The sequence below is a fragment of the Bradyrhizobium guangdongense genome (assembly GCF_004114975.1).
Lineage (GTDB): Bacteria > Pseudomonadota > Alphaproteobacteria > Rhizobiales > Xanthobacteraceae > Bradyrhizobium > Bradyrhizobium guangdongense.
Genome location: NZ_CP030051.1, coordinates 4,309,574 through 4,759,134 on the forward strand (window position 1 = coordinate 4,309,574; position 449,561 = coordinate 4,759,134).

The 449,561-nt window shown below is 64.2% G+C and carries 450 protein-coding genes, 8 tRNA genes and 1 pseudogene (1 of these 459 cut by a window edge); 161 read left to right on the forward strand and 298 right to left on the reverse strand.

The genetic code is table 11. The features are described from left to right. Positions 1–31: the beginning of a glutamine--tRNA ligase/YqeY domain fusion protein gene (locus X265_RS20625; RefSeq protein WP_128966477.1), read on the reverse strand. 1,649 nt of this gene lie to the left of the window's left edge; only the first 31 of its 1,680 coding nucleotides appear in the window; its start codon is at positions 29–31; the stop codon falls past the left edge of the window. A gap of 154 nt (positions 32–185) precedes the next feature. Between X265_RS20625 and gltX the strand changes: the two genes are divergently transcribed. From gltX to X265_RS20670, 9 genes are all read left to right on the forward strand, one after another. Continuing rightward, positions 186–1,613, forward strand: coding sequence for a glutamate--tRNA ligase (gltX, locus tag X265_RS20630; protein ID WP_128966478.1), 1,428 nt, complete (start codon positions 186–188; stop codon positions 1,611–1,613). Between the two features lie 145 nt (positions 1,614–1,758). Then, positions 1,759–3,063, forward strand: coding sequence for a citrate synthase (gene gltA / locus X265_RS20635; protein ID WP_128966479.1), 1,305 nt, complete (start codon positions 1,759–1,761; stop codon positions 3,061–3,063). 100 nt (positions 3,064–3,163) lie between these two features. Next, a complete protein-coding gene (locus tag X265_RS20640) occupies positions 3,164–3,868 on the forward strand; it encodes a hypothetical protein (RefSeq protein ID WP_244659356.1) in 705 nt (234 codons plus the stop codon). Positions 3,869–3,981: 113 nt separating this feature from the next. After that, complete coding sequence (locus tag X265_RS20645) at positions 3,982–5,154, forward strand: ROK family transcriptional regulator (RefSeq protein ID WP_164938710.1); 1,173 nt, start codon at positions 3,982–3,984, stop codon at positions 5,152–5,154. Between the two features lie 60 nt (positions 5,155–5,214). Further along, positions 5,215–6,501, forward strand: a complete 1,287-nt coding sequence (locus X265_RS20650; RefSeq protein WP_128966481.1) for an ABC transporter substrate-binding protein — start codon at positions 5,215–5,217, stop codon at positions 6,499–6,501. Further along, positions 6,498–7,421, forward strand: a complete 924-nt coding sequence (locus tag X265_RS20655; protein WP_164938711.1) for a carbohydrate ABC transporter permease — start codon at positions 6,498–6,500, stop codon at positions 7,419–7,421. Before X265_RS20650 ends, X265_RS20655 begins: the two co-directional genes overlap by 4 nt. Further along, positions 7,414–8,271: a carbohydrate ABC transporter permease gene (locus X265_RS20660; RefSeq protein WP_164938712.1), complete on the forward strand. Its 858-nt coding sequence runs from the start codon at positions 7,414–7,416 to the stop codon at positions 8,269–8,271. The genes X265_RS20655 and X265_RS20660 overlap by 8 nt, the downstream gene beginning before the upstream one ends. Positions 8,272–8,281: 10 nt before the next feature. Beyond that, positions 8,282–9,397, forward strand: a complete 1,116-nt coding sequence (locus tag X265_RS20665; protein WP_128966483.1) for an ABC transporter ATP-binding protein — start codon at positions 8,282–8,284, stop codon at positions 9,395–9,397. Continuing rightward, positions 9,394–10,161: an SDR family NAD(P)-dependent oxidoreductase gene (locus X265_RS20670; RefSeq protein ID WP_128966484.1), complete on the forward strand. Its 768-nt coding sequence runs from the start codon at positions 9,394–9,396 to the stop codon at positions 10,159–10,161. The genes X265_RS20665 and X265_RS20670 overlap by 4 nt, the downstream gene beginning before the upstream one ends. A gap of 105 nt (positions 10,162–10,266) precedes the next feature. Here the strand turns inward: X265_RS20670 and lpxB are convergent, their stop codons facing one another. The 17 genes from lpxB to X265_RS20755 all read right to left on the reverse strand — a co-directional run bounded on the left by lpxB (position 10,267) and on the right by X265_RS20755 (position 32,802). Continuing rightward, on the reverse strand, positions 10,267–11,448 hold the full coding sequence (gene lpxB, locus X265_RS20675; protein ID WP_128966485.1) for a lipid-A-disaccharide synthase: 1,182 nt from the start codon (positions 11,446–11,448) through the stop codon (positions 10,267–10,269). After that, positions 11,445–12,302 carry an LpxI family protein gene (locus X265_RS20680; protein WP_164939024.1) on the reverse strand — a complete coding sequence of 286 codons (858 nt, stop codon included), beginning with the start codon at positions 12,300–12,302 and terminating at the stop codon, positions 11,445–11,447. Before X265_RS20680 ends, lpxB begins: the two co-directional genes overlap by 4 nt. 19 nt (positions 12,303–12,321) lie before the next feature. Beyond that, positions 12,322–13,113 carry an acyl-ACP--UDP-N-acetylglucosamine O-acyltransferase gene (gene lpxA, locus X265_RS20685; protein ID WP_128966487.1) on the reverse strand — a complete coding sequence of 264 codons (792 nt, stop codon included), beginning with the start codon at positions 13,111–13,113 and terminating at the stop codon, positions 12,322–12,324. A 195-nt stretch (positions 13,114–13,308) separates the two neighbouring features. Continuing rightward, positions 13,309–13,770 carry a 3-hydroxyacyl-ACP dehydratase FabZ gene (gene fabZ / locus X265_RS20690; protein ID WP_128966488.1) on the reverse strand — a complete coding sequence of 154 codons (462 nt, stop codon included), beginning with the start codon at positions 13,768–13,770 and terminating at the stop codon, positions 13,309–13,311. Beyond that, on the reverse strand, positions 13,767–14,834 hold the full coding sequence (gene lpxD / locus X265_RS20695; protein WP_128966489.1) for a UDP-3-O-(3-hydroxymyristoyl)glucosamine N-acyltransferase: 1,068 nt from the start codon (positions 14,832–14,834) through the stop codon (positions 13,767–13,769). Before lpxD ends, fabZ begins: the two co-directional genes overlap by 4 nt. A gap of 136 nt (positions 14,835–14,970) precedes the next feature. Then, positions 14,971–17,505 carry an outer membrane protein assembly factor BamA gene (gene bamA / locus X265_RS20700; protein ID WP_128966490.1) on the reverse strand — a complete coding sequence of 845 codons (2,535 nt, stop codon included), beginning with the start codon at positions 17,503–17,505 and terminating at the stop codon, positions 14,971–14,973. A gap of 174 nt (positions 17,506–17,679) precedes the next feature. After that, entirely contained in the window at positions 17,680–18,831 is a 1,152-nt protein-coding gene (gene rseP, locus X265_RS20705; RefSeq protein ID WP_128966491.1) for an RIP metalloprotease RseP, read from the reverse strand. Between the two features lie 44 nt (positions 18,832–18,875). Next, positions 18,876–20,099, reverse strand: coding sequence for a 1-deoxy-D-xylulose-5-phosphate reductoisomerase (gene dxr, locus X265_RS20710; protein WP_128966492.1), 1,224 nt, complete (start codon positions 20,097–20,099; stop codon positions 18,876–18,878). Positions 20,100–20,103: 4 nt separating this feature from the next. Then, positions 20,104–20,946 (reverse strand): phosphatidate cytidylyltransferase, encoded by an 843-nt coding sequence (locus X265_RS20715; RefSeq protein ID WP_128966493.1) that lies wholly within the window; start codon positions 20,944–20,946, stop codon positions 20,104–20,106. Beyond that, a complete protein-coding gene (locus tag X265_RS20720; RefSeq protein ID WP_128966494.1) occupies positions 20,943–21,701 on the reverse strand; it encodes an isoprenyl transferase in 759 nt (252 codons plus the stop codon). Before X265_RS20720 ends, X265_RS20715 begins: the two co-directional genes overlap by 4 nt. Before the next feature lie 12 nt (positions 21,702–21,713). Further along, entirely contained in the window at positions 21,714–22,277 is a 564-nt protein-coding gene (frr, locus tag X265_RS20725; protein WP_128966495.1) for a ribosome recycling factor, read from the reverse strand. 67 nt (positions 22,278–22,344) lie between these two features. Then, positions 22,345–23,061 carry a UMP kinase gene (pyrH, locus tag X265_RS20730; RefSeq protein WP_128966496.1) on the reverse strand — a complete coding sequence of 239 codons (717 nt, stop codon included), beginning with the start codon at positions 23,059–23,061 and terminating at the stop codon, positions 22,345–22,347. 61 nt (positions 23,062–23,122) lie between these two features. Then, the gene (tsf, locus tag X265_RS20735) at positions 23,123–24,046 is read right to left on the reverse strand and encodes a translation elongation factor Ts (RefSeq protein WP_128966497.1); all 924 of its coding nucleotides are present in this window, start codon (positions 24,044–24,046) and stop codon (positions 23,123–23,125) included. A 135-nt stretch (positions 24,047–24,181) separates the two neighbouring features. Further along, the gene (locus X265_RS20740; protein WP_128966498.1) at positions 24,182–25,177 is read right to left on the reverse strand and encodes a 30S ribosomal protein S2; all 996 of its coding nucleotides are present in this window, start codon (positions 25,175–25,177) and stop codon (positions 24,182–24,184) included. A gap of 209 nt (positions 25,178–25,386) precedes the next feature. Continuing rightward, on the reverse strand, positions 25,387–27,882 hold the full coding sequence (locus X265_RS20745; RefSeq protein ID WP_128966499.1) for a caspase family protein: 2,496 nt from the start codon (positions 27,880–27,882) through the stop codon (positions 25,387–25,389). Between the two features lie 216 nt (positions 27,883–28,098). Continuing rightward, on the reverse strand, positions 28,099–31,602 hold the full coding sequence (gene dnaE / locus X265_RS20750) for a DNA polymerase III subunit alpha (RefSeq protein WP_128966500.1): 3,504 nt from the start codon (positions 31,600–31,602) through the stop codon (positions 28,099–28,101). Positions 31,603–32,082: 480 nt separating this feature from the next. Then, positions 32,083–32,802, reverse strand: a complete 720-nt coding sequence (locus tag X265_RS20755) for an outer membrane protein (protein ID WP_128966501.1) — start codon at positions 32,800–32,802, stop codon at positions 32,083–32,085. Positions 32,803–33,055: 253 nt separating this feature from the next. Here X265_RS20755 and X265_RS20760 point away from each other — a divergent pair, with 253 nt between their 5' ends. Together X265_RS20760 and X265_RS20765 are read left to right on the forward strand one after the other, a co-directional pair. Continuing rightward, on the forward strand, positions 33,056–33,364 hold the full coding sequence (locus tag X265_RS20760; RefSeq protein WP_128966502.1) for a DUF3551 domain-containing protein: 309 nt from the start codon (positions 33,056–33,058) through the stop codon (positions 33,362–33,364). A gap of 1 nt (position 33,365) precedes the next feature. After that, positions 33,366–33,617, forward strand: a complete 252-nt coding sequence (locus X265_RS20765) for a DUF3551 domain-containing protein (protein ID WP_128966503.1) — start codon at positions 33,366–33,368, stop codon at positions 33,615–33,617. 33 nt (positions 33,618–33,650) lie between these two features. Here X265_RS20765 and X265_RS20770 read toward each other — a convergent pair whose 3' ends face one another. Next, the gene (locus X265_RS20770; RefSeq protein ID WP_128966504.1) at positions 33,651–34,403 is read right to left on the reverse strand and encodes an SDR family oxidoreductase; all 753 of its coding nucleotides are present in this window, start codon (positions 34,401–34,403) and stop codon (positions 33,651–33,653) included. A 111-nt stretch (positions 34,404–34,514) separates the two neighbouring features. On the opposite strand from X265_RS20770, the gene X265_RS20775 reads away from it, so the two are divergent. After that, positions 34,515–35,450 carry an AraC family transcriptional regulator gene (locus X265_RS20775; RefSeq protein ID WP_128966505.1) on the forward strand — a complete coding sequence of 312 codons (936 nt, stop codon included), beginning with the start codon at positions 34,515–34,517 and terminating at the stop codon, positions 35,448–35,450. Between the two features lie 98 nt (positions 35,451–35,548). Further along, the gene (locus X265_RS20780; protein ID WP_128966506.1) at positions 35,549–36,805 is read left to right on the forward strand and encodes a hypothetical protein; all 1,257 of its coding nucleotides are present in this window, start codon (positions 35,549–35,551) and stop codon (positions 36,803–36,805) included. A gap of 71 nt (positions 36,806–36,876) precedes the next feature. Here the strand turns inward: X265_RS20780 and X265_RS20785 are convergent, their stop codons facing one another. Continuing rightward, entirely contained in the window at positions 36,877–37,650 is a 774-nt protein-coding gene (locus X265_RS20785) for a helix-turn-helix transcriptional regulator (RefSeq protein WP_128966507.1), read from the reverse strand. Positions 37,651–37,763: 113 nt separating this feature from the next. Here X265_RS20785 and X265_RS20790 point away from each other — a divergent pair, with 113 nt between their 5' ends. Next, positions 37,764–38,843 (forward strand): quinone oxidoreductase family protein, encoded by a 1,080-nt coding sequence (locus tag X265_RS20790; protein ID WP_164938713.1) that lies wholly within the window; start codon positions 37,764–37,766, stop codon positions 38,841–38,843. Between the two features lie 130 nt (positions 38,844–38,973). Here the strand turns inward: X265_RS20790 and X265_RS20795 are convergent, their stop codons facing one another. From X265_RS20795 to X265_RS20830, 8 genes are all read right to left on the reverse strand, one after another. Beyond that, a complete protein-coding gene (locus tag X265_RS20795; RefSeq protein WP_128966509.1) occupies positions 38,974–39,678 on the reverse strand; it encodes an ABC transporter ATP-binding protein in 705 nt (234 codons plus the stop codon). A gap of 7 nt (positions 39,679–39,685) precedes the next feature. Further along, positions 39,686–40,966: a lipoprotein-releasing ABC transporter permease subunit gene (locus X265_RS20800; protein WP_128966510.1), complete on the reverse strand. Its 1,281-nt coding sequence runs from the start codon at positions 40,964–40,966 to the stop codon at positions 39,686–39,688. Between the two features lie 73 nt (positions 40,967–41,039). Then, positions 41,040–42,359 (reverse strand): proline--tRNA ligase, encoded by a 1,320-nt coding sequence (gene proS, locus X265_RS20805; RefSeq protein WP_128966511.1) that lies wholly within the window; start codon positions 42,357–42,359, stop codon positions 41,040–41,042. A 147-nt stretch (positions 42,360–42,506) separates the two neighbouring features. Beyond that, positions 42,507–44,069 carry a copper resistance CopC/CopD family protein gene (locus tag X265_RS20810; RefSeq protein ID WP_128966512.1) on the reverse strand — a complete coding sequence of 521 codons (1,563 nt, stop codon included), beginning with the start codon at positions 44,067–44,069 and terminating at the stop codon, positions 42,507–42,509. Further along, positions 44,069–44,587: a YcnI family copper-binding membrane protein gene (locus tag X265_RS20815; RefSeq protein WP_128966513.1), complete on the reverse strand. Its 519-nt coding sequence runs from the start codon at positions 44,585–44,587 to the stop codon at positions 44,069–44,071. Before X265_RS20815 ends, X265_RS20810 begins: the two co-directional genes overlap by 1 nt. A gap of 31 nt (positions 44,588–44,618) precedes the next feature. Beyond that, positions 44,619–45,137, reverse strand: a complete 519-nt coding sequence (locus tag X265_RS20820; protein WP_128966514.1) for a copper chaperone PCu(A)C — start codon at positions 45,135–45,137, stop codon at positions 44,619–44,621. A 41-nt stretch (positions 45,138–45,178) separates the two neighbouring features. Then, on the reverse strand, positions 45,179–47,638 hold the full coding sequence (locus tag X265_RS20825; RefSeq protein ID WP_164938714.1) for a TonB-dependent receptor: 2,460 nt from the start codon (positions 47,636–47,638) through the stop codon (positions 45,179–45,181). 87 nt (positions 47,639–47,725) lie between these two features. Further along, on the reverse strand, positions 47,726–48,103 hold the full coding sequence (locus tag X265_RS20830) for a DUF2946 family protein (RefSeq protein WP_164938715.1): 378 nt from the start codon (positions 48,101–48,103) through the stop codon (positions 47,726–47,728). 480 nt (positions 48,104–48,583) lie between these two features. On the opposite strand from X265_RS20830, the gene X265_RS20835 reads away from it, so the two are divergent. From X265_RS20835 to X265_RS20855, 5 genes are all read left to right on the forward strand, one after another. Next, positions 48,584–48,988, forward strand: a complete 405-nt coding sequence (locus X265_RS20835) for a globin (RefSeq protein WP_128966516.1) — start codon at positions 48,584–48,586, stop codon at positions 48,986–48,988. A gap of 124 nt (positions 48,989–49,112) precedes the next feature. Beyond that, a complete protein-coding gene (locus tag X265_RS20840; RefSeq protein ID WP_164938716.1) occupies positions 49,113–50,135 on the forward strand; it encodes a sugar ABC transporter substrate-binding protein in 1,023 nt (340 codons plus the stop codon). Positions 50,136–50,158: 23 nt separating this feature from the next. Further along, entirely contained in the window at positions 50,159–51,661 is a 1,503-nt protein-coding gene (locus X265_RS20845) for a sugar ABC transporter ATP-binding protein (RefSeq protein WP_128966518.1), read from the forward strand. 12 nt (positions 51,662–51,673) lie between these two features. Further along, positions 51,674–52,702, forward strand: coding sequence for an ABC transporter permease (locus X265_RS20850; protein WP_128966519.1), 1,029 nt, complete (start codon positions 51,674–51,676; stop codon positions 52,700–52,702). Between the two features lie 274 nt (positions 52,703–52,976). After that, positions 52,977–53,330, forward strand: a complete 354-nt coding sequence (locus X265_RS20855) for a cupin domain-containing protein (protein WP_128966520.1) — start codon at positions 52,977–52,979, stop codon at positions 53,328–53,330. A 78-nt stretch (positions 53,331–53,408) separates the two neighbouring features. Here X265_RS20855 and X265_RS20860 read toward each other — a convergent pair whose 3' ends face one another. The 3 genes from X265_RS20860 to X265_RS40650 form a co-directional block, all read right to left on the reverse strand. Next, positions 53,409–53,882: a P-loop nucleotide/nucleoside kinase family protein gene (locus tag X265_RS20860; RefSeq protein ID WP_128966521.1), complete on the reverse strand. Its 474-nt coding sequence runs from the start codon at positions 53,880–53,882 to the stop codon at positions 53,409–53,411. A 206-nt stretch (positions 53,883–54,088) separates the two neighbouring features. After that, the gene (locus tag X265_RS20865) at positions 54,089–54,415 is read right to left on the reverse strand and encodes a hypothetical protein (protein ID WP_188637389.1); all 327 of its coding nucleotides are present in this window, start codon (positions 54,413–54,415) and stop codon (positions 54,089–54,091) included. A gap of 493 nt (positions 54,416–54,908) precedes the next feature. Beyond that, complete coding sequence (locus X265_RS40650; RefSeq protein ID WP_164938717.1) at positions 54,909–55,127, reverse strand: hypothetical protein; 219 nt, start codon at positions 55,125–55,127, stop codon at positions 54,909–54,911. 311 nt (positions 55,128–55,438) lie between these two features. On the opposite strand from X265_RS40650, the gene X265_RS20875 reads away from it, so the two are divergent. Further along, entirely contained in the window at positions 55,439–55,729 is a 291-nt protein-coding gene (locus X265_RS20875; protein ID WP_244659355.1) for a hypothetical protein, read from the forward strand. 286 nt (positions 55,730–56,015) lie between these two features. Continuing rightward, positions 56,016–56,357 carry a hypothetical protein gene (locus tag X265_RS20880; protein ID WP_128966523.1) on the forward strand — a complete coding sequence of 114 codons (342 nt, stop codon included), beginning with the start codon at positions 56,016–56,018 and terminating at the stop codon, positions 56,355–56,357. A gap of 45 nt (positions 56,358–56,402) precedes the next feature. Here the strand turns inward: X265_RS20880 and chrA (X265_RS20885) are convergent, their stop codons facing one another. From chrA (X265_RS20885) to X265_RS20915, 9 genes are all read right to left on the reverse strand, one after another. Continuing rightward, positions 56,403–57,587, reverse strand: coding sequence for a chromate efflux transporter (chrA, locus tag X265_RS20885; protein WP_164938718.1), 1,185 nt, complete (start codon positions 57,585–57,587; stop codon positions 56,403–56,405). Further along, positions 57,587–57,994: a hypothetical protein gene (locus X265_RS40655; protein ID WP_164938719.1), complete on the reverse strand. Its 408-nt coding sequence runs from the start codon at positions 57,992–57,994 to the stop codon at positions 57,587–57,589. Before X265_RS40655 ends, chrA (X265_RS20885) begins: the two co-directional genes overlap by 1 nt. A gap of 2 nt (positions 57,995–57,996) precedes the next feature. Then, the gene (locus tag X265_RS40660; protein WP_164938720.1) at positions 57,997–58,170 is read right to left on the reverse strand and encodes a hypothetical protein; all 174 of its coding nucleotides are present in this window, start codon (positions 58,168–58,170) and stop codon (positions 57,997–57,999) included. A gap of 27 nt (positions 58,171–58,197) precedes the next feature. Next, positions 58,198–58,794 carry a superoxide dismutase gene (locus X265_RS20890; protein ID WP_128966525.1) on the reverse strand — a complete coding sequence of 199 codons (597 nt, stop codon included), beginning with the start codon at positions 58,792–58,794 and terminating at the stop codon, positions 58,198–58,200. A gap of 14 nt (positions 58,795–58,808) precedes the next feature. Continuing rightward, positions 58,809–59,747: a DUF1259 domain-containing protein gene (locus X265_RS20895; RefSeq protein ID WP_128966526.1), complete on the reverse strand. Its 939-nt coding sequence runs from the start codon at positions 59,745–59,747 to the stop codon at positions 58,809–58,811. A gap of 11 nt (positions 59,748–59,758) precedes the next feature. Continuing rightward, a complete protein-coding gene (locus X265_RS20900; RefSeq protein WP_128969352.1) occupies positions 59,759–59,992 on the reverse strand; it encodes a hypothetical protein in 234 nt (77 codons plus the stop codon). A gap of 98 nt (positions 59,993–60,090) precedes the next feature. Then, positions 60,091–60,912 (reverse strand): chromate resistance protein ChrB domain-containing protein, encoded by an 822-nt coding sequence (locus X265_RS20905; RefSeq protein WP_128966527.1) that lies wholly within the window; start codon positions 60,910–60,912, stop codon positions 60,091–60,093. A gap of 196 nt (positions 60,913–61,108) precedes the next feature. Next, positions 61,109–61,831, reverse strand: a complete 723-nt coding sequence (locus X265_RS20910; RefSeq protein WP_128966528.1) for a hemerythrin domain-containing protein — start codon at positions 61,829–61,831, stop codon at positions 61,109–61,111. Between the two features lie 45 nt (positions 61,832–61,876). After that, a complete protein-coding gene (locus X265_RS20915; RefSeq protein WP_128966529.1) occupies positions 61,877–62,086 on the reverse strand; it encodes a hypothetical protein in 210 nt (69 codons plus the stop codon). 199 nt (positions 62,087–62,285) lie between these two features. Between X265_RS20915 and chrA (X265_RS20920) the strand changes: the two genes are divergently transcribed. Then, a complete protein-coding gene (gene chrA, locus X265_RS20920) occupies positions 62,286–63,518 on the forward strand; it encodes a chromate efflux transporter (RefSeq protein WP_128966530.1) in 1,233 nt (410 codons plus the stop codon). On the opposite strand, the gene X265_RS20925 is transcribed toward chrA (X265_RS20920), so the two are convergent. From X265_RS20925 to X265_RS21065, 29 genes are all read right to left on the reverse strand, one after another. Further along, positions 63,515–64,567, reverse strand: a complete 1,053-nt coding sequence (locus X265_RS20925) for an ABC transporter ATP-binding protein (RefSeq protein ID WP_128966531.1) — start codon at positions 64,565–64,567, stop codon at positions 63,515–63,517. The two genes, chrA (X265_RS20920) and X265_RS20925, sit on opposite strands and share 4 nt — an antisense overlap. After that, entirely contained in the window at positions 64,560–65,540 is a 981-nt protein-coding gene (locus tag X265_RS20930) for an ABC transporter ATP-binding protein (RefSeq protein ID WP_128966532.1), read from the reverse strand. Before X265_RS20930 ends, X265_RS20925 begins: the two co-directional genes overlap by 8 nt. Continuing rightward, positions 65,537–66,358, reverse strand: coding sequence for an ABC transporter permease (locus X265_RS20935; RefSeq protein WP_128966533.1), 822 nt, complete (start codon positions 66,356–66,358; stop codon positions 65,537–65,539). Before X265_RS20935 ends, X265_RS20930 begins: the two co-directional genes overlap by 4 nt. Next, positions 66,355–67,278 carry an ABC transporter permease gene (locus X265_RS20940; RefSeq protein WP_128969353.1) on the reverse strand — a complete coding sequence of 308 codons (924 nt, stop codon included), beginning with the start codon at positions 67,276–67,278 and terminating at the stop codon, positions 66,355–66,357. The genes X265_RS20935 and X265_RS20940 overlap by 4 nt, the downstream gene beginning before the upstream one ends. Before the next feature lie 61 nt (positions 67,279–67,339). Beyond that, positions 67,340–68,929 (reverse strand): ABC transporter substrate-binding protein, encoded by a 1,590-nt coding sequence (locus X265_RS20945; protein WP_128966534.1) that lies wholly within the window; start codon positions 68,927–68,929, stop codon positions 67,340–67,342. Positions 68,930–69,152: 223 nt separating this feature from the next. Further along, positions 69,153–70,439 (reverse strand): S-methyl-5-thioribose kinase, encoded by a 1,287-nt coding sequence (mtnK, locus tag X265_RS20950; RefSeq protein WP_128966535.1) that lies wholly within the window; start codon positions 70,437–70,439, stop codon positions 69,153–69,155. A 32-nt stretch (positions 70,440–70,471) separates the two neighbouring features. Further along, on the reverse strand, positions 70,472–70,819 hold the full coding sequence (locus X265_RS20955; protein WP_128966536.1) for a hypothetical protein: 348 nt from the start codon (positions 70,817–70,819) through the stop codon (positions 70,472–70,474). Positions 70,820–70,891: 72 nt separating this feature from the next. After that, positions 70,892–71,167 carry a DUF1467 family protein gene (locus X265_RS20960; protein ID WP_128966537.1) on the reverse strand — a complete coding sequence of 92 codons (276 nt, stop codon included), beginning with the start codon at positions 71,165–71,167 and terminating at the stop codon, positions 70,892–70,894. 8 nt (positions 71,168–71,175) lie between these two features. Continuing rightward, positions 71,176–71,580, reverse strand: coding sequence for a methylmalonyl-CoA epimerase (gene mce / locus X265_RS20965; RefSeq protein ID WP_092290870.1), 405 nt, complete (start codon positions 71,578–71,580; stop codon positions 71,176–71,178). 13 nt (positions 71,581–71,593) lie between these two features. After that, positions 71,594–73,264, reverse strand: a complete 1,671-nt coding sequence (locus X265_RS20970) for a ribonuclease J (RefSeq protein ID WP_128966538.1) — start codon at positions 73,262–73,264, stop codon at positions 71,594–71,596. Then, a complete protein-coding gene (locus X265_RS20975) occupies positions 73,264–74,070 on the reverse strand; it encodes a biotin--[acetyl-CoA-carboxylase] ligase (RefSeq protein WP_128966539.1) in 807 nt (268 codons plus the stop codon). Before X265_RS20975 ends, X265_RS20970 begins: the two co-directional genes overlap by 1 nt. A 1-nt stretch (position 74,071) precedes the next feature. Further along, a complete protein-coding gene (nuoN, locus tag X265_RS20980) occupies positions 74,072–75,508 on the reverse strand; it encodes an NADH-quinone oxidoreductase subunit NuoN (protein WP_128966540.1) in 1,437 nt (478 codons plus the stop codon). Positions 75,509–75,530: 22 nt separating this feature from the next. Beyond that, on the reverse strand, positions 75,531–77,039 hold the full coding sequence (locus tag X265_RS20985) for an NADH-quinone oxidoreductase subunit M (RefSeq protein ID WP_128966541.1): 1,509 nt from the start codon (positions 77,037–77,039) through the stop codon (positions 75,531–75,533). Then, positions 77,040–79,160, reverse strand: a complete 2,121-nt coding sequence (gene nuoL / locus X265_RS20990; protein WP_128966542.1) for an NADH-quinone oxidoreductase subunit L — start codon at positions 79,158–79,160, stop codon at positions 77,040–77,042. It abuts the gene before it with no gap. Between the two features lie 63 nt (positions 79,161–79,223). Further along, complete coding sequence (gene nuoK, locus X265_RS20995) at positions 79,224–79,532, reverse strand: NADH-quinone oxidoreductase subunit NuoK (RefSeq protein WP_008547737.1); 309 nt, start codon at positions 79,530–79,532, stop codon at positions 79,224–79,226. Then, a complete protein-coding gene (locus X265_RS21000; RefSeq protein WP_128966543.1) occupies positions 79,529–80,167 on the reverse strand; it encodes an NADH-quinone oxidoreductase subunit J in 639 nt (212 codons plus the stop codon). The genes nuoK and X265_RS21000 overlap by 4 nt, the downstream gene beginning before the upstream one ends. 9 nt (positions 80,168–80,176) lie before the next feature. Beyond that, positions 80,177–80,671: an NADH-quinone oxidoreductase subunit NuoI gene (gene nuoI, locus X265_RS21005; RefSeq protein WP_191093171.1), complete on the reverse strand. Its 495-nt coding sequence runs from the start codon at positions 80,669–80,671 to the stop codon at positions 80,177–80,179. 8 nt (positions 80,672–80,679) lie between these two features. Beyond that, positions 80,680–81,747 (reverse strand): NADH-quinone oxidoreductase subunit NuoH, encoded by a 1,068-nt coding sequence (gene nuoH / locus X265_RS21010; protein WP_128966544.1) that lies wholly within the window; start codon positions 81,745–81,747, stop codon positions 80,680–80,682. Between the two features lie 10 nt (positions 81,748–81,757). Continuing rightward, positions 81,758–83,833, reverse strand: a complete 2,076-nt coding sequence (gene nuoG / locus X265_RS21015; RefSeq protein ID WP_128966545.1) for an NADH-quinone oxidoreductase subunit NuoG — start codon at positions 83,831–83,833, stop codon at positions 81,758–81,760. A gap of 5 nt (positions 83,834–83,838) precedes the next feature. Continuing rightward, positions 83,839–85,164 carry an NADH-quinone oxidoreductase subunit NuoF gene (gene nuoF / locus X265_RS21020; RefSeq protein WP_128966546.1) on the reverse strand — a complete coding sequence of 442 codons (1,326 nt, stop codon included), beginning with the start codon at positions 85,162–85,164 and terminating at the stop codon, positions 83,839–83,841. 15 nt (positions 85,165–85,179) lie between these two features. Next, on the reverse strand, positions 85,180–85,383 hold the full coding sequence (locus tag X265_RS21025) for a hypothetical protein (protein ID WP_128966547.1): 204 nt from the start codon (positions 85,381–85,383) through the stop codon (positions 85,180–85,182). Next, positions 85,383–85,994, reverse strand: a complete 612-nt coding sequence (gene nuoE, locus X265_RS21030) for an NADH-quinone oxidoreductase subunit NuoE (RefSeq protein ID WP_128966548.1) — start codon at positions 85,992–85,994, stop codon at positions 85,383–85,385. The genes X265_RS21025 and nuoE overlap by 1 nt, the downstream gene beginning before the upstream one ends. Positions 85,995–86,004: 10 nt before the next feature. Then, entirely contained in the window at positions 86,005–86,967 is a 963-nt protein-coding gene (locus tag X265_RS21035) for an FkbM family methyltransferase (protein WP_164938721.1), read from the reverse strand. Then, entirely contained in the window at positions 86,967–88,163 is a 1,197-nt protein-coding gene (locus tag X265_RS21040) for an NADH-quinone oxidoreductase subunit D (RefSeq protein ID WP_128966550.1), read from the reverse strand. The genes X265_RS21035 and X265_RS21040 overlap by 1 nt, the downstream gene beginning before the upstream one ends. Before the next feature lie 2 nt (positions 88,164–88,165). Continuing rightward, positions 88,166–88,780 carry an NADH-quinone oxidoreductase subunit C gene (locus X265_RS21045; RefSeq protein WP_128966551.1) on the reverse strand — a complete coding sequence of 205 codons (615 nt, stop codon included), beginning with the start codon at positions 88,778–88,780 and terminating at the stop codon, positions 88,166–88,168. A gap of 11 nt (positions 88,781–88,791) precedes the next feature. Further along, positions 88,792–89,379, reverse strand: coding sequence for a NuoB/complex I 20 kDa subunit family protein (locus tag X265_RS21050; RefSeq protein ID WP_164938722.1), 588 nt, complete (start codon positions 89,377–89,379; stop codon positions 88,792–88,794). After that, on the reverse strand, positions 89,370–89,735 hold the full coding sequence (locus X265_RS21055; RefSeq protein ID WP_092290902.1) for an NADH-quinone oxidoreductase subunit A: 366 nt from the start codon (positions 89,733–89,735) through the stop codon (positions 89,370–89,372). The genes X265_RS21050 and X265_RS21055 overlap by 10 nt, the downstream gene beginning before the upstream one ends. Positions 89,736–90,212: 477 nt before the next feature. After that, positions 90,213–91,349, reverse strand: coding sequence for a PepSY-associated TM helix domain-containing protein (locus tag X265_RS21060; protein ID WP_128966553.1), 1,137 nt, complete (start codon positions 91,347–91,349; stop codon positions 90,213–90,215). 16 nt (positions 91,350–91,365) lie between these two features. Continuing rightward, positions 91,366–93,615, reverse strand: a complete 2,250-nt coding sequence (locus X265_RS21065) for a TonB-dependent siderophore receptor (RefSeq protein ID WP_164938723.1) — start codon at positions 93,613–93,615, stop codon at positions 91,366–91,368. Positions 93,616–94,165: 550 nt separating this feature from the next. Between X265_RS21065 and X265_RS21070 the strand changes: the two genes are divergently transcribed. The 4 genes from X265_RS21070 (at position 94,166) to pepT (ending at position 96,481) form a co-directional block, all read left to right on the forward strand. After that, the gene (locus X265_RS21070; protein WP_128966555.1) at positions 94,166–94,369 is read left to right on the forward strand and encodes a hypothetical protein; all 204 of its coding nucleotides are present in this window, start codon (positions 94,166–94,168) and stop codon (positions 94,367–94,369) included. A gap of 162 nt (positions 94,370–94,531) precedes the next feature. Further along, a tRNA-Asp gene (locus X265_RS21075) sits at positions 94,532–94,608 on the forward strand. 189 nt (positions 94,609–94,797) lie between these two features. Beyond that, the gene (locus X265_RS21080) at positions 94,798–95,127 is read left to right on the forward strand and encodes an HU family DNA-binding protein (protein WP_128966556.1); all 330 of its coding nucleotides are present in this window, start codon (positions 94,798–94,800) and stop codon (positions 95,125–95,127) included. Positions 95,128–95,233: 106 nt separating this feature from the next. After that, the gene (gene pepT / locus X265_RS21085; RefSeq protein WP_128966557.1) at positions 95,234–96,481 is read left to right on the forward strand and encodes a peptidase T; all 1,248 of its coding nucleotides are present in this window, start codon (positions 95,234–95,236) and stop codon (positions 96,479–96,481) included. A gap of 12 nt (positions 96,482–96,493) precedes the next feature. On the opposite strand, the gene X265_RS21090 is transcribed toward pepT, so the two are convergent. Both X265_RS21090 and X265_RS41975 read right to left on the reverse strand, forming a co-directional pair. After that, positions 96,494–97,387 carry a hypothetical protein gene (locus X265_RS21090; RefSeq protein WP_128966558.1) on the reverse strand — a complete coding sequence of 298 codons (894 nt, stop codon included), beginning with the start codon at positions 97,385–97,387 and terminating at the stop codon, positions 96,494–96,496. 11 nt (positions 97,388–97,398) lie between these two features. Continuing rightward, entirely contained in the window at positions 97,399–97,521 is a 123-nt protein-coding gene (locus tag X265_RS41975; protein WP_283814996.1) for a hypothetical protein, read from the reverse strand. A 237-nt stretch (positions 97,522–97,758) separates the two neighbouring features. Here X265_RS41975 and X265_RS21095 point away from each other — a divergent pair, with 237 nt between their 5' ends. From X265_RS21095 to X265_RS21115, 5 genes are read left to right on the forward strand one after another with little or no spacing between them, the layout of a single operon-like run. Next, positions 97,759–98,124, forward strand: coding sequence for a hypothetical protein (locus X265_RS21095; protein ID WP_128966559.1), 366 nt, complete (start codon positions 97,759–97,761; stop codon positions 98,122–98,124). Positions 98,125–98,180: 56 nt separating this feature from the next. Continuing rightward, positions 98,181–99,455 (forward strand): divalent metal ion exporter subunit IhpA, encoded by a 1,275-nt coding sequence (gene ihpA / locus X265_RS21100; protein ID WP_128966560.1) that lies wholly within the window; start codon positions 98,181–98,183, stop codon positions 99,453–99,455. Further along, positions 99,452–100,429: a divalent metal ion exporter adaptor subunit IhpB gene (gene ihpB, locus X265_RS21105; RefSeq protein ID WP_128966561.1), complete on the forward strand. Its 978-nt coding sequence runs from the start codon at positions 99,452–99,454 to the stop codon at positions 100,427–100,429. Before ihpA ends, ihpB begins: the two co-directional genes overlap by 4 nt. Further along, the gene (locus tag X265_RS21110; protein WP_128966562.1) at positions 100,422–103,634 is read left to right on the forward strand and encodes an efflux RND transporter permease subunit; all 3,213 of its coding nucleotides are present in this window, start codon (positions 100,422–100,424) and stop codon (positions 103,632–103,634) included. The genes ihpB and X265_RS21110 overlap by 8 nt, the downstream gene beginning before the upstream one ends. A 1-nt stretch (position 103,635) precedes the next feature. Next, a complete protein-coding gene (locus tag X265_RS21115; protein WP_164938724.1) occupies positions 103,636–104,622 on the forward strand; it encodes a cation diffusion facilitator family transporter in 987 nt (328 codons plus the stop codon). 48 nt (positions 104,623–104,670) lie between these two features. On the opposite strand, the gene X265_RS21120 is transcribed toward X265_RS21115, so the two are convergent. Both X265_RS21120 and X265_RS21125 read right to left on the reverse strand, forming a co-directional pair. Further along, entirely contained in the window at positions 104,671–105,531 is an 861-nt protein-coding gene (locus tag X265_RS21120) for a class I SAM-dependent methyltransferase (protein ID WP_128966563.1), read from the reverse strand. Then, entirely contained in the window at positions 105,531–107,093 is a 1,563-nt protein-coding gene (locus tag X265_RS21125) for a cytochrome P450 (RefSeq protein WP_245478042.1), read from the reverse strand. Before X265_RS21125 ends, X265_RS21120 begins: the two co-directional genes overlap by 1 nt. Before the next feature lie 31 nt (positions 107,094–107,124). Between X265_RS21125 and X265_RS21130 the strand changes: the two genes are divergently transcribed. Next, positions 107,125–107,201: transfer RNA gene (locus tag X265_RS21130), tRNA-Val, on the forward strand. 129 nt (positions 107,202–107,330) lie between these two features. Here the strand turns inward: X265_RS21130 and X265_RS21135 are convergent. From X265_RS21135 to X265_RS21160, 6 genes are all read right to left on the reverse strand, one after another. Next, positions 107,331–107,735 (reverse strand): GFA family protein, encoded by a 405-nt coding sequence (locus X265_RS21135; RefSeq protein ID WP_128966565.1) that lies wholly within the window; start codon positions 107,733–107,735, stop codon positions 107,331–107,333. A gap of 69 nt (positions 107,736–107,804) precedes the next feature. Continuing rightward, positions 107,805–110,228 carry an endopeptidase La gene (gene lon / locus X265_RS21140; RefSeq protein WP_128966566.1) on the reverse strand — a complete coding sequence of 808 codons (2,424 nt, stop codon included), beginning with the start codon at positions 110,226–110,228 and terminating at the stop codon, positions 107,805–107,807. 323 nt (positions 110,229–110,551) lie between these two features. After that, complete coding sequence (gene clpX, locus X265_RS21145) at positions 110,552–111,823, reverse strand: ATP-dependent Clp protease ATP-binding subunit ClpX (RefSeq protein ID WP_018642420.1); 1,272 nt, start codon at positions 111,821–111,823, stop codon at positions 110,552–110,554. A 449-nt stretch (positions 111,824–112,272) separates the two neighbouring features. Next, positions 112,273–112,908 (reverse strand): ATP-dependent Clp protease proteolytic subunit, encoded by a 636-nt coding sequence (locus X265_RS21150; protein WP_128966567.1) that lies wholly within the window; start codon positions 112,906–112,908, stop codon positions 112,273–112,275. Positions 112,909–113,229: 321 nt separating this feature from the next. Next, on the reverse strand, positions 113,230–114,588 hold the full coding sequence (tig, locus tag X265_RS21155) for a trigger factor (RefSeq protein ID WP_128966568.1): 1,359 nt from the start codon (positions 114,586–114,588) through the stop codon (positions 113,230–113,232). 182 nt (positions 114,589–114,770) lie between these two features. Beyond that, a tRNA-Leu gene (locus X265_RS21160) sits at positions 114,771–114,855 on the reverse strand. 154 nt (positions 114,856–115,009) lie between these two features. On the opposite strand from X265_RS21160, the gene X265_RS21165 reads away from it, so the two are divergent. Next, positions 115,010–116,314, forward strand: a complete 1,305-nt coding sequence (locus X265_RS21165) for a multicopper oxidase domain-containing protein (protein ID WP_128966569.1) — start codon at positions 115,010–115,012, stop codon at positions 116,312–116,314. A gap of 4 nt (positions 116,315–116,318) precedes the next feature. Here the strand turns inward: X265_RS21165 and X265_RS21170 are convergent, their stop codons facing one another. Both X265_RS21170 and X265_RS21175 read right to left on the reverse strand, forming a co-directional pair. After that, positions 116,319–116,759 carry a GNAT family N-acetyltransferase gene (locus X265_RS21170; protein ID WP_128966570.1) on the reverse strand — a complete coding sequence of 147 codons (441 nt, stop codon included), beginning with the start codon at positions 116,757–116,759 and terminating at the stop codon, positions 116,319–116,321. After that, the gene (locus X265_RS21175) at positions 116,759–118,258 is read right to left on the reverse strand and encodes an NAD(P)H-hydrate dehydratase (protein WP_128966571.1); all 1,500 of its coding nucleotides are present in this window, start codon (positions 118,256–118,258) and stop codon (positions 116,759–116,761) included. The genes X265_RS21170 and X265_RS21175 overlap by 1 nt, the downstream gene beginning before the upstream one ends. Positions 118,259–118,636: 378 nt before the next feature. Between X265_RS21175 and X265_RS21180 the strand changes: the two genes are divergently transcribed. Then, positions 118,637–118,975: a P-II family nitrogen regulator gene (locus tag X265_RS21180; protein ID WP_007603495.1), complete on the forward strand. Its 339-nt coding sequence runs from the start codon at positions 118,637–118,639 to the stop codon at positions 118,973–118,975. Positions 118,976–119,125: 150 nt separating this feature from the next. Next, complete coding sequence (glnA, locus tag X265_RS21185; RefSeq protein WP_128966572.1) at positions 119,126–120,535, forward strand: type I glutamate--ammonia ligase; 1,410 nt, start codon at positions 119,126–119,128, stop codon at positions 120,533–120,535. 213 nt (positions 120,536–120,748) lie between these two features. Here glnA and X265_RS21190 read toward each other — a convergent pair whose 3' ends face one another. Together X265_RS21190 and X265_RS21195 are read right to left on the reverse strand one after the other, a co-directional pair. Next, positions 120,749–121,360 (reverse strand): hypothetical protein, encoded by a 612-nt coding sequence (locus X265_RS21190; protein ID WP_128966573.1) that lies wholly within the window; start codon positions 121,358–121,360, stop codon positions 120,749–120,751. A 98-nt stretch (positions 121,361–121,458) separates the two neighbouring features. Beyond that, positions 121,459–122,232, reverse strand: a complete 774-nt coding sequence (locus tag X265_RS21195) for a gamma-glutamyl-gamma-aminobutyrate hydrolase family protein (RefSeq protein WP_128966574.1) — start codon at positions 122,230–122,232, stop codon at positions 121,459–121,461. Positions 122,233–122,466: 234 nt separating this feature from the next. On the opposite strand from X265_RS21195, the gene X265_RS21200 reads away from it, so the two are divergent. Beyond that, a complete protein-coding gene (locus tag X265_RS21200; protein WP_164938725.1) occupies positions 122,467–123,639 on the forward strand; it encodes an AI-2E family transporter in 1,173 nt (390 codons plus the stop codon). Positions 123,640–123,645: 6 nt separating this feature from the next. Here the strand turns inward: X265_RS21200 and X265_RS21205 are convergent, their stop codons facing one another. From X265_RS21205 to X265_RS21230, 6 genes are all read right to left on the reverse strand, one after another. After that, positions 123,646–123,942, reverse strand: a complete 297-nt coding sequence (locus X265_RS21205; RefSeq protein ID WP_025036647.1) for an antibiotic biosynthesis monooxygenase family protein — start codon at positions 123,940–123,942, stop codon at positions 123,646–123,648. 98 nt (positions 123,943–124,040) lie between these two features. Further along, complete coding sequence (locus X265_RS21210) at positions 124,041–124,277, reverse strand: hypothetical protein (RefSeq protein ID WP_128966576.1); 237 nt, start codon at positions 124,275–124,277, stop codon at positions 124,041–124,043. A 57-nt stretch (positions 124,278–124,334) separates the two neighbouring features. Then, positions 124,335–125,555 carry a GGDEF domain-containing protein gene (locus X265_RS21215; protein ID WP_128966577.1) on the reverse strand — a complete coding sequence of 407 codons (1,221 nt, stop codon included), beginning with the start codon at positions 125,553–125,555 and terminating at the stop codon, positions 124,335–124,337. Between the two features lie 229 nt (positions 125,556–125,784). Beyond that, complete coding sequence (gene rpsI, locus X265_RS21220; RefSeq protein ID WP_128966578.1) at positions 125,785–126,267, reverse strand: 30S ribosomal protein S9; 483 nt, start codon at positions 126,265–126,267, stop codon at positions 125,785–125,787. A gap of 2 nt (positions 126,268–126,269) precedes the next feature. Next, positions 126,270–126,734, reverse strand: coding sequence for a 50S ribosomal protein L13 (gene rplM, locus X265_RS21225; protein WP_128966579.1), 465 nt, complete (start codon positions 126,732–126,734; stop codon positions 126,270–126,272). A gap of 158 nt (positions 126,735–126,892) precedes the next feature. Next, the gene (locus X265_RS21230) at positions 126,893–127,321 is read right to left on the reverse strand and encodes a PaaI family thioesterase (RefSeq protein WP_092291872.1); all 429 of its coding nucleotides are present in this window, start codon (positions 127,319–127,321) and stop codon (positions 126,893–126,895) included. An 85-nt stretch (positions 127,322–127,406) separates the two neighbouring features. Between X265_RS21230 and X265_RS21235 the strand changes: the two genes are divergently transcribed. From X265_RS21235 to X265_RS21250, 4 genes are all read left to right on the forward strand, one after another. Further along, positions 127,407–128,231, forward strand: a complete 825-nt coding sequence (locus X265_RS21235) for an enoyl-CoA hydratase (protein ID WP_164938726.1) — start codon at positions 127,407–127,409, stop codon at positions 128,229–128,231. A gap of 106 nt (positions 128,232–128,337) precedes the next feature. Further along, on the forward strand, positions 128,338–128,922 hold the full coding sequence (locus tag X265_RS21240) for a CoA-binding protein (protein ID WP_128966581.1): 585 nt from the start codon (positions 128,338–128,340) through the stop codon (positions 128,920–128,922). Between the two features lie 138 nt (positions 128,923–129,060). Next, positions 129,061–130,338, forward strand: coding sequence for an O-acetylhomoserine aminocarboxypropyltransferase (locus X265_RS21245; protein ID WP_128966582.1), 1,278 nt, complete (start codon positions 129,061–129,063; stop codon positions 130,336–130,338). A gap of 138 nt (positions 130,339–130,476) precedes the next feature. Continuing rightward, positions 130,477–130,821 carry a hypothetical protein gene (locus X265_RS21250; RefSeq protein ID WP_128969355.1) on the forward strand — a complete coding sequence of 115 codons (345 nt, stop codon included), beginning with the start codon at positions 130,477–130,479 and terminating at the stop codon, positions 130,819–130,821. On the opposite strand, the gene X265_RS21255 is transcribed toward X265_RS21250, so the two are convergent. After that, positions 130,822–131,904, reverse strand: a complete 1,083-nt coding sequence (locus tag X265_RS21255; protein WP_128966583.1) for a COX15/CtaA family protein — start codon at positions 131,902–131,904, stop codon at positions 130,822–130,824. It lies immediately after the preceding gene. 110 nt (positions 131,905–132,014) lie between these two features. Between X265_RS21255 and X265_RS21260 the strand changes: the two genes are divergently transcribed. Then, positions 132,015–132,236 carry a DUF2842 domain-containing protein gene (locus tag X265_RS21260; RefSeq protein ID WP_128966584.1) on the forward strand — a complete coding sequence of 74 codons (222 nt, stop codon included), beginning with the start codon at positions 132,015–132,017 and terminating at the stop codon, positions 132,234–132,236. Here X265_RS21260 and X265_RS21265 read toward each other — a convergent pair. Continuing rightward, on the reverse strand, positions 132,233–133,276 hold the full coding sequence (locus tag X265_RS21265; RefSeq protein ID WP_128969356.1) for a polysaccharide deacetylase family protein: 1,044 nt from the start codon (positions 133,274–133,276) through the stop codon (positions 132,233–132,235). The genes X265_RS21260 and X265_RS21265 overlap by 4 nt on opposite strands. Before the next feature lie 127 nt (positions 133,277–133,403). Here X265_RS21265 and X265_RS21270 point away from each other — a divergent pair, with 127 nt between their 5' ends. After that, positions 133,404–134,585, forward strand: a complete 1,182-nt coding sequence (locus X265_RS21270; protein ID WP_128966585.1) for a GNAT family N-acetyltransferase — start codon at positions 133,404–133,406, stop codon at positions 134,583–134,585. A 40-nt stretch (positions 134,586–134,625) separates the two neighbouring features. Here X265_RS21270 and X265_RS21275 read toward each other — a convergent pair whose 3' ends face one another. Further along, positions 134,626–136,872, reverse strand: coding sequence for a GumC family protein (locus X265_RS21275; RefSeq protein ID WP_128966586.1), 2,247 nt, complete (start codon positions 136,870–136,872; stop codon positions 134,626–134,628). A gap of 202 nt (positions 136,873–137,074) precedes the next feature. Between X265_RS21275 and X265_RS21280 the strand changes: the two genes are divergently transcribed. The 3 genes from X265_RS21280 (at position 137,075) to X265_RS21290 (ending at position 141,292) form a co-directional block, all read left to right on the forward strand. Next, positions 137,075–138,208 (forward strand): glycosyltransferase family 4 protein, encoded by a 1,134-nt coding sequence (locus tag X265_RS21280; protein ID WP_128966587.1) that lies wholly within the window; start codon positions 137,075–137,077, stop codon positions 138,206–138,208. Positions 138,209–138,328: 120 nt separating this feature from the next. Then, a complete protein-coding gene (locus X265_RS21285; protein WP_128966588.1) occupies positions 138,329–139,876 on the forward strand; it encodes an undecaprenyl-phosphate glucose phosphotransferase in 1,548 nt (515 codons plus the stop codon). A 159-nt stretch (positions 139,877–140,035) separates the two neighbouring features. Next, a complete protein-coding gene (locus X265_RS21290; RefSeq protein WP_164938727.1) occupies positions 140,036–141,292 on the forward strand; it encodes an O-antigen ligase family protein in 1,257 nt (418 codons plus the stop codon). On the opposite strand, the gene X265_RS21295 is transcribed toward X265_RS21290, so the two are convergent. After that, positions 141,261–141,737: a MarR family transcriptional regulator gene (locus X265_RS21295; RefSeq protein ID WP_164939028.1), complete on the reverse strand. Its 477-nt coding sequence runs from the start codon at positions 141,735–141,737 to the stop codon at positions 141,261–141,263. The genes X265_RS21290 and X265_RS21295 overlap by 32 nt on opposite strands. A gap of 148 nt (positions 141,738–141,885) precedes the next feature. Here X265_RS21295 and X265_RS21300 point away from each other — a divergent pair, with 148 nt between their 5' ends. After that, on the forward strand, positions 141,886–143,082 hold the full coding sequence (locus X265_RS21300) for an FAD-dependent monooxygenase (RefSeq protein WP_128966591.1): 1,197 nt from the start codon (positions 141,886–141,888) through the stop codon (positions 143,080–143,082). Positions 143,083–143,192: 110 nt separating this feature from the next. Here the strand turns inward: X265_RS21300 and X265_RS21305 are convergent, their stop codons facing one another. From X265_RS21305 to X265_RS21320, 4 genes are read right to left on the reverse strand one after another with little or no spacing between them, the layout of a single operon-like run. Next, positions 143,193–144,368, reverse strand: coding sequence for a saccharopine dehydrogenase family protein (locus tag X265_RS21305; protein ID WP_128966592.1), 1,176 nt, complete (start codon positions 144,366–144,368; stop codon positions 143,193–143,195). 5 nt (positions 144,369–144,373) lie between these two features. Then, on the reverse strand, positions 144,374–145,552 hold the full coding sequence (locus X265_RS21310; protein WP_128966593.1) for a saccharopine dehydrogenase family protein: 1,179 nt from the start codon (positions 145,550–145,552) through the stop codon (positions 144,374–144,376). A 9-nt stretch (positions 145,553–145,561) separates the two neighbouring features. Then, the gene (locus tag X265_RS21315) at positions 145,562–146,344 is read right to left on the reverse strand and encodes a DUF169 domain-containing protein (protein WP_128966594.1); all 783 of its coding nucleotides are present in this window, start codon (positions 146,342–146,344) and stop codon (positions 145,562–145,564) included. A 41-nt stretch (positions 146,345–146,385) separates the two neighbouring features. Further along, positions 146,386–147,153, reverse strand: a complete 768-nt coding sequence (locus X265_RS21320) for a YdcF family protein (protein ID WP_164939029.1) — start codon at positions 147,151–147,153, stop codon at positions 146,386–146,388. Positions 147,154–147,334: 181 nt separating this feature from the next. Here X265_RS21320 and X265_RS21325 point away from each other — a divergent pair, with 181 nt between their 5' ends. From X265_RS21325 to X265_RS21335, 3 genes are all read left to right on the forward strand, one after another. Continuing rightward, positions 147,335–148,276 (forward strand): acetamidase/formamidase family protein, encoded by a 942-nt coding sequence (locus X265_RS21325; RefSeq protein ID WP_128966596.1) that lies wholly within the window; start codon positions 147,335–147,337, stop codon positions 148,274–148,276. A 198-nt stretch (positions 148,277–148,474) separates the two neighbouring features. Next, positions 148,475–148,672 carry a hypothetical protein gene (locus X265_RS21330; protein ID WP_007603456.1) on the forward strand — a complete coding sequence of 66 codons (198 nt, stop codon included), beginning with the start codon at positions 148,475–148,477 and terminating at the stop codon, positions 148,670–148,672. A 71-nt stretch (positions 148,673–148,743) separates the two neighbouring features. Further along, entirely contained in the window at positions 148,744–149,220 is a 477-nt protein-coding gene (locus tag X265_RS21335) for a GcrA family cell cycle regulator (protein WP_128966597.1), read from the forward strand. 277 nt (positions 149,221–149,497) lie between these two features. On the opposite strand, the gene X265_RS21340 is transcribed toward X265_RS21335, so the two are convergent. Then, entirely contained in the window at positions 149,498–151,054 is a 1,557-nt protein-coding gene (locus tag X265_RS21340) for a porin (RefSeq protein WP_128966598.1), read from the reverse strand. 409 nt (positions 151,055–151,463) lie between these two features. Between X265_RS21340 and X265_RS21345 the strand changes: the two genes are divergently transcribed. Then, complete coding sequence (locus X265_RS21345) at positions 151,464–151,970, forward strand: MarR family winged helix-turn-helix transcriptional regulator (protein WP_164938728.1); 507 nt, start codon at positions 151,464–151,466, stop codon at positions 151,968–151,970. Positions 151,971–152,001: 31 nt separating this feature from the next. Here the strand turns inward: X265_RS21345 and X265_RS21350 are convergent, their stop codons facing one another. The 3 genes from X265_RS21350 to X265_RS21360 form a co-directional block, all read right to left on the reverse strand. Continuing rightward, complete coding sequence (locus X265_RS21350) at positions 152,002–153,117, reverse strand: alpha/beta hydrolase family protein (RefSeq protein ID WP_128966600.1); 1,116 nt, start codon at positions 153,115–153,117, stop codon at positions 152,002–152,004. A 249-nt stretch (positions 153,118–153,366) separates the two neighbouring features. Beyond that, positions 153,367–154,338, reverse strand: coding sequence for an SDR family NAD(P)-dependent oxidoreductase (locus X265_RS21355; RefSeq protein ID WP_128966601.1), 972 nt, complete (start codon positions 154,336–154,338; stop codon positions 153,367–153,369). A gap of 135 nt (positions 154,339–154,473) precedes the next feature. Then, positions 154,474–155,382 carry a dihydrodipicolinate synthase family protein gene (locus X265_RS21360; protein ID WP_128966602.1) on the reverse strand — a complete coding sequence of 303 codons (909 nt, stop codon included), beginning with the start codon at positions 155,380–155,382 and terminating at the stop codon, positions 154,474–154,476. A gap of 323 nt (positions 155,383–155,705) precedes the next feature. Between X265_RS21360 and X265_RS21365 the strand changes: the two genes are divergently transcribed. Next, a complete protein-coding gene (locus X265_RS21365) occupies positions 155,706–155,945 on the forward strand; it encodes a hypothetical protein (protein WP_128966603.1) in 240 nt (79 codons plus the stop codon). A 138-nt stretch (positions 155,946–156,083) separates the two neighbouring features. Here the strand turns inward: X265_RS21365 and X265_RS21370 are convergent, their stop codons facing one another. Further along, positions 156,084–156,884, reverse strand: coding sequence for an alpha/beta fold hydrolase (locus tag X265_RS21370; RefSeq protein WP_244659353.1), 801 nt, complete (start codon positions 156,882–156,884; stop codon positions 156,084–156,086). On the opposite strand from X265_RS21370, the gene X265_RS21375 reads away from it, so the two are divergent. Beyond that, a complete protein-coding gene (locus X265_RS21375) occupies positions 156,885–157,799 on the forward strand; it encodes a TetR/AcrR family transcriptional regulator (protein ID WP_244659352.1) in 915 nt (304 codons plus the stop codon). Between the two features lie 98 nt (positions 157,800–157,897). Here X265_RS21375 and X265_RS21380 read toward each other — a convergent pair. The 7 genes from X265_RS21380 to X265_RS21410 all read right to left on the reverse strand — a co-directional run bounded on the left by X265_RS21380 (position 157,898) and on the right by X265_RS21410 (position 162,647). Continuing rightward, positions 157,898–157,975 (reverse strand) — tRNA-Pro (locus tag X265_RS21380). Positions 157,976–158,101: 126 nt separating this feature from the next. Next, complete coding sequence (locus tag X265_RS21385) at positions 158,102–158,680, reverse strand: MerR family transcriptional regulator (protein WP_128966606.1); 579 nt, start codon at positions 158,678–158,680, stop codon at positions 158,102–158,104. A 24-nt stretch (positions 158,681–158,704) separates the two neighbouring features. Continuing rightward, complete coding sequence (locus X265_RS21390) at positions 158,705–159,046, reverse strand: integration host factor subunit alpha (protein WP_177248186.1); 342 nt, start codon at positions 159,044–159,046, stop codon at positions 158,705–158,707. A 134-nt stretch (positions 159,047–159,180) separates the two neighbouring features. Then, positions 159,181–160,161, reverse strand: coding sequence for a beta-ketoacyl-ACP synthase III (locus tag X265_RS21395; protein ID WP_128966607.1), 981 nt, complete (start codon positions 160,159–160,161; stop codon positions 159,181–159,183). Then, complete coding sequence (gene plsX / locus X265_RS21400) at positions 160,158–161,219, reverse strand: phosphate acyltransferase PlsX (protein WP_128966608.1); 1,062 nt, start codon at positions 161,217–161,219, stop codon at positions 160,158–160,160. The genes X265_RS21395 and plsX overlap by 4 nt, the downstream gene beginning before the upstream one ends. A gap of 298 nt (positions 161,220–161,517) precedes the next feature. Then, on the reverse strand, positions 161,518–162,099 hold the full coding sequence (locus tag X265_RS21405) for a YceD family protein (protein WP_128966609.1): 582 nt from the start codon (positions 162,097–162,099) through the stop codon (positions 161,518–161,520). After that, positions 162,096–162,647, reverse strand: coding sequence for a ubiquinol-cytochrome C chaperone family protein (locus X265_RS21410; protein ID WP_128966610.1), 552 nt, complete (start codon positions 162,645–162,647; stop codon positions 162,096–162,098). The genes X265_RS21405 and X265_RS21410 overlap by 4 nt, the downstream gene beginning before the upstream one ends. Before the next feature lie 98 nt (positions 162,648–162,745). Between X265_RS21410 and X265_RS21415 the strand changes: the two genes are divergently transcribed. Continuing rightward, positions 162,746–163,231 (forward strand): outer membrane protein assembly factor BamE, encoded by a 486-nt coding sequence (locus X265_RS21415; protein ID WP_164938729.1) that lies wholly within the window; start codon positions 162,746–162,748, stop codon positions 163,229–163,231. Positions 163,232–163,346: 115 nt separating this feature from the next. Continuing rightward, entirely contained in the window at positions 163,347–164,348 is a 1,002-nt protein-coding gene (locus X265_RS21420; RefSeq protein ID WP_128966612.1) for a Bug family tripartite tricarboxylate transporter substrate binding protein, read from the forward strand. 176 nt (positions 164,349–164,524) lie between these two features. On the opposite strand, the gene X265_RS21425 is transcribed toward X265_RS21420, so the two are convergent. The 13 genes from X265_RS21425 to X265_RS21485 form a co-directional block, all read right to left on the reverse strand. Further along, a complete protein-coding gene (locus tag X265_RS21425; protein ID WP_128966613.1) occupies positions 164,525–166,645 on the reverse strand; it encodes a sodium-translocating pyrophosphatase in 2,121 nt (706 codons plus the stop codon). 224 nt (positions 166,646–166,869) lie between these two features. After that, positions 166,870–167,478, reverse strand: a complete 609-nt coding sequence (locus X265_RS21430) for a hypothetical protein (RefSeq protein WP_128966614.1) — start codon at positions 167,476–167,478, stop codon at positions 166,870–166,872. 114 nt (positions 167,479–167,592) lie between these two features. Then, on the reverse strand, positions 167,593–168,591 hold the full coding sequence (gene thiL / locus X265_RS21435) for a thiamine-phosphate kinase (RefSeq protein WP_128966615.1): 999 nt from the start codon (positions 168,589–168,591) through the stop codon (positions 167,593–167,595). A 195-nt stretch (positions 168,592–168,786) separates the two neighbouring features. Further along, positions 168,787–169,278, reverse strand: a complete 492-nt coding sequence (gene nusB, locus X265_RS21440) for a transcription antitermination factor NusB (protein WP_128966616.1) — start codon at positions 169,276–169,278, stop codon at positions 168,787–168,789. 3 nt (positions 169,279–169,281) lie between these two features. Beyond that, positions 169,282–169,773 (reverse strand): 6,7-dimethyl-8-ribityllumazine synthase, encoded by a 492-nt coding sequence (gene ribH / locus X265_RS21445; protein ID WP_128966617.1) that lies wholly within the window; start codon positions 169,771–169,773, stop codon positions 169,282–169,284. A 62-nt stretch (positions 169,774–169,835) separates the two neighbouring features. Beyond that, complete coding sequence (locus tag X265_RS21450; RefSeq protein WP_128966618.1) at positions 169,836–170,447, reverse strand: riboflavin synthase; 612 nt, start codon at positions 170,445–170,447, stop codon at positions 169,836–169,838. A gap of 1 nt (position 170,448) precedes the next feature. Then, on the reverse strand, positions 170,449–171,597 hold the full coding sequence (gene ribD / locus X265_RS21455) for a bifunctional diaminohydroxyphosphoribosylaminopyrimidine deaminase/5-amino-6-(5-phosphoribosylamino)uracil reductase RibD (protein ID WP_128966619.1): 1,149 nt from the start codon (positions 171,595–171,597) through the stop codon (positions 170,449–170,451). Then, on the reverse strand, positions 171,594–172,076 hold the full coding sequence (nrdR, locus tag X265_RS21460) for a transcriptional regulator NrdR (RefSeq protein WP_011087793.1): 483 nt from the start codon (positions 172,074–172,076) through the stop codon (positions 171,594–171,596). The genes ribD and nrdR overlap by 4 nt, the downstream gene beginning before the upstream one ends. A gap of 28 nt (positions 172,077–172,104) precedes the next feature. After that, positions 172,105–173,403, reverse strand: coding sequence for a serine hydroxymethyltransferase (glyA, locus tag X265_RS21465; RefSeq protein WP_128966620.1), 1,299 nt, complete (start codon positions 173,401–173,403; stop codon positions 172,105–172,107). Between the two features lie 300 nt (positions 173,404–173,703). Next, positions 173,704–173,925: a hypothetical protein gene (locus X265_RS21470; protein WP_128966621.1), complete on the reverse strand. Its 222-nt coding sequence runs from the start codon at positions 173,923–173,925 to the stop codon at positions 173,704–173,706. 37 nt (positions 173,926–173,962) lie between these two features. Next, the gene (locus X265_RS21475) at positions 173,963–174,199 is read right to left on the reverse strand and encodes a hypothetical protein (protein ID WP_128966622.1); all 237 of its coding nucleotides are present in this window, start codon (positions 174,197–174,199) and stop codon (positions 173,963–173,965) included. Positions 174,200–174,398: 199 nt separating this feature from the next. Beyond that, positions 174,399–174,917 carry a transcriptional regulator LdtR gene (gene ldtR, locus X265_RS21480; RefSeq protein WP_128966623.1) on the reverse strand — a complete coding sequence of 173 codons (519 nt, stop codon included), beginning with the start codon at positions 174,915–174,917 and terminating at the stop codon, positions 174,399–174,401. Positions 174,918–175,442: 525 nt separating this feature from the next. Continuing rightward, positions 175,443–175,946, reverse strand: a complete 504-nt coding sequence (locus tag X265_RS21485; RefSeq protein WP_128966624.1) for a DUF6163 family protein — start codon at positions 175,944–175,946, stop codon at positions 175,443–175,445. A gap of 123 nt (positions 175,947–176,069) precedes the next feature. Here X265_RS21485 and hemB point away from each other — a divergent pair, with 123 nt between their 5' ends. The 3 genes from hemB (at position 176,070) to X265_RS21500 (ending at position 178,692) form a co-directional block, all read left to right on the forward strand. After that, entirely contained in the window at positions 176,070–177,131 is a 1,062-nt protein-coding gene (gene hemB / locus X265_RS21490; RefSeq protein ID WP_128966625.1) for a porphobilinogen synthase, read from the forward strand. 125 nt (positions 177,132–177,256) lie between these two features. Beyond that, positions 177,257–177,796: an RDD family protein gene (locus X265_RS21495; RefSeq protein WP_128966626.1), complete on the forward strand. Its 540-nt coding sequence runs from the start codon at positions 177,257–177,259 to the stop codon at positions 177,794–177,796. Positions 177,797–177,915: 119 nt separating this feature from the next. Then, positions 177,916–178,692 carry an arginyltransferase gene (locus tag X265_RS21500; RefSeq protein ID WP_128966627.1) on the forward strand — a complete coding sequence of 259 codons (777 nt, stop codon included), beginning with the start codon at positions 177,916–177,918 and terminating at the stop codon, positions 178,690–178,692. Positions 178,693–178,697: 5 nt separating this feature from the next. Here the strand turns inward: X265_RS21500 and X265_RS21505 are convergent, their stop codons facing one another. After that, positions 178,698–180,074, reverse strand: coding sequence for an Nramp family divalent metal transporter (locus X265_RS21505; RefSeq protein WP_128966628.1), 1,377 nt, complete (start codon positions 180,072–180,074; stop codon positions 178,698–178,700). A 168-nt stretch (positions 180,075–180,242) separates the two neighbouring features. Here X265_RS21505 and X265_RS21510 point away from each other — a divergent pair, with 168 nt between their 5' ends. After that, positions 180,243–181,487 carry an MFS transporter gene (locus X265_RS21510; protein WP_128966629.1) on the forward strand — a complete coding sequence of 415 codons (1,245 nt, stop codon included), beginning with the start codon at positions 180,243–180,245 and terminating at the stop codon, positions 181,485–181,487. A 117-nt stretch (positions 181,488–181,604) separates the two neighbouring features. Here X265_RS21510 and X265_RS21515 read toward each other — a convergent pair whose 3' ends face one another. Continuing rightward, entirely contained in the window at positions 181,605–182,864 is a 1,260-nt protein-coding gene (locus X265_RS21515; RefSeq protein WP_128966630.1) for an adenylate/guanylate cyclase domain-containing protein, read from the reverse strand. A 151-nt stretch (positions 182,865–183,015) separates the two neighbouring features. Here X265_RS21515 and X265_RS21520 point away from each other — a divergent pair, with 151 nt between their 5' ends. Together X265_RS21520 and X265_RS21525 are read left to right on the forward strand one after the other, a co-directional pair. Then, positions 183,016–184,173, forward strand: a complete 1,158-nt coding sequence (locus tag X265_RS21520; RefSeq protein ID WP_128966631.1) for an MFS transporter — start codon at positions 183,016–183,018, stop codon at positions 184,171–184,173. A 31-nt stretch (positions 184,174–184,204) separates the two neighbouring features. Further along, a complete protein-coding gene (locus X265_RS21525) occupies positions 184,205–184,396 on the forward strand; it encodes a hypothetical protein (RefSeq protein WP_128966632.1) in 192 nt (63 codons plus the stop codon). Between the two features lie 7 nt (positions 184,397–184,403). Here the strand turns inward: X265_RS21525 and X265_RS21530 are convergent, their stop codons facing one another. The 13 genes from X265_RS21530 to rpoZ form a co-directional block, all read right to left on the reverse strand. Further along, positions 184,404–185,237: an N-acyl homoserine lactonase family protein gene (locus X265_RS21530; RefSeq protein WP_164938730.1), complete on the reverse strand. Its 834-nt coding sequence runs from the start codon at positions 185,235–185,237 to the stop codon at positions 184,404–184,406. A 127-nt stretch (positions 185,238–185,364) separates the two neighbouring features. Next, complete coding sequence (locus tag X265_RS21535) at positions 185,365–186,909, reverse strand: GMC family oxidoreductase (protein WP_128969358.1); 1,545 nt, start codon at positions 186,907–186,909, stop codon at positions 185,365–185,367. 209 nt (positions 186,910–187,118) lie between these two features. Beyond that, on the reverse strand, positions 187,119–189,377 hold the full coding sequence (gene parC / locus X265_RS21540) for a DNA topoisomerase IV subunit A (protein ID WP_128966633.1): 2,259 nt from the start codon (positions 189,375–189,377) through the stop codon (positions 187,119–187,121). 60 nt (positions 189,378–189,437) lie between these two features. Next, complete coding sequence (locus tag X265_RS21545; protein ID WP_128966634.1) at positions 189,438–189,716, reverse strand: hypothetical protein; 279 nt, start codon at positions 189,714–189,716, stop codon at positions 189,438–189,440. 126 nt (positions 189,717–189,842) lie between these two features. Then, entirely contained in the window at positions 189,843–190,595 is a 753-nt protein-coding gene (recO, locus tag X265_RS21550; protein WP_128966635.1) for a DNA repair protein RecO, read from the reverse strand. A gap of 170 nt (positions 190,596–190,765) precedes the next feature. Further along, positions 190,766–191,146, reverse strand: a complete 381-nt coding sequence (locus tag X265_RS21555; protein WP_128966636.1) for a hypothetical protein — start codon at positions 191,144–191,146, stop codon at positions 190,766–190,768. Positions 191,147–191,167: 21 nt separating this feature from the next. Beyond that, the gene (gene era / locus X265_RS21560) at positions 191,168–192,094 is read right to left on the reverse strand and encodes a GTPase Era (protein WP_128966637.1); all 927 of its coding nucleotides are present in this window, start codon (positions 192,092–192,094) and stop codon (positions 191,168–191,170) included. Next, complete coding sequence (gene rnc, locus X265_RS21565) at positions 192,084–192,983, reverse strand: ribonuclease III (protein WP_128966638.1); 900 nt, start codon at positions 192,981–192,983, stop codon at positions 192,084–192,086. Before rnc ends, era begins: the two co-directional genes overlap by 11 nt. Beyond that, positions 192,980–193,744: a signal peptidase I gene (lepB, locus tag X265_RS21570; protein ID WP_128966639.1), complete on the reverse strand. Its 765-nt coding sequence runs from the start codon at positions 193,742–193,744 to the stop codon at positions 192,980–192,982. The genes rnc and lepB overlap by 4 nt, the downstream gene beginning before the upstream one ends. 248 nt (positions 193,745–193,992) lie before the next feature. Next, positions 193,993–194,412 carry a holo-ACP synthase gene (gene acpS / locus X265_RS21575; RefSeq protein ID WP_128966640.1) on the reverse strand — a complete coding sequence of 140 codons (420 nt, stop codon included), beginning with the start codon at positions 194,410–194,412 and terminating at the stop codon, positions 193,993–193,995. Next, positions 194,409–195,161 (reverse strand): pyridoxine 5'-phosphate synthase, encoded by a 753-nt coding sequence (locus X265_RS21580; RefSeq protein ID WP_128966641.1) that lies wholly within the window; start codon positions 195,159–195,161, stop codon positions 194,409–194,411. Before X265_RS21580 ends, acpS begins: the two co-directional genes overlap by 4 nt. A 44-nt stretch (positions 195,162–195,205) precedes the next feature. After that, positions 195,206–197,491 (reverse strand): RelA/SpoT family protein, encoded by a 2,286-nt coding sequence (locus X265_RS21585; RefSeq protein WP_128966642.1) that lies wholly within the window; start codon positions 197,489–197,491, stop codon positions 195,206–195,208. A gap of 210 nt (positions 197,492–197,701) precedes the next feature. Beyond that, positions 197,702–198,094 carry a DNA-directed RNA polymerase subunit omega gene (rpoZ, locus tag X265_RS21590; protein WP_007603391.1) on the reverse strand — a complete coding sequence of 131 codons (393 nt, stop codon included), beginning with the start codon at positions 198,092–198,094 and terminating at the stop codon, positions 197,702–197,704. A gap of 329 nt (positions 198,095–198,423) precedes the next feature. Here rpoZ and X265_RS21595 point away from each other — a divergent pair, with 329 nt between their 5' ends. Further along, the gene (locus tag X265_RS21595) at positions 198,424–199,071 is read left to right on the forward strand and encodes a LabA-like NYN domain-containing protein (RefSeq protein WP_018644573.1); all 648 of its coding nucleotides are present in this window, start codon (positions 198,424–198,426) and stop codon (positions 199,069–199,071) included. Then, the gene (locus X265_RS21600) at positions 199,052–199,726 is read left to right on the forward strand and encodes a uracil-DNA glycosylase (RefSeq protein ID WP_128966643.1); all 675 of its coding nucleotides are present in this window, start codon (positions 199,052–199,054) and stop codon (positions 199,724–199,726) included. The genes X265_RS21595 and X265_RS21600 overlap by 20 nt, the downstream gene beginning before the upstream one ends. A gap of 8 nt (positions 199,727–199,734) precedes the next feature. Here the strand turns inward: X265_RS21600 and X265_RS21605 are convergent, their stop codons facing one another. Genes X265_RS21605 through dapA form a run of 4 tightly spaced genes read right to left on the reverse strand, consistent with a single transcriptional unit; the run spans position 199,735 to position 202,212 of the window. Beyond that, complete coding sequence (locus X265_RS21605; protein WP_128966644.1) at positions 199,735–200,316, reverse strand: peroxiredoxin; 582 nt, start codon at positions 200,314–200,316, stop codon at positions 199,735–199,737. Positions 200,317–200,320: 4 nt separating this feature from the next. Then, entirely contained in the window at positions 200,321–200,794 is a 474-nt protein-coding gene (gene smpB / locus X265_RS21610; RefSeq protein WP_024341117.1) for an SsrA-binding protein SmpB, read from the reverse strand. 59 nt (positions 200,795–200,853) lie between these two features. Then, positions 200,854–201,294, reverse strand: a complete 441-nt coding sequence (gene mscL / locus X265_RS21615) for a large conductance mechanosensitive channel protein MscL (RefSeq protein WP_128966645.1) — start codon at positions 201,292–201,294, stop codon at positions 200,854–200,856. Between the two features lie 27 nt (positions 201,295–201,321). Next, positions 201,322–202,212, reverse strand: a complete 891-nt coding sequence (gene dapA, locus X265_RS21620; RefSeq protein ID WP_128966646.1) for a 4-hydroxy-tetrahydrodipicolinate synthase — start codon at positions 202,210–202,212, stop codon at positions 201,322–201,324. Positions 202,213–202,507: 295 nt separating this feature from the next. Here dapA and X265_RS21625 point away from each other — a divergent pair, with 295 nt between their 5' ends. Further along, the gene (locus tag X265_RS21625) at positions 202,508–204,898 is read left to right on the forward strand and encodes a lytic transglycosylase domain-containing protein (RefSeq protein ID WP_164939032.1); all 2,391 of its coding nucleotides are present in this window, start codon (positions 202,508–202,510) and stop codon (positions 204,896–204,898) included. Positions 204,899–205,092: 194 nt separating this feature from the next. After that, positions 205,093–207,867: an Ig-like domain repeat protein gene (locus tag X265_RS21630; protein ID WP_128966648.1), complete on the forward strand. Its 2,775-nt coding sequence runs from the start codon at positions 205,093–205,095 to the stop codon at positions 207,865–207,867. 308 nt (positions 207,868–208,175) lie between these two features. Here X265_RS21630 and X265_RS21635 read toward each other — a convergent pair whose 3' ends face one another. Beyond that, positions 208,176–209,753, reverse strand: a complete 1,578-nt coding sequence (locus X265_RS21635) for a porin (RefSeq protein WP_128966649.1) — start codon at positions 209,751–209,753, stop codon at positions 208,176–208,178. Between the two features lie 664 nt (positions 209,754–210,417). Here X265_RS21635 and X265_RS21645 point away from each other — a divergent pair. Next, positions 210,418–210,510: transfer RNA gene (locus X265_RS21645), tRNA-Ser, on the forward strand. Between the two features lie 317 nt (positions 210,511–210,827). On the opposite strand, the gene X265_RS21650 is transcribed toward X265_RS21645, so the two are convergent. From X265_RS21650 to X265_RS21690, 8 genes are all read right to left on the reverse strand, one after another. Then, positions 210,828–211,094, reverse strand: a complete 267-nt coding sequence (locus X265_RS21650) for a hypothetical protein (RefSeq protein WP_128966651.1) — start codon at positions 211,092–211,094, stop codon at positions 210,828–210,830. A 1,536-nt stretch (positions 211,095–212,630) separates the two neighbouring features. Then, entirely contained in the window at positions 212,631–214,109 is a 1,479-nt protein-coding gene (gatB, locus tag X265_RS21660; protein WP_128966653.1) for an Asp-tRNA(Asn)/Glu-tRNA(Gln) amidotransferase subunit GatB, read from the reverse strand. Continuing rightward, on the reverse strand, positions 214,106–214,408 hold the full coding sequence (locus tag X265_RS21665) for a hypothetical protein (protein WP_128966654.1): 303 nt from the start codon (positions 214,406–214,408) through the stop codon (positions 214,106–214,108). The genes gatB and X265_RS21665 overlap by 4 nt, the downstream gene beginning before the upstream one ends. Then, on the reverse strand, positions 214,399–215,874 hold the full coding sequence (gene gatA / locus X265_RS21670; protein WP_128966655.1) for an Asp-tRNA(Asn)/Glu-tRNA(Gln) amidotransferase subunit GatA: 1,476 nt from the start codon (positions 215,872–215,874) through the stop codon (positions 214,399–214,401). The genes X265_RS21665 and gatA overlap by 10 nt, the downstream gene beginning before the upstream one ends. After that, positions 215,871–216,083 (reverse strand): hypothetical protein, encoded by a 213-nt coding sequence (locus tag X265_RS21675; protein WP_128966656.1) that lies wholly within the window; start codon positions 216,081–216,083, stop codon positions 215,871–215,873. The genes gatA and X265_RS21675 overlap by 4 nt, the downstream gene beginning before the upstream one ends. 18 nt (positions 216,084–216,101) lie before the next feature. Next, the gene (gatC, locus tag X265_RS21680; protein WP_063194894.1) at positions 216,102–216,389 is read right to left on the reverse strand and encodes an Asp-tRNA(Asn)/Glu-tRNA(Gln) amidotransferase subunit GatC; all 288 of its coding nucleotides are present in this window, start codon (positions 216,387–216,389) and stop codon (positions 216,102–216,104) included. A gap of 138 nt (positions 216,390–216,527) precedes the next feature. Continuing rightward, positions 216,528–217,604 (reverse strand): NAD(P)H-dependent flavin oxidoreductase, encoded by a 1,077-nt coding sequence (locus X265_RS21685; RefSeq protein ID WP_128966657.1) that lies wholly within the window; start codon positions 217,602–217,604, stop codon positions 216,528–216,530. Between the two features lie 17 nt (positions 217,605–217,621). Beyond that, entirely contained in the window at positions 217,622–218,599 is a 978-nt protein-coding gene (locus X265_RS21690) for an NAD(P)H-dependent flavin oxidoreductase (protein ID WP_128966658.1), read from the reverse strand. 96 nt (positions 218,600–218,695) lie between these two features. Here X265_RS21690 and X265_RS21695 point away from each other — a divergent pair, with 96 nt between their 5' ends. Continuing rightward, the gene (locus X265_RS21695) at positions 218,696–219,586 is read left to right on the forward strand and encodes a LysR family transcriptional regulator (RefSeq protein WP_128966659.1); all 891 of its coding nucleotides are present in this window, start codon (positions 218,696–218,698) and stop codon (positions 219,584–219,586) included. Here the strand turns inward: X265_RS21695 and X265_RS21700 are convergent. Further along, complete coding sequence (locus X265_RS21700; RefSeq protein ID WP_128966660.1) at positions 219,573–219,788, reverse strand: hypothetical protein; 216 nt, start codon at positions 219,786–219,788, stop codon at positions 219,573–219,575. The genes X265_RS21695 and X265_RS21700 overlap by 14 nt on opposite strands. A 46-nt stretch (positions 219,789–219,834) precedes the next feature. Between X265_RS21700 and ruvX the strand changes: the two genes are divergently transcribed. Both ruvX and X265_RS21710 read left to right on the forward strand, forming a co-directional pair. Further along, entirely contained in the window at positions 219,835–220,326 is a 492-nt protein-coding gene (gene ruvX, locus X265_RS21705; protein ID WP_128966661.1) for a Holliday junction resolvase RuvX, read from the forward strand. A 3-nt stretch (positions 220,327–220,329) separates the two neighbouring features. Beyond that, on the forward strand, positions 220,330–221,253 hold the full coding sequence (locus tag X265_RS21710) for an AEC family transporter (protein WP_128966662.1): 924 nt from the start codon (positions 220,330–220,332) through the stop codon (positions 221,251–221,253). A gap of 3 nt (positions 221,254–221,256) precedes the next feature. On the opposite strand, the gene X265_RS21715 is transcribed toward X265_RS21710, so the two are convergent. The 4 genes from X265_RS21715 to X265_RS21730 all read right to left on the reverse strand — a co-directional run bounded on the left by X265_RS21715 (position 221,257) and on the right by X265_RS21730 (position 225,345). Continuing rightward, a complete protein-coding gene (locus X265_RS21715) occupies positions 221,257–221,946 on the reverse strand; it encodes a CPBP family intramembrane glutamic endopeptidase (RefSeq protein WP_244659351.1) in 690 nt (229 codons plus the stop codon). Positions 221,947–222,145: 199 nt separating this feature from the next. Beyond that, positions 222,146–222,910: a CPBP family intramembrane glutamic endopeptidase gene (locus X265_RS21720; protein ID WP_128969360.1), complete on the reverse strand. Its 765-nt coding sequence runs from the start codon at positions 222,908–222,910 to the stop codon at positions 222,146–222,148. Positions 222,911–222,933: 23 nt separating this feature from the next. Then, positions 222,934–224,577, reverse strand: coding sequence for an acyl-CoA dehydrogenase family protein (locus tag X265_RS21725; RefSeq protein ID WP_128966663.1), 1,644 nt, complete (start codon positions 224,575–224,577; stop codon positions 222,934–222,936). Positions 224,578–224,595: 18 nt separating this feature from the next. Continuing rightward, positions 224,596–225,345, reverse strand: coding sequence for a M15 family metallopeptidase (locus tag X265_RS21730; RefSeq protein WP_128966664.1), 750 nt, complete (start codon positions 225,343–225,345; stop codon positions 224,596–224,598). A gap of 238 nt (positions 225,346–225,583) precedes the next feature. On the opposite strand from X265_RS21730, the gene X265_RS21735 reads away from it, so the two are divergent. The 4 genes from X265_RS21735 (at position 225,584) to X265_RS21750 (ending at position 229,810) form a co-directional block, all read left to right on the forward strand. After that, a complete protein-coding gene (locus X265_RS21735; RefSeq protein ID WP_092291136.1) occupies positions 225,584–226,531 on the forward strand; it encodes an aspartate carbamoyltransferase catalytic subunit in 948 nt (315 codons plus the stop codon). Between the two features lie 5 nt (positions 226,532–226,536). Beyond that, entirely contained in the window at positions 226,537–227,838 is a 1,302-nt protein-coding gene (locus X265_RS21740; protein ID WP_128969361.1) for a dihydroorotase, read from the forward strand. A 35-nt stretch (positions 227,839–227,873) separates the two neighbouring features. Further along, complete coding sequence (plsY, locus tag X265_RS21745; RefSeq protein ID WP_128966665.1) at positions 227,874–228,470, forward strand: glycerol-3-phosphate 1-O-acyltransferase PlsY; 597 nt, start codon at positions 227,874–227,876, stop codon at positions 228,468–228,470. Between the two features lie 170 nt (positions 228,471–228,640). Continuing rightward, positions 228,641–229,810: a patatin-like phospholipase family protein gene (locus tag X265_RS21750; protein WP_164938732.1), complete on the forward strand. Its 1,170-nt coding sequence runs from the start codon at positions 228,641–228,643 to the stop codon at positions 229,808–229,810. Here X265_RS21750 and X265_RS21755 read toward each other — a convergent pair. Then, complete coding sequence (locus X265_RS21755; protein ID WP_128966667.1) at positions 229,802–231,046, reverse strand: amidase; 1,245 nt, start codon at positions 231,044–231,046, stop codon at positions 229,802–229,804. The genes X265_RS21750 and X265_RS21755 overlap by 9 nt on opposite strands. Positions 231,047–231,136: 90 nt before the next feature. On the opposite strand from X265_RS21755, the gene dprA reads away from it, so the two are divergent. Next, positions 231,137–232,279, forward strand: a complete 1,143-nt coding sequence (gene dprA, locus X265_RS21760; RefSeq protein ID WP_128966668.1) for a DNA-processing protein DprA — start codon at positions 231,137–231,139, stop codon at positions 232,277–232,279. A gap of 93 nt (positions 232,280–232,372) precedes the next feature. Here the strand turns inward: dprA and X265_RS21765 are convergent, their stop codons facing one another. Next, complete coding sequence (locus X265_RS21765) at positions 232,373–232,807, reverse strand: winged helix-turn-helix transcriptional regulator (RefSeq protein ID WP_128966669.1); 435 nt, start codon at positions 232,805–232,807, stop codon at positions 232,373–232,375. Positions 232,808–232,891: 84 nt separating this feature from the next. Between X265_RS21765 and X265_RS21770 the strand changes: the two genes are divergently transcribed. Next, on the forward strand, positions 232,892–233,500 hold the full coding sequence (locus X265_RS21770; protein ID WP_128966670.1) for an FMN-dependent NADH-azoreductase: 609 nt from the start codon (positions 232,892–232,894) through the stop codon (positions 233,498–233,500). Between the two features lie 69 nt (positions 233,501–233,569). Here X265_RS21770 and X265_RS21775 read toward each other — a convergent pair whose 3' ends face one another. Both X265_RS21775 and X265_RS21780 read right to left on the reverse strand, forming a co-directional pair. Further along, entirely contained in the window at positions 233,570–233,752 is a 183-nt protein-coding gene (locus X265_RS21775) for a hypothetical protein (RefSeq protein ID WP_128966671.1), read from the reverse strand. Positions 233,753–233,929: 177 nt separating this feature from the next. Beyond that, the gene (locus X265_RS21780; RefSeq protein WP_128966672.1) at positions 233,930–234,703 is read right to left on the reverse strand and encodes a glucose 1-dehydrogenase; all 774 of its coding nucleotides are present in this window, start codon (positions 234,701–234,703) and stop codon (positions 233,930–233,932) included. A gap of 122 nt (positions 234,704–234,825) precedes the next feature. Between X265_RS21780 and X265_RS21785 the strand changes: the two genes are divergently transcribed. Next, on the forward strand, positions 234,826–235,305 hold the full coding sequence (locus X265_RS21785; protein WP_128966673.1) for a winged helix-turn-helix transcriptional regulator: 480 nt from the start codon (positions 234,826–234,828) through the stop codon (positions 235,303–235,305). 151 nt (positions 235,306–235,456) lie between these two features. Here X265_RS21785 and X265_RS21790 read toward each other — a convergent pair whose 3' ends face one another. Further along, positions 235,457–235,696 (reverse strand): hypothetical protein, encoded by a 240-nt coding sequence (locus tag X265_RS21790; RefSeq protein ID WP_128966674.1) that lies wholly within the window; start codon positions 235,694–235,696, stop codon positions 235,457–235,459. Between the two features lie 226 nt (positions 235,697–235,922). Here X265_RS21790 and topA point away from each other — a divergent pair, with 226 nt between their 5' ends. The 5 genes from topA to X265_RS21815 all read left to right on the forward strand — a co-directional run bounded on the left by topA (position 235,923) and on the right by X265_RS21815 (position 243,838). Next, entirely contained in the window at positions 235,923–238,688 is a 2,766-nt protein-coding gene (topA, locus tag X265_RS21795) for a type I DNA topoisomerase (RefSeq protein WP_128966675.1), read from the forward strand. Positions 238,689–238,695: 7 nt separating this feature from the next. Continuing rightward, entirely contained in the window at positions 238,696–241,041 is a 2,346-nt protein-coding gene (gene rnr / locus X265_RS21800; RefSeq protein WP_128966676.1) for a ribonuclease R, read from the forward strand. 85 nt (positions 241,042–241,126) lie between these two features. Next, positions 241,127–242,191 carry an IS110 family RNA-guided transposase gene (locus X265_RS21805; RefSeq protein WP_128965117.1) on the forward strand — a complete coding sequence of 355 codons (1,065 nt, stop codon included), beginning with the start codon at positions 241,127–241,129 and terminating at the stop codon, positions 242,189–242,191. Positions 242,192–242,621: 430 nt separating this feature from the next. Then, positions 242,622–243,062, forward strand: a complete 441-nt coding sequence (locus X265_RS21810) for a DUF983 domain-containing protein (protein WP_128966677.1) — start codon at positions 242,622–242,624, stop codon at positions 243,060–243,062. Between the two features lie 26 nt (positions 243,063–243,088). Then, positions 243,089–243,838, forward strand: a complete 750-nt coding sequence (locus X265_RS21815) for an NUDIX hydrolase (protein ID WP_128966678.1) — start codon at positions 243,089–243,091, stop codon at positions 243,836–243,838. Here X265_RS21815 and X265_RS21820 read toward each other — a convergent pair. After that, positions 243,835–244,377 (reverse strand): hypothetical protein, encoded by a 543-nt coding sequence (locus tag X265_RS21820; protein WP_128966679.1) that lies wholly within the window; start codon positions 244,375–244,377, stop codon positions 243,835–243,837. The genes X265_RS21815 and X265_RS21820 overlap by 4 nt on opposite strands. Before the next feature lie 293 nt (positions 244,378–244,670). Here X265_RS21820 and X265_RS21825 point away from each other — a divergent pair, with 293 nt between their 5' ends. Together X265_RS21825 and rpmG are read left to right on the forward strand one after the other, a co-directional pair. Continuing rightward, the gene (locus X265_RS21825) at positions 244,671–245,996 is read left to right on the forward strand and encodes an LLM class flavin-dependent oxidoreductase (protein WP_128966680.1); all 1,326 of its coding nucleotides are present in this window, start codon (positions 244,671–244,673) and stop codon (positions 245,994–245,996) included. A gap of 125 nt (positions 245,997–246,121) precedes the next feature. Then, positions 246,122–246,289: a 50S ribosomal protein L33 gene (gene rpmG, locus X265_RS21830; RefSeq protein WP_057756569.1), complete on the forward strand. Its 168-nt coding sequence runs from the start codon at positions 246,122–246,124 to the stop codon at positions 246,287–246,289. Between the two features lie 932 nt (positions 246,290–247,221). Here rpmG and X265_RS21840 read toward each other — a convergent pair. Continuing rightward, positions 247,222–249,297 (reverse strand): LuxR C-terminal-related transcriptional regulator, encoded by a 2,076-nt coding sequence (locus tag X265_RS21840; protein ID WP_128966681.1) that lies wholly within the window; start codon positions 249,295–249,297, stop codon positions 247,222–247,224. A gap of 147 nt (positions 249,298–249,444) precedes the next feature. Beyond that, a complete protein-coding gene (locus tag X265_RS21845) occupies positions 249,445–250,683 on the reverse strand; it encodes an MFS transporter (protein ID WP_128966682.1) in 1,239 nt (412 codons plus the stop codon). 129 nt (positions 250,684–250,812) lie between these two features. Between X265_RS21845 and X265_RS21850 the strand changes: the two genes are divergently transcribed. After that, the gene (locus tag X265_RS21850) at positions 250,813–251,424 is read left to right on the forward strand and encodes a TetR/AcrR family transcriptional regulator (RefSeq protein ID WP_128966683.1); all 612 of its coding nucleotides are present in this window, start codon (positions 250,813–250,815) and stop codon (positions 251,422–251,424) included. A 183-nt stretch (positions 251,425–251,607) separates the two neighbouring features. On the opposite strand, the gene X265_RS21855 is transcribed toward X265_RS21850, so the two are convergent. Both X265_RS21855 and X265_RS21860 read right to left on the reverse strand, forming a co-directional pair. Then, complete coding sequence (locus X265_RS21855) at positions 251,608–252,981, reverse strand: PleD family two-component system response regulator (RefSeq protein ID WP_128966684.1); 1,374 nt, start codon at positions 252,979–252,981, stop codon at positions 251,608–251,610. Positions 252,982–252,995: 14 nt separating this feature from the next. Then, a complete protein-coding gene (locus tag X265_RS21860) occupies positions 252,996–253,361 on the reverse strand; it encodes a response regulator (protein WP_008566616.1) in 366 nt (121 codons plus the stop codon). A 291-nt stretch (positions 253,362–253,652) separates the two neighbouring features. Here X265_RS21860 and X265_RS21865 point away from each other — a divergent pair, with 291 nt between their 5' ends. From X265_RS21865 to X265_RS21875, 3 genes are all read left to right on the forward strand, one after another. Continuing rightward, complete coding sequence (locus X265_RS21865) at positions 253,653–253,964, forward strand: DUF3572 domain-containing protein (protein ID WP_128966685.1); 312 nt, start codon at positions 253,653–253,655, stop codon at positions 253,962–253,964. Next, positions 253,961–255,250, forward strand: a complete 1,290-nt coding sequence (locus X265_RS21870) for a DNA polymerase IV (RefSeq protein ID WP_128966686.1) — start codon at positions 253,961–253,963, stop codon at positions 255,248–255,250. Before X265_RS21865 ends, X265_RS21870 begins: the two co-directional genes overlap by 4 nt. A 62-nt stretch (positions 255,251–255,312) precedes the next feature. Further along, positions 255,313–255,717 carry an ACT domain-containing protein gene (locus tag X265_RS21875; protein ID WP_128966687.1) on the forward strand — a complete coding sequence of 135 codons (405 nt, stop codon included), beginning with the start codon at positions 255,313–255,315 and terminating at the stop codon, positions 255,715–255,717. Positions 255,718–255,868: 151 nt separating this feature from the next. Here the strand turns inward: X265_RS21875 and X265_RS21880 are convergent, their stop codons facing one another. After that, positions 255,869–256,270: a RidA family protein gene (locus X265_RS21880; protein WP_128966688.1), complete on the reverse strand. Its 402-nt coding sequence runs from the start codon at positions 256,268–256,270 to the stop codon at positions 255,869–255,871. A gap of 70 nt (positions 256,271–256,340) precedes the next feature. Beyond that, positions 256,341–257,186 carry a cell envelope integrity EipB family protein gene (locus X265_RS21885; protein WP_128966689.1) on the reverse strand — a complete coding sequence of 282 codons (846 nt, stop codon included), beginning with the start codon at positions 257,184–257,186 and terminating at the stop codon, positions 256,341–256,343. A 260-nt stretch (positions 257,187–257,446) separates the two neighbouring features. Here X265_RS21885 and X265_RS21890 point away from each other — a divergent pair, with 260 nt between their 5' ends. Genes X265_RS21890 through X265_RS21905 form a run of 4 tightly spaced genes read left to right on the forward strand, consistent with a single transcriptional unit; the run spans position 257,447 to position 260,449 of the window. Then, entirely contained in the window at positions 257,447–257,914 is a 468-nt protein-coding gene (locus X265_RS21890; protein ID WP_128966690.1) for a RidA family protein, read from the forward strand. A 9-nt stretch (positions 257,915–257,923) separates the two neighbouring features. Beyond that, positions 257,924–258,670, forward strand: a complete 747-nt coding sequence (locus X265_RS21895) for a glycerophosphodiester phosphodiesterase (RefSeq protein WP_128966691.1) — start codon at positions 257,924–257,926, stop codon at positions 258,668–258,670. Between the two features lie 54 nt (positions 258,671–258,724). After that, a complete protein-coding gene (locus X265_RS21900; protein ID WP_128966692.1) occupies positions 258,725–259,966 on the forward strand; it encodes a GNAT family N-acetyltransferase in 1,242 nt (413 codons plus the stop codon). A 54-nt stretch (positions 259,967–260,020) separates the two neighbouring features. Continuing rightward, positions 260,021–260,449: an HIT family protein gene (locus tag X265_RS21905; RefSeq protein ID WP_128966693.1), complete on the forward strand. Its 429-nt coding sequence runs from the start codon at positions 260,021–260,023 to the stop codon at positions 260,447–260,449. A gap of 117 nt (positions 260,450–260,566) precedes the next feature. Here X265_RS21905 and tsaA read toward each other — a convergent pair whose 3' ends face one another. Both tsaA and X265_RS21915 read right to left on the reverse strand, forming a co-directional pair. Then, entirely contained in the window at positions 260,567–261,058 is a 492-nt protein-coding gene (gene tsaA / locus X265_RS21910) for a tRNA (N6-threonylcarbamoyladenosine(37)-N6)-methyltransferase TrmO (RefSeq protein WP_128966694.1), read from the reverse strand. 100 nt (positions 261,059–261,158) lie between these two features. Further along, positions 261,159–262,184: a lytic transglycosylase domain-containing protein gene (locus X265_RS21915; RefSeq protein WP_244659395.1), complete on the reverse strand. Its 1,026-nt coding sequence runs from the start codon at positions 262,182–262,184 to the stop codon at positions 261,159–261,161. Between the two features lie 39 nt (positions 262,185–262,223). On the opposite strand from X265_RS21915, the gene X265_RS21920 reads away from it, so the two are divergent. Beyond that, positions 262,224–263,270 (forward strand): TRAP transporter substrate-binding protein, encoded by a 1,047-nt coding sequence (locus tag X265_RS21920; protein ID WP_128966696.1) that lies wholly within the window; start codon positions 262,224–262,226, stop codon positions 263,268–263,270. A gap of 71 nt (positions 263,271–263,341) precedes the next feature. Beyond that, entirely contained in the window at positions 263,342–263,980 is a 639-nt protein-coding gene (locus X265_RS21925; RefSeq protein WP_128966697.1) for an HAD family hydrolase, read from the forward strand. On the opposite strand, the gene X265_RS21930 is transcribed toward X265_RS21925, so the two are convergent. Together X265_RS21930 and X265_RS21935 are read right to left on the reverse strand one after the other, a co-directional pair. After that, positions 263,977–265,017: a phenylacetaldoxime dehydratase family protein gene (locus X265_RS21930; protein WP_128966698.1), complete on the reverse strand. Its 1,041-nt coding sequence runs from the start codon at positions 265,015–265,017 to the stop codon at positions 263,977–263,979. The two genes, X265_RS21925 and X265_RS21930, sit on opposite strands and share 4 nt — an antisense overlap. A gap of 28 nt (positions 265,018–265,045) precedes the next feature. Then, positions 265,046–266,062 carry a carbon-nitrogen hydrolase family protein gene (locus tag X265_RS21935; protein ID WP_128966699.1) on the reverse strand — a complete coding sequence of 339 codons (1,017 nt, stop codon included), beginning with the start codon at positions 266,060–266,062 and terminating at the stop codon, positions 265,046–265,048. Positions 266,063–266,244: 182 nt separating this feature from the next. On the opposite strand from X265_RS21935, the gene X265_RS21940 reads away from it, so the two are divergent. The 4 genes from X265_RS21940 (at position 266,245) to X265_RS21950 (ending at position 269,311) form a co-directional block, all read left to right on the forward strand. After that, positions 266,245–267,201 (forward strand): AraC-like ligand-binding domain-containing protein, encoded by a 957-nt coding sequence (locus X265_RS21940; protein WP_128966700.1) that lies wholly within the window; start codon positions 266,245–266,247, stop codon positions 267,199–267,201. Between the two features lie 83 nt (positions 267,202–267,284). Next, positions 267,285–267,449, forward strand: coding sequence for a hypothetical protein (locus tag X265_RS40665; RefSeq protein WP_164938733.1), 165 nt, complete (start codon positions 267,285–267,287; stop codon positions 267,447–267,449). An 11-nt stretch (positions 267,450–267,460) separates the two neighbouring features. Then, positions 267,461–267,799 (forward strand): c-type cytochrome, encoded by a 339-nt coding sequence (locus tag X265_RS21945; protein WP_128966701.1) that lies wholly within the window; start codon positions 267,461–267,463, stop codon positions 267,797–267,799. Positions 267,800–267,889: 90 nt separating this feature from the next. Next, positions 267,890–269,311 (forward strand): MFS transporter, encoded by a 1,422-nt coding sequence (locus X265_RS21950; RefSeq protein WP_128966702.1) that lies wholly within the window; start codon positions 267,890–267,892, stop codon positions 269,309–269,311. A 78-nt stretch (positions 269,312–269,389) separates the two neighbouring features. On the opposite strand, the gene clpA is transcribed toward X265_RS21950, so the two are convergent. Further along, positions 269,390–271,801, reverse strand: coding sequence for an ATP-dependent Clp protease ATP-binding subunit ClpA (gene clpA / locus X265_RS21955; protein ID WP_128966703.1), 2,412 nt, complete (start codon positions 271,799–271,801; stop codon positions 269,390–269,392). Between the two features lie 318 nt (positions 271,802–272,119). Continuing rightward, complete coding sequence (clpS, locus tag X265_RS21960; protein ID WP_027530069.1) at positions 272,120–272,452, reverse strand: ATP-dependent Clp protease adapter ClpS; 333 nt, start codon at positions 272,450–272,452, stop codon at positions 272,120–272,122. Between the two features lie 479 nt (positions 272,453–272,931). Between clpS and X265_RS21965 the strand changes: the two genes are divergently transcribed. Genes X265_RS21965 through X265_RS21975 form a run of 3 tightly spaced genes read left to right on the forward strand, consistent with a single transcriptional unit; the run spans position 272,932 to position 275,491 of the window. Next, on the forward strand, positions 272,932–274,341 hold the full coding sequence (locus tag X265_RS21965; RefSeq protein ID WP_128966705.1) for a TadE/TadG family type IV pilus assembly protein: 1,410 nt from the start codon (positions 272,932–272,934) through the stop codon (positions 274,339–274,341). 8 nt (positions 274,342–274,349) lie between these two features. Continuing rightward, positions 274,350–274,901 carry a TadE/TadG family type IV pilus assembly protein gene (locus X265_RS21970; RefSeq protein ID WP_128966706.1) on the forward strand — a complete coding sequence of 184 codons (552 nt, stop codon included), beginning with the start codon at positions 274,350–274,352 and terminating at the stop codon, positions 274,899–274,901. Further along, the gene (locus X265_RS21975) at positions 274,898–275,491 is read left to right on the forward strand and encodes a TadE/TadG family type IV pilus assembly protein (RefSeq protein WP_128966707.1); all 594 of its coding nucleotides are present in this window, start codon (positions 274,898–274,900) and stop codon (positions 275,489–275,491) included. The genes X265_RS21970 and X265_RS21975 overlap by 4 nt, the downstream gene beginning before the upstream one ends. A 67-nt stretch (positions 275,492–275,558) precedes the next feature. Here X265_RS21975 and X265_RS21980 read toward each other — a convergent pair whose 3' ends face one another. Then, positions 275,559–275,897, reverse strand: coding sequence for a phasin family protein (locus tag X265_RS21980; protein WP_128966708.1), 339 nt, complete (start codon positions 275,895–275,897; stop codon positions 275,559–275,561). Between the two features lie 388 nt (positions 275,898–276,285). On the opposite strand from X265_RS21980, the gene X265_RS21985 reads away from it, so the two are divergent. Then, entirely contained in the window at positions 276,286–278,103 is a 1,818-nt protein-coding gene (locus tag X265_RS21985; RefSeq protein ID WP_128966709.1) for a D-alanyl-D-alanine carboxypeptidase, read from the forward strand. 223 nt (positions 278,104–278,326) lie between these two features. Here X265_RS21985 and X265_RS21990 read toward each other — a convergent pair whose 3' ends face one another. The 4 genes from X265_RS21990 to X265_RS22005 all read right to left on the reverse strand — a co-directional run bounded on the left by X265_RS21990 (position 278,327) and on the right by X265_RS22005 (position 282,145). Then, the gene (locus tag X265_RS21990; RefSeq protein ID WP_128966710.1) at positions 278,327–279,052 is read right to left on the reverse strand and encodes a DnaJ domain-containing protein; all 726 of its coding nucleotides are present in this window, start codon (positions 279,050–279,052) and stop codon (positions 278,327–278,329) included. Between the two features lie 55 nt (positions 279,053–279,107). Continuing rightward, positions 279,108–279,863 (reverse strand): VWA domain-containing protein, encoded by a 756-nt coding sequence (locus tag X265_RS21995; protein ID WP_128966711.1) that lies wholly within the window; start codon positions 279,861–279,863, stop codon positions 279,108–279,110. A 155-nt stretch (positions 279,864–280,018) separates the two neighbouring features. Beyond that, entirely contained in the window at positions 280,019–280,879 is an 861-nt protein-coding gene (locus tag X265_RS22000; RefSeq protein WP_128966712.1) for an alpha/beta fold hydrolase, read from the reverse strand. A 342-nt stretch (positions 280,880–281,221) separates the two neighbouring features. Beyond that, complete coding sequence (locus tag X265_RS22005; protein ID WP_128966713.1) at positions 281,222–282,145, reverse strand: division plane positioning ATPase MipZ; 924 nt, start codon at positions 282,143–282,145, stop codon at positions 281,222–281,224. A gap of 256 nt (positions 282,146–282,401) precedes the next feature. Between X265_RS22005 and panC the strand changes: the two genes are divergently transcribed. After that, positions 282,402–283,253 (forward strand): pantoate--beta-alanine ligase, encoded by an 852-nt coding sequence (gene panC / locus X265_RS22010; RefSeq protein WP_128966714.1) that lies wholly within the window; start codon positions 282,402–282,404, stop codon positions 283,251–283,253. Here panC and X265_RS22015 read toward each other — a convergent pair. From X265_RS22015 to X265_RS22035, 5 genes are all read right to left on the reverse strand, one after another. Further along, entirely contained in the window at positions 283,250–283,690 is a 441-nt protein-coding gene (locus X265_RS22015; RefSeq protein ID WP_128966715.1) for a DUF1489 family protein, read from the reverse strand. The two genes, panC and X265_RS22015, sit on opposite strands and share 4 nt — an antisense overlap. Positions 283,691–283,732: 42 nt before the next feature. Beyond that, complete coding sequence (locus X265_RS22020; protein WP_128966716.1) at positions 283,733–284,713, reverse strand: hypothetical protein; 981 nt, start codon at positions 284,711–284,713, stop codon at positions 283,733–283,735. A gap of 156 nt (positions 284,714–284,869) precedes the next feature. Continuing rightward, positions 284,870–285,061, reverse strand: a complete 192-nt coding sequence (locus X265_RS22025) for a hypothetical protein (protein ID WP_128966717.1) — start codon at positions 285,059–285,061, stop codon at positions 284,870–284,872. Between the two features lie 205 nt (positions 285,062–285,266). Further along, positions 285,267–285,635, reverse strand: a complete 369-nt coding sequence (locus X265_RS22030; RefSeq protein WP_164938734.1) for a YidB family protein — start codon at positions 285,633–285,635, stop codon at positions 285,267–285,269. Positions 285,636–285,706: 71 nt separating this feature from the next. Beyond that, positions 285,707–286,369 (reverse strand): glutathione S-transferase family protein, encoded by a 663-nt coding sequence (locus tag X265_RS22035; protein WP_128966719.1) that lies wholly within the window; start codon positions 286,367–286,369, stop codon positions 285,707–285,709. Positions 286,370–286,490: 121 nt separating this feature from the next. Between X265_RS22035 and X265_RS22040 the strand changes: the two genes are divergently transcribed. Next, positions 286,491–287,201, forward strand: coding sequence for a DUF599 domain-containing protein (locus X265_RS22040; RefSeq protein ID WP_128966720.1), 711 nt, complete (start codon positions 286,491–286,493; stop codon positions 287,199–287,201). 847 nt (positions 287,202–288,048) lie between these two features. On the opposite strand, the gene X265_RS22050 is transcribed toward X265_RS22040, so the two are convergent. The 4 genes from X265_RS22050 to mgtE form a co-directional block, all read right to left on the reverse strand. After that, the gene (locus X265_RS22050) at positions 288,049–289,005 is read right to left on the reverse strand and encodes a hypothetical protein (protein WP_128966721.1); all 957 of its coding nucleotides are present in this window, start codon (positions 289,003–289,005) and stop codon (positions 288,049–288,051) included. 49 nt (positions 289,006–289,054) lie between these two features. Beyond that, positions 289,055–289,873, reverse strand: coding sequence for an aldo/keto reductase (locus tag X265_RS22055; protein WP_128966722.1), 819 nt, complete (start codon positions 289,871–289,873; stop codon positions 289,055–289,057). A 142-nt stretch (positions 289,874–290,015) separates the two neighbouring features. After that, positions 290,016–290,327, reverse strand: a complete 312-nt coding sequence (locus X265_RS22060; RefSeq protein WP_128966723.1) for a helix-turn-helix domain-containing protein — start codon at positions 290,325–290,327, stop codon at positions 290,016–290,018. A gap of 69 nt (positions 290,328–290,396) precedes the next feature. Continuing rightward, complete coding sequence (mgtE, locus tag X265_RS22065) at positions 290,397–291,818, reverse strand: magnesium transporter (protein WP_128966724.1); 1,422 nt, start codon at positions 291,816–291,818, stop codon at positions 290,397–290,399. A gap of 83 nt (positions 291,819–291,901) precedes the next feature. On the opposite strand from mgtE, the gene X265_RS22070 reads away from it, so the two are divergent. Both X265_RS22070 and X265_RS22075 read left to right on the forward strand, forming a co-directional pair. Then, positions 291,902–292,708, forward strand: coding sequence for a polysaccharide deacetylase family protein (locus X265_RS22070; protein ID WP_128966725.1), 807 nt, complete (start codon positions 291,902–291,904; stop codon positions 292,706–292,708). Positions 292,709–292,888: 180 nt separating this feature from the next. Beyond that, on the forward strand, positions 292,889–294,139 hold the full coding sequence (locus X265_RS22075) for a polysaccharide deacetylase family protein (RefSeq protein ID WP_128966726.1): 1,251 nt from the start codon (positions 292,889–292,891) through the stop codon (positions 294,137–294,139). A 10-nt stretch (positions 294,140–294,149) separates the two neighbouring features. On the opposite strand, the gene X265_RS22080 is transcribed toward X265_RS22075, so the two are convergent. Next, positions 294,150–294,524 carry a hypothetical protein gene (locus X265_RS22080; RefSeq protein WP_128966727.1) on the reverse strand — a complete coding sequence of 125 codons (375 nt, stop codon included), beginning with the start codon at positions 294,522–294,524 and terminating at the stop codon, positions 294,150–294,152. 239 nt (positions 294,525–294,763) lie between these two features. Here X265_RS22080 and X265_RS40670 point away from each other — a divergent pair, with 239 nt between their 5' ends. From X265_RS40670 to X265_RS22095, 3 genes are all read left to right on the forward strand, one after another. Beyond that, entirely contained in the window at positions 294,764–295,021 is a 258-nt protein-coding gene (locus X265_RS40670) for a hypothetical protein (RefSeq protein ID WP_164939034.1), read from the forward strand. 158 nt (positions 295,022–295,179) lie between these two features. Beyond that, positions 295,180–295,809 (forward strand): DUF1326 domain-containing protein, encoded by a 630-nt coding sequence (locus X265_RS22090; protein WP_128966728.1) that lies wholly within the window; start codon positions 295,180–295,182, stop codon positions 295,807–295,809. 50 nt (positions 295,810–295,859) lie between these two features. Then, entirely contained in the window at positions 295,860–296,681 is an 822-nt protein-coding gene (locus X265_RS22095) for a DUF2182 domain-containing protein (protein WP_128966729.1), read from the forward strand. An 84-nt stretch (positions 296,682–296,765) separates the two neighbouring features. Here the strand turns inward: X265_RS22095 and X265_RS22100 are convergent. Further along, positions 296,766–296,850: transfer RNA gene (locus X265_RS22100), tRNA-Leu, on the reverse strand. 176 nt (positions 296,851–297,026) lie between these two features. Beyond that, entirely contained in the window at positions 297,027–297,269 is a 243-nt protein-coding gene (locus X265_RS22105; protein ID WP_011088012.1) for a FliM/FliN family flagellar motor switch protein, read from the reverse strand. Between the two features lie 112 nt (positions 297,270–297,381). On the opposite strand from X265_RS22105, the gene lipB reads away from it, so the two are divergent. Continuing rightward, positions 297,382–298,119 (forward strand): lipoyl(octanoyl) transferase LipB, encoded by a 738-nt coding sequence (gene lipB, locus X265_RS22110; RefSeq protein WP_128966730.1) that lies wholly within the window; start codon positions 297,382–297,384, stop codon positions 298,117–298,119. A 201-nt stretch (positions 298,120–298,320) separates the two neighbouring features. Continuing rightward, on the forward strand, positions 298,321–299,034 hold the full coding sequence (locus tag X265_RS22115) for a DNA helicase (protein WP_128966731.1): 714 nt from the start codon (positions 298,321–298,323) through the stop codon (positions 299,032–299,034). A 44-nt stretch (positions 299,035–299,078) separates the two neighbouring features. Here the strand turns inward: X265_RS22115 and X265_RS22120 are convergent, their stop codons facing one another. Beyond that, entirely contained in the window at positions 299,079–299,501 is a 423-nt protein-coding gene (locus tag X265_RS22120) for a tautomerase family protein (RefSeq protein ID WP_128966732.1), read from the reverse strand. 113 nt (positions 299,502–299,614) lie between these two features. On the opposite strand from X265_RS22120, the gene X265_RS22125 reads away from it, so the two are divergent. Continuing rightward, the gene (locus X265_RS22125) at positions 299,615–300,487 is read left to right on the forward strand and encodes a LysR family transcriptional regulator (RefSeq protein ID WP_128966733.1); all 873 of its coding nucleotides are present in this window, start codon (positions 299,615–299,617) and stop codon (positions 300,485–300,487) included. A 301-nt stretch (positions 300,488–300,788) separates the two neighbouring features. Next, positions 300,789–302,309 carry a PAS domain-containing sensor histidine kinase gene (locus X265_RS22130; RefSeq protein WP_128966734.1) on the forward strand — a complete coding sequence of 507 codons (1,521 nt, stop codon included), beginning with the start codon at positions 300,789–300,791 and terminating at the stop codon, positions 302,307–302,309. A 61-nt stretch (positions 302,310–302,370) separates the two neighbouring features. On the opposite strand, the gene X265_RS22135 is transcribed toward X265_RS22130, so the two are convergent. From X265_RS22135 to X265_RS22150, 4 genes are all read right to left on the reverse strand, one after another. Next, a complete protein-coding gene (locus tag X265_RS22135; RefSeq protein ID WP_128966735.1) occupies positions 302,371–302,670 on the reverse strand; it encodes an acylphosphatase in 300 nt (99 codons plus the stop codon). Then, positions 302,667–303,533 carry an isocitrate lyase/PEP mutase family protein gene (locus X265_RS22140; protein WP_128966736.1) on the reverse strand — a complete coding sequence of 289 codons (867 nt, stop codon included), beginning with the start codon at positions 303,531–303,533 and terminating at the stop codon, positions 302,667–302,669. Before X265_RS22140 ends, X265_RS22135 begins: the two co-directional genes overlap by 4 nt. A 137-nt stretch (positions 303,534–303,670) precedes the next feature. Beyond that, positions 303,671–305,686 carry an acetyl-CoA carboxylase biotin carboxylase subunit gene (locus X265_RS22145; RefSeq protein ID WP_128966737.1) on the reverse strand — a complete coding sequence of 672 codons (2,016 nt, stop codon included), beginning with the start codon at positions 305,684–305,686 and terminating at the stop codon, positions 303,671–303,673. Positions 305,687–305,864: 178 nt separating this feature from the next. After that, on the reverse strand, positions 305,865–306,947 hold the full coding sequence (locus tag X265_RS22150; RefSeq protein WP_128966738.1) for a zinc-binding metallopeptidase family protein: 1,083 nt from the start codon (positions 306,945–306,947) through the stop codon (positions 305,865–305,867). A 212-nt stretch (positions 306,948–307,159) separates the two neighbouring features. Between X265_RS22150 and X265_RS22155 the strand changes: the two genes are divergently transcribed. The 5 genes from X265_RS22155 (at position 307,160) to X265_RS22175 (ending at position 313,055) form a co-directional block, all read left to right on the forward strand. Continuing rightward, complete coding sequence (locus X265_RS22155) at positions 307,160–309,634, forward strand: hybrid sensor histidine kinase/response regulator (RefSeq protein ID WP_128966739.1); 2,475 nt, start codon at positions 307,160–307,162, stop codon at positions 309,632–309,634. Between the two features lie 12 nt (positions 309,635–309,646). Continuing rightward, positions 309,647–310,087, forward strand: coding sequence for an EamA family transporter (locus X265_RS22160; RefSeq protein WP_128966740.1), 441 nt, complete (start codon positions 309,647–309,649; stop codon positions 310,085–310,087). Positions 310,088–310,169: 82 nt separating this feature from the next. Next, positions 310,170–311,453, forward strand: a complete 1,284-nt coding sequence (locus tag X265_RS22165) for an MFS transporter (protein WP_128966741.1) — start codon at positions 310,170–310,172, stop codon at positions 311,451–311,453. A 25-nt stretch (positions 311,454–311,478) separates the two neighbouring features. Continuing rightward, the gene (locus tag X265_RS22170) at positions 311,479–312,729 is read left to right on the forward strand and encodes an arsenic transporter (protein ID WP_164938735.1); all 1,251 of its coding nucleotides are present in this window, start codon (positions 311,479–311,481) and stop codon (positions 312,727–312,729) included. A gap of 98 nt (positions 312,730–312,827) precedes the next feature. Beyond that, positions 312,828–313,055, forward strand: coding sequence for a hypothetical protein (locus tag X265_RS22175; protein WP_128966743.1), 228 nt, complete (start codon positions 312,828–312,830; stop codon positions 313,053–313,055). Positions 313,056–313,107: 52 nt separating this feature from the next. Here X265_RS22175 and X265_RS22180 read toward each other — a convergent pair whose 3' ends face one another. Continuing rightward, a complete protein-coding gene (locus tag X265_RS22180; RefSeq protein ID WP_128966744.1) occupies positions 313,108–314,472 on the reverse strand; it encodes an MFS transporter in 1,365 nt (454 codons plus the stop codon). Positions 314,473–314,496: 24 nt separating this feature from the next. Further along, complete coding sequence (locus tag X265_RS22185; RefSeq protein ID WP_128966745.1) at positions 314,497–315,264, reverse strand: GntR family transcriptional regulator; 768 nt, start codon at positions 315,262–315,264, stop codon at positions 314,497–314,499. Positions 315,265–315,441: 177 nt separating this feature from the next. On the opposite strand from X265_RS22185, the gene X265_RS22190 reads away from it, so the two are divergent. From X265_RS22190 to X265_RS22200, 3 genes are read left to right on the forward strand one after another with little or no spacing between them, the layout of a single operon-like run. Further along, complete coding sequence (locus X265_RS22190) at positions 315,442–316,641, forward strand: mandelate racemase/muconate lactonizing enzyme family protein (protein ID WP_128966746.1); 1,200 nt, start codon at positions 315,442–315,444, stop codon at positions 316,639–316,641. 12 nt (positions 316,642–316,653) lie between these two features. Then, on the forward strand, positions 316,654–317,421 hold the full coding sequence (locus X265_RS22195; RefSeq protein ID WP_128966747.1) for an SDR family oxidoreductase: 768 nt from the start codon (positions 316,654–316,656) through the stop codon (positions 317,419–317,421). Positions 317,422–317,445: 24 nt separating this feature from the next. Next, positions 317,446–318,477, forward strand: a complete 1,032-nt coding sequence (locus X265_RS22200; RefSeq protein WP_128966748.1) for an L-idonate 5-dehydrogenase — start codon at positions 317,446–317,448, stop codon at positions 318,475–318,477. Positions 318,478–318,482: 5 nt separating this feature from the next. Here the strand turns inward: X265_RS22200 and X265_RS22205 are convergent. Beyond that, a pseudogene (locus tag X265_RS22205) lies at positions 318,483–318,914 on the reverse strand (DUF2380 domain-containing protein); the annotation flags it as partial. 185 nt (positions 318,915–319,099) lie between these two features. Here X265_RS22205 and X265_RS22210 point away from each other — a divergent pair. Beyond that, a complete protein-coding gene (locus X265_RS22210) occupies positions 319,100–320,485 on the forward strand; it encodes a sensor histidine kinase (RefSeq protein ID WP_128966749.1) in 1,386 nt (461 codons plus the stop codon). After that, positions 320,482–321,135: a response regulator gene (locus X265_RS22215; RefSeq protein ID WP_128966750.1), complete on the forward strand. Its 654-nt coding sequence runs from the start codon at positions 320,482–320,484 to the stop codon at positions 321,133–321,135. The genes X265_RS22210 and X265_RS22215 overlap by 4 nt, the downstream gene beginning before the upstream one ends. A 9-nt stretch (positions 321,136–321,144) precedes the next feature. Here X265_RS22215 and X265_RS22220 read toward each other — a convergent pair whose 3' ends face one another. Then, on the reverse strand, positions 321,145–322,107 hold the full coding sequence (locus X265_RS22220; RefSeq protein WP_128966751.1) for an MBL fold metallo-hydrolase: 963 nt from the start codon (positions 322,105–322,107) through the stop codon (positions 321,145–321,147). Positions 322,108–322,152: 45 nt separating this feature from the next. Then, positions 322,153–323,136 (reverse strand): VOC family protein, encoded by a 984-nt coding sequence (locus X265_RS22225; protein ID WP_164938736.1) that lies wholly within the window; start codon positions 323,134–323,136, stop codon positions 322,153–322,155. Positions 323,137–323,284: 148 nt separating this feature from the next. On the opposite strand from X265_RS22225, the gene X265_RS22230 reads away from it, so the two are divergent. The 5 genes from X265_RS22230 (at position 323,285) to X265_RS22250 (ending at position 329,068) form a co-directional block, all read left to right on the forward strand. Beyond that, positions 323,285–324,076: a DNA-binding transcriptional regulator gene (locus X265_RS22230; protein ID WP_128966752.1), complete on the forward strand. Its 792-nt coding sequence runs from the start codon at positions 323,285–323,287 to the stop codon at positions 324,074–324,076. Positions 324,077–324,150: 74 nt separating this feature from the next. Continuing rightward, complete coding sequence (mhpA, locus tag X265_RS22235) at positions 324,151–325,647, forward strand: bifunctional 3-(3-hydroxy-phenyl)propionate/3-hydroxycinnamic acid hydroxylase MhpA (RefSeq protein ID WP_128966753.1); 1,497 nt, start codon at positions 324,151–324,153, stop codon at positions 325,645–325,647. A 24-nt stretch (positions 325,648–325,671) separates the two neighbouring features. Further along, complete coding sequence (locus X265_RS22240; protein WP_128966754.1) at positions 325,672–326,523, forward strand: fumarylacetoacetate hydrolase family protein; 852 nt, start codon at positions 325,672–325,674, stop codon at positions 326,521–326,523. Positions 326,524–326,584: 61 nt separating this feature from the next. After that, positions 326,585–327,787, forward strand: a complete 1,203-nt coding sequence (locus X265_RS22245; RefSeq protein ID WP_128966755.1) for an ABC transporter substrate-binding protein — start codon at positions 326,585–326,587, stop codon at positions 327,785–327,787. A 72-nt stretch (positions 327,788–327,859) separates the two neighbouring features. Then, positions 327,860–329,068, forward strand: coding sequence for an ABC transporter substrate-binding protein (locus tag X265_RS22250; protein ID WP_128966756.1), 1,209 nt, complete (start codon positions 327,860–327,862; stop codon positions 329,066–329,068). A gap of 3 nt (positions 329,069–329,071) precedes the next feature. Here X265_RS22250 and X265_RS22255 read toward each other — a convergent pair whose 3' ends face one another. Beyond that, entirely contained in the window at positions 329,072–329,914 is an 843-nt protein-coding gene (locus tag X265_RS22255) for a hypothetical protein (protein WP_128966757.1), read from the reverse strand. Positions 329,915–330,125: 211 nt separating this feature from the next. Between X265_RS22255 and X265_RS22260 the strand changes: the two genes are divergently transcribed. From X265_RS22260 to X265_RS22270, 3 genes are read left to right on the forward strand one after another with little or no spacing between them, the layout of a single operon-like run. Then, positions 330,126–331,004 carry an IclR family transcriptional regulator gene (locus X265_RS22260; protein ID WP_128966758.1) on the forward strand — a complete coding sequence of 293 codons (879 nt, stop codon included), beginning with the start codon at positions 330,126–330,128 and terminating at the stop codon, positions 331,002–331,004. A gap of 36 nt (positions 331,005–331,040) precedes the next feature. After that, positions 331,041–332,009 (forward strand): Bug family tripartite tricarboxylate transporter substrate binding protein, encoded by a 969-nt coding sequence (locus tag X265_RS22265; protein WP_128966759.1) that lies wholly within the window; start codon positions 331,041–331,043, stop codon positions 332,007–332,009. 22 nt (positions 332,010–332,031) lie between these two features. After that, positions 332,032–333,252, forward strand: coding sequence for an ABC transporter substrate-binding protein (locus X265_RS22270; protein WP_128966760.1), 1,221 nt, complete (start codon positions 332,032–332,034; stop codon positions 333,250–333,252). A gap of 30 nt (positions 333,253–333,282) precedes the next feature. Here X265_RS22270 and X265_RS22275 read toward each other — a convergent pair whose 3' ends face one another. Next, entirely contained in the window at positions 333,283–333,549 is a 267-nt protein-coding gene (locus X265_RS22275) for a hypothetical protein (RefSeq protein WP_128966761.1), read from the reverse strand. A 215-nt stretch (positions 333,550–333,764) separates the two neighbouring features. On the opposite strand from X265_RS22275, the gene X265_RS22280 reads away from it, so the two are divergent. Both X265_RS22280 and X265_RS22285 read left to right on the forward strand, forming a co-directional pair. Continuing rightward, positions 333,765–334,331, forward strand: coding sequence for a NuoB/complex I 20 kDa subunit family protein (locus X265_RS22280; RefSeq protein ID WP_244659394.1), 567 nt, complete (start codon positions 333,765–333,767; stop codon positions 334,329–334,331). A 36-nt stretch (positions 334,332–334,367) separates the two neighbouring features. Beyond that, complete coding sequence (locus X265_RS22285) at positions 334,368–335,219, forward strand: MBL fold metallo-hydrolase (RefSeq protein WP_128966762.1); 852 nt, start codon at positions 334,368–334,370, stop codon at positions 335,217–335,219. 88 nt (positions 335,220–335,307) lie between these two features. Here the strand turns inward: X265_RS22285 and X265_RS22290 are convergent, their stop codons facing one another. Then, the gene (locus X265_RS22290; RefSeq protein ID WP_128966763.1) at positions 335,308–335,805 is read right to left on the reverse strand and encodes a ferritin-like domain-containing protein; all 498 of its coding nucleotides are present in this window, start codon (positions 335,803–335,805) and stop codon (positions 335,308–335,310) included. 283 nt (positions 335,806–336,088) lie between these two features. Between X265_RS22290 and X265_RS41085 the strand changes: the two genes are divergently transcribed. Then, on the forward strand, positions 336,089–336,427 hold the full coding sequence (locus X265_RS41085; protein WP_128966764.1) for a hypothetical protein: 339 nt from the start codon (positions 336,089–336,091) through the stop codon (positions 336,425–336,427). Positions 336,428–336,529: 102 nt separating this feature from the next. Here X265_RS41085 and X265_RS22300 read toward each other — a convergent pair whose 3' ends face one another. Then, entirely contained in the window at positions 336,530–337,021 is a 492-nt protein-coding gene (locus tag X265_RS22300) for an SRPBCC family protein (protein ID WP_128966765.1), read from the reverse strand. Between the two features lie 2 nt (positions 337,022–337,023). Next, on the reverse strand, positions 337,024–337,428 hold the full coding sequence (locus tag X265_RS22305; RefSeq protein WP_128966766.1) for an ArsR/SmtB family transcription factor: 405 nt from the start codon (positions 337,426–337,428) through the stop codon (positions 337,024–337,026). A 255-nt stretch (positions 337,429–337,683) separates the two neighbouring features. On the opposite strand from X265_RS22305, the gene X265_RS22310 reads away from it, so the two are divergent. Then, positions 337,684–338,787, forward strand: a complete 1,104-nt coding sequence (locus tag X265_RS22310; RefSeq protein ID WP_444542177.1) for a serine hydrolase — start codon at positions 337,684–337,686, stop codon at positions 338,785–338,787. A 35-nt stretch (positions 338,788–338,822) separates the two neighbouring features. On the opposite strand, the gene X265_RS22315 is transcribed toward X265_RS22310, so the two are convergent. Further along, the gene (locus tag X265_RS22315; RefSeq protein ID WP_128966768.1) at positions 338,823–339,527 is read right to left on the reverse strand and encodes an SDR family oxidoreductase; all 705 of its coding nucleotides are present in this window, start codon (positions 339,525–339,527) and stop codon (positions 338,823–338,825) included. A 102-nt stretch (positions 339,528–339,629) separates the two neighbouring features. Then, positions 339,630–340,463, reverse strand: a complete 834-nt coding sequence (locus X265_RS22320) for a helix-turn-helix domain-containing protein (RefSeq protein ID WP_128966769.1) — start codon at positions 340,461–340,463, stop codon at positions 339,630–339,632. Between the two features lie 446 nt (positions 340,464–340,909). Here X265_RS22320 and X265_RS22325 point away from each other — a divergent pair, with 446 nt between their 5' ends. Then, on the forward strand, positions 340,910–341,260 hold the full coding sequence (locus X265_RS22325) for a hypothetical protein (RefSeq protein WP_128966770.1): 351 nt from the start codon (positions 340,910–340,912) through the stop codon (positions 341,258–341,260). 145 nt (positions 341,261–341,405) lie between these two features. Here X265_RS22325 and X265_RS22330 read toward each other — a convergent pair whose 3' ends face one another. Then, a complete protein-coding gene (locus X265_RS22330; RefSeq protein ID WP_164938737.1) occupies positions 341,406–341,867 on the reverse strand; it encodes a hypothetical protein in 462 nt (153 codons plus the stop codon). Positions 341,868–342,154: 287 nt separating this feature from the next. On the opposite strand from X265_RS22330, the gene X265_RS22335 reads away from it, so the two are divergent. After that, positions 342,155–342,436, forward strand: a complete 282-nt coding sequence (locus tag X265_RS22335) for a hypothetical protein (RefSeq protein ID WP_128966771.1) — start codon at positions 342,155–342,157, stop codon at positions 342,434–342,436. A gap of 215 nt (positions 342,437–342,651) precedes the next feature. Continuing rightward, a complete protein-coding gene (locus tag X265_RS22340) occupies positions 342,652–344,517 on the forward strand; it encodes an alkaline phosphatase family protein (protein WP_128966772.1) in 1,866 nt (621 codons plus the stop codon). Positions 344,518–344,556: 39 nt separating this feature from the next. On the opposite strand, the gene X265_RS22345 is transcribed toward X265_RS22340, so the two are convergent. Beyond that, on the reverse strand, positions 344,557–345,129 hold the full coding sequence (locus tag X265_RS22345) for a hypothetical protein (RefSeq protein ID WP_164938738.1): 573 nt from the start codon (positions 345,127–345,129) through the stop codon (positions 344,557–344,559). Positions 345,130–345,521: 392 nt separating this feature from the next. Here X265_RS22345 and X265_RS22350 point away from each other — a divergent pair, with 392 nt between their 5' ends. Then, positions 345,522–346,181, forward strand: a complete 660-nt coding sequence (locus X265_RS22350) for a peroxiredoxin (protein WP_128966773.1) — start codon at positions 345,522–345,524, stop codon at positions 346,179–346,181. 117 nt (positions 346,182–346,298) lie between these two features. On the opposite strand, the gene X265_RS22355 is transcribed toward X265_RS22350, so the two are convergent. Beyond that, entirely contained in the window at positions 346,299–348,029 is a 1,731-nt protein-coding gene (locus tag X265_RS22355; RefSeq protein WP_128966774.1) for a methyl-accepting chemotaxis protein, read from the reverse strand. Positions 348,030–348,197: 168 nt separating this feature from the next. Between X265_RS22355 and X265_RS22360 the strand changes: the two genes are divergently transcribed. Together X265_RS22360 and X265_RS22365 are read left to right on the forward strand one after the other, a co-directional pair. After that, a complete protein-coding gene (locus X265_RS22360; RefSeq protein WP_244659398.1) occupies positions 348,198–349,589 on the forward strand; it encodes a cryptochrome/photolyase family protein in 1,392 nt (463 codons plus the stop codon). A gap of 68 nt (positions 349,590–349,657) precedes the next feature. After that, a complete protein-coding gene (locus X265_RS22365) occupies positions 349,658–349,954 on the forward strand; it encodes a histone (RefSeq protein ID WP_128966776.1) in 297 nt (98 codons plus the stop codon). 48 nt (positions 349,955–350,002) lie between these two features. Here X265_RS22365 and X265_RS22370 read toward each other — a convergent pair whose 3' ends face one another. The 3 genes from X265_RS22370 to X265_RS22380 form a co-directional block, all read right to left on the reverse strand. Beyond that, positions 350,003–350,746, reverse strand: a complete 744-nt coding sequence (locus X265_RS22370) for a hypothetical protein (protein WP_164938739.1) — start codon at positions 350,744–350,746, stop codon at positions 350,003–350,005. Positions 350,747–350,834: 88 nt separating this feature from the next. Next, the gene (locus tag X265_RS22375) at positions 350,835–351,713 is read right to left on the reverse strand and encodes a DMT family transporter (protein ID WP_128966777.1); all 879 of its coding nucleotides are present in this window, start codon (positions 351,711–351,713) and stop codon (positions 350,835–350,837) included. A gap of 89 nt (positions 351,714–351,802) precedes the next feature. After that, positions 351,803–352,246: a hypothetical protein gene (locus X265_RS22380; protein ID WP_128966778.1), complete on the reverse strand. Its 444-nt coding sequence runs from the start codon at positions 352,244–352,246 to the stop codon at positions 351,803–351,805. 305 nt (positions 352,247–352,551) lie between these two features. On the opposite strand from X265_RS22380, the gene X265_RS22385 reads away from it, so the two are divergent. Further along, positions 352,552–352,815 carry a hypothetical protein gene (locus X265_RS22385; protein ID WP_128966779.1) on the forward strand — a complete coding sequence of 88 codons (264 nt, stop codon included), beginning with the start codon at positions 352,552–352,554 and terminating at the stop codon, positions 352,813–352,815. A gap of 33 nt (positions 352,816–352,848) precedes the next feature. On the opposite strand, the gene X265_RS22390 is transcribed toward X265_RS22385, so the two are convergent. Next, positions 352,849–353,310, reverse strand: a complete 462-nt coding sequence (locus X265_RS22390) for a baeRF12 domain-containing protein (protein WP_128966780.1) — start codon at positions 353,308–353,310, stop codon at positions 352,849–352,851. A 316-nt stretch (positions 353,311–353,626) separates the two neighbouring features. On the opposite strand from X265_RS22390, the gene X265_RS22395 reads away from it, so the two are divergent. Together X265_RS22395 and X265_RS22405 are read left to right on the forward strand one after the other, a co-directional pair. Next, positions 353,627–353,911, forward strand: a complete 285-nt coding sequence (locus tag X265_RS22395) for a hypothetical protein (protein WP_128966781.1) — start codon at positions 353,627–353,629, stop codon at positions 353,909–353,911. A gap of 450 nt (positions 353,912–354,361) precedes the next feature. Beyond that, positions 354,362–355,327 carry an AraC family transcriptional regulator gene (locus X265_RS22405; RefSeq protein ID WP_128966783.1) on the forward strand — a complete coding sequence of 322 codons (966 nt, stop codon included), beginning with the start codon at positions 354,362–354,364 and terminating at the stop codon, positions 355,325–355,327. A gap of 74 nt (positions 355,328–355,401) precedes the next feature. Here the strand turns inward: X265_RS22405 and X265_RS22410 are convergent. From X265_RS22410 to X265_RS22420, 3 genes are all read right to left on the reverse strand, one after another. Then, positions 355,402–355,478 (reverse strand) — tRNA-Arg (locus X265_RS22410). Between the two features lie 149 nt (positions 355,479–355,627). Beyond that, positions 355,628–356,086, reverse strand: a complete 459-nt coding sequence (locus X265_RS22415) for a hypothetical protein (protein WP_128966784.1) — start codon at positions 356,084–356,086, stop codon at positions 355,628–355,630. Positions 356,087–356,245: 159 nt separating this feature from the next. Continuing rightward, positions 356,246–356,803 carry a hypothetical protein gene (locus X265_RS22420; protein WP_128966785.1) on the reverse strand — a complete coding sequence of 186 codons (558 nt, stop codon included), beginning with the start codon at positions 356,801–356,803 and terminating at the stop codon, positions 356,246–356,248. Between the two features lie 158 nt (positions 356,804–356,961). On the opposite strand from X265_RS22420, the gene X265_RS22425 reads away from it, so the two are divergent. Then, entirely contained in the window at positions 356,962–357,348 is a 387-nt protein-coding gene (locus tag X265_RS22425; protein ID WP_128966786.1) for a VOC family protein, read from the forward strand. 36 nt (positions 357,349–357,384) lie between these two features. On the opposite strand, the gene X265_RS22430 is transcribed toward X265_RS22425, so the two are convergent. After that, positions 357,385–357,882 carry a hypothetical protein gene (locus X265_RS22430; protein ID WP_128966787.1) on the reverse strand — a complete coding sequence of 166 codons (498 nt, stop codon included), beginning with the start codon at positions 357,880–357,882 and terminating at the stop codon, positions 357,385–357,387. Positions 357,883–358,130: 248 nt separating this feature from the next. Here X265_RS22430 and X265_RS22435 point away from each other — a divergent pair, with 248 nt between their 5' ends. Further along, entirely contained in the window at positions 358,131–358,484 is a 354-nt protein-coding gene (locus tag X265_RS22435) for a GrlR family regulatory protein (RefSeq protein ID WP_164938740.1), read from the forward strand. 8 nt (positions 358,485–358,492) lie between these two features. On the opposite strand, the gene X265_RS22440 is transcribed toward X265_RS22435, so the two are convergent. The 9 genes from X265_RS22440 to X265_RS22480 all read right to left on the reverse strand — a co-directional run bounded on the left by X265_RS22440 (position 358,493) and on the right by X265_RS22480 (position 371,448). After that, a complete protein-coding gene (locus tag X265_RS22440) occupies positions 358,493–361,180 on the reverse strand; it encodes a PAS domain S-box protein (RefSeq protein ID WP_128966789.1) in 2,688 nt (895 codons plus the stop codon). Between the two features lie 89 nt (positions 361,181–361,269). After that, on the reverse strand, positions 361,270–362,184 hold the full coding sequence (locus X265_RS22445; protein ID WP_128966790.1) for a DMT family transporter: 915 nt from the start codon (positions 362,182–362,184) through the stop codon (positions 361,270–361,272). Between the two features lie 78 nt (positions 362,185–362,262). Next, positions 362,263–363,057: an NUDIX hydrolase gene (locus X265_RS22450; RefSeq protein ID WP_128966791.1), complete on the reverse strand. Its 795-nt coding sequence runs from the start codon at positions 363,055–363,057 to the stop codon at positions 362,263–362,265. A 4-nt stretch (positions 363,058–363,061) separates the two neighbouring features. Then, positions 363,062–364,015: a dihydrodipicolinate synthase family protein gene (locus X265_RS22455; RefSeq protein WP_128966792.1), complete on the reverse strand. Its 954-nt coding sequence runs from the start codon at positions 364,013–364,015 to the stop codon at positions 363,062–363,064. A 122-nt stretch (positions 364,016–364,137) separates the two neighbouring features. Further along, a complete protein-coding gene (locus X265_RS22460; protein WP_128966793.1) occupies positions 364,138–365,016 on the reverse strand; it encodes an SDR family oxidoreductase in 879 nt (292 codons plus the stop codon). A gap of 180 nt (positions 365,017–365,196) precedes the next feature. Continuing rightward, entirely contained in the window at positions 365,197–366,057 is an 861-nt protein-coding gene (locus X265_RS22465) for a MaoC family dehydratase (protein WP_128966794.1), read from the reverse strand. Positions 366,058–366,151: 94 nt separating this feature from the next. Then, the gene (locus tag X265_RS22470) at positions 366,152–366,538 is read right to left on the reverse strand and encodes a Zn-ribbon domain-containing OB-fold protein (protein ID WP_128966795.1); all 387 of its coding nucleotides are present in this window, start codon (positions 366,536–366,538) and stop codon (positions 366,152–366,154) included. Continuing rightward, positions 366,538–367,695, reverse strand: a complete 1,158-nt coding sequence (locus X265_RS22475) for a thiolase domain-containing protein (protein ID WP_128966796.1) — start codon at positions 367,693–367,695, stop codon at positions 366,538–366,540. Before X265_RS22475 ends, X265_RS22470 begins: the two co-directional genes overlap by 1 nt. A 261-nt stretch (positions 367,696–367,956) precedes the next feature. Then, positions 367,957–371,448 carry an indolepyruvate ferredoxin oxidoreductase family protein gene (locus X265_RS22480; RefSeq protein ID WP_128966797.1) on the reverse strand — a complete coding sequence of 1,164 codons (3,492 nt, stop codon included), beginning with the start codon at positions 371,446–371,448 and terminating at the stop codon, positions 367,957–367,959. Between the two features lie 280 nt (positions 371,449–371,728). Here X265_RS22480 and X265_RS22485 point away from each other — a divergent pair, with 280 nt between their 5' ends. After that, on the forward strand, positions 371,729–372,940 hold the full coding sequence (locus tag X265_RS22485) for a cytochrome c (RefSeq protein WP_128966798.1): 1,212 nt from the start codon (positions 371,729–371,731) through the stop codon (positions 372,938–372,940). 150 nt (positions 372,941–373,090) lie between these two features. On the opposite strand, the gene X265_RS22490 is transcribed toward X265_RS22485, so the two are convergent. Continuing rightward, complete coding sequence (locus X265_RS22490) at positions 373,091–373,735, reverse strand: trimeric intracellular cation channel family protein (RefSeq protein WP_128966799.1); 645 nt, start codon at positions 373,733–373,735, stop codon at positions 373,091–373,093. A gap of 165 nt (positions 373,736–373,900) precedes the next feature. Here X265_RS22490 and X265_RS22495 point away from each other — a divergent pair, with 165 nt between their 5' ends. Next, positions 373,901–374,329, forward strand: coding sequence for a hypothetical protein (locus X265_RS22495; RefSeq protein WP_128966800.1), 429 nt, complete (start codon positions 373,901–373,903; stop codon positions 374,327–374,329). 218 nt (positions 374,330–374,547) lie between these two features. Here the strand turns inward: X265_RS22495 and X265_RS22500 are convergent, their stop codons facing one another. From X265_RS22500 to X265_RS22510, 3 genes are read right to left on the reverse strand one after another with little or no spacing between them, the layout of a single operon-like run. Next, positions 374,548–375,357, reverse strand: coding sequence for an isocitrate lyase/PEP mutase family protein (locus tag X265_RS22500; RefSeq protein WP_128966801.1), 810 nt, complete (start codon positions 375,355–375,357; stop codon positions 374,548–374,550). 51 nt (positions 375,358–375,408) lie between these two features. Further along, positions 375,409–375,759: an antibiotic biosynthesis monooxygenase family protein gene (locus tag X265_RS22505; protein WP_026202720.1), complete on the reverse strand. Its 351-nt coding sequence runs from the start codon at positions 375,757–375,759 to the stop codon at positions 375,409–375,411. Between the two features lie 24 nt (positions 375,760–375,783). Then, positions 375,784–376,092: an NIPSNAP family protein gene (locus X265_RS22510; RefSeq protein ID WP_128966802.1), complete on the reverse strand. Its 309-nt coding sequence runs from the start codon at positions 376,090–376,092 to the stop codon at positions 375,784–375,786. 81 nt (positions 376,093–376,173) lie between these two features. Here X265_RS22510 and X265_RS22515 point away from each other — a divergent pair, with 81 nt between their 5' ends. The 3 genes from X265_RS22515 (at position 376,174) to X265_RS22525 (ending at position 378,464) form a co-directional block, all read left to right on the forward strand. Then, positions 376,174–376,872: a winged helix-turn-helix domain-containing protein gene (locus X265_RS22515; protein WP_164938741.1), complete on the forward strand. Its 699-nt coding sequence runs from the start codon at positions 376,174–376,176 to the stop codon at positions 376,870–376,872. 148 nt (positions 376,873–377,020) lie between these two features. Continuing rightward, positions 377,021–378,028: an alpha/beta fold hydrolase gene (locus tag X265_RS22520; RefSeq protein WP_128966803.1), complete on the forward strand. Its 1,008-nt coding sequence runs from the start codon at positions 377,021–377,023 to the stop codon at positions 378,026–378,028. Positions 378,029–378,218: 190 nt separating this feature from the next. Then, entirely contained in the window at positions 378,219–378,464 is a 246-nt protein-coding gene (locus X265_RS22525; RefSeq protein WP_128966804.1) for a GCG_CRPN prefix-to-repeats domain-containing protein, read from the forward strand. A gap of 110 nt (positions 378,465–378,574) precedes the next feature. Here X265_RS22525 and X265_RS22530 read toward each other — a convergent pair whose 3' ends face one another. Together X265_RS22530 and X265_RS22535 are read right to left on the reverse strand one after the other, a co-directional pair. Then, the gene (locus X265_RS22530; RefSeq protein WP_128966805.1) at positions 378,575–378,874 is read right to left on the reverse strand and encodes a twin-arginine translocation signal domain-containing protein; all 300 of its coding nucleotides are present in this window, start codon (positions 378,872–378,874) and stop codon (positions 378,575–378,577) included. 105 nt (positions 378,875–378,979) lie between these two features. Next, entirely contained in the window at positions 378,980–379,294 is a 315-nt protein-coding gene (locus X265_RS22535) for a hypothetical protein (protein WP_128966806.1), read from the reverse strand. A 268-nt stretch (positions 379,295–379,562) separates the two neighbouring features. On the opposite strand from X265_RS22535, the gene X265_RS22540 reads away from it, so the two are divergent. Both X265_RS22540 and X265_RS40680 read left to right on the forward strand, forming a co-directional pair. After that, complete coding sequence (locus X265_RS22540; RefSeq protein ID WP_128966807.1) at positions 379,563–380,216, forward strand: glutathione S-transferase family protein; 654 nt, start codon at positions 379,563–379,565, stop codon at positions 380,214–380,216. A 106-nt stretch (positions 380,217–380,322) separates the two neighbouring features. Beyond that, positions 380,323–380,475, forward strand: a complete 153-nt coding sequence (locus X265_RS40680; RefSeq protein WP_164938742.1) for a hypothetical protein — start codon at positions 380,323–380,325, stop codon at positions 380,473–380,475. 9 nt (positions 380,476–380,484) lie between these two features. Here the strand turns inward: X265_RS40680 and X265_RS22545 are convergent, their stop codons facing one another. Together X265_RS22545 and X265_RS22550 are read right to left on the reverse strand one after the other, a co-directional pair. Further along, on the reverse strand, positions 380,485–380,832 hold the full coding sequence (locus tag X265_RS22545) for a hypothetical protein (RefSeq protein ID WP_128966808.1): 348 nt from the start codon (positions 380,830–380,832) through the stop codon (positions 380,485–380,487). A gap of 67 nt (positions 380,833–380,899) precedes the next feature. Continuing rightward, positions 380,900–382,432, reverse strand: coding sequence for an acyl-CoA carboxylase subunit beta (locus X265_RS22550; protein ID WP_128966809.1), 1,533 nt, complete (start codon positions 382,430–382,432; stop codon positions 380,900–380,902). A 139-nt stretch (positions 382,433–382,571) separates the two neighbouring features. Between X265_RS22550 and X265_RS22555 the strand changes: the two genes are divergently transcribed. The 3 genes from X265_RS22555 (at position 382,572) to X265_RS22565 (ending at position 384,800) form a co-directional block, all read left to right on the forward strand. Then, positions 382,572–382,976, forward strand: coding sequence for a DUF4260 domain-containing protein (locus X265_RS22555; protein WP_128966810.1), 405 nt, complete (start codon positions 382,572–382,574; stop codon positions 382,974–382,976). 165 nt (positions 382,977–383,141) lie between these two features. After that, positions 383,142–383,738 (forward strand): hypothetical protein, encoded by a 597-nt coding sequence (locus X265_RS22560; RefSeq protein WP_164939037.1) that lies wholly within the window; start codon positions 383,142–383,144, stop codon positions 383,736–383,738. 69 nt (positions 383,739–383,807) lie between these two features. Next, positions 383,808–384,800 (forward strand): dienelactone hydrolase family protein, encoded by a 993-nt coding sequence (locus X265_RS22565; RefSeq protein ID WP_128966812.1) that lies wholly within the window; start codon positions 383,808–383,810, stop codon positions 384,798–384,800. Positions 384,801–384,840: 40 nt separating this feature from the next. Here X265_RS22565 and X265_RS22570 read toward each other — a convergent pair whose 3' ends face one another. Genes X265_RS22570 through X265_RS22585 form a run of 3 tightly spaced genes read right to left on the reverse strand, consistent with a single transcriptional unit; the run spans position 384,841 to position 387,590 of the window. Further along, positions 384,841–385,104: an EscU/YscU/HrcU family type III secretion system export apparatus switch protein gene (locus X265_RS22570; RefSeq protein WP_128966813.1), complete on the reverse strand. Its 264-nt coding sequence runs from the start codon at positions 385,102–385,104 to the stop codon at positions 384,841–384,843. Beyond that, the gene (gene fliK / locus X265_RS22575) at positions 385,101–386,738 is read right to left on the reverse strand and encodes a flagellar hook-length control protein FliK (RefSeq protein ID WP_164938743.1); all 1,638 of its coding nucleotides are present in this window, start codon (positions 386,736–386,738) and stop codon (positions 385,101–385,103) included. The genes X265_RS22570 and fliK overlap by 4 nt, the downstream gene beginning before the upstream one ends. A 57-nt stretch (positions 386,739–386,795) precedes the next feature. Beyond that, positions 386,796–387,590, reverse strand: coding sequence for an ATP12 family chaperone protein (locus X265_RS22585; RefSeq protein WP_128966814.1), 795 nt, complete (start codon positions 387,588–387,590; stop codon positions 386,796–386,798). Between the two features lie 75 nt (positions 387,591–387,665). On the opposite strand from X265_RS22585, the gene X265_RS22590 reads away from it, so the two are divergent. Further along, positions 387,666–388,112, forward strand: a complete 447-nt coding sequence (locus X265_RS22590) for a hypothetical protein (RefSeq protein ID WP_128966815.1) — start codon at positions 387,666–387,668, stop codon at positions 388,110–388,112. Between the two features lie 43 nt (positions 388,113–388,155). Here X265_RS22590 and X265_RS22595 read toward each other — a convergent pair whose 3' ends face one another. From X265_RS22595 to X265_RS22610, 4 genes are all read right to left on the reverse strand, one after another. Then, complete coding sequence (locus tag X265_RS22595) at positions 388,156–389,385, reverse strand: RluA family pseudouridine synthase (RefSeq protein WP_128966816.1); 1,230 nt, start codon at positions 389,383–389,385, stop codon at positions 388,156–388,158. A gap of 52 nt (positions 389,386–389,437) precedes the next feature. Next, complete coding sequence (locus X265_RS22600; protein ID WP_128966817.1) at positions 389,438–390,775, reverse strand: replication-associated recombination protein A; 1,338 nt, start codon at positions 390,773–390,775, stop codon at positions 389,438–389,440. Next, positions 390,772–392,178: a DegQ family serine endoprotease gene (locus X265_RS22605; protein WP_164938744.1), complete on the reverse strand. Its 1,407-nt coding sequence runs from the start codon at positions 392,176–392,178 to the stop codon at positions 390,772–390,774. The genes X265_RS22600 and X265_RS22605 overlap by 4 nt, the downstream gene beginning before the upstream one ends. Before the next feature lie 202 nt (positions 392,179–392,380). Further along, the gene (locus tag X265_RS22610; RefSeq protein ID WP_100176988.1) at positions 392,381–392,758 is read right to left on the reverse strand and encodes a winged helix-turn-helix transcriptional regulator; all 378 of its coding nucleotides are present in this window, start codon (positions 392,756–392,758) and stop codon (positions 392,381–392,383) included. A gap of 120 nt (positions 392,759–392,878) precedes the next feature. Between X265_RS22610 and X265_RS22615 the strand changes: the two genes are divergently transcribed. Then, a complete protein-coding gene (locus X265_RS22615) occupies positions 392,879–393,892 on the forward strand; it encodes a zinc-binding alcohol dehydrogenase family protein (protein WP_128966818.1) in 1,014 nt (337 codons plus the stop codon). Between the two features lie 98 nt (positions 393,893–393,990). On the opposite strand, the gene X265_RS22620 is transcribed toward X265_RS22615, so the two are convergent. The 35 genes from X265_RS22620 to rpsL form a co-directional block, all read right to left on the reverse strand. After that, the gene (locus tag X265_RS22620; protein ID WP_128966819.1) at positions 393,991–395,307 is read right to left on the reverse strand and encodes a chloride channel protein; all 1,317 of its coding nucleotides are present in this window, start codon (positions 395,305–395,307) and stop codon (positions 393,991–393,993) included. A 56-nt stretch (positions 395,308–395,363) separates the two neighbouring features. Further along, entirely contained in the window at positions 395,364–395,660 is a 297-nt protein-coding gene (locus tag X265_RS22625; RefSeq protein WP_128966820.1) for a DUF1330 domain-containing protein, read from the reverse strand. Positions 395,661–395,669: 9 nt separating this feature from the next. Continuing rightward, positions 395,670–396,458, reverse strand: a complete 789-nt coding sequence (locus tag X265_RS22630) for an SDR family NAD(P)-dependent oxidoreductase (RefSeq protein WP_128966821.1) — start codon at positions 396,456–396,458, stop codon at positions 395,670–395,672. 151 nt (positions 396,459–396,609) lie between these two features. Beyond that, a complete protein-coding gene (rplQ, locus tag X265_RS22635; RefSeq protein WP_057745449.1) occupies positions 396,610–397,026 on the reverse strand; it encodes a 50S ribosomal protein L17 in 417 nt (138 codons plus the stop codon). A gap of 122 nt (positions 397,027–397,148) precedes the next feature. Further along, the gene (locus X265_RS22640; RefSeq protein WP_057745452.1) at positions 397,149–398,180 is read right to left on the reverse strand and encodes a DNA-directed RNA polymerase subunit alpha; all 1,032 of its coding nucleotides are present in this window, start codon (positions 398,178–398,180) and stop codon (positions 397,149–397,151) included. 112 nt (positions 398,181–398,292) lie between these two features. After that, positions 398,293–398,682, reverse strand: coding sequence for a 30S ribosomal protein S11 (gene rpsK / locus X265_RS22645; protein ID WP_007603045.1), 390 nt, complete (start codon positions 398,680–398,682; stop codon positions 398,293–398,295). Positions 398,683–398,804: 122 nt separating this feature from the next. After that, positions 398,805–399,173: a 30S ribosomal protein S13 gene (rpsM, locus tag X265_RS22650; RefSeq protein WP_014494511.1), complete on the reverse strand. Its 369-nt coding sequence runs from the start codon at positions 399,171–399,173 to the stop codon at positions 398,805–398,807. Positions 399,174–399,360: 187 nt separating this feature from the next. Next, a complete protein-coding gene (locus X265_RS22655) occupies positions 399,361–400,227 on the reverse strand; it encodes an adenylate kinase (protein WP_128966822.1) in 867 nt (288 codons plus the stop codon). Next, positions 400,224–401,426: a preprotein translocase subunit SecY gene (locus tag X265_RS22660; RefSeq protein WP_128966823.1), complete on the reverse strand. Its 1,203-nt coding sequence runs from the start codon at positions 401,424–401,426 to the stop codon at positions 400,224–400,226. Before X265_RS22660 ends, X265_RS22655 begins: the two co-directional genes overlap by 4 nt. Further along, positions 401,423–402,754, reverse strand: coding sequence for a preprotein translocase subunit SecY (secY, locus tag X265_RS22665; protein ID WP_128966824.1), 1,332 nt, complete (start codon positions 402,752–402,754; stop codon positions 401,423–401,425). The genes X265_RS22660 and secY overlap by 4 nt, the downstream gene beginning before the upstream one ends. Before the next feature lie 148 nt (positions 402,755–402,902). Continuing rightward, entirely contained in the window at positions 402,903–403,388 is a 486-nt protein-coding gene (gene rplO / locus X265_RS22670; protein ID WP_128951226.1) for a 50S ribosomal protein L15, read from the reverse strand. A gap of 74 nt (positions 403,389–403,462) precedes the next feature. Next, positions 403,463–403,657: a 50S ribosomal protein L30 gene (rpmD, locus tag X265_RS22675; RefSeq protein WP_128966825.1), complete on the reverse strand. Its 195-nt coding sequence runs from the start codon at positions 403,655–403,657 to the stop codon at positions 403,463–403,465. A 25-nt stretch (positions 403,658–403,682) separates the two neighbouring features. Next, positions 403,683–404,279, reverse strand: a complete 597-nt coding sequence (rpsE, locus tag X265_RS22680; protein ID WP_092228454.1) for a 30S ribosomal protein S5 — start codon at positions 404,277–404,279, stop codon at positions 403,683–403,685. A 44-nt stretch (positions 404,280–404,323) separates the two neighbouring features. Beyond that, positions 404,324–404,686, reverse strand: coding sequence for a 50S ribosomal protein L18 (gene rplR, locus X265_RS22685; RefSeq protein ID WP_128966826.1), 363 nt, complete (start codon positions 404,684–404,686; stop codon positions 404,324–404,326). A gap of 11 nt (positions 404,687–404,697) precedes the next feature. After that, positions 404,698–405,231, reverse strand: coding sequence for a 50S ribosomal protein L6 (gene rplF, locus X265_RS22690; protein ID WP_128966827.1), 534 nt, complete (start codon positions 405,229–405,231; stop codon positions 404,698–404,700). A gap of 16 nt (positions 405,232–405,247) precedes the next feature. Further along, the gene (gene rpsH, locus X265_RS22695; protein WP_015685407.1) at positions 405,248–405,646 is read right to left on the reverse strand and encodes a 30S ribosomal protein S8; all 399 of its coding nucleotides are present in this window, start codon (positions 405,644–405,646) and stop codon (positions 405,248–405,250) included. 14 nt (positions 405,647–405,660) lie between these two features. Further along, on the reverse strand, positions 405,661–405,966 hold the full coding sequence (gene rpsN / locus X265_RS22700) for a 30S ribosomal protein S14 (RefSeq protein ID WP_057745473.1): 306 nt from the start codon (positions 405,964–405,966) through the stop codon (positions 405,661–405,663). A gap of 46 nt (positions 405,967–406,012) precedes the next feature. Continuing rightward, complete coding sequence (gene rplE / locus X265_RS22705; RefSeq protein WP_128966828.1) at positions 406,013–406,570, reverse strand: 50S ribosomal protein L5; 558 nt, start codon at positions 406,568–406,570, stop codon at positions 406,013–406,015. After that, the gene (gene rplX, locus X265_RS22710) at positions 406,563–406,877 is read right to left on the reverse strand and encodes a 50S ribosomal protein L24 (protein ID WP_027564400.1); all 315 of its coding nucleotides are present in this window, start codon (positions 406,875–406,877) and stop codon (positions 406,563–406,565) included. Before rplX ends, rplE begins: the two co-directional genes overlap by 8 nt. Beyond that, positions 406,877–407,245 (reverse strand): 50S ribosomal protein L14, encoded by a 369-nt coding sequence (gene rplN / locus X265_RS22715; RefSeq protein WP_007603030.1) that lies wholly within the window; start codon positions 407,243–407,245, stop codon positions 406,877–406,879. The genes rplX and rplN overlap by 1 nt, the downstream gene beginning before the upstream one ends. An 84-nt stretch (positions 407,246–407,329) precedes the next feature. Continuing rightward, entirely contained in the window at positions 407,330–407,578 is a 249-nt protein-coding gene (gene rpsQ / locus X265_RS22720) for a 30S ribosomal protein S17 (protein WP_057745481.1), read from the reverse strand. Positions 407,579–407,591: 13 nt separating this feature from the next. After that, the gene (gene rpmC / locus X265_RS22725; RefSeq protein WP_027520957.1) at positions 407,592–407,798 is read right to left on the reverse strand and encodes a 50S ribosomal protein L29; all 207 of its coding nucleotides are present in this window, start codon (positions 407,796–407,798) and stop codon (positions 407,592–407,594) included. 5 nt (positions 407,799–407,803) lie between these two features. Continuing rightward, positions 407,804–408,217, reverse strand: coding sequence for a 50S ribosomal protein L16 (gene rplP, locus X265_RS22730; protein ID WP_008136349.1), 414 nt, complete (start codon positions 408,215–408,217; stop codon positions 407,804–407,806). A gap of 30 nt (positions 408,218–408,247) precedes the next feature. Next, positions 408,248–408,973, reverse strand: coding sequence for a 30S ribosomal protein S3 (gene rpsC, locus X265_RS22735; RefSeq protein ID WP_128966829.1), 726 nt, complete (start codon positions 408,971–408,973; stop codon positions 408,248–408,250). Between the two features lie 18 nt (positions 408,974–408,991). Continuing rightward, positions 408,992–409,378, reverse strand: coding sequence for a 50S ribosomal protein L22 (rplV, locus tag X265_RS22740; protein ID WP_024342451.1), 387 nt, complete (start codon positions 409,376–409,378; stop codon positions 408,992–408,994). 10 nt (positions 409,379–409,388) lie between these two features. Further along, complete coding sequence (gene rpsS, locus X265_RS22745) at positions 409,389–409,667, reverse strand: 30S ribosomal protein S19 (RefSeq protein WP_008136357.1); 279 nt, start codon at positions 409,665–409,667, stop codon at positions 409,389–409,391. Positions 409,668–409,679: 12 nt separating this feature from the next. After that, positions 409,680–410,513 carry a 50S ribosomal protein L2 gene (rplB, locus tag X265_RS22750; RefSeq protein WP_092294147.1) on the reverse strand — a complete coding sequence of 278 codons (834 nt, stop codon included), beginning with the start codon at positions 410,511–410,513 and terminating at the stop codon, positions 409,680–409,682. 12 nt (positions 410,514–410,525) lie between these two features. Beyond that, positions 410,526–410,828 (reverse strand): 50S ribosomal protein L23, encoded by a 303-nt coding sequence (locus X265_RS22755; RefSeq protein ID WP_092294145.1) that lies wholly within the window; start codon positions 410,826–410,828, stop codon positions 410,526–410,528. Then, a complete protein-coding gene (gene rplD / locus X265_RS22760) occupies positions 410,825–411,445 on the reverse strand; it encodes a 50S ribosomal protein L4 (protein WP_011088150.1) in 621 nt (206 codons plus the stop codon). The genes X265_RS22755 and rplD overlap by 4 nt, the downstream gene beginning before the upstream one ends. A gap of 1 nt (position 411,446) precedes the next feature. Continuing rightward, a complete protein-coding gene (rplC, locus tag X265_RS22765) occupies positions 411,447–412,163 on the reverse strand; it encodes a 50S ribosomal protein L3 (RefSeq protein ID WP_128966830.1) in 717 nt (238 codons plus the stop codon). Positions 412,164–412,216: 53 nt separating this feature from the next. Next, positions 412,217–412,525 (reverse strand): 30S ribosomal protein S10, encoded by a 309-nt coding sequence (gene rpsJ, locus X265_RS22770; protein ID WP_002712302.1) that lies wholly within the window; start codon positions 412,523–412,525, stop codon positions 412,217–412,219. 81 nt (positions 412,526–412,606) lie between these two features. Next, entirely contained in the window at positions 412,607–413,797 is a 1,191-nt protein-coding gene (gene tuf / locus X265_RS22775) for an elongation factor Tu (protein ID WP_128966831.1), read from the reverse strand. A 40-nt stretch (positions 413,798–413,837) separates the two neighbouring features. Continuing rightward, positions 413,838–415,910, reverse strand: coding sequence for an elongation factor G (gene fusA / locus X265_RS22780; RefSeq protein WP_128966832.1), 2,073 nt, complete (start codon positions 415,908–415,910; stop codon positions 413,838–413,840). Between the two features lie 33 nt (positions 415,911–415,943). Continuing rightward, positions 415,944–416,414 carry a 30S ribosomal protein S7 gene (rpsG, locus tag X265_RS22785; RefSeq protein WP_018647239.1) on the reverse strand — a complete coding sequence of 157 codons (471 nt, stop codon included), beginning with the start codon at positions 416,412–416,414 and terminating at the stop codon, positions 415,944–415,946. A gap of 15 nt (positions 416,415–416,429) precedes the next feature. After that, positions 416,430–416,801: a 30S ribosomal protein S12 gene (rpsL, locus tag X265_RS22790; RefSeq protein ID WP_007603006.1), complete on the reverse strand. Its 372-nt coding sequence runs from the start codon at positions 416,799–416,801 to the stop codon at positions 416,430–416,432. A gap of 667 nt (positions 416,802–417,468) precedes the next feature. Between rpsL and X265_RS22795 the strand changes: the two genes are divergently transcribed. Continuing rightward, positions 417,469–418,719: an FAD-dependent oxidoreductase gene (locus X265_RS22795; RefSeq protein WP_128966833.1), complete on the forward strand. Its 1,251-nt coding sequence runs from the start codon at positions 417,469–417,471 to the stop codon at positions 418,717–418,719. Here the strand turns inward: X265_RS22795 and X265_RS22800 are convergent. The 12 genes from X265_RS22800 to X265_RS22855 all read right to left on the reverse strand — a co-directional run bounded on the left by X265_RS22800 (position 418,635) and on the right by X265_RS22855 (position 436,909). Further along, positions 418,635–420,662: an ABC transporter ATP-binding protein gene (locus X265_RS22800; RefSeq protein WP_128966834.1), complete on the reverse strand. Its 2,028-nt coding sequence runs from the start codon at positions 420,660–420,662 to the stop codon at positions 418,635–418,637. The two genes, X265_RS22795 and X265_RS22800, sit on opposite strands and share 85 nt — an antisense overlap. 135 nt (positions 420,663–420,797) lie before the next feature. Further along, positions 420,798–422,861 (reverse strand): FAD-dependent oxidoreductase, encoded by a 2,064-nt coding sequence (locus X265_RS22805; protein WP_128966835.1) that lies wholly within the window; start codon positions 422,859–422,861, stop codon positions 420,798–420,800. Between the two features lie 192 nt (positions 422,862–423,053). Continuing rightward, on the reverse strand, positions 423,054–427,250 hold the full coding sequence (gene rpoC, locus X265_RS22810; RefSeq protein ID WP_128966836.1) for a DNA-directed RNA polymerase subunit beta': 4,197 nt from the start codon (positions 427,248–427,250) through the stop codon (positions 423,054–423,056). Between the two features lie 129 nt (positions 427,251–427,379). Next, positions 427,380–431,504, reverse strand: coding sequence for a DNA-directed RNA polymerase subunit beta (gene rpoB, locus X265_RS22815; protein ID WP_128966837.1), 4,125 nt, complete (start codon positions 431,502–431,504; stop codon positions 427,380–427,382). A gap of 472 nt (positions 431,505–431,976) precedes the next feature. Next, positions 431,977–432,354 (reverse strand): 50S ribosomal protein L7/L12, encoded by a 378-nt coding sequence (gene rplL / locus X265_RS22820; protein ID WP_063682744.1) that lies wholly within the window; start codon positions 432,352–432,354, stop codon positions 431,977–431,979. Positions 432,355–432,408: 54 nt separating this feature from the next. After that, complete coding sequence (gene rplJ / locus X265_RS22825; RefSeq protein WP_092294972.1) at positions 432,409–432,927, reverse strand: 50S ribosomal protein L10; 519 nt, start codon at positions 432,925–432,927, stop codon at positions 432,409–432,411. Positions 432,928–433,504: 577 nt separating this feature from the next. Then, a complete protein-coding gene (locus tag X265_RS22830) occupies positions 433,505–434,458 on the reverse strand; it encodes a 2-hydroxyacid dehydrogenase (protein ID WP_128966838.1) in 954 nt (317 codons plus the stop codon). A 90-nt stretch (positions 434,459–434,548) separates the two neighbouring features. Further along, positions 434,549–435,241 (reverse strand): 50S ribosomal protein L1, encoded by a 693-nt coding sequence (rplA, locus tag X265_RS22835; RefSeq protein ID WP_128966839.1) that lies wholly within the window; start codon positions 435,239–435,241, stop codon positions 434,549–434,551. A 6-nt stretch (positions 435,242–435,247) separates the two neighbouring features. Next, positions 435,248–435,676 (reverse strand): 50S ribosomal protein L11, encoded by a 429-nt coding sequence (gene rplK / locus X265_RS22840; RefSeq protein WP_057745528.1) that lies wholly within the window; start codon positions 435,674–435,676, stop codon positions 435,248–435,250. Between the two features lie 133 nt (positions 435,677–435,809). Further along, a complete protein-coding gene (nusG, locus tag X265_RS22845; RefSeq protein WP_128966840.1) occupies positions 435,810–436,367 on the reverse strand; it encodes a transcription termination/antitermination protein NusG in 558 nt (185 codons plus the stop codon). Beyond that, positions 436,367–436,558, reverse strand: coding sequence for a preprotein translocase subunit SecE (gene secE / locus X265_RS22850; protein ID WP_092294122.1), 192 nt, complete (start codon positions 436,556–436,558; stop codon positions 436,367–436,369). The genes nusG and secE overlap by 1 nt, the downstream gene beginning before the upstream one ends. A gap of 275 nt (positions 436,559–436,833) precedes the next feature. Continuing rightward, positions 436,834–436,909 (reverse strand) — tRNA-Trp (locus X265_RS22855). A 170-nt stretch (positions 436,910–437,079) separates the two neighbouring features. Here X265_RS22855 and X265_RS22860 point away from each other — a divergent pair. Further along, the gene (locus X265_RS22860; RefSeq protein ID WP_164938745.1) at positions 437,080–438,303 is read left to right on the forward strand and encodes a serine hydrolase domain-containing protein; all 1,224 of its coding nucleotides are present in this window, start codon (positions 437,080–437,082) and stop codon (positions 438,301–438,303) included. A 208-nt stretch (positions 438,304–438,511) separates the two neighbouring features. Here the strand turns inward: X265_RS22860 and X265_RS22870 are convergent, their stop codons facing one another. After that, entirely contained in the window at positions 438,512–439,279 is a 768-nt protein-coding gene (locus X265_RS22870; RefSeq protein ID WP_128966843.1) for an SDR family NAD(P)-dependent oxidoreductase, read from the reverse strand. Between the two features lie 42 nt (positions 439,280–439,321). Next, positions 439,322–440,020, reverse strand: a complete 699-nt coding sequence (locus X265_RS22875) for a histidine phosphatase family protein (RefSeq protein WP_128966844.1) — start codon at positions 440,018–440,020, stop codon at positions 439,322–439,324. Between the two features lie 132 nt (positions 440,021–440,152). Here X265_RS22875 and X265_RS22880 point away from each other — a divergent pair, with 132 nt between their 5' ends. Then, complete coding sequence (locus X265_RS22880) at positions 440,153–440,938, forward strand: SDR family NAD(P)-dependent oxidoreductase (RefSeq protein WP_128966845.1); 786 nt, start codon at positions 440,153–440,155, stop codon at positions 440,936–440,938. A gap of 406 nt (positions 440,939–441,344) precedes the next feature. Continuing rightward, on the forward strand, positions 441,345–442,523 hold the full coding sequence (gene argE / locus X265_RS22885; RefSeq protein ID WP_128966846.1) for an acetylornithine deacetylase: 1,179 nt from the start codon (positions 441,345–441,347) through the stop codon (positions 442,521–442,523). A 128-nt stretch (positions 442,524–442,651) separates the two neighbouring features. Here argE and X265_RS22890 read toward each other — a convergent pair whose 3' ends face one another. The 4 genes from X265_RS22890 to X265_RS22905 form a co-directional block, all read right to left on the reverse strand. Continuing rightward, complete coding sequence (locus X265_RS22890; RefSeq protein ID WP_128966847.1) at positions 442,652–443,275, reverse strand: LysE family translocator; 624 nt, start codon at positions 443,273–443,275, stop codon at positions 442,652–442,654. Positions 443,276–443,296: 21 nt separating this feature from the next. Then, entirely contained in the window at positions 443,297–443,638 is a 342-nt protein-coding gene (locus tag X265_RS22895; protein WP_128966848.1) for an NIPSNAP family protein, read from the reverse strand. A 287-nt stretch (positions 443,639–443,925) separates the two neighbouring features. Beyond that, entirely contained in the window at positions 443,926–444,984 is a 1,059-nt protein-coding gene (locus tag X265_RS22900) for a phosphotransferase family protein (RefSeq protein ID WP_128966849.1), read from the reverse strand. Between the two features lie 132 nt (positions 444,985–445,116). After that, positions 445,117–446,352, reverse strand: coding sequence for an acyl-CoA dehydrogenase family protein (locus X265_RS22905; RefSeq protein WP_128966850.1), 1,236 nt, complete (start codon positions 446,350–446,352; stop codon positions 445,117–445,119). A 213-nt stretch (positions 446,353–446,565) separates the two neighbouring features. Here X265_RS22905 and X265_RS22910 point away from each other — a divergent pair, with 213 nt between their 5' ends. Then, entirely contained in the window at positions 446,566–447,228 is a 663-nt protein-coding gene (locus X265_RS22910) for a TetR/AcrR family transcriptional regulator (protein ID WP_128966851.1), read from the forward strand. Positions 447,229–447,278: 50 nt separating this feature from the next. Here the strand turns inward: X265_RS22910 and X265_RS22915 are convergent, their stop codons facing one another. From X265_RS22915 to X265_RS22925, 3 genes are all read right to left on the reverse strand, one after another. Then, positions 447,279–447,671, reverse strand: coding sequence for a RidA family protein (locus tag X265_RS22915; protein ID WP_128966852.1), 393 nt, complete (start codon positions 447,669–447,671; stop codon positions 447,279–447,281). Between the two features lie 91 nt (positions 447,672–447,762). After that, the gene (locus X265_RS22920; RefSeq protein ID WP_128966853.1) at positions 447,763–447,978 is read right to left on the reverse strand and encodes a hypothetical protein; all 216 of its coding nucleotides are present in this window, start codon (positions 447,976–447,978) and stop codon (positions 447,763–447,765) included. A gap of 202 nt (positions 447,979–448,180) precedes the next feature. Continuing rightward, positions 448,181–449,410 carry a CaiB/BaiF CoA transferase family protein gene (locus X265_RS22925; protein WP_128966854.1) on the reverse strand — a complete coding sequence of 410 codons (1,230 nt, stop codon included), beginning with the start codon at positions 449,408–449,410 and terminating at the stop codon, positions 448,181–448,183. Positions 449,411–449,561: the final 151 nt, after the last annotated feature.

Sequence of the window (449,561 nt, forward strand, 5' to 3'; positions counted from 1 at the left end):
CACCCTCAGTCGCCACCGGTTCTGTGCTCATCCTAAAATCCTGTAGGGAAATCAGCGGTCCTTCTGCCAAATTCGCGTGGCTCCGCCAAGGGCCAAGCAAGGCCTCAAGCCGTCCGCCGCCGGGCTTTAGTTATGTCCCGTACCTGCTATACACCACCGCTTCCAATGCATAGGCCCTGCCAAGAATGACCGATTCCGTCGTCACGCGCTTTGCGCCCTCTCCGACCGGCTTCCTCCATATCGGGGGCGCCCGCACGGCGCTGTTCAACTGGCTCTATGCGAAGAAGCACGGCGGCAAGATGCTGCTGCGGATCGAGGACACCGACCGTGAGCGCTCCACCGAGGCCGCGATCGGCGCCATCCTCGACGGGCTGAAGTGGCTGGAGCTCGGCTGGGACGGCGAGGTCATCTACCAGTTCAGCCGCGCCGCCCGCCACCGGGAGGTGGCCGAGCAGCTGCTCGCCGACGGCAAGGCCTATCGCTGCTACGCCACCGCCGAGGAGCTCGCCGCCATGCGCGAGAAGGCGCGCGCGGAAGGCCGCACCCGCCTCTATGACGGGATGTGGCGCGACCGCGATCCGGCGACGGCTCCGTCCGACGTCAAGCCCACCATCCGCCTACGCGCACCGCAGACCGGCGAGACCGTGATCGAGGACCAGGTCCAGGGTCGCGTCGTCTGGCAGAACGAGAACCTTGACGATCTCGTGCTGTTGCGTGGCGACGGCAATCCGACCTACATGCTCGCGGTGGTCGTCGACGACCACGACATGGGCGTCACCCACGTGATCCGCGGCGACGACCATCTGATCAACGCCGCGCGCCAGAAGCAGATCTATGATGCCATGGGCTGGGCGTTGCCGAGCATGTCGCACATCCCCCTGATCCACGGACCTGACGGCTCCAAGCTCTCCAAGCGGCACGGCGCGCTCGGCGTCGATGCCTACCGTGCCATGGGATACCTCCCGGCTGCGCTGCGCAACTACCTGGTCCGGCTCGGCTGGAGCCATGGCGACCAGGAGATCTTCTCGACCGAGGAGATGATCGCCGCGTTCGATCTCGCCAGCGTCGGCCGCGCTGCTGCCCGGTTCGATTTCGCCAAGCTGGAAAACCTCAACGGCCACTACATCCGCCACGCCGACGATCAATCGCTCGTGAACATGTTCGAGGACGTGCTGGATCATGTCGTGCCCGCCCGCGACGAGATTAAGGCCAAGTTAAACGACAGGACGCGGGCCCAGCTCCTCAAGGCCATGCCGGCCCTGAAAGAGCGGGCCAAGACGCTGCTCGAGCTGATCGACGGCGCCTATTTCATCTTCGCCGACCGTCCGCTGCAGCTCGACGCCAAGGCGGCGGCGCTGCTGACGCCTGAGAACCGCAAGCTGATCAGCCAGCTGCATTCCGCGCTGGAGAACGTCGAGACCTGGAGTGGCGCCTCGACGGAGGCCGCGCTCCGCACCTTTGCCGAGGAAAACAGTCTTAAGCTCGGCGCAGTTGCCCAGCCTTTGCGCGCGGCGCTGACCGGGCGCACGACGTCGCCCGGTATATTTGAGGTTTTGGACGTGCTGGGACGCCAGGAAAGCCTTGCCCGGCTTAAGGACCAGGCTACGACGTAAGTAGGCTATGCAAGCGGCCATCTTGCAGCGCACACAGCAATAATATACCCATCTTGCCGCACATTCTGGAACATCCGGCCTGCCCCATAATCTCCCTTGGGGGACTCCGGCTCCGGCCCGTTTCACCATACATCGGGGACCTCTGATGGACGCAAAAGAAAGCCCAAAGACCGCGACGCTGACGGTTGGAAACAAGAACTACGATCTCCCGATCCTCAGCGGCAGCGTCGGGCCCGATGTCGTCGATATCGGCAAGCTCTACGGCCAGTCCGGCCTGTTCACCTACGATCCCGGCTTCACTTCGACGGCGAGCTGCCAGTCCAAGATCACCTACATCGATGGTGACGCGGGCGTGCTGGAATACCGCGGCTATCCGATCGAACAGCTCGCCGAGCACGGCGACTTCCTGGAGACCTGCTATCTGCTGCTCTACGGGAATTTGCCGACCGCGACCCAGAAGAAGGATTTCGACTATCGCGTGACCCATCACACGATGGTGCACGAACAGATGGCCCGGTTCTTCCAAGGCTTCCGCCGCGACGCCCATCCGATGGCGATCATGGTGGCCGCCGTCGGCGCGCTCGCCGCGTTCTATCACGACTCCACCGACATCAACGATCCCAAGCAGCGCATGATCGCCTCCATGCGCATGATCGCGAAGATCCCGACGCTGGCGGCGATGGCCTACAAGTACACGGTCGGCCAGCCCTTCGTGTATCCGAAGAACTCGCTCGGCTTTGCCGAGAACTTCCTCAACATGTGCTTCGCGGTGCCTTGCGAGGACTACCAGGTCAGCCCGGTGCTGGCCGACGCGCTGGAGAAGATCTTCATCCTGCACGCCGACCACGAGCAGAACGCCTCGACCTCGACGGTACGCATCGCCGGCTCCTCGGGCGCCAACCCGTTCGCGTGCATCGCGGCCGGCATCGCCTGCCTCTGGGGCCCGGCGCATGGCGGCGCCAACGAAGCCGCGCTGAACATGCTCTATCAGATCGGCACGGTCGACAAGATCCCCGAGTTCATCGCCAAGGTGAAGGACAAGAACTCCGAAGTTCGCCTGATGGGCTTCGGTCACCGCGTCTACAAGAACTACGATCCGCGCGCCAAGATCATGCAGAAGATGTGTCACGCCGTGCTCAAGGAGATGGGCCATGGCGACGATCCGATGCTGAAGGTGGCGCTGGAGCTCGAGAAGATCGCGCTCAGCGACCAGTACTTCATCGACCGCAAGCTCTACCCGAACGTCGACTTCTATTCGGGCATCACGCTGAAGGCGATGGGCTTCCCGGTCTCGATGTTCACCGTGCTGTTCGCGGTCGCCCGCACCGTCGGCTGGATCAGCCAGTGGAGCGAGATGATCGAGGATCCGCAGCAGAAGATCGGCCGTCCGCGCCAGCTCTACACCGGCGTCGCCCGCCGCGACTACGTCGCGATCAACGATCGCAAGTAAGTCTTCAGCCGACACGGCTCTCGAGACGGCGCCATCTCACGATGGCGCCGTTTTCGTTTGGCAAGACCACAGGAAGATAAGCAAAGCACGGGGCGAGCGGATGCGCATCACCAACCCGGTCGATGGATGGTTAGAGGTCGTGGCCTGCTCGCCCTTCCCTGATGCCGGCGGCGAGATCGTTCTGTACCCCCGGTGCGAGATGGACGGGGTCATCACCGCCGAACGTCTCGCGGCGACAGCCGTACATTACAGCGGCTATGACGTGCCCAAGCCGAAATGGCCGCGCCACGGGATGATGCTCCCCGTGACCGTGGATCTCGCCGATCCCACGCGTTTCAGGATCGAATGGGATTTGGTGCCGACCGGGCCCGAAGCCGCCGACAAGCTTGCGGCGCAATTGCGCGGCGAGCCAGAGGCGGCCGCCGGCGGCCGTCGCCCGTTCCCTCGCGTCTGGCGCGAGACGGTGCATGCCGCAGCATCGCCGTCGCTGGTCAACGGCCTCACGCCACAGCAGACGGAGATCGCGCTGGCAGGCGGTGCCGCAGCCCTCGGCCTGCTCCCCACCATCGCAACGGTCTTGACCGCGTGTGAGGCTGGGCCGAGCAGTGCGCCCGGCGGGACGTGGGACATCACGGTCCGCGTGAGCGATCCCAACGGCGGACCAGGCTGGGAAGCGGTCACGCGCATATCATTCAGCAGCCCAGGCCGCCGCGAAAGCCGCACTGCTCCCGGACGCGAGTTGCCCGTCCTGGTCGACCCGGCCAATCGCAAGCGTATCCTCGTCGACGTCGCGCGCCTCTCCTGACCTTGCTGCCACGCACAACAACAAGTCGACGCATTACACCCGCAAGCGCTTGACAGGCGAAAGGCTCCGCGCGCAAATTCTTACACTAAGTAAGAATGACGACAGGGACGGAAATGTCGGAGCAGCCGAGAAGTCGGCGGCAGACGCGCGCTGCCATTTTGACTCACCTGCTTCAGTCGGGCGGCTCGTTCCGGCCGCCGCTGGCCAAGGCCGTGCGCCTGTCGGAAGCGAGCCTGTCGCGCATCCTGTTTGACCTGAAAGCCGAAGGCCTGATCGAGGAAATCAGGCGCCCTGCCCCTTATGTCGGCGGCCCGACCGGCCTCGTCTCGCTGGATGGGACCGTCGCGCTCGCGGGCCTCGAGCTCACCAGCCAGCACCTCAGCGTCGGCGTCGGCGGCCTTGCGGGCGAGCTGCATTACAGCGAGCGCGTGCCGTTGCCGAAAAGAATGACATCCGAGTCCGTTGGCCGGGTGTTTCGCGAAGCGCTGACATTGCTGCGCGAGTGGACGCGGCGGCGGCGCATCAGCCTCGCACAGATCGGCGTCACCATTCCGGGCCTCGGCCGGCTGAGTGTATCGGGCAACCCGATCATTCCCTGTGACGTCGAACGCATCGGCCAGATGTTCGGCGAATTGTGCACGGACGTCCCGGTCGCCTTCACCAATTCGGTGGTGGCGCACGCGACCTTTCATCGTTGTCGCACGCACAATTATCCATTCAGCGATGCGCATCTGTTCGTATTTGTCGGCCAGGGCGTCGCGGGGACGTGGATGGATGATCCGAACGAGGGCGATGCGCTCGAGCCGGTCGAGCTTGGCCACATGGTGTTCGAACCCGGCGGCCCGCGTTGCCGCTGCGGTCACCACGGCTGCGTCGAGGCCTATACGTCGCTGCCGGCCTTGGCCGCGCTTCTGGGGACCACCGAAGCCGAGCTGCTCCAGCTCGGCAGTGAATGGGTGACCACAATCCCGCTCACATCGCGCACGCGTCGGCAATTGCGCCAGCGGCTGTTCAGGCTTGGCCTTGCCATCGGCAACACGCTGAACGTGAAGCCCTGCCGCGGCGTCGTCGTCAGCGGCTGGCCATCCCTTCTCGCAGAAGACGATCGAAAGGCCATCATCGACGGGATCGATGCCTGTCTTCTGGGTGGCCGGACACTGGCGCGGGTGTCGCTCGCCTTCGTGCCGCCCTCGAATGGCAACGATCCGCAGGCCGCGCTCGCCTTCGCCGCGTTCTGCCTGACCAGAAGCGGCGGCATGCCGGCCGCATCGACGGAGGCCGCCTGAAATAATCCGAATGCTGCGCGGCTCTCGCGCCAGAACTTTCACACCCGGGAGGAACTTGCCATGCCGATCACGACAACAAGGCGCCGTCTGCTCGCTGGATCTGCTGCTGCGTTCGCGCTGCCGGCCTTCGTCCGCGCGCAAGGCGCGGTCAAGCCGCGCCTGACCGTGATCTCGCAATGGTCGGCGGGCAGCGATGGGGCGGCGATCACGGCGCTCGGCAAGAAGTTCGAGGAGAAGGGCGGCGTCTGGCAGCACTCGCCCGTCCCCGGCTTTACCACCGAGATGATGAACAAGCTGCGGGCGCAGATCATCGCGGGCGATCCGCCGGCCTGCTCGCAGCTCAAGGGCCCCGAGATCGCGGCCTGGTCGAAGATTGCCCCGACCGTCGATCTTGACGCCCTCGTCTCGGCGGCCGGTTACGAAAAGGTCGTCGCGCCGGACCTTGCGAAACTGCACAAGCCCGCGGGCAAGTGGATCGCGCTGCCGCTGCAGATCTACAGCACCAACATGCTGTTTCTCTCCAAACGCGCGATGGACAAGGCCAAGGCTGACAAGATCCCCGTCACCTGGGCCGACTTCAACGAGCTCGCCGAGAAGATGAAAGCGGGAGGCGTGCCATATCCGGTCGCCAACGGCGGAACGCGCCCCGATGACGGGCAGAAGTTCGAGGCTGCTTTGGCCGGCATCAGCCCCGCCGTCTACCGCGCGGCCATCATGAATCTCGACGAGAAGGCGCTGCAGGCTGCCGAGATCAAGGCTGCGTTCGCGCAGGTCCGCAAGATCGCCGATTGGATGGATCCCAATGTCGGCGCCCAGCACTTTTCGACCAACTTAAAGCGCTTCGTCGAGGCCGACATGGGCATGATGATCATGGGCGGCTGGGCGCAGGGCGTCTTGCGCAATGCCGGTTTCAAGTTCGAAGACTTCACCATCGTCCCGGGCCCCAGCGACAACGGCAAGCCGGTCTTTCTGCTGAATGCCGATGCCTTCATCTTCTGGCAGCGCAAGGAAGCGGACCTGCAAGCCGGGCAGACGTTGATGGCCCAGCTCGTCATGGATCCGGCGATCCAGACGATGTATTCCCAGATCACCGGGTCGATCCCCGTGCGCACCGACGTCGATCTCTCGGGCGAAGGCTGGTCGGACGGTCAACGGACGACCGCAGCAGCCCTGAAAGACGCGATCGCCAGCAACCAGGCCGTCCTCAGTCTTGCGCACAACATGGCGCAGGAAAACGGCATGGCGGCAGCCATGATCGATGTGATCACGGAGTTTGTGAAGAACAAGACCATCAAGCCGGAGCAAGCGGCCACCCGCCTCGCCGAGGCCGTCGAGAGCGCACGTTGAGCTTCGGCGTCTCGACAAGACCCGGACGGCCGGCGGCCAGTGACATGGTGCGCCGGCTGCCCGAAGTTCTGATGATCTGGGTGCCGCTGCTGCTTTCGGCAGCGCACCTGGTTGCGTTCTCGATCTGGACGATCTGGATTTCGTTCACACCCTCGACGCTTGTCCCCGTCACGGGCTGGGTGGGCTTGCGCAACTACAACGCCGTCCTGGCGTCGCGGAACTGGCAGATTGCGTTCGATAACCTGCTGCTATTCGGCGTCGCCTTCGTGCTGCTCAGCCTGATGACGGGCCTCCTGCTCGCGATCCTGCTCGATCAGCGCATTCGCGGCGAGAACGTACTGCGATCCATTTTCCTCTACCCTTTGGCGGTGTCCTTCGTGGTCACCGGCACGGTCTGGAGCTGGCTGCTCAATCCTGGCCTTGGAATCCAGAAGTTGGTCCACGATCTCGGCTGGACCACGTTCCGGTTCGACTGGCTGATCGACCGCGACATGGCCATCTGGACCATCGTCATCGCAGCGATCTGGCAATCCTCCGGCTTTGCCATGGCGCTCTTCCTCGCCGGCCTACGCTCCGTCGACGCCGACTTGGTCAAGGCCGCGCAGATCGACGGCGCCGGACCTCTCAGGATTTACCGGCGCGTGATCCTGCCGACGCTTTGGCCGATCACCATTACCGTCATCGTGATTCAGCTGCAGTTCGCGATTTCGACGTTTGACCTCGTCCGCGCGCTCACCAATGGCGGTCCCGGCATAGCGACCCAGCTGCCGGCCCTCGTTGTCTATGACCTGATGTTCCAGCGCAGCCTGCTCGGACGGGGCGCCGCGGCCGCAGTGCTCATGCTGCTGATCCTTCTCGCGGTGTTGCTGCCCTATGCGGCGTGGCGCTACATCCAGCGGCGGCGGACGAACCATGCGTGAGCGAACCTTCGCCCCGGGCCGACTTCTGATCTACGTCATCATTTCGCTGATCGCTGCAGCATGGCTCGCGCCACTGGCTGTTGTGGTTCTGAACTCGCTCCGCACCAACGAGGAGATCGCCCAAGGCTCGATGATCGGGTGGCCGCAGCATTTGGCCTGGAGCAATTACGCCGCCGCCTGGAGCGGATTCTGCGTCGCCGAGACCTGCGCCGGCATTCGGCCGTATATGCTGAACTCCGCGCTCGTGACCATCCCCGCGACGATCTTCTCCACCCTGCTTGGCGCCGTGGCAGGCTACGCGGTGTCACTCTGGCGTTTTCGCGGCGACAGCTGGATCTACGGCATCGTCACGCTCGGCATCTTCCTTCCGCAGCAGATGCGTCTGCTGCCATGGACCATCGTGCTGCGCGACACGGGCCTGATGAATACGCTGACGGGGCTGGTCGTGATCCACACGATCCAGGGGCTCTCCTTCACGACGCTGTTCTGCCGAAACTACTATGTCGCCATTCCCCATGAATTGATCCGGGCCGCGCGCATCGATGGCGCGGGATTCTTTCGCATTTTCTGGCGCATCATCCTGCCGCTTTCGCCGCCGATCCTGGTCGTCACCGTGATCTGGCAGTTCACGCATATCTGGAACGAGTTTCTCTATGGCGTGACATTCACGACCGGTCAGCAACAGCCGGTCACCGCCGCGCTGATCGCGCTGTCCGCCGCAGTCGCCGATATCCCGCAGCATGGCGTGCAGAGCGCTGCGGTGATCATCGCAGCACTGCCTACGCTGCTGATCTATCTGTTCGGCGGCAGGTATTTCGTACGCGGCCTCACTGCCGGGGCCGTGAAATGATGGATGTGTCATGGCAGCTCTGAGCATTCGCGCCCTGTCCAAGCGCTACGCCAATCTGGAGGTGCTGAAAGGCATCGATCTCGACATCGAGAGCGGCGAATTCACCGTCCTGGTCGGGCCGTCCGGCTGCGGCAAGTCCACGTTGCTCAACATCGTCGCCGGGCTCGATCACCCCAGCGCAGGCAGCGTGGAAATCGGCGGACGTGTCGTCAACGACGTGCCGCCCAAGGACCGCGACATCGCCATGGTGTTCCAGTCCTATGCGCTCTATCCGTCGATGACGGTGCGCCAGAACATCACCTTCGGCATGGAATGCCGCCACGTCCCCAGGGCGGAGCAGGACAAGGCGGTGGCGAATGTCGCCAAATTGCTGCAGATCGAGCCCCTGCTCGGCCGCAAGCCGGCGCAACTGTCCGGCGGTCAGCGCCAGCGCGTGGCGATGGGCCGGGCGCTGGTGCGTGATCCCCTGCTCTTCCTGTTCGACGAGCCGCTCTCCAATCTCGACGCCAAGCTGCGCGTCGAGATGCGCATGGAGATCAAGCGGCTGCACCAACGCATCGGTGCCACCATCATCTACGTCACGCACGACCAGATCGAGGCGATGACGATGGCGACCCGTATCGCCGTGATGCACCGGGGCGTGGTGCAGCAATTCGCCGACCCTGACACGGTCTACCGCTATCCGGCCAATCTGTTCGTCGCCCGCTTCATGGGCTCGCCGCCCATGAACACGATGTCGGCTCGGCTCGAGGCAGACAGCAGCGGCCCCGTGGCGGTGATCGGCGCAGGCCGGACGGACGAAGTGCGTCTGCGCCTGCAAGGCTATGAGGCGGCCGCGTCCTATGTCGGCCGCGAGGTGGTGCTCGGGATCAGGCCGGAATGCATTGCCGAGGGCGACCGTGTGTTCTCGGGTGCTGCGGAGGCGCCCGTCATCGTCACTGCGCCGGTCGAACTGGTCGAGCCCACCGGCGCCGAGACCATCGTCCTGCTGCGGCTTGGCGGCGAGCCCGCGCAGGCGCGCATCTCGCCGGACATCCGGCCCGCATCGGGCTCCAGCGCCGCCTTCGCGCTGGACACCCGACGCATCTGCCTGTTCGACCCCGAGACGGAGCGACTGATCGCATGACCCAGACGAGCTATGCCGGCCTCAGAGATCGCGTCGTGGTGATCACTGGAGGCGCCAGCGGCATCGGCGCCGCTTTCGTGCGGGCATTCGCCGCTCAGGGCTCCCGCGTCGCTTTCCTCGACATCGATACGGGGGCCGGCGAAGCGCTGGCGCAGGAGGTGACGAAAACCTCCGGCACGGCACCGCTGTTCGTGCGCTGCGACCTCCTGGACATCGACGCCTTGCGCGTCGCGCTGACCGAGGTGCGCGCATCGCTCGGCGATGCCGCGGTCCTCGTCAACAACGCCGCCAATGACCAGCGCCAGGTGCTTGCAGACGTGACGCCGGAGGATTTCGACTGGATGATCGGCGTCAATCTCAAGCACGTTTTCTTTGCCGCACAAGCCGTGGTGCCGCAGATGCAGGCGCGCGGCGGCGGCTCGATCATCAACATGTCCTCGGTGGCCTGGATGCGCGGTGCGCCGGCGCTGCCGATCTACGCCGCGGCGAAGGCGGCGATCGTCGGCTTCACCAACTCGCTGGGGCGCAAGTTCGGCGCCGACCGCATCCGCGTCAACGCAATCGCGCCGGGGATGGTGATCACCGAGCGGCAGCGAAAGCTGTGGTATCCGGACGAGCGGCAGATTGCCGAGATGCGCACCCGCCAGGCCATTCCCGATGCGGTGACGCCGGAGGACATCGCCGACATGGCGCTGTACCTCGCCTCAGATGCGAGCCGGCGCGTCACGTGCCAGTGCTTCAGGGTGGACGGCGGGTTGGCCTGACGGCACGGGAAGTGCCGTAGGGTGGCCAAAGGCGCCCTTGCGCCGTGCCCGCCATCTCTCTCGATCGCGAAAAAAATGCGTGGGCACGCTTTCGCTTTGCCCACCCTACAGGACCGTCCCCTTCCGTATCGTCGCGAGCACGATGTCGGCGGCGAGCACGCTCGGCGATTTGTTGCCGGTCGACATGATGGTGTCGAGCTGCGCGAAGGCTTCGACCTGTCGTCGGCGCATCGGGGTGTCCGCCAACACCTCGGACAGGGCGCCGGCGAGCTTCTCCGGCGTGCAATCCTCCTGCAAAAATTCAGGGATCACGTCCTTGCCAATCACGAGATTGGCCAGGATCACCGAGGGCACCTGGATCGCGCGACGCAGGATGAAGGCCTCCATCGCGCCGACGCGATAGGCCGTCACCATCGGGATGCCTGAGAGCGCGAGCTCCAGCGTCACGGTGCCGGACTTCGCCAGCGCGGCGCGCGCGATCCGGAAGGCGGCGCGCTTCTCGGCTTCGCCCACCACGATCTGCGGCTTGACTGGCCAGCTCGCCACGCCCTCGCGGACGGTGGCCTCCAGATGCGACATGGTCGGCAGCATCAATTCGAATGCGCAGCCCTCGGCTTGCAATCGCCCGAGCGCCGCGCCGAACAAGCCGAGATGATGCCGGATTTCGCTGCGACGGCTGCCCGGCAGCACCAAGAGAACCGGCGGCTCGCTGTCGCGGCGATTCTGCTCGTTCGCATCGGGCCGCAGCGAGGATAATTGCTCGATCAGGGGATGGCCGACATAGCTGCAAGGCGGCCCTTTCAGCTTGCGGTATTCCTCCGGCTCGAACGGCAGCAGACCGAGCACGTGATCGACATAGCCGAGCATCGCGCGCGCCCGGCCCGGCCGCCAGGCCCAGACCGAGGGCGAGACGTAGTCGATGATGGGGATGTCAGGATTCTTCGCGCGCACACGGCGGGCGACGCGATGGGTGAAATCGGGGCTGTCGATGATGACGAGCGCATCGGGCGCGGCGTCCGTCACGGCATCCGCGGTCTCGCGGATCAATCGCAGGATCTTCGGCAGCTGCTGCAGCACCGCGGCAAAGCCCACGATCGACAGCTCCTCGATCGGAAACAACGTCTCGAGCCCCTCGCGCGCCATGGTGCGGCCCCCGACGCCTTCGAACTGCACGCCGTCGCCGAGGCGTTGGCGCAGCACCTTCATCAGCGCGGCGCCGAGCCGATCGCCGGATTCCTCCGTCGCGATCAGGAAGATCTTTCTGATGGGATCGCGGGTCTGCATCACGCGGGCAAACCGACGACGAAGAGATATTTGGCGTCGGCCAGCGCGATCATCGCCTGCGGCTCGGCGGCAATGGTGTTGCCGGCGATCACGGCGACGCCGGCAAGACCGGCCCTGGCGACCCCCTCGATGGTGCGCGGGCCGATCGTCGGCAGGTCGAAGCGCAGATCCTGGCCGCTCTTCGGCGCCTTCACCAGCACGCCGCGTCCCGTGGCGGCGCGGATACGCCCTTCCTCGCGCAGCCGTGCGACCCGTGCCAGCAGCGCATCGGTGCCCTCGATGTCCTCGACCGCCACCACGTGGCCGTCGATCACCACCGCGGCCTGACCGATGTCGAACGGCCCGAGCGCGGCGAGCACCGCGCGCCCGCGTTCGATGTCGCCCTTGGCCTTGTCGGCGGGCCAGGCCCGGCTGATGCAGCCCTCCGGCATCAGCAGGTCGGGCGCGACGTCCTTGATGCCGACCATGCGAAAGCCGTCCTGCTCGAGGAGCCGCCCGACGCCGGACAACAGATGATCATCGCCGCCGCGAAAGGCGCGGATGACGTTGCCGAGCAGCCGCAGCGTCTTGATGTCGAAGCGGATCTCGGTAAGCGAAGGCCGCACCAGGGTGCCGATGAAGATCAGGTCGCGGCAGCCCTCCTCGCGGAACAGCCGCATGGCGCGGCCGAGCTGGCCGACCGAGATCCAGCGGTGGCGGAATTTTTCGACCTGTAGGGGATCGCAGGCGCCGCGCAGCGGGAATAGCACCGGCGTGATGCCGCGCGCGGCGAGCGACTCGGCGACTGCGAACGGCATCGCGCCGCCGCCCGCGACCACGCCGACCGGTGATGAAATCGCAGGAGCCGCCGATGTCATGTCCGCGGCCATTGCAGCATCACTTCTCGACGGTGGGAAGACACAGCGGGCGCTTGCCCTTGCCGATGAAGCCGAGGATTTCGGCGATCGCGGGATCTTCGCTCGCAAGCGGCCGCACCGCCTCCAGCCGTTCGGCGAACGTGCCGGGGCCGTGGAAGAGCTTCTGGTAGAAACCGCGCACGGTCGCGAGCCGCTGCTTGGTGAACTTGCGCCGCTTCATACCGATCAGGTTGAGGCTCTCCAGCACGGCATACTGGCCGTTGGCGAGCCCGTACGGAATGATGTCGTCGCGCACGCCCGAGAGGCCGCCGACCATCACGTAGGAGCCGATCCGCGTGAACTGGTGCACCGCGGACAGCCCGCCGATGTAGACGGCATCGCCGATCTCGCAATGGCCGCCGAGCGTCGCCGAGGTGGCGAAGATCGCGTTGTTGCCGACCATGCAGTCGTGGCCGACATGGCTGTTGTTCATGAAATAGCCGTCGTTGCCGACGCGCGTCTTGCCGCCGCCCTTGACGGTGCCGACATTCATGGTCGCGCCTTCGCGGATGACGTTGCCCGAACCGATCTCGAGCGTGGTCGGCTCGCCCTTGTAGCTGAGATCCTGCGGCGCGCCGCCGAGCACCGCGAATGGCGAGATGACGCAGCCATCGCCGACCGTGGTGTGGCCGATGATTGTGACCTGTCCGATCAGCTTGCAATTGGCCCCGATCCGGGCGTTGCGACCGATGATGCAGAAGGGCCCGATCTCGGTGCCCTCGCCGATCACGGCGCCGTCTTCCACCTGCGCGGTGGGGTCGATCTTACTCATCAAGCGATCTTACTTATCAAGAAGGTCTGACTAAATGTTGAACTTGCTCAGCTTTCCGCTGGTTAGCGCGACTGCGCCCGATCTGTCCAGTGACGTATGATCTCGGCGTATTTCAGAAGCCGCCTGAACCAGCCATGCCGCTGGATCAACCATCTCATCCAACGCTTGAACTGTGGCCGCGCTCGGCAAGCCGCCTCAGTCGGTCAGCATCGCCCCGACATCGGCTTCGGCGACGACCGTGCCGTTGACCTTGGCGTCGCCGTGAAACCACCACATCGTCTTGCGGCGGCCGAGCGAGCGCATGTGATACTCGATGGTATCCCCGGGCAGCACGGGTTTGCGGAACTTGCACTTGTCGATGGTGAGGAAATACACCGCCCGCGGCTTCTCGGTGCCCTCGACCGACTTGATGCCGATCACGCCGGCGGTCTGCGCCATCGCCTCGATCATCATGACGCCGGGATAGACCGGACGCTCAGGGAAATGGCCCTGGAACGCCGGCTCGTTGAAGGTGACATTCTTGATGCCGATGCCGCTGTAGTCGGCCCGGATGTTGATCACCCGGTCGATCAGCAACATCGGGAAACGGTGCGGCAGCGTCTGGAGGATCGCATTGATGTCCACCAGCTCGAATTTCACAGGTGATTCCGCCGTCATTCCCGTCCCTCGTCCTTCGGATCGGCCTTGCTGTCGCGTACCAGGCGCTCCACCGCGATGATTTCCTTGAACCATTGTTTGGTCGGCTTGGCAAAAAAACCGCCCCAGCGTCCATTTGGCGGGATGTCGTCCTTGACGCCGCTCATCGCGGTGACCTGGGCCCCGTCGCCGATCTTGAGGTGATTGTTGATGCCAACCTTCGCTCCCAGCGCCACGTTGTCGCCGATGGTCAGGCTGCCCGCGAGCCCGATCTGGGCTGCCAACAGGCAGTTCCGGCCAATCGTCACATTGTGGCCGATCTGGACCTGATTGTCGATTTTGGTGCCCTCACCGATTACCGTGTCGCGCAGGGAGCCGCGGTCGATGGTGGTGCCGGCGCCGACCTCCACATTGTTCTGGATCAGCACGCGGCCGGTCTGGGGCACCTTCAGATGGCCCTCGGGGCCAAAGAAAATGAAGCCGTAGCCGTCCTGGCCGATCGAGCAACCGGGATGGATCAGCACATTGTTGCCGATCAGCGCGCACTGAATGGCGCTGCGGGCGCCGACATTGCAGTCCCGGCCGATCTTGACGCCGGGACCAAGCACCACGCCGGCCCCGATCACGGTGCCGCTGCCGATTTCGACCTCGGGACCGATGACGGCCAGCGGCTCGACGATCACGTCGTCCTCCAGCCGCGCCGAGGGATCGATGATGGCCGACGGCGCGATGCCGTCGTTGCCGAACCAGGACTGCGGGCGCAGTGCATCGGCGTGCCATTCCCGCGCAAGCCCGACGAAGGCACGGAACGGCTGCGCCGCCCGCAGCACCGTTACATGCGGCGGGACCTGGGCCTCGAAGCGGGGGCTGACCAGGCAGGCGCCGGCCTTGGTCGCTTTCAGCTCATCGACATATTTGAGATTGTCGAAGAACGCCAAATGCATCGGGCCGGCTTCGTCGAGTGAAGCGATGCCCGTGATGACGTGGCTGCCCCTGCTGGGATCGACCAGTTGCGCCTTGGTCAGCGCAGCGATGTCAGCCAGCGTTGCGGCCGGCGGTTTCTTGAAGAAGGTCGGCTGCGCCATTCCACCTCGTCGCGGTCCGGCTTCGACATGAAGCGGCCAAGCCGCATCATGCCTTATCTCACGGATTGAGCACGATCTTTTTGGCGCCGGCCGCAAGGTTTTCCCAAAGCGGCCGGATCATGCCCTGCTGATCGAATTAGAACGTCGTGCCGCCGCCGAAGCGGAATTCCTGCGTGCGGTCATACTTGCCCTTGGTCAGCGGCACCGCGTAGTCGAAGCGCAGCGGACCGAACGGCGAGGCCCAGATCAGGCCGACACCGACTGACGACCGGACGACCTTGCTGTCGTCGTAGATCAGGCCGGTACAGGTGCCGGGCGTCGCCGGATTGACCGTCGACGGCGTGCAGGTCGAATTCTTGGGCGTGGTCATTTCGTTGGTCACCGACCACGTCGTCGGACCCTGGTAATCGTAGAGACCGCCGGCGTCGGCATAGACGGCGCCCTTCAGACCCACTTCCTTGGGCAGGAACCAGAACGGCATCTGCAGTTCGAGCGAAGCGCCCCAGTACTTCGTGCCGCCGATCGCGTCCTGCGTGCCATACGGGTTGAGGTCGCGCGGACCAATGCCGTTCGGGGCGAAGCCGCGGACGAGATTCGGCCCCATCTGGAAGTGGTCGAGCATGCGCAGGTCGCTGCCCATCTTGGTCAGGACGCCGCCCTGGAGGTGGACGAGGCCGACGAGATCCGACACCAGCGACTGGTAGTACTTCGCATCGCCGGCGGTCTTCAGGTAGGTGACGTCGCCGCCGACGCCGGCGAAGTCCTGCTTGAAGTCGATGAGCAGGCCGTCGGTCGGGTTCTTGTTGTTGTCGAGCGTGTTGTAGGTCAGCGTGTAGCCCAGCGCCGAAGTCAGCGTCTTGCCGTTCGCCAGCTCCCTGCGGACCGGCAGCGAGGCTTCGCCGTCGCTGTAGCAGCCGAGGCCGTTGGTCGACGGATCCAGCGTCAGACCATTGGCATTGGCAAACGCCGGACTCGGATTGAAGGCAGCCGTACCAATGTTGTTGTTGCAGTTCGCCAGGATGCTCGGCAGCGTGATTTCCTGCTGATAGACCGAGTAGCGCACCTGGAGCGCCAGATCCTCACGCAAGGAGAAGCCGAGGCGCGGCGAGAAGCCGAGCGTCTTGGTGCCGTAGGAGATGTAGCTGTTGGACAGCTGCTGGCGCTGATAGAGGTCGAGACCCAGCGCGACGCGGTAGTCGAGCAGATAGGGCTCGACGAACGACAGCGAATAGCCGCGCGCGTACTGGCCATAGGTGACCGACGCCTTGGCGAACAGGCCGCGGCCGAGCAGGTTGCGCTCGGAGATCGAGACTTCGGCAAGCGCACCGTCGGTGGTGGAGTAACCGCCCGAGATCGAGAAGTCGCCGGTCGACTTCTCCTCGAGATCGACGATCAGCACCACGCGATCGCTGGAGGAGCCAGGCTCCGTCGTGATCTTCACGGTCTTGAAGTAATCGAGGTTCTTCAGCCGGCGCTCGGCGCGGTCGACCAGAGCGCGGTTGTAGGCATCGCCCTCGGAGATATCGAATTCGCGGCGGATCACGTAGTCACGCGTGCGGGTGTTGCCGCGGATGTTGATGCGCTCGATATAGGTGCGCGGACCCTCGTCGATGTTGAACACGACGGAGACGGTGTGCGCATCGAAGTTACGATCGCCGCCCGGACGCACCACCGCGAAGGCATAGCCGCGGCGCGAGGCTTCGATCTGCATCTCCTCGACCGACTTCTCGACCGATTCGACATTGTAGAGCGAGCCGACATTGACGCGCGAAAAGCTGCGCAGCGAACTCGCATCGAAATTCGGGATGCTGGTGCGGAAATCGACGGTGCCGACGCGGTACTGCGCGCCCTCCTCGATCTTGAAGGTGACGTTGAAGCCCTTCTTCTCCGGATCGTATTCGGTGAGCGCGGCCACGACCTGAACGTCGGCGAAGCCGTTCTTCAGGTAGAAGCGGCGAATCAGGTCGCGGTCGGCCTCGACGCGATCGGGATCGTAGATGTCACCGCTCGAGAGGAAGCTCAGCAGGTTCGATTCGTGCGTCTTGATGACGTCCCGGAGGCGGTAGGACGAGAACGCGTTGTTGCCGATAAACTCGATCGACTTGACCGAGGTCTTGGCGCCTTCGTTGATCGTGAAGACGAGATCGACGCGGTTGTTCGGCTGCTCGATGATCTCAGGCGTGACGGTCACGTCATAGCGGCCGGAGCGGCGATAGATCTCTGCGATTCGCAGCGTGTCCGACTGCACCATGGCGCGGGAGAAGGTGCCACGGGCCTTGGACTGGACTTCGGCGGTGAGCTGCTCGTCCTTGATCTTCTTGTTGCCCTCGAAGGCAACGCGGCCGATCACCGGGTTTTCCACCACGGAGACGATGATCTGGCCGCCGGCACCGCGGTTGATCTTCACGTCCTGGAACAGGCCGGTCTCGATCAGCGCCTTGAGGCCGTCATCGATGGCGCCCTGATCGAGGCGACCACCGGGGCCGGGCTTGAAGTAGGAGCGGATCGTCTCCACCTCGACGCGGCGATTCCCTTCCACGGAAATCGACTGCACGGTCTGCGCGAGCGCAGGCGAAGACACCAAAACAGCCCCAACCGGGGCAACCACCGGCGCGCCGAACATGATCAGGGTTGCGAGCAAGCCCCCCCGGAGTCGCAGTCCAAACTTCATTGCGCAACGCGCCCTTATCAACGTACCAGACCAACCCCGAAGCCGGTCTGGGAGATTCCCCAAGTTCTAGCCGCTTGTAGCCAATTTCCCCGACGCCGCAAACGGCCGAGCGCGCCGTAATTTCAATTTCAGTCCAAGACGTTGCCCAAGAGCAACGCCACAAAAAAGCCCCTATCAGGACGCCGCCATTCGAAGGATGTCGTTGTAGGTGGCAAACACCATCAGCATCAGCACCAGACCCAGTCCGATTCGGAACCCCATTTCCTGGGTCCGCTCCGACAGCGGACGGCCCCGGACCACCTCGGCCGTGTAGAACAAAAGGTGACCGCCATCGAGCAGCGGGATCGGGAACAGGTTCAACAGGCCGATCGAGACCGACAGCACGGCGCAGAGATTGATCACGAACTGGAACCCGGCGCTGGCCGCCTGCCCCGACATCTTGGCGATGCCGAGCACGCCGCTGACCTCGTTCGGATTGCCCTGCCCGACGAACAGCGAGCCCAGGAACTTGAAGGTGCTGGTGATGATGAACCAAACCTGCTCGACCCCGATCTTGAGCGCCTCGCCGACGCCGACCGGCGCAGTCGAAGCCTCACCGGCCTGGGACTTATGCTCGACGCCGAGCACGCCGACCTGGTGGCGGTTTCCGAACGGATCCTTGCGCTCGAGCAGCGCCGGTGTCGCGGTCAGCGACACGATCGCACCGTCCCGCTTCACCTGGAAAACAAGTGCTGAACCGGCGCTCGTCGCGACGATCCGCTGCATGTCGGCAAAGCTCTCGATCGGCTTGCCGTCGATCTGGACCACGACGTCACCGACCTTGAAGCCGGCGGCCGCCGCAGCGCCATCGGCGACGACGCCGTCGACACGGGCGATCGTGCTCGGCTTGCCGTAATACAGCGCCATGCCCGCGAAAATCAGGGCGCCGAGGATGAAATTGGCGACCGGACCGGCGGCGACGATGGCCGCGCGCGGGCCAACCTTCTTGTGATGAAAGCTGCCGGCGCGCTCCTCGGCCGTCATGGCGGCGAGCGCCTCGGCCGACGGCGTGGAGGCCTCGCTCTCGTCGCCGAAGAATTTGACGTACCCTCCGAGCGGGATCGCCGAGATCTTCCAGCGGGTGCCATGGCGGTCGTTGAACCCAACCAGCTCAGGTCCGAAACCCAGCGAAAAGGTCAGCACCCGCACGCCAGCCCAGCGCGCGACCAGGAAATGGCCGAGTTCATGGAAGAACACGACAATGGTCAGGACGAAGAGGAAGGGAACGACGTAGCCGAGGAGCCCATGGCTCAACGTGTTGAAACTATGGGTAAAAAAGTCGATCATCGAATTCCCTCATCCAGCGCCGCAAGGCCCTGGCCCCGAACCATCTAGGATGCCTTTAAGGCAATTTGAGGCAATAGGGCGGCAGCTTTATTTCGCGAAACATGGTCAACAGAGATTGCATCATCCGCTGAGGTCATGGGGCCGTGGTTTCCGCCTCGGATCCAGTCCTCCAGCGTCGCCTCGACCAGCCGGGCAATCGCGCCGAAGCGGATCTTGCCGGCGATGAAGGCCGCGACCGCGACCTCGTTGGCGGCGTTGTAGACGGTTGTCGCCCCCTTCCCGTGCCGGAGCGAATCGAAAGCGAGGCGAAGCCCGGGGAACCGTTCGAAATCAGGTGCCTCGAAGGTCAACTGCCCGATCTTGGCCAGATCGAGCTTCGCCGCCGGCCCCTTGATCCGGTCGGGCCAGCCGAGGCAATGGGCGATCGGCGTGCGCATGTCGGGCGATCCGAGCTGGGCCACCACGGAGCGGTCGGAGAACTCGACCATGCCATGGATGATCGACTGCGGATGCACCAGCACGTCGATCTCATCGGGCGAGAGCGCGAACAGGTACGACGCCTCGATCACCTCGAGGCCCTTGTTCATCATCGAAGCGGAATCGATCGTGATCTTCTGACCCATGCTCCAGTTCGGATGCTTCAGGGCCTGTTCCAGGGTCGCCTGCTCGATGTCGACGGGCTTCCAGGTCCGGAACGGACCGCCCGAGGCTGTAATGATGACGCGGACCAGCTCGTCGCGATTGCCCGATGCCAGCGCCTGAAACAGCGCGTTGTGCTCGGAATCGGCCGGCAGGATGCAGGCGCCCGCTTTCGCCGCGCGCTGCATGAAGAAATCGCCGGCACAAACCAGGCATTCCTTGTTGGCCAGCGCAACATGGGCGCCGCGATCGACGGCGGCCAAAGCCGGCTTCAACCCGGCCGCACCGCTCACCGCGGCCATCACCCAATCGGCCGGACGCGCGCCCGCCTCGATGACAGCGCTTTCGCCGGCGCCGCATTCCGTGCTCGTGCCCGCAAGTGCGGACTTGAGCTCGCCGAGCTTGGTGCTGTCTGCGATCGCCACGAAGCGCGCGGAAAATTCCTTCGCCAGCTTCGCCAACGCCTCGACATTGCTGTTCGCCGTCAAGGCTTCGACGCGATAGCGCTCGCGCGAAGCCCGCAACAGATCCATCGTGCTGTCGCCGATCGAGCCGGTAGCACCGAGAACCGTGACGCTGCGAATGTCGGACGCAGCGAGCTTGTTGTTACGCAAAGGGACTGCGCTCATATCCTCACCAAACCATAAGACCGCTTCCGGCGCTATGCACACCATGGCGGAGAAAGCTGATCATCCATGCCACCAGAATGGCGGCGACAAAGCCGTCCAGGCGGTCCAGAAGCCCGCCATGGCCGGGAATTAAGTGACTGGAATCCTTGACGCCGAAGTGCCTTTTCACGGCGGATTCGAACAGATCGCCCAGTTGCGATACCACCGAAAGGATGGCGCTGACGAGGAGCAGCGGGACGGCCCTCCCGATGCCGAATGCCGCAAAGCTGCTCGCAACCGCAAGACTCGCCGCAAAACCGCCGAATGCACCGGCCCAGGTCTTCTTCGGGCTGACACGCGGCCATAGCTTCGGTCCGCCGATGCTGCGGCCGGCGAAATAACCGCCGATATCGGTCGCCCACACCACCAGCAGCACGAACATCAGCGCCGAAAAGCCGTTGACGAGATCCTTCCGCAGCAGGATCGAGGCCAGCAGCGCCGCCGCTGCATACGCAAATCCCGTCGCAGCCCAAATGAACCTCCCGCGCGCGATCATCGTGATGATCGCCCCGCCGACGCAGCCGACGACGACGGCGGTCTTGAGCGCACCGGCGGCAACGCACAATCCCATCGCGGCGATGACGAACGTCCCTGCCCCGGTCAACGCGGTCGAGCCAGCCCCGACCACCATGAGCCATTCCGCGAACAGCCCGATCGACACCAGCGTCACGAGCAGCGCCCACAGCCAACCGCCGGCGTAAGCGAGCGCAATCGTAAGCGGCGCCAGCACCAGCGCTGCGAGGACTCGCATCACCAGATTGCTCGGGGCGGGCTTGGCGCCCGCGGCTTCGGCGTCGGGTTCGCTCACGAGGCTGATTTCGCGACCAGGCCGCCGAAACGGCGCTCGCGCCTGGCAAATTCTGCGATCGCGCTTTCGAGCGCCGCCTTGTCGAAATCGGGCCAGTGGACTGGTACGAACACGAGTTCGCTATAGGCGGCCTGCCACATCAGGAAATTCGAGAGGCGCTGCTCGCCGCTGGTGCGGATGATCAGATCGGGATCGGGAATGTCGGGCGCATCGAGATGGGCGCCGAGCGCATCGGCGTCGATCGTATCGGGATCGCGCTTGCCGTCCGCGACTTCGCGAGCGAGCTTCCGCGCCGCTTTCGCAATCTCCTGGCGCGAGCCGTAATTGAAGGCGACCACGAGGGTGAGGCGCGTGTTGTCGCGCGTCAATTCCTCGGCCTCGTTGAGCAGCGCACAGATGTCGCCCTCGAGCCCCTCCCGCTCACCGATGATGCGCACCTTGACGCCGTCGCGATGAAGGCTTGCGAGATCGTTGCGAATGAAGCGCCTGAGGAGGCCGAAAAGATCGCCGATCTCGCTCGCGGGACGCGACCAGTTCTCCGACGAGAACGAGAAGATGGTGAGGTAGCGGATGCCGAGTTCATGCGAGGCGCGCACCACGCGCCGCAAGGCTTCGACGCCGCGACGATGCCCTTCCGCCCGCGGCAGACCGCGCGCGGCTGCCCAGCGCCCGTTGCCATCCATGATGATGGCGACATGCGCAGGCGCCTCGGACCTATCGGGTCCTTCCGTTGCGGGCGCGGCGGCGTTGGGCATGGAAAAGAAGCCTTAAACCGTGAGGATTTCTTTTTCCTTGGCAGCCAGCAGCTGGTCGATCTCGGTGATGGTGCTGTCGGTGGCCTTCTGCACCTCGTCGGCGTGACGCTTCTGATCGTCCTCCGACATCTCGTGATTCTTCTCGAGCTTCTTCAGGACATCCAGGCCGTCACGGCGGACGTGACGCGCAGCGACCTTGGCGGCTTCGGCGTATTTGTGCGCGACCTTGACCAGCTCCTTGCGGCGTTCCTCGTTGAGTTCGGGAATGCGCAGGCGCAGCACCTGGCCTTCGGTCGCCGGCGACAGGCCGAGATTGGAATCGACGATCGCCTTCTCCACCGCCTTGACCATCGACTTGTCCCACACCTGCACCGAGATCAGGCGCGGCTCCGGCACGCTGACGGTGGCGAGCTGATTCAGTGGCATATGACTGCCATAAGCATCGACCTGCACCGGATCCAGCATCGAGGCCGATGCGCGGCCCGTCCGCAGGCCGCCAAGCTCGTGCTTGAGCGATGCGACCGCGCCCTGCATGCGGCGCTTCACTTCGTTGAGGTCGAAATTACCCGTGGCCATCACGTTTCTCCTTCAATATCCCGGCGACCTCACCGCGCCCCCACTTCGGGGCGCACCAGATGAGCCGTCAGCCGGCGACGACAGTCCCGTGGCCGACGCCGCGCAGAATCGCGCCGATCGAACCGGGTTCCGCGATCGAAAATACGATGATAGGCAGCGACGTCTCGCGGGCAAGTGCGAAGGCGGTCGCATCCATCACCTTGTAGCCGCCCTCAATCGCCTGCGAATGGGTCAGGCGGTCGAACCGGGTGGCGGATGGGTCCTTCTTCGGATCGGCCGAGTAGACACCGTCGACATTCGTCGCCTTCAGCACCGCCTGGGCACCGATCTCGGCGGCGCGCAGCACCGCGGTAGTGTCCGTGGTGAAGAACGGATTGCCGGTTCCGCCGCCGAGCAGCAGGATCCGGCCTTCGGCGAGATATTTGTGCGCCGCAGTGCGGGTGAACAGCTCGGAGACCTCGGGCATGACGAACGCCGAGAGCGCCCTCGCCGGCGCGCCCTTGCGCTCGATCGTGGCTTCGAGCGCGAGACAGTTCATCATGGTAGCGAGCATGCCCATGGTGTCGCCCGTGGGGCGTGACACGCCGCGCGAGGAGACCTCGACGCCGCGAAAGATGTTGCCGCCGCCGATCACGACGGCGACCTCGCATCCGAGCTGGCGGGCGGCGATCAGATCGTCCGCCACCCGGTCCATGGTCGGCTGATCGATGCCAAAACCCTGCTGTCCCGCGAGATATTCGCCGGACAGCTTGATCACGACGCGACGATAGACCGGATCAGTCATCAGCACTTTCCTTGTCCGGGCGCCGCTTCCGGCGGCACGCCGGAAGGAGGTGTTCCGGCGCTTACTTCTTGCCGCTGGCCGCCGCGACCTCGGCCGCGAAGTCGGATTCCTGCTTCTCGATTCCCTCACCGAGAGCATAGCGCACAAAGCCCGCGATCTTCACGGTGCCGCCGACCTTGCCTTCGGCTTCCTTCAGCGCCTGCGCGACCGACTTGCCTGTGTCGTGGATGAAGGCCTGCTCGAGCAGGCAGACTTCCTTGTAGTAGGTCTTCAGGCCGGACTCGACGATCTTCTCGATCACATTCTCCGGCTTGCCCTGCTGGCGATATTTGTCGGCGAGCACGTCCTTCTCGCGCTTCACGACCGCCGGATCGAGACCGGACGGATCGAGCGCAAGCGGGTTGGCAGCCGCGACGTGCATCGCGATCTGGCGACCGAGCGCTGCGAGCTCGTCGGTCTTGCCGGGCGATTCCAGCGCAACGATCACGCCCATCTTGCCGGCGCCGTCGACGACCGCACCGTGGACATAGCTCGACACCACGCCCTGGCTCACTTCGAGCGAAGCCGCTCGCCGCAGCGTCATGTTCTCGCCGATGGTGGCGATCGCGTCGCTGATCGCAGCTTCCACCGTGACGTCGCCGACCTTGGCGGCCTTGATCTTCTCGACGTCCGCACCGACGTCGAAAGCGACCTGGGCGACCATCTTGACCAGGCCCTGGAACTGGCCGTTGCGCGCGACGAAGTCGGTCTCGGAGTTGACCTCGACCACGACGCCCTTGTTCGCCTTGGTGAGCGCGCCGATGAGGCCCTCGGCCGCGACGCGGCCCGACTTCTTGGCGGCCTTCGACAGGCCCTTCTTGCGCAGCCAGTCCTGCGCCGCTTCCATGTTGCCGTCGTTCTCGGTCAGCGCGGCCTTGCAGTCCATCATGCCTGCGCCGGTGGACTCGCGCAGATCCTTGACCATCGCAGCAGTGATCGTTGCCATCGTTGAAAATCCTTCTTGCCTGCCGGTTTGCCGCGGCGTGGCCCAACTGCCCCGCCGCGGTCCATCTCAGGAATTCGCGTCAACTGAATGAAATGGCGGCCGGATCCTATCCGGCCAACGCATCGCTCGTTCTGACTATTCCGCTTCCGCGGTCAGCGCCTTGGCCTTGGCCACCCACGCATCCGCGCGGCTCGGCAGACCGACTTCTTCGCCGATCGTGTGCGCGGTGTCGTGGTCGAGCTCGGCGAGCTGCCAGTAGTGGAAGATGCCGAGATCGTTGAACTTCTTCTCGATCGCACCCGAAACGCCGGGGAGCTTCTTGAGATCGTCGGCGGTGCCGCGGGGACCGGCAAGGCCCTGGAAGCCGCTCGAGGACGGCGCCGGCAGCTCTTCGGCGAGCGGACGCGCCGAGGCGCCGACATCGATGCCCGAATCACCCTGGGCGCGCGAGATGCCGTCGATCGCCGCACGGGCGATCAGGTCGCAATAGAGCGAAATCGCGCGGCCGGCGTCGTCATTGCCGGGGACCACATAGGTGATGCCCTTCGGGTCCGAATTGGTGTCGACGATCGCTGCGACCGGGATGTTCAGCCGCTGGGCTTCCTGGATCGCGATGTCTTCCTTGTTGGTGTCGATCACGAAGATCATGTCCGGCAGACCGCCCATGTCCTTGATGCCACCGAGCGAGCGGTCGAGCTTGTCGCGCTCGCGCTGAAGCGTCAGGCGCTCCTTCTTGGTGTAGGAATTGGCCTCGCCGCCGGCCAGCACTTCGTCGAGATGACGCAGGCGCTTGATCGAGGCCGAGATCGTCTTCCAGTTGGTCAGCGTGCCGCCGAGCCAGCGCGAATTGACGAAATATTGCGCGCAGCGCTTGGCCGCGTCGGCGACGCCGTCCTGCGCCTGGCGCTTGGTGCCGACGAACAGGATGCGGCCGCCCTTGGCCACCGTGTCGCTGACGGCCTGCAGGGCCTGGTGCAGCATCGGCACGGTCTGGGCGAGATCGACGATGTGGATGTTGTTACGGGTGCCGAAAATGAACGGAGCCATTTTCGGATTCCAGCGGTGCGACTGGTGACCAAAGTGCACGCCAGCTTCGAGCAGCTGACGCATAGTGAAATCGGGAAGTGCCATCGTTTGAATTCTCCGGTTGGTTCCTCCGGAAGCGTGTGAGCAAAACGGAGCGATGTCGCCCCGGCTGCCACCGGACGGCCTTGAGAGCCATGCTTCCGTGTGAGATGGCGCGCTATATAGCGCCATTTCGGCCAGAAGCAAGGAAATAAGGGCCTTTCGGGGCTTGACCGCTCCCGAAAGGCCCGATCAGGCCATTCCGACCCTGTCCGCTAGCACCTGGGCTGGCCGGGCGGGCATTTTTTCGCCGCAGGCGGCGGCGCGGGCGGCCTCGGCGGCGGGGCGGCCGGTCGCGGCGGCGGCGGTGGCGCGACCGCCATCCGCGGCGGCGGTGGGGGCGCCGGCCGGGCCACAGGCGGCGGCGGCGCGGGCCGAGCCATCGGCGGTGGCGGGGGCCGCACGGCGGCAACTGGCGGGCGCGGTGGCGGGGGCGGCGCAGCCATCCGCGGCGGCGGAGGCGCTACCCGCGGCGGAGGCGGTGCCACGTGCGGCGGAGGCGCAGCCGTCGGCCTTGCGAGCGCCTGCGGATGGGGCGGGGGTGGCGGCGGTGGCGTTCTTGTGACCTGCGCGGGCGTTGGCGTTGCAGGCCTCTGACCAGGCGGCTTGATCTGCTCCCGCGTGGTGACCGGCGGCGAAGGCTGCGTCGGCTTCCCATTGGTCACGTTGGTCGTGGTCACGCCCGGTTTGCCTGCCGGGGTCGTGGTCGGCGTGACGGCCGGCTCATGCGCCAGAGGTTTGCCGTGTTCGGCTGCACCGGCCGGCGGCGTTTGCGCAACGGGCGGCTTCGCGGCTTGGTTGGCGGCCGGGTTGGTCGCGGCGTTGGCCGGCGCGGTCGTGTTGCCGGGTGCGGTCACCGTATTGGGATGAACCGGCGGCTGGCCGTTGGCGGGCGCGTTCGCCGTGGGCGCCGGCTTGCCATTGGGCGCCTGGACCGCACCGGCGGGCGGCGGTGGCGTGTTGTTGGTGCCCGGCACCGGCAGCGCGTGGCCTGGCGCCGGCGGTGGCGTCGACGTCGACGGAGTGGTCGTGGTCGGCGTGGCGTGGACCTGCATCACCTTCATCGCCCCGGGCTTTGCCGTGGGGTTGCTGACGAGCGCCGCCTGGCTCGGCTTGAGGGCCTGATTCGGATTGGCCTGGATCTGCTGCGCCTGCTGCTTCACGACCGTCGGCACCTGCGTCATCGCGCTCGGGCGCCCAGGTCCGTTCGCCGCAATGGTCACGGCCGCAGTGGTATTGCCCGGCGGTGGCGGCGGCGGCGCCTGGTTGATCACGGTGTTGATGACCGTGGTGTTATGGATGTTGTTCACGATGATGTTGTTCGGCGGCGGCGCGACATAAACAGGCGGATTGTAGAAGGCCGGGATCGGCACGAACACCGGCTGCGGCAGCACGAACAGGCCGACCACGGGGAACGGCGGCGGCAGCACCACGAAGTCCGGGGGCGGCGGCGGGCAGAAATAGACCGGCGGCGGCGGCGGCGGCACGAAATCGAACACGGGATCGCTGAAATACAGCACCGGACGATCGACATAGACGATCTCCTCCGGCGGCGGCGGCGGCACGTCATAGTCCATCACCGTAAACGTCGGCGGCGGCTCGAGCGGCGCGGTCAGGATCGCGAGCCGGCGCCTTGCATCACCCGCATGCGGTCCGTGCGGATAACGCCGCAGATACGACCAATAGGCATCGGGTGTATCGGCGCGATAGGTCCGTCGCCAGGTGATCGCCTCGCGACGCGCCGCCACGATCGCCATCACGCGCTTGGCCAGGGGATCGCCGGGATAGGCGGCGAGAAACTCTTCATAGGCCGGCAGCGTGTCGCGCTCGAGCGCGGCGGCATAGGCGTCCTGCACGCCGAGATCGCGGATCGGCTTGTTGCGGATTGCGGCGACCTGGTCGGGCGCGGCCTGCGGCGGCGGCGCGTCGGGAGCGCGATCGAAGAAGCTGAATTGCGCCGTGATCTTCTGGTCCTCCCACGGCACCTGCGCGCCCTTGGAATTCTCGTTGACGCGCAAACGGACGCGGTCGAACACCTCCGGCAACGACAATCCGCCGGTGCGGATCATCTCGGCCAGCGATTGCGCGTAGATGCTGTACGGCCCCGGCTCTTCGGGTGCCACCGTGCCCGGCGCGGCGTTGAAGGCGATCAGCATGTTCGGATCGGGCTCGACCAGCGCGAGCCCGCTCGCGATCGGCTGCTGGCCGCCCTCGATGAAGGGTTGGGCCCGTGCCGCATCGAGCACGATGATGTTGGCCTTGAGCGGAATGGCCGCGAGCTGGCGGGCATAGTCGCTGATGCGCAGCGCCTCGGTCGGAATGTCGGTGTCGCGCGCAATGCTCGAATCCACCGGGATGAAATAGTTCTCGCCGGCAAGCTGCACGCCATAACCGGCAAGATAGACCATCGCGACGGTGCCGGGGCCCGAGGCCTGCGCCTTCTGGATGAAGTCGCGAAGGCTCTTGCGCAGCGTGTCGCCGTCGAGATCGCGCGCGCCGACCACGTCGAAGCCCGCCGCCTGCAGCGTCTGCGCGATCAGGCCGGCATCGTTGGCCGTGGTCGCCAGCGGCGACTTGGCATAAGCGCCGTTGCCGACCACGAGTGCAATGCGCTTCTCCTGCTGCTGTGCGCGCACCGGACCGGACACGCCCGCGGCCAGGACCGCGATCGGGAGGAGAAGGCAGATGAAGACTTTGAACGTCCCACGCATGGCTTGCTTGCCCGCTATTGTTGTTGAGGTGCCAACGCCCATCAAGCGCGTGGCGAGCTGAATGACACTTGAACGAAACACTTTGTCACGAAAGGCTCGGATTGAGGCGGCGGCATGGCACCGCCCGGGCCCTGCGCCTCGCGTCAGCTCCACGTCAGCTTCAGCCTCTTGCGGAAGCCTCAGGCTTCCGCGATCGGGTCCACCCTTCCCGTCGTTCTAGATCTGCTGCACGTCCACCACGCCGGCGACTGCCTTGATGGCGCCGGCGATCTGCGGCGAGACCTTGAAGCGGCCGGGCAGCTTCATCTCGACCTCGGTCTCGAGGTCGAGCATCATCACCAGCGAGACTTCCCCGTCGCCATTGGAGCGCGGCGCGATGCCGGGACTGCCGATTTTGGGCGCTGCGCCGTTCGAGGGCGCTGCCTCGGGCCCGGCGAGACGTTTGGCGATCGAGTCCAGCGGCTTGGTATCGCGCACGAAGATGCGCAGGCCTTTCTGGGTCTTGGCCGCAGCGTCGTCGAGCGGCTCGGCATGCAGCACGCGGGCGCGGACGTCCTCGCCCTGAAGCTCGGCCCCGAGCTGCAGCAGCACCGCGGCCCCCGGCTCCAGCACGTCGCGATATTGCGCGAGGCCTTCGGAGAATAGCACCGCCTCGAAATGGCCCGTGGGATCGGACAGCCCCATGATGCCCATCTTGTTGCCGGTCTTGGTGCGCCGCTCCATGCGCGACACCACGGTCGCGGCAACCTTGCCGGCGGTGGCGCCGGTCTTCACCGCACGCGAGAATTCCGCCCAGCTCTGCACCCGCAGCCGCTTCAGCACGGTGGCGTAATCGTCGAGCGGATGGCCCGACAGGAAGAAGCCGACGGCGTCGTATTCGCGGCGGAGTTTTTCCGCCGGCAGCCACGGCTCGATCTGCGGCAGCATGATGGTCGGCGCGTCCGCCGACATGCCGAACATGTCGTTCTGGCCGATGGTCGCGGCCTCGTGCGCGCGCTGGCAGGCGGCGAGGATCGAGTCCGCGCCGGCGAAGACGCGGGCACGGTTCGGCTCCAGCGTGTCGAAGGCGCCGGCGGCGGCGAGACTTTCGATGATGCGCTTGTTGATCGCGCGCGGATTGACCCGCGCGGCAAAGTCGGCGAGCGAGGTGAACAACCCGTTCTTGGTCCGCTCCTCGATGATCTGCTCGATCGCCTGGATGCCGACGCCCTTCAGCGCGGCGAGCGCGTAATAGATCGTCTTCTCGCCGACCTCGAACGTGGCGCCCGAGCGGTTGATGTTCGGCGGCTCGACCTTGATGCCGAGGCGCTGCGCCTCGGAGCGGAATTCTGAGAGCTTGTCGGTGTTGTTGAGATCGAGCGTCATCGACGCCGCGATGAACTCCACCGGATAATGCGCCTTCATGTAGGCGGTGTGGTAGGACACCAGCGCATAGGCCGCCGCGTGGCTCTTGTTGAAGCCGTAGTCGGCGAATTTCGCCAAGAGCTCGAAGATGGTCTCGGCCTGCCCCTTCGGCACGCCGTTCTTCACCGCGCCCGCAACGAAGATGTCGCGCTGCTTGTCCATCTCGGCGCGGATCTTCTTGCCCATGGCGCGACGCAACAGGTCGGCGTCGCCGAGCGAATAGCCCGACATCACCTGCGCGATCTGCATCACCTGCTCCTGGTAGATGATGACGCCGAAGGTCTCCTTCAGGATCGGCTCGAGCACGGGATGCAGATATTCCGGCTCCTCGTCGCCATGCTTGCGCGCGCAATAGGTCGGGATGTTCGCCATCGGGCCCGGTCGATACAGCGCCACCAGCGCGATGATGTCCTCGAACCGGTCGGGGCGCATGTCGATCAGCGCGCGCCGCATGCCCTGGCTTTCAACCTGGAACACGCCGACGACGTCGCCCCGCGCCAGCATCTGATAGCTCTCGGCATCGTCGATCGGCAGCGTGGCGAGATCGACATCGATGCCGCGCGGCTTCAAGAGCTTCACCGCGACATCGAGCACGGTGAGCGTCTTCAGGCCGAGAAAGTCGAACTTGACGAGGCCCGCCGGCTCGACCCATTTCATGTTGAACTGGGTCACCGGCATGTCGGATTTGGGATCGCGATAGAGCGGCACGAGCTCGCTCAGGGGACGATCGCCGATCACGATGCCGGCCGCATGGGTCGAGGCGTGCCGCGTCAGGCCCTCGAGACGCTGCGCGATGTCGAAGGCGCGCGCCACGATCGGGTCTTCGTCGCGGAATGCCTGCAGCTTCGGTTCGCTCTCGATCGCCGCGGCCAGCGTCACTGGCGCCGCCGGATTCTGCGGCACCAGCTTGGTCAGCTTGTCGACCTGGCCATAGGGCATCTGCAGCACGCGGCCGACGTCGCGCAGCACGCCGCGCGCCTGCAGCGTACCGAAGGTGATGATCTGCGCGACCTGGTCGCGGCCGTACCGCTCCTGGACGTACCTGATCACCTCGCCGCGGCGGTCCTGGCAGAAGTCGATGTCGAAGTCCGGCATCGAGACGCGCTCGGGATTGAGGAAGCGCTCGAAGAGCAGGCCGAACTTGATCGGATCGAGGTCGGTGATGGTCAGCGCCCAGGCGACTAGCGAGCCGGCGCCGGAGCCGCGGCCCGGTCCGACCGGAATGCCCTGGCTCTTCGCCCATTTGATGAAGTCGGACACGATCAGGAAGTAGCCCGCGTACTTCATCCGCATGATGACGTCGAGCTCGAAGGCCAGGCGCTTGTTGTAGTCCTCTTCGCTCATGCCTTGCGACAGCCCGTGCACGCGCAGGCGATTGGCGAGCCCCTCCTCGGCCTGCCGTTTCAACTCGGCCGCCTCGACCGCGGCCGCATCGGAACTGCCGGCCGCACCGACCGTGAAGAACGGCAGGATCGGCTTGCGCGTCAGCGGGCGGAACGAGCAACGTTCGGCGATCTCGACCGTCGAGGCCAGCGCCTCCGGAATGTCGGCGAACAGCACCGCCATCTCGGCGCGGGTCTTGAAGCGGTGATCGGGCGTGAGCTGCTCGCGCTCGGTCTCGGCGATCAGCCGGCCGCCCGCGATGCAGAGCAGCGCGTCGTGGGCCTCGTAATCGTCGGTCGCGGCGAAATACGGCTCGTTGGTGGCGACCAGCGGCAGGCCCTTCGCATAGGCGAGGTCGATCAGCCCGCTCTCGATCCGACGTTCCTTGTCGGTGTTGTGGCGCTGTAGCTCGACATAGAGGCGGTCGCCGAACAGGCCGGCGAGACGCTCGCAGCGCGCGGCCGCAACCTCGGCCTGCCCGCTCGCAAGCGCCAGCGAGACCGGCCCGTCGGGGCCGCCGGTCAGCGCTATCAGCCCTTCCGTCTCGCCGTCGAACCAGTCGAATTTGATGAACGGCGCATGGCTGTCAGGGGATTCGAGGAAGGCGCGGGAATTCAGTCGCATCAGGCTGCGATAGCCCCGCTCCTGGGCGGCCAGCAGCACCACGCGCGAGGGCGCCAGCGCGTTGCGCGCGTTGGGATCCTGGTCGCCGAAATCGACCGCGAGTTCCAGGCCCACGATCGGCTGGATGCCGGACCCCGCCATCTTGTCGGAGAATTCGAGTGCACCGAACAGATTGTCGGTGTCGGTCAGCGCCAGCGCCGGCTGGTGGTCCTTCTTGGCAAGCTCGGCGAGCTTGGCGATCTTGATGGAGCCCTTCAGCAGCGAATAGGCCGAATGAACGTGAAGGTGGACAAATCCGGCGCTCGGCATGGTCGCGTGACGGCCTCTTGCAGATGAATTGGAGCGGTCGCCGGCGTCCGGAGCGTCATTCTCTCGCCCAGCCGACTCGCCTGACAATGGTGGGGACTCGCCGCGCCAGAGTCCACGCCGGAGCGGCCGCTTCGCCGCCTCATCCTGCTTTTCCCCAAGGAGGTCTTGAGACTCAGGTCTCGAGGCTCACGCCTCGGGGCTCAGCTGGCTAGAGTTGCGGGATGACCTGGGCCCAGATCGCGATCATTCCGACGAACAGCGCGATCGACGTCAGTGCAGCGGCTTCTTCCACGAAAATCCTGAACATGGCTTGCTCCATCACCAGAACGTATGAAGAACATTGTTCTCATTTCGTTCTCAGGAGTCAAGCAATCCAGGTCCTTTCAAAAAGAAATGGTTAACCTGCTGAATTCACGCAATAAAAAAGCCCCGGCGCAAGGCCGGGGCTTTCGACGATCGCTCGATCCCGAGCGACTGTTCTCAGTAGCGCGCGACGAGCGGGCCGCCGAACTTGTAGTTCAGGCGGACGAGGCCCATGTCGACGTCCTGACGGATGCGGTCGGTCTGGAAGCCGGCGAAGGTGACGTCCTTGTCCGACAGGAAGATGTGGTTGTACTCGACGCCAACCGACCAGTTCGGAGCGAAGCCGAATTCGAGGCCCGCGCCGACCGTGCCGCCCCAACGGGTGTCGCTGTTGGACGCGAAGGTCACGCCGCCCGCACGGAGCTCGTTCTTGGTGCCGACCACAGCCGCACCGCCCTTCGCGTAGAGCAGGACGTTGTTCCAGGCGTAGCCGACCTGACCGGTGATCAGACCGAACGAATCGATCTTGGAGCGATCGGTGAAGCCGGTGAGACCGCTGACGTTGTCGCCGGAGAAGTCGGCCCAGTTGCCCTGGCCTTCCACGCCGAACACCCACTGCCCCGACTGCCAGCGATAGCCGACCTGGCCACCGACCGTGCCGCCCGTCGCATTGTGCGAACCTTCGCCGCCGACCAGCGGTGCGAGCTGATCCCAGGTCGTGTGGGCCGAAGCGCCACCACCGTTGATGCCGATGTAGAAGCCGCTCCAGTCATAGACGGTAGCGATCATCGCGGGCGCCTTGGTGTAAGGCCGCGCAGCGAGGTCAGCAGCCAGCGCCGGCGCAGTCGCGCTGATCGCGACAAGGCTCACAGCAGCAAGCAACAAATTCTTGTTCATTTGAATCCCGTTCCAGTTTCGTCGTGAGGCCCCCGGGCCACGGCGACGTCTTAGCAGCGATCGACGGAATTGCTGTAACTCCGACGCAACAGTCGAAGCCAAAGGGCTTTGCTGCGTTAATCGATGTTTACCTGAGCGCGCTGGAAACCCTATGAAACAAGAGTTTTCCTGAGTTCCAAGCTGGATCACAGGATCTATCCTGCAAAGGCGCGCAACAACGTCGCGCGCACATTCACGTGAAGAGAGAAGACAGATGCGTGCACGAACTGCTCTCCTCATTGCCGCCACATTTTCGCTCGCCTTCGCCACATTCGCGTTCATGATGAGCGAAAGCACACCGGCACGCGCTTTCGGAACTCATCACGCGTTTTGTCTCACGGGCGATGAATGGCCGGGGCTCAGCAACTGCACGTTCGACAGCTATGCGCAATGTCAGGCGAGCTCGTCCGGACGCGCGCTGACCTGCATCGCCAATCCGTACTTTGCAGGTCAAAGCGACGATCCCTACGCTTACCCAAATCGACCGCGCGCGCGGACGCCGGTCTATTCCGGGCTGCGCTGAGATGCGCAGCACCTGCCTCATGCTGGCCGCGGTGGGTGCAGTGCTCGCGGGCGGCGCTGCGCACGCGCAGACCTACGACCCCAACTATCCGGTCTGCATGCAGATCTACGGCCCCGTCGGCTATCTCGACTGCCGCTACGGCACGCTGGATCAGTGCAAATTTCTCGCCGTCGGCCGCTCCGCGAGCTGTGTCGTGAATCCGTATTTCGCGCACAAGAAACCTGTAGCGCCGCGCGAGACACGCCGCCGATAAGGCGCGTGCTCGCGTGCGGACAGACCAACTCGATCAGCAGCGCGCCTCCGCCATCCAAATCTCGGCGTCGGCTCCTGCGGGGATATGCAGCGGCGCTGACGGATCGGTCGCCGCGCGCCAGATCGCCGCCGCGACATCAGGCGCGTGCGTCACCGGACCAGTGCTATTGCGGACGCTCGCCACGAAACCCTCGATCAGCGGCGCATAGTCGGGATCGTCGAGGCCGCGCAGGTGCGGGCGCGCATTATCGCCGAAGCGAGTCTCCGGCGAACGTCCTGGGAGGACGAGATGAACGCGCAACCCGAACGGCGTCACCTCCGCCGCCAACGACTCGGTGAAGGCATTCACCGCCGCCTTGCTTGCCCTGTAGACGCCCACCAGGGGCAGAGGCTTGAGCGTGACCGTCGATGTGACGTTGATGATGACGCCCGCCCGGCGCCTGCGAAAATGCGGCAACACAGCCTGGGTCATGGCGAGCGTGCCCATCGTGTTGGTCTGGAACAGCGCGTGTGCTGTCGCAGCCGTCGTGAGCTCGATCGGGACCGGTGCGCCGAAACCGGCATTGTTGACGAGTACGTCGATCGGTCCGGCCGCGGCGACCGCGCGAGCGATGCTGTCGGGATCGGCGATATCGAGTGGAAGCACGCGCAGGCGCTCCGAAGCAGGCAGCAGCTCCGCGCGCGGGGTACGCATCGTCGCCACCACCTCCCAGCCCCGATCGAGGAACAGTTTCGCGGTCTCGAGGCCGAAGCCCGACGAGCAACCGGTGATCAACACGCTCTGCATAGGCACCTCCAGAAGCAAAGAACTGCCTGGTGATAGAGGCGCCGCGTAGGACGTGATATAATTCAGAGTCTCGATTTCTTTAGCGTCAGTCCTGCCAGCGCGTCCCCTGCCATGACCATCGATCCCCTCGCCCAGATTGTCACATTGCTGCAGCCGACTGCGCGCTTTTCCAAATTTGTGGAGTGCGCGGGCGCTTGGCGAATTCACCGACGCAGCACCGGCGAACCATTCTACTTCGCCATCCTGGAAGGACGTTGCCGCTTGATCGTCGACGGTCAACCGCCCGTGGCGCTCGAGGCCGGCGATTTTGTGCTCGTTCCCGCCGTCCACGATCTCGTCAATGAGAGCCTGGCCCCGCCTCCTGGCCGATCCGTCACTATGCCAACGGAGATCAGCGATGGCCATTTCCGCGTCGGCCGTCAGGACGGAGCGGCAGATCTGCGCATGCGTATCGGGCATTGTACGTTCGGCTCGCCGGAATCGGCCCTGCTCGTTTCCTTGTTGCCTCAGATGGTGCTCGCACGCGGCGAGCCCCGACTGGTGACCCTGATGCAGCTCGTTGGAGACGAGACCCGCGCGCGGCGGCCGGCGCGAGAGCTCGTGCTCGAGCGGTTGTTGGAGGTACTCCTGATCGAGGCCTTGCGGTGCGGCGCAGGAACAGCATCGGCACCGGGACTCTCTCGCGGGCTTGCCGATCAGCGTCTCGCCGCAGCGCTCTGCGCGATGCATGCACGGCCCGAACATCCCTGGACTGTGGCCGAGCTCGCGATGGAGGCCGGCCTCTCCCGCTCTGCTTTCTTTGCCAGGTTCAGTCGCACCGTTGGATTGCCGCCAATGGAGTATTTGCTGGCCTGGCGCATGGCGCTGGCCAAGCAGCTGCTGCGCGAGCGCGACCTCGGCATCGATCAAGTGGCCGAACGGGTGGGGTATGGCTCGGCAAGCGCCTTCAGTGTCGCGTTCGCCCGTCACGCAGGCGCGCCGCCCGCCCGTTACGCTCGCCTGGGGCACGCCGACGCCAGGGCCGCCACGAGGCGGTCGCTACAGTAAACTCAGGCATCTCGAGCTTGCCACTGAAAGTTGTGGCTATTCCAATCCTCCTGTAGCGTAAACGCGTGTCCTGCATCGGCGTCCGGTTGGCTCATTTCATGCTCGCCCGCATCTCGCTCCTCGTGGTCTCACTGACGATCCCCGGCGCGTTGCGCGCAGAGCAGGCCGCGGCCGAGAAAGCCGGATTTGCCTCGAGGCTGACGATCTATCCGGCCAAGGGAGCGCCCGACGCCTGCGGGCCCGACTGCGACCGCTGGATCGCCATCGAGGGCGAGATCGACGAAAACGCAGCGTCCCGCGTTCGCCGCTTCCTCGCCGGCGTCAAGAACATGCAGCGTCCGATCTACCTTCATTCGCCCGGCGGCAACGTGGAGCAGTCCTATCTCATCGGCCGGCTGCTGCGCGGCCGCAAGGCGGTCGCGCGGGTCGGCCGGACGATCGCGACGGCATGCGCCGCAGACGCGCAAGTGGATGCTGCGTGCCTCAAGACGAAGAACGCCGGCGGCGAGATCGAGGCCGAGCTCACCACCTATCATGCGATGTGCAATTCGGCCTGCGCTTACCTGTTCCTCGGCGCGACCTCGCGCGAGGTGGCCCCCGACGCCGCGCTGGCGGTCCACAATTCCAGGCTCGTGCTTGCCATTCACGGCAACCCACCTCCCGGATTGATCGCCGAGCTCCGGCAGCGCCGCACGGCAACTGCCGACCGCGACCGCACTGCGTATATCGCAGCGATGGGGATCAGGGGCGAGCTTGATGATCTGATCCGGACCGTGAAATTCGAGAACCTGCATATCCTGACACGCGCCGAGCTCTACCGCTTCGGCATCGACACGCGTCCCCTTGCCGAGACGACGTGGCGACTGGAGAAAGGAACCCGGCCGTACGTCAGCAAGTTCGCAACGCTGAAGAACGAAAACGGCCCGTCGTTCCGAATGATGGAATGGCGACTTTATTGCGACAACAAGAACCGCGTGCCGTTGATGTTCGCCGCCGAAATCGATGCGGCTGCGGTCGGCAAACGCACCCTCATGATGACGGCGGACGCCGCTCCCAATGAGGAAGCCGGCGGATTTCCGACTCGAACCGGCAAATACGAAATGTGGAGCGGGTCCCTCGATTTCGGCACGTTCAGGGCGATCATGGCATCCCGCTCCCTGCATGTCCGGGAGATGACGCAGAAGCCCGACGAAACGGCAGACACGACAAGGTTCGACATCGACGCCACGGGCCTGCCGTCGGCGTGGACGCAGCTCGCGGCATCATGCCCGCCGGCGACGCCCGCTGCGAAGAGTCCTTCGACGACAATTCCCCTGCCGAAGGGCACCGCAACGCCGGCTGCGCCGTCGCAATAGGCCGGCGACGTGTCCCAATGCCAGCCCTCGTGAAGTCGAACCCGACCCGCAGGGCTGCGACCCCTTATGCCCTACACCGGCGTGTAGATCACGAGCTTCAGCGCGGGATCGTCATTGGCCTGAAAGCTCGTGTGCTCGAAATGCAGCACGCCCTTGGTCGGATGGGTCATGGTCTTGCGGCCCGACATGGTGCCGTGGACCTCGTGCGCGCCCCACCATTTGACGAATTCGGGGCTGCCTTCGCGCAGGCGCGTCAGCAATTCCGCAAAGGCGGGATCGCCTGCCCACACGTCATGCGTGGCGCGAAACATCGCGACCATGCGTTTGGCGACATCCGCCCAGCCTGCGCCGTAGGATTTGCGGGTCTTCTTGTTGGTCATCATCAACAGCAGCGTGTTGCGATCCTCTTCCGGCAAGCGGCCGAAGGCAAAGATCTCCTCGGCGGCTTCGTTCCAGGCCAAGACGTCCCAGCGCCGCCCGGTGATGTAGGCCGGATGCGGCAGGCTCTCGACCAGGCGCAGAATGGGCGGCGGCACCACCTCGCGGGTGAAGGGACGCCGATCGCCGTCGCGCGCAAGGTCCTTGAGGTGCGCATGCTCGGTCTTGCTGAGGCGCAGCGCACGCGCCAGCGCGTCGACCGTGGTGACGGACGGGCTGACGGTTCGGCCCTGCTCGAGGCGGATATACCAGTCGACGCCGATGCCGGCGAGCTGGGCGACCTCCTCGCGGCGCAGACCTGCGGTGCGCCGCCGCTGGCCGGTCGGAAGTCCGACCGACTTCGGCGACAGCTTTTCGCGGCGGGAGCGGAGGAAATCGCCGAATTCGACGCGGCGCGGATCGGCCATGGCGTGTTCCCCGGAATGGATGGAGGGCCCTTGGAATACTAGGATAATACCAGGCCTTCCTGTCCCTTCAAGGGCGCCGCATATGGGTATCATCAGACTTTGAGGTGAACATCATGAAAGCTGCCGTACTCAAATCCCTGGGATCGCCGCTCGTGGTCGAGAACGCTCCGGAGCCGGTGCTCGGCACCGGCGAGGTCATCGTGGACGTCGTCGCCACCCGCGTCCTGTCCTACATGAACGAGGTTTTCAGCGGGATGCGCAATTACGCCCTCGATTTGCCGATCATCCCCGGCCCCGGCGGCATCGGCCGGGTGCGCGCGATCGGTCCTGACGCCACCAAGCTTAGCGTCGGCGACTGGGTGTTCTGCGACCCGACCGTGCGCTCGCGCGACGATGTCGTGGCGCCCGATATCGCCCTGCAGGGGCTCACGGCCGCCGGGCCCGGCGGCATGCGCCTGCAACAGCATTTTCGCCACGGCTCGTACGCCGAGCAGATGCGCGTGCCGACCGAGAACGTGAAGAAGCTCGGCCAGATCACGTCGGAGGAAGCCTCGCAATGGTGCGCGCTGGGGACGGCGCTGGTGCCCTATGGCGGCTTTCTCGCCGCGAAGCTTCAGCCGGGCGAGACCGTGCTGGTGAGCGGGGCCACCGGCAATTTCGGCAGCGCCGCGGTTTCCGTCGCGCTCGCGATGGGCGCAGCCTGCGTGGTGACGCCCGGCCGCAACGAGGCGGTTCTGGCCGATCTCGTCCGTCGCTTCGGCGCGCGGGTGAAGCCGGTCAGGCTCACCGGCAACGAGGATGATGACCGCGAGGCGATGAAGCGAGCGGCAGGAAGCCCGATCGACTGCGTGCTCGACATCATGCCGCCTTCGGTAGCTCCCAGCGTGGTGCGGGCGGCGGTGATGACGGTGCGCGCCTACGGCCGCGTCGCGCTGATGGGCGGCGTCGGCATGGCGGGCGGCGCCGGCCTGGAACTGCCCTACCCCTGGATTATGCGCAACTGCATCTCCATCCACGGCGTCTGGATGTATCCGCCGGATGCGGCCACGCGTTTGATCGGCCTGGTGCGCGCGGGGCTGTTGCGGCTCGACGAATACCAGACGACGAACTTCGACCTCGACCACGTCAACGAGGCCGTCGCGCATGCCGCCGCCAATAGCGGGCCGTTCAAACTGACGGTGATCAGGCCTTAAGTGGCCTGCCCGCTGCGGCGATGCGCCGTCGCAGCGGGTTCGTCCGACATCTCAAATGGTTGAAGGACCTTGCCTCTGATGCAGACGGCCATGGCGGTCTACTGTGCATGGGGTTGTTTTCGCGATTTTGTTATTCGAGCTCGATGACCTGGCCGTTCGACAGCGACACGCGCCGGTCCATGCGGCCGGCGAGCTCCATGTTGTGGGTCGCGATCAGCATCGACACCTTGGTCGCCTTGACCAGCTGCATCAGGGCCTGGAACACGTGGTCGGCGGTGTGCGGATCGAGATTGCCGGTCGGTTCGTCCGCCAGCAGCACGCGCGGCGCATTGGCGACCGCGCGCGCGATCGCGACGCGCTGCTGCTCGCCGCCCGACAGTTCGGCGGGCCGGTGCGTGATGCGGTCGCCGAGGCCGAGATAGCCGAGGATCTCCTTGGCGCGCTTGACGCTCTCGGACTTCTTCAGGCCGCGGATCATCTGCGGCAGCATGACGTTCTCCAGCGCCGAGAACTCCGGCAAGAGCCGGTGCGACTGGTAGACGAAGCCGATATCGCTGCGGCGGAGCTGGGTGCGTTCGATGTCGGGCAGCTGCGAGGTCGGCGCGCCGTTGACATAGACCTCGCCGGAATCGGGCGCCTCGAGCAGCCCTGCGATGTGCAGCAGCGTCGACTTGCCCGAGCCTGACGGTGCGACCAGCGCGACCGACTGACCCGCCCACAGCGCCAGCTTGGCGTTGTCGAGGATCGTCAGCGCCGCCTCGCCCTGCAGATACTGCCGTTTGATCTCGTGGAGATAGATGACCGGTACATCTTCCGCCCCCTGCTGCTGCTCCATCAGCCCCTCACTCGTACCGCAGCGCTTCGACAGGATCGAGGCGCGCGGCACGCCACGACGGATAGAGCGTCGCCAGGAACGATAGCGTCAGCGCCATGATGACGACGGCCGTGGTCTCGCCGACGTCGATCTCAGCGGGCAGCTTCGACAGGAAATAGAGCTCCGGCGAGAACAATTCGGTCGAGGTCAGCCAGGACAGGAATTGCCTGATCGATTCGATGTTGAGGCAGATCACGAGGCCGACGAAGAACCCGACCAGCGTGCCGACCACGCCGATCGAGGCCCCGGTGATCAGGAAGATCCGCATGATCGAGCCTTGCGAGGCCCCCATCGTCCTGAGGATCGCGATGTCACTGCCCTTGTCCTTCACCAGCATGATCAGGCCGGAGACGATGTTCAACGCCGCGACCAGCACGATCATGGTCAGGATCAGGAACATCACGTTGCGCTCGACCTGGAGCGCGTTGAAGAAGGTCGAGTTGCGCTGGCGCCAGTCGACCAGGAACACCGGCCGGCCCGCCGCCTCCGTCACCGCTTTGCGGAAGACGTCGATCCTGTCGGGGTTGGTGGTGAACACCTCGATTGAGGTGACGTCGTTGCTGCGGTTGAAATAGGCCTGCGCTTCGGCCAGCGGCATGAAAACCATGCCGAGATCGTATTCGGACATGCCGATCTCGAACACGGCGACGATCTTGTACGGCTTGATGCGCGGCGTGGTGCCCATCGGGGTGACTGCGCCCTTCGGCGCCACCAGCGTCACGCTGTCGCCGGCATGGAGCGACAGCTGGTCGGCGAGGCGCCGGCCGATCGCGACGCCCTGCCCGTCGTCAAAGCCCTCGAGCGAGCCCTGCTTGATGTTCTTGGCGATCGAGGTGAGGTTGTTGAGGTCGTCGGAGCGGATGCCGCGCACCAGCACGCCGGATGCGTTCCAGGGCGATGACGCCAGCGCCTGGCCATCGACAACCGGTGCGGCGAGCCGGATCCCCTCGACCTGGCTGATACGCTCGGCGACGTCCTTCCAGTCGGTCAGCGGGGATTCCAGCGGCTGGACCAGGATGTGGCCGTTCAGCCCGAGGATCTTGTCGAGCAGCTCCTTGCGGAAGCCGTTCATGACAGCCATCACGATGATCAGCGTGGCGACGCCGAGCATGATGCCGAGGAAGGAGAACCCGGCGATGACCGAGATGAATCCCTCCTTGCGGCGCGCCCGCAAATAGCGCGCCGACAGCATCCACTCGAAGGGCGCGAAAGGCGCGGTTTGTACGGTTTCGGTCATGGTTTCATCCATCGCTCGATAATCCCATGATTCGGGGTCAATTGTGGCCGGATTGGCGGCCGCGGTATCGGGCGATGAACAATATTCAGCCGACCAGGCGCGCGACCGCGTCCGCTGGCGACATGGTCTCGCGGGATCCGTCACTGCGCTTCTTGATCTCGACCTTCCCGTCGGCCAGCCCCTTCGGCCCGATCATGATCTGCCAGGGAATGCCGATCAGGTCGGCGGCGGCGAATTTGGCGCCGGCGCGCTGGTCGGTGTCGTCATAGAGCACGTCGACGCCCTTGGTGGTGAGCTCGGCATAGAGCTTCTCGCAGGCGCCATCGACCGCCGCATCGCCCTGCTTGAGGTTGAGGATGGCGACGCGGAATGGCGCCACCGCCTCCGGCCATTTGATGCCGGCGTCGTCATGGCAGGCTTCGATGATGGCACCGAGCAGGCGCGACACGCCGACACCGTACGAGCCGCCATGGATCGGCACGTCGACGCCATCAGGACCGGCGACCATCGCCTTCATCGGCTCGGAATACTTCGTGCCGAAATAGAAAATCTGCCCGACCTCGATACCGCGGGTGTTCACGCGTTTCTCGGCAGGGACTTCCTGCTCGAACCGTGCGGCGTCATGAACGTCCTCCGTCGCGGCATAGACGGAGGTCCATTGCTTGATGATCGGCGTGAGGTCGCTGTCATAGTCGACATCCTCGCCCGGCACCGGCAGATCCAGCACGTCGCGATTGATGAACACGCCGGATTCCCCGGTCTCCGCAAGCACGATGAACTCGTGGCTGAGATCGCCGCCGATCGGACCGGTCTCGGCGCGCATCGGGATCGCCTTCAGCCCCATCCGCGCGAAGGTGCGCAAATAGGCGACGAACATCTTGTTGTAGGCGACGCGCGCGGCAGCCTCGTTGAGGTCGAACGAATAGGCGTCCTTCATCAGGAATTCGCGGCCGCGCATCACGCCGAAACGCGGACGCTGCTCGTCGCGGAATTTCCATTGAATATGGTAGAGATTCAGCGGCAGGTTCTTGTAGGACTTGACGTAGGCGCGGAAGATCTCGGTGATCATTTCCTCGTTGGTCGGTCCGTACAAGAGCTCGCGCTTGTGGCGGTCCGCGATGCGCAGCATCTCCGGACCGTAGGCGTCGTAACGGCCGCTCTCGCGCCAGAGGTCGGCGAGCTGGAGTGTCGGCATCAGCACCTCGATCGCACCGGACCGATCCTGCTCCTCGCGCACGATCTGCTCGATCTTCTTGAGCACCCGGAAGCCGAGCGGCAGCCAGGCATAGATGCCCGCAGCCTCCTGCCGGATCATGCCAGCGCGCAGCATCAGCCGATGCGAGACGATCTCAGCCTCTTTCGGATTTTCCTTCAGGATGGGCAGAAAGAACCGCGACAACCGCATGGCGTTACTCTGGGAATCAGTGAGGAGTTGCAGTGAAACCGGATTGGGAGCGAAAACACAAGACCGGGAATGAGGAAAACCTGCTAACACGACGGAATTCCTGTCATTTTTTCCGTCGACTTCATGTCCGACTTGAACCCTGCCAACTTACCGCGGGGCGACCTCGAGGTCGTCCTCGAGCGTAATCTTCTCGAAGTCGGTCACCAGCGCGTCGATCCGCATGTGCCAGCGGCCGGCAAAAGGCAACTCGACCTTGCGCACGTGCCAATAGCCGTCGGGCCCGAGTTCAGCCTCCCGCTCCATCGGCTCGACGCCGCGCTCCGGCAGGCTCAGCGTCAGCGTCGCTTCCTTGGCCTGCAGCGGTGCCGCCTCCCCGGTCATGAGCTGGAGCACGAAATCATCCACGCCGGCCCTGCCCGGAGACACCAACACCTGGAACATCGCCTTGTCGGTGTGGATATGGATTGCCAGTGGCGTCTCGGGAATAATGGTCCGTGGCGGCGGGGTGAAGCGCCAGCCAGCGACGACGGCAAGGATGCCGAGCGCGACTCCGCATTCGAGCAGGATTGAGCGCTTGAGCACGGGCGCGGCCGCGTGATCCTTTGCTAGCGCCGGAGTCAGCCGATAACGATTGAGCGCGGCAAGCGCCAGCAACGACAAGACGAGCGCGAGCTTGACCGAGAGAATGAGGCCGTAGCTCGTTTCGACCAGTGCTCGTGGCTCTTCGAGCTGGATGACCGCAAGCAGGAGGCCGGTCAGTGCGAGCGCGGCGACCACCGGCACGGCGATACGCGAGAAGCGATTCAGGAGCGGCAGCACCGCCGGATTCGGCTTCGACAGGAGCGCCGCAAGCGGCGCCAGCGCGCCGATCCAGAAGGCGACAGCGAGCCCGTGGACGAAGACCGCCGGTCGCGTCAACGTTTCAGGCGACGCGGTTGCGGCATGCCCGGTCATGGCGAGCGACAGGCCGACACCGGCGAATGCGATGGCCGCAAGGGCGCGCGCATACCACGCGCGGCCTAGCGCCATCAGCGCGAGCAGCATCGCTGCGATGGCGACGAGCAAAGCCGGACCGGCGCTGGTTGCAAACGCGATCGTCCAAGGAGCCATCGTCATGAACGACGCAAGCGGCAGACCGAGGAGATCGAGACCCAACACGCCGAGAGAGACAACGGTGCTTGGGAGCCCCACGAGGAGCGCCGTGCGCGGCAGGCTCATACCCGTCATCGACCACGCAATCCAGCGGCCAAAGAACACGCCGCCAACGCCGACAAAAAGGCCAAGATAGACCCCGATCCGCGACAGCCAGATCAGCGCGTTCAACCTTCCATCCGGATTGGCTGGAGGTTGCGTAGCGGTCGGCGCGCCGACCGAGAAGATCACCGATCCCGCGACGGGATGGCCGTCCTGCGAGATCACCCGGTAGCTCACGACCGCAGTGCCCTGCGGCAGGTCCGGCGGCATGGCAACTGAAATGCTCTCGCCCGACACCGTGACGCGCGCGTCGTCACGCGCCCTGGCCGCGCCGTCGATCAACTGGATCGCGCCCGGGACGACCGCCTCGTTGAAACGCAGTTCCACCGCCCTCGGCGCGCTGGCAAGGATGCTACCGCTCGCTGGCTCGACCGAGATCAGCGCGGCATGCGCTGATGCGCCCGTCGAGGTGCCAACAAGGAAAAGCAGCGTCGCAAGCGCAGCGAGAAGACGCATTATGGCTTGGGCAGCAGTTTTACACCGGGCGCCGGCGACTTGTCCTCATGCGGATGCGCTGTTCCCTCCGCAGGGATTTCAATCCAGCGACTGATTCCCTTCTCGCATTCCTGCACGACCGGAAAATAAAGTGTGGTGTTCGGCTTCAGGCTGTCGGTGAGGAAGCTGCTGAGGACGAACTCGTCGTAATTGTGGTCCGGCAGCTTGCCGCCGGACCAGACCACTTCCTTTGCGCCCGAGGAGAGCTTATTGCCGTGATAATCGTATTCACTGGCGTATTCGCCCTCGATGACATCGACGTTCCAGCCGGCCTTCGGCATCGGCTTCACCGCGATCACGCCTTCGGGGATCTGCACGCGGAGCTTGACCGTCGGCGAGCCGGCGCAGCCGTGGGGCACGGCGAACACGGCCTTGTAGGATGCACCGACCGTGGCCTGCTTGCCTTCCAGATAGACGTGCGCCGCCGTGGGCGATGCGGCAACTGCAGCGAGCAGGATCAGCCAGGGTATCTTCGACATGCTCGATCTCCCCGAGATTGGATCACACGCGTCACATCTTCATTCCCGAATGATCGGGCATTTTCTTCATCATGGCGCCACCACCGGGTGCCTGAGCGCCGACACCTTGGACGTCCAGCGAAACGGAGACCTTGCCGGCCTTCTCGAACTCGAGTGTAACGGGCACCTTCTCACCCTGCTTGAAGGGGCCCTTCAGATCTTGGAGCATCAGGTGATAGCCGCCGGGCGCGAGCTTCACGGTCTTGCCGGGCTCGATGACGAGGCCCTTGTCCACGGGACGCATCTTCATCACGCCGTTCTCGGTCGCCATCTCATGGACTTCGGCCTTTCCTGCGATCTCTGCTGAGACGCCGATGAGCTTGTCGGGCGCGGTCCCCTTGTTCTCGATGGTCAGGAAGCCACCGGCGACCTTGGCACCTCCAGGTGTCGCCCGGCTCCAGGCCTGCGAGATCACGAGATCGCCCGCCTTGACGTCGTCGGCGCGGACGGGGGTTACGATTACAACGGCCGAGAGGGCCGAGAGCGCGAAGAAACGTGAGAGAGGGTTCATTCTGATTGCCTTCCTTGTTGTCATTGCGAGTGTCCCACCCGTCAGAACGAGTACTTGCCCGCGAGAACGAAAGTTCGTCCCGGGAACGGATGGAACAGGAAATACTGCTCGTTGAAGAGATTATCGATGCCGAAGTCGAACGCGAAATTCTTCGTCGCGTTGTAGTGGATCTTCAAGTCTACAACGAAAAAGTTATCGAAGGCGCCGTAGACGTGCGGGATGATATCCGAGTTGTCCAGCGTCGAATACTGCTTGCCGCTGTAGCGCGCGGCGACCGTATAGGCCCAGCTGTCATTCGGCCGGTAGGTAACGCCGAACTTGGCGCGCCAATCGGGCACGAAAGGCACGCGCTTGCCAACCACGTTGGTTGGCCCTTTCCAGTTCGGGTCGGAGACGATCCTGGAATCGACGTAAGTGACGCTGCCGAAGACTTGTAGGCCGCTCACCAGTACATTGTCCTTGTCGGCCGACAATTCGATACCCTGCATACGTATCGCCGCGACGTTGCTGACGGCTGTCTGCACAGACTGCGCCCCACTTGCGTCGGTCACCGTGGTTGATTGTGAGATCAACGCATTGTTGGTCCGCTCGCTGAAAACAGTCAGCCGTACCCGCCCGTTGACCCAGCGCCGTTCAAGGTTGAGCTCGCCGGTGAAGTCCTGTTCCGGCGACAAGAGCGGATTAGCCAGATAGGTGACGCCGCCGACGCTGATGTTCTGGTAGAGCTCGGTCACCGTCGGATAGCGGTAGGCTTCGCCGAAATTCGCGGTGACGTTCCAGTCCTTGTTGGGGTCGAACGATAGCGATGCTTTCGGCGAGAAATTGGTCGAGGAGAGGCCCGGCTGCCAAGTTGGCACTGCCGACGTGACGACGCCGGCGCTGGTTGTCGTGGTGTTGAGGTTGAAGCCTTCAACCGCCTGCCAGCTTTCCAATCGGCCGCCGAGCGTCAGCTTGACGATTGGCGTGATCTTCCAGGCATCCTGCACCCACAGGGCCTCGGTGCGCGTCTCTCCGACACCGGTCGAATAGAGCTGGCCGTTGCCGGTCCCGGGCGCATTGAACCAGACGGTCGAGGCGTAGACCGGGTTCTCCAGCCGGTAGCGGTCACCATGCACGCCAAAGCTGATTTCATGCGGGCCATCGATGCCGAACGGACGCCAGATGCCCTTGGCGTCGGCGTTCTGCCAGTTGGTGCCGTCCATTCGCGTCACTTTGCCATTCAACGAATAGCCAAGGCCCGGCGACGGCACCACAGTGAAGGGATTGACCAAGCTGTCCTGGAGATAGTTGTAGCTCGAGGCCGCAAGATCGAAGTCGAACACACCCTTGGTATCGCTCTTGAGCGAGACCGCGTTGCTCATGTGGAGCTGATCCCAGGTGTACCTGCTGTTCGCAAAGCTGCTGATGCCGCCGAACGTCGGCAAGCCCGTCGCGGTCGATTTGAGATAGGTCTGAGGATCGGAGGTCTGGTGATTGTTCCAGATGCCGAGCGAGTAAGTTACCTGCACCCATGGTGTGACATCGTTAGCGACCCGTAAGTTGCCGGACGTCTGCTCTGAGTGCGCCAGGGCACCGGTGCCCACGACGTTGGCCACGCCCCCGGTCTTGTTGAGCGCGGCAAAGCCGCCGGTCGTGCCGGCCGGGAACGAGGCATTCGTCGTGTAGCTCAACGGCTGCTGATGGCTGTCGAGATAGTTCGCGCTGACCAGCCAGGACAGCTTGCCCTCGCGATTGCCAGCGGCAGTGCTGGTCTGGCTGGTTATATAGACGTCCTTGGTGCCATATTGATTCCACGGCATCACCGAGACGGTTTCCTTCGCCACCGCAAACGGCTTGTCGGGCATCTTGGACGTGATCAGCAGAACGCCGCCGATCGAATTGCCGGGATAGGCGGCGGCGAACGGACCGTTGAGGAAATCGACCCGCCCGATCGCTTCGGGCGAAATCAGATTCCATTTCGGCGAGGCACCGGAATTGTTGTTGCCGATCAACGCCGAGACCAGCAGGTCGTCGTAATAGATCAACGAGCGCGCGCCCGAGTTCAGGCCCCAGCTTCGCGTCGCAAGCACGGCCTGATTGTCTCCGTCATTGCGCTTCCGGACAAACAGGCTCGGCATGTATTTGACGGCGTCCTCGGGGTCCTTGAGGTTGACGATCTCATCTACCTGCTTTGCCGTGATGCTGAACGAGCGCTGCGGCAGCTGATAGCGCGCCACTGCCGGTGGCTGATCGAGCGACGCACGGGCACTGCCCGCGCCCTGCTCGTTGGCCGCAGCGACCGAAGCCGACCGCTCGACAGTCGGCTTTGTTGAATTTCTCCTGGCGCCAGCCGTTTGCACCGCCGCCCTGCGCGGCTTGGGCTTCAGCGTCGCGGGTGCATCGACGGTCACCGCAGGTAATTCTCGCGGGCTGTTCTGGGCGAAAACGCCACTCGATGAGGCAAGCAGCGCCGCCTGAGCGGCAACGATGCTCACGCCGCAACGGGCATGACGGGATAACATGGGGCATTCCTGACGCCGGTTCTGTTTCCGGCCATTCGACAACATCAATCGTCAACCGATGAACGGAAGCGATCACGAGGGTCATCGTCAGGAAAAGGAGGGAGGTCCCCGCGCCTGGGCGCTCGAGCCCTTATGGGCCGCAAGCAGGGAAGCGTCCGCTTCACGCCACACTATGCGCTCCGCGTGGCGGAGCGGAACGGAGAGTAGCGTGTACGGCGGCGAATCGAAGGACGCGCTGGCCTGCGCAAGACAACACAGAGCGCAGGCGCCGGCAGGTGCAGCGGGCGAACCGTTCTGGTCGCTCGGGTCGCTAATACTGTGACAAATGCCGCCGGCGGCAAGCGGATCGGCAACGGCCTGGCCGGCCGCCCAGCAGGCGGCAATCGGCGCCAGTACCTGCATCGCCAGGGCGAGCAGGACGACCGGTAGGAATTTTTGCAGCCGTGAGCGCATCTGCCGAACCATTCGTTCGTCTGCTAATTAAACACCGCCCCCATTCCGAGTCGAGATCGGTTCCGTCGCCTTCTTGGCCCAGCGCAAGTTTTCTCAGGAATCGTGGCTATGACAGTTCACTACGGACTGCAGTCCAGCATTTGAGGCAGGTCAAAACCTGGCCCATCGGATGCGGACCCACACATTTTCCTATATTTGTCATATACTTACACGAAAAAAGGCCTATCGTTGCGTCAGCCGCTCATATTTTGAACAATCGTTGCCGAAAATGATGACAAGTGAGAAAAGTTGATCTAGCATCCTTCTTGCTCAGGCCTGACCGCGAGGTCGAAGTCTGGTGGTCCAAGTCTCGGGAGGAGCCCCTGACGCGCAAAACGCAGCGTCGCCCCGCCAATCAAGATCAAATCTTAGAATCGGGGATAATAGGGTCGACACAATTTTTGAGCGGGGCCAGGGCCCCGCTCTTTTTTTGCCTGCGCGGCTGATGCGCCGGTGAGCACGTCGTCCAATCCGATCGAACAAAGCTTTGAGCTCGCAGCCTTGCGCTGCGCGGACCTCACGCCCCTCGTCTATCAACGGCTGTTCAGCGAGCGTCCTGAAACGCGGGCGATGTTCCGGTCGCAGGGCAGCGAGCTCGTGATGGGATCGATGCTTGCGCTGACGATCGAAGCGATCCTCGACTTCGCCGGCGAGCGCCGCGGGCATTTCCGCCTGATTGCCTGCGAGATCGCCTCACACGAGGCCTATGGCACGCCGCGCGAATTGTTCGTCGCCTTCTTCGGCATCATCAGGGACACGCTGCACGACCTCCTCGGCGATGAATGGTCGCCCGAAATGACGCGGGCCTGGGATCGGCTGCTCGTCGCGATCGAAGCTTTCGCCCGCATTACAGCGTAGTTCTTCGCGCTGCACCACCGCTGCTGCGATCCCGCTGTTGAGTGACACCAAGTCTTGTGAGACACTTTGCGCCTCGGTTGCGCAATCAATGACGCGCCGACGACAAAATATATGGGAGCGAGCGATGTCCGGGACGAAAGATTTCTCGACGACGAGGCGCGATCTTCTTCAGGCGGCTGCGACCGCCGGCGCCGCGACTGCCATCCTCGGCAGCATGGGCATAAACCCGGCACTTGCCGCCGAAGTCGGACGGAGCGAGAAGCCGCTGAAGGCGGCGTTCTCCAACGCAGGCCTCCAGGCCACCTGGTGCGCACAGGGCAAGCAGGCAGCGGAATTCTGGGGCAAGCTGTTCAATGTCGAAGTCACCTGGTTCGACGGCCAGCTCGACGCCGTGAAGCAGCGCGCGGCGATCGACAACATGGCCTCGCAGAAATGGGATTTCGTCGCGATCCAGGCCTTCGGCATCGGCACGCTCACCCAACCCGTGCAGAAGATGATCGACGCCGGCACGCCCGTCATCGACATGGATACGCTGATTGCACCGCTCGACCAGATCAACGTCCACTCCTTCCTCGCTCCCGACAACGAATTCATGGGCGCCTCGGTGACACAGGCGCTGTGCAACGCGATGGGCGGCAAGGGCAAGATCATCATGACCCAGGGCGCGCTCGGCCACACCGGCGCGCAAGGAAGAGCCAAGGGCTTCAACTCGGTGGTCAAGCAATTCCCTGGCATCGAGGTGCTCGACACCCAGCCGGCCGATTGGGACGTCTCCAAAACGGCGCGGCTGTGGGAAACTTATCTGACGAAGTATCCGCAGATCGACGCCGCGTTCTTCCACAACGACGACATGGCGCTGGCCGCCGCCAACATCATGAAAGCCCACAACCGCACCAACATCCTGATCGGCGGTGTGGATGCGATGCCGCCCGCGATCCAGGCGGTCAGCGAGGGCCGGATGTTCGCGACCGTCCGCAATCCGTCCTGCCGCATCCACGGCGGCGCGATCATCGCCGGCGTCGCGGCTGTGGTCGGCGGCGAGAAGAGCGGCCAGGGTATCCCCAAGAACGTCGTCACCGACGGTCCTGTCGTGACCAAGACCAATGCCCCCGGGATGCAGTGGATGGAAGACCATTTCCTGATCTGAAATCCTCCAAGACCTGAACTTGCATGCCTGAGGGTCGTCAGCCCATCATGGAACTGAAGGGCATCACGAAGAGCTTCGGCGGCGTCGAAGCCCTCCGCGGTGTCGACTTCGCGCTTCTCCCCGGCGAGATCCACGGTCTCGTCGGCGAGAACGGCGCGGGAAAAAGCACGCTGATGAAGATCATCGCCGGCGTGCACACCGAGTTCTCCGGTCGCTTCCTGATCGACGGCCAGGAGACCCACTTCCGCTCGGCGCGCGACGCGCACACGGCCGGCATCGCCATGGTGCATCAGGAGCTCTCGGTCGCACCCGATCTCACCGTCGCCGAGAACGTCTTCCTCGGCAATCAGCCGACCAACGCCCTTGGCCTCGTGCAGTGGCGGCGCATGGCACGCGAGGCCGGCGAGCAGCTCGCCCGCTTCGGGATCGACGTCGATCCGATGTCACGGCTCGGCGACCTGCCGATCGGGCTCCAGCAACTGATCGAGATCGCCCGCGTGCTGTTCTCCGGCGCGCGCATCGTCATCCTGGACGAGCCGACCTCCGCCCTCTCCCCACCCGAGGTCGAGCGGCTGTTTACGACGTTGCGGCGGCTGCGCGAGCAAGGCACCGCCATTATCTTCATCTCGCATTTCATCGAGGACATCCTTCGCGTCTCCGACACGGTCACCGTGTTTCGCAACGGGCGGAAGGTCGCGGAAACCGCGAGCGACGCAACCAGCAAGGGCGCGCTGATCGAGGCCATGATCGGCCGCGGCGGCGAAGCGCTCGAGCACAGCTACACCGATGATCTCATGTTGCCGCGGCCGAGTGACAGCTCGGTCGTGCTGAAGGTCGACCAGCTGTCGCTGGCGCGCAGCCTCAAGGACGTCTCGTTCGAGGCGCGCGCGGGCGAGGTGCTCGGCATCTACGGCTTCATGGGCTGCGGCCAACAAGAATTGTCGCGCATCCTGTTCGGCAAGCTGAAGCCCGACGCCGGCACGCTCGCCGTCGAGGGCACACCGAAAACCTTCACCAGCACGGCGGCGGCGCGGCGCGCAGGCGTGGCACTGGTGCCGGAAAGCCGGCGCGCCATGCTGTTTCACCAGGAGCCCGTCTACAAGAACATCTCGATCAGCATCCTCGACCGCATCTCGTCGCTGCTGCTCAAACCCGCGCAGGAGCGCGACATCGCCAAACGTCAGGTCGAGCAGCTCCAGATCAGGCCGCCGGTCGTCGGCCTCGATCTCGGCATGCTGTCCGGCGGCAACCAGCAGAAGGTCGCGCTGGCAAAATGGCTGACCTACCCGCCCAAGCTGCTGGTGCTGTGCGAGCCGACGCGCGGCATGGATGTCGGCGCCAAGAACGACGTCATCAACATCGTCCGCGACCTCCGCGCCAGGGGGCTCGCGATCATCGTGCTGTCGACCGAGCCGGAAACGGTGCTGTCGCTGGCCGACCGCATCCTCGTGCTCAAGCGCGGCGCGGTGGTGCGGGAATTCAAGAACGAGCCGGTCAGCAAGGACCGCCTGCTGGAAGCGGCGTGACGGAGAAGCACAATGGCGAGCAGTGAGACGGCAGCAGCGACGGATCAGCGCGCCCGGGGTCTTGCGTCCTTCCTGCGCTCGCAGATGCGCAACATCGCCCCGTTCCTGACGCTGATCTTCCTCTCCGCGTTCTTCGCCTTCGCCAGCCCCTCCTTCGCGACGATCGACAATCTCGGCAACATCCTCACCCAGGTGTCGGTAACCGGCATCATCGCCGTCGGCCTCACCTTCGTGATCCTCTGCGCCGAGATCGATCTCTCGATCGCCAGCATCGCCAACGTCACCGGCATCGCGGTCGCCTACTTCACGCTGCAGGAATCCTACGTCAACATCGCCAACATCCCCCTGCCCGGCGCGGTCGCGATCATCCTGTCGATCCTGCTCTGCGCGGCGCTCGGCCTCGTCAACGCGCTGGGGCTGACGGTGATCGGCATCCCCTCCTTCATCATGACGCTGGCGATGATGCAGATCGCAGCCGGCATCTCGGCGCTCCTGGTGCGCGGCCAGATCGCCTACAAGGTGCCGAGCCTGATCTCGACGCTCGGCTCCGGCTCGATCGGCGGCATCCCCTGGATCGTCATCGTCGCCGCCATCATGCTGCTCGGCGGCCACCTGGTGCTGACCTACACGCGCTTCGGCCGCTACGTCTACATGGTCGGCGGCAACCGCGAGGCGGCCGAATATTCCGGTCTCAACGTCAAGCTCATCCTGGGCGCGGTAATGATCATCTCCGCGGTGTGCTCGGGCATCGGCGGCATGCTGGGCGTCGCCCATTTCGGCAGCGCGCAGCAGAACGAGTTCGACACCTACCTGCTCGATTCCATCGCCGCCGTCGTGGTCGGCGGCACCAGCCTGTTCGGCGGCCGCGGCGGCATCGGCAACACCATCGTCGGTCTCTTCGTTCTCGGCGTGCTCAACAACGGCCTCGACCACGTCAACATCGACAGCTTCCTGAAGATCCTGATCCGCGGCCTGATCCTGCTGGCGGCCCTGGTCATCAATGTCTATGCGCAACGCTTGAGAGAAAAAGCCGCGGAGTGATCGGCCGCCAAAACGAAGTCGCGAAAACAACCCCATGCACAGTACAAATCATTGGGGAATTCGGCGCGGAGCGACGCGAGCCGGCGCCTTCAGCCGCGTTTGACACGTCGGGCAAAACAGGAGCATGATGGCATCATCGCGAAGGGCCGTCGGCAGGATCGCCCGCTTCCCGATCATCCGTTGGGCGCGCAACACCAGCATCGCAAGCACACACTTCCAGCCGCAGCCAGCCTATGGCAAAGGCGGGCCAGGTCCTCCAGTCCAAGGTCATGCAATGAACGTACCTGCAAATCTCGCGGAGAAGCTAACCACTTTCACCGAGCGTTTCTCGCCTCGTACTGTCGCGGTTTACAACGACAACGACATCATGGTGGCGAAGCTCGAGGGGCCGTATCACTGGCACAAGCATGATGACACGGACGACTTTTTTCTCGTGCTCAGGGGTACGCTCGACATCGAGCTGCGGGATCGGACGATCAGGCTCAACCCCGGCGAGGTTTTTGTCGTCCCGAAGGGAGTCGAGCACCGGCCCGTGGCGCATGGTGAAGTGCACATCCTGCTGATCGAACCCACGGGCACGCCGAACTCAGGTGACAAAGCGACCGCCGCGCCTCGCATCGTCGCTTGACCCCGACGAATCCTGATCCTCACCGACGATTCGATCTGCTGCCAAGCACGTTCGCCTGGCGTCCTGATCGCAACTAGGTCAGCATTGCCCGATTTCGGTCCGATCCTCGTCGTCTGCCAGCGGCTCAAAGCGGCTCTTGAGCATCTCGAACGTGTTTCGGACGATGAAGAGGCTTCCGTCGAGATGCGCATTACGTTTATCGACCCGACGCCACGCTTCGTCTTCTGAGTATTCAAGATGGTAGAGCCGCGTGCGAGCGCCTAGGGCCAGAACAGTCGCCCGTGTCTCATCACGCTGGCGCCGCGACCAAAAACCGAAATCAAGCACGCCGTCTAAGCCAAGTTTCAAACAGCGTGTCCAGTTTTTGTCGACCAGGTCCGATACGCGCTGATGAAATGCGGCAAATTGATCCATTGGCGGATCGTCGCCGTACAAACTGGTCATCCATTCGTCGTGACTGAAACGGATAGCCGGAAGCTCTTCCTCCAAGCGTCGCGCGAAGGTCGTCTTTCCCGCACCGAGGTATCCATGAAGGAGGTGAGCTGTAGCCATGAAGAATCCAATAAACGACCGCGATCACTTAGATCAATCAGAACGTGTAAGCCAGCCTCCTTAACCGCCGAGGAAGGAAACATGTCCGGTTCGGGTCAAAGCGCGAAGAACTCAGGTTGAGCAAATCTGGTCCGCTCTGCCGCGATGAGCGGACCTCCGTCAGACACGTTTCAACTTCGCAGATGGGCCAAGAGGCGACCTGAGCTCTATCGAATGATGTTGGCCTCGCCGATAACGCCGGCCTCCCAAAGATAAAACTTCCCCTTCGCGGTGAGTGCCGAAGTAGCTTCTGCGCCCGATAGAAAAACGAAGCCAAGCGTTCGCCGTTCGCCCGGCGTCATTTCGCTTTGAAGCAGCGGATAGCCGTCCCAACCGTCGACTGGAGCCTTATTTGTGATGCTGCACGGACAGCCCCAGCCGAGCCCGACGGGTGACTTCCTCCCTGCTGCGTCGGCTGGATAGAGGTAGACCTCTGCTGTTAGGTCAGGAAGACCAAGTGCAAGGCGTTGTCTCAAAGTGGATTCTCGGGCCATCGGCTGTTCATAGCAAGCGTGAGTTGCGAAGTCTGCTCGGGCCAATAGGAGACATTGGAAAACAAAAGATGGTCGCCAACTGCGGCCGCCTTACCTCCATTTCGCGCGGCCACTCCCGAAATCTGGATGCCGAGCCTGAAACTCATCCATAAACACGAGGCGGGCTTGGTTGAGAATATCTCGAGCCTCTTTCGAATAACCGTATTCCTCGGCTAACGACCAAAGGTCATAAACCTGGAGCATGAACTCTTGGTATCGTTCGGCTGGATCGACCAGATGGCCATACTTGTCTCGCTCACCCGCCATAATCGTCTCCGAAAGCAACAAAGAGAGAGAGGAGCAGACCTCTCATAGGTCTGCAATGGGTCAAAGGCTGCCCTCGGAGGCCAGCATGCCCTGGTCGATCATCTTCCCGGAGCGGACATCTCTGCGCTCAAGGCTCAGGTCAGCAACGGGCCACAAGCTGACACGCGAGGCATCATCCGTCGCAGCATCATGGCATTTGGCTGACGAATAGGATCATCAAGCCCAGCGCAAACCACACCAGTAGGGGTGCTTCGACGCGGATTGCCCAGCGGCGATAGAAACGCCCGGTCAAGTCGAAGTCTGTGGGGTCGGTTAGAAACGCAACGCTGCGGGAGCGCGACATCCATTCCCAAAATGTTAGATCTCGTCGAGGAAATCGGTGTTGGAGCATCTTGGTCAGCAGCATGAGGTGAACCAGCCACAGAACTCCCGATCCTCCCAACCAAACATCGAACACAGGGCCCAAGGCTTTTCGTCCTCATCGAGACGTAAGTTTAACTAAAGGAGAAACGCAATCCAGAGCTGAGGTCAAGACTAAGCGTCCATGTCCGAACCGCACGAGCGAGTGGACATTCTTGTCCGCTCAGGGTCAAAGGCTGCCCTCGGAGGCCAGCATGCCCCGGTCGGTCATCTTCCCGGAGCGGACATCTCTGCGCTTAAGGCTAAGGTCAGCCACGGGCCAATTCCGGGCGTAAGGACGTTCGGTCTTAGGCCAAGATGGCGCGCACGGCCGAGGAAGATGGCGCTATAAAGCCGCCGATGGGAATGATTGAACCCGGGACGAGATTGGGGCGACCAACCGGACGCATGGCCCAATTTTTTGGAGAGTTGCTCTTCTCGATAGTCGGCGCCTTTGTTCGGGACGTCGTGTATTCCCTGTGGCTGAAATTTGCGACCTGGCTTGAGCCGAAGATTCAGGGACGAACTGCAAAACTCATTATCGGGTTGCTTCTAGGAATTGGGCTGTTCTTCCTTATGCCGATCGTATCGGGGCTGTTGGGCCTTTGATCTCCTAAAGCGCATTCGGAAGGACTAACACGATCCCGACTTCCTGCTTGAGGATGCCCATGGCGATCGCGCCGACGTGGGAGGCTTGGTTGTTCTTCATCTCCGCCGCCTGATCCTCGTGGTCGGCAAAGCGTAAAGCAAATATCGCTCTGCCTCATCGAACCAGATGCCGGCGAGCAGACCGTCTTCGAAGATGAAATGCGGAGGCTTGCGACTTTGGCGCTGAAACGAGGCAGGTTGAACGAGGCCATTGGCAACGGCGACAAGCGATCCGGGAATGAGTTGCATGAAGCGATTGCTGATCTTCACGATCCTCTTTCCGCCGCTGGCGCTGGTCGTCTTCAACACGCCTGACATGGTCGCCGGACGCTTTGGTCTGATGGACATGAACGCGCTCCAATCGGCCTACATTATCGCGGTCATTCCCTCCTGGCTCGTGGCTGCGATCGACTGGTGGCAGACCCGGCTCTGGGCAACGACCGTCGCGGGAGCCGCTCTCTGCTACGTGGCGGCATTCTCCATCGGATTTCCGTTCAGCGATGCCTTCTCGGTTCTGATGGTCGGGCTTGTTGGAGCGGTACCGGCCGCTGTGTGTTCATGGTTGTCGAGGAAGGCAGCCACGAGGTGACGCCACACGCGAGCCCGCCAGCGCTGTATTCGCAGCCTGGTCATCTCATTTCAGCCCGGTGAGCACCCATTCCGGCTGAAGAACCGGATAGGCGATCAGCCCAATAACGGCCGTGACGGCAATCAGCGCGGGGTTGCTGATTTTCCAGCGGAACAGCACGGCGAGCGAGACAATGCCGATCAGCGCGGTCAGCCAGTCGCCGATCGCGATCTTGCCGAGCAGGAAGCATGCGCCCAGAATGGTTCCGATCGCCGCCGCATACGCGCCCTTCACGAACCCCTGCACGTTCGGATTGTTGCGGTGTCGCGCCAGCAAGGGCGCAACGATCAGGACCAGCAGGAAGGAAGGCAGGAAGATCCCGACCGTCGAGATCAGCGACCCCCAAAAGCCTGCTACCAGGTAGCCGACAAAGGTGGCCGTGATCACCACCGGCCCGGGGCTCATCATGCCGATCGCGACCGCGACCAGAAATTCGCGCTCGTTGAGCCAGCCGTATTGCTGCACCAATCCCTGCTCCAGGAACGGGACGATCACGAGGCCGCTGCCGAACGTCAGTGAACCCGCTTTGAGAAAGAACAGCAGCAGCTTCCCCAAGGTCGATCCGGTCGCGGCCGGCGCGACACCGGGGGCCGCCGCGGGGATCACCGCAAGCTGAAGGGCAACCGGCGCACGCTTGATGTTGCCGTAATAGATGATCCCGACGATCCCTGCCCCGATGAACAGAAATGCGACCTCCGCCTTCAGGATCACCGTCACGGCGAGGCAGACCGCGGCGATCGCCCATTGCAGCCAATCTTCCATGCCGAGCTTGGCGAGGCGATAGCAGGAATGCAGGATCAATGCGATCACGGCCGGGCTGACGCCATAGAAGATGCCGGTCACCGCCTTGAGATCCCCGAGATGAACATAGAGCGCGCCAAGGGCCGCGACGATGACGAAGTTCGGCAGAATGAACGCCCAGCCGCCGGCCCAGGCGCCCCAGAAGCCGCAACGCAAATAAGCAATGAAGATGCCGACCTGGATTGCGAGCGGACCGGGAAGCGACTGGCAGATGGCGATGGTCTCGCGCATCTGCTCTTTGGTGAGCCACTTCTTGTCGCTGACGAGCTCGCGCTCCATCTGACCAACGAGGGCGACCGGCCCGCCGAAGCCGAGAAAGCCAAGTCGCAGGAAATAGCGAACCATTTCGCCCATTCCGCCGCGTTCGGTCGTCGTCGTTGTCGTCGTCATCACTTGTCCCCCTTGTCGTAGAATGCTGGCTGCAAAATGCCATCGAGCGGTCCGCCGAGTCCCATCGGGATCAATTCGATCTGATCGCCGCTGCGCGTCACCTGGTAACAGCCGTCGTCGTTCTCTCCGAGATAAAGGCAAAGCTGGTCCTTTTCGACGACCCATTTGCCTGTCTTCTTCACGCCCATCGAGAAGCTTCGCAGCGTCCCGTCCTTCTCATAGACAAGCCGATAATGAACCTCGTCCGTCAGCTGCTTCCCGGCGAAGCCGTTGCGAATTTCCGCCCCGCTCAGCTTGCGAAGATTTGCCGCCATGACAGAGCCCGCATCGAGGGTGACCAGTCCGCCGATGCCGGTCGCGAGTGCCGCGACGAGGCAGCTCGCAAATGGGCCGTTCGATTCCGCCATTCTCACTTCTTGCAGGCTTTCAGACACATCTGGTACTCGGTCTTGCAGGCCGGACCGGCGTAATTCTTCATGCATGCCGCGCGCTGTTCGGCGCAGACTTTGCAGGTCTGCGCGTCAGCATGTTCGCTGGCCAGCAGGCCTGCCAGCGCGAACAGCGTGACAGCAAGATTTCTCATCCGCAATTTCCCCGTCATGTCTCCTCCTCAGCTTTCCCTCGCATATTGATCGTAGAGTGCGGAGGCGTTGTCCCACCGAATGGCCTCCATGTAGATGTCGACATAGCGGGCCGCCGCCGCACCGAAGTCCATGTGATAGGCATGCTCGTACATGTCGAGCACCAGCACGGGGCGGCCGCCGGCAAGCGTCGTGGTATGGTCGGCAGCCCATTGGTTGACGAGCCGCTTGCTGCGCGGCGAATAGGACAGGATCACCCAACCCGATCCACCGCCCTCCGCTTTGCCCATCGCAGAGAACTCCGCCCGCCATCGCTCGATGCTGCCGAAGTCGCGCACGATGGCCTCGGCGAGTGCACCGCCCGGCCCGCTCGCGCCTCCGAGGCTGTCGAAATAGATCTCGTGCAGGATCATCGAATTCATCGCGATAAGCTCTTCGCGCTTCAAGCCGTTGATGATGAAGTTCGGCGCCTTGGCAAAGTCCAATTCGGCGAGTTGCGCGCCGATCGCGTTGAGCCGCTTCACGGCACCGCCGTAATTGTTCTCGTAATGGCTCACGAGAACCTTCTCGGAGATGCCGCTGATCGATTTTGGATCGAACGGCAGCGGTTTGACCTGGTAGGACATTGCCTCGGCTCCTCTCAACTCTTGGTGCTGGCGGTCTTGTCGAGCGCCGCCCGCAGACCTTCGGCGAGTTTGACCGCATCGTCGTTCGCCCAGAAGTGCATGAAGAACAGTCGCGGCTGCTCGTCCAACATGTGGCTGTGCAGCGCGGTGACCTCGATGCCGTGCGTACGCAGCGCCAGGATCACCGGATTCACCTCGTCGGCTGTCAGCACAAAATCGCCGGTGATGGCGGCCTTGCCTCCGCCCGTCGGCTGGAAGTTGATGCCGATCGCAACGCCCATCGGGCCGACGGGAGTCAGCGGCATGCCCTCCTCCGTGATCGGGTCGCGCCGCTTGACGTTGAACTGGTACACGCCGCCGTTGGCCTGGCCCTTCACGCCGATGATCTGGTCGAGCTTGGCGGTATCGAGATCGACGGCGGGCGGCGGGCTAGCCGGTGCTGCGACGGTAAGCGGCGTCTTGCTTTCGCCGAGCGCAGCGTGGATCGCGGTGGCCAACTTAAGGGGATCCCCATGGCCGGCGACATGCATATAGAACGTCGCCGGGCTCGCGCGCAGCAGATGATTGTGGACGGCCGTGATCTCGAGACCATCAGCGATCATCTTGGCCATCACGGGGTTGATCTCGGTCTCGAGCAACACGAGGTCGCCCATGACCATCGCGCCGCCATGGCCGGGCTTGAACGCGACCCAGCCGCCGAGCGCCAGCGCCGGCTTGATCGCCACCCCGTCCAATGTCACCGCGAGATCGGTGCGCGGAAAGCCGTAACGGTGGACGTCGTCCGAGACAGCCGCCTTGCGGCCGAGCGTGTCGTCGATCTTCTGCCAGTCAATGCCATCCGCGGCGTGAGCCATCGCGACGAATGGCGTGAGCATATCTCGGCCAAGGCCGTTCGCGCCGAGAACGGCGGCGCAGGCTGCTGCGCCGATCAATACAGCGGTGATCTTTCGCATCGCGCGTCTCCTTATTTCTGCTCTTTGACCTGCCCGCTGCTGTCGACGACGAGCCGGACCGGCTTGCCATCCTTGATCGCCTTGGCGCTGATGCCTTCGGCGGTCGACTTGACGTCGCTCACCTGCGCATAGCCAGCCGCCTGTATCCGGGCGACGAGCTCCTCCTGAGTCAGGGCAAGCGCGGGCGAGAGTCCACCCGCGCTTGCCAGCAACAGAGCTGCAGACGCGATGATTTGCTTTTGCATGATCATTCTCCTGGTCTTGCTCCCAGCCCGGGTTCCGTCAGTGTCGTCGCCTTTCGGGCGACGATGGCGCGCTGCAGCGGCATGAGCAGTCATGCCCGTCAGCGCTTGCCCTTGTTGGTCGGCCAGTTGTGCGTTTCTCCGGTTGCGTCCCGACACCATCGATAGAACGCGTCGTAGAGCAGCATGCCGGCATTCAGCTGTTCGAGGTCGTCATCGAACATGCGCGACAGGCCGAGCGAGGCTGCAAGCAGGCCCGGAGCCTCCGGACTGAGATCGAGCCGCGCCGTGTCGGCGGCCCGCACCATCTCGGCGAGCCTGACCATCGGCGGTGTCGAAAGCCCGAATTCCTGCACCATCACGTCGAAGGTGCAGAGTTCGCCGCGGTGGCTCCAGAACACGTTTTCAATGTCGAAGGGCGTGGCATTGAACCGGTCGGCCGTCGCCTCGACTTCCGGAGCCGAGACGTAAAGGAACACCGCGGCAGGATCGATGAAGCGCCGGATCAGCCAGGGACAGGCGATACGGTCGATCTTGGGTCGTGCCCGCGTGACCCAGACCGTGCGGCCCCGTCCGTCGCGCTTGGGCATCCTGCCCACTGGAACGGTCGGAAGCTTTGCTTCCTTCCAGGCGAGATGGCCCCCTTCCAGGGATTCTGCATCAACGTTGCTGCAACGGAGCCAGGCGGCCGTTCCTTCGCTGAGTTTCTGTCCCTTTTGGCAGATGACGACCACGGACTGCCCGGTCAGGGACGAGGCCCAGTCCTGAACGTCGAGATGGAAACGTCGCGTCGCGCCGGGTATCAAACGCGGGTCGGCCGCGAAATCCTCGTCGATGCGGACATCGATCAGCGTCGGCGCGTTGGCCGTGCCGATCAGGCGGGATAATTTGTCGGGTGAAATCGAAGTGTATGATGTGGACATGCTGCGCCCTTGGTGATCAGGACGCGATTCTTGGGCATGTCGCCTCGCGGGGAGATCGCAATTCCCCGGACCGGAAATAAAAACCCTGGTGATCGGGCTGTCAACCCGCCCGTGCCGGAACAGGCAAAGAAATCAACTCGAAGACATCAACGGTCGAGGCTGGCGTCGCACAGTATCTGCGAGCTGCCGGCCCCCATTAGCGCGGCGTGAACTGGTTGAGGTCGTGAATGCCCATCTGCTGCTCCAGCTGGGCGACGCGATCCGCCATCTTTTCGAAACCGTCAGCGCCGAACAATTCGTGCTCCTTCTTCTCGAAGTCCTCGGCCATCGCGTCATACTCGTTGGAAGACACAACGTCTTTCAGCTTCGGAAAGAGATCAGTGTCCTCCCGCGCCGCGTGCGGCCGGTACATCGTGATGAAGGATTGCATCGCGCCGATCAGCCGTTTGCGGTCGTCGGCGTTGCTTCGGCCCGACGGCGCGAGCCTCAGGATGGTGTCCGTGACCTTCCGGCCAGCCTCGTGCTGGCGCAGCAGGGTATCCACCAGATCGGTCATCTGGCCGGCTGCCTTGAAGCGTGGGAAGACGTGCTGCTCCTCGGATTTTTCATGATAGTTGTTGATGAAATCGCGGACGATGCCGGCGGACTGCGTGATCAGGGCAGGATCGAAATCTTCGTTCGATGCGAATTTCCGGATTGCGGTCTCATAGAGCAGCAGCACGCGATCGAGTACGCCGTGCTCGCGCATCAGGTCTTCGGGCGGAGTGACTTCTTCATCCTTCTTGTCCACGCGCTTCTGCTTCGCGCCGCCGCTCTTGCGTTCGGCAAAGGCTGGCCTTGTGATGACGGCGGGCGCCGCGACCGCCGCCAGCGCTCCTCCGAGCAACAGCAAGCGGCGCTTGCTTGGCATGACGACCATCGCGGCACTCCCGTCTCTATCCGAACCCTTGTGACGCCGGGGCGCTCAGCGCCAGGCCTTTTCGTTCTTCTGCTCGTAATCCCTGAAGGCCTTCTCGAGCCCGCCCAGAACCTCGGCTGAGGTCTCGAACATCGCCTTGAGCTGGGGTTCATCCACCTTCTGCACGTCTTCGCGCAGATGGTTCCTGATCTCCTGGAACGCCTTCTGCATCTTCTGCGTATGGTGCCGGGGATCGCGATCTGCCGCACTTGCCATGCTCAGTCTCCTCGCTGCTAATATGGCCCCGTCGGACTCGAAAAAGCGTCCGGCGCGACGGCGCACCAACTGATAATTGCAGGCCTCGTTCCAATGACGAAATTCGATAAGACCGCATGAATTTCAAGCATTTGCTGACCGGATTGGACATCGTTGACAGAGCCTCGATAGACTTGTCCCGGAACCGGATCGCGCATCCGTGAGCAATCTCAATCCGTCAACCGACGTATCCGTCGCCCAGCGGTCCCGCGCCGGCTCGCCGCTCGAAGTCCTGCGCATCTTCCTCAAGCTCGGCCTCACCTGCTTCGGCGGTCCGATCGCCCATATCGGCTACTTCCGCGACGAGTTCGTGGTGCGGAGGAAGTGGATCGACGAGCACGCCTATGCCGACCTGGTCGGGCTGTGCCAGTTCCTGCCGGGCCCCGCCAGCAGCCAGGTGGGCTTTTCGATCGGCCTGCTGCGGGCCGGCTACCTCGGTGCGCTTGCCGCCTGGACCGGGTTCACCTTGCCATCGGCCTTGATCCTCGTCCTGTTCGCCTATGGTGCCGGCGCGCTGGGCGGGCCGGTCGGCGCCGGCCTGCTGCATGGACTGAAGCTCACCGCCGTCGCGATCGTGGCGCAGGCGGTCTGGGGCATGGCGCGTAATCTCTGTCCCGACCGCGCGCGCGCCTCGATCGCGACTGTCGCGGCGATCATCATCCTGTTCAGCACGGCATCGATCGCTCAGATCGGCGCAATCATCCTCGGCGGGCTCGCAGGTCTCTGGCTATGCCGCAGCGATGCGCCGGTGCCGTCAGGTCACGTCGAGATGCCCGTGTCTCGAACCGTGGGGCTGGTCACGCTCGGGACGTTCTTTGTCTTGCTGGCCGGGCTTCCCGTGCTGCGCGCCCTGACGGGATCGGCGGGCGTTGCCCTGTTCGACGCCTTCTATCGTTCCGGCGCGCTCGTCTTTGGCGGCGGGCACGTCGTGCTTCCCCTGCTCCGGGAAGCTTTCGTCGCGCCGGGCTGGCTCAGCGACGATGCCTTTCTTGCCGGTTACGGCGCGGCCCAGGCGGTGCCGGGCCCGCTGTTCACTTTCGCGGCCTATCTCGGCACAGTGGTCTCTCCGGAGCCGCACGGCGTGGCCGGCGCGGCGCTCGGCCTTGTCGGCATCTTCCTGCCCGGCATCCTGGTCCTGCTCGGCGCATTGCCGTTCTGGGATTCTTTCCGGAAGCGTGCCGGCGCCCAGGCCATGATGCGCGGCGTCAACGCCGCCGTGGTCGGCGTGCTCGGTGCTGCGCTGTACAGTCCGGTCTGGACCACCAGTGTGCATTCGCCAGAGGATTTCGGCATCGCGCTTGTCGGCTTCGTCCTGCTGGTCGCCTGGCGCGCACCTCCGCTCGTGGTCGTCGGCTTCAGCGCCGTCGCGGGAACGGCGATGGCGCTGCTTTAGAGAGGTTCACCCTCAGTCGCGGCCAGTTCTGCGCGGCCGGCAATCTCATCGGCGCGCCAGCACCGCACCGCATGCCCGTCGGGCCGCGTCTCCAGCACAGGCCCCGGCTCGTGACGGCACACGTCTACGGCGTAGCGGCAGCGCGGGCTGAAGGCGCATCCGTTCGGCGGATTGAGCGGATTGGGCAGGTCGCCGCCGGTCGTGGCGAGTGGAGCATGGCGCAGCGGATCGGGGATGGCTGCGATCAGGGCCTGCGTATAGGGGTGCGCAGGACGTTCGAAGATCTCGCGCCAATCGCCGTTCTCGACGATTCGGCCGAGATACATCACGGCGACGCGGTCGCTCATATGCTCGACGACGCCCAGATCGTGGCTGATCATGATGTAGGACAGGCCGAGCGTCTCCTTCAATTCCAACAGCAAATTGATGATCTGGGCGCGGATCGAGACGTCGAGCGCCGAGACGGGCTCGTCGCAGATGACGATCTTGGGATTGAGGATCAGCGCGCGCGCAATGCCGATGCGCTGGCGCTGGCCGCCGGAGAATTCGTGCGGGTAGCGGTCGGCCTGCTCGGGCCGCAGGCCGACATGCCGCAGTATCGTGGCGACGCGGTCCGCGATCTCGCTTCGCGCGGTCACGCCGTGCACACGCAAGGGATCTTCCAACGTCCGCCGCACCGTCTGGCGCGGGTTGAGTGAGGCGTAGGGATCCTGGAACACGATCTGGACGGTGCGGGCGAGCGCCTTGCGATCGGCTGACGGCCTTGATGTCACGATCTGCCCGTCCAGCACGATCCGGCCGCGCGTCGGCGCCAGCAGGCCCAGGATTGACAGGGCGACGGTCGACTTGCCGGAGCCGGACTCGCCGACCAGGCCGAGGCATTCGCCGCGCTTCAGGGTGAGATCGACTCCGTCGACGGCGCGGAGCAGCCGACGGTTACGGCCCAGCACGCCGCCGCCGACAGGGAAATGAACGGCGAGATCCTCGACGCTGAGAATGAGATCGTTGTCCGGCCTCCCCTTGCCCGATTTGTTCTTGGGCTCATGCATGGTGGTGACACCTCACCAGCCCGCCCGCCTCCAGCATGTCCGTCTCAGGCGGGGTCGTGCGGCACATCTCGGTCGCCTGCGCGCAGCGCGGATTGAAGCGGCAGCCCTCCGGGAAGTTCGTGATGGCCGGGACGACGCCCGCGATCTCCTTGAGTCTGGAGCGGCCAAGCGCTGCGCGGCTGCCCAGCCGCGGCAGCGAGTCGACGAGGCCCTGCGTATAGGGGTGCGAGGGCTTGCGGAAGATATCGGCGGAGCCGCGCTCCTCGACGATCCGGCCGGCATACATCACGGCGACGCGGCGGCAGACATTGGCGACGAGGCCGAGATCGTGGCTGATCATCAGGATTGCCGTCCCGCGCTGGGCGCAGAGATTTCGCATCAGCTCGATGATCTCGGCCTGCACGGTGACATCGAGCGCGGTGGTCGGCTCGTCCGCGATCAACAGATCCGGCCCGCAGGCGAGCGCGATCGCGATCATCACGCGTTGGCGCATGCCGCCGGAGAGCTGATGCGGATAGTCGTTGACGCGCCGCTCGGGCGCGGGGACGCGGACGCTCGCCAGCGCCTCGACCGCCAGCTTGTTGGCCTCGCGCCAGCTCTTGCCCTTGTGCAACACGAACATCTCGGCGATCTGCCGGCCCACAGGCGAAACCGGATTGAGCGCCGTCATCGGCTCCTGGAAGATCATGGCGATGCGATTGCCGCGCAGATCGCGCTGAGCGGCCGCGGACAGGTGCTGGATCTCCCGCCCGTCAAAGCGGATGACGCCGCCGCCGATCGACAGTGGTGACCGCAAAAGGCCGATCAGGGCCAACGCCGTGATGCTCTTGCCGCAGCCGGATTCGCCGACGAGGCCAAACGTCTCGCCGCGCGAGATGCGGAATGAGACGCCCTCGGCCGCCGCGACGCGCCTCTCACCATCGTCGAGATCGATGCGCAGATCCTCGACTTCGATCAGCGGCGCGCCCGTCATGTCCGCCGGCTCCGCGATTGCGGATCGAGAATGTCGCGAAGGCCGTCGCCGAGCAGGTTGAGGCCGAGCACCGTCAGGAAGATGGCAAGGCCCGGAAAGACCGAGAGCCAAGGCGCCGTCGTGATCTGCTCGCGCGCGTCCGACAGCATGCTGCCCCAGCTCGGAAACGGCGGACGCACGCCGAGACCGAGGAACGACAGCGCGGCTTCGGACAACACCGCGCTGCCCATGCCGAGCGTGCCGATGACGACGATCGGCCCCAGCATGTTCGGCAGCAGCTGTGTGATCATGATGCGCAGATCGCCGTAACCCAGAACGGTCGCCGCCTGTACATAGCCCTGGTTCCTGAGCGACAGCGCCGAGGCCCGCGCGATCCGGCAGGTGAACGACCAGTTGGTCAGCCCGAGTGCGATCAAGAGGCTGGTCAGGCCCGGTCCGAGCACCGCCATGATGGCAAGCGCGAAGATCAGCGAGGGGATCGCGAGCATGAGATTGGTGAGGGCGTTGACGACATCGTCCCACCAGCCGCCCCAATAGCCCGCGCTGAGGCCGAGCGCGACGCCGATGACGCTGTTGATGAGCTGCGAGACGATGCCGACCGTCAGCGAGACGCGGGCGCCGTAGACGACGCGGGAGTAGATGTCGCGGCCCTGGTCGTCGGTGCCGAACCACCAAGTCCAGCTCGGCGGCTCCTCCGCGTTCATGAGATTGGCGTCGAGGACCGGATCGGTGTGCGCCAGCCACGGCGCCAGCAGGCCGACCAGGATCGCAAGCGCGAACAGGCCGCCGCCGATGACGAGATTGGCGCGGAGCTTCATGCGTATCTGATCCTGGGATCGATCACGCCGTAGAGCACGTCGATCAAGAGATTGATCGCGAGAAAGGCCAGCACCACGACCAGAATGGAGCCTTGGACGGCGGGAATGTCGCGCTGGAGCACGCTGTCGACCAGCAGCGAGCCGATGCCGGGCCAGGAGAACAATTTCTCGACCACGACCGCCTGCCCCATGAGCGCGCCGAATTGCAGACCCATGGTGGTGAGAATGATCACGAGCGCGTTGCGCATCACGTGCCACTTCACGACCCTTGTCTCACTCATGCCCTTCGAGCGCGCGGTGCGGACGAAATCGGCAGTCATGATCTCGAGGACGGCGGCGCGCGTCGTCCTGGCCAGCAGCGCCATCGGCGAGACACCGAGCGTCACCGCCGGCAGCAGCAGATATTTGAGGCCGCCGTCGCCATAGCCGAAGCTCGGCAGCCAGCCGAGCTTCAACGCGAACAGATACATCAGCACCAGCCCGAGCCAGAATTTCGCGATCGAGAGGCCAGATACCGCCGCGAACATCGCCGCGCTGTCGACGAAACCGCCGGGCCGCAATGCGGCGACGAAACCGAGCGGCACGCCGAGCAGAACCGCGAAGGCCATGGACGCGAAGATCAGCTGCAGCGTCGGCCAGGCGCGCTTGGCGATCATGGTCGTCACGGGCTCGCGGGTCCGGAACGAGGTTCCGAAATCACCGGTCGCGAGCTTGGCGATGTACTTGCCGAAGCGCGCATAGACGGGATCGTTGAGGCCGAGCTGCTGCTTCAGGCGCAGCTCGACTTGTGGATCGACGTCGTCGCTCATGGTCGAGGCGATGCTGCCGGGCACGACGCTGAACAGCACGAACACCAGCATCACCACGGCGAGCACGGTCGGAATGGTCTGCAGCAGACGACGGATCAGGAAGGAGAGCATCGGCACTTTCTTCCCTCCCCCCATCGCTCAATCGCGATGGAGGGAGCCAAGAGAACGCGTGTCACTTTGCGGGCGAGGTGTCGTCGACCCAGAGCTCCTCGGCGTTCTGGTGGGTCAGCTCCGTCGGGTTCTTCTGAATGCCGTGGAGCCAGGGCTGCACGGCCATCACCGCCTTGTTGTAGTTGAAGAACCAGACCGGCGCCTCCTCGTAGAGCAGCGCATTGGCCTTTTGCAGCAGCTGCGTGCGCTTTGCGTCGTCATCGGCCTGCCCCGCCTCGTCGAGGATCTTGTCGAAATCGGCGTTCTTGAAATTCATGTAGTTGCAGGCCGGCTGCGGCGTTGCGGAGTGGAAGCATTTCAGCGCGGCCAGCGGATCGGGGCCGCTCTGCTGCGAATAGATGAAGGCCTGGTAGTCGCCGGTGCGCACCACCTCCGCCAGCACCGCGGTCTCGACCTGCTTGACCTTGGCCTTGATGCCGACCTTGTCCAGCATCGGGATGACGGCCGAGACGATCGGCAGGCCCCAGCTTTCATTCTGGCTGGTGGTCCATTCGAACTCGAAGCCGTTGGGATAGCCCGCTTCGGCAAGCAGCTGCTTGGCCTTGGCAGGATCGTAGGGGTACGGCTTCATCGTCTTGTCGTAGGCCGGCGAGGTCAGCGGCAGCCAGCTGGTGGCGCGGTAGGCCTTGCCCTTGACCAGCTTGCTGATGATCAGATCGGTATCGATCGCGTAGTTGATCGCCTGCCGCACGCGCTTGTCGGCGAACGGCTTGAACGCGGGATTCATGCCCATGTAACGCGTGAAGACCTCGGCGACTTCGACGAGCGTGCCCTTGAGGTCGGGATCGGCCTGATAGGCGACATATTGGGCCGGCCCGAGCACCGACGTGTCGATCTCCTTGTTGCGGAATGCGACATCGCGCGCCGCGGCCTCACCCATGATCGAGACGATGAGCTTGTCGGCGTAGGGCTTGCCCGGCTTGTAGAACCGGTCCCACCGCTCCAGGACGATGCGCGATCCCGGTACATGCTCGACGAGTTTGAACGGCCCCAGTCCGATCGGATGCTGGATGAAACTTTCCTTGGCACCCTCGTCGGCAGGATAAATCGACGTCAGCGCGGTGAAGAAATAGAAACCGGGATCGACCTTCTCAGTCAGCTTCATCTCGAGGGTAAAGTCGTCGATCTTCTTCAGGCCGGAGATTTCCTTGGCCTGCCCCTTCTCGACCGCGGCCGCACCCTCGATGATGCGGACGAAACGCGCGCCCGGATAGGCCTTGGTGCCGTCCATGATGCGGTTGAAGGACCAGATGATGTCGTCGGCCGTCATCTTGCGGCCATTGTGGAAATAGGCGTCGTCGCGCAGCTTGAAGGTGTGAACCAGGCCGCCGCCGGAAACCACGTCCTCCTTCGCGAGCTCCAGCACCGGCTTTCCTTCGGCGGAATTCCAGATGTAGAGCGAGCGATGCAGCGCCTTGGCGTAGATCTCGTCCTGGGCGCGCTGGGTGGTGTGAATGTCGAGGCTGGTGAAGCTCGAACCATAGGGCGCTGTCATGCGGATGGTTCCGCCCTTGCGCGGCGTCTGCGCCTCCGCTGGTCCCGCGAGCGCCAATCCCAGGCCCGCGACGATCGCCAACATCCTGAACATCATGTGTCCCCCCGACAGCGCAGCTACTCCGATCAGCGATTTGATCATCCGTCGCCTGTCGAATGCAAGCTTCGTTTTGGTGGCAGCCGATGCCGGTTCCTGAGGCAGGGACGGAGACTACATGACGGGTTGCATTCCTGCGCGACGCAAGCCCGCCTGATGACGCAGTGCGTCATCGGGCGACCATCCCTTGCGCTCGCAATGACGGAGCCCTCTCGCGACGTCTTCAGACTGACAATTCCGGCTGCCAATCCCGCAGCTTTCGCGCAGCTCCCGTCACGTCGGCGATGGTCCGAAACGCCGCCGCTTCCACCATCATCCCGCGCGCGAGCCGCACGGCGCGGGCCTCGCTGATGGCGCGCTTCCTCGGGTCCTCGATCAGCTCGAAATCGATGTTGTGGGCGAGGCCGAAAATGCGGCGGATGGTTTTGGCGGCGGCAAAGCCAACGGTGTCGGTGAAGAGGCGTTGCATGTAGGCCTGCCGCTCGGCCTTGAGGCGCGCAGCGCCCTTATCGCCGGCGAAGAGCGGAAGAGGATAGGCATCGCCACTCGCCTCCGTGCGCCAGAGGTCGAGGAATTTTCGCGAAAATTCGCTCCAGACCTGCTCGACCGTCTCCAGCACCCAGGTCTCGAACTCGTGCCGCTCTCCCGCCGCGCGCTCATGGCCGGCGGAGGCGAAATAGGCCATCAGCAGATTGGCCAGCACGGCGCCGACGTCAAATCCCATTGGACCGTAGAAGGCGAATTCCGGATCGATCACCCGCGTCTGGCTTTCCGTCACCATGATCGAGCCCGTATGGAGATCGCCATGGAGCAGCGCCTCGGGGCTCGCCATGAATTTCAGCTTCAGCCTGCTGATCGCGACATGCAGCTCCATGTCATCGCGCAAGGACGCTGCGAGGCCATCGAGATAGGGCGCGGTCCAGCGGTTCTGCTCGGCGATGCGGTAGGGATCGGTGAAGATCAGATCCTCGGTGATCTTGCACAGCGCGTGGTTGCCGGCGAAGGCCGCGATAGCTTCCTTCTTCTCGGCCGCCGGGAGCGCGAGGTCTGAGGTGAAGAACAGATTCCGCGCCATGAAGGTGCTGATGTCGTCGGCGAAGCGCGGATAGCGCATGCCCGCCACGAGCCCCTTCCGCATGATGATGTGCGGCTCGAGCAGCTCCATCACGGTGAGCGCCAGCGTCTCGTTGTGGTGCAGCAGCGCCGGTACCAGGCCGGGCGCGAGCTTGGCCTGCCGGGACAGCGCGAGATATTCGTAATGGGCCCGCGACAGCGGCAGCGGCCAGCTCTCGCCGACGAGGCGGACGTAAGGCAGTGCCTGCTTGACGGCGACGCCGCCGCGCGCGCCCTTGACGATGAAGACGAGGTTGAGATTGCCGTCGCCGACCTCGGTGATGGCCCAGGCGGCCGGCTCGCCGCCGAGCTGGGCTGCGATGTCAGGCATGCCCGCGAGATAATCCCGCAAGGCCGCCTCCTGCAAAATTCGATAATCCCCCCGCCCCTGCGTCATGACGATCCATCCCATCCAATTGGGCCGGATCGTTACTCCCGCTCCAGGAAGCTCGAGCCGATCTCGGCCTTTCTTTTGATGGGATCGTAATCACAATAGACGCTGTCCGCTACCAGTGTGTAGCTGGCATAGACGGTGTATTTGTCTGTTTTGACCGAGTTCAACCCGATCACCGAGGTGCTCTTGCCTCCGTTCCATTTGAAGGGCGTCGAGCTCTTGGCCTGCTCGCAGGCCATTACCGCCTCGTTGAAGACATAGCCCTCGACGAACGCTTTCAATGTTCGCACCTGCACGGCCATCTTCCATTCGAAATAGCCGATGCCGCCAAGGCCGGCGACGACAAGCACGAGAAGCGCGACGACGATCCTCTGAAAAGTCATTCGTTCCCCCAGTATCAGAACTCGCTCCGCCGTCATTGCGAGCTTGGTTGAGATCTCTCGTTGCTTACTCTCCTAAAACGGCATTCCCATCAAACGCGATAGCCGGTCGAGCGAGAGATAGCCGGCGTGATAGGCGGCAATGCCGAGGCCATAGATGATCGCCGAGATGATTGTGGTCCAGACCAGCTTGCGCTTCATGCCGGTCAGAACAGGGGCGCCGGGGTCCGTGCCCGGCGCGCCGAGGCCGTCCTCGTGCTGGCTGCGCACGCCGAACGGCAGCGTCAGGAACAGCGATATCCACCAGATGACGAAGTAGATCGCGAGCCCGGTTGAGATTTGATAGGCCATGGGCGATCTTACGCCTGCTCGATTTCGACCAGCGCGCCGGAAAAGTCCTTCGGATGCAGAAACAGCACCGGCTTGCCGTGGGCGCCGATTTTCGGCACGCCGTCGCCGAGCACGCGCGCGCCCTCCTTCACCAGCGTGTCGCGCGAGGCGATGATGTCGACGACCTCGTAGCAGACGTGGTGGATGCCGCCATCGGCATTGCGCTCGAGAAACTTTGCGATCGGCGAGGTTTCGCCGAGCGGCTCGATGAACTCGATCTTGGTGTTGGGCAGCGTCGCGAACACGGTGGTGACGCCATGCTCGGGCAGCGCGACGGCCTCGGAAATCTGCGCCCCGAATGCCGCGCCGTAGATCCTGGCGGCCTTGACGGCGTCCTTGGTCGCGATTGCGACATGGTTGAGCCGACCCAGCATGGTTGTCTCCCCGTTAGACTGTCAGGACGTGTACCAGACAGGGGGGCTTTTTGCCCCAATGTTCGTTGATGACGGCCCGGACGGCGCGTCGCACCGATTCAGCCAGCGCGTCCGGATCCCTGCGCCGTGCCTTTGGCAGGCCCTCGACCGTGGACATCACGGCATCGAACACGATGTCGTCGAACGGCTCGCCCGCCCGGTTCTTCTCGGGAATGCCGACCAGATCGACTTCGGGCTCGTCCGCGAGCTCGCCCTGTGCGGTCATGGCGATGGCGACGAAGGCGCAGCCCGAGAACGCCATCCGGCGGCGTTCGACCACGGCACGGGACTTGGAATCTTCAAGGATGGTGCCGTCCTTGTAAAGCCGGCCCGAGGGCACCTCGCCGACCACCCCGGGATCGCCGGGGCCGAGCTTGACCAGATCGCCGTTGCGAATGACCAGGACGCGGGGCACACCGGCAGCGCGCGCAAGTTTTGCGTGATCGTTCAGGTGCAGCGCTTCGCCATGCACAGGGATCAGAAGCTGCGGCTTCACCCAGGAGATCATGTCGCGCAATTCGTCCCGGCGCGGATGGCCCGACACGTGGACCAGATGGTCGCGGTCGGTGAGGACCTCGACGCCCTGCAGCACCAGATTGTTGATGATGGAACCCACGGCCTTCTCGTTGCCGGGGATGGTGCGCGAGGAGAAGATGACGCTGTCGCCGCGGTTGAGCGTGATCTCGGGATGGTCATCGTTGGCGATGCGCGCCAGCGCGGCGCGCGGTTCGCCCTGGCTGCCGGTGCAAAGCGCCAGCACCTTGTCCTGCGGCAGATGGCCGTAAACCTCGGGCGAGCGGAAATTCTGCACGCCGTCGAGATAGCCGGTCTCGCGCGCGACCTGCACCACGCGCTCCATGGCGCGCCCGACGACGACGACCTCGCGGTCGGCGGCCTTCGCGGCATCGGCGACGGCTTTGATGCGTGCGACGTTCGAGGCGAAGGTCGTGACCGCGACGCGGCCCTTGGCGGATTTCACGAGATCGATGATGGTGCGAGCGACTTCAGCTTCCGAGGGCGAGCGGCCGTCGCGCACGGCGTTGGTGGAATCGCCGATCAAGGCGAGCACGCCCTCCTCGCCGAGCTCGCGCAGCCGCTTCTCGTCGGTCGGTCGTCCCAGCGTCGGGGTCGGGTCGATCTTCCAGTCGCCGGTGTGCAACACCACTCCGGCGTCGGTGTGGATCGCAAGCGCATGCGCTTCAGGAATCGAATGCGCGACCGGGATGAACTCGACATTGAACGGGCCGACATCGATGCGGCCGCCCGATGGGACCACGGTGACGGGAATGACGGGCGCGTTGCGCTCGGCGGCGCATTTTGCCTCGAACAGCGCCGCGCTGAACTGGGTCGCATAGATCGGGCATTTCAGCTTCGGCCACAGATCGATGATGGCGCCGAAATGATCCTCATGGGCGTGGGTCAGCACCAACCCCATCAGGTTCTTGCGCTCTTTCTCCAGGAAGCTGATGTCGGGCATGATCAGATCGATGCCGGGCAGATGCTCCTCGTCGCCGAAGGAGACGCCGAGATCGACCGCCAACCAAGAACGCTGGTGGCGGTTTCCGAGGCCGTAGATCGACAAATTCATGCCGATCTCGCCGACACCGCCGAGCGGCGCAAACACCAGTTCGTCGGGCCTTGCCATCACGCAGCTCCCACCGAACGGACCGGGCCGAAGAACACCTCGCCCGCTGCCACCGGCACGCGGCGGCCCTCAGCCGTGCGGACGATCAGACAGCCGGTCTCGTCGATCGTGTCAAAAATGCCTTCCAGCACCATCGTCCCCGTGTGGATCGCGATCGGCTCGCCCAGGCGGGCGGCGCGCTCCAGCCACAGCTTACGGATCTCGGCAAAGCCTCGGCCATTGTCCCAGAGGCCACGAAACTCGACCCAGGCGTCCGACAGGGCCGAAAACAGCTCCTCCGCGCTGATCTGGACGCCGAGGGCTGCGAGCGACACCGCCGGGGTCGGCGTGCCCTCGGGCGCCGCCACGACATTGGTGCCGATGCCTGTCACGATGGCCAGGCGATCGCCGACCGCTTCAGCCTCGAGGCCAATGCCGACCAGCTTCTTGCCGTTGGCGAGGACGTCGTTCGGCCATTTCAGGGTGTAGCGAGGCCGGTCGGGGCCGAGCCGCATTGCGGCTTCGAGGCTGACCTTCTCCAAGGCCGCCTCTTCCGCCAGCCCCGCAGCGAAGCCGATCGTGGCAGCCACCGCAGGCGCGACATCAAGCACTTCGAGGACGCTGGCGGCGAGATTGCCCTTGGGTGCGATCCAGGGCCGCTGGCGACGGCCGCGGCCGGCGGTCTGCTCCGAGGTCACGAACCAGATCGGGCCGCGCTCGCCGGCGCGAGCCGCTTCGAGCGCGTCGGCGTTGGTCGAGCCGGTCCGCTCAAGCGCCACGAGCTTGTAGCCCGCGGCCAATGCGCTAGGACCGAGCGCGAACGCCATCCTAGAACAGCGACTTGGCGGCGGCGGAAGCGACGCTCACCACCGGACCCGCGAACACTGCGAACAGGATGTTGAACAGGCCAGCGACCGCCAGCACCGTCTTGACCTCGACCCTGACGGGATCGACCTGGCCGGCGGGCTCGTCGAAATACATCGTCTTGACGATGGCGAGATAGTAGTAGGCGCCCACGACGCTGGTCAGCACGCCGATCACGGCGAGCGTGAACAGGTTCGCCTTGATGGCGGCGACGAAGACGTACCATTTGGCGAAGAAGCCGGCGAGCGGCGGAACGCCGGCGAGCGAGAACAGCAGCATCGCGAACATGAAGGCGAGCAGCGGATTGGTGCGCGACAGGCCGGCGAAATCGCTGATCTGCTCGACGGCCTGGCCGTTGCGCTTCATGGCGAGGATGACAGCGAACGAGCCGAGCGTCATCGCGACATAGATCACGATGTACATCAGGACGCCTTGCGCGCCCTCGACCGTGCCGGAGGCAAGACCGACCAGCGCGAAGCCCATATGGCCGATCGAGGAATAGGCCATCAGGCGCTTGATGTTGCTCTGGCCGATCGCGGCGAACGAGCCCAGCGCCATCGAGGCGATCGCCACGAAGACCAGGATCTGCTGCCACTGCGAGACGATGCCGGGGAAAGCGGTCAGAGTGACACGGGTGAAGACGGCGAGCGCGGCCACCTTCGGCGCCGAGGCGAAGAAGGCCGTGACCGGCGTCGGCGCGCCCTCGTACACGTCGGGCGTCCACATATGGAACGGCACGGCCGAGACCTTGAAGCAGAGCCCGGCGAGCAGGAAGACGAGGCCGAACACGAGGCCCGTGTTCGAGATCGTCGCCGCCGCGGCGATGCCGGTGAAGCTCACCGTGCCGGTGAAGCCGTAGACCAGCGAGGAACCGTAGAGCAGCATGCCCGAGGACAGCGCGCCCAGCACGAAATACTTCAGGCCGGCTTCCGTCGACTTGGCGTTGTCGCGGTTCGAGGCCGCCACGACGTAAAGCGCGAGCGACATCAATTCGAGGCCGAGATAGAGCGAGATCAGATCACCCGCCGAGATCAGCACCATCATGCCGAGCGTCGAGAGCAGCACCAGGATGGCGTATTCGAAGATGCGACGCGACGGGTCGGCGAGGAACTCGGCCGAGAGGATCAGCGTCACCGCCGAGCCGACCAGGGCCAGGATCTTCATGAAGCGCGCGAAGTCGTCGACGATGAAGCTGCCGCCGAAGGTCACCTGCTTGCCCGCGGGCAGCATGTACTCGAGCACGCCGACCGCGATCAGGAGCACGGTCGCCAGCGTGGTCACCGCGCTGGTGGTGCCCTGCCCGCGATAGGCCCCGAGCATCAGAAGCGCCATGGCGCCGATCGCGAGCACGAGCTCGGGCAGCACCGGTGCCAGTTGATAACCTGCAGTCGTAAAGCTCATGGCGATATCCTGACCTGCCCGATCAATGGAGCAGTGCGGCGGCCTTCACGGCCGTCACAGCGGTGTTGTAGTTGTTGACGAGTTGCTGGACCGAGGCGGCCGACATGTCGAGCACCGGCTTCGGATAGACGCCGAACAGGATCGTCAGCGCGATCATGGGGAACAGGATCACGCACTCCCGCAAGGTCATATCCTTGATGCTCATCAGCGACGGCTTGACCAGCGCGCCGAACACGATCTTGCGGTAGAGCCACAGCGCGTAGGCCGCCGAGAGGATCACGCCGAAGGTGGCGAAGAACGCGGTCGGGATCGAGACCTTGAAGGTACCGAGCAGCGTCATGAACTCGCCGACGAAGCCGGAGGTGCCGGGCAGACCGACATTGGCCATGGTGAAGACCATGAAGGTCATGGCGTAGAGCGGCATCCGGTTGACGAGGCCGCCATAGGCCGCAATCTCGCGGGTGTGCAGGCGGTCGTAGACGATGCCGACGCAAAGGAACAGCGCGCCGGAGACGATGCCGTGCGAGATCATCTGGAACACGCCGCCGGCGACACCCTGCATGGTGCCGGCGAAGATGCCCATGGTGACGAAGCCCATGTGCGCGACCGAGGAGTACGCGATCAGCTTCTTCATGTCCTCCTGCATCAAGGCCACCAGCGAGGTGTAGATGATGGCGATGGCCGAAAGCGTGAAGACGAACGGCGCGAAATCATGCGAGGCCAGCGGGAACATCGGTAACGAGAAGCGCAGGAAGCCGTAGCCGCCCATCTTCAAGAGGATCGCGGCGAGGACCACGGAGCCCGCGGTCGGCGCCTCGACGTGCGCGTCGGGGAGCCAGGTGTGCACCGGCCACATCGGCATCTTCACCGCGAACGAGGCGAAGAAGGCCAGCCAGGCCCAGGTCTGCATCGAGCGCGGCACGGCGGTGTGCATCAGGGTCGGGATGTCGGTGGTGCCGCCGTTCCAGTACAGCGCCATGATGGCGAGCAGCATCAAGACCGAGCCGAGCAGCGTGTAGAGGAAGAACTTGAACGAGGCGTAGACCCGGCGCGGACCGCCCCAGACGCCGATGATCAGGAACATCGGGATCAGGCCGCCCTCGAAGAACAAATAGAACAGCACGAGATCGAGCGCCGAGAAGGTGCCGATCATCAGCGTTTCCAGGATCAGGAACGCCATCATGTATTCGCGGACCCGGTTGGTGATCGCCTTCCAGCTCGCGATGATGCAGAACGGCATCACCGCCGTGGTCAGGATCACCAGCGGCAGCGAAATGCCGTCGACGCCCATGTGGTAGGTGATGCCGGTGGCCAGCCACGCCGTCTTCTCGACGAACTGGAAGTCGGCATTGGCAGGGTCGAAGCGCATGACCAGGATCACGGACACGGCGAAGGTGATGATCGTGGTCCACAGCGCGATCCAGCGCGAGTTGCGCCGGCTAGCCTCGTCATCGCCGCGGCTCAGGTAAACGATCAGCGCGCCGACCAGCGGCAGGAACGTCGTGACCGAAAGGATGGGCCAGGTTGTCATTTACTGGCCTCCAAAGCCGAACATGAACCAGGTGATCAGGCCGGCTGCGCCGATCAGCATGGCGAATGCGTAGTGATAGAGATAGCCGGTCTGGATCTTCACGACGTTGCGGGTGATATCCAGCACGCGGGCCGAGACGCCGTCGGGGCCGAAGCCGTCGATAATGAAGCCGTCGCCCTTCTTCCAGAGCTGGTAACCGATCCACTTCGCCGGACGGACGAAGATGATGTCGTAGAGCTCGTCGAAGTACCACTTGTTGAGCAGGAACTTGTAGAGCATCGGCTGGGTGTTCGCGAGCTCGACCGGAAGGTACGGCTTGCGGATATAGAAGGTGTAGGACACCAGGAAGCCGCCGACCATCATCACGAAGGGCAGCCAGCCGAGCAGATGCGGCATGTGCTCCATATCCTCGAGGATATGCGGATTCATCTTCACGGACTCGCGGAAGAACTCCTCCACGCCGTGCGGCCCGGTGAACAACTCCTTGAACGGGAAGCCGGCCAGGACCGAGCCGACGGCGAGCACGCCGATCGGAATCAGCATCCAGATCGGGCTCTCGTGCGCGGCCTCGTAGTGCGCCTGATCGTGCGGTTCGCCGAAGAAGGTCTTGAACACCAGACGCCAGGAATAGAACGAGGTCAGACCCGCAGCCACGATCGTCAGCAGGTAGGCGTAGGTCGAGAACGGATTATGCGAGGCATAGGCCGCCTCGATGATCGCGTCCTTGGAGAAGTAGCCGGCGAACAGCGGGAAGCCGGTCAGCGCCAGCGTGCCGACGGTCATCACCGCGAAGGTGTACGGGATCTTCTTCCAGAGGCCGCCCATGTTGCGGAGGTCCTGCTCGTGGTGCATCGCGTAGATCACCGAGCCGGAGCCCAGGAACAGCAGCGCCTTGAAGAAGGCGTGCGTGAACAGGTGGAACATGCCGACCGAATAGGCCCCTGCTCCCATCGCCACGAACATGTAGCCCAGCTGCGAACAGGTCGAATACGCCACGATGCGCTTGATGTCGTTCTGGACGAGACCGATGGTCGCGGCGAAGAACGCGGTGGTCGCACCGAAGAACATCACGACGGCCTGCGCGTTCGGGGCGAGCTCGAACAGCGGCGACAGGCGCGCCACCATGAACACGCCGGCGGTGACCATGGTCGCGGCGTGGATCAGCGCCGAGACCGGGGTCGGGCCTTCCATCGCGTCCGGCAACCAGGTGTGCAGCAGGAACTGCGCCGACTTGCCCATCGCGCCCATGAACAGCAACAGGCAGGTCAGGGTCAGCGCATCGGCATGCCAGCCGAGGAAGTCGATGGTCTTGCCGGTGAGGCCGGGAGCCGCATGGAAGATGGTCTCGAAATCCGTCGAGCTCGTCAGCATGAAGATCGCGAAAATGCCGAGGGCGAAGCCGAAATCGCCGACGCGGTTGACCACGAAGGCCTTGATCGCGGCGGCATTCGCCGACGGCTTCTGGTACCAGAAGCCGATCAGCAGGTAGCTCGCCAGGCCCACGCCTTCCCAGCCGAAGAACAGCTGCACGAGGTTGTCGGCGGTCACCAGCATCAGCATGGCGAAGGTAAACAGGCTGAGATAGCCGAAGAAGCGCGGCCGGTTCGGGTCCTCGTCCATGTAGCCGATGGAATAGAGGTGCACGAGCGAGGACACGGTCGTCACCACCACCAGCATCACGGCGGTAAGCGTGTCGACGCGCAGCGTCCACCAGACTTCGAGCTCGCCGGAGAAGATCCAGGGCAGGAGCTGGATCCTGAGGTCGTGGCCGTTGAAGCCGACATCCACCAGCGTCATCCAGGACAGCGCGGCCGAGACGAACAGCAGCGCGGTCGTGATCAGCTCGGCGCCGCGCGAGCCCGCCGCCGGCGGCTCGACCGGGCCGTGGCCGTGATCGTCGTGCCCGTCGCCGGGCTCGTGGTGGGTCTCGTGGATGACCGACGCGTCCTGGTTGATCGTGTCGGAGGCATGAGCGTGTGCGCCAGCACCGTGATCATGGCCGTGATCGCCGTGATGCTCGAGCTCGTCGCCCGAGGGGTTGCGGCCATGGGCGCCGACGAGCGCGATCAGGCCGGCCAGAATGGCGCCCAGCAGCGGCAGGAAAACGATTGCCTGAACCATTTGTCTTACTCTTTCCGCATGATCTGGTCGGAAAACCGGTACCCACTTTTCCGGATCATGCGATCAGCCCTTCATCAGATTGACGTCCTCAACCGCGATCGAGCCGCGGTTGCGGAAATAGACCACCAGGATGGCGAGACCGATCGCGGCTTCGGCGGCCGCAACCGTCAGGACCAGCAGCGCGAAGACCTGGCCGACGATGTCGCCGAGGAAGGTCGAGAATGCCACCAGGTTGATGTTGACCGAGAGCAGGATCAGCTCGATCGACATCAGGATGACGATAATGTTCTTGCGGTTCAGGAAGATGCCGAGGATGCCGAGCGTGAACAGGATCGCGCCGACCGCCAGATAATGTCCGAGCCCGATCGTCATTTCACCCACTCCGCCGCGTCGGCGTCCGAAAGCCCCTGCCCCGGCGCCACCTTGCGCATCGCCATGGCCATCTCGGGCGTGCGCGCGTTCTGAACGTTGATGTCCTGCCGCTTCACGCTCGCCTTGTGCCGCAGCGTCAGCACGATGGCGCCGATCATGGCGACCAGGAGCACCATGCCCGAGAGCTGGAAGTAGTGGACGTACTTCGTATAGAGCACGAGGCCGAGCGCCTCGGTGTTGGATACGTTGGTCGGGATCGGCGCCGTGATGGTCTTGCTCACGTTGGGGTTGATGACCCAGGCGGCGACCGTCAGGAGCAGCTCGAACAGGAAGATGCCGCCGATCACGACGCCGACCGGCAGGTACTGGATGAAGCCTTCGCGCAGCTCGATGAAGTCGACGTCGAGCATCATGATCACGAACAGGAACAGCACCGCGACCGCGCCGACATAGACGACGATCAGCATCATGCCGAGGAATTCGGCGCCCATCAGCACGAACAGGCCGGAGGCGTTGACGAAGGCCAGGATCAGGTACAGCACGGAGTGCACGGGATTGCGCGAGACAATCACCATCACGGCCGAGGCGACGCAGACGCCGGCGAAGAGATAGAAGAACAGCGCGGGAAGGATCATGCCCTCACCTCACCGGTACGGCGCGTCGAGCTCGATCGCTTTCGCGATCTCGCGTTCCCAGCGGTCGCCGTTGGCGAGCAGCTTGGCCTTGTCATAGAACAGTTCCTCGCGGGTCTCGGTCGCGAACTCGAAGTTCGGACCTTCGACGATGGCGTCGACCGGACAGGCCTCCTGGCAGAGGCCGCAATAGATGCACTTCACCATGTCGATGTCGTAGCGCACGGTGCGGCGGGTGCCGTCGTTGCGGCGCGGGCCGGCCTCGATGGTGATGGCCTGCGCCGGGCAGACCGCCTCGCACAGCTTGCAGGCGATGCAGCGCTCTTCGCCGTTCGGATAGCGGCGCAGCGCATGCTCGCCGCGGAAGCGCGGCGAGATCGGGCCCTTCTCGAACGGATAGTTCAGCGTCGGTTTCGGCTGGAAGAAATAGCGCATGGCGAGGAAGAACGCCGAGACGAATTCCGACAGCAGAAGCGAGCGTGCAGTGGCGTTGACGTTGATACCCATGACGGCCCTCACTTCGGCGCGATGCCGGCGAACTGCAGCACGCCGGCCACCACGATCACCATCGCCAGCGACAGCGGCAGGAACACCTTCCAGCCGAGGCGCATCAGTTGGTCGTAGCGGTAGCGCGGCACGATCGCCTTTGCCATCGCGAACAGGAAGAACATGAAGAACAGTTTCACCGAGAACCAGATGATGCCCGGCACCCAGTTGAAGGGCGGCAGATCCACCGGCGGCAGCCAGCCTCCGAGGAACAGGATGGTCGCCATCGCGCACATCGTGACGATCGCGACATACTCGCCGAGCATGAACAGGAGATACGGCGTCGAGCCGTATTCGACCATGAAGCCGGCGACCAGCTCGGATTCGGCTTCGACCAGGTCGAACGGCGGACGGTTGGTTTCCGCCAGCGCCGAGACGTAGAACACCACGAACATCGGGAACAGCGGCCAGACGTACCAGTTCAGGATGGTCAGCTGCGGCAGCCCGATCAGGCTGGCAAGGCCGCGCGCATGCTGCGCCTCGACCACGGCCGAGAGGTTCAGCGTGCCGGCGCAGAGCAGCACGGTGATGATGACGAAGCCGATCGAGACTTCATAGGACACCATCTGCGCCGCCGAGCGCAGCGCGGCCAGGAACGGGTACTTCGAGTTCGATGACCAGCCGGCCATGATGATGCCGTAGATCGACAGCGAGGAGATCGCAAAGATGAAGAGGATGCCGACATTGATGTCGGAGATCACCCAGCCGAGATTGGTCGGGATCACCGCCCAGGCGGCAAGTGCGAGCACGCAGGATACCAGCGGCGCCAGCAGGAAGACGCCCTTGTTGGCGCCGGCCGGGATGATCGGCTCCTTCAGCACGAACTTCAGGAGGTCGGCGAAGGACTGGAACAGGCCCCAGGGGCCGACCACGTTCGGGCCGCGACGGATCTGCACCGCCGCCCAGATCTTGCGGTCGGCGAGCAGGATGTAGGCGATCGCGACCAGCAGGACGACGAGCACGAGCACGCTCTCGGCGATCATGATGATCAGCGGCCAGAGGAAACCGGTCCAGAATGCGCTTTCGAAGAATTCCATCAGATCACGCTCACTCCGCTGCGGTCAGCATGTGCCCGGAGGCGAGACGCGAGCATTCCGCCATCACGGCGGACGCACGCGCGATTGGGTTGGTCAAATAGAAGTCCTCGACCAGAGGCTTGAACGGCGCCTTCTCCGGCGAGCCGCCCTTCCCCGCCAGCTTCTTGATCTGGTCGGCCGAGCCGGCCTCGATCTGGTCGAGACGGATCAGGTGCGGCACGGCCTTGAAGACCGCCTGGCGCAGCGCGCTGAGCGAGTCGTAGCCGAGCTTCTTGCCGAGCGCTTCCGACAGCGCACGGACGATCGCCCAGTCCTCGCGGGCTTCGCCCGGCGGGAACGCGGCGCGACCGGTCATCTGCACGCGGCCTTCGGTGTTGACGTAGATCGCGGACTTCTCGGTGTAGGCGGCTGCCGGCAGGATCACGTCCGCGCGGTGCGCGCCGCGGTCGCCATGGGTGCCGATATAGACGACGAAGGTGCCATCAGGCGCGTTGATCTCGTCGGCGCCGAGCAGGAACAGGAGGTCCAGCGTGCCGAAGGTCGTCATCTGCGCGGCGTTCAGGCCACCGCCTGATGCGGCGAAGCCGATGTCGAGCGCGCCGACGCGGGAGGCGGTCTCGTGCAGCACGCCAAAACCGTTCCAGCCGTCCTTCACCGCGCCGATGTCGAGCGCAAGCTTGGCGGCGGCTGCGAGAATGGCAGCTCCGTCGTGACGCGCGGCCGCGCCCGCGCCGACCAGAATGATCGGATTCTTGGCGTTCTTCAGCACATCCATGAAGGAGTGCTTGCCGGCCGCGAGCTCACTCAGCGTCTCGGTGCCCGCGCCGAGATGATCGTAATCGTAAGTGAGATCGGCCTTGGCACCGATCACACCGACCTTGAAGCCGCCGGTGCGCCAGCGCTTGCGGATGCGGGCATTGAACACGGCCGCCTCTTTCCGCGGATTGGCGCCGATGATGAGCAATGCGTCCGCTTGCTCGACGCCCGCCAGCGTCGGATTGAAGATGTAGGAACCGCGGCCGAGCGCGGGATCGAAGGCGTCGCCGCCCTGCACCGCCAGATTGGCCGAGCCGAATTTTGCCAAGAGATCCTTCAGCGCGAACATCTCCTCGACGCCGGCGACGTCGCCCGCGATCGCGCCGATGCGCTTGCCGTCGGTGCGCGCCGCTTTGGCCGCGATCGTCGCAAAGGCTTCGGGCCAGCTCGCCGCGCGCAGCTTGCCGGCTTCGCGGATGTAGGGCCGGTCGAGCCGCTGCGTGCGCAGGCCGTCGACGACGTGGCGGGTCTTGTCGGAGATCCACTCCTCGTTCACGGCCTCGTTGATGCGCGGCAGGATGCGCATCACCTCGCGCCCGCGGGTGTCGACGCGGATCGCCGATCCGACGCCGTCCATGACGTCGATCGACTGGGTCTTGCCGAGCTCCCAGGGACGGGCCGCGAACGCATAGGGCTTCGAGGTCAGCGCACCGACCGGGCAGATGTCGACGAGATTGCCCTGCAGTTCCGACGTCAACGCGTGCTCGAGATAGGTCGTGATCTCCATGTCCTCGCCGCGCCCCGTCGCCCCCATTTCAGGCGCGCCGGCGACTTCCGCCGAGAAGCGGACGCAGCGCGTGCACTGGATGCAGCGGTTCATCGAGGTCTTGACCAGCGCGCCGAGATATTTGTCCTCGACCGCGCGCTTGTTCTCGGCGAAGCGGCTGGTGTCGACACCATAGCCCATTGCCTGGTCCTGCAGGTCGCACTCGCCGCCCTGGTCGCAGATCGGGCAGTCCAGCGGATGGTTGATGAGAAGGAATTCCATCACGCCTTCGCGTGCCTTCTTCACCATCGGCGAACGCGTGGAGATCTCCGGCGGCTCGCCCTTGGGACCCGGACGACAGTCGCGCACGCCCCAGGCGCAAGATGCGACCGGCTTCGGGCCACCCTTCACCTCGACGAGGCACATCCGGCAATTGCCGGCGATCGACAGGCGCTCGTGATAGCAGAAGCGCGGAATCTCGGCACCTGCCGCCTCGCACGCTTGAAGCAGCGTGTAGTCGGCGGGGACATCGATCTCTTTGCCGTCGATGATGAGCTTGGTCATGTCTCTTACTCCGCCGCGACCATGTTCACGGGGTCGCGGACACCGATATCGTCGACATCGGCCTTGTGCGAATATTCGTCGATACGCGCTTCGATCTCGTGACGGAAATGCGTGATCAGGCCCTGGATCGGCCAGGCAGCGGCATCGCCGAGCGCGCAGATGGTGTGGCCCTCGATCTGCTTGGTGACTTCGAGCAGCATGTCGATCTCGCGCTTGTGGGCGCGGCCTTCGGCCATGCGGGTCAGCACGCGCCACATCCACCCCGTTCCCTCGCGGCACGGCGTGCACTGGCCGCAGCTCTCGTGCTTGTAGAAATACGAGATGCGGGCAATCGCACGGATCAGGTCGGTCGACTTGTCCATCACGATCACGGCCGCGGTGCCGAGGCCCGAGCGCAGCTTGCTCAGGCTGTCGAAGTCCATCGGCGTGTCGATGATCTGCTCGGCAGGCACCATGCGCACCGACGAGCCGCCGGGGATCACGGCCTTGAGGTTGTCCCAGCCGCCGCGGATGCCGCCGCAATGCTTCTCGATCAGCTCACGGAACGGAATGCCCATGGCCTCTTCGACGTTGCAAGGCCGCTCGACGTGGCCGGAGATGCAGAAGAGTTTCGTGCCGACATTGTTCGGACGGCCGATGCCGGCGAACCAGGCTGCGCCGCGGCGTAGAATGTCGGGCGCAACCGCGATCGACTCGACGTTGTTCACGGTGGTCGGACAGCCGAACAGGCCGACATTGGCCGGGAACGGCGGCTTCAGCCGCGGCTGGCCCTTCTTGCCCTCGAGACTTTCGAGCAACGCGGTCTCTTCGCCGCAGATGTAGGCGCCGGCGCCGTGCGCGACGTAGATGTCGAACGGCCAGCCGTTGACGTTGTCCTTGCCGACCAGCTTGGCGTCATAGGCCTGGTCGATCGCGGCCTGGAGGCGCTCACGCTCACGGATGAACTCGCCGCGAACGTAGATGTAACAGGTGTGCGCGTTCATCGCGAAGCTGGCGATCAGGCAACCCTCGACCAGGAGATGCGGATCGTGCCGCATGATCTCGCGGTCCTTGCAGGTGCCGGGCTCCGACTCGTCGGCGTTGACGACGAGATAGCTGGGACGACCGTCGGTCGACTCCTTCGGCATGAAGGACCATTTCAGGCCGGTCGGGAAACCGGCGCCGCCGCGGCCGCGCAGGCCCGATGCCTTCATCTCGTTGATGATCCAGTCGCGGCCCTTGTCGATGATGTTCTTCGTGCCGTCCCAGGCGCCGCGGCGCCGCGCACCCTCGAGCCCCCAATCATGGAGGCCGTAGAGGTTCTTGAAGATGCGGTCCTTGTCCTCGAGCATATCAGTGCTTTCCGATCAACGGTTGGCCTGCTTGTAGGCAAGCCCGGCGGCGCAGACGGCGAAGGTCAGCGCCCAGAGCAGACTGGATTCCTGCGACGCGTTCATCGCGAAACGCTGCAGCAGGAACATGAAGGCGGCCGCGAGCGCGGCATGCATGGCGACGAAGCCCCATTTCTTCACGGCCTCGCTCCCCTGCTTCGCCTGAGACGGAAGACCCATCAGGAGGTCTCCTTCAGCGTGGTCGGCCCGCCCGCCGGCGCCGAGAACTGGCGGCCGTTCTGTGGACCGGGCTTCGGCGGATTGCCGGAGGCAAAACCGTCGAGCACCTTGCCGAAGCTTTCCGTGGTCAGGTCCTCATAAGTATCCTTGCCGATCAGCACCATCGGCGCGTTCACGCAGGCGCCCAGGCACTCCACCTCTTCCCAGCTGAAATTGCCGTCCTTGGAGAGATGGAAGGGATCGTGATGGATGCGGCTCTCGCAGACGTGGATGAGATCCTCGGCGCCGCGCAGGCGGCACGGCGTGGTGCCGCAGACCTGGACGTGGGCCTTCTTGCCGACCGGTGCGAGCTGGAACATCGTGTAGAAGGTCGCGACTTCCAGCACGCGGATATAGGGCATGTCGAGCATGTCGGCGATGACCCGGATCGCGGCTTCCGACACCCAGCCTTCGTTCTGCTCCTGCGCGCGCCAGAGGATGGCAATGACGGCCGAGGCCTGGCGTCCGGCCGGATATTTCGCGATCTGCTGCTTGGCGAACGCGAGGTTCTCCTCCGTGAACGCGAAGCTCGCGGGCTGGACTTCCTTCGGTGCTAATCGGCGAACGGACATCTGTTATCTCTCACTGCATACGGCGCGCGTTTTTCGCATTCAGGGCATCGATCCTGTCCTGCCAGAACGCGCTTGCGGTGCCGAAAACGTTGTAGCCGACGTGGGTGGAGACCTTGATGCGATCGAGGATCGACAGCTCGGTCACGGTCTCCATCCGGTTGCTGCGCGGATCGAACACGATCAGCTTCAGCGGGGTCTGTTCGAGGATGTAGCGCGACACCGCATGCGAGCGGTCGCTGCCGTGCTCCTCGCACATGATGACGCTGTCGGCCTGGAGCAACCGGGTGCCGCCCTTGATCGCCTCGATCTCGACGCCCTCGACGTCGAGCTTGATCAGGTACTTGCCTGATGCTGCGATCCTGCCATCGTCGATGAGATCGTCGAGCGCGAGGACGGGCACGTCCTCACCGCCATCAGACGGAGCGCCGGCAATGCTGAAGGCCTCGTGCTTGGTGCCCGACAGGCGCGCGGTGCCGCGGGCCGCACCAATGGCGCACTTCATGGTCTCGAAGCGGTTGCCGTTGATCTCGGCATTGTTGGCGAGCTTGGGATAGTTCTGGCCCGACGGCTCGATCGCGATCGCCTTGTGCGAGCCGAACGGCTTGCTCGAGACCAGCACCGACCAGTAACCGTAATTGGCGCCGCAATCGAGCAGCGTGTAGTCGACGTCGATGGAGTCCGCGAACAGCAGCTCCAGTTCGTCCTCGTAATTGTACGCGCGGTTGAGCAGCTTGCTCCAATAGCCGTCGCCGTAGGGGAATTCGAACACGGCGTCGGGATTGAGCCTGATCGCGATGTTGCGCTCCGGCAGCGTCTTCCGCAGCAGATTGGCGCAAGCGATGTAGCCCATATGCGAGAAGTGCGAGGAGATCTTCGATCCCGTCACCAGCGCCAAGGCAGCCGTCCGCTCCCACAGGTTGGCCCCTTCAAGGGCCCCCGAGGCACGGTCAAACTGGATCGGCGCCTGCGCCATCACCGATCGACCTCTCCGAACACGATGTCGAGCGAGCCGAGAATGGCCGAGACGTCGGCGAGCAGATGGCCGCGGCAGATGTGGTCCATCGCCTGGAGATGCGCAAAGCCCGGCGCGCGGATCTTGCACTTGTAGGGCTTGTTGGTGCCGTCGGCGATCAGATAGACGCCGAACTCGCCCTTGGGCGCCTCGACCGCGGCGTAGACCTCGCCTTCCGGCACGTGAACGCCTTCGGTGTAGAGCTTGAAGTGGTGGATGAGGGCTTCCATCGAACGCTTCATCTCGCCACGGCGCGGCGGCGCAACCTTGTTGTCTTCGACGACGACGGGGCCCTTGCCATCGGGTGCATTCAGCTTCTGGATGCACTGCTTCATGATGCGCACCGACTGGCGCATCTCTTCCATGCGGATCAGGTAGCGATCGTAGCAGTCGCCGTTCTTGCCGATCGGAATGTCGAAATCCATCTCGGCATAGCATTCATAGGGCTGCGACTTGCGCAGGTCCCAGGCCGCGCCCGAACCGCGCACCATCACGCCCGAGAAGCCCCACTCCCAGGCTTCCTTGAGCGGCACCACGCCGATGTCGACGTTGCGCTGCTTGAAGATGCGGTTGGCGGTCAGCAGGCGATCGAGGTCGTCCACGACCTTCAGGAACGGATCGCACCAGGCCTCGATATCGTCGATCAGCTTCTGCGGCAGGTCCTGATGCACGCCGCCGACACGGAAGAAGGCCGCGTGCATACGGCTGCCCGAGGCGCGCTCGTAGAACACCATCAGCTTCTCGCGCTCTTCGAAGCCCCACAGCGGCGGAGTCAGGGCGCCGACGTCCATCGCCTGCGTGGTGACGTTGAGAAGGTGCGAGAGAATGCGGCCGATCTCGCAATAGAGCACGCGGATCAACTGGCCGCGGCGCGGCACCTCGATGCCGAGCAGCTTTTCGGCGGCGAGGCAGAAGGCGTGCTCCTGGTTCATCGGCGCGACATAGTCGAGCCGGTCGAAATACGGGATCGCCTGCAGATAGGTCTTCTGCTCGATCAGCTTCTCGGTGCCGCGGTGAAGCAGGCCGATATGGGGATCGACGCGGGCGACGACTTCGCCGTCCAATTCGAGCACAAGACGCAACACACCGTGGGCCGCAGGATGCTGCGGTCCAAAATTGATGGTGAAGTTGCGGAGATTTTCAGGTTGCTCGTTCATGATCAGGCCTTCGGTCCCGCTTTTTCGTCGCCCGGAAGGACCGGATAGTCGGCGCCTTCCCACGGAGACAAAAAGTCAAACTTGCGGAATTCCTGGTTGAGCCTGACGGGCTCGTACACCACGCGCTTCTCCTGGTCGTCGTAGCGGACCTCGAGGAAGCCGGTGAGCGGGAAGTCCTTGCGCAGCGGATGCCCCTCGAAACCGTAATCGGTGAGGATGCGGCGCATGTCGGGGTGGCCGACGAAGAATACGCCGTAGAGATCGTAGGCCTCGCGCTCGAACCAGTCCGCCCCCGGGAACACCTCGATCAGCGACGGCACCTGCGTCGTCTCGTCGGCCTGGGCCTTCAGACGGATGCGGGTGTTCAGGGTCGGTGACAGGAAGTGATAGATCACATCGAAGCGCTTTTCGCGCGACGGATAGTCGGCCGCCGTGATGTCGGTGAAGTTGACGAAACGGCAGTTCGGATCGTCGCGGAGGTACTTGACCACCTCGACGATCTTACTGGCCTCGACATCAACCGTGAGCTGGTTGAACGCCACCTGATAGCCGATGGCGGCGCCCGGAAGCGCGCTCACGATCGTCTGCCCCAGGGCGTCGAGCTTGGCGTCGTCCATGACGTAAAACCTTAGCGTTCGATGGTGCCGGTGCGGCGGATCTTCTTCTGCAGCAGCAGCACGCCGTAGAGCAGCGCTTCCGCCGTGGGCGGGCAGCCCGGCACGTAGATGTCGATCGGCACGATGCGGTCGCAGCCGCGCACGACCGAGTAGGAATAGTGATAGTAGCCGCCGCCATTGGCGCAGGAGCCCATGGAGATGACGTAGCGCGGCTCGGGCATCTGGTCGTAGACCTTGCGCAGCGCCGGCGCCATCTTGTTGGTCAGCGTGCCCGCGACGATCATCACGTCGGACTGACGCGGCGACGCACGCGGGGCGAAGCCGAAGCGTTCGACGTCGTAGCGCGGCATCGACACCTGCATCATCTCGACGGCGCAGCAGGCGAGACCGAACGTCATCCACATCAAGGAGCCGGTACGGGCCCAGGTGATGAGATCGTCGGTCGCAGCGACGAAGAAGCCCTTGTCGGACAGCTCGTGATTGACCTCGAGGAAGAACGGATCATTGGCCCCGACCGGCTTGCCGGTCGACGGATCCAGAATGCCCTTGGGGGCCGGCGCGATCGCCGGACCCGTGGACGATGCAGGGTTCAATCCCATTCGAGTGCCCCTTTCTTCCATTCATAGGCGAAGCCCACCGTCAGTACGGCGAGGAACACCAGCATGGACCAGAAGCCGGTCGCGCCGAGCTTGCCGAACGCCACCGCCCAGGGAAACAGGAACGCCACCTCGAGATCGAAGATGATGAAGAGGATGGCGACCAGATAGAAGCGGACGTCGAACTTCATGCGGGCGTCGTCGAAGGCGTTGAAACCGCACTCATACGCCGACAACTTTTCCGGATCCGGCTGCTGGAACGCCACAATGAAGGGCGCGATCAGCAGCACGAGGCCGATGATAGCAGCTACCCCTATGAATACGACGAGTGGAAGATAGTTCTGTAGAATGCCGCTCATTGACGAGCCCTTTTTCCCGCAGCCTCGGGCCGGCCACGGATTCGTCCGATTTGGAATTATTCTGAGCCTTAGCGCAGTGCACCAATGGGCGCAAGACACGCTCTTTTCAGGCCCTTTGCTGCTTCCAGACCGGTGGAAATCCCGGAATCACCCCGCGGCTGGTATGGAGCAGATCGCCTGACCCGACAAGGGCGGGAACGGTTTTGCAGGGCAACAGCTCCGAGATTGCGGCGCAGCCGCCGCGGGCGCTAATTGCCAGGGATCGTCGGCGAAATTGGTCGGGTTATTGGCTGAAGCGCCGCAGCCAAACCCAGCCGACGACCGCAACCGGCGCCCCGACTGTCACCCAGGCGACATACTGGCCGGCCGTTCCCCAGAGCAGGGCAGCCAGGAGGCCAAGGATGGTCGCGGCTGCGAGCAGGACAGGTGCAGCAAAGACACGTATCCACAGGCGCGCGAGGTCAGAGGAGCCATGCATCACGACGGGACCGGGGCTCGTCTGGCGAATGCGTCGCTGCGGCCGGGCCCCCGCTTCCGCCGCCGCGCCAGCCAGAGATAGAGGCCGCTGCCGATCACGACGATGGTGAGCCCGTCCAGCGTGGCCCAGATCACCTTGAGCGGCATCCCGCCATAATCGCCGAAATGCAACGGCTGCGAGATCAACAGCGCCTGAAGATAGAGCGGCAGCGCCCTGGTATCGGCCACCTTCCCGGTTTCGCTGTCGAGCAGCACGGGCTTGAGCAGCCGCGCAGTCAAAGCCGTGTCGCCGCGCATGAAGGCTGCAAAATGGTGCGAGGACGTGAACGGTGTCCCGGGGAACGCGATGAAGGCCACCTCCATGCCCGGCGCGGCCAGCTTGGCTCGCGCCACCACCTCGTCGAGCGAGGCGAGATGGACGGGCGGCGGCTTGCCGGCATAGGGCGCGACCATGCTGGCGAGTTCGGTTGCCTTCCACTGATTCAGCATCAGCTCGGCCCAGGTGTTGACGACGCCGGTCAAGCCCACCACCAGCGCCCAGGCGAGCGTCACGACGCCGATCAGATTGTGCCAGTCGAGCCAGCGGACGCGCCGCGAGGCGCTGCCACGGATGGTGGCAAAGCGCAGGCGGCGGGTGAACGGCCAGTACAGCACCACGCCGGACACGATGGCTGCTGCAAACAGCAGTCCCATCGCGCCGAGGAACAACTTGCCGGCCTGGCCTGCAAACATGTCGGTGTGCAGCTTGAGCACGATCAGCATCGGCCCGACGCCGACCGGCCCGAGCAGCTTGGCCGAGACGGCATCAAAGGCGCGCACGGTCGCGTTGTCGGGCGCGCCATCAGGCGCGCTGTTGGTGTAGGCCATCACGACCCCGGGCTCGTCCTTGTCCCAGGACACATATTGCAGGACGCGGCCGGGATCGGCGGCGAGCGCGGCGGCGGCGACGACTTGGGGCATCGCACGCGCCGCGCCCGCATGAGCTTCGGGCTGGGGGGCGTAGCCCAGGAGCTCATCGATCTCGTGATGGAAGATCAGCGGCAGCCCGGTCAGGCAGAGCAACAGCAGGAACAGTGTCGAGATCAGGCTGGTCCAGGTATGGACCACGGACCAGCGCCTGACCGTGCGCGCTCTCACAAAAGCCTCCCCTGCCTCACCATTTGTAGGAGACGCTGGCGGTGATGCGGCGACGGTCGCCATAGAAGCAGGACGAGGCCGTAGCGCAGCTCGCGACGTAGATCTTGTCGGTCAGGTTGATCACGTTGAGCGCGGTGCGCCAGTTCTGCCACTCATAGTGAAGGGCGAGGTCCCCAAGCACGACTGCGGGAACCTCCAGCGTGTTGGCGGTGTCGGCCCAGGACGAGCCGACATAACGCACGCCGCCGCCGAACCCCAACCCTTCCAGCGGCCCTTCCTTGAAGGTGTAGTCCGCCCAGCCCGAGATCAGCATCTCCGGCGTGTTGGTCGGCGTCTTGCCGATCAGGGACGGGTCGAGGTCCCTGCTCGTGAAGAGGTGGTAGGCAGTAAAGCTGCCGATCAGCTTCAGCTCCCTGGTGGCGTTGGCCACCGCTTCGAGCTCGATGCCGCGCGAGGTCACCTCGCCGGTCTGGTTTTGCAGCAGGACATTCGACGGATCGGTAGTCGCCACGTTCTGACGCTTCAGGTCGAACACCGAGGCCGTGAAGTAGCCGTCAAATCCCTTCGGCGCGACTTTCACGCCGATCTCGGCCTGCCGGCCGGTCTCCGGCAGGAACAGCTGGTTCTGCGCATTGAGCCCGATGATCGGATTGTAGCTCCTTGCGTAGGAGACGTAGGGCGCAATTCCGTTGTCGAAATTGTAGATCAGCCCGGCGCGGCCGCTGAATTTGCTGTCGTCGCGTTGGGCCACGGTTGCGCCGGTATCGCGCGCAGCCTGCGTCGTCTCGACCCAGTCATTGCGGCCGCTCAGCACCAGCGTGAAGTTGCCGAGCTTCATCTGGTCCTGGAGATAGGTGCCGGCCTGTTTCTGCGTGATCTGGAAGTTGCGGAACGGTGCGCCCGTGAGCGGGACGTCGAGGCCATAGGCTGGGTTGAAGACGTTGATGGAGGGAACGGTGCCGAAGTTGAACGCCTGGTAATCGTCGATCTGATATCCCTTCAGGTCGACTCCAAACAGCATGGTGTGTTTCACCGGACCGGTGTCGAAGCGGTACTCCAACTGGTTGTCGAGATTGGCCTGGTTGGCAGTGTTCCTCGCGTACCAATTGTAGCGCGCCATGGTGGCAGTGTTGATATTGTCCCACCCATTGCCGACGAAGCCGCGATAGGTCAGGTCGATATGCGCGAAGCGCGCATTCTGCCGGAACGTCAGATCGTCGGTGAGATTGCGCTCGAACTGATAGCCGAGCATCTCCTGCTCGCGCGTGAACTTGTCGACATTGGGGTCGCCGGCGAAGAAGCTGGTCGGGATCTTGCCGAACGGCGCGTTAGTCACCGTGCCCTGGTACGGCAGGAAGTTGATGCCGCGGGTGTCCTGCTTCGAGGCCGAGGCCAGCACCGTGAAGGTCGTGTCGGCGTCCGGTTTCCAGGTGAAGGACGGCGCGATGAAGTAATTGTTGTCCGGCGTGAAGTTGACCTGCGTGCCGCCGTTCTGGACCTGGCCGACGAGGCGGTAGAACAGCTTGCCGTCCTGGGGCTGCGTCGCGACCGGTCCACCGACATCGAAGCCGACATAGTCGTTGCCGAAATTGTTGACCCCGGTTTCGACGTAACGGATCGGTTCGGCCGGCGGCATCTTGCTGATGACATTGACGATGCCGCTCGGGCTCGATCCGCCATAGAGCACGGCCGATGGACCGCGCAACACCTCCACGCGCTCCATGTTGGAAGGCTGCAGCTTCCAGCTCGCATAGGACGTGTAGAACAGCTGCATGCCGTCGAGGAACAGGCCGACGTCGTCGGACTTGAAACCGCGGATCAGCCACCAATCGTTGCGGGTATCGGCGCCGAAGGTGCCGGCACGCACGCCTGCGGTATAGCGCAGCGCTTCATCGAGCTTGTTCGGCTTCTGGTCGCGGATCTGATCCGCTGAAATCAACGAGACGGCCTGCGGCGTCTCCATGATCGGCGTGTTGGTCTTGGTTCCGGACGAGCTGCGTCTGGCCACGTAGCCCTGCACCGGGCCACGCAGATTCTCGACGACGTCGACATTGTGCTGAGGCTGCGGCTTGCGGCTGTTGGCGGTCGCGACCGGCCCCTGCGCACGCCGCGGCGCGGGTGTGGCGGTGCGGCGGCGCTGCTCCGGCGCGGCGATCGTCACCGGCGGCAGGCTCTGCGCACCACCCTGCCCCGACGCTTGTGCGAGCGATGCCTGCGGCATCAAGACCCAAGCGGATGCGGTCGCCAACACGGCCGACCGCAGCATTCCAAGACTGTTCAACACGCCACCCCGATGTGCATTTGCTACGTCACGCCGCCTATCCCGGAACGGCATGCAATCGGGTGACGCTTAGGGGAGCGCGCGCGAGATCCCTAATTGAAAGCCTCTTAGAAGGACTCCAATATTTCTGAAGATGTCCGGTCGCTCAGCCAGTCACCGCGACCTGCTTCGGCCAGAGAGTCGGACGAGCAGCTTTGTGCCGTCGTTGGCCGTGACAAAGGGCGATCGCGCGGTCGACTGAGCTGCTGGCGGGTTGGCCGCTGACGCCGCCGCCACGGCGGTCCCAAGCAACGTGGCTTCGAGGACATTTCGACGGTTCATCGTGCTTCCCTTGCGGAATGGTTAGCGGCCGATGGGAGAGATCATGCCGAAGGGATTGGGCCTGTGCGATTACGCGACAGGTAAGACGGCTCAGGGCGAAGGGGGTGAAATCGCCAGATGAAACCATTTTGCGGAACCCGCGAAACGATCCGGAAACAGATGCCCCTTAAGACATGAGCCTACAGACGGCGTCCAAGCCCGTCGGGAGGCTTCGATGAACCACTCAATTCACTCTGCAGATCGGGGGACCCACCTGAAGATCGTGGTGGTGGCGCTGGTGGCCGGCATCGCAGTGGCCGCCTTCGGGATCGCAGCCCGCACCAACGCCGAGTTCAGCCAGACCGCGCAGTCGACCCACGTCATCAAGGCCGGCAAGCCGATGGCGATCACGAGCTCGGGCGCCTCGGAGATTCGCTGAACCGAGCCCGCTTTCGGCTGACCGACGGCCGCCTCCGGGCGGCCTTTTTCGTTTTCCAGCGCAATGCTTAGACGAGACGCCTCCGCCAAGCGCAACGTCCTTGACTTCACCATGTCCCCCCTTTAAGTCCCCCCTCGTTCCGCGCGGACACATACGCGTCACGCGGGAGTAGCTCAGTTGGTTAGAGCGCCGGCCTGTCACGCCGGAGGTCGCGGGTTCGAGCCCCGTCTCTCGCGCCATTTTTGGCAATCCCTCCATAGCCTTAGCCCCAGAACTTCGACGTCTTTGACGACTGTGCCGGCGATTTCCCGCGCCTGATGGGAACTCGTGGCATAGTCAGCCCGCGCCCGAATCGTCTACGTCTACAAACGACTTGGCAGGAACCCCATGCTTTTGCTTGGGTTTCCCCTGCATCGAGGAGGCCTGACATGGCGAAGAAGGAGTGGTCGAAGAAGGATTCGGCAAAGAAGGCCGCTGCTCCGACCACGATCACGCTCAAGCACTTGGCCGCCGACATCGCGGAAAGTCAGGACCTGTCGAAAAAGCACGCCGAAGCCGTCCTGACCGAGATGGTCGACCTGATCGCCAAGCACCTCAAGAAGGGCGACCGCGTCCGCATCGTCGGGCTCGGCATCCTCCAGGTCCGCAAGCGCGCCGCCCGCACCGGCCGCAATCCTGCAACGGGCGAAGCCATCCACATCAAGGCCAGCAAGAAGGTCGCCTTCCGTCCCGTCAAGGAACTGAAAGAGGCGATCTGAGCGCTACGCTTCGTTAAGCCTGATCCGCGCCCGTTCACGCCGCAACGCGGCCCGCTTTTCTGATATACTGCCTGCTCCCCCCAAAGACTTGGCGGTTTGACCAGAAATGTCCCTGACCTTCGCGCATACCGTGACCGAGCGCTTCCTGCGCTACGTCACCATCGACACCCAGTCCGATCCGAATTCCCCGGCTTCGCCATCAACCGAGAAGCAGAAGGATCTCGGCCGCGTGCTGGTCACCGAGCTGAAGGCCATGGGCGTCGCGGATGCCCACCTCGACGATTACGGCTACGTCTACGCGACGATCCCGGCCAACACGACGAAGAAAGTGCCGGTGATCTGCTTCTGCTCGCACATGGACACCTCGCCCGATGTCACCGGCAAGGATGTGAAGCCGCAGGTCGTCAAGAACTATCGCGGCGGCGACATCACCCTGCCGGCCGATCCGAGCCAGGTGATCCGCTTCGCTGAGCATCCCGCGCTGAAGAACCAGATCGGCAACGACATCATCACCACCGACGGCACCACGCTGTTGGGTGCCGACAACAAGGCCGGCGTCGCCGAGATCATGGATGCCGCGCATTTCTTCATCAACAACCCCGATGTGAAGCACGGCACCATCAAGATCCTGTTCACGCCGGACGAGGAGATCGGCCGCGGCGTCGACAATGTCGATATCAAGAAGCTGGGTGCCGATTTCGGCTACACCATGGACGGCGAGAGCGCGGGCTCGGTCGAGGACGAGACGTTCTCGGCCGACGGCGCCACCATCACCATATCAGGCGTCAGCGCCCATCCCGGCTACGCCAAGGGCAAGATGGAGCACGCGATCAAGATCGCAGCCGCGATCGTCGAGCGCCTCCCGAAGGAAGGCTGCTCGCCGGAGACGACCTCAGGCAAGCAGGGCTTCCTGCATCCCGTCGGCATCGAGGGCGCGCTGGAGCAGGCGACCCTCTCCTTCATCGTGCGCGACTTCACCGAGGAAGGGCTGAAGGAGAAGGAGGTCCTGCTCGAGACCATCGTCAAGGACGTGATGAAGGAGTACCCGCGCTCGACCTACAAGTTCGAGGTGCGGGAGCAGTACCGCAACATGAAGCAGGTGATCGACCGTCACCCGCACATCCTCGAATACGCGATCGAGGCGATCCGCCGCGCGGAGCTGCGCCCGATGCGCACCGCGATCCGCGGCGGCACCGACGGCTCGCGGCTCTCCTTCATGGGCCTGCCCTGCCCCAACATCTTCGCCGGCGAGCATGCCTTCCACTCGCGGCTCGAATGGGTCAGCCGGCAGGACATGGAGAAGGCCGTCCAGACCATCGTGCATCTCGCGATGATCTGGGAAGAGAAGGCGTAAGCCGGCCTTCTCTTACGGCACCGGCATCGCGCGTCGGCCGCGGTGGAAGCGGTTGGAGCTCGCCATCCAGTTCGGCAGCGGCTCGCCATCGCGGTGCCGGCCCCCGGCGACGGCCGCGGCCCACGCCACGGCGGCACCGATCAGGGCTGCCGCGGCAACCGAGAACGCGACGATCACCGAATTGCGTCGGGCGCGGTTGATCGCCGTGTGAGCGTCGGCGATCGACGCATCGACGCGCCGCTCGGCATCGGGCGCACCCAATCCCGTCAATGCGGCGACCTGCTGCACCAGATAGTTGCGATCGTCGACGCTGACGCCGTTGTGGCTCGAAGACGTCATCAGGATGCGCCCGGCTTCGGCACGAGCTTCCCGCATGTCGGTGTTGGGCGGTCGCCGCGGCGCGCGGAACAGCTTGTCGAGCTCGTAGCTCAGGAGCGGCTCGGCGGCTGTCGTGTTCCCGGCGCCACTGCGCATCGGCGAGCGTTCGACCGCGGCAGCACCGATGATCGCCAGCAGCGCGGCACCGATCAGCACGGCCAACGCCCAGGACGTCAGTCCGTGCAGCCCGTCACGCCGCTCGCCATCATCTTCGATCGTTGCCAGCGAAGGCGCCGGCCGCACGGTCCGGCCGGCAATGTAGCCGCCGAAGCCGAAGCTGATGATCGCCTGGATGATCAGATAGAGCCCCGACAGCAGCGCCAGCGCGGTCGACGCATCGCGCCAGGTCGGTGATGCCGAACTGACGCCAAGGCCGATGGCCACGCCGAAGCTGACCAGGATGAACGACATTGCGCCGGCGGCGAAAGCGCCGGCGATGACGGAGCTCCACTGGATGCTCCGTCGCTCTTCGGCGGCGACAAGGCCGCCTTCCATCAAATTGTCCTGCACGAGCGTTTCAATGACCATTGCTTTTCTCGCTAGCGCAGGCCGAAGAACGACAAGATTGCCATGATCACGACGATCAAGCCGATCAGATAGATCAGTCCGTCCATAGTCCCATCCTCCTCAAAATGCTCCGGGGCGCTAATGAGGGGGACCAACAAACGTTCCAAAATTTGCAGTCCAGTGCGGAACGAACCCAGGTGCTGCGGATTGTCTGTTCAAGTCCCGAGGATAAAGATTGTGAGCACAAAAGGCCTCAGCCGGTCAGCCCCGGGCTGGGGCCTTTTCGTATGTCGCGCGTGCGACACCGAGTTCCCGGGACGTAACAATATTGCGGGTCGACACTGTTCCAGCTGCCATGCTAGGCGAAGCGGATCCGCAATCCGAGCCCCACAGTGACCACGATCCGCCGCCCCGGCAGCTTTCACCTCTTGCGCAACTGGCGCGGGATAGTGGCTGTGCTGGTCGCGACGATGTATCTACTATCCGGCGTACTCCATGGCGCGCACGACATCGATGTCACCAGCCCCTCGGGCGGCTCGGAGATCGCCTCGATCCTCGACAACGGTCCTGGCGGCCACGGCGATCACTCGGCGCTTGGCGGCCATCACTGTCACGGCTGTTTCTCGATCGCCGTCTTGCAGTCGGCGCAATCCGAAATCGCCAGCGACATCGCTGCCGCGCCGGCCCCGCAGCGCGCGCCCGCGCTGATCGGCGTTGCACCCGACACCGACTTCCCACCTCCCAAATCCCGCACCTGAACTGATCAGCCGGGCGCCGCGCGCGCCCATGATGCTCCTGTTCACGGGTCACCTTCATGCCTTTCAGATGGACGGCCGCGCGGCTTGCGTGCGCGACGGCGATTTTCGTCAGCCCCTGGCTGACGCAGCACGCCCACGCCCAGAGCCTGACGATGCGCGCGGCGCTCGCGCGCGCGCTGGCGGCGAGCCCGCGGCTGACGGCGGCCGAGCGCGATGTCGGCATCGCGACGGGCCAGCGTATCCAGGCGGGCGCACTGCTCAATCCGGAACTGTCCTATGAGCAGGACAATTCGTTCGGCTCCGGCACCTATCGCGGGACGCGATCGGCCGAGACCACGCTCCAGATCAGCCAGGCGTTCGAGCTGTTCGGCAAGCGCGAGGCGCGAATTGCGGCAGGAACTGCCGGCATCGAGGTCGCCGCGATCCAGCGCAAGGCGATCAGGCTGGAGGTGCTGTCGGAGACCGCAATCGCCTTCCTCGGCGTGCTCGGCGCGCAGCGGCGCATCCAGATCCTCGACGAGCAGATCGCGGCGATCGACAAGCTGACGCCGCTCTTGCGCCGCCGTGTCGAGGCCGGGGCCTCCTCGCCGGCCGAAACCGGCCGCGCCGAGGTCGCCTCCGCCCTGGTGAAAGCCGACCGCGAGCGCTTCAAGGCGACGCTGGCCAGCGCCCGGCGCGAGCTTGCGGTGCTGATGGGCGATCCCGCCGCGAAATTCGGCGAGGTCTCCGGCCGGCTCGACACCACGGGACGGCCGCCGACATTCCAGTCGGTCGTGGCCGCCATCGATGCCAATCCGCAGCTGGTGCGCTGGACCGCCGTGTACGCCCAGCGCAATGCCGAGCTTCTGATGGCGCGGCTCAAGCCCTATCCCGACATCAGGATCGCCGCCGGCTGGCGCCATTTCAACGAGACCAATGACGACGCGGTGCGCCTCTCGGTGTCGGTGCCGATCCCCGTGTTCGACCAGAACCAGGGCAACATCCTCGCGGCGCAGGAAAGCCTCGCCAAGACGCGGGCGGAGCGCGAAACCAACCGCAATACGCTGATCGTGGTCGCCGGCCGCGCCTACGACTCGCTGCAGGGCTCGCTGCGCGAGCTCAGCGTGCTGCGCGACACGGCGATCCCGAAGGCTGCCGAAGCATCGGATGCGATCTCGCAGGGCTACGGTCAGGGCCGCTTCACCCTGCTCGAAGTGCTCGACGCCCAGGCGAGCGTGACGCAGGCCCGCCTGCGCGAGCAGGAGGCGCTGCAAAACTTCCACGCCGGCGTCGCCACCATCGAAGGGCTCGTCGGCAATCCGTTTGCTCTGGCGCGGGAGAGTACGCGATGAAGACATCATCCTCTTTCGCCGTCGCTATCATTGCCGCGGCACTCGGCGCCTACGGTTATTCCCTGCTCGCTCCCGCCAAGGTGACGCCGACCGAGCAGGCTGCCGAGAAAAGGCCGGAAAAGGCCAACGATCACGTCGAGCAGGACGAGCACGGCGCTGACCGCATCCGCATCTCCGACGTCAAGCTCGCCGCGGCCGGCGTGACGCTGGCAGAGGCCGCGAGCGCCACGCTGACCGACACGCTGTCCTTCAACGGCATCTTGCGGGCCAACCAGGAAGCTGTCGTGCAGGTGACGCCGCGCTTTCCGGGACTGGCAAAATCGATCCAGAAACGCATTGGGGACAGGGTCGGCAAGGACGATCTGCTGGCCGCCATCGAGAGCAACCAAAGCCTCACCGTCTACGAGCTGAAAGCGCCGATCCCGGGCACCATCATCGAGCGGCAGATTTCGCTTGGCGAATACGCCTCCGAGCAGAAGCCGGCCTTCGTCGTCGCCGATCTCTCGACCATCTGGGTCGATCTGTCGATCTACCGCCAGGACCTCAAGCGTGTTCGCCTTGGCGACGAGGTGCTGATCGATCCCGATGACTTCAGCGGGGAGATCAAGGGCACGATTTCCTACATCGCCCCGATCGGGAGCAGCGAGACCCAGACCGCCCTTGCGCGCGTGGTGTTGCCAAATCCCGACGGACGCCTGCGTCCCGGCCTGTTCGTCACCGCGCGGCTGATTCTCGCCGCGCGCAATGTCGCGGTCGCCGTGCGCAGAGGTGCGATCCAAACGCTGGAGAACAAGACCATCGTGTTCGTCCGCGAGGACCGCGACAAGATCGAAGCACGCCCCGTCGAGCTTGGCGATGCCGATCCGAAATTCGTCGAGATTCGCGCCGGCCTCTCCGCCGGCGAGCGTTACGTCGCCGAGAACAGCTTTGTCGTGAAGGCCGAAATGGGCAAGGGAGACGCGGATCATGATTGATGCGATCCTCTCCTTTTCGGTCCGCCAGCGCTGGCTGGTGGTGCTGCTGGCGCTCGCGGCCGGCGCTTTCGGCGTCTGGAATTTCACCCGCCTGCCGATCGACGCCGTGCCTGACGTCACCAACGTGCAGGTCCAGATCAACACGCGCGCGCCGGGCCTGTCGCCGCTCGAGGCCGAGCAGCGCATCACCTTCCCGATCGAGACCGCGATGGGCGGCCTGCCCAGGCTCGATTATACCCGCTCGATCTCGCGCTATGGGCTGAGCCAGGTTACCGTCGTGTTCCAGGACGGCACCGACATCTATTTCGCGCGCCAGCTCGTCAACGAGCGCATCCAGCAGGCCAAGGATCAGCTTCCCGCAGGCACCGAGGTGGCGATGGGGCCGATCTCGACCGGGCTCGGCGAGATCTACGTCTATTCGGTCGAGGCCAAGGCCGGCGCCAAATCACCTGCCGGTACCGAGTTCACGCCGACCGAGCTCCGCACCATTCAGGACTGGATCATCAAGCCCCAGCTGCGCACCATTCCCGGCGTAATCGAGGTCAACTCGATCGGTGGTTATGAGCGGCAATTCCACGTGCTGCCGATTCCCGCCCGGCTGATGGCCTACAAGCTCGGTTTCCGCGACATCATGACCGCGCTCGCCGCAAACAACGCCAATGTCGGCGCCGGCTATATCGAGCGCAATGGCGAGCAATATCTCGTCCGCGCCCCCGGTCAGGTCGCTGACATCGCCGACATCCGAGACATCGTGATCGGCTCGCGTGGCGGCGTGCCGGTCCGCATCCGCGACGTCGCCGAAGTCGGCGAAGGCCAGGACCTGCGCACCGGCGCGGCGACCGCGAACGGCAGCGAGACCGTGCTCGGCACCGCCATGCTCCTGATCAGCGAGAACAGCCGCACGGTGGCCCAGCGGGTTGCCGCAAAGCTGGGCGAGATCGCGAAATCGCTGCCCGATGGCGTCATCGCGCGCGCGGTCTACGACCGCACTCATCTGGTAGAAGCGACCATCCAGACCGTCGAGAAGAATCTCGTCGAGGCCGCGGCGCTGGTGATCGCGGTGCTGTTCCTGATCCTCGGCAACTTCCGCGCCGCACTGATCACGGCCTGCGTCATTCCGCTCTCCATGCTGTTCACGGTCACGGGCATGGTCGAGAGCAAGGTGAGCGCCAATCTGATGAGCCTCGGCGCCATCGATTTCGGCATCATCGTCGACGGCGCCGTTATCATCGTCGAGAATTGTTTGCGGCTGCTGGCGGCCGAGCAACACCGGCGCGGCCGCCTGTTGAGGCTGGACGAACGTCTCCTGACCATCCGCGACGGCAGCAGCGAAGTCATCAAGCCGAGCCTGTTCGGCACCCTCATCATCGCCGTCGTGTACCTTCCGGTCCTGACCCTGACGGGGACCGAAGGCAAGATGTTCACGCCGATGGCGCTGACGGTGCTGATGGCCCTCGCAGGCGCGGCACTGCTGTCGATTACCTTCGTCCCGGCCGCGGTCGCGATCTTCGTCACGGGAAAGGTCTCGGAAAAGGAAAACGTTTTCATGCGCGCGGCCAAGCGCATCTATGTACCGCTGCTCGACCGTGCCATCCGCTATCGCCGCAGCGTTGCGCTCGGTGCCGTGCTGATCGTCGCCGGCAGCCTGTTCGCCGCAACGCGCATGGGGGGCGAGTTCATCCCGAGCCTCGATGAAGGCGATATCACCATCGAAGCCATCCGGATTCCCGGCACCAGCCTGACCCAGAGCGTGGACATGCAGCTTCGACTGGAGCAGGCGGTCAAGCAGGTGCCCGAGGTCGCGACCATCTTCTCCAAGATCGGCACCGCCGAGATCGCCAACGATCCGATGCCGCCGAACGCCGCTGACACCTATGTCACGCTGAAGCCGCGCGACCAATGGCCCGATCCCACCAAGCCGAAGGACGAGGTGGTCGCCGAACTCGAGCGCGCCGCCAACACCCTGCCCGGCACCGCCTACGGCATGACCCAGCCGATCCAGATGCGCTTCAACGAGCTCATTGCCGGCATCCGCAGCGACGTCGGCGTCAAGATCTTCGGCGACGATCTCGACGTGCTCGCCGGCATCGCCCAGCAGGTCAACGGCGTGGTGCGTGGCATCGGAGGGGCCGCCGACGTCAAGATCGAGCAGGTCGCGGGCCTGCCGATCCTCACCGTCAGGCTCGACCGCCAGGCGCTATCGCGCTACGGCCTCAGCCTCGGCGAGGTGCAGAACCTCGTCGAGATCGCGATCGGCGGCAAGCCGGTCGGAAAGCTGTTCGAAGGCGACCGCCGCTTCGATATCGTGGTTCGGCTGCCGGAGAGCCTGCGGGTCGACCCTGATGCGATCAAATCGCTGCCGATCCCGTTGCCGCCGGGTGAGGATGCGAAGACCATCACCAGAACCGCGTGGTCGGGTGCATCCGGCGCCGCGCTTCGCTATGTGCCCCTGTCCTCCGTCGCCGCAATCGAGATCGCGCCCGGCCCCAACCAGATCAGCCGCGAGAACGGCAAGCGACGCGTGGTGGTGACAGCCAATGTCCGCGGCCGGGACCTGCGCTCCTTCGTGGCAGAGACGCAAGCCGCCGTCGCCGAGAAGGTGAAGCTGCCGCCGGGCTACTGGATCGGCTGGGGCGGCCAGTTCGAGCAACTGGTCTCGGCCAGCAAGCGGCTGACCATCGTCGTGCCGGTGGCGCTCGCGCTGGTGTTCCTGCTGCTGTTCATGGGGATGGGATCCGCGGCGGATGCGACACTGGTGTTTTCCGGCGTGCCGCTGGCGCTGACCGGCGGGGTCGCGGCGCTGCTCCTGCGCGGCATTCCGCTGTCGATCAGCGCAGGGGTCGGCTTCATCGCGCTGTCGGGCGTCGCCGTGCTCAACGGCCTCGTCATCATCGCCTTCATCGAGCGGCTGCGCAGCGAAGGGCGATCCGTTGCCGAGGCTGTGCACGAGGGCGCATTGACGCGGCTGCGGCCGGTGCTGATGACGGCGCTGGTCGCCTCGCTTGGCTTCGTGCCGATGGCGCTCGCGACCGGCGCCGGTGCCGAGGTGCAAAGGCCGCTCGCCACCGTCGTGATCGGCGGCATCATCTCCTCGACCGTCCTGACATTGCTGGTGCTGCCCGCGCTCTACGTGCTGTTCCGGCGTGACGGCGCGGACGAAACGCCTACAATGCCGCCTGATTTGGTTGACTCCGGGGAGCGCTAATTTGGGCAACCACGACCATCACGGTCATCATCACCATGACCATGGCGATCATGCGCATGATCGTGGCCACGACCACAGCCATTCGCACGGTCATGGTCACGCCCATGTTCACGCGCCCGCCAGTTTCGGCAAGGCGTTCGCGATCGGCATTACGCTCAACACCGCACTCGTCGTGGCCGAGGCGGTCTACGGCTATCTCGGCAATTCCACCGCCCTCCTCGCCGACGCCGGCCATAACCTGTCCGACGTGCTCGGCCTGGTCGTGGCCTGGGGCGCCTCGATCGCGGCGCGGCGTGCCCCGATCGGCCGCTTTACCTATGGCTTCCGCGCCTCCACGATTCTGGCTGCGCTGGCCAATGCGGTGTTCCTGCTGGTCGCCACCGGCGCGATCGGCTGGGAGGCGATCCTGCGCCTGCGAGATCCGGAGCCGGTCGCGGGCGTCACCGTGATGGTGGTCGCCGGCATCGGAATCCTCATCAACGGCTTCACCGCCATGCTGTTCGCCGGCGGACGCAAGGACGACATCAACATCGAGGGCGCTTATTTGCACATGGCCGCCGACGCCGCGGTCTCGCTGGGCGTCGTGGTCTCGGCGGCGCTGATCATCTGGACCGGCTGGCTCTGGCTCGATCCCCTCACCAGCCTCGTCATCTGCGGCACCATTCTCTGGAGCACGACAAGCCTGCTCCGCGGCTCCATCGACATGTCGATGGCGGCCGCGCCCAAGGGCACTGATCTCGTCGCGATCAGGACGTTCTTGCTGGCACGGCCGGGGGTATCGGCCATCCACGATCTCCACGTCTGGCCGATCTCGACCACCGAGACGGCGCTCACCTGCCATCTCGTGATGCCATCAGGCACAGCCGATGCATTCCTGATGGACACCGCGAAGATGCTGAAGACCACCTTCCGCATCGGCCATACCACGCTCCAGGTCGAGACACATCCGGACAATGGCTGCGCCCTGGCGCCTGATGATGTGGTGTAAGGGGCTCACCGGTCCGTCAACATCGTCATTGCGAGCGTGGCGGGCGCCCTACCCCGCCTTCGCCGTCACGATCCAGATCGCGCCCTGCAGCGCCACGCTCTGCCCTTTCACGAACGGGGCGAGCGTCTCGCGGATCGACGCTTTGGCGGCCGCATAGGTCTCCGGCGGATGGCCCTGGAGCGCGCGGCTGGCGGGGCCGATCTGCAGCGAGCCGTCGACGGCGGCGTCGAGGCCGCCGCCGATCGCGATGTCCATGGGAAGATTGTACGGCTCCATCGCCACGTCCACGAAGCCCGCGCCGGTGAGGATACGCGTGACGCGCTCTTCCGACGCGAAAGCGAACGGGCCCGGCTCTTCCGGCCCGACCGGCGGCATCTTCGGCACGTGTTTGTAGACCGCCATCAGCGGCGCCATCATCCACGGATTTTCCTTCGGCTCGCGCCAGCAGACGAAAGCGAGCCGCCCCGTCGGCTTCAGCGCACGGCGAAGATTGGTGAAGGACGCAATTGGATCGGCGAAGAACATCACACCGAAACGCGACGCAAGCAGATCAAAGCTATCAGGCTCGAACGGATAGACCGTCGCATCCGCCAGCACGAAATCGAGCGGCAGCCCCTTCGGCGCAAACGCCCGCGCCTGCGACAGCATCGGCTCGGACACATCGAGACCGAGCGCAAACCCGTCAGGCGCCACCGCCTTCGCGAAGGCAAAGGTCGTCGCCCCCGAGCCGCAGCCGACATCGAGAACGCGCTCACCGGGCTTCGGCCGGGCGCGCGCGATCAGCACGTCGGCGATGGGGCCGAGCAGGCTCTCTTGCGCGGCGTGGCGATCGGCCCAACGCTGCCCGCTGGGGCCGTTCCAATAGGCGATCTGATCGGCGTTTTGCTCGTGTCCGCTCGGCGATACCATCAAGCCCTCTTTTTCTCATCTCGCAAGACCGGCCGCTCGCCGCAGTCGCGCGGCGTCACGCGCATCGGCAAGCCGTGCTCCGGTCGTAGCGTAATTTTTTGCGAGGGCCAAACTTTGGCATCCGGCAAAAGCTCTGTCTCGAAGCGCCGGGTGAGTGCGGCAAGCGCAATCGTGGCCTCCTGCAGGGCGAAGGAGGCGCCGATGCAGATGCGCGGACCGATGCCAAAGGGCAGATAGGCAAATCGTCCGACCCTGCTGCGCTGCTCCGGCAAGAAGCGCGACGGATCGAAAGTACCGGGCTGGTCCCACAGCAGCAGGTGCCGGTGCAGCACATACGGCGCGATCACGATCAGCGTGCGCGGCTCGACCGCGACGCCGCCGAGCCGATCCGGGCCCTTTGCCATCCGGCTCAACGCCGCGATCGGGGGGTAGAGCCGGAGCGCTTCCTCGACCACCGCCCGGGTCACCACCAGCCGGTCGGCGACGCCTTCCACGGGCCCCGCGAGCTCGCGCGCGGCCTCCTCCCGCACGCGGGCGCGCCAAGGCGACGACTGCGACAGCAGAAAGATCGACCAGCTCAGCGCGTTCGCCGTGGTCTCGTGGCCGGCCGACAGGAAAGTGAGAATGTTTGAGCGCACCTCGGTGAGCGACATCGATTGCCCGGTCGAAGGGTCGAGCGCACGCAACAGCAGCGTTAGCAGATCGGCGGGGGGTTCGCCGGCGGGCGTGGCTGCCAGCCGATCGCGACGTGCCTCGATGATCCGGTCGATGATGCCCTCGAAATAGGTCATGGTCCGCCGCAGGCGGCCTCCTCCGGGACGCGGCACCGATTGCGGTACACCAAGAAGATCGAGCACGCCAATCCGCCCGATCACCGCGAAATAGGCGTTCATCGCGTCGCGGAATTCGTCGTAGTCGCCTGCAATGCCGTCGGAGAAAATGGTGAGCGCGAGCACGTTGAGCGTCAGCAATGCCATCTCTGCGGCGACGTCGACCGCAGCCCCCTGCCCCAGATTGCACCATCGCTCCGTCAAACGATCGACGGCTGTGAGCATCGCCCCCGTAAACGTCGTCACCGTGCGCCGCGCAAACAGAGGCGCGAGCATCCGCCGCTGCGCCTCCCAGCGCGCGTCCTCGACGCTCAAGAGCCCGTCGGCGAGACCGTTCGCCAGGATGCGGCGCTGGATCGGGTCCTTGCGGTAGTTGCCGGCATTGTCGATCAGCACGCGCCTGATGGCCGCAGGATCGTGCACCAGAAGCGCGTCGGCGAACGGCAGCCTGACCCTGGCGATCGGTTCGCGGAAAAACTCCGCTCTCCAGCATTCCAGAGGATTTCGCTTCAGCGTTGCCAGCAGGCGAATCCAGTGCAGCCGACTCTCCGGCGGAAGCGGCGCCGGCGGGCAATAGTTTTGCGAAATTTCGGGCTCAAAATCAGGCATAGGGCCAGCGACCAGGCAACCCGGGAATAATATGCAATAAAGCCCAGCGTCGGCTGGGGTTCCCGGCCGCCCCCATGCCGACGCGCGGCGGGCGGCTGAATCGATCTCTACGCCCTTGCCCATTCAAGGGCGGCAGGGCTAAAGAGGCGCCGTGGGGCGGTTAGCTCAGCTGGTTAGAGCATCTCGTTTACACCGAGAGGGTCCGCGGTTCGAATCCGTGACCGCCCACCAGCCTTCACCCGGTTCGCGGGCTACGGCTCGGCGAGCCAGCCTAGGTGCTCATTGGCACGAAGGTGGCGGAGGCTGCCGCGCCGAAGACGTTTGGCGAAGGCGGGCTTTCGCGGCGAGCTTGTCGCGCCTTCAATCCCTCGGCCTGCCCGGCAGCAGCGGCACGGCGTCGATCCAGACTGCGGCCGACTGGCACCAGATCTGCCTGACCGGCCGCAGCTTGTCGCGCTGGCGGATCGAGCCCCAGCGGATGCCCCAATCGTCGGCCTGCTCGCCCTCGCCGCTGGTGAACAGCGGGGAACCGCAATCGGCGCAGAAGTGCTGGAAGCGCATCCGGCCGTTGTCGCCGCGCTTGCCGTAGAGCTTGGGCGTGCCGGTGGTGAGCTTGATGTCCGCCGCCGTGCAGATCGCGGTCACTCGGAACGGAGAGCCCGTCAGGGTCTGGCAATCGGTGCAATGGCACACCGAGACTGCCTCAGGATCGACCGTGGCCTCGAAGGAGATCTTTCCGCAATGGCATTGCCCGTCGATCTGCATTCGCCCTGCTCCCCGCTCCAAAACAAAAACGGCGCCCGAAGGCGCCGTTTTATCATGTTTCGCTGAACCTCAATGAGCGGTCAGGCCGCCGGCGGCTTCGTCGCCGTCCGGCTTCACCGTCACCTTGGTGTCCTCTTCCCAGACGATCGGCACCGGCTTCTTCACCAGCGCCTTGGCGACGACGTCGTCGAGGCGCGAGACCGGGATGATGTCCATGCCGCCCTTGATCGCATCGGAAATCTCCGTGAGATCCTTGGCGTTGTCCTCGGGGATCAGCACCGTCTTGATGCCGCCGCGGGCAGCAGCCAAGAGCTTCTCCTTCAGACCGCCGATCGGCAGCACGCGGCCGCGCAGTGTGATCTCGCCGGTCATCGCGACATCGTGGCGGACCGGAATGCCGGTCATGACCGAGATGATCGCGGTCGCCATGGCCACGCCCGCCGACGGACCGTCCTTTGGCGTCGCGCCCTCAGGCACGTGCACGTGGATGTCGCGCTTGTCGAACATCGGCGGCTCGATGCCGTAGTTGATCGCCCGCGAGCGGACGTAGGACGCCGCCGCCGAGATCGACTCCTTCATCACATCGCGCAGATTGCCCGTCACCGTCATCTTGCCCTTGCCGGGCATCATGACGCCTTCGATCGTCAGCAGCTCGCCGCCGACGTCGGTCCAGGCAAGGCCGGTCACGATGCCGACCTGCGGCTCGCTCTCGATCTCGCCGAAGCGGTACTTCGGCACGCCGAGCAACTCTTCCAGAGTCTTCTCGGTGACCTTGACCGACTTCTTCTTGGAGATCATCAGCTCCTTCACCGCCTTGCGGGCGAGTGTGGAGAGCTCACGCTCCAGGTTGCGCACGCCCGCTTCGCGGGTGTAGCGGCGGATCAGAAGCAGCAGCGCGTCGTCGTCGATCGAGAACTCCTTGGAGTCCAGGCCGTGCTTGGACACCGCGTTCGGAATCAGGTGCTTGCGCGCGATCTCGACCTTCTCGTTCTCGGTGTAGCCGGCGATCCGGATGATCTCCATGCGGTCCATCAGTGGGCCGGGAATGTTGAGCGTATTCGCGGTCGTAATGAACATGACGTTCGACAGATCGTAGTCGACCTCCAGATAGTGGTCGGCGAACGTCCCGTTCTGCTCGGGGTCGAGGACCTCGAGCAAGGCCGACGACGGATCGCCGCGGAAGTCGGCACCCATCTTGTCGATCTCGTCCAGCAGGAACAGCGGATTGGACGACTTCGCCTTCCGCATGGACTGGATGATCTTGCCGGGCATCGATCCGATATAGGTGCGGCGGTGACCGCGGATCTCGGCCTCGTCGCGCACGCCGCCGAGCGAGACGCGCACGAATTCGCGGCCCGTGGCCTTCGCGATCGACTTGCCGAGCGAGGTCTTGCCGACGCCGGGAGGACCGACGAGGCACAGGATCGGGCCCGTCAGCTTGTTGGCGCGCGACTGCACGGCCAGATACTCGACGATGCGTTCCTTGACCTTCTCGAGCCCGTAGTGATCGGAATCCAGGATGGCCTGCGCCTGCTCCAGGTCCTTCTTCACCTTGGACTTCTTGTTCCACGGGATCGACAGCAGCCAATCCAGATAGTTGCGCACGACAGTCGCTTCCGCGGACATCGGCGACATCTGGCGCAGCTTCTTCAATTCATGCTGCGCCTTGTCGCGCGCTTCCTTGGAGAGCTTGGTCTTGGAGATCTTCTCTTCGAGATCGGCGAGCTCGTCGCGACCATCGTCGTCGCCGAGTTCCTTCTGGATCGCCTTCATCTGCTCGTTGAGATAGTACTCGCGCTGGGTCTTCTCCATCTGGCGCTTGACGCGCGAGCGAATACGCTTCTCGACCTGCAGCACCGAGATCTCGCTCTCCATCAGGCCCAGCACCTTCTCCAGGCGCGTGGTGACGGACAGTGTCTCCAGGATGCCCTGCCGGTCCGCGATCTTGACGGCGAGATGCGAAGCGACGGTGTCGGCGAGCTTGGCGAAATCGGTGATCGCCTGCACGACGCCGACGACCTCGGCCGAGATCTTCTTGTTGAGCTTCACATAGCTTTCGAAGTCGGACACGACCGAGCGCGCCAGGGCTTCCGCCTCGACCGACTTTGCATCGGTGTCGGCGAGCGCAACGGCGGTGGCTTCGTAATAGTCGGCGCGATCGGTGTATTTCGACACGCGCGCGCGCTCGAGCCCTTCGACCAGCACCTTCACGGTGCCATCAGGAAGCTTCAAGAGCTGCAGCACGCTGGCGAGCGTCCCGGTCTCGTAAATGGCATCGGCCGCCGGATCGTCGTCGGACGCGTTCTTCTGCGTCGCGAGCATGATCAGCGCGTCGTTCTTCATCACCTCTTCGAGCGCGCGGATCGACTTCTCGCGACCGACGAAGAGCGGGACGATCATGTGCGGGAAGACGACGATATCGCGCAGCGGCAACACGGGATAAGCGTGCGTCTCGCCATGGACGATGGTTGGCCGGGGTTTTGGATTAGTCATGGCCTTTTCCTTTTGCTTTGCCCCCTTGCACGCAGCCCGCTGTTTTCATGCGCAACCGCCACAAGGTGCCGAGGTGATCCACAAACCGGCCTACCATGCGAAGGTTGGACCGGGCTTGCCAGATCGGAACGGAGGCGAATCTTGAAGGGAATTCTTGCTCGCCGCCGACATTAGGTGGCTATCGACCCGGGGGGTGTCAAGTCATTGAAAAACGCGCGCCATCAGGCGCTTACGCACGCAGGTAAGCGACGCAATACCGGCTGCGGAGATACATTTCCGCAGCCCGACTTGATGAGACGATTGGAGCGTTCCAGCGCCGGAAATCAGGCGCTGGCATTCTCGACGGCGCGATCGGTCCGATCGGCGTAGATGTAGAGCGGACGGGCCGTGCCTTCCACGACTTCGCGGGAAATCACGACTTCTTCCACACCTTCCAGGCCCGGCAAGTCGAACATGGTCTCGAGCAGGATGGCCTCGAGGATCGAACGCAATCCGCGCGCACCGGTCTTGCGCTCGATCGCCTTGCGGGCAACCGCGCCAAGCGCCTCGTCGGCGAAGGTCAGCTCGATGTTCTCCATCTCGAACAGCCGCTGGTACTGTTTCACCAGCGCGTTCTTCGGCTCGGTCAGGATCTTCTTCAGCGAAGTCTCGTCGAGATCCTCGAGCGTCGCCACGACGGGCAGACGACCGACGAACTCGGGAATGAGACCGTACTTCAGGAGATCCTCAGGCTCGACGTGACGGAAGATCTCGCCGGTACGGCGATCTTCCGGCGCCATCACCTGGGCCGCGAACCCGATCGAGGTCGACCGACCGCGCGCCGAGATGATCTTCTCGAGGCCGGCGAACGCGCCGCCGCAGATGAACAGGATGTTGGTGGTATCCACCTGCAGGAACTCCTGCTGCGGATGCTTGCGGCCGCCCTGCGGCGGGACCGAAGCCACCGTGCCTTCCATGATCTTCAGCAGCGCCTGCTGCACGCCCTCACCCGACACGTCGCGCGTGATCGAGGGATTGTCGGACTTGCGACTGATCTTGTCGATTTCGTCGATGTAGACGATGCCGCGCTGGGCGCGCTCGACATTGTAGTCGGCGGCCTGGAGCAGCTTGAGAATGATGTTCTCGACGTCCTCGCCGACATAGCCGGCTTCGGTCAGCGTGGTCGCGTCCGCCATCGTGAATGGCACGTCCAGGATGCGGGCGAGCGTCTGCGCGAGCAGCGTCTTGCCCGAACCGGTCGGACCGATCAGCAGGATGTTCGACTTCGCGAGCTCGACGTCGTTGTGCTTGGTCTGGTGGTTGAGGCGCTTGTAGTGGTTGTGCACCGCAACCGACAGGACCTTCTTCGCATGGCTCTGGCCGATGACGTAATCGTCCAGGACCTTGCAGATTTCCTTCGGCGTCGGAATGCCGTCGCGCGACTTGACCAGCGAGGACTTGTTCTCCTCGCGGATGATGTCCATGCAGAGCTCGACGCACTCGTCGCAGATGAAGACCGTGGGACCCGCGATCAGTTTGCGGACTTCGTGCTGGCTCTTGCCGCAGAACGAGCAATATAGCGTGTTCTTGGAGTCGCTCGTGCCGACCTTACTCATTCATGTCTCCGTCCGCGGTTCGATCCCGTTCCGCTCGATCGCTCCATTCCGGCACGATGGCCGTCATGAAGCTTAAGTAGAGCAAATTCCGTACCAAAAAAGACCCTACGCGTTACATCCCGTGCGAATCACGGTCACTCGATTCTCCGCGATCATAGCCGATCATTCGTAGCCAACCATGCTGTCACCCGACTATCAAGAATTCGCTAATCGGGAGGCCGCCCGCTACCCGTGACAATACCGTGATTTCACGTCTTGGCACGGGCGAAGTGACCGAAATCACCCCGGCGTTGCTGGATTGCCACGAAAAACAAGCACGAAAGCGGAACTTTCTGCCTGCCGCAGGGCGCAAAACTGGCTTTTGCGCCCTCGCGAACGCGTCCTTAACGTGAACGCCGTGCGGGCGATCCCCGATAATCCTGGGGATCAATGTTGCAGTTCCGGTAGTGCTACGGGGCCTTCGCGGGCGTGGCCTCTTCGGCACGCTTGTCGATGACCTTGTCGACCAGGCCGAACTCCTTGGCATCGTTGGCCGTCAGGAACTTGTCGCGTTCCAGCGCGTCCTCGATCGTCTTGTAGGTCTGGCCGGTGTGCTTCACGTAGATCTCGTTGAGCCGCTTCTTCAGATTCAGGATTTCCTGCGCATGCAGCATGATGTCGGTGGCCTGGCCCTGAAAGCCGCCGGAGGGCTGGTGCACCATGATGCGCGCGTTCGGCAGCGAGAAGCGCATGTCCTTCTCGCCGGCGGTCAGCAGCAGCGAGCCCATCGATGCAGCCTGGCCGGTGCACAGCGTCGAGACCGGCGGGCGGATGAACTGCATGGTGTCGTAGATCGCAAGACCCGACGTCACCACGCCGCCCGGCGAGTTGATGTACATCGAGATTTCCTTCTTCGGATTTTCCGCTTCCAGGAACAACAGCTGTGCGACGATCAGCGTCGACATGCCGTCCTCGACCGGGCCGGTCACGAAGATGATGCGCTCTTTCAACAGGCGCGAGAAGATGTCGTAGGCGCGCTCGCCACGGTTGGTCTGCTCGACCACCATGGGCACGAGGTTCATGTAGGTTTCAACCGGATCGCGCATGAGTCACCTAGGGTTTAGAGGCGGACATCGCCAGTCTTGGCTGCAGTTCTTGGCTGCCAGTCGGACTGGATGTGCCGGAAGGCCGATGGACGTCCCGTGATGCAGGAAGTGGGTAGAGGTAGAACGCGTAGGTACCGACAGATATAGCGCAATTCGCGCCAGACAAGTGTGGAGCGAATTAAGGCTTAATCCGTCGACCCCCTTTGCGGCACTTGAAGCTGATTCTGGCAAAAAGGCCCAGCCGGCCATCTGGCTAGCTGAGCCTGTTCGCGGATCATCCTTAATAGAAGGCTTTCTCAAGACAAGGATTGCTCAAGGCCTTCAGGCCGCAGTCTTTTCCTCGTCGTCCTTGTACAGGTCCTCGCGCGAGACCTTCTTCTCGGTGACATTGGCGAGCTCGAGGATGAAATCGACGACCTTGTCCTCGTAGATCGGCGCACGAAGCTGGGCCAGAGCCTGGGCATTGTTGCGATAATAGTCCCAGACTTCCTTCTCGCGGCCGGGCATCTGGCGCGCGCGCTCGATCACGGCGCGGCCGACCTCGTCGTCGGTCACGGTGATCTTGTTCTTCTCGCCGATCTCGGAGAGCACGAGACCAAGACGCACGCGGCGGTCGGCGATCTTGCGGTACTCTTCCCTGGCCTTCTCTTCGGTGGTGTCCTCGTCGGCAAATGTCTTGCCGGCGGAGTCCATCTCGGCCTTGACCGAGTTCCACATCAGATTGAACTCCTCCTCGACCAGCGAAGGCGGCGCCTCGAAGCGATGCGCTTCGTCGAGACGATCGAGCAGCGCGCGCTTGACGCGCTGGCGCGTCGCACCGGCGTACTCGGCCGTGAGCCGCTCGCGCGCGGCTTCCTTGAGCTTGTCCAGCGATTCCAGGCCGAGCGTCTTCGCGAACTCGTCGTCGATCGCGAGATCCTGCGGCGCCTCGATCAGCGTCGCGGTGGTCTCGAACTCGGCCGGCTGGCCGGCGAGCTTCTCGCTCATGTAGTTCTTGGGGAACGAGACCTTCAGCGTGCGCGTCTCGTTGGCGCCAATGCCGATGAGCTGCTCCTCGAAGCCCGGGATGAAGGTGTTGGAGCCGATCACGACCTGGATGCCCTCGCCGGCGCCGCCCTCGAAGGCTTCGCCGTTGATGGTACCCTTGAAGTTGATGGTGACGCGGTCGCCGGAGGCGGCCTTGGCGTCCTCACCCTTGGCGGCATAGGTGCGGTTGCTGTCGGCGATGCGCTTGATCGCCTCGTCGACGTCCGAATCGGAGACGTCGGCGACGGGCTTCTCGACCTGGAAGGTCTTGAAATCGGCGAGCGCAATCGCCGGCACGACCTCGATCGCGACTGTATAGGTCAGGTCGGACTTGCCGTTCAGCAGCTCCTCGACCTCGTCCTTTTCGGACGGCATGGTGATTTTCGGCTCGGTCGCAAGCTTGAAGCCGCGCTCGGAGAACAGCTGGGTGTTGGTGTCGCGGATGGTCTGGTCGATGGTCTCGGCCATCACCGAGCGGCCGTAGACCTTCTTGAGGTGAGTGACGGGCACTTTGCCGGGACGGAAGCCGTTGAGGCGCACCTTGTCCTTGAGATCGACGAGCTTGGCGCCAGCCTTTGCGTCGAGATCAGACGCGGGAACGCTGATCTTGAACTCGTGCTTCAAGCCTTCCGAAAGGGTTTCTGTGACCTGCATGGCGTCCAATCTTCTTTTCGTTCGGTCCCGGCACGCTATCCGCGTCGGGACGCTGTCATCAATCGGTCCGGCGCGAGGCGAACGCCTCAACACCGGTGGTTCATCAGAGCCTTGCTCCGGACGGACAAAACATCCGCGCAGAGCGTGGCCCTTCGGTAATCCGTGCAAACGCGATAAGCGCTTGGTGCGGGCGGAGGGACTCGAACCCCCACAACTTTCGTCACTGGAACCTAAATCCAGCGCGTCTACCAGTTCCGCCACGCCCGCGTGAATTTGCATCAAGACCGGCCGCGATGCCGCGGGCGGCCGGGCTTATAGCATGTGCCCGACTGTTCGCAGCAAAAAAATGGCCTGATGGAGGCAGGCTTCAAGTAGGCATGACGGCTGGACTTATCCAGCGTCGCATGATCCGGATCGGACCATGAAATCGCGGATTTTCGCCCCGAACAGACGTGAGGTTTTGGCCGGCCTGACGGCCTCCGCTGCGGGCCTGTTGGGCGGCGGCGCAACGCCGGTGACAACCGCCCAGCTTGCCCTCCAGGCCCGACAGGCGACGCTGGCCCTGAGGCCGGATCAGCCTCCTGCACCGATCTGGGAGCTGGCCGCCGTAAGTCACCTCGGCAACGTTCATCTCAAGCGCTTTGACCGCTGCGAGGTGACCTTCCGGAACGCCCTGCCCGTACCGCTTGCGCCGGTCTGGTACGGCCTTGACAGCGCTGACCTGGCCGATCCCTTGCGGGGGCGGGCCCCTGTCGCTCCGGACGCAACCGAAACATCAATCATTTCAATACCAAACGCCGGGACCCTCGTAGCCGACTTCCGCCTCTTTGAGGACCGGCTGAAGCAGCCCGCGCGCCCGCTTCCGATCATCGCCGCCGAAACCGGGCCGGTCGCCGTCGATCGCGACGAGGTTCTGCTGATCGAGGAGTGGCGCCTCCAGCGGGACGGCACCGCGATTCCGCCGGGCCAGGATCCCAAAGATACGACCCCGCTCTACACCCTGAACGGCCGAACTTCATTCGACCTCTCAGCCGAGGCCGGCGAGCGGCTGCGGCTGCGCTTCATCAACGGGTCGCAACGCTCTGTTCTGGCGATCAAATTGGAGAGCCACGAGGTCCAGGTGATGGCCTTGGACGGCCAGCCCGCCGAGCCCTTCCCGGCCCGCAACGGCGCCCTGATCCTGGCCCCCGGCGCCCGCGCCGATGCCTTCGTGGATGCGGCCACATCCGCCGCGTTGGTGCTTCATGATGGCAAGGAGGCCCGCCCGATCGGGCACCTCGCTGTCTCAGGCAAGCTGGACCGGCGCGCGGCGCTACCGCCGCCACGGCCACTCCCGCCGAATGATCTTCCCGACAAACTCGACTTGAAAGGCGCCCTGCGGTTCGATCTCACGCTCGGGGCAGCGGAAGCCGGTTGGACCCGGCCGGCCAATTTCTCCACCGCCTCGACTCCCGCATTCCGGGCCAGGGCGGGTCGCACCGTCGTGCTGGCCGTGAGAAACCCCGCCCCTGCAACCACGGTGTTTCATCTGCACGGCCACCATTTCCGCCTGCTCGACCGGCTCGACGACGGCTGGAAGCCGTACTGGCTCGACACGCTCGCCATCGAGCCCGGCCAGATCCAGCGCATCGCCTTCGCCGCAACCTCGCCGGGACGATGGCTGATCGAATCGGTCGTGACCGATTGGGCCGCACCGCGGTTGGTGCGCTGGTACGGAGTGGAATGAACGATCAGCCGGCGCGAGCCCAAACGTAGCGCGCATCGGGCTCCTTCTCCTCATTCCGCGCTCCGTCGGTCTGCTCGGCCAACGTGAACCCGCGCGCCTCGTAGAAGCGGCGCGCTGGCGCGTTGCGCTGGAAGGTCCAGAGCTCGAGCCGCTCGTTGGCGCCTTTGGCGACGTTGAGGAGCTCGGTGCCGATGCCGCGGCCATGCTGATCCGGACGGACGTAGAGCTGCTCGATCCAGCCGTCACGGAAGGCGATGATCCCACCGAGCTCAACGCCGTCGAAATGCCCCCAGACGTGACAGGTTGGAAAGACGCGCTCGCGGTAGAACCAGCGATCCTGGTCCGGCGTGTGCAGCCCGACCAGCCACGGCATCGCTTGGTCGAATGCGAGGCGATGAACTTCCGCCGCTGCGCCCATATCGGGGAGCGCGAGGGGCCTCAGCATCAGTACTCGATCCCGAGAGCGTTATAGATCCGCCGGTGCACGGCCGGCAGCGTCTCGGTGAGATCCTCCGCGATCAGCCCCGGCCCAGCTTCGCTCGCGGCCTCGCCGTGCATCCAGACGCCAATGCTGGCAGCTTCGAATGCCGGAACACCCTGCGCCAAGAGCCCGGCGATGATCCCGGCAAGCACATCGCCGGCGCCAGCGGTCGCAAGCCAGGGCGGCGCATTGGCGGCGATGCTGGCACGGCCGTCAGGAGCAGCAATTGTGGTGTCCGGCCCCTTCAGCAGCACGACGGCGCCGGAGCGTTCGGCGGCCGCGCGCACGCGCTCCAGCTTCGAGCGGCCTGGCGTTTTGTTGCTGAGGTCGGAGAACAGGCGCGGAAATTCGCCTTCGTGCGGCGTCAGCACCACGGCATTATCCCGCGAGGACTTGATCGATTCAAACAGCCGCTCCGGCTTGGCGGCAAAGCTCGTCAGCGCATCGGCATCCAGCACCAGATGCCTCTGCGCAGTGAGCGCGGTGTGGACCATGTCGCAGGTGCGCTCGCCGACGCCGGCCCCCGGGCCGATCATGCAGGTGTTGTACCTGATGTCGCCAAGCAGTTCGCCGAACTCGACCGCGGTGTCCACGGGGCGAACCATCACCGCCGTCAGCGCGGCCGCGTTGATCGCGAGCGCATCGCGCGGGGTTGCGAGTGTCACGAGGCCCGCACCGGCGCGCAAGCTCCCGCGGGCGGCGAGCCGCGCCGCGCCGGTCGCAGCGGCGTCGCCCGATACCGCCAGCACATGGCCTCGTGCATATTTGTGTCCGTCGATACGCGGCACAGGAAAGGCCGCGCCCCAGCAATCCGGATCGTTCTCGAAGGTCTGCGGCGCGATCTCCTCGAGCACCTGCGCATCGATGCCGATGTCGGCGACGCGCACGCGACCGCAATGCATTCGCCCGGGCAGCAGCAAATGCGCGGGCTTCTTGCGGAAGAAGGTGACGGTCTCCTCGGCATTGACCGCCACCCCCATGACGGCCGCGCTGGTCCCGTTGATGCCGCTCGGCAAATCGACGGCCAGCACCGGGGCACCGTTGGCATTGATCGCCTCGATCATCGCGCGCGCCTCGCCGTCGACGCTGCGGCTAAGGCCCGCGCCGAACAGCGCATCGATGATCAGCGCGGGTCTTCCGATCGCCTGCGGATTGAACGGCAGCACAGGATGCTTCCAGCCGCGCGCGGCCGACGCCGCATCGCCCTGCAGCTGATCGCGCTCGCACATCAGGATCACCGAGACCTCGCGCCCTTGCGCGGCAAGCTCGGCGGCTGCGACAAAACCGTCACCGCCGTTATTGCCGGGGCCGGCGACGATCAGGATCGGCCCCTCCTCCACCAGCGCGCTGGCGGCTTCCGCGACCGCTTGGCCGGCACTCAGCATCAGCTTGAAGCCGGGCGTGCCGGCCGTGATGCTGAGTTGATCAGCCCGCTGCATCTCGGCGGTGGTTAGAACTTCCATGCCACTTCCCTGGTCCAAACGCCTTTTCAACAGGCACATTCCGTGCCGATCCGGCTTCCGGAACATCTGATTGCACAGATATTGAACCGTTTGCCTATTTCGTAGTCTGCGGTATTTTGAGCCGACCGGTTCAACCTATCAGAGATGCTCGTTAAAAGGCTGATAACGCTCCAATAATCAGGGCATTTGCAACTTGGCATAGACCCTGCTTTCGAGGAAGCCGCTTCGGTTTGTCGTGCTCACTGGCATGTCTGGGTATGGCCGGCCGTTGTTGCCGGGCGGGTCAGGTCCCGGCATAGCGAAGACAAGATCGTGCGTTAAGAAAAGCGCATCCTGACGAAGACGTTGCTATTTGATCGAAAGGCCGGGAGGCGCGCAGTGAAGAAAATCGAAGCCATCATCAAGCCGTTCAAGCTCGACGAGGTGAAGGAAGCGCTTCAGGAAGTCGGCCTTCAGGGCATCACCGTCACCGAGGCCAAGGGGTTTGGTCGGCAGAAGGGTCATGCCGAACTTTACCGCGGCGCAGAATACATCGTCGACTTCCTGCCGAAGGTGAAGATCGAGATCGTCATCGGCGACGACCTGGTGGAGCGCGCGATCGATGCGATCCGCCGTGCCGCGCAAACCGGACGCATTGGCGACGGCAAGATTTTCGTCTCCAACATCGAAGAGGCGATCCGCATCCGAACCGGCGAATCCGGGCTGGACGCTATCTGAGCCGGGTGCTATCCCGCATTTTGCGACACTCTGAAAGAAAAAAGGCTGCTTCGGCGGCCTGATTTCGTTTGTGCGGTTGCGCCAACTCGCCGAAAGCGAGAACGAATCTGCTCATCTGGAAACCGACCCGCAGAGCCAAAAGGGGTATGCATGAAGACCGCCAAAGACGTCCTGAAATCAATCAAGGACAACGACGTCAAATACGTCGACCTGCGCTTCACCGATCCGCGCGGCAAGTGGCAGCACGTGACGTTCGACGTCAGCATGATCGATGAGGACATTTTCGCCGAAGGAACGATGTTCGACGGCTCCTCGATCGCCGGCTGGAAGGCGATCAACGAGTCCGACATGTGCCTGATGCCCGATCCGGTGACCGCGACGATCGATCCGTTCTTCGCCGAGACCACCATGGTCATCACCTGCGACGTGCTCGAGCCGACCACCGGCGAGCCCTACAACCGCGACCCCCGCGGCATCGCCAAGAAGGCCGAGGCCATGGTGAAGTCGATGGGCGTCGGTGACAGCGTGTTCGTCGGCCCCGAAGCCGAGTTCTTCGTGTTCGACGACGTGCGTTATTCGTCCGATCCCTACAGGACCGGTTTCCGCCTCGACTCCTCGGAGCTGCCGATCAACTCCGACACCGAATATGAAGGCGGCAATCTCGGCCACCGCATCCGCACCAAGGGCGGCTATTTCCCCGTTCCCCCGCAGGACTCCGTGCAGGACATGCGCTCGGAGATGCTCGGCGCCATGGCCAAGATGGGCGTCAAGGTCGAGAAGCATCACCATGAGGTCGCTTCCGCCCAGCACGAGCTCGGCATGAAGTTCGACACACTGACGCTGATGGCCGACCACATGCAGATCTACAAGTACTGCATCCACCAGGTCGCGCATATCTACGGCAAGACGGCCACCTTCATGCCGAAGCCGGTTTATGGCGACAACGGCTCGGGCATGCACGTGCACCAGTCGATCTGGAAGGACGGCAAGCCGGTGTTCGCGGGCAACAAGTACGCAGACCTGTCGGAGACCTGCCTCCATTACATCGGCGGCATCATCAAGCACGCCAAGGCGATCAACGCCTTCACCAACCCGTCGACCAACTCCTACAAGCGTCTGGTCCCCGGCTATGAGGCCCCCGTGCTGCTCGCCTACTCCGCGCGCAACCGTTCGGCTTCCTGCCGCATCCCCTACACCGCTTCGCCGAAGGCCAAGCGTGTCGAGGTGCGCTTCCCCGATCCGATGGCCAATCCCTATCTCGGCTTTGCCGCGATGCTGATGGCCGGCCTTGACGGCATCAAGAACAAGATCGATCCGGGTCCGGCGATGGACAAGGATCTCTACGACCTGCCGAAGGAAGAGCTGAAGCAGATCCCGACCGTCTGCGGTTCGCTTCGCGAGGCGCTGGAGAACCTCGACAAGGACCGCGGCTTCCTCAAGGCCGGCGGCGTGTTCGACGACGACTTCATCGACGCTTACATCGAGCTGAAGATGACCGAAGTCGCCCGCTTCGAGATGACCCCGCACCCGGTCGAGTTCGAGATGTACTATTCGGGCTAAGTGGCTCGAACGACCATGACACGCGAAGGGCGCCCCTTGGGGCGTCCTTTTGTTTTTGCGACGATCGCGGGATGAGAGGAGCTGCGACAGCCCATCACTTTCGTTCTGCATCTGACTCCACTTCGTTCTCAAAGAACGAATCGGAATCGAGAAAATCGGAGCGCAGCAATTCCTACCGATTGGTTTATGCCGCGAGCACAGTTCGTCGATTACTTACTTGCCGGGAAAATTCACCCCGATCTCCACTACTACTGGAGCCCATTTCGTCAGCGTGGCGTTGTCGGAAGCGACCTTCACGCCATCGCCCAGCAGCGACTTCGGCGCGCCGGACTTCCTGTCGAAGCGGATCGTCACGGTGCAGCCCCCTTGCATCGGGCGACCGAGCGCGCCGCCCTTCCAGTCCGTGACGAAGCCGCCATAGTCCCATTCGAAGCCAGCCACCATGAACGGTTTGCCGTTGGCCTTCTGCACGTCGGCGAGGCTCGATCCGATGGTGATCCCGCTGACCTTCCAGCGGCTGGCCCTGGCGGTGTCCCGCAAGGTCAAGCCGGAAGCGCGCTTGGCGTTGTCCTCGGAGAAGGAGATCTCGATGCGGCGGTCCATCGCTTTCGGAAACAGCACGAGTCCCTTGTAGGTCTCACCCTCCGCGCCCGAGAGGTCCTGCATCTCGGCATCGTTGCCGTAGCGCTGCTTCAGGCTCCGTTCCGTATCATCTGAAGACACCGGCGAAGCGCAGGTGATCGCGCCTTCCTGCGGCGGCGAGGTCTGGGCGAGTGCGGGAGACGCGAGCAGGACAAGAGCCGTGAGGGCGGCGCTGCGTGACATCGAATTGATTCCAATCAGACGATTCAGTCTGGAGCCTAACGCGCGACGTCCGCTCGGCACAATTCTCCGACGATGAGGTCAGAACGACGAGGCTTGGCCTACGCCGCCGCCCTCTGTTTCGCCACCATCGCCTCGCCAAAAGCCTCGAACAGCTTTCGATTGATCGGATTGCGCTGCGGGTCGTATTCGGCATGCCATTGCACGCCAAGCGCGAAGGTCGGGGCCTCCGCGATACGGATCGCCTCGATAGTGCCGTCCTCGGCGACGCCTTCGATCAGCACGCGCTTGCCGGGATCGAGGATGCCCTGCCCGTGCAGCGAATTCACCCGGATCTTCTCGCAGCCGAGTAGCTTGGCGAATGCGCCGCCCGGCGTCAGGTCGACGTCATGACGGTCGGCGAACACGACGGTCGGATCGGGATGGATCTCGCCATTCTCGAGCCGGGGCATGCGGTGGTTCATGCGGCCGGGAATTTCGCGGATCTCGGGGTGCAGCGAGCCGCCGAAGGCGACGTTCATCTCCTGCAGCCCCCGGCAGATGCCGAACAGCGGAATGCCGCGGGACACGCAGGCGACTGAAAGCGCCAGCGCGACCTCGTCGCGATGGATGTCGTAGGGCTCGTGCTTCTCGCAGGGATCGACGTTGAAGCGGGTCGGATGCACGTTGGCGCGGGCCCCGGTGAGCACGATGCCGTCGACCGTATCGAGCAGCGCGGCGATGTCGGTGATGTCAGGGGAGCCCGCGAACATCAGCGGCAGGCCGCCGGAGACCTCAGCCACGGCGCGCAAATTGCGCTCGCCGACCATCTGGACCTGAAATCGATTTTCGACGCGATGGGCGTTCCCGATCACGCCGACGACCGGCTTTCTCATCCCGTTCCGACCTCCAGCAAGAAGATTCTCCGAAGATGCCCCTCGAATGGAACAAATTCAACAGAGGGGATCGCGGGACGGCAATGCTATTTTTGCGCAAATCGGCTTCCAAGGCCCCGCACGCCGGCAGCCTTGACCTCAGACGACCTTAGCGCCTCAATCCGGCGCACGGCCCCGGCTTGATCCCCGCTCAGATTTCACGAAAGAGTGCGTCCGACCCGAAAAGGACAAGATGTGACCGCCTCCAGAGATGAACAGCCCCAGACCCGCTCAGATCCGGCCCGGGACGCCGCTCGAGATGTGCCTCGAGACCTGGCTTGGGCCATTGCCGTCGGCGGCATCGCTGTCGTGCTCTTCACCGGGGCCCTGGTCTTCACCTGGTACTTTGCCGCCACCCTGCTCCTGATATTCGCGGGGATGCTGCTCGGCCTCGGGCTCAACGCGCTGACGGGCGCGCTGGGTCGCCACGTCCGGCTGCCACATGCCGTGCGGCTCGCAATCGTCTGCGCCGCGCTTGCCGCCCTGCTGGCGGGGGCAGCTTATCTCGGCGGCGCAACCATCGCCGAGCAGGCCTCGCTGCTCAGCAACACCATCAAGTCGCAGATCGGCAATGTAAAGTCCTTCCTGGATAACCACGGGATCGACACAAGCTTCTTCGATTTTGGCAATGGTGCATCTGACGCTGCAGCCAATCCATCATCGGCCCCGACGCCTTCGCCGGCGACGCCCCCGCGCGGTCCCTTGCCCGGTGCTGACGCGCTGGCCTCCAGCGGAGGAGCGATCGTGAGCCAGACCTTCAAGCTGCTGCTTGGCACCATCCACGGCGTGGGAAACATCTTCATCGTTCTGTTTCTGGGCCTGTCCTTTGCCGCTCAGCCCAGCATCTATCACGATGGCCTGTTGTTCCTCGCGCCAGCGAAGCATCGCCTCCGTGCGACCCTGATCATCGACCGTATCGGCGAGACGCTGGAACGCTGGTTGATCGCGCAGATCATCGTCATGCTCGCGGTCGGCGTGGTGACCTGGATCGGGCTTGCCATCATCGGAATCCCCGGCCCGTTCATTCTGGGGATCCAGGCCGGCCTGCTCGCCTTCATCCCGACCGTCGGCGCCATCATCGCCGGCGTCGTCGTGGTGCTGGCGAGCCTTGCCTCCGGCTGGATCCCGGCACTATCGGCGTTGATCCTGTTCCTCGGCGTGCACGCGATGGAGAGCTATGTGCTGACGCCGCTGCTCCAGCGTCAAGCGCTGGACATCCCGCCGGCCACGCTGTTCGCGTTCCAGATCCTGCTCGGCGTCGTTTTCGGCATCTGGGGCCTGGCGCTGGCGCTGCCACTCGTCGCCATCGCCAAGGTGATGATCGATCATTTCAAGACGTATGAGGTGCCTCTCGACAAGGCGGCCTGATCGCGATCAGGTCGTCAGCACGGTCTCCGTGTGCTCGACCTCCGGGGGCGCGGCAAAATACTGGCCGACAAGGCCGCGCCATTCGGTGAAATTCTCGGAGCCGCGGAAATCGACCGTGTGGTTCTCCAGCGTCGCCCATTTCACCATCAGCCGGTAGCGCTGCGGCTTCTCGATCGACTTGTGCAGTTCGAAACCGTGAAAGCCCTTGGAGCGGCCGAAGGCCGCCTTGGCCTTGGCGACGGCTGCCTCAAAGTCCTTCTCGCTGCCCGGCTTGACGTCGATTTGCGCGATCTCGGTGATCATCGGTTTCCGCCCTTTGTTTGATGGCCACATCTAGCGCAGCCGGAAGCAAAGAAAAAGGCGTCGAAACGGCGCCCTGCCCGACCGAAAATGCGGCGCTCTCAGGCAAACAGCAGCACGGTGCCCGCGATGACGAGTGCACAACCGACAAACAATACGACCGGCCAGTAGCTGCGCCTTTGCGCGTAGCGCCCCTGGGCGCGGCGCTCGGCAATGAGAGCCGTCTCGTACTCGTCCGCGGTCGAGAACAGGCAGGCGAAGCCACCGCGCGCCGAAGCGGCGTGGGCTTCGAGCGACATCAGGGCAGCTTGCGGGTTCTGTCGACGGATCGATTCCATGACCGCAATGGTAGGAACCGAATGGTAAACAGAAGATTACCGCGAAGACCGCTCGCTTCAGGCCGTGGCCGGCTGCGTCTTCGGTACACCGATCCGCGCAGCGCTCTGACGGCGCCAGTTCTCCAGCGACAACGGCAGCTCTTCCGCCGCCTCGACACGGTTACGGCCGCCGCGCTTGGCCTGGTACAGCGCGGTGTCGGCCGAGGCGAGCAGCACCTCGAGCTCGGTACCGGCCGGACCGCCGGCCACGCCGATGCTGACGGTGGTGTCGACCGGGCCTTCGTCGACCACGACGCCTGACATCTCGAATGCCTCGCGCACGCGCTCAGCGACCAGCACGCCCTCTTCGAGCGCACACGGCAGCAGCGCGGCGAACTCCTCGCCGCCGATGCGGCCCGACAAGTCCGAGATGCGCAAATTGTTGACGACGACGGTCGAGAACAGCTTCAGCATCTCGTCGCCGGCGGGATGACCGAAGCGGTCGTTGATCGACTTGAAATGGTCGATGTCGAAGATCATCACGGTGACGGGTCGGCCGCCCTTGGCCTCGCGATCGATCATTCGCGCGCAGGCTTCCGAGAAGCCGCGGCGGTTGAGCATGCCCGTGAGCGGATCGGTTGACGCCGCGGTGCGGTGCGCGGTGACAGTGCGCTCGGACACCAGCATGAAGATCACGAAGACGGTGCCGACGGCATAGAGCACGAGCTCGACCGCGAAAACGGTGACCCAGACGCTGGTGGCGAAGCCGGCGTCGTTCGGGCGCAGAAAGCTGCCGAGCAGGATCGGCAGCATCAACGCGCAGCCGTGCATGACGGGCACGACAAAGGCCGGCCAGCGACGTTGCAGGCTCTTGCGCCGTTCGACCCAGAGCTCGCCTGCGGTCAGGGCCGCATAGATGGAAACGATGCCGGCGCCGATGATCATGCGCAGCATTGACGCCGTGGGATCGAGCAGCATCACCGTCGCGACCCACGCGATCGCCCCCAGCACCAGACCGGGCCAGTTCGGCTTGCGACCATGGAAGACGCGCGCCGCATTCCACACCATGCCGCAAGCGACGAAGCCAACCGCATTCAAGCCAAGTGAGAGGTAGGGGCCGAGCTTGTCGCCCGTCGCGGTCCACAACGCGACGGAGGCGGCGCCGAGCAGATAGGCCGTACCCCACCATTTCAGCGCGGGGCTGTTCTCCTGCTTGCCGAAAAACACCATCATGGCGCCGAGCAATGCGGCGACCATGGTGGCGACCAAATAGAGCGTGATGCTATCGAGCGACATCATGTCGGCCCCCTCTTGAACATAGCAGTTACGCGATCGGCCCAGCCGATTTGCGCGCCCTTCCAGCTGCGACGCTATGTCCGCCGAGTTCCATTCAGGTTTTCACGCGAGCCCAAGTTTTCGGGAAACACGCGCGCAATTTGCATACAAACGAACAACAAAAAAGGCGCTGAAATCAGCGCCTTTTTGCATCTCATTGAGGCCGCTTTCGCGGCGAATGTGACCGAAGCGATTAACGCTTCGAGAACTGGAAGGACCGGCGGGCCTTGGCCTTGCCGTACTTCTTACGTTCGACCACGCGGGAGTCGCGCGTGAGGAAGCCGCCCTTCTTGAGCACGCTGCGCAGCTCCGGCTCGAAATAGGTCAGAGCCTTGGAGATGCCGTGACGCACAGCGCCAGCCTGACCGGAGAGGCCGCCGCCGGCGACGGTGCAGATCACGTCGTACTGGCCCGAACGCTGGGCAACGGAGAACGGCTGCTCGATCATCATGCGCAGCACCGGACGGGCGAAATAGACCTCGACCTCGCGCGCATTGACGGTGACCTTGCCGGCGCCCGGCTTGATCCAGACGCGGGCGACCGCGTCCTTGCGCTTGCCGGTGGCGTAGGCGCGGTTGAACTTGTCGACCTTCTTCTCGTGCTTGGGCGCATCGGGTGTCGCGGCAGCGGTCTTGAGCTGCGAGAGCTGGTCGAGCGACTGGATGGATTCGGCCATGATTATGCGGCCCTCGTGTTCTTGCGGTTCAACTTGGCGATGTCGAGCTTCTCGGGCGTCTGGGCTTCGTGCGGGTGATCGGCACCGCCGTAAACGCGGAGGTTGCCCATCTGCACGCGGCCGAGCGGACCACGCGGGATCATGCGCTCGACGGCCTTCTCGAGCACGCGCTCGGGATGCTTGCCTTCGAGGATCTGGCGCGCGGTGCGCTCCTTGACGTGACCGACATAGCCGGTGTGCTTGAAATAGGTCTTCTGTTCGCGCTTGCGGCCGGTGAGGACTGCATGCTGGGCGTTGATGATGATGACGTTGTCGCCGCAATCAACGTGCGGGGTGTAGGTCGGGAGGTGCTTGCCGCGCAGGCGCATGGCGACGATGGTGGCGAGACGGCCGACGACCAGACCCTTGGCGTCGATCAGCACCCACTTCTTCGTCACCTCGGCCGGCTTTGCCGAAAAGGTTTTCATGTCAGAATTTCCGTGGACGGGAGATATCGGCGCGAACACCGCACCGGACTGCGCGGGTTTCTAGAGAAGAGACGCGCAACGGTCAATGCCCGGCAGTGGAATTTATTTCAATTAAATCAGTTACTTATAAATAAGGTGCGATATTACCTGCAAAAAGGTCAAATATTTGGAATGGAGTAGGTCGATGTGACATGGGCGATCGGATCGGGCGACGTGCCCGATAACAGGTTCACCTCCCCGACCGCCAGGCGTTTGCCGAGCTTGAGCAGCCGGGCTTCCGCCAGCACGTCTTGCCCGGGCTGGCCCTTGCGCAGGAAGTTGATGTTGAGATTGGTGGTGACTGCAAGCCCGATCGGTCCGATCGCCGACAGCAGCACCACGTACATGGCGAAATCGGCCAAGGCCATCAGGGTCGGGCCGGACACGGTTCCACCCGGCCGCAGCATCCGTTCACTGTAGCGCTGGCGCAGAAGGGAGGTCTGGCCGTCCGCGCTCTCGATCGTGATGTCGTCGCCGCTGAAGGCTTGGGGAAATTCGTCACGGAGAAACTGCTCGAGCTCCGCCACGCTCATTTTCGCTAATGCCATGCTGTTCCCACCCTCGCGTCGCGTCGCCTGCTGCATTAGGTTATCTGCATCATCTCACTGTAATAATCCAATCGGAAACGCTCCAATGTCCGGCCAGGCCGCCCGCGCCCCCTCCCCGTCTCAGCCAATTCTGCTGCGCGAAATGGTCGGCCCAATCGCGGTGTTGACCCTCAACCGGCCGGCCGCGCGGAACAGCCTGTCGACGGCGATGATCGCGAGCCTGCATGCCGCCCTGAACGATATCGGCCGCGACAAGGCGGTCCGCGGCGTCGTGCTCGCGGCCAACGGACCTGCCTTCTCGGCCGGCCACGACATGAAGGAGCTGACCGCGCGCCGCACCGACCCCGATCGCGGCCGTGCCTTCTTCGCCGAGACGATGAATGCCTGCAGCGCGATGATGCAGGCGATCGTGCATCTACCCAAGCCCGTGGTCGCAGCCGTCCAGGGCATCGCGACCGCGGCCGGTTGCCAGCTTGTGGCAAGCTGCGATCTCGCGATCGCGTCGGAAGCCGCACACTTTGCCACGCCCGGCGTTGACATCGGCCTGTTCTGCTCGACGCCGATGGTGGCGCTGTCGCGCAATGTGCCGCGCAAGCAGGCCATGGAAATGCTGCTGACCGGCGAGCCCGTCCCGGCCGCACGCGCGCGCGAGATCGGTCTCGTCAACCGCGTGGTCGCCGCCGGTACCGAGCGCGACGCCGCGATTGCGCTGGCGGAAAAGGTCGCGCTGAAATCCGCCTACACCGTCAAGCTCGGCAAGGAGGCGTTTTATCGCCAGGCCGAGATGAGCCTTGCAGATGCCTATCGCTATGCGGCAGAGGTGATGACCGAGAACATGATGGCGCGGGATGCCGAGGAAGGCATCAACGCCTTCATCGAAAAGCGCACGCCGACCTGGCGGGATGAGTAGTCCCGTCATTGCGAGCGAAGCGAAGCAATCCGGCATCCCTCCACGCGAACACACTGGATTGTTTCGTCGCTTCGCTTCTCGCAATGACAAGGAAGAAGAACGACAAATGAATCACGACGCCTATCCCGACAATTACATCCGCGCCATTCTCAACAGCGTGAAGTCGATCGCGATGGTCGGAGCCTCGCCGGTCAACGTGCGGCCGAGCTATTTTGCCTTCAAATACCTGGCGCAGCGCGGCTACGATATGATTCCAATCAATCCCGGCCATGTCGGCAAGGACCTGCTCGGCGCGCCCTTCGTCGCCTCGTTGCGTGACATCGGCCGTCCCGTCGACATGATCGACATCTTCCGCAACTCCAGTCACATCATGCCCGTGGTCGAGGAGGCTCTCGCGCTCGATCCACTGCCGAAGGTCATCTGGATGCAGCTCGGCGCGCGTGACGATGCGGCGGCGGAAAAGGCCGAGGCCGCCGGCATCAAGGTCGTGATGAACCGCTGCCCCAAGATCGAATATGGCCGTTTGTCGTCCGAAATCTCCTGGATGGGCGTCAACTCGCGGACGCTGAGCTCCAAGCGCGCACCGGCGCCGACGCAGGGCATGCGTCTATCCCTCAATCGGATGAGTGTCGGCGGCGGCGATACCGCAGCCTCGGATCGCGCGGCCAAAAACAAGAGCGAGCAAAGCTGACGCAATTGCGAAGCATTCGTTTCGTGAACGTGTCGATGCGTAGCACGATCGTTCCGAAGTGACGCGGCGCCTTGACGGGGAGCACGGCGCCCATCAGCATGCCGCGCGATTTCAAGCCACAAGAACAGGACGCAATCAATGAGCGATCGCCTTCCGGGATTTTCCACCCTCGCCGTGCATGCCGGTGCACAACCCGACCCGACCACCGGTGCGCGCGCGACGCCGATTTATCAAACGACATCCTTCGTCTTCAACGATGCCGACCATGCCGCCTCGCTGTTCGGCCTGCAGGCGTTCGGCAACATCTATACCCGCATCGGCAACCCGACCAACGCCGCACTGGAAGAGCGCGTCGCCGCGCTCGAAGGGGGCACCGCCGCGCTCGCGGTGGCCTCGGGCCATGCCGCGCAAGTCGTGGTGCTGCAGCAATTGCTGCAGCCCGGCGACGAGTTCATCGCCGCGCGAAAACTCTATGGCGGCTCGATCAACCAGTTCACGCATGCGTTCAAGAGCTTCGGCTGGAACGTGGTGTGGGCCGATCCTGATGACATCGCCAGCTTCGAACGCGCGGTGACGCCGCGCACGAAGGCGATCTTCATCGAATCCATCGCCAATCCCGCCGGCAGCATCACCGACATCGAGTCGATCTCGACGGTGGCGCGCAAGGCTGGCGTGCCCTTGATCGTCGACAACACGCTGGCCTCGCCCTATCTGATCCGCCCGATCGACCACGGCGCCGACATCGTCGTGCACTCGCTGACGAAGTTCTTGGGAGGTCACGGCAACTCGCTCGGCGGCATCATCGTCGATGCCGGTACGTTCGACTGGTCCGCGTCAGGCAAATATCCGATGTTGTCAGAGCCGCGGCCGGAATATCACGGGATCCGGCTGCAGGAAACGTTCGGCAATTTCGCCTTCGCCATCGCTTGCCGGGTGTTGGGTTTGCGCGACCTGGGTCCGGCGCTGTCGCCGTTCAATGCCTTCATGATCCTCACCGGCATCGAGACGCTGCCGCTGCGGATGCAAAAGCACTGCGACAATGCCAAGGCGGTCGCCGAATTCCTTGCGGCCCATCCCGCGGTGTCCTCGGTCAACTATGCCGGTCTCGCCAGCGACAAGTACAACCAGCTCGCGCGCAAATATGCGCCGAAGGGCGCGGGCGCCGTGTTCACCTTCAGCCTCAAGGGCGGCTATGACGCCGGCGTAAAGCTGGTCTCGAAACTGCAGCTATTCTCGCACCTCGCCAATGTCGGCGACACCCGCTCGCTGGTGATCCACCCCGCCTCGACCACGCACAGCCAGCTCGACGACGCGGCCAAGATCAAGTCCGGCGCCGGCCCCGACGTGGTGCGGCTCTCGATCGGCATCGAGGACAAGGAAGACCTGATTGCGGACCTGGAGCAGGCGCTGGCGTAACGAGTTCCACCAGCCTCCATCCACACCAGATCTGGCGCTGGTTTGGAGGCTCCGCGCCAGCGTGGCTGCAGTTAACAGTCGTTAACCACATCTGCCGCATACATCGACTTTGGATCGCCCTTTGATTCGGAGCCGATGATGCTGCGCTGGATGGTGCCTGCCCTGGCGGTGATGCTGACGGTTTCAGCCGCATCTGCGGCCGACTTGGCGGCCCATCCGAAGCGGCGGGCCGCCGCACCGCCGCAGGAAGCTCCAAAGGTCTATGTCGAGACCGATCCGGATGCGCTGATCTCGCCGGCTTATGGCATCGGCAGCTACATCCAGAACCTGCCGGGTACTCCGCTGTTGCCGGGTTCCCATACGCTGCCCGGCTATTACGGTCGCCCTTGGGACTACGACTATCAGGGTTCGTATTACGGCGGGAAGCAGGTCGACTACTTCTGGCGCCTGCCCTACGCGTGCGGCGTCTACGGCTATTGCTGATCAGCCGGGCTGTCCCGCCGGGACCGCGCCCGGCTGCGTCTCAGCGGATTGTCGCGACGCCAGCCGCTCCGCCTGCATCACCGCCAATGTCAGCACGACGATCGCAACCGCCTGGTGCGACAGCGCCAGATCGATCGGCACCTGGTTGAGCAGCGTCAGGATGCCCAACACGGCTTGCAGGCTCACCCCCCCAAGCAGCCAGAGCGCGCCGCTCACTGCTGCGCCTGCGCGCGAGCGCACCGCATCGAAGGCGTGCAGCACCACCAGCACGAACAGCGCATAGGCCGTCATGCGGTGCTCGAACTGCACCGTCAGCACGTTGTCGAACATGTTGCGCCACCACGGCGTCTCGAACCACAGCCGCTCCGCGGACGGAATGAACGCGCCGTCGATTGCGGGCCAGGTGTTGTAGGCGCGCCCGGCGCGCAGGCCCGCCACCAGCGCACCGAAATAGATCTGGATGAAGGTCAGGATCACCAGCACCGCGCTCGTGAACCGCAGCCGCGCCGGGACCGCAAGCTGCGGCCGCTCGGCAAGCCGGCGTACCGTCCAGACGATGCCGGCGAAGATCAGCAGCGCCAGCACCAGATGCGTCGCCAGCCGATATTGCGACACTTCGACGCGCTCGGAGAGGCCCGAAGCCACCATCCACCACCCGACCGCGCCTTGAAGCCCGCCAAGCGCGAACAGCAGCCAGAGCCGCCGCTTCAACTCGCTCGCCAGACCGCCGCGCCACAGGAAGAACAGGAATGGCAGCAGATAGGCGACGCCGATGAACCGGCCGAGCAGGCGATGGCTCCACTCCCACCAGAAGATCTGCTTGAACTCGGACAGGCTCATGCCCGCGTTGAGCTCGCGATATTGCGGAATCTTCTTGTAGGCCTCAAAGGCGTCGGTCCACGCCGCTTCCGAGAGCGGCGGAACACTGCCCGTCACGGGCTTCCACTCTACGATGGAGAGACCGGATTCCGTCAGCCGCGTCGCGCCGCCGACCAGCACCATCAGCGCGATCAGGGCGGCCACGGAGATCAGCCACCAGCGTACGGCGCGATGGGGGTTGGTCGGAGCAAAATTCGTCGTCATTTCAGGGACAAACCAAGCCTTGTGACTAAGAGACTTGAACCGGATTGCGTGCCCCTTATAGTCCCCCGCTTCCGCAGCGCAAGTTACGCGAAAGCTGTAAAGTCCCCGCCATGACGATCCGCACCCGCAAGTTCCTCGGTGCCATCCTGCTGCTGGTGCTTGCCACGGTCTGGGCCCTGCTCGGCATGGCGGCGGCGCAGATGCCGTGGATCGCCGAATCCGGCTGGCGACAGGCGATCTATTATGTGGTGGTCGGCATGGGCTGGGTGCTGCCGGCGATGCCGATCGTGAGCTGGATGCAGCGGCCCGACCGTGCCAAATCCCGTTCTTAGCTGCTAGCTCGTAGCGCTGGTTTCACCGGCGCGAAGGCAACACCTGATACCAGCACCCGCATCATGCGCAGCGAGCGCACCCGTCCGTTCCAGGCAATCCGCGGCAGCGCGTGCAGGTTGGTTCGCCCCTCCGTATCCACGATGCCGGGGATCGTCGACACCGCGCTGACAAAGTCGGCCTGTTCCGCCATCACGACGTGACTCCGCCGAAATGAAGAGCGATCGCCGAACGGAAACGCCAGATGCCTGACTTCGCGGCGAAAGGCGGCTTCCGCCACTGCCTTGCCCATCGTCATCTCGCGCAGCGCGGCCGCATCCTTCATGTTGGCGAGGCCGGGATAGTTCACGGTCGCACTGCCGATCGTGACGAGCGGATCGGCAGCTAACCTCGCCAGATCCTCCCAATCCATCGACGCCTCGCGCGAGAGTGCCGCGAGATCGATCCGGTAGCGCGTGCAGAGATCGGCGATCGCAATTGACAAATCCGCCGGCGGCAGCGAGCGCAGCCACGTCTCGAGGAACGAGAACAGCGCCCGCTTCGCAGCGTTCTCCGTGACGGTGAAGCGCTGCTCCCTGTCGCCCATCATCAGGCTGATGCGGCTCTCGCGCGCGATCACCTGCTCGAGCCCGAGCCACCACGCCTCGCCGACACCGTCGGGAAAGGCCGTGGGAATGTAGAGCGTGAACGGCACGGCATGGCGCGCCAGCACCGGATAGGCAAAGCTGATCAGGTCCTTGCTCGCGCCATCGAAGGTGAGCGCCACGAAGCGCCGCTTCTCGGGCAGCGTCACCGCGCGCCGGCAGACCTCGTCCATACCGAGAAACTCGTAGTTCCAGCGCTTCAGCGCGCGTATGGCACGATCGAGAAAATCCGGCGTGATCTCGTGTTGGCGCAGCGGCTGGAACGAGCCGCTCCGCCGTGGTCGTACGTGCTGAAAGCGTAGGATCGCCCCGGCGCCACGGCTGCGCAGCAGGGGCTGGCCGGTGAACCAGGCCAGTTCGAGCCGCAACCGCTCCAGCCATCCGTCATCGGGTGCCACTATCCCACCTTCGCATTTGCCGGCGGCGGTTCCCCCCGCCATTGTCATTACCTTTTGTTGACATTTGTTTGCAAAGGTCGGCCACAGGCCGAAATACGTATTTTTGCTTTCTCGACAGGTTTCGCGGATGACCATGGCTGCGGCGATGCAAAGCCGGACGGCAGAATCGCCAGCGCGGTCCGAAGCGAGCCGTATCGCCCATGTCGACATCATCGGCGACATCGCCGAGGCCGAGCCGGTGTGGCGCGCCCTCGAAGAGCCCGGACACCTGTTCACGCCCTATCAGCGCTTCGATCTGCTGGGCTCCTGGCAACGATCGGTCGGAGAACGCGAAGGCGCCAGTCCCTTTATTGTGATTGCCCGCGATGCCGAACGCAGGCCGCTCGCCTTGCTGCCGCTCGCACTGCGCCAGGGCCACGGCGTGCGGACGGCCTGCTTCATGGGCGGCAAGCACCCGACCTTCAACATGGGGCTGTGGAGCGCCGAGTTCGCGGCAGAGGCCCTCTCCGCCGATCTCGACATGCTGTTCGCCTCGCTGCGTGATCAGGTCGACGTTCTCTCGCTGACACAGCAACCCAAACGCTGGAACGACCAGCAAAACCCGTTCGCGCTCCTGCCGCAGCAAAGTGCCGTCAATGGCTGCCCACTGCTGCTGATGGAGCCCGGCGGTCCACCCGCATCGCGGATCAGCAACTCCTTGCGCCGCCGGCTCAAGAGCAAGGAGAAGAAGCTCCAGCCGCTCGCCGGCTATCGCTACCACCTCGCGACAACGGACGCGGACATCACGCGCCTGCTCGACTGGTTCTTCCGCGTCAAGCCGGCGCGGATGGCGGAGCAGAAGCTGCCAAACGTCTTTGCCGAGCCGGGGGTCGAGCATTTCATCCGCAGCGCCTGCCTCGCGCCGCGCGGCGAAGGGCGCGTCATCGACATCCATGCGCTCGAATGCGACGAGGAAGTGATCGCAATCTTCGCCGGCGTCGCGGACGGGCAGCGCTTCTCGATGATGTTCAACACCTACACGATGTCGGAGCACGCCCGCTATAGCCCCGGCCTGATTCTGGTGCGCTACATCATCGACCGTTACGCCGAGCGCGGCTACCGGTCACTCGACCTCGGCATCGGCACGGACGAATACAAGCGGATGTTCTGCAAGGACGATGAGGAGATCTTCGACAGCTTCGTCCCGCTGACATCACGTGGCAAATTTGCGGCGATGGCGATGTCTTCGCTCAATCATGGCAAGCGACTGGTGAAGCAGAACCAGATGCTGTTCGACCTGGCCCGCAGACTGCGGCAGGCGTTCGGGTAGCAGGCCCACCCTCTCCCGCAAAGGAGAGAGGAATAACCGACTACGCAGCCACCACGCGCGGGGACGTCTCGGCGGCATCCGACGGCTGCACCGGCTTGCTCAGCATCGTCACCTCGCTGAAGCCGACCGCCTTCAACTGCTCGCACATCAGTGCGCGCGCGTCCGCCTCCATCGACGTGTCGGGCACCACGACGGCGCGGGCATTCGCCGTCAGCAGTTCGGCCGGCAGATCGGAGGCGCTGCCGGCGTCCAGGAGCACATGATCGTAGGCGCGCAGCAAGGCGTCAATCGCCAGCGTCACGCGCGGCGACTGCAGCAGGCTGCGGTCGAAGCCCGGACGGCCGGCCATGACGAGATGAAGCCGCGAGAGCTTGTCGCGCGTGATGACCTGCGCAAACGAGGCCTGCCCCTGCATCAACTCGGCAAGACCGGGGGCCGTCGGATCGACGGATACCGCGGCGATCGTCGGCGAGGACGCCGTTAGATCGACGACGACCACGCGCGCATCGCGCGCGAGATGGCGGGCCAGCGTCAGCGTCGACAGCGTGATGGCATCGCCGGGCGCGGTGCCGAGCACGGTGACCTTCTTCGCGCCCGCCCCCGCCGCAAGCAGGCTTTCCGCCAATTGTCCGATCTCGGCGAATTCGCCGACCTCGATATCCGTCGTCAGCTCTGGCTGGAGCGGCGCCGGTTCGATCTCCACCGCCTCGACGACCGGCTCTCGGCGAACGACCGTCGGCGCGAGGGTGGCAACGGCGCGCGGCGCGGTCTGGCGCAGCAGCTCGCCGGTGACCACGAGACCGGACGACAGCAGCAGTGTCGCCAGCGTCGCGATCAACACGATCGGCAGCTTCTTCGGATAGGCCGGCGTGTTGGAGACGATGCCACGCGAGATGATCCGTCCTTCGGTCGGCGCGGTGTCGATCGTCTCGCGGGTGTTGGCCTCGCGGTATTTGGCCAGATAGGTCTCGAGCAGATCACGCTGCGCCTTGGCCTCGCGCTCGAGCGCACGGAGCTGGACGTCCTGGCCGTTGGTCGAGGTCGCCTGCTTCTTGAGCTGCTCGAGACTCGCGGTCAGGCCGTCGACCCGCCCGCCCGCGATCCGCGCGTCGTTTTCGAGGGAGCGCGAGATCTTGGCTGCCTCGTCGCGGATCTGACCATCGAGGTCGCTGAGCTGGGCCTTCAGCTCCTTGATGCGCGGATGATTGCCGAGCAGCGTGGACGATTGTTCGGCGAGCTGGGCGCGCAGCGTCACCCGCTGCTCCGACAGCCGCCGCATCAGCTCGGAGTTCACGACCTCGGAGGCCTCGATCGGCTTGCCGCTCTGGAGCATCTCGCGGATCAGCCGGGCCTTGGACTCGGCGTCCGCCTTCAGCGCGCGCGCATTGTTGAGCTGGGTGTTGACCTCACCCATCTGCTGGTTCGACAACGTGGTGTTGTTGGTGCCGACGAACAGCGACGATTTGGAACGGAAGTCCTCGACCTTGGCTTCGGCCTCGGAGACCTTCTTGCGCAGATTGTCGATCTCCCCGGCCAGCCACTGGCTGGCGTTGCGCGCCTGGTCCTGACGCGCAGCCTGCTGGAGCACGAGATAGCCGTCGGCGATCGAATTGGCGACGCGCGCGGCGAGCTCGGGGTCCTGCGACTGGAATTCGACCACGATCACGCGCGACTTGTCGACGGCATAGGCCTGAAGCCGATCGTAATAGGCGTCGAGCACGCGCTCTTCCGGGGTCATCGAGAACGGATCCCGACCGATGCCGACCAGCGCCGCGAGCGACTTCAGCGGCGAAACGCCCTGCAACACCGGATCGAATTCGGGGAGTTCCGCAAGCTTGTTCTTCTTGATGATCTCGCGCGCGAGGTCGCGCGACAACACGAGCTGAACCTGGCTGGTGACCGCCTCGGGGTCGAGCGCCTGCCGCTCCTCGGTGCTGCGGTCGCTGCTCGGCCGCAGGAAGACGTTCTCGCGACCGTCGATCAGGATACGCGCCTCGGATTTGTAGCGCGGCGTGATGAGATTGACGACAGCAACGGACGCGACGAGGGCCAGCACCGTCGGCACGATGATCCAGCCGCGCTTGCGTGCGAGGGCGCCGCCGAGCGCGTGCAGATCGATGTCGCCGGATTCGACTGGCGCCGGTTTTGCGGCAAGCGGCGCCGGCTTGGCTTCAATGCGCGGCTTGGACTCAAGCTTGACTTCAGGCTTGACTTCAGACTTGGCCTTCGAAACGGCCCGCTCGATGACGGACTTGTCCTTGCCGGCACGCCAGAACGCTAAACGCATCGAACACTCCCGCAGGGGCAACGCCACTCATGTACCTCAATGCGGCCGATTACACTCCATTAAGGTTGCCGCTGGGTTAATCTTGCCGTCGCACGGGCAGCGCACGCGCGTTCGTCACTCTTTGTTAACCACGAGGGCCCTTAATCCGCATCGATATTCGAGAACATTGTTCGGCACTCCTCGTTGAGCGCTGGTTTTGATCATGCCCCCCTCTCCCGACCAGCCGCTTCGCATTCTTCACGCCGTGCGCGCTCCCGTGGGCGGCATCATCCGCCATATCCTCGACCTCGCCAATGGCCAAGTCGATCGCGGCCATCATGTCGGGATTCTCGCCGACAGCCTCACCGGCGGTGAGCGGGCCGACAAAGCCCTGGCCGAAATTGCGCCACGGCTGAAGCTTGGTGTGCATCGGCTCGCGATCCGCCGCGAACCGTCGCCGGAGGATTTTCTGGTCTGGCTGCGCATGCGCCGCCTCATCGCCACGCTCAAGCCCGACGTCATGCACGGCCACGGCGCCAAGGCTGGCGCCTTCGTTCGCATGCGCCGGCGCACCGACGACGCCATCCGCATCTACACCCCGCATGGTGGCTCGCTGCACTATCCGCTCAACACCCTGAAGGGCGAGTTCTACGCGCGGCTCGAGCGCACGCTGATGGATTCGACCGATCTGTTCCTGTTCGAGAGCGCCTTCGCCCGCGACACCTATCAGCGCATCGTCGGCACTCCCAAGGGCGTCGCGCACTGCGTCTTCAACGGCGTGACGCCCGAGGAGTTCGAGCCGGTCGACATCGCTGATGACGCCACCGACCTCGCCTATGTCGGCGAGTTCAGGCACATCAAGGGCGCCGATCTGCTGGTCGACGCGGTCGCGCGGTTGCATCAGAACGGCAAGAAGATCACGCTGACGCTCGGGGGCGATGGCGAGGAATCGGCGGCGCTGAAGGCGCAGGTCGAAAGGCTCGGCCTGACGGACGCGATCCGCTTCGTCGGCCACGTCAAGGCCCGCTACGGCTTCTCCAAAGGCCGGCTGCTGGTCGTGCCCTCGCGCGGCGATTCCATGCCTTATGTCGTGATCGAGGCCGGGGCGGCCGGGATTCCCATGATTGCGGCACGCGTCGGCGGCATCCCCGAGATCTTCGGCCCCGAGAACCCGGCTTTGTTTGCGCCCAGCGATGCCGAGGCCATGGCCGAGGCGATCGCGACCGCCCTCGCCGATGTGAAGGAGACGGCGCAGCGCGCCTCCGCCCTGCGCCAACGCATCTCGGCGCATTTCTCCCAGCAGGCGATGGTCGAAGGCGTGCTCGCCGGGTACCGCGAAGCATTTGCAAAACATTAACCATCCTTAAGCCGGCTTTAGAGAATCTTCCGATTTGTCCGATAATCGACGTGCCAGGGGATGCATGCCCGGGGGCGTCAAGGCTGCGCCCACGGGGCCTTGGAATGGACGTAGACGCCCGTGGAACCGCTCAACGCACGCTCGATGCTCGATGCCGCGACCAGCGCCGCGGCCAAGCCGGCTGAGCAACCTTTTGTCGAACGCCGCCGCCGCCTGACGCCTGCTGCACTCGAGGTCGTCAACCAGAAGGTCGCCCGCGCCTATTCGCCGATCGTGATCACCGGCATCGCGCGAGCCGTCGATTTTGTCCTGCTGAGCGCGGTCGGCATCGCGGTCTATCTCGGCTACGTCATGCCGCTCGCCGGCTTCAGCTGGCTTTATCCGATCGAGATCGTCGCCGTCGCGGTCGCCGCCGTGGTCTGCTTCCAGGCGGCGGACATTTATCAGGTGCAGCTGTTCCGCGGACAACTCCGGCAAATGACGCGGATGATCTCGTCCTGGTCGTTCGTCTTCCTGATGTTCATCGGCATCTCCTTCTTCGCCAAGTTCGGCAGCGAAATCTCGCGGCTGTGGCTGGCCGCCTTCTACTTCCTCGGCCTCGCCGCGCTGGTTGCCGAGCGCCTCGTGCTGCGTTCGCTGGTTCGCAGCTGGGCGCGCCAGGGCCGGCTCGATCGCCGCACCATCATCGTCGGCTCCGACCACAATGGCGAGCAGCTGGTCGAAGCGCTGAAGGCGCAGGAGGATTCCGACATCCACGTGCTCGGCGTGTTCGACGACCGCAACGACAGCCGCGCGCTGGACACCTGTGCCGGTGCACGCAAGCTCGGCAAGGTCGACGACATCGTCGAATTCGCCCGCCGCACCCGCGTCGATCTGGTGCTGTTCGCCCTGCCGATCTCGGCGGAGACGCGCATCCTGGAGATGCTGAAGAAGCTCTGGGTGCTGCCGGTCGATATCCGTCTGTCCGCCCACACCAACAAGCTGCGCTTCCGCCCCCGCTCCTACTCCTACCTCGGCAAGGTGCCGACGCTCGACGTGTTCGAGGCGCCGATCACCGACTGGGACCTGGTGATGAAATGGCTGTTCGACCGCGTCGTCGGCAGCCTCGCGTTGCTCGCCGCATTGCCGGTCATGGCGCTGGTTGCGGTGGCGGTGAAACTCGACAGCCCGGGGCCGGTGCTGTTCCGGCAGAAGCGCTTCGGTTTCAACAATGAGCGCATCGACGTCTACAAGTTCCGCTCGATGTATCATCACCAGGCGGACCCGACGGCCTCGAAAGTCGTGACCAAGAACGATCCGCGCGTCACCCGCGTCGGCCGCTTCATCCGCAAGACCAGCCTTGACGAATTGCCGCAGCTCTTCAACGTGGTCTTCGCGGGCAATCTCTCGCTGGTCGGTCCGCGTCCGCACGCCGTCCAGGGCAAGCTCCAGAGCCGGCTGTTCGACGAGGCCGTCGACGGCTATTTCGCCCGCCACCGCGTCAAGCCCGGCATCACCGGCTGGGCCCAGATCAACGGCTGGCGCGGCGAGATCGACAACGAAGAGAAGATCCAGAAGCGCGTCGAGTTCGACCTCTATTACATCGAGAACTGGTCGGTGCTGTTCGACCTCGTCATTCTCCTGAAGACGCCGCTCTCGCTGCTGACGAAGAACGAGAACGCGTATTGAGTTTGCTGACGCCGAGCCTCGCTGTCATCGCCCGGCTTGGCCGGGCGAACCAGTAATCACCGGCAGGAGAGCCTGCCACGACGGCACGGAGTACTGGATGCCCGGGTCAAGCCGGGGCATGACAGCGGAAGTTGTGTGCACGAATAGCGTGAGCGTGTGATGGCGTATGCGGCGACAGCCGGTGGAATGAAGATAGCCGCACCGGCTGCGCCCGGCGTCCTGGCCCTTCAGCGCGCGCTGGTGTGGCTGGTCGGGGCCTCAGGCGCGATCGTCTTCATCGAGCCAAGTCCCTACGAGATCGCGACGCTGCTCGCCACGGTGATCTTCTTCGCCACCGGCTTGCGATTGCGGCTGGTGCTGATGCCGCTGGTGCTCGCCCTCGTCCTGCTCAATGTCGGCTACACCATCAGTGCGATCCCGCTGCTCGATCAGTCCGAGGTCGCAAGCTGGATCGCGACCTCCTGGTACATGGCGGTGACCGTGGTGTTCTTCGCCATGATCACGTCGGAGGACACGGCGGCACGGCTCGACATGCTGCGCCGCGGCCTGGTGGTCGGCGCGATGGTTGCCTCGCTCTCGGCGATCGCCGGATATTTCAATTTCGTTCCGGGCGGCCACGACCTGCTGACGCTCTACGAGCGTGCGCGCGGCACGTTCAAGGACCCGAACGTGCTCGGCGCCTTCCTGATCCTGCCGGCGCTGTTTGCGCTCCAGAGCGTGGTCTCGGACAAGCCGGCAAAGGCGTTCCGCAACCTCATCGCCTTCGGCATCATGTCGCTGGCGATTCTGCTCGCCTTCTCGCGCGCCGCCTGGGGCGGGCTGGTCCTGACCGCCGCCTTCATGCTGGCGCTGATGGTCTTGACCAGCCGCACCAACGCGCAGCGCTCGCGCATCATCATCATGGCCGTCATGGCGGTCGTGCTGGGCCTCGCGCTGATCGCGGTGCTGCTGTCGTTCGACTCTATTGCCGAGATGTTCAAGCAGCGCGCGAGCTTCGACCAGAGCTACGACGAAGGCCGCTTCGGCCGCTTCGGCCGGCATATCCTGGGTGCGGAGATGGCGCTCGACCTGCCGTTCGGCATCGGTCCCCTGCAATTCCACCGCTTCTTCCCCGAAGACACCCACAATTCCTATCTGAATGCCTTCATGTCGGGGGGCTGGCTCTCCGGCGTTTGCTATCCCGCGCTGGTCTTCACCACCGTGATCACGGGCTTCCGGCACATCTTCGTCCGCGTGCCCTGGCAGCGCGCCTATCTCGCGGTGTTCTCGGCCTTCGTCGGCACTGTCGGCGAAAGCTTCGTGATCGACACAGACCACTGGCGGCATTTCTGGATGATGCTGGGCGCGATGTGGGGCATGATCGCGGCCGCGCAGGCCTACAAGATCACGGCTTCGGACGACGCTTCTTCAGCTTGAGATCGGGACGCTTCTCCGGCGGCGTATCAAGCAGGGTCTTCAGCGCCGCGGTCGCCGCGACCACGCCCTTGTAACCTTCATTGGCGAAACGCAGCAGCAGCCGCAGTTCCTCGTCGGAGTAGCCACTGAACACCTTCTCCAGCGCCTGCTGCATCGGCACGTAGAGCTGACCGATCTTCATGGCAGTCTCCGGCACGACGGCGATGTAGACCTTGCGGCGATCGGCCTCATCACGCTCCCGCCGCACCAGCCCTGCCTTCTCCAGTCGGTCGACCACGCCGGTGATGGCCCCGGTCGTGAGGCCCGTCACTTCGGCGAGGCGGCCTGCAGTCACGCGACCCTCGAGATAAAGAATGTCCATGCATTCGAGATCGGAATTGGCAATCCCGGCGACGTTCGCAACGGTTTGCCCATAGAGCACGCCCTGCGCGGACGAGCGCCGCATCGCCTCTTCCAGTTCCCCCAGCAACGCCGCGCGCGCCTTCGTCCTTGACAAGGCCGACCTCATATCTTAGTCGATATATATCTTAGTCACTAAGAGATTTAGCGACCGTAATTTCTCCTAGCACCACGGAAACGTCGGGAGCAAGCCAATGCCTCATCGTCCCCGCAAGGCCCTGATTATCGGCGCCGGCATCGCCGGGCCCGTCGCCGCGATCCTGCTGCGCCGCGCCGGCATCGAATCGGCAATCTATGAAGCCTGGCCCTACGCGAAGGGCAGCGGCGGCGGGCTGCAGATCGCGCCGAACGGCATGCATGTGATGGACGAGATCGGGCTCGCGGACGAGTTGATCAGCCGCGGCTCGATCGCGGAATCCTTCGACTTCTATTCGCAAGGCGGTGACAAGCTCGGCTCGATCAACCGCGACATGGAACGGCGGTTTGGCCAGCCGGCCGTCAATATCTGCCGCGCGGCGCTGAACGAGATTCTTATCGACAAGGCCTGGTGCGCCTGCGTCTCGCTCTATTTCGACAAGCGCCTGATCAAGATCGAGGATCGCGGCGACCAGCCTGTTATCGCCTATTTCGCCGACGGCACCACCGCCGAGGGCGACTTCCTGATCGGCGCCGACGGCGTGCATTCGGTCACGCGGCGCCAGGTGGTGCCTGATGGTCCGAAACCCTTCAACACCGGCCTGATCGGCTTTGGCGGCTTCGTGCCGCACGCCGTGCTTGACGGAAGGCCGGTCGGCCGCCACGTCGAGACCACGTTCGGGCAGAGCGGCTTCTTCGGTTACGGCTATTGCAGCCCGGATCCGAAGCACGGCGTGATGTGGTGGAGCACGCAGCCGGCGCATGGCATGGACGCCGCGACGTTCCGCGCCCTCGATCAGCGCACGCTGAAGCAGCATCTGCGCGGCTTCCATCACGGCTGGCACGATCCCATCCCCGCCATCATCGATGCGGCCGAGAACATCATAGTCACCGACACGCTCGACGTCGCGACCCTGCCGACCTGGTCGCGCAAGCGCTCGCTCCTGATCGGCGATGCCGCGCATGCGACGAGCCCCCATGCCGGCCAGGGCGCTTCGCTGGCGCTGGAAGATGCGATGCGGCTCGCCCGCCTGATGCAGGAGGGCCAGGAGCTCACCGCCACGTTCCAGGCCTTCGAGGCCGAGCGCCGACCGCGCGCGGAAAAGATCGTTGCCATCGCCCGCCGCAACGGCAACAACAAGCGCGAATTCAGCGCCACCGGCGCGTGGATACGCAATCAGATGATCAAACTGCTGTTGCCGCTGGGATCGAAGGGCATGGATTTCATGTACGCCTATGACGCGCGGGCGGCGTAACAGAAACGGTGCCGTAGGGTGTGCAAAGGCGCAACGCGCCGTGCCCACCATCTCTCTCCAAGCGTGACAACGGCGGGCACGCTTCGCTTTGCCCCCCTACGAGAGCTGACCTAGCCTTCCACATCAAACCTCAACCCGGCATGGTCGACCAGCCGCCTGATCAGCTTGTGCTGCATCGCTGCGCCCGGCGTCCACAGACCGGGAGGCACATCCGGCGCGTCGCGCAGAAGGCAGATGGCGCATTCGGAAATCATCTTCGCCGTTGACGCATAACCGGGGTCGAGATCGCCTTTCACGGCCGCGCGAACCTGGCGCCCGTCCGGCGCGATCGCGATATAGAGCAGGTCGTAATGACCGGCGTCGCGCTCTTGCTTCGAAGGTCCCTCGCCCGGCTTGAGCGCCTCAGGGCCAGTCTTTTCACTATTGGCGGCCATCACGCGCTTGGCGTTGGCCAGCCCTTCGTCGCCCGGCCCCGTCAGCACCATCTCGTCGTAGACAAAGTCCCGGCCATAGGGGAATCCCATCAGCATGTTGGAGCGATGGACATTGCGGGTGTTCAGCATCGCCATCGCGAACGGAGCGGACCAGGATTGCAGGTCTTCCTCGAAAACAGGCTTGTTGCCGCGCGGCTGCCTGGGTCCTTCGAAGCCTGGCGTGAGTGCAAAGGGATCCTTGAGGATCGACACCAGGCTGAGATCCTGCGCAACCGCTTCGAAGGTGACTCGCGCGCTCGCCGAGGTGCCGCCGGAGAACTTCCAGCTGAGGTCGCGGACGCGCCCCTTCACGCGTGGCGCCGATGCCCCGAACACGCGCCTCGCTTGCTCCTGCACGAAGAACGCGCCGAGTTCGAACGGCATGGAATCGAAGCCGCAGGAGAACATGATGCGCGCCCCGCTCGCCTTTGCGGCCGCCTCATGCCTGTCGATCATCTGCTTCAGCCAGATCGGCTCGCCGCAGAGGTCCATGTAGTCGGTGCCGGCAGCGACGCAGGCGGCAAGCAGCTCGGACCCATAGAGCTGGTATGGACCAACCGTGGTGACGATCAGCTTCGCCTGATCGACCATTGCCTGCAACGACACGGGGTCGGCCGCGTCCGCTACGATGAGCGGCGTGTCCGCGGGCGCGCCGATGGCATCGCGAACGGAGGCGAGCTTGTCTCTGCTGCGTCCCGCCAACGCCCATGCCGGAGCCCCGTCACCCACATAGTTCGCAGCGAGATATTCGGCCACGAGCTGGCCGGTGTATCCGGTTGCCCCGTAGACGACGATGTCGAACTTTGCGGACACTGGCCTTACGCTTCCACCTCGAATGTCAGGCCCGCATTGTCCCGCAGCCGCTTGATCAGCTTGTGCTGCATCGCCGCGCCCGGGGTCCAGAAGCCGGCGGCAACGTCCGTTGCATCGCGCAGCATGCAGATCGCGCATTCGGAGATCATCTTCGAGGTCGAGCCGTAACCAGGATCGCGATCGCCGGTGACGCCGGCGCGAACCATGCGGCCATCAGGCGCGATCGCAACATAGAGCAGATTGAACAGCCCGTTCTCGCGCTCTTCCTTCGACGGCCCCTCGCCCGGCTTCGGCGCGCTCGGACCTGTCTTCTCGGCATTGGCCGCCATCACGCGCTTGGCGTTGGCCTCGCCCTTCTCGCCGGGTCCGGTCAAAACCATTTCGTCGTAGACGAAGTCGCGGCCGTAGGGAAAGCCCATCAGCATGTTGGAGCGGTGGACGTTGCGGGTATTGATCAGCGCCATCATGAACGGCGCCGCCCAGGATTGCAGGTCTTCCTCAACGAGCGGCTTGTTGCCTTTCGGCTGCTTCGGGCCGGCAAAGCCCGGCGTCAGCGCGAACGGATCGTTCAGGATCGCGATGAGGCTCATGTCCTTGGCAACAGCGTCAAAGGTCGCCTTTGCACTCGCGGCGGTGCCGCCCGACAGCGTGCCGCGCATGTCGCGCACGCGCCCCTTCACGCGCGCCGCAGGAGCGCCAAACACACGCTTGGCCTCTTCCTGCACGAAGAACGTGCCGAGCTCGAACGGCACGGAATCGAAGCCGCAGGAGAACACGATGCGTGCGCCGCTGTCCTTCGCAGCAGCCTCGTACTTGTCGATCATCTGCCGCATCCAGATCGGCTCGCCGCAGAGGTCGAAATAATCCGTACCGGTCGCGACGCAGGCGGCGAGCAGTTCCTCGCCGTAGAGCTGATATGGGCCGACCGTCGTGATGACGGACATCGTCTGTTCCGCCATCGCCTTGAGCGAAGCCGCATCGGACGCATCGGCGACGATCAGCGGCGTAGCGGCAGGCGCGCCGATTGCGTCGCGCACGGATTTCAGCTTCTCGAGGCTGCGACCCGCCATCGCCCATTTCAGCGAGGCATCGCCCTTATAGTGCGTCGCCAGATATTCGGCGACGAGCTGGCCGGTGAAACCGGTCGCGCCATAGACAACGATGTCGAACTTCGCAGAGCTCATGGTCGGCCTTTACTTCTTTGCGTAACTCACGCCCATGCCGGCGCGGACGTCGCTTTGAATTCCATAGGGCGGGATCGGATAGCGCAGGCCGTTCTTGGCCAGCGCCTTCATGCCCTCGATTGCCTTGGCGAGATGGGAGGGCTTCAAGGCCATCAGCATCTCCTCGTCCGGCACGCCGCCATAGCGCCGTTCGGCATAGCATGGCAAGGACAGGCTGGGCTCGCCGGTCTTGAGCGCCCGTCCCCAGGAATCCGCGCAGGCGGTCTCGCCGACCACGCCCCATTCGAACTTCTTGTAACCGGTATATTGCAGCCCGTTGATCAGGATGATCATCTGGCCGGGCGTCGCATAGACGAGGCAGATGTCGGGCGGATTGAGCCGGCCGCTTGCGAGCGGGCTGACGGCGAGCGCTTGATATTGTCCGAAGGGAACCACGTCCAGGGCTTGCTGGCGCTTGCGCGCATCTTCCGCCGTGCCGTGCCAGACGCCGACATAGTTCTCTCCCGCGAGCCATTTGTCGTCCTGCGGCGCGAGGCCGATCACCGCGCGGCACTGCGCGCCGACAAGATCCTCGCCGGTAATGCCGACGGTCCACCCGAGGCGCGAGGCCATGCTGACGATCTGATCGGTGGTGTGAACCGCATTCGGCCGCCGGATTTTCGGGATCGCCTCCATGTCCGCAGCATGCGCGAACAGCTTCATGCCTGTTACCGTCGTCTTCAGCCGCAACAGGCTGTTGAGATCGGCGACGAGGCCGGCAAGGTCGATCGTATCAGCGGCTTGCTGCTGCATGGCATCCTCCCGACGCGGACGTTTTGCTTCTGAGGCCAGTTCTAGTCCTTGGCCGGCCCGGGAAGCAACTCGCTGGTTCTGCCCATGAGGCGGTAGGCCACAAGGCCGATCCATTCGCGCATGGCCACCTCGGTGCGGCCGAGACCATCAGCGCTGACATTGGTGAACGAGAACAGATCGTCGCGTCCGCCCATCCGCCAGTCGACAGGATAGGCCTGGACGTCAAATCCGGCCTTGCGGAAAATTCCGATCGAACGCGGCATGTGATAGGCCGAGGTGACCAGCAGCCAGCGCTGGCCCGGCTTCGGCGCGACCAGGCGCTTGGTGAAGATCGCGTTTTCGTAGGTGTTGCGCGAGTCCCGTTCGACGATCAGGCGCTCCCTCGGAATGCCGATGCTTTCCAGGATCGGGACCGAATAGTCGGCCTCCCTGGCGCCGGTCGAAATCAGGTTCGCAGAGCCACCCGTGAAAACGATCCGCGCATTCGGATAGCGGCGCGCAAGCTCGGCCGGTGCGAGCAGGCGATCGGCTCCGTGCGTGACCACCGGCGTCCGATGCGCCGCCGACAGATCGGTATCGACGGAGCCGCCCAGCACGATGATGCCGTCGGGGGCGCCGCGCGCGGGATCCCACGGAGGAAAGCGCGACTCCAGCGGATAGAGCAAGAGATTGCCGAGCGGCGAAAAGGCGGCGAGTGCGAGCAGGACCAGTGTGGTCGCGGCCAGTTTCCGACCGAGCCCGGCAAAGCGCGTTGCCATCAACACGACCGAGATGATCCCGAGCTCGACCAGAAGATTGATCGGCAGCACGGCCGCGCCGAGCGTTTTGGAAAGAACGAAGAACAGGAGAAACCTCGCTTGAGTGATCGGGTGCGGCTTGACCTGCCCCCTTGTCATCAGAAATCTTCTTGGGAGAGGATCGATTGTCCGGTCAAGCCCCGGCATACATGATCTCGTGACAAGGTCCGATGAAACCGACTGGACGCGGCAAATGACCCAACACCACCTGCATTCAAGTCCCGAAACCTGCCATTGGGGCTTCTTTGAAGCCGCGCTTAAACCGGTCCTCACCATTGCCAGCGGCGACGAGGTGATTGTCGATACCATCAGCGGCGGTCCGGACATGCTGCCCGACCGCAGCAAGTTTCACGTTCCGCCGGAGATGCTCGAGGTTCATGCCAGGAACGAGCGGATGCTCCCCGGCCATATCCTGACCGGCCCGATCGCGGTCGAAGGCGCCGAGCCCGGCGATGTCCTCGCCGTCGAGATCCTCGACGTCCAGCTGCGGCAGGACTGGGGCTGGAATCTGATCAAGCCGCTGTCGGGCACCCTGCCCGACGATTTCCACGAGACGCGCATCCTCAACATCCCGCTCGACCGGACACGGATGGTCGGCCGGATGCCGTGGGGCCTCGACCTGCCCCTGAAGCCGTTCTTCGGGGTGATGGGCGTGTCGCCGCCCCCGAGCTGGGGCCGCATCTCTTCGCTCGTGCCACGCGCCATGGGCGGCAATCTCGACAACAAGGAGCTCGGCGCCAGCGCCACATTGTATCTGCCGGTCTTCGTTCCCGGCGCGATGTTCTCCTGTGGCGACGGCCATGGCGTTCAGGGCGACGGCGAGGTCTGCGTCACCGCGATCGAGACGGCGCTGCAGGGCCGATTCCGGCTGACGCTGCGCAAGGATTTGCGGTTCGATTACCCGCGTGCGGAAACGCCGACCCACTACATGACGATGGCGATGGACCCCGACCTCGACCAATGCGCGGTGCGGGCGCTGCGCGACATGATCATTTTACTCGGGGAGCTCAGAGGCCTGTCGCGCGAGGACGCCTACACGCTCTGCAGTCTCGCGGCCGATCTGCGGGTGACCCAGACCGTCAACGGCTCGAAGGGCATCCATTGCATGATCGAAAAAGCGATCGTGCACGGCTAAGCCCGCCCACATCTTCTGACCTGCTGCCCCCAACAAGCCGCGCGGGATTCCGCGCGGCGCGGGCAGGCGCATCCTTTTCCCGTGCGATTCCAATGCGCTGAACCACCGTACCAGCCCGGATTTGACTTCCGCCCCTGAACCTAAATAGAGTCTTAATCGTTACTTTTATGTACCCGAGTAAGAGGCTAGCGTTCGGCCATGGCCACCGAAAAAGCCGAGACTGACCGCATTCCCGTAACCTTGGCGCTCTCGACCATCACCTACCTGGAGAAGTTGGTGAGACAGGGCACCCACGGCACCAGCGTTCCCGGCGTCGCACGGACATTGATCGAGGAAGGCATCCGTCTCGCCATCAAGGACGGGCTTTTGTCGATTCGCGACAATGGCAGGACGTGAGCGCGCGACGCGCTTGATGCGGACGGATCTCGGCGACTAGTGGCCGGATGTCGCAACCTGGGACCGTACAAATGCCTGCTCTCTCACCGACCTGGACCGTTGAACGAATTGAACTGTTGAAGCGGCACTTCGAGGCCGGATTGTCGTGCCGCGAGATCGCCGCCGATATCGGCGTCAGCCGCAACGCCGTGATCGGCAAGCTGTCGCGATTGAACCTCACGCGCGGCCGCTCAGTCGACGAGCGCAGACTTCAGGACAGAACGAGCGCGCCGCGCGCGCCGAAAGCGGTGCCCCGGCTGCAATTCGAAATGCTTGCTACGATCTACGGCGAAGCGGACGCACCCGTAGTGACCGGCCCGATCGACGACGCCAATCGCTGCTCCCTAATGGAGCTTCGCGAATACAGCTGTCGCTGGCCGATTTCGACGCCGGGGGCCGAGGATTTCCGCTTCTGCGGTAACGCCGCGCAGGACGGCCAGCCCTATTGCACCGGCCATAGCCGCCTGGCCTACCGGCCGAACTCGCGCGGCCGCCTCATGCGCGGCTGACGCCAGCCCCACTCGACAACGAAAAACCTCCGGCAGGGCACTACCGGAGGTTCTTGGAGGCTTAGCGTGAAGCTAAGAGCCGTGACTTTCGAAATCGGCTGCGAGCCATATAGCTGAGCAACTCAGGTAAGTAAATAAATTTGGCGCAATCAAATCGCATAGCTCGTCTTCGTTGCTTGCGCAGACGGCTTCTGATTTTCGCAACCGGCGTTCCCATCAAGAAAAGGCCCCGGCGGTGTCCCGCCGGGGCCTGGTCAGATCGTCGGAAAACCTGAGCTTACCAGTTGCGCTGGGCGCGCAGCAGCATGCTGTAGGTGTCCTGATCCTTCAGCTCGTAGGTCGCGGCGGGCTTGCCAACCGAGGTCAGCGCCGGCGTCGTGATCGTGCCCGAGTACTTCTGGTCGAGGTGGCTGTAGGTGAAGTCAGCCGAGAAGGTCAGGTTCTTGACCGGCGTCCAGCGAGTGATGACACCGACCTGGCCGATATTGAAGTCCGGGTTGCAGGTGCCGGTCAGGGTCGCGAACGCGGCGCTGCCGCAGATCAGGCCCTTGGCCGTGCCGCTGTAGTTCACAGCCGCCCACGCGCCGTACAGTCCCGTGTTCCAGTACGGATTCCAGTTGTGGGTGTAGGCACCACGGAAACCATAGGTCTTGGTCAGCTCGAGGCTGCCGCCCGGCGCGAACACCGCGTCAGACACGCCGGCGAAGCCGATGCTCTGATAGGCCGCGTTCGAGCTGCCGAACATCGAGTAGCTGGTCGCGGTCAGCTCCTGGAAGTTGTAGCGGCTCGCACCCTCGGTGTAGACGCCCTGCACGTTGATCACGTCGCCGGCACCGGTCGGGATGTTCTTGATCGACAGAGCGAGCTGGACCGCCCAGCCCCACTTGTCTTCGGGGTGACCGGTCGTCTCGGTCGCGCCATAATAGCCGACATGATTGTCGTGGGCGGCGACCGACGCCTGGAACAGACCCCAGGCCTGATCGACGCGGATGTTGCCGACGATGTCGGGGGCTCGCGTGCCGCCGAAATCGCTGGACCCATAGGCGCCGCCGAGCACGCCGGTGGTCGACATCCCTGCGACGTTCCAGAGGTTGGTCTGGAAGATCTGCGTCTGGTCCTGAACCGAGATCGTGCCCGACACGCCCTGACCGAAATCGGCGGTGTAGGTGGCCTGCGGAACGCCGTTGGTGGTGCCGCTGCCGCCGACCAGCTGGTCGAAGTTGTTGCCGGGATAGTTGATCCAGGGCGCGTCGAACTGCGACACCGCCTTACCGAGGGTGAAGCCGGCGAACTGGATGAAGGCGTAGTAGACGCCGAGCGAACCGCCCGAGATCGCGCCGTCGGTACCGTTGACGGAGCCGCCGCCCGAACCGACGAGGCCGGTGCCGGCCGCGTTGAGACCGAGCGTGCTGCTGTACTGGGTCGCGCCCGTTCCCGAGCCGGTGCCGACATAGTTGCCGGTGGTCCAGGTGAAGACCGCGTCGAAATAGGTGCGGACTACGCCGTATTCGGTCGCGCTGCGCGTGTCGATGTTGAGATCCTCACGAGCGCGCAGCGAGTAGTAGTTGTTCAGGCGGTTGTTCGCCGCGAACACGCCGTTGTACTGGGCACTGTAATTGCCGCCGGCATTGAGCGCGACTTCCGCACGCAGATAGCCGCCGAGCTTGATGCAGGTATCGGTGCCCGGGATGTAGTAGAAACCCGCACCGTACAGCGAGCAGATCTTCACGTATTCGACCGCCTTGGCCTTGACCGGAAGATCAGCCGCCTGAGCTCCACCGACGGCGATCAGACCCGCCGCAGTGCCGAGCAAAAGGCTCTTCACCACTTTCATTTAAAACCTCCAAGCTGCTCATTTTGCGGAGACCGGACCATGAGGCCCCCCAGATCCCCGTCTCTTCAAATCCGCTCGGCCGCTTCGCGCTTCCGGACACACCCGCATTCGACGCGAGGGACGTGAGCGAACCACCTGCAACGGGACGATCGAGAACCCCCCACCGCCATGGGCTACTATGACTGCGCTATTCCATTAATCAAAATACTTTATTAGATCAGCTTTATGGTTTTGGAAACTCTGTGTCTGCGGCGCAACACACTGCACGTGCGCGAATCCTGACCTGCTCATATTTGTAATTTCCGTGACAAAATAATCCTGCTCTGCACTTGCGTCAGGGCAGACTTGCGTGGACTATGGCCGTCGCGAACACCGGCCAGACAGAAATTCAGCCTGCGGGAGTGACGCTGTGTCAGCGACGAGGAAAGAAGGGGCGCGCCTCCGCTCCGTCGGCAATCTCGATATCATCAGGCGCTTCACCTGGGAGATATCGTCGATCAACATGTATCTGGAGGAGCTGCGTCAGTTCTGGGCGAGAACGCTGGGCATCAGCGGGCCGCAATGGCTGATCCTGATGGCGATTTCCGACCTCGACAAGGACGACGGCGTTCCCGTCAACGTGGTCTCGAAACTCCTCCACGTCGATCCGTCGTTCGTCACCACACAGTCCAAGCTTCTCGAAAAGAAGGGACTGCTGCGCCGCCGCCCCTCACCGACCGACGCGCGCGTGGTGCGACTGTCGCTGGTCGAGAAGACTCAAAAGCACATCGCCAGCCTCAACGAGCAGTACAAGACAATTCGCGAATTCGTCTTCCAGGAGTTCGACGAGAACGAGCTGACCGAATTCACCGCCAAGCTCGCGATGCTGAAGACCCGGCTTGAAAAGGCCTGCGTCAGGATATCCCTCGACTTCTGAGGCGTCCCGTCTCCCGGGCCGCAGATCGCGCTCAGATCCGCCGGCCAGCGGCACCGAGTCGCGATTCGAGCCAGTCGAAGATGTATTCGTTGGCAAGGCTGGGATTGTCGGCATGCGCTTGTGCGGCGCCAGTCTCCTCGGCGGTGAACACTTTCAGCACGATGTCCGAGCTGCCGAGCCGGGATTTCTGCACGATCTGCTGCGCCCGGTCGGCCTTGAGCCAGCCGTCCTCGCCGATGGTGATCAGCACCGGACATTCGGCACTGGAGGCCATCAGCGGCGCATGCGGCACCGGCACGATGCTGAGATCGCTCATCGCAAAACGGCTGGCAAAGAACGAGCGCTCGTGCAGGTCCCACAAGCCCCCGTCGCAGACAGCCGCGGCCAGGCGCGGCTCCTGCAATACAGAACGCGCCACGAACGAAGAGCCCCACCCGTCCGCCACGATCGCGACGCGATCGAAATCGACGTCGCTGCGTAGCTCCAGGTAATCCATCACGCTGCCGATCGAGCTCTCGAGATCGCCTCGCTGCAACAGCATGTCGGCGTAATCGTCGCGCTCGTCGCCGAGCAGATCGAGCGCCAGCATCGCAAAGCCCCGCTCGCGCGCATGCGGAGCGAGCTTGACCAGGAACTCCTCTTTGCGATGTCCGGGTTCGCCGATGCAGATCACGGTCGGCGCGCGACCGTTCGTCGCGGGCGCGGGCAGGAAGTAACCCTGCAGCGCGTGTCCTTCGACCCACGGGATCGTCACGACCTCGCCGGCCGGAGCGCGCGCCGAGAGGTAATTGCGGGCGCATTCCTGCATCGCGAGCACCGCAACCCAGCGTCGCTCGTCGGCCGGATCGAGCGGCATCGCGGCCGCGCCGTAGTAGTTCATGGCGCGCAGCCAGTTGCGCTGCGCGGTCACCAGATGTCCTTGGGCGAAGGCCGCCTCGGCCCGATGCCGGTTGGCCTGCGCCAGCTTCTTCCACTCGCGATGCCAGGACTGCTCGTCGCCGCGCTTCAGCTGGCGAGCGATCATCAGGCATTCGGCGATGGTGGCGCCGCCCTCCTGGGCCGCGGTGAGCAGCCGGGTGAATTCAGCGGAGATATCCTCTCTCTCCGGGCAGAGGATGAAATCATCGGAGAGGCATGCGGGTATCATCGGAGCTACGCTCGATCGTGGCGTTACCTCTGTTTGACTAGACTATTTTGGTTCGCCAACCAAGCTGGCCTGCTTCAAATGAGGCATGTTTGAGATCACCATCGCTTGAACGCGGGAATATCGCCGCATGCGTGACATTCCGCTTCGTCATAAGAAGGTAAAGATCACCGCGACGCCGAGACAACTGGCTGCCGCGCCTCTTGCGATGATGATCGTCATTCCTATATAGGCGCGCGATCGCGGCCGGTCTCAGCCAAGCCGCCAGCCGACTTCCTGGGTAAAGCTTTCGTAGAAGGCGCGGTCGTAGACCTGCTCCGGCGTCGCGCGGACGCGCTCGTCGAGGCGCTTTGCGTCTTCACCCACCAGGATGCGCCACCGCTCGGCTTTCACGCCGTCAAGGATGATTTTGGCGGCTTGCGCGGCCGTGGTCGGCGCATCCTCGAGAAAGCTGCGGGCCCGCTCGGCGAAGACCGCCTGAATGTCCTCGTCCGACATTTTGTCAGCATCTGGCACCCCGGCGGCGACCATCCGCTTGCGCGTCAGAACGACTTCGTCGGCGTTGAGACGCTCCGATCCGTCGGCGCTCTGCACCTTGCGTGAGTTGGAGACGATCGAGGTGCCGATATGGCCGGGCATCACCACCGAACATTTGACATGCGGCGCGTGCAGACGGAGATCGTTGATCAGCGCTTCGGTAAATCCTTTCACGGCGAACTTCGCCGAGCTGTAGGCGGTGTGCGCCTGGTTCATGCCGATCGAGGCCCAGAAGCCGTTGACGCTGGCGGTGTTGATGATGTGGGCTTCGTCCGCCGCAACCAGCATCGGCAGGAAGGTGCGGACGCCGAGATAGACCCCGCCCCAGCAGATGTTGAAGGTGCGCTCCCATTGCTCGCGCGTGTTGGTGAACAGGCTGCCACCGCCGCCGATGCCGGCGTTGTTGAATAGCAGATGGATCTTGTCCGCCTTCTGCTGCTCGGAGAGCTCGTCGCGAAAACGCTTGAGATGATCCTCGATCGACACGTCGGCGACATGCGTCGTGACGCGCAGGCCCTGCGGTAGCTTCTCGGTCTCGCACAGTCGCTTGGTTTCGGCCATGGCGGCTTCCGAGACGTCGCACATCGCGACGTTGCAGCCCTCGGCAACGAGCTGCCGGGCGAGCTCACGCCCCATGCCCGTGCCGCCACCGGTGATGACGGCGATCTTTCCAGCAAATGCCTTCATGGGACTTTCGGCCCCTCCCCTTGTCGGTCTGTTTCTTCGTCGTTGGCGCGACGCGCGCAAAATGTAGCAGCGCCGCACCCGCAGGTAAAAGCGGATCGGCGCTGCCGGTTCACATCGGTTATTTCGGCGTGCGGACTATTCGGCCGCCTCGATCTGCCGCCCGTCGAGCGCGCCAAGCGCTTCCAGCGCCTTGCGAGTCGCCGCCTGCTGCGCAGGTGACGCCTCCGGCATCGGTGCGCGCGGATAGGTCATGGGCAGGCCCTGGAGCGTCTGCGCGTAACGCGTACAGGCCGGCAGATTGTCGGCAATGATGGCGTTCCACAGCGTCAGCAGCTTCTTGTGCAATTCGAGCGCGCGCGGATGATCGCCTGCCTTCACCGCATCCCACAGCGCCACGGAGGCGTGCGGCGCGGCGGTCAGGATCGCGGCGATCGAGCCATGGGCGCCCAGCGTGTAGGAGGGATACATCAGGGCATCGACCGCGCTGAAGATCAGCTTGTCGGGCGCCATCATCATGAGATCCGCGAACAGCTTGAGATCGCCCGCGCTCTGCTTCACGCCGATGACCAGCGGTACTTCGGCCATGATCCGCGTCAGCAACGCCGGCGACAAATACGACCACGGGACTACGTTGTAGATGATGATGGGCATGCCGGTCTCGTCGGCCATGGCGCGGAAATGCGCGACCATCGCATCGTCATCCGGCTTGAACAGGTAATGCACCGGCGTCACCTGGAGCGCTGCGACATTCATGTCGCGCACGAGCTTGCCGCGGCGGATCGCATCGCGCGTGGAATCGACGATGATGCCGGCGATGACGGGAATGCGCCCCTTCACCGCCTCCACCGTCGCCGCCATCAGATCGCGATATTCCTCGTGGTCGAGCGTGTGGCCCTCGCCGGTCGAGCCGCCGGCGGCAACGCCATGCGCGCCGGCGCCGATCATCCAGTCGACTTGCGGCGCTATGAGCCGATAGTCGATCTCGCCATCTTTCCGGAACGGGGTCGTCATCGGCGGGATCACGCCGGATGGTCGTGCCTTCATCGTCTGCCCTCGCGTTTCCATTGTCGTGTCACGGTCCCGCTCTTTTGACGGGTATTCCGCACGCCGCAAAGCCTATCGGCTCGGCCGTTGCTGTGAAGGGCGGCTGACGCGGCACTGCCCCCACAATCGCTCATCTCTGCTCTCTTCTCTGCGGGTTCCCCGTAGTTCCCCGGCTTCGGTTTACGGGCAATTTTTTTACAATCCGAATCGTCAAATGGGGACGCTGGGGCGAGCAGGCCCAGCCAGCGTGTCGTATCAGGCACAGGCTGTGGCACTCGGCTTGCATCCCCCTCGTGGTCGAAACTACCAATGAGGTGACTGGAATGTTCATAACCGTCGTTGCCGTGCTCTGCCGGCTTGGCGCTGCTGCCTCGGGCAGCTGTGTCGAGGAAATCGTGACCGACAGCAACATGACGCCCGATATGTCGATGATGGCGTGCGCGGTCGGTGCCCAGGCCCCGCTTGCAAAGTGGATGGGCGAGCACCCGATCTATCACGCCAACTGGCGCCTCGAGCGCTTCAAATGCGTGCCGGGTCATTACGAGATCAAGGGCCATGCCTAGGACCCCGCAAAACTACTGATACCGAGGAAACGCCCGGGGGCCGCTCTTGCCCTTCCGTGCGACACGATCAGCACCAAAGTCTGCCTGCGCCAACGTCTCGCCCGTGGCGCCCATTGTGATTTCAGTCACGTTCTCTGTTCAAGCCACCGCCCGCAAAATCATCGCACGCGCGCGCCGGCCCTCCGGCGTCGGCATCATCGCGTAATTGTGCGGCTGATCCCGCCACAGATGCAGCTCGACCGGCACGCCTGCCGCCCGCGCGCGCACGGCGAGATCGGCGCTGTCAGGGTAAAACAGATCGCGCGTGCCGGAGAAGATCGTCATCGGCGCAAGCGAACGAAAGGCACCGTTGAGCGGGCTGACGAAGGGATGGCCGACATCAAGCTCGCCGGCATAGAGCCTTCCCGCTTCGACAATCCCGGGAATGTCCTGGATCGGATCGCGCGCTGCAAGATCCGCTTGCTCAGGGCGGCTCACAGACGCGTCAACCCCGGGCGAAATCAATACCAGCCTGCTCGGCTGCCGATGGCCGTGATCGCGCAGCCATTGGCACGCAGCAAGCGCGAGACCCGCGCCGGCCGAGTTGCCGACCACCGTGACCTTTGCAGACCCTGCGTCCTCCAGCAGCATGCGCAACAGCTCAGCCGTCTTTGGCACGACCTCTTTGGCGGTGGCGCGCGGCGCAAGCGGATAGATCGGCACGACGCAGACGATTCCGGCCTTGCGCGTCATCTGGCCGACAAAGCGCCAATGCGCCGGCGCGATCTCGTTGATGTAGCCGCCGCCATGCAGGAACATGACGTGGTTGCAGCCCTCATGCCCCGAGGACGGCGCGGTGTAATAGACCGGCCAACCACCCATCTTGGTCAGGATCGCCTCGACGCCGCGGCCGAGCCCCACCGGCTCGAACGAGGCCGGCTGCAAGGCAAGCCTCTGCACATGAGCCTGCACGGCCTCGGCCGACCCAAGCTGCTGCTTGTAGGGAAGCAACCGGAGCAGCAGGTTGAAGACTTGGCTCTGCAAGCTCGGCGCAGGATCGTGCCGGGCCGGTGGACCGAAGATGCAGCTGCCCGGGCAAAACTGCAGGGCCGACACGATCCTGGCAACGCTCATGGCCACATCCCCATCCGGCTCCTTGGACACGGCGACAAAGAGGCTTGCCGATCCGTCGCCACTTGCCAATATAATGCGAGCATTCACTCGCTTTTCCTACTCGCATTAGATCACAAGGCCGTGGCCAGCAAACCGCCTACAACACCTCGGAAAAATGCCTCGCAGGAACGATCCCGCGCCACGGTCGACGCGCTGATCGAGGCGACTGCTCGCATTCTGGTCCGGGAGGGTTTTGAAAAGACGAGCACCAACCGCATCGCCGAGGTCGCCGGCGTCAGCGTCGGCTCGCTCTATCAATATTTTCCGGGCAAGGAGGCGCTCGTCGCCGCCGTGATCCACCGCCACCAGGAGGAGATCATGGCCATCGTCCGCACCACACTCCGCGAAATCGCGGACATGCCGATCGAGAAAGCCGTGCGCCGCCTCGTCAGCGTCGCGATCGAAACCCACCGCATCAACCCGAAACTGCAGCGCGTCCTCGCCGAGCAGATCCCCCGCGCCGGAAAGCTCGACAGCGAAGCCTTCATCCGCGAGGTCCACAGCCTGGTGCGCGCCTATTTCGAGAAGCATTGCAAGGAACTGCGCAAGATCGATCTCGACATCGCAACCTTCATCTGCGTCAGCACAATCGAAGCCGTGGCGCACAATGTGGTGCTGAACCAGGCAGAGGTGTTGCCGGAGAAGATGGTGAAGGTGCTGGTGGAGGAGACGACGAGGATGGTGGTGGGGTATTTGAGGTAGCTGGCGATGGACCCTCGCCCTGACCGCCACGCATGCGGCACTGGCTGACGCGGGCTCCGCACTGACCGTCAATCCACCCGACAAATGATCTGAAAAAATGGTCGGAGCGAGAGGATTTGAACCTCCGACCCCTAGTCTCCCAGACTAGTGCGCTAACCGGGCTGCGCCACGCTCCGAACGTCGTTCCATTAGCTAGGATCGGCGCGATGCGCAAGGCGAGCCGCACCATTTTGATGGCCCTCGAGACCGGCTCGGAGCCGATCGTCATCGGAACCACCGGCAGAGCCGGGCCGAATGCAGCCCTACCCGTCCTTCAGCGCTTGATCCAGCATCTCCTTGCAGGCGACGAGGTCGGCGAGCACCCGTCCGAGCCGTTCCCGATCCAGCGCGCTGGGGCCGGCGGGCGCGGCGGCAGCGCCGCCCTTGCGGAAGGTGGTGAGGATCTCCTCGTCGTCGACCTCCGTGAAGCGGAAGTCGATGCCTTCCTCTTCGTCGCCCTGGTAGTCGTCATCGTCGGTGTCAGTGACGCCCTTGATGGGGGCTTCGTCCTCAGGCTCCATCAGGCTGGCGCCGATGGCGTCCTCGATCGCCCCGAACGAGGCCGCAGCCGCGCCGTCGGCCAGGCCCTGCACCGATTTGACGCCGTGCTCCTTCAGGATCCGCTGCACCCCGCGGATGGTATAGCCCTCCCCGTAGAGCAGCCTGCGGATGCCCTTGAGCAGGTCGACGTCGTCGGGGCGGTAATAGCGACGGCCGCCGCTGCGCTTCATCGGCTTGATCTGCGAGAAGCGGGTCTCCCAGAACCGCAGCACGTGCTGCGGAATGTCGAGCTCCTGCGCTACTTCGCTGATGGTTCGGAACGCGTCCGGCGCCTTGTCCAAATGCCAATCCTTTCCGGAGGGCTGTTAGGCCTCTTGAGGAGCCTTGGTGGCGTCACCATTGGTGCGGTGCTGCGCGTTGATCCGCTGCTTCAGGATCGCCGAGGGCTTGAACACCATCACCCGCCGCGGCGAGATCGGCACCTCGGTGCCAGTCTTCGGGTTGCGGCCGATGCGCTGGCCCTTCTTGCGGACCATGAAGGACCCGAACGAGGACAGCTTCACCGTCTCGCCCTTCTCAAGGCAGTCGGTGATCTCCTTCAGCACGAGTTCCACGAAGGCGGACGATTCCGTGCGCGACAGGCCCACCTTTTGGTAGACGGCTTCGCACAGATCAACTCGCGTTACGGTTTTGCTGGTCTCGGTCATCGCCCTGCCCCACATCACGGCGAACAATTGTTGTCTGAAATTATGAGCTTACGATACGGCGGTCAACAGCGCTCATCAATGCAGACGCATCGATAATCCGAGCTAATTCCGGCAAAATTTTATCTGATGTGGCTTTACCACCGCACCAGCGCGGAGCCCCAGGTGAAGCCGCCGCCCATGGCTTCCAGCAGAACCATGTCGCCGCGCTTGATGCGGCCGTCCTTGCGCGCCACGGCCAGCGCCAGCGGGATCGAGGCGGCCGAGGTGTTGCCATGACGGTCGACCGTCAGCACCACCTTCTCCGGCGCGATATGGAGCTTGTGGGCGGATGCGTCGATGATTCGCTTGTTGGCTTGGTGCGGCACGAACCAGTCGATGCTGTCGGCATTGAGGCCGGTCGCCTGGAAGGCATCGACGATCACGTCGGTGATCATGCCGACCGCATGCTTGAAGACCTCCCGGCCCTCCATGCGCAGATGGCCGACGGTCTGGGTCGAGGACGGCCCGCCATCGACGAACAGCTTTGCCTTGTGCCGGCCGTCGGAGCGCAGATGCGTGGTGACGACGCCGCGGTCGGTCGCGGCATTGCCCGGCTGCTCCTGCGCCTCCAGCACGACCGCGCCCGCGCCGTCGCCGAACAGCACGCAGGTGCCGCGGTCGTTCCAGTCGAGGATGCGCGAGAAGGTCTCGGCCCCGATCACCAGCGCGCGCTTGTAGGCGCCGGTGCGCAGGAAATTGTCGGCGGTTGCGAGCGCGAACACGAAGCCGGAGCACACCGCCTGGAGATCGAACGCCGCGCCGTGATTGATGCCGAGCGCATTCTGCACGGCGACTGCGGTCGCTGGAAAGGTGTTGTCCGGCGTCGAGGTCGCCAGCACGATCAGTTCGATCGACTGCGCGTCCACGCCGGCGTCCGAGAGCGCGGCCTGCGCCGCCTTGATCGCCAGATGGGAGGTGAATTCGCCTTCGGAGGCAATGTGCCGTTCGCGAATGCCGGTTCGCTGCACGATCCACTCGTCGGACGTGTCGATACGCGCCGCCAATTGGGCGTTGGTCACCACCTGCTCCGGCAGGTAAGAGCCGCAGCCGAGCACGACCGAACGAATTTGAGTCACGAAACAGCCTCCTGCGCGGATTGCACGGAATTGAGTGCACCACCCTCGCGGTTGAGCATCTGATTGATCTTGTTCAGGAGATCGTAGTGAGCCATCTCATAGCCAACATCGATCGCATAGGCAAAGCCTTCGGCGTTGATTCCGCCGTGGCTTTTGACGACAAGCCCGTTAAGTCCCAGCAACACGCCGCCGTTCGACTTGTTCGGATCCATCTTGTCACGGAGGGCCTGGAAGGCCTTGCGGGCAAAGACATAACCGACCTTGGACAGCCAGCTGCGCTGGATTTCGTTGCGGAGTAAGTCCGCCATCTGACGCGCGGTTCCTTCGGCAGCCTTGAGCGCGATGTTGCCGCTATACCCTTCGGTCACGATCACATCGGCCACGCCCTTGCCGATGCCGTCGCCCTCGACGAAGCCGATATATTCGAGTTCGGGCAGGTTCATCGCGCGCAGGATTTCGCCGGCCTCGCGGATCTCCTCATGTCCCTTGATTTCCTCGGTACCGATGTTGAGCAGGCCGACGGTGGGGCGTTTCTTGTCGAACACCACGCTCATCATGGCCGCGCCCATGATCGCAAGCGCAACCAGATGGCGCGCATCGCCGCCGATGGTGGCGCCGAGATCGAGCACGACGGACTCGCCGCGCCGGGTCGGCCAGATCGCGCTGATGGCCGGACGGTCAATGCCCGGCAGCGTGCGTAGATGGAACCGGGCCATCGCCATCAGCGCGCCGGTATTGCCGGCGGAGACCGCGACGTCGGCCTCGCCCTTTTTCACAGCGTCGATGGCAAGCCACATCGAGGACGTCTTGCGGCCGCGCCGCAGGGCCTGACTCGGCTTGTCCGAGCCGCTGACGGCGACGTCGGTATGGATGATCTTCGCAGCGGCCTTGAGCTCGGGGTGCCGGTCGAGCTCGGGCTCGATCTTGGCGCGGTCCCCGACCAGCAGGAATTCGGTATCGCGGTGCCTCCGAAGCGAGATGGCGGCGCCTGGAATGACCACGGCAGCACCGTCATCGCCCCCCATGGCGTCCAGCGCGATGCGAACCTTGCTTGGCATAGAAGTCCCGGAAACCTGGTCTGGTGCGGTCTTGAATGAGCGGGCCGCAAAAAATGGGTACGCCACGGACATGGCGACCGGCCAAGCGCCACGCCGCACCCGGACCGGGGCGGACAATAGCGTTTTGTTATCCCGAAACAACCTCTTGCCCCCAGCCTTTTGGACTAAGGGCGATCCCGCGGCAGGCCGCCAAAACTCGCAATAACTATTATATATCAAGAAGATAATAAAATATCTGAAACCAGCCCCGTAAACACTTCGCCTCCCCTGGCAAAGCGGTCTTACGGGGAATGCCCAGCTATTTGCCCTTCTTCTTACCCTGCTTGTTGTCCTGAAGCGCCTTCAGCGCTGCGAACGGATGGTCCTCGGGGTCGGGCGCGATGACTTCGGCTTCGAACACGGCGCCAGGCTTGCGAGGATACGGATCGATCGCGAGGAACAGCGCATCGGTCGCGATCCGCCCGAGATCGATGATCCCGTTGACGATGGCCTCCGGGGGATCGGCGACCTCCGGCGGGTCCTCGCCGTCCTGGCCTTGCTCGATCAGGTCCTCCAGCCGCCGCGTTTCGGCCTCGGGCGCAAAGGTCAGGTCGACCTCCTCGTCGATCTCGCTCTCGATCGGATCGAGCGTGACGACGCAGATCTGGCCGACCCTAGCCCGGACGCGGCCGGTGACCTGGACCCGGCCACCGCTCTTCGGCACGACGTCGAAGTCGGCATGGGCCGACAGGATGTCGCGTAGGCCCGCGAGATCGGCCATGGCCTGGCGCTCGGCCCCCGATGCTTCAAGCGCGCGGTGCAGGCCGGTATCGGGAATCTGCGCTACCGCCACGGGCGAGCGCCAGGGATCGGGTTGGGATCCGGTCATCGGTCGATTCATGACGTCTCGCCCTCCCGAAGCTGTGCGGGAAATTTGAAGGATCCGAGCAGCAGCGCCGGATCGCCGGTCCGGTCGAGATCCGCATTCGCGGCCTCTGCATAGACGGCCAGCCGCTGTGCGTGATCCATCCCTGCCCCATTCAAGATATTCTTGCAGATCGCCTGCGCCAGCGCCTCAGTGCCTTTATCGATGGCCTGGTCGTAGGCCTGGACGCGGCCGTAAAAGGCCTCGCCGAACGCCCGCATCCGTTTCGGGACTGTCTGGTCGCCCACGCCCATCTCGCGCAGATTGTCGTCCATGTCCTCGCAGAAGCGGTCGAACAGCGCTTGCGACAGCCCAGCCCCGCCTTGAACCGTCCGCAGCCGCCGCAGCAACAGCCAGAGGTGCAGGAGCAACAGATCGAAACGCCCATTAACCGTATCCGGTACGCCCAACTCCCGGTAAAATATGGGTTCTCGCGCCTGCGTCACGATCATGCCATAGATGGCCTCAATGGTGCCGGCCGGGGCTAGCCGGGGTTTCCTGAAGTGATTGAACGGCCAAAGCATTGTGATTTCCGCAAGCGGGCGCGCGCGAGTTGCATTCAGAGCCTCCGCCCGGTACTTCAGCGCCTCGCGCGACGCAAGGGGACGGAATCAGTTCCGCTATGACCATAACGAACCAGACCAGCCTGCGCGCAACTCGGCGGCGCGGCCTTCATGCGGCTTGGCGCGGCCTGCGCATGCTCGCGGCCGTGACCCTGGTCGGTGCTGCCCTTGCAGGCTGCGCCGGCGAGCAGTTCCAGAAGGGCTACATCCTGCCGCCCGGCGCGCTGGAGCAGATTCCGATCGGCGCGAGCCAGGATCAGGTGCTGATCGTGATGGGCACGCCCTCCACCGTCGCGACGCTGGACGGCGAGGTGTTCTATTACATTTCGCAGCGCTCCGAGCGCATGGTTGCGTTTATGAATCAGAAGGTGGTCGACCAGCGCGTGATCGCGATCTATTTCGACAAGAACCGGCGTGTGCGCCGGCTTGCGAATTACGGCCTGCAGGACGGCAAGATCTTCGACTCCATCAGCCGCACCACGCCGACGTCGGGTCAGGAGATGAGCTACCTCGCGCCGCTGTTCAAGCTGCTCAGCTTTAACTGAGTCTTCAGCCTGCGGCGTCGCGCCGCTCTTTGCGCAACACGTGCGGGCGTGTGCGACTTGCCGTTGCACGCTCGGTTCCCTACGCTCTCTGCAAAACAAAGCCGGGAGTGGATTCGTGCCCAACAAAAGTTTGTCCCGCCGTCGCCTGCTCGCCGGTGCCGCTGGTCTGTCGGCTGCAGCCATCCTGCCGCGATCGAGCCTTGCGGACTGGAAGCCGACCGAGAACATCCGCATCATCGTGCCGGCCGCAGCCGGCGGCTCGACGGATGTGATGGGCCGCCTGCTTGCTGCCCATCTGCAGTCCGCCTGGGGCCAGACTGCGGTCGTGGAGAACCGCTCGGGTGGCGGCGGAACGATCGGCACCGCCGAGGTCGTTCGCTCCAAGGCCGACGGCCACACCATCCTGATCGGCAATCCCGGTCCGAACGCGATCGCCTACAGCATCTTCAAGAACCTCACCTACAAGCCGGACCAGCTCCAGCCTGTGACCAACATGATCCGGATCCCGAACATCGTGTCGGCGCATCCGAAGACCGGCATCAAGTCCGTCGCCGAACTGATCGCCTATCTGAAAGCCAATCCGGACAAGCTGAGCTACGCCTCATCAGGCGTCGGCCAGAGCCCGCACCTCACCGGCGCCTGGTTTCTCCAGCTCACCGGGCTGAAGATGACGCACATCCCGTTCCGCGGTGCCGGCCCCGCGCTCCAGGCCGCGCTCGCCGGCGACATCCAGATCCTGTTCGACAATCTCTACCCGAGCTTGCCGCAGGTGCAGAACGGCACGCTCAACGGCCTCTGCGTCACCACCACCGAGCGCAGCGAGCTCGCACCGAACCTGCCGACCATGCGCGAGAGCGCGCCGGAGCTTGCGAATTTCGACGTGTCGTCCTGGTTCTCGGTGTTCCTGCCGAAGGGCGTCCCTGCCCCGGTGCTCGAGGCGCTCAATCTCCAGGTCAAGGCGATGCTGGAGCGCGACGACATCAAGAAGCAGATCTCCGCCATGGGCGCCCGCGCCGATTACGGCACGCCACAGCAATTCGCCGAGTTCGTGGACGCCGAGACGAAGAAATTCGCCGGCATCATCCAGAAGGAAGGCTTGCAGATGGACGTGCAGTAGGCGCCGCTCCCCTCATTGCGAGCGAAGCGAAGCAATCCAGACTGCTACAGCGGAAAGACCCTGGGTTGCTTCGTCGCAAGAGCTCCTCGCAATGACGCGGCGAGAGTCTGCGGTCTACCAAACGAAGACCCCGCGGCTTACGCCGCGGGGTCTTGTCTTGTGTCGTTTGCGCCGACTCAGTGTGCCAGAATCGCCAGCAGCAGCAACGCCACGATGTTGGTGATCTTGATCATCGGATTCACCGCGGGGCCCGCCGTATCCTTGTAGGGATCACCGACGGTGTCGCCGGTCACCGCGGACTTGTGGGCATCACTGCCCTTGCCGCCGAAGTGGCCGTCCTCGATGTACTTCTTGGCGTTGTCCCAGGCGCCGCCGCCCGAGGTCATGGAGATCGCGACGAACAGGCCCGTCACGATCACGCCGAGCAGCATGGCGCCGACAGCGGAGAACGCCGCCGACTTGCCGGCAACGCCTCCGCCCGCGATCGCGTAGATCACGAAGTAGACGACGATCGGCGACAGCACCGGCAGCAGCGAGGGGATGATCATCTCCTTGATCGCCGCTCGCGTGAGCAGGTCGACCGCCTTGCCGTAGTCGGGCTTGTCGGTGCCCTGCATGATGCCCGGCTTCTCGCGGAACTGACGCCGGACCTCCTCGACGATCGCGCCGGCCGCACGGCCCACCGCGGTCATACCCATCGCACCGAACAGGTACGGCAAGAGACCGCCGAACAGCAGGCCCACCACGACGTAGGGATTGTTCAGCGAGAAGTCCGGATTGACGCCGGCGAAGTAGGCGTGATGCGCGCTGTCTCCAACGAAGAACTTGAGGTCCTGGTTGTAGGCCGCGAACAGCACGAGGGCACCGAGACCGGCGGAGCCGATCGCGTATCCCTTCGTCACCGCCTTGGTGGTGTTGCCGACCGCGTCGAGCGCGTCGGTCGACTTGCGTACTTCCTTCGGCAGGCCCGCCATTTCGGCGATGCCGCCGGCGTTGTCGGTCACCGGACCGAACGCGTCGAGCGCCACGATCATGCCGGCCAGCGCCAGCATGGTGGCGGTCGCGATCGCGATGCCGAACAGGCCGGCAAGGCTGTAGGTGATCAGGATGCCGGCGATGATGACGATCGCGGGCAGCGCCGTCGCCTCCATCGAGACGGCAAGTCCCTGGATCACGTTGGTGCCGTGGCCGGTCACCGAGGCCTGGGCGATCGACTTCACCGGACGATAGTCGGTGCCGGTGTAGTATTCGGTGATCCAGATGATCAGCGCGGTAACGACGAGGCCGACCACGCCGCATTCGAACAGCGCCATGCCGGTGTAGTCGACGCCCTCGAGCTTGCCGAAGCCGATCAGGTAGTAGATCACCACGGCAATGCCGATCAGCGACAGAATGCCGGTTGCGATCAGGCCTTTATAGAGGGCGCCCATGATCGACTGGCTCGGCCCGAGCTTCACGAAGAACGTGCCGATGATCGAGGTGATGATGCAGATGCCGCCGATGGCGAGCGGCAGCGTCATCATGTTGGCGAGGATCGGCGTCTTGGCGAAGAAGATCGCCGCCAGCACCATGGTGGCGACCGCCGTCACCGCGTAGGTCTCGAACAGGTCGGCCGCCATGCCGGCGCAGTCACCGACGTTGTCGCCGACGTTATCGGCAATCGTCGCCGGGTTGCGCGGATCGTCCTCCGGGATGCCCGCTTCGACCTTGCCGACGAGGTCGCCGCCAACATCGGCACCCTTGGTGAAGATGCCGCCGCCGAGACGGGCGAAGATCGAGATCAGCGAGGCGCCGAAGCCGAGCGCCACCATGGCGTCGACCACGGTGCGGCTATCGGGCGGGAGATTCAGCGAGTGGACCAGGAAGCCGAAATAGAGCGTCACGCCCAACAGGGCGAGACCGGCCACCAGCAGGCCGGTGATCGCGCCCGCCTTGAAGGCGAGTTCGAGGCCGCCGGCGAGCGAGGTCGTCGCGGCCTGGGCGGTGCGCACATTGGCACGGACCGAGACGTTCATGCCGATGAAGCCGGCCGCCCCCGACAGGATGGCGCCGATGGCGAAACCGATCGCGACATAGAGCCCGAGGAAATAGGCAAGCAGCACGAAGATGACGATGCCGACGATACCGATCGTGGTGTATTGCCGGCGCAGATAAGCCTGTGCGCCCTCGCGCACCGCTCCTGCAATTTCCTGCATGCGCGGCGACCCCGCATCCGCGCCCAACACCGAAGACGTCGCCCAAATCGCGTAGACGACGGAAAGCACTCCGCAGAGCACTATCAACCATAATGCTGTCATGTGATTTTTTGCCTCAGATCCTTGATGTATCCCCAGCGCCTTTGTTGTCCGTCTCGCGGTGCAGCGCCTTGATTTTGAACAAAGCCGCCCCTTTCCCGAAGAGGCGGCTCCAGTCGTTCGCAAGCTTGCCAAAATCAAATTGAGGGTGCAACGCCGGATCAGGCCGAAAAAGCCGATCTCGGCAGGTATTTAGACCTAATCCCGAGGGGACGGCCTCGGCTGCCTCAAGCCGCCGCCCTCACGGCATGCCGGGAGGAAGAGGCCAATTCCAGGGTCTGTCCGCCGGCCGTTGTGCGCCGGTTGAAGATCTTGACCTCGTAGACGCTGCCGCTCGCACTGGTTTCCAGTGACACCGAAACGACCTGGTCGAGCGTGAGGACGCCAAGCGGGACATCCTGGTCAGGCAGGATCAGCGTCGCCAGTTCGCTGACGAACACGATCACCAGATGGCCTTTTGCCATGTTGCTCTTCGACAGCAACCGCAACTGGCCGTGATAAGGCTGCCGGGTCCAGGCCGACGGCAGGCCGGGATCGACTACGACCTGGATATTGTTTGTCTGGGGATGCACGGTAAGCACCATCTTCGCCAGATCGGGCTTCCAGTGCATGGGCAGCGCCGGCATGGTTTTCCAGAGACAATCGAACGCCGCGCACTCGCTGGGCAGATGGTCGTGGATCGTGCAGCCCCGGCCGGGCCGGCAATGCGAGCACCATTTGCCGGCGGGCTTGCCGAATGCGACCACATTGTACACTTTGCAGCAGAGCGTGCAGCCTCCGCATTCGCGCGCGGCGGCTGCCGGCGCCTCGCTCGAACCTGCGACGATGGCCGTCATCGAATCAAATCCATTGGCTGGTTTTGCATCAATGGATACGGATACAGCGTTTGGCTGTCGCGAGGGTTGCGCCGTCAGGTATCAGGGACAGTCAGGGTCGAAGGCAAGCTGGCTTCAGAAATGGCTATAGGACAGCCGCTTCAAGGCGAGCTCCTGCCCCTGCCCGTCCAGGAAGCGTGGCCGCTCGTGGCCGGCGACGATGGTGCCGATCGCCGTGACGGCCAGACCTGCCGCCCGACCCGCGGCAATCAGCGCATCGCTCTGTGCAGGCGGGACCGTACACAGCACCTCGTAATCGTCGCCCCCGGCAAGCAGCGTCTCAACGCAAATGGCCTTGCGCACGATCAGGCCCGCCGCCGCGGCGGAGAGTGGCACAGTCTCCACATTGACAATGGCCGAGACGCCGGATGCAGCACAGAGTTTGGTCAGATCGCCGGCGAGCCCATCGGAGACGTCCATCGCGGCCGTTGCATGGTCGCGCACGGCCTGCGCCAGCATGTTGCGCGGCTGCGGGATCCGATAGCGCGAGATGAGAGCGTCTTTTGCGGCGATATCGGACGCGAGCGCCGTAGCCGCTGCGCCGCCGGTCAGCACGTCGAGTCCGAGCGCGGCATCGCCGATCGTGCCCGTCACCAGGACAATATCGCCCGGCCGCGCGCCGGTACGGCCGACCATCCGCCCCTTCGGCACCCGGCCGAAGGCGGTGATCGAAATCATCTGCGGCCCCGGCGTCGACACCGTGTCGCCGCCGAGCAGCGGACAGGCGAAAGTCTTTGCGTCCTCACCGAGTGCATCCGCGAACGGCCTGAGCCAGGCATCCTCCTTGCTGCGCAACGCCAGCGTCAGCACGAAGCCGGCCGGAGCCGCGCCCTTCGCGGCGAGATCGGACAGGTTCACCCGCAACGCCTTGCGCGCCACGGTATCTGGGGGATCGGAGGCAAGATAATGCACGCCCTCAACCACGGCGTCCGTGGTGACGACGATGTCCTCGCCGGACGCGGACAGGACCGCGGCATCGTCGACCAGCCCGAAGGCGCCTGGATCGGTTGCCAGCGGCTTGAAGTAGCGCGCGATGAGGGAGTCTTCGCCGGAAAGATTGGTCGGAGCGGTCATCGATGTCGGCCTTACTCTCCGCTGTCATCGCCCGGCCAGTGCGCAATTGCGCACTAGGACCGGGCGATCCAGTATTCCAGAGACAGTCGTGTGAAACCGATGGGCCGCGGCGTACTGGATCACCCGCTTTCGCGGGTGATGACAGCGCAGCATGGGGCAGCAGCATTGCATGACTTCACCGCCCTCGCGGATAAACTACCCCCGCCCGAACTCGTCACCGCGAAACTGGCGGCCGATCTGGTCGAGCACGGCGTTGACCATGCCGGTCTCCTCGCGGTCGACGAAGGCGTTGGCAACGTCGACATATTCGGACACCACGACGCGGCCCGGCACGTCCTTGCGATGCTGGAGCTCATAGGCCCCTGCCCGCAGCACGGCGCGCAGGATCGCTTCGATCCGCTTCAACGGCCAGCCCTTCGACAGCGCTTCGTCGATCAGCGGATCGAGCTTTTTCTGGTCGCGCACAACGCCGGAGACGACGTCGCGGAAGAACGCGGCTTCCGCCGGCAAATAGGTGTCGCCCTCGACCTCGTTGCCGAGCCAGTGGCTTTCGAACTCGGCAAAGATGTCGTTGATGCCCGCGCCGGCGATATCCATCTGGTACAGCGCCTGGACGGCCGCGAGCCGCGCCGCGCCGCGCCGGTTCGCCTTCTTCTCGGGAGCGCCCGGTTTCTTTGGATCAGACATGGCTCAGGTCCGGGCCAGGCGGCGCTTGATGCGCAGCATCGCAAGCGCGGCGCGCGCGGCATCGCCGCCCTTGTTGAGCTCGCTTGAGCGCGCCCGCGCCCAGGCTTGGTCCTCGTTGTTGACGGTAAGGATGCCGTTGCCGAGCGGCAGCTTGCGCGCCACGGCGAGGTCCATCAGCGCGCGGGAGGATTCCTGCGAGACGATCTCGAAATGAATGGTGTCGCCGCGGATGACGCAGCCGAGCGCGATCACCGCATCATAGGGCTTGCCGTTCGCCGCGGCTGCGTCGACCGCGATCGCCACCGCCGCCGGAATCTCCAGCGCTCCGGGAACCGTGATGACGTCATGCGTCAGCCCGGCCGCTTTCAGCTCGGCGACAGCGCCGTCCAACAGTGCGTCCTGGAGATCGTCATAGAACCTTGCCTCGACGACGAGCGCACGCGCGCCGGAAATGTCGGTCTGGTCCTTCAGGGGTGCGCGCCGCGCGTCTGCCATCGTCTCAATCCGTTTACTGGGTAGGCGCGTTATGTAGTCGCCGCGGGCGTGGAAGCCAAGTTTTAAACCGTCATTTCCGTCAGCCGCGCCGCATAGCGCGCCATCAGATCGACCTCGATATTGACCTCACTGCCCGCCTTCCAGCCACCGATCGTGGTCACATCAAGCGTATGCGGGATGATCAGGACCGAAAAGGTCACATCCTCAACCGTATTGATCGTCAGTGAGACGCCGTCGAGCGTGATCGAGCCTTTCGTGGCGATGAACCTCGCCAGCTCGCGCGTGGTCGAGAGCTTGAACCGCGCCATCTCGGGCAGGTCCTCGCGGCTGACGATGGTGGCGATGCCGTCGGCATGGCCGGCGACGATATGGCCACCGAGTTCATCACCGATCTTGAGAGCACGCTCGAGGTTGAGCCGCGTGCCCAGCTTCCAGGACTTGGCCGTCGTGAGTGCCAGCGTCTCGGCAGCGGTATCGACCTCGAACCAGGTTTTGCCGCCTGCGACGCCGGAGGCGACGACCGTCAGGCAGACGCCGTTGCACGCGATCGAGGCCCCATCGGCGATGGTGCTCTGATCGTAGCTGCACGCGATGCGCAGGCGGTGCAGCTGGCCCTGCGCCGTTGGCGTGAAGCTGACGATCTCGCCGATATCGGTGACAATGCCGGTGAACATGTTACGCGCGCTCGTAGATGGTGAGAGTATCGGGGCCGAATGTCTCGCTAGCATGAACCTTGTAGGCCGGCGACTGCGTGATTTTCGACAGGGGCAATGCATCGAGCGCATCGACGCCATCAGGGCCCACCTCTTCCGCCCCGCGGAACAGCCAGATCTCGTCGACGAGGTCGGCGGCCACGAACGAGGCCGCGACATGGCTGCCGCCCTCAACCATCAGCCGCGTGATGCCCTTGTCGGCCAATGCATGCAGCACGGCCGGAAGATCGAGCCCGGCTGCACCATTCGACGGCATGCGCATGATTTGCGCGCCGGCCGCGCCCAGCCGGGTCGCAGCGGCCGCTTCCGCAAGCTCGGACGCAATCACCCAAAGGGGCGTCTCGCGCGCGGAGCGCACCAGCCGGCTCGAAGCCGGAATACGCAGGCTCTGGTCGAGCACCACGCGCACCGGCGAGCGCGCCGCCATGCCCGGCAGGCGGCAATTGAGCTGCGGATCGTCCGCCAGCACCGTGCCGATCCCGACCAGGATGGCGTCGCTCTGCGCGCGCAACAGATGCACGCGGTCGCGCACGGCTTCGCCGGTGATCGCCAGCGGCTTGCCGCCTTCAGCCCCAATCTTGCCGTCGGGAGAGACCGCGAGCTTCAGGATCACATGCGGACGCTTGTCCCTGATCCGGCGGAAATGTCCCGCGTGGTCGAACGCAGCCTCTGGGGCGCATAGACCTACATCCACCGTGATGCCGGCAGCACGCAACCGCGCTTGGCCCTGCCCCGCCACATCAGGATTGGGATCCTCGATCGCCGCCACCACGCGCTTGATGCCGGCCGCGATCACCGCATCGGCGCAAGGCGGCGACTTGCCGAAATGCGAGCATGGTTCGAGCGTGACGTAGAGCGTGGCACCGCGCGCCGCCTCGCCTGCGCGCCGCAATGCTTCAGGCTCCGCATGCGGCCGTCCGCCGGCTTGCGTCCAGCCGCGGCCGACGATGACACCGTCCTTGACGACAACGGCGCCCACGGCCGGATTTGGCCAGGTGCGCCCCTGCCCGCGCCGGCCGAGCGCCAGCGCCAGCTGCATGAAGCGGCGATCGGCGTCCTTGGACTCCCGGATCCTCGCGGCGAACTGATCCTCCAGGATACGGAAGATCATTTGCGGATCGCGGCGAGCCGCGCTTCCTCCTCACCGGAGAGCTCGCCGAGCACGTCGGCGAAATCCTTGGCCTCGCGGAAATTGCGATAGACGGAGGCGAAGCGCACATAAGCAACGTCGTCGAGCGTGCGCAGATGCTCCATCACGGTCTCGCCGATCACCTCGGAAGAGATCTCGGCCTCGCCCCCGGTCTCGAGCTCGCGCACGATGGTGGAGACCATCTTCTCGACCCGCTCAGGCTCGACCTGGCGCTTGCGAAGCGATATCTGCACCGAGCGCATCAGCTTGTCGCGGTCGAACGGCACGCGGCGGCCGTTGCGCTTGATCACCGTGAGCTCGCGCAACTGCACGCGCTCGAAGGTGGTGAAGCGGAAATTGCAGGCGACGCACACGCGCCGCCTGCGGATCACGGACGAGTCCTCGGTCGGACGCGAGTCCTTCACCTGCGTATCGAGACTGTTGCAGTTCGGGCAGCGCATCCGTTGACCTTAACCCGTTGTCTTGGCCTTACTGATAGATCGGGAACCGGTCGGTGAGCGCCTTGACCCGTTCCTTGATCGCGGCTTCCACCAGCGGCGCCTTGCCGTCGGCGGACTGCGCGATCGCATTGAGGACCTCGGCGATCATGCCGCCGACCTGCTGGAATTCAGCGACGCCGAAGCCGCGGGTCGTCGCCGCCGGCGTGCCCAGACGAATGCCGGAGGTGACAAACGGGGACTCGGGGTCGAAGGGAATACCGTTCTTGTTGCAGGTGATGGCAGCGCGGACCAGCGCCTTTTCCGAGGCGTTGCCCTTCAGGCCTTTCGGCCGGAGGTCAACGAGCATCAGATGGTTATCGGTGCCGCCGGAGACAATATCGAAACCATGGCTCTTCATCGCCTCGGCCAGCGCCTTGGCGTTCTCGACCACGTTCTTCGCATAGACCTTGAAGTCCGGACGCAGCGCCTCGCCGAAAGCGACCGCCTTGGCCGCAATCACATGCATCAAGGGGCCACCCTGCAGGCCCGGGAAGATCGCCGAGTTGAACTTCTTGGTCAGCGCCTCGTCATTCCACAGCATCAGGCCGCCACGCGGACCGCGCAGCGACTTGTGCGTGGTGGTCGTGGTGACGTGAGCGTACGGCACGGGCGATGCATGCACGCCGCCGGCAACGAGGCCCGCGAAATGCGCCATATCGACCAGCAGGTACGCGCCGACGCTATCCGCGATCTCGCGGAAGCGCTTGAAGTCCCAGGCGCGCGAATAGGCCGAGCCACCCGCGACGATCAGCTTCGGCTTCACTTCTTCGGCCTGCTTGGCGACCGCGTCCATGTCGATGATCTGGTCCTCGCGGCGCACCGTGTAGTGCGCGGCCTTGAACCACTTGCCGCTCATGTTGACGGGCGAGCCGTGGGTGAGATGGCCGCCGGCCGCAAGATCGAGGCCCATGAAGGTGTCGCCGGGCTGCAGCAGCGCCAGGAACACCGCCTGGTTCATCTGGCTGCCGGAGTTCGGTTGCACATTGGCGAAGTTGGCGCCGAACAGCTTCTTGGCGCGGTCGATCGCAAGGTTCTCAGCGACGTCCACCCACTCACAACCGCCGTAGTAGCGCGCGCCCGGATAACCTTCCGCGTACTTGTTGGTCATCACCGAACCCTGCGCTTCCAGCACGGCCCGGCTGACGATGTTCTCGGAGGCGATCAGTTCGACCTCGTGGCGCTGCCGGCCGAGCTCACCTTTGATGGCGGCGGCGATTTCCGGGTCGGCCTGCTCGAGCGAGGCGGTGAAAAACGAATCGGGCGCGTTGGCGGTCTTGGCTGACGTCATCGTGGAATATCTCCACCGCCGCAGCCTTTTGGCGGGCTACGGGGGTCTGGTGTGGCGATCGGAAGCGGCGAGCGCGATCTACCACATCCCCCCGGCCCGGCCAAGCATTTGCGGGTCGGGCGGGGGAATTATGCCAGATATGGTGGAGATCGGCGGACCTGGAGGCCCCACAAGCTTACGGGACAGCCCGGCATTGAGGCGCGGATTGGCCTGTCAGGCGTCCAATCCCCTGCGAACAGGGGCCCAGCGGTCCCTCGGGGATCAAATTGGTCCGGACCGCCGGCCTTCAGGGCAGCCCGTCTACAGCCCGGTATACCCCGCCTTCACCGGGTCGATGCTGCCGTCGAGCTGGCGCAGATAGGTCAGGCCGCAGACCGTTAACCTGTGGGTGTCCTTCTCGCCGGCTTCCACCAGGGTGTTGATGTACTGCGTCACCTTTTCCCGCGCCTCCTCGCTCGCCGCCGCCGTGCGATTGGCGAGCAGGTCATAGGTCTTCATGATGCGGTCGATGGCGGCTTCCATGGCACCCTCTGGCTGTCCTAGATTTTGGGAGTCTTGATCAGGCAACCGCTCTGGCCTCGCCCTGCGCTTCAAATCGCGCGATCGCCTTGTTGGCGAGCCTGATCTTGTTGAATTCACCGTGCTGGAGCAGCTTGATGATGATCTCGAGCAGGCGTTCGTTGGTGACGAGCGTGTCGGGGATCGCACCGGAACGGCGCAAGTAATTCGCAGCGATGGCATAGGCATCGCTCACGAGCTCGACGTTCATTGCCTGCAACCCGCGCTCGACCAGCATCGCGTCCTCCGATCCAGGAAGACAACTGCGACGCGAGCGACCGGTTCCGCCGATCAGGCCAATTATTTCGCAAGCGCGAAAGGACGTCAAAACGCACCGGTCCGGGCAAAGCCGGGCCGGCGCGCTTGGGGGAAGTCAGGCACGTCAGGGAGGCCTGCCGGTCTTGTTTGGGGCCGGCTTGGCTTTAATCCCTTGGAACTCAGAGGCGATACAGGATCTGGTCGGTCCAGAATCGCTCGAGGCGGTGCAGCGACTTGTTGAGGGTCGAGAACTCCTCGCCGGAGATGCCGCCGACCTGCTCCACCGTCTTGACGTGCTTCTGGTAGAGCGCGTCGACGATGCGGCGGACTTCCTGGCCCTGCGGCGTCAGACGGATGCGCACCGAGCGGCGGTCAACGCGCGAACGCTGATGGTCGAGGAAGCCGAGCTCGACGAGCTTCTTCAGATTGTAGGAGACGTTGGAGCCGAGATAGTAACCGCGCGTGCGCAGTTCGCCCGCGGTCAGCTCCTTGTCGCCGATGTTATAGAGCAGGAGCGCCTGCACGGAATTGATGTCGGCGCGGCCACGACGATCGAACTCGTCCTTGATCACGTCGAGGAGCCGGCGATGCAGCCGCTCCACCAGAGTCAATGCTTCCAGATAGAGCGACTGCACCGAACCCTGCGGGCCGGAAACGCGCTCTGCGGTATCTGCCGCAGTTGCGACGGCTTTCATCATGACACTTCCCCTGTTGTCGTTTTTATCGACACTTATTCGACGAAACTTGTGTCCCGTCTGATAGGTGCAACTTAAGGGGGGCGTTTGAAGATCGGCTTAAATAAGAGAATAAAGAGATCATGAATTTAAGACAGTGAATTGCGGATTAAGCCTGTGCCACAAGCACTTTTCGCAACCGTCTGTTGACCGTCGCAAGGTCCTGTTCACCCTCCGTCCGCCGCTGCTGTCACATTCCAGCACAGCCCCGCCCCGTTTCGAAACGCACGCGTAAGAGCTGTGGCGGAAACCGCTAGGTCAACGAAAACTTACCTCGAATTTTAGGCAACCAGCGGTCAACCAAGTCACCACGAGAGCGCACGTCCTCTCGTGTCCCGGACAAGCGAAGCGAAGGCAGAGCCGGGACCAAGAAGCCAAAAACGCGACCGCGGAGAGATGGGCCCGGCTCTGCGACGCATCACGCCGCAAGTGCGGCGCGCTGCATCGCGTCCGCGGCGCGAGAGTATTCTTTGATAACGGAGACGTCGGCTACGGCGGCCGTTCGCGCGCGGCCATCCAGGCGAGCGCCAGATAAGCGGCGAGCATGAAGGCCTCGACGCCCACGACGACCAGGCTGCCGCCATAGATGCCCGGAAACATCAGCTCGATCACGGCCATCGAGACCACGGTCGTAAGCCACACCACCGCGCCCCAGGGCGTGGCGAGCCAGAGGCCGACCGCAGCGACGAGCTCGATGACCGCGAAGTAAATGGTCGAGGCCTGCCAGGCCATCGACTGGTTCTCGAAGGCATCGTCCTCGCCGCCGACGAAGCCCGTCACCTGTGCCCAGTGATAGAGGCCCTTGAGGATCGACAGCAACGCCATCACCCGCAGGAACAGCACCAGCCGGCGGGTCCAGACGTTGTCATCGGACTCGGTGCGCTCCGACGAGATCGCCGCCACCGACATCGCGCTGTCTCGCGCATTGTCTCTGACGGCGTCCCTGGCATTGGCGCTGTCGCGGGCCGCATCGCGGGTGGAGATCTCGGACATAGCCCCTTCTGGCTGTTTCGCCTCGCAAAATCAATCGGCTGCCATCACCTTGCGGGAGGTCAAGCCGCGGTGACGGGAACCATGCGAGCTGGTATAAGAATAATTCCAGCCGGGAGAAGAGTGATGGCGATCAAATACGGACGTCCGATCGAACTGCGCGAGGTCGCGCGCGGGACGGGTACAGCGGTGCCTCACGCCCTCGATCTGACCGTTCGCCCCCGCCGCAACCGCAAGGCCGAATGGGCCAGGCGCATGGTGCGCGAGAACGTGCTCACCACCGATGATCTGATCTGGCCGCTGTTCCTGATCGACGGCGACAACAAGCGCGAGCCGGTCGCCTCGATGCCCGGCGTCGAGCGCCTCAGCGTCGACCAGGCGGTCCGCGAGGCCGAGCGCGCCATGAAGCTCACGATCCCCTGCATCGCGCTGTTTCCCTATACCGATCCGTCCCTGCGCGACGAGGAGGGCTCGGAAGCGACCAACCCGAACAATCTCGTCTGCCAGGCGGTGCGCGCGATCAAGAAGGAATTCCCTGACATCGGGGTCCTCTGCGACGTCGCGCTCGACCCCTTCACCAGCCATGGCCATGACGGTCTGATCTCCGACGGCAAGATCCTGAACGACGAGACGGTCGCGGTGCTGGTGCGGCAGGCGCTGGTGCAGGCCGAAGCCGGCTGCGACATCATCGCGCCCTCGGACATGATGGACGGCCGCGTTGCCGCGATCCGCGAAGGATTGGACCGCGCCGGCCTGCTCGACGTGCAGATCATGGCATATGCCGCAAAATACGCCTCGGCCTTCTACGGCCCGTTCCGCGACGCCATCGGCTCGGCCAAGACACTCACCGGCGACAAGCGCACCTATCAGATGGACAGCGCCAACAGCGACGAAGCACTGCGCGAAGTCGAGCTCGACATCGCGGAAGGCGCCGACATGGTGATGGTCAAGCCCGGCCTGCCCTATCTCGACGTGGTGCGCCGTGTGAAAGACACGTTTGCGATGCCGACCTTCGCCTACCAGGTCTCCGGCGAGTACGCGATGATCGCTGCCGCCGCCGGCAACGGCTGGCTCGATGGTGACCGCGCGATGATGGAGAGCCTGCTCGCCTTCAAGCGCGCCGGCGCCGACGGCGTGCTCAGCTATTTCGCGCCGAAGGCCGCGGAGAAGCTGCGCGCGCAGGGGTAATCCCGCGCGGTCTTTCCGCCCCCGAATCGCCGGAATATTTCGGCTTGTTAATCCGGCTGCGCCCTTGGCAGGGGACGAGCCTGTTCCCATGTCCTGCCACGGGAGTTTCCCCTGGGAGAACGGACATGTCGTATTCGGATTCGGGCAATGCCTGGCGCAATGACGGTGCTGCGCAGCCGCACGCCTATGATCCCTATCAGCATCCGGAACTGTTCCGCGGTGTCGCGACGCGGCGGGTGTTCGCGTTCCTGATCGACATGGTCGTGATCTCCGTGCCCGTCATCCTCGGCTACATCTTCATTGCCCTGTTCGGCGTGGTGACGCTCGGCATCGGCTGGGCGCTGTTCTGGCTGGCCTGGCCCGCCTCCGTGATCTGGGCCATCGTCTATTACGGCGCCTGCATCGGCGGTCCCTCATCGGCGACGGTCGGGATGCGGATCATGGACCTGGAGCTCCGCACCTGGTACGGCGCGCCCGGCTACTTCGTCCTCGGCGCGACCCATGCCGTGCTGTTCTGGGTGACCGTCTCGTTCCTGACGCCCTTCATCGTGCTGATCGGCCTGTTCAATGGTCGCCGGCGCCTGCTGCATGATTTCGTGCTGGGAACGGTTGTGATCAACAATTCCGTCCGGGCGCCCGTGGCTCAGACCGCGAGGACCTGGTGAGCAAGAGCCTATCAACCAGGATCGACTAAGCTGACTGAGCTGACCCGCCGAGCAGACCGATTGACCAAGGGCTTCTGGAGCGCGATGCTGACACCCACTTCGGAGGCCCACGACGTCCCTTGACCCAGCACTCGCGCGACACCCCACAATTTTACCTCACGGCGCCCTCCCCTTGCCCGTATCTGCCGGGCCGGCATGAGCGCAAGGTGTTTACGCACCTCGTGGGTGACCGCGCCGGTGATCTCAATGACCTCCTGACCCATGGCGGGTTCCGCCGCAGCCAGTCGATCGCTTACCGGCCGGCCTGCGACCAATGCCGCGCCTGTGTCTCCGTCCGGGTCATCGCCAACGAGTTCCGCCCCTCCCGCAACTTCCGCAAGGTGATGGCGCGCAACGCCGACATCATCGGCGAGCAGCGCAGCGCGGTGCCGACCTCCGAACAATATTCCATCTTCCGCGCCTATCTCGACGCCCGTCACCGCCACGGCGGCATGGCCGACATGACCGTGCTCGACTACGCCATGATGGTGGAGGACAGCCACGTCGAGACCCGCATCATCGAGTACCGCAAGCGGGGTCCCGACAGCGGCCTCACCGGCCGCGGCGAAGAGCTGATCGCGGTCGCGCTGACCGACGTGCTGAGCGACGGCCTGTCGATGGTCTATTCGTTCTTCGAGCCGAACCAGGTCAGCCGCTCGATGGGCACCTTCATGATCCTCGACCACATCGCGCGGGCGCGGCGGCAAGGCTTGCCTTACGTCTATCTCGGCTACTGGATCGAAGGGTCGAAGAAGATGGACTACAAGGCCCGCTTCCTGCCGCAGCAGCGCCTCGCCCCCTCAGGCTGGCTGCGCATCGACGCACAAGGCGATGCGGCGTCCGAGCCGCAGGATTAGCGCGCTCACCCCAACAGCACATCCACCAACAGCTTCAGGTTCAGAACCAGGATTACACCGGCGAAGATCCACGCGATCGCGGCGACCGACGTGGGAATCGCGAACTGGCCCATCTTGCGGCGATCCGAGACGAAGCGGACCAGCGGGATCACGGCGAAGGGAAGCTGCATCGACAGCACGACCTGGCTGAACACCAGCAAATCCGCCGTGCCGCGCTCGCCGTAGATTGCGGTGACGACGATGACAGGGACGATAGCGATGCCGCGCGTCAGCAGGCGGCGCGCCCAGCTCGGCAGGCGCAGATCGAGAAAGCCTTCCATCACGATCTGGCCGGCGAGCGTCGCGGTCACGGTCGAGTTCAGGCCCGAGGCGAGCAGCGCGACCGCGAACAGTGTCGAGGCGATACCGAGACCGAGCAAGGGCGAGAGCAGCTCGAACGCCTGGCCGATCTCGGCGACGTCGGAATGGCCGCTGGTGTGGAAGGTCGCGGCCGCCACCACCAGGATCGCGGCGTTGATGAACAGCGCCAGCATCAGCGCTATCGTGGAATCCGTCGTCGCCCATTTGATCGCTTCGCGACGGCCTTCGTCGTCGCGCGCATAGGCGCGCGTCTGCACGATCGACGAATGCAGATAGAGATTATGCGGCATCACGGTCGCGCCGATGATGCCGATCGCGATGTAGAGCATCTCGGGATTGGTGAAGATCTCGCTCTTCGGCGCAAAGCCGCGCAGCACGTCCGCGATCGGCGGCGCAGCAGCGACGATCTGGACCGCAAAGCAGATCGCGATCACCGAAAGCAGCGCCATCACGAAGGCTTCGAGGAGGCGGAAGCCGCGGTTCATCAGGACCAGCAGCAGGAACGCATCCAGCGCTGCGATCAGCGCACCGCCGATCAGGGGAATGCCAAACAGAAGCTTCAGCGCGATCGCGGTGCCGATCACCTCGGCGAGATCGCAGGCGATGATCGCCGCCTCGCAAGCGAGCCAGAGCAGAAAGTTGACGGCGGGCGAATAAGTCGCGCGGCAGGCCTGCGCGAGATCGCGGTCGGTGACGATGCCGAGCCGCGCCGCCAAGGACTGCAGCAGGATCGCCATGAGGTTCGAGAGCAGGATGACCGCGAGCAGCGTGTAGCCGAACCTCGACCCGCCGGCGAGGTCGGTCGCCCAATTGCCGGGGTCCATGTAGCCGACCGAGACCATGTAGCCCGGGCCGATGAAGGCCAGCAGCCGCCGCCACCACGTCCCTGCCGTCGGGAGGGGCACCGTGGCGTTCACCTCGGCCAGGCTCTTGGTCGCGGGCGCATCATCGCGCCAGCCCGCCGAGTCGTGGGTCAGGCCGCGAGTCAGATCCTGGGTCAGATCGGGCGATCTAGCATCCATGCTGGCAGAATACCGGGATAGGCTTTTATTGCAACTCATTTGCAACTGCATCTAGCCGCATCGGTTCCCGTCATCGCGCCATCGACCCGGCCATGTCGGGAAGCGGGTGGGTTTGGCCGTCCCGGGTCTCCGATACTGGCGCCATCAAGACTTTGCAGGAAATGCGCCATGTCAAATGCGTCCGGTCTCCCTGACACCTTCAATCGCCTCGCCTGGTCCAACCTCGCGGCTCAATCGGCCGAGCAGATCGCCCTGGCCGCAGCGCCCATCGTCGCGGTGCTGACGCTGGGTGTGGCCGAGGGCCAGACCGGCCTGCTCCAGACCGCCCTCACCTTGCCCTTCGTCCTGTTCGCCATCCCCGCCGGCCTGCTCGCCGACCGCATCTCGCGCCGCGCGCTGATGGCAGGCGCCGAGGCGCTACGCGCGGCGGCGCTGGCTGCGATCGTTCTCCTGCTCGCGCTCGGCGCGCTCAATCTGCCGCTGCTGGCGCTACTCGGCTTTGCCGCGGTATGCGGCACTGTGGTCTACAGCGTGGCCGCGCCCGCGCTGGTGCCCTCGCTGGTGAGCGCAGAGCTGCTGCCGGCTGCGAATGCGCGGATCGAGCTGGCCCGCACCATCGCCTTCGCAAGCGGTCCTGCGCTGGGCGGCGCGCTGGTGGGATGGTGGGGGGCGAGCCCGGCCTTCGGCTTTGCCGCCGCGCTCTCGCTGATCGCCGTGGTGCTGCTCTCCGGCCTCTATGAACCGGCGCGTGCGCCGATGCCGCGCCGTCATCCGTTCCAGGACATCCGCGAGGGCGCCGGTTTCGTGTTTCACCATCCGCTGCTGCGGCCGGTCTTCATCACCCAATTCATCTTCAATACCGGCTGGTTCCTGCAGATCGCGGTGTTCGTGCCCTATGCGGTGCGCCATCTCGGTCTGACCGCCGCGGGCGTCGGCACGGTGTTGACGATGTACGGTGTCGGCATGGTGATCGGCGCGCTGTTCGCAACGCGCGTGATGCAACGCATTGCGTTCGGCACGGTCGTTGGCCTCGGCCCGATCACCGGCTTCGTCGCGGCCCTGGTGATGGCGCTGACGGTGCTGGTGCCCTCGCCGTGGCTTGCTGCCTTGAGCTTCTTCCTGCTCGGCGTCGGCCCGATCCTGTGGGTGATCTCGACCACGACCTTGCGCCAGTCGGTGACGCCGCCGCGTCTGCTCGGCCGGGTCTCCGCCATCAACATCATGAGCTACGGCGCCCGCCCGCTCGGCTCGGCACTGGGTGCGATCGTCGGCGGCATCTGGAGCGCGGAAGCGTGCCTCTATCTCGCGGCGGCCGTGTTCGGCGTGCAGGCGCTGGTGATCTGGCTGTCACCGGCGGTGGCGCTGGACCGGCAGCCGGCGATGGTGGGGGATGAAGTGGCGGCACGGTGCTAGCCACAGGCGTCATTGCGAGGAGCCCTTCGCGACGAAGCAATCCAGAATCCTTCCGCGGAGATCATCTGGATTGCTTCGCTGCGCTCGCAATGACCGCGTGGGCGGCGACATCAGTGCTTAATTCGCCAGATACCGCTCGTAGCTCCCGGTCACGGGCTCGCTCGCATCGACCTCGGGGTCGAGCGTGTAGAGATCCTGCGCGCGGCCGATGCCGCGCAACGCGTAGCGGCCGGTGGATACGAGATAGCGGCGGCCGGCGGCGTCCAGGCCCTTGTAGAATTCCGCCGACGCCAGCACTTCGCGGTCGACCGAGCGGCTCATCGAGGCGATGCGGCTGACCTCGTTCACGGTCGGCCCCACCACTGTGAAATCGAGCCGGTCCTCGCTGCCGATATTGCCGTACAGGACCTCGCCGACATGCAGCCCGATATAGGCCGACGTGGTCGGACGGCCCTCCGCCGCGCGGCGTGCATTCAGCGTCGCGACATTCTGGCGAAACAGGTGCTCGGCTCGCAGCGCGGCGCGGCGCGCATCCGCCATGTCCGCAGCCGTGAACATCGCGAGCACGCCGTCGCCGATCAGCTTCAGCACGTCGCCGCCGGCTTCGTGGATCGCGTCGATCACGGCCTGCGCATAGTCGTTGAGGAACGGGATGATCTCGTCCGGCCCGATGCTCTCGCTGATCCCGGTCGAGCCGCGCAGATCCGAATACCAGAGCACGGCATTGATGCGTTCGGTGACGCCGCGCGAGATGCGCCCGCGCAGAACCTGCTCGGAGGCATCGCGTCCGAGATAGACCCGCCCCAGCGTCCGCACGATGTCGACCTGCTGCGCCGATTTGATCGCGAGTCCCAGCACCGGCACGAGATCGCGCAGCGCGGCGAGCTCGGCTTCGGCAAAGCCGTCGTCACGCCGCGTCGTCCAGTAGGAGTAGAGGCAGTCCATCTGCCCGAGCGCGCCGGTCTCACCGAAGCGGTGCACGAACGCCAGGAAATGGCGGTGACCGTTTTCGGCGAGGTCGCCGATCTGCGAGAAATCGAGCGAGGGCGCATCGGCAAGATCGAGCACCATCTCGTCGTGGCCATGCTCGAGCAGATGATAGAACACCGAGCGCCGCCAGTTCTTGGCGGCATCGCCTTCAGCCGTCGAGCCGTATTCGACGACGTCGCTCTCGTTGGTCGGCGTATCGCTCCAGCGAAAGGCTCGGCCCTCGTAGATCGGATGCAGCGTATCGATGACCACGAGCCCGCGCGACAGTTCCAGCCCCTCGGCGCGGCAGCGCTCGCAAAATCCCCGGAGCAGATCGGGTTCGGGAAGACCGGTGAGCCCCTGGCCGGCCAGCCAGTTCATCAGCGCGAGGCGGGAGGTTATTTGCATGCGCTATTATGGCGTTCATTCATGACGAGCGGAAGGCCGCAGACCAAGCTTCATCCGCAAGCAGATCGAACATGTCCGGGACGCTGTTGACGTGCCGGCATTGCCGGCTGCAAATGGAACCGATGACACTGCAGACGAGAAACATTGGGATATGACCCAGCGCCAGCTTCCGATCATCCTGGCGCTCGGCACGACGCAGACCCTGGCCTGGGCGTCGAGCTACTATCTGCCGGCCCTGCTCGCCGATCCCATGGCGCACGACCTCGGCGTCTCCTCGAACTGGGTCTTCGGCGCATTCTCGGCTTCGCTGGTGATCTCCGCGATGCTGGGGCCACGCATCGGCCGGCAGATCGATCTCGTCGGCGGACGGCAGGTGCTGTCGGCCTCGAACCTGACCATCGCGGCGGGCCTCGTCCTGCTCGGCTTCTCACATTCGATCGTGGTGATGGCATTCGCCTGGCTTGTGCTCGGCATCGGCATGGCCATGGGACTCTATGATGCCGCTTTCGCCGCACTCGGCCGAATCTACGGCACCGAGGCGCGCGGCTCGATCACCGGCATCACGCTGATGGCGGGCTTTGCCTCGACCGTGGGCTGGCCCCTCACCGCCTGGGGGCTCGCCCATATTGGCTGGCGCGAGACGTGTTTCGCCTGGGCCGCGGCCAACATCCTGATCGGCCTGCCCCTCAACTTCTTCATGCTGCCGGCGATCAAGGGCGCCAAGCAGGCCGCGGCTGCGGCCGAGAAGCCGCATTTGCCGCTCGACCGCACGATGGTGCTGCTCGCCTTCGTCTTCGCAGCGGTCTGGACCGTCACCGGCGCCATGGCCGTGCATTTCCCCCGCATCCTCGAGGCAACAGGGGCAACGCATGTCGAAGCGATCGCGGCCGGCGCCCTGATCGGCCCGGCGCAGGTGATCGCGCGCATTCTCGAAGCGAGCGTACTCAGCCGCTTTCATCCGCTCTTGTCGACCCGGCTCGCCTGCCTCACCCACCCGATCGGAGCTGCCGTCGTCGCCATCTTCGGCGCGCCGGCCGCGAGCGCCTTTGCCCTGCTGCACGGCTCCGGCAACGGCATTTTGACGATCGCGCGCGGGACGCTGCCACTCGCGATCTTCGGCCCCAAGGATTTCGGCTATCGCCTCGGCATCATCGGCGCGCCGGCAAGGATGGCGCAGGCGATATCGCCGCTGGCATTCGGCCTGCTGATCGATGTGATGGGCGCCAAGGTGCTGATGGTCTCGTCGGCGCTGAGCCTGTCGGCGCTGGCGGCGCTGTTTCTGATCCGCGCCAAGTCACGGCCGGATTGACCGGGCCACCGCTTTCGCGCACAAGCGCAGCATGACCGACGACAACAGTCCGCCCCGCACCTTCAAAGGCCTCCTGCGCTGGGCCATGACGCCACCGCAGGCCTGGGGCGTCTATCTCCTCGCCGTGCTGCTGGTGTGGCTGCTCTCGTTCTATGCCGGCACGCTGAAGCCGAAGAAGACACCGGACCCGAGCCCACCGGCGGTCACCGCACCAAGAAGCTGATCCCGCCTCAGTCGTAAAACTCCGGCGACATCTTCTGGGTGTCGCGCTGCGCCTTGTCGTGGTTGATCCAGAGCTGCCCCTTTTCCTTCGAAACGACGTCGGCGATCTTCTGCATCGAGGCGAGCGACTGGTCCTTGCTGACATTCATCGTGGGGACGCGGCGGTTGTCGTAATTATCCCTGAAATGGGCGGCATCGCCCGACAGCACCACCACGCCGGTCTTCGGCAGTCTCACCATCAACGACTGGTGTCCCGGCGTATGGCCGGGCGTCGAGAGGATGGTGATGCTGCCGTCACCGAACACGTCCTTGTCGCCCGCGAGCAGCTCGACCGGATGCGAGGGCTTGAAGCGCGGCTCGTTGTTGGCGCCCGGCCAGTCATATTCGGCCTTCTGCACATAGAGCGTTGCCTGCGGGAACATCTCGACATTGCCAATGTGATCGGGGTGCGTGTGCGAGACGCCCATCGCCTTGACGTCAACAGGTTTCACGCCGATCTGCTCGAGTTGCGCGGCGAGCGTTTTCGGACGCCGCCAGGTGACGGCCTTGGAATCGGCCGGCACGAGCCCGTTCGGCATCCCTGCGACGGCGTCGGGAATGCCGGTGTCCCACAGGAACCAGCCCTGGCTGTGCTTGATGAGATAGCAGGTGTCGACGAAGTCCATCGACTTGCCTTCATTCACGCCGGGCGACCAGCGCGAGATGTCGCCGGCGACCCCCTCGCCGCAGTTGAGGATGTAGAGCTTTTCGACCCCCGTCTGCGCGGATGCGGCGCGGGCCGACAGCGCGAGTGCGGCGATGGCCAGAGCAAGCGTGATCCTGGACATGATCTTGGGCGTCATCCTTGGTCCCTCCTGGCAGCGCATTGTTGGTGCGATCGAAGATCAACCCCGATCCCGCCGCGGAATTCCGCTTCGTTCACTATAGGCCGCAGCACCAGAGCTTTCTGACACCGGTGCTGAGCCGGGCTTACCGTATCATCATCCGCGCGATCGCTTCCCCAATCACCACCGTCGTGAAGTGGGTGTTCGCCCGGCAGTCGGACGGCATGATCGAGGCATCGGCGACGCGCAGACCCGAGATACCTTTCACCGTGCCATCAGGATTGACGACGCCGTCGACATCGTTGATGCCGGTCATGCGGCAGCTGCCGGCGGCGTGCTGGATATCGCCGGTTTCACGGCGCAGCAGCGCATCCAGCTCGTCATCCGGCAGGCGAGCGGCCTCCGGCAATGTCAGATCGGTGTCAGCGAGCCGGATCCAGTCGGCGATACCTGACAGCGCGGACTGCGAGGTGATCACGGCGAGGCGCTTCACCGCATCCATCATCCGCAGCATGTCGCGGGGGTCGGCGAGCATGTTCTCCTCGACGATAGGATCGATGAAGGGGTCGCTGGACGCCAGCTTGAGCGTGCCGCGCGAATAGGCGTTGAACAGACCTGCGCCGATCGCCCCGGGCATGCCGATGCCGCGATGGTTGAACGCGATCAGGATCATGTCGCGCTTGCCGCCATCGGCGAGACCCGAGGAATAAGTGACGCAGCAATTGGTGTGGCGGGTGTCCGGATCAGTGGGGCGCATATTTTCGTGCAGCTGGATCGTTGCGCGAAACAGCGGGTGATCGAAGAAGTGGCGGCCGACCGGCAGGTCGCGCTCGACCGCAATGCCCATCGCCTTCAGCTCCTCGGCCGGTCCGATGCCCGAGCGCAGCAGGATCGCCGGGCTGTGGATCGCGCCGGCGCACAGCACGATCTGGCGTGCGCCGATCTCGATCGTACCCTGCCCCTCAGCGTGAACGCGAACGCCGGTCGCCCGGCCGTCGCGGATCAGCACGCGGTCGACCAGCGTCCGGCCCCGGATCTCGAGATTGGCGCGGCCGCGCGCAGGTTCGAGATAAGCCTCATTGGTGCTGATGCGGCGGCCGCCGCGGCTGTTGATGGGATAGCAGGCGACGCCCTCGCCATCAGAACCATTGAGGTCGGTGCACGAGGGATAGCCACTCGCGAGCGCCGCATCACGCAAGCCGCGATCGATCGGGCCCCACGCCTCTGGCGGCGCGCGATAGACCGGCAGCGGTCCGCCGCGGCCATGGCCCTCGGCGTCGCCGAACTCCTGATCGTCCTCGATCACGGAGAACAGCGGCATCACCTCCTTGGCCGACCAGCCGGTGCAGCCATTGGCGGCCCATTCGTCGAACGCGTCGGCCACGCCGCGGATGGCGATCTGGCCGTTCATCATCGACGAGCCGCCGAGCCCCTTGCCGCGCCAGTAGAAGCGCGGCTCCTGCCCGGCCACCCGGCGCGACAGGAGATCAGGCCATTGCCATTTCTCCTGGTACTCGCGCTTGTGGATGATCGGGATCGGGTTCGGCGTCCGCACTTCCCAGGGCGCTTCATCGGCGCGCCAATCGAGGCCCGCTTCGAGAAGCAGGACGCGCCGTGCCGGATCCTCGGAAAGCCTTGCCGCAACCGCAGCGCCGGCCGAGCCGCCGCCGACAACAATGACATCGTACATCGCGCTAATTCTCGACATTCCAGAACACCGGCGTGGCGAACGGTATCAGACCGTGATGGGCGGTGGAATGCGAATTGGAGAGCGGCGCTGTCGCAGCCGGTCGCTGCGCTCGCGATGACAGTGTGGGAATGGGTGCGTGCTATTCACCTGTGCCCCGGCTCTGCGCAGCAGCGTTGCACGCTGCAGCGCGTCCGGGACACAAGCTCGCCCTACCCAATCACCTTGCCGAACTTGTTCGACTTCGGAAAACCCTTCGGCGGCAGGCGACCGGCGTCGGCACGGGTGCCTTGCCATTCCGCAAGCTCCTTCATGGTCGCCGAGAACTCGCGCCCCGCGGAGTCCTTCCAGGACAGGCCCGCCTTGGCGTCGAACACGGCGACGTCGGAAAGACCGCCGTCTTTGTATTTCTGCAGGCGTACACCGCGGCCGCGCGCCATCTCCGGCACCTGGTCGAGCGGGAAGATCAGCATCTTGCGGTTCTCACCGATCACAGCGACGGTGTCGCCGATCACCTCAGTGACCGCGCGCGCCTCGTTCGGCATATCGACGTTGAGGACCTGCTTGCCCTTCTTGGTGGTGCCGACGCAATCGTCCTCGTTGACGACAAAGCCCTGGCCTTCGTGGCTCGCGACCAGGAATTTGCGACCGCCCTTGTGGACGAACAGCGCAACGGGTGCCGCCTCCTGCTCGAGGTCGATGAACAGGCGGATCGGCTCGCCATGGCCGCGGCCGCCCGGCAGCTTCGCAACATCCAGCGAATAGAATTTGCCGTTGGTGGCGAACAGCAGGAGCTTCGAGGTGGTCTCGGCAAAGAAGGCGAAACCGAGCTTGTCGTCCTGCTTGAAGGCGAGGCCCGAGAGATCCTCGACATGACCCTTCATGGTGCGGATCCAGCCCTTGTCGGAGACGACGACCGTCACCGGCTCGCGCTCGACGAGAGCTTCCTCCATCGCGGCGAGATCGTGCTCGGGGGCGTCCGCAAAGGTGGTGCGGCGCTTGCCCAGCGGGGTCTTCGGCCCGAACATGTCACGGACCTTCCCGACCTGCTCGCCGACCTTCTTCCATTGCTGGGCCTCGGAGCCGAGCAGCCCTTCGATGCCCTTCAGCTCCTTGCGCAGGTCGGCATCCTCGGTGCGGATCTCCATCTCCTCGAGCTTGCGCAAGCTGCGCAGCCGCATGTTGAGAATGGCTTCAGCCTGCACTTCGGTGAGCTTGAACGCCTTGATCAAGGCCGGCTTCGGCTCGTCCTCGGTGCGAATGATCTTGATCACCTTGTCGATGTTCAGATAGGCGATCAGCAGGCCGCCGAGGATTTCGAGCCGGTGCTCGATCTGCGCCTTGCGGAAATTGCTGCGGCGGATCAGCACGTCGCGCAAATGGTCGAGCCATTCGCGCAGGCACTCCGCGAGCCCCACGACCTTGGGAATGCGGCCCTTGATCAGCACGTTGAGATTCAGCGGAATCTTGCTCTCGAGCTCGGTGAGCCGGAACAGGGATTCCATCATCAAGGCGGGATCGACGTTCTTCGACTTCGGCTCAATGACGAGGCGAACGTCCTCGGCGGATTCGTCGCGGACCTCGCCCACCAGCGGCAGCTTCTTCTGGTCAAGCAGCTCGGCGATCTTCTCGACCATCCGTGACTTCTGCACCAGATAGGGAATCTCGGTGACGACGACCACCCAGGTGCCGCGCGCCCCCTCCTCCTGCTGCCACTTGGCGCGGACACGGAACGAGCCGCGGCCGGTGGTGTAGGCTTCGGCGATGGCCTGCTTGGAATCGACGCAGATGCCGCCGGTCGGGAAATCCGGGCCCTTCACCCACTTCAGGAGCGCCTTGGACTTCGCGTCGGGCTTCTCGATCAGATGCAGCGCGGCGTCGCACAGTTCGGCGGCGTTGTGCGGCGGGATCGAGGTCGCCATGCCGACCGCGATGCCCTGCGCGCCATTGGCGAGCAGGTTGGGGAAGCCGCCGGGCAGCACGACCGGCTCCTTCGACTGGCCGTCGTAATTGGCACGGAACTCGACGCCGTCCTCGTCGATACCTTCGAGCAGAAGCCGCGCGACGTCGGTCATGCGCGCTTCGGTGTAGCGGTAGGCGGCGGGATTATCGCCGTCGATATTGCCGAAATTGCCCTGACCGTCGACCAGCGGATAGCGCGAGGAGAAATCCTGGGCGAGGCGCACCATGGCGTCGTAGATGGCCTGGTCGCCGTGCGGATGGAACGAACCCATCACATCGCCGACGATCTTGGCGGATTTCTTGAAGGCCGTGCCGGGGTCCAGGCGGAGCAGGCGCATGCCGTAGAGGATGCGCCGGTGGACCGGCTTCAAGCCGTCTCGCGCGTCCGGCAGCGCGCGGTGCATGATGGTGGAGAGTGCATAAGCGAGATAGCGCTCTTCAAGCGCATCACGCAGCGGCACCTCGTGAATTTCGGCCGGTTCTTCCGGCGGAACGATTCGTTTTCCCATGCCGCCCGGTTAAACCGTGGAAGCGAATCGGGCAAGGATGGATTGGTTCCCTATGGGCTTCTACTCCCCTGCCCAGCCGGCCGTCACGGTCGGCTGGACCTTGGCCGGAGATGTCGCCGGCATGTTGGCAACGCAGTGGCGGGCCGCCTCGATCTCGGCGTCGGTCGCGCCGTGGGATCGCGCCCATGTCTCTGCGGCCGCAGCGGAATATTTCGCCACGTAATAGCGGACCAGAGTACAGGAGGCTCGACGAAACACGCTTGGTTGCGGCTCGGCAGCCATGGCATCAGGCGCAAAAGCGAGCAGCGCCGCGGTGAGCGCAAAACCCCTGATCAACATGCGGGCTGTCCCCGTTGTGGAACCTGCCCGCCCCAACGCGAACAGCCCGATTTCGTTCCGGAGGAACCCCATGTTTTGGGGCAGTGCAGTACCGCGATCCCGTCATACCGACAGGATCGCCCTCGCTTACGGCGCGGGGAGCGCCGCCTTGGCCTGCTGCCGGATCAGGGCATTGATGAAGCCAGCTCGCGCGTCGGAATGGCCCTGGCCCCGCGGCTCCAGCACGTGGCGCAGCAGGAACAGGCCGGTCAGCCGGAAACCGTCCCGAAGATCCTGGTCAGTGAGGTCGTCATGCATTTCGCCCTGGCGCAGGAACGGCGGCAGCCGCAGCAGCCGGTCGCGCCACGGCTCACCAGCGCCGCGCGACACCGCGCCGCCGGATTTCGGCGACACATAGATCAGATCGGTGGTCTCCCCGGTCACCGCGCAGTTGTCGAGCGCGAGCCCGAAGCCGAGCTCGGCGAGCATCGCCAGCTCGAAATGGATGAGATGCACGGCGGCGCTGCCGATATCGTCGAAATCGTCGAGCGAATGTTCGAGCAGTGCGAATATCTCCTCGTGCGGATCGCGCTCGGGAAGCAGCCGCGCAATCGAAGCCAGATGGGTGACGCCGTAGACCCCATGCGAGGACCCCAGCAGCGTCGCGGCCCGCAGCTTCAGCCCTTCGATCGCGTAGGTGCCGAGATGCTCGTCGAGCCGCGCCCGCCACACCGCGCTGACGCTGTTGCCGGGCTGCAAGAGCGGCCGCAGTCGCGAACTCGCCCCCCCACGCACGAGACCGAGATGCCGGCCGTGCTGGCGCGTCAGCAGCTCGACGATGGCGCTGCTCTCGCCATGCCGCCGCACGCCCAGCACGATGCCTTCGTCGGTCCATTCCATGAGGGTGAGACTACAGGATTCCAGTGCCTCTCGCACGCACTCGTGCCCCGGACAAAACGCGGCGCGCGAGCGGCGCGTTGCCGAGCCGGGGCCCCTCTCTCCGCGCGCACCTTGGTCCCGACTCTGCGGGCAGCGCTAACGCGCTGCTCCTTGTCCGGGACACGAGGGTTTCACGCGTTGAACCAGCCCTGCGCGTCGCCGGTAAACGAGAAATACAGCCCGAACGCCGTCAGCGCGCAGGAGACGATCTCGATGGCACTGTCGAGTTCGAGGCCCCGCTCGCCGAGGATTTGGCCGAGCGAGATCACCGACAACACCAAGGCCGCCGCGAGCACCCAGCGCGGCCAGTTTTTGCGCCAATGCGCGGCCAGCCAGACGAAATAGAGCAGCAGCAGGATCATGCCGCCGGCGAGCAAGGTCCCGGTCATGATCATCTGCTCGGTCGTCTCGATCGTGGGCGTGCGGTCCTGCACCGCCACGGACAGCGCGTCCAGCATCAGCGAGGCATAAAGCAGCGCTTCGAAACGCTGGACGTTGCGGGGCACACTCATCGGCAACTGATCTTTTCTTGGTTATTCCCTGGGAAATTCCACGCCCATCTCGCGGTACCGATCGGGGTCGTCACCCCAGTTCTCGCGCACCTTCACGAACAGGAACAGATGGACCGGCACGTCCAGGATCTGCATCAGCTCATTCCGCGAATCCGCACCGATCGATTTGATGGTGGCACCGCCCTTGCCGAGCACGATCTTGCGCTGGCTCTCGCGCTCGACGAAGATCGTCTGCTCGATGCGCACCGACTTGTCCTTGCGCTCCTCCCACTTGTCGGTCTCGACGGTGGATTGGTAGGGCAATTCCTGGTGCAGCTTCTGATAGATCTTTTCGCGCGTGATCTCGGCCGCCAGCTGCCGCATCGGCGCGTCCGACATCTGATCCTCGGGATAGAGGTATGGGCCCGGCGGCACCATCTCGGCCAGCGTCGTGCGGATGTCGTCGACGCCGTCGCCCGAGATCGCGGAGATCATGAAAGTCCTTGCGAACTTCATGCGCTCGTTGGCGGCCTGCGCCAGCGCCAGGAGCTTCTCGCGCTGGACCAGGTCGACCTTGTTGATGACCAGGATCTTGTCGTGATTGACGCTGGCCGCCTTGGCCAGGATCGCCTCGGCTTCCTCGTCGATTCCGGTCTTGGCATCGAGCAGCACGCAGACGAGGTCGGCGTCATGCGCCCCGCTCCAGGCGGTCGAAACCATGGCACGGTCGAGCCGGCGCTTGGGCAGGAAAATACCGGGCGTGTCGACCAGGATGATCTGCGCATTGTTCTCGATCACGATGCCACGGATCAGCGCGCGCGTGGTCTGCACCTTGCGCGAGACGATCGTAACCTTGGCCCCGACCAGCGCATTGACAAGTGTGGACTTGCCGACGTTCGGCGCGCCGATCAGCGCAACGAAGCCGCAGCGCGTGGCGGCAGTCGTCTCACCGCCCGTTTCAACCGTCATTGCCGCCGCCAACGCCTTCACGTTCGATCATCACTGAAGCTGCCACTTTCTCCGCCGCGCGCTTGCTGCCGCCGATGCCTTCGGCCGGCGCAAGTCCCGGCAGGTCCACCGCAACGCGGAACTGCGGATCGTGATGCGGGCCGGTGCGTTCGACCTCGCGGTAGACAGGCGTCGGCAGTCCCTTCCCCTGCGCCCATTCCTGCAGCACCGTTTTGGGATCGCGCAAGGGACGCCGCGGCTTGTGCATCCGCTCGGTCCAGTTGCGCTTGACGAACTCGTCCGCCGCCGCATGACCGCCGTCGAGAAAGATCGCGCCGATCACCGCCTCGCAGATGTCGCCGAGGATGGACTTGCGCAGACGGGCATCGGCACTGGAGCCGACCGACCCGAGCTTGATGTCCTCGAGCAGACCGAGTGACTTGGCGACATCGGCGCAGCTCTCCTTGCGCACGAGCTCGGCAAGCCGCTTGGACAGTTCGCCCTCGTCGGCGTTCGGAAAGGCGTGATAGAGCATGTCGGAGACGACGAGCCCGAGCACGTGGTCGCCGAGAAACTCCAGCCGCTGATAGCTGTCGCCGCGCTTGCGCCCGGACTTCAGCGCCGAGACGTGCGTGATCGCCTGCATCAGAAGATTGGGGTCTGCGAAGCGGTGGCCGATGCGCGCCTCGAGCGCCGCGCTGGCCTCCGCGGCCGCCTTGGCCTTGTCTTTGGCCTTGCTGCTCCGCGTCCGCTTCTTCTTGGCCGGAGCCTTGGTTTCCGAAATCTTGGCTTCGGCGGCCTTGGATTCAGAATTAGTCTTGGGCACAAGCGTCTTGGTTGCAGCTTCGCCCTCGGGAGCGGCTTGCGCCTCGATCGGTTCGGTCGCGATGTCCTTGGCTTCGTCTTTCATCGGACGATTTTGAAGAAGCGATTCCAGCGCACCGACCACGGCCAGCGCCAGAACATCCAGGCATGCTCGCCTTCGCCGATGGAGAAGAAGATCATCTGTGCGCGGCCGATCAAGTTCTCCCGCGGCACGTAGCCGACCTGACCGAGGAAGCGGCTGTCGGTGGAGTTGTCGCGGTTGTCACCCATCATGAAGAAATGGCCAGGCGGCACCGTGTAGACGTTGGTGTTGTCCATGTAGCCGTTGTCGGCGCAATCGAGCGTCTCGTAGGAGACGCCGTTCGGCAGCGTTTCCTTCCAGCGCTTCACGCGCGAGATGCCGCCGCCCTCGGAGCCGCACGGATCTTCGCCGACAAACTCGCTCATGCGCTGACGCTCGACCGGCGTGTCGTTGATGTAAAGAAGCCCGTCCTTCATCTGGATGTGGTCGCCGGGAAGGCCGATCACGCGCTTGATGTAGTCGGTGGTGTCGTCCTTGGGCAGGCGGAACACGACGATATCGCCACGGTTCGGATCCGAGCCCCAGATGCGTCCCGAGAACAGCGGCGGCGAGAACGGGATCGAGTAGTGGCTATAGCCGTACGAATATTTCGACACGAACAGATAGTCGCCGACCAGCAGCGTGGCCTTCATCGAGCCGGAGGGGATGTTGAAAGGCTGGAACAGGAAGGTGCGGATCACCAAGGCGATCAGGAGAGCGTGGATCACGACCCGGACTGTTTCGCCGACGCCGCTTTCAGTTTTCGTTCCCGAAGTCACGCTCATTGCTCTCTCAATTCCGGCCGGCGATCACAGAACGCCCCCCTCCCGCGTCCAGCCCACCCGTTCGCGGCCCAAGGAGATTGTCCTGATTCTGATAGTGGGGCCAATTCCGGCGTAAAGCCGAATTCGCCCAGCCTGATTTGCGTCCGCGGACTTTTAGACGGTTGTCGCAGTCCACGCAATCAAGGATCGCATCAAAACTGCACAAAGCATTGATTCTTAATGCAAATTATATAGCGATCCTCGCGCCGTCAGGGCTTGGCCCGCGGGACGGCAGAAATGATCACGAAGGCTTGCGCAAGCGGCCAGTCGTCGGTGATGGAGAGGTCGATCTGCGGCTCAAATCCCTCCGGGGTCAGGACCTGCAGCCGGGCCAGAGCCCCCCCGGTCAGCCGCATGGACGGGCGGCCCCCGGGCAGATTGACCACCCCCATGTCGCGCCACCACACACCCTGCCTGATGCCGGTGCCGAGCGCCTTCGAGCAGGCCTCCTTGGCGGCGAAGCGCTTGGCGTAGGTCGCAACCACCATCTTCTCGTTCTTGGCACGGCGCTCGGCCTTGGCCCGTTCGGCCGCGGTGAAGATGCGATCGAGGAAGCGCTCGCCGTGGCGCTCGATCACCTTGGCGACGCGGGTGATGTCGATCAGGTCGGAGCCGATGCCGATGATCATGCCCGGCTCCGGCCGCGATCCATCGCGCCGCGCATCTTGCGCACCGTCTCGGCAAGACCGACGAACAGCGCCTCGCCGATCATGTAATAGCCGATGTTGAGCTCCATGATTTCCGGCAGCGCTGCGATCTTCTCGGCCGTCACATAATCGAGCCCATGGCCGGCGTGAACCTCGAGCCCGGCGGCCTTGGCCACCTTCACTCCGGCAAGGATCCGCTGCCACTCGGCCTCGGCCTTGTCGGTGTGGCCGTCGGTCACGGCGTCGCACCAGGCACCGGTGTGGATCTCGATCACCGGCGCGCGCAGTTGCGCCGCCATCTCGATTTGAGCAGGGTCGGCGGCGATGAACAGCGAAACGCGGATGCCGGCATCGCTGAGCCGCGCGATATAGGGCGCCAGCACATTGTGCTGGCCGACGACATCGAGCCCGCCCTCGGTCGTCACCTCCTGGCGCCGCTCCGGCACCAGGCACACGGCGTGCGGTCTGGTGGCGAGCGAGATCCGCATCATGTCGTCGGTCGCGGCCATCTCGAAATTCAGCGGCTTGGAGATCTCCGCCTTCAGCCGCGCCATGTCCTCGTCGCGGATGTGCCGGCGGTCTTCGCGCAAATGCGCCGTGATGCCGTCGGCGCCCGCCTCGATCGCAAGCAGCGCGGCGCGGACCGGATCGGGATGGCGGCCACCGCGTGCATTACGGACGGTGGCCACGTGGTCGATATTGACGCCGAGGCGGAGCGGAGATGCAGGCATTTCAGAACTCACGAGGCCGGAGTGACAGGCGATGACGACAGCGCCTACCCATTAACACGTTCGACTTTGGCAACGACCGCCTTGGCGCGCAGCTGAGCCAGGATCGCGCTCAAATGCTTGAGATCGTAGACTTCGAGATCGATCGTCGTCTCGGTGAAGTCGGGTGAGCGGCGCTGCATGCTGATGTTGTCGATGTTGCCGTCGTGCTCGGCGATCACGGTTGCGATCTGAGCCAGCGCGCCGGGCTCGTTGACGTTCTCGACCTTGATGCGCGCCGGGAAGCGCTGCGGCGCGGAGTCCTCGATGTCCCAGCGGACGTCGAGCCAGCGCTCCGGCTCCTCTTCGAAATCCTTCAGCGCCGGCGACTGGATCGGATAGATCGTGATCCCCTCGCCCGGCGTGACGATGCCGACGATGCGATCGCCGGGCACGGCGCCGCCGTTCGGCGCGAACTTCACCGGCAGGTCGGAATTGATGCCACGGATCGGAATCGCAACCGGGCTGCGCGACGGCTCCGACGACTTCTCCTTGAGCTTGGCGGCGAGCCCCTTCTTGACGCCGTAACGCGCGACGCGCTCCTCCTTGTAATCGGGATACATCGCGCGCGCGACGTGGGAGGCCTTGATCTCGCCGCGGCCGACCGCCGCCATGACGTCCTCGATCGAGGTGCGTGCAAGCCGCGGCAGCGCGCCCTTGAGCTTGTCGTCGGCGTATTCGATCTTGGCGCGCTCGAACAGGCGCTCGACGATGCGCCGGCCGAGGCCGGCATATTGATCGCGCACCGCAGTGCGGGTGGCACGCCGGATCGCGGCGCGCGCCTTGCCGGTGACCGCGAGCGTCTCCCAGGCCGAGGGCGGCGCCGATTGCGCATCAGAGGTCAGCACCTCGACCTCGTCGCCGTTCTGAAGCTCCGATGACAGCGGCGCGAACTGGCCGTTGATCTTGCAGCCGACTGCGCTGTTGCCGACGTCGGTATGCACGGCGTAGGCGAAGTCGATCACGTTGGCATGACGCGGCAGCGCGATCAGCTTGCCTTTCGGGGTGAAGCAGAACACCTGGTCGTGGAACAGCTCGAGCTTGGTGTGCTCGAGGAATTCCTCGGGATTGGCGCTCTCCGAGAGAATGCCGATGGTGTGGCGCAGCCAGGCGAACGCGTTGGACTCGCGCTTGAGGAATTCGGTCGGCGACCCGACACCCTCCTTGTAGAAGACGTGCGCGGCAATGCCGCGTTCGGCGATCTGGTCCATCGCCTCGGTGCGAATCTGGAGCTCGACGCGCTGGTTGCCGGGGCCGATCACGGTGGTGTGGATCGAGCGATAATCGTTCTGCTTCGGCGTGGAGATGTAATCCTTGAACCGCCCCGGCACGACCGGCCAGGTGGTGTGGACGATGCCGAGCGCGCGATAGCAGGCCTCGATGTCGTTGACGACGAGGCGGAAGCCGAAGATGTCGGACAATTGCTCGAAGCCGACCGACTTGCGCTCCATCTTGGTCCAGATCGAGAACGGCTTCTTGCGGCGGCCATAGACGCGCGCGCCGAGACCGCGATGGCGCAGGTTGTTGGAGAGCTGGTCCTCGATCTCGCCGATCAGGTTGCGGTTGCGCTCGGCCAGCGCATCGAGCCGCTGCATCACCACCGCATAGGCTTCGGGATCGAGGGTGCGGAAGGACAGATCCTCCAGCTCCTCGCGCATTTCCTGCATGCCCATGCGCCCGGCCAGCGGCGCGTAGATGTCGAGCGTCTCCTCGGCGATGCGGCGGCGCGATTCGGTCGGCACGAAGTCGAGCGTGCGCATGTTGTGCAGGCGGTCGGCAAGCTTGACCAGCAGCACGCGGACATCGTCGGCAATGGCCAGCAACAATTTGCGCAGGTTCTCGGCCTGCTTCGCCTCGCGCGACACCAGCTCCAGCCGCTTCAGCTTGGTCAGCCCCTCGACCAGCGCGCCGATCTCGGGACCGAAGAGCTGATCGATTTCGGCACGCGTCGCTTCGGTGTCCTCGATCGTGTCGTGCAGCAGCGCGGCGACGATGGTGGCGTCGTCCAGCTTCAGGTCGGTGAGAATCGCCGCCACTTCCAGCGGGTGCGAAAAATACGGGTCGCCCGAGGCGCGGGTCTGGGAGCCATGCGCCTTCATGGCGTAGACATAGGCGCGGTTCAGCAGATCTTCGTTGGTATTGGGGTTATAGGACCGGACGCGCTCGACGAGGTCATATTGACGCATCATGCGCGCGCGCGGCTTGGCTGGCCGTGCCACCGGCGCAGTCGGGGCCACGGCAACCGATTCGGTTGCGGCCTGCATCTGCGTGGGTCTGCGGCGTCGATACACCATGCGGTCCTGCCTTCAAACGGACCATGAAACGGCCCGTTGTATACATCTTAAGCTCCGATTGCGGACGCCGCCGATCAATTCGATGACAGGCGCGCGGCGCAAACCGGACACGCTATGGTAACCACGAAAAGGTCAACAAAAGCAAAGGCCCGAACAGGGGTTCGGGCCTTTGCTAAGATCACAAGAAGTCGACGATCGCGAGTAAGACGATTACTCGTCTTCCTCGGGCTGCTCTTCCGGCGGCGCGAGGCCTTCGAGGCCCTTCAGGAGCTCCTCTTCGGTCATGCGCTCCACGGCCACTTCGGTGTCGTCCGCATCGACGCTGGCGCCCGCCGACCCGATCAGCGGCACGGTGTCGGGCTCGGGCTCGTCCACTTCGACGAACTTCTGGAGGGAGTGCACCAGCTCTTCGCGAAGATCTTCCGGCGAGATGGTCGTCTCGGCAATTTCGCGCAAAGATACAACAGGGTTCTTGTCGTTATCGCGGTCAACCGTTAGTTGTGAACCGGACGAGATCATGCGGGCGCGGTGGGCGGCCAGCAGGACCAGGTCAAACCGGTTGTCGACCTTGTCGATACAATCTTCTACGGTGACGCGAGCCATGGACTGTCGCTCCGTTGTGGGTGAGGCGAAATATGTGGATGATCTGGGCTAGTTATAGGGGACGGGACGAATTCGCAAGGCCAATTTGTGATTTGGCCTCGCCAAACGCCTCTGCTACCCCCACATTGGGGCTGGGACGGGTGGTTTCCCGGGCTGCCATTGTGGGCAGCGCCGGGTACAGGCAGGACCGCCATAACTATACCTTGATTGCCCCGACTTCTCCGGATTTGCGGTTTCGACGGACTTCGGCGGCAATCTAGAACTGCGCGGCTGACTGTGGCCGTGCCAACAATAAACGATCAATCACGACCACTACGCGAGCAAACTGAATGTCACCTTCTCCTACCAACAAGATCGCGCTCTTCATCGACGGGGCCAATCTTTACGCGACGGCGAAAACTCTCGGCTTCGATATCGATTACAAGCGCCTTCTGAAGGAGTTTCAGAGCCGCGGGACGCTGCTGCGGGCGTTCTACTACACCGCGATCATCGAAGATCAGGAATATTCCTCGATCCGCCCGCTGATCGACTGGCTCGACTACAACGGCTACACCGTCGTCACCAAGGCGACGAAGGAATTCATCGACGCCTCCGGCCGGCGCAAGGTCAAGGGCAACATGGACATCGAGCTCGCCGTGGACGCCATGGAGCTCGCCGAGCACATCGACCAGATGGTGCTGTTCTCGGGCGACGGCGACTTCCGCTCGCTGGTTGAAGCCGTGCAGCGCCGCGGCGTGCGGGTCACCGTGGTCTCCACCATCGCAAGCCAGCCGCCGATGATCGCCGACGAGCTGCGCCGCCAGGCCGACGTCTTCACCGATCTGGTCGAGCTGCAGTCCAAGCTCGGTCGCGACCCGTCCGAACGCCCCGCCCCGCGCGACCGCGGCGAACGTGGTGAAGGACGCCACCACGCCCCGCAATTCCTCCAGCGCGCGACCACCATGGCGCCGAGGGGCGATGACGACTTCGAGGAGTGAGGCGGCCCGGCCGAGCCGCCAGGCCCCGACCCTCGTTCCCGACCGCGACTGTCCGCTCTGCCCGCGCCTGGTTGCCTTTCGCGAGGCGAACCGCGCGCGTGAGCCGTCGTGGCACAACGCGCCGGTGGCGCCCTTTGGCGGCATCACGGCCCGTCTCCTGATCGTCGGTCTCGCGCCGGGCATGCAGGGGGCCAACCGCACCGGCCGGCCCTTCACCGGCGACTATGCCGGCGACCTGCTCTACGCCACGCTGCTTGAATATGGCTTCGCCAAGGGCAGCTATCAGGCCCGGCCGGACGACGGTTTGAAGCTGGTCGACTGCCGGATCGCCAATGCCGTGCATTGCGTTCCGCCGCAGAACAAGCCGCTGCCGGTCGAGATCAACACCTGCCGCCACTTTCTCGTCGCGAACCTCGAAACCATGCCGAAGCTGCGCGCCATCATCGCGCTCGGCCGGATTGCGCACGACAGCGTGCTCAAGCCGCTGAAGCTGAAGGCCTCGCAAGCGCCTTTCGGCCACGGCGCCGTGCACCAGGCCGGCGCGTTCAGGCTGTACGACAGCTATCACTGCTCGCGCTACAACACGAACACCGGCGTGCTGACGCCCGACATGTTCCGCAGCGTGTTCGCGAAGGTGAAGGCCGATCTGGACTAGCCGCCGCTCTATCCCTTGACCGGATTGGCCTTCAGCCAGTCCAGGACGTCGCCGGCGTTCCGGTCAGGCGGAAACACCGGATAGAACACATGCGTGATCCTGGCATCGTCGATGACGAGCGCGAGGCGCTTGATCAGCGTGAGGCCCGCGACCTCCATGGTGGGCAGATTGAGCGCGCGCGTGAGCGCCAGCTTCTCGTCCGACAGCACCGGGAACGGCAGATGCAGCCGCGAGGCCATCTCGGTCTGGTATTCGTTGCTCTGAGTCGACAGGCCGAACACCTGCGACGCACCGGCAGCCTTGAGCTCCGCGAACAGATCGCGGAAGGCGCAGGTTTGCGGCGTACAGCCGCGCGCGCCCGGGATCATGTCCCAATCATCGACCAGCGAGATCTTACCAGGCTCACCGGTGCGCGGATAGGCGAACACCACCGTGCGCCCCCGAAGCGCCGACAGATTGACCGAGGTGTCATCGGTCGCGATCAGGTTGATCGCAGGGAGCAGCAAGCCCTTCAGATGCGCGGCGCCGCCGTCGTCAGCGGGTGCGGGAATCTGGCTCCAATCGACCTCGAGCAGGTTCTTCTGAGTCATCCCGTTACCCCCTCGCCCGCATCAGCCGGCCCTTCTCCCGGCTCCAATCGCGCTTCTTCTCGCTCTCGCGCTTGTCGTGCAGCTTCTTGCCCTTTGCAACCGCGAGCTGCAATTTGGCCCGGCCGCGCTCGTTGAAATACAGCTTGAGCGGGATCAGCGTCATGCCTTCGCGGTCGACCGCGCCCATCAGCTTGTTGATCTGGCGGCGGTGCAGCAGCAGCTTTCGCGGCCGCTTGGGCTCATGATTGAAGCGGTTGCCCTGGAGGTATTCGGGAATGGTGGCGTTGATCAGCCAGATCTCACCGTTCTTGGAGTCGGCGTAGGATTCCGCAATCGTGCTCTTGCCGTTGCGGATCGACTTCACTTCGGTGCCGGTCAGCGCAATGCCCGCCTCGATCGTATCCTCGATGGCGTAGTTGAAGCGGGCCTTGCGATTTTCCGCCATGACCTTGATCGGACGTTCGTTCTTATCGGCCATGGTAGCAATACCCAATCGAGATACCCAGCGACGCTAACAGATCGGATCAAGCGCCCGCGTCACTTCTTGAGGAGATCGCGGATCTCGGTCAGCAGCACCACCTCCTCCGAAGGCTTCGACGGCTCCGCGGGCTTGGTCTCTTCCTTGCGCTTCAAGGTGTTCATCGCGCGGATCACCAGGAACAGCACGAAGGCGATGATGATGAAGTTGATCGTTAGCGTCAGGAAGTTGCCGTAAGCAAGCACTGCGCCTTGCTTTTTCGCATCCGCTAAGTTGGTGGCGGTGACCGCCTTCGACAAGGGGAGGAAGTAATTCGAGAAGTCGAGGCCCCCGGTCGCGGCGCCGATGATCGGCATGATGATGTCGCCGACCAGCGACGTGACGATCGCACCGAAGGCAGCGCCGATGATGACGCCGACCGCGAGGTCGACGACATTGCCCTTCATCGCGAACTCGCGGAACTCCCTGAGCATCCGCGTGCCTTTTTCCTCGACGCTCATGAACGGCTCCCCTGATTGGCTAGTTCATCAGTTGACCAGGCCGGCGTGAACCATCGCGCTGCGCACGGCCACGCGGGTCGGCTCCGACACCGGAACCATCGGCAGCCGCAGCGCCTCGTCCATCTTGCCGAGCAGCGACATCGCGTACTTGATCGGCGCCGGGTTGCTCTCGATGAAGAGGTTGTTGTGCAGCGGCATCAGCTTGTCGTGGATCGCGAGCGCCGCCTTGGTGTCGCCCTTCGCCCACGCGGCGTGGAACTCCGCGCACAGGCGCGGCGCCACATTGGAGGTCACCGAGATGCAGCCATGGCCGCCATGCGCCATGTAGCCGATGATGGTGGCGTCTTCGCCCGAGAGCTGGTTGAAATCCTCGCCCATCGCCGCGCGCTGCTGCGACACGCGCACCATGCTGGCGGTGGCGTCCTTGACGCCGGCGATGTTCTTCAGCTCCCACAGCCGCTTCATGGTGTCGACCGACATGTCGATCACCGAGCGCGGCGGGATGTTGTAGATGATGATCGGGATGCCGATCGCATCGTTGATCGCCTTGAAGTGCTGGTACATGCCCTCCTGGGTCGGTTTGTTGTAGTAGGGCGTCACCACCAGCACCGCGTTGGCGCCCGCCTTCTCGGCGTGCTGAGCCAGCTCGATCGCTTCCTTGGTCGAGTTGGAGCCGGCACCCGCGATCACCGGGACACGGCCTTTGGCCTCCTCGATGCACCATTCGACGACCTTCTTGTGCTCGTCATGGCTGAGCGTCGGGCTCTCGCCGGTGGTGCCGACCGGGACCAGGCCATTGGTGCCCTCGGAAATTTGCCAGTTGACCAGCGACCGGAACGCCGCCTCGTCAAGCGAGCCGTTCTTGAACGGCGTGACCAAGGCGGTGAACGATCCCCGGAATTTCGTCTTCGCTGCCATGGACTTCCTCCGTACGCGGCTATCTCTCGAGCAAGCCCCCTTCATATCGGGTCTATTCCGCCCGTAAAAGACCCGCTTCCGTGTGACGCACCGTTTAAGCCGCGATTTTGCCGTGGTGATGGTGCAAACCCGGCGAAGGTAAGCGGCTGTTGGTATTTTGTCCGCATATTCAATCAAATACAGCCAGATCTTGTACAGATAGGTCTTGAGCCAATTGACTGATTCGGGGCGACGAACCGCCGTGACCAGCTTTCCTCGTGCCGCATGGCGATCCGCCGGTCTGGCCCTGTGCCTGATGGCCGGGCTGTCGATCGGCTGCGTCGCCTTGGCCAAGTCCGGCGAGACAACCGAGGACACCGGGAAGGAACCCGCCAAGCAAGCGAACAAGGGAACCGCGAAGCCCGCACCGAAGCCGCCCGTAAAGGAGGCGACAAAGGGATCGACCAAGGAGGCCGCCAAGGGCACGGGCAAGGAAACCGGCAAGGAAATCACCAAGGGCGCCAGCAAGGGAGCCGCTCCGGCCCCGGCCAAGGATGCGGCGAAGAAGGCTGCCGGCAAGGAGGCCGCAAAGGATAAGGCGAAGCCCGCGGCCGCCACCACGCCAAAGTCCCGGCCGGCCGCCAATGCTCCGTCCCACGCCGCGCCTGCGGTGACGGCGACCGTCAGACCCTCTGCGCCGGCCCCCCTCAGGCCGGTCGCAACGCCCGTGCTGGCGCCTGCGACCCGCCAGCACGCCGCGCCGCGCAAGCCCGTCACACCGGCCGCGATCGCTGCGACCTCGTCGACGTCGCAAGCCGACAAGGACACGCTCGAAAACGTCATCGAACTCGTACGCAAGCGCAAGCCGGCCGACGCCACCAGCTACGCGGATTCCATTTCCGATCCGGTCGCGCGAAAACTCGCGGAATGGATCATCCTGCGCAGCGAGGATAATGGCGCGAGTGTCGAGCGTTACCGCGCCTTCCTCTCCGCCAATCCGAGCTGGCCGTCGCAGACCTTCCTGCGCCGGCGGCTTGAAGCCGCAATGTGGGACGATCGGCGCGACGATTCCGTCGCCTGGTCGTGGTTCGAGAACGAATCCCCGGTTTCGGCCAAGGGCCGCTTCGCGCTTGCCAAGGCGATGCTGGCGCACGGCGACCGCGCCAACGCCGAGCGGCTGGTGCGCGAGGCCTGGCGCAGCGATCCGATGTCCGAGGAGACCGAGAACAACGCGCTCGATCAGTTCGGCGCCCTGCTGACGCCGGGCGATCAGAAGGCGCGGATGGACACGCTGCTTTACGGCAGCGAGCACGAGGCAGCGCTGCGCGCGGCAAAGCGGCTCGGCGCCGGCTATGTCGCGCTCGCCAAGGCCCGCATCGCGTCCTTCAGGAAAGCACCTAACACGCGCGCGCTGCTCGAACAGGTGCCGGGCGAGTTGCACAGCGATCCAGGCTTCATCTTCAGCAAGATCCAGCTTCTGCGCCGCGAAGAGAAATTTCCCGAAGCCGCCCAGCTGATGTTGTCCGCCCCGAAGGACCCGAATAGGCTCTACAATCTCGACGAATGGTGGATCGAGCGGCGCCTTCTGGCGCGCAAGATGATCGACACCGAGGATTTCCGCAGCGCCTATCTGATCGCGCGCGATGCGGCCCTGCCCTCGCGCGACATCTACAAGACCGAGCAGGAGTTCACCGCGGGCTGGATCGCGCTGCGCTTCCTCAATGATCCCGCGGCCGCCGCGCAGCATTTCGCCCGCATCGGCGTCGGCAGCGTCAATCCGACCACGCTGGCGCGCGCCGGTTACTGGCAGGGCCGTGCGGCGGAGGCTGCCGGTCGCCAGCAGGAAGCGCGCAATGCCTATGCCCGCGCTGCCGAGCAGTCGACCAGCTATTACGGCCAGCTCGCGCGCGCCAAGCTCGGCCTGCCGCAGATCGAGCTGAACAGCCAGCCCCGCAGCCGCGGCGCCGAGCGGCTGGAGATCGTGCGCGCCGCGCATCTGCTCTATGAGCTCGACGAGCGCGAGCTCGCCGTTCCCATGCTCGCCGACATGGGCGAGAACGGCGACCCCGAAGCGCTGGCCGGCCTCGGTGAGCTGACCCAGCGCTACAGCGACGCGCGCGGCATGCTGCTGGTCGGCAAGGCCGCGCTCAATCGGGGCCTGCCGTTTGATTTCTACGCCTACCCCGTCAACGGCATTCCGCAGTTCTCGCAGATCGGCCCCGAGGTCGAGCGCAGCATCGTCTACGCCATCGCGCGACAGGAGAGCGCGTTCAACCCGGCCGTGGTCTCGCCCGCGCAGGCCTATGGCCTGATGCAGGTGACGCCGGATGCCGCGCGCTATGTCTGCAAGCGGCACGGCGCAACCTACGACCTGTCGCGGCTGAAGAACGATTCGTCCTACAACGCCACGCTCGGCGCCGCCGAGCTCGGCGGTCTGCTCGAGGATTATCGCGGCTCCTACATCATGACTTTCGCCGCCTACAATGCCGGCCGCGGCAGCGTGAAGAAGTGGATCGACCGCTACGGCGATCCACGCGATCCTAAAGTCGATGCGGTCGACTGGGTGGAGCTGATCCCGTTCTCGGAGACGCGCAACTATGTGCAGCGGATCATGGAGAACCTTCAGGTCTATCGCGCCCGCTTCGGCGGCGGCACGCGATTGCAGATCGAGGCCGATTTGCGCCGCGGCGCCGGCAGCATCGAGTAGCGCCCCTCCCTGGGTGTCCATCAACAACCGTTGATGGCGGTGTCCCGCCCCTTCCCCTACCAAACCAGCCAGTCGATCCCGGTCTCGCGAGACGCCTCGTCGCTTCGGATCGCCGCTGATCGGCTGCGCGCCTCGATCGGCGCGACTCTCCGAACACGTCTTCGGCAGGGATCCGAACAGGTGGGGACGGGGTCATGCTCGCATTCTTCTTCAATGTCTTCGCGCGCCGTGTGCCGATGCGCAATCGGCACATAACACTGGCCGCACCGCTCGCCGTCGTCGCGCTTTTCGCCGCTCACGGCACCGCGCGCGCGGATCGAGTGCTGGCCAACGGAACGGTGGGAACGCCATATTCACAAAGCGTTGCGGTCTATACCGATCCCGTCAATTGCACCGACGCCGCGTCTTTTATTAACGCCCCTGGACTGAACGTCGGCGGCCACACCAACGGCCAGACCTGCTTCCTCGACGTCGTCGGCACGCCCACCAAGGCCGGAACTTACTACGCATCCCTCGCCTTCATGACCCAGGCCACCAACGGACCGCCCGACAAGATAATCTGGGGTCCCGGCACCTGGATGGTCTCTTACACGATCACCATCGACAAGGTCTCCCCCACCCTGTCCGTTGCGCCGTCGGTGTCCTCCCTGGCCTATCCGAACCCGGTCACACTGACCGCGACCGTGAGCGGGGGGCCCTCGCCGACCGGAACCGTCACCTTCTATGACAGCGGCACTTCGATCGGTACGGCTTCGGTCGCCGGAGGAGGCGCGAGCCTGACCGTGAGTTCGCTGTCGGTTGGCTCGCATTCGATTACGGCGAGCTACGGTGGCGATGACAGCGACAATCCCGCATCGACCACCGCCGCGAGCACCGTAACGGTGACGCAGGCAACGCCTGCCATCACGCTCAATACCTGGTCGTCCTCCGCCAGCTACGGCTCGTCCGTCGCCCTGGTCGCGGGGCTGTCCGGCGCGGGCGCGCCAACCGGCAGCGTGACGTTCTTCGACGGCTCGACGTCGCTCGGCACGGTCGCGCTGTCGGGGTCGACGGCGATCCTGATGGTGTCCTCGCTCCCGCTCGGACCGCACACGATCACGGCGGCGTACAATGGCGACACCAACAACGTGCCGGTGACATCGAGCGCCGTGAGCGTCGGCATCACCCAATACGCGCCGACGGTGGCGATATCTTCGTCGGCGACCTCCGTCAGCTCCGGCGCGTCGGTGACGCTGGTCGCGACGCTCAGCGGAGGCCTGTCGCCGACGGGATCGGTGACCTTCTACGACGGCGCCGCCGTGCTCGGCTCGAGCACCGTCTCTGGATCGGCCGTAATCCTCACGATCTCCTCGCTGTCGGGAGGACCGCATTCGATCAGGGCCGTCTATGGCGGCGACGGCAACAACGCGACCGCAACGTCGCTCACGTTGGCGATCACGGCCGGCAAGGCCGCTCCCACCATCTCGGTCTCGAGCTCGACGCCCTCACCGGCGGCCCGGCAGTCGGTGACCTTGACGGCGACGCTCACCGGCGGCGCCTCCCCGACCGGCAGCGTGACCTTCAGGGACGGTGCGGCGGTGCTCGGCATCGGCACCATCTCCGGGTCGGTCGCAACTCTGGTCACCTCCGCGCTCGGCATGGGCACGCATGTGCTCACCGCCGTATACGGCGGCGACAGCAGCAATGGCGGCGCGACTTCCGGCGCCGTCACGCTCGCAGTCGGCCGGTCCGATCCAACCAGCGACGCGAATGTGCGCGGTCTGGTCAGCTCACAGGTATCCAGCGCCGTCCGGTTCGGCCAGACTCAGATCGCCAATGTCTACAGCCGGTTCGAAGCCTTGCACGACGAGGATGACGGCGATGGCGACACGTCCGGCGGCATCGGCAAACGCCGAACGGCCCAGGGTGGCGCGGCTACACCAAGCACTGCCGCCGCTACAGACTTCGACAATCGCGCAGCCGGCCTGTTTGGTGGCCAACCCAACGGCCAGGCCGGCGCCGCGGCGGCGCTTGGCTATGCCGATGGCTTGCCGATCCGCACCGGCCTTGCCACGCAAAGCGATGCCGGCCGCGCGGTCAGCCAGCTCTCTGCGGCCCTGCCGCAGGCCGTCGATGCGCTCAACAAGACCAATCTGCTGCCGTTCCATGTCTGGGTCGCCGGCACCGTCGGCTTTGGCCGGCAGCGCAGCGACGATACGTTCGACAACCGCTTCACGTCCTCGGGCCTGACGCTCGGGTTGGACCGGAGGATCCTCGACGGAGTGAAGGCTGGCGCCGCGATTGGCTTCGGCGTCGAGCACACCGACATCGGCAGCGACGGCTCGCGGATCGACGCCCGCAGCTTCGATGCGATGCTCTATGCCAGCTGGCGCTTCCTGCCGCACACCTATCTCGACATCGTCGGCGGTTACGGCGCGCTCCGCTTCGACAACAAGCGCTGGTCGAGCGACGGCAGCATCATGCTGACCGGAACGCGCTCCGGGCGCGACGTGTTCGGCTCTGCCGGCGTCACGCATGTCTCCATGTGGGAGGGCTTCAAGATCTCCTCTTACGGCCGTCTCGACGTCGTGAAGGTGGCGCTCGGCGGCTATGGCGAGACCGGCTCGAGCTTCTGGGCGCTGACCTATGACAAGCTGAACACGACCAGTCTCGCCGGCGTGTTCGGCGGGCGCCTCGCCTATCCGATGCTGGAGAATTGGGGCGTGCTGACACCGATGGCGCGCCTCGAGTGGCGGCATGCTTTCGATGGCGGTTATGCGCAGGCGCTGAACTACTCCGATCTGGTCGGCCTGACCTCCGGCTATGTGCTCAGCGGCACCGCCTCTGCGCGCGACACGCTGTCCGGCGGACTGGGCTTGCGCGCCGAGGTCGGTCGAGCTCTCAGCCTCGATCTGGACTATCTGCTCACGAGTTCCATCAACGGCATCGAAAGCCAGAAGGTACGCGGCGCGGTGAAGTACGGGTTCTGAGGCACTGGGTAGTCGGCCGCGTTGCCCGTCGGGAATCTCTAAAATCCGGGCGGATCAATCGACGAGCCATGATGCCCGCTCAATTGGGCGGGCGTGGACGGCAGGCCCCCCGGCCGAACGCTCACGAAGGAATTGGGCAACAGCCTGAACTGCAAGGGCTGGAGCCGGCTCGGGCACCTGGATCGGACGACGCATCACGCGACGACGCGCCACGCCCGCCGCGCGGCTGGATCACTTCCCGCACCGCTCAAAAGAAGAGCCCCGGCGGTTGCCCGCCGGGGCTCTCTCGTCAGGTCGTTAGACCGAACTTACCAGTTGCGCTGAGCGCGGAGGAGCAGGGTGACCGTGTCCTGATCCTTGAGGTCGTAAACCGCAGCCGGCTTGGCAGTGGTGCCGCCGCCGCCGTAGGCGAAGCTACCAGCGTACTTCTGGTCGACGCGGAGCCAGTTCAGGTCAGCCGAGAACGTGAGGTTCTTGACCGGGGTCCAGCGGGTGATGACGCCAACCGAGCCGACTGCGAAGTCGGGGTTGCAAGCCGTCACGCCAGCCAGGCCGCCAAACACGCCGCCGGTGCCAGTGGCGCCGCAGAGCGCGGTCTTGGCAACGGTGCCGAACTGCGCCTGAGCGTAAGCGCCGTACAGCGAGGTGTTCCAGTAGGGATCCCAGTTGTGGGTGTAAGCACCACGGAAGCCCCAGGTCTTGACCGTCTCCTGCGAACCGCCGGTGATGTACACCGTGTCCGGAGCATTGGCGAAGCCGACGCTCTGGTAGGAACCCGCGGTCGACGCGCCCGAGAACATCGAGTAGCTGCTGCCCGCGAGGTTCTGGAAGTTGTAGCGGGTCGCACCGTCGGTGTAGACCGCCTGCACGTTGATCGTGTCACCCGCGCCGGTCGGGATGTTCTTGATCGACAGAGCGAGCTGAACTGCCCAACCCCACTTGTCGTCGGGGTGGCCGGTCGGCTCGGTCGCGCCGTAGTAGGCAACGTGGTTGTCATGCGCCGCAACCGACGCCTGGAACAGACCCCAAGCCTGGTCGACACGCACCGCACCGACGAGGTTCGGAGAACGCGAACCACCGATGGCGTTGACGCCGTAGGCGCCACCGACCATGCCAGCCACGCTTGCGCCGCTCAGGTTCTGGTTGCCGGCCTGCATGTAAGCCGTCGGATCTTCCGCCGAGAACGAAGCCGTCACGCCCTGGCCGAAGTCAGCGGTGTAGCTGAACTGCGTGATACCAGTGACCGTGCCGGAACCGCCGGGCAGAGAGTCAAAGTTGTTGCCGGGATAGTTGGTCCAGGGCGCGTCGAACTGCGACACGGCCTTACCCATCGTGAAGCCAGCGAACTGGATGAAGGCGTAGTACACGCCGAGCGAACCGGCCGAGGTGTTGCCGTCGGTACCGTTGATCGAGGAACCAACGAGAGCCGGGGTCGCACCCGAGGTGTTCAGAGCCAGCGTGCCGCTGTAGGCGGTGCCGCCGAACGCGCTGCCGGTGCCGTTGTAGTTACCGGTCGTCCACGAGAACACGCCGTCGAAGAAGGTACGGACAACGCCGTATTCGGTGGCGGTGCGCGTGTCGATGTTCAGGTCTTCACGAGCGCGGATGGTGTAGTAGTTCGTCAGACGGTTGCGCGCGCCGTTGTTGCCGGTGAGCTGACCGCTGAAGTCCGAGTTGGTGTTCAGCGCGACTTCAGCGCGCAGATAACCACCCAGCTTGATGCAGGTGTCGGTGCCCGGGATGTAGTAGAAACCCGCACCGTACAGGGAGCAGATCTTCACGTATTCGACCGCCTTGGCCTTCACGGGGAGATCGGCTGCCTGAGCTCCGCCCACGGCGATCAGACCCGCCGCTGAGCCGAGCAAAAGGCTCTTAACCAACTTCATGTTAAACCTCCAAGTTGCTCTTCAGGGAAGGTCACTGACCCGAACGGCCAATTCCCCAACCCCCTCTAAATCACCGCTTTGGCCACCTTCGCGTCTTCGGACACACCCGCATGAACGCGAGGGACTTAAGCGAAAGACCTAAACGGGACGACCTTGGGATGCCCCCCTCCGTCGCCCGTTCACAATTACCGAACGTCCTTGCACACACAACAAGAGAACGCTCCGAAACGGCCCGATGAAGCGTGTTTTCCGACGGGTGTTGCACAAATAACACGCAGATGTGATCGAACGGCGCCGGCAAATCATTGTTTTTACTTATCTTTTTCGACAGGTTCCATTTGCCCCCACAGTTCCCGGTCTCATGGCTGGCGCGCGGACTTACGCACATCCGTCGCTCCGAGGCGCCCGAATCGTGGAATCGGCACGAAGACTCAAAGGCATGTGTAATGCCCGGTAACGCTCTGTGATCCGCGGTCCCCAGGGCCGCGCACCGGGCGCGGCAGAGACACTGTATAGAGACACTGTAAAAAGGCTGGAAGTCGCCTGGAAGACCAGGGAATCAGGGCGGACATCCTTGCTGATGGAAATCGTTGGGAATATTTGAACGAAAACACACGCTTCCAAATTGACCGGCCCGAGCAATTGGAGGCATAAGGCTCGCACCGGAGAGGTGGCCGAGTGGCTGAAGGCAACGCTTTGCTAAAGCGTCATACGGTCTCAAGCTGTATCGAGGGTTCGAATCCCTCTCTCTCCGCCACCCCGCAGAATCAAGGTCTGCGCGTTCCCTCCCCCGGAAGGCGGTTACGGCAAGGCTAGAAAGCCTGGCGCAAGGATCCGCGCGGCTGGTCCCGCTTGATTCGCGCTGTCCTTATAATATGGCGTGCGCACGCCCAGGCGTGGGAGCGCCATATCCGCCAGTCGCGGGCATATCAGAAACGGCCTGATCCGCCCCGACATTCAGTCAGACGTCCGGGTTCCGGATCGCGATCGACGGGCGCGATCTGAATCGGCAGCCATAGGCTCGGCCCGCAGTCGTTCTTGTCGGGATCGCACGGGTTTGGTGTCTTGCTCAGCTCAATGAGCGGACACCCACGCCCTCGCCTCACGCTGCGCGGCGGAGATCTCTGCGTCCGACATCTGGCCGGCCACTTCCTGACGCAGCGCGACGGCGTCCTTGCGGCCCTTCAGCGCGGCAAGGTTGAACCATTTGTGCGCGGCGACGAGATCGACCAGACCCGAGCGGCCGCTTGCCCAGTAGATTCCGCGCTCGAACAGCACATCCGACAGCGCGCTCGAATCGATCGGCGTTGCCGCATCGAGATCGAAAGTACCCTGAAACATAACGCATCCCCTTTTTTCTTATGCCGGCTCGTTCCCCCGAGCGCGGCTCCCGTCCAACTCTGATTGCGCGATCCTTCCGGATCATGCGTTGTTCAACTCACCCCTGGGCTTCTCGCCCGTTGCCGTTTGCCGGCTTCTTGGAGGCGATGATGGCGGGCAAATTTGAATGGCAGTTTAAGTATCGCGATGAAGCAGACGTAAACGCGCGCGCGGACCACAAGCGCCGGCGTTGCAAGAAGTCCCTGATTTGCAGGCACTTCTGAGATTGGTCAGATTCCGTTTACCGCAGGATTTTGGGACATCGATAACCATCGCACACGGTGGTGCCGGCGCTGTGGTTGCTTCCCTTCAACTGTCGTCACCCGCAAAGGCCGGTGACCCAATATCCAGAGGCCACGGTCGTGCCCCGCGAAGCGGCGGCGGACTGGATCGCCCGGTCGGCGCCGGGCGATGACACCGCGCCTGGCGAAGCGGCGCGCAATCACGCCGCAGCCCGCCTTGCTTCTCTTGCCGAGCCATCAGGCCAGCATGACAGAAGCGGCGCGACCACGTCGCGGTCAGATCAACAATGTCGGGAAAGGGATGCCGGCAATACCCCGGCCTCAAGGAGAACGAGGGCGTCGGCGAACACGTCAGGACCATATTCCGTCGAGGCCCGAAGGCCGCTTGTGGAATTGCGGAGCCTTTGTTCAAGGAGACCGCACCGAGCGAAGAAAACTTGTTTCTTCTGCCGGACCGGACTTTGACGAGCGAGCTCGCGAAAGCTGACGATCCGACCGTTGACCTGATGTCTCGCCGACACCCTCTATCGTCGACCAGAACCTCTAGGAGGCGCTGATGACGTGCCGGCTGCTGGAGCCGGCAACTTCAGAAGCGAAGTTACTTCTTCTTCTTCGCGACCTTGCGGGTCTTCTTCGCAGTCTTCTTCACTGCGCTCTTCGCCTTCTTCGCCTTCTTCGCTTTCTTGGCCATGTTGCCCTCCGATGTGTGAGATGGCTTTAATCGCTGTGCGCATTCGGGGATCGAATGCACTCACCCCGAATACACCAACACGACGAAAAAAACATCTTCTGACTTAAGGAAGTGTTGACGACGCAGCGCGCGTGCGCCAGCCGCGCTTGATTTGCGGACACGCGGAGAGACGCCACTGCGATTGCAAACGCGTCGCGCAACATCGACGTCGGCAAGCGTCGCGATTGCAGGAAAACACTATGCAGCAAGTATTATTCTGTGCGCGCACATCACGCGCGATCGGTGCGAGCGCGCACGCTGCAAAGCGCGCGACTGCATCGCAAGGCGGAGTCGCGGACTCTGAGTCGCGAATGTTGGCAACGAAATTATTTTCATGCTTAACGGCGGAGGCGCGCGTCGGAGCGTGTGCAAGACGCCGTTTTGCGCGAATCGCGAGGACTGCGATTCGGTCGTCGCATCGCGCTTGGATGGGATGATGTTTGCCGTCGATGACGCGTGCGAGCGTTCGCATCGCGATGAAGCGAGGTGACGAGAGGCATCGTCACCTCGTCCGAAGGCGCGAGGCTAGACGCCGAGCTTGGACTTGAGCAGCTCGTTGACAGCCTGCGGGTTCGCCTTGCCGCCCGAAGACTTCATCACCTGGCCGACGAACCAGCCGAGCGATTGCGGCTTATCCTTCACCTGCGCAGCCTTGTCGGGATTGGCCGCGATGATGTCGTCGACAACCTTTTCGATCGCCGAAAGATCCGTCACCTGCTTCATGCCGCGGCTTTCGACCAGCGCACGCGGGTCGCCGCCCTCCTGCCAGACGATCTCGAACAGATCCTTGGCGATCTTGCCGGAGATGGTGCCCTCGCCGATCAGGTCGATGATCCCCGAGAGTTGCTCGGGCGTGACAGGAGAGCCCGTAATATCCCGGCCTTCCTTGTTGAGACGGCCGAACAGCTCGTTGATCACCCAGTTCGCCGCCATCTTGCCGTCGCGAGCGCGGTTGGCGAGCCTGTCGAGCACCGTCTCGTAGAACACCGCGCTCTCGCGCTCGGCGACCAGCACGCCCGCGTCGTAAGCCGACAGGCCGAAGTCGGCGACGAAGCGCGCCTTCTTCTGGTCCGGCAGCTCGGGCAGCTTCGCCTTGAGCTCGTCGACGAAGCTCTGCGAGAGCTCCAGCGGCAGCAGATCCGGATCGGGAAAGTAGCGGTAGTCATGCGCCTCTTCCTTGGAGCGCAACGACCGCGTCTCGCCCTTGTTGGGGTCGTAGAGCCGCGTCTCCTGGTCGATCCGGCCACCGTCCTCCAAAATCTCGATCTGGCGCCGCGCCTCATACTCGATCGCCTGGCCGATGAAGGTGATGGAGTTCAGGTTCTTGATCTCGCAGCGGGTGCCGAGCGGCCCGCCGGGCTTGCGCACGGAGACGTTGACGTCGGCGCGCAGGGATCCCTTCTCCATGTCGCCGTCGCAGGTGCCGAGATAACGCAGGATCGATCGCAGCTTGGTCACATAGGCCTTGGCCTGCTCGGCATCGCGGATGTCGGGCTTGGAGACGATCTCCATCAGCGCCACGCCGCAGCGGTTGAGATCGATCAGCGACTGCGACGGCAATTTGTCGTGCAGCATCTTTGCCGGATCCTGCTCCAGATGCAGCCGCTCGATGCCGATCGTCGCGGTCCTGCCGCCCTCGAGCTCGACGATCACCTCGCCTTCGCCGACGATCGGCGACTTGTACTGGCTGATCTGATAACCCTGCGGCAGGTCCGGATAGAAATAGTTCTTGCGGTCGAATACCGAACGCAGATTGATCTTTGCGTTGAGACCGAGCCCGGTCCGGACAGCCTGCCTGACGCATTCCTCGTTGATCACCGGGAGCATGCCCGGCATGGCCGCGTCGACGAGGGAAACTTGCGTGTTCGGCTCGCCGCCGAACGCGGTCGAGGCGCTCGAGAACAGCTTTGATTTCGAGGTCACCTGGGCATGGATCTCCATGCCGATCACCACCTCCCAATCGCCGGTGGCTCCTTTGAGAAGCTTGTGCGTGGCCGTGCTCATGTCCTGCTCCCGAGCAGCGTGGCAGCGATCCGCTCCCACTCCGCTTCCAATGAATCCTTTGCCGCGGGCTGGCCGGCCTGGCGGTACCAGTAGCCGGCGTTGCCGAGATCGCCTTCGACGCGGTGCAGATAGGCATGCACCCAGGCAGCGTCGCGGCCATTGTCGTCTTGCACAATCTTGTGCGCCCGGTCCCAATCACCCTTTGCAGCCCACCACAGGCCGGCGAGCGGCGCGTTCAGACCCGGCGCCGGCGCCGCGCCGCCGAGACTTGCGATGAAGTCGGCGACATTCACCACCACCTCGCGGGCGTGAAGCGGCCGGCGGCCTGCTCGATCACCTCGCCGAGCGAGAACAGCGTCTCCTCCTCGAACGGGCGGCCGATCAATTGCAGACCGAGTGGCAGGCCCTGCGCGTCCTTGCCGGCGGGCACCGCGATGCCCGGCAGCCCCGCCATGTTCACGGTCACCGTGAAGATGTCGTTGAGATACATCTCGACGGGGTCGGCGCCGCCCTTCTCGCCGATGCCGAAGGCCGCCGACGGCGTCGCCGGCGTGAGGATCGCGTTGACGCCCGCGGCGAAGCAATCCTCAAAGTCCTTCTTGATCAGCGTGCGCACCTTCTGGGCGCGCAGATAGTAGGCGTCGTAATAGCCGGCGGAGAGCACGTAAGTGCCGATCATGACCCGGCGGCGTACCTCGGCGCCGAAACCTGCGGCCCGGGTGTTCTCGTAGAGCTCTATGATGTTCTTGGCCGGCTCGCGCAGGCCGTAGCGGACGCCGTCATAGCGCGCGAGGTTGGACGACGCCTCCGCGGGCGCCACGATGTAGTAGGCCGGCAGCGCGTATTTGGTGTGCGGCAGCGACACCTCGACCAGCTCGGCGCCGGCTGCTTTCAGCCACTCTGCCCCTTGGCTCCAGAGTTTCTCGATCTCCGCCGGCATGCCGTCGAGACGGTATTCCCGGGGAATGCCGATCTTCATGCCCTTCACCGACTTGCCGATCGCGGCCTCGTAGTCAGGCACCGCAATATCGACCGAGGTCGTGTCCTTCGGGTCATGACCCGCCATCGAGCGCAGCAGCATGGCGCTGTCGCGCACGCTGCGGGCGATCGGACCGGCCTGGTCGAGCGAGGATGCAAAGGCGACGATGCCCCAGCGCGAGCAGCGGCCATAGGTCGGCTTGATGCCGACGGTCGCGGTGAACGCGGCCGGCTGGCGGATCGAGCCGCCGGTGTCAGTCGCCGTCGCGCCCATGCACAGCAGTGCCGCCACGGCCGAGGCCGAACCGCCGGACGAGCCGCCCGGCACCAGCGTGGTGTTGCTTCCCTCGCGCCGCCAGGGATTGCCGACCGGACCGAAGCACGAGGTCTCGTTGGCCGAGCCCATCGCGAACTCGTCATTGTTGAGCTTGCCGAGCATCACCGCGCCATCGCGCCAGAGCTGCGAGGTGACGGTGGATTCGTAGGTCGGCACAAAGTTGCCGAGGATCTTCGAGCACGCCGTGGTGCGCACGCCCTTGGTCGCGAACAAATCCTTGATGCCGAGCGGGATGCCGGCGAGCGGACCGGCGTCGCCCTTGGCGATCTTGGTATCGGCCTCGCGCGCCATGGTGCGCGCCTGGTCGGGCGTCTCCATCACGAAGGCATTGAGCACGCGCGCGGCTTCGATCGCGGACAGATGCGCGTCGGTCAGTTCGAGTGACGTGAAAGTCTTGTCGGCGAGACCCTTGCGGGCCTCGGCGAGCGTCAGCGATGTCAAATCGGTCATTTATTGATCGGGCTGCAGAAGAAAGGAGACAGGGTCTTGTCGTTGGCCGGGTCGTCTTTTTTGGCGGCTGCATTCGCGGCCGCCTGGAGTTCGTCGAGCACGGCATTGACGGCGACATCGGGATCGGCAGCCTTGCCCTGCCGCTCCATCTTGTCGAGGTAATTCATGTAGGCCTGATAGGCCTTCTCATCGTCGCAAAGCAGACACATCGGACTTTGTCCTAGGAATTATTCAACGACCTTCGGCACGAGGAAAAAGTGACCTTCGGTCGCGGGCGCGTTGGCAACGATATCGTCGGCGATGTCGCCGTCATTGACCACGTCTTGCCGCTTCTTCATCTGCATCGGCGTCACCGAGGTCATGGGCTCCACACCCTCGACATTGACCTCCGAGAGCTGCTCAACGAAGGCGAGCATGGCGTTGAGCTCGCCCTGCAGATGCGGAACCTCATCCTCGGAAACCGCAATGCGCGCCAGATGCGCGATGCGGCGGACGGTAGCGGCGTCGACGGACATTATATAAGGCCTCTCACGGCAAAACCTATGTGCCGTATAGCAGAGGCCGGTTTTGCGCCGCAACCGGCGCTAGCGCATGGTCCGGAAAAGTGCAAAGCGGTTTTCCGAAAAGACCATGCGCAAACAATAACCTGGCTCCTACCCGGCCAGCGCTTTCATGCGGGCCAGCGCCGATTTGGCGAGATCCCGGGTCAATTCGGCTGCGGGGACCTCGCGGCCGAGCGCGACGGCCTGGCCAGCCCACAGATTGGTGAAATCCACCCTGCCCTGCTTTTCGGCAGCCGCCTTCAGCGGCCCCAGCGCCGTCGCGGCATGGGGAAATGGCGGCGCATCGGGCGAGATCGGGCCGGCCTCGCGCATCAGGCGGTTCTGGACACCACGCGCCGGCCGTCCGGTCATCACGTTGGTGATAACGGTGGAATCATCGCCCGCCTCGGCGAGCGCTTTGCGACCGCCCGCGCTGACCTTGGACTCCGGGCAGCGCAGATAGGCGCTGCCGATCTGCACGCCGGAGGCGCCGAGCGCAAAGGCGGCGGCAATGCCGCGACCATCAGCGATGCCGCCGGCCGCGATGACAGGCACCTTCACGGCATCGGCGACCTGCGGCACCAGCGCGAAGGTACCGGGCTGCTCGGCGATCTCCTCGGTCAGAAACATGCCGCGATGACCGCCGGCCTCGGCGCCTTGCGCAATGACGGCATCGACGCCGCGCTGTTCGAGCCAGATCGCCTCCTTCACCGTCGTCGCCGACGAGATAACGAGACAGCCCGCCGCCTTGACTCGCTTGAGCAGCGTCTGCTCCGGCAGGCCGAAATGAAAGCTGACCACTTCCGGCTTCAGCTCTTCGACCACCTCGCAGAAGGCAGCGTCGAACGGCGCGCGGTTCGCCGCGTTGATCGGCGCCGCCGGATCGAGACCGAGCTCGGTGTAATAATCGGCGAGCCGCTGCTTCCAGCGCGCTTCGGCATCGGGCGTGAGATCGACAGGCGTGTGGCAGAAGAAGTTCATGTTCACCGGCGCCTTCACACGCTGGCGGATGACGTTGACCTGCTCGCGCGCCTTCTCCGGCGACAGCATCGCACTCGGCAGCGAACCGAGCCCGCCGCCCTCGGCCACGGCAATCACCAGTTCCGCATCCATCACGCCGGCCATCGGCGCCAGCACGATCGGGAATTCAGTCTTGAAGAGATCGATCAGTCGACGGTCAGGCCACATGGTAAGTCTCTCTTGGTTCAGGCGAGTGATGCGATGGAGTTGCGCCGGCCGGCAAGCAACTGCTCGGCCTCGGACGCAATCCGCTCGACGATCTCGGCTGCCGGTGGAATATCATGGATAAGGCCGACCGCTTCTCCGGCAAAGACGGCCGCAATTTCGAAATCGCCCCCCATTTTCGCCGCGGCATACTCCCTGGCGATCTCGTCTGCGCGCTGCATCAGCTCGATCTCGCGGCCGGTCCAGCTCTTGATATGGGTGTTGAGGAGCGTGCGCGCGGTGAACGGCGCGGGCCAGAACAGTTTTCGCGACCAATCAGGAACGACGCCGCGCACGGTGCCATTGCTGTCAGCGGTACGAATGCGCTCCTTGGCCTCCGCGGCGCCATTGGCCTCCACGCTCGCATAGAACCGCGTGCCGATCAGCACGCCGGATGCGCCCAGCATCATCATCGCCGCGAGGCCCCGGCCATCGGCGATGCCCCCGGCCGCGACCACAGGCACGCGCCCGGCGGCAAGATCGACGATCGCGGGCACGATATCGACCGTGGTGCGCGAAGCACCATGGCCACCCGCCTCGGTCCCCTGCGTGATCAAGATCTCTGCGCCGGCATCGAGTGCCTGCTTCGCCATATCTTCGCTCTGCACCTGGCAGATCAGTCGGGCCCCGCTTGCCTTGATCCGAGGCGCGAACGGCGCGGGATCGCCGAACGACAGCATGACCGCCTGCGGGCGCGCCTCCAGCGCAATGTCGAGAAGTTCGGGCTGCTTTGCCAGGCTCCAGGTGATGAAGCCGATCCCGAACGGTGCAAGGCCCTTCAGCTCGGCGGTCTCGACCTGAAGCCGGGCACGGTCACCGTAGCCACCGCCCAAAATGCCGAAACCACCGGCCTCGCTGACGGCGCGCGTCAGCCGGCTGCCCGCGATGGTGTCCATGGGCGCCAACAGGATCGGATGCCTGATCCCGAGAAGCTCCGTCAAAGGCGTGGTGATCGGCATGAGGTCTCCCACTCTGGACAGGAACATTAGGCCCAACTAGCATTCTCGAAAAATGAATTGATGCGAACGCTGCCATCACAAAAGCGAAACGACGCCATGGAACTGAGCGACCTCAAGACCTTTGCCGCGGTGGCCCGCGCCGGCGGCATCACCCGCGCCGCCGAAGAGCTCAACACGGTCCAATCCAACGTCACTCAGCGCATCAAGGCGCTGGAGGCCGAGATCGGCACGCCGCTGTTCGAGCGCCACAGCCGCGGCATGGCGCTGACCGGCGCCGGCAAGCGCCTTTTGCCCTACGCGCATCGAATGACGGCATTGTCGCACGAGGCTGTGCTCGCCGCACGCGACGATGGCGAGCCGAAGGGACCGCTGTCGATAGGCTCGATGGAGACGACGGCCGCCGTGCGGCTGCCGCCGCTGCTCGCTGATTTCCACCGCCGCTTTCCGGCCGTGCGATTGAGCCTGCGGACGTCGCCGACGGCCGATCTCGTCGCCGGCGTGCTCGAAGGCACGCTCGATGGTGCGTTCGTCGCCGGGCCCATCGCGCATGCCGACCTCGCCGCAACAAGCGCGTTTCGCGAAGAGCTGGTGCTGGTCAGCGCGCGGCGCTGGGCCTCGCTCGCCGAGTTGCGTGCCGGCACGCCGGAATCGGGCCCCACCGCGCTGGTGTTCCGCACCGGCTGTACCTACCGCCAGCGCCTCGAGCAGATTTTCGTCGAGTTCGGCTGGCCTTCGGCAGCGCGCTTCGAACTCGGTACGCTCGACGGCATGATCGGCTGCGTCGCCGCCGACATGGGCGTGACGCTGCTGCCGCGCGCCGTGGTCGAGCGCAGCGCGATGAACGGTGCCGTGACGATGCATGGCTTGAGCCCGTCGCATGCCCGCGTCGAGACGCTGTTCATCCAGCGCCGCGCCGGACATCAATACAGCGCACTGAGCGGCTTCCTGTCCTGCCTGACCGGGGATGACGACATCATCGCGGCCTGATCCACCACCGCCGCAGCGCGACGAAAGCCCAGATCGCCTCGACGAGACCGAACGGCCAGGCACCTTGCAGGAAGCCGTAGGCCGATCCAAGCGCGCACGAGGCGGCGAACAGCAAAACGAACCAATGGCTGCGGTCCTCCAAGGCATAGCAGACCAGCATCGCCGTCACGGCAAACAGGCCGAATAGTGTCAGTGCATCCATCGTTACGGGTTCACTCCGCGGCGCGACGCATGATATGCGCTAGTCCATGCCGGCTCTTATCCTGCCTCTCGTCGAAGCTGCAACCCACTGGCCCGAGCGCGGCGGGCTGATCGGCCTTGACTTGGGTACCAAGACCATCGGCGTCGCCGTGTCCAATCCGGACCGCCGGCTTGCGACCGGTGTCGAGACCATCCAGCGCAAGCAGTTCAAGCAGGACGCTGCCCGTCTGCTCGCGATCGCCAACGAGCGGAAGGTCGTCGGCTTCGTGCTCGGCCTGCCCATCAACATGGACGGCAGCGAGGGGCCGCGCGCGCAGTCGACCCGGGCGTTTGCCCGCAATCTCGCCAATTTGACGACGCTGCCCATCGGCCTCTGGGACGAGCGCCTCTCGACCGCGGCGGTCGAGCGCGAGTTGATCGGCATGGACGTCAGCCGCGCCAAGCGCGCCGAGGTGATCGACGAGCACGCCGCGATCTTCATCCTGCAGGGCGCGCTCGACCGGCTCGCAAATCTCCGCACGGCCCCGGGGAATGGCTGATCCATGGCGGTCGTGATCGCGGCGCTGCTGCCGGTCTTCATTCTCATCGTGCTCGGCGTGGTGCTTCGGCACAGCCTGATGCGGCTCGACACCCAGTGGCACGGGCTGGAGCGGCTGACCTATTTCGTGCTGTTTCCGATGCTCTTGATCCAGACGCTGGTGAAGGCAGACCTTACAAAAGTGCCGGTCGCCGGCGTCGGCGGCGCGCTACTGCTGTCGGCACTGACGATGTCGCTGCTCTGCCTCACGCTGCGCCCTGCCCTGGCGCGGCTCGGCATCGACGGCCCCGCCTTCACCTCGATCTTCCAGGGCGCGACGCGCTGGCAGACCTATGTGGCGCTATCTGTGTCCGCCAACCTGTTCGGCGAAGTCGGACTGGCGCTCGCCTCGGTGGCGATGGTCGCGATCATCCCTCTGGTGAACGTGTTCAGTGTTGCCGTGCTCGCGCATTACGCTTCGCCCGAGAAGCAATCCGCCCGCGCCATCGTCATGACGGTGATCCGCAATCCGCTGATCTGGGCATGCGCGATCGGTCTTGCCATCAACGTCCTCCATCTGCCGCTGCCAAAAATCTGGCACGAGGTCGCGGACGCGCTCGGCCGCTCCTCGCTCGCCATCGGCCTGCTCGTCACCGGTGCCGGCCTGCAGCTCAAGGGCCTCCTCCGCCTGAGCCTGGGCGCAACTCTCGGCGTGGCATTCAAGCTGGTCCTGATGCCCGTGCTCGCGCTGGCGCTTGCCGTCTGGTTCGGGCTGTCGGGCACCAACCTCGCGATCGTCGCGATCTGCGGGGCGGTGCCGACCTCGCCCAGCGCCTATGTGCTCGCCCGCCAGATGGGCGGCGACGCGCCGCTGCTGGCGCAGATCATCACGCTGCAGACGATCCTGGCGGCAATCACCATGCCGATCGCGATCGCGCTGGTGGCGTGAGCGCTAGATGTACGGTCCCATCAAGAAGAAGAAGGCTATATTGTACGTCGAGTGCATAATCACCGCCAGCCAGGTTGAATTCCAGCGCCAGCGGAAATAGCCGAGCGCAAGTCCATCAAGGAAAATATACAGGCGCGAAAGCCAATCGTATGGGTGGACGACGCTCCATAGGATTGACGTGAGCACAATCGTTCCGATCGGCCCAAGAAAAGTTTTTGACCAACCGCGAAACATAAAGCCTCGAACGACGAGCTCCTCGACGACCGGGGCTGCAATGCAGCCCGCGACAAGCATGAGCAGCAATCCGCCTGCACCGCCGCCCACGACATACGCATTCGTGCTCGGCTCCTGCCCACCGACAACGGCGTACGCGATCAGAGTCTTGAGGAGAAACATAACGACCGAGACGCCCAAGGCCACCATAATCTCGCGAGGACGCGGCCAATTCAGAGCCAAGTACTCGGAGAACTCCCTTCCCGCCTCTCGGATCGCAATCCAAAGAACTGCGACAGCAACAGGAGCCGACGCAATTTTGCCCGCGCTCTGCCAATTTGGCTGATTCCATAAGACGTCGATCTGGTCTGACGACAGACCTTTCATCGCGCTCGGTATGCTCAAGATGACGGTCAGTATGAGTTGGCCTGCAACGATATGAACGCCATACGCGACCAGGACGACGAACAACGTCTCCATGAAATCCCATGTCCGAGGCGGCCGGGTCGAGCCAGCGGCCGGCGGGAGGGCGTTTGGGAGATCGGACATGCGAGCTTTCCGCGACAACGTCGCAGCGAAGGTGGGAAATAGTTCTACCTAGCCTATCCGAGGATTGTCGGGCGGACAATTCCGACCGAGCACCATGGTGAGAGGCCGCCCTGTGTCTGACGACCCCGTCTCAGCTCCCCAACCACATCGTCAGCACCACCGCGGTCATGTTGTTCAGCGCATGCAGCAGGATGGTGAGCCAGAGCGAACCCGCGCGGTAGCGCATATAGCCGAACCACAGGCCGATGGAAAACACCTCGGCGAGGAAGTAGAGATCGTATTGCAGATGCACCGCCGTCCACACCAGTGACGACAGGATGATCGCGCCGGGCACGCGCAGGAAGCTCTCCGACCAGCCACGGAACAGGAAGCCGCGCGCCAGCACCTCTTCCGACATCGGCGCGGCCACGCTGAAGGCGAAAAGCATCAACAGCGCAGCGCCGTTGTCGCGGCCGGATTTCAACAGATTGGTCATGAAGCCCGGCGTGGCCTCGCGGCCGAGGGATCGCGAAACCACCTCCCAGGCCAGCACGGTCAGCAGCAGCCCGGCCGCGCCGAGCAGGAATTGCCGCCAGCTCGGCCAGTACAGCGCGAGGTAGTCGGCGAAGGATGCCTTCTTGATGCGAATGGCGAGCCACACCGCCGCGAGCGTCGCCGGCAGGCCCATGATGACCGAGAGTGCCAGCGCCTGCGGCTCGCGGCCGACGACCTGCACCGAAGCAAGGTCCATCGGCAGGCCGCGCAGCCCCACCAGCAGAACGACGGCGCCAAGCTGGCCGACGAACATGGCGAAGAAAATGCCGAGGCCCCACAGCGCCGTGCCCCAGAATTTCCAGACGCGCGGCAGCGCCGGCGTCTCGACGAGCGGCGGATGGTCGGGATTGAGGGAGTCCATCAGGAGGCTTTCGGTTGGAAGGCTCACGGCAGCGCCCGCTCGAGCAGCGCACGCACATCGCCGCTCTCGAGCTCGACCGCGCCGTACATGCTGGCATGACTACCGGCAAGCCGCGTGGCAGCGAAAAGTTCAGCGTGGTGAGACGAGACGCCGTTCAGCGCCGCAGCCGCGGCCAGCAGCGCCAGCTTCTCGACCGCGAGCCGCGCGACGCGCTCGCCGTCGGCGCGGCGGAAGGTCTTGCCGATGAACGCGACGGCCTCGCCCGCCCCGGACAATCCTTTCGTCTCGGCCGCCAGGGATTGCAGCACCGACATCGCCGCCTCGGGCTCGCGCGAGAGCGCGCGCAGCACGTCGAGGCACATGACGTTGCCGGAGCCTTCCCAAATCGCGTTGACCGGTGACTCCCGGTAGTGGCGCGCCAAAATGCCGTCCTCGACATAGCCGTTGCCGCCGAGACACTCCATGGCTTCGTAGAGGAATGGCGGCGCGCTCTTGCAGGTCCAGTATTTGATCGCCGGCGTCAGCAGTCGCATATAGGCGGCCTCTGCCGGATCATGGGGCGTGCGGTCGAACGCGAGGCAGAGCCGCATCACCAGTGCCGTGCTCGCTTCCACATGCAGCGCCATGTCGGACAGCACCGCCTGCATCAAGGGCTGGTCGGCCAGATGCTTCTGGAACACACTGCGGTGACGGGCGTGGTGCAGCGCATGCGCAAGGCCCGATCGCATCAGCCCGACCGAGGCAATCGCACAATCCTGCCGCGTCAATTGCACCATCTGGATGATGGTGCGGATGCCCCTGCCCTCCTCGCCGACGCGCTCGGCATAGGCGCCGACGAACTCCACTTCCGAGGATGCATTGGAACGATTGCCGAGCTTGTCCTTCAGCCGCTGGAACTGAATCGCGTTGACGGATCCGTCAGGCGCAAAGCGCGGCATGAAAAAGCATGTCAGTCCGCTATCTGCCTGCGCCAGCACCAGGAACGCATCGCACATCGGCGCCGACATGAACCATTTGTGGCCCGTGATGCGGTAGGTATTGCCGTCGCGCACCGCTCGCGTCATGTTGGCGCGCACGTCGGTACCGCCCTGCTTCTCGGTCATGCCCATGCCGAGCGTCATGCCGCGCTTGTCCCGCCATGGCACGAAGCTGGGGTCGTAACTCCTGGTCGACAGAACCGGCATGACACGCGCCAGCAGATCCGGCTGCATGGCCAATGCGGCGACAGAGGCACGCGTCATCGTGATCGGGCAGAGATGGCCGGTCTCGACTTGCGCAGCCATGTAGAATTTTGCGGCACGAATGACCTCGGCCGCATCGCCCGCGGGCTTTCCATCCGCGGTCCACGTCGAGATGTGCACGCCCGCATGGGCGCTGTGTGCCATCAGCTCGTGGTAGGCGGGATGAAACTCGACCTGATCGCGGCGATTGCCCTTGGCGTCGAAAGTGCGAAGCTTCGGCGTGTTCTCGTTGGCAATACGCCCCCGGTCGGCCATCGCCGCCGAGCCCCAATGCTTCCCGAACGCTGACAGCTCCTGTTCCGCCGCTGCGCCGCCATTGGCCTTCACCGCTTCGACCAGCGGGCGATCCACGGCGAACAGATCGACGTCCTCGAACGGAGGCGATTGGTTGAAGACCTCGTGGGTTGCAAAGCTGGGCTGGGTCATCTGGTTTCCTTGGCAGACTCAGTTCCGCCGCGGCTGGATCGGGAAATCATAGGCTGCCCCGCCCGCCCCCGGCAGGGAAAAATGCCACCACTCCTTCGAATAGTTCACAAAGCCTTGCCTCGCCATCGCGGCCACCAGCCGCTTGCGCCAGGCGCGCTGTTCCTTCGTGATCGACGGTGCTGCGGTATGCCCCATTGCATCGGTGCAATCATAGCCGGTGCCCATGTCCACACTGCCCTCCGGCAGCCGCGCCGCGGCCGGCGCGGTGCAATCCGCGTAGGATCTTGAAGGATCGATCTTGGCGGCATTGTCGGCCTTGAGATCGACCAAAGTGAGGTCGAGCGCAGCACCGGTGGAATGCTGCGAGTGGCTTGCGATATAGCCGAGACGAAACAGCTCGGTTTTCGGGATCCGCGGATTGTAGCGCCGCTCGGCCGCGGTCTCACGGCCGTTCTGCGACCACTTTACCATGTCGAGCGAGGCGCGCGCCGGCCGGTAGCAATCGAACATCTTCAGCGACAGGCTCTGTGTCGCCAGCTCCTGCTGAACCGCCTTCAGCCGCAGTCCCACCTCCTGCTTCACCACGCATTCTCCGGCGTTGTAACCGGCCAGCGGACGACCGACGAAATTGTTCGACGTCGCATAGCGGATGTCCTGGATGATGGTGGGATCGACGTCGCGCAAATAGACGAAACCACCGGGAAGGGATTGCGCTGAAGCAGACGTGACTGTGGTTATCGCAATGACCGCAATTAGAAGTGATTTCAACTTTGCCTCCGCATCGTCATGGCCGGGCACAGCCGTCTGAAGGACGGCGTCGCTTCCGTTAGCCTATGCCCGGCCATCCACGCCCTTTTTGCGACGCTGATGCAAGAACGTGGATGCCCGGGACGAGCCCGGGCATGACGGAAATTGAGGGCCCAAACCCGACAGATCGGGGGATAACTCACCGCCCCGGCTTTGGCCCTTGCTCCCCCAGCCATCCGCGCCTATAGCTCTCGCTTTAATGACATCGAAATCGACCTTCGTCCTCGGCCACCGGCATTTGCTGGGCATCGAGGGCCTTTCCGCGGCCGACATCACCGGCCTCCTCGACCTGTCCGAAGAATATGTCGAGCTCAACCGCCAGGTTGACAAGAAGCGCACGGTCCTGCGTGGACGGACGCAAGTAAACCTCTTTTTCGAAGCCTCGACCCGGACCCAGTCCTCGTTCGAGCTCGCGGGAAAGCGCCTGGGTGCCGACGTCATGAACATGTCGGTGTCCTCCTCGTCCATCAAGAAGGGCGAGACGCTGGTCGACACCGCGATGACGCTGAACGCCATGCACCCCGACATCCTGGTGGTGCGCCATCACGCCTCCGGCGCGGTGGAACTGCTGGCGCGCAAGGTCGACGGTTCCGTGATCAATGCCGGCGACGGCGCGCATGAACATCCGACCCAGGCGCTGCTCGACGCCCTCACCATCCGCCGCAACAAGGGCCGGATCGAGGGCTTGGTGGTCGCGATCTGCGGCGACGTGCTGCATTCGCGTGTCGCGCGCTCCAATATCATCCTGCTCAACACGATGGGCGCCCGGGTCCGCGTGGTCGGCCCCTCCACGCTGCTGCCGCCCGGCATCGAGCGGATGGGCGTCGAGGTCGCGCGCGACATGCGCGAGGGCCTCAACGGCGCTGACATCGTCATGATGCTGCGGCTTCAGCGCGAGCGCATGAACGGCTCGTTCGTGCCGTCGACTTCCGAATATTTCCACTATTTCGGGCTCGACCAGAAGAAGCTCGGCTATGCCAAGCCCGACGCACTCGTGATGCATCCCGGCCCGATGAACCGCGGCGTCGAGATCGACACCGCGGTCGCCGACGGCGCCCAGTCCCTGATCCGCGAACAGGTGGAGATGGGCGTGGCCGTGCGCATGGCGGTGCTGGAAGCGCTCGCCCGTAACCTGCCGAACGCGTGATGGCCATGCTGATCGACCGCCGCCCCATCCTGCTCGCCAACGCCCGCGTCGTCGATCCCTCCAGGGATTTCGACGGCCCCGGCGACGTCCTGATCGCCGACGGCATCATCCGAGAAACCCGCCGCGGCATCGGTGCGGCCGGCATCCCCGAAGGCACCGACGTCGTCAATTGCTCCGGCAAGATCGTCGCACCGGGCCTGATCGACATGCGCGCCTTCGTCGGCGAGCCCGGCTTCAGCCATCGCGAAACCTTTGCCTCGGCTAGCCAGGCGGCCGCGACCGGCGGCATCACCACCATCATCTGCCAGCCCGACACGGCACCGGTGATCGACAATTCGGCGACGGTCGACTTCGTGATGCGCCGCGCCCGCGACACCGCGATCGTCAACATCCAGCCGATGGCGGCGCTCACCAAGGGCATGCGCGGCGAGGAGATGACCGAGTTCGGCCTGCTCAAGGCCGCCGGCGCCGTCGCCTTCAGCGACGGCGACCGCAGCGTCACCAATTCGCAGGTGATGCGGCGCGCGCTGACCTACGCGCGGGATTTCGACGCGCTGATCGTGCATCACACCGAGGATCCCGACCTTGTCGGCGAAGGCGTGATGAACGAGGGCGAGTTCGCTTCGCGCCTCGGCCTGATGGGCATTCCGAAGGCCGCCGAGGCCATCATCCTCGAACGTGACATGCGCCTCGTCGCATTGACCGGCGGCCGCTACCACGCCGCCGCGCTGTCCTGCATCGAGTCGCTCGAGATCCTGCAGCGCGCCCGCGACGCCGGCCTTGCCGTCAGCGCCTCTGTCTCGATCAACCATCTTGCGCTGAACGAAAACGACATCGGCCCGTACCGCTCGTTCCTGAAGGTGTCGCCGCCGCTGCGCGCCGAGGACGACCGCCGCGCGATGGTCGCCGCCGTCGCCTCCGGCCTCGTCGACGTCATCATGTCCGACCACAATCCGCAGGACGTCGAGGTCAAGCGCCTGCCCTTCGCCGAAGCCGCTCCCGGCGCGATCGGCCTCGAGACCATGCTGCCGGCGGGCCTGCGCCTCGTCCATAACGACGAGATGGACCTCAAGACGCTGATCCGGGCGATGTCGACAAGGCCGGCCGAACTGCTCGGCCTGCCGGGCGGAACCCTGCGCGTCGGCAGCCCGGCCGACGTCGTCGTGATCGACCCCGACGTGCCCTGGGTGGTTGATCCCGCCGACCTCAAATCGCCGTGCAAGAACACCCCGTTCGACGAAGCCCGCTTTACGGGTCGCGCCATCAGGACCATCGTCGGCGGGCGAACGGTGTACGAGCATGTCTAATGGGCGCTGGCTATGTCAGCCATGGAGACACGGCCATGGGGCTTGATGCATTCCTGCCGGTGGCCTTCGTCATCGGCTATCTCTTCGGCTCGATTCCGTTCGGGCTGATCCTGACCAGGCTCGCCGGCACGCAGGATCTGCGCTCGATCGGCTCCGGCAATATCGGCGCCACCAACGTGCTGCGCACCGGCCGCAAGGGCCTTGCGGCAGCGACCCTGCTGCTCGACGCGCTCAAGGGCACCGCGGCAGTGGTGATTTCGGGCTACATCGCCGGTCCCAATGCCGCGATGGTGGCCGGCCTCGGCGCCTTCCTCGGCCATCTCTTCCCGGTCTGGCTCAAATTTCGGGGCGGCAAAGGCGTCGCGGTCTATATCGGCATCCTGCTCGGCCTGTTCTGGCCGGCGGCGCTGGTGTTCTGCCTGATCTGGCTCGCAACCGCGTTCACCACCCGCTATTCCTCGCTCTCGGCGCTGGTGGCGGCCTTCATCACGCCGCTGTTCCTGTGGTGGTTCGGCCACCTCGCACTGGCCTCGCTGTCCGTCGTGCTGACACTGCTGCTGTTCTACATGCATCGCGAGAACATCAAGCGGCTGCAATCAGGAAAAGAAGGCCGCATCGGCGAAAAGGCTTAAGTCGCGCTTCTCGAAACAAGAAGCCGGAAAAAGTACGGATACCGCCGCACCTCTTCCGCATTATATGCCAAATCCTGTTCGCAACTCGGCGCCTGCTCACGGCTGGGAGTAGCGGACAGGTTCCATGCCTGTCATCCTGACGGGCAAATGGCGTTACGCGGTTGCTCAGAATGAGCGAGAAGATTGTCGGCACGCATGATGACGGTGGCTCGCAGGGCACTGCGGCAAGCCGGCTGCTCCTGACCACCAACATCTGGTCCGACGCGCCCGCGCCCAAACCCGATCCTGTTCTTTCCCCAGCGCCGCCGCCCGCTCCCGCGCCGCAAGCGCCTGCTCCGGCTGTAACGGCGACCGCGCCAGTCGAGCAGCCTCGTTCCAATCGATGGCCGCCGCGAAAACTCTCGCTGGCGCTGCAGGGCGGCGGCACCTTTGCCGCCTTCACCTGGGGCGTGCTGGAACGGCTGCTGGAAGAGCCGTCCATTGAATTCGACACGATCAGCGGCGCCAGTGCCGGCGCCATCAACGCGCTGCTGCTCGCCGGCGGCCTTGCCGAAGGCGGCCGCGAAGCGGCGCGCGCACGGCTGAACAGGTTCTGGGTCCGGCTGATGCACGAGGCCTCGTTCCGTTCGCTGATGCTGCTCGGCGGCTTCTCGCCGGCCGGAAGCTCGGTCGCGTTCGGGCCGACGCTGCGCTCGGGCCAGTTCGATCCGTTCGACCTCGATCCGCTGCGCCAGGCGCTGTCGCGCGACATCAATTTTGAAGCCCTGCGCGACGCAAAATGCCCGAAGCTGCTCATCGCTGCGACGCGGATCCGCGACGGGCAGCAGCAGATTTTCGGCAACGATGCTGTGACCGCCGACGTTGCGCTGGCCTCGACCTGTCCGCCCCTGGTTCACTGCGCCGTCGAGATCGACGGTGAGGCCTATTGGGACGGCGGCTTCGGCGGCAATCCGCCGCTGATCAAGCTGGCGCAGCAATCGACGACCGCCGATTTGCTGCTGGTCCAGGTCACGCCGACGCGCGACGGCTACGTGCCGATCACGCTCGCCGCGATCGATCGCCGGCTCGACCAGATCGCCGCCAATGCCGCGCTCAACGCCGAGATCGCCGCGATCGCATGGGCGCAAGTCTCTGCCGCGCCAGCGCTGCGCCTCTCCAGGATCGCGGCAGAAGATCATGTTGACGGACTTGCGCAGCGCTCATCCACCGATCTCGGCCGCGGTTTCATACGCCTGCTGCACCGAAGCGGCCGCGCTGCCGCCGAGCGCTGGCTCGGCCAAGGTGCCGTGAGCGCGAAAGCCCAGCACGCCTCGCCCGCGGCCGAGCCCGCGCTAGCCTGATTTCGCCAGCGCGTTCTCCAAAAACCACGCTGCCGAAAGCGCGCCGGGATCATTGCCGAAGCGCGCGATCACCTGCACGCCGACAGGCAGGCCGCCGATCTTCATCACGGGCACATTGACGCAAGGATTGCCCATCAGCGTCCACAGCCTGTTGTAGCGAGGCGAACCGGTCGAGGCGAGCTCCTTGGCCGGCGCGGTACCCGGCGCGGAATAAGTCAGCAGCACGTCGAACCCTTCGAACAGTTCGCCGAGTTCGCGGCGGCCGCGACGCGCGATGCGGCGGGCGTCGTCGTATTCCTTCGGCGTCAGCCCGACGGTCTCGTCGAGGCTGGCGCGCAGCATCGGCGCGATCTCGTCGTGATGCTGGTCGTACTCCCAGGCGAGCGCGCGATGCGCTTCAAAATCCTGGATGATGGGATGGATGCGCCAGGCTTCCTTGACCGCCTCGGGCAAATCGATGGTGTGCACGCTGGCGCCGGCCTTCTCGGCCGCCTTGATCGCAGCCAGCAGTCCCTCTTCGGCCGCCGGCTCCACGGCCTCGGCGAACTCCTGCCTGACCACGCCGATGCGCGGCGACTTCGCCGGGACTATGTCGGAGAACTCCGTCCGGCCGGTCATCGCCAAAAGGCCGCGCGCGAGATCTTCCGCGCGCGACCCGAACAGGCCGACCGTGTCGAGCGCCCACGAATAGCATTTCACGCCGACCGTCGGCAGCATGCGGAACGACGGCTTGATCGCCGCAGCCCCGCAATAGGCGGCGGGCCGGATCACCGAGCCGCCGGTCTGGGTCCCCAGCGCCAGCGGGATCATGCCGGCGCCAACGGCTGCCGCCGAGCCCGAAGACGAGCCGCCGGGCGTATGACCGGGATTGTGCGGATTGAGCGTCGGCGTCGGATCGCGCGAGGCGAAAGCCGTGGTCGTGGTCTTGCCGATGATGGTGGCCCCCGCCCGCTTCAGCATCATCACCACAGGTGCGTCGCTGCGCGGCTGCCAGCCGCGATAGATCTCCGAGCCCATCTCGGTCGGCATATCGGCGGTGTCGATGATGTCCTTGATGCCGACTGCGATACCGCGCAGCGGGCCGGCGGCTTGCGCCTTCGCAGCCTTGTCGTGCCGGACGAAGGCGCGGACGCCCTTCTCCCTGGCCTCGATCGCCGCGTGCGATTGCGCGATGGCGTCATCGGGCGAAAGCTCCCCCGCTTCGATGCGGCGCTGGAGGTCGGCAAGTGAGATCATGGCAAAATCCTTCTTATTGGCATCGCTTTTAGCATCGGGGCGAGACCGCGCAAGCGCACGTCCCTGTTGCCCACGCCCTCAGGTTGTTCCATGCTGCGCCTGCAAGGAGACGCCGTGGACGCTATCAATCCCAATGTGGAGCTGACCGAGCAGGAGCGGATCGACCGCCTGCGGCTGATCCGCTCCGACAATGTCGGGCCGCGCACTTTTCGCTCGCTGGTCGATCACTTCGGCACGGCGCGCGCCGCGCTGGAGCGGCTGCCCGACCTGGCGCGCCGCGGCGGTGCACAGCGATCCGGGCGCATCTGTAGCGTGGACGAAGCGAAGGCCGAGCTCGCCGCGAGCCGCCAATGCGGCATCGCCTGGCTCGCGCCCGAGGAGGACGGCTATCCGGCGCGTCTGGCGACGCTCGACGATGCCCCGCCGCTGCTCGCCGTGCGCGGCGACACCAGGACGTTGATGCGGCCGATGATCGCGATCGTCGGCTCGCGCAATGCCTCCGGCGCCGGCCTCAAATTCGCCGGCCAGCTCGCGCGCGAGCTCGGCGAAGCCGGCTTCATCACCATTTCGGGGCTCGCCCGCGGCGTCGACCAGGCTGCGCATCGCGCCAGCGTCGAGACCGGCACCGTCGCGGTGCTCGCCGGCGGGCACGACTGCATCTATCCGCCCGAGCATGGCAACCTGCTCGCCGCGATTCTCGATCATCAGGGCGCTGCCATTTCCGAAATGCCGCTCGGCCACGAGCCACGCGCCCGCGACTTCCCGCGCCGCAACCGGCTGATCTCGGGTGCCGCGCTCGGCGTGGTCGTGGTGGAGGCGGCGCACCGCTCGGGTTCGCTGATCACCGCGCGGATGGCCGCCGAACAGGGGCGCGAGGTGTTCGCGGTGCCCGGCTCGCCGCTCGATCCCCGCGCCGCCGGCACCAACGATCTGATCAAGCAGGGCGCAACGCTGGTCACGGAGGCGTCCGACATCATCAACGCGGTGCAGCCGATCATGGAGCGGCCGCTGATGATTCCCGCCCGCGAGCCCGACAGCGAACCGTTCGAAAGCGATCCGCAAGCGCACGATCGCGACCAGATCACTGACCTGCTCGGCCCCACCCCGATCTCGATCGACGATCTCGTGAGGATGTCCGGCGCCTCGGCCGCGATCGTGCGCACCGTGCTGCTGGAGCTTGAGCTTGCCGGTCGCCTCGAGCGTCACGGCGGCGGTCTGGTGTCGCTGATCTAGAAACGAATTGAGTTCTGTAGTTGCCGGCCCAGAGCTCGGCTCACCTCTCCCGTACGGAGAGGTGAGCCACTGAGAGCCGACCCAGCCGACGCTCTACGCGTTGTTGCGCTCGTCGAAGCGGGTGCGCGCGGAGGCAATCTGCTCCTGATGCTTGATCGCCCACTCGCCGAGCGCCTTCACCGGCTGCTGCAATCCGCGGCCGAGGTCGGTCAGCTCGTAATCCACGCGCGGCGGAATGGTCGGGAAGATCGTGCGCGTGACCAAGCCGTCGCGCTCGAGGCCGCGCAAGGTCAGGGTCAGCATCCGCTGCGAGATGCCGTTGATCATGCGCTTCAGCTCGTTGAAACGTTTCGGCCCGTCGCTGAGCATCATGATGACGAACACGCTCCATTTGTCGCCGACGCGGGACAGCACGGAGGCAACCCCGCGGCAGTCCGCGTGGTTGGGATCCGGCATGGGTTCGGGCCTTTGATTTGGCCTTGGCGCGGCAGGCAAATCGCTGTGCTTCGGTTTCAATGATGTGCCCATGGCTCAAAAAAGTGCGTTCTTGCGGGGATTTTGACAGTCACTCATGTAGTGCGGGTTACAAATCTATACCATGGGTGACCCCAAATGAAACTGCTCCATATCGACTCCAGCGTACTCGGCCCCCACTCTGTCTCCAGGCAAGTTTCCGCCGCCATCGTCGCGCGTCTGCGCCAGGCGAGCCCCTCGCTCGACATCGTCTATCGCGACCTGGCCCAGATCCCGCTCGCCCACCTCTCCGGCTCGCACCTCGCGGCTGCGCAAGGCGCGCCTGCGCCTGCGGAACTCGCCCCCGACCTTGCCGCGAGCGCAGCGGTGCTCGACGAGTTTCTCGCGGCCGACATCGTCGTGATCGGCGCGCCCATGTACAACTTCACCATTCCGAGCCAGCTCAAGGCCTGGATCGATCGCATCCTGGTGGCGGGGAAGACCTTTAAATACGGCGCGACCGGACCCGAGGGGCTTGCCGGCGGCAAGCGCGTGATCGTGGCGATTTCACGCGGCGGTCATTACGGCGCCGAGACGCCCTACGCGGCCGGAGAGCACCTCGAATCCTATTTGCGCTGGGTGTTCGGCTTTATCGGGATCACGAGCGTCGAATTCATCCCTGCCGACGGAATCCAGCTCGGCCCCGAGCATCGCGAGAAAGCGATCACCGGGGCGCTCGAGGCGGCAACGAGCCTCCGCGCCGCCTGAGGTCACGTCGACATCATCAGCCGCCAAAGCACCTGCGGCGGCTGATACACCAGCCGATGGTCCTCAATGCTAAAGCCAATAGCCCTGTACGCCCAGGATGACGGCAACGAGGGACATGAGCAGGCCGATACCGGAGAAGATGGCGACCCCGATGAACTCCGACGTGTCGGAGCGTTTGGCGGGAACCGTGGAGCGTTCGGTGTAAATACGCGGTGCTGAAATCGGCGAAGCAATGCGGGCTGCTTTCGGCATAACGGACTCCTTTTAAAAATGAGTCTTTTGATCCCCGGCCCGTAGAAGGGTCTTTGCAACGCGCGCGAAGGTTCAACAAATCGCGCAAGCTTCCGAAAATACATCTCAAGAGACGAGGGAACCGGCCGGCGCAACCGTTTGCGGATTGCGGCGGCCGATTCAGCTTCAGATCACTGATCAGCCGCGATAGATCGGCGCGCCGCTCGGCGATGCCACCGCGCCGCCATCGACGAAGATCTCCTGGCCCTGAATGTGCGCGGCATCGTCCGAGGCAAGGAACAGCACTGTCTTTGCAATGTGATCCGGCTCGCCGATGCGGCCGAGCGGCGTCGACAATGCGATGCGCTTCTCGAACGCTTGCTCGGCTTCGGGCGTTGCGACTGCCGCGCCCCAGATCGGCGTGCGGATCGCGCCGGGCGCGACCACGTTGACGCGGATGCCGCGCGGCGACAGTTCCGAAGCCATGATCCGTGCCATCGCCCGCACGCCCGCCTTCGCCGCGCCGTAGGCCGAGTAGCCGGGAATGCCGAGTACTGAGATCACCGATCCGTTGAGGATGATCGAAGCGTTGTCATTGAGATAAGGCAGTGCCGATTGCACCGTGAAGAACACGCCGGTCAGGTTGGTGCTGATCACCTTCTCGAACGTCTCGAGCGTCGCCGAGCCGAGCGGCGTGCTGCCGGGAATGCCGGCGTTGGCGAACACGATGTCGAGCTTGCCGAATTTTTCCGCGCCTTGCCTGATCGCAGCCTCGGTCGCCGCGACGTCGGTCGCGTCGGCGACAACGGCCAGCGCATTGGCCCCCAGCTCCTTCGCGGCAGCATCCAGCGTCGCCTTGTTGCGTCCGGTGATGATCACCTTCGCCCCCTCGGCCACGAACAACTTCGCCGTCGCCAATCCAATGCCGCCATTGCCGCCGGTAATCAGGGCCGTCTTGCCTTTCAGTCTCACGCTCGCCTCCGCATAGTTGCATGATTAAACCAGATTGCCATCTAGGCTTCATGGTTTTATAATGCAACCACACAAGCGCGTGATCGGCGCTCAAGCTGCGCGAACGCGACAGGATGAAAGCGATGGTGAAACGAACCAGCTTCGAAGGCGATTCATGCCCGATCGCGCGCTCGCTTGAGGCGCTCGGCGATTGGTGGTCGCTCTTGATCATTCGCGAGGCGTTGTTCGGGCTGCGTCGCTTCGGCGAATTCCAGAACAAGCTCGGCATGGCCAAGAACATCCTGGCGGCGCGGCTGCGCTCCCTCGTCGACCACGGCATTCTCGCGACCGCCCCTGCCTCCGACGGCAGCGCCTACCAGGAATATGTGCTGACGCCGAAGGGCCGCGGCACCTTCCCGATCCTGGTGGCGCTCCGGCAATGGAGCGAGGAATTCGACGACCACCCCGAGGAGATCGCGACCATCCTGGTCGATCGCGCCAGGGGACGGCCGGTGAAGAAGCTCGAAATGCGCGCCGAGGACGGGCGATTGCTGAGTCCCGCCGATACCACGCTGAAGCCGCGGCCCGCACCGCGACGGCGGAGCAGTGCGCTCAACCGTTAATCCGTCACCCTGAGGTACTCGCCCCTTCGGCGGGCCTCGAAGGGCGACGGCCCGGCTGACAGCTCGGCCGCACATCCTTCGAGGCTTCCGGCGCGATGCTTCGCATCACGCCGCTTGCACCTCAGGATGACGGGACTAACGAAGGCCCCCTTCACGACAGCTTGCGCTTGCTCCGCAGCCGCAGATGCTCGTCGGCTTCGAGCTTGGTCATCCCCAACAGATAATGCAGCACATCGAGCTTGTGCCGCTCGGCGAGCTTGCGCAAGGCGCCGACCTGCTCGGCGATGAAAGCCACGGCTTCATCGACGCCGCCCTCCCCCGGTTCCTCGCTGCGCGAGCCTGCCCTCGCGCCTGAAGCGGCGCGCGCCCGTTTCTTTCCTGGCTTTGCCACCAGCCCCACCCGAATCCATGCCCCACGGAAACCTTACGCCGACATCGGCCACAACTCCAAGGTGGTATTTCGCAACTTTCTCGATATGAAACTTTTCCCAATTCGGGGGCTTTCAACACCCCTCGATTTGACAGCGGCGGCCTCACCACCCATGTTCGGGGCGAAACGGCCGACCCGAATCTTGTCGATTTCGGCCTCAGATTTCCCCGTAAGTTACTGGAACTACATGAATATCGTCATTGTGGAGTCGCCGGCGAAAGCCAAGACGATCAACAAATATTTGGGCTCGTCCTATGAGGTTCTGGCCTCGTTTGGCCATGTCCGCGATCTCCCGGCGAAGAACGGTTCCGTCGATCCCGACGCCAATTTCAAGATGATCTGGGAGGTCGACCCCAAGGCAGCTGGCCGGCTCAACGACATCGCCAAGTCCCTGAAGGGTGCCGACCGCCTGATTCTGGCCACCGACCCTGATCGCGAGGGCGAGGCCATCTCCTGGCACGTGCTGGAGGTGATGAAGGAGAAGCGCGCGCTGAAGGATCAGAAGATCGAGCGCGTGGTGTTCAACGCCATCACCAAGCAGGCCGTCACGGACGCGATGAAGCATCCGCGCCAGATCGACGGCGCGCTGGTCGACGCCTATATGGCGCGCCGTGCGCTCGACTACCTGGTCGGCTTTACTCTCTCCCCCGTGCTGTGGCGCAAGCTTCCGGGCGCCCGCTCGGCCGGCCGCGTGCAGTCGGTGGCGCTGCGCCTGGTCTGCGACCGCGAACTCGAGATCGAAAAGTTCGTGCCGCGTGAGTACTGGTCGCTGATCGCGACGCTGCTGACGCCGCGGGGCGAGGCCTTCGAGGCGCGTCTGGTCGGCGCCGACGGCAAGAAGATCCAGCGTCTCGACATCGGCACCGGCGCGGAAGCCGAAGACTTCAAGAAGGCCCTGGAGCTGGCGACCTATGCGGTCACGGCGGTCGATGCCAAGCCGGCGCGCCGCAATCCGCAGGCGCCCTTCACCACCTCGACCTTGCAGCAGGAAGCCAGCCGCAAATACGGCTTTGCGCCCGCGCACACGATGCGCATCGCCCAACGCCTCTATGAAGGCATCGACATCGGCGGCGAGACCACCGGACTCATTACTTATATGCGTACCGACGGCGTGCAGATCGCCCCCGAGGCGATCACCCAGGCGCGCAAGGTAATCGGCGAGGATTACGGCAAGGCCTATGTGCCCGACGCCCCGCGCCAGTACCAGGCCAAGGCCAAGAACGCCCAGGAAGCGCACGAAGCAATCCGCCCGACCGACCTCTCCCGCCGTCCTGATAGCATGAGCCGCAAGCTCGATTCCGATCAGGCGCGGCTATATGAGCTGATCTGGAAACGCACCATCGCGAGCCAGATGGAATCCGCCGAGCTCGAGCGCACCACCGTCGATATCACGGCGAAAGCCGGCGGTCGCACCCTGGAGCTGCGCGCCACCGGCCAGGTCGTCAAGTTCGACGGCTTTCTGACGCTCTACCAGGAAGGCCGCGACGACGAGGAGGACGAAGACTCGCGCCGGCTGCCCGCCATGAGCCAGGGCGAGGCGATCAAGCGCGAGTCACTGTCGGTCACCCAGCATTTCACCGAGCCGCCGCCGCGCTTCTCCGAGGCTTCGCTGGTCAAGCGGATGGAAGAGCTCGGCATCGGCCGGCCCTCGACCTATGCCTCGATCCTCCAGGTGCTGAAGGACCGCGGCTACGTCAAGCTGGAGAAGAAGCGTCTGCACGGCGAGGACAAGGGCCGCGTCGTGGTCGCATTCCTCGAAAGCTTCTTCAACCGCTACGTCGAATACGATTTTACGGCCAATCTGGAGGAGCAGCTCGACCGCATCTCCAACAACGAAATCTCCTGGCAAGAGGTGCTGAAGGATTTCTGGACCGGCTTCATCGGCGCGGTCGACGAGATCAAGGATCTGCGCGTCGCACAGGTGCTCGACGTGCTCGACGAGATGCTGGGTCAGCACATCTATCCGCCGCGTGCCGATGGCGGCGATATCAGGCAGTGCCCGAGCTGCGGCACCGGCCGGCTCAATCTGAAGGCCGGCAAGTTCGGCGCCTTCGTCGGCTGCTCCAACTATCCGGAGTGCCGCTACACGCGGCAGCTCGCCGCCGACAGTGAGCAGACGGCCGACCGTTCGCTCGGCCAGGATCCCGACACGGGCCGCGATGTCTGGGTGAAGGCCGGCCGCTTCGGCCCCTACATCCAGCTCGGCGAGCAGAAGGATTATGAGGAAGGCGAGAAGCCGAAGCGCGCGGGCATCCCCAAGGGCACCTCGCCTGCCGATGTCGACCTCGAGCTTGCGCTGAAGCTGTTGTCGCTGCCGCGCGAGATCGGCAAACATCCGGAGACCGGTCAGCCGATCACGGCGGGCCTCGGCCGCTTCGGGCCGTTCGTGAAGCACGAGAAGACCTATGCCAGCCTCGAGGCCGGCGACGAGGTCTTCGACATCGGCCTCAACCGGGCCGTGACGCTGATCGCGGAGAAGGTTGCCAAGGGGCCGAGCCGTCGCTTCGGCGCCGATCCCGGCAAGGCGCTCGGCGACCATCCGACGCTCGGCACCGTCACCGTCAAGAGTGGCCGCTATGGCGCCTACGTCACCGCTGGCGGCGTCAACGCGACGATTCCGGCCGAGTTCGAAAAGGACACCGTCACGCTGGCACAGGCGATCGCGTTGATCGACGAGCGCGCGGCCAAAGGCGGCGGGAAGACCAAGGCAAAGAAGGCAGCGAAGCCGGCCAAGGCCAAGAAGGCTGCAGAGAAAGCTGCGGACGGCGAGGACGCCGCGCCGAAGCCGAAGAAAGCGGCCGTGAAGAAAGCGGCCAAACCGAAAACCGAATCCACCAGCAAGGCGCGCGCAGGCGTGGCGCCGACGGCCAAGACTTCAGCGGTCAAGACCTCGGCGACCAAGTCAGCTGGCGCAGCCAAAGCTCCGGCCAAGAAGAGTGCCGGCACCAATTAGAGGTTAAGTGAAACGCAAGAATGACCGTGGCTTTCCCGAGAGGCAGGCCATCGTCGCCTTCATCAAGGCACATCCAGGAAAGGTCGGAACCCGCGACATCGCGCGCGAGTTCGGCCTGAAGAACGCCGATCGCATCGAGCTCAAGCGCATGCTGCGCGAGCTTGCCGATGACGGCACCATCAAGAAAAAGCGCCACACCGTCTCCGAGCCGGACAGCCTGCCGCCGACGCTGGTCGCCGACATCACCGGCCGTGACCGCGACGGCGAGCTGATCGCCTCCCCTACCGAATGGGACGAGGTCGAGAGCGGCGAACCGCCAAAGATTCTCATCGAGATGCCGCGCCGGCCCAAGCCCGGCACCGCCGCAGGCGTAGGCGATCGCGCGCTGCTGCGGGTCGAACGCACGGACGAGACCGAGGGACCGGCCTATCGCGGCCGCGTCATCAAGGTGTTCGACAAGGCCAAGAGCCGCATCCTCGGCGTGTTCCGCGAGCTCCCCGAAGGCGGCGGACGGCTCGTGCCCGTCGACAAGAAGATGGCGGACCGCGAGCTGAACATCGCCGCGGCCGACACCAAGGGCGCGCAGGACGGCGATCTCGTCAGCGTCGATATCGTTCGCACCCGCAGCTTTGGCCTCGCCTCCGGCCGGGTGAAAGAAAAGCTGGGCTCGGTCAAGAGCGAGAAGGCGATCAGCCTGATCGCGATCTATGCCCACGACATTCCGCTGCAATTTTCCTCCGCCGCCGAGCGCGAGGCGGAAGCGGCCGAGCCCGCCAATCTGAAGGGACGCGAGGACTGGCGCGACGTTCCGCTCGTCACGATCGATCCGCCCGACGCCAAGGATCACGACGACGCGGTGCATGCGCAGACAGACCCCGATCCGAACAACAAGGGCGGCTTCATCGTCGATGTCGCCATTGCCGATGTGAGTTTTTACGTGCGGCCGGGCACCGCGCTCGACCGCGATGCGCTCGACCGCGGCAATTCGGTCTATTTCCCCGACCGCGTCGTGCCGATGCTGCCCGAGCGCATCTCCAACAATCTCTGCTCGCTGGTACCGGGCGAGCCGCGCGGCGCACTCGCCGTGCGGATGATCATTGCGCCTGACGGGCGCAAGCGCTCGCACAGCTTTCATCGCATCCTGATGCGTTCAGCCGCCAAGCTGAATTACGCGCAGGCACAAGCCGCGATCGACGGCAGGCCTGATGACACCACCGGCCCCCTGCTCGATCCGATCCTGAAACCGCTTTACGCCGCCTACGCCTGCGTCAAGCGTGCACGCGACGAGCGCGATCCACTCAATCTCGATCTGCCCGAACGCAAGATTCTCCTCAAGAGCGACGGCACGGTCGACCGCGTGGTCGTCCCTGAACGGCTCGACGCGCACAAGCTGATCGAGGAGTTCATGATCCTCGCCAACGTCGCCGCGGCCGAGATGCTGGAGAAGAAATCGCTCCCGCTGATCTACCGCGTGCATGACGAGCCGACGCTGGAGAAAGTCCACGCGCTCTCCGAATTCCTGGAGACGCTCGACGTTCCCTTTGCCAAATCAGGTGCGCTGCGTCCCACGCTGTTCAACCGCGTGCTGGCCCAGCTCGAAGGCCATGATTATTACCCGCTGGTGAGCGAGGTCGTGCTGCGCGCGCAGGCGCAGGCCGAATACTCCTCCGAGAATTACGGGCATTTCGGCCTGAACCTTCGCCGCTACGCGCATTTCACCTCGCCGATCCGCCGCTATGCCGACCTCGTCGTGCACCGCGCGCTTGTCCGCGCCCTCGGCCTTGGCGAAGGCGCGCTGCCCGACAGCGAGACGCCTGAAACGCTCGGCGAAGTGGCCGCGCACATTTCGCTGACCGAGCGTCGCGCGATGAAGGCGGAGCGCGAGACCGTCGACCGCCTGATCGCCCATCACCTCGCCGACCGCATCGGCGCGAGCTTCCAGGGCCGTGTCTCCGGCGTCACCCGCGCAGGGCTGTTCGTCAAGCTGAGCGAGACCGGCGCCGACGGGCTGATCCCGATCCGGTCCCTCGGCACGGAATATTTCAACTATGACGAGAGCCGCCACGCGCTGATCGGCACGCGCAGCGGCACCATGTACCAGCTGGGCGACGTCGTCGACATCAGGCTGATCGAAGCTGCTCCCGTCGCCGGCGCGCTGCGTTTCGAGCTGCTGTCATCCTCCAGCGAGACCAGCCCGCGCGAGCGCAGGCGTCCCGGCGGGCAACGCCGCCCCTCGTTCAAGGCCCATCCCGGCCGCAGCCCGGATAAAAAACGCAAGCCGCCGAAACCAAAATCCGGCAAAGCGAGGGGCAAGGGAAAGAACAAGGGCTCTTCAAATCGGGCTTCGAAATAGCGGTGCACGGGGATAATGCGGCCGTGGCCAAATCCGGAGCCTGGTGCAACGACTTGGAAGGTCGTTGCCACACAGGAGAGCTCCGATGAAACTCTATGTTGGATTGGACGTCGGTCTTGAAGAAACCAGCCTTTGCATCGTCGACAGCGAGGGCCTCACGGTCCGCGAAGTTAAGGTCAGCACCGAGCCAGAGGCGATCCGCTCCGCTGTGGAGAACTACGCGGATCGCCTCGATAGAGTGGGAGTCGAGGCGTCATCGCTTGGTATCTGGCTGTATCGCGAATTGCAGCCAGCCGGGCTTCCAATCATCGTCGTGGAGGCACGCCACATGCGCGTTTCGCTGTCGACGATGCGCAACAAGACGGACCGAAACGATGCACGCGGCATCGCGCAGATGATGCGGTTGGGCTGGTACCGTGCCGTCCATGTCAAGAATATCGACATGCAAAAAATGCGCACGTTGTTGACGAACCGGAAGCTGCTCAAGCGCAAATTGATCGACCTCGAGAACCACGTTCGGGGGGCACTGCGGGCCTATGGATTGCTGGTCGGAACGGTTGCCCGAGGTGCCTACGAAGCTCGCATCCGCGAACTGATCGAGCATTGCGACCCGGTTTTTGTGATGTCTATCCAGGTCATGTTGGACGTGCGCCGCGCTCTCCTCGAGGGCTACGATCGGCTACATCGCGTGCTCCTGCAGGTGGTCCAGCATGATCCTGTTTGCCGGCGCCTGATGACAGTTCCGGGTGTCGGTCCGGTCGTTGCCTTGTCGTTCAAAGTTGGCGTTGATGATCCTCATCGCTTTACCCGATCACGCACCGTGGGCGCCCATTTTGGGCTGACGCCGAAGCGTCACCAGTCTGGGACGTCGATCGATTTTGAAGGTCATATCAGCAAACAGGGCGATATCTCGGTGCGGGAGGCGCTATGCGAAGCAGCTGCAAGTCTGCTGCTGCGAGTCAGGAAATGGTCGGCGTTGCGAGCGTGGGGCCTGCGGATCGCCAAGCGTTCGAGCATGCTGTGTGCGATTGCCGCGGTCGCACGAAAGCTCGCATGCATTCTGCACCGGATGTGGATCAACGAAACCGATTTCAACGTCGGATTCGGCGCCAAGATCACGCAGCGGCTGCGCCTAAAACCGGCGCAATAGCCGCTGAGCAGCCGAGCATAGAAAGCGCTGGGTTTGTGCCCGGCATGTTGAGGAGGAACGAAATTAGAGATCCGCGCGCGCGGTGAGCGGTCCCCCTGGCGGGGCCGCGAAACGGGGAATGTCCGCTATCTCTTGCCTGCTGCCGCCCTTCGGGGACGAGAGCGCAAAACTGCTTGGACAGCCCTGTTTACGAACCTGATGAAGAGCATGCGACGGCCGAAGTGCTGAACGCGAAGGAACGCATGGACCCCGCCTGGTGAATGCACGTCGCGTACGCGGCTGTGGTGAAGTTGTGCGTTGTTGCTGCAGGGAGTCGGTAATGGCTGAAGTACGAAGAGTCGAAGAAAAGCGTAGGAATGAGTTGACTTTGCCCGCCCGATTAGGAAGGCAAGAGTAAAGGAACCAAGGGCAAAGGGAAGAAGGGCAAGGCATGGTGACGATGAGCACAGTTCCGAAGATCTGGACGCGCGAGACCGGCCTCGTCGAGAAGCGCGATCTCTTTGCCGCGATGAAACGCGGTTTCCGCGGCCGCTGCCCGCGCTGCGGCGAGGGAAAGCTGTTTCGCGCCTTCCTGAAGACCGCGGACAATTGCTCGGTCTGCGACCTCGACTTCACGCCGCATCGCGCCGACGACCTGCCCGCCTATCTCGTCATCGTCATCGTCGGCCATATCGTCGTGCCCACGATCCTCTGGATCGAGACCAATTACACGACGCCGGTCTGGCTCAGCTTCGTGGCCTATCTGCCCTTCACCTTCTTCGCCTCGCTCGGGCTGTTGCAGCCGGTGAAGGGAGCTGTGGTCGGCTTGCAATGGGCTCTGCGCATGCACGGGTTTGACGACAACCCGCCGGATGGTATTCCGCCTGTGTAAGCAAATAAAAGCGTTCGGGTGAGGACATGACGGATATTGCGCAAGCCGAGGAGAAGGCCAAGGTCCACGAGGGGAAGGAGGCCGACCACCATCCCTATTTCCGTCCGAAGGATGCGGCCACGCTGATCCTGGTCGATCGCAGCAGCACTGTGCCGAAGGTGCTTGTCGGCAAGCGCCACGACAAGGTGGTGTTCATGCCCGGCAAGTTCGTCTTCCCGGGCGGCCGCGTCGACAAGGACGATCATCGCGTGCCGGTCGCAGCACCGATCACCGCGGAGCTGGAAGCCAATCTCGCCAAGGGCAGCCCGAAGACGCCGGCCTCACGCGCCAAGTCGTTGGCCATTGCCGCGATCCGCGAAGCCTGTGAGGAGACCGGCCTCTGCCTCGGACGCAAGGCCGAGGGCAAGGCCAGGCTCGAAGGTCCGTGGCAACCTTTCGCGGACGCGGGCCTCTTGCCCGATCCCTCCAGCCTGTTCCTGATCGCGCGTGCGATCACCCCGCCCGGCCGCGTCAAGCGCTTCGACACGCGCTTCTTCACGGCGGATGCGTCCGCGATCACCCATCGCGTCGAGGGCGTGATTCACGCCGATGCCGAGCTGGTCGAGCTGGTCTGGGTCGAGCTTGGCTCCAAGCCCCTCGCCGATCTGCATCCGATGACGCGCAACGTGCTCAACGAGCTCGACGCGCGCCTTGCCACCGGTCCCTTGCGCCATGACGCGCCGGTGCCGTTCTTCCATTTCTACGGCGGCAAGATGCAGAAGGACATTTTGGGCTAGTCCTCGTCCGGCTCGGTGCCGACATAGTCCCGCGCCGGCAGTTTCAAGAGGCGGCCGATCTCGCTGGCGAGCCTGTCCGCCTCCTCGCGCCTGGTAAAACTCTGCAGCATGATCGGCTCGGTGCCCTTGCTGCCGCAGAGGTTGACGTCGTAGGTCGTCAGTTCAGGATCATAGTCGTCGGTAATGCTGATGAAGTGATACTCGGCGAGATCGCGCTGCTTGCGGATGTTCAAAGGGCCGAACTGCCTGGTGATGACGATCTGGCGCAACGCCTCGTTGAGCACGACGAAATAGCGGAACGTCAGCAGGATCACGCCGGGGATGCCGATCAGCAGCCCGAGGCCCGTGAACACCAGCACGGGCACGAGATCGTCCGCCAGCCTGCCGAAGCCGGAGAAATCCTGGCGCAGGCCGAGCGCGACGTTCCAGAGCAGATAGGCGCTCGCCGCGAGCAGCGGCAGCGACAGCAGCCGGCCGAACCAGGGCATCGGCCGGTCGATCCGGACAACGCCGCCGTCCACGCTCATCGCGCTGGCCATGAACAATCTCCTCGGGAATGAAGGTCATGGCTTGGTCGGGCTGAGCGGCGTTTTGGTTCGATGGCCCCTTCTGTCATTCCGGCGCGCGCCCTTTGGCGCGAACCCGGAATCCATCCCTCGTCGGTCACCGCGGCCCCATGGATTCCGGGCTCGCGCTACGCGCGCCCGGAATGACGGAATTGTGCTGAGCACGTCGCGAAAAACAAAAGAATCTTCCCTTCCCCACCAATGGCGGAGTTTCCCGGCGTGCCTATGTCTTTCCGCAACGACACCAGAACGGGATTTTGGGCGCGATGGCACAACGGCAACTCAAGCTCGGCGCGTTCATGCGCCCGATCAGCATCCACACCGGCGCCTGGCGCTATCCCGGGGCCTGGCCCGACGCCAATTTCAACTTCGCCCACATCAAGACGCTGATCCAAAAGCTCGAGGCCGGCAAGTTCGACGCCTTCTTCATGGCCGATCACCTTGCCGTGCTGAACATGCCGATCAACGCGCTCAAGCGCAGCCACACCGTGACGTCGTTCGAGCCGTTCACGCTGCTGTCGGCGCTCTCGGCCGTCACCGAGCGCATCGGCCTGATCGCGACCGGCTCGACCACGTTCGACGAGCCCTATCACGTCGCCCGCCGCTTTGCCTCGCTCGACCACATCAGCGGCGGCCGCGCCGGCTGGAACATTGTCACCACCTCGAACCCGGACGCGGCGCTGAATTTCGGCCTCGACGACCACATGGAGCACGCCGAGCGCTACAAGCGCGCCCGCGAGTTCTACGACGTCGTTACCGGCCTGTGGGATTCCTTCGCCGACGACGCCTTCGTGCGCGATGTCGAGAGCGGGTTGTTCTTCGATCCCGCCAAGATGCACGTGCTCGACCATGTCGGCAAATATCTGAAGGTGCGTGGTCCCCTCAACATCGCCCGCCCCGTGCAGGGCTGGCCCGTGATCGTGCAGGCCGGCGCCTCGGAAGACGGCAAGCAGCTTGCGGCCGAGACGGCGGAGGCCGTCTTCACCGGCGGCGGCAGCCTCGCCGACGGCCAGAAGCTCTATGCCGACATCAAGGGCCGCATGGAAAAGATCGGCCGCGACCCCGAGCATCTGAAGATCCTGCCCGGCGCTTTCGTCGTGGTCGGCGACAGCGTCGACGAGGCCAGGGAGAAACGGGCGCTGCTCGACAGCCGCGTGCACTATGACAGCGCCATCGCCTCGCTCTCGGTCATCCTCGGCACCGATGCCTCCGGCTTCGACCCTGACGGACAATTGCCTGATATCCCGGAGACCAATGCCAGCAAGAGCGGCCGTCAGCGCTTGGTCGATCTTGCGAGGCGCGACAAGCTCACGGTGCGCCAGCTCGCCCAGCGCGTCGGCGGCTATGGCGGACTGTCCTTCGTCGGCACGGCCAAGACGATCGCCGACCAGATGGAGGAATGGCTGGTCGGGCGCGGCTCCGACGGTTTCAACATCATGTTCCCGTTCCTGCCCCAAGGCCTCGACGATTTCGTCGACAAGGTCGTCCCGGAGCTGCAGCGGCGCGGGATTTTCCGGAAAGAGTATGAAGGGGCCACTTTGAGGGAGAATCTGGGGCTTCCACGGCCGAAAAACCGGTTCTTCGAGGCCTGATCGGTCCGATTTGGTTGGTTTTCCAGCCCTAAAACCTTGACATCAGGCGGTTTCTGGCTAGGTTGCCGGCCAACGCGGGCCGTTTGGCCGGCTCCAGATTCCCCTGATTTTCTGAGGTTCAGAACATGGCCAAAGCGGTCACCATCAAGGTCAAGCTCGTGTCCTCGGCCGACACCGGCTTCTACTACGTCGCCAAGAAGAATTCGCGCACCATGACCGACAAGCTGGTCAAGAAGAAGTACGATCCGGTCGCGCGCAAGCACGTCGAATTCAAGGAAGCCAAGATCAAGTAAGATCGGCTGATACGTTGAAGAAATTGCGGGGCCTTGTCGGGCCCCGTTTTCGTTTGTGCCCCCTCGTGTCCCGGACGCGGTGCAGCGCGTAGCGTCGAAGTGACGCTCTTGGCCCGGCCGCGTCGCACGCCGATGCCGATTCTATCGGCAGACATCTCATCAACCCTTGGTTGCTCGCCTCCAAATGCATGTTATCGTGCACTTACCGGGACGGCATTTCCGGCCCGGATTTGGGAGGTCATGTCATGAGGTTGTCGTCAGGCTTGATCGTGCCTTCAACCATCGCTGCCCTGTCCACCGCCCTATTGTGCAGCCCGGCCTCGTCGCAGATCCCGACAGGTCCCGCCGCCACGCTTCCCGCCGTCTCGGTCGATGCACCGAAGCGGGTGGAAAGGCCGCATCGCGTGGAGCGCGAGACAAATACGGGAGCGTCTCGCCGAGCGTCCCCGGCCACGCAAACGTCAGCCGCACGGACAGCTTCCTATGCCCCGGGATCAGTGATGGGGAGGATTGCCCACCTGGAGAGCGTCGCAAGCAGCTGCAATGGTGGCTGTGCATCGAGCTTCGCACACGGCAAAGAGCCCTGGATTGGCTGCAGCGAGTCGGGCGGCAACATCAATTATGGCCCTTTCTCGCCAACCTGCCGAGACACCATCACCCATACGTCCTACGAAAACTGCGTCGAGACGAAGGTTTTCCTGGGCGAGTTTCGAAACCGAGCCCACTGGTTTTGCAGCAGTCTGCAGGTCGGCAACAGGTTCAAGGTTGCAGACCTCAAGCGAACGGCACGTCGCTGAGCCAGCAGCGATCTAAATCGCGGACTCGACCGACGACTGTCGCGGGGCCTCTGGGCCCCGCTCCTATCTGATCCCCTTGCGGCCTCTAGCCGGCATCGACTCAGAACGCTTGCGAGCCTGGGAGCCCGAAGTTCGCTATACAAACAAATCGTGCGTGAGGTGATGCTGGACGCCTCTTGCGTGATCAAGGGCGCTTTGCGCCGCATCTGAAGGGCCAACCAGGTCGAAAGCCGGGACTGCCGGCGGTCCGTCATGTGCGGCTGTGTGCAGACCGTAGCCAACGAAATCCGGTCCGGGGCCACCATGCATCTCAGGCGATGTTGAAGTTCCGGAAGCCGCATTATCATTCTTGAAATGAAATGAATCTCCGAGCTCTGGGGCAGTTTCCTTTTGTGCTGGACCCGAGCGATCGGTCGCTTGGTCCTTGGCTTCAGCGTGCCCGCTAGAGGCCGCATGCGGATTTCCTGCCGCGGACTCGTGCAAGTCTCTCTCGGACTGGCCGGACTTGCCACCGCTGGCCGGGCTCGCGTCATCCCGGGCATGCTGACCGGCAGCGGCCGAACCGTGATCGGACTTGTGTAAATCGCCCTGCGACTGCGCATCATTGGACTCGTCACCCGACGATGCGTGCTCGGAGTGCCCCTTGGCGAGCGCGGTGTCGTCTTTCGACTCCTGCACATCACCCTGCGATTGCCCGTGATTGGAACCGGCCTCCGGTGAGCCTTGCTTGTCGTGCTGCTTGGAGGCTGGGCCGCCGTCCTCGTCGTCGTGCAAACCAATTTGCGGCTGACCGGCATTGGACTCGTCTCCTCCGGCCGCCCGCGTTCCGTCATGTTCGCTATTTCCCAACGCGTCGGTTGCGACCGCCTGCGCCAAGCCGCCATGATCGGTTGGGGCGTCGACGGCTCCGGATCCGACATGCGGCGTGGCGTTGCTGCTGACGCTGGCTTCGCCCGCATTCACACCCATGATCTGAACGGCATCGCCGTGTGCGCCGATGGCATCGCTTCGGGGACCCTCGAACGCAAACGATTGATGGTCAATGTCAAGATGCAGCCAAGCGAGATTGTCGAAGCTGCCGAGATTCGCATCGGCGTTGCCGCTCAAATTGAGCGCGGCCGCCTCGCCTGCATCGTGTCCGGGAGCCGACGCAAGAACGGCATTAGCAAAATTGGCCGCATGCGCGACGCTGTTCAGCACCTCGCAGATCCAGATCCCGACCGCCGTCGTCAGGAAAGGAGCGTAGCTGCCCAAGGCAGCCCTTGCTGCGTTAGTGGCCTGCAACGCGAGCGTCCCGGGGACAATATCGGGGCTCGATTGAACGAGCTTGCCGGCCCGCCCCAGCGTCTCGGTGATGGGAGTTTCCCCGCGGACGGCTTTGAACGCGGATTTCGCCGCTTTGCCGGAAGCAGGCGTCGTCTTCTTGTCGTTGATCTTGATGGTGATGACCTCGGAGGTGCCGTCTGCGGTCACCACCGTAAAACTGTCGGTCAACGCATCGCCGAATCCGGTTGCCTTGGCGCCCCTGAAGTCTTCGAGCGCGGCATAAATCAGAGCTGCGAGCGCACCGATCCCGCCGTAAAGCCGCGACAGAGCGAACGCCGCCACCTCGGTCCGGCTCTTGATCTCGAGCTGCGTCGATACTTGATTGAGCCGCGCCTTGATCGTGCCTGTGGAGACCTTGAGTTGGCGCGCGATCTGTTTGTTCGACATGCCGCAAGCAACCAGGCGCATGATCTTGCGCTCCTGGTCCGTCAGCGCGGCCAATCCAGTTTCGTCCAACGCTCCATCTTCTTGCTTGCCGGGCCTCGCCCGGTCGGAGGCGGGTGCCACCAGCCTCAGCGACTGCAACAGGTGTTTGGGTTCCTCGCGCATCGAAATCGCACAGCAAGTGCCCGCAGCGATTGCGGCGGCAAGCTCGCCATGTGCGAGCGACGCGGTGTAGAACACCAGCCGTGTGGGAATCTTCTCGGCCTTGACGACGGCGAGCATCTCGGCAGCCGTGACGTCTGAAAATCCGTCCTCGACAAGCACGAGATCCGGCGCCAACGTCCGAATTGCCTTCAGGCAGCCGGCTCCATCGGGACACGAAGCGACCACCGCGAAATCGCGCTCTGCCGCAAACAATGAGGCAAAGCCCTGCAGAACGATCGGGCGGCGATCTGCTATCACGAGCCGGATGGGGCGCATGCGCGCTTTCGTCGCCAACATTATGCGCTCAAGGACGGTTTGAGGTTCAGCGGCGTGCCATTTTCAAGAGCAGCGCGGCAACGCATGACCCCCCGCTAAGTTCCGGAGAAAACGCCGGCCGGAGGGCGTTCCTACTTGCATTGGACCCGCCGAAAGACTGGCCCGGACCTATGCTGTCCGCAGCACCGGTGCCGGCGGCTGCGAGGGGCGGATCAGCGCGAACGCGACCTGGATGATGCCGCCGGCAAGACCGAGCGCCACGCCGATGCGCCAGGCCATGGTGTAGGAGCCGAGTGCGTCGTAGATCAGGCCTCCGCCGTAGGCGCCGAGGAAGCTGCCGATCTGATGGCTCATGAAGGCGAGGCCCTGGATCATGGCCTGCCAGCGCAGGCCGAACATCTCCGCGACGGCGCCCGCGACCAGCGGGCCGACGCCCATCCAGAGGAAGCCCATGATGGCGCCGAACAGCAGCGTCGAGAACGGCGTCGCGGGCAGCGTGAAGTACCAGGCCAGCGCGAGCGAGCGCAGGATGTAGATGGCGCCCAGCAGCGCGAGCTTGTTCCAGCGCTGGCCGGCCCAGCCGAAGAACAGCGAACCGAGCACGTTGAAGCCGCCGATCATGCCGAGCGTCTGCGCGCTCAGCATCGGATCGAGGCCGCAGATCGCCAGATACGACGGCAGATGCGTCGTGAGGAAGACGAGTTGCATGCCGCAGACGAGATAGGCGCAGGTCATCACCACGAAGGAAGCATTGCCGAACGCCGCCCTGGTCACGGAGGCAGCCGTGGCATCGCCGATGTCGTCGGCGGCCGGTTTCGGCAGCGGAATGGCGTCGACGCGGCCCGCGTACCATGCGGCGGGGATCATCAGCACCGACATGATCACGAAACCGGCGAGCCCGATCCGCCAGCCAAACCCCTCGTTGAGCATCTGCCCGATCGGTGCCGACAGCAGCGCGCCGAGCGAGCCTGCGCCGGAGACGATGCCGAGCACGGTCGAGCGCACCGTCGCAGGCACCGCGCGCGCCGCCACCGACATCGCGATCGCAGCCGCGGTGCAGGCGAGCGAGGTGCCGATCAACACGCCGGCGCCGATCATGATGCTGACGAGCCCACCCGCGGTCGCCATCAAGGCAAGACCCGCGATGTACATCAGCGCGCCCGCGATCATGATGGGACGGAAGCCGAAGCGCACCGTCAGCGCGCCCGCGAGCGGCTGGAGGAAGCCCCAGGCGAGGTTCTGCACGGCCAGCGCCAGCGTGAAGTCCGAGACCGACAGGTGGATGTCGTGCGTCAACGGCTGCATGAAGATACCGAGCGACTGCCGCAGTCCCATGCTCAGCGTCAGCATGATCGAGGCGCCGATCAGGATCGGCAATGTCGGACGCAGGACCTGCAACAGGGGCATTTTTGTCTCCCTTTTGGGCGCGGCACGCGTGCCGGCGTCTGCTTTTGCCGCCGATTTTGATTACACAGACCTGTGTACTTAGGCTATAGGTGGCTGGTACTGTCAAGCGAACAGGACGCGCGCGATCGCATGGCTCCCCCGCCCGCCCCACAGACGATGAAAGAACGGATCCTTCAGACCGCCGACAAGCTGTTCTATCTGCAAGGCATTCGTGCCATCGGCGTCGACACCATCGCGGCCGAGGTCGGGATCAGCAAGCGCACGCTCTACAACCACTTCCCTTCCAAGGACGCGCTGATCGCAGCCTATCTCGAGCGCCGCTTCGTCCACGCCCGCCCCTCCGACAAGCCGCCGGCCGAACAGATTCTCGCGACCTTCGATTCGCTGGAGCGGCGCTTTGCGGCGAAGGATTTTCGCGGCTGCCCGTTCGTGAATGCGGTGGCGGAGCTCGGCCCTGCCGACCGCGCCGTGAAGAAGATCGCCATTGCCTTCAAAGAAAGCCGCCGCCTCTGGTTTCGCGAGCGGCTGACCGAACTCGGCGTTACGGAGGCCGATGCGCTCGCCACCCAACTCGTGCTGCTGGTCGACGGCTCGATTGCCCAGGACTTGGTGCGTGACGATCCCGCGATGGCACGCGCCGCGAAGGAAGCCGCGAAGGTGCTGTTGCGGAATGCGGGCGTGGATGTGGGTGGTGATGCGAGGAAGCCAGCGCCCGTGAAGGGCAAGCGCTCACCCCAATGACCGCTGATCATCCCGGACAAGCGCAGCGAAGCGGAGCGCAGATCCGGGACCGATAACCACAGGCAGTTGTTTGGCGAAGGCTCGGAGTGGTCAGCTCGCTCCACAACCCCTCCCTGGGGTGATGGGTCCCTGCGTTCGCAGGGACGACAGCTGAGTGTTAGGCGCGCGCCAACGCCCCTCGCCTCACGCGGCGTGCGACACCACGCGATTGCGGCCGTCGTGCTTGGCGCGGTAGAGCGCGGTATCGGCGCGCTTGAGAACGTCGGAAACCGCCTCGCCCTTCTGCTCCAGCGTGGTCAGCCCGATCGAGATCGTGACCTCGATCCGCTTGGTGCCCTTGTGGACCGCGAACGGCTCGCCCGCGATTGAGCGGCGCAGGCGCTCGGCCACCATGCCCGCGACGTGGAGATCGGTCTCCGGCATCACGATGACGAATTCCTCGCCGCCATAGCGGCAGGCGAGATCGATGCCGCGGATCGATTTCCGCACGCGCACGGCGAATTCCCGCAGCACGTCGTCGCCGGCGTCGTGGCCATAGGTGTCGTTGATCGACTTGAAATAGTCGATGTCGAGGATCATCAGCGCCAGAGGCTTGCCGCGCGTCGCGGCCTGCTCGGCGAGTGTTGCCAGATGGCTCTCCATGTAACGGCGATTGTGCAGGCCGGTGAGCGCGTCGGTGATCGCCATCTCGATCGAGTTCTGCACGTTATCCCGCAGATGATCGGTATAGCGGCGGCGGCGGATCTGAGTGCGGGCGCGCGCCAAGAGCTCGATCTTGTCGATCGGCCGTAGCAGATAGTCGTTGACGCCGATCTCGAGGCCACGCAGCAACCGCGTGGAGTTTTCCGCTTCCGCGATCGCGAGGATCGGCACGTGACGGGTGCGCTCCAGCGAACGCGCCTGGCTGCATAGCCTGAGGCCGTCGAAATTGTTCAGATCGAGCGAGACGATCAAGAGATCGTAATTGCCCTCGGCGGCATGGAACAGCGCTTCGGTCGGGTTGGGCTCGACCTCGACGGTGTGCTCGGCGGCGAGGATCGTCGCCAGCCGCTCATAGGAGGACTCGCGGTCGTCAACCAGGAGGATGCGGCCGCCCTTGCCGGTGTCGGCCACCGCGCTCCGCTCCGGGGCCTGCATGCCGATCTCGAGCGAGGTGATGGCGCGCATGCGCAGCTCGTCGGTCATCATCTTCAACCGCGTCAGCGAGCGCACGCGCGCGATCAGCACGACGTCGGAGACGGGCTTGGTCAGGAAGTCGTCGGCGCCGGCTTCCAGGCCGCGGTTGCGGTCGGACGGGCTGTCGAGCGCGGTCACCATGACGACGGGGATGTGGTGGGTGGCCGGATCGGTCTTCAGCCGGCGGCAGACTTCATAGCCGTCCATGTCGGGCATCATCACGTCGAGCAGGATGATGTCGCATTCGGCGCGGCGGGCCAGCGCCAGCGCCTCGGTGCCGTTCGAGGCGGTCATCACGTCGAAATATTCGGCGGAGAGACGGGCCTCTAACAGTTTGACGTTGGCGGGAACGTCATCGACCACAAGGATACGCGCGGACACTTTGAACTCACTTCCTATCCGATAAAACGCCGGACCGTCTCAATGAATTTGCCGACCGAGATCGGCTTGGACAAATAGGCTTCGCAGCCGCCCTCGCGGATGCGCTCTTCGTCGCCCTTCATCGCGAACGCCGTGACCGCGACGACGGGAATGGCGCGCAGTTCCGGATCGTCCTTGATCCAGCGTGTCACCTCGAGCCCCGACACCTGAGGCAATTGAATATCCATCAGCACCAGGTCGGGCCGCATCTTGCGCACGAGGTCGAGCGCCTCGTAGCCGTTGCTGGTGCCGGAGGTCTGGTAGCCGTGCGCCTCCAGCAGGTCGCGGAAGAGCTTCATGTTCAGCTCGTTGTCTTCCACGATCAGGACGGTCTTAGCCATCCCGCCCTCCTGTTTGGTCCCGACGACCGGTGCATGTAAACGCCTCAGGCACCGCTTTCCGGTGCTTCGAAAACTGGATTCAAACTAGCCTCAGATTCGCTTGAGTTTCGTTAAACCCGAGCGGCCACTTTCTGCGATGTGGTTTCCAGTTGCTTGTCTGGGGCCGCAAGACGCAACGCCGAGACTCAGTCCCAAAACTCAACGCCAAAACTCAACGCCAAGACTCGGCGCCAAGACTCGGGCATAGTCCAAAGTAGACACCGAAAGTTAACGGAAAGGCAAACCTCGCCCTTGAAAAAGCCTGTTCACAACCCCCGGGAAGTTGCTGAAATCGTTGCGATTCAGGCGCTGTCTTTTGTTGCGGGTGACCCTGAAAGGCTGGGCCTGTTCCTGGCCGAGACAGGGGTCGGTCCGGAGACCCTCCGGAACGCCGCCTCGGACCCGAATTTCCTGCTCAGCGTGCTCGATTTCGTGCTGCGTGATGACGAGACCGTGAAGGCCTTCGCCAAGGCCTCGGAACTGCATCCGACCAACGTTGCCGCGGCGCGGCAAGTGCTGGGCGATGCGCTCGGCGACCGGACCTGGGAGCGCGACGTGCCGTGACCGCCCCCGATCCGGCCGGGCCCCGCTGCTTCTGCCGGGATTGTCTGGCCGATCTGGATATGGGCGGGCGGCGCTGTTCCGCCTGCGGCTCCCCTCGCCTCGTCCGCCACCGCGGGCTCGCCGGGCTCACCATCGCCCATATCGACTGCGACGCCTTCTATGCGACGGTCGAGAAGCGCGACAATCCTGAGATCGCGGACAAGCCCGTCATCATCGGCGGCGGCAAGCGCGGCGTGGTCTCGGCGGCCTGCTACATCGCGCGCACCTACGGCGTACGTTCGGCGATGCCGATGTTCAGGGCGTTGGAAGCCTGCCCGCATGCCACCGTGATCCCGCCCGACATGGCAAAGTATGTTCGTGTCGGCCGCGAGGTACGGCAGGCCATGCAGGCGCTGACGCCGCTGGTCGAGCCGCTCTCGATCGACGAGGCCTTTCTCGATCTCTCCGGCACCGAGCGCGTGCACGGCATGATCCCGGCAAAGGTGCTGGCGCGCTTTGCCCGCGACGTCGAGCGCGACATCGGCATCACCGTTTCGGTTGGGCTCTCCTGCAACAAGTTCCTGGCCAAGATCGCCTCCGATCTCGACAAGCCCCGCGGCTTTGCGGCGCTTGACCAGGAAGAAGCGCGAACGATGCTCGCCGAGAAGCCGGTCGGCTTCATCTTCGGGGTCGGGCCCGCCACGCAGGAACGCCTCGTGCAGCGCGGCTTCCGCATCATCGCCGATCTGCAAAAGGCCGATGAGATCGAGCTGATGCGGCAATTCCCCAGCGACGGCCGCCGGCTGTGGCGGCTCGCGCGCGGCATCGACGACCGCCGCGTCGAGGCCGACCGCGGTGCCAAGACGATTTCGAGTGAAACGACGTTCGAAACGGACATCCGCGATTTCGCCTCGCTTGAAAAAATCCTGTGGCGGCTATGCGAAAAGACCTCGTCGCGGCTCAAGAGCAGCGAGCTTGCGGGATCGACCGTCACGCTGAAGCTGAAGACCGCCGATTTCCGCCAACGCACCCGCTCGCAGTCGATCGCGGCGCCGACGCAGCTCGCGGCCAAGATCTTCTCGATCTGCCGCGAGATGCTGGCCAAGGAGATCGACGGCACCGCCTTCCGCCTGATGGGCGCCGGCGTCAGCGCGCTGCGCGACGGCTCCCCCGCCGACGACACCGACATGCTCGATCGCCGCGCCGCCCATGCCGAGCGCGCGGTCGACAGCCTGCGCAAGAAATTCGGCAATGCCGCGGTGATCCGCGGCATCGCGTATGACGGGCCGGAAAGGACGCAGGAGTGATCTGGCAGGCCGCTTCCACGCCGTCATTGCGTGGCTGGACCGCCTCCTGAAAGAAAGCCGCAATGACAGGCGAACGCGATCTCGACGTATTGCTGAACCACATGAACCCTGAGCTTCAGCCCGGCATCTTCGTGTTCTGCACCATCACGTTACATCAGAACATTCCCGCGGCGCTCAATCCGCTGCTGACGTTCCGCGAGCAGGAAGGAACGACGCTGGTCATCCCGCGTGAAGAGGCCGAAGCGGCAGGACTGGCTTTCGCGTTTGCCTCGCGCCTGATCACCTTGACGGTCCACTCCGCGCTCGATGCCGTGGGTTTCCTGGCAGCCATCACGGCGCGTCTCGCCGCAGCCGGCATCAGCGCGAATGCCGTGCCGGCCTTCCACCACGATCATCTCTTCGTGCCCGTGGATCGGGCCGACGATGCGATGGCCGTCTTGCAGGAAATCTCCAGGAACGGCTCGTAGCTCGCCGCTTTTTCGAGAATGTCAGCATGGCATCATGCCACTGTTTTGCCCGACGCGTCAAATGGAATTCGCAAAATACGAAATCGATCTCGGACTTCTACTGTGCATGGGGTTGTTTTTCATTTTTTGATGGAGCCCGGGCCGGCACGCCTCAATCCGCCACCGCGGTCGCCTCGATCTCGATCAGCCATTCCGGCGCGGCGAGCGCGGAGACACCGACGAGGGTCGAAGCCGGCGGCTCCATGCCTTCGAAGAAGGCCGAGCGGGCCTTGCCGATGATCGGGCGCAGCTCCGGCTTGTAGCCGACGACGAAGGTCGTGATCTTGACGATATTGGCGTAGGTCGCGCCGGCCGCCTTCAGGGCATGGCCGAGATTCTGCATCACCTGCGTGGTCTGCGCAGCGATGTCGCCCTCGCCGACGATCCGCCCCTCCTCGTCCACCGACACCTGGCCGGAGATGTAGATCGTGCGTGCGCCGGAGGCGGTGACGACGTGGGAATAAGCGGGATTGTGGTGCAGGCCGCTGGGACGCAGATGTTCGAGCTTGGGCATGGGCTGGCTCCCGGAGTTGTGGTTGACGGGGAGCGTAGCTGGAGACCGTGTCGAGAGCTAGCCTCCTCCCTTAATTGCAGGGCTTGCTGTCCTTGACGTCGAACTTGCCCATCGCTCCGGAGATGACAAAGTCGTTGTAGTCGAGCACGAGCCGGCGGGAGACGCCGTTCTCGTAGAGCTCGAACGACATCGCATAGACAGGCGTCTGCTCGCCTTCCTTCTGTTTGACGTCACGGTCGAAATAGCTGACGGTCACGGGCCAGCGCTTCAGCGATTTCATGTGCTCGTCGGAGGTGGACGGATCGGGCGAAGCGGTGTGGTCGGCCGGGATCGGCTGGCCGATCACCGTCAGCGTGTTGTAGACCTTCTGGCCGTCGTCGGAGCCGTCATAGACGGAGAGCTCCAGCAGCGATTTGCCTTCCTTGGCAGCCGCAATGATGCGCTGGATCTGCTCGGTGGGGAACACGATCTTGCCGTCGAGGGTGAAGGTCTTCGGCGCCGGCAGCTTCAGCTTGACGTTGATGTGATCGCCGTCGCGTTCAGCCGAGCCGTCGACGAGGCCAGACTCGGTCTCGTTCATCCGCGTCTCGATCTTGAAGCGATAGCTTTTTCCTGCGGCGTCCTCCCAGGAGTTGGAGCGGAGATCGCTCAGCGTGACCTTGCCCTCGCCGCTGTCGAGTTCGGACACCTGGCGGAATTCGGAGGTGTAGCCCTCGCAGGTGCTTCCGGTGAAGTTGTAGAGGATGCGGCCGCGCGCGCTGCTGATCGAGTTCGAGCGAGACTTGACCAGGCTGAGGTCATACAGCGCCTGGTGCGCGAGGAACGGGCCGCTGGCCGCCGGCGCCCCATTGGCGGGGCCGAAAGCGATCGCCGCGAGCGCCATCACACCGAGCGAAGTCCGGAAAAGGTGCACCATGTCTGTTCCTTGAGGATGCGTCCTTGGGGAAAGCGCAGATTCGACATTTTAATGACCGTTCCATTGCGCCGCAACTGAGGCCGGTTCACGTAAACTTGCGGCGCTGGCTTTGAACCGCCTGCTCGGTCACAACGGATTGCAGCCCCCTCCGGTTGCTTGCATGTGACAGCCCAATGAGCGAAACAGGGCGCCGCCCGGCGCCCCTCGGACGCGCACGGGCGGGTGAATTCCTGAACGGATTTTGGACAACGAGGTCGAACATGGCGGGCACGGTCGAGCAGAAACTGGCGGAACAGGGCATCAAGCTGCACGAGGCCCCCACCCCCGTCGCCAATTACGTGCCGTTCGTGCGCACCGGCAATCTGCTGTTCATCTCCGGCCAGGTCTGCTTCGACCCCGCCGGCAAGCTGATCGCCAAGGGCAAACTGGGCGCCGGCGTCTCGCTCGAGGACGGTGCTGCAGCCGCGCGCGGCTGTGCTGTCAACCTGCTCGCGCAGGTCAAGGCGGCGGTCGGCGATCTCGACAAGGTGGTGCGCGTGGTGCGCCTTGGCGGCTTCATCAACTCGGCGCCGGATTTCCTGGATGGGCCGAAAGTGCTGAACGGCGCCTCCGATCTGATGGTCGCCGCTTTCGGTGACAAGGGTCGTCACGCCCGCACCACCGTCGGCGTCGCTTCGCTGCCCGCGGATGCGGCCGTCGAGGTCGAAGGCGTATTCGAAGTCGCCTGAGGCAACATCGTGCGTGCTCCGGATTGGCTGACAGCGCGGCCGGTCGCCCACCGCGGCCTGCATGACATTTCCCGCGGTGTGGTCGAGAACATGCCTGGCGCGGTGCAAGCCGCGATATCGGGCAATTTCTCGATCGAGGTCGACATCCAGCTCTCCGCCGACGGCGAGGCCATGGTGCACCACGACCATGCGCTAGGCCGCCTCACCGAGGCGACCGGTCCGCTGGTCGCAAAGACCGCTGCGGAGCTGAAAGCCATCCCCTTCAAGGATACGCCCGAGCGGATGATGTCGCTCAGCGACCTCTGCGCCATCGTCGCCGGCCGCGTGCCGCTGGTGATCGAGGTGAAGAGCCGTTTTGACGGCGACCGCAAGCTGGTGAAGCGGATGGCCGAAGTGCTGGCCTCCTATGATGGGCGAGCTGTGGGCATGTCCTTCGATCCCGATCAGGTGCTGGCGCTACGCGACTTGCTACCCTCCCGTCCCCGCGGCATCGTCGCGCAGCGGAGCTATGAGGACGAGTACTGGGCCCACCTGACCAAAGCGCAGCGCGACAGCATGCTGCACCTGCGCCACGGCTTCCAGACCCAGCCGCATTTCGTCGCCTTCAAGGTCGACCACCTCCCGGCGCCCGCCCCCTGGATCGCCCGCAACGTCTTCGGCTGCGCCCTGCTCGGCTGGACCGTCCGCACGCCCGAACAGCGGTCGCGTGTCGGGCAATATGCGGACCAGATGATTTTCGAGGGCTTCGTGCCGTAGGGGCACACCTCCCGCCCCTTGAAGTCGCTGCTGCAATGCACGATCTTGGGCTTAATGGCATCATCTGAAATTACGCTAGAGGCCGTCCCCTCCATGAGCGATGTCTCGCCCGAGGATTGGGACGCCTGCGCCAATCCCGCCGGCCGCTGCAAGGGGGGCGACAAGGGATCCTCATCCGCCCTTTCAGGCGATTCCCTCACGCCCTTAAAGCCTGCCTACAACCCATTCGTCTCGCACGCATTTCTTTCTGCGGTCGAGAAATCGGGTTCGGCAACGATCCGCACCGGTTGGGGACCGCGGCATCTTGTGGCCAAGATCGACGGCCGCGTCGCCGGCGTCGTGCCCTGCTATCTGAAGTCGCACAGCCAAGGCGAATATGTCTTCGATCGCGGCTGGGCCGACGCCTATGAGCGCGCCGGCGGGCGCTATTATCCGAAGCTTCAGGTCTCGGTTCCCTTCACGCCCGCCACGGGGCCCCGGCTCCTGGTCCGCGACGGCGTCGACCGCGAGCGCATCATGGAGGCGCTGGCGAGCGGGCTGGTGGCGCTGTGCGGCGTCAGCAAGGCCTCCTCGGTGCACGTCACCTTCGCGCGCGAGGCGGAGTGGAAGCTGCTCGCCCGGCACGGCTTCCTCCAGCGCACCGACCAGCAGTTCCACTGGCACAACGAGGGCTTTGCCAGCTTCGAGGATTTCCTGGCCACGCTGAATTCGCGTCACCGCAAATCGATCAAGCGCGAGCGGCGCGACGCGCTCGCCTCCGGGATCACCATCCACTGGCTCACCGGAAAAGACATCACTGAGGACGCCTGGGATGCCTTCTTCGAATTCTACATGGAGACCGGCTCGCGCAAATGGGGTCGGCCGTACCTGACGCGCGAGTTCTTCTCGCTGATCGGCGAGACCATGAGCGAGGACGTGCTGCTGGTGATGGCCCGCCGCAACGATCGGTGGATCGCGGGTGCCATCAACTTCATCGGCTCGGACACGCTGTTTGGCCGCAATTGGGGTGCGGTCGAGCATCATCCGTTCCTGCATTTCGAGGTCTGCTACTATCAGGCGATCGACTTCGCCATCAAACACGGCCTCGCGCATGTCGAAGCCGGCGCGCAGGGCGAGCACAAGATCGCGCGCGGCTACCTGCCGCGAACCACCTACTCGGCTCATTTCATCGCCGATCCAGGCCTGCGCCGCGCCATCGACGACTACCTCAAGCGCGAGCGAGCCTATGTCGCGGAAGCCGGACGAGAGCTGGCTGAACTCGGGCCCTTCCGGAAAGGCATTGACGAGGCGCCTTGACGGTTTGCCGCCGCTGATGACAGTAAGCGGGAAAGTTTCGAGGGAGCCGCCGCCATGACCGCCTATGACACCAACAACATCTTCGCAAAGATCCTGCGCGGCGAGCTGCCCTGCCACAAGGTCTATGAAGACGAGCATGTCTTCGCCTTCCTCGACATCATGCCGCGCGTCCCCGGCCACACGCTGGTGATCCCGAAGGCCCCTGCCCGCAACATCCTCGACGTTACGCCGGACGACTATGCCCATGTGGCGCGGGCTGCGAAGAAGATCGCGATCGCCGCGATGAAGGCGTTCAATGCCGACGGCATCACCGTGCAGCAGTTCAACGAATCCGCCGGCGGCCAAGTCGTGTTTCATCTCCACATGCACGTGATGCCCCGCCACGACGGCGTTGCGATGCTGCCACCTGCAAGCCGCAAGGAAGACGCCAAGGTCCTGGAAGAGAACGCGACCAAGCTGATCGCGGCGCTCAAGGTGGGCTAGATCTCACCACCCGTCATTGCGGGCGTAGCGAAGCAATCCAGACTGCCTCCGCAGGGACCGCCTGGATTGCTTCGTCGCAAGAGCTCCTCGCTATGACGGGAAGGCGGCGATGTACCCTCATTCCGTCTGAAAGTCCCCCGACTGCGGCGCAGCCAGCGGGGTGAACTCACAGCGATCCGGCTTGATGTCGATCAGCGGCGTGTTGTCGAGGCAGTCGAGGCCGCGAACCAGGATGGTGTTGCCCTCGATACCGACCAGCTTCACGATCGACGTGCCGATCGGATTGGGCCTGACCGGCGAGCGCAGCGAGAATGTGCCGCGGGTCTTCTCGTTGTTCTTCGGACTTTGCAGCACAATGTCGCGGCGCGACTTGTCGAGCCAATAGAGCACTTCGAGATTACTGTAGAAGTCGACGCCCTTGATCGCCGGCACGAAGGGCTCGAAAATCTCAAGGCGACAGACCGGGCCGTCGGTACGCCCCTGCCGGGGCGTCTCCAGCCGCGAGGCCCAGGGCGTACGGATGCGGCCGATGAAGACGAGGCCGGCATCCTCAGTCGAAGGCAGCTCGATGGCAACCTCGCCTTCGCGGAGCTCGTTTTCGCGAACCATATTTCCAGTTCCTTGGCTGTTCGCGGGGTTTTAGCGCAATCAACACCTGCCGGCCAGCATGAAGACTTCGCCGGCGAAAACGCCCGTGCATGCGCTCTTCCTACCCCCTCACGCCGCGGTTCTTCAGCACGAAGCACGCCCCGCCCGCTTTCCGGATGCGATTGCAGAGATCGTCCGCCTCGGGTCGCGTGTCGGCGCCGATGCGCACCTGGTAGAAGGCGTGCGAACCACGGCTTCGCATGACCGAGCTCAACAGGCTGGGATCGCGGTCACCGATCACGCCGCTCAGCCGCGTGACGGCGCGTGAGTACATCGCCAGCGCCTTGTTGCGGTCGAAGCCGGCGGCGAGCTGCACGCCCCAGATCTTGGCGGCCGCGAGCTCGACATGCTGCTCGAGCTCGGCGACGAACGGGTTCGGCGCGCGCTTCAGCAGCGCCATCAGGTCGCGGCAGCTCGTCGGCGGGGAGCTCGGCGGCCCCTTGCCGGTGCTGCCGGCCTTGGCCCATGTATCGACCGTAGCTCCAGTGATGGCATAGACGTAGTTGCGGGTCTGCTCCGGCATGCCACCGGTGCCGGCGAGCCATTCCTGCACCCGCCGCGGCCCAGCATTGTAGGCGGCGGCCGCGAGGCCAAGATTGCCGAACTGGTTGCGTAGCTCGTTCAAGAACTCCGCCGACTTCGGCAGGGCCTGCACCGGATTGAAGGGATTGAGCAGCCCCCGCTCGCTCGCCGTGCCCGGCATGAACTGCGCGATCCCCTGCGCCTGCTCGCCGCTGCGCGTCACGGGCCCCACCGCATCGGCCTGGAAGCGGCTCTCCTGCCAGATCACCCGGGCGAAGAATTCCAGCGGCAGATTGGCATCACGGGCGGCGGCCTCCACGATCAGGCAGATCGATTCCCGCGTATCGCTTTCGCGGTCGTCTGCAGGCTTCTCCGGTGGCTTGGCAGGTGGCGTCTCAGGTACTTGGACGCTCGGGGCCGCGGGTTCAATCGGGCTGTCCTCGGCCTCTCCCCGTGTCGCTGAGACCAGCAATGCGACAATGACGAGTGACGCTATCCGCGCCAGTCTTGCCCACGTATCATTGTGGTGGGCGCGGGCACGGTATTTAACAACACGGTCTGCCATATCGTGGCGTTGGGCCATAGTTCGACGAGTTGCCAATCGATGCTGAGTGACCTGCTTCTCCCAATGCTTTCCCCCGCCCGACGGATCCATAGCGTCCTTGTCTTCGTCTTCGCCGCGCTCATGTTCTGCGCCGCACCGACCAAGGCGCAAATCAGCTCGAACAGTACCGCTCAAACCGTCTGGCGGATGACCACCGAATATCCAGAGAACAACATATCCGGGATCGGGCTCGTCACTTTCGCCGATCGCGTCGCCGCGCGCACAAACGGTTTCGTGACCGTGACCAACGCCTTTGACAATCAGCTGAAGATCAGCTCGGGCGAAATGCCGCGCGCGGCGCTGGATGGCCGGATCGCCGGAGGCGATGCCTTCGCAGGCGCGCTTTCCGGCGTTGACCCCGTGCTCGGCCTTTCAACTCTTCCCTTCGTGGTACAATCGGTCGATATCGCCGCCGCGGTCAATTCGCGGGCGCGGCCGCTCTACGAGAAGGCCCTCGCCGCCCGCGGCCTCAAGCTGCTCTATCTGACGATCTGGCCGGCGACGGGCCTGTGGTCAGACCGATCCCTTGCGGGCCCCGATGATCTGCCGAAACTCACCCTGCGCGCTTACGATGCCAATTCCAGCGAGGTGATGAAGGCGGCCGGCGCGAACGCGCAATTCCTTCCGATGGACAGCGCGCTTGCCGGGCTCAGGGAGCACCGGCTGAACGCATTCCTCACCTCCGGTGACGGCGGCGCAGGACGCAAGCTATGGGATTTCCTGCCCTATTTCGCGGCCATCAACTACGCGATGCCGGTCTCGATCGCCTTTGTCCGGAACGAGGCGTTCGCGACGCTGCCCGAGCCGATGCAGCGCGAGGTGCTGGCTGCCGCGGCCGAGACCGAGCAAAGCCAGCTTGCGCTACTGGCCCACCGCACGAGCGAAAATTACGCCCGCATGCGGGACAATGGCGTCCACATCACCGAGCCCGCACCTGCGTCCCTTGTCGCGGCGCTGCGAACCGCCGCGACGGGCACGATAACGGCGTGGGAAGCGCAGGCCGGCGCAGATGCCGCCGCGATCGTCGAATGGGCGAGACAGCAATGACGCGACGGCTCTTGACTTGAAGTCCGATCCGACTAGCAACGGGCCGGCAGATTCAACCCGGGCCGCTCCTGATGGCAACAATCTTCTTCGACCTCGACGGCACGCTGACCAACCCAAAATCCGGGATCACGCGCTCGATCCAGTACGCCCTGGACAAGCTGAGCCTCGCGGTCCCCAGTGAGGATGAGCTGACCTGGTGCATCGGGCCGCCGCTGCATGCGAGCCTCCAGAAGCTCACAGGTAGCTCGGACCTGGCCGACCGGGCGCTGCTGCTCTACCGCGAGCGATTCAGCGATATCGGCCTGTTTGAGAACGAGGCCTATACCGGCATAGTGGATACGCTGGCGACGCTTGCAGCAACCAACCAGCGCATGTTCGTGGCGACCAGCAAGCCTGCCGTCTACGCCACCCGCATCGTCGATCATTTCGGTTTAAAGTCCTATTTCGAGCGTGTGTTCGGCTCCGAGCTCGACGGCACGCGCGTGGACAAGCGTGACCTCCTCCGCTACGCGCTCGGAGAGACCAGGGCGAATGCGGACAGCGCCATCATGATCGGCGACCGCAGCCATGATGTGGTCGGGGCCCGGACCAACGGCATGACGGCGATCGGGGTGCTCTATGGCTATGGCAGCGAGGCCGAACTGAAGGATGCCGGCGCCCATCACATCTGTGCCGCGCATCCTGAACTGCTCGGTCACTGCGTGATCTAGGCAGCGATTGTCTCGACAGCCGCAAGCATCCCTGTCTTCGGATGGCAGTTGAGATATTCGAAGAACTGCTCATCGGCCGCTGCCACCGTGACCTCATGATAGAGCCGCAGCTTCGCTGACGGCCCCAGCGTCGACAGATACTTCATCGCCGCACCGAAGATCTTCACGTGGGTCGGATGCGATTCCGCCCACCGCTCCAGCGCGGCCAAGCTCTTCCACCAGCTCTGACCATAGGATTTCTCGCTCGCGCTGCCGTCAGCCGAGAGCACCTGCATGTAACGGTTGGCATAGCAGCCGATCGCAAGGCCGCCGTCGCGCAGAAAATCCATGCCTTCGCGCAGCACCGGCTCGACGTCGTCGAGATAGAGCTTTCGTTCCGAGGCCTCGGTATCGCTCCAGTCCTGCCCGGAGCGGATCAGGCAAAGATTGTCCTGCGCCTTTACGCGCATCCGTGCGCCGTCGCGGACCAGTTCGGGATCGCAGCCCGGCGATATCGGATCGGTCTGCGACAGCGGAATACGGTCGCGCATGCCGCCCCAATAGGCGTGCTCCTGCACCTCGCCACTCATGCCCTCAGCGATGACCGCGACACCTTCTGGCCTGCCGAGCGAGGAGAACAGCGTCTCGTGCCGCGCCACGGTGGGACGCAGCACCTCGATGAAGGTGCCGATGTCCTGGCGTGTCTTTCCGGTCCACACCTCGCGCGCGGGCATAAACCAGGCGTCGAAGCGCGGGATATCGTCCCAATAGGCCACCGAGACAATATTCACGTAGCCGGCCTCGTCGACATAGCGCGCGCGATCCCAATGCGAGGGGCCGCCCTCGCCGGCAAACAACCGGGCGATTTCGGCGAGCGCTTCCGCCGCAGCCGCCGGTGATGTTCCACGATACTGCACGCCGAAATAACCCATTACGACGCGGTTCACGCCGGGCTTGTAGCGCGCCACGAACGAGGGATATGGCGGCCGGTAATCATCGGACACGTGCTTGTGGCGGGTACGCTGGATTTCCAGATGTGCAGGAATTGCGGATTCCATAATCATGTCCTCCCCTCGTCCCTGATCATCAGCTCGCTGCCAGGGCAATATCCACCGGTTCGACGGTGTCGACCGGCAGCGCGAACTGCTCGACCCGCTTGTACGGCTTCTTGTTGACCAGCAGCCGTGTGACGTCAGGCCGCGAGTAGTGCCCGGCGGGATCGGCGGCGTTCTTGGCGACGCCGATGGCGCCGAGATCGATCTCAGCCACCAGCAGCCCCTCCTGGTCGGGTGCAAGCTTGTCGCCGATCTGGCTGCCGTCGGGGCCATAGATCGCGGCAAAGCCGCCGCCCACATGCAGCAACGCGTTCTTGTCCGGCCGATCGCAGAGCTCGTCGATCATCGCCTGCGAGACCGTGGCGCAAGGCGCCAGCACGAAGCAGGAGCCTTCAACCGCATAAACGCGCGAGGCGGCGTTGTTGACCTCAGCCCCGAGAGCCGGAGCGAAAGGATCATACAACGAGAAACTCGGCCACGCCGCGACATGCACCTGCTCGTTCTGGGCATACATAGCGTATTTCGACAATGGCTGGAGATGCTCCCAGCAGCACAACGCACCGATGCGGCCGATGTCCGGGCGCGCATGAACCGCGAGATCGCTGCCGTCGCCTTCGCCGTAAACCGTGCGCTCGGCATGGGTCGGCCGCAATTTGCGGCGCTTGGCGATCGTCTCGCCGTCCGGCCCGATCAGCCATTGCGCCAGATAGAGGCTGCCGCCATCGCGCTCGGACAGGCCGATCACCGCCGTAAGCTTGGCCTTGCGGACAGCATCGCGCAATCGCTCGGCCTGCGGGCTGTCGTAGGACAGTGAATTGTCGAAATAGCGCTGCACAAAGCCGCGGCCGATCGCCCAGGCAGGCGAGTCCATCCAGATATGCCAGGGGTAGCCGGGGATGAAGGCCTCTGGGAACGCGATCAGCTTGGCGCCTTTCTCCGCGGCCTCCCTGATCAGCGCGATCGACTTGTCGATCGAGGCATCGAGGTCGAGCCAGGCCGGCGCCGCCTGCACCACCGCGACCTTGTATTTCGGATGTTCAATGCCCATTGCCACCTCCTTTGCCGGTTGATCCAAGACCACGTCCGATGCAGTCTATTGGGCCAAGCTGGGCGGGCATGCGCTCGACCAGGGTGGAACAAAAACTCGACTGGAAGGGATCGCGCGCCGGGTACGGAATTTGCCTGCGGGCGTGGTCTGGTTTTGCTGGAAGTAGAAAGGGAGGCCTGCCGATGACGATCCAGTTCACGACAGACGGCAGCCCCGGCTACCGGCGGCTCGCTCTCTGGCAGGACATCGTTTGCGACGTCTTCGTCGGGCTCGACTGCAAGTCGGATCTCGGCAGCGCCTTTCACGGCTCGGTCACGCAGGTCCCGCTCGGCAAAGCCGTTTGCTCCGAAGTCCGCTCCGACCGCCAACACGTCTTCCGCACGCCATCGCGCATCGCACGTTCGGATCAGGACTATATCCTCGTCGCGCTCGGCAATCGCGGCGATGGCGGCGTGGTGCAGGACGGTCGCGAAACCGTGATTCATCCCGGCGAATTCGCGCTCTACGACACCACGCGTCCCTATGAGCTGAAGTTCAGGGACAGCTTCTCCCAGACGATATTCAAGGTGCCCCGCGAAATGTTGCAGCGGCGGCTGGGCGGCACCGAGACGCTCACCGCGATCACGTTCGGGGCCGATGTGCCGCTCGAACGGCTGGCCTGTGATTTCATCTTCAGGCTTTGCCAGAGCGCGGACCGGCTCGCGCCCAACAACGCCGCCGCTTTGTCCGAGCAGGCCGTCGACCTGCTGGCGATGGCGCTCAGCGAGCGACTCGGCAAGACTTCTCTGCCCTCCTCGACCCATCGCTCCGCCCTGCTTTGCCGGCTCAAGGCGCATATCCGCACACGCCTCGCCGATCCCGATCTCTCGCTGGCCGCGACCGCCGCGGCGCTCGGCATCTCATCGCGCTATGTCAATGATCTCCTCGCCGACGAGGATACCTCGTTCCAGCGCCATGTGCTCGCGGAGCGCCTCGCCCAGTGCAAGCGCGACCTCGCCTCGCCCGTGCTCGCCCACCGCCACATCGGCGAAATTGCGTTTGCCTGGGGCTTCAACGACGTCTCGCATTTCGGCCGCGTCTTTCGCGAGCATTTCGGCATGTCGCCGCGCGATTACAGGCAAAGCCAGCTGCGGCACTGACGTCCGCCACGCGCCCGCCCTTGAGCTGAATCAAGTGCGCTTGCGCAGCTCATGGCATCCTGCGACGGTCGCGAGGGCTCCCGATGCGCCGATTTGCCATGAAGGCCCTGTTCACGGTTCTCTCGTTCGGAAGAGCGGAGCGAGAGAGGATCGATTGGGATCGCCGCATCCTGATCTTCTCCACAGGGGTAACGATCGCCTTGATTGCGCTCTACGTCTGGGCCAAGGCGACCTCGCGCTGGGAATGATGGAGTACACGATGAAGAGGTTCGCGCCGATCCTGCTGGCCATCGGCGTTCTGTGGAGCACCGCCAGTCAAGCCCTGGACCTCGAGCAGCGGCGCGCTGGAGCAATGCTGCAGCGGATGTGCGCGCGGTGCCACGCCGTCGGCAGGATGGGCGCGAGCCCGAACGAACTGGCGCCGCCGTTCCGTTATCTCGGCGAGAACAAGCTCTACGATCCGGACTTCATGCAGCGCCTTCAAGACGGCTACAGCAGCATTCATCGCGCCATGCCGACGGCTCGATTCGGCCGTGACGACGCAGAGGCCGTGGTAAGCTACCTCAGGGCGATTCAGGAGTCGCGGAGGTCGAAATAGGGCTGAAATGCCCACGGCTTCGGCTGGAACCATCCTGGGTCGGACCAAGTTGCGGACCAGTGACCGCGCCTCAACCGAATTCGCTTTACGATGTCGTCAACCACAATCGAGCACGTCGACGGCCTGCCGCAGCCACAACGCAATCAGGCGGTGCTGACCATTGCGCTCGGCATCATCATGGCCGTGGTCGACAGCGCCATCGCCAATGTCGCACTGCCGACGATCGCAGCCGACCTGAATGCGAGCCCTGCGTTCTCGATCTGGATCGTCAATGGTTACCAGCTCGCGATCACCATCTCGTTGCTGCCGCTGGCTTCGCTCGGCGAGATCGTCGGCTATCGCCGCGTGTATCTGGTCGGGCTCGTGCTGTTCACGCTCGCATCTGCCTTCTGCGCGCTGGCGCATACTCTGCCGTTGCTCACCATCGCACGCATCATCCAGGGGTTCGGCGCGGCCGGCATCATGAGCGTCAACTCGGCGCTGGTGCGCTTTACCTATCCGCGCAGCCTGCTCGGCCGCGGCATCGGACTCAACGCACTCGTCGTCGCCTTCTCCGCTGCCGTCGGACCGACGCTTGCTGCCGGCATCCTCGCAGTCGGCAGCTGGCCCTGGCTGTTCGCCATCAACGTCCCGCTTGGCATCGCCACGCTCGTGCTCGGCCTGCGCAGCCTGCCGCATACAACGCCGGCGAGTCATTCCTTCGATTGGCAAAGCGCGGGGCTTTCTGCGATCACCTTCGGCGTCGGCATCGCCGCGATCGATAGCGTCGGCCATGGCGAGGCGGCGATCACCTGTCTCATCCAGTTCGCCATCGCAATCGCCGCTGGCGCTTCGCTCATTTATCGCGAAACGCACATGAAATCGCCGCTCCTGCCTGTCGATCTGTTGCGCATCCCGGTGTTCGGGCTGTCCATTGCCACCTCCATCGCCTCGTTCTGCGGGCAAATGCTGGCCTTCGTGGCCATCCCCTTTTATCTGCAGAGCCGCTTCGGCTATTCGGCCGTGCATATGGGCCTGCTGATCACGCCCTGGCCCATCGCGGTGGCGTTCGCAGCTCCTCTGGCCGGTCGCCTGGTCGAGCATTATCCGGCCGGCCTGCTCGGCGGCATCGGACTCGCACTGTTCGCCTGTGGCCTCGCCGCGCTGGCCCTGCTGCCGGCGAGTCCGACGCCACTCGATGTCATCTGGCGGATGGCGCTGGCGGGGGCCGGCTTCGGCCTGTTCCAGACGCCCAACAACCGCACCATGATCGCCGCCGCCCCACGCGAGCGCGCCGGCGGCGCCAGCGGCATGCTGGGCACGGCGCGCTTGCTCGGCCAGACCACCGGAGCTGCGCTGGTCGCGCTGTTCCTCGGCCGCTATCCGATCGATGGGACCCGCATCGCGCTCCTTACCGGCGTCGGATTTGCCCTCTGCGGCGCCATGCTGAGCATGCTGCGGCTGTCGCCCGCCGGCGCCCGCGGCGCCGAACATGTCCGGGTGCAGGACGATCAACGCCTGCGGGGCGAATGACGCCACCCCGGCAGACGTGAAGCTGGAACAACAAAAAGGCCGGCTTTTCAACCGGCCTTCCTGATCACGATGCGCAGATCAAACCTTGACCAGCGGGCCCTTCGAGGTCGGCCCCTTGGATCCGCCGGGGCCGCCCGGCTTGTTGGGCTTGCCCGGCGGGCGCTTGCGGGCACCGGGCAGCTTTTCCTGCTTCGGCGTAACCGGCCCCTCGACGAACTCGAAACCGATCTTCTCCTTGGTCTCGTCGGCCTCGTCCTTGACCAGGACGACGCGAACGTGGCCACCGCTCTTGAGCTTGCCGAACAGCACCTCGTCAGCCAGGGGTTTCTTGATGTGCTCCTGGATCACGCGGGCCATGGGGCGCGCGCCCATCTGCTCGTCGTAACCATGCTGGACCAGCCAAGCCTTGGCGGGGTCGGACAGTTCGATGGTGACGTCGCGGTCGCCGAGCTGCGCTTCGAGCTGAAGCACGAACTTCTCGACGACGGTGCCGATCACTTCGACGCTGAGATGACCGAACGAGACGATGGCGTCGAGACGGTTGCGGAATTCCGGCGCGAACTGCCGGTTGATCGCCTCGTGGTCGTCGCCTTCCCGCTTCGAGCGCGTGAAGCCGAACGCCTGCTTGGCGAGATCCGAAGCACCTGCGTTCGTGGTCATGATCAGGATCACGTTGCGGAAGTTGACCTGCTTGCCATTGTGGTCGGTGAGCCGGCCGTGGTCCATGATCTGGAGCAGCACGTTGTAGAGGTCGGGATGCGCCTTCTCGATTTCATCGAGCAGCACCACGCAATGCGGATGCTGGTCGACACCGTCAGTGAGCAGGCCGCCCTGATCGAAGCCGACATAGCCAGGAGGTGCGCCGATCAGGCGCGACACGGTGTGCCGCTCCATGTATTCGGACATGTCGAAGCGCAACAACTCGACGCCGAGGCTCGCCGCGAGCTGCTTTGCCACCTCCGTCTTGCCGACGCCGGTGGGACCTGAAAACAGATAGCAACCGATCGGCTTCTCCGGCTCGCGCAAGCCGGCACGCGCCAGCTTGATCGATGCCGCGAGCGACTCGATCGCCTTGTCCTGGCCGAACACGGTACGCTTCAGGGTCTGCTCGAGATGCTTGAGCACCTCGGCATCATCCTTCGACACGCTCTTTGGCGGGATCCGCGCCATCGAGGCGATCGTGGTCTCGATCTCCTTGATGCCGATGGTCTTCTTGCGCTTGTTCTCGGCCACCAGCATCTGCGCCGCACCCGATTCGTCGATGACGTCGATCGCCTTGTCGGGCAGCTTGCGGTCATGGATATAGCGCGAGGACAGCTGTACGGCGGCCTCAATCGCCTCATTGGTGTATTTCAGCCGGTGGTAGTCTTCGAAGTAGGGCTTGAGACCCTTGAGGATGGCAATCGCGTCCTCGACCGTCGGCTCGTTGATGTCGATCTTCTGGAAGCGCCGCACCAGCGCGCGGTCCTTCTCGAAGTGCTGGCGGTATTCCTTGTAGGTGGTGGAACCCATGCAGCGGATCGTGCCAGAGGCAAGCGCCGGCTTGAGCAGGTTCGAGGCATCCATCGCCCCGCCCGACGTTGCGCCCGCACCGATCACGGTGTGGATCTCGTCGATGAACAGGATGGCATTGGGGTGCGCCTCGAGCTCCTTCAGCACCTGCTTGAGGCGCTCCTCGAAGTCGCCACGGTAGCGCGTGCCGGCGAGCAGCGTGCCCATGTCGAGCGAGAACACGGTCGCGGCCGCCAGAACCTCCGGCACCTCGCTGTCGACGATGCGCTTGGCAAGGCCCTCCGCGATCGCAGTCTTGCCGACGCCGGCCTCGCCAACGAACAGCGGATTGTTCTTCTGCCGGCGGCACAGCACCTGGATCGCCCGGTTGATCTCGGAATTGCGTCCGATCACCGGGTCGATCTTGCCGTCGCGCGCTTTCTTGTTGAGGTTGACGCAGTAGGTCTCGAGCGCTTCGCCCTTCTTCTTGGCGTCCTCGCTGCCCTTGGTCTCGGTCTCCTCATCGACGCCGCGCACCGGCCGCGCCTCGGAGACGCCCGGCCGCTTGGCGATGCCGTGGCTGATGTAGTTGACGGCGTCATAGCGCGTCATATCCTGCTCCTGCAGGAAGTACGCGGCATGGCTCTCGCGCTCGGCAAAGATCGCGATCAGCACGTTGGCGCCGGTCACCTCTTCGCGACCCGAGGACTGGACGTGGATTACCGCGCGCTGGATCACGCGCTGGAAGCCGGCGGTCGGCTTGGCGTCGTCGGCTCCGTCAGTCACCAGATTTTCGAATTCGGTCTCAAGGTAGTTGACGAGACTCGTACGGAGCTTGTCGAGATCGACGCTACAGGCGCGCATGACCGCAGCTGCATCGGAATCGTCGATCAGGGAGAGCAATAGATGCTCGAGCGTCGCATATTGGTGATGACGCTCATTGGCGATCGCCAGTGCACGATGCAGGGATTGTTCAAGGCTTTGGGAAAAAGTCGGCATTCGCGTCCTCTATGGCCCCCACCATCATGATCGCCATCGCCCGGTCAGGCAACAACAACCTTTGTCACATATAGTTATACAAGGCCGCAGCGAAAGACCGGTTCCGCGACTCGGCGGCTTCGATAGCTGCGGTATTCTCGATGCAAAACCCCTTCCGATTTGGGCAGGAGTCTTAGACAGATTCTCGCCGGCGGGATTTCCGTAGTTTTGCCGGTAGCTGCGCCCGGACGACACGCCAAAGCACCATCACGAGGCATCACGCGGCAAATCACGCTCCGCCCTGTGCCAGGGTCGGCTTCGAACGCGCCGTGATGCGCCCTATTTCTTTTCCATCACGCATTGCAGCGGGTGCTGGTGCTTGCGGGCGAAATCCATCACCTGCGTCACCTTGGTCTCGGCAATCTCGTAGGTGAACACGCCGCATTCGCCGATGCCATGATGATGGACGTGCAACATGATCTTGGTCGCGGCCTCGACGTCCTTCTGGAAGAACTTCTCCAGCACGTGGACGACGAACTCCATCGGAGTGTAGTCGTCGTTTAGGATCAGCACGCGATAGAGGTTCGGCCGCTTGGTCTTCGGTTTGACCTTGGTGATGACGGACGTGTTCGGACCCGCCGGGCCACCGGAACGGTTCTCGTCATTGCTCATCCGGGGAGCGTGGGCGGCAGCGGCCGTGGACAGGTCTACTCTGGAAGTCAGTTGCGGCATGGCTCAGGCGTTCAAATTCCCCACGGAAGCGTATGACGGCTCACCGGCCGGCCCCGCCCTCGGGAGCCTCGCGCAGGCGCGCCGCCCTGATCGCCGCTTCCAACCGGTCCGGTCGGGCCGGAGCGATTACCGGGAATATGGGCCTGCCCCCGGCTCGCCGCAAGCGTGCAGAGGTCGAACCGATGCGGCCGTGGCGGTCCCGATTCCCGGTCCGGCGATCCCCACCAAGGTTAATCAATTCGGACCGATTTGACAAAGCAATCCGTTCCCGGGTTTCAGGGCCATTAACCAGAAACACCGTTCGAAACGGGAACGCGACCTTTTGCGCGGCCCTAATCCCGGTTTTGTACGGTCGAGTTTACCTGGAATTCAACTGCGGGGCCTGAAATCGGGAGAAATTATTGATTTCGGGGAAAATCATGTTTCGCCTGCCCGTTGTCCGGTGCATTCGCCGACACCTAGCTCGTTTTGCCGCCGCCGAGCAGGCCAACGTCGCCGTTCTCTTTGCGATCATGCTGTTCCCGACCATCTATCTGCTCGGCATGACGATGGATTACACCCAGGCCCAACGTCGCCAATCGCAGCTCGACGCCGCGGCCGACGCTGCTGCTATCGCGGCCGTGACGCCATCGATGATGGCCCAAAGCACGACGGTCGCACAAACGACCGCCACCAACATTTTCAATGCGACCGCGAACGCAATCGCCGGCGGCCTGTCCGGGGCGCCGGTCCTGACGGTCACTGTCGGCAATGTCGGTCTGGTGCGCACGGCGACCGTGACTTACACCGCGAACTCCAGCAACGCCTTCCCGAGCGTGCTCGGCACTCCGGTGTGGCCGATCAGGGGCGGAGCGACCGCCAGCGCTTCCGGTGCGCCGAACATCAACTTCTATCTGCTGCTGGATGACTCGCCATCGATGGGCATCGCGGCAACGGCGAACGATATCTCCAACATGATAACGGCGACGAAGAACCAGCCCGGCGGCTCGGCAAATTGCGCGTTCGCCTGCCATGAAGCCCATCCTAACCTCGACAGCGGCGCAAACTCCTCGACCAAGGACAATCTTACCATCGCACGCAACAACAATATCACGCTGCGCATCGATCTCGTCGCCCAGGCCACTGCAAGTCTCATGAGCACGGCGCAAGCCAAAGAGGCCGTGAACAACAACACTTACAAGGCCGCGATCTATACCTTCGACTACGGCTTCAACACGGTTTACGCGCCATCGGGGCTGCCATCTGCCGACCTGACGACTGCTGCCAGTCAGGCCGCCAGCAACATTTCGCTCCTCACCGTCGACCATCAGAACTGTGTGGTCTCGGGATGCGCCATCACCACCGACTATGGCACCGACATCGAGAATGCCCTCTCGAGCGTCAATGCCCTCATGCCCGCACCTGGCGGCGGATCCAACCAAACCGGAGACACGCCTCAGGAAGTGGTATTTCTCGTCACCGACGGGGTCGACGACAAGATTGTATCGCTAAAGTCGTCCTGCAGCGGCACGCCGATTGCCACCGGCTCCAAATACCGATGCCAGCAACCCATCGACACGTCGATATGCACGACGATCAAGAACAGGGGAATTCGCATCGCGGTGCTCTATACCGAGTACCTGCCGCTCACAAGCAACAGCTGGTACAATTCCTACATCTCGACATTCAACAGCCCCTCGTCGTCGAGCGGACAGATCGCGCAGAACCTACAATCCTGCGCGTCGTCGCCCGACTTGTTCTCTGACGTACAATCGGGCGGTGATATCACAGGCGCGCTGAACAAACTTTTCCAGAAGGTCGTGGAAACGGCCCCTCACCTGACCAATTGAGGGAACGCATGACCGGCCCGCAGAGAGAATGGCGGCTGCGCGATCTCCTCGCCGCATTCCGCAAAGACACCAAAGGGGCGAACGCGGTCGAATTCGCCCTCGTCGCACCGGCATTCATCGCGTTGCTGGTTGGAATCATCCAGATCTTCCTGGTCTTCTTCGGTCAGCAATTGCTGCAGCAGGTCGTGCAGCAATCGGCTCGACAGATTCTGACCGGTCAGGTGCAAGGGGCCGGGATGACGCAGACCCAATTTTCGAACCTGGTCTGCTCGCAGGTCCGCATCATCTTCAACTGCAACAAGTTGATGATCAGCGTCCAATCCGCGAGCAGCTGGTCGACGTTGAGCGCGGCGGCTCCAACACTGACGTTCGATGCCAACGGGAATGTCACCAACAACTGGCCCTACAGCCCCGGAGGACCCGGCTCCAAGGTCATTCTGGAGGTGATCTACCAATGGCCGGTGTTCGGGGGACCGCTCGGCTTTACCCTCGCAAACCTTCCGAACGGCAATCGCCAGATCACGGCGTCGGCCGCATTCCAGAATGAGCCCTATCAATGATCCGCCGGTCGGTGCGCCTGAAGGAATTCCGAGCCAATGAAGACGCGGTGGCAGCGATCGAGTTTGCCATCGTACTGCCGTTCATGCTGTTGCTTTGCATCGGCGGGGTCGAGCTCGGCAACGCGCTCTCGATCAACGTCAAGGTGACGAATACGGTGCACACGATCGCCGACATCGTGTCGCAGAACAAATGCGTGACCACGAGCGACGTGACCGGCATCCTGAGCGCCTCATCCTACGTCCTCTCGCCTTATGACATCACCAAGGCCGTCGTAACCGTGTCGGAGGTGCAGCCGAACGGCGACAACGCCACAGCCAAGGTGATCTGGAGCCAATCGCTCAACGGCACGGCACGAACGGTTGGGACAACCGTCAATTTGCCGACAGCCTTGACGGGGGTGCCCACCACGAGTGGGCTCATCCTCGGTGAAGCGACGTATTTCTATACACCCAACCTCGGCTACACGATCAGCGGCACGGTTGCGCTCAGCGACAGCTATTACCTCTATCCTCGCCAGACGAGCTTCGTCCCCGCCATCACGAGCGGGACGACGCCCCCGGTGCCAGGAACCTCGTGTCCCACTTCTTGACCTGTTGCGCTCGCAAAAAAAGCCCGGCTGAAGCAGCCGGGCTTTTCGATTCCAGGAGTTCAGAAAATTACTGGGCGGCCGGGGTGAACTTCGAGACGACTGTTTCGACCGGCTTGAACGCCTGCTTGGCGAGGTCGCTGTAGAGCCCGGCGATCTTCTGCGATTCCGCGACGAACGTCTCATAGGCAGAACGGGCGAAATCGGTCTGCGCTTCCAGCGCCTTGTCCAGCGACTTCACACCGGACAGCTTCTCGACGAAAGACTTGGTGTCTTCGAACGACTTCTTGGTGTAGTCGCCATAGGCGCTGGCGATTGCCTGGAGGCCGTGCTGCACGGAGGTTGCGGAGGCAACGCAGCTCTCGAAATGCTCTTTTCCGTAGTTCTGAAAGTCTTCAACCTTGAACATCTTGGAATCCTTTTCCCTGGCTCGCGTCCGGAAGCCCCGGCTCCCTGACTGTGCCCACAATTAGTGCAACGCACAAAAAAGGTCAAGAATATTGTGCATCGCACAAAGATCAATCCAAGTTACGGAAATTCCCGGGCTTTCCCGCAAGGGTTCCTTAAGCTTTTGGAAACCGCGGCCCCCTACCCTGATTCCCTGGACGTGTTCACATCCGCAGACGGTCAAAAGCCGTTTGAGAACATCACCTTAGCCAGAACAGCGGCTCAGGTCCAACGTCCCCCGCAGTGAGCACCAGCGGAGGGACAGCCTGAGCAGGTAATGATCCCGGGTCAGCAGGGCACAATTTCGCCTCACGAGCCGGTGATCAAGTCACAAACGGGGACGGGGTTCCATGCTTCGTAACAAGTGGTCTTCCTCGCGCTTGGCGCGGGTTGGCGTTTTCGGACTTCTCACGGTCACCGCGGCGGTCATTGTGACGACCGATGCGGCCGACGCGCGGCGCTACCGACGCCATTACGCGCACCATCGGGTGCATCGCGACGTCTCCGAGAGCTACAGCCCGCAATTCGCCTCGATCATCGTCGACGGCAATTCCGGCGCGGTGCTGCAGGCAACCAGCCCCGACGGGCTGCGCCATCCCGCCTCGCTCACCAAGATCATGACGCTCTACCTGCTGTTCGAGCGCCTCGAGTCCGGCAAGATGAAGCTTGATACCGAGATGCCGGTATCCCAGCATGCCGCCGACCAGGACCCGACCAAGCTCAATCTGCGCGCCGGCCAGACCATCCGCGTCGAGGACGCGATCAAGGGTCTTGTCACCCGCTCGGCCAACGACGCGGCCGTGGTGATTGCGGAAGCGATCGCCGGCGACGAGGACGATTTTGCCGCGATGATGACGCGCAAGGCGCGCGCGCTCGGCATGTCCAAGACGGTCTACCGCAACGCCAACGGCCTTCCCAACGACGAGCAGGTCACCACGGCGCGCGACCAGGCGACGCTCGGCCGCGCGATCCAGGAGCGCTTCCCGCGCTACTATCGTTATTTCTCGACTACCTCGTTCACCTGGCGTGGCGAGCAGATCCGCAACCACAATCACCTGCTCGGCAGCGTCGAGGGCGTCGACGGCATCAAGACCGGCTACACCCGAGCTTCCGGCTTCAATCTCGTGACGTCGATACGCCGCGGCAACCGCCATCTCATCGGTGTGGTGCTGGGCGGCCGCAGCGGCGGCTCGCGCGATGCCATCATGCGCAACCTGCTTGCGGAGAACCTCGACAAGGGCGCAACCACCCACACTGTTGCCGCAGTGACCGAGCGAAACAGCGCTGAGGCCAGCACCGAGGTGGCCGATGCTTCGGAGACCTCGGCCCGTCCCGTTCCCCCGGTTCAGGTCGCGGCCGCTCCTGCCCCCGAGGCAGCCGCGCCGCGTCCCTCGCGTCTGGCGACGCTTGCCGCTGCGACCGCCGCGATGCCGCCGGTGCAGCCCAAGCCAGAAGCCAAGGCCACGGAATCCAAGATTGAGCCCGCGCCGCTTACCAGCGGCGTGATCACCAGCCAGCCGCTCTCCCTGATCCCGGGTTCGTCCGAGCCGATGAAGCCCGTGCGGGTCAAGACGGTTCAGGTCAAGGCTGGTGCGGTGAAGGTCGCGTCTGCCGCCCCGACGCAGGTTGCGCCGCAAGTCACCAGCACGATTTCGCCCCGTCCCGACGTCGCGGAAACCTCCGGCGCGGTCGTTGCCAAGGCCGACATGATCAACAAGCCGGAGCCGGTCAAGGCCGATGTCGCCCGAGCCGAATTGCCGCACCAGCCGGTGGGCTTCGGCACCGGCAACGGCATCCTCGGCGTGCTGCCGGCGGCCACCGCCGCTGCACCGGCGCCCGCCCCAGTCGCCAAGCTTGCCTCCGCCGATCCGGCCCCGCAGCCGATCCAGATGAGCGCCCCCACCAAACCGGTCGTCACCCATAGCGGCTGGATCGTCCAGGTTGGCGCGCTCGAGAGCGAAAGCGAAGCGCAGCAGCGCATTGAAGCGGCCCGCAGCTCGGCCCGTGGCCTGCTCAGCAAGGCCGATCCGTTCACCGAGCCTGTCGTCGCCAGGGATAACCGCAAGCTCTACCGGGCCCGCTTTGCCGGGCTCGAGCGGGACCAGGCCGAAGCGGTGTGCCGGATGCTGAAGCGCGCCGACATCTCCTGCATGACGGTCCGCAACTGATCTCTCAGCCCCTTCCCAGCAAAATGCCCGCGCCTTGCGCGGGCATTTTTGTTTTTGGGACGCGGTGGCGCCGATGGCCGTTCCGCGACAACCTCTCGTCAAGAATTTACGGTTAAGACTTTGCTCAAGGGATCGACCACGCCGACAATGGCGGGCATCGGGCAACAGCAAACAGAGCAAGCGGAGCTTACGCGGTACGGGCGTTTGTGGCGTGGTGCCGGAGTTAGCCGTTATGCGTACGAAGCAGAGTATCCTTGGCCTCGTTTACACGGGCAGCGAGGTACGTCGACCCCCCTTGGTCGGGATGCAGTTTCTTCATGAGGGACTTGTGCGCCCGGCTGATGTCGTCGCGCCCCGCTCCCGGCTGCAAGCCAAGGATCTGATAGGCTTCCTCCGTCGTCATTTTGCCGCTCGCCGCCGTGCGGCGCTGCCCCCCTGCCGCATCGCCCTGCGCGTTCTGACGCCAAGCGGGAAACCGGCGGTCCAGATAGCTTTCAAGTAAGGCCACGCTCTCGGCGTCGAATGCCGGGACCATCGCCAGCAGGCCTGCAAGATCGAACTCGTCGAGATTGCGCCCCGCGTGGGGCCCGGCGACGATCTGGCCCGAGAGCTGGCCGGAGTCGTGATCAAGCCGCATGTCCAGAAACTGCGAGCGCACGCGCGAGCTCTGTCCGGATGGGCGTGTTGCGCCACCGCCGAATAGACCGCCCAAATTGCCGAACCCCGCATTGGCCAGCGGCGTCCAGCCGAGCAGTCCGGCACCGAATATCCCGAGCGGAATCGCGACCGCCAACTCACCCCTCAACCCGGTGAAGGCGGCCACTGCGAGTGCGACCACACCTCCGCCGAGCTTGATAGCGCGCGCCAGCACCGCCGGGTTGGCGGCGCGGAACATCTGGAGCAACAGATAGAGTGTGATAACGGCGACGACGCCGGCGATCAGAGTCATTTCCGGAATATAGCCGCCCTTCCGGCAAATTGCATGGCGCTGGACGGTTGAGCTGCTACTTCATCTGTCCAATCAGCTGCGCCGCACCGCTTGCCGTCTTCGCCAGCCTCAGCAGCGCCTCACGGCCCCCGGCAGCATAGGCTGCGGCGGCCCGCAACAGATCGCGCAGTTGCGCCGCCGCGCCTGGATCGAACCGGCACCAGGCGCCCCCGGTCAGACGCGCGATCTCCCGAAACGTCTGCTCGGCGCGCACATCATGGCCCTCCTGGAACAGGAACACCGGCACTTTCAACATGCCGAGCTCGCCGGCCTTGGCACAGAGCGCGTCGACCTTCTCCTCCATGGCGTCGCCAACGAAGACCACGGCACGCACGCCCGATTCGACCGCCTCGCGCCGCGCGTCGGTCAGCACCCTGCCGATCTGGGTGTCGCCGCCACGGCAATCGATCTTGCTCATCAGCGCCGCGAGCTTGCCACTGTCGGAAATCCACCCGGTGGCACGGCATTCGTTGTAGCCGCGGTAGTAGACAAGCCTGATATCGAGACTTCCGAGCGCCGCAGCCTCGCGAAACATGTCGGCCTGAAGCGCACAGGCCATGTCCCAGGTCGGTTGCCGGCTCATCGTCGCATCCAGCGCAAAGATCAAGCGGCCCTTCGCGCCGGGTGCATGCGGCGACAGCGCACGCGCCTTGGCGACGAAGGCCGCGACGTCCGCCGAACTCGACGTCTTTGCCTGCGGCAACGTGGCGTCGCTTTCGGTCCTCGCCGACACAGCATCATGATCGCGCGGTTTGATGGGATCGCCGGGCATCTGAGGTCACACTTGGGCTCGCGCTCCCAATGTGGATAGCGTGCCCTTCCCGGTCAATGCACAAAGCCTCCGCGGGCGGCAGCCGGCGGAGGCTTTTGAAGTTTCCAACTATGGCCGAATGGGTCAGCGCTTTTTCGGAGCAGCTCTTCTTCGGATCAACTTTTCGCGGGCGCCATCAGGGCGACTGGACCGGGCTCCAGGATTTTGGGCGGAGCCGAAGTGGTGTCGACCGGCGCGATGGCGCTGTCGGTGTCGCTGAGGAATTTATCGAGCATGCCCTGGATCGAATTCTTGGCGTCGTCCGGACCGGTGTCGCGCATGTCGTTGTGCTGGAAGTCCGTCTTCACGACCTGAATACCGGCCTTCTCGCATTCCTCGTCGGTGGGGATCACGCCCGGATCGGTCTTGAACTGCGGATCATGAGAACGGAACGACAGGATCTTGAACTTGCCGGCGGTCACGAACGGCACGCGGAGATTATCCAGCGTCACGACTTTCTTGACCTCGTCCGGATACTGCTTGGCGAAATACATCGTGATGTCGCCGCCCATTGAGTGGCCGACCATCGTCACCCGGCTGTAATCCGCGTTGGGCTGAACCTTCCTCATTTCCTGCATTGCAAGATGAATGTTGGCGACACCGCGCAGGATCTGCGGCAGGCGGCCGACATAAAGCTCCCCGGGCTTGGTCACCATGGGCGGATCGGTGGGCAGATCGTGCTGCGGGCTGACCACGAGATAGCCCCGCGCTGCAAAGACGTTGGCCAGGAAGCCGTACTCGGTGTTCTTGACGGTATTGCCGTGGTTGATAACGGCGACCGGCAGGGTAATCATGCCGGCATTGGCCTGCATTTCCTTGTCGCGACGAACCGCGATGTCGACAGGCACGGGACGATTATCGCGTGAAGCGTCGTAGAAGGTGATGGTCTCGTGCTTGATGGCCCACTTGCTCGCCGTGAAATAAGCGACACCGCAGAGGGCTCCGACAGAAACCAGAACGGCAATTCCACGCTTCATTTTCGTCCTCAGCCTCAGGTCTTTCGACCGACCTGATCCCTGTTGAAAATCGTGTTGTTCGAGGAGCTCTTCGGCTCCTTCGCGCCTATTCCCTAATATATGTCACAGGCGCGTGACAGGAAGGCTAAATATTGTGATCCGGCAGCCCTTTCGTTGTGCGGCGCACACGTTTCGTGAGCACCCTGTTCTGATACCGCCACGTTCGGATGCAGACCACCATCCGACGCAACCCGCCGCTTCCGGGTTCAATTTCGCGGTGATGTCCGGTGAAAACGACTTCGGGTGCGCCCGGTTCCGGCGGGAACCGGCTGCCATGAACGACCAGAAGTAGCGACGTACCGCCTATGCGCCGAGGATGTCGTGGACCTCGAGAGGCTTATCCACCTGGTTGAACCATTCGGCGCGATTTGCCGCACGGCGCCGTCCGCGTTCATCGAGCGGCAGCTTCAGCTGGCGAAGCAGGCTCGTGACCTCTTCGCGTGCAGTGAGATGGCCGAGATTGGGCCGCATCCCGAGCGTCGCCTCGTCGATCTCGTCCAGCGCCGTCAGGCCCCGCGGGAAGAACTCGCGATAGACGACGCGTTCGGCGAAGCCGTCGACGTAGCGGAAGCCGAGCCGGAGCGACAGATCCTTCAACCCCTCGGCGGCGAGCTGCTTGTTGCGGGAGCCGAGCATCGACAGGCGGTTGCGGACGACGATCCAATCGGTGGTCGAGCCGTCGAGCTGGCGGCGCTTCCGCCTGACGTCGCGCACCATCTCCGCGTAATGGCTCTCACCCGTCACGGCATAGTTGGCGGGATCGACGGTGCCGAGCACGTCGAAATCGAGGAAGCTATCGTTGATCGGCGTGACCAGTGTGTCGGCCATCGAATGGGCGAGCCGCATCAGGTAGCTGTCGGTGCCCGGGGTATCGATCACGATGAAGTCGAAGCTGCTCTCGACCGCCGAGACCGCCTCCATGAATTGCTGGAACTCGGAATTCTCATTTTCGGCGATCTGCATGGTCTCGCCGAGCTTGATGCAGCGATGCGCCGGTAATTCGAGGTCGAGCTTGGTGCGGCGGGCCCAGGCGGATCGGTTGTTGATATAGCGGGTGAAGCTTTGCTGGCGGCAGTCGAGATCGATGGTGGCGACGCGCTGGCCGGCCTTCAGGAGCGCAACCGCGATATGCAGAGCGGTGGTGGATTTGCCGGAGCCGCCCTTCTCATTGCCGAGTACGACGACGTGCGCCGAGCCGGATTGGCTTTGGCTGGCCTGCACAAGCATGGCGATCCTCAACACCCCTGAACAATATCTTCGAGTTGGCCGCGTCTTCGGTCAAGTGAAATGCGTGACAGGATGACGAAATCAGAATGCACAGGTCATCATTATGAATCGTGTCGCGACGTCGCGCCTGTCATCCAGCTCACAACGGCGCGACATAATCGCTGCGGACGATTCTGTGCCTGATGTCGATGCTTGGCGTCCACGACCGCCGCTTGTTAAGGTTAGCCGTCCGCGCCCCCAACCTTGCCGAGTCCTGATGTCACCAAGCCCCTTGATCACCCGCACGGTGCCTGCCTTGCGACGCGCCGTCGACGATCTTCGCAAACGAAAGGCCACGATCGCGCTGGTTCCGACCATGGGGGCGCTCCATGACGGCCATGTGTCGCTGGTGCGCCTCGCCAAGCGGCGCGCGAGTCGCGTCGTGGTCTCGATCTTCGTCAACCCGACCCAGTTCGCACCGTCAGAGGATTTCGGCGCCTATCCCCGGACCTGGAAGTCCGACATCGCCAAGCTCGCGGCAGAGGACGTCGACATCGTCTGGCATCCCCGCGTCGAAGCGATGTATCCGGAAGGCTTCGCGACGCGGATCGTCCCGGAAGGGCCGGCCCTGGCCGGCCTCGAGGACCGCTTCCGGCCGCACTTCTTCGGCGGTGTCGCAACCGTCGTGGGCAAGCTGTTCACGCAATGCCGGCCCGATGTCGCGATCTTCGGCGAGAAGGACTTCCAGCAGCTTCGCGTGGTGACGCAGATGGCGCGCGATCTCGATCTCGGCGTCAAGGTGATCGGCTCCCGCACCGTGCGCGAGCGCGACGGGCTCGCGATGTCCTCGCGGAACGTCTACCTCTCGGCCGAGGAGCGCCAGACAGCCACCACCCTCTACCGCGCCATGAAGGACAGCGCTCGCCGGATCCAGGCCGGCGAAGCCATCGCAGGCGCGATGGCGCGCGGCGCCGAGATCATCAAGGCGGCCGGCTTTGCGCTCGACTATTTCGAGGCGCGCCATGCCGCGACGCTGGCGCCGGTCACCTCGCGCGAGGACGGCCCGCTGCGAATCCTGGTTGCGGCCAAGCTCGGCGGCACACGGCTGATCGACAATATCGCGGTTTAGAGCAGCCCGAGATCGCGCAGCTCGCGCCGCATCGGCTCCGGCATCGCCGCGATGGTGCCTGCCGCCGACCTGCCGAGATCGGGCGGCACGGAATCGTCGGTGAGATAGCGCCAGCCCTGGAACGGGCGCATCGGCCGCGGCGACACCGAGATGACCTTCGGCTGCATCACGATGCGGCAGCGACCGATGCCGTCCTTGTCGCGGAACGGCTCGATGCCAATGATCTTTTCGCGCGCGGCGATCTCACCCTTGATGACCCAATAGAGCGATCCGCCCGCCAGAATCTCGGCGTCGCGCTTGGGCACCATACGGGTGACGTGGACGTGGTGTTGCGGCAGGCCTTTTTTCTTGGCCGTCTGCATCCGTTCGGCGATCCACCCCTTCAATTCCTTGACGGAGTCGCAGCCGACGGCGAGCTTGATCAGATGGAGTGGCATGGCCCAGCATTAGCGGGCCATGCGCAGCTTTTCAAAGCCGAACTAGTCGTTATCCGCAGCCGCGGGAGCCGAGGCCGGCGGCGGCGGAGCCAGCGGAACCGGGGCGGCGGGCGCGGCACGTGCAGCCTTCGGCGCGGGAGGCTTCTTGGCAGCAGGAGCTGCCGAGGTCGCAGCGGTAGCACGTGGCGCCGGCGCTGCGGCCGCATTGGCGGCGGGCGCCTGGCGCGTAGCCGCTGTCGGTGGCTCCGGATTCATGATGCTCACCGGCGGGGTCGACGCGGCGCTCGGAAACTCGGCATTGGTCGGCTTGCCCGTAGGCGTCGATGGCGGCAGCACGGCGATCGGGTTGGCGGGCAGCGCTCCCGGCATTGCCGCGGGCGTATTCCAGGTCGGCGCATAGCGCGCGACCAACTGATCATAGAGATGAGAATCCATGTTGGCAGCGACCTGCTGCTGATCCGTCAGCGAACGGAACGCGGCGCAATCGAACTGAGTGCAGCCATCGCGCGCAACCAGCACCTGGGCCACGAGGCCATAGCGGTCACGCTCCAGCGCCTTGCGCAGCACCTTGGTGTCGAGCGTCAAATTCTTGTCGGCGGTTGCAGCGTCGCCGAGCGCAGTCAGCCGGTCTATCCGCGCGGCGGTGTAGGCGACAGCGGCGGCGGCGGCATCGGGCGCGCCGAACAGCGCCTTCTCACAACCAACCGCCACGGCATCGCCTGCGAGATCATCGAGGCAGGCCAGCGCCGGTAAGGTCGCAGTGACCGTGGCCTGGGTGCGGGCTTCCACGGTCGAGGTTTCGGGCGCCGCAGGCCCGTAGATTCGCATGGTCGCAGCCACGGCGATGCCGATCGAGAGCAGCGTAATGACGGTCAGCGCGCCGTTGGCGACCGATTTTTCGGCACGCGCGAGCGTGATCAGCAGGATCAATCCGAAGAAGCCGGCAGCCGCCAGCGTCATCCACATCGGAAAGGCCGGAGAGCGCCAGATTTGGTCGAGCGACGAGGCCCATGCCCAGTTCATGCGCGACGTCCCCTCACGCGAGCAAAGAGCTGATGGTCAAGCGAGCACCGCGAACCGGCAACTGCCCCCGGCCCACCTTGTCGAGGTGAAGCGGGCCTTTTGACGGCGGGCCGAGCAAATTCGTCCGCGATGTCAGTGGGTATTGCCGTCAGCGCATTACGAGAGCGCGAGCTGGCTTTCCTTGGCGACCCGCTCGAAGGCTTCGGTCGAGCTCTTGATCCGGTACTGGTAGTCGTCGCCTTCCGTCGGCAGCAGGCGAATAACCTCGTATGAGCCACTCGCAGCCGGACGCGCGACGTTGCTGGCCGTGAACAATACGCGCGTTCCCACGGGGAATTTATGCTTCAACGCCCATCTCCATCACTCAAACAGCGCCGGTTGTGCCCAGAGTCCCCACTGCGACGACCGGCTGAAACCCGGCGTGATCTATAGCACGCGATGCGGCGTTTTGGCCAGCGGTATGCGGGCATGGCAAATGCGCCAATCCCGCAACGTTCTCAGGAGGATAGGTGGGAAACCGGGGGTCCTGTGATACCGCCGGAGCCGCCGGGCCTCAGGCGCCGTGAGGTAGGTGGCCATTCGGACTCGCCTGATCGACGGCCTTTGGCAGCTCCTGGGCGAGGATCTCACCGAGCTGGTCGACCGGGATATTGTAGCGCGCGGCGAGCTGACGGACGGTGTCGTTGCCGAGCACGGCGCGGAGCTGGTCGGCCGAGATCGGCAGGTTCTGGCCGTTGCCGAGCCATGACTTGACCTGGTTGCCAAAGCCAGCCTGCTCGAGCTTGGCGACGATCGCGCCCAGGCCGCCCTGGTTGTTGTTGCCCATCACCTCGCTCAGCACTGCCGGCAGGACGGCGGCGCCGAGCTGGCCGAGCGCGCTGCGCAGTGCGGGGTTGTTCTCCAGCGAGTCCAGAATTCCCATGGCCGTCCCCTCTTCTGAGCCGTATCCGTTTCGATTGAGCGCCGCGAGCCGGCACGCCGTCAAGCGGCGCCTCACACGTTCTCGAACTTTTCGATGACAAGCGTTTCGGCGAGCCCATCGCGGGTCCACTCCTGGAACGCCGGCATCGCCATCATCGTGTCCATATAGGCCTGGTTCTCCGGCGTGACCTCGATCGCATAGGTGCGGAAACGATGGACGACGGGAGCATACATCGCGTCCGCCGCGCCGAAGCGGCCGAACAGAAACGGCCCGCCGGCGCCGTAGCGAGTCCGGCACGTGCGCCAGATCTCCTGCACGCGCGCGACGTTGGCCTTGGCGTCCGCCGACAGCGTTACGGGACGCACCGGGCGGTGCAGGTTCATGCCGCACTCGCTGCGCAGGGCCATGAAACCCGAATGCATCTCGGCGCAGACCGAACGGGCAAACGCGCGCGCGGCGAGGTCGTCGGGCCACAGCTTCTTCTCCGGATAGCGCTCGGCGATGTACTCGATGATGGCAAGCGAATCCCACACCGTGATATCGCCGTCGACGAGCACCGGCACCTTGCCGGCGCGGCTGAAGGACAGGATCCGCTCCTTGTCGGCGGGATCGTCGGTGTAGAGCGGGATCATGGTCTCGACGAACGGGATGTCGTTGGCGCGGAGCGCAAGCCAGGGCCGCATCGACCAGGACGAGTAGTTCTTGTTGCCGATCGCGAGCTTGAGCGCTGCCATGTCACCGATCCTTCCGGAGGTCTGTTGGATGCGCTGCTTTTAACGCCATCGCCTGCCCCCAATCAATCGTTGCTGCTACCAGCCATGCGTGGCAATCGTGGCGGCTCGCAAGGAGACGGACATGAGCAGGCACTGGGTCGACATCACCGCCGTCGGCTTCTTCATCATCGAATGGCTGGCCTATGCCGTCACGCTCGAGCATTCCGCCTATGGCCGCGACAGCCTGTCAGCGCGGATGAACAGGTATCGCGAGGTCTGGGTCCGTCGCCTGCTCGACCGCGAGACTCGCATGGTGGACATGCAGATCATGGCTTCGCTGCAGAACGGCACCGCCTTCTTCGCCTCCACCAGCCTGTTCGCGCTCGGCGGCGCACTGGCGCTGCTGCATGCGACCAACGACGCCATCACCATTCTGGCAAAGCTGCCGATCGACCTCAGCCCCTCGCCGGCGCTGTGGGAGCTGAAATGCGTCGGGCTCGTGCTGATCTGCGTCTATGCCTTCTTCAAGTTCGCCTGGGCCTATCGCCTGTTCAACTATGTCGCCATCCTGTTCGGGGGCATGCCGCCTTCCTCGATGCGCGACACGCCGGAGGCCGAGGCCCATGTGATCCGCACCTCGCGCGTGTTCGAATCCGCCGGCCGCCATTTCAACCGCGGCCAGCGCGCCTTCTTCTTCGCGCTCGGCTATCTCGGCTGGTTCGTCAGCCCCTGGGTGCTGTTCGTGACCACGGCCGCCGTGGTGATCGTGACCTGGCGGCGTCAATTCGCGTCCAGTGCCTGGGCGGCGATGGCGCCGATTGATGGCGGTGGCGCGACGACGCACGGTCATTGAGCCCCGCTCCTCCCACATCGTTGGAGTGAGGGGCTGCGGTTCTCCACATGACACTGTCATCCCCCGCGAAGGCGGGGAATCCAGTACGCCGCGGCCTCTCGGTTCGATCACGGCCGTCTCGGAGTACTGAATCGCCCGGTCAAGCCGGGCGATGACAGCGAGCTTGTAGACGCAGACACGCCTTCGCGCCCTCGCGGCGCATTTCGCCCGAGCTTTGCTTGATCTTTCCGCCCTCTGATCCAAGAGGGCGCAGGGAAGACCGGGTGCTGACCTCGCACCCGCGGTCTGCTGCGCGAAGATGTAGCGCAAAAAGACCGCACAGCAGCATACAGGTGGTGCCAATCACTCGGCCTTCCCTGCGCGATGGTTTGACGGCTTATGCCGCGCTCTCCCGGGAGCCGATTTCCCTCTGGCCTCCCTCGCCTCGCGAATTGGCGATGCAGTTAACCCGGTTGGGCGCTCCACACCTCCGCGACAGCTTGACCGTAGCTACGACGGCCAGGACCACACGGTTTTGCCGTACGCGCATTCGCCGGCCACAGGGTCTTGCAGCAGTGTGCACACGCGCTGCAGGAATGTTGGCGCAACGAACTGAACAGCCTCGTTCGTCCCCACGCAGGTTTCGGGCTCACAGGGACTACCCGCCCTGCCCGCACCCCATCGTGCCGACGCTGCCGCGTCCACCGCATCCCCGGCTCGCGAACGTGACGATGGACGATCGCCCCTCAAGACCAAGCCGGGATGGGCGACACATACGTCATTTCCGAATTTCGGTAAAGCGGAATATATTTGCGCAAGCGGATTGACAGCCTCCGCGGTGTTTTGCCCGTCGGGCACTCTGCGGCGACTACGACCCGAAATCCTGCGGCGTGAACGTCAGGTCCATCACCTTCCATTCCGCGTATTTGTCGACGGGCAGCATCTTGTAGGGCTGGCAGGCCTGCATCGCGCTCATCGCGGATTTCACGATAGCCACGCCCTTCGCGGACGGAGGGGCCTCGATCAGGATCGGCGGCCGCGCCAACGTGCCGTCGGTGGCGAGCAGCGCACGCAGTTTGATGCGCACGGCGTCGGTCGACGCCACGCCCGCCGGCAGTTTCGAGCAGTTCCTCAGGTGACGGCGAAGCTCGGCGATGACCTCAGGCGGCAGCTTGGCCGCGATGGAATCCTTGGCATCGCCGCCGTCATCCTTGGGCGCGTCTTTCGGCGCGGGCGGCAATTCGGGCGGCAGGCCGAGCATGACGCCGTACTTGACGGTAACGTCGGGCTCCGGTGCCTGATAGGCCGGGGGTGAAGCCTGCGGCTGCGGCATCGCCGTAGGTGGCTGCTGCGCCGCCTGAGGCTGAGGTGGCAGCTGCTGCGGCGGCACCTGCGATGGAAACGGCTGCGGCTGCGGCTGCGCTTGGGGTTGCTGAGATTGCGGCTGTGCGTTGGCCTCTTGCTGCTTTGCCGCCTGTGGCTGTTTCTGTTGCGGTTCGTGCGAGGCCTGCTTCTGCTGCGGCGGCGCCTTCTCACCGGCCGGCGCAGGCTTCGGCGCCGCATCCGGCTTGTCGGTGAGATCCAGCTTGGGCAGCCTCAGGTCGGGAAGCTGCTCCGGCGGCTTCTCTTTCTCCTCGGCCTTCTCTTCTGCCTTGGCCTCCTCCTGCTTCACCTGCTCCGGCGTGACGATATCGACGGTCACGGTCTCGGGCGGCAGGGAATGAAACGGATGGACCTCGCTGATCACGATGATCAGCGCCACCAGCGTCAGATGTGCAATCGCCGACGCCGCAATGTCCGTCCGTATGATCTTCCGCAGTTCCATCGCCCGATCTTGGGTTGCCGGCCTGCTCCTAGCATACCGCAGGCTCCCCTCAATCCCATTTCGGCGCGAAACCGAAGTCGGTCAGGCGGCCCTTGGGGCTGGCCAGCGCGGAGATCGCCCCCATCTCGTCATCCGAGAGCTCGAAATCGAAGATCTCGATGTTTTCCGACAGGCGCTCGACCCGTGAGGTCCTGGGAATCGCCGACACATTCTGCTGCACCAGCCAGCGCAGGCAGATTTGCGCCGGCGTCTTATGATGGGCGTGACCGATTTCCAGGAGCGTCTGGTCGGACTTGATGCGGCCCTTGGCGATCGGGCTGTAGGCAACCAGCGCCATCCCGTGCTGGTCGCAGGCCGCCCTCACCTTCGCCTGATCCAGGTAGGGGTGATATTCGACCTGGTTGCAGACCAGCGGCTCGCTCGACAGGGCGGCGGCCTGCTCGATCAGCGCCACCGTGAAATTGGAGACGCCGATGTGCCGCGTCAGGCCCATGCGCTTGGCATGCGCCAGCGCACCCAGCGTCTCCTCCAGCGGCACGTGCGGATTGGGCCAGTGCAGCAGCACGAGGTCGACGGCGGGAAGCCGCAAGCGCGCCAGACTTTCCTTGACCGACCGCTCGAGATCGTGGGGCGCGAAATGGTTAGTCCAGACTTTCGTGGTGAGGAAGACGTCATCGCGGCGGACGCCGGAGGCGCGCAGGCCATCGCCGACATCGCGCTCATTGTCATAGACCTGGGCGGTATCGATGTGACGATAGCCGAGCCGCAGCGCCTGCTCGACCACGCGCGCGCAGCTCCGGCCGCTCAGCTCCCAGGTCCCCAGCCCGATCGCCGGGATTTTTGCGCCATTGGCCTCGACGAACAGCATGAGGAATCCTCTCTGTTGCGGCAGTCCCCAGACTCGTCAGTGGCGTCATTATGGACCCGGTCCGCCAGAGTGCAACGGACGACATCGGCCCCGGGTGAGGATCTTGGGCCGCAACGTCAACGGGAGGTATCAGGCCTTGACGTCAGGCCTTGGCCAGCGCCTGAAACACCGTGTCGGGTGCATGCGCGATCACAGCCAGCAGGGCCCGGGCGGGTCCGCGCGGGGCGCGCTTGCCCTGCTCCCAGTTGCGGATGGTCTCGACGGGCACGCCGAGCTTGGCGGCAAACTCCATCTGGGTGAGGCAGGCACGCCGGCGCAAATCGCGCACCGCGAGCGAACCAGCCTCTGCCGGTGGACTCTCAACCGCAGGCGGGACCGGCTGGACGGGAAACTCTTGCCCGTCCCGCAATTCAACGACCCGTCCGTCCGCCTTCAGCCGCAACCGCATGCTCATTCCCCCAAGCACGGGCGATGATGCGGCAGGTCGCTTAAGGTCGGATTAAAGTAGCCCGGGACACGCCACCTACTTCAACCCGAACCACAGCGTCGCGATGCCGAGGAAAGAAAAGAAGCCGACGACGTCGGTCACTGTCGTCACGAATGTACCGGAAGCCACGGCCGGGTCGGCCCTGACGCGCTCGAGCGCCATCGGGATCAGGATGCCGCCGAGCGCGCCAGCGATGAGGTTGCAGATCATCGCAAGGCCGATGACGAGGCCGAGGCCCGGGATCTTGAACCAGGCCACCGCCGCGATGCCCGTGATCACGGCAAAGGCGACGCCGTTGATGAGGCCGACCAACGTTTCGCGGATGATCACGCGCCAAGCATTGGAGGAGCCGAGCTCGCGGGTGGCAAGTGCGCGCACCGCGACAGTCATGGTCTGCGTCGCGGCATTGCCGCCCTGGCTCGCCACGATCGGCGCCAGCACGGCAAGCGCCACCATCTGTTCGAGCTGGCCTTCGAACAGGCCGAGCACGGAGGACGCGAGGAAGGCGGTGGCGAGATTGATCAGCAGCCAGTTGAAGCGGCCGCGTGCAATGGTCAGAAACGTGTCCGACAGCTCTTCGTCGCTGGTGACACCGCCGAGCGCCTTGAGGTCCTCGTCCGCCTCTTCCTCGATGACGTCGACCACGTCGTCGACGGTGATGACGCCGACGAGGCGGTCCTGGGTGTCGAGCACGGGGGCCGCGACGAGATTGTACTTGCCGAACATGCGCGCAACCTCCTCCTGGTCTTCCAGGACGGAGACGCGGCGGCGATCCTCATCGGTCAGCTCGGTGAGCGGCACCGGGCGGCGCGCGCGCAGGATCACGTCGAGCGGAATCGCGCCCTGCCAGTGCTGGTCCTTGTCGACGACATAGATCTCGTAGAAGCGGTCCGGCAGGTCGGGCGTATCGCGCATGTAGTCGATCGCCTGACCGACCGTGAAATCCTGCGGCACGGCGATGAACTCGGTCTGCATGCGCCGGCCGGCTGAGTTTTCCGGATACAGCAGGCTTCGCTCGAGCGCGACGCGCTCCTTGAGCGGCAGCTTCTCGAGGATCTCCTCCTGCTCGTCCTCGTCGAGGGTCTCCAGCAGCTCGACCGCGTCGTCGGATTCGAGCTCGCGGACACCCTCGGCGACCGTCTCGGGCGGCAGCTCGTCGAGGATCTCCTCGCGCACGCTCTCGTCGACCTCGTTCAGCGCGGAGAAGTCGAAGTCGGTGCCGGTCAGCTCGACCAGCCGGACGCGGTTATCGGGCGCCAGCGCCGCAATGAGATCACCGAGGTCGGCCTCGTGCAGCTCGGCGACGCAGGCGCGCAGCGCGGCGCTGTCCGCAGCCTCGATCGCATGGGCGACTTCCTCGACGAATTCGTGCCTGATTTGGCCGTCTTCATTGCGCATCGGCACGTGGTCGAGTACCGAGGCCTCAGCGGCGTGAGCACCGTCCATATGTTCATCCATGGTGCGCCTCGCCGTCTGACAGGTTGGAACGAGTGGTCTGGGCCGATGGTTCAGGCAATACCCACAAGGCAATCGCGAGCGCAATGGCAAAGATGCATCGACCGAAATGGACTTCGATCACGATGGGCCTGGCTCTCGCCTGCCTCGGCACGATCGGCTCTGTCGCGGCCGCGGACTGCCCGCGCAAGGATGCGCTCGGCACCTCGCGCGTCCTGAGCGTCGATGCCAGGACCACGCCGCGCGTCGGATTGAAGAGCTTTCCGCAGACGCTGCCGCTCGCCGATCACGAGGTCGTGCTGACCTTCGACGACGGTCCGTATCCGCCGACGACGTCGAAGGTGCTGGCGGCATTGGCGCAGGAATGCGTTCGCGCGACCTTCTTCATGATCGGCCAGCACGCCGCCGAACACCCTGATATGGTCAAGCGCATTGCGCGCGAGGGCCACACCATCGGTCACCACACCTTCTCACATCCGTTCATGGCGAGGATCCCGGCCGGCAAGGCGAGCAGCGAAATCGACCGCGGCATCGCCGCCGACGAGATGGCGCTGCACGGGGTCTCGACCACGACACCGTCGACCCCGTTCTTCCGCTTCCCCTATTTCGAAGCGACGCCGGCCGAGCTCGACCTGCTCCAGTCGCGCGGCATCGTCGTGTTCGGCGCCGATCTGTGGGCCAGCGACTGGAACGAGATGACGCCGGAGCAGGAGTTGAAGCTGATCACCGAGCGCGTGGCTGCCGCCAGCAAGGGCATCATCCTGTTCCACGATCCCAAGGCGCGCACGGCCGCCATGATGCCGGCCTTCCTGCGATACCTCAAAGAGAACGGCTTTCACGTGGTTCACGTGGTCCCGGCAGGCACGGCGCGGAACAATGCCGACGCGCATTGATGCCGGAATGTCACGCCTGACCAAAATGGGGTGATCTGAGGCCTATTAACACTCTGTTCATGCTACGCCATGCAAGGATTGAGGGGAGGCTGAGGCTGGAACGGTCGTTGCGCCTGAACCGTTTCCCGATGTCACCGACCTAATTGTGGCGACAGTCGCAGATGAGGACTTACAGGGTTCATGACCGGCAGTAGTGCTGTGATCCGGACGCGATCGTGGACCGTCCTGCTTCTGGGGATGTTGACCGCGGCGTCGCCGGCCGCCTTCGCAGCCGACTGCCCCGGTCATCCTGATGCGCTCGGCACGTCCCGCACCCTCGTCGTCGACCCGCGCGAGCATCCGCGCATCGGCACCATGCAGTATCGCGAGACGCTGCCGCTGAAAGACCACGAGGTGGTCCTCACCTTCGACGACGGTCCGCTGCCGAAATACTCCAATCAGGTGCTTGAGATCCTCGCGAGCGAGTGCATCAAGGCGACCTTCTTCACCATCGGCAGCCAGGCCAAGGCGAATCCGGAAGGCGTCCGCAAGCTGGTGGCGGCGGGCCACACCGTCGGCACGCACAGCATGACCCATCCGCTGACGATGAACAGGATGCCGATCGACAAGGCTGAGGCCGAGATCAACGGCGGCATCGAGTGGACCTCGGCGGCAATGACGGACCCATCCAAGCTGGCGCCGGTCTTCCGCATTCCCGGCCTTATGCGCGCTGACGGCGTCGAGGACTATTTGATCTCGCGCGGCATCCAGGTCTGGAGCGCCGACTTCCCGGCGGACGACTGGCGGCACGTCTCGCCCGATCGCGTCTACCAGCTCGCGATCCAGCGGCTGGAGGCCAAGGGCAAGGGCATTCTGCTGCTGCACGACATCCAGGCCCGCACCGTGGCTGCGCTGCCGAAGATCATCCGCGAGCTGAAGGCGCGCGGCTATCACATCGTGCATGTGGTGCCCGCGACGCCCGACCGGCCGGCGACGCCGACCACGCCGGTCGAGTGGCTGCTGCATCCGCCGACGGAGACGACGCCGATCGCACGCTGGCCGGTCGTGCCGCATTTCGTCTTCACGCAGACCGCGACCTTGCCGGCGCCCGACCTCGCCGATCTCAACGCCCAGACCGCTCGCCAGCCACAATTGCTGCCGCACAAAACTATGGCACAGGCCGATATCGCGGCCACCCTGCCCGCGCCCGGTCGCGATCTCTTCGCAATCCCGGAGGGCTCGGTCGAAGTGCTGCTGTCGACCACCTTGTCGCGCCGGGCGGCGACGCGGCTCGCGATGGCGGCCGAGGCGCCGCATGCCGGCAAGGGAAAGGCTAGCAGGATGCAGGCGCGCCGGACGCCTGCCCACGCAGCGCCGGCGCACGCAGCTCAGGTCAAGAGCGCGGCGCCCCGCCCGACCCGCCTTGCCACCAGCGTGAAGAAACGCGCCTGAACAGAAGCCGTTACTGCCGCATGATGGCGGCGACGCAGAGCAGCACGATCAGCGCGAGGAAGAACAGGTCCATATAGGACTTGAGCTCGCCGTCGCGGCGCAGCCGGGCGACGTCCATCACGATCTGCTTGCGCGCGATGGTCCCGCCCGAGCCGTCATTGATCGGCGCCTGAAGCCGCTTGGTCTCGGCTTCGAGCTTCTCGATCTTCTGGAAGAAGTAGAACGCCCGCAGCGTCGAGGCCGCGCGCATGCCGGCATAGATCAGCACCAGGATCGCGAGGACCGCCCGGTTCTGGTACTTCTCCATGAAGTTCAGGCTGAAATAGACCAGCGCCATGAATGCGAAATTGGTCAGGAAACGGTAGACGAAGCTTAGAAAGACCATGCTGGCTCCAGCCGGATGAGGTCGCGCGAGGCCCGTCTACGCCAACTTTGTTTCAGCAAAGATACGATCGCCCGCTCGCCGCCGCCTTTTAGCCACGCGCCGCCATAATGCAAGCGAGAGCGCGAAGCGCCCTAGTCCAGCCGCCACTCCGCCCATTGCTGCTCGATGGAGATTCGATGGAAGCTACGGTAGACTGCTGCCACCGCTACCGGCGAAGTCTTGCGGATTGGGGTCTGCCGATGCCGAAGAAGGGAATCACGGGGCACGACGACTGGGTTCTGACCGAGGCGCTCGCGACGGCCCTGGTCGCGCTCGAGCAGCTCGAGGCCAAGCACCAGCCGACCGCACATATGGACGACATCCGCAAGATGCTGTCGAACGGCAAGGAGCCGGCGGCGGTGAGCCTGCATCTGGCCCAGGCCAAATGCCGCCTGTTTCCCGAGCTCGATCCGCTCGAGATCTATCGGGAATATGGGATCGGCGAGGAATACGGCTGAGAGGCGCGCTCGGGCGGAATGGTCAAAAAGGTTCGGCTGCATTTCCACCCGATCGGTGCTTTTTCCCGGCTTGCGGGACTTCGCTGCCCGGCGTAGCTTTCAACGACACGCAGCTCGTTCGAGAAAAATCTATCGAATTGACCTGGCGGGAGAGAGCGATGGCAGATGTTCCATGGCAGCTTTCCGGTGACTATTTCGAAAACTGCAGTTGCGACATCGTGTGTCCCTGCCTCGTGTCGGCGGCTTCCCCGCTGACATCGCGACCGACCGAGGGCTTCTGCAACGTCCCCTTGATCTTCCACGTCGAAAGCGGTCGCTATGGCGAGATCGCGCTGGATGGACTCAATGTCCTGGTCATCCTCCACGCACCCGGAGTGATGGCCGACGGAGATTGGTCGGTGGCCGCCTATATCGATCAGCGCGCCGACGATCGGCAGACCGAGGCGCTCGCAGCGATCTTTACCGGCGCCGCCGGTGGTCCGATGGCCGCGTTCGCACCGCTGATCAGCAAGAATCTGGGCGTACGCAAGGTCCCGATCACGTTCCGTATCGACGGCAAGACCCGATCCGCGGAGATCCCGGGTATTTTGCATATGTCCGTTGATCCGTTGCCGACGATGCATCCGAGCGGCGAAATGTGGGCCAACATCGGTCATCCCGTGAGCCCCGACAAGATGGTGATGGCGGTCGGCGCCGCCGGCAACACGTTCAGCGATCACGGCATGCATTGGGATAATTCCGGCAGGAACGGCCTCTATGCGCCGATCCGCTGGTCGAACCAGACTTGATGCAGCTTCCGACACCGGCCCTGCGAGGAGGCCGGCAACGTCCATCGCAAATGACAGACAGCGCCCTGGAAACCGTGCTGCGCCGCGACCGCTGGGTCGTCAGCGGCGCCATCGGCATCATTGTCGCGCTGGCCTGGAGCTATGTGCTCTGGCTCGCCAACGACATGGACATGGGCGGCATGGACATGACCGGCTTCCGGATGATCCCGGCCGGGATCGGAATCATGATGCCGGCGAGCGAGCCGTGGCGAGCGATCGAGTTCGCCTATGTGTTCGTGATGTGGGCGGTGATGATGGTCGGAATGATGGCGCCCTCGGCAGCGCCCATGATTTTGATGTACGCCCGCGTCGGCCGACGGGGCAAGGCGCAGGGCAAGCCGTTCGCCGCGACCGGGTGGTTTGCGGCCGGCTATCTCCTCGCCTGGAGCGGCTTCTCGCTGGCAGCCACCTTGCTCCAATGGATGACCGAGCGGGCAGCCCTCCTGGATTCCCGGATGGTGATGGTGAGCAACCTGCTCGGCGCAATCGTGCTGATCGCGGCGGGAATCTATCAATGGACACCGCTCAAGGAGGTCTGCCTCGCCCAATGTCAGTCGCCGTTCACGTTCCTGATGCGCCACGGCGGCTTTCGCGACAGCCCACGAGGCTGCCTGCTGCTGGGGTTGCGGCACGGCGGCTATTGTGTGGGCTGCTGCTGGGCTTTGATGGCGCTTCTGTTCGTGGGCGGGGTAATGAACGTGCTTTGGATTGCGCTCCTGGCGCTGCTCGTTCTCTTGGAGAAACTCATCCCGGTGGGACGATGGATCGCGCGCGCCGCCGGCCTTGCATGCGTGGCCGCGGGCGCCTGGCTGCTGCTGGTCTTACCGCAGTGATGAGCGACCGCTCAGCAATTGCCCCGAAGCACGGATAGTCCGCGAGCACTCCATGAGCCATTTCAATATTCTATGAGAGAATATTGGTGCGCTCGGAGGGACTCGAACCCCCACGGTGTTACCCACTGCCACCTCAAGGCAGCGCGTCTACCAGTTCCGCCACGAGCGCTAGGAGATACCGGCCTGAGGTCTTGAGGCTGGCCGGATCAGCGGCCGCCGATCTAACAAATCCATCAGGGGGATACAAGCCTGCAAAGGCCCTGAATTCCACAAGCTTGACAGGAAAGTCTCACCCGCCCGGATCGGCCCTATCAGGTGGGCGGGCGCTACCGCGTCCCCGGGGCGCTACCGCGTCCCCGGCGTCCTGGGCAGCATCTGCTTGACCTCGACCGCGATCCGGTTGCGGTCGACGAGCACGACGCCCGAGGCTACCGGCAGATTGTTGGCCAGGACCTTGACCTCGTCAGCCTCGGTTGCATCCAGCTCGATGATGGCGCCGCGGGAAAGACGTAATACTTGGTGGATCGGCATGGTGGTCGTCCCGAGCACGACCATGAGATCCACGGTGACTTTATCGAGTGTGGGCACTGTCAGACCGCCGCAACTGGAGACTTAAGACCTTTGAGACTTAAGACCTGGAACTCAACGCCAAAGGACTTGGCATTTGCGCCTGCGATCATCACCACGTTATGGTTAGCCAATGGTTAATCCGCCTCGAAACTCCCGCCAACAGCTCGATTTGACATCGTTTTCCGCCGCCGGCGGCGAGCCCGTCGAGTGGCGAATCTCCAACGCGCCGGTGCCCTATCCGCAAGCGGTGGCCGAGATGGAAGCGCGGGTCGCGGCGATCGCGGCGGGCGAGGCCCCCGAGCTGGTTTGGCTGCTCGAGCACCCCCCGCTCTACACCTCCGGGACGTCAGGCAAGGAGACCGACCTGCTCGACGCCCGCTTCCCGACGTTCGCAACCGGGCGCGGCGGACAGCTCACCTATCATGGCCCCGGCCAGCGGGTGGCCTACATCATGCTCGACCTCAAGCGCCGCCGGCCGGACGTACGGGCCTATGTCGCGAGCCTGGAGGAGCTGATCCTGAAGACGCTCGCCGCCTTCAACATCCGCGGCGAGCGGCGCGAGGACCGGGTCGGCGTCTGGGTGAAGCGGCCCGACAAGGGCGATGGGCACGAGGACAAGATCGCGGCGATCGGCGTGCGGCTGAAGCGCTGGGTCTCGTTCCACGGCATCGCGATCAATGTCGAGCCGGAGCTGTCGCATTTCGCCGGTATCGTGCCTTGCGGCGTCGCCGATCCCCGCTACGGCGTCACCTCGCTGGTCGATCTCGGCCAGCTCGTGACGATGGAAGATGTCGACGTCGCGCTCCGGCAGGCGTTTGAAGACCTGTTCGGACCGACCCGCGCACTGCTGCCGGAAGCGGCCGCCTGACACTTATTCTGTTCGAGCCTGGCGAGGCATCTTCACCGCTGGTCGCGGAATCAGCTACGCTTGCCTCCGGTGCCGCCCACGCCTCCCCCCTCCGCCGGGAAAGCAGACCTCATGCCGGGCGACTAGACCATCGGACCGACTGTTCGAGCACTGAGCATAAGGAGGGATTGCGCTTTCTGCTCGCATCAGGAGGTTCTGACGATGAAACTGTCTGCGCCGATCTATCATCTGAAGCGGAAAGCAAAACGCCTGTCCCGCGAGGAAGGCATCCCGCTTCACGATGCGCTCGACCGCATCGCCACGACGGAAGGCTTTTCCGCCTGGAGCATGCTTGCGGCGAAGGCCGCGGCATTGACGCCCGCCAACAAGCTGTTTCCGCAGTTCAGGCCCGGCGACCTGGTGCTGGTCGGCGCGCGTCCCGGCCAAGGCAAGACCTTGATGAGCCTCGAACTCGCGGTGGAGGCGATGAAGTCAGGCCATCGCGCGGCCTTCTTCTCGCTCGACTACACCGAGAAGGACGTGCTGGACCGCCTGCGTGCGATCGGCGCCCAGCCTGCGCAATTCGACGAGCTCTTCGAGGTCGATTGCTCCGATGCCATCAGCGCCGACTACATCGTCAAGCAGATGGCAACAGCGCCGCGCGGCACGGTCGTCGTGATCGACTATCTGCAACTGCTCGACCAGAGGCGGGAGAACCCCGATCTGACCGTGCAGGTGTGCGCGCTGAAATCCTTCGCACGCGACAACGGGCTGATCATCGTCTTCATCTCGCAGATCGACCGGTCCTATGATCCCGCGACCAAGCCCTGCCCCGAGCTCAGCGATGTCAGACTGCCGAACCCGCTGGACCTGAAGCTGTTCGACAAGACATGCTTCATGAATGATTCAGAAGTCCAGTTCCGGGTCGCAAGCTGACAAACGAGCCGCGGGTGAGATCACTCACCCGCGGCTCAAAAGCCTCACGCTGCCTTCAGCGACACGTCGAGCTTGCCGGCGATATAACGGCGTTCCTGGCTCAAGCCGCCAAAGCCGTAGGCATCGCCCCTGACCTCGTCGACGTGCAGATAGGTCTCAGGGTGCAGCGAGCCCAAAATCTCGGCCATGCGCTTGAACATTGCGGCGAGATAGGCCGCCTTCTCATCCTTGGTGTTGGTGCCTTCGGTGACGTGGATGTCGATCCAGTAGCTGGCGAGCTTCTGCTCGGCGAGCGACTTGCCGCCGGCGAACCAGTCCCCAGCATCGACCGACTTCACGATGATCGCGGTGACGTTGGGGTCCTTGTGCAGAATCCCGGCCGTCAGCTCGGACACGGCGCTGGCGATATCCGCCTTTAGCGACGGCGACTGGCGGGACGAGGTGTAGGCTACGGTGATCAGGGGCATGGTCGTTCTCCTCAAATGCCGCGGCCGGGTCGACGCGGCGTTGGTGAGAAGCTAGACCGTCCCTCTGTATTTTGGTATCTTATCAGGATTGATACCAGTGATAACAGATTGTAATGACAGCGACACTCGACATCGCGACGGTCCAGGCCTTCCTGCTGGTTGCCGACCTGCAGAGCTTCACCCGTGCCGCAGAGGCGCTCGGCACGACGCAGGCCGCGGTCAGCCTCAAGCTGCAACGACTGGAAACGTTGCTGACAAAGCGCCTCGTCGAACGCTCGCCGCGCGCGGTCCGGCTCACCGCCGATGGCGCGGCGTTCCTCGATCGCGCCCGCGCGCTGATGACCGCGCATGACCTCGCGCTCTCCGGCGATGCACCGACTGCACGGTCGCTCTCGCTCGGTATCTCCGATCACGCCGCAGGCCCTGAACTGGTGCCGCTGCTCGAACGCCTGCACGCCACGTCGTCAAACCTCACGCTTGCCGTCACCATCGGCTTCTCGCGCGAGATGCAGGATGCCTATGACGCGGGCGAGCTCGATGCGGTGATCGTACGTCAGGAAGGCAGTCGTCGCGGCGGCGAGAAGCTGACGGAGGACGAATTCGGCTGGTTCGCGTCAAGACGCTTCACGCTGCCGAAGGGCGAGCCACTGCCGCTCGCGACCCTCGCTCCGCCCTGCGGCGTCCGGGCAGTTGCCGTGCGCGCACTCGACAAGGCCGGCCTCGCCTGGCGCGAACGGTTTGTTGGCGGCGGTGTCACGGCGGTGGTCGCCGCCGCACTCGCCGGCCTCGCTGTCGCGCCTCTGGCGCGGCGGATCGCGCCTCCCGGACTGGTCGATATCGGGACCGCGCACGAATTGCCCAAACTCGGCAGCTCGAAAGTGATGCTGCACTCGAAAGTGAGCGATCCCGCCAAGCTCGCGGCCCTGCGCGCGGTGGCGGCGACGTTTAGAAGTGCGACCGATACACGCCTTGGCGGCAAGCATTAGGCTGCCTCGCCCGCGGGGTGCCCACAACCGGCGTTGCGTTTCTCCACGTACCGACAACTCCCAAACACGAGCCGATGTCGCACGCGCAGCGAGCGCATGCGGGCCGCGGCTTCCCAGAAGTCCGCCTCGGCCAGGTGTCGGCCTCGGCCGGACGTTGGCCCAGGCGATGCCCTCCGGGTCAGCGCCGCCCCCGGCCCCCCGCCTCCTGCATACCGTCCGGTCCATTTGCCCAAAAACGTCCCAGAGAAGCGGAACCAAACGCAGCCTCGCGCGTTTGCTCCCGTTGCAGGCGGGGTCTGGAATGATCAAAAAGTTCAATCAACAGAGAGACTTGTTCGAAAGCGAACGGAGTTTCCGGCTGTTGGTGGAGGGAGTCGCGGACTACGCCCTCTACATGCTCGACCCGAACGGCATCATCACGAGCTGGAATATCGGCGGCGAGCGGATCAAAGGCTATTCGCCCCAGGAGATCCTCGGCCAGCATTTCTCGCGCTTTTACACCGAGACCGACCGCGCCAACGGCAAGCCTGCCCGTGCGCTCGGCATCGCGCGGGACCAGGGCCGCTACGAGGAGGAAGGCTGGCGTGTCCGCAAGGACGGCACCTTCTTCTGGGCCAGCGTCGTGATCGACCCGATCTACGAGGGCGGCACCCTCGTCGGCTTTGCCAAGATCACTCGCGACATCACCGAGCGCCGCAACACTCAGCTCAAGCTCGAGGCGATGCAGAGACAGCTTGCCGAGTCGCAGAAGTTCGATGCGCTCGGCCAGCTCACTGGCGGCGTCGCGCACGATTTCAACAATTTGCTGATGATCATCAGCGGCAGCCTTCATGTCCTGAAGAGGGGCGACTCCGAGGATTCGAGATTGCAGCGCGCGATCTCGGCGATCGAGACCGCCACCAAGCGCGGCGCCGCGCTGACGGGCCAGCTCCTGACCTTCGCGCGCCGGCAGAGCGTCAATCCGCAACCGATCCAATTCGGCGATCGCATCGAGGCGATCCGGGAGGTGCTTCACGCCGGCGTCGGCAGCGCTGTCCGCCTCGCCTTCGAGATCGAGCGGGAAATCTGGCCGATCAAGGCCGATGTCTCGGAGTTCGAGACGGCACTGCTCAACCTCGTCATCAACGCGCGCGACGCGATGCCGGATGGCGGCACCGTGACGATCGGCGCGCACAACATCGTCCTGAACGATCCGCTGCATAGCGGCGAATTCGTCGCCATCACTGTCGCCGATACCGGCTTCGGCATCCCCTCCGACGTCGTCGACAAGATCTTCGAACCGTTCTTCACGACCAAGCCGGTCGGAAAAGGCACCGGTCTCGGCCTGTCGCAGGTGCACGGCTTTGCGCATCAGGCCGGCGGCACGGTCAGGGTTGCAAGCGAGCTCGGCAAGGGCACGACTTTCACCATCCTGCTGCCGCGTGAAACCGCGACCGCACCGAGCGAGACGTCCGGGACGGCGCCCCTGCGCGGCAGCGGCACGGTTCTGCTGGTCGAGGACAATCCCGACGTCGCTCTGGTCAGCACCGGGCTTCTGGAGCAGCTCGGCTACAGCGTACGCCGCGTCGCCGATGCCGAAGCCGCCTTGCATGAGGTCGAGCAGAACAGCATCGACTTCGTGTTCTCCGATATCGTGATGCCCGGCAAGATGGACGGGCTCAGCCTCGCCCATCGCCTCCGCCAGATCCGCCCCGGCCTGCCAGTCCTGCTCGCCACCGGCTACAGCGACGTCGCAGCCGGCGTGCGCGGCGATTTCCCGATCCTGCGCAAGCCGTACGAGATCCACGAGCTGAGCGAAGCGATTGCGAAGCTGCCGAGGTGAGTTTTTCTGCATCTCTCCCGAAGGGAGAGGTAAGCGTCGGCGCGAGCGCCGATCGTTCCCGTCACACCGTCGGCAACACCGAGAAGGTCTCCCCTGCCCTGCGCAGGTTCAGTTCGTCGACACTGGCGGTTTCACTGGTGACGCTATCGACATGCGAGGACGGCGGGCCGTGGCGGCATAGCGCGACCATGTCGGCGACGAGTTTCGGCGTGCCAGCGAACAGCGCCTCGACACTGCCGTCGCGGCGGTTGCGGACCCAGCCTTCGAGCCCGCTCGTGCTCGCCGTGTGCTCGACCCAGGCGCGATAGCCGACACCCTGGACACGGCCGCGGATCATGACCTGGAGAATGGCCCGGCTCATTTCTTCAGCCCGAGAAAAGCGGCGCTGCGCGCCTTGATATCGGCTTCGCGCATGATGCGGCCGGTCAGCTCGGACGATGCGAGGGCTTTGAGGTTTTTCGGCGGCGTGCCCTCGCGCAACGCGCTCTGGACCTCGTAGATGGCCTGCGTCGCCGCAGCGATCGGCGCGTGGCCCTGGAGCGCGATGCGTACGCGCTGGCTGGCGAGATAGTCGATCGCGTTCAATTCGTCGGGCGCGTCGCCAAGCACGATCGGCAGACGCGTGGCGGACGCGATCGCCTCGAGTTCGGCGCACGACTTGATCCCGGTGAAGAACAGCGCATCGACACCGGTCGCTTCATAGGCGCTGGCGCGCTCGATCGCATCCTCGATCGAGGTGATCGAGGCCGCGCCGGTCCGGCCCATGATGACGAGCGAGGCATCGCCGCGCGCATCGAGGGCGCCCTTCATCTTGCCGACGCCCTCCTCCAGCGAGATCAACTGCGCCTTCGCCTCGCCGAAAGCTGCAGGAAGAAGCGTGTCCTCGATGGTGAGGCCGGCAGCGCCCGCGGTCTCCAGCTCCTGCACCGTGCGGCGCACGTTGAGCGCGTTGCCATAGCCGTGATCGGCATCGACCAGCACCGGCAGGCTCGCGGCGCGCGACATCCGCCGCATCTGCTCGGCAAGCTCCGTGAGCGTGATCAGGGTGACGTCGGGATCGCCGAGCACCGCGAGCGAGGCCACCGAGCCGCCGAACATGCCGAGCGGAAAGCCGAGATCCTCGGCAATACGGATCGAGATTGCGTCGTAGACCGAGCCCGGATGGACGCAAGCCGAGGCCGACAGGATGTGGCGCAATTTCTCGCGGCGGGAACGAAAGGTCATGGTGCCCTCACCTGTTGCGACGCAGCCGCAACATACTCCGTCATTGCGAGCAACGTAACTATGGCGCCTCCCGTGCCCCGGCTCTGCGAAGCAACGCTGGTGGATTGCATCGCGTCCGGGATACGAGCGTGGGTTTGTTACGCAAACTCCAGAATCAGCGCGTCCACCGCGAGCGTCGCGCCGGCGCTGGCGTGGATCTTCTTCACGGTGCCGTCCTGCTCGGCGCGGAGTACGTTCTGCATCTTCATGGCTTCGACCACGGCCAGCGTTTCGCCGGCCTTGACCTCCTGCCCCTCGGTCACCGCGATCGAGACGATGAGGCCAGGCATCGGACAGAGCAGCTTTTTGCCGGTGTCGGAAGCCGCGGCGACCGGCATCAGGCGTGCGGACGTCGCTTCCGTTTCGGTCCAGACATAGACGGGCACCTCGACGCCCTGATGGGCGAGCCGGATGCCGTTCGGAATCGGCCGCGCCTGCACCGCGACGAAATGGCCATCGATGGTGCCCTGCCAGACCGGATCGCCCGGCTTCCACGGCGACTGCAGGAGGTGCGCGTTGCCGACTTTGCCCTCGGCATCGACGAAGCGGATCGCGATCGCCTCACCCTCGCGTCCCACCTCGAGCTGGATCTCCTGGCGATCGAGCCAGACGGCGCGGCGGCGCTCGCGCTGTACGATCCTGCCGCCCATCTGGCCGGAGATCTGCCGCTTGCGCTCGCCGAGCACGTGATCGATGGCGGCACCGACCGCGGCGATGCGCCGTGCGACCTCGCCTTCGGGCAGGCGCACCGCAAAACCCTTGGGGAATTCCTCGGCGATGAAGCCGGTCGACAGCCGGCCCTCGCGCCAGCGCGGATGATGCATCAGCGCCGACAGGAACGGGATGTTGTGCCTGATGCCATCGACATAGAACGAGTCGAGCGCAGTCGCCTGCGCTTCGATCGCAGCCGCGCGCGAGGGCGCATGCGTGACGAGCTTGGCGATCATCGGATCGTAATGGATCGAGATCTCGCCGCCCTCCTGCACGCCGGTGTCGTTGCGGATCGTGATGCCATCCTCGCTGGCTTCCGCCGGCGGACGGTATTTCACCAGACGCCCGATCGACGGCAGGAAGTTGCGGAACGGGTCTTCGGCGTAGAGGCGCGACTCGACGGCCCAGCCGGTCAGCGTGACGTCCTTCTGCGCGATGGCGAGCTTCTCGCCGGCGGCGACACGGATCATCTGCTCGACGAGATCGACCCCCGTGACGAGCTCGGTGACGGGATGCTCGACCTGGAGGCGTGTGTTCATCTCCAGGAAGTAGAAACTCTTGTCCTGCCCTGCGACGAATTCGACCGTGCCGGCGGAATCATAATTCACCGCCTTGGCCAGCGCGACCGCCTGCTCGCCCATCTTGCGGCGGGTGGCCTCGTCGAGCAGCGGCGACGGCGCCTCCTCGATGACCTTCTGGTTGCGGCGCTGGATTGAGCATTCGCGCTCGCCGAGATAGATCACGTTGCCGTGCTTGTCGCCCAGCACCTGGATCTCGATATGGCGGGGATCGACGATGAACTTCTCAATGAAGACGCGGTCGTCGCCGAACGAGGCCTTCGCTTCTGCTTTGGCGAGGCCAAATCCCTCCTCGACCTCCCCGGTCGAGTAGGCGATGCGCATGCCCTTGCCGCCACCGCCGGCGGAGGCCTTGATCATGACGGGATAGCCGATCGCGTCGGCGATCCGGACCGCGTGCTTGGCGTCTTCGATCACGCCGAGGAAACCGGGGACAGTCGAGACGTCGGCGTTCGCCGCTGCCTTCTTGGATTCGATCTTGTCGCCCATCGCTGCAATGGCGCCCGGGTTCGGGCCGATAAAGACGATGCCGGCGGCTTCCAGCGCCCGCGGAAACGCCTCGCGCTCGGACAGGAAGCCGTAGCCGGGATGGACGGCCTCGGCGCCCGTCTTGCGGCAGGCCTCGACGATCTTGTCGATCACCAGATAGCTCTCGGCCGCCGCGGGCGGGCCGATCAAGACGGCCTCGTCGGCCATCTCGACATGGAGGGCGTCGCGGTCGGCCTCGGAATAGACGGCCACCGTCTGAATTCCCATCTTGCGGGCGGTCTTGATGACCCGGCAGGCGATTTCGCCGCGATTGGCGATCAGGATGCGTTTGAACATGATTGTCTTGAGCTTCGTCCCTTGGGCGGGACCCCTCCCGGGCCGTTGGCGGGCCAACCGGACGGGGCCGTATCCTGTCGTGGTACAGCAAAATCGGCCGGAGGCAACGGTCTAAATCCGCCCCGCTCTGGCGTACCAGCGCAAGACCCGTACAGGCCGGGCAAGCGCCTCTGACGGCTTACGGCCTCCCGACCTTGGTCTTGTCCTTGGCGACATCCCGGACCAGGCTGTGGATGAAGCCCAGCTTGGCGACTACGGCCGGGGACAGAATAAAGGGATAGAGATCGCGCAAGCCCATGGCGCGGTTGACGCTGTTCATGGCGAAGGTGAAGGGCAGCCATGCGTTGACAAGCGCCTCGACGCCCTTCGCCTCGTAGGGGTTGAAGCGGATCCGCGCCGTCAGCTCCCCGCCGTGGTCGACCCTGGGGCGCACCTCCATGCCGAACTCGCCGGCCATCTCCAGGGTATCGACGATGTGGAGATAGTGCGCCCAGGTCTCGGCGAAATCTTCCCAGGGGTGCATGGTGGCGTAGGCCGACACGAAATTCTGCTGCCAGTCCGGCGGCGCGCCTTCGGCATAGTGGCGCTGCAGGGCCTGACCGTAATCGACAGTGTCGTCGCCGAACACCGCGCGGCATTCCTCCAGCTTCCCACCATCGCGCACCAGCACGTCCCAGAAATAATGTCCGACCTCATGGCGGAAATGCCCGAGCAGCGTGCGATACGGCTCGCCCATCTCCAGCCTGCGCCGCTCGCGCTCGATGGTGTCGGTTTCGGTGAGCGCGATCGTGATCAGGCCGTTGTCGTGGCCGGTCATGATCTTCTGCCCGGTGCTCGGGTCATCGGCGAGGAAATTGAAGATCAGGCCATGCTCGGGATCGTCCTGGCGGGTCTGGAGCGGCAGCTTCCAGCGGATCAGGGAATAGAACAGCCGATGCTTCGCCACCTCCAGCTCGCGCCAACCGGCGAGCTGCGCCGGATCGGAGAGGTCGGGCACGATGCCGTTGTGGCGGCAGGCGCGGCAAAAGCCCGTGACATCGCTAACATCCGTGAGCCAGTTGCAGGCGTCGTATTCGGCGTTGCGGCAGAGCATGCGGCTCTCGCTCTTGTCCCCAAGGGTCTTCCAGCCCTCCCCATCCGGCTCGACCGCCGACATGGTTTCCTGCTCCGGCAGGAAGGCGACCCGATGGCCGCAGCGTTCGCAAGCGCGGTTCTCGAAATAGAGAACATTGCCGCAGTCCTGGCAGACAAAGAGCTTCAAGTTTTAGCCTCTTGGAAAATGGAGTTCTACCAACATCAGTTGTGACGCCCGCAGATACGCGCGCCGATGCCTCTTCGTTCCAACGTTTGGAACAAATAGCCAGCTCCGGCGTTCTCCCATACCCGCCACGCGCGCTCGGCGGGCATTTTCTGATCTATTTCCCTTAGAGCAATGGCTATCACGCTTTGTCTGTGTGAATATCGGCCCGGCACGTGCGCTCTCGCATCACAACGGCCGACGCCTTGAACGATCCTTTGCCCGAGACCATCGCCGCCGAACGGCTGCGCCAGCACCTCGAAGAAATCGCGCGCGAGCGCGACAATGCCTATCGTGCGCTCCAGGAGCGCGAGGCCGAGCTTGCGCGCATCCAGCGCATCGGCAGAGTCGGCGGGCTCGAGGTCGACTTCCGCGAAGGCTTCAAGAACCGCCGCTCGCCTGAATATCTGATGATCCACGGGCTGCCGGCCGAGGCCGCCGACGAGACCCATGAAGACTGGGTCAGCCGCATCCATCCTGACGACCGCGACGCCACCGTCAAACATTTCTTCGATGCGCTGGCCGGCGCCAGCGAGGACTACACCGCCGAATACCGCATTATCCGCCCCAGCGACGGCCAGACCCGCTGGATACGTGTGGTGGCAAAAATCGAGCGCGACACCGACGGCCGCGCCATCCGCCTGGTCGGCGCCCATATCGACATCACCGACCAGGCGCTCGCGCGCGAGACCCTGCGCGAGAGTGAAGAACGTTTTCGGCTGATCGCCGACAGCGCGCCGGTGCCGATCTGGGTAACGAAGCTCGACCGCACACGCTCCTTCGCCAATCAGGCTTATGTCGATTTCGTCGGCCTGCCCTATGAGCAGGCCATCGCCTTCGACTGGCGCAAGGTGCTGCATCCCGACGACCTGCCGCATGTGTTGCAGCAATCGGCGCAGGGCGAAGCTTCGCTCAAACCGTTCGTGCTGGAGGCGCGCTACAAGAATGCCGCCGGCGAATGGCGCTGGCTGCGCTCGGAATCGCAGCCGCGCTGGGATCCGACCGGCAAGCATATCGGCTTCATCGGCGTCGCCCACGACATCACCGTCGCCAAACAGGCCGAGATCGAGCTGCGCAAGCTCAACGAGACGCTGGAAGAGCGCATTGCCGAACGCACCGCCGAGCTCGAATCCAACGAGGCAAGGCTGCGCGCGATCCTGGCGACCAGCAACCAGTACCAGGGCCTGGTCAACCTCGAGGGCGAATTGCTCTACGCCAACAATACCGCGCTCGACGGCATCAAGGCGCGCAGTGAGGATGTGATCGGCAAGCCGTTCTGGGAAACGCCCTGGTTCACGGGCACAGACGGCATGAGCGCCGCCGTACGCGAGGCCTTCGAGACCGTGCTGAAAGGCCAGCCTGTGCGTATGGAGATGCGGCTGCGGCTGCCGATCGGCGAGCGCGATTTCGAGTTCGGCATGCGCCCGGTGCTCGATCGCCACGGCAACATCACCGGCGCGGTGCCCGAGGCCGTCGACATCACCGAGCGCCGCCGCGGCGAGGAAGCGCTGCGGCAGTCGCAGAAGATGGAAGCGATCGGCCAGCTCACCGGCGGCGTCGCGCACGATTTCAACAATCTCCTCACCATCATCCGCTCGGCGACCGACTTCCTGCGCCGCCGCGAGCTGCCGGACGAGCGCCGTCGCCGCTATGTCGACGCCATCTCCGATACCGTCGAGCGCGCCTCGAAGCTGACCGCCCAACTGCTGGCGTTCGCGCGTAGGCAGCCCCTGAAGCCGCAGATCTTCAACGTCGGCAGCCAGGTCGAAAGCGTGGCGCAGCTCGTACGCCCGCTGGTCGGCGGCCGCATCGAGATCGTGGTCGAGATCGACGATGCCGACTGCTTTACCGTCGCTGACATCGCGCAGTTCGAGACTGCGCTGATCAACCTCGCCATCAATGCCCGCGACGCCATGGACGGCGAAGGCCGCCTCACCATTTCGGTCCGCAAAGTCCGGGGCATCCCGAACCTGCGGGCGCAATCGGCGCGCAGCGGCGACTATGTCGCGATCTCGGTCGCCGATACCGGCAGCGGCATCGCGCCCGAAAACATCGATGCCATCTTCGAGCCGTTCTTCACCACCAAGGAGGTCGGCAAAGGCACCGGCCTCGGTCTCAGCCAGGCCTTCGGCTTCGCCAAGCAGTCCGAGGGCGACATCGCGGTAACGAGCACAGAAGGCCAAGGGGCGACCTTCACCATCTACCTGCCGCAGGCGCAGAGTCCCGTCGCCGAGAAGGAAGCCGCAGCGCTCACCAGTGAGGCCACCACCGGCCGCGGCTATCGCGTGCTCGTGGTCGAGGACAATGACGATGTCGGCCAGTTCTCGACCGAGCTCTTGGAAGACCTCGGCTATGTCACCCGCCGCGTCGCCAACGCCAATGCGGCGCTGGCCATCCTCGGCGAGAACGAATTCGCGGTCGATCTGGTGTTCTCCGACGTCATCATGCCCGGCATGAACGGCGTCGAGCTCGCCGGCATCATCCGCGAGCGCTATCCGGGCCTGCCCGTCGTCCTCACCTCCGGCTACAGCAACGTGCTCGCGGAAAACGCCCATCGCGGCTTCGAGCTGATCCAGAAGCCATATTCGGTGGAATCGCTCTCGCGTATCCTGCGCAAGGCCATCACCGAGAAACTGTCGGTGGCGCGCTAAGGATCTTCTTTTATGAAACCCGCCCTCCTCTCCGCCTGGCAGACCTGGGCGCTCCTCTCCGCCTGCTTCGCCGCATTGACCGCGATTTTCGCCAAGATCGGGGTCGAGAACATCAATCCGGATCTGGCGACGTTCATCCGCACCATCGTGGTCCTGCTCGCCTTCTCGATGCTGCTGTTCGTCACCGGACAGTTCGTCGTCCCCTCGGCGGTCTCCGCGAAAACATGGCTCTTCCTGGTGCTCTCGGGGCTAGCGACCGGCGCGTCGTGGCTGTGCTATTTCCGGGCGCTCAAGCTCGGGCCCGCCACGCTGGTGGCACCGATCGACAAGCTCAGCGTCGTTCTCGTTGCTCTGTTCGCCTTCGCCTTTCTCGGCGAGCGGCCGACAGCGCAGGGCTGGATCGGCATCACCATGATCGGCGCTGGCGCGGTGCTGCTAGCGGTCAAGTTTTGATGAGCCCTGCGTGATCAGGGGAACTCGGCAGTTAGCATGAAGGTTGCTGCCGGAGCCGCTGGAAGCCTTGATCGAGACACCGATGTCGAGCCAATATCCCGATCAGGCAAAGCGAGCCGGCCGCGCGCTGGATGCGGCCAACTTCTTCCTCGCCGACGTTCGCGACGGGCTCGGACCTTATCTGGCCGTCTATCTTCTTACCGAGCAGCACTGGGACGAAGCGCGCATCGGCGTGGTCATGTCGATCGCCACCATCGCCGGCATCGTGGCGCAGACGCCGGCCGGCGCACTGGTCGATGCGATCAGGGCAAAACGCCTGGTGATGGCGCTGGCTGCCGTCATGGTAACACTCGCCTCGCTGTCGCTACCCTTGTTTCCGACCTTCCTGCCGGTCGCGGTCTCGCAAGGCATTGCGCAGGCGGCCGCCGTGATTTTTCCGCCGGCAATTGCCGCGGTCTCGCTCGGCATATTTGGTCACGCGGCCTTCACCCGACGAATCGGCCGCAACGAGACGTTTAATCATGCCGGCAATGCCGTCGCCGCAGGACTCGCGGGCGTGTCCGCCTGTTGGTTCGGTCCGACCGTGGTGTTCTATTTGCTCGGCGCCATGGCGGTCGCGAGTCTCGTCAGCATCCTCACGATCCCCGAAGCCGTTATCGATCACGATCTGGCCCGTGGCCTGCACGGCGCCGAGAGCAGCCGCGAACACGAGCAGCCCACCGGCCTCGGCGTGCTCCTGAGCTGTCGGCCCCTGCTCGTCTTCGCGATCTGCACGGCGCTTTTTCACCTCTCCAACGCGGCAATGCTGCCGCTGGTCGGGCAGAAGCTGGCGCTGCAGGACAAGAACATGGGCACCAGCCTGATGTCGGCCTGCATCGTCGCGGCGCAATTGGTGATGGTGCCGTTTGCGATGCTGGTCGGCGCCAAGGCCGATGGCTGGGGCCACAAGCGATTCTTCCTCGCTGCGCTCCTGATCCTGCCGATCCGAGCCGCGCTCTATACGCTGTCGGATAATCCGTTCTGGCTGGTCGGCGTGCAGCTGCTCGATGGCGTCGGCGCCGGCATTTTCGGCGCGATCTTCCCCGTGATCGTCGCCGACCTCATGCGCAACACCGGTCGCTTCAATATCGCACAAGGCGCCGTGATCACGGCGCAGGGCATCGGCGCGGCGCTGTCGACAACCCTCGCGGGCTTTGTCGTGGTCGGCGCCGGTTACAGCGCCGCCTTCATCACGCTTGGCGCGGTTGCCGCGATCGGCGTGATCATCTGCCTCCTCGCGCTCCCCGAGACGCGACACGTCAAGGATGGCGCTCCGCGGCCGCAGGGGAAGACAACGGCGCCGGCTTCCGCTATCGCTGCCGAATGAACCCATCTCGCTCGAAGGATTGAACGTGCCGTCTGACGCCATCTGGGCCTGGAGCATCATCGTTGTCGCGACTGCGTGCGTCATCATCCGCCCGTTTCGCCTGCCCGAGGCGATCTGGGCCGTGCTCGGCGCCGGCGCCCTGGTGCTGGCAGGTTTCCTGTCGTGGCGGGATGCGCTGCTCGGCATCGAGAAAGGCATCGACGTCTACCTCTTCCTGATCGGCATGATGCTGATCGCCGAGCTGGCGCGGCTCGAGGGCCTGTTCGATTATCTGGCGGCGTTCGCTGTCGAACACGCACACGGTTCGCCGCAACGGCTGTTCCTGCTGATCTACCTCGTCGGCACGCTCGTCACCGTGCTGCTCTCGAACGATGCCACCGCAATCGTGCTGACGCCCGCCGTCTATGCCGCAACGCGCGCGGCCGGCGCGAAACCGCTGCCCTATCTGTTCGTCTGCGCCTTCATCGCCAATGCCGCCAGCTTCGTGCTGCCGATCTCGAACCCCGCCAATCTCGTCGTGTTCGGCGCACGCATGCCGCAGCTCGGTGAATGGCTGCGCCTGTTCGCCCTGCCGTCGGTGGCCTCGATCGTGCTGACCTACGTCGTGCTGCGTCTGACCCAGCATCGCGCGCTCAAAGAAGAGAGCATCGCGCGCAGCGTGCCGCATCCAAAGCTCGGCCGCGGCGGCAAGCTCACGGCCATCGGCATCGTCGCCATCGGTCTCGTGCTGGTCACGGCATCGGCACTCGACAAGCAATTGGGCCTGCCGACCTTCATTTGCGGCGTGGTCACGGCCGCCATCGTGCTGCTGATCAGCCGTCAATCGCCCTTGCCTGTGCTGCGCGGCGTCTCCTGGAGCGTGCTGCCGCTGGTCGGCGGCCTCTTCGTGATGGTGGAGGCGCTGGTGAAGACCGGCGTGATCGGACAGCTCAGCGCGCTGCTGCATCAAGCGGTCGCGCAATCGGTCCCGCAAGCGGCCTGGAGCGTCGGGATCGCCACCGCGATCGCCGACAACATCGCCAACAACCTGCCGGTCGGGCTCGTCGCCGGCTCGGTTGCCGCGAGCGATCATCTGCCGGCATCTGTCGTCAGCGCCATCCTGATCGGCGTCGATCTAGGGCCCAATCTGTCGGTCACAGGCTCGCTTGCGACTATTCTCTGGCTGGTCGCGCTGCGGCGGGAGAAGATCGAAGTCGGCGCCTGGCCGTTTCTCAAGCTTGGCCTCTTGGTCACACCACCTGCACTGATTGCCGCGCTCGCGGCGGCCATCCGGTAATCGCGCGCTGTTTGCGGCGCATCAATGTGGCCGGCAGGCGCGGGCCTATACTTCACTTCGTCGCGCAGCCTCCATAGGGCGCGGCGAGGAGATTCATCATGCAGATCCAGTCAAAGGCATTGCCGCAAGGTTTTTCGCTGCGTCGCTCGCTCCGGACTTTCGCCCCGGCAAGTGACGGCTCGCACCCGATGCTCGTCTTCACGGCCGTCGTGCTGTTGGCCTTGTTCGCCATCGTCCAGATCGACCTGCACAGCGCCCAGCTTCAGGCGATGGGCTTGCTCGGTCAGGCTGCGACGGGCATCGATCCGGCCTTCCTGAGTCCTTAAGTTTTGGCGACCCGATCGCGGCCACGACGGCCGCGACCGGGTTACGCATGCTCTAGTCGTTCTCGTAGCCGTAGACTTCCGGCAGGATGAAGATGGCGGCGAGCAATCCGATCAACGGGAAGATCGCGACGAACAGCGTGGCATTGGCCTGCCCGATCGCAGCGAACAGCGATGGGAACAGGAAGATCGCCAGGAACGACGGCAGCTTCACGAACATGTAGGCGAAGCCGCTGGCGGTGCCGCGGTATTTCGGCTTGGCGACCATGGTCGGGATCGTCATGCAGTTCGACGCATCCCAGTAATGCCCCCACAGCATGGCGGCGGCCGCGAACGGCAGCAGCATCTTGTTGTCGGTGTAGAGCGCGAAGGCCGCGACCAGAAGCGACGCCAGCACGATCGAGAAGCCGGCAATGGCGATGCCGCGATGGCCAATCTTGGGCGTCAGGAGCGGACCGACCCAGCCCGAGACCGCCGCAAAGCAGAACAGCGCCATCGTCACCAGATTGTTGCCGAGCACGCTCGACACGCCGACCATCACGAACAACACCGGCAGATAGAACGCGAAGGTCGAGAACTCGCTGCCTTGCGCAAAGCAGGCGATCCAGCCGTAGATCGTGGCGCGCCAGCGGATCGGATCCTTCTTGAGATCGGCGAGGAAGGCACGGGTCGAGACCTTGGGCACGACCTGGTCCTGGTCCGGCAGCATGGCGAGATCATCGTTGAACATCTCGCGCGCGACCTGCTTGGCCTCGCGGAAGCGGCCCTTCTGCACCAGCCACACCGCCGTCTCCGGCACGTCGTGGCGCATGATCAGAATGATCAGCGCCGGCACCGCACCGAGGCCGAGCGTCACGCGCCACAGCGTCTCGTGATGGATGTCGAGCAGCAGGAAGATCACGATGACGCCGATGGTCAGCACCTCGCCGACGGCGAACATGAACTGCCACCGGTTGCCCATGACCTCGCGCTCACCCTTGGCCATGGATTCCATGATGTAGGTGTAGCCGGTCGAGATGTCCGAGCCGAGCGGAATGCCGAGCAGGAAGCGGATCACGACCAGCCAGATAACGTTGGGGACGAAGGCCTGCGCCAGCGCCAGCACGATGAACATCACCATCGTCACCAGGAACATCACGCGGCGGCCGATCTTGTCGGACAGCCAGCCGCCCAGCAGCGCGCCGATCAGCGCACCGCCCTGCGTGCCAGCCGCGGCAAGGCCGAGCATGAGGGGATCGGGATTGTACTGCTCCTTGATGAAGATCAGCACGAAGGCGATCGAATAGAGATCCCAGGCCTCGACCAGGATCGAGGCCATCATCAGCCAGCCGACCTTGCTGCCCTTGGGACTGTAATTGGTGATGAGGTAGCGGACCGCAGCTTCGCTCGCGGTCGGTTGTGGCACGGCCATCGTTGACATGTTTGGTCCTCTCTTCAGAATTTTTTACGCGCCGAGCAGCGGCTCGATGCTGCAATCGAGCAGGCGGGGATCAATCCCCGCCTCCATGCCCGTGAACATCTCGTCCATGTAGTCGATCAGGGCGTCGCTCGCCTTCACGGCATCCTCGACGCGGCGGTTCGCGACCGCGTTGAGAATACTGAGATGGTGATCGATCGTTCCTGACAGATCGGCCTGCCCCGGCATGAAGCGGTGGTGGATGTAGCCGATGCGGCGATACAGGGTGTGCAGCGGCCGCAATGTATGCACCAGGAACGGCTCTCCCGCTGCTTCCAGCACCAGCGCGTCGATGCGCCGGTCGATGCTGTTGAATTCGTCGAGGCTCAACGTGGCGCGGCGCTCGCGCAGCACCCGCTCGATGTGCAGCGCCTGATTGCGATGCGAGAGGCTGGCACGATCGGCCGCGAGGCGAATGACAAAACGCTCCATATCGCGGCGCAGGCCGAGCAGCATGCGCTCGCGCGCGAGATCAATCGGCGCGATATGCAGGCCGTGGCGCGGACGGATGATGATGAGCGTGTCGGCGGAGAGCCTGTTAACGGCGTGGTGCACCGGCGTGCGCCCGAAGCCCGTGATCTGCTGCAGCTCCAGCATGGTCATGAACTGACCGGGCTTGAGCTCGCAATGAACCAGCAGCTCCTCGATCTTCTGATAGGCCAGCTCGAAGAAATTGAGACGATTGCGCCGCGAGGGCCTGCCCTCGCCGTCGTCGTCTGATCTCACCACCTCGAGCGCGCGCTTGCGCCGTGCCATGTCGTCCTCTCCTGTCAGCCCGCGCTCTCGTTGCTGGGTGGCGCCCTATTTGTGGCACCCTTAAAACATGTTGTGATATATTACAAGCGAGCGTAAGACTCGCATCGGCCCGCAACATGTTGCGGTGCAAAAACGACAACAAGGCGCGCGCACCGCGCCTGCGATGGGAGAAAGGCCGTGAAGATCACGTGGATCGAGACGCTGCGAACCGAGGAATTCTCCAATGTCATCTGGGTGCGCGTTCACACAGATACGGGTTTGATCGGCCTCGGTGAGACGTTCTACGGTGCCGGCGCAGTCGAAGCACAAATCCACGACACCTTTGCCGGCCGCCTGCTCGGCCGTAATCCGCTGCATATAGAAGCCATCCACCGCGACATGCTGAACCTGCCGATGGCGCAGTCCTCGACCGGTGTCGAATATCGCGCGGCATCCGCCATCGACATCGCGCTGTGGGACCTGTTCGGCAAGGTCTGCGGCCAGCCAGTGCACCAGATGCTGGGCGGCCTCTGCCGCGACAAGCAGCGCATCTACAACACCTGCGCCGGCACGCAATATGTCCGCTCCACCAACATCAGCCCGGTCTCGAACTGGAATCTCGGGGCGTCCAAAGGGCCCTACGAAGACCTCGACGGCTTCATGAACCGCGCCGACGCGCTCGCCGAAAGCCTGCTGGAGAGCGGCATTAGCGCGATGAAGATCTGGCCGTTCGATCCCGCGGCCCAGGAAAACAAAGGACTCTACATCACCGCTGCTCAAATGAAGCAGGCGATCGAGCCGTTCGAGAAGATCCGCAAGGCCGTCGGCGACAAGATGGAGATCATGGTCGAGCTCCATTCGTTGTGGAATCTGCCGACCGCCAAACAGATCGCCCGCGCTCTCGAGCCCTACAAGCCGACCTGGTACGAAGACCCGATCCGTATGAACTCGCCGCAGGCGCTGGCCGAATATGCCCGCTCGACCGACGTCTGGGTCTGCGCCAGCGAGACGCTGGGCTCGCGCTTCCCCTACAAGGACATGCTCGACCGCGACGCCATGCACGTGGTGATGGCGGATCTGTGCTGGACCGGCGGCCTCACCGAAGGCCGCAAGATCGCGGCCATGGCCGAGACCTACCACCGGCCCTTCGCGCCGCATGATTGCATCGGCCCGATCGGCTTCATCGCCGCCATCCACATGTCGTTCAGCCAACCCAACACGCTGATCCAGGAATCGGTGCGCGCCTTCTACAAGGGCTGGTACAATGAACTCGTCACCACGATGCCCGTGATCAAGGACGGTTATGTCTTCCCGATGGAAGGTCCCGGCCTTGGCGTCGACCTTCTGCCCGCCGTATTCGAGCGCTCCGATCTGATCGCGCGCCGCTCCAACGCTTGAGGATCTTTTGAAATGAGCACTGCCCTCTTCGACCTTTCCGGCCGCACCGCGCTCGTGACCGGCTCCTCCCGCGGGCTCGGCCGCGCAATCGCCGAAGGTCTGGCCAAGGCCGGCGCAAAAATCATCATCAATGGCGTCGACCCTAAGCGCGTCGAGCAGGCCGTCGCCGAGTTTCGCGCCGCCGGCCATCAGGCCGAAGGCGCCGCCTTCAACGTCACCGACGAGCCCTCGATCGTCGCGGCCTTCAACGAATTCGACAAGAAGGGCATCGCCGTCGACATCCTCGTCAACAATGCCGGCATCCAGCATCGCAAGCCGCTGGTCGAGTTCACCACCGACGAATGGCGCAAGGTGATCGAGACCGATCTCACCAGCGCGTTCGTGATCGGCCGCGAGGCCGGCAAGCGCATGATCCCGCGCAAGCACGGCAAGATCATCAATATCGGCTCGCTCGGCAGCGAACTGGCGCGCCCGACGATCGCGCCCTACACCGCGGCCAAGGGCGGCATCAAGAATCTGACCCGCTCGATGGCGGTGGAATGGGCGCAGCACGGCATCCAGGCCAACGCGATCGGCCCGGGCTACATGCTGACCGACATGAACGAGGCGCTGGTCAACAACACCGAATTCAACACTTGGCTGATGGGCCGCATCCCCTCCAAGCGCTGGGGCAAGCCGGACGAACTGGTGGGCGCGGCGATCTTCCTGGCGTCGGATGCCTCGACCTACGTCAACGGCCAGATCATCTATGTCGATGGCGGCATGATCGCCGCGATGTGATCGCTAACACCAGGGAACGAGACCATGCGCGCCGTCGTCATTCACGCCCCCAAGGATCTGCGGATCGACGATTGTCCCGATCCTGCGCCAGGCCCGGGCGAGGTCCGCGTCAAGATTGCCAACGGCGGCATCTGCGGCTCCGACCTGCATTACTACCATCACGGCGGTTTCGGCGTGGTCCGAATCCAGCAGCCGATGGCGTTGGGGCATGAGATCGCCGGCGTGGTCGCGGCGGTTGGTGACGGGGTTACCAACGTAAAGGCTGGCACGCGCATTGCGGTCAATCCGAGCAAGCCGTGCGGCCAGTGCCTGCATTGCCAGGAAGGCATGCGCAACCAGTGCCTCGACATGCGCTTCCTCGGCAGCGCGATGCGCTTTCCCCATGTGCAGGGCGGCTTCCGCGAGTTCATCACGGTCGATGCCACACAGGCCGTGCCGATTGCCGACAAACTGTCGCTGGCGGAAGCCGCCGTCGCCGAGCCGCTCGCCGTTTGCTTGCATGCCGGCAAGCAGGCCGGCCCCTTGCTCGGCAAGCGCGTGCTGATCACCGGCTGCGGTCCGATCGGCGCCCTGATGATCCTGGTCTCGCGCTTCGGCGGTGCGTCCGAGATCGTGGTGACCGATATCGCCGAGGCGCCGCTCGCGGCAGCCAGGAAGCTCGGCGCAAGCCACGCCATCAATGTCACGGCCGATGCCGCCGCGCTCGAGCCCTGGCGCGCCGGCAAGGGCGTGTTCGACACGCTCTTCGAAGCCTCTGGTAACCAGGCTGCGCTCCGCACCGCGCTCGACGTGCTCCGCCCCGGCGCAACACTGGTACAGCTCGGCCTCGGCGGCGAGATGACGCTGCCGATCAATTCCATCGTCGCCAAGGAATTGCAGCTCCGCGGCACCTTCCGCTTCGATCCCGAATTCGAGCTCGCCGTGCGGCTGATGGGCGACGGCCTGATCGACGTCAAACCGTTGATCACGGCCACCATGCGGTTCGAGAACGCGGTCGCCGCGTTTGAACTCGCCAGCGACCGCTCGCAGTCGATGAAGGTGCAGCTGACGTTCTAACGCGGCGCCAGCGCGCCCATGATTTCGCGAGAGACGAACATCTCGGCGCGTTCCCACGATTCGTCGTTGTCGCCGCGGAAGGTGTAGAGCTTGTCCATCACGACCGTCCTGGCGCCGACGTCGATCACGGCGACCTTGGCCCATTGCACCAGCGTGCTCGTCTTCTGGATGCCGCCGATAACCTTGAAGGCGGCGCCATCCTGCACCGACGGCGCAAGCCGGTACCGCGGATCGGCGGCGATGTCTCGCCGGAGCGCAACCATGAAGGCCTGGAGCCGTCGCTCATGGGCGGCTCTCTGGTCGGCCGGCTCGGCCGAGGTATCGGTGTAACTGAAGTCGTCGAGAGCAATGGCGGTGGTGTCAGTGGCGGCGGCCCGGCCATTCAGCGCGCCGCCGATAAGAACAACGAACGACAGCAACGAAAGAGTACGGCGCATCGTGGGCCTCGCATCACGGACGCCGGACGCTAGCCGGACGCTTCGCGCACCGCAGCCGTTACCATCCCGGCCGAGACCGGGAAAATTTCACGACGTTGCACTGCGGCAAGCGTGCCGCTTTGCGCGGCCAGCGTTCTGCCCTTTAATGCGGGGAGCGACAATTCCGTTCGCTTCAGGTGCCGCCGATGTGGAACCGCGAAAGATTTGATCTCAAGGTCCGCCTGACCTTGCGCGTGGCCGCCATTTCGGCCGCCTGCTTCGCTGCGATATCAGCCTACTTCCTCGTCACGACCGACCGCGCGGCGCACGCGCGCATCGACGGCATCGCGGCCATTGTGGCGAAAACCCTGGAGCTGCAGCAGGGCAAGGTGCTGTGGACCGCAAGCCCCCGCTCCGACTTCCCGAACCTCGACCCCGTATCGGCCTATGTGATGACACCGGGCCTGTGCCTCGCCTTCCGCGGGCCGGGCGGCGACATGCTCCAGCGCTTCTGTAGCGGCGCGCCTGTCGCGGAGGACCCGCCCCCGCAGATCTTCACGGCATTTTACCGTGGTTTGTTCGATCCCGGCCGCGAGGCCGCGCGGCCCGTGATCCTGCGCGGAACGAAGCTGGGCGACGCCGTCGTCTCGGTCGACCCTGCGGTGCAGACGGCGGAGGCTTGGCACGAGGCCGGCCGTCTGATGCTGGCGCTCACCATCGCCCTGCCGCTGTTGTGCGTGCTGGTCTATGCCGCGCTGGCGCGCGCGCTGCGCCCGACACGGATGATCAGATCCGGGCTCGAGCAGATTGCCGCTGGCGATCTCACCGCCCGGCTGCCGCCGTTCGATCTCGCCGAGCTTTCCGCGGTTCGCGATGTCTTCAACCATCTCGCCGAGAGCCTCGATACCGCGCTCGCAGAACGCGCCGAGCTGACGCGGAAACTGATCGCGCTCCAGGACGAGGAGCGCCGCCATCTGGCCCGCGAGCTGCACGACGAGTTCGGGCAGTCATTGGCCGCGATCCGAGCGCTCGCCTCCTCCGCTCGCCAGACCGCCGCGCAAGATTGCCCATCTCTGCTCGGCGAATGCGACGGCATCGCGCGCACCGCGACAGGCATGATGGAGACGCTGCGCGGCGCCCTATTCCGGCTGCGCCCGCCCGATGTCGAGGAGCTCGGCCTCGTTGCCAGTCTCGAAGGTCTCGTGGCGGGGTGGAACGGGCGCAGCCGCGGCGAGACCCGCTATACGATCCGCTTCGACGGCACGTTCGAGACCCTGCCGGCCACGATCAGCGCCAACATCTACCGCATCGTGCAGGAAGCGCTCACCAACGCCGCCAAGCATGCCGGTGCCACCAGGGTCAATCTCGAACTCGCGATGCATGCCGACGAAATCGCGCTCGCGATCGACGATGACGGACGCTCGCACGATCCCGCCGCGAAATCCGGCATGGGCCTGCTCGGCATGCGCGAACGCGTCGCGGCCCTGCGCGGGCGATTGAGCTTCGAGGCCGGTCCCAACGGCGGTTCGGCGCTGCGCGTCGTCATTCCGCTCGCAACCGCCACGCCGCACGCGCTGGAGCACGCGGCATGACCGCGACCATCCTGCTGGTCGACGACCATTCGGTTGTTCGCGAAGGCTATCGGTCCGTGCTCCAGAAGCAGCCGGGCCTGCGCGTCATCGCCGAAGCCGGCGACGGCGCAGAAGCCTACCGTCTGTACAAATCCGAGGCCCCTGACCTCGTCATCATGGATCTCAGCATGCCCGGCATTGGCGGCGTCGAAGCCGTCAGGCGTATCCGGCAATGGGACAAGGCGGCAAAGATCCTCGTCTTCACCATGCATGAGAATGCCGGTTTCGCCATGCAGGCGATCCGTGCCGGTGCGCGAGGCTATGTCACCAAGACCAGCCCGCCCGAGACCTTGGTGCGCGCGGTGATGGACGTGCTCGCCGGGAAGATCGCCATTAGCCCGGACATCGACCACGAGCTGGCGCTGAGCCGGATCAACGGCGAAAGCTCAGCCGCCGACGTGCTCACGCCGCGCGAATTCGAGGTGCTGCGGCTGCTGCTCGCCGAAAACACGACGGAAGAGATCGCCGAGACGCTGCACGTCAGCCCGAAGACGGTGGCAAATCTGCACTCGCTGATCAAGGACAAGCTCGGCGTCGGCTCCGACATCGAGCTGGTCCGGCTGGCGCTGCGTCAGGGAATTTTGACGCAGCTCGATCTCGGCGAGGCCTGATCGCCTGCATTACGGCGCAAGCTTGGCGCCATCGGGCGCGAACGCCTCCACCGTGTCGCCGATCCTGAACGACATCATGTCGCGCCCAACCAGCAGCGGCCCGCTGTAGACCGTCCGCGTGCGGTCGATGAGCGGCTGCTCGGGAATATCAGGTCCTGGCTTCACCGTGCCGAACACGATGTGGGAATAGACCGCAAGCTTGGGCTTGGCTGATGCGAAGATGCGGCCCGCCTCCTCGGGCGAGGTGTGATGGGCCTGGATGTCCTTGTAGACCGGATTCTTGACCAGCAGCTCCGGCTCGATGACCGCGACTTCGTGAATCAACAGATCCGCTCCTTCGGCCGCCTTGGCGATGCGCTCGTCGTATTTCGTGTCGCCCGAGAGCACGACCTTGTGACCATCATACTCGACGACATAGCCGAACGACGGCTTGATCTTCTCGCCGTGATTGACCTCGATCGCGGTGACCTTGACGCCGTTGTTGTCGTACACCAGACCCGGCTCGATATCCTTGGCCGCGAATTCGACGGCCTTTGGGTCAAGATGCTCGTCATCAATGCGGATGCGGATGTCGTCGGCGAAAGCTTTGGTCAGGTTCTGCGTCATTGCGACGGTGCCCTTCGGCCCGAACAGCTTCATCGGTGCCTTGCGCGAGGCCCAAGGCGTAGCGAGCCAGCCGGTCAGCCACATATCTGGAAGCCCGACGATGTGGTCGGAATGCAGATGCGTGAGGAAGCTGGCGGTGATCGCTCCGAGGGGAATCTTCAGCTTGTAGAGCTGCACGGTCGAGCCGCGGCCGAGATCGAACAGCAGTTTTTCGTTCCCCGCTTCCACCAGAGTCGAGGCGCTGAAGCTGGTCGGTCGCGGCGTCGGCACGCCGGTGCCGAGCAGCGTCACCTTGATCGGTTCGGCCGAGGCGGCCGTGCCGAACGCGAGCAGCAAAAGGCCTGCCCTCAGGAGCGTTTTGAGCATATCGTCGTTTCCTTGGGTATCAGCTTCCCGCGGCGTGACCGCGGATCATTCGCGCGCGATCACTTGGTCCAGCCACGCGCAGTTCAGCGGTGGCACGCGCGGATCGGGGACGCGAACGCCGCGGGCCGCAGCATCGAGCCGCATGTCGCGCAGGCGCTTGCGCTGCTCTTCCGGCATGGAGAGACGCTCGTGCCCCCACAGCGACGGGCCGTCGAACGTCTCGTGCGGCTGCCACGTCTCGGGATCGATCACGCGCCCACCCCAGCCATATTCGATGAAGAAGCCGGACGGCGTGTTCACGTAGAACGAGGTCATGTGGTCGTTGGTGTGCCGGCCGAGCGTGTAGGCAATGCGGCCATCTTCCAGCTGCGCGAGATCGTAGCCCTGCCCGACATCATCGAGGCTGCCGAGCTCGACCATGAAATGATGCATCGCCCTGCGGCCCGAACCCACCATCGCAAAGGAATGGTGGCGACCGTTGACGTGGAAGAAATAGAGCCCGTATGGCTTCAGGCCGAAATCGGAGACGTGAAAGCCGAGCACATCGCGATAGAACGGCAACAGCGGCTCGACGTCCTCCACATTGAGCACGACATGGCCCATGCCGAGCGCCCCGGTGCGAAATCCCGAGATCGGGCGCCCCGGCTTGAACGGCTCGGTCGCAAGCTCGGGCTTGCAGAAGGCCTCCAGCCGGTTGCCGGCGGGGTCCGCGAAGATGATCAGCTCGGAGACGTGCCGCTCGTCGGCCAGCGCCCGTGATCCGCGCGTCACCTTCACACCATGCCCCTCCAGCCGTCCGGCGAGTTGGTCGAGCTCGGTCGACGAAGGCACTTCCCAACCCATCACCGCAAGGCCGGCATCGCTGCTGCCGTCCACGATCAGGCGCTGCTTGCGATCGTCCATGCGGAAGGCGCGCATCTTGCCGCCGCGATCGACCTGCTGCATGCCGAGCAGCCCGGTCGCCATCCGGCCCCACTGATCCAGTTGCGACGAATTGATCCCGATATAGCCGAGCGCAGTGATTTCCATCGATGTCCTCCCGGAGGCATCGCGCTCGCCGCAGTATGGGCGAACTTGATACCGGTCGCGCGCGCTCTTACGGTGGCGTCTCGCAAGCGCTTCGCGTTCGCAAGGACGATAATAGCGAGGCTGGCGGCCACAAGGGAGGAAATACGAAGTGTCCAAGGAGCGGACGCGGACCGGAAAGCCCCGACAGTCGGAGGGCGTTCGCGCCTTCAAGCGCGGGCTGGACGTGCTGCAGGAGGTCAACCGCTCCGGCGGCATCCGCGCCGGCGACGTTGCCCGCGCGCTCGACCTGCCCCGCCCGACCGTCTATCGTCTGCTCGAAACGCTGGAGGAGCTCGGCTATGTCGCCCGCAGCGCCAGCGACGATCGCTTTCGCGTCACCCGGCTCGCCCTCAGCCTAGGCGATGGCTATGACCCCGGCGTGGTGATCTGCCAGGCCGCCGCGCCTCATCTTGCCGAGCTCAGCAAGAGCCTGGTCTGGCCGGTCGACCTCTCCACTTACGAGAACGCCGCGATGGTCGTGCAGGAGACCACCCATTCGCGCAGCCCGCTCTCGATCGACCGCGGCATGATCGGCAAACGCCTGCCGATGCTCCGGACCTCCGCCGGCCGCGCCTATCTCGCCGCCTGCCCAGCGCGCGAGCGCGACCTCATCGTCAGCCATCTCCGCCGCATCGACGAGGCCGACGACCGCCCTTTCCTTGACCAGGGCCGCTTCGATCAGATGATCGCGGAAACGCAGGCGCGCGGTTATGCCATCCGCAGCGAGGGCGAATATAATCCAAAGACGGCTTCGATCGCAGTGCCGATAGTTCGCGATGGAACCGTGTTCGGCTGCATCTCGATCATCTGGATCCGGTCAGCGCTGCGGATCGAGGAAGCCACGGCGCAATTCGTCCGTCAGCTTCAGGAGGCGGCGGCGGCCATTCCAGTCGAGGCATAGGAGACCGTCCGCTGGGCGGACACTTCTGCCGGCGGCGTTGATGCCGCGGCGCTTGATGGGGAAGAGATAGCCCCATGCAAGATAAATCCGCCTATGAAGAGTTTGATGTCGTGATCGTCGGCCGCGGCCCGGTCGGCGCCACACTCGCCAATCTGCTCGGCCTGTGCGGCGTGCGGACGCTGGTGCTGGAGCGCGAGGCGCGGACCTATCATCTGCCCCGCGCGGTGCATTTTGACGACGAATGCATGCGGGTGTTCCAGACCATCGGACTTGCCGATGCGATCCTGACGCAGGTCATCCTCAGCCCCGGCATGCTGTTCCTCGACGCCGCCGGCAAGATGCTGCTGGACTGGTCGCGGCCGCAGACCCCGACGCCGATGGGCTGGAATCTGAGCTATCGCTTCCACCAGCCCGATCTCGAGGACGTGCTGATTTCCGGCCTCGCGCGCTGGCCGCACGTCACCTTGCGCAACCGCTGCGACGTGTTCGCGCTGGATCAGGACGAGACCGGCGTGCGCGTCCGCTACGAGGATCTCTCCAACGGCAAGCTCAGCGAAGTCCACGCCCGTTATGTGATCGGCTGCGATGGCGCACGGTCTCTGGTTCGCCGCTTCATCGGCTCCGCCATGGACGACCTCGGCTTCCACGAGCGCTGGCTGGTCATCGACGTCCTCCTCAAGCGCGCGCGCGACGATCTCGGTGACTACAGCCTCCAGCATTGCGATCCCAGCCGGCCGGCGACTTATGTCCGCGGCACCGGCACGCGCCGGCGTTGGGAGATCACGGTTCGCCCGGACGAAGATTCGAATGACGTCGCACAGCCCGCCAAGGTCTGGGAATTGTTGTCGCGCTGGATCACGCCTGAGGATGCCGAGCTCGAGCGCGCGGCGGTCTACACATTTCATTCCGCAATCGCGCAGCACTGGCGCAGCGGCCGGCTGCTGCTCGCTGGCGATTCCGCGCATCAAACCCCGCCCTTCCTCGGCCAGGGCATGTGCGCCGGCATCCGCGATGCTGCCAATCTCGCTTGGAAGCTGGCCGCGATCATTCGCGGCGACGCCACGGCTGACCTGCTCGACACCTACCAGAGCGAACGGCTGCCGCACGTGCGCGAGTTCATCGAGCTCGCCATTCGCCTCGGCGGTGTCATCAATACCAAGGCGATCGAGGCCGGCCTCGCCGCCGGAGAGGCGCGCGAGAATGCGCCGGTCAAACTCGACGTCAAGAAGCCCCTGCTCGGCCCCGGGCTCGCGCTCGGCGACCTGCCCCTCGCCGGACATCTCGCGCCACAGTTCGTGCTGAAGGACGGCAACCGCAGCGATGACCGGATCGGCTACAGCCATGTCCTGCTCGCGGACAGCGCAGCGCGTCCCGGGCTCTCGCAGGCGGGGATCAATATTCTCACCAGCGACGATGCCGAAGGTGTCGGGTCCTGGCTGCACGAGCATGGTCTCATCGCGGCGCTGGTTCGCCCCGACCGCTACGTCCGCGCCACCGCCCGCAACGATGCCGAGCTCGACCGGCTCATCGCCGCCATCACGCCTCCCACCCACGTGCCGTCCGCGGCCTGACCGAACGTTCTTTAGGGATATCCAATGAAGCTGCTTTCTTTCATCGCCAACGGTCACGCCTCCTTCGGCGCAGTCAAGGACAATGGCGTCGTCGATCTCGGCACCCGCATGGCGCCCTGCACCACGCTGCGGCAATTGCTCGAAACCGGTCGCATGGCCGAGGCCGCAAAGCTGGTCGCATCCACAGCCCCCGATCATCCGCTCGAAGCGATCAGCTTTGCGCCCGTCATCCCCGACCCCGGCAAGATCATCTGCGTCGGTCTCAACTATCGCGACCACGTCGCCGAGACGGGGCGTACCGTCACCGAGAAGCCGGCACTGTTCGTCCGCTTTCCCTGTAGCCAGGTCGGCCATCTCCAGCCGATCGTGAAGCCTGATGTGAGCGACGATTTCGACTATGAGGGTGAGCTCGCACTCATCATCGGCAAGCAGGGCCGCCACATACCTGCGAGCGGCGCGCTCGACCATATCGCCGGCTATGCCTGCTATAACGAAGGCAGCATTCGCGACTGGCAGCGCCACACCAGCCAATTCCTCTCCGGCAAGACCTTTGCGGAGAGCGGCAGCTTCGGCCCGTGGCTGGTGACATCAGACGAGATCCCCGATCCCTCGAAGCTGACCTTGCAGACGCGCCTCAACGGCACGGTCGTGCAGGACACCACGACCGATCTGCTGATCACAGGCATCCCCGACCTGATCGCCTACATCTCGACGATCTGCCCGCTCGTGCCGGGCGACGTCATCGTCACGGGTACGCCCGGCGGCGTCGGCGCCAAGCGCACACCGCCTCTGTGGATGCGCCCCGGCGACACCGTCGAAGTCGAAATCTCCGGCATCGGAACGCTTCGAAACAAGGTCATCGCCGAGGCGGCCTGACCACCGCGAGCCATCGATCAAAACAATAACAACATCGGGAAACGCCAGGGGAGGAAACACCATGTACGGCTTAGTCCGCGCACTTGCCGCGACTGCGCTCATTCTGGCTGCGACAGCCGCACAGGCCCAGATCTCGGACGATGTAGTCAAGATCGGCGTGTTGTCGGACATGACGGGTCCTTCCTCGACCCCGACGGGGCAAGGCTCGGTGACCGCAGCTCAAATGGCCATCGACGATTTCGGCGGCAGCGTGTTGGGCAAGCCAATCCAGCTGATCGTCGGCGACCATCAGATCAAGCCGGACATCGGCACCGCCATCGCGCGGCGATGGTATGACACCGAACAGGTCGACCTCATTGTCGATGTGCCCGTGTCGGCGGTGGGGCTCGCCGTACAGACCGTCGCGAGCGAGAAGAAGAAGCTGCTCATCGTCACGGCGACCGGAACGGCGGACTTTCACGGCAAGTTCTGTTCGCCCTACACCATGCAGTGGGTGTTCGACACGCATGCACTCGCCGTCGGCACGGCCCAGGAAGTGGTCAAGCGCGGCGGCGATGCCTGGTACTTCCTCACTGACGATATCGCGTTCGGCCACGCGCTGGAGCGTGATGCCGCCGCCGTGATCAAGCGCGAGGGCGGCAAGGTGCTTGGCTCGGCCCGGCCGCCATTCGGGACCACCGACATGTCGTCTTTCGTGCTTCAGGCGCAAGCCTCAAGGGCGAAGATCATCGGCATAGCCGGCGGCCCACCGAACAACGTGAACGAGATCAAGACCGGCGGTGAGTTCGGCCTGTTTCAAGGTGGACAGCAGATGGCTGCCTTGCTTGCGCTGATCACCGACATCGACGCGCTTGGATTGCAGAGCGCACAAGGCTTGCTGCTGACGACGGCCTTCTACTGGGACATGGATGAGCAGACGCGTGCCTGGTCAAAGCGATTCTTTGCCAAGATGCAGCGTATGCCGACGATGTGGCAGGCTGGCGTGTATTCGGCCGTCACGCACTATCTCAATTCCGTCAAGGCTGTCGGAACGGACAATCCCGGTAAGGTCGCAAGCAAGATGCGCGACATTCCCATCCACGACTTCTTCGGGCATGGCGGCAAGCTCCGTGCCGACGGCCTCATGGTGCACGATCTCTGGCTTGCCGAGGTCAAGAGCCCCGAGGAATCGAAATACCCCTGGGACTATTACAAGATCCTGACGAAGATCCCGGGCGACCAGGCCTTCGGACCTCAGGACCCCGCCTGCACAATTGTCAATTAGGACGCGCCTCCCATCGCCGCGCGCGGCAATGCCGGCGGCGCCCTCCCCCTTATTCAACTCTGAGACAAAGCCATGACCATCATCCGCACCACGTCCATCGCCATCCTGCTGATCACGCTGGCGCTCGCCGGCACAGCCCGCGCCGAAATCAAGGGCGACGCCATTCGCATCGGCGTGCTCACCGACATGAACGGCATTTTCGCAACCGCGATGGGGCCCGGTTCGGTCGAAGCGGCACAGATGGCGGCGGAGGAGTTTGGCGGCAGGATCAACGGCAAGCCGATCGAAATCCTGCAGGCCGATCACCAGAACAAGCCGGACCTGGCGGCTTCCCTCGCGCGAAAATGGTTCAGCGACGGCGTGCAGGCGATCGCGGACGGCGGCAGTTCCGGCGCGGCGCTCGCGGTGCAGGAACTGGTGCGCGGCAACGGCAAGATCTTCCTGGTCTCCGGCGCAGGCGCCAATCAGCTTACCGACGAGGCCTGCGCGCCCTCGAGCGTACAGTGGACGCAAGACGCCTATTCGACCGCGACAGCCGTGGTGTCCGGCGTGATGCAGACCAGCAAGGAGCCGTGGTTCTTCATCACCGGCGACTATGCTTTCGGCCATTCGATCGAAGCGACCGCACGTGATCGTATCGCGGCGCTCGGCGGCAAGGTCGCCGGCAGCGTCAAGGCCCAGCTCGGCACGCCCGACTATTCATCGTTCCTGCTGCAGGCGCAGTCCTCGGGCGCCAAGATCCTCGCGATCAACGTCGCCGGCGACAACGCCACCGCCATCAAGCAGGCGGAGGAGTTCGGCCTCGCCGAGCAGGGCATGAAGATCGTGCCGATGTCGTTCCAGAACGTCGACATCGAGGCCGTTGGCCTGAAGGCGACGCGCGGCGACCTCATCGTCACTTCGTTCTTCGAAGATGTTTCCCCGGCCGCCCGAAAGTTTTCTGATGCGTTCTACGCGCGCCGCAAGGCGATGCCGTCGCAGATTCAGGCCGGCGTCTATTCCGCCGTGCGCCATTATCTGCAGGCCGTCAAGGACAGCGACTCCGACGACAGCGCGACCGTGATGGCGAAGATGAAGGCGACACCGGTCTCGGACGCCTATACGACGAGCGGCCGCATCCGCGAGGACCAACGCATGGTGCACGACCTCTATCTGGTTCAGGTCAAGACACCGCAGGAATCCAAGGGCCCGTGGGACTTCGTCAAGCTGGTCGCGACCATCCCGCCCGACCAGGCCTTTCGCCCGCTCGACCGCAGCAGGTGCAGCCTGGTCGGAAAATGACCCTCAGGCGAGATAGCGCGTGAGATAGCCTTCCATGGCGTAGAGCGCGCAGAGCGCGAGGCTCGACCAGACGGCGGCGCTGAAATACAGGAACATCCAGGTCAGTTCGCCCTTCCAGTGCGCGATGTCGTGGGTCACCACCCATCGCGTCGAGACGTCATGCAGGCCTTCGAGGAAGCCGAGCAACCTGTTGCCTTCTTCATGCCCTGCCCGCCAGCGGCTGAGATACATCGGCACGTCGACGGTGACGAGGAAGGCGAGGAAGCAGGCGATGCCGACGATGCCTGACATCAATGCCCAGCGCACCACGCCCTGGAATTCCGGCATCAACCGGCACAGCGCGATGCCGGCAAGGAAGAACGTCACCGCCCACAGCGAGTTCTCGATCGCATTGTAGAGGAAGTTGGTCGTCACCACTGCATACCAGGAGAAGCACTCGGCGATGACGATAACAGGCACGATCACGAGCGCGATGTTCACCGCCGTCTCCGCACCGGTCATCTTGCCGAGCTGGTGCAGGATGATCGCCCATTGCGCGGCGAAGCAGACCTCGGCGATGGTCGCAACCGTGCGGCCGACGAACACGCTCGACAGCCAGGTGTCGAACAGGCAGATGCGCTGCACGTCGGCGCGCGGCAGCACCGAGCGGAAGGCACAGCCGAACACGTAGGCCGCGCAGAGCAGGAACATCAGGCCGATATCCGAGCCGCCCCCGACGCTGCCGGCTACGCTCGGATAGAACTCGCGGTACAGCATGAACCAGACGAGGATATTGGCAGCGCTGACCAGCGTCAGGGACCCCCACCACCACGCGAGGGGATTTGATCGTGCCTGCCACCGCAACATGATGAGCTCCCTGTAATCGACCTGACATCTCGGCGTAACAATCCTGTCACAAGAAGCCAGGGAATCACGACAAAAATCCGTGCTGTGGGTCGTTCCGAAGCGTTCTCTGCCGAAGCCGTCATCGGATTCTTTTTGTCCGCATATTGGACAAATGTTGCCATAGCTACGAATTTATTGGACAGGATGAGCCGATCCGTCCGATACGACAGGGATGGCTGCTGCTTCCTCCAAACCGCCTCATCCCTCCTCCGCTGCCGCGGTGCTGGCGGAGAGCGGCGATGATGCGGCCTTCGCCACGACACTCGCCAAAGGACTCGTTGTGCTCGAGGCTTTCAAGGCGGGAAGCACGTTGCTCGGCAACATGGAGCTGTCGACGCTGACGGGCATTCCAAGACCGACGGTGGCGCGCTTGACGCACACGCTGGCCGAGCTTGGTTACCTCCGCTACGACGCCGGGCGCGCGAAGTACCAGGTCGGCGCCCGCGCCCTGCGGATGGCACACCCGCTGCTCGCCGGCATGCAGTTCCGCCAGATCGCGCGGCCCATGATGCAGGAGCTGGCGCAGAGTGTCCGCGGCACCGTCTCGATCGGCCTGCTCGACGCGACCTCGATGATCTATGTCGAGACTGCGCGCTCCGGCGATGTCGGCCCCCACGCGCCCGACATCGGCATGCCCATTCCGGTGGTGATGACCGCCATGGGCCGGGCCGCGGCAGCGACGTTGCCGGCCGCAGAGGCCGCCCGGCTTGAACGGCGTATCGCCGCCGAAGACGGCGAGCTGTGGGCCGCTTTCCAGGACAAGTACCGCGCCGGCCTCGTTCAATGTGCCAATCGCGGTTTCTGCACCTGCTGGGGCGAATATATCGGCTCGATCCATGCCGTTGCCGCACCGCTGTTTCACGCCGGCGAGGCAAAGCAGTCGTTCTCGATCAATTGCGGCATCCCTGCGTTCCGGCTCCAGCCCGGCCAACTGGAAGGCGAGATCGGGCCGCGGATCGCAGCGCTCGCCGACAGCATCCGCGCGGTGGTCCATGCCGCCGAGCCTGCGATCGATACGCGAAGACCAAACAAGAAGAGCGCCAATCGATGACCAAAAACAACGGCGCTCCATGCCCGGGAGGCCACCATGACCGTCACGCGCCGGACATTGCTAGGAGCCGCGCTCTCATCCACCGTCCCATTCGCCGCACGAGCTGAGGACGCCTGGCCGTCACGCCTGGTACGGCTGATCTCGCCCTACGGACCCGGCGGCTCCAACGACATCTCTCTGCGCCTGCTGGCCGAGGAGTTCGGCCGCAATCTGCATCAACAGTTCATCGTCGAGAACAAACCGGGCGCCGGCACGCGCATTGCCAATGATACGGTCGCCCATGCGCCCGGCGACGGCTACACCTTTCTCTACGTGGCGGCGCCCTACGCCACGGCGGAAGCGCTGTTCGGCAAGCTGACCTATGAGCGCAAGGATCTTCAACCGGTCGCCATGGCGGTTGTCGCACCGCTCTTTCTCATCATCAGCGCCGACGCGCCGTTCAAGACGCTCCCCGAGCTGATCACCTACGGCAAATCCAAGTCGGACGGACTGACCTTCGCCTCGCCCGGCGCCGGCTCGCAGCCGCATCTGGCGGGCGAGCTGCTGTTTCGCGATGCCGGCGTGAAGGGCCTCAATATCCCGTTCCGTGGCGACGCAGCTTCGTACACCGAGCTGCTCGCAGGCCGCGTAGATGCCACGCTGACGGCGCTGCCGACCGCATTGCCCTATATCCAGAGCGGCAAGTTCGTCGTGCTCGGCGTCGCATCCGCGGAGCGTAGCCCGCTCTATCCACGGGCGCCGACACTGCGCGAGCAGGGTTTTCCCAACGTCGCCGCCGCCGGCTGGTACGGCTTCATGGCTCCGGCCACGACGCCGCGCGCGATCATCGACAGGTTCCAGACCGAGGTCCTGCGCGCCCTCGCCGACCCTGGGATCAAGGACAAGCTGACCGCTCAGGGGCTGGAGGTTCGCGCCGCCAGCGCCGCCGAATTCGGCCAGTTCATCGACAGCGAGACGCAGAAGTGGACCAAGGTGATCCACGACGCCGGGCTCAAGGGCGAATGACTGCCAACAACAGGGAATGGAAATGAAGCAACGACTTCTTGAACGCGCCGCGGCCTCCGCGCTGGCGCTGCTGATGATGATCGCGCAAGCCCACGCGCAGAAGAAATACGATCCCGGCGCCTCCGATATCGAGATCAAGGTCGGCCAGACCGTACCGCTCAGCGGTCCTGCCTCGTCCTATGCGGTGATAGGCAAGACCCAGGCCGCCTACATGAGTATGATCAACGAGCAGGGTGGCGTAAACGGCCGCAAGATCCAGCTGATCCAGTACGACGATGCCTATTCACCACCGAAGACCGTGGAGCAGGTGCGAAAGCTGGTCGAAAGCGACGAGGTGCTGCTGACGTTCCAGATCATCGGCACCGCGCCGAATGTCGCCGTGCAAAAATATCTCAACGCCAAGAAGATCCCGCAGCTCTTCGCGGCCACCGGCGCGGCGCGATTCACCGATCCCAAGAACTTTCCCTGGACCATGGGCTTCAACCCCTCCTATCTGGTCGAGGGACGGATCTACGCGCAGTATTTGTTGAAGAACCATCCAAACGCGAAGATCGGCGTGCTCTACCAGAACGACGACCTCGGTAAGGACTATCTCGCCGGTCTCAAGGCCGGCCTCGGCGACAAGGCGAAGATGATCGTCGCCGAGACGTCCTACGAGATCACCGAGCCGACCATCGACTCGCAGATCCTGCGGCTGAAGGATGCCGGCGCCGACGTGCTGTTCAGCGCCACGACGCCGAAGCAGGCGGCGCAGGCCATCAAGAAGGTCGCCGAGATCGGCTGGAAGCCGCTGCACATCATCGACATCAACGCGTCCTCCGTCAGCGCCGTGCTGAAGCCGGCCGGTCTCGACAACGCCAAAGGCATCGTCAGCGTCGGCTACGTCAAGGATGCTGCCGACCCGGAATGGAAGGACGATCCCGGCATGAAGCGCTATCTCGCCTTCATGACCAAGTACTATCCCGACGGCGACAAGGATTCGAACCTGAACGTCTACGGCTACATCACCGCGCAGCTCTTGGTTCAGGTGCTGAAGCAATGCGGCGATGACCTCACCCGCGAGAACGTGATGCGGCAGGCCTCCAATCTCAAGGACGTCGCACTCGACCTGCCCCTGCCGGGTATCTCCGTCACGACGACGCCCACCGACTATCGCGTCATCAAGCAATTCCAGATGGTGCAGTTCGACGGTTTGCACTGGCAGAAGCTTGGGGACATCGTGTCGGACGAGGCGAAAGAGTGAGGCAAGCGGGCTTCATGCCCGGTCCGGCGCTCACTGCCCTTCGGCGCGGCGGCCGCCACTCCGGATGAGACTGTCGGACTCCTCGAGATGGCGCTGGTATTCACAGATGGCCCGGTTGGCCATCCGGATGCGGTGGGTCTGGCCTTCTTCCACCATCATGGTGATGCGCTGCGCCAGGAACACGCAGGCCTCGAATTCATCGCGGATGGCGCCGGTCCGCGCGAGAAAGTCCCAGGCGATTTCGTAAGCCTGCTCGGCGGCGGGGCTGCGATAGTCACTGAAGATAATGTGCGCCATCACGGCCAAAGCCTGAGTGCCCCTATCGTTCCTCCGGGAGGTGAGCGCGTCGCGCCTCGAACCCACGTGTGTTCCGACGGCAGGATTCTGCGCTAACCTGCGATAGCAAAACGGCAAACAGATCCTCGGCGGCAGGAACGCCGGGCCGCGACAGGCGGTTCTCAGCAGGTTGCAACCACTTCGCGAAGTTGCGCCCAACGAGCGGAAGACGACTGATGATCGATGCTTCTCGACCCGCCGGCAATGTGTCCATTCAGCGTCCTGGCCAGGGACAGCCGGTCAATTCATCCGATCCCTATTTCATGCAGATCCGTGACGACCTCTCGGACAAGGGGTTCTTCACCGCCACCGCCGAGGAATTGATCACATGGGCCCGGACGGGATCGCTGATGTGGATGACGTTCGGTCTGGCCTGTTGCGCCGTCGAGATGATGCAGATGTCGATGCCGCGCTATGACGCCGAACGGTTCGGCTTCGCGCCCCGGGCTTCGCCGCGGCAGTCCGACGTGATCATCGTCGCTGGCACCCTGACCAACAAGATGGCCCCCGCGTTCCGCAAAATCTACGACCAGATGCCGGAGCCGCGCTACGTCATCTCGATGGGGTCCTGCGCCAACGGCGGCGGCTACTATCATTACTCCTATTCCGTCGTGCGCGGCTGCGACCGGGTCGTGCCGGTCGACATCTATGTCCCGGGCTGTCCGCCGACTGCGGAGGCGCTGCTCTACGGGGTGCTGCTACTCCAACAGAAGATCCGCCGCATCGGCACTATCGAACGATAGAGAACGACAACCGAGAATTGGATTAATCGGATCGACATGGCGCAGATTCCTCTCCCCTCCGCGGCGGCAGCCGAGCACCCCGAATTCGACCTCGACCGCAACGACGAGACGCGGCAGATCGTCGCCGACGTCGCCTATCGCCAGCTCGCCATCGTCAACGTGGTCTTCGTCGGCTTCGAGGGCGCCGGCGACGGCAATTGGGTCCTGGTGGATGCGGGAATTCCCGGATCTGCGCGTGCCATCCGCTCCGCCGCCGGCGCACGGTTCGGCGGACATGGCCGCCCGGCCTGCATCATCATGACACATGCGCATTTCGATCATGTCGGCGCGCTGGAAACCCTGGCGAACCAGTGGGACGTACCCGTCTATTCCCATCACGCCGAGCATCCTTATCTCGACGGCACCCGATCCTATCCACCGGCCAATCCCGGCGTCGGCGGCGGACTACTGGCGCTGCTCTCGCCGCTGTTTCCGACCAGCCCGGTCAATGTCGCATCACGGCTCTACGATCTCCCCGCAGATCACAGCGTGCCGTTCATGCAGGACTGGCGGTGGATTCACACGCCCGGTCATACGCCGGGCCACGTCTCGCTGTGGCGCGAGCGCGATCGCGTGCTGATCGCCGGCGATGCGTTTATCACGACGCGGCAGGAATCGGTCTATGCGGCGGTGACGCAGACGCCGGAGATGCACGGGCCCCCGATGTACTTCACGCCGGGTTGGGCAAGCGCGAAAGCCTCGGTGCGCGAACTTGCTGCACTCGCACCGGAGATCGTGATCACGGGCCACGGCGCCGCGATGCAGGGACCGGCCATGCGTAGCGCCCTCGACACCCTCGCCGAGCGGTTCGACGAGGTCGCCGTGCCTTCTCAGCAACGAGGTCGCTAGTTAAAGCACGTCGCTGCACCAGGATGTGAAAAACCACCGGCGGTTCCGGGCGCCGGTGGTTGGTACAGGCGATACAATCGCGTGGAAGCTACGCTGCCTGGCGCTGGTGACTGAGGAACTCCATCGTCACCTTCTCGACATTGGAATCGATCCAGGACGCCATCCGCTGCTCCTCCTTCAAGGACGCCTCGAGCGGCTCCTTGGCTTCGGCGACGCCGGCCGCGCCGCAGAGCGCGATCAGCGACTTGTAGGCCGCGATCTCGAAATTCTCGAAGGCGTTGTTGGCGAAGGTGTTCTTGAGGATCTCATCGCCGGCCATCGCATGCGCCATCGCCTGCATGTTGGCCATCATCGACTGCGTCGTGTCCTTCAGGCTGGAGGTGCTCTCGCCGCAGGCTTCAAGACACCTCTCCAGCCGCTTCAGCTGCTCATTGGTCTCCTGGAGGTGGGCGGCAACCTTCGCCTTCACTTCCGGGTATTCGTCCAGCCGTTCCGACTGGCGCTCCATCAACTCTCGTGCCTGCACTTCCATCGCATGCGCGTTGCGTAGTCCGACAACGAATGTATCGCGGGCTGCATTAGCCATTTTCCGGTCCTCCATCTTGACTGGCCTCGTTGCCGCAAACCGCCTCCTCCCGGTGATCGTTCCTAAGGGGACCAGATCGATTCGCCGCAGGAGTCGCGCGTGTTCCGGCGCAGGACCCGGCGCTAACCTGCGATAGCGGAACGTCAGACAGCTTCGGGGCAGCAGGAACGCCGCACGCGCCCCGCGGTTCTGCGCAGGTGCGGCCTCATCGCAAGGTTGTGCCCGTTCTGGAACGAGCACGATTGATGACTGGGTCGTCTACGAAATCTCAAGGAGCAAAGATATGCGTAAGACAGTTCTGACGATCTTCACGGCGGCGGTGCTGGCCGGAGCCTCGGTTGGCGCAGCGTTCGCGCAAGGTGCGGGCGGTGGTGGTGGTGCCGGTGGCGGTGCTGGCGCAGGTGCTGGAGCCGGTGGTGCTGGCGCCGGCGGTGCGGGCGCAGGTGCGGGCGGCGCGAGCGCAGGTGGCGCATCTGGTAACGGTGGCGCGGGCGCAGGTGGCGCAGCCGGTAGCGGCGGCGGCGGCATCACGCATGTCGAGCGCGGCGGACAAGGCGCCTCCAGCCCTCCCGGCATGCGCAACGAGATGACGCCTCCCTCCAACGGCAATGTGCGCCGTTAGCGAACGTACCAGCCGCGCTCCGTTCGCGGACGCAGCGCAAGAGCGACCCCGGCGAGACCCTCCCTCGCCGGTGCCGCTTCCACGAAAACGTGGATGCTTACGTCACCGCTTCATTGCCGTCACATAGGCGGCAAGCTTGTCGAGCGTCTGGTAGCCGTATTCCACGGCGCCGAAGCCGATCATGCCGTCGCGCTGCTCGGTGCTCGCTGCGAGCTGCCGCATCATCAGCACGGTCTTGCCGTTGGCCTGCTCGGCAAAGGTGATGGTGAAGCGGAACATGCCGGGATCGTCGTCCTGGTCGACGCCATGATCCATCTCCATCAACGACGGCCGCTCGATGCGGCGGAAGCGCATGCGGTTCGGATACACCGTACCGTCAGGCCCGACCATGTTGAAGCGCCAGACCCCGCCGACGCGCACGTCGATTTCGAAGGTCTCGATCTTGAAGCCCTTCGGCCCGAACCAATGCGGCAGGTGTTTGGGATCGGACCACGCCTCGAACACCAGGTCGCGCGGCGCGTCGATCACGCGCGACATCACGATCTCGCGGTCCATCGACCATTGCGACAGGGCGGCATTAGCAGAATTCGTCATCGTCAGGCGCCTTTCCGTTTGCTTGTCTTGTTCGTTGCCTTATCGGCTGTTTTGGACGGTCGCTTGGCAGCCGCCCTCTCCTTCTTGAGTTTCATCACATAGGCCTCGAACCGGTCGAGGCGCGCCTCCCAGATCGCGCGCTGGTGTTGGAACCAGTCTTCGGCGCTGAGGAGCGCGTCCGGACTGAGGCGGCAGGTGCGCACGCGGCCCGATTTCTCCGATTGCACGAGGCCGCTCTGCTCCAGCACGTGGATGTGCTTCATGAAGCTCGGCAGCGCCATGTCGAAGGGATCTGCGAGTTCGCCGACCGAGGCCTCGCCGGCGCACAACCGCATCACGATGGCCCGCCGCGTCGGATCGGCAAGCGCTGCGAAAACCTGATCGAGTTGGGGCAATTGGTTAGCCATGAGGCTAACTATAGAGAAGTCACGATCCGCCGTCAAGAATCGTTAGCTTATGAGCTAAGTATTTTCTACGACAGTCGATATGGAACCCAGCACGCGCAATCGTGAATTGGACGCGGCACCCACCTCGTTAAAATGTCATCCGGGGGCGCATCGCATGATCAGTCAGAGCACGTGCCCCCTGTTGTCCTCTCATCGCAAATCACTCGGCGAGCCCTCGCCCGCGCCGCGCTTGTTCCCTTTGCGGCAGCACTGGCCGTGCCGAGACGCGCCGCGGCGGATTCCGACATGATCGCGCAGATGCGCGACATCGTCGCCAGCGAGCTCGCGCCCACCGCGACGCCGGACCAGCCGGGCGGCCTCGCTGCCGCACTCTATGCCGGCCGCCATGTCGAATTCCTCAGCTACGGTTTTGCCGACGACGCCACCAAACAGCCCGTGACGCCGGACACCCTGTTCAATCTCGCCTCTCTGAGAAAACCGTTCGAGGCGACGCTGGTGGCGCTTGGCGCGCTCCGCGGCGAGCTGCGGCCCGACGATCTGCTGCCGAATTATCTGCCGGAGCTGAGCGGTGAGTATGTTCGCAAAATCACCGTCGGCGAACTCGCCACGCACACTTCGGGACTGCTGCTGCCGACCGATCATCCGCCCTGGCAGAACGATTCCTACACGCAGGCGCAATTCATCGACATGCTCAACGCCTTCGCGCCGCCCGCCGGCGTCGCACCCGGCAGGCAGCGCATCTACAGTCATGCCGGTTACGTGCTGCTGCAGCTCGTGCTCGAGCGCTGCTATCGCACGCCGATCTCAAGACTGATCGAGAGCCGTATTCTCGCGCCTCTCGGCATGCATGCCACGTCGATTCCGGAGCGCGGGTCCGACAACCGCGCGATCATGGACGAGGCTGCGCTGCGGCGCGTCGCGCAGGGCTATTCCGACCAGGGTCGTTTAATCGGCCCTGTTGGCAACCAGCAGAGCTATTTCGACTTTCCCGGCACCGGCCAGATGTTCTCGTCCGTGCGTGACCTCTCCACCTTCGCTGCGGCTTGCGTCGACGGCCGCGCCGTCGATCCGCGCTTGCGCGAGGCGCTGCGGATGACGCAGCGCGAGAGCTTTCGTACCGGCCAGAAGTTCGGACAAGCTACCTTCGGACAAGCCATGGCCTGGGAGACCGTGCACCTGCCAGATCTCACCGTCGTCGACAAGCCGGGCGGCCTCAACAACGTCTCCGGCTATATCGGCCTGGTGCCATCGAGGCGGATCGGCATCGTGCTGCTCGCCAATCGCGGCGACTATCCGCACGAGATCGCCCGCTACAAGATCCTGCCCGCACTGGCGCGGTTGCTGACCGCGCACGGCTGACAAGGAACCAAGAACGCGACTCCACGCGTCGCCCCTCAGACCGAGCGCGTCAGCCCGCCGTCGACGCGAATGTTCTGGCCGGTGATGTAGGCGGCGCCGTCGGATGCGAGGAACGCGACGGTCGCCGCGATCTCCTCGACCTTGCCGTAGCGCTTCAGCGGCACGCTGTCGCGGCGCGCGTCGGTCTGCGGCAGGCTGTCGATCCAGCCCGGCAGCACGTTGTTCATGCGGATGTTGTCGGCCGCATGGGTATCGATGAAGATCTTGGTGAACGCCGCGAGGCCGGCGCGGAACACTGCCGAGGTCGGAAACATCGCGCTCGGCTCGAATGCCCAAGCGGTCGAGATGTTGATGATGGCACCGCCCTTCTGCGCGGCCATCACCGGCGTCACCAGACGGGTTGGACGGATGACGTTGAGCAAATACGTGTCGAGGCCGGTGTGCCATTGCTCGTCCGTGATCTCGGTGATGGCCGCGCGCGGGCCGTGTCCGGCGCTGTTGACAAGCACGTCGATCCGCCCCCATTGGGCAAGCGCGCCGTCGACGAGACGCTTCAGATCGTCACTGGACTTGTTCGAGCCGGTCACACCGAACCCGCCGAGCTCGGCCGCGAGCGCCTCCCCCTTGCCGGAGGACGACAGGATCGCGACGTGAAAGCCATCGGCTGCAAGCCGCCGCGCAGCCCCCGCCCCCATGCCGCTGCCGCCCGCGGTGACGAGTGCGACCTTCTCTGCTGCCATGATTGATATTCCCGTTGCTTCGCCGAGCAACCAGCTCGGCCTGTCACCGGACTTCTACCGCCATCCCCGCCGGCAGGTCCATGCTTGAAGCGATCACCGCATCTAGCCCCGCAGCGCGCCGGCAGCGTTCATGGTCGCGACGAAGACGACGTCATGATAGTACATGCCACCGGCGATGCCGCGGTCGTGCGAGGCCCACAGCTCGGGAAGGATTTCCACCTTCTGCCCGCCCCGTGCGTGCAGCTTCAACAGGCCCCGGTCTTCGGCGGCAACCAGCAGCTTGCGTACCTGGGTGTGCGAGACGCCGAAACGATCGCCGATATCGCTATAGCCCACGGTCGCATGCCGCTCGTCCGCCCGCAGCGCCGCCTGGAGCAGCGCGGCAAGAACAGGATAGCCGGCCGCATGGTTCATGAACAGCAGCATATGCGGCTCGGACAGCATGAGCCGCGCACCGAGCGCCGCAAAACCTAACGACGTGCGCCGGTGCAGAACCTGAAACTCGGCGGTCGGTCGCAGGACATCCGTATAATCGTGCTCGGGATAGAGCAGCTCCAGGGGCGCATAGTGGGCCGCAAGCCAGGCTCGATCATGCGCCCGCGCCTTTTCAGTGAGGGACAGGATGCGAACCCGGCCGTCATGTGGTGAGGGAGCGGAGGCAAGATAGCCGACTTCCAGGAGCCGGCCGACGAGGTGATCGACGTGTCGCCCGCTCGCCATGCCGAGCGTGCCGAGCCATTTCTTCAACAGCCCGATGGTGAGCCAGCTCTCGCGCCGCGCAGGATCCTGCGCAGCCTCGAGCACCAGCGCCAGATGATAGAGCGAGAACCGGCCCGACTCGATCAGCAGCCGCACCAGGAACGGCTCGCCGTCATAGAGCCTCAGGAAGCAGTCGAGATAATGCCGCCGCGCCTCGCCGAGGCGGGGATGTTGCACGATGTCATCATGCCCGACTCGCGGCTGTCTCCCCAACAGCCGCGCCACCTCAGCGCTCTCCATCCGCCGCTCCCCCGTGAAATCCCACCGATATACGCAAGCTGTTGCCAAGGCCAGCACCAGCGCCTCGCCGCTCGCGCCGCGTGTAACCCCAGCCGTCAGCTCTCGCAGAAGTGGCCGGAGCAAGATGCACGCAAACTGTTTCGCACGCTGCGGTCGGTTGTCTCATAGGCTCGAGAGGTCCACGATTCTGAATCGACGCCGGGAATGAGCGCTTGTGTGGCCTATTTCATATGCAAGGCAATCTGGAGCAACCAGGCTACCGGCGTGGCTACCTGATTGCGAGCCTGACGATCGCGATCGCTCTCGTCGTCGAAATCATTGTCGTTGCCGTAGTGGCGTAGATTCTCACACTCTTATTTTTTTCATTGTTGAAAGCACCTTACATGAGCGAACTCGGAAGCAGGGCCAAGCCCTCGATTAAGCCCACGGTCAAGTTCGGGGCCAATCCTTCACAGCAAACCGAAAAATATCCGCGGCCGACGCTTGCGCTTGCGCTGCTGATGGCGGCGGTAGTTGCATGCGGCTTGCACGCACTATTCATTTCAGGACCCGCTACGCGCGTGGCTGCCGAAGAGCAGCACGAGCGGACCATTGCCGAGGAGAATCGCGAGGTCTGTGGCCGGCTCGGCATCAGTCCGGACACCGCCCAGTTCACGATCTGTAGCGGCGAACTGGCAGTCGTCCGCCGGCGACAGACCGACCGCGACGAAGCGGCCGCCATGGGCGTTCTGTAGCGCTCCTCGCAGCGATCCAATGCAGCCTCCCCCGGGTCCGGACGGCCGCGTCAGGTGTGCAGCGGTTTACCGAGAAGATCATGGTCAAAGCTGCGGCGCGATGATGATTCATCTGAATCTCATCGCGCTTCGGCGCTTCTGCCCGTCAGTAGCAGCGCATGATGTTGACGGTGTGCTCGCCGCCGCCACGGCCAGGCACCGTCACCTGCTCGGTCGGGCAGCTCGACACGTAGGGACGGTCGGACGGCACAACCTTCGGCGGGAAGCGATGCGCCCAATCCCAGGGAACGTCATAGGTGTAAGTATAGCGAACGTCGCTGGTGACGGGCTGCCCGGCATCAACGAACGGCTCGCTATAGTTCGCGCCGTCGTAGAAGAACCCGCCGCCACCCGGCCAATAGACCCAGGGATTGTTGAAGCGATTGCCGTGGCCGCGGAATCGCCCGCCCGGCGCCATCGGCGGGCGTGCGGCAGCCGGGGGCGCGGCTGCAGTCGCTATGCCTGGCGGCGCGGCGCCACCCGGTCGGGCAAAACCGTCTGTGGCTATAAGGAGCAGCGCGGCTGCGCTGAGTGAGGCGAGCAACGCCCCATATGATCTGGACATCATGATACGCACCAACTCGTTGGCTTCGCGAATAGCGGCTCCCCACCGCACGCTAGGCCGCCCTGTCATCCCCCCGCAAACGTATAATTAATTATTGGTTAAGGCACGGGTCTCGCGAGGAACGGGGGTGCGGCAGAACGCCCGAAAATCCCGCCGGATTTCAGGCACTTCGTTCCCGGGAACGCCGCTTCATAACCTCTTGATCGGAGTTGATTGCACTGCACCCAATAGGTCCGGAACGCTCCCCCATTGCGGTCGTTGGCCCCGGCAAGAAGCAAGGAGCATCTCGCATGCAGAACACGTCAAAACTTCTCGGCCTGATCACGGCATCTCTCGTTGCGGGCACCACGGCCGCTTCGGCGCAAGGCTATGACTGGAACGGCCCGCGCATGGGCTGGGACCGCACCGCGCCCGCCTACGAACCGGTTCAACCGCGAGCGTACTATCCTGACGTTGCGGGTCCGTACGGCTTGTACAACGGCACCAACCATCCGACGCCGAGCTCGACGCAGGGCGATGTGGGACCTGAGGGCAATAACAACGGCACGCTGACCGGCGGCTATCGCTGGTAAAGCGGCGCGGCATGTCTTGGCGAGACCCGCGGCTTGATCTGGCCGCGGGTCTCGTCTTTGCGGGCTGCGCTTCGGCAATCGCAGAAGCACCGCCCGCCTCCCCGTCACTTCTGCATGCCGATCCCCTCTTGTAACAAAACCGTCATGCAGCAAAACTAAACGATTGCCGGGGCCGCGGTTCGGCGGCCAAGCCGCCTCACCGCTAGGAGATTTTGATGCGACGTTCACTGGTGTTGCTGTCAGCCGGGCTGACAGTGCTGTCCACCGGACTTTTCAGCGACCTTGCCTCCGCCGAGAACAACACGCCCCGCAACCTGATCCTGTTCATTCCCGACGGGCTGCGCGCGCTGAAAATCACCCCCGACACCGCACCGGCCATGGCCGAGGTCCGCGACAAGGGCGTCAACTTCAAGAACTCGCATTCGCTGTTCCCGACTTTCACCATGGCCAATGGCTCGGCGATGTCGACCGGTCACTACCTCGGCGACACCGGCGTGTTCTCCAACACGATATGGACCAACTACACGTCGGTGCCCGCCGGAGACACCGTGGTCCCCTTCATCGAGAACGACGCCATGCTCGGTGACATCGACGAGCATTTCAAGGGCGACTATCTCAACGAAGAGACCATCTTGAAGATGGCCCGCGACAAGGGCCTGAGCACGGCGACGATCGGCAAGGTCGGCCCGGCCTATCAGTTCGACCACACCGATCATCCGGACAAGCCCGGCCAGCACTCGGTCGTGATCGACGATTCCACCGGCGGCAAGAATGGCGTGGCGCTCTCGGACGAGATGAAGGACGCGCTGACCAAGGCGGGCCTCCCCCTCGCGACGCCATCGCGCGGCGACAATGCCAAGGCGGGCGACGCCAAGACGCCCGGCACGACGGTCGCCAATGTGGCGCAGCAGGCCTATTTCGCCGACGTCGCCACCAAGGTGGTGCTGCCGATGTTCAAGGCGCGCAACAAGCCGTTCGTGCTGGTGTTCTGGTCGCGCGATCCCGACGGCACCCAGCATAACCAGGGCGACAGCCTCAACCAGATCCTGCCGGGCATCAACGGCCCGAGCACGATGGCGAGCATCAAGAACGTCGACAACAATCTCGCCCAGATCCGCAAGGCGCTGGACGAGCTCGGCCTCGCCGCCAACACCAACATCATGATCCAGGCGGACCACGGCTTCTCGACCATCTCCAAGGAAAGCAAGACCAGCCCGTCGGCCAAGATTAGCTATGACGACACGCCAAAGGACTTCCTGCCGATGGGGTTCGTCGCCCTCGATCTGGCCAAGGCGCTCGACCTGCCGCTGTTCGACCCCAACGACAAGAACGCGAAGGTCGAGGGTAACAAGCATCCGAAGGCCGGCAACGGCGTGCTCGGCAAGAATCCGGAGAAGCCCGACCTCGTCGTCGCCACCAACGGCGGTTCTGACCTGATCTACCTGCCAAACAAGGACAAGAAGCTGGCCGTCAGGACGATCAAGGCGCTGATGGAGCAGGACTACGTCTCGGGCCTGTTCGTCGACGACTCCCTCGGCCGCATTCCCGGCACCCTGCCGCTGTCGAGCATCAACCTGCGCGGCAAGGCGGCGACGCCGACCCCGGCGATCGTCGTGAACTTCCGCTCCTATGCCAGCGAATGCGGCGAGGCGCCGACCAACTGCTCGGTGCAGGTGGCCGACACCGTGCTGCGCCAGGGCCAGGGGATGCATGGCAGCTTCAGCCGCGGCGACACCTACAACTTCATGGCCGCGATCGGGCCGGACTTCAAAGCCGGCTATGTCGACGAACTGCCCGTCAGCAACGCCGACGTCGGCATGACCGCGGCCCGGCTTCTCGGTCTGCACGGCGCGCACAATGGCGGTCTGGTCGGCCGGGTGATGTCGGAGGCCCTGCCCAACGGCATCGTGCCGAAGGCGTTCAAGACGGTCGAGAAGTCGAAGCCGTCCGAGAACGGGCTGCAGACCGTGCTCAACCTGCAGCGCGTCGGCAGTCAGCGCTATTTCGACGCCGCCGGTTTCCCCGGCCGCACGCTGGGCCTCGAGCCGGAGGCCGGCAAACAAAAAACGGCGGGGAAATAACCCCGCCGTTTCGTCGCATCCTCGAAGAGGCGCGAGAAATCACATGCCGATGTCGAAGACATTCGGCAATTGACCCGCCAGAGGCAGCGCGGTGGCGCCCAGGAAGGTCGCCACCATCGCCATCAGGCGACGGTTGTTCTGGCGCTTGCCGCGCATCTGGCCGGCGATCCACTCCAGCATCTCGCTGTTGACCTTGGAGGCATAGGACGGCGCCCAGCTCTCGATGTCGGTCTCCTGCGCCAGCGCGACGCTGCGCGGCGGCACCTTCAGGCCCGAGGCGCTCGCGGCGTAATGAGCGACGGCCTTGGTCAGCAAATCGTCGAACCGACCGCCATCGGCGCGCTCGGTCGCGGCTTCGTTGATCTCGAACAGCGCCTCGGCCTCGGCGCGGCTGACCGGCTGGTCGTTGACGGCCGTGGCGGTCAGGATGCGGGCGCACCAGGCGGCGTCATCGGCGTCGATAGAGCGGGAAAAGTGTACCCGGCCCCTGGTGGTCGGGCCTTCACCCGTGATCACGCCGTCGCGCACGATGGAGAGCGCATGAGCCGCGGTATCGCGGCAAGACGGTTCGAGGGACGATGACTCAACGGACTTCAGCAGTGCGGCAGACATAGTTCACTTCCAGATTTCTTCTGATCGCCAGCATTTTCATGCCGGCGTAAAGGGGTGGTTAACGATTCGATATGGGGGCTCGCGACTTTTCTCAATGGTTGCCGATTAGTCGCTGCGAGGACCGTTTCGGTTCCGCAGAGCGTCGGGCGGGCGTGATGCGGGTCATAAAAGGCATTATCGGGGCAATCGGGACCGTGAAGTCCCGGTGGAGACGTTTCGCCGCCCGCGCCGCCGTAACAAAAACGTGCTCGGAAATCGGCCCTTCAGAGGAGGAATTCACATTTTACTTCAAGCAGTTCAGTTGGCGTTCACTTGAGGCCGTCGAATGCCTATACTAGCCTGACGACCAGAACAATAATTCCCAAGCGAATTCAATGTGATGAGGTCAAACCATGACACTTCCGATCGGCGCCACCGCCCCCGACTTCGAAGCCGAAACCACTGAAGGGAAGATCAAGTTCCATGACTGGATCGGCAACAGCTGGGCTCTCCTGTTTTCGCACCCGAAAGACTTCACGCCGGTTTGCACGACCGAGCTCGGCGCTCTCGCCAAGTTGAAGCCGGAGTTCGACAAGCGCGGCGTCAAGCTGATGGGCCTCTCTGTCGATCCGGTCGACCGTCATGCCAAATGGTCCGAAGACATCAAGGAGACGCAGGGCGCGGCCCCGAACTACCCGATGATCGGCGACACCGATTACAACGTCTCGAAGTTGTACGGCATGCTGCCGGCCGCGGTTTCAGGTGATCCCCTCGTTCGCACGGCCGCGGACAACCAGACCGTCCGCAACGTGTTCATCATCGGGCCGGACAAGAAGATCAAGCTGGTGCTGGTCTATCCGATGACCACGGGGCGGAACTTCCAGGAAATCCTGCGCGTCATCGACTCGCTCCAGCTCACGGCCAAGCATCGCGTCGCGACGCCTTCCGACTGGAAGCCGGGTGAGGACGTCATCATCGCGGGCTCGGTTTCCAATGACGAGGCCAAGACGATCTACCCGCAGGGCTGGAAAGAGCCGAAGCCCTATATTCGGATCGTACCACAGCCGAAATAGCCAACTGTCATTCCGCGGCGGTCCACAGGACCGAACCCGGAATCTCGAGATCCCCCGGGTGCGCAATTGCGCACCTGAGGCCTGGTCGTTCGGACCGGCCCGGATGACGACCTTGGACTACGCCGCCTGCACGCGGTCGAGGAAGCTGTCGACCTCGGCCTTCAGGTGCAGGCTCTCGCCTGAGAGCGCCTGGGCGGAGGCGAACATCCGGCTCGACGTTTCGCCGGTCTCGCCCGCGCCCTCGGCCGCCTGACGGACATTGACGACGACGTCGGAGGTGCCGGAGGCCGCAGCACGAACGCTGGCCGCGATGTTGTGGGTGGCTGTCCGCTGCTGCTCGACCGCAGCCGAGATCGAGCTCGCAATGCCGCTGATGCGCTCGATGGTCTGGCTGATAGCTTTGATGGCGGCGACCGATTCCTCGGTGGCCAGCTGCATGCTCTCGATCTGGTTCGATATCTCGTCGGTCGCCTTGGCGGTCTGACCGGCGAGCGTCTTGACCTCCTGGGCCACGACGGCGAAGCCGCGCCCTGCGTCGCCGGCGCGTGCGGCCTCGATGGTGGCGTTCAGCGCCAGCAAATTGGTCTGCTCAGCGATCGAGGTGATCAACTTGACGACGTCGCCGATGCGCGCGCCGGCTTCGGACAGCTGTGCGATGCGCTGGTCGGTGGCCTCCGCCTGCTGCACCGCCTCGGCGGAGATCGCGTTGGATTCCTGCACGCGGCGGGTGATCTCGGAGATCGACTGCGACAACTCTTCGGAGGCTGCCGCCGCCGAACGGACGTGGTCGGAAGCCTGCTCGGACGCACCGGCCGATTTCGCCGACAGGTCGGCAGTGGAGCGCGCGGTATCGGTCAGTTGCCGCGCCACGCGCTCGAACTCGCCGGAGGAATGCAGCACCTTGTCGAGGATGACGCCGACGCTGCCGCGGAACTCGTCGACGAAGTTGCGCAAATCGGCTTTGCGTTGTTCGACGGCTGCGGCCGTAGCTGCGGCCTGCTCGCTGCGCAGGCGCGCCCGCTCCAGCGAATTGCTCTTGAATACCGCCACCGTGCGGGCGATCTCGCCAATCTCGTCGGCGCGGTCCTCGCAGTCGATCGCGACGTCGCTCTCGCCGTTGGCAAGTGCCGTCAACGAATGTGTGACCGAGGTGAGCGGCCGGGTAACGCGGCGGACGACCAGCATGGTGAGCACCAGGACCAGCAACGCGGCGACGCCGGCCGCGACCGCCATGCTCGACATCGCCTGGGTCAGCATGCTCTCATACTGCGCCATCGGAATGCCGACATAGAGGATGCCCACGACCTTGCCGGCGGCATCGGCGATCGGGAAATAGGCGGTCATGAAGGACTTGCCGAACAGCGTCGCCGGGCCCTTGTAAGCTTCGCCGCGCCGCAGCACGGCTTGGGCCGGATGGTCGGCGGCAAGCTGGGTGCCGACGGCGCGGTCGCCGTTTTCTTTCTTGAGGTTGGTCGAGCGGCGGACAAACTGTCCGCTCGCATCGTCGAACACGAACAGGGTCGCGCTGCCTCCGACATAGGACGTCACGCGGTCGACGATGGCGTGATCCCTGAAATCCGGCATCTTGGCGATCTCGGCGCGAGCCACCGTGCCATCCCGCATCGTGATCCTGGCGTCAGGAACGATCTCGGCGAAGGCCAACGCCAGCGTGCGCAGATTGACCTCGATGTCGCGTAGCGCGCGCTCGTTGAAAGCCGAGGTGAGCGACCAATAGCCGGCGCCGACCACCAGGGCAGTGTTCATCCCAATCAGCAGGACCGCGCAGAGGACGGCCTTGGTCCCCAGCCTGATCTGCGGCACCAATTTCGTCGTTAATAGTTTGGTCATAAATGCGCTGCTCCTGGAATCCCTGCATATTCATGCAATCCGCTTACGACCCCATTAACGCTGGTTCACAGCCCCTGCGCGGGGCGCTTTCCTAATCGTAAACGAGGATATTCCCTGATTCCGCCAAGCCCCCCGCCCGTCATCGTCTGGTTTCGCGAAGACCTCCGCCTGTCCGACCATCCTGCCCTCCACGCCGCCGCCGGATCCGGCGCGCCGGTGATCTGCCTCTATGTGCTGGACGACGCGGCCGGACGGGCTCCCGGCGGCGCCGCACGCTGGTGGCTGGCGCAGTCGCTGCGCGCGCTCGGTGCCGACATCGCAGCACGCGGCGGATCTCTGGTGCTGCGCAAGGGATCGGCAGCCAGGGTGATCCCGGAGGTAGCACGCGAAAGCCGCGCCAGCGTCGTCTACTGGAATGCGATCGCTCAGGCCCCGCATCAGGCCGCCGAGAAACAGCTCGAAGCCGCCCTGGCAAAGCTTGGCGTGGACTCGCGAAGTTTCCCCGGCGACTTGCTCGTGCAACCCTCGGCGATCCGCAACAAGGAAGGCCGCGGCCTGCGCGTGTTCACGCCGTTTTGGCGGCGGGTGCTGTCGCTCGGCGATCCACCCAAGCCGCTCCCCGCGCCGAAGGAACTTCGCCCCGGCCCGAAGTTGGGGAGCGATAGGCTGGAGACCTGGAAGCTCGAGCCGACCAGGCCGGACTGGGCGGGCGGCCTGCGCGAGACCTGGACACCCGGCGAAGCCTCGGGCCGTACACGCCTGCGCGACTTCCTCAAGCACACCGTGCGCGGCTATGCCAGCGACCGCGACCGCCCGGATCGCCGGGGGACCTCAGGCCTCTCGCCGCATCTGCGGTTCGGCGAGCTCAGCCCCCGCCAAGTCTTTCACGCCGCACGCTTTGCCGCGGACGATAACCCGGCGATCAGCTCCGGCGTCGACAAGTTCCTGAGCGAATTAGGCTGGCGCGAGTTCTGCCGCCACTTGTTCCACGACCATCCAGGGCTTGCCACCGAAAACCTGCAAACCAGCTTCAACGACTTCCCTTGGAGATCCGACGAGAAGGCGCTCGCCGCTTGGCAACGCGGCAGCACTGGCTATCCGATCGTCGATGCCGGCCTGCGCGAGCTCTGGCACACCGGCGCGGTGCACAACCGGGTTCGGATGGTGGTCGCCTCGTTCCTGGTCAAGCACCTCCTGATCGACTGGCGCGCTGGCGAAGCTTGGTTCTGGGACACGCTGGTCGACGCGGACGCCGGCAGCAATCCTGCCAATTGGCAATGGGTCGCAGGCTGCGGAGCGGACGCCGCGCCTTATTTCCGCGTGTTCAATCCGATGCTCCAGGGGCAGAAGTTCGACCCCGATGGCGCCTACGTCCGGCGCTGGGTACCGGAACTGAAGGACCTGCCGGCGAAGCTGATCCACCAGCCTTGGCAGGCAACGCCGATCGAGTTGACGAGCGCAGGCATCACGCTCGGCAAGACCTATCCGCAACCGATCGTCGACCATGTCGCGGGACGCGAGCGCGCGCTCGCCGCGTACGCGAATATCCGCAAAGGTTGAGCGCGGCTTTGACACAATCATGAAACCCGCTATCGTCATCGCTCCATGCAAACCGTGGGGGACACGCTATGGATGACGCTAAGCCGATCACCGAGCAGGCGATGGAGACGATCACCACCGCAGTGGAGGCGACCAAGGATGCTGCCGTCACCGCTGCGAAGCAGGTGAAGAAGGCGGCCAAGAAGGTCGCAAAGAAAGTCGCGCCGCCGAAGAAGGCTTCGAAGAAGAAGGCCAAGAAGTCGTCAAAGAGGTCGTCGAAGAAAGCGGCGAAGAAATCCGCGAAGAAGGCCACCAAGACATCAGCGAAGCAGTCCGCCAAGAAAGCGGCCACATCGAAAAAGAAGAGCAGGAAAGCCAAGCGCTGATCGCAACGACAGTAGTCTCCGGATGCAGGCACGTCCGGAGACTTTTCCCTACCCTCGCCGTTTTGCAACGCGCCGGCCCGGGTGATGCTTTCCCTTCGGGTCGCGAAATTCACTGCGATGGCCGCGCCGGTCTTCGGCATTGAAACGCCGCCGCTTCGCAGGCGAGCCGAACGCCTTGATCACCTTCCTGCCATTGACCTTCTTGATGACGTAGCCGCCCTCGGTCATCGAGAACGGCGCTTTCAACGTTCCCTTGTGGTCGAACTTGGTGCCGCGCGGATGCTTGAAGGGCTCAAACCAGGACGGATAGACGAAGTTCGACATCGGAAAACCGTTGACGACGAAGGCGTCCTCCTCCACGGCATCGCAGACCTCATAGGCGTATTGGGTGTTGCGGTTCTTGTCGGCCCAGAGATTGGCCATGGGGTCGAGCACCATCTCGAACAGTTCGTGCGAGGCGGCCACGCTGACCGGCTCATCGCCCAGCGCCTTCACGAAGATCTTGGAGATCGGCTGTCCCCGGTGCGTCAGCTCGTGACGCCCGAGCATATTCTTGTGCGAGGCATCGTCGAAATAGACGAGCTGCCAATCCGTCCGCTTCGGCTTGCGCGCGACATAGAGCTCGACCGGATAGCCCCACACAGGCAGGAAATGCTCGTCGTAACACTTTTGCAGCGCTGCGGTGAGCTGCGTCATCTCGTGGTCGTTGATCGAGTCCTTCGCGTAATTGATGCAGGCAATCCGGACCGGCCTCATGGACCTTCCGAGCAGCGCGCGCCTCGGCTTCTTCATGGAAATCACCGTGTGAAAAGGCAGCTGAAATGCGGTCAGCATAGCACGCCGGACCCTGCACGTCAGGGATGTATTCCGGCAAGCGCTTCTAGGAGCCGAAGCGCCGGTTGACCACGAAAACCGCAGCCGCGCACATCGCCATGCCGGCGATCGCCAGCGCATCGAGCTTTTCCCCGAACAGCAGATAGGCCATCAGCGCCGTCACCGCAGGCACCAGATAGAACAGACTCGCGACCGACGTCGCCGCGGCGTGGCGGATCAGCCAGTACAATAGCCCGATCGAGCCGATCGAGAGCGCGACGGCAAGCCAGGCGAGCGCAAGCATGAACTCCCGGGTCCAGTGCACGACACGGTCCTCGAACAGGAAGGCGCCGATGGTGAAGAAGATCGTGACGGCGACATATTGTACGAGATTGCCGGCACGCCAGTCGATGTGGTTACAGAAGCGCCGCTGATACAGCGTGCCGAGGGTGATGCTGATCAGCGAGACCACCGAAGCGAGCCAGCCGAGCCCGGCCTCTCCCGCCATCGGGCGATTGTGCAGGATCAGTGCGACACCTCCGAGCCCGAACAGCAAGCCGCCCCATTGCACCGGCGTCACTTTCTCGCCGAGCCAACGGTTGGCAACGGTCGAGGTCAGGATCGGCTGAAGGCCTGGAATGAGCGCAGAGAGTCCTGCCGGGATCGAGTGCGAGATCGCGATCGCGGTGCCGCCGAGATAGAAGCCGTGGACCAGAATGCCGGCGACGGCGCTATGCGCGATACCGATACGATCGGGCCATTTGGGGCGGGCAATTCCTGCGATGATCGCCATCAGGCCGACCACCAGCGCCATCCGGATGGCGAGATAGGTCAAGGGATCGGCGCTGTTGACGACGTATTTGGTCCCGATGAAACCGGTGCTCCAGAGCAGGACGAACAGCACCGGAGCCGACCTCGCGGCCAGATGATCTTGATTATGATTCATTGCCGCCCTCATTGCCCGAGCGGGCGCGGTGCGGCAATGCGAATTTCCGATGCTGCGCTGCGACGGGCGTGGCGGCTCAGGTCAGCCGATCACCATTCTTCCGGACAGGGATTGATGATCTTCCAGAGCTCGACCCCATTCTTGATCTTCTTCATGTCGGTGGTGAGCCCGCCATTGCGGCGGATCCAGTCCTTCACCGTGTCGGGGTAGTAGGACATCAGGTCGGAGGTCCCCTCGGCGCTGGTGACCTTGATCCCGAAGGTGAAGGCCTTATCGTAATAGGCCTGGTGGAAGCCGAGGCTCGCGCGCGGGGTCACGCAGATCTTGTTCATCGGCACGATGCCGAGCACCAGCGTGCAGGCCGAGTTGCAGATGCCATCGATGATCACGCGCTCGCCGGTGTCGCGGACGCGCTTGTACTTGGCTTTGTATTCCTCGACATAGCCGCCATGATCGCGGGTGATGTGCAGCTCCGCCCGCGCAGGCGCGGCGGCGGCGAGGAGCAACAGCAGGCTAAGGAGCGTGATGCGCATGACAGCGTGACGGCGAAAACCTTGCGGGAACGAACCGGGCTCGAAAACACCCCAACGAAACCAGAAGTGGCCGGCGGGAATCTTTGACCGGATTCTCTTTGGCCATACTTATGTGGGGAATTCGTTAAGCATCCCGAAAAGGCCAAAAATGGGCAGGTTCGGGCCGCCCTTTCCGGCAATTCTGTCACACTCGCCCGGGAATCTGCGGGATCAGTCCCTAATTCCGCGCTTCGGACGGGTGCCCCGGCGGCCCGAAATGGCTATAGATGACTGACCTATTGGCGCGGGTTTTCCGGAGAATCGAGATGAGCAAGTTGACGCTTGTAGCCGCGGTTGCTGCCCTGTCGGCGGCAATCCTAGCCCCTGGTTTCGCGGAGGCGCGGGTGCATCACCGGTATCACCGCTACTACAGCAATCCGCTACCCTACCCGATTAGCTATCTGCACAATTACGGCCCGGGAATCACCCCCGGCACCTTCGCCTTTTACGACGGCCCCTCCACCAATCACTGCTATCAGAGCGCGGCTGCCTATGTCGGCCAGGACCGCCGGCGGCATCCCTGCTACTGAGGGGCGCCGCGGCGTCGTTTGGCGGCGGGAGCCCTATCCGACGGCCCCCGACAACAGCAACTGCTTCTCGATCTCGTAGACCGGCAGCTTGACCAGGTCTTTGCCGATCTCGCCTCGGAGCGCCCTGCGCACCGCCTCCGAATAATCGGTACGGATCATGCCCAGCGCGCGCGGAGAGGCCACCACCGTCAGGGCCGAGGTTTCCCCGGCACCGAGTGCGGCATCGAGGCGTTCGGCGAGACTGCGCAGAAAGGTGCGTTCGGCCTCATCGTGCCAGTCGGTCTGCTCCGCCGAGCTGCGGGCACCCCCAACAGCCGCATGCAGCCTGCCGGGCGCATCGGTCCCTTGCGCTGACGTCGATGGATTGGCCTGCTCGCGAACCTCCCTGGTATGAAGGTTCGGAAACATCTCGTCGCCGAGATTTTCCAGGATGAGCGCCTTGCGTCCGTCGCACACGACGAGCCAGTCGCCCTTGTCGATCCTCATCTTGTCCATTGCACAGCTCCCAAACAATCGGCCGTCTTGCTTCCAACCGGCGCGGACGGCCGGTCCGAACGCGCTTCGAATTCCTCGAAGACGGCCCACACGGCAACACTAGGGAGGAAGGCGAACGTGCGAATTGCGCAGGATCAAGCCCAGGGCGATGCCGAACCCGTGGCGATCGGCGCCGACCTGGGATAGGCTGACCACGCTTGATCGGGACCATGGCGGATTGGCTGAAGGTTTGTTCACCAGCGTTACATTTCGGTCCCGCCACAATTTGATCCGAACAACTTCGATATCCTGTATTGCGTAAGCGGAGCAATACATCATGAAGCTTAAGATAGGCCTTGTCGCCGCGTCTCTGTTCGGTGCTTTTGTGGCATCCTCGACGACGGCGTCGGCCATGCCCGTCGCGCCAGCCCCTGCAGCACCGCAGGTTTCCAACATCGAGCAGGTCCGCATGGTCTGCAACGCCTGGGGACGTTGCTGGTGGCGGCCGAACTATTATTACGGCTATGGCTATGGCCCCGGCTATTATGGACCGAGGCCGTATTACGGTCCGCGCTATTACGGCCCGCGCTATTATGGCTATTACGGCTACCGCCGCTGGTAGGATTGGAAGGGGCCTTCGGGCCCCTTCGCTTTTGCGAGACGGAGCACGCGTCGGAGCCCGCGAACCTGGAGCAATTCCAAAACTGATCTAGATCAAAGATGAATTATTGTGGCGCGGTCATTCTGTATCAATGGCCGACTTGATTGTTTTCCGGTGCCCCCAGACGGGCTTGAATGTGCAAACACATCTCGAGAAGCGGCAGGGGCACGAGGGACCAAGCCTCGAGTCCTTTACCTGCCCTGCCTGTATGAGGCTCCATTTCATTGATCTCACGACCGGTCAGCCGATGAGCCGCGACCGATGATGGTGGCATCGCATCGACAGCTTCGTGGCATGATGTCCGCAATCCTACGTTCCAGAATCCGGGTTTACACAATCGTCGTGTTTCGACAATGATGGCCACGTATCGACGTTCATTTCATTGTCACATTGCAGCATCCGGCCAAACGCATGTTCTTCGACGCTCTCGCCCCTTCCTCCGCCCTCCAGCTGACACGGTTTACCGATGTCGACGCATTTCGACCGGCTGAGTCGTTGGAAGATTCCCGGAGTATTCCTCTCGACGTTGCCAATTTCACCGCGGCGCGAGCAATCGTGAACCTGCCGGCGTGCCGGATCATCGTCGCGAGGTCGTTTGCTCGCATCCTGGAGACCACTTATCGCGCACCAGGCGGCATGGTGATCCTGCCGATGAGCGACAATCTGCGCGCGAGTTCGAGCGGAATGGATATCGACTCGCGCTTCTTCATCGCCCTGCGCGGCAGCCACCATTGCCATTTCGTCGAGCCCCAGATCAATCATCATGCGCTGATGATTTTCTCGCCGACACTCAGGGATCGCGGCTGGTTCGATCGCGCCGACTCACTGTGGGTCCGCATCGCGGACCCCGCCGCTCATCTCCACGCGCGGCAGCTTGTGCAAGACATTCTCAGAACAGCGGCGGTCGAACCGCGCATGTTCGAGACCCGGGAAGTCGCAGCGCATCTCCAGGAGGGCCTGCTGCTCGCCCTCGACGATCTGTTTCAGATCGACCCATTGTCCGAGCGCAGCGCGCCGAGCGCAGGCGCGCGTTCCGCAAAGCTGGTGCAGCAGGTCGACGATTATGTCTCGGCCTATCCGACTGCACCGATCTATACCGCCGACCTCGCCGGCGAATTCGGCGTCTCGGTCCGTACGCTCAGTGGCGCGGTGAGCAAAGTGCGCGGCATGAGCCTGCATCAATACATTCGCCTGAAGCGGCTGTGGGCCACCCGCATGCAGCTCCTCAGGAGTGGCGGTGCCTCGGTCGCCACGTGCGCGCGCGCCCATGGCTTTCATCATCTCGGCGAGTTTGCCGCAGCTTACCGCGCAACCTTTCACGAGACGCCTTCGGAAACGCTGGCGCGCGCCCGGCAAACTGGTCTTTCAGCCAATTGACCACAGTACGCGCTACGCCTGCCCTGACTCGGACTGATGCAAAGGCCAGCCTCCGACGGCTTCGGGCTGACAAATGGCGCGCTCGGAGAGATTCGAACTCCCGACCCTCGGAATCGAAATCCGATGCTCTATCCAGCTGAGCTACGAGCGCCCTGCCCGGGTGGTGGCGGGGCTAACCGAAGCGCCACGGACATGGACTGGCACGCCAGCACATCGACGACGCTCGGATCGGATCGAATTAGCAGAGCGGTCAGACAATAAAAAGCCCCTCCCCGCCTGAATCGAGGCGAACGGGCTTCCTTACCAAGTCGTATTGAAAAGGCCGAAATGCGGCTGCTGTGCGACCAGCATCATCGGCTGGCCGCGCTGCGGCGTCGGACGCGCACGAGCCACCCTGCGCCGGGGCTGAGCGGGGGCATGGACCTGCGGTTTGGCATCGGCCTTCGGCGTGAGCTGGGCGAAAGTCTCGCGCACTCGTGCCTTCGCGGACATGTCGGCCAGCACATCCGCCTGCGCCGGCGGCTGGGCCGGTCCGGCGGCCGCCGTCTTGACCACGGGCGCGGCAATGGTCGGCTGGCTGGTGTCGAGCACCACACGATCAGGTAGATGACGGTCGGACCGGATCCGGATCAGCGGCTGGTCGTAGCCTGCACTCGCAACAGCCTGCGGGGCCGGCGACGCAGGCCAGACGAAATCGGCTGCGAACAACAGTGCGAGCAGCGCTCCACCAACGAACATGAAATACCGAAAGATGGGCATTGGCCGCGCTCCGCCCCCCGCATCCCCGCGTGGGCTTTTCGCCTTAACCGGCGATCCTTTAATTGGTTCCTGCGCCCAGCCTTCGGTTCAAATGGCGTCGCCAAGATTTTGGCCAAGGGGGGAAGTCGGTAACTTTTCCGCTAGCGGAAACGCAGGCCGTTAGACGCGTCGCGCCGTGACCAGTGAACACTTCGCCTGATCGGCGTTCACGTTGACGAATCCGATGGAGACGCGTGCAAAGGTCTTGCGGCTCTTCATACCGACGGTGTCGGCCAGCACGCGGCTACGGTCAGTCAGATGGCTGCCGTCGCGCCGCGTGAAAGCGCAGACGATCTCGATATCCTTTACGGCATAATCGTTGTCATTTCGCACGGTGAACGTGACTAGCGCCTTGGAGCCGAGCCCGCCGCGGCGCCAGGTCTGCGATGATATCTTGAGGCCGTCGAGGCCTGCCCCTCGGGCCGCGGCGGTATCTGAGGCTGATGTCGGGAGCACAGGATCGACGCTTGCCAGCGCCAAGTTCACCGGCTCGGCTTGCGCAATGTTATTCTGAGCGGGCAGCATCAGCAGCCAGACAGCCCCGCCAACCAGGAACCCGGCCAGCAGTCCCAACAGGCCGCGCGTGAACCAAGCGTTCGTGGCAGACCCGGATCGCGGCGAAGCCTCGCCATTCCCGACGAGATTTCGCAGTCCGATCCAGCCAAACCCTGCGCTCATGGCGGCGTCACTCACCTCCGTCTTTAACCCGCGAGAGGAACTAAGGTTCCCGCAAGCGCGCGAATCTCCGATAGAAGCCACGGTGGCGGTCGGCGATCGGGATCGCTAACATGCACATGCGCTGCAACATTGCTCAGCCCCCACCGAGAGGATCTGAAATGCCAGTCGTCGTCACCTGGGATCACGTCCATCTGCGTAGCCCCGATCCGGAAGCGACCGCGGCATGGCTGCGCGATATCCTGGGTGGCGAGATCGTGAGCGCACCGGGGCGCATCGACGTCAATCTGGGCGGCGCAAGGATCTTCATCGCGCCGCTGGAGGGCGACAGCGCCGTCAGCCCGCCGCCCGCGCACCCCCATCAGGGCCTCGACCATTTCGGGCTCACGGTAAAAGACATCGACGCCGTCGCCGCCGAGATCAAGGCCAAGGGCGTGACCTTCACGCGTGAGCCGACCACGATCCGGCCCGGCGTCCGCATCTGCTTCATCCGCGGTCCCGAGGGCATCTCCATTGAGCTGCTCGAGCGCGACAAGAAATACACCTGAGGCAGACCCGGCGTGCCAGAATAACCTGCTGCCGGGCTAGGTCATGCTACCGGGCATAAAACAGCGGATGGTCACGCCCATATAGCCGTAGATCGGCCACACCATGGTACGTCCGACCCGATTGGGCTCCGAGATCACGGCCTCCTCGGGCACGTCGACCCAGACCAGCTCCTGCGGCTTGCCTTCGATGACGTAGCCGAGGCGCGGGATGCGGACACGATAGTGCCCGTCCTTGCTCTCCCAATCGGAATCGGAGATCGCCGAGCCGTCGGCATCGGAGCAGCATGGCCCTTTGCCGCTGCGCAAGCCGTCGAACCAGGCTTTCAGCTCGGCGCTGGTGTTGACGAACTGCCCGCGGTCGCGTGCGTGCCCGCGAGGGGCAAGCAGCGCGATCAGCGTCAGCGCGCAAGCAAGACCCGCCGCGCTTCGCCACCGTTTGGGGCGGCCATTTCGCCGTCCTTGTGTTTCGTAGATCGTGGGACGCGCACTGTATAGACGCGGCTCATCGCCGCCGGAATCGATCCAGTTGCTCACGTTCGTCTTGCTCCAGCACCCCGCGGCCAGTGCAACAATGGTTATGCATTTCGCGGGCCAACTCTGATTCGCAACGACTGGCCTCACTGCATGATCAGACCGTCATGTCAGCGTCACAGACAATACGGGACGATTACGGTCGCCATCCCTGCCAGCAAGAACTGCCGCGTTGCGCGAGGAACTACGCTTTGGCATAAAAGCTTCATCGGTTACGCCATTGGGCGATGGCGGCCGGCCCACGGGACGTTATGAAGAACGGCCTCTATTCAATTCACGTGAGCCTGCTCGATGGTCGAACAGGCAAGGGCAGCGGCGTGATTGTTTTTCGCGACGGCAAGATCGTCGGCGGCGATGCCTACCTCTATTACACCGGCAGCTACGTGGTGAAGGACGAGCACACCTTCAAGGGCGAGGTGCTGGTGCAACGGCACACCTCGCCGCGGGGCGATGATAATCCGCTGTTCGGCGGCCCTGCCCCGGTCGGCATTGGCGTCAGCGGGACCTACACGGACACCCGCGCCGAGATGACGGGCACCGCGCTGGTCGGCAAGGCCAGCCTGATTTTCGGCGCCACCCTGCACAAGCTCGCAGAGGTCGACTAGGCAAACCGCTATTCGGCGGCCTGCTCCAGCGGCGCAGTGCGCGGCAGGATCATCTGGATACGCGTGCCACCGCCTGGCTCGGAATCGAGGTCGAGCCGCCCGCCAAGCCGGTTGGTGACGATGCTGTAGACGATGTGCAGCCCGAGGCCGGTGCCCCCCTGGTCCCGCCGCGTCGTGAAGAACGGATCGAAAGCGCGGCGGCGCACGTCGAGGCTCATTCCGCAACCATTGTCGGAGACGATAACCTCGACATTGTCCTTGCCGCTCTCGCGCACCTTGATGTCGATGGTCCCCGGACGTCCGTCCGGGAAGGCGTGCGCCACCGAGTTCAGGAACAGATTGGTCAGCACCTGGCCGTACGGGCCGGGATAGCTATTCATGGTCAAATTAGGCTGGCATTCGACGTTGAGCGTCAGGTTCTGCTTGCGCAGACCGGGACGCAGGCTCATCACCACCTGCTCGGTGAGGTCAGCGAGATCGAAGCTGCGCTGATCCGAATAGTTGCGGTCCGCCGCGACCTGCTTGAACGACTGGATCAGCTCGGCCGCGCGGTTGAGGTTGGAGACGAGCTGCGAGGACGCGTCCCGGCTGGTGTTGAGATAGTCGTTGAGGGTCGAGCGGCGAAGCTCGCCGCGCTCGACCTCGGCGCTGAACATCGCCGTCTTCCGCTCGAGCGCGGAGGCGACCGTCAGGCTGATGCCGACGGGATTGTTGACCTCGTGAGCGACACCGGCGACCAGGCGTCCGAGCGCGGCGAGCTTCTCCGCCTCGATCAGCGAGGCCTGCGTCTCGCGCAGGTTGCGCAGCGCAGTCTCCGCGGCATCCTTGGCTTTCCGCATCTCCTGTTCGCCGCGCTTGCGCTCGCCGATGTCGAGCGCCACGGTGACGATCCGCTCGATCTCGCCGGCAGCATCGAGCAAGGGCAGCTTGTTGACCAGCCATTGTCGCATATTGCCGGAGGCGTCTTGATACTCCTCCTCGTAGAAGCCGAGACCTTTCCGCAAGCTGAGCACGCGCTTGTCGTTCTCGTCGGTCTTGGCCGCGCCATAGCGCGACATCAGATCTGCGGTGGTGCGGCCGAGTGCGTCGCCGGGCTCAATGCCGAAGATGCCGGCCATGTAGCGGTTCATCAGCACGTAACGGAGGTCGCGGTCCTTGACGTTGATGACGGCAGGCACGGTGTCGATGACTTGTTGAAGCAGGCGCCGGCCTTCGGCAATCGCATCTTCCGCCCGTTTCTGGTCGGTTATGTCGCGCAGCGTGCCCTCGTAGCGGACGATCCTGCCCTGCTCGTCCCGTACGCCCGTCGCGCTGTCGGAGAGCCAGAGGATGTTGCCGCTGCGCTGGCGAACCCGATACTCGAACTCGCGCACCATGCCGTCGCGGTGCATCAGGCGCTGATATTCCTCGCGGGCCGCGGCGTCGACGTAGATGGTGTGGGCGATGTCGCTGATGCTGTCGATCAAGTGCTGCGGGCTGTCATAGCCCATCATCCGCGCCAGCGCAGGATTTGCGTTGAGGAGATCGCCCGAAGGCGTCGTCACGTAGATGCCGTCGACCGAGCCCTCGAACAGCTTTCGATAGCTCTCTTCGGCGAGCCGCTGCTCGGTGAGCGCACGCACCGCCGCCTCTCGAGCCGTGTCGGCCTCCTCCAGCGCGCGTCGAAACACCTCTGCGGCGCGCGCAATGTCGCCGATCTCGTTGCCGAGGTCGGCCGACGGGATCGAGGTGTTCTTCTCCCCGGCCGCAAGCGCGCGGATCGAGCGCGCGATCTTGGCCAATGGACGTACCGTCCGCCGCACCACGAACCCGGCGGCGAGGATGCCGATCAGCACGCCCATGCTGCCGAGCACGATGCTCTGCCAGCGCGCCTCCGCAAGCGTCCGGGCGAAGTCGCGCGACAGCACATGGCCGCGGCGATCGCTGACGTCACGGAGCAACTCGGTGACGCGGCCGATCAGCCTCCCCTCGGTTCCCAGCACCTCCCGGTCGATATCGGCGATCTGCCGTTCGCGGACGGCGACCGCGATGATGGCATCGGCGTAATTGTTCACGGCGGACTTCAACTCGCCGCCGGCGATGTCCATCGTCCGCATGCTCTGCGCGGCCTGCTCGGCCGCGGACGGATTGCGGGCGAGCAGCCCGATCGCAATCCGGCTCTGCGCTTCCGACAGGCGGGAGGCGAGTTCGCGATCCCCGCTTGCGGAGACCGCCGCATCGAACTGGTCGCGCAGCGGCGGCAGCCCGGCGAGCAATTGCGCACGGCGGTCTATCAGGGTCGAAATCCGCTCCAGCCCGCTGCGGTAGGTCGCCAGCCGCTCCGAGACGCCGTCGATCATATCCTGCTGCTCGGGGGCGAGTTCGATGCGAGTCTTCTTGAGGATCTCACTCAGGGTCGAGGCGGCCTCGCCGACCTGCTTGAACTGGATGCCGGCGCCGGGATCTGTGACGAAGTCACGTGCGGCGAGCCGCAAATCGTTCATGCGGCGGTCGATGTCTTCGGCGAGATCGCCGACGCTTTGCAGCCGCTGAAGCTCGGCGAAGGTGGCATCGATATGCCGGATAGCGATCACGCTGGCGGTCGAGGTGACGATGATCACCGCCAGCACCAGAATGAAGCTGCCGAACGTCATCTGACCGATCGACAGCGAAAACGATCGCTTCGCCCGCGGATTGGGTGGCGCTTCGACGGGCATTGGGGCGGGACCGGACTCCATACGCCCCAATATACGCTGTATCGCCCCTCCGGGGGAACATGCCTCCTCCGGCTGGAAGGGGCTGATTTTCATGATGGTTTAGCGACCGCCGGGCCCCTGGCCGGGATTGTCATGGCGGCGACGCCGAGAACGACGCAGGCGAGACCAATCCAGGCGGTCCGGGCCAAGGTTTCCCCCAGGAACGCGACGCTGATGGCGACCCCGATGGGGACACGCAAGTAAGCCTGGGCGGTGGTGCCGACCGAGCCGAGGCTCTGGATCAGGCGGAAATAGATCGCGAACGCCGCCCCGGTCGAGAACGTCGCGAGCGCGAGCAGTGCCAGCACAGAAGCCAGCGACGGCGACAGCGTCCAGGGCTGCTCGACGATCAGCGCGGCTGGGATCAGCACGGCCGCACCCGCGAGCAGCGAGCCGGCGGCGGGCGCTATGGGGTCGAGGCCTTTGAAGCTGCGGCCGAAGATCGCGGCGCAGGCGTAGCAAATCGTGGCGGCGACGATGGCCGCCTCCGCGACCAGGCCGCTGCCGATCTCGTGGAACGCGTCGACGCCGACGATCAGGAGGATGCCGGCCATTCCGGCGACCACGCCGAACAATTTTCGCGGGGTCGTTGTCTCATGGCGGGTGACGATCGCAGTGAGCAGGAAAGTGAAGATAGGCCCGGCCGAATTGAGGATGGTGGCAAGCGCGGCATCGACGTGGCGCTCGGCCCAGGCGATCAGCGTCCAGGGGACGACGCTGTTAAGCACAGCCTGGAAGGCGAAGCGCTGCCAGGTCGCAGCGTCCATGGGCATGCTGATGCCCCGCGCCCACATGACGATGACCAGCAACAGGCCCGCAACCGCCGTGCGCGCGGCGATCAGCGTCACCGGCGGGATGGTGGCGACGCCCAGCTTGATGAAGGTATAGGAGCCGCCCCACAGCGTGGCGAGCGCGACCAACAACGCCAGCTCGACGGCGATATTGGTGTCCTGTCTGATGTCCACGACGTGCTCCGTCCATTCCGCGATGGACGGAACCTAGCGCGTCTGCGGCCGCAATACTTCGCTTGATATCGAAGTCTCCTAGCCGACTGCACCGACCTCGAACACCTCGCCGTCATAGCCGGCCTCGCCGGGAATGCGCAGCTGTCGGCCGCTCTCGGTTTTGGTCATGACCGGCATCACCGTGACGATCGACATCCCCCTCGCATGGTCGAGCGCGGCGCTCACGCTTGGTTGCTTGGCAAGCCGGATCAGGTTGCGCGTGGTTGGGAACGGCAGCTTGAAGCGGCCGCTCTCGCCGCCCTCCACCGCCTCGCGCGCCGAGACCCAGATCGAGTCGGTCGACTCGCGGCCGTCATGCGCGCCGAGCTGGTCGGGCGGCGCGGCCGCAAGGAAGAACCAGGTGTCGAACCGCTTGGGCATGCCCTCCGGCGTGATCCAGTGCGCGTAGGGCACAAGCGTGTCGAGGGCGAGCTGAAGATTGTTGTCGGCCAAAATGCTGAGAAAGCTGATCTTGTGCTCGTTCAGCGCGACGCGATGCGCTTCTGCGATCTCGCCGGCGCGTTTGGCATCAACAGGCGTGTTCGACCCCTTTGCGCGCGCCAGCAGGATGCCGCTCTCCTCAAAGGTCTCGCGGATCGCGGCGATGCGAAACCCGCGGTCGGATTCGCTCAAGGCTTCACCGCCCGAATAGAGATCGGCGCGAGCGACGATCTCCTGATCGCCGGCGTCAACGCTGCCGCCGGGAAACACCAGCGCGCCCGAATTGAACTCGATCTGATGATGGCGAACCATCATGAAGATCTCAACTTCTTTGGCGCCATCGCGCAGCAGAAGGATCGTCGAGGCGGGGCGCGATGCTGATGTCTCGGCCATGGAGCTAACCTGCCGCGCTGGATTGCGGGCCGAGGTTGGCGCGCTTATCGAAACGGGCGACGCGCGACAAGAGGTAATCGACCTCGGCCTTCGCAGTTGCCGTGATCGTCGCGCCCGGCTTGCGCTGCGCACTGGAGGCGATGATGCCGCGCTTCTGCAGCACGTATTTGCGGATGGTCAGGCCGACACCGGGCTGCTGCTCGTAGCGGATCAGCGGCAGATGGGCGTCGAACAGATCATGCGCGGCATCGCGCTTACCGGCCTTGGAAAGATTGACGACGTCGATCAGAAGCTCGGGGAACGCATAACCGGTCATGGCGCCGTCGGCGCCGCGCTCCATCTCGAAATCCAGGAACGTGCCGCCATTGCCGCAGAGGATCGAGAGCGGCCGGAGCGAGCCGTCCTTCTGGAAGCCGCGCAGTGTCGAGATCTTCTCCAGCCCCGGCCAGTCTTCGTGCTTGAGCATCACGCAGTTCGGATTGTCCATGACGATCTTGCGGATCACGGCGGGGGTGAACACCACCTGCAAGGTCAGCGGGTAGTCCTGGAGCACCCACGGCACATCGGGACCGACCGCCTCCGCCGCCTGCTTGAAATAGCCTGATATCTGATCGTCGGTGCGCAGGCTTGGCGGCGGCGCGATCATCACGCCGGCCGCGCCCGCATCCATCGAGGCCTTCGCCAGCGAGCGCATGGTGGCAAAGCCCGGTGCCGAGACGCCGACGATCACCTGCATCTTCTTCGCACGCTTGATGAAGCGCACCGCGACCTGCTCGGCTTCAGTGGCGTCGAGCTTGGGCGCTTCACCGAGGATGCCGAGCACCGTGACGCCGTCGCAGCCGACCTCCTCGTAGAAATCGGTCAGGCGGTCGATCGAGCGCTCATCGATGCGGCCGTCATCATGGAACGGCGTCGGCGCGATTGCGAAAGTGCCCTTGGCGTCGGCAGTGAGTTTCATCAGTCTCTCTTTCTAAGTCATTCCGGGGCGTGCGAAGCACGAGCCCGGAATCCATTTGTCTGCTCCGCGTGCTTTACTATGGACCCGGGCTCACACTTCGCGTGCCCCGGGGATGACGGTGGCTAGAACCGCCGCGCGCCCATCTTGATCTGCTCCTCGGAGAAGAAGATCTCCTTGGCGTGATCGACGATGTCCCGGGCGTTCCAGCCCGTGTGCGGCGGTTTCCAGCCTTCCATCTCCATCATCCGCATTTCGCGCACGCCGCGGGGCCCGGACACGCCCAGCACCTTGCCGGTCTGGTCGCCCGACAAGTCGCTGACCATGTATAGCACGGCCGGCGCGATCCCGTCCGGCCCCAGAGCCGCACCTGGGTTCTCCTTGTAGCGGGGCAGGTCTGCGGTCATGCGGGTCAGAGCGCCCGGGGCGAGCGTCCAGATCCGGATATTGTACTTGCGGCCCTCGATCGCCAGCACGTTGGACAGGCCCCAGATGCCGCCCTTGGCCGCACCGTAATTGGTCTGGCCGAAATTGCCGATCAGGCCTGATGTCGAGGAGGTGTTGACAATGACGCCGCCGCCGTTTTCCCGCATCCAGCGAAACACCGGCATGGTGCAACAAAAGGTGCCCTTCAGGTGCACCTTGATCACCTTGTCCCAGTCGGCCTCACTGGCCTTGTGAAAGGTCTGATCGCGCAAAATGCCGGCATTGTTGACCAGAATATCGGCGCGGCCGAAATGCTTGATGGCGTCGTCGAACACCGACTGACCGCCCTCCATGGTGGAGACATCGGCGCCGTTGGCGACCGCCTTGCCGCCCTCGGCCTTGATCGCATCCACCACGAGCTGGGCCATCGACTTGTCGGCGCCGGAGCCGTCGCGGGGGCCGCCCAGATCGTTGACCACGACCGCGGCCCCTTCCCGCGCGAACAGTTTGGCGTAGGCCTCACCGAGCCCCCCACCCGCACCGGTGATCAGCGCAACCTTGCCGTCGAGTAATCCCATGGTGGCTTCTCCCTGTTTTTGTTTCTTTCTTACCTCGCCCCGCTTGCGGGGAGAGGTCGGATCGCCCTTGCGATCCGGGTGAGGGGGTACAGGTCTCAATACGCTCTGCCCTCGCAGGGAGGGCCCCTCACCCCACCCTCTCCCCGCAAGCGGGGCAAGGAGACGACGGCCGATGCCGACCTAACCCAGCACCGTCTTCCCGTTCTTGATCACGGTGACCCCGCGCGACTTCACCTTGGCTTCGAACGAGATCACGTTGCCGTCCTTCCAGAGGTCCATCGTCACGGTCTCGCCGGGATAGACCGGCGAAGAGAACCGCGCGACGTGTTGGCGGAAGGCAGAGGCATCGTAGTCGGCATAGGTCTGCAGCACGCCGCGGCAGGTGATGCCGTAGGTGCACATGCCGTGCAGGATCGGACGCGGGAAGCCGGCTTTCCTTGCGAATTCAGGATCGGAGTGTAGCGGGTTGCGGTCGCCGCACAGACGATACACCAGCGCCTGGTCGGGACGTGTCGTGATGTCGATGGTCTTGTCGGGGTTGCGCGAAGGGATCTTGTGTGGATCAGGCTGGGTCAGGTTCGGCCCGCCGAAGCCGCCATCGCCGCGGGCGAAGCGCGAGGCAACGATCGTTGCCAGCTTCTCGCCCTTCTCGTTCTTCAGCACGGTCTGATGGCTGATCACGACGCCCTTGTCCTTGCCCTTGTCGTAGACTTCGAGCACGGAGGAGTCGGCGGTGATGTTGGCGGCGACCGGCAGCGGCTGGTGGAAGGTGATGTCGCGCTCGCCATCGACCACCATCACCCGGTTCAGGTTCATCTCGCCGGGACCCGAGCCCCAGGCCGCAACGGAGGCGAAGGTCGGCACCACCTTCAGCGGCCGCGGCGTAAGCGTGCCCTCGTTGACGAAGGCGAGCTCGTTCTCGTCCATGGGATCGGCGCCGAGGCCAATGCCGCAAGCGTAGAGCATCACTTCGCGGTCGGTGTAGGCGTATTTCTGGCCGAGGTTTTTGAGGGCTTTGAGTTCTTCGTATCTGGCGGACATTTGTCTGGTTTCCTCCCTGAGTTTCTTATCCGCAGCGGCGATGCCCGTTAACGTGCCCTCTCCCCTTGTGGGAGAGGGTTATATTCGCGTCGCGTCAAGCCACCGTGAAGAACGGCAATGGCGCGCCGTCTGTCGGCTTGAACACCACCTTCACCTTTTGCCCGATCTTCAGCTTTTCCAGATCGCAGTCGACGAAATTGGTCTGCACCGACGGGCCCTCCTTCAGCGTGACGTAGCCGATGGCATAAGGACCGGTCGGCGATTTCCGCATCAGGCTGTAGGTGTAGATCGTGCCCTCGCCCGAGGCTTCCTCCCACACTGTCTTGTCGGAGTAGCAGAACGGGCAGATCGAGCGCGGGAAGTAATGCGCTTCGCCGCAGGCGGTGCACCGCTTGATCATGAACTTGCCTTCCTTCGCCGCATCCCAGAACGCGGCGGTCTCCGGATTCGTCACCGGGGCCGAGTATTTCTTTTCGCTCATCACACGCGCTCCAGAATGGCCGTCGAGGCGGCGTGGCGGACGCCGAGAAGGCCGCCGGTGCCGTGGGCGATGGCGAGATCGCAATTCTTCACCTGCACCTTCGGATGCGCCTCGCCGCGCAACTGTCTCACCGCCTCTAGAATCTTGGTCATGCCGCCGCGGTTGACGGGATGGTTGCTGCAAAGGCCGCCGCCGTCGGTGTTGAACGGCAGCTTGCCGACGCCCGAGATCAGATTGCCGTCGGCGACGAACTTGCCACCCTCGCCCTTCTTGCAGAAGCCGAGGTCCTCGAGCTGCATCAGCACGGTGATTGTGAAGCTGTCGTAGATCGAAGCATACTTGATGTCCTTCGGCGTGATGCCGGCTTCCTCGAACGCGCGCGGGCCCGACCACACACCGGCCGAGTATGTGAGGTCGAGATCCTTGCCGCCGCGCGGGCCCTTCATCGCCTCGCCATGGCCGATCAGGCGCACAAGCGGCTTCTTCAAGCTCTTGGCGATCTCCGGCGTCGTCACGATCAGCGCGCCGCCGCCGTCGGAGACGACGCAGCAATCCATGCGATGCAGGGGATCGGAGATCATCGGCGAGTTCAGGACGTCCTCGACGGTGACGACATCCCTGAGCATCGCATGCGGATTGTACTGCGCGTGATGAGAGGCCGCGACCTTGATCCAGGCGAGTTGCTCGCTCGTGGTGCCAAAGTCGTGCATGTGGCGCATGGCACACATGCCATAGGCATTGTGCGTGGTCGCGCCGTACGCAGATTCGAAATCGACCTCGGCGCCGGCGGCGCGCGGCGGCATCACGCCGGTGCGCGGCTTGCCGGCGAGCGTGATCAGCGCAATCGAGCACTTGCCCGCCGCGATCGCCTCGGCGGCATGGCCGAGATGGATGATGTAGGAACAGCCGCCGGTCTCGGTGGAATCGACGTGACGGAGCTTCTTGGTATTCAGCCCGAGATAGTCGACCATCGGCCAGGCGCCGCCGGGCGCATCGCCCGCGCAGAAATAGCCGTCGACATCGTCCTTGCTGAGCCCGGCATCCTCGATGGCGCCCTTGGCGACCTCGGCATGGAGCTGGGCGGTGGATTTGTCCGGCGCATGCCGGGTCGGGTGTTCAAAAATCCCGGCAATGTAGGCCTTGCCCTTGATGGTCAAAACAGAGGTCTCCGCTCGCGTTTCTTCTTGGCTCTTTTTTCTGAACCGCAAGGAGCTGATTGGCAAGCGCGGAAATATTCCGCCCCGCGAGAGGACAGCGGGTTGGCCCTTTATCGAAAACAACCCCATGCACAGTAGAGCCGCGATTGATTTCAAAGACGAATTTGTAGGGTGGGCAAAGCGGCGCGGCCCACGTCTCGCGGCTATCGTGGTGAGATGGTGGGCACGGCGCAACTGCGCCTTTGCCCACCCTACGAAGTCCTACTCCGCCGCGATCTGTCGCGGCGCCGGCGGCGGGCTCGCCAGATCCGCGGCGAGTTGGGCGTAGCGCGCCTTGGCATCCGCCACGGCCTTCTCCTTCACCGGACCGTAGCCGCGGATGCGGTCGGGCAGCGAGAGGAGTTCGACCGCGGTGTCGTGCGTGACCGGCGACAGCAGGCCGAGCACGGTGGCGACGTCCTTCTCGTAGCCTGTGATCAAATCGCGCTCGAGCTTGCGGTCGGCGCTGCGGCCGAAGATGTCGAGCGCGGTGCCGCGCAGGAACTTGAATTTTGCGAGGATCCGCAAAACCTTCAGCATGCCGGGGCCGAACGCACGTTTCTTCGGACGGCCGAGCGCGTCTACGCCCTTGCTGAGGATCGGCGGCGCAAAATTGAAGTTGAACTTGTAATCGCCCTCGAACTGATCGCGCAGCTGCTGCTCGAAGGCGCCGTCGGTAAAGAGACGCGCGACTTCGTACTCGTCCTTGTAGGCCAGCAACTTCGCATAGTTGATTGCCACCGCGCGCGGCAATGTATCGCCATAGCCGCCCTTCACTGCGGCGTCGCGGACCTGGTCGACCAGCTTGCGATAACGCCTGGCAAGACGAGCGTTCTGATACGCGGTCAGATGCTTGGCGCGATGTTCGATGATCTCGTCGAGCGACATCGCGTCCAGCGACTTGGGCGCAGTCACCTCGTCGGTGCCCTTCAGCATGCCGGCGAGGCGGGCCGGATCGGTCACCGCGAGACGACCGAGACGGAAGGCCTCCTTGTTCATCTTGATCGAGACGCCATTGACCTCGATCGCCTGCTCGATCGACTCGGCCGAGAGTGGCAGCAGGCCCTTCTGATAGGCATAACCCATCATCATCATGTTGGTGGCGATGGCATCGCCGAGCAGTTGTTCGGCCGGCTTGGTGAAGTCGAAAAAGACGGAGTCCTCATGCAGCGCCGTTTCCAGCAATCCGTTCAGCTTGCGGGTCTGGAAGTTGAAATCGCGGTTGAGGATGAAGTCGGCGGTGGGAATGACGTGGCTGTTGATGATGCCACGTGTGCGGCTGGAGTCGCAGAGCGAGATGGTGTCCTTGGCGACTGCGACCACCTCGTCGGCGGCGAGCACGAGATCGGCCGTGCCGGTGACGATGCGCGAGCACGTCACCTCGGCCGGATGATCCGAGAGGCGGACATGGCTCAGCACCGCACCGCCCTTTTGCGCCAGGCCCGACATATCCAGGATCATCGAGGCCTTGCCCTCGATATGAGCGGCCATGCCGAGCAGCGCGCCGATGGTGAGCACGCCAGTGCCGCCGACGCCGCCGACCGCGATGTTGTAAGGCTTGTCGAGCGAGGGCCGCGTGGCCGGCTCCGGCAAGGCGCCGATCTCCTCCAGCTCCGCCGGCGCGCGGTGACGCGGCGCTCCGCCGTCAATGGTGACGAAGGACGGGCAGAACCCCTTCACGCAGGAATAGTCCTTGTTGCAGGACGACTGGTTGATGGCGCGCTTGCGGCCGAACTCGGTCTCGAGCGGCTCGACCGAGATGCAGTTCGACTGCACCGAGCAGTCGCCGCAGCCCTCGCAAACGGCCGGATTGATCATGACGCGGCGCGCCGGATCCTCCATCAGGCCCCGCTTGCGGCGGCGACGCTTCTCGGCGGCGCAGGTCTGGACGAAGACGATCGCGGACGTGCCCTTGTATTCGCGGCACATCTTCATCACGTTCTGCAGCTCGTCGCGGTGATATTTCTTCACGCCGGGCGCGATGCTGTCGGCCGGATAGGCATCGGGATTTTCCGAGACGAGGTAGATCTCGCTGATGCCCTCGGCGTGAAGCTGGGCCATGATCTTCTGCGGCGACAGATCGCCGTCGTGCCGCTGGCCGCCGGTCATGGCGACTGCATCGTTGTAGAGGATCTTGTAGGTGATGTTGGCCTTGGAGGCGATCGACTGGCGGATGGCGAGACTGCCGGAATGGAAATAGGTGCCGTCGCCGAGATTCGCGAAAATATGGTTTTCCTTAGTGAAGGGCGCGATGCCGACCCACGGCACACCCTCGCCGCCCATATGCGTGAAGGTTTCGGTCGACCGGTCCATCCACAGCGCCATGAAGTGGCAGCCGATGCCGGCCAGCGCGCGGCTGCCCTCGGGCACTTTCGTCGATGTGTTGTGGGGACAGCCGGAGCAGAAATAGGGAGTGCGGGAGACAGGCGCGATGGCCTGCATCTGGGTGGCCTGGCGGCCGTTGAACCAGTCGGCTTTGGCGCGGAGCATGTCCGCGATCTCGGGGTTGAGATTAAGTCGAAGCAGTCGCTCGGTCAGAGATGTTGCAAGCGAGGCGACGCTGAGCTCGGCGGAGAAGGTCAAAAAGCGCTTGTCGTGCTCGTCCATCTTGCCGACGATGCGCGGACGCACGTCGTCGCGCCAGTTGAACAGCTCCTGCTTGACCTGGTTCTCGACGATCTCGCGGCGCTCCTCGACGATGAAGATCTCCTCCAGGCCGACCGCGAACTGGCGCACGCCTTCCGGCTCCAGCGGCCAGGGCATGCCGATCTTGTAGAGACGCAGGCCGATTCTAGCGGCAACCTCCTCGGTGATCCCCAGTTCGCGCAGCGCCTGGCGCACGTCCTCGTAGCTCTTGCCCGACGCCATGATGCCGAAGCGGGCGTTCGGCGAATCCATGGTGATGCGGTTGACCCGGTTGGCGCGCGCGAAAGCGATCGCGGCAAAGCCCTTGTAGTCCTGCAGGCGGCGATCCTGCTCGAAACGGTCGTCCGGCCAGCGCAGGTTGAGGCCGCCGGGCGGCAGCTCGAAATCGCTGGGGATGATGAACGGCTTCATCTCGTCGGTGAGATCTATCTCGGCGGTGGTCTCTACCGTTTCCGTGATCACCTTCATGCCGACCCAGCAACCGGAGTAGCGCGACATCGCGATGCCGAGCAGGCCCATCTCGATCATTTCATGGATGCTCGAGGGATAGAGATACGGCATCAGGGCCGAGATGAAGGCGTGGTCGGACTGATGAGGGACGGTGGAGGACTTGGCGCCGTGGTCGTCCCCGGCAAGGCACAGCACGCCGCCGTTCTTGGCCGAGCCCGCGGCATTGCCGTGGCGGAAGACGTCGCCGCAGCGATCGACGCCGGGGCCCTTGCCGTACCAGATCCCGACAACGCCGTCATAGCTGGCGCCGGGCGAAAGGTTGAGCTGCTGCGAACCCCAGACGGCGGTCGCCGCCAGGTCCTCGTTCACACCGGGCTGAAATTTGATGTTGTACTGCTCGAGATGCTTTCGCGCGGCGAACAGCTGCTGGTCGTAGCCACCGAGCGGCGAGCCGCGATAGCCGGAGATGAAGCCTGCGGTATTGAGGCCATTGGCGCGATCGCGCCGGATCTGGGCCATGGGCAGGCGGACCAGGGCCTGGATGCCTGTGGTGAAGACGTGTCCGGTTTCCTGCGTGTATTTTTGATCAAGACTGATCGGACCCTGGTTGATGCCCATCGTTGTCCTCTTCCGCCCTCTCGAGCGTTTGGCCACTTAAGCCGTTGCCTGCCCGTCGTTTTTAACTAGGGGGCGCCGACCACCTGCGCCACTCTATGTCGGATATTTCACCTTCCGCATCACAAATCTGGACCTCACCCGGCGACGGCAAAAAAACGCAATTTCGTGGCCGGAAAAGCATTGGCGATTTTCAATTTGTGTCACCATCGCCCGGCGCCGCGAAACGACGTGACGCCGTATGATGTGAGCGGCTGATGAGTCGCAGCAAGAAGGGTCGACGATGCGGAGGATTCTGGCTGGCCTGGTCTTGTGCAGTGCGGTTGCGAGCGCAGCCGTGGCCGCCGAGCCGGCACCCGAGCTGATCGCCGCCGGCAAGACGCTGGTCGAGGCCGGCGATTGCGCCGGCTGCCACACCGCCGATCCCGCAAAGCCGTTCGCGGGCGGGAAGCGCATCGACACGCCGTTCGGAGCGATCTATGCGCCGAACCTGACGCCGGACCGCGACACCGGGATCGGCGCCTGGACGGATGCCGACTTTACCCGCGCCGTGCGCTACGGCACCGCACCGGACGGCTCGCTCTACTATCCGGCCTTCCCCTACCCCTACTTCACCCGGATGACCAAGGACGACACGCTGGCGATCCGCGCCTATCTCGGCACGCTGACGCCCGTTGTCAGCCGCAACAAGCCGCCGGAGCTGCGCTGGCCGTTCGGTTATCGCGGCCTGATGCGAGCCTGGAACTGGTTGTTCTTCAAGCCCGGCCTGTTCGAGCCGGACCAGAGCAAGAGCGTGGCCTGGAACAGGGGCGGCTATCTCGTCAGCGGGCCCGGCCATTGCGGCGCCTGCCACACCCCGAAGAACTATTTCGGCGCCGACAAGAACGCGCAGGCATTGACCGGCAGCGAGCTCGGCGGCTGGTACGCACCGCGGCTCGATGGCGCCGCGCGCACCGGGTTGCAGTCCTGGAGCGAAGAGGACATCGCCGAATATCTGCAAAGCGGCCGCAACGCCAAGAGCCATGCCGGCGGGCCGATGGCCGAGGTGATCGTCAATTCGACCTCGAAGATGAGCGATGCCGACGTGCACGCGATCGCGGTCTACCTGAAGAGCTTGCCGCCGGCGCGCCGCGAGACCATCGTGACGCCACCCGACGTGGCCGAGATGAAAGCGGGCCAGGCGGTCTATGCAAAACTCTGCATCGCCTGCCATGAGGCCGACGGCAGCGGCGCCCCGCGCATCTATCCGCCGTTACCAGCCAATGCGCTGCTGCAATCGATCAATCCGTCCTCGACCTTGCGCGTCATTCTCGACGGCGCCCACACCGTGACGACGCCGCGGGCGCCGAACACGGGCGAGATGCCGGGCTATGCCAAGCAACTGTCCGACGAAGAGATCGCGGCGGTGACGAACTATATTCGCAATTCCTGGGGCAATGCCGGCCCTTTGGTAACGCCGGCGCAGGTGGCGAAGGCGCGCGGGCAAGGGCCGTAGCTCTCTCCTCCCCATCATTGCGAGCGCAGCTGAGCAATCCAGAGTCCCTCCGCGGAAAGATTCTGGATTGCTTCGCGGAGCCTGTCGTCGGGCCGCGCCTTGCGGACCCGGTGGCTCGCAATGACGTCGATAGAGCTGCAAAAGAAGCAACTACTTCTGCTCATCTCCCGTGAACACGAATTTCGGCATCTCCCATTTGTAGCGCACTGCGAGCAGGCGGAAGCTGATGCCGAGGACGAAGGTGAGGATGGTCCAGAGCTCGGCGTTCAGATTCAAGCCGAAGGCGGTTGCGTAGAACAGGCCCGTTACTACCGAGACGCTGGCGTAGAGCTCGGAGCGAAACAACAGCGGCACGTCGTTGCAGAGCACGTCGCGCAGCACGCCCCCCGCACAGCCGGTCACCATACCGGAGACGATCACGATCGGCAGCGAGGCATCCATCTGCCAGGCGATGTCGCAGCCGGCCATGGTGAAGACGACGAGGCCGATCGCATCGAGCACGATGAAGGCGACCTTCAGCCGGTGCACGAGCCGCGCGGTTAGAATGGTGAGGAAGGCCGCCCCGCCCGCGAGGGCGAGATAAACGGGGTTTTGCACCCAGGCCAGCGGATAGTGCCCGAGGAAGAGATCACGCAGCGTGCCGCCGCCGAGCGCAGTGATGCAGCCGAGGAAGCAGACGCCTAGCCAGTCCATGCTGCGGCGCCCGGCGGCAAGCGCGGCCGTCATGCCCTGCGCGGCCACGGCAACCAATGAGAGGAAATGCAGCACGCTATCGCTTGGCGGCAGGCTCCACATCGCCTTGTTCCCTTTCCTGCAGGATGGAACCGTCCGCGCAGGGTCCCCGATGAACTGGTTCCCGATTCCTCGCCGGAGGGCAACATACGACGAAAGCATTAGGGGCGCGGAACAGAACCTCGCAGCCGAGGGTTGTCAGGACGCAATCAACGAGGAGACCAATCGATGGCTGACGACCGTTTTCCCAACGATCCGTACCGCCCGACGAACCTCGCCGACGATGAGTATCTTCGCGCGGCGCGTCGGGATGCCGACCTGCAGGCCGATCCCGAACTGGGCGAAGGCCCCGCCTCCAGCGGCAAGGTCGCCCTGTTCGCCGTGGCGATCGCCCTGGTGCTCGGCGCCGTGTTCTATGGCTTGAACAACACCAGCACCGGCAACCAGGCCAGCAACACGCCTGCGACCCAGACCGCACAGCAGACGGCTCCGGCCAATCCGGCCGCGCCTCCCGGCATGCGCGACGTGACGCCGCGCAACAACACCGCGCCCGGCGTGACCACGGGTGCCGCGCCGAGCAAGCCGGCCGCTCCGGCGGATACGCCTGCGGCAAAGCCGGCGCCGGACACGCAGACGCCGTCTGACGGCGCAAAGTAACAAGGCGATTGCCGTCGCGTAACACATCACTGTCATCGCCCGGGCAGTGCGCAATTGCGCACCAGGACCGGGCGATCCAGTACTCCGAGACAGTTGTGATAGAGTCGAGAAGCAGCGGCGTACTGGATGCCCCCTTTCGCGGGGCATGACACCGAGAGGATGAAAGAGCGGCGGGACATAACATCCCGCCGCTCCTCGTTTGGCTCTATTGCTTGCTCCTAGCCGAACATCTTGTTGAGCTCGCCGCCGGGATACCCGCTGGCAAGCTCGGTGAACGTCCCCTTCTCTGCCATTTCCTTTGCCGCGCGCATGAAGCCGCCCCAGGCGGCGCGGGCGAGCGAGCCGCCGACGCTGATCCGGCGCACGCCGAGATCTTCGGCCTCCTTCAGCGACAGACCGGAGCCGCCGATCAGGAGATTGAACGGCTTGGGTGCGACGGCCTTCACCACGGCACTGATATCCTCGCGGGTCTTCAGGCCGGGCGCATAGAGGCAATCGGCGCCGGCGTCCGCGTAAGCGGTGAGCCGGTCGATGACGAGCTTGAGATCCGTGACACCCCACAAGTAAGCCTCGCAGCGGCCGACCAGCAGCGTGCCGCTATCGCCGATCGCCTTGCGCGAGGCCTTGATGCGCTCGACTGCCAGCGCACGCTCGTAAAGCGGCTTGTCCTTGTCGCCGGTGGAATCCTCGATCGAGAGACCGGCGACGCCGGTGCGCACGCCGCGCTCGACATGATCGGCGACCTGATCCGGCTCGACGGCGAAGCCGCCCTCGAAATCCGCATTCACGGGGATGTCGACGGACGAGCTCAATGCTGCCAGGTGCTGACAGACATCCTCGACCGTGACACGATTGTCGGCCTTGCCGATGGTCCAGGCAAAGCCCGCACTCGACGACGCGATCGCCTTGAATCCGAGATGCTGCAACGCCTTGGCGCCCCCGACATCGACCGGATTGGGCAAAATGAAGCAACCGCTTTCGTGCATCTTCCGGAAGGTCGCGCGCTTGTCAGCAGTTGTCACATGCATGTTTCTCTCCCTTGTTGGCCGCGCAGAGATAGGCACGCGCTTTCATGACCGCTAGTGCGCGTCGTGCACGGCGCGACTGTCCTTCGGCGCCTGCTCGCGATCGTTCATGCCGTAGTCTCTGACCACGCTGGCGATGCGCAGATGATAATCGGCAAAGATCTGCGCCCTGCCCTTGGCCTGGGTGCGGCGGTGCTCCATCGTGTTGCGCCAGGCCTGCACCGCCGCCTCGTCCCGCCAAAACGAGACCGACAGGATCTTGCCCTTCTCGGTCAGGCTTTCGAACCGCTCGACCGAGATGAAGCCGTCGATGGTTTGCAGGATTGGCTTCAGATCGGCCGCGAGGTCGAAATAGTCCTGTCGGTGTTCCGGCTTGGGCCAGACTTCGAAGATCACGGCGATCATGGGCGTCTCCTTGTCGTTGATGGCCTACACTACCACCTTGCGCAGGAAGGTGCGCTCCTCCGCGAGAATGAATTTGTTGTCCTCGGCGAAATGGAAATTCGCCATGCCCTCAGCGTCCTGCCGCAGCCGCGCGCGATAGGCTTCATAGGCGGCGAGGCTTTCGAAGGTGATCAGCGCAAAGGCGATGTTGTTGGTGCCCTCATGCGGCATGAAATAGCCGATCAGGTCGCCGCCACATTTCGGGATGATGGTGAGCCAGCGCTTGGAGTATTCCTCGAACTGCGCGCGCTTGAACGGATCGAGCTGGTAGCGGATGAAGACGGTGACGGACATGATGGGCACTCCGGTGCTTATGACGACGTAGTGAGAGGCTACGCGCTTGCCTGTCCACAATGCTTCGGCTATCATCGAAGCATGAAAGCAGGACCCGACATCGCCATGGTCGCCTCGCTGGTCGGCGACCCCGCCCGCGCCAACATGCTCACGGCGCTGATGAACGGACGCGCGCTCACGGCCAGCGAGCTCGCGCAGGAGGCCGGCATCACGCCGCAGACCGCGAGCTCGCATCTGGCCAAGCTCGAGGCCGGCGGCCTGGTCGAGCCCGAGAAGCAGGGCCGCCACCGCTATTATCGTCTCACCGACGACGACGTCGCCGGGGTGCTGGAAGGCCTCGCCGGCCTTGCCGCGCGCACCGGCCACATGCGCGTGCGCACCGGACCGAAGGATCCGGCGCTGCGGCGCGCGCGGATCTGCTATGACCACCTCGCCGGCGATCTCGGCGTGCAGATGCTCGACACGATGCGTGCGCGAAACCTGGTCAGGCAGAAAAAGCAGGACATCGAGCTGACGACGGAAGGCGAGCGCTTCCTCGCCAAGCATTTGCAGATCTCGCCCGAGATGCTCAGCCATCCGCGCCGCCCGGTCTGCAAGGCCTGTCTCGATTGGAGCGAACGGCGGCACCATCTCGCCGGCACCCTGGGCGCCGCCATGATGCAGCGCTTCTCCGAGCTGAAATGGGCCGCGCGCGACGCCACACCCGGCAGCCGCGTGGTCAACTTCACCCGCACCGGCGAGAAGCAGTTCGCGGCCCTATTCGGGAACGGCAAGGACTGACAACACGTTTGCGTGTGGACTCTCACCGCCGTCATGGCCGGGCTTGACCCGGCCATCCACGTCTTTATTGCGGCTGGCACATGGATGCCCCGGGACATCTGGCGCGAAGACGCGCTTCGCGCTTTTGCCGGGCATGACGGAGACCGCAATGAACCGCATCTTCCCGGCAACGCTCGGTATCGCCCTTATGACTATCCCGTTTGCAGCACGTGCCACCGACACGCCGCAACGCGAGCCCTATGGCATCGCGCTCGAAGGCTTTGCCTATCCCTATCCCGTGCACCTGCTGCCGGTAACCAACGACGGCGAACAGCTCAGCATGGCCTATATGGATGTCGCGCCGGCGCAACCGAACGGGCGCACCGTGGTGCTGCTGCACGGGCGCAATTTTCCGTCGAGCTACTGGGCTGATGTCATCAAGATGTTGAACGATGCCGGCTATCGCGTCGTAGTGCCCGACCAGATCGGCTTCGGCAAATCGTCCAAGCCCATCGGCGAATTGCATTTCGACACCCTGGCGCGCAACACCATCGCGCTGCTCGACCATCTCAAGATCGACAAAACGGACATCATCGCACATTCAATGGGCGGCATGCTGGGCGTGCGTATCGCGCGCGCCTATCCGGACCGCGTCACCCATCTGGTGCTGACAGCGCCGATCGGCCTCGAAGACTACCGCCTCTACGTGCCGCCGACGCCGACCGAGAAGATGATCGAGACCGAAGACAAGCTCACCGCCGACGGCTATCGCAAGCAGCTCCAGACCAACTACGCGATCAAGCTGCCGCCCGACGCCATCACGCCGTTCATCGACGCCCGCTTCAACATCAAGGGCAGCCCGGATTATCCCCGCTGGCTGCGCGCCTTCGTCTCTTCCGGCCAAATGATCTATCGCGAGCCGGTCGCGCACGAGATTGCTCTCGTCACAGAACCGGTGCTGTTCGTCATGGGCGCCGACGATCATAACGCACCGGGCCGACCGAATGCGCCGGAAGCATTGCGCGCAAAGATGGGACAGAACGCCGCACTCGCAAAAGCATTTGCGGCAAAGATGCCGAACGCGCGGGCGGAGGTGATCCCGGACACCGGGCACCTCGTCTTCCTCGAGGCGCCGGCGACCTACAAGGAGATGGTGCTGGGCTTCCTCGGCCGCTAGCGCCATTCATGTCGCGCAAGGCCGTGCGCGAGAAATGTTCATGCCGCATTCAGGTCATGATTGGCAGGCTTGGATCGCGACGTGCCGACACGGCTTTCAAATTTAACGTGTCGAATCGTGTCTCTTGATTCATTGTGCGCCGCAAGCGCGCGACCTCAAAGATTTGCCCCAAGGACGAGAGGAAGACCCCATGAAATATCTCTTCGCCGCCGTGATGCTCGCCAGCGCGGTCGTCGGTTTCAGCGAGGCAGCCAGCGCTGCCGGTGGTTGCGGACCCGGCTGGTACCGCGGGCCCTATGGCGGCTGCCGTCCGATGCGCGGTCCTGTCGTCGTGGCCCCCGGCCCCGTCGTGGTCGCCCCGCCTGTTGTCGTCGTGCGTCCGCGCGTGTGCCCCTATGGCTTCCGCTGGTATGCCGGCCGCTGCCGTCCGTTCTGATCTCCCGTACTTGCGACATGGCCGCGCAGAACTGCGCGGCCGTTTTCGCTGAAGCACCATCAACAAAAAGGGGATCGTGATCGCGATCCCCTTTTTCATTCCAGGCGCTGTTACCAATGACGCCAGTGGTGGCGATGCCAGCGATGGCGCCAGCCCCAATGGCGATGGCGCCAACCCCAGTGACGGTGGTGCCAACCCCAGTGACGGCCGTGCCAATGCACCTGCTCGGGCTTGAGCTGCGCGGCTTCCTCGCTGGTGGTCACCGCAGGGTGAACTTCCGGATGGCCTTGCGGCAGCCCGACCTCACCGAGCGGCTGCGGCGCCAACGGCGCGGCCTGAACGGCAGCAGTCAATGCCGCGGCGCCCGCCGCGACACCAAAGGCAAGTTTCAAAAAGTTCCGGCGCTCCATGAAGATATCCTCTATCCAATCGATCGAGTGATGCGCCAGAAGTGTCGCGGCGATGACATGAACTGAGGCTGAATGCAATTCAGATAGGCTGCAGGCGTAAGCCCGCTACTGCGCAAATTCCTGCGCCAGCACCAGCGTCTCGCGCGCACGTTGCACCTCTGGCCAGTCGCGGTTGAAATCGGCGACGAGCCGCTTCAGCGCATCACCCTTCAGTATCGCCTGAAGCTTGGCCTCGTCGTCGAATTGATACATCGCCTGATGCAGCGAGGGATCGTCCAGACTCCAGAATCGCCACGCCTTGCTGACTCCGAACGTCTTGACCGCATCGGGAAGGTGCTCGGTCTCGTACCAGGTATCGAAGGCGGCGCGCTTGCTGGCGTCAGTGATGATGGCGCGGACGACGAAGTAGGCGGCGGGCATCGGATTTCCTCCTGTTGTTTGGCCGGAGCATAGACGGTTATAGTGCCGGCGGCGGAAGATCGAGCTCGGAACAGAGAGGGAATTGTCACCCCTCCAAGGCATTCGTCTTAACCACGCCTTCGCCTTTCATTCGATCTCAGGACGCGAGATCGTCAGGCGCTCCGGCTTGCCGGTAAGCCGGCGCAGCGCGACGTAGAAAAATCGTTTCCTCGCTGTCGGAACGCACGGCCCTCGTCCGTCCTAGGCCCAGACAGCACGGAGACACAGCATGCCCGACCTCACCCTCGCCACCTTCGACTGGGTTCCCCCGCCGCCGCGCGGTTTCGTACGCGATCTCAGGGTGCGCTGGGCGCTGGAGGAAGCCGCCTTGCCCTATCGCGTCGCCAGCGTGCCGTTCGATAATCGCGGCGCCGAACATCTCGCGCACCAGCCGTTCGGCCAGGTGCCGTGGCTGACCGACGGCGACCTCTCGATCTTCGAGACCGGGGCGATCCTGCTCCATCTCGGCGGGCTCAGCGCAAAGCTGATGCCCCCGGATCGCCGCGGTCGGAATGAAGCGACCGAATGGCTGTTCGCCGCGCTCAATTCGGTGGAGATGGCGAGCCTGCCCTGGGGAATGTCGAAATTCATGAAACATCCGAGCGACACCGCGGCGTGGAAGTTCGTCGACGACTTCCTCAAGCTCCGTCTCAAGCATCTCGAGCCGGTGCTTGCGAGCCGCGAATGGCTCGCGGGCTCCTTCTCCGTCGCCGACATTTTGATGGCCGACGTGCTGCGCGTCGTCGATGGCTTCGACGGGCTGGCGGACAGCCCTGCCTGCCGCGCCTATGTCGCGCGCGCGACCAGCCGACCGGCCTTTGCCAGGGCCCACGCGGACCAGCTGGCGCATTTCGCTGCGGCGGATAAGGCGCGCGGGATGTGATCCACCGCACAGAATTAACCCGGGGTTAGCCATAGGCTCACGACCACCGGAACGAAGCAATTTGCTTCAAATTATCGGCTTAAGTTCTTTCCGCGGAAGGTGACACATGGCCCGCATCGATTATCTCAGAGAGCAAGTCGCCCGCGCCGAGCGTCTGGCGAAAGCGATCCTCGACCAGCAGACCTCGGAACGGCTGCAGGCGTTTGCCGCCGAATGTCGCGCGGAGCTGCAGGTGCTGAGCCTCAAGACCGCCGCATAAGGCAGCGCATCACACCAGCTTCATCGGCGTATCGGTGACCACGCGCAGGTCGATCCTGCCGATCAGTGCAGCACGGCGCGCCTCGGCAGCACTGATCGCACCGTCCGTCTGCCGCAACGTTGAGACGTTCGAGCCGAGCGAAACGATGCCGCCGAGCACCAGCGCAATCGCGCCGAGCGCGGCAGTCTGACCCAATCCGAATAGCCCGAGGATGGTGACCAGAAGCAGCGCTGCACCGCTGCCGATCGCGATCTTGGACGCCAGGATGTACTTCCGGCATCGCTCCGCGATCCCGGCGAGCCGCTCGATCCGATCCTCGATATCGGAGATTTCGTCGGTCGGATCGTCTGAAGTCATGGGGTATCAACCAGCAACGGTCGATGGGTGACCCGGATTTCGCCTGCGCTCCATCCGGGCTACGCGATCACAACGGCAAATTGTCGTGCTTCTTCGCCGGCGCCTCGACCTTCTTGTCCTTCAGCATCGCCAGCGCCCGGGCGATCCGCTTCCGCGTCGAGTGCGGCATGATGACGTCGTCGATGTAGCCGCGCTCGGCGGCGATGAAGGGTGACAGGAAGCGGTCTTCGTATTCCTTGGTGCGCGCGGCGATCTTGTCGGGGTCGCCGATGTCACTGCGGAAGATGATCTCGACCGCGCCCTTGGCGCCCATGACGGCGATCTGGGCGGTCGGCCAGGCGTAGTTCATGTCGGCACCGATTTCCTTGGACGCCATGACGTCGAAGGCGCCGCCATAGGCCTTGCGGGTGATGATGGTGACTAGCGGCACGGTGCACTGCGAGTACGCGAACAGGAGTTTTGCGCCGTGCTTGATCAGGCCGCCATATTCCTGCGCAGTGCCCGGCAGGAAGCCCGGCACGTCGACGAAGGTGACGATCGGGATGTTGAAGGCGTCACAAAAACGAACGAAGCGCGCGGCCTTGCGCGAGGCGTCAGAATCGAGCACGCCGGCCAGCACCATCGGCTGATTGGCGACGAAGCCGACGGTGCGGCCCGCGATGCGTCCGAAGCCGGTGACGATGTTCTTGGCGAAGGCTTCCGCGATCTCGAAGAAGTCGCCCTCGTCCACGACCTTCAGGATCAGCTCCTTCATGTCGTAGGGCTTGTTCGGATTGTCGGGGATCAGGGTATCGAGCGACATGTCGATCCGGGCGGTGTCGTCGAAGCTCGGCCATTCCGGCACGCCGTCGGTGTTATTGGACGGCAGGAAGTCGATCAGGCGCCGCATCTGCAGCAGCGTCTCGACGTCGTTCTCGAAGGCGCCGTCGGCGATCGAGGAGCGCGTCGCGTGCACCGAGGCGCCGCCGAGCTCTTCCGCCGTGACGACCTCGTTGGTCACGGTCTTCACCACGTCGGGGCCGGTGACGAACATGTAGCTGGTGTTCTTCACCATGAAGATGAAGTCGGTCATCGCAGGCGAATAGACGTCGCCGCCAGCGCAGGGACCCATGATGACCGAGATCTGCGGGATCACGCCCGAGGCGAGCACGTTGCGGCGGAACACGTAGGAATAACCTGCGAGCGCGGCGACGCCCTCCTGGATGCGCGCGCCGCCCGCGTCATAGAGGCCGATGATGGGCGCCCGCGCCTTCATCGCCATGTCCTGGAGCTTGGTGATCTTAAGCGCGTGGGTCTCGGAGAGCGAGCCGCCGAACACCGTGAAGTCCTTGGCGAAGACGAACGTCTTGCGGCCGTTGACGGTGCCCCAGCCGGTGACGACGCCGTCGCCCGGCACCTTGGTCTTCTCCATGCCGAACTCGGTAGAACGGTGCTCGACGAACATGTCGAACTCCTCGAACGATCCCTTGTCGAGCAGCAGCTCGATGCGCTCGCGCGCGGTCAGCTTGCCGCGGGCGTGCTGCGCCTCGATGCGCTTCTCCCCGCCGCCGAGCTTGGCGCCGGCACGACGGTCTTCAAGGGCGTCCAGGATGTGTTTCATTTGCTCCCGCCAGTTCTTAAGTGATGCGGGGTTCTAACACGGCATTTTGCGGGGCGGGAAGCCGCTTTCGGCCTTGCAGGGCAGCCCTGAATCAGCGTGAAAGCGCAAGGAATTTCAAAGTTTTGCCCGGGAGACGAGCATGAGCGAAGCAACGGCCGAGACCGGCGCGGCAACGGGCGGTGTCAACATCCTGCTGCGGCTGGAGGGCCTGACCTTGTTTGCGGGGATGGTGGTGCTCTACTGGGCCTGGGACGGTTCCTGGTGGGTCTTTGCCCTGCTGTTCTTCGTCCCCGATCTGAGTTTCCTGGCCTACCTCGTCGATGCCAGATTCGGCGCGCTGGTCTATAACGCCGCCCACAGCTACATGACCCCGGTGGCGCTGCTGACGCTGGGCTTCGGCCTGGCCTCGCCGCTCACTTTGTCCATCGCCTTGATCTGGCTCGCCCATATCGGCATCGACCGTGCGCTGGGCTACGGCCTGAAATATTCCGCCGGGTTCGGCTTCACCCATCTGGGGCGGATCGGCCGACAGAAGGACGCCTGAGCTCGGCGTGCCTGGGCGGCAGGATCGCCGTCATTTTGTCGCGCGTCGCCGGTTGACCTGACCAGCCGATTCAGGCTTGCTCAGGGCTTGCGATCAGGCGCCGAATGTTGCGTGAGCTCAGTCGGTACGGCGGCGGTCATCACGTCCGGCTGCAAGCATCTGTCCATGTCCGCCACGGTCGTTCCCCTGCTTCCGAACAGCGCGTCCGAGACCACCGATTTCCTGCGGCGGATGGCCAGCATGGTGTCGGGTCGGAACGGCGAGATGCTGCTGCGCGCGGCCAGCCTGATCGAGTCGCTGGCACAGCGCGCGATGTCGGCCGAGCGGCTGTTCCACGAGCAGCAGGAGGAGAACAAGCGGCTCGCCGAGCGGCATGAAGCCGCCGAGCTCGCCTCCGACGCCATGTTCAACCAGATCGCCGCGCTGCGAACGCAGCTTGCGGAGGTGAGCGCGGCTGCAGCTGCCGAACGGGCCGGCTTCGATAGCGAGCGCAGCAAGCTGCTCATGCTGATGCAGGATGCGGAAAGCCATATCGGCAGGCTCACCGCCGAACTCGATGGCCTGCGCGCCTCCGTCGATGCTTTCAACGAGACCGCGGTCTCCGTGCCGATCGAGGTGCTGCGGCTGGCGCGGACCCAGTTCGACTATCTCTCCAGCGGCTTTGCGCGTAAAGGCGACGTGATCTCGCAGGCGATGAGCGAGATCGGCGGCTTCGCCATCGACCAGGCACTGGCAGCAAAGAAGCCGGTCGACAAGGCGTGAGACGCGCCAGCGCAAATTGACAGCGCGTACGGGCGTTGATCTACTTCCCGAAAATCGAGGGAGGATCCGATGCCGAGGCCATTCCGCGCCGCTGCGGCGCTCATCGCGCTCTGCATGTCCACCGGGCTCGCCGGCGCGCAATCGCTTCCCAAGGACGCGCCTGCCCGGACCGAGATCTTCCCGATCCCGTCACTCACCCTTTCCGACCAGCAATTCCTGAGCGGCGATGCCGCGGCCGGCAAGCCGGTCACGGTGGCCGGCGAATTCCGCGTCGCGCAAGGGTCAGGCAAGATGCCGGTCGTCGTGCTGATGCACGGCTCGAGCGGCGTCGGCCCTACCACGGACGCCTGGGTGCACGCCTTCAACGCCATGGGCATCTCGACCTTCGTCATCGACGGCTTCACCGGCCGCGGGCTCACCGTGGTCGGACCGAACCAGGCGCTGCTCGGACGGCTCAATCTCATCATCGACGTCTATCGTTCGCTTGAGATTTTGGCGAAGCATCCCCGCGTCGATCCTGAGCGCATCGTGCTGATGGGCTTTTCGCGCGGCGGCCAGGCGACACTCTATGCGAGCCTCGAGCGCTTCCACAAGCTCTGGAATAGGTCCGGTTTGCAGTTTGCGGCCTACATCCCGTTCTATCCGGACTGCTCGACGACCTATCAGGCCGACACCGACGTCGCCGCGCGCCCGATCCGCATCTTCCACGGCGCGCCTGATGATTATAATCCCGTGAAGAGCTGCAAGGCCTTCGTCGAGCGGCTCAAGATCGCGGGACGCGACGTGGTGCTGACCGAATACCCCGATAGCGCCCACGGCTTCGACAGCGGCCTGCTCGGCGTCGCCTCGGTCGCGGTGTCGGCCAACGCGCAGACCGTGCGCAACTGTCATATCAAGGAAGGCGACGGCGGCGTGCTGATGAACGGCGACACCAACGCGCCGTTCACCTACAAGGATTCCTGCGTCGAGCTCAACCCGCATGTCGGCGGCAATCCCACCACGGCCGCGGAGTCGCGCAAAGCGGTGGTGGAGTTCTTGCAGGCGTTGTTCAAGTTGGGCTAGGCGCTTCTCCGTCACTGCGAGCGAGAGAGACGCGTCAGCGCTACCGCCCCCGGCCCGACAGCCGCAGCACGAACACCAGCACTTCAGCGACGGCCTTGTAGAGATCTGGCGGAATCTCTTCGCCGAGTTCGACCTTGGAGAGTGCGCCGGCCAGCACTTCATTCTCCTCGATCGGGATATCGTGGGCTCTGGCGATCTCGACAATCTTGGCGCCGATCGTGCCTTTGCCTTTGGCGACGACCACGGGCGCGCCGCTGCCCTTCTCGTAATGCAGCGCAATTGCGAGCTTGGAGTCCTCGCTCATGTGGCGCGATCCAGGAAATGCCCGGCACGCGCCGGCGCAGGTTGCGGCGGCGTGCCCTCGCGCACGATGATCTCACCGGGCTTAAGCTCGGCCTTGGTGAGCGCCTGATTGAGCTCACCGATGCCGGCGCGGAGCTGCTGCGCCGTCGCCGGCCGTTCGGCCCACATCCGCACAAAAGTCTTGTCGCCATTCAGCGTGATCAACGCATGCACGGGACCGCTCGGCTCGACGTTGAGGGTGAAGCGCGCGCGCCAGGCACGCTTGGCGGGATCTGGTGTTTCGTTGTCGCCATCTCGCGAAATCTCGAATTGAGCCATCGCGGTGCCCTGCGGGGTTGCGAACGGAATCTCGAAATTCCACTGCGGCACGGTCGGATCGACGCGATGGCCGCTGGCATCGGTGCGATCAGGGAGTGAAGCGACCTGCAGCAGCGTCTGCCGCGCGGTCGCGGCGTCGGTGTCGCCAAGCAGGCGATGCACGGCTGCAGCGAGCGGTGCGTTTGGTGCGAGCGAGGGCAAGGCGACCGCTTGCGGTGACGGCAAAGCACCGCGGAACGGCGGTGGCGTCGTCGTACGCGTGGCGGCTTCGAAGACGTGACCGTCAGGCACGGGCTTATTCGAGCCCGGCACGTTGCCGGTCATGCGCGGCAGGCTTTGCGTGACCTCTTGCAGCAGGGTTGCGGCGAGACTCGCCGACATGCGCGGCAGCGCCGCCGGCGGTGTTGCGCCAGCCACGTCCGCCAGCACGGCAGCCGCGAGCGCAGCGTTGCGCGGCAATTGCTCGGCTTGGGCACCTCCAGCGTCAGGCGTTGGCAAAGCCGTTTGCGCGGTCTCGCCTGCCACTTGCGGCACCGATGCAGCGGTCTGCGGAGCCGCAACAACACTTGGGGTAGGCGTGCTATTTGGCGCGGCGACCTGTGGCGCGGCCGGCTCGATCGCGCCCGATGTTGCCGCCAGCGTCTGGCGCAGCACCAACAGCGCCGCCTTCAGGTCCGGCACGGTGTCCGACGGCGGCGTCGTACCTGACGCGAGCGAGGCCTCGAGAAACAGGCCGGACTTCTGGAAAGCGGATTCGATGTCGCCGCCGTCGAGCGCGGTGTTGAGCGGCGTCTGTTGCGCCAGCACGGCCTGCACGGCCTGCTTGAGGCTTTCGGGCAGATCGCTGCCTGATACGATCGACGCCAGATTGGCGAACAGCGGCGCCTGACTGCCCTGTATTGTGACCGCCTCGGCCGAAGCTGCGGTGACGGCGACCTGCTCTGAAGGCGTCAGGGTGTTGCGGGCCGCGGTTGCCGATGGCGCGAGCGAGGGGCTTTCGACCAGCGAGGCCGCCGTCGGCGTCAGCGTGATCTGATCAGCGCTCGCCTCGCCTGCCCCGTTGACGACGGCAAGCCGGATCGTACCGGCGTTCTGCGACACCGCGAGCTGGAGATTCTGCCCTGGGGTCAGCGACACCTCGGACATCACGTCCATCGAGAGATTGGCGATCGCGATCCGCACCAGATTGTCGGCAAGCACGCTGACGACCCTGGCATCGACCACGCTGCCGGCCTGCAGCACAATATCCGGGCTCGCCGCATCAGCCGCGGGGCTGGGAGCACTGACGGGAAGGATCGAAGTGACAGGCGTCGGCATTTTCAGAGCCCAGGGAACGCTGGTCTTCACCCTAAGGCCGCCGTCGTAAACCTCTCGTTAAGGACCTTTGGCCGTCTCGGCAGTGACGGCCGCCAGCACCGCCACGGCAGCCTCGAAATCCCGCAAGCGGGTGGCGCGGCGGGCGGCTGCCTCCTCGTCCACGCCCCACTGGTCGATGTTCCAGTCCTCGTCGACATGGGCGGCGGCCCAGACCTGATCGGCGTCGCGCATGCCGTGGGCCAGCGCCAGCGCCAGCAGCGCCGAACCGGTCAGGGTCGTCACCATGTGGAGGGCCGCGACCGACCAGGGATCATCAGGCAGCGCCGCGCGGGCGGCCCTGAGCGCCTCGTCCGGCTGCTTCACATGCATGACACCCTCGGACAGGATGAAATGCGCTCCCAGTCTCTCCGCGGCCCAGAACAGCACAGGATCCCAATGTGCGGCCTCGCGGGCGACCAGCCCCTCGGGGTGGCCGGCGCGATAGAACAGCAGGTCGGTCTCGAAATATTTTGCGAGGTCGTCAGTGACAAGCTGGACGCGGTCGATCACCCCCTCAACCACGCTGTTGGCGATCCGCGTCAGCGGCATAGTGACTGGATCGATCGCCTCGCCCTGAGCGGCCCATTCCGCGGCCACGGCATCGGCGAGCGCCCGCGCGGGGATTACCACTTGTCGGCTGGACGGTGTGCGGATCGGCCTCCCATCGAGCGTGATGGCAAAGCCGCCCTCGGCTTCCGCGACGCCGGCTTCCTTGTAGAAGCGCTTGCGCAGCGGCGTGCGCGCGGAGGCCCGCGCCGACTCCCTGGGATCCGGCGGGGGCTGGCCAGCTGCCTCTTCGAACAATTCGCGCATGTGAGTTTTCGGTCCCGGTCGCTCGATGCTAGGCTTTTAAGATAAGACCTGTGGCCGATAAAGCGAGCGGCGGGCATGAGGGAACTTGCGGCCATTGCGGCCCTGTTGACCGGGCTGTGGCCCGCCGCCGGCGAAGCCGGTTTTCGCAGTCCGGAATCGCTGGTCCGCAACGTCTATGCCCATTACGGCGATGGCGCGCCGGAACTCTCCAAGGGCCTGCCGCGGGATGAGGCCACGGCCCGGCAATTCTTCGATCCCACCCTGCGCAAGGCGTGGTCTGCGCCACGCAGCGAGCCCTATGACTTCCTGGTGCAGAGCCCGAGTTGGAAGCTCGGCCCGATCACCATTGCCATCATCCGCAAGCAGTACGACAAGACCTATGTCGCGGTGAACTTCGACAATCGCGGCCGACCGGCGACGCTGAACTTCGTCTTGGTCAACGGTCCGGAGGGCTGGCTGATCACGGATGTCGAGAGCCCGCATGACAGTCTGCGGATGTTTCTGGAGCAGTTCCGGAATTGAGGGAGCCAGAGCTGCCTCCACGCTAGGAACGGGGGCTCCGCCCCTACTCCTCCGGCGCGTTCTCGATCGGGTCGAACCGGCTGGCGTCCAGCCCGAGCAGATTCCACGACTGCTGCATATGCGGCGGCAGTGGCGCGGTGGCGTCGATCACACCGCCGCGGGGATGCGGAATGACGATGCGGCGCGCCAGCAGATGCAGCCGGTTTTGCAGGCCCCCCGGCAGCTGCCAGTTCTCGATGTTGAAATATTTGGGATCGCCGACGATGGGATGGCCGATATGGGCCATGTGGGCGCGAAGCTGGTGGGTGCGGCCGGTCACGGGCTTCAGCGACACCCAGGTCAGCTTGTTGCCGGCGGTTTCGACCACTGCGTAATAGGTCACCGCGTGGCTGGCGCCCTCGTCGCCGTGCTGGGCGATGCGCATGATGGTGTCGTCCTCGCTCTCTTCCTTCGCAAGAAAGGTCGAGATGCGGCCCTGCTTGGGCTTCGGCAGGCCCGGCACCAGTGCCCAATAGACCTTGCGCGCCGAGCGCGAGCGGAAGGCGCCGGTCAGATGCGAGGCGGCAAAGCGCGTCTTGGCGATCAGCAGGCACCCCGAGGTCTCGCGATCGATGCGGTGCACGAGCCGCGGCTTCTGACCTTTGGCATCGCGCATCACCTCCAGCATCTGATCGATGTGCCGCGTCATGCCCGAGCCGCCTTGCACGGCAAGGCCGGCGGGCTTGTTCAAGACGAGGACGTCGTCGTCCTCGTAGATCGTCATCTCCTTCAGCGCCTTGAGCGTCTTCTGCTCAGCTTCCGAGAGCTCGCCGCCGACCTTCGGCGTATCGAGCTTCAGCGGCGGAATGCGGACGCTCTGGCCCTCCTCCAGGCGGTCCTTGCTGTCGACCCGCTTGCCGTCGACGCGCAGCTCGCCTTTGCGGACCACGCGCTGGATGTGGGAGAACGACAGCCCGGGAAAGCGCGCTTCGAGGAAGCGATCGACGCGCATGTTGTTCTCGTCCGCCGTCACCTTGACCGTCTGCACCTTGGTCGGCAGCAGTGCCTCGACCGGCTTGGCCGGCGCGGCCCTTTCCAGCTCAGCCCTCTCCAGCTTTGCTTTGGGCGGGCGCCGCTCGGCGCGCTCGCCGGCAAAGCGCGGCGGCTTGCCTCCGGGTTTACCACCCGGCCGCGGCCCGGCCTTTTTCGCGCTCCGCGCCTGATGCGGGCGCGATTCCTTGCGCTCGTCGCGCGAACGGGGCTGTTGGTTGGTTCTTTTGATGCGGCGGCTCATGCTTGCCTGCCTACCCTAAAAGCGGCCTTTCGTCACGACGAAATGGCCGACTCTAGCGCGAGCCGCCCCGCTCCTTGCGCAGCTTGGCCCAGTAATCCAGTCGCTTCCTGATCTCGCGCTCGAAGCCGCGCTCGGGCGGGTCGTAGAAGGTCTGGCGGCCCAGGGCTTCCGGAAAGTAGTCCTGGCCGGAGAAGGCGTCGGGGGCGTCGTGATCGTATTCGTAAGCTGCGCCGTAGCCCTCCGACTTCATCAGCTTGGTCGGCGAGTTCAGGATGTGCTTGGGCGGCAGCAGCGAGCCAGCCTGCTTTGCCACCTGCATCGCCGTGCCGAAGGCGGTGTAGACCGCATTCGATTTCGGTGCGGTGGCGAGATAGACCACCGCCTGCGCGATCGCGAGCTCACCCTCGGGATGACCCAGGAAGTCGAAGGCGTCTTTCGCCGCATTGGCGATGACGAGCGCCTGCGGATCGGCAAGCCCAATATCCTCGACAGCCATGCGCACGACGCGGCGGGCCAGGAACAGCGGGTCCTCGCCGGCGTCCAGCATGCGCGCGAGATAATAGAGCGCGGCGTCCGGATCGGAGCCGCGCACCGATTTATGCAGCGCCGAGATCAGGTTGTAATGGCCGTCGGCGGATTTGTCGTAGATCGGCGCGCGGCGTTGCAGGATGTCCTGCAACTGCGCGGCATTGAATATCTCGTCCGCTCGTGCCGAACGCCAGACCTCTTCGGCGAGCGTCAGTGACGCGCGGCCATCGCCGTCGGCCATCCGCACCAGCACCGCCCTCGCCTCCGCATCGAGCGGCAGCTTCTTGCCCTCGACCTCCTCGGCATGCGCGAACAGTTTTTCGATGGCGGCGGCATCGAGCGAGCGAAACACCAGCACGCGTGCGCGGGAGAGCAACGCCGCATTGAGCTCGAACGACGGATTTTCCGTGGTGGCGCCGACCATCACGACGGTGCCGTCCTCCATGACCGGCAGAAAGGAATCCTGCTGGGCACGGTTGAAGCGATGCACCTCGTCGACGAACAACAGCGTGCCCTTGCCCATCTCGCGGCGGGCACGCGCGGCGTCGAATGCTTTCTTCAAGTCCGCAACGCCGGAGAACACCGCAGAGATCTGCTCGAAATGCAGATCCGTCGCGTCCGCGAGCAGCCGCGCCACCGTGGTCTTGCCGGTGCCGGGCGGACCCCAGAACACCAGCGAGCCCAGCGTGCGCGTCTCCAGCATGCGCGTCAGCGCACCGTCGGGGCCGAGGATGTGATCCTGACCGACGACTTCCGACAATGCACGCGGCCGCAGCCGGTCCGGCAGCGGATGCGGAGCCTCGTGATCGAGCCCCGCCGCGGCGAAGAGAGTTGGCGTGTCGTGTGGTCGCTTCGGACTCATCCGCCCAGCGTGACGTTGATCTGCTGACCGCCGCGCACCACCGCGATGCGCCAGAGCCGAGGCTGCTCCTTGGCGGCCTTCTCCAGGTCGCTGGTCTTGGCGATCTTCTGGTTATTGACGGACAGGATGATGTCGCCCTTCTGGAAGCCAACGTTCTGCGCCGCCGTGCCGTCGCCGATGTCGGTGACGACGACGCCCTCGGTATCGGCATCCAGATGCAGCTCGTCGGCCACCGCTGGCGTGATGGTGGAAATCCTGGCGCCCTGGAACGGCGAACGCGTGGTGATGACGAGTTCGTTGCGGCCGGTGTCAGGCGCGGTCTCGAGCGCGATCGTCAGCTTGAGCGGCTTGCTGCCGCGCTGCACGTCGATCTGCGCGGTGCCGCCGAGTGGACGGGTGGCAAAGCGATAGTCGAATGCGTTGGGATCGTCCACGGTCTGGCCATCGATCGCGGTGATCAGGTCGGAGGATTTCAGGCCGGCCTTCGCCGCGGGACCGTTCGGCACGACGCTTGCGACCAGGGCGCCGCTCGGCGTCTTGAGGCCGAGGCTTTCGGCGATCTCCGGCGTCACCGCCTGCAACTTCGCGCCGAGCCACGGACGCTTCACGGCCTTGCCGCCGCTCTTGGCGGAGGCCACGACCACGCGGACCATGTTGGCCGGAATCGCAAAACCGATGCCTTGCGAGCCGCCGGAGCGCGAATAGATCGCGGTGTTGATGCCGGCGAGCCGGCCATTCATGTCCACCAGCGCGCCACCGGAATTGCCGGGGTTGATCGGCGCGTCCGTCTGGATGAAGAACTGATAGTCGGTGATGCCGACCTGCGTGCGGGCCAACGCCGAGATGATGCCGTGGGTCACGGTCTGGCCGACACCGAACGGATTGCCGATCGCCAGCACGACGTCGCCGACCATCAGTTCATCGGAGTTGGTGAACTCGAGCGCCGGGAACTTCTCGTGGCTGTCCTTGAGACGCAGCACGGCGAGGTCGCTGCGGGAATCCTTCAGCACGATCTCGGCCTCAAATTCCCGCTTGTCCGACAGCGACACCTTCACCTGGTCGGCGCCCTCGATGACATGGACGTTGGTGACGACGAGCCCGGAGGAATCGACGATCACGCCCGAACCCAGCGAGCGCTGCACCTGCTCCTGCTGCCCGCCGCCGCCGAAGAAACGACGGAAGATCGGATCGTCCAGCAGCGGATTTCGGTTCTGCACCACCTTGGCGGCATAGACGTTGACGACCGCCGGCTGCACCCGCTGCACGATCGGCGCATAGGACAGCCGCAGTTCGGCCGGCGAGGACGGGACGCGACGGTCCTGCGCGGCAGCCGGATTGAAGTGGGCCGAAAAGCCTATGCACAATGCCGTGACGACGGCGGCGGTCGAGATCGATCGAAACATTCCTACCTCTTGGAAAAGACGCCGGAATATAGGCGTGTTCGCCCCCCAATAGAAGGGCGCCCGGCGGTAATAATGGGGCCCCGTCTTCGGTGAAGGCCAGCACGTCGTTGAATGCGGTTGCCCTGCGCGCGCAGGTGGCTTTCCGAAGACGCTACACCTCTCCCCGCTGGGGAGAGGTGAGGAATGCAACCGCTCCCGCTCCTCACGCCGCGCGCTTCGGCTTTCTCACGACGACCGGCGGCGGTGCGCAGGACAGCCGCTGTTGGTGGCTCTCGCCCCAGGCCTTCAGAATATCGATCACCGGCTTGAGACTCTCGCCGAGTTCGGAAAGGCAATACTCCACCCGCGGCGGCACTTCGGCGTAGACCTTGCGGATGACGAGCTTGTCCTCTTCCAGCGCGCGAAGCTGCTTCGTCAGCATGCGCTGGGTGATGCCGGGCATCCGGCGGCGCAATTCGCCGAAGCGCTGGGTGCCGCTCTGGAGATGGTAGAGGATCACGCCCTTCCATTTGCCGTCGATCAGGTCCAGCGTCGCCTCGACCGAGCAGCCCGGGCGCCGGGCAAAATTGCGCCGTTTCATGCGTGTTTTCCCAATAGTATCCAAACAGGGACTATATCCCCGAATTTACAGTACTTGCCAAATCGGAGCCAGGGCGACAGTTAGAGCGGTAGGCGAAACGCCATCTGATGGAGACAAGCCATGAAGGCCGTCGGCTACAAGCAGTCGCTTCCGATCGAGGATCAGGATGCGCTGATCGATTTCGAAACCGCTAAGCCCGAGCCGAAGGGACGCGACATCCGCGTCGCCGTGAAGGCGATCTCGGCCAATCCCGTCGATTACAAGGTGCGCAAGCGCGCCGCCCCGCCCGAAGGCGAGACCAAGATTCTCGGCTATGACGCCGCCGGCGTGGTCGACGCCGTCGGCCCCGAGGTCACGCTGTTCAAGCCGGGCGACGAGGTGTTTTACGCCGGCTCGATCCTGCGCCAGGGCACCAATGCCGAATTCCACCTGGTCGACGAACGCATCGTCGGCAACAAGCCGAAGTCGCTGTCGTTCGCGCAGGCCGCGGCCCTGCCCCTCACCTCCATCACCGCGTGGGAACTGCTGTTCGACCGGCTCGGCGCAGTCCCCGGCAAGAGCGTCGATCCGCGCACGCTCCTGATCACCGGCGGCGCCGGCGGTGTCGGTTCGATCCTGATCCAGCTCGCGCGCCGCCTCACCGGCCTCACACTGGTTGCGACTGCGACGCGGCCGGAATCGCAGAAGTGGTGCCTCGATCTCGGCGCCCATGCGGTGATCGATCACGGCAAGCCGATGAAGGAGCAGATCGAGAGCTTGAGGCTGCCGCCGGTCGCGCTGGTGGCGAGCCTCACCTTCACCGATCAGCACTACAAATCGATCGCCGAGTTCATGGCACCGCAGGGCCGTTTCGGCCTGATCGACGATCCCCCGGAATTCAACATGGGCACGTTCAAGGGCAAGGCGATCTCCGTGCATTGGGAATCCATGTTCACGCGCTCCTCGTTCCAGACGCCGGACATGATCGCGCAACATAACCTGCTCAATGACGTCGCCGACCTCATCGACAAGGGCGTTTTGCGCACCACGCTCGACCAGACTTTCGGCACGATCAACGCCGCCAACCTCAAGCGCGCGCATGCGCTGCTGGAAAGCGGCAAGTCGCGCGGCAAGATCGTGCTGGAAGGATGGTAAGCTGAGACCTCGTACGGTGGGCAAAGGCGCGCTTGCGCCGTGCCCGCCACCTCGCGACGGCGGCAAGAGATCGGGGGCACGCTTGCGCTTTGCCCAACCTACGGCGTCTTATCCTCCGGCGGACGGCTCGCCCGCTCAATGAAGCCTTTGGCGAGCGCGTGATAAATGCCTTCCTCGCAGATTATTCGCGAGGTTGCATGCGCAATCAACGCAGACGCCATCAACGGCACGACCATGCCGTGATTGTCGGTCATCTCGGTCACGATCACGAAGGCAGTGATCGGCGCCTGCACCACGCCGGCGAAATAGGAGACCATGCCGAGCAGCATGATCGCGCCGAGCGGCGCATCGTGGAAGAACGAGGCGATGTTGCTGCCGATGCCGGCACCGACGGCGAGCGACGGCGAGAAGATGCCGCCCGGGACACCGCTGATCGCGGCAAAGGTCGTCGCGAGGAGCTTGAGGATTCCGAAGTCTTGAGGCAATGGCGCGCTGTGGTCGAGTGCGGTCTTCACCTGCGCATAACCCGTGCCGTAGATCGTGTCTCCGGACACCAGGCCACAGATCGCGACGGCAAGGCCGCAGGCGAAGGCGAACCAGAGCGGATGGCCCTTGATCGCCCTTCCGAGCGGATTGTTGAAGCCGCGCGCCATGGCGATGACGACGCGGCTGAACAGGCCACCCGCGAGTCCCCCCGCCACGCCGCAAAGCGGAATGGCCAGCCAGTCGGCACCGCGCGCCAGCGTCATCGCGCTGCTGCCGAAATAGGCGTAATTGCCAGCCAGTGCGAGCGAGGTCAGACCGGCCGCGATAACGGCGGCAATGATGAGGCTCGACGTGCGGGTCTCGAACGCGCGGCTCATCTCCTCGATGCCGAAGACGATTCCCGCCAGCGGCGTATTGAAGGCCGCAGCGACGCCCGCGGCGGCACCGGCCAGGATCAACCCCGGCTGGCGGCGCGGCGAGACACGGCCGAGCGCAAACATGATGGAGGCACCGACCTGAACGGTCGGCCCTTCCCGCCCGACCGAGCCGCCGCACAGCAGCCCGAACAAAGTGAGGATGATCTTGCCGATCGCGATCCGGATCGAGACCAGATTAGCGCGCGCCGTCTGGTCGGTCAGATGCCGGGCGGCGATGGCCTGCGGAATGCCACTGCCCTGCGCATTCGGGAACAGGCGGATGGTCAGATAGGCCGACAGCATGAAGCCGAGCGGCGTCACCGCCAGCACGGCATAGCGCGACTTGGTCAGCAGGAGCGCAAAGGCGTGCTGCGCGAGATCGGCGAGCTGTGCCAGCGCCACCGCCGCGGCGCCGACCCCAATGCCGCCGAGCACGAAGATCGTGCGCCGCTGCCATCGCGCGGATGTGAGCCTGAACAGACGTTTGTGGCGGGTGGAGAGGGGCCAGAGCATGGAGCCCTGTTGTACCCGGTTGCGCTCCGAAAAGAAGGGGCAAACCGGCAGATCAGCTAGATGGGAGCCGTCCCCTCGACAAACAGCAGCCGCCGCTCCAGCGCCGTCCGCCGCAGCTTGAGCGCCTCGGCGTAGTCCGGCGAGGCATACCATTCCTTCAGCCGCGCCATCGAGGGGAATTCGACGATCACGATGGCCTTCGGCGGGAGGTTGCCCTCCGCCATTTCCGCCTTGCCGCCGCGCACGAGATAGCGCCCGCCGTACTGTGCGATCGTCTGCGCGGCGAGCGTGCGATAGGCTTCAAATCCCTCGGGATCGCGCATCTCGACTTCGGAAATCACATAGGCCGTCATGCTTCGCTCCTACGCGATCGTGTTGACGATGCCGCCTTCGGCGCGCAGCGCCGCGCCGTTGGTTGCGGAGGCTTCTTTCGAGGCGACGTAAACCACCATGTTGGCGATCTCGTCGACACTGGCAAAACGCTGGATCAGCGAGCTCGGGCGGTGCTGCTTGACGAAGTTGGCCGCGGCCTCGTCGACCGATTGCCCGTTCTGCCTGGCGAGATCCTTCACGAAGGTCTCGACGCCCTCGGACATGGTCGGGCCAGGAAGCACCGAGTTGACGGTGACGCCGCTGCCCCGGGTGAGCTGCGCGAGGCCGCGCGCGACCGCAAGCTGGGCCGTCTTGCTCATGCCGTAGTGGATCATCTCGACGGGAATGTTGAGCCCGGACTCCGAGGAGATGAAGACGATGCGGCCCCAATTGCGCTTGAGCATGCCCTTCATGTAGGCGCGCGACAGCCGAACGCCGCTCATGACGTTGACCTCGAAGAAACGGCTCCAGTCCTCGTCCGGAATCTCGAAGAAGTCCTTCGGCTCGAAAATGCCGGCGTTGTTGATGAGGATGTCGACCTCCGGCAGATCAGCCACCAGCGCCTTGCAGCCCGCGACGGTCGAAACGTCGGCGGCGATGCCGCGCACCTTGGCCCCGGCTCCCTCGAGCTTGCGCAGGGCCGCATCGACCTTGTCCTGGCCGCGCCCGTTGATCACCACGCTGGCGCCCGAGCCGGCAAGGCCCTTGGCGATGGCGTGGCCGATGCCGGCGGTCGAGCCGGTCACGAGCGCGGTCTTTCCGGAAAGGTCGATCTTCATGCGATGTCTCCATTGATGCTGATGGAGATATCGGGCGCAGCACCGACGGCCGCAATCGGCCCTCACTCATGCGTGAGGGCCGAACGAGCACGCGGCAACAAAAAAGCGGCGCCCGGAGGCGCCGCTTTCGGAATACTGATGTCGAGTTGGCTTACGCCGCCTCGGCTTCCTTCGCCTGCACCGGGCCGGAGTCCTGGCCCTTGGCATCGACGTCGCGATCGACGAATTCGATTACGGCCATTGCGGCGTTGTCGCCGTAGCGGAAGCCTGCCTTGATGATGCGGGTGTAGCCGCCCTGACGGTCCTTGTAGCGGGGCGCCAGCACGTCGAACAGCTTCTTGACCTGGTCCTTGTCGCGCATCTCGGAGATGGCCTGGCGACGCATGGACAGGCCGCCCTTCTTGCCGAGAGTGACGAGCTTCTCGACGATCGGACGAAGCTCCTTGGCCTTGGGCAGCGTGGTGACGATCTGCTCGTGCTTGATCAGCGCGGCCGCCATGTTGGCGAACATCGCGCGGCGGTGCTCGGCCGTGCGGTTGAGCTTCCGATGAACCTTGCCGTGACGCATGTAACTATTCCTTGTTCTAGAACTGCCGCGACCGTTCGTCGGACATGTTGCTCAGGTGGGCTGCCTGCGTTCGCCCAATAAAAATCGTGGCCGGATGACTCCGGCCACGACGGTCGAAATGCTCAGTAGTGATCTTCGAAGCGCTTGGCGAGCTCGTCGATGTTCTCCGGCGGCCAGCCCGGCACTTCCATGCCGAGATGCAGACCCATCTGGGCCAGCACTTCCTTGATCTCGTTCAGCGACTTGCGGCCGAAGTTCGGGGTGCGGAGCATTTCCGCTTCGCTCTTCTGCACGAGGTCGCCGATGTACACGATGTTGTCGTTCTTCAAGCAGTTGGCCGAACGCACCGACAGCTCGAGCTCGTCCACCTTCTTGAGGAAGGCCGGGTTGAAGGCGAGGTCCGGGATGATCTCCTGGGCGACTTCCTTGCGCGGCTCTTCGAAGTTGACGAACACGTTGAGCTGATCCTGCAGGATGCGGGCGGCGTAAGCCACCGAGTCATCCGGCGAGATCGCGCCGTTGGTCTCGATCGTCATGGTCAGCTTGTCGTAGTCGAGGATCTGGCCCTCGCGGGTGTTCTCGACCTTGTAGGAGACCTTGCGGACCGGCGAGTACAGGCTGTCGACCGGGATAAGGCCGATCGGCGCGTCCTCGGGACGGTTGCGCTCGGCGGGCACGTAGCCCTTGCCGGTGGAGACCGTGAACTCCATGCGGATCTCGGCGCCCTCGTCGAGGGTGCAGATCTGGAGGTCAGGGTTGAGCACGACGACGTCGCCCACGGTCTGGATGTCGCCGGCGGTGACGACGCCCGGGCCGGACTTCTTCACGACCATGCGCTTGGGGCCTTCGCCCTGCATCTTGATCGAGATGTCCTTGATGTTCAGCACGATGTCGGTGACGTCCTCACGGACGCCCGCGATCGAGGAGAACTCGTGCAGCACGCCGTCGATGTGCACCGACTGCACCGCCGCGCCCTGCAGCGAGGAGAGCAGAATGCGGCGCAGCGCATTGCCGAGGGTCTGGCCGAAACCGCGCTCGAGCGGCTCGGCAACGATGGTCGCGAAGCGGCTGGGGTCGCTGCCGGGCGTGACCTGGAGCTTGTTCGGCCGAATCAGTTCTTGCCAATTTTTCTGGATCGTCACTGTTTCACCCATACAGGCCAGTCGATTTGAAAATTCAAACACTGGCGTTGGAGAAAGGCCGCAGATCAAACCCGCGGCTTCTTAAAAAAAGCATCGCGGGCACCACAGCGCCCGCAACTTCGTATCAGACGCGCCGACGCTTGCGCGGACGGCAACCGTTGTGCGGGATCGTGGTCACGTCGCGGATCGAGGTGACGGTGAAGCCAGCGGCCTGGAGCGCGCGGAGCGCCGACTCACGGCCCGAACCGGGACCAGCGACCTCAACTTCCAGCGTGCGCATGCCGTGTTCCTGCGCCTTCTTCGAAACGTCTTCGGCGGCGACCTGCGCGGCGTACGGGGTCGACTTGCGCGAGCCCTTGAAGCCCATCGTGCCGGCGGAGGACCAGGCAATCGTGTTGCCCTGCGCGTCGGTGATGGTGATGGTCGTGTTGTTGAACGACGAGTTCACATGCGCGACGCCCGAGGCGATGTTCTTGCGCTCACGACGACGAACGCGGGTGGCTTCCTTGCCCATAGACTACCTTTCCTGGAGATCTCAAACGCCGCCGTAATGCCAGCGGCTACACCTGTGGAACGAAAAGCGCGTGGCGAACGGGTTGCCCCTCTTCGCCACACGCCGCGACTGGAATAGAAAACTTACTTCTTCTTGCCGGCGATGGCCTTGGCCGGGCCCTTGCGCGTACGCGCATTGGTGTGGGTGCGCTGGCCGCGCACCGGCAGACCGCGACGATGACGCAGGCCACGATAGCAGCCGAGGTCCATCAGACGCTTGATGTTGATGCCGACTTCGCGACGCAGATCGCCCTCGACGAGATAGTCGCGGTCGATGACTTCGCGGATCTGGAGCACTTCAGCGTCGCTGAGCTGATTGACGCGACGATCCTCGGGGATCTTCACCTTTTCGAGGATCTCACCAGCAATCTTCTGGCCGATGCCATGGATGTACTGGAGCGCGATCAGCACGCGCTTGTTGGTCGGAATGTTCACGCCGGCAATACGGGCCACGGCCTTCTCTCCTGTTGCCGATCCCTCGTCAGGAATCGGGCTTTAAGTGCTTATGTTTCTCGGGCAGGTGTTCACAAACGCGAACACGACGCCCACCCCTGGTCTTCCTGGGGCCCGGCATCGTTTGAAACTATCCGACTTGGATGCGGGCTTATTAGGGGATTCAGGGGGCTTTCGTCAACCGCTGCTAGCGCTTAGCTCGCTTTTTCGTGACCTTTTTTGCTGCCTTCTTGGCACCTTTCTTGACGGCCTTCTTAGCGGTCTTTTTGGCACCCTTCTTGACGGCTTTCTTGGCAGCCTTTTTGGGGCCCTTCACGGCCTTTTTGGCTGATTTTGCCGGTTTTGCAGCCTTTTTGGCCACTTTTGCCGGCTTTTTGGCTGCCTTGACCTTTTTGGCCGCCTTCTTGGCTGGCGCCGCCTTGGCCGCGCTGCGGGCGTGGGTCTTACGATGGGTCTTTGGCTCGACCGCGCCCAGCGCCAGGAGCTGGCGGTGGATGGCACGGGTGACCTCGTCGATCGCCATCATGCCGTCGATGGTCGAGAGCTTCCGCCGCTCGGAATAGTAGTGAATCAGCGGTTCCGTCTGGCTGCGGTAGCTGGCAAGCCGCTTGGTCAGGACCTCCGGGGTGTCGTCAAGCCGGACTTCCTCCCCGCGCTCCCGCATCTGGGCGACGCGAGTCTCCACACGACTCAGCAGCGCGCTCTCGTTGACACGCAGCTCGATCACCGCATCGAGCTTCATGTGCTTGTGCTTCAGCAGCTCGTCGAGCGCCTCGGCCTGCGGCACGGTGCGCGGGAAGCCGTCCAGGATGAAGCCGTGCTTCGCGTCCGGCTGGTCGATCCGGTCCGAGATGATTCCGACCACGACGTCGTCGGGGACGAGACCACCGCTGGCCATGATCTCCTTGGCCTTCAACCCGACCGGCGTTCCGGCAGCGACCGCCGCGCGCAACATCTCGCCGGTCGAGAGCTGGACGATACCATAGCGCTGCACCAGCAGCTGCGCCTGGGTCCCCTTGCCCGACCCCGGCGGTCCCAGAAGTATAATTCTCATCGGCGTACGCCCCCCGGATTGGTGAGCGATACGTCGCGCACCTGTGTTTGAAGATCGAGAATGGTGCAGACCACAATCAGCGCCGCACCACCATTCATACTATAGGGCAGCCCGTTTCCGTAAACCAAGAGTGCTTCCGGAATCATCTGCACCATCGTCAGGTAGACGGCTCCGACGAGGGTCGTCAATGACACGACGCGATCGAGATGATCCGCGGTGGCCTCCCCCGGCGCGATGCCGGGAATCGCGCCGCCCTGCCCGGCAAGCTGTTCGGCGACCCGTTCGGGATCAACCACAAAGGATGTGTAGACGAACGCCAGCACGAACACCGCGACCGAGATCACGATCAGATGGGCAGGACGCCCGACCTGGAGGGATTGGTAGAGCGCTTCGATCCAGGGGACGCCCCCAAGCAGGAAGCCTGCAGCCGACAGCGGCAGGAAGATGAACCAGGGCGCCACCGTGGTCGGTATCAGGAAGCCGGCGTTGTTCAACTTGACCGGGAGCAGCGCCGTCCGCGCCGGCAGGATCCTTGCCCCCACGCTACGCTCGGCAAAGGCGATTCCGATGTTTCGCCGCGCGCTTTCGACAACGACGATCAGGACGACCGCAGCGACCCAGAACACGATGTGGAACAGCACGAGATCGCTGGAGACCGAACCGCTTCGAACCAGCTCCCGCACGTTTGACACATCAGACGGCAGCGCCACGAGGAAGCCGACGCTCAGCACCAGCGCCAGCCCGTTACCGATGCCGTGGCGGGTAATCTGCTCGCTGAGGAAGATCAGGGCGAACACGCCGCCGACCATGGTCGCGGTCGCCGTGACCACGAACCAGCCCTCGGGGTCGCTAACCAGATTCGGCACGTCCTTGAGCGCCGAGGCGATGCCGTAGGCTTGGAACGCGGCGAGGACCAAGGTCAGGGCGAGCGTAAGGCGGGCTATGCTTCGCCGGCCTGCCTCGCCCGATCGCTCCAGCGCGTTCAAGCCGCGCCAGACCACCGACAACAGCCGGATCAAGATGGCAGCGCTGAGATAGGGAACGAGACCGAGCGCAAACAGCGAGAGACGAGCAACGACCCCGGCGGTGAGTGGCAGGGTCGAGGTCAGCACGCCCGGCACGGGAACATGCGTGCCTAGCCTGAAAAGGAGCAGCGCGCCAATCGTGAAACCGATCCGGCGCGCAAGCTCCCCATTCATCTACGGCGGCCCCTCAGCTTCGACTTCCGGATCAGGCCTTCGTACTGATGAGCGAGCAGATAGCCCTGAACCTGCGCCACCGTATCCATGGTCACGCTGACCACGATCAGGAGCGACGTCCCGCCAAAGTAGAACGGCACCGAGGCGTAGGAAATCAGAATTTCCGGGATCAAGCAGACGATCGCCAGGTAAATTGCGCCGAGCACGGTGATCCGCGACAGCACGTAGTCGATATATTCCGCGGTGCGCTCGCCGGGACGGATGCCCGGGATGAAGCCGCCATGCTTCTTCAGATTGTCCGCCGTCTCGGTCGGGTTGAACACGATCGCGGTGTAGAAGAAGGCGAAGAACACGATCAGCGCGAGATAGAGGATCAGGAACAGCGGGCGGCCATGGCCGAGCTGGGTGGTGATCCACTGGAACCATTCCGGCCCCTTGCCGGCGTTGAAATTCGCGACCGTCGTCGGCAGCAGCAAGAGCGAGGACGCGAAGATCGGCGGGATCACGCCTGAGGTGTTGAGCTTGAGCGGCAGATGCGAGGACTGGCCCTCGAACATCTTGTTGCCGACCTGACGCTTCGGATACTGGATCAGCAGCCGGCGCTGGGCGCGTTCCATGAACACGATGAAAGCGATCACGGCGACCGCCATCACGATCACGATCAGGATCAGGCCGGTCGACATCGCACCCTGGCGGCCGAGCTCGAGCATATTGGCGAGCGCTGCGGGAAGTTCAGCGACGATGCCGGACAGAATGATCAGCGAGATGCCGTTGCCGATGCCGCGCGAGGTGATCTGCTCGCCCAGCCACATCAGGAACATGGTGCCGCCGGTCAGCGTGATCGCGGTGGAGAGGCGGAAGAACATGCCGGGATCGCTGACGACGTTGCCGGCGCCTTCGAGGCCAACGGCGATGCCGTAGGACTGGAACGCAGCCAGGATCACCGTGAGGTAGCGGGTGTACTGGTTCAGCGTCTTGCGACCCGCCTCACCTTCCTTCTTCAGCGCCTCGAGCTGCGGCGAGACGGTGGTGAGCAGCTGGATGATGATCGAGGCCGAGATGTACGGCATGATGTTCAGCGCGAAGATCGCCATGCGGTGGATGCCGCCGCCGGCGAACATGTTGAACATGCCGAGAATGCCGCCCGCCTGCGACCTGAACACCTGCTCCCAGATGTTGGGATCGATGCCGGGCAGCGGGATGTAGGTCCCGAGCCGATAAACGAGCAGCGCACCCAGCGTGAACCAGATGCGCTTCTTCAGTTCGTCGGCCTTGGCAAACGCGCCGAAATTGAGGTTGGCTGCCAGTTGTTCCGCTGCTGAGGCCATATTGGACTTTCTCCCGCCGCCTTTTGCGCCGTCATACCCGCGGCCGGGCTATTGGGCGGACGCCGGACATTATCTGGTGCTCGGCTTCGATAAGTCCATCGTCCCGCATGCGTAAAGGCCCGCGAGGCGCGGGCCAATGACGCAGTTGTTACGCCGCCTCGCCTTCTTCCTTGGCAGGGGCGAGGATCTTCACCGAACCGCCGGCCTTCTCGACCGCTTCGATCGCGGACTTGGTGGCGCCGTGCACTTCGATGTTCAGCTTGGCCTTGAGTTCGCCGCGGCCAAGCAGCCGCAGGCCGGCCTTGGCGCGGCGCAGCACGCCGGCCTTCACCAGCGCCTCGACGTTCACGACACTGCCGGTGTCGAGCTTCTTGGCATCGACGGCGTCCTGGAGACGGTCGAGATTGATCTCGGCGTACTCGACGCGGAAGATGTTGTTGAAGCCGCGCTTGGGCAGACGGCGATGCATCGGCATCTGGCCGCCTTCAAAACCCTTGATGCGCACGCCCGAACGCGCGGTCTGGCCCTTGCCGCCGCGGCCGGACTGCTTGCCCTTGCCCGAACCGATGCCACGGCCGACGCGCATACGCTTCTTGCGCGAGCCGGCGTTGTCGGCGATATCGCTGAGCTTCATCGCCCTGCTCCTTGTTTCTTGCGCATGATCTTCACCGAAAGCCGGATCCGGTCTTCGGGATCATGCGCCGCTTCTTACTTCTCGCCGACGATACGGACGAGATGGTGAACCTTCTCGATCATGCCGCGGACAGCCGGAGTATCCGGCAGCTCGCTGGTGCGGCCGATCTTGTTGAGCTTGAGCCCGATCAGCGTCGAACGCTGCGAGTGATGGCGGCGGATCGCGCTGCCGGTCTGCTCGAGCTTGATCGTCTTTACGGCCTTGGCCATCGTGGTCTACTCCGAAAAGCGTTGGTTAGTCCGCAGCCGCCTCGGCATCGCCGCCGACGCGACGACCCTGGAGGGTGGACACCTTGATGTTGCGGCGCGCCGCGACCGAACGCGGGCTGTCCTGATGCTTGAGCGCATCGAAGGTCGCGCGAACCATGTTGTACGGGTTCGAGGAGCCGATCGACTTCGCCACCACGTCCTGGACGCCAAGCGTCTCGAACACGGCGCGCATCGGACCACCGGCGATGATGCCCGTACCGGCCGGAGCTGCACGCAGGTAGACACGACCCGCACCGTGACGGCCGGCGATGTCGTGATGCAAGGTGCGGCCCTCGCGCAGCGACACGCGGGTCAGGTTGCGCTTGGCGGACTCGGTGGCCTTGCGGATCGCCTCAGGAACTTCGCGCGCCTTGCCGTGACCGAAGCCGGCGCGGCCCTTCTGATCCCCGATCACGACCAGCGCTGCGAAACCGAAGCGCTTGCCGCCCTTGACGACCTTGGCGACGCGGTTGATGTGCACGAGCTTGTCGACGAACTCGCTGTCGCGCTCCTCGCGCTCCCTGCGTTCACGTCCGCCGCCGCCGCGTTGATCGCGTCCACCACGTTGTTCGCGTTCTGCCATTTTTCCAATCCTTCAGAGGCTTGCGCCTCAATCCTCAAATTCTGTTAGAAGCTCAGCCCGCTCTCACGCGCTGCGTCGGCGAGAGCCTTGACGCGCCCGTGGTAGAGGTAGCTGCCGCGATCGAACACGACTTCCTTGACGCCCTTCTCGGCGGCGCGCTCGGCCAGCAGCTTGCCGACGGCCTTCGCCGCATCGATGTCGGCGCCGGTCTTGCCGCCGTCGCGCATCACCTTCTCGAGCGACGAGGCGGAGGCCAGCGTCTCGCCCTTCAGGTCGTCGATGACCTGGGCATAGATGTGCTTGGACGAGCGGAACACCGACAGACGCGGACGACCACCACCGGAGCGGCGCAGCTTCAGCCGCACACTCCGCTTGCGCCGGGCATTCGTAACCTTGGCTTTGGACATGACCGGCTCCGTTACTTCTTCTTGCCTTCCTTGCGGAAGATGAATTCGCCCACATACTTCACGCCCTTGCCCTTGTAGGGCTCCGGCGGACGGTAGGCGCGGATCTCGGCAGCAACCTGGCCGACGCGCTGGACGTCGCTGCCGGTGACCGTGATCTCGGTGGGCTTCGGCACGGTGATCGTGATCCCTTCCGGGATCGGGTAGATCACGTCGTGGCTGTAACCGAGCGCGAGCTGCAGGTTCTTGCCCTGCATCGCGGCGCGGTAACCGACGCCGGTGATTTCGAGCTTCTTCTCGAAGCCCTTGGTGACGCCTTCGACCAGATTCGCGACCTGGGCGCGAGCGGTGCCGTAAAGGGCGCGCGCGCGATTGGTCTCGGCCCGCGGCTTGACCTTGATCTGGCCGCCCTCGAGCTTCACCTCGACGTCGTCATGGACGACGAACTGAAGCTGGCCCTTCGGCCCCTTCATCTTGACGGTCTGCCCATCGACGGTCGCGGTCACACCGGACGGCACCGCCACAGGCCTTTTGCCAACTCGTGACATGGATGAAAAATCCTTCTCAGAACACCGTGAAGAGGACTTCACCGCCAACGTTCGCTTCGCGCGCACTGTGGTCGGCCATGATCCCCTTCGGCGTCGACAACACCGAAATACCGAGTCCGTTATTGACCCGCGGCAGGTTCTTCACCGAGGCGTAAACGCGGCGCCCGGGCTTGGAGACACGTTCGATCTCGCGGATGACGGGCTCGCCGTCGAAATACTTCAGCTCGATCTCGATCTCGCTGCGGCCCGAGGAATGCTCGAGCGTCGCGTAACCGCGGATGTAGCCCTCGCTCTTGAGCACTTCGAGGACGTTCTCGCGCATCTTCGAGCCTGGCGTGGAGACCTTGCTCTTGGAACGCATCTGCGCGTTACGGATGCGGGTGATCAGATCGCTGATTGGATCGTGCGTAGACATCTAAACGACCCTCCTTACCAGCTCGACTTCACGAGGCCCGGGACCATGCCCTTGGAGCCAAGGTCGCGGAGCGCGATACGGGACAGCTTGTTCTTGCGGTAGTTCGAGCGCGGACGGCCCGACAGCTCGCAACGCAGACGGATGCGGGTGGCCGACGAATTGCGGGGCATTTCCGCAAGCTTCAGGGTGGCGGCGAACCGCTCCTCCATCGGCAGCGTCTTGTCGGCGATGATCGCCTTCAACCGCTCGCGCTTCGGGGCGGCGTTCTTCACCATCCGCTTGCGCCGGTTGTTCTTCTCGACTGAACTCTTCTTTGCCATGCTTGGCTCCTGGGTATCCGCGTTTGAGAGGCTTTAGGTCAGCGTCTCACTGCCGGAACGGGAAATTGAAAGCGGTCAACAAGGCCCTCGCCTCTTCGTCGGTCTTGGCCGTGGTGCAGACGGTGATGTCCATACCGCGGGCTTCCGTGACCTTGTCGAAGTCGATCTCGGGGAAAATGATGTGTTCCTTGATGCCGAGCGAATAGTTGCCGCGGCCGTCAAAGCTCTTCGGGTTCAGGCCGCGGAAGTCGCGGACGCGCGGCAGCGCGACCGTCACCAGGCGATCGATGAACTCGTACATGCGAGCCTTGCGCAGCGTCACCTTGCAGCCGATCGGCTGGTTCTCACGCAGCTTGAAGGTCGCGATAGCGATGCGCGAATAGGTCACGATCGCCTTCTGGCCGGCGATCTGGGTCAGCTCGGCAGCGGCGGTCTCGGCCTTCTTGCGGTCGTTGACCGAATCGCCAACGCCCATGTTCAGCACGACCTTGTCCAGGCGAGGAACCTGCATCACGTTCTGATAACCGAACTTCTCGGTCATCGCAGTGCGGATCTTCGCGTCGTATTCCGCGCGCAGGCGCGGGGTGTAAGCGGCCTCAGCCATCGATCTCAGCTCCCGAGCTCTTGGCGATGCGAACCTTCTTGCCGTCCGCCAGAATCTTGAATCCGATGCGGGTCGGCTTTCCGTCCTTGCCGACATACGCAATGTTGGACAGTTGGATCGGCGCCTCTTTCGAGATGATGCCGCCCTCCTGGGCCTGCGTCTGCTTCTGGTGACGCTTGACCATGTTGACGCCGCGCACCAGCGCCGTGCCGGCATCGGGGCGAACCTCGAACACTTCGCCGGTGCGGCCCTTGTCGCGGCCGGTCAGCACGACGACCTTGTCGCCCTTGCGGATCTTCGCAGCCATCACAGCACCTCCGGCGCGAGCGAGATGATCTTCATGTGGTTCTTCGCACGCAGCTCGCGCGGCACGGGCCCGAAGATACGGGTGCCGACCGGCTCGGACTGGTTGTTGATCAGAACGGCGGCGTTGCGGTCGAAGCGGATGACCGAACCGTCGGCGCGGCGGATGTCCTTGCGGACACGCACCACGACGGCCTTCATCACGTCGCCCTTCTTCACCTTGCCACGCGGAATGGCTTCCTTGATCGAGACGACAATGATGTCGCCGATCGTGGCGTAGCGGCGCTTGGAGCCTCCGAGCACCTTGATACACATGACACGGCGTGCGCCAGAATTGTCGGCCACGTCGAGGTTGGTCTGCATCTGAATCATTGATGCACCTCGTCCTCTTTCTCTTTGCGCCAGCCTAGCCGGCGCTCAACATTTCCCTGAAGTCAATCGGCCAAGGCCAACAGATCAGGCGCTTTTCTTGTGTTCGCCCCGGATCACGATCCAGCACTTCAACTTCGAAATCGGCTTGGTCTCTTCGATCCAGACCATGTCGCCCGGCTTGAACTCGTTGTTCTCGTCGTGCGCGTGGTAGTTCTTCGAACGGCGGATCGTCTTCTTGTAGATCGGATGCGTGAAGCGGCGATCGACGCGCACCACGACGGTCTTGGCAGTCTTGTCGCTGACGACCACGCCTTGCAAAGTACGTTTCGGCATATCCGTTAGCCCCTTACTTCTTCTTCGCGCGCTGCTGCGCAGCGACAGTCTTGATCCGGGCGATGTCGCGGCGAGCCTCGCGCAGGCGCGAGGTGTTCTCGAGCTGCCCGGTGGCACGCTGGAAGCGCAGGTTGAAGCGCTCCTTCTTCAGGTTCAGGACGGCGTCGTCCTGCTGGTCGGGGCTCATCGCGCGGATGTCTTCGATCTTCATCTGGGCCATGGCCATTACTCCGCAATGCGCTCGACGAAGCGCGTCTTGATCGGCAGCTTGGCGGCCGCCAGCGTCAGCGCCTCGCGCGCCGTCTGCGTGTTGACGCCGTCGATCTCGAACAGCACCCGGCCCGGCTTGACGCGGGCCACCCACAGTTCCGGCGAACCCTTGCCGGAGCCCATGCGGACTTCGGCCGGCTTCTTCGACACCGGAACGTCGGGGAACACGCGGATCCAGACGCGGCCGGCGCGCTTCATGTGGCGGGTCAGCGCGCGGCGGGCGGCTTCGATCTGGCGCGCGGTGACGCGCTCAGGCTCGGTCGCCTTCAGGCCGAACTGGCCGAACGCCAACGTCGCGCCCGAAGACGCAACGCCGTGGATGCGGCCCTTATGCGCCTTCCGGAACTTCGTTTTCTTAGGTTGCATCATGGCTTCAAGCCCTCAAATTCTCAGTGCAGCTCAGGCTGCAGCATTGTCGCGGCGCTGACGGCCACCACGATCGCTGCTGCCACCCGTCTCGCCTTCGGCCATTCTCTTGTCCTGGGCCATCGGATCGTGCTCGAGGATCTCGCCCTTGAAGATCCAGACCTTGACGCCGCAGGTGCCGAAGGTCGTGAACGCGGTCGCAACGCCGTAGTCGATGTCGGCGCGCAGCGTGTGCAGCGGCACGCGACCTTCGCGGTACCACTCCATGCGGGCGATTTCCGCTCCGCCCAGTCGACCCGAGCAGTTGATGCGGATGCCTTCCGCGCCGAGACGCATCGCCGACTGAACGGCGCGCTTCATGGCGCGGCGGAACGCCACACGGCGCTCGAGCTGCTGCGCGATCGACTCGGCCACCAGCGTCGCATCGAGCTCCGGCTTGCGGATTTCGACGATGTTGATGACGACGTCGGACGAGGTGATGTCCGCGACCTTCTTGCGAAGCTTGTCGATGTCGGCGCCCTTCTTGCCGATCACCACGCCCGGACGGGCCGAGTGGATGGTGACGCGGCACTTCTTGTGCGGACGCTCGATCACGATGCGGGCGACGGCCGCCTGCTTGAGCTCCTTGTGCAGGATCTCGCGGATCTTGACGTCCTCGTGCAGAAGCTTGCCGTATTCCTGCTTGCCGGCGAACCAGCGGGAATCCCAGGTCCGGTTGATGCCGAGGCGCAGACCGATCGGATTGATCTTTTGACCCATCGTGTTCTCCTGCGTCCCTTAAGCCGCTGCTTCGGCTTCGACCTGACGAACGATGATCGTCAGCTGCGAAAATGGTTTGTAGACACGGCCCGAGCGACCACGGCCGCGAGCGGCAAAGCGCTTCATCACCAGACCGTTGCCGACGAAGGCCTGCGCCACGACGAGATCGTCGACGTCCAGGTCGTGGTTGTTTTCGGCGTTGGCGATAGCCGATTCCAGGCACTTCTTCACGTCCACCGCGATCCGCTTGCGCGAAAACTGCAGGTCGGCGAGCGCAGCGGAAGCCTTCCGGCCGCGAATGAGCTGGGCGACCAGGTTGAGCTTCTGCGGGCTCACCCGCAGCATCCGGGCGACCGCCTTGGCCTCGTTCTCGGCGAGGCTCCGTTCGCGCTTAGGTTTGCTCATCGTTTAATCCTCAAGCCTTCTTGGCTTTCTTGTCGCCGGAGTGGCCATGGAAGGTCCGGGTCGGCGAGAACTCGCCGAACTTGTGACCGACCATTTCCTCGTTGACGGCCACCGGCACGTGCTTCTGACCGTTGTAGACGCCGAAGGTCAGGCCGACGAATTGCGGCAGGATCGTCGAGCGACGGCTCCAGATCTTGATGACGTCGTGACGGCCGGATGCGCGCGCGGCATCTGCCTTCTTGAGCAGAGAACCCTCGACGAACGGGCCTTTCCAGACTGAACGAACCATGTCCGTCGTTCCTTACTTCTTCCGCTTGTGGCGGCTTAGGAGAATGAATTTGTTGGTCGACTTGTTGGTGCGGGTCTTCTTGCCCTTGGTCGGCTTGCCCCACGGGGTGACCGGGTGGCGACCGCCCGAGGTACGACCTTCACCACCGCCGTGCGGATGGTCGATCGGGTTCATGGCGACACCGCGGTTGTGCGGACGACGGCCCATCCAACGCTTGCGACCGGCCTTGCCGATCGAGGTGTTCATGTGATCCGGGTTCGACACCGCGCCGATCGTGCCGCGGCAACGGCCGTGCACCAGGCGCTGCTCACCCGAGTTCAGGCGGATGATCACGTAGTCCTGGTCGCGACCGACCAGCTGGGCGTAGGTGCCGGCGGAACGAGCGAGCTGGCCGCCCTTCCCGATCTTGACCTCGATGTTGTGGATGATCGTGCCGACCGGCATGTTGCCGAGCGGCATGACGTTGCCCGGCTTCACGTCGACGTAGTTGCCGGCAACGATGGTGTCACCCACGGCCAGGCGCTGCGGCGCCAGGATGTAAGCCTGCTCGCCGTCCTGATACTTGATCAGGGCGATGAAGCCGGTGCGGTTCGGATCGTATTCCAGCCGCTCGACGGTCGCGGGAACGTCGATCTTCTCACGCTTGAAATCGACGGTGCGCAGCGTCTGCTTGTGGCCGCCGCCGCGGAAGCGCACGGTGATCCGGCCGGTGTTGTTGCGGCCGCCCGAGGACTTCTTGCCTTCGGTAAGCGCCTTGACCGGCTTGCCCTTGTAGAGCGCCGAACGATCGACCATGACCAGCTGGCGCTGGCCGGGCGTCGTGGGATTGAATGTCTTCAGTGCCATCGTCGTGCGACCTTACAGACCGGTGGTGACGTCGATCCGGTGGCCCTCTTCGAGGGTCACGATCGCGCGCTTGGTGTTCGACTGCGAGCCGAGATTGCCGCGGAAGACCTTGACCTTGCCCTTGCGGACCAGCGTGTTGACGCTCTTGACCTTGACGTCGAAGAGCTTCTCGATCGCTTCCTTGATCTGCGGCTTGGTCGCCTTGGCGGCCACCTTGAACAGGACCTTGTTGTGCTCGGACGCCAGCGTCGCCTTTTCGGTGACGACAGGCGCGACGATCACGTCGTAATGGCGGGCCTCGATGTTCTTCGTCATTTGAAGCGCGCCTCCAGCGCATCGATGGCGGCCTTGGTCAGAACGAGCTTCTGACGGCGCAGGATGTCATAGACGTTGATGCCCTGGATCGGCAGCACGTCCATGTTCGGGATGTTGCGGGCCGCAGCGGCAAAGCCGTTGTTGAGCTCGGCGCCGTCGATGATCAGCGCGTTGGTCAAGCCGAGGCCCGAGAAGTGACCGAGCAGCGCCTTGGTCTTGGCGGCTTCCAGCGCGGCCTTGTCGATCACGAGCAGGTCGCCGTCCTTGGCCTTGGCCGAGAGCGCATGCTTCAGAGCGAGCGCACGGACCTTCTTCGGCAGGTCGGTGGCGTGCGAGCGCACCACCGGACCGAAGGCACGGCCGCCGCCGCGGAACTGCGGCACGCGGGCCGAGCCGTGACGAGCACCGCCGGTGCCCTTCTGCTTGTACATCTTCTTGCCGGTGCGCCAGATCTCGGCGCGGCCCTTGGCCTTGTGAGTGCCGGCCTGACGCTTGTTGAGCTGCCACTGCACGCAGCGTGCAATGATGTCCTGGCGCGGCTCGAGCCCGAAAATGGCGTCGGACAGCTGGACGGAGCCGGCTTCCTTACCCTCGAGGGTGGTGACCTTCAATTCCATCTCACGCACCCTCTTGCTGGGCCGCAGCCTCGGCTTCGCCGCCCGCAACCTTGAACTTGCCGGGCTTCGGAGCTTCCTTCGGCAGCGGCTTCTTGACGGCGTCGCGCACGCGGATCCAGCCGCCCTTGGAACCGGGAACGGCGCCTTCGACGAGGATCAGGCCGCGCTCGACATCGGTCTGGACGACGCGAAGGTTGAGCGTGGTGATGCGATCGACACCCATGTGGCCGGGCATCTTCTTGTTCTTCCAGGTCTTGCCGGGATCCTGACGACCGCCGGTCGAACCGATCGAACGGTGCGAGATCGACACACCGTGCGTGGCGCGCAGACCGCCGAAGTTCCAGCGCTTCATACCGCCGGCGAAGCCCTTACCGACCGAGGTGCCGGTGACGTCGACGAACTGGCCGACGACGAAGTGATCGGCGAGAATCTCGGCGCCGACGGGGATCATGGCATCCGCGGACACGCGGAACTCCTCGACCTGCCGCTTCGGCTCGACCTTGGCGACCGCGAACTGGCCGCGCTCCGCCTTGGGCATGTACACGGTCTTGCGGCTGCCAGAACCAAGCTGGAGCGCGACATAGCCGTTCTTCTCTTCAGTGCGGTGGCCTACGACCTGGCAATTGCCGAGCTTCAGCACGGTCACGGGGATATGTTCGCCGGCCTCTGTAAAGACCCGCGTCATCCCGACCTTTTGTGCGATCACTCCGGAGCGCATCGGCGTGCTTCCTGTTCTTTCTGTCCGCTAACCGCGAACGTGATCCAAAAATCTTAGAGCTTGATCTCGACGTCGACACCGGCGGCCAGGTCGAGCTTCATCAAAGCATCGACGGTCTGCGGGGTCGGATCGACGATGTCGAGCAGACGCTTGTGAGTGCGCATCTCGAACTGTTCGCGGCTCTTCTTGTCGACGTGGGGCGAACGGTTGACGGTGAACTTCTCGATGCGGGTGGGCAGCGGAATGGGTCCGCGGACCTGCGCACCGGTGCGCTTCGCCGTGTTCACGATCTCGCGGGTCGACGTATCGAGGATACGATGGTCGAACGCTTTGAGACGGATGCGAATATTTTGGCCGTTCATTGCCGTGTCTCTCTTCGTTGGGTGGCGAATAGCGAATAGCGAATGTCACCATTCGCTACTCGCCGATCCCTATTCTCGTAATTACTCGATGATCGAAGCGACGACGCCGGCGCCGACGGTGCGGCCACCTTCGCGGATCGCGAAACGGAGCTTCTCTTCCATCGCGATCGGCACAATCAGGTGCACTTCCATCGCGATGTTGTCGCCCGGCATCACCATCTCGGTGCCTTCCGGCAGGTGCACCACACCGGTCACGTCGGTGGTGCGGAAGTAGAACTGCGGACGGTAGTTGGTGAAGAACGGGGTGTGGCGACCGCCCTCTTCCTTGGTGAGGATGTAAGCCTCAGCCTTGAACTTGGTGTGCGGCTTGACCGAACCCGGCTTGCACAGCACCTGGCCGCGCTCGACGTCTTCGCGCTTGGTGCCGCGGAGCAGCGCACCGATGTTGTCGCCGGCCTGGCCCTGATCGAGCAGCTTGCGGAACATTTCGACGCCGGTGACGGTGGTCTTCTGGGTGGCACGGAGACCGACGATCTCGATTTCCTCGCCAACCTTGACGATGCCGCGCTCGACGCGGCCGGTCACGACGGTGCCGCGGCCCGAGATCGAGAACACGTCTTCAACCGGCATCAGGAACGGCTGGTCGATCGGACGCTCCGGCTGCGGGATGTAGCTGTCGACGTTCTTCATCAGCTCGATGATGGCGTCGTGGCCGAGCTTCTTGTCGGAATCTTCGAGAGCGGCGAGCGCCGAACCCTTGATGATCGGAATCTTGTCGCCCGGGAAGTCGTACTTGGAGAGCAGCTCGCGGACTTCGAGCTCGACGAGCTCGAGCAGCTCCGGATCATCGACCATGTCGCACTTGTTCAGGAACACGACGAGCGCGGGCACGCCGACCTGGCGGGCGAGCAGGATGTGCTCGCGGGTCTGCGGCATCGGGCCGTCAGCGGCCGACACGACCAGGATCGCGCCATCCATCTGGGCGGCGCCGGTGATCATGTTCTTCACGTAGTCGGCGTGGCCTGGGCAGTCGACGTGGGCGTAGTGGCGGTTCGGCGTCTCGTACTCGACGTGCGCGGTCGAGATCGTGATGCCGCGCGCCTTCTCTTCCGGCGCCTTGTCGATCTGGTCGTATGCGGTGAACGTCGCACCGCCGGCTTCGGCGAGAACCTTGGTGATCGCCGCGGTCAGCGACGTCTTGCCATGGTCGACGTGACCGATGGTGCCGATATTGCAGTGCGGCTTGGTACGTTCAAACTTTGCTTTGGCCATTTGACTCTCCGTTCAATCGTCAGCTTGAGACCGACGACAATCAGGCAAACTTCTTTTGGACTTCCGCCGACACGTTAGCCGGCGCTTCTGCGTAGTGATCGAACTGCATGGTGAAGGTCGCGCGACCCTGGCTCATCGAGCGCAGGTTATTCACGTAACCGAACATGTTCATGAGCGGCACCATCGCGTTGATGACGTTGGCGTTGCCGCGCATGTCCTGACCCTGGATCTGACCGCGCCGGGAATTCAGGTCGCCGATGACCGAGCCGGTGTAGTCTTCCGGGGTCACCACTTCGACCTTCATGATCGGCTCGAGCAGGACGGACTTGCCCATCTGCAGCGCTTCGCGGAAGCAGGCGCGCGAAGCGATTTCGAAGGCGAGCGCCGACGAGTCGACGTCGTGATACTTGCCGTCGACGAGCTGCACCTTGACGTCGACCACGGGGAAGCCCGCGACCACGCCGGACGACAGCACGCTCTCGAGGCCCTTCTCGACGCCGGGGATGTATTCCTTCGGCACCGCGCCGCCGACGATCTTCGACTCGAACTCGTAGCCCTTGCCGGGCTCGTTCGGCTCGACGATGAACGAGACGGCGGCGAACTGGCCCGTACCACCCGTCTGCTTCTTGTGGGTGTAGCTGTGCTCGACGCGCTTGGTGACACGCTCACGGAACGCCACCTGCGGCGCGCCGATGTTGGCGTCGACCTTGTAGGTGCGCTTGAGGATGTCGACCTTGATGTCGAGATGGAGTTCGCCCATGCCCTTGAGGATGGTCTGACCGGACTCGTGATCTGTCGACACGCGGAAGGACGGATCCTCCGCGGCGAGCTTGGCCAGCGCCACGCCCAGCTTCTCCTGGTCGGCCTTGGACTTCGGCTCGATGGCGATCTCGATGACCGGCTCGGGGAATTCCATCTTTTCGAGGATCACCTGCTTGTCGGGATCGCACAGCGTATCACCAGTGCGCGCTTCCTTCAGGCCGGCCAGCGCGACGATATCGCCGGCATAGGCTTCCTTGATATCTTCGCGATTGTTCGCATGCATCAAGAGCATGCGCCCGATGCGCTCCTTCTTCTCACGGGTCGAGTTCACGACGCCGGTGCCGCTCTGCAGAACGCCGGAGTAGATGCGACAGAAGGTGATGGTGCCGACGAACGGGTCGTCCATGATCTTGAACGCGAGCAGAGCCAGCGGCTCCTTGTCGTCCGCCTTGCGCACGACTTCGTTGCCCTTGTCGTCGGTACCCTTGATCGCGGGCACGTCGAGCGGCGAAGGCAGATAGTCGACGACGGCGTCGAGCAGCGGCTGCACGCCCTTGTTCTTGAAGGCCGAGCCGCACAGCACGGGATAGAACGCGCCGGTGAGCACCGCCTTGCGGATCAGGCGCTTCAGGGTCGCCTCATCGGGCTCCTTGCCGTCGAGATAGGCGGCCATGGCATCGTCGTCGAGCTCGACGGCGGCTTCCACCATCTTCTCGCGGTATTCCTTGGCTTGGTCGACGAGATCTTCCGGAATGTCGACATAGTCGAACTTCGCGCCGAGCGACTCGTCGTTCCAGACGACGCCCTTCATCTTCACGAGGTCGACGAGACCCTTGAAGTTGTTCTCGGCACCGATCGGAAGCTGAATCGCGACGGGCTTCGCACCCAGACGGTCAACGATGTCGGCCAGACACTTGAAGAAATCGGCGCCGATCTTGTCCATCTTGTTGGCGAAGACGATGCGCGGAACCTTGTACTTGTCGCCTTGGCGCCAGACGGTCTCGGTCTGGGGCTCAACGCCCTGGTTCGAGTCGAGCACGCAGACGGCGCCGTCGAGCACGCGCAAGCTGCGCTCGACTTCAATGGTGAAGTCGACGTGGCCGGGAGTGTCGATGATGTTCAGGCGCTTGCCGGCCCAGAACGCGGTGGTCGCAGCCGAGGTGATCGTGATGCCACGCTCCTGCTCCTGCTCCATCCAGTCCATCGTCGCGGCACCTTCGTGCACTTCGCCGATCTTGTGGCTCTTGCCGGTGTAATAGAGGATGCGCTCGGTCGTCGTCGTCTTACCGGCGTCGATATGCGCCATGATACCGAAGTTACGGTAGTCCTCGATGGCATGTTGGCGGGGCATGGGGTGTTCCTTGCGAGTCCGTTTGTTTCGCCGTTACCAGCGATAGTGCGAGAAGGCGCGGTTGGCTTCCGCCATCCGGTGCACGTCTTCACGCTTCTTGACGGCGTTCCCACGGTTGTTCGATGCGTCGAGGAGCTCAGCCGAGAGCCGCTCCGTCATCGTCTTCTCGTTGCGCTCGCGCGCAGCTGCGATCAGCCAGCGGATGCCGAGAGCCTGACGACGGGTCGAGCGAACTTCGACCGGAACCTGATAGGTCGCGCCGCCGACGCGGCGGGAGCGCACTTCGATCGTCGGCATGACGTTCTCGAGTGCCTGCTCGAACACGCCGAGCGGGTTCTGCTTGGTCTTGGATTCGATGATACCAAACGCGCCATAGACGATACCTTCGGCGACCGACTTCTTGCCGGCGTACATCACCGAGTTCATGAACTTCGTGACGATGATGTTCCCGAACTTCGGATCGGGAAGAACTTCGCGCTTTTCCGCTGAGTGGCGACGAGACATTGAGCTGGTTCCCGCTTACTTCGGACGCTTCGCGCCGTACTTCGAACGACGCTGCTTACGGTTCTTGACGCCCTGGGTATCCAGAACGCCGCGGAGGATGTGATAGCGCACGCCGGGCAAGTCCTTGACGCGGCCGCCGCGGATCATGACCACCGAGTGCTCCTGAAGGTTATGGCCCTCACCCGGGATGTAGCCGATCACCTCGAAACCGTTGGTCAGACGCACCTTGGCGACCTTACGAAGCGCCGAGTTCGGCTTCTTCGGGGTCGTGGTGTAGACGCGGGTGCAAACACCACGCTTCTGCGGCGACTGCTGCAGCGCCGGCACCTTCTTGCGCGACTTCTGCACTTCACGCGGTTGAGCGATCAGCTGGTTGATCGTCGGCATCCTGGCCTTACCCTTTGTTATCGCGACCCCTTCCGGGCCCGCTGTCTTGCCGCGGCCCGTTGCCGGGACCGCAAATTCTTGTCGAGCTTCCCGCCGACGAGGCCCGCTCCGCACGGAACAATCCGCGCAAAGCGAAATCGCGCCAACCGCTCCATCACCGAGCGGAAAGCGCTTCGACGCCACAGAGGACCGCAGTATTTAGGCCGGTCAGCTCAAAGCCGCGGCCCGCGCACTGAGGTCATGCATCCGAATTCGACCTCAAGAGAACTGGCTCGAGAGACCTAAAATCGCACTGGCATTGCCTAGCTATTATCGACAGCGTTTGAGCGGCATTCGTCGAGGTTGGTGCCCGTTGAGCGATCCCTGGGGATCAACGGGTGGCCCGTTCCGACGCTGGCGATGCTCACCGCCTGTCGTTAAGTGAGGCGCTTTCTATAAGTGAGAATCGGTCAAGTCAAGGCGAAACGACAGCGACAAAGCGCTTCTCGCGCCTTCGGAAATTGCCCGCCCGACGCCCTCGCCGCAGGCCTCCGATATGGTAGCGAAGGCTCCGCCTCTCAAGAGCTATGCAAATTATATCCGGGCGAAATATACTTTTATATCCCATGCTAAGGCTTTTTTTCCTGTTGATGCGGCAATCTGCCTCGCTCCGGCAGAGACAGGCGCCATGCGGTATACCGATATTGCCATCATTGGCGGGGGACTTGCCGGCTCAACCGCCGCCGCGATGCTCGGACGCGCCGGCATTTCGGCGGTGCTGATCGACCCGCACCAGACCTATCCGGCCGATTTTCGCGTCGAAAAGCTCAGCGGTCACGGGCAGATCGAGCGATTCCAGCGGAGCGGAATCGCCGACTCAGTCCTGCGTCGCGCGACGTTCTCCGGCGAGAACTGGATCGCGCGTTTCGGCCATCTGCTCGACAAGGCGCCGACCCGGCAGTTCAACATCCGCTACGATTCCCTGGTCAACGCGGTCCGCGACGAGATCCCTGCAACGGTCGGACGAAGCTGGACCAAGGCGGTATCGGTCGAGACCAGTCCGGAGCGGCAGAGAATTGTGCTCGCCAATGACGGGACGATCTCGGCCCGTCTGGTCGTGCTCGCCAACGGCCTCAACGTCGGCCTTCGCCACCAGCTTGGCATCAAGCGAACTCTTATCAGTGCCTGCCATTCCATCTCGATCGGGTTCGACGTGGAGCCGGCGGGGCGGAATTGCTTCGACTTCCCGGCCCTGACCTATTTCTCGGAGCGGCCGAGCGACCGCATCCCCTACATCTCGCTTTTTCCGATCGGCACACGGATGCGGGCCAATCTGTTCGTCTACCGCGGCTTCGACGACCCCTGGTTGGCCCAATTTCGCCGTGCGCCGGCCGAGACATTGAACGCCGCCTTGCCGCGGCTCAAGCGGATCACCGGCCCGTTCGACATTGTCGGCGAAATCAAGATCCGCCCGGTCGATCTCTATGTGAATGACGCTCGTCACCAGCCGGGTGTGGTGCTGGCGGGCGATGCTTTCGCGACCTCGTGTCCGGTCGCCGGCACCGGCTGCGACAAGGTGTTCACCGACGTCGAGCGGCTCTGCAACGTCCATATCCCGCAATGGCTGGCATCCGACGGGATGGACGCGACCAAGATGGCCGCCTTCTACGCCGATCCGGTCAAGCAGGCCTGCGACCAATGGTCGACGGCGAAAGCCTTCGACTTCCGTTCCGTATCAATTGCAACGAGCCCCTACTGGACTGGGCAGCGCTGGGCGCGTTTCACGGCGTGGTCGGCCCAAGGATTGCTGCGACGGCTTGGAGGAGCGATCCATCTGGAGCCGAACTTCCTCGGTCACTCCTCGTCGTCCTCGTCCTCATCATCCTCGTCGAGGTCGTCCTCGTCGTCTTCGTCATCATCGCTGTCGACGTCGGCCTGAGCGGCCACGCCGTGGGGCTGATGGATCTGATCGTTCCACAGCTTGCGATAAGTGCCGTTCCTGGCCAGCAGCTCGGCATGCGAGCCGCGCTCGATCGCCCTGCCCCCTGAAATCACGATGATCTCGTCCATCTCGACCACCGACGTCAGACGGTGGGTCGACCAGATCATGGTGCGACCCTTGGCGACCTTTAGCAGCGTGCGATTGATCGCCGCCTCCGTGGTCTGGTCGAGCGCCGAGGTGGCCTCGTCCAGCAGCAGCACCGAGGGATTGCGGATGATCGCGCGCGCGATCGCGATACGCTGGCGCTGGCCGCCCGACAGCGTATCGCCGCGCTCGCCGACCGGCGTGTCGTAGCGCTGCGGCAGGCTCATGATGTAACGGTGAATCTCGGCCTTCTTGGCGGCCTCCTCGACCTCCTCGTCGGTCGCGCCCTCCTTGCCGAGCCGAATGTTCTCGCGGATCGACATGTTGAACAGCATGTTCTCCTGGAACACCACCGCCATGCTCCGGCGCAGCGAATCCAGGGTCACCTTGCGCACATCGACGCCGTCGATGGTGACGCGGCCCTCGTCCGGCACGTAGAGGCGCAGGATCAGGTTGAGCAACGTGCTCTTGCCGGAGCCCGACGGACCGACGATGGCGATGCGCTTGCCGACATTGAGCTTGAGGCTGAGATTGTCCAGCACCGGCATCTGGCTGCCCTCGTACTGGAACGTCACGTGGTCGAAGGTGATGTCGTTGGTGATGCGCGGCAGGTCGGGCGCACCTGGACGATCGGCGCCGCGCGTGGGCTCGTCGAGCAGCTCCTGGATATGACGGATCGCGGCGGCCGAGGAGATCGACACCGGGATGAAGTGCATCACGTGGGCGATGTTGTAGGAGACCTCCCAGAACGCGCTCTCGAAGGTGACGAAGGTGCCGATGGTGATCTGGCCCTTGGTCGCAAGGTAAGCGCCGATCGCGAGCACGACGAGGTGCAACAGCAGCACCGAGATGGTGACCGTTCGTTCGACCATCGTCGACAGGAATCCGGCGGCGGCAATCCGGTCGCGGGTCGCGTCGTTGCGGAAGGTGAAGAAGCCGAACATCTTGCGCTGCAGGCTGAACGCCTTGATCACGGCCTGCGCCGCCACGTTCTCCTGCACCATGCCGAGCAGCGCGCTTTCGTTGAGCTTCTGCTCGTAATTGGCCTGCACCGCCTTCGGGGTCAGGATGCGCGGGCCGATCAGGGTGATCGGAAACACCAGCAGCGCGACCACCGCGAGCTGCCAGTTCAGGAACAGCATCAGGATGATGCCGGCGATCAGCTCCAGGAAGGGCAGCGCGGCGCTGTTGGTGAAGGTCTTGACCGAGCCTTCGAAGGCCGACAGGTCGACCGAGAAGCGCGACAGGATCTCGCCGCGCTTGGTGCGGCCGAAATAGGCCGCCGGAAGGTCCTGAACGTGCTCGAACAGGCGCTTGCGGACGTCGGAGATGACGCAAGCCGCCAGCCGCGCGTCCCAGCGCTCATACCAGACCGCGACGATGGAGGTGAAGATTCCGGCCGCCGCGAGCACGCCGAGGATCTTGTACAGCGCCTGAAAGTCCTCCTCGCCGAGCGCGTCATCGATCAGGAATTTCAGGCTGAGCGGCATGATGACGTTGAACAGCGTCTCGACCAGAACACCGAACGCCACATAGCCAAGGATGCGCTTGTAATTGGACAGGAAGGGTTTGACGAAACCCAGGATGGTCGCGAGCGCGCCGGCGGCCTCACGGGCGGTAAAGACGACGAGATCCTCGTCATCATCGTCGTCGAGCTCAAGCTCGTCGTCGGCGTCTTCGTCGCCCTCGTCGTCTTCAAGCTCGGGCTCGGCAGCGGCAGCGAGCTTGGTCTCGAGCTCGGCCGCCTCTTGCGCGGCGAGCTTCTGTTTGTCGGGAGAGAGAGGCCTGGACGCCATGAAACCAACCGATGCTGACGGCCGGCATGACCGCAGAGAAAGCAGGACATAGCGGCGGGGCCGCTATGTCGCCGATTCTATGCGATCAGGATCAATTCGGCAAAGCAATTGGCGAAATTCATCCATCCCGTGGTGCTAATCGTCGTCTTCGTCCTCGACCTTATCGAAGAAGGAATAGCGCAGGGAATCGGCGTCGGCATACCACTCGCCCGGACCCTTGTTGGCGGCGAGCGTCGCTTCCCAGAGCGCGTCGGTGCAGTCCTTGCGGTGCATCGACAGATCGAAGCCGTTGCCGAAGAACAGCTCGGACCATTCCCACCAGGTGCCCAGCTTCTTGACCCCGCGCAGCAGGTCGTAGCGATCGATCACGACCGACGCCATGTCCGAAGTCACCGAACCGAACACGAGGCCGGTCTTGACCACGCGATTCAATTCGCGGATCGCGCGAACCACCTGCTTCGGAGCCACATGGCAGAGGCTGGTTTCGAACACGTAGTCGAAGCTGCCGTCCTTGAACGGCATGTCGGTGATCGAGCCGAGCTTGTTATACTTCTTCAGCGCCTTCGGCGTCCTGGCGTGGATGGCGCGATTGTTCTCGATGCCCCAGGCATCGATGCCGCGCTCGCGTAGCGCACCGACCAGCTCGCCACTGGCGGAACCCGCGACCAGGAGCTTGGCGCCCTTCGTCTTGCCCCAGACGATACCGACCAGCCTGCTCAGATAATCGGGGTCCGTGAAATGGCTCCAAACCTCGCTGTAGGGGCCAAGGCCGCGATAGTTCTCGAAATAATCGCGGTTGATCTTGTCCGAGACCGGCTCGCCATTCTCCTGCGCACGCTCGCGCCGCAGCCGCATCATCTCGGTCAGGATGATGTCGGTCGCCGCGTCCGAGGAGTCGAGCAGGCCGTTCAGGGTGGAGTCGAACAGATAGTCGCCGACCACGACGATCCCTGGATGTTCCTTCGGCTCCGGCCGATGATTGGTCATGACGTCACGCACCGGCAGACCGCCCGGAATCGCGTTCACCGACGATAGCCAGCGATGGATCTTGCCCTCCATGAAATGCGCGCGGGCATCGCCGAGCGAGGCCGGCAGCGATTTCAGCGCGGCATCGATCAGTTCCTGATCCGACAGATTGGCGAAGGCCAGCGCATCGGAGCCGGGGATCAGCCAGTTCAGGACCCCGTGCCGGCCGACGTCGTGGCGCGCGCCCTCGTTGTAGACGCAGCAGCCGCCGAAGGCTTCCGACATGAACCAGGCGCCGGGAATCTTTTCGCCCCAGAACGGGGTGTCGAACAGGATCGAGACGCGCAAATAATGCGCGGGACGATCGAAATAGGCGACGTGCTTGACCATCGACTTGCGCAGCTGCTCGCCTTCCCACCCCACAGTGGAGAGCCAGGAGTGCGGAAGGCAGACCAGCACGAGGTCGAAGTCGCGCGTCTCCGGCCCCTTCCCGTTCATCATCTTGAGCTGATAGCGGCCGGTCGGCGCCTTGCCGACGGTGAGGACGCGATGATTGAGCTGGATGTCGGCGTTGACCTCCGACTGGAGGCATTCGATCAGCTGCTCGTTGCCGTTCTGGATGGAGTAGAGGCCGATATAGCCGTCGACATCCATCAGATAGTTCTTGAGCGCGTTGAGGCCATTGGTGTTGTGGCTTTCGGTCGCGATGTCCGAACGCGCCATCACCTTGAAGAAACGCTTTGCGGTCTCGTCCTCGACCTCCTCGTCGAGCACCTGCTCGGCGGTCTTGTAGGCCCAGGGGTTCTCGTTGTCGTGGGCGCCGACGCCCTCGTAATATTCGATCGGCGACATCGCTTCAGCGCAGCGCTTGCGGAAGGCCTCGATCGCGGCCGCGGTCTTGACGCCGTATTTGCGGCGCATGCCCGGTACGTCGTTCAAGAGTTCGCCGTCGAGGTGCACCTGCTCGGCGTCCATCGGAATGGTCTGCAGTCCGAAATGCTGGATCAGCTCGCGCAGCGGATCGGGACCCGTCATCGAGTAGTCGTAGATCTCGGCAACGCCGGCCTCGTACATCGCCGGTGCGGAATCGAATTTGCGCGTGACGATCTTGCCGCCGAGCCGGTCGGACGCTTCGTAGATGGTGATGCGGCAGAGGTCGCCGAGCTTACGCTTCAGATACCAGGCGCTCATCAGCCCGCCGGGGCCGCCGCCTACGATTGCAAGATCAAGCATATGAGTTCCGTGGTCTCCGGCCCTGCCCCCGTCACGGGACCACCGGTCTAAGTTGCCTTAGCAAAAGCTCTTTTCAGCCTGAAGGAAAGATGAACAAAGACTGATCCTGCATTGCAGAAAGCGCAGAAAGCAACAAAAAGGCCGGCAAAAGCCGGCCTTTCCGTTATCCTCAGTAATCGTACGGAGGAGCTATTATTCCGCAGGCGGCAGTGCGGGAAGCTCCGCCTCCGGCGCCGGCGGCGCGACGGTCGCCTGCTTCTCGCGCTCGTCGAGAATCAGCTTGTCGCGCTTCATGGCGACTTCGCGGATCTTGGCCATGGAGGCGCCGGTGCCCGCCGGGATCAGCCGGCCGACGATGACGTTCTCCTTGAGACCCTCGAGCGGATCGATCTTGCCGTTGACCGCCGCTTCCGTGAGGACGCGGGTGGTCTCCTGGAACGAGGCCGCCGAGAAGAAGGAGCGGGTCTGCAGGCTCGCCTTGGTGATGCCGAGCAGAACCGGCGTACCCGTGGCGGGCTTCTTGCCCTCTTCCTTGGCCTTCTCGTTCAGCGCGTCGAACTCGATCTTGTCGACCTGCTCGCCGGAGATCATGTCCGTGTCGCCCTGGTCGGTGATTTCCACCTTCTGGAGCATCTGACGGACAATCACCTCGATGTGCTTGTCGTTGATGAGCACGCCCTGGAGCCGGTAGACCTCCTGGATTTCGTTGACCAGATAGGCCGCGAGCTCTTCGATGCCCTTGACCGCAAGGATGTCGTGCGGCGCCGGGTTGCCTTCCACGATGAAGTCGCCCTTTTCGACGACGTCGCCGTCCTGAAGGTGGATGTGCTTGCCCTTCGGGATCAGGTACTCGCGCGGCTCGTCGGTCTTGTCCATCGGCTCGATCGAGATGCGACGCTTGTTCTTGTAGTCGCGTCCGAACCGGATGGTGCCCGCGATCTCGGCGATGATCGCCGCATCCTTCGGACGCCGTGCCTCGAACAGTTCCGCCACCCGCGGCAGACCGCCGGTGATGTCACGCGTCTTGGCGCTTTCGGTCGAGACACGAGCGAGGATGTCGCCCGGGTTGACCTTGGCTCCGACGTCGACCGAGAGAATGGCGTCGACTGACAGCATGTAGCGGGCGTCGCCGCCACGGGCGAGCTTGAGCACCTTGCCGTCCTTGCCCTTTACCACGATGGCCGGACGCAGGTCCGAGCCGCCGCGGGTCGAGCGCCAGTCGATGACCACGCGCTTGGCGATACCGGTGGCCTCGTCCAGCGTTTCCGAGATCGACTGGCCTTCGACCAGATCCTCGAAGCCGATGGTGCCTTCCACTTCGGTGAGAAGCGGACGGGTGTACGGGTCCCACTCGACGATGCGCTGGCCACGCTTGACCATATCGCCCTCGTCGACGTGGAGGCGCGAGCCATACTGGACACGGTGCGTCGCACGTTCGGTGCCGTCGGCATCGACGACGGCCACCACCATGTTGCGCACCATCGCGATCAGGTGACCTTCGCTGTTGCGGGCGATGGCCTTGTTCCGGATCACGATCTTGCCGTCGAAATTGGCTTCGACGAACGACTGCTCGTTGAGCTGCGCCGCACCACCGATGTGGAAAGTGCGCATGGTGAGCTGGGTACCCGGCTCGCCGATCGACTGCGCCGCGATGACGCCGACCGCTTCGCCGTGGTTGACCGGCGTGCCGCGGGCGAGGTCGCGGCCGTAGCACTTGCCGCAGATGCCGTTGACGAGTTCGCAGGTCAGCGCCGAGCGGATCTTCACCTCCTGCACGCCACCCTGCTGGATGGCCTCCAGATGGCTCTCTTCCATCAGCGTGTCGCGCTTGATGATCACCTTGCCCGAGCTGTCACGCACGTCTTCGCAGGCCGTGCGTCCGAGGATGCGCGAACCGAGCGAAGCGACCACGGTGCCGGCATCGACGATGGCGCGCATCTTGATGCCGAGCTTGGTGCCGCAATCGGACTGCGTGATGATGCAGTCCTGCGCGACGTCGACCAGACGACGTGTCAGGTAGCCAGAGTTCGCGGTCTTCAACGCGGTGTCCGCGAGGCCCTTACGGGCGCCGTGGGTCGAGTTGAAGTACTCGAGAACCGAGAGGCCTTCCTTGAAGTTCGAGATGATCGGCGTCTCGATGATCTCACCCGACGGCTTGGCCATCAGACCGCGCATGCCGGCGAGCTGGCGCATCTGGGCCGGCGAACCGCGGGCACCGGAGTGAGCCATCATGTAGATCGAGTTGATGTCGGCATCGGCTCCGCTCGCCGTCTTCTTGGTGGCGGAGATCTCCTTCATCATCGCCTTGGCGATTTCTTCCGTGGCCTTCGACCAGGCGTCGACGACCTTGTTGTACTTCTCGCCATGGGTGATCAGACCATCGTTGTACTGCTGCTCGAAATCCTTCGCCAGCGTACGGGTGGTGTCGACGATCTTCCACTTGCCGTGCGGCACGACCATGTCGTCCTTGCCGAATGAGATGCCGGCCTTGAACGCGTTGTAGAAGCCGAGCGCCATGATGCGGTCGCAGAAGATCACGGTCTCCTTCTGGCCGCAGTGACGATAGACCTGGTCGATGACGCCCGAGATCTCGCGCTTGGTCATCAGCTTGTTGATGATCTCGTACGAGATGCGCGGGTTCTTCGGCAGCAGATTGCCGAGCATGACGCGGCCCGCAGTGGTTTCGATCCAGCGCTTGGAGACCTTGCCGGTCTCGTCCATGCCTTCCCACCGGTACTTGATCTTGGTGTGGAGGTGGATGACCTTCGCGTGCAGGGCGTGCTCGAGCTCGGCCATGTCGCCGAACAGCTTGCCCTCGCCGGGCAGGCCTTCGCGCATGATCGAGACGTAGTAGAGACCGAGCACGATGTCCTGCGAGGGCACGATGATCGGCTGGCCGTTCGCCGGATGCAGGATGTTATTGGTCGACATCATCAGCACGCGCGCTTCCAGCTGCGCTTCGAGCGACAGCGGAACGTGCACGGCCATCTGGTCGCCGTCGAAGTCGGCGTTGAACGCCGAGCAGACCAGCGGGTGAAGCTGGATCGCCTTGCCCTCGATCAGCACCGGCTCGAACGCCTGGATGCCCAGGCGATGCAGCGTCGGGGCGCGGTTGAGCAGCACGGGATGCTCGCGGATCACCTCGTCCAGGATGTCCCAGACCTCGGGCCGCTCCTTCTCGACCAGCTTCTTCGCCTGCTTCACGGTGGTGGACAGGCCCTTGGCGTCAAGCCGCGAGTAGATGAACGGCTTGAACAGCTCGAGAGCCATTTTCTTCGGCAGGCCGCACTGATGCAGGCGCAGCTCGGGACCGACCACGATCACCGAACGGCCGGAATAGTCGACGCGCTTGCCGAGCAGGTTCTGACGGAAACGACCCTGCTTGCCCTTGAGCATATCGGCGAGCGACTTCAGCGGGCGCTTGTTGGCACCGGTGATGACGCGGCCGCGGCGGCCGTTGTCGAACAGCGCATCGACCGCTTCCTGAAGCATGCGCTTCTCGTTGCGGATGATGATGTCGGGCGCGCGCAGCTCCATCAGCCGCTTCAAGCGGTTGTTGCGGTTGATGACGCGGCGGTACAGGTCGTTGAGGTCGGAGGTTGCGAAGCGGCCGCCGTCCAGCGGCACCAGCGGACGCAGGTCCGGCGGGATCACGGGAACGACAGTCAGGATCATCCATTCCGGCTTGTTGCCGGAGTGGCGGAAGGCCTCGACGATCTTCAGACGCTTGGCGAGCTTCTTGTGCTTGATGTCGGAGTCGGTCTCCTGCATCTCGGCGCGAAGCGACACTTCGAGCTTCTCGAGGTCCATGCCCTTGAGCAGCTCGCGGATCGCTTCCGCGCCGATCATGGCGGTGAAGCTGTCCTGGCCGTATTCGTCCTGCGCCTTCAGATACTCGTCTTCCGACAGCAGCTGACGGTCCTTCAGCGCGGTGAGGCCCGGCTCCAGCACGACGTAGTATTCGAAGTAGAGGATCCGCTCGAGATCCTTCAGCGTCATGTCGAGCAGGAGGCCGATGCGCGACGGCAGCGACTTCAGGAACCAGATGTGGGCGACGGGAGCCGCGAGCTCGATATGGCCCATGCGCTCGCGCCGGACGCGCGACAGCGTAACCTCGACCGAGCACTTCTCGCAGATGATGCCCTTGTACTTCATGCGCTTGTACTTGCCGCACAAGCACTCGTAGTCCTTGATCGGCCCGAAGATGCGGGCGCAGAACAGGCCGTCGCGCTCGGGCTTGAAGGTACGGTAGTTGATGGTCTCCGGCTTCTTGATCTCGCCGTAGGACCAGGACAGAATCTTCTCCGGGGACGCGATCGAGATCCGGATCTGGTCGAAGACCTGAGCCGGCGTCGTCGGGTTAAAGAGATTCATAATTTCTTGGTTCATCGTCTTCTCCTCGCGTACCGGTCGCCTCCGGCCGCAAATTCGAAAATCACTCGAGCGGGGCGCCCTGCCCTCAAGGCATCGGGAGGGGCGCCAATGCCCGGCCGCGAAGGCCGGGCATGAAAGGTCGTGTTACTCGGCCGCTTCCGACGTCGGCGCCGGTCCCATCTTGGAATTGTGCAGATCGACGTTGAGGCCGAGCGAGCGCATTTCCTTGACCAGCACGTTGAACGATTCCGGAATGCCGGCCTCGAAGGTGTCGTCGCCGCGCACGATCGCCTCGTACACCTTGGTACGGCCGGCGACGTCGTCCGACTTCACGGTCAGCATTTCCTGGAGCGTGTAGGCCGCGCCGTAAGCTTCGAGCGCCCACACCTCCATTTCGCCGAAACGCTGGCCGCCGAACTGCGCCTTGCCGCCCAGCGGCTGCTGGGTGACGAGCGAGTACGGACCGATCGAACGCGCGTGGATCTTGTCGTCGACCAGATGGTGCAGCTTGAGCATGTAGATGTAGCCCACCGTCACCTTGCGATCGAAGGCATCGCCGGTGCGGCCGTCATAGACGGTCGACTGGCCGGACGCGTCGAGACCCGCGAGCTTCAGCATCTCCTCGATGTCGGTCTCCTTGGCACCATCGAACACCGGCGTCGCGATCGGCACGCCGCGGCTTAAGTTGTGGCCGAGTTCAAGCAGCTCGTTGTCGTTGAGCGTCTTGATCGTCTCGTCCTCGCCATAGACCTTCTTCAAGGTTTCCTTCAGCGGCTTGATGTCCTGCTTCGACAAATAGGCATCGACCGTCTGGCCGATGCGCTTGCCGAGGCCGGCGCAGGCCCAGCCGAGATGGGTCTCGAGGATCTGTCCGACGTTCATGCGCGAGGGCACGCCCAGCGGATTGAGCACGATGTCGGCGTGCGTGCCGTCCTCGAGGAACGGCATGTCCTCGATCGGCACGATCTTCGACACCACGCCCTTGTTGCCGTGACGGCCGGCCATCTTGTCGCCGGGCTGGATCTTGCGCTTCACCGCGACGAAGACCTTGACCATCTTCATCACGCCGGGCGGAAGCTCGTCACCACGCTGGAGCTTCTCGACCTTGTCGAGGAAGCGCTGCTCGAGCCCCTTCTTCGACTCGTCGTACTGCTTCCGCATGGCCTCGATCTCGGCCATCAGCTTGTCGTTGGGCGAAGCGAACAGCCACCACTGCGACTTCGGGTACTCCTCGAGCACCGCACGGGTGATCTTGGTGTCCTTCTTGAAGCCCTTGGGACCTGCAATGCCCTGCCGCCCCTCGAGGAGCTCGGCAAGACGGTTGTAGACGTTGCGGTCCAGGATCGCCTGTTCGTCGTCTCGGTCCTTGGCCAGACGCTCGATCTCTTCCCGCTCGATCGCCAGCGCACGCTCGTCCTTGTCGACGCCGTGGCGGTTGAACACGCGGACTTCCACGATCGTGCCCTGCACGCCCGGGGGAACGCGCAGCGAGGTGTCGCGAACGTCGGAGGCCTTCTCGCCGAAGATGGCGCGCAGAAGCTTCTCTTCCGGCGTCATCGGGCTTTCGCCCTTCGGCGTGATCTTGCCGACCAGGATGTCGCCGGCCCGCACTTCAGCGCCGATGTAGACGATACCGGCTTCGTCGAGGTTCTTCAGCGCTTCTTCCGAAACGTTCGGGATGTCGCGGGTGATTTCCTCAGGGCCGAGCTTGGTGTCGCGGGCCATCACCTCGAACTCCTCGATGTGGATCGAGGTGAAGACGTCCTCCTTCACGATCCGCTCGGAGAGCAGGATCGAGTCTTCGAAGTTGTAGCCGTTCCACGGCATGAACGCGACGAGCACGTTGCGGCCGAGCGCGAGCTCGCCGAGATCGGTCGACGGACCGTCGGCGATGATGTCGCCCTTCTTGACGATGTCGCCGACCTTCACCAGCGGACGCTGGTTGATGCAGGTCGACTGGTTGGAGCGCTGGTACTTCATCAACCGATAGATATCGACGCCCGACTTGGTCGGATCGAGATCTTCGGTGGCGCGGATGACGACGCGGGTCGCGTCGATCTGGTCGATCACGCCCGAACGGCGTGCCGCGATCGCAGCACCCGAGTCACGCGCAACTACACCTTCCATGCCGGTGCCGACGAACGGCGCTTCGGCGCGAACCAGCGGCACCGCCTGGCGCTGCATGTTCGAGCCCATCAGCGCGCGGTTGGCGTCGTCGTTCTCGAGGAACGGGATCAGGGCTGCGGCGACCGAAACGAGCTGCTTCGGCGATACGTCCATGTAGTCGACCTTGTCGGGCGTCAGCGGCACGACGTCGCGGGTGCCGCTGGCGCGGCAGACCACGAGGTCTTCGGTGAAGCGGCCCTTGGCGTCGACAGGCACGTTGGCCTGCGCGACCGAGTAGCGGCCCTCTTCCATCGCCGAGAGGTACACGACCTCGTCGGTAACGCGACCGTCCTTGACCTTGCGATACGGCGTCTCGACGAAGCCGTACTTGTTCACCCGCGCGAAGGTGGCGAGCGAGTTGATCAGGCCGATGTTCGGACCTTCCGGCGTCTCGATCGGGCAGATGCGGCCGTAATGCGTCGGATGCACGTCGCGCACTTCGAAGCCGGCGCGCTCGCGGGTCAGACCGCCCGGTCCAAGTGCCGAGAGACGGCGCTTGTGGGTGATCTCCGACAGAGGATTGGTCTGGTCCATGAACTGCGAGAGCTGCGAGGAGCCGAAGAACTCGCGCACGGCAGCCGCCGCCGGCTTGGCGTTGATCAGGTCCTGCGGCATGACCGTGTCGATGTCGACCGAGGACATGCGCTCCTTGATCGCGCGCTCCATGCGCAGGAGGCCGATGCGGTATTGGTTCTCCATGAGCTCGCCGACCGAGCGCACGCGGCGGTTGCCGAGATGGTCGATGTCGTCGATCTCGCCCTTGCCGTCGCGCAGATCCACCAGCGTCTTGATGACGCAAAGGATGTCTTCCTTGCGCAGCGTACGCTGGGTGTCGGGCGCATCGAGGTCGAGGCGCATGTTCATCTTGACGCGGCCGACCGCGGAGAGGTCGTAACGCTCGGCATCGAAGAACAGCGACTGGAACATCGCCTGCGCCGAATCCAGCGTCGGCGGCTCGCCCGGACGCATCACGCGGTAGATGTCGAACAGCGCGTCCTCACGCGTCATGTTCTTGTCGGCCGCGAGCGTGTTGCGGATATAGGCGCCGACATTGACGTGGTCGATGTCGAGCAGCGGCAGTTCCTTGTAACCGTGCTCGTTGAGCACCTTGAGCGACTTGTCGGTGATTTCCTCACCGGCTTCGGCGTGGATCTCACCGGTCTTCGGGTTGACGAGGTCCTCGGCGAGGTAGTTGCCGACGAGCTCCTCGTCCGACAGGCGCAGCGCCTTGAGCCCCTTCTCCTGGAGCTGGCGGGCGGCACGGACGGTGAGCTTCTTGCCGGCCTCGAGCACCACCTTGCCGGTGTCGGCATCGATCAGGTCGTTGATGGTCGAGTAGCCGCGGAAGCGGTTGGCGTCGAACGGAACGCGCCAGCCTTCCTTGGTCCGCTTGTAGAGGATCTTCTTGTAGAACGTGGACAGGATCGCCTCGCCGTCGAGGCCGAGGGCGAACATCAGCGACGTCACCGGAATCTTGCGGCGACGGTCGATACGCGCATAGACGATGTCCTTGGCGTCGAACTCGATGTCGAGCCAGGAGCCGCGATACGGGATCACGCGGGCGGCGAACAGCAGCTTGCCCGAGGAATGGGTCTTGCCCTTGTCGTGGTCGAAGAACACGCCCGGCGAACGGTGCATCTGCGAGACGATGACGCGCTCGGTGCCGTTTACGATGAAGGTGCCGTTCATCGTCATGAGCGGGATGTCGCCCATGTAGACGTCCTGCTCCTTGATGTCCTTGACCGACTTCGCGCCGGTTTCCTCGTCGATATCGAACACGATGAGGCGCAGCGTCACCTTGAGCGGGGCCGCGAAGGTCATGCCGCGCTGACGGCACTCGTCGACGTCGTATTTCGGCTGCTCGAACTCGTAGCGGACGAATTCCAGCATCGAGGTGCCCGAGAAGTCGGAGATCGGGAACACGGACCGGAACACAGCCTGCAGGCCCTCGTCGAGGCGCCCGCCCTGGGGTTCGTCGACCATCAGGAACTGGTCATAGGACGCCTTCTGAACCTCGATGAGGTTCGGCATCTCGGCAACTTCCTTGATGTGTCCGAAGAACTTGCGAACGCGTTTGCGACCGGTGAATGTCTGCTGCGCCATCGTGGCCTCTCATTTTCGTCGCCCGCTCCGGGCGAACCGTCCGGAACGCGGCTGCCACCGCTCCCCGGGTTGAATTTGTCGAACCCGCTTTGGGGGCCGGAGACTCAGTTTCAGGCGGGAATGTCCTGAATCTGTTCTTCAGACCTTCAAAACGCAAAACGACGCGCGGGGCGCTGGTGCGCGCCCGCCCGTCTCAACGATCGTCTTCACGGACTGCAAAAGCCCGAAATAGCCTGCTCTCCCAACGGCTTACAGGGAAATCCGACGCCCTGCCCACCGCGCTTTCGTGCTGCCGACCCGATATGGGGCGACAATAGTGCAGATTCGAGGGACAAACCCTCAAATCCCCACACATTTTCGTGTTTGGCCTGCGTCGGGACGATCCGTCGCACGCCTTTTGCATCCGGCCCACCCTTCTGAGGGCGAACCAAGGTCCCGGGCCTCGACCCGGGACCTTGCCCGTAAGCGTTGCTTACTTGAGCTCGACCTTCGCGCCAGCCTTCTCGAGCTGGGCCTTGATCTTGTCGGCTTCGTCCTTGTTCACGCCTTCCTTCAGCGGCTTCGGAGCACCCTCGACGAGGTCCTTTGCTTCCTTCAGGCCGAGACCGGTGATGGCGCGGACTTCCTTGATGACCTCGATCTTCTTGTCGCCGGCGCTGGCGAGAACGACCGTGAACTCGGTCTTCTCTTCCGCCGGAGCGGCAGCGGCGCCACCACCAGCCGGGCCGGCCACGGCGACAGCCGCGGCAGCCGAAACGCCCCACTTCTCTTCGAGGAGCTTCGCGAGTTCGGCAGCCTCGAGCACAGTGAGGCTCGAGAGGTCGTCAACGATCTTCTGCAAGTCAGCCATTGTTCAGTTTCCTTGAGTGTAAGTCTGGTTCGGGTTTGAGTTTTGCGAAGGGCGTCAGGCCGCTTCGCCCTTTGAGGCATGAGCCTGGATGACGCGCGCGAGCTTGCCCGCGGGCGCGTTGGCGAGCTGAGCAAGCTTGGTCGCCGGGGCCACGATGAGGCCGACGATCTTGCCGCGCAGTTCGTCAAGCGACGGCAGCGAGGCAAGCGCCTTCACGCCGTCGACATTCAGGACGGTCTTTCCCATCGAGCCGCCGATGATGACGAACTTTTCGTTCGCCTTGGCGAATTCGATGGCGACCTTCGGCGCCGCTACCGGATCGTTCGAAGTGGCGATCACGGTCGGTCCCTTCAGCATGGGGCCGATGGCAACGACGTCAGTGCCTTCAAGAGCAATTTTGGCGAGACGGTTCTTCGAGACCTTCACCGAGGCACCCGCCTGCTTCATCTGCTGGCGCAGCTTCTGCATCTGGGCGACGGTGAGGCCGGAATATTGAGCAACGATCGCGACGCTCGTGGTCTTGAAGACCCCATTGAGCTGTTCGACCGCGTCTTTTTTTGCCGCTCGTTCCACAGCAAGCTCTTTCCGGTTGGCGGTCAACGCGAAAGCGGGACCGCCGGGTTGCACCCATCGTCCCGCCTAAACCTGAACCTCAGGGCCAAAACCCATCGGACACGCCGGGCAAGACGACAATTCAAAGCCTGCCCTCCGGGAGCCCCTAAGAGCCCACGGCGTGTCGAGGTCCGAACCAAACTCCTTCCGCGGCTACCCCTAAGGTAGGCGCGAAGTGAAATCCGGTCTTCACCCGTCTATGCAGGCCGTGCGATTAAGCCGTTGAGAAATCGGAATTTCCCGCGAGCGCCTGCAGTCTTGGACAGGACAAGGCCAGTCGGCGAACCGCCCGACCTCTGCCCGCATCCCACCGGCCGATGGATTTTCTCTCCTTTTTGGGCAAATCCTTGCGGACGTCCTGAAAAGGAATGATCTCCTGCGTGTCGGGTTTTCGGAATGCGTGCACGGACGCGCCAGCCAGGGCCGGCACGTCCGGAGGCGGTTCTTTAACCGCTCTCTGCCTGATTGCCAAGAGCAAAATTCACACCAGTTCCAATCCGTTGCCGGTCGGGCCTAATACGGCCCGACAAGGGCCGATTCAGACCGATTTGACCTGGTGAGGCAGCGGCCTGCCCTCGAAGAACGCGGTCAGGTTGGCCAGCACGCAGTTCTGCATGGCGACATGCGATTCGAGGGTGTGGCCGCCGATATGGGGGGCGAACACCACATTCGGCAGCGCCGTGAGGGCGTCGGGGGCGTGCGGTTCCTTCTCGAACACGTCGAGGCCGGCGCCGGCAATGGTCTTGTCGGCCAAGGCGGTGACAAGGGCCTTCTGGTCGATGACCGAGCCGCGCGAGATGTTGACGACATAGCCGTCCGCGCCGAGGCGCCTCAGGATATCGGCATTGACGACGTGCTGGGTCTCGGCCCCTGCCCGCACTGCGATCATCAGCACGCTGCACCAATCGGCAAGTGCTTCCAGCGACGGGAAATATTGATAAGGCAGATCGTATCGGGTGCGGCTGAAATAGCCGACCTCGCTCTCGAAGGCGGCGCAGCGAGCAGCGATCTTGCGGCCGATCTCGCCCATCCCGTAGACGCCGATAGGGCGGCCAGGCATGCCGGTCTGCGGCCGCATCATCGGCGACGGCTTTGACGCCGCCCAATCGCCGCTGCGGACATATTGGTCGGCGACCAGGATTCGCCGCGTCGTCGCCAGCATCAGGGTCATCGCGATGTCGGCGACCGAGGCCGCGTTGGCGCCGGGGCTGTGGCCGACCGCAATATTGCGGCTAGCTGCCGCCTTCAGGTCGACGCCGTCATAGCCGGTGCCGTAGCAGACGATTGCGCCGAGCTTTGGCATCAGGTCCATCGCCTCCGCCCCCAGCGGCGAACCGCCGGCGGTCAGCAGCGCCCGGATGCCGCCGAGCTCGTTCGCCGAAAACACCTCGCCTGCGGGCTTGCCGCCGGTGTCGAGCAGTTCGAACCGCTCGGCGAAACGCGCCATCATCGTTTTCGGAAAACGCGAGTAGATCAGGACCTTGTCAGCCATTGTTCTTGTTTCCGGTGAGTGCCGCCCACAAACGACGAGGGGCGGAATCGGTTGCCCAATTCCGCCCCTCGCCTCTTGCAATTTCCGGACTTAGCCGAGGATGGTACCCGGCTCGACCTTCACGCCCGGGCCCATCGTCGAGGACACCGCAACCCGCTGGATGTAGGTGCCCTTGGAGCCGGCCGGCTTCGCCTTCGAGACCGCATCGGCGAGCGCCTTGATGTTCTCGACCAGCTTCTCCTCGGAGAACGAGGCCTTGCCGACGCCGGCCTGCAGGATGCCGGCCTTCTCGACGCGGAACTCGACCGAGCCGCCCTTGGCGCCCTTCACCGCACCGGTGACGTCCATGGTCACGGTACCAATCTTCGGGTTCGGCATCAGGCCGCGCGGGCCGAGCACCTTACCGAGACGGCCGACCAGCGGCATCATGTCGGGGGTCGCAATACAACGATCGAAGTCGATCGTGCCTTCCTGCACCTTCTGAACCAGATCCTCGGCGCCGACGACGTCGGCACCCGCGGCCTTGGCTTCGTCAGCCTTGGCGCCGCGGGCGAACACGCCGACGCGGAGCGTGCGGCCGGTGCCGTTCGGCAGGGTCACGACACCGCGGACCATCTGGTCGGCGTGACGCGGATCGACGCCGAGATTGATGGCGACCTCGATGGTCTCGTCGAACTTCGCTTTCGCGCGTTCCTTGACCATCTTGATGGCTTCCGCGAGCGGGTAAAGCTTTTCGCGGTCAACACCTTCGCGGGCTTTGTTCAAACGCTTTCCGATTGCCATGACCGCTTACCCCGCAACTTCCAGACCCATCGAACGGGCGGAGCCCTCGACCATCTTCATGGCCGATTCGATGGTGTCGCAATTCAGGTCCTTCATCTTCTTCTCGGCGATTTCGCGCACCTGCGCGCGGGTCACCTTGCCGGCCTTGTCACGGCCCGGCGCCTTCGAGCCGGACTGGATCTTGGCGGCCTGCTTGAGGAAGTAGGACATCGGCGGCGTCTTCATCTCGAAGGTGAAAGAACGGTCCGCATAGATGGTGATGATCACCGGGATCGGGGTGTTCTTCTCTTCCTTCTGGGTCTGGGCGTTGAACGCCTTGCAGAACTCCATGATGTTGAGACCGCGCTGACCGAGCGCGGGACCGATCGGGGGCGAAGGATTCGCCGCACCGGCCGGGACCTGAAGCTTCAGGTATCCGGTCACTTTCTTTGCCATGTAGCACTCCTGTTGTGCCGGCAATCGCCGGCGGTTTCAGGTTCGTGGTCTGGGTCGGATGCGGCTGGCAACCGCCCTCTCCCTCCCACGGCCTCTCTTTGCGGGATGCCTGCCGGCGTCCCGCGCTACCCGGTCAGACCTTCTCGACCTGACCGAATTCCAGTTCGACCGGCGTTGCGCGGCCGAAGATCGACACCGCGACCTTTACGCGCGAGCGTGCCTCGTCGATTTCCTCGACCACACCCGAGAACGAGGCGAACGGGCCGTCGGCCACGCGCACGTTCTCGCCGATCTCGAACGAGACCGACGCCTTCGGACGCTCCACGCCCTCCTGCACCTGGTGCAGGATGCGCATGGCCTCGTTCTCCGAGATCGGCATCGGCTTGTTCTCGGCGCCGAGGAAGCCCGTGACCTTCGGCGTGTTCTTGATCAGATGAAACGCCTCGTCGGTCAGCTTCATCTTCACCAGCACGTAACCCGGGAAGAACTTGCGCTCGGCATCGATCTTGCGGCCGCGGCGCACTTCCGTGACCTTCTCGGTCGGAACCAGTACCAGCTCGAACAGGTCCTCGAGCCCGCGCTGCTTGGCCTGCTCGCGGATCGATTCGGCGACCTTCTTCTCGAAGTTCGAATAGGCGTGGACGATGTACCAGCGCTTGTCGGACGATTGGGTTGCGGCGGCTGTTGCCATCAGTGAATGCCCAGAAGGAAGGTGATGAGGTAACGGATGATCTGGTCGGCAGCGAAGAAGAAAATCGAGGCCAGGGCGACCATCACGAACACCATGATGGTGGTGATCGTGGTCTCGCGACGGGTCGGCCAGGTGACCTTGGCGGTCTCCGAGCGCACTTCCTGCAAGAACTTGAACGGGCTGACTGCCATCGTTTGAGACGCCAATAAGGATTTCGGGGATCCGAACAGCCTGATGTGGCCCAGCCCTCTGTCTCGAAGGATGAGCCGGAAAACCGGGCTCTGATGTTCGGGAGATTTCAAAGCCGCGCCGGATATCCGCGTCTAACGGGCCGGCTGCGAGTGCCGGCTATCTACTGCGGATGGGGCCAAAGGTCAAGGATCACCGGGTGCGGCCCAGTCGGCCCTGTGTCCTCGGCAGACAGATCGGACTAGTTCGGGATCAAGGGGTTAGCCAGCAGATGCGCTGGCAGGAGTGGCAGGGCTCGAACCTGCGACCCCCGGTTTTGGAGACCGGTGCTCTACCAATTGAGCTACACTCCTACGGACCCTCGCGTCGCCGCTCCAGGATCAGGCGCGCTTTCAAGCACAGGGGACGGCCGGATTGCAAGGCCGGATTGCAAGGGTGAGGCGCGCTGGCTTCGCTTGTGAGTGCCGCGGCTTCTGGGTCACAGTCTAACTCCGACAATAATGTGCCCCCGGGAGTGAAACATATGACCGCCACAGCCGCCTCTCACCTCTCGACCGCGCCGAAAACCCCGCCTCTGCCCGATGCCAAGCCGGAAACGCTGGGCCTGTCGCGCCCCCGCCTCCAGGCGATGTCGGATGCGTTCAAGCGCGAAATCGACAAGGGAACCGTGCCTGGCGTGACCGTGCTGGTGGCTCGACGCGGCCAGGTCGGCTGGTTCGAGGCGCTCGGCAAGCAGAGCCCGGCGGGGGCGGCGCCGATGGCGCTTGATTCGATCTTCCGGATCTTCTCGATGACCAAGCCGATCGTCTCGGTCGGCATCATGGCGCTGGTCGAGGACGGCCACCTGCTTCTCGGCGATCCCGTGGCCAAATTCATCCCGGAGTTCGCCAATCAGAAGGTCGGCGTGGTCAGCGGCGGCAAGCTGGAACTGGTTGCACCCAAGCGGCCGATGACGGTGCAGGACCTGCTCCGCCACACCTCGGGGCTCACCTATGAGCACCAGGGCGACGGCCCCGTGCACAAGCTCTACCAGGACTCCCGCGTCCGCAGCCGCAAGATCACCAATGCGGAGCATGCCGCGCTGGTGGCGAGCTTTCCGCTGGTCTGCCATCCCGGCGACGAGTTCAACTACAGCCGCTCCACAGACATCCTCGGCCGCATCATCGAGGTCGTCAGCGGCAAGTCGCTTGGCGCATTCCTGACCGAGCGCGTGCTCGCCCCGCTTCAGATGACGGAGACCGCGTTCTCGACCAGCGAGGCCAATGCTGGCAGGCTCGCCGAACCCTTCGCCGCCGATCCCTGGACCGGCGACAAGGTCGCGCTGTTCAACATGCTCGAGCAGCCGGTGATGGAGTCAGGCGGCGGCGGTCTGGTCTCGACCACGATGGACTACGCCCGCTTCTGTCTGATGCTGCGCAACGGCGGCACGCTCGAGGGCGTCAGGATCATCGGCCGCAAGACGCTGGAGCTGATGGCGTCCGATCATCTCGGACCTCACGTCGTGACCAACGGCACCCTGCTGTCGCCCGGCCACGGTTTCGGCCTCGGCTTCGCCGTCCGCCGCGAGGCCGGCATCGCACCCTTCCCCGGCAGCGTCGGCAATTACTTCTGGAGCGGCATTGCCGGCACGTTCTTCTGGATCGATCCGAAGGAAGATCTGTTCGCGGTGTTCATGAGCCAGGGCCCGGGACAACGTGACTACACGCGGACCCTGGTGCGGGATCTGGTTTACGCGGCGGTGGAGTGAGGCGGCGCCTCTTGAATTGAAGGATGGAGCGGCAAACTCGGTGCAACCTCTCCCGCTTGCGGGGGAGGTCAGCACGAAGTGCCGGGTGGGGGCTCTTCCTCTTGGGGGTTCTCGCTGTGGAGAGACCCCCTCCCCAACCCTCCCCCGCAAGCGGGAGAGGGAGCGCACCGTCAGTTGCGTGCCGCACCGCGTCCGGGACACAAGAGTCTCAACTGATCGTCGCGCCGCCGTCGATCACCATGGTCTGGCCAGTCATGAAGTCACCGGCCTTCGAGCCCAGGAACACCGCCGCGCCCGCGATCTCGTCGGGGATGCCGATGCGGAGCAGCGGCGAGCGCGCGGTCGAGGCCTTCAGGTTCTCGGGATTGTCCCACAGCGCCTTGGCGAAGTCGGTCTTGATCAGGCCGGGCGCGATGCAGTTCACGCGAATATTGTGCTTGCCGTATTCGCAGGCAAGATTGCGTGCGAGCTGCATGTCGGCAGCCTTCGAGATCGCGTAGGCACCGAGGATGGTCGAGCCCTTCAGGCCGCCGATCGAGGAGACGATGATGACCGAGCCGTCCTTGCGCTCGATCATCTGCGGCACCACCATCGAGATCAGCCAATTGTTTGCGACGATGTTGTTGTCGAGGATCTTCCTGAACTGATCGTCGGAGATGCCGGCGAGCGGACCGTAATACGGATTCGACGCGGCATTGCAGACCAGCACGTCGATCTTGCCGAAGGCGCGGTTGCTCTCGTCGACGAGGGTCTGCAGATTCTCCTTCGAGGAAATGTTGGCGGCAATCGCGACCGCGGTGCCCTTGCCGAACTTCTCGTTAATGCCCTGCGCCACCTGCTCGCAGACGTCGGCCTTGCGCGAGGAGATCACGACCTTGGCGCCGTGCTCGGCCATGCGCTCGGCGATCGCAAGCCCGATGCCGCGCGTCGATCCCGTGATGACGGCAACTTTGCCCTTCATGTCGAACAAGGTCATGTTTCTCTCCCAGATTGATGTTCGTATTGGATGTCAGCTCGCTCACGCGAGCTTCTTCACTTCCGGTCCCGCCGGCTGGTGCATCGCCGCATGCGCATCGTCGGCGATCCATGGCTGCTGGTTCACCATCGGCAACCGCCACACCGTACGCTCGGGACTCGCAAAATGATCGAGCCGCGTGATCGACACATTGTCGATGTCGAACGACAACGCCCGCTCCAGCTGGCCGTCGAGGGCGAGGCCGATCGCCGCCTTGATGGTGCCACCGTGCGCCACGGCGATGATGTCCTGCCCGGCCGCCTCATTGTTGATCCGCTCGACGGTGCGGCGCGTGCGGACATAGAGGTCCATGAAACTCTCGCCACCGGGCGCGGGCTCGTTGATATCGGCGAACCAGCTCGCGCCCACCGGGCGGCTGGCGATGAACTCGGCGCGGTTCATGCCCTGCCAACGGCCGAGATTCTGTTCGGCGAGGTCCGCTTCCCGCTTCATCGATGCGGGCCGTGGATAGCCCGCTTCCCAGATCGCTTCCGCGGTCTGGTGCGTGCGCATCAGATTGCTCGAATACCAGACCGCCTTGCGCGGCAACACCTTCGCAACGGCGTTGAACACATAGGTGTCGCTGGTGTCGCAGGCGATATCGCTTTGCCCGTAGATGTTGCCGCCGTCATTGCGCACCGGCGCATGACGAACCCACCACCAGCGTGTCGTGATCACGTTCGGCTTGTCTGCGGTTGCCATGAAGCTCTTCCATCCCGTGTGATGTCGCTGTACGTCAGGTGTGAACGTGTCTCAAGACACTTTGCCGTTTGAAATTCTGTTTGAAATTCCGTCGCGCGGCAAGCGTCGCGCGCGTACCAAAGGGAGAAACGCATGGGCCGCCTGCAAGGCAAATCCGTCATCATCACCGGCGCCGGCAGCGGCATCGGCCGCGCGGCAGCGCTCTTGTTCACCCGGGAAGGCGCCAAGCTGATCGCGGTCGATCGCACCGAGGCGGTGAACGAGACCGTCGACGAGGTGAAGAAGGCCGGCGGCATTGCCGAGGCGATGATCGCCGACGCCGGCTCCGAGAAGGACGTCATGGCGATGATCGACAAGGCGGTGAAGACGCACGGACGGCTCGACGTGATCTGGGCCAATGCCGGCATCTCCGGCGGCCTCGTTCCACTCGGCGAGCAGACCGTGGAACACTGGCAGGAAGTGCTGCGTGTCAATCTGATCGGACCATTCCTTGCGGTGAAGCACGCGATGCCGCACATGGTGAAGCAGCAGTCCGGCGCGATCGTCCTGACAGCGTCGGTCGCGGGCCTCAAGGCCGGCGCCAGCGGACATCCCTATGCCGCGAGCAAGGCCGGCGTGATCTCGCTGGTGCAGACCACCGCCTATTCGCTCACCGGCACCGGCGTGCGCATCAACGCGGTCTGTCCCGGTCTGATCGAAACAGGCATGACCAAGCCGATTTTCGATCGCGCCAAGGAGCGCGGCACCCAGGACAAGATCGGCCAGCTCAATCCGCTCAAGCGCCCCGGCCAACCGCACGAACTCGCCGCGATGGGATTGTTCCTGGCGAGCGACGAGGCATCTTATGTGAATGGCCAGGCCTTCCCGGTGGATGGCGGTCTCACGGCGTCGATGCCGTATACGGGCAAACCGGTCTGAGGCAGTCTCGTGTCCCGGACGCGCTGCAGCGTTTTTACGCTGCTGCGCAGAGCCGGGACCAAGAAAGCCACATGGATTGCTTCCCTGCGCTCGCAACGACGGAGTACGCAGTAGCGGCGCCGCTCATTCAACTGGCATCTTCATCGCAGACACACCTTCGCATTATCGCGGCTCATCTCGCCCGAGCTTTGCTGGCGTGTTTTGCCCGTCAAGCAACGCAAGATCTCGTAGCCCGGATGGAGCGTAGCGCAATCCGGGAATCTGTCCGCGCGGACACGGCGGTCCCGGATTTCGCTGCGCTCCATCCGAGCTGCGGGCCCGTGTTGATTTGCCTGACCGGCCGTCGCCTTGGTATGGTTCATGCAAACAATCTCAGCTTTCGCAATCCCCTGACAAGACCGTGACAATGCCAAGCTCAAGACCCGATCGTATTCGACAAATCCTCGCGAACCTCGTCGCTTTCGACACGATCAGCGACCGCACCAACCTGCCCCTGATCGCCCATATCGAGAGTTATCTCGCTTCTCTGGGCGTCAAAAGCGAGCGTTTCGTCGATGAGACCGGTCAGAAGGCTTCGCTCTGGGTCACGATCGGGCCGGAGGACAAACCCGGTTTCGTGCTGTCCGGCCACACCGACGTGGTGCCGGTCGTAGGCCAGGACTGGAGCCACGATCCCTTCAAGCTGGTCGAGCGTGACGGCAAGCTCTACGGCCGCGGCACCACCGACATGAAGGGCTTCGTCGCGGTGTGCCTTGCGATGGTGCCGGAAATGCTCGAAGCGAAGCTGAATACGCCGATCCATCTTGCGATCTCCTATGACGAGGAGATCGGTTGCGTCGGCGTCCGCCCGATGCTTGGCGAGGTCGCGAAGAAGAAGGTGCGGCCGCTCGGCGCGTTCATCGGCGAGCCGACCGAGATGAAGGTCATCATCGGCCACAAGGGCAAGCACGGCGTGCGCGCGACGTTCCGCGGCCTCGCCCGCCACTCCTCGATTGCGCCCGACGGCATCAACGCCATCGAATACGCCGCCGAAATGATCACCGAGATCCGCCGCCGCGCCGTGAAGCTCGCCAGCGAAGCCGAGCGCAACAGTCTCTACGACGTGCCGCACTCGACGTTGCTGACCAGCATCGTCCATGGCGGCGCGGCGCTGAACATCGTGCCCGACACCTGTACCGTGGATTTCGAATGCCGCGGCATCGGCATCACCGAGTCCAGGGAAGTGACGGATGCGATCGTCGCCTGGGCCAAGGCCGAGCTGGAGCCCGCGATGAAAGCCCGGAACCCTGAGTGCGGCATCGATTTCGAGGAGATCCTCGACTATCCCGCGCTCGATACCGCCGCCGATGCCGCCATCGTCACGCTGGCCAAGAGCCTTGCCGGCCGCAACGATCACGCCAAGGTCGCCTTCGGCACCGAAGCGAGCCTGTTTGCCAGCATGGCCGAGATCCCCTCAGTGGTGATCGGGCCCGGCGCAATCGCGCAGGCGCATACGCCTGACGAGTTCATCGCAATGGCCGAGCTGGAAAAGTGCGCAGGCTTCGTGGAGAAGCTGATCGCGCATTGCGCGAAGGCGGCATCGTAGGTGCCGTAGGGTGGGCAAAGCGGAAGCGTGCCCACCGTTTCGCGACAATCATCGACAGATGGTGGGCACGGCGCTACGCGCCTTTGCCCACCCTAGAAGTCCGCGCTCCGTCGCACGAACTGCTCGCTTCATCGCTCCTGCAACGCGAGCCGCGCCCCGACGGCACAGTAGATTGTCCCGACCACCTTGCCCTGCCATTTCACCACAGCGGGATGGCGGCGCAACAGATTGCCGAGGCGGCCGGCGCCGACAGCGAACACGATCGTACTCAGAAGGCCGAGCAGCACGAAGACGGCACCGAGAGTGGCGAGCTGAAGTGCGGTCGAGCCGTGCTCCGGCCGGACGAACTGCGGCAGGAACGCGAGGAAGAACAGCGCGGTCTTGGGATTGAGCACCTCGGTCAGCACAGCCTGCCGGAAGGCGCGGCCTGCGCCGATCGCGGGCGCGCCATTCAACTCGATCGGCGCCCTGTCGAGCATGGCGCGGATCCCGAGGTAGATCAGGAACGCAGCGCCGGCATATTTGACGATGCTGAAGAGCAGCGCCGAGGTCGCGATGATCGCCGACAGGCCAGCAATCGCCATCGAGGTGTGGATCAAATCACCGGCCGCAATCCCCGCGCCTGTCGCGATGCCGACGCGCGTCCCCGAACTTGCCGCCCGCGCCATCGTGACCAGCGTTGCGGGGCCCGGAATGAAAACGAAACCGAGCACGATAAGGATGTAAGTGATGAGAGTCGTGTGATCGATCATGGGCGCGGTCCCGAGCGGACATCAACGTAACAGGCTGGACGACGGTGAATAATCCACCGGCACAAGCAGACGGTCCTCGATCTGGCCGACCATAAGGCCGTGGTCCGCATGGGTCACACGCTTGATCTCGGTCCACTCAGCATCGGCCATGAAGGCAGCCCATGCCGACGTTTTCGTCCTCTCGTCCGGCCACTCCAGCAGGTAGGCAAACTCGGTACGATCGCCGAACTTCGTCTCCCACATCGCGACGATCTTGAAACCATATTTGGTTCGCATGATACGCGCGGCATGGTCGCGGAAGCGGGCGTGAAAGGCAGTCTTGTTCTTTTCGAAAATCTCGTAGATGCGCAGTTGCTGGATCATGACCGTCTCCTTGAGGGGAGATGGGGTCGAATGATGCGTTGTCAAACCGGAAGCGGAAAGATGGTGGGCACCGTCCTGCGCGCTTTGGCCCTTCCTGCGAGAGCCGCCGATGAGAGCGCGCGCGAGTGGCCTCCTCGTCATTGCGAGGAGCTCTTGCGACGAAGCAATCCAGGCTGCCGCCGCGGCGAGATTCTGGATTGCTTCGCTACGCTCGCAATGACGGAGTGTGCTGGGACAGCGACGCACCAGACAAAAGGCGCGGCTACCAGCCTCGCCCACCTCTCCTCCTACACCGCACCTGCCTTCTGCGCGTATTCCCAGGACGCCTTTGACAGCGGCACGGTGCGCTTGGCGGACTCGAGCGCCTTGGCGTTCGCAGCGGTGCCGTCGCGAACGCGGCCGGCGATTCCCTGGGTGATGCCGGCAAGACGAAACAGATTGTAGGCAAAATACCAGTTGAGATCAGGCACCGTCATCTTGGTGACGTTGCAATAGATCTGCGCGGCCTCCTCCAGGCTCGGGATGTTGAGCGCCTTGAGGTCGGCGCCCTCGAGGCCCGGCATGATCCATTGCATCAACAGATAGGTGAAGTCGGCCATGGGATCGCCGAGCGTCGACAGCTCCCAGTCCAGCACAGCCTGCACGCGCGGTTCCGTGGCGTGGAAAATCATGTTGTCGAGGCGATAGTCGCCATGGACGATGGAGACGCGCGCCTGCTCCGGCACGGTCCTGGGCAGCCATTCGGCGACCTTCTCGAACTCGGGAATATGCTGCGTTTCGGACGCGCGATACTGCTTGGTCCAGCGGTCGATCTGGCGCGCGAAATAATTGCCAGGCTTGCCGAAATCGCCAAGGCCGATCGCGACTGGATCGTACATGTGGAGTTTCGCCAGCGTCTCGATCTTGCTGGTGAATATCTTTCGGCGGGAATCGTTGTCCTGGCTCGGCAGCGTCGGATCCCAGAACACGCGGCCCTCCTCCATCGACATGATGTAGAAGGCGGCGCCGATGATGCTGTCGTCCTGGCACAGCGCATAAGCGTGCGCGACCGGAAAACCCTGCTTTCCAAGCGCTGCGATGACGCGGTATTCGCGATCGACCGCGTGCGCGGACGGCAGCAATTTGCCGAACGGCTTGCGGCGCATCACATAGGAGCGCTTCGGCGTGTTGAGCCGGTACGTCGGATTGGACTGACCGCCCTTGAACTGGAGCACGACCAGCGGGCCTTCAAAGCCTTCGACGTGCTCGCGCATCCACGCTTCGAGCCTCAGTTCGTCGAAGCGATGACGCTCCTCGACCGGCTTGGTGCCCGAGAACTCTTCGTCTTTCCTGACGCCGTCAGCCACGGTGACGCTCCCTCTTCAGTCCGAACCTGATCCTATTCGGTAACCGCCGACGCACTTGCGTCAAGCGGTCACCGAGCGCGGATCATGTTCTTCTCGTTTCTTCAGAGCGGGCGATCAGCCCGGCTCTCTCGCTTAGTGCTTGGGAGAGTTGGCATACTTCCGAACTTCGAGCCTTGCAATGGCGCGATTGTGCACCTCGTCCGGACCGTCGGCGAGACGCAGCGTACGGATGTGGGCGTAGTCCTTGGCAAGACCGGCATCGTCAGAGACGCCCGCGCCGCCAAAGGCCTGGATCGCCTCGTCGATGATCTTCAGCGCCATGTTGGGGGCTGCGACCTTGATCATGGCGATCTCGGCCTGCGCGGTCTTGTTGCCGACCTTGTCCATCATGTCGGCGGCCTTGAGGCAGAGCAGCCGCGTCATCTCGATGTTGGTGCGGGCCTCGCCGATGCGCTGCTCCCACACCGAATGCTCGACGATCTTCTTGCCGAAGGCGGTGCGCGAGGTGAGCCGCTTCACCATCTTCTCCAGCGCTTCCTCGGCCTTGCCGATGGTACGCATGCAGTGATGGATGCGGCCAGGTCCCAGGCGGCCCTGCGCGATCTCGAAGCCGCGGCCTTCGCCGAGCAGGATGTTCTCCTTCGGGACGCGGACGTTCTCGAGCAGCACCTGGGCATGACCGTGCGGCGCGTCGTCGAAGCCGAACACAGGGAGCATCTTCTCGACCTTGATGCCGGGGGTGTCGAGCGGAACCAGGATCTGCGACTGCTGCTGGTGCTTGGCCGCATTGAAATCGGTCTTGCCCATCAGGATCGCGATCTTGCAGCGGGGATCGCCGACGCCCGACGACCACCATTTGCGGCCGTTGATGACGTAGTGATCGCCGTCCTTCTCGATCCGCGTCTCGATGTTGGTGGCGTCGGATGAGGCCACCGCCGGTTCCGTCATCAGGAAGGCGGAGCGGATCTCGCCGTCCATCAGCGGGCGCAGCCATTTGCGCTTCTGTTCCTTGGTGCCGTAGCGGATGAACACTTCCATGTTGCCGGTGTCCGGCGCGGAGCAGTTGAACACTTCGGAGGCCCAGGTGATGCGGCCCATCTCTTCCGACAGCAGGGCGTATTCGAGATTGGTCAGTCCCGCGCCGCGGAATTCGTCGTCCTCATGCTCGCTCGGCGGCATGAACATGTTCCAGAGGCCTTCCGCCTTCGCCTTCTTCTTGAGGTCTTCGAGGATGGGGATCACCTTCCAGCGGCCGCCGCTCTGATCCTGCTCGTTATAGACAGGCACCGCCGGACGCACGTGCTTGGCCATGAACGACCGCACGCGGTCGAGCCATTCCTTCTGCTTGGGCGACATATCGAAGTCCATGGGACGCTCCTCGTCTCTCTCTTTGCGATCTCGTTTTGCGCCGGACTGTCCTCCCGCCTTGCACGGCCCGCAAGCGCAAACATGTGCGTCTTGCGAACCCTCGGAACCGGCTCGCATTGCGAACCAGTTGCGATTGCAGATTGACATTCTCCGGCCTTCAAACGATAGTTTCATACAACTGTTTGAATTGCAACTCCCTCCCTGAAGACATCCATGGCCAGCGATCATACGAGGTCTGCCATTCTCGCCGCCGCCGAACGGCTCTATGCCGATCGCGGCTTCGGCGACGTCACGCTGCGCGACATCGTCGCCGAGGCGAATGTCAATCTGGCCGCGGTGAACTATCATTTCGGCTCAAAGGACGAGCTGATCGCGGAATTATTTGTCACCCGCTCGATTGCGACCAACCGCGAGCGTTTGCGCGAGTTGAAGGCGGCGGAAGAGCAAGGCGGCGGCCGCGCGCCGATCGAGGTGATCCTGCGCGCGCTGGTGGGGCCGACCCTGCGCGGTTGTCTCGGGCCGGAAAATCAGCGCTCGACCGCGGCGCGCTTCATGATCCGCGCCTCGATCGAATCCGTGCCGCCGATCCGCCGCATCAAGAACCGCGAGATCGACCATTTGCGGAAATTCGCGGGCGCGATGCGAAGGGCCCTGCCCGACCGCAGCGACGTCGATATTTATTGGGGCCTGAATTTTGCGCTCGCCATGGCGCACCACACCATTCGCGAGAGCGAGCGGCTGACGAAACTGTCGGACGGCCAATGCGATCTCGACGACGTCGAGGACGTGGTCGCGCGTGTCGTCAACGTCGCCACCATGGCACTGACGGCAGGCAGGTTCGGGGCCAAGGCGCCGGCAAAGGCCGCCGCGCGGTAGGTGCGCCCCCTCCCCGCGAGCGGGGCGAAGTGCAGCGACCGCCGGCCGCGTTACATCATCGCGATGCAGTCGATCTCGATGTCGAAGGGCCCGGTCCATTCGGGGATGCAGACGAAGATCCGCGCCGGCGGCTGCTCCGGGAAGTAGCGCGCATAGATCACGTTGAAGACGGGGAAGTGTTTGGCCGAGGTGCAGTAGACGTTGCACTTCATGACATTGTCGAGCGTGGCGCCGGCCGTGTGCAGGCACAGCTTCAACTGCTCCATGACCAATTCGCTCTGCCGTTCGATCGGAACCGCCGCGATCTCGCCCGTGTTCGGGTCGAACGGCGGCAGGCCGGAGACGAAGATCATGTTGCCGGCGCGCGTCACGGGCGAGGCCGGCGCGTTCCAGCGGTCGAGATAGGTCGAGATCGGCTCGACGCGAAGCGCTTCGCGTTTCATGGGCCACCTTCGGGTTCAAGCGAGACAACTGCCTGACTAGCCGATGGCGCAGGCGGCATGCTTCGCTAGAGCTCGAAACGTGGCTGCGGGATCAGCCCCGCTGCGGCATCTCCTCGGCCTCTTCCTTGGCGAGCAGCAGCAGCATTTCGATGCCCATGTCGCCTTCCTGCGGCGAGCGGATGAATTTTATCTCCTCGGCACTTTGCCGCAGCGCGGCAATGATGGCGACAGCCTGGTTGGCCGTTGCCGCCTCGGTCGCCAGAATTGCCTTCTGGTCTTTCGCCTGGAACCCGATCGTGTAGGACATCCATTTCCCTCCCGAACTCAGTGGAGGGATCGAATCAGAGTCTCGAGCAAAGCGAAAGCCTGTGCGACTACGGACCGGGATTATTTGGGGATTGCGCGCAAGCCCCGCACAAGGCCGCACCGTCGTCATGCTTCCGCCAATCATCATCGCTACTGGACCGCTCACCGACGCGAGCCGGGCGGCAGGCGCGAAGCAAAGGGGGCTAGATGATCCCCTGCTGCTTCAGCTCCTCGATCTTCCCGGCGTCATAGCCGAGCTTGCTGCCAAGCACTTCCCGGGTGTGCTCGCCGAGCAGCGGCGGCGCGCGGTAGGTCTCGATCGGCGTCTCCGAGAAGGTCAGCGCGTTGCGGATCAACGACAGATCGGGCTGGAAAGGATGGTTCACCTTCACCCGCATGCCGCGCGACTGGACGTGCGGGTCGGAAAAAACCTGCTCGAAATTGTTGATCGGGCCTGAGGGCACGCCGGCCTCCTCCAACTTCTCCAGCCAGTAGGCCACCGGCTTCTTCAGAAACAGGCCGGCGAAGATCGCCATGATCTCCTTGCCGTGCACGACGCGGTCGTTGTTCTTGATGAAACGTGGATCGCTCGCAAGCTCCGGCTCGCCGAGCACGGCGCAGGTGCGCTGGAACTGGCCGTCATTGCCGACCACCAGCATCAGCTCGCCGTCGGTGCAGCGGAACACGCCGGCCGGCATGCCGCCATTGCCCCAGGTCCCGCGGCGCGGCGGTGTCTTGCCGTTGACGAGATAGATCTGCAGCCAGTGCGACAGCGAGGCGATGACGGTGTCGAACAGGCAGACGTCGAGGTGTTGTCCTACGCCGCCGTTGGCGTCGCGATGATAGAGCGCCGACAGAATGCCGATTGAGGTGTTCATGCCGGTCATGTAGTCCACGATGGAGGGACCGACCTTCATCGGGCCCTCGCCCGGCTCGCCGTCCATGTGGCCGGTGACGCTCATCAGGCCGCCCATCGCCTGCAGGATCGCGTCATAGCCGGCACGCGGCGCGTAAGGGCCGGTCTGGCCGAAGCCGGTCACCGAGCAATAAATGATCTTGGGATTGATCGCCTTGATGGTCTCGTAGTCGAGGCCGTAGCGCTTGAGATCGCCGACCTTGTAGTTCTCCATGAAGACGTCGACGTCCTTAGCGAGCTCGCGGATGATCGCCTGCCCCTCCGGTTTGGCGATGTTGACCGTGACCGACTTCTTGTTGCGGTTGGCGCAGAGATAGAACGAATTATTGTTGTTCGCCTTGCCTTCGGGGTCGGTCAGATAAGGCGGGCCGAAGGCGCGGGCGTCGTCGCCGGTGCCGGGCCGCTCGATCTTGATCACCTCGGCGCCGAGATCGCCCAGCATCTGGGCCGACAAGGGCCCCGCGAGCACACGCGTGAGGTCAAGGATCTTGATGCCTGAGAGCGGCAGGGCCGACATATCGATTTCCTCCGGGGAACTGGATCTTGGCGCGGCGGCGAGATCGTGGACCGCGCTTCCTGCGGATACACTATTTTCGCATCCCGAGCCCTGCGCTCTGGGCATACGGCCATATCGCAGCGGCCGCCAGGCTCCTATTTCCGCCCCGCGA

Excerpts from the sequence above, each read along its gene's own strand:
- gltX (WP_128966478.1), top strand. The coding sequence starts at position 186 with ATGACCGATTCCGTCGTCACGCGCTTTGCGCCCTCTCCGACCGGCTTC.
- gltA (WP_128966479.1), top strand. The coding sequence starts at position 1,759 with ATGGACGCAAAAGAAAGCCCAAAGACCGCGACGCTGACGGTTGGAAAC.
- X265_RS20640 (WP_244659356.1), top strand. The coding sequence starts at position 3,164 with ATGCGCATCACCAACCCGGTCGATGGATGGTTAGAGGTCGTGGCCTGC.
- X265_RS20645 (WP_164938710.1), top strand. The coding sequence starts at position 3,982 with ATGTCGGAGCAGCCGAGAAGTCGGCGGCAGACGCGCGCTGCCATTTTG.
- X265_RS20650 (WP_128966481.1), top strand. The coding sequence starts at position 5,215 with ATGCCGATCACGACAACAAGGCGCCGTCTGCTCGCTGGATCTGCTGCT.
- X265_RS20660 (WP_164938712.1), top strand. The coding sequence starts at position 7,414 with ATGCGTGAGCGAACCTTCGCCCCGGGCCGACTTCTGATCTACGTCATC.
- X265_RS20665 (WP_128966483.1), top strand. The coding sequence starts at position 8,282 with ATGGCAGCTCTGAGCATTCGCGCCCTGTCCAAGCGCTACGCCAATCTG.
- X265_RS20670 (WP_128966484.1), top strand. The coding sequence starts at position 9,394 with ATGACCCAGACGAGCTATGCCGGCCTCAGAGATCGCGTCGTGGTGATC.
- X265_RS20680 (WP_164939024.1), bottom strand. The coding sequence starts at position 12,302 with ATGACATCGGCGGCTCCTGCGATTTCATCACCGGTCGGCGTGGTCGCG.
- lpxA (WP_128966487.1), bottom strand. The coding sequence starts at position 13,113 with ATGAGTAAGATCGACCCCACCGCGCAGGTGGAAGACGGCGCCGTGATC.
- fabZ (WP_128966488.1), bottom strand. The coding sequence starts at position 13,770 with ATGACGGCGGAATCACCTGTGAAATTCGAGCTGGTGGACATCAATGCG.
- lpxD (WP_128966489.1), bottom strand. The coding sequence starts at position 14,834 with ATGGCGCAGCCGACCTTCTTCAAGAAACCGCCGGCCGCAACGCTGGCT.
- bamA (WP_128966490.1), bottom strand. The coding sequence starts at position 17,505 with ATGAAGTTTGGACTGCGACTCCGGGGGGGCTTGCTCGCAACCCTGATC.
- rseP (WP_128966491.1), bottom strand. The coding sequence starts at position 18,831 with ATGATCGACTTTTTTACCCATAGTTTCAACACGTTGAGCCATGGGCTC.
- dxr (WP_128966492.1), bottom strand. The coding sequence starts at position 20,099 with ATGAGCGCAGTCCCTTTGCGTAACAACAAGCTCGCTGCGTCCGACATT.
- X265_RS20720 (WP_128966494.1), bottom strand. The coding sequence starts at position 21,701 with ATGCCCAACGCCGCCGCGCCCGCAACGGAAGGACCCGATAGGTCCGAG.
- frr (WP_128966495.1), bottom strand. The coding sequence starts at position 22,277 with ATGGCCACGGGTAATTTCGACCTCAACGAAGTGAAGCGCCGCATGCAG.
- pyrH (WP_128966496.1), bottom strand. The coding sequence starts at position 23,061 with ATGACTGATCCGGTCTATCGTCGCGTCGTGATCAAGCTGTCCGGCGAA.
- tsf (WP_128966497.1), bottom strand. The coding sequence starts at position 24,046 with ATGGCAACGATCACTGCTGCGATGGTCAAGGATCTGCGCGAGTCCACC.
- X265_RS20740 (WP_128966498.1), bottom strand. The coding sequence starts at position 25,177 with ATGGCACTTCCCGATTTCACTATGCGTCAGCTGCTCGAAGCTGGCGTG.
- X265_RS20745 (WP_128966499.1), bottom strand. The coding sequence starts at position 27,882 with ATGCGTGGGACGTTCAAAGTCTTCATCTGCCTTCTCCTCCCGATCGCG.
- dnaE (WP_128966500.1), bottom strand. The coding sequence starts at position 31,602 with ATGCCGAGCGCCGGATTTGTCCACCTTCACGTTCATTCGGCCTATTCG.
- X265_RS20755 (WP_128966501.1), bottom strand. The coding sequence starts at position 32,802 with ATGAACAAGAATTTGTTGCTTGCTGCTGTGAGCCTTGTCGCGATCAGC.
- X265_RS20760 (WP_128966502.1), top strand. The coding sequence starts at position 33,056 with ATGCGTGCACGAACTGCTCTCCTCATTGCCGCCACATTTTCGCTCGCC.
- X265_RS20765 (WP_128966503.1), top strand. The coding sequence starts at position 33,366 with ATGCGCAGCACCTGCCTCATGCTGGCCGCGGTGGGTGCAGTGCTCGCG.
- X265_RS20770 (WP_128966504.1), bottom strand. The coding sequence starts at position 34,403 with ATGCAGAGCGTGTTGATCACCGGTTGCTCGTCGGGCTTCGGCCTCGAG.
- X265_RS20775 (WP_128966505.1), top strand. The coding sequence starts at position 34,515 with ATGACCATCGATCCCCTCGCCCAGATTGTCACATTGCTGCAGCCGACT.
- X265_RS20780 (WP_128966506.1), top strand. The coding sequence starts at position 35,549 with ATGCTCGCCCGCATCTCGCTCCTCGTGGTCTCACTGACGATCCCCGGC.
- X265_RS20785 (WP_128966507.1), bottom strand. The coding sequence starts at position 37,650 with ATGGCCGATCCGCGCCGCGTCGAATTCGGCGATTTCCTCCGCTCCCGC.
- X265_RS20790 (WP_164938713.1), top strand. The coding sequence starts at position 37,764 with ATGAAAGCTGCCGTACTCAAATCCCTGGGATCGCCGCTCGTGGTCGAG.
- X265_RS20795 (WP_128966509.1), bottom strand. The coding sequence starts at position 39,678 with ATGGAGCAGCAGCAGGGGGCGGAAGATGTACCGGTCATCTATCTCCAC.
- X265_RS20800 (WP_128966510.1), bottom strand. The coding sequence starts at position 40,966 with ATGGATGAAACCATGACCGAAACCGTACAAACCGCGCCTTTCGCGCCC.
- proS (WP_128966511.1), bottom strand. The coding sequence starts at position 42,359 with ATGCGGTTGTCGCGGTTCTTTCTGCCCATCCTGAAGGAAAATCCGAAA.
- X265_RS20810 (WP_128966512.1), bottom strand. The coding sequence starts at position 44,069 with ATGCGTCTTCTCGCTGCGCTTGCGACGCTGCTTTTCCTTGTTGGCACC.
- X265_RS20815 (WP_128966513.1), bottom strand. The coding sequence starts at position 44,587 with ATGTCGAAGATACCCTGGCTGATCCTGCTCGCTGCAGTTGCCGCATCG.
- X265_RS20820 (WP_128966514.1), bottom strand. The coding sequence starts at position 45,137 with ATGAACCCTCTCTCACGTTTCTTCGCGCTCTCGGCCCTCTCGGCCGTT.
- X265_RS20825 (WP_164938714.1), bottom strand. The coding sequence starts at position 47,638 with ATGTTATCCCGTCATGCCCGTTGCGGCGTGAGCATCGTTGCCGCTCAG.
- X265_RS20830 (WP_164938715.1), bottom strand. The coding sequence starts at position 48,103 with ATGGTTCGGCAGATGCGCTCACGGCTGCAAAAATTCCTACCGGTCGTC.
- X265_RS20840 (WP_164938716.1), top strand. The coding sequence starts at position 49,113 with ATGTCCGGGACGAAAGATTTCTCGACGACGAGGCGCGATCTTCTTCAG.
- X265_RS20845 (WP_128966518.1), top strand. The coding sequence starts at position 50,159 with ATGCCTGAGGGTCGTCAGCCCATCATGGAACTGAAGGGCATCACGAAG.
- X265_RS20850 (WP_128966519.1), top strand. The coding sequence starts at position 51,674 with ATGGCGAGCAGTGAGACGGCAGCAGCGACGGATCAGCGCGCCCGGGGT.
- X265_RS20855 (WP_128966520.1), top strand. The coding sequence starts at position 52,977 with ATGAACGTACCTGCAAATCTCGCGGAGAAGCTAACCACTTTCACCGAG.
- X265_RS20860 (WP_128966521.1), bottom strand. The coding sequence starts at position 53,882 with ATGGCTACAGCTCACCTCCTTCATGGATACCTCGGTGCGGGAAAGACG.
- X265_RS20865 (WP_188637389.1), bottom strand. The coding sequence starts at position 54,415 with ATGGCCCGAGAATCCACTTTGAGACAACGCCTTGCACTTGGTCTTCCT.
- X265_RS40650 (WP_164938717.1), bottom strand. The coding sequence starts at position 55,127 with ATGCTGCTGACCAAGATGCTCCAACACCGATTTCCTCGACGAGATCTA.
- X265_RS20875 (WP_244659355.1), top strand. The coding sequence starts at position 55,439 with ATGGCGCGCACGGCCGAGGAAGATGGCGCTATAAAGCCGCCGATGGGA.
- X265_RS20880 (WP_128966523.1), top strand. The coding sequence starts at position 56,016 with ATGAAGCGATTGCTGATCTTCACGATCCTCTTTCCGCCGCTGGCGCTG.
- chrA (WP_164938718.1), bottom strand. The coding sequence starts at position 57,587 with ATGACGACGACAACGACGACGACCGAACGCGGCGGAATGGGCGAAATG.
- X265_RS40655 (WP_164938719.1), bottom strand. The coding sequence starts at position 57,994 with ATGGCGGAATCGAACGGCCCATTTGCGAGCTGCCTCGTCGCGGCACTC.
- X265_RS40660 (WP_164938720.1), bottom strand. The coding sequence starts at position 58,170 with ATGAGAAATCTTGCTGTCACGCTGTTCGCGCTGGCAGGCCTGCTGGCC.
- X265_RS20890 (WP_128966525.1), bottom strand. The coding sequence starts at position 58,794 with ATGTCCTACCAGGTCAAACCGCTGCCGTTCGATCCAAAATCGATCAGC.
- X265_RS20895 (WP_128966526.1), bottom strand. The coding sequence starts at position 59,747 with ATGCGAAAGATCACCGCTGTATTGATCGGCGCAGCAGCCTGCGCCGCC.
- X265_RS20900 (WP_128969352.1), bottom strand. The coding sequence starts at position 59,992 with ATGCAAAAGCAAATCATCGCGTCTGCAGCTCTGTTGCTGGCAAGCGCG.
- X265_RS20905 (WP_128966527.1), bottom strand. The coding sequence starts at position 60,912 with ATGTCCACATCATACACTTCGATTTCACCCGACAAATTATCCCGCCTG.
- X265_RS20910 (WP_128966528.1), bottom strand. The coding sequence starts at position 61,831 with ATGGTCGTCATGCCAAGCAAGCGCCGCTTGCTGTTGCTCGGAGGAGCG.
- X265_RS20915 (WP_128966529.1), bottom strand. The coding sequence starts at position 62,086 with ATGGCAAGTGCGGCAGATCGCGATCCCCGGCACCATACGCAGAAGATG.
- X265_RS20925 (WP_128966531.1), bottom strand. The coding sequence starts at position 64,567 with ATGCATGAGCCCAAGAACAAATCGGGCAAGGGGAGGCCGGACAACGAT.
- X265_RS20930 (WP_128966532.1), bottom strand. The coding sequence starts at position 65,540 with ATGACGGGCGCGCCGCTGATCGAAGTCGAGGATCTGCGCATCGATCTC.
- X265_RS20935 (WP_128966533.1), bottom strand. The coding sequence starts at position 66,358 with ATGAAGCTCCGCGCCAATCTCGTCATCGGCGGCGGCCTGTTCGCGCTT.
- X265_RS20940 (WP_128969353.1), bottom strand. The coding sequence starts at position 67,278 with ATGCTCTCCTTCCTGATCCGTCGTCTGCTGCAGACCATTCCGACCGTG.
- X265_RS20945 (WP_128966534.1), bottom strand. The coding sequence starts at position 68,929 with ATGATGTTCAGGATGTTGGCGATCGTCGCGGGCCTGGGATTGGCGCTC.
- mtnK (WP_128966535.1), bottom strand. The coding sequence starts at position 70,439 with ATGACGCAGGGGCGGGGGGATTATCGAATTTTGCAGGAGGCGGCCTTG.
- X265_RS20955 (WP_128966536.1), bottom strand. The coding sequence starts at position 70,819 with ATGACTTTTCAGAGGATCGTCGTCGCGCTTCTCGTGCTTGTCGTCGCC.
- X265_RS20960 (WP_128966537.1), bottom strand. The coding sequence starts at position 71,167 with ATGGCCTATCAAATCTCAACCGGGCTCGCGATCTACTTCGTCATCTGG.
- mce (WP_092290870.1), bottom strand. The coding sequence starts at position 71,580 with ATGCTGGGTCGGCTCAACCATGTCGCAATCGCGACCAAGGACGCCGTC.
- X265_RS20970 (WP_128966538.1), bottom strand. The coding sequence starts at position 73,264 with ATGGCAAGGCCCGACGAACTGGTGTTTGCGCCGCTCGGCGGTGTCGGC.
- X265_RS20975 (WP_128966539.1), bottom strand. The coding sequence starts at position 74,070 with ATGGCGTTCGCGCTCGGTCCTAGCGCATTGGCCGCGGGCTACAAGCTC.
- nuoN (WP_128966540.1), bottom strand. The coding sequence starts at position 75,508 with ATGAGCTTTACGACTGCAGGTTATCAACTGGCACCGGTGCTGCCCGAG.
- X265_RS20985 (WP_128966541.1), bottom strand. The coding sequence starts at position 77,039 with ATGACAACCTGGCCCATCCTTTCGGTCACGACGTTCCTGCCGCTGGTC.
- nuoL (WP_128966542.1), bottom strand. The coding sequence starts at position 79,160 with ATGGTTCAGGCAATCGTTTTCCTGCCGCTGCTGGGCGCCATTCTGGCC.
- nuoK (WP_008547737.1), bottom strand. The coding sequence starts at position 79,532 with ATGACGATCGGGCTCGGACATTATCTGGCGGTCGGCGCGATCCTGTTC.
- X265_RS21000 (WP_128966543.1), bottom strand. The coding sequence starts at position 80,167 with ATGATCCTTCCCGCGCTGTTCTTCTATCTCTTCGCCGGCGTCTGCGTC.
- nuoI (WP_191093171.1), bottom strand. The coding sequence starts at position 80,671 with ATGGGTATCAACGTCAACGCCACTGCACGCTCGCTTCTGCTGTCGGAA.
- nuoH (WP_128966544.1), bottom strand. The coding sequence starts at position 81,747 with ATGGAATTCTTCGAAAGCGCATTCTGGACCGGTTTCCTCTGGCCGCTG.
- nuoG (WP_128966545.1), bottom strand. The coding sequence starts at position 83,833 with ATGACCAAGCTCATCATCGACGGCAAAGAGATCGATGTCCCCGCCGAC.
- nuoF (WP_128966546.1), bottom strand. The coding sequence starts at position 85,164 with ATGCTCGAGGACAAGGACCGCATCTTCAAGAACCTCTACGGCCTCCAT.
- X265_RS21025 (WP_128966547.1), bottom strand. The coding sequence starts at position 85,383 with ATGGGTCTTCCGTCTCAGGCGAAGCAGGGGAGCGAGGCCGTGAAGAAA.
- nuoE (WP_128966548.1), bottom strand. The coding sequence starts at position 85,994 with ATGTCCGTTCGCCGATTAGCACCGAAGGAAGTCCAGCCCGCGAGCTTC.
- X265_RS21035 (WP_164938721.1), bottom strand. The coding sequence starts at position 86,967 with ATGGCGCAGGCGCCGATCCAGTTTGACCGTGCCTCGGGGGCCCTTGAA.
- X265_RS21040 (WP_128966550.1), bottom strand. The coding sequence starts at position 88,163 with ATGAACGAGCAACCTGAAAATCTCCGCAACTTCACCATCAATTTTGGA.
- X265_RS21045 (WP_128966551.1), bottom strand. The coding sequence starts at position 88,780 with ATGGACGACGCCAAGCTCGACGCCCTGGGGCAGACGATCGTGAGCGCG.
- X265_RS21050 (WP_164938722.1), bottom strand. The coding sequence starts at position 89,379 with ATGGGATTGAACCCTGCATCGTCCACGGGTCCGGCGATCGCGCCGGCC.
- X265_RS21055 (WP_092290902.1), bottom strand. The coding sequence starts at position 89,735 with ATGAGCGGCATTCTACAGAACTATCTTCCACTCGTCGTATTCATAGGG.
- X265_RS21065 (WP_164938723.1), bottom strand. The coding sequence starts at position 93,615 with ATGCTGCGGTCGGCCGTGTTGGCGACCGCATCCGCTTGGGTCTTGATG.
- X265_RS21070 (WP_128966555.1), top strand. The coding sequence starts at position 94,166 with ATGAACCACTCAATTCACTCTGCAGATCGGGGGACCCACCTGAAGATC.
- X265_RS21080 (WP_128966556.1), top strand. The coding sequence starts at position 94,798 with ATGGCGAAGAAGGAGTGGTCGAAGAAGGATTCGGCAAAGAAGGCCGCT.
- pepT (WP_128966557.1), top strand. The coding sequence starts at position 95,234 with ATGTCCCTGACCTTCGCGCATACCGTGACCGAGCGCTTCCTGCGCTAC.
- X265_RS21090 (WP_128966558.1), bottom strand. The coding sequence starts at position 97,387 with ATGGTCATTGAAACGCTCGTGCAGGACAATTTGATGGAAGGCGGCCTT.
- ihpA (WP_128966560.1), top strand. The coding sequence starts at position 98,181 with ATGCCTTTCAGATGGACGGCCGCGCGGCTTGCGTGCGCGACGGCGATT.
- ihpB (WP_128966561.1), top strand. The coding sequence starts at position 99,452 with ATGAAGACATCATCCTCTTTCGCCGTCGCTATCATTGCCGCGGCACTC.
- X265_RS21110 (WP_128966562.1), top strand. The coding sequence starts at position 100,422 with ATGATTGATGCGATCCTCTCCTTTTCGGTCCGCCAGCGCTGGCTGGTG.
- X265_RS21120 (WP_128966563.1), bottom strand. The coding sequence starts at position 105,531 with ATGGTATCGCCGAGCGGACACGAGCAAAACGCCGATCAGATCGCCTAT.
- X265_RS21125 (WP_245478042.1), bottom strand. The coding sequence starts at position 107,093 with ATGGGCAAGGGCGTAGAGATCGATTCAGCCGCCCGCCGCGCGTCGGCA.
- X265_RS21135 (WP_128966565.1), bottom strand. The coding sequence starts at position 107,735 with ATGCAGATCGACGGGCAATGCCATTGCGGAAAGATCTCCTTCGAGGCC.
- lon (WP_128966566.1), bottom strand. The coding sequence starts at position 110,228 with ATGACTAATCCAAAACCCCGGCCAACCATCGTCCATGGCGAGACGCAC.
- clpX (WP_018642420.1), bottom strand. The coding sequence starts at position 111,823 with ATGAGTAAGGTCGGCACGAGCGACTCCAAGAACACGCTATATTGCTCG.
- X265_RS21150 (WP_128966567.1), bottom strand. The coding sequence starts at position 112,908 with ATGCGCGATCCGGTTGAAACCTACATGAACCTCGTGCCCATGGTGGTC.
- tig (WP_128966568.1), bottom strand. The coding sequence starts at position 114,588 with ATGCAGGTCACAGAAACCCTTTCGGAAGGCTTGAAGCACGAGTTCAAG.
- X265_RS21165 (WP_128966569.1), top strand. The coding sequence starts at position 115,010 with ATGAAATCGCGGATTTTCGCCCCGAACAGACGTGAGGTTTTGGCCGGC.
- X265_RS21170 (WP_128966570.1), bottom strand. The coding sequence starts at position 116,759 with ATGCTGAGGCCCCTCGCGCTCCCCGATATGGGCGCAGCGGCGGAAGTT.
- X265_RS21175 (WP_128966571.1), bottom strand. The coding sequence starts at position 118,258 with ATGGAAGTTCTAACCACCGCCGAGATGCAGCGGGCTGATCAACTCAGC.
- glnA (WP_128966572.1), top strand. The coding sequence starts at position 119,126 with ATGAAGACCGCCAAAGACGTCCTGAAATCAATCAAGGACAACGACGTC.
- X265_RS21190 (WP_128966573.1), bottom strand. The coding sequence starts at position 121,360 with ATGTCACGCAGCGCCGCCCTCACGGCTCTTGTCCTGCTCGCGTCTCCC.
- X265_RS21195 (WP_128966574.1), bottom strand. The coding sequence starts at position 122,232 with ATGAGAAAGCCGGTCGTCGGCGTGATCGGGAACGCCCATCGCGTCGAA.
- X265_RS21205 (WP_025036647.1), bottom strand. The coding sequence starts at position 123,942 with ATGATCACCGAGATCGCGCAAATCGACGTCAAGCCGGGCAGCGAGAAG.
- X265_RS21210 (WP_128966576.1), bottom strand. The coding sequence starts at position 124,277 with ATGGAATCGATCCGTCGACAGAACCCGCAAGCTGCCCTGATGTCGCTC.
- X265_RS21215 (WP_128966577.1), bottom strand. The coding sequence starts at position 125,555 with ATGATGTCGCTCGATAGCATCACGCTCTATTTGGTCGCCACCATGGTC.
- rpsI (WP_128966578.1), bottom strand. The coding sequence starts at position 126,267 with ATGGCCGAATCCATCCAGTCGCTCGACCAGCTCTCGCAGCTCAAGACC.
- rplM (WP_128966579.1), bottom strand. The coding sequence starts at position 126,734 with ATGAAAACCTTTTCGGCAAAGCCGGCCGAGGTGACGAAGAAGTGGGTG.
- X265_RS21230 (WP_092291872.1), bottom strand. The coding sequence starts at position 127,321 with ATGGCATTAGCGAAAATGAGCGTGGCGGAGCTCGAGCAGTTTCTCCGT.
- X265_RS21235 (WP_164938726.1), top strand. The coding sequence starts at position 127,407 with ATGTCCGGCCAGGCCGCCCGCGCCCCCTCCCCGTCTCAGCCAATTCTG.
- X265_RS21240 (WP_128966581.1), top strand. The coding sequence starts at position 128,338 with ATGAATCACGACGCCTATCCCGACAATTACATCCGCGCCATTCTCAAC.
- X265_RS21245 (WP_128966582.1), top strand. The coding sequence starts at position 129,061 with ATGAGCGATCGCCTTCCGGGATTTTCCACCCTCGCCGTGCATGCCGGT.
- X265_RS21250 (WP_128969355.1), top strand. The coding sequence starts at position 130,477 with ATGCTGCGCTGGATGGTGCCTGCCCTGGCGGTGATGCTGACGGTTTCA.
- X265_RS21255 (WP_128966583.1), bottom strand. The coding sequence starts at position 131,904 with ATGACGACGAATTTTGCTCCGACCAACCCCCATCGCGCCGTACGCTGG.
- X265_RS21260 (WP_128966584.1), top strand. The coding sequence starts at position 132,015 with ATGACGATCCGCACCCGCAAGTTCCTCGGTGCCATCCTGCTGCTGGTG.
- X265_RS21270 (WP_128966585.1), top strand. The coding sequence starts at position 133,404 with ATGACCATGGCTGCGGCGATGCAAAGCCGGACGGCAGAATCGCCAGCG.
- X265_RS21275 (WP_128966586.1), bottom strand. The coding sequence starts at position 136,872 with ATGCGTTTAGCGTTCTGGCGTGCCGGCAAGGACAAGTCCGTCATCGAG.
- X265_RS21280 (WP_128966587.1), top strand. The coding sequence starts at position 137,075 with ATGCCCCCCTCTCCCGACCAGCCGCTTCGCATTCTTCACGCCGTGCGC.
- X265_RS21290 (WP_164938727.1), top strand. The coding sequence starts at position 140,036 with ATGGCGTATGCGGCGACAGCCGGTGGAATGAAGATAGCCGCACCGGCT.
- X265_RS21295 (WP_164939028.1), bottom strand. The coding sequence starts at position 141,737 with ATGCGGCGCTCGTCCGCGCAGGGCGTGCTCTATGGGCAAACCGTTGCG.
- X265_RS21300 (WP_128966591.1), top strand. The coding sequence starts at position 141,886 with ATGCCTCATCGTCCCCGCAAGGCCCTGATTATCGGCGCCGGCATCGCC.
- X265_RS21310 (WP_128966593.1), bottom strand. The coding sequence starts at position 145,552 with ATGAGCTCTGCGAAGTTCGACATCGTTGTCTATGGCGCGACCGGTTTC.
- X265_RS21315 (WP_128966594.1), bottom strand. The coding sequence starts at position 146,344 with ATGCAGCAGCAAGCCGCTGATACGATCGACCTTGCCGGCCTCGTCGCC.
- X265_RS21325 (WP_128966596.1), top strand. The coding sequence starts at position 147,335 with ATGACCCAACACCACCTGCATTCAAGTCCCGAAACCTGCCATTGGGGC.
- X265_RS21330 (WP_007603456.1), top strand. The coding sequence starts at position 148,475 with ATGGCCACCGAAAAAGCCGAGACTGACCGCATTCCCGTAACCTTGGCG.
- X265_RS21335 (WP_128966597.1), top strand. The coding sequence starts at position 148,744 with ATGCCTGCTCTCTCACCGACCTGGACCGTTGAACGAATTGAACTGTTG.
- X265_RS21340 (WP_128966598.1), bottom strand. The coding sequence starts at position 151,054 with ATGAAAGTGGTGAAGAGCCTTTTGCTCGGCACTGCGGCGGGTCTGATC.
- X265_RS21350 (WP_128966600.1), bottom strand. The coding sequence starts at position 153,117 with ATGATACCCGCATGCCTCTCCGATGATTTCATCCTCTGCCCGGAGAGA.
- X265_RS21355 (WP_128966601.1), bottom strand. The coding sequence starts at position 154,338 with ATGAAGGCATTTGCTGGAAAGATCGCCGTCATCACCGGTGGCGGCACG.
- X265_RS21360 (WP_128966602.1), bottom strand. The coding sequence starts at position 155,382 with ATGAAGGCACGACCATCCGGCGTGATCCCGCCGATGACGACCCCGTTC.
- X265_RS21365 (WP_128966603.1), top strand. The coding sequence starts at position 155,706 with ATGTTCATAACCGTCGTTGCCGTGCTCTGCCGGCTTGGCGCTGCTGCC.
- X265_RS21375 (WP_244659352.1), top strand. The coding sequence starts at position 156,885 with ATGAGCCTGCACGGCCTCGGCCGACCCAAGCTGCTGCTTGTAGGGAAG.
- X265_RS21390 (WP_177248186.1), bottom strand. The coding sequence starts at position 159,046 with ATGACCGAGACCAGCAAAACCGTAACGCGAGTTGATCTGTGCGAAGCC.
- plsX (WP_128966608.1), bottom strand. The coding sequence starts at position 161,219 with ATGCCAAGCAAGGTTCGCATCGCGCTGGACGCCATGGGGGGCGATGAC.
- X265_RS21405 (WP_128966609.1), bottom strand. The coding sequence starts at position 162,099 with ATGAATCGACCGATGACCGGATCCCAACCCGATCCCTGGCGCTCGCCC.
- X265_RS21410 (WP_128966610.1), bottom strand. The coding sequence starts at position 162,647 with ATGCTTTGGCCGTTCAATCACTTCAGGAAACCCCGGCTAGCCCCGGCC.
- X265_RS21415 (WP_164938729.1), top strand. The coding sequence starts at position 162,746 with ATGACCATAACGAACCAGACCAGCCTGCGCGCAACTCGGCGGCGCGGC.
- X265_RS21425 (WP_128966613.1), bottom strand. The coding sequence starts at position 166,645 with ATGACAGCATTATGGTTGATAGTGCTCTGCGGAGTGCTTTCCGTCGTC.
- X265_RS21430 (WP_128966614.1), bottom strand. The coding sequence starts at position 167,478 with ATGACGGCCATCGTCGCAGGTTCGAGCGAGGCGCCGGCAGCCGCCGCG.
- thiL (WP_128966615.1), bottom strand. The coding sequence starts at position 168,591 with ATGACCGCTCCGACCAATCTTTCCGGCGAAGACTCCCTCATCGCGCGC.
- nusB (WP_128966616.1), bottom strand. The coding sequence starts at position 169,278 with ATGTCTGATCCAAAGAAACCGGGCGCTCCCGAGAAGAAGGCGAACCGG.
- ribH (WP_128966617.1), bottom strand. The coding sequence starts at position 169,773 with ATGGCAGACGCGCGGCGCGCACCCCTGAAGGACCAGACCGACATTTCC.
- X265_RS21450 (WP_128966618.1), bottom strand. The coding sequence starts at position 170,447 with ATGTTCACCGGCATTGTCACCGATATCGGCGAGATCGTCAGCTTCACG.
- ribD (WP_128966619.1), bottom strand. The coding sequence starts at position 171,597 with ATGATCTTCCGTATCCTGGAGGATCAGTTCGCCGCGAGGATCCGGGAG.
- nrdR (WP_011087793.1), bottom strand. The coding sequence starts at position 172,076 with ATGCGCTGCCCGAACTGCAACAGTCTCGATACGCAGGTGAAGGACTCG.
- glyA (WP_128966620.1), bottom strand. The coding sequence starts at position 173,403 with ATGACGTCAGCCAAGACCGCCAACGCGCCCGATTCGTTTTTCACCGCC.
- X265_RS21470 (WP_128966621.1), bottom strand. The coding sequence starts at position 173,925 with ATGGAAGCCGCCATCGACCGCATCATGAAGACCTATGACCTGCTCGCC.
- X265_RS21475 (WP_128966622.1), bottom strand. The coding sequence starts at position 174,199 with ATGCTGGTCGAGCGCGGGTTGCAGGCAATGAACGTCGAGCTCGTGAGC.
- ldtR (WP_128966623.1), bottom strand. The coding sequence starts at position 174,917 with ATGATGAAAGCCGTCGCAACTGCGGCAGATACCGCAGAGCGCGTTTCC.
- X265_RS21485 (WP_128966624.1), bottom strand. The coding sequence starts at position 175,946 with ATGTCCGAGATCTCCACCCGCGATGCGGCCCGCGACAGCGCCAATGCC.
- hemB (WP_128966625.1), top strand. The coding sequence starts at position 176,070 with ATGGCGATCAAATACGGACGTCCGATCGAACTGCGCGAGGTCGCGCGC.
- X265_RS21495 (WP_128966626.1), top strand. The coding sequence starts at position 177,257 with ATGTCGTATTCGGATTCGGGCAATGCCTGGCGCAATGACGGTGCTGCG.
- X265_RS21505 (WP_128966628.1), bottom strand. The coding sequence starts at position 180,074 with ATGGATGCTAGATCGCCCGATCTGACCCAGGATCTGACTCGCGGCCTG.
- X265_RS21510 (WP_128966629.1), top strand. The coding sequence starts at position 180,243 with ATGTCAAATGCGTCCGGTCTCCCTGACACCTTCAATCGCCTCGCCTGG.
- X265_RS21515 (WP_128966630.1), bottom strand. The coding sequence starts at position 182,864 with ATGCAAATAACCTCCCGCCTCGCGCTGATGAACTGGCTGGCCGGCCAG.
- X265_RS21520 (WP_128966631.1), top strand. The coding sequence starts at position 183,016 with ATGACCCAGCGCCAGCTTCCGATCATCCTGGCGCTCGGCACGACGCAG.
- X265_RS21525 (WP_128966632.1), top strand. The coding sequence starts at position 184,205 with ATGACCGACGACAACAGTCCGCCCCGCACCTTCAAAGGCCTCCTGCGC.
- X265_RS21530 (WP_164938730.1), bottom strand. The coding sequence starts at position 185,237 with ATGACGCCCAAGATCATGTCCAGGATCACGCTTGCTCTGGCCATCGCC.
- X265_RS21535 (WP_128969358.1), bottom strand. The coding sequence starts at position 186,909 with ATGTACGATGTCATTGTTGTCGGCGGCGGCTCGGCCGGCGCTGCGGTT.
- parC (WP_128966633.1), bottom strand. The coding sequence starts at position 189,377 with ATGGGAAAACGAATCGTTCCGCCGGAAGAACCGGCCGAAATTCACGAG.
- X265_RS21545 (WP_128966634.1), bottom strand. The coding sequence starts at position 189,716 with ATGTTGATCAGGGGTTTTGCGCTCACCGCGGCGCTGCTCGCTTTTGCG.
- recO (WP_128966635.1), bottom strand. The coding sequence starts at position 190,595 with ATGGAATGGACCGACGAAGGCATCGTGCTGGGCGTGCGGCGGCATGGC.
- X265_RS21555 (WP_128966636.1), bottom strand. The coding sequence starts at position 191,146 with ATGAGTGTGCCCCGCAACGTCCAGCGTTTCGAAGCGCTGCTTTATGCC.
- era (WP_128966637.1), bottom strand. The coding sequence starts at position 192,094 with ATGACGGTTGAAACGGGCGGTGAGACGACTGCCGCCACGCGCTGCGGC.
- rnc (WP_128966638.1), bottom strand. The coding sequence starts at position 192,983 with ATGAAAGACGAAGCCAAGGACATCGCGACCGAACCGATCGAGGCGCAA.
- lepB (WP_128966639.1), bottom strand. The coding sequence starts at position 193,744 with ATGAGCGTGACTTCGGGAACGAAAACTGAAAGCGGCGTCGGCGAAACA.
- acpS (WP_128966640.1), bottom strand. The coding sequence starts at position 194,412 with ATGATCATCGGCATCGGCTCCGACCTGATCGACATCACCCGCGTCGCC.
- X265_RS21580 (WP_128966641.1), bottom strand. The coding sequence starts at position 195,161 with ATGCCTGCATCTCCGCTCCGCCTCGGCGTCAATATCGACCACGTGGCC.
- X265_RS21585 (WP_128966642.1), bottom strand. The coding sequence starts at position 197,491 with ATGGTGTATCGACGCCGCAGACCCACGCAGATGCAGGCCGCAACCGAA.
- rpoZ (WP_007603391.1), bottom strand. The coding sequence starts at position 198,094 with ATGGCTCGCGTCACCGTAGAAGATTGTATCGACAAGGTCGACAACCGG.
- X265_RS21595 (WP_018644573.1), top strand. The coding sequence starts at position 198,424 with ATGTCACCTTCTCCTACCAACAAGATCGCGCTCTTCATCGACGGGGCC.
- X265_RS21600 (WP_128966643.1), top strand. The coding sequence starts at position 199,052 with ATGACGACTTCGAGGAGTGAGGCGGCCCGGCCGAGCCGCCAGGCCCCG.
- X265_RS21605 (WP_128966644.1), bottom strand. The coding sequence starts at position 200,316 with ATGACTCAGAAGAACCTGCTCGAGGTCGATTGGAGCCAGATTCCCGCA.
- smpB (WP_024341117.1), bottom strand. The coding sequence starts at position 200,794 with ATGGCCGATAAGAACGAACGTCCGATCAAGGTCATGGCGGAAAATCGC.
- mscL (WP_128966645.1), bottom strand. The coding sequence starts at position 201,294 with ATGAGCGTCGAGGAAAAAGGCACGCGGATGCTCAGGGAGTTCCGCGAG.
- dapA (WP_128966646.1), bottom strand. The coding sequence starts at position 202,212 with ATGGCAGCGAAGACGAAATTCCGGGGATCGTTCACCGCCTTGGTCACG.
- X265_RS21625 (WP_164939032.1), top strand. The coding sequence starts at position 202,508 with ATGGCCGGGCTGTCGATCGGCTGCGTCGCCTTGGCCAAGTCCGGCGAG.
- X265_RS21630 (WP_128966648.1), top strand. The coding sequence starts at position 205,093 with ATGCTCGCATTCTTCTTCAATGTCTTCGCGCGCCGTGTGCCGATGCGC.
- X265_RS21635 (WP_128966649.1), bottom strand. The coding sequence starts at position 209,753 with ATGAAGTTGGTTAAGAGCCTTTTGCTCGGCTCAGCGGCGGGTCTGATC.
- X265_RS21650 (WP_128966651.1), bottom strand. The coding sequence starts at position 211,094 with ATGTTTCAGGGTACTTTCGATCTCGATGCGGCAACGCCGATCGATTCG.
- gatB (WP_128966653.1), bottom strand. The coding sequence starts at position 214,109 with ATGAGCACGGCCACGCACAAGCTTCTCAAAGGAGCCACCGGCGATTGG.
- gatA (WP_128966655.1), bottom strand. The coding sequence starts at position 215,874 with ATGACCGATTTGACATCGCTGACGCTCGCCGAGGCCCGCAAGGGTCTC.
- X265_RS21675 (WP_128966656.1), bottom strand. The coding sequence starts at position 216,083 with ATGTGTCTGCTTTGCGACGATGAGAAGGCCTATCAGGCCTACATGAAT.
- gatC (WP_063194894.1), bottom strand. The coding sequence starts at position 216,389 with ATGTCCGTCGACGCCGCTACCGTCCGCCGCATCGCGCATCTGGCGCGC.
- X265_RS21685 (WP_128966657.1), bottom strand. The coding sequence starts at position 217,604 with ATGTGGCCTGACCGTCGACTGATCGATCTCTTCAAGACTGAATTCCCG.
- X265_RS21690 (WP_128966658.1), bottom strand. The coding sequence starts at position 218,599 with ATGCCGATCACCACGCCTTTGACGGAGCTTCTCGGGATCAGGCATCCG.
- X265_RS21695 (WP_128966659.1), top strand. The coding sequence starts at position 218,696 with ATGGAACTGAGCGACCTCAAGACCTTTGCCGCGGTGGCCCGCGCCGGC.
- X265_RS21700 (WP_128966660.1), bottom strand. The coding sequence starts at position 219,788 with ATGGATGCACTGACACTATTCGGCCTGTTTGCCGTGACGGCGATGCTG.
- ruvX (WP_128966661.1), top strand. The coding sequence starts at position 219,835 with ATGCCGGCTCTTATCCTGCCTCTCGTCGAAGCTGCAACCCACTGGCCC.
- X265_RS21710 (WP_128966662.1), top strand. The coding sequence starts at position 220,330 with ATGGCGGTCGTGATCGCGGCGCTGCTGCCGGTCTTCATTCTCATCGTG.
- X265_RS21715 (WP_244659351.1), bottom strand. The coding sequence starts at position 221,946 with ATGGAGACGTTGTTCGTCGTCCTGGTCGCGTATGGCGTTCATATCGTT.
- X265_RS21720 (WP_128969360.1), bottom strand. The coding sequence starts at position 222,910 with ATGGACTCCCTCAATCCCGACCATCCGCCGCTCGTCGAGACGCCGGCG.
- X265_RS21725 (WP_128966663.1), bottom strand. The coding sequence starts at position 224,577 with ATGACCCAGCCCAGCTTTGCAACCCACGAGGTCTTCAACCAATCGCCT.
- X265_RS21735 (WP_092291136.1), top strand. The coding sequence starts at position 225,584 with ATGACATCGAAATCGACCTTCGTCCTCGGCCACCGGCATTTGCTGGGC.
- X265_RS21740 (WP_128969361.1), top strand. The coding sequence starts at position 226,537 with ATGCTGATCGACCGCCGCCCCATCCTGCTCGCCAACGCCCGCGTCGTC.
- plsY (WP_128966665.1), top strand. The coding sequence starts at position 227,874 with ATGGGGCTTGATGCATTCCTGCCGGTGGCCTTCGTCATCGGCTATCTC.
- X265_RS21750 (WP_164938732.1), top strand. The coding sequence starts at position 228,641 with ATGAGCGAGAAGATTGTCGGCACGCATGATGACGGTGGCTCGCAGGGC.
- X265_RS21755 (WP_128966667.1), bottom strand. The coding sequence starts at position 231,046 with ATGATCTCACTTGCCGACCTCCAGCGCCGCATCGAAGCGGGGGAGCTT.
- dprA (WP_128966668.1), top strand. The coding sequence starts at position 231,137 with ATGCTGCGCCTGCAAGGAGACGCCGTGGACGCTATCAATCCCAATGTG.
- X265_RS21765 (WP_128966669.1), bottom strand. The coding sequence starts at position 232,807 with ATGGGCACATCATTGAAACCGAAGCACAGCGATTTGCCTGCCGCGCCA.
- X265_RS21770 (WP_128966670.1), top strand. The coding sequence starts at position 232,892 with ATGAAACTGCTCCATATCGACTCCAGCGTACTCGGCCCCCACTCTGTC.
- X265_RS21775 (WP_128966671.1), bottom strand. The coding sequence starts at position 233,752 with ATGCCGAAAGCAGCCCGCATTGCTTCGCCGATTTCAGCACCGCGTATT.
- X265_RS21785 (WP_128966673.1), top strand. The coding sequence starts at position 234,826 with ATGGTGAAACGAACCAGCTTCGAAGGCGATTCATGCCCGATCGCGCGC.
- topA (WP_128966675.1), top strand. The coding sequence starts at position 235,923 with ATGAATATCGTCATTGTGGAGTCGCCGGCGAAAGCCAAGACGATCAAC.
- X265_RS21805 (WP_128965117.1), top strand. The coding sequence starts at position 241,127 with ATGAAACTCTATGTTGGATTGGACGTCGGTCTTGAAGAAACCAGCCTT.
- X265_RS21810 (WP_128966677.1), top strand. The coding sequence starts at position 242,622 with ATGGTGACGATGAGCACAGTTCCGAAGATCTGGACGCGCGAGACCGGC.
- X265_RS21815 (WP_128966678.1), top strand. The coding sequence starts at position 243,089 with ATGACGGATATTGCGCAAGCCGAGGAGAAGGCCAAGGTCCACGAGGGG.
- X265_RS21820 (WP_128966679.1), bottom strand. The coding sequence starts at position 244,377 with ATGGCCAGCGCGATGAGCGTGGACGGCGGCGTTGTCCGGATCGACCGG.
- X265_RS21825 (WP_128966680.1), top strand. The coding sequence starts at position 244,671 with ATGGCACAACGGCAACTCAAGCTCGGCGCGTTCATGCGCCCGATCAGC.
- rpmG (WP_057756569.1), top strand. The coding sequence starts at position 246,122 with ATGGCCAAAGCGGTCACCATCAAGGTCAAGCTCGTGTCCTCGGCCGAC.
- X265_RS21840 (WP_128966681.1), bottom strand. The coding sequence starts at position 249,297 with ATGTTGGCGACGAAAGCGCGCATGCGCCCCATCCGGCTCGTGATAGCA.
- X265_RS21845 (WP_128966682.1), bottom strand. The coding sequence starts at position 250,683 with ATGCCCCTGTTGCAGGTCCTGCGTCCGACATTGCCGATCCTGATCGGC.
- X265_RS21850 (WP_128966683.1), top strand. The coding sequence starts at position 250,813 with ATGGCTCCCCCGCCCGCCCCACAGACGATGAAAGAACGGATCCTTCAG.
- X265_RS21860 (WP_008566616.1), bottom strand. The coding sequence starts at position 253,361 with ATGGCTAAGACCGTCCTGATCGTGGAAGACAACGAGCTGAACATGAAG.
- X265_RS21875 (WP_128966687.1), top strand. The coding sequence starts at position 255,313 with ATGACAGGCGAACGCGATCTCGACGTATTGCTGAACCACATGAACCCT.
- X265_RS21880 (WP_128966688.1), bottom strand. The coding sequence starts at position 256,270 with ATGCCCAAGCTCGAACATCTGCGTCCCAGCGGCCTGCACCACAATCCC.
- X265_RS21885 (WP_128966689.1), bottom strand. The coding sequence starts at position 257,186 with ATGGTGCACCTTTTCCGGACTTCGCTCGGTGTGATGGCGCTCGCGGCG.
- X265_RS21890 (WP_128966690.1), top strand. The coding sequence starts at position 257,447 with ATGGCGGGCACGGTCGAGCAGAAACTGGCGGAACAGGGCATCAAGCTG.
- X265_RS21900 (WP_128966692.1), top strand. The coding sequence starts at position 258,725 with ATGGCATCATCTGAAATTACGCTAGAGGCCGTCCCCTCCATGAGCGAT.
- X265_RS21905 (WP_128966693.1), top strand. The coding sequence starts at position 260,021 with ATGACCGCCTATGACACCAACAACATCTTCGCAAAGATCCTGCGCGGC.
- tsaA (WP_128966694.1), bottom strand. The coding sequence starts at position 261,058 with ATGGTTCGCGAAAACGAGCTCCGCGAAGGCGAGGTTGCCATCGAGCTG.
- X265_RS21915 (WP_244659395.1), bottom strand. The coding sequence starts at position 262,184 with ATGGCAGACCGTGTTGTTAAATACCGTGCCCGCGCCCACCACAATGAT.
- X265_RS21920 (WP_128966696.1), top strand. The coding sequence starts at position 262,224 with ATGCTGAGTGACCTGCTTCTCCCAATGCTTTCCCCCGCCCGACGGATC.
- X265_RS21925 (WP_128966697.1), top strand. The coding sequence starts at position 263,342 with ATGGCAACAATCTTCTTCGACCTCGACGGCACGCTGACCAACCCAAAA.
- X265_RS21930 (WP_128966698.1), bottom strand. The coding sequence starts at position 265,017 with ATGGAATCCGCAATTCCTGCACATCTGGAAATCCAGCGTACCCGCCAC.
- X265_RS21935 (WP_128966699.1), bottom strand. The coding sequence starts at position 266,062 with ATGGGCATTGAACATCCGAAATACAAGGTCGCGGTGGTGCAGGCGGCG.
- X265_RS21940 (WP_128966700.1), top strand. The coding sequence starts at position 266,245 with ATGACGATCCAGTTCACGACAGACGGCAGCCCCGGCTACCGGCGGCTC.
- X265_RS40665 (WP_164938733.1), top strand. The coding sequence starts at position 267,285 with ATGCGCCGATTTGCCATGAAGGCCCTGTTCACGGTTCTCTCGTTCGGA.
- X265_RS21945 (WP_128966701.1), top strand. The coding sequence starts at position 267,461 with ATGAAGAGGTTCGCGCCGATCCTGCTGGCCATCGGCGTTCTGTGGAGC.
- X265_RS21950 (WP_128966702.1), top strand. The coding sequence starts at position 267,890 with ATGTCGTCAACCACAATCGAGCACGTCGACGGCCTGCCGCAGCCACAA.
- clpA (WP_128966703.1), bottom strand. The coding sequence starts at position 271,801 with ATGCCGACTTTTTCCCAAAGCCTTGAACAATCCCTGCATCGTGCACTG.
- clpS (WP_027530069.1), bottom strand. The coding sequence starts at position 272,452 with ATGAGCAATGACGAGAACCGTTCCGGTGGCCCGGCGGGTCCGAACACG.
- X265_RS21965 (WP_128966705.1), top strand. The coding sequence starts at position 272,932 with ATGTTTCGCCTGCCCGTTGTCCGGTGCATTCGCCGACACCTAGCTCGT.
- X265_RS21970 (WP_128966706.1), top strand. The coding sequence starts at position 274,350 with ATGACCGGCCCGCAGAGAGAATGGCGGCTGCGCGATCTCCTCGCCGCA.
- X265_RS21975 (WP_128966707.1), top strand. The coding sequence starts at position 274,898 with ATGATCCGCCGGTCGGTGCGCCTGAAGGAATTCCGAGCCAATGAAGAC.
- X265_RS21980 (WP_128966708.1), bottom strand. The coding sequence starts at position 275,897 with ATGTTCAAGGTTGAAGACTTTCAGAACTACGGAAAAGAGCATTTCGAG.
- X265_RS21985 (WP_128966709.1), top strand. The coding sequence starts at position 276,286 with ATGCTTCGTAACAAGTGGTCTTCCTCGCGCTTGGCGCGGGTTGGCGTT.
- X265_RS21990 (WP_128966710.1), bottom strand. The coding sequence starts at position 279,052 with ATGACTCTGATCGCCGGCGTCGTCGCCGTTATCACACTCTATCTGTTG.
- X265_RS21995 (WP_128966711.1), bottom strand. The coding sequence starts at position 279,863 with ATGCCCGGCGATCCCATCAAACCGCGCGATCATGATGCTGTGTCGGCG.
- X265_RS22000 (WP_128966712.1), bottom strand. The coding sequence starts at position 280,879 with ATGAAGCGTGGAATTGCCGTTCTGGTTTCTGTCGGAGCCCTCTGCGGT.
- X265_RS22005 (WP_128966713.1), bottom strand. The coding sequence starts at position 282,145 with ATGCTTGTGCAGGCCAGCCAAAGCCAATCCGGCTCGGCGCACGTCGTC.
- panC (WP_128966714.1), top strand. The coding sequence starts at position 282,402 with ATGTCACCAAGCCCCTTGATCACCCGCACGGTGCCTGCCTTGCGACGC.
- X265_RS22015 (WP_128966715.1), bottom strand. The coding sequence starts at position 283,690 with ATGCCACTCCATCTGATCAAGCTCGCCGTCGGCTGCGACTCCGTCAAG.
- X265_RS22020 (WP_128966716.1), bottom strand. The coding sequence starts at position 284,713 with ATGAACTGGGCATGGGCCTCGTCGCTCGACCAAATCTGGCGCTCTCCG.
- X265_RS22030 (WP_164938734.1), bottom strand. The coding sequence starts at position 285,635 with ATGGGAATTCTGGACTCGCTGGAGAACAACCCCGCACTGCGCAGCGCG.
- X265_RS22035 (WP_128966719.1), bottom strand. The coding sequence starts at position 286,369 with ATGGCAGCGCTCAAGCTCGCGATCGGCAACAAGAACTACTCGTCCTGG.
- X265_RS22040 (WP_128966720.1), top strand. The coding sequence starts at position 286,491 with ATGAGCAGGCACTGGGTCGACATCACCGCCGTCGGCTTCTTCATCATC.
- X265_RS22050 (WP_128966721.1), bottom strand. The coding sequence starts at position 289,005 with ATGGAACTGCGGAAGATCATACGGACGGACATTGCGGCGTCGGCGATT.
- X265_RS22055 (WP_128966722.1), bottom strand. The coding sequence starts at position 289,873 with ATGCTGTTCGTCGAGGCCAATGGCGCAAAAATCCCGGCGATCGGGCTG.
- X265_RS22060 (WP_128966723.1), bottom strand. The coding sequence starts at position 290,327 with ATGAGCATGCGGTTGCGGCTGAAGGCGGACGGACGGGTCGTTGAATTG.
- mgtE (WP_128966724.1), bottom strand. The coding sequence starts at position 291,818 with ATGGATGAACATATGGACGGTGCTCACGCCGCTGAGGCCTCGGTACTC.
- X265_RS22070 (WP_128966725.1), top strand. The coding sequence starts at position 291,902 with ATGGCAAAGATGCATCGACCGAAATGGACTTCGATCACGATGGGCCTG.
- X265_RS22075 (WP_128966726.1), top strand. The coding sequence starts at position 292,889 with ATGACCGGCAGTAGTGCTGTGATCCGGACGCGATCGTGGACCGTCCTG.
- X265_RS22080 (WP_128966727.1), bottom strand. The coding sequence starts at position 294,524 with ATGGTCTTTCTAAGCTTCGTCTACCGTTTCCTGACCAATTTCGCATTC.
- X265_RS40670 (WP_164939034.1), top strand. The coding sequence starts at position 294,764 with ATGCCGAAGAAGGGAATCACGGGGCACGACGACTGGGTTCTGACCGAG.
- X265_RS22090 (WP_128966728.1), top strand. The coding sequence starts at position 295,180 with ATGGCAGATGTTCCATGGCAGCTTTCCGGTGACTATTTCGAAAACTGC.
- X265_RS22095 (WP_128966729.1), top strand. The coding sequence starts at position 295,860 with ATGACAGACAGCGCCCTGGAAACCGTGCTGCGCCGCGACCGCTGGGTC.
- lipB (WP_128966730.1), top strand. The coding sequence starts at position 297,382 with ATGGTTAATCCGCCTCGAAACTCCCGCCAACAGCTCGATTTGACATCG.
- X265_RS22115 (WP_128966731.1), top strand. The coding sequence starts at position 298,321 with ATGAAACTGTCTGCGCCGATCTATCATCTGAAGCGGAAAGCAAAACGC.
- X265_RS22120 (WP_128966732.1), bottom strand. The coding sequence starts at position 299,501 with ATGCCCCTGATCACCGTAGCCTACACCTCGTCCCGCCAGTCGCCGTCG.
- X265_RS22125 (WP_128966733.1), top strand. The coding sequence starts at position 299,615 with ATGACAGCGACACTCGACATCGCGACGGTCCAGGCCTTCCTGCTGGTT.
- X265_RS22130 (WP_128966734.1), top strand. The coding sequence starts at position 300,789 with ATGATCAAAAAGTTCAATCAACAGAGAGACTTGTTCGAAAGCGAACGG.
- X265_RS22135 (WP_128966735.1), bottom strand. The coding sequence starts at position 302,670 with ATGAGCCGGGCCATTCTCCAGGTCATGATCCGCGGCCGTGTCCAGGGT.
- X265_RS22140 (WP_128966736.1), bottom strand. The coding sequence starts at position 303,533 with ATGACCTTTCGTTCCCGCCGCGAGAAATTGCGCCACATCCTGTCGGCC.
- X265_RS22145 (WP_128966737.1), bottom strand. The coding sequence starts at position 305,686 with ATGTTCAAACGCATCCTGATCGCCAATCGCGGCGAAATCGCCTGCCGG.
- X265_RS22160 (WP_128966740.1), top strand. The coding sequence starts at position 309,647 with ATGAAACCCGCCCTCCTCTCCGCCTGGCAGACCTGGGCGCTCCTCTCC.
- X265_RS22165 (WP_128966741.1), top strand. The coding sequence starts at position 310,170 with ATGTCGAGCCAATATCCCGATCAGGCAAAGCGAGCCGGCCGCGCGCTG.
- X265_RS22175 (WP_128966743.1), top strand. The coding sequence starts at position 312,828 with ATGCAGATCCAGTCAAAGGCATTGCCGCAAGGTTTTTCGCTGCGTCGC.
- X265_RS22180 (WP_128966744.1), bottom strand. The coding sequence starts at position 314,472 with ATGTCAACGATGGCCGTGCCACAACCGACCGCGAGCGAAGCTGCGGTC.
- X265_RS22185 (WP_128966745.1), bottom strand. The coding sequence starts at position 315,264 with ATGGCACGGCGCAAGCGCGCGCTCGAGGTGGTGAGATCAGACGACGAC.
- X265_RS22195 (WP_128966747.1), top strand. The coding sequence starts at position 316,654 with ATGAGCACTGCCCTCTTCGACCTTTCCGGCCGCACCGCGCTCGTGACC.
- X265_RS22200 (WP_128966748.1), top strand. The coding sequence starts at position 317,446 with ATGCGCGCCGTCGTCATTCACGCCCCCAAGGATCTGCGGATCGACGAT.
- X265_RS22210 (WP_128966749.1), top strand. The coding sequence starts at position 319,100 with ATGTGGAACCGCGAAAGATTTGATCTCAAGGTCCGCCTGACCTTGCGC.
- X265_RS22215 (WP_128966750.1), top strand. The coding sequence starts at position 320,482 with ATGACCGCGACCATCCTGCTGGTCGACGACCATTCGGTTGTTCGCGAA.
- X265_RS22220 (WP_128966751.1), bottom strand. The coding sequence starts at position 322,107 with ATGCTCAAAACGCTCCTGAGGGCAGGCCTTTTGCTGCTCGCGTTCGGC.
- X265_RS22225 (WP_164938736.1), bottom strand. The coding sequence starts at position 323,136 with ATGGAAATCACTGCGCTCGGCTATATCGGGATCAATTCGTCGCAACTG.
- mhpA (WP_128966753.1), top strand. The coding sequence starts at position 324,151 with ATGCAAGATAAATCCGCCTATGAAGAGTTTGATGTCGTGATCGTCGGC.
- X265_RS22240 (WP_128966754.1), top strand. The coding sequence starts at position 325,672 with ATGAAGCTGCTTTCTTTCATCGCCAACGGTCACGCCTCCTTCGGCGCA.
- X265_RS22245 (WP_128966755.1), top strand. The coding sequence starts at position 326,585 with ATGTACGGCTTAGTCCGCGCACTTGCCGCGACTGCGCTCATTCTGGCT.
- X265_RS22250 (WP_128966756.1), top strand. The coding sequence starts at position 327,860 with ATGACCATCATCCGCACCACGTCCATCGCCATCCTGCTGATCACGCTG.
- X265_RS22255 (WP_128966757.1), bottom strand. The coding sequence starts at position 329,914 with ATGTTGCGGTGGCAGGCACGATCAAATCCCCTCGCGTGGTGGTGGGGG.
- X265_RS22260 (WP_128966758.1), top strand. The coding sequence starts at position 330,126 with ATGGCTGCTGCTTCCTCCAAACCGCCTCATCCCTCCTCCGCTGCCGCG.
- X265_RS22265 (WP_128966759.1), top strand. The coding sequence starts at position 331,041 with ATGACCGTCACGCGCCGGACATTGCTAGGAGCCGCGCTCTCATCCACC.
- X265_RS22270 (WP_128966760.1), top strand. The coding sequence starts at position 332,032 with ATGAAGCAACGACTTCTTGAACGCGCCGCGGCCTCCGCGCTGGCGCTG.
- X265_RS22275 (WP_128966761.1), bottom strand. The coding sequence starts at position 333,549 with ATGGCGCACATTATCTTCAGTGACTATCGCAGCCCCGCCGCCGAGCAG.
- X265_RS22280 (WP_244659394.1), top strand. The coding sequence starts at position 333,765 with ATGATCGATGCTTCTCGACCCGCCGGCAATGTGTCCATTCAGCGTCCT.
- X265_RS22285 (WP_128966762.1), top strand. The coding sequence starts at position 334,368 with ATGGCGCAGATTCCTCTCCCCTCCGCGGCGGCAGCCGAGCACCCCGAA.
- X265_RS22290 (WP_128966763.1), bottom strand. The coding sequence starts at position 335,805 with ATGGCTAATGCAGCCCGCGATACATTCGTTGTCGGACTACGCAACGCG.
- X265_RS41085 (WP_128966764.1), top strand. The coding sequence starts at position 336,089 with ATGCGTAAGACAGTTCTGACGATCTTCACGGCGGCGGTGCTGGCCGGA.
- X265_RS22300 (WP_128966765.1), bottom strand. The coding sequence starts at position 337,021 with ATGACGAATTCTGCTAATGCCGCCCTGTCGCAATGGTCGATGGACCGC.
- X265_RS22305 (WP_128966766.1), bottom strand. The coding sequence starts at position 337,428 with ATGGCTAACCAATTGCCCCAACTCGATCAGGTTTTCGCAGCGCTTGCC.
- X265_RS22315 (WP_128966768.1), bottom strand. The coding sequence starts at position 339,527 with ATGGCAGCAGAGAAGGTCGCACTCGTCACCGCGGGCGGCAGCGGCATG.
- X265_RS22325 (WP_128966770.1), top strand. The coding sequence starts at position 340,910 with ATGAGCGAACTCGGAAGCAGGGCCAAGCCCTCGATTAAGCCCACGGTC.
- X265_RS22330 (WP_164938737.1), bottom strand. The coding sequence starts at position 341,867 with ATGATGTCCAGATCATATGGGGCGTTGCTCGCCTCACTCAGCGCAGCC.
- X265_RS22335 (WP_128966771.1), top strand. The coding sequence starts at position 342,155 with ATGCAGAACACGTCAAAACTTCTCGGCCTGATCACGGCATCTCTCGTT.
- X265_RS22340 (WP_128966772.1), top strand. The coding sequence starts at position 342,652 with ATGCGACGTTCACTGGTGTTGCTGTCAGCCGGGCTGACAGTGCTGTCC.
- X265_RS22345 (WP_164938738.1), bottom strand. The coding sequence starts at position 345,129 with ATGTCTGCCGCACTGCTGAAGTCCGTTGAGTCATCGTCCCTCGAACCG.
- X265_RS22350 (WP_128966773.1), top strand. The coding sequence starts at position 345,522 with ATGACACTTCCGATCGGCGCCACCGCCCCCGACTTCGAAGCCGAAACC.
- X265_RS22355 (WP_128966774.1), bottom strand. The coding sequence starts at position 348,029 with ATGACCAAACTATTAACGACGAAATTGGTGCCGCAGATCAGGCTGGGG.
- X265_RS22365 (WP_128966776.1), top strand. The coding sequence starts at position 349,658 with ATGGATGACGCTAAGCCGATCACCGAGCAGGCGATGGAGACGATCACC.
- X265_RS22370 (WP_164938739.1), bottom strand. The coding sequence starts at position 350,746 with ATGAAGAAGCCGAGGCGCGCGCTGCTCGGAAGGTCCATGAGGCCGGTC.
- X265_RS22375 (WP_128966777.1), bottom strand. The coding sequence starts at position 351,713 with ATGAATCATAATCAAGATCATCTGGCCGCGAGGTCGGCTCCGGTGCTG.
- X265_RS22380 (WP_128966778.1), bottom strand. The coding sequence starts at position 352,246 with ATGCGCATCACGCTCCTTAGCCTGCTGTTGCTCCTCGCCGCCGCCGCG.
- X265_RS22385 (WP_128966779.1), top strand. The coding sequence starts at position 352,552 with ATGAGCAAGTTGACGCTTGTAGCCGCGGTTGCTGCCCTGTCGGCGGCA.
- X265_RS22390 (WP_128966780.1), bottom strand. The coding sequence starts at position 353,310 with ATGGACAAGATGAGGATCGACAAGGGCGACTGGCTCGTCGTGTGCGAC.
- X265_RS22395 (WP_128966781.1), top strand. The coding sequence starts at position 353,627 with ATGAAGCTTAAGATAGGCCTTGTCGCCGCGTCTCTGTTCGGTGCTTTT.
- X265_RS22405 (WP_128966783.1), top strand. The coding sequence starts at position 354,362 with ATGTTCTTCGACGCTCTCGCCCCTTCCTCCGCCCTCCAGCTGACACGG.
- X265_RS22415 (WP_128966784.1), bottom strand. The coding sequence starts at position 356,086 with ATGCCCATCTTTCGGTATTTCATGTTCGTTGGTGGAGCGCTGCTCGCA.
- X265_RS22420 (WP_128966785.1), bottom strand. The coding sequence starts at position 356,803 with ATGAGCGCAGGGTTTGGCTGGATCGGACTGCGAAATCTCGTCGGGAAT.
- X265_RS22425 (WP_128966786.1), top strand. The coding sequence starts at position 356,962 with ATGCCAGTCGTCGTCACCTGGGATCACGTCCATCTGCGTAGCCCCGAT.
- X265_RS22435 (WP_164938740.1), top strand. The coding sequence starts at position 358,131 with ATGAAGAACGGCCTCTATTCAATTCACGTGAGCCTGCTCGATGGTCGA.
- X265_RS22440 (WP_128966789.1), bottom strand. The coding sequence starts at position 361,180 with ATGCCCGTCGAAGCGCCACCCAATCCGCGGGCGAAGCGATCGTTTTCG.
- X265_RS22450 (WP_128966791.1), bottom strand. The coding sequence starts at position 363,057 with ATGGCCGAGACATCAGCATCGCGCCCCGCCTCGACGATCCTTCTGCTG.
- X265_RS22455 (WP_128966792.1), bottom strand. The coding sequence starts at position 364,015 with ATGAAACTCACTGCCGACGCCAAGGGCACTTTCGCAATCGCGCCGACG.
- X265_RS22460 (WP_128966793.1), bottom strand. The coding sequence starts at position 365,016 with ATGGGATTACTCGACGGCAAGGTTGCGCTGATCACCGGTGCGGGTGGG.
- X265_RS22465 (WP_128966794.1), bottom strand. The coding sequence starts at position 366,057 with ATGTCCGCCAGATACGAAGAACTCAAAGCCCTCAAAAACCTCGGCCAG.
- X265_RS22470 (WP_128966795.1), bottom strand. The coding sequence starts at position 366,538 with ATGAGCGAAAAGAAATACTCGGCCCCGGTGACGAATCCGGAGACCGCC.
- X265_RS22480 (WP_128966797.1), bottom strand. The coding sequence starts at position 371,448 with ATGGGCATCAACCAGGGTCCGATCAGTCTTGATCAAAAATACACGCAG.
- X265_RS22485 (WP_128966798.1), top strand. The coding sequence starts at position 371,729 with ATGCGGAGGATTCTGGCTGGCCTGGTCTTGTGCAGTGCGGTTGCGAGC.
- X265_RS22490 (WP_128966799.1), bottom strand. The coding sequence starts at position 373,735 with ATGTGGAGCCTGCCGCCAAGCGATAGCGTGCTGCATTTCCTCTCATTG.
- X265_RS22495 (WP_128966800.1), top strand. The coding sequence starts at position 373,901 with ATGGCTGACGACCGTTTTCCCAACGATCCGTACCGCCCGACGAACCTC.
- X265_RS22500 (WP_128966801.1), bottom strand. The coding sequence starts at position 375,357 with ATGCATGTGACAACTGCTGACAAGCGCGCGACCTTCCGGAAGATGCAC.
- X265_RS22505 (WP_026202720.1), bottom strand. The coding sequence starts at position 375,759 with ATGATCGCCGTGATCTTCGAAGTCTGGCCCAAGCCGGAACACCGACAG.
- X265_RS22510 (WP_128966802.1), bottom strand. The coding sequence starts at position 376,092 with ATGTCCGTCACCGTCTTCATCCGCTACCAGCTCGATCCGTTCAAGCGC.
- X265_RS22515 (WP_164938741.1), top strand. The coding sequence starts at position 376,174 with ATGAAAGCAGGACCCGACATCGCCATGGTCGCCTCGCTGGTCGGCGAC.
- X265_RS22520 (WP_128966803.1), top strand. The coding sequence starts at position 377,021 with ATGAACCGCATCTTCCCGGCAACGCTCGGTATCGCCCTTATGACTATC.
- X265_RS22525 (WP_128966804.1), top strand. The coding sequence starts at position 378,219 with ATGAAATATCTCTTCGCCGCCGTGATGCTCGCCAGCGCGGTCGTCGGT.
- X265_RS22530 (WP_128966805.1), bottom strand. The coding sequence starts at position 378,874 with ATGGAGCGCCGGAACTTTTTGAAACTTGCCTTTGGTGTCGCGGCGGGC.
- X265_RS22535 (WP_128966806.1), bottom strand. The coding sequence starts at position 379,294 with ATGCCCGCCGCCTACTTCGTCGTCCGCGCCATCATCACTGACGCCAGC.
- X265_RS22540 (WP_128966807.1), top strand. The coding sequence starts at position 379,563 with ATGCCCGACCTCACCCTCGCCACCTTCGACTGGGTTCCCCCGCCGCCG.
- X265_RS40680 (WP_164938742.1), top strand. The coding sequence starts at position 380,323 with ATGGCCCGCATCGATTATCTCAGAGAGCAAGTCGCCCGCGCCGAGCGT.
- X265_RS22545 (WP_128966808.1), bottom strand. The coding sequence starts at position 380,832 with ATGACTTCAGACGATCCGACCGACGAAATCTCCGATATCGAGGATCGG.
- X265_RS22550 (WP_128966809.1), bottom strand. The coding sequence starts at position 382,432 with ATGAAACACATCCTGGACGCCCTTGAAGACCGTCGTGCCGGCGCCAAG.
- X265_RS22555 (WP_128966810.1), top strand. The coding sequence starts at position 382,572 with ATGAGCGAAGCAACGGCCGAGACCGGCGCGGCAACGGGCGGTGTCAAC.
- X265_RS22560 (WP_164939037.1), top strand. The coding sequence starts at position 383,142 with ATGTCCGCCACGGTCGTTCCCCTGCTTCCGAACAGCGCGTCCGAGACC.
- X265_RS22565 (WP_128966812.1), top strand. The coding sequence starts at position 383,808 with ATGCCGAGGCCATTCCGCGCCGCTGCGGCGCTCATCGCGCTCTGCATG.
- X265_RS22570 (WP_128966813.1), bottom strand. The coding sequence starts at position 385,104 with ATGAGCGAGGACTCCAAGCTCGCAATTGCGCTGCATTACGAGAAGGGC.
- fliK (WP_164938743.1), bottom strand. The coding sequence starts at position 386,738 with ATGCCGACGCCTGTCACTTCGATCCTTCCCGTCAGTGCTCCCAGCCCC.
- X265_RS22585 (WP_128966814.1), bottom strand. The coding sequence starts at position 387,590 with ATGCGCGAATTGTTCGAAGAGGCAGCTGGCCAGCCCCCGCCGGATCCC.
- X265_RS22590 (WP_128966815.1), top strand. The coding sequence starts at position 387,666 with ATGAGGGAACTTGCGGCCATTGCGGCCCTGTTGACCGGGCTGTGGCCC.
- X265_RS22595 (WP_128966816.1), bottom strand. The coding sequence starts at position 389,385 with ATGAGCCGCCGCATCAAAAGAACCAACCAACAGCCCCGTTCGCGCGAC.
- X265_RS22600 (WP_128966817.1), bottom strand. The coding sequence starts at position 390,775 with ATGAGTCCGAAGCGACCACACGACACGCCAACTCTCTTCGCCGCGGCG.
- X265_RS22605 (WP_164938744.1), bottom strand. The coding sequence starts at position 392,178 with ATGTTTCGATCGATCTCGACCGCCGCCGTCGTCACGGCATTGTGCATA.
- X265_RS22610 (WP_100176988.1), bottom strand. The coding sequence starts at position 392,758 with ATGAAACGGCGCAATTTTGCCCGGCGCCCGGGCTGCTCGGTCGAGGCG.
- X265_RS22615 (WP_128966818.1), top strand. The coding sequence starts at position 392,879 with ATGAAGGCCGTCGGCTACAAGCAGTCGCTTCCGATCGAGGATCAGGAT.
- X265_RS22620 (WP_128966819.1), bottom strand. The coding sequence starts at position 395,307 with ATGCTCTGGCCCCTCTCCACCCGCCACAAACGTCTGTTCAGGCTCACA.
- X265_RS22625 (WP_128966820.1), bottom strand. The coding sequence starts at position 395,660 with ATGACGGCCTATGTGATTTCCGAAGTCGAGATGCGCGATCCCGAGGGA.
- X265_RS22630 (WP_128966821.1), bottom strand. The coding sequence starts at position 396,458 with ATGAAGATCGACCTTTCCGGAAAGACCGCGCTCGTGACCGGCTCGACC.
- rplQ (WP_057745449.1), bottom strand. The coding sequence starts at position 397,026 with ATGCGTCACGGCAAGGTTCATCGGAAGCTCAACCGCACGGCCGAGCAC.
- X265_RS22640 (WP_057745452.1), bottom strand. The coding sequence starts at position 398,180 with ATGGGTGAAACAGTGACGATCCAGAAAAATTGGCAAGAACTGATTCGG.
- rpsK (WP_007603045.1), bottom strand. The coding sequence starts at position 398,682 with ATGGGCAAGGAAGCCACCCGCGTTCGTCGTCGTGAGCGCAAGAACATC.
- X265_RS22655 (WP_128966822.1), bottom strand. The coding sequence starts at position 400,227 with ATGAGAATTATACTTCTGGGACCGCCGGGGTCGGGCAAGGGGACCCAG.
- X265_RS22660 (WP_128966823.1), bottom strand. The coding sequence starts at position 401,426 with ATGAATGGGGAGCTTGCGCGCCGGATCGGTTTCACGATTGGCGCGCTG.
- secY (WP_128966824.1), bottom strand. The coding sequence starts at position 402,754 with ATGGCCTCAGCAGCGGAACAACTGGCAGCCAACCTCAATTTCGGCGCG.
- rplO (WP_128951226.1), bottom strand. The coding sequence starts at position 403,388 with ATGAAGCTCAGCGATATCGCCGACAACGCCGGCTCGCGCAAGAAGCGT.
- rpmD (WP_128966825.1), bottom strand. The coding sequence starts at position 403,657 with ATGGCCAAGGCCGTAAAGACGATCAAGCTCGAGCAGACCGGCAGCGCG.
- rpsE (WP_092228454.1), bottom strand. The coding sequence starts at position 404,279 with ATGGCAGAACGCGAACAACGTGGTGGACGCGATCAACGCGGCGGCGGC.
- rplR (WP_128966826.1), bottom strand. The coding sequence starts at position 404,686 with ATGTCCAAAGCCAAGGTTACGAATGCCCGGCGCAAGCGGAGTGTGCGG.
- rplF (WP_128966827.1), bottom strand. The coding sequence starts at position 405,231 with ATGTCACGAGTTGGCAAAAGGCCTGTGGCGGTGCCGTCCGGTGTGACC.
- rpsH (WP_015685407.1), bottom strand. The coding sequence starts at position 405,646 with ATGTCTACGCACGATCCAATCAGCGATCTGATCACCCGCATCCGTAAC.
- rpsN (WP_057745473.1), bottom strand. The coding sequence starts at position 405,966 with ATGGCAAAGAAGAGTTCAGTCGAGAAGAACAACCGGCGCAAGCGGATG.
- rplE (WP_128966828.1), bottom strand. The coding sequence starts at position 406,570 with ATGGCTGAGGCCGCTTACACCCCGCGCCTGCGCGCGGAATACGACGCG.
- rplX (WP_027564400.1), bottom strand. The coding sequence starts at position 406,877 with ATGGCTGCGAAGATCCGCAAGGGCGACAAGGTCGTCGTGCTGACCGGC.
- rplN (WP_007603030.1), bottom strand. The coding sequence starts at position 407,245 with ATGATTCAGATGCAGACCAACCTCGACGTGGCCGACAATTCTGGCGCA.
- rpsQ (WP_057745481.1), bottom strand. The coding sequence starts at position 407,578 with ATGCCGAAACGTACTTTGCAAGGCGTGGTCGTCAGCGACAAGACTGCC.
- rpmC (WP_027520957.1), bottom strand. The coding sequence starts at position 407,798 with ATGGCCCAGATGAAGATCGAAGACATCCGCGCGATGAGCCCCGACCAG.
- rplP (WP_008136349.1), bottom strand. The coding sequence starts at position 408,217 with ATGATGCAACCTAAGAAAACGAAGTTCCGGAAGGCGCATAAGGGCCGC.
- rpsC (WP_128966829.1), bottom strand. The coding sequence starts at position 408,973 with ATGGGTCAAAAGATCAATCCGATCGGTCTGCGCCTCGGCATCAACCGG.
- rplV (WP_024342451.1), bottom strand. The coding sequence starts at position 409,378 with ATGAGCAAACCTAAGCGCGAACGGAGCCTCGCCGAGAACGAGGCCAAG.
- rpsS (WP_008136357.1), bottom strand. The coding sequence starts at position 409,667 with ATGGTTCGTTCAGTCTGGAAAGGCCCGTTCGTCGAGGGTTCTCTGCTC.
- rplB (WP_092294147.1), bottom strand. The coding sequence starts at position 410,513 with ATGGCACTGAAGACATTCAATCCCACGACGCCCGGCCAGCGCCAGCTG.
- X265_RS22755 (WP_092294145.1), bottom strand. The coding sequence starts at position 410,828 with ATGACGAAGAACATCGAGGCCCGCCATTACGACGTGATCGTCGCGCCT.
- rplD (WP_011088150.1), bottom strand. The coding sequence starts at position 411,445 with ATGGAATTGAAGGTCACCACCCTCGAGGGTAAGGAAGCCGGCTCCGTC.
- rplC (WP_128966830.1), bottom strand. The coding sequence starts at position 412,163 with ATGCGCTCCGGAGTGATCGCACAAAAGGTCGGGATGACGCGGGTCTTT.
- rpsJ (WP_002712302.1), bottom strand. The coding sequence starts at position 412,525 with ATGAACGGCCAAAATATTCGCATCCGTCTCAAAGCGTTCGACCATCGT.
- tuf (WP_128966831.1), bottom strand. The coding sequence starts at position 413,797 with ATGGCCAAAGCAAAGTTTGAACGTACCAAGCCGCACTGCAATATCGGC.
- fusA (WP_128966832.1), bottom strand. The coding sequence starts at position 415,910 with ATGCCCCGCCAACATGCCATCGAGGACTACCGTAACTTCGGTATCATG.
- rpsG (WP_018647239.1), bottom strand. The coding sequence starts at position 416,414 with ATGTCTCGTCGCCACTCAGCGGAAAAGCGCGAAGTTCTTCCCGATCCG.
- rpsL (WP_007603006.1), bottom strand. The coding sequence starts at position 416,801 with ATGCCGACGATCAACCAGCTGATCGCTCAACCGCGTGAAGTGCAGAAG.
- X265_RS22795 (WP_128966833.1), top strand. The coding sequence starts at position 417,469 with ATGCGGTATACCGATATTGCCATCATTGGCGGGGGACTTGCCGGCTCA.
- X265_RS22800 (WP_128966834.1), bottom strand. The coding sequence starts at position 420,662 with ATGGCGTCCAGGCCTCTCTCTCCCGACAAACAGAAGCTCGCCGCGCAA.
- X265_RS22805 (WP_128966835.1), bottom strand. The coding sequence starts at position 422,861 with ATGCTTGATCTTGCAATCGTAGGCGGCGGCCCCGGCGGGCTGATGAGC.
- rpoC (WP_128966836.1), bottom strand. The coding sequence starts at position 427,250 with ATGAACCAAGAAATTATGAATCTCTTTAACCCGACGACGCCGGCTCAG.
- rpoB (WP_128966837.1), bottom strand. The coding sequence starts at position 431,504 with ATGGCGCAGCAGACATTCACCGGTCGCAAACGCGTTCGCAAGTTCTTC.
- rplL (WP_063682744.1), bottom strand. The coding sequence starts at position 432,354 with ATGGCTGACTTGCAGAAGATCGTTGACGACCTCTCGAGCCTCACTGTG.
- X265_RS22830 (WP_128966838.1), bottom strand. The coding sequence starts at position 434,458 with ATGGCTGACAAGGTCCTGATCTACTCGCGTTTTCCGAAAACGATGATG.
- rplA (WP_128966839.1), bottom strand. The coding sequence starts at position 435,241 with ATGGCAATCGGAAAGCGTTTGAACAAAGCCCGCGAAGGTGTTGACCGC.
- rplK (WP_057745528.1), bottom strand. The coding sequence starts at position 435,676 with ATGGCAAAGAAAGTGACCGGATACCTGAAGCTTCAGGTCCCGGCCGGT.
- nusG (WP_128966840.1), bottom strand. The coding sequence starts at position 436,367 with ATGGCAACAGCCGCCGCAACCCAATCGTCCGACAAGCGCTGGTACATC.
- secE (WP_092294122.1), bottom strand. The coding sequence starts at position 436,558 with ATGGCAGTCAGCCCGTTCAAGTTCTTGCAGGAAGTGCGCTCGGAGACC.
- X265_RS22860 (WP_164938745.1), top strand. The coding sequence starts at position 437,080 with ATGACCGCCACAGCCGCCTCTCACCTCTCGACCGCGCCGAAAACCCCG.
- X265_RS22870 (WP_128966843.1), bottom strand. The coding sequence starts at position 439,279 with ATGACCTTGTTCGACATGAAGGGCAAAGTTGCCGTCATCACGGGATCG.
- X265_RS22875 (WP_128966844.1), bottom strand. The coding sequence starts at position 440,020 with ATGGCAACCGCAGACAAGCCGAACGTGATCACGACACGCTGGTGGTGG.
- X265_RS22880 (WP_128966845.1), top strand. The coding sequence starts at position 440,153 with ATGGGCCGCCTGCAAGGCAAATCCGTCATCATCACCGGCGCCGGCAGC.
- argE (WP_128966846.1), top strand. The coding sequence starts at position 441,345 with ATGCCAAGCTCAAGACCCGATCGTATTCGACAAATCCTCGCGAACCTC.
- X265_RS22890 (WP_128966847.1), bottom strand. The coding sequence starts at position 443,275 with ATGATCGATCACACGACTCTCATCACTTACATCCTTATCGTGCTCGGT.
- X265_RS22895 (WP_128966848.1), bottom strand. The coding sequence starts at position 443,638 with ATGATCCAGCAACTGCGCATCTACGAGATTTTCGAAAAGAACAAGACT.
- X265_RS22905 (WP_128966850.1), bottom strand. The coding sequence starts at position 446,352 with ATGGACTTCGATATGTCGCCCAAGCAGAAGGAATGGCTCGACCGCGTG.
- X265_RS22910 (WP_128966851.1), top strand. The coding sequence starts at position 446,566 with ATGGCCAGCGATCATACGAGGTCTGCCATTCTCGCCGCCGCCGAACGG.
- X265_RS22915 (WP_128966852.1), bottom strand. The coding sequence starts at position 447,671 with ATGAAACGCGAAGCGCTTCGCGTCGAGCCGATCTCGACCTATCTCGAC.
- X265_RS22920 (WP_128966853.1), bottom strand. The coding sequence starts at position 447,978 with ATGTCCTACACGATCGGGTTCCAGGCGAAAGACCAGAAGGCAATTCTG.
- X265_RS22925 (WP_128966854.1), bottom strand. The coding sequence starts at position 449,410 with ATGTCGGCCCTGCCGCTCTCAGGCATCAAGATCCTTGACCTCACGCGT.